Annotated in this window: 383 protein-coding genes, 25 tRNA genes, 3 rRNA genes, 2 other RNA genes and 1 riboswitch (2 of these 414 running past the window's edge); of the genes, 168 read left to right on the top strand and 245 right to left on the bottom strand. The window is 43.2% G+C overall.

All coding sequences use genetic code 11. The annotated features are described in order from the left end of the window. From recN to HMPREF0091_RS02200, 18 genes are all read right to left on the bottom strand, one after another. A protein-coding gene (recN, locus tag HMPREF0091_RS02285; protein WP_006302629.1) for a DNA repair protein RecN crosses the window boundary here: on the bottom strand, positions 1 to 49 show its start. It extends 1,589 nt beyond the left edge of the window; 49 of the gene's 1,638 nt are visible here — the first part of the coding sequence; it begins with the start codon at positions 47 to 49; its stop codon lies beyond the left edge, outside the window. Next, positions 42 to 899: an NAD(+)/NADH kinase gene (locus HMPREF0091_RS02280; protein ID WP_006302628.1), complete on the bottom strand. Its 858-nt coding sequence runs from the start codon at positions 897 to 899 to the stop codon at positions 42 to 44. Before HMPREF0091_RS02280 ends, recN begins: the two co-directional genes overlap by 8 nt. A gap of 53 nt (positions 900 to 952) precedes the next feature. Beyond that, positions 953 to 1,807 (bottom strand): TlyA family RNA methyltransferase, encoded by an 855-nt coding sequence (locus tag HMPREF0091_RS02275; RefSeq protein ID WP_006302627.1) that lies wholly within the window; start codon positions 1,805 to 1,807, stop codon positions 953 to 955. Positions 1,808 to 1,825: 18 nt separating this feature from the next. Further along, a complete protein-coding gene (locus tag HMPREF0091_RS02270; RefSeq protein WP_010241446.1) occupies positions 1,826 to 2,281 on the bottom strand; it encodes an exodeoxyribonuclease VII small subunit in 456 nt (151 codons plus the stop codon). Positions 2,282 to 2,290: 9 nt separating this feature from the next. Beyond that, complete coding sequence (nusB, locus tag HMPREF0091_RS02265) at positions 2,291 to 3,001, bottom strand: transcription antitermination factor NusB (RefSeq protein WP_232236014.1); 711 nt, start codon at positions 2,999 to 3,001, stop codon at positions 2,291 to 2,293. A gap of 8 nt (positions 3,002 to 3,009) precedes the next feature. Next, a complete protein-coding gene (locus HMPREF0091_RS02260; RefSeq protein WP_006302624.1) occupies positions 3,010 to 3,372 on the bottom strand; it encodes an Asp23/Gls24 family envelope stress response protein in 363 nt (120 codons plus the stop codon). 251 nt (positions 3,373 to 3,623) lie between these two features. Continuing rightward, a complete protein-coding gene (gene efp / locus HMPREF0091_RS02255) occupies positions 3,624 to 4,187 on the bottom strand; it encodes an elongation factor P (protein WP_010241450.1) in 564 nt (187 codons plus the stop codon). 264 nt (positions 4,188 to 4,451) lie between these two features. Beyond that, on the bottom strand, positions 4,452 to 4,844 hold the full coding sequence (locus HMPREF0091_RS02250) for a DUF956 family protein (RefSeq protein WP_006302622.1): 393 nt from the start codon (positions 4,842 to 4,844) through the stop codon (positions 4,452 to 4,454). Between the two features lie 90 nt (positions 4,845 to 4,934). Continuing rightward, positions 4,935 to 5,852, bottom strand: a complete 918-nt coding sequence (locus tag HMPREF0091_RS02245; protein WP_010241454.1) for a PTS system mannose/fructose/sorbose family transporter subunit IID — start codon at positions 5,850 to 5,852, stop codon at positions 4,935 to 4,937. A gap of 19 nt (positions 5,853 to 5,871) precedes the next feature. Next, positions 5,872 to 6,687: a PTS mannose/fructose/sorbose transporter subunit IIC gene (locus tag HMPREF0091_RS02240; protein WP_006302620.1), complete on the bottom strand. Its 816-nt coding sequence runs from the start codon at positions 6,685 to 6,687 to the stop codon at positions 5,872 to 5,874. A gap of 11 nt (positions 6,688 to 6,698) precedes the next feature. Beyond that, positions 6,699 to 7,673: a PTS sugar transporter subunit IIB gene (locus tag HMPREF0091_RS02235; RefSeq protein WP_006302619.1), complete on the bottom strand. Its 975-nt coding sequence runs from the start codon at positions 7,671 to 7,673 to the stop codon at positions 6,699 to 6,701. Positions 7,674 to 8,054: 381 nt separating this feature from the next. Further along, positions 8,055 to 8,723 (bottom strand): fructose-6-phosphate aldolase, encoded by a 669-nt coding sequence (locus HMPREF0091_RS02230; protein ID WP_006302617.1) that lies wholly within the window; start codon positions 8,721 to 8,723, stop codon positions 8,055 to 8,057. Between the two features lie 15 nt (positions 8,724 to 8,738). Beyond that, the gene (locus HMPREF0091_RS02225; RefSeq protein ID WP_006302615.1) at positions 8,739 to 11,195 is read right to left on the bottom strand and encodes a glycyl radical protein; all 2,457 of its coding nucleotides are present in this window, start codon (positions 11,193 to 11,195) and stop codon (positions 8,739 to 8,741) included. A gap of 269 nt (positions 11,196 to 11,464) precedes the next feature. Continuing rightward, the gene (locus HMPREF0091_RS02220; RefSeq protein ID WP_010241004.1) at positions 11,465 to 12,772 is read right to left on the bottom strand and encodes a PTS sugar transporter subunit IIC; all 1,308 of its coding nucleotides are present in this window, start codon (positions 12,770 to 12,772) and stop codon (positions 11,465 to 11,467) included. 32 nt (positions 12,773 to 12,804) lie between these two features. Then, positions 12,805 to 13,113 carry a PTS sugar transporter subunit IIB gene (locus HMPREF0091_RS02215; protein WP_006302604.1) on the bottom strand — a complete coding sequence of 103 codons (309 nt, stop codon included), beginning with the start codon at positions 13,111 to 13,113 and terminating at the stop codon, positions 12,805 to 12,807. A 60-nt stretch (positions 13,114 to 13,173) separates the two neighbouring features. After that, a complete protein-coding gene (locus HMPREF0091_RS02210; RefSeq protein WP_006302593.1) occupies positions 13,174 to 13,500 on the bottom strand; it encodes a PTS lactose/cellobiose transporter subunit IIA in 327 nt (108 codons plus the stop codon). A 308-nt stretch (positions 13,501 to 13,808) separates the two neighbouring features. After that, positions 13,809 to 14,789, bottom strand: a complete 981-nt coding sequence (locus HMPREF0091_RS02205; RefSeq protein ID WP_010241007.1) for a sugar-binding transcriptional regulator — start codon at positions 14,787 to 14,789, stop codon at positions 13,809 to 13,811. 11 nt (positions 14,790 to 14,800) lie between these two features. After that, a complete protein-coding gene (locus HMPREF0091_RS02200) occupies positions 14,801 to 15,547 on the bottom strand; it encodes a DeoR/GlpR family DNA-binding transcription regulator (protein WP_010241010.1) in 747 nt (248 codons plus the stop codon). A gap of 131 nt (positions 15,548 to 15,678) precedes the next feature. Here HMPREF0091_RS02200 and HMPREF0091_RS02195 point away from each other — a divergent pair, with 131 nt between their 5' ends. Next, the gene (locus HMPREF0091_RS02195) at positions 15,679 to 16,452 is read left to right on the top strand and encodes a glycyl-radical enzyme activating protein (RefSeq protein ID WP_006302587.1); all 774 of its coding nucleotides are present in this window, start codon (positions 15,679 to 15,681) and stop codon (positions 16,450 to 16,452) included. A gap of 160 nt (positions 16,453 to 16,612) precedes the next feature. Here the strand turns inward: HMPREF0091_RS02195 and HMPREF0091_RS02190 are convergent, their stop codons facing one another. The 5 genes from HMPREF0091_RS02190 to HMPREF0091_RS02170 form a co-directional block, all read right to left on the bottom strand. Beyond that, entirely contained in the window at positions 16,613 to 17,746 is a 1,134-nt protein-coding gene (locus HMPREF0091_RS02190) for a M24 family metallopeptidase (RefSeq protein ID WP_006302585.1), read from the bottom strand. 391 nt (positions 17,747 to 18,137) lie between these two features. Beyond that, a complete protein-coding gene (locus HMPREF0091_RS02185) occupies positions 18,138 to 18,941 on the bottom strand; it encodes a PTS system mannose/fructose/sorbose family transporter subunit IID (RefSeq protein WP_006302583.1) in 804 nt (267 codons plus the stop codon). Further along, entirely contained in the window at positions 18,934 to 19,722 is a 789-nt protein-coding gene (locus HMPREF0091_RS02180; RefSeq protein WP_006302581.1) for a PTS mannose/fructose/sorbose/N-acetylgalactosamine transporter subunit IIC, read from the bottom strand. The genes HMPREF0091_RS02185 and HMPREF0091_RS02180 overlap by 8 nt, the downstream gene beginning before the upstream one ends. A gap of 11 nt (positions 19,723 to 19,733) precedes the next feature. Next, positions 19,734 to 20,213, bottom strand: coding sequence for a PTS system mannose/fructose/N-acetylgalactosamine-transporter subunit IIB (locus HMPREF0091_RS02175; protein ID WP_006302580.1), 480 nt, complete (start codon positions 20,211 to 20,213; stop codon positions 19,734 to 19,736). 58 nt (positions 20,214 to 20,271) lie between these two features. After that, entirely contained in the window at positions 20,272 to 21,312 is a 1,041-nt protein-coding gene (locus tag HMPREF0091_RS02170; protein WP_006302579.1) for an SIS domain-containing protein, read from the bottom strand. 163 nt (positions 21,313 to 21,475) lie between these two features. Here HMPREF0091_RS02170 and HMPREF0091_RS02165 point away from each other — a divergent pair, with 163 nt between their 5' ends. Further along, positions 21,476 to 22,201, top strand: a complete 726-nt coding sequence (locus HMPREF0091_RS02165) for a GntR family transcriptional regulator (RefSeq protein ID WP_006302578.1) — start codon at positions 21,476 to 21,478, stop codon at positions 22,199 to 22,201. A 347-nt stretch (positions 22,202 to 22,548) separates the two neighbouring features. Here the strand turns inward: HMPREF0091_RS02165 and HMPREF0091_RS02160 are convergent, their stop codons facing one another. The 13 genes from HMPREF0091_RS02160 to gdhA all read right to left on the bottom strand — a co-directional run bounded on the left by HMPREF0091_RS02160 (position 22,549) and on the right by gdhA (position 39,045). Further along, positions 22,549 to 24,444, bottom strand: a complete 1,896-nt coding sequence (locus HMPREF0091_RS02160) for an InlB B-repeat-containing protein (RefSeq protein ID WP_006302577.1) — start codon at positions 24,442 to 24,444, stop codon at positions 22,549 to 22,551. A gap of 84 nt (positions 24,445 to 24,528) precedes the next feature. Continuing rightward, positions 24,529 to 25,767, bottom strand: coding sequence for a hypothetical protein (locus tag HMPREF0091_RS02155; protein WP_006302576.1), 1,239 nt, complete (start codon positions 25,765 to 25,767; stop codon positions 24,529 to 24,531). Positions 25,768 to 25,771: 4 nt separating this feature from the next. Beyond that, complete coding sequence (locus HMPREF0091_RS02150; RefSeq protein WP_006302575.1) at positions 25,772 to 26,272, bottom strand: YqeG family HAD IIIA-type phosphatase; 501 nt, start codon at positions 26,270 to 26,272, stop codon at positions 25,772 to 25,774. After that, positions 26,273 to 27,553: an endolytic transglycosylase MltG gene (gene mltG, locus HMPREF0091_RS02145; protein ID WP_006302574.1), complete on the bottom strand. Its 1,281-nt coding sequence runs from the start codon at positions 27,551 to 27,553 to the stop codon at positions 26,273 to 26,275. It abuts the gene before it with no gap. Further along, complete coding sequence (gene ruvX, locus HMPREF0091_RS02140; RefSeq protein ID WP_006302573.1) at positions 27,544 to 27,969, bottom strand: Holliday junction resolvase RuvX; 426 nt, start codon at positions 27,967 to 27,969, stop codon at positions 27,544 to 27,546. The genes mltG and ruvX overlap by 10 nt, the downstream gene beginning before the upstream one ends. Positions 27,970 to 27,974: 5 nt before the next feature. After that, positions 27,975 to 30,623: an alanine--tRNA ligase gene (gene alaS, locus HMPREF0091_RS02135; RefSeq protein ID WP_006302572.1), complete on the bottom strand. Its 2,649-nt coding sequence runs from the start codon at positions 30,621 to 30,623 to the stop codon at positions 27,975 to 27,977. 220 nt (positions 30,624 to 30,843) lie between these two features. After that, complete coding sequence (locus HMPREF0091_RS02130; RefSeq protein WP_006302570.1) at positions 30,844 to 31,704, bottom strand: SigB/SigF/SigG family RNA polymerase sigma factor; 861 nt, start codon at positions 31,702 to 31,704, stop codon at positions 30,844 to 30,846. Beyond that, the gene (locus HMPREF0091_RS02125; protein ID WP_006302569.1) at positions 31,694 to 32,071 is read right to left on the bottom strand and encodes a hypothetical protein; all 378 of its coding nucleotides are present in this window, start codon (positions 32,069 to 32,071) and stop codon (positions 31,694 to 31,696) included. The genes HMPREF0091_RS02130 and HMPREF0091_RS02125 overlap by 11 nt, the downstream gene beginning before the upstream one ends. A gap of 101 nt (positions 32,072 to 32,172) precedes the next feature. After that, on the bottom strand, positions 32,173 to 32,901 hold the full coding sequence (locus HMPREF0091_RS02120) for a hypothetical protein (protein WP_006302568.1): 729 nt from the start codon (positions 32,899 to 32,901) through the stop codon (positions 32,173 to 32,175). A gap of 68 nt (positions 32,902 to 32,969) precedes the next feature. Further along, positions 32,970 to 34,397 carry a replication-associated recombination protein A gene (locus tag HMPREF0091_RS02115; protein WP_006302567.1) on the bottom strand — a complete coding sequence of 476 codons (1,428 nt, stop codon included), beginning with the start codon at positions 34,395 to 34,397 and terminating at the stop codon, positions 32,970 to 32,972. Between the two features lie 29 nt (positions 34,398 to 34,426). Further along, positions 34,427 to 35,665, bottom strand: a complete 1,239-nt coding sequence (locus HMPREF0091_RS02110; RefSeq protein ID WP_006302566.1) for a deoxyguanosinetriphosphate triphosphohydrolase family protein — start codon at positions 35,663 to 35,665, stop codon at positions 34,427 to 34,429. Beyond that, complete coding sequence (locus HMPREF0091_RS02105) at positions 35,625 to 37,622, bottom strand: GNAT family N-acetyltransferase (RefSeq protein WP_006302565.1); 1,998 nt, start codon at positions 37,620 to 37,622, stop codon at positions 35,625 to 35,627. The genes HMPREF0091_RS02110 and HMPREF0091_RS02105 overlap by 41 nt, the downstream gene beginning before the upstream one ends. A gap of 91 nt (positions 37,623 to 37,713) precedes the next feature. Beyond that, positions 37,714 to 39,045: an NADP-specific glutamate dehydrogenase gene (gdhA, locus tag HMPREF0091_RS02100; protein WP_010241390.1), complete on the bottom strand. Its 1,332-nt coding sequence runs from the start codon at positions 39,043 to 39,045 to the stop codon at positions 37,714 to 37,716. A gap of 232 nt (positions 39,046 to 39,277) precedes the next feature. Between gdhA and HMPREF0091_RS02095 the strand changes: the two genes are divergently transcribed. The 4 genes from HMPREF0091_RS02095 to add all read left to right on the top strand — a co-directional run bounded on the left by HMPREF0091_RS02095 (position 39,278) and on the right by add (position 41,933). Next, positions 39,278 to 39,354: transfer RNA gene (locus HMPREF0091_RS02095), tRNA-Pro, on the top strand. 7 nt (positions 39,355 to 39,361) lie between these two features. Next, positions 39,362 to 39,437, top strand: a tRNA-Gly gene (locus HMPREF0091_RS02090). Positions 39,438 to 39,715: 278 nt separating this feature from the next. Beyond that, positions 39,716 to 40,675, top strand: coding sequence for a diacylglycerol/lipid kinase family protein (locus tag HMPREF0091_RS02085; protein WP_006302563.1), 960 nt, complete (start codon positions 39,716 to 39,718; stop codon positions 40,673 to 40,675). Between the two features lie 226 nt (positions 40,676 to 40,901). Beyond that, complete coding sequence (gene add / locus HMPREF0091_RS02080) at positions 40,902 to 41,933, top strand: adenosine deaminase (RefSeq protein ID WP_006302561.1); 1,032 nt, start codon at positions 40,902 to 40,904, stop codon at positions 41,931 to 41,933. A 147-nt stretch (positions 41,934 to 42,080) separates the two neighbouring features. Here add and ptsP read toward each other — a convergent pair whose 3' ends face one another. The 6 genes from ptsP to HMPREF0091_RS02050 all read right to left on the bottom strand — a co-directional run bounded on the left by ptsP (position 42,081) and on the right by HMPREF0091_RS02050 (position 48,461). Next, positions 42,081 to 43,784 (bottom strand): phosphoenolpyruvate--protein phosphotransferase, encoded by a 1,704-nt coding sequence (gene ptsP / locus HMPREF0091_RS02075; protein WP_006302560.1) that lies wholly within the window; start codon positions 43,782 to 43,784, stop codon positions 42,081 to 42,083. Between the two features lie 73 nt (positions 43,785 to 43,857). After that, entirely contained in the window at positions 43,858 to 44,781 is a 924-nt protein-coding gene (pfkB, locus tag HMPREF0091_RS02070; RefSeq protein ID WP_006302559.1) for a 1-phosphofructokinase, read from the bottom strand. Between the two features lie 128 nt (positions 44,782 to 44,909). Beyond that, positions 44,910 to 44,986 (bottom strand) — tRNA-Arg (locus HMPREF0091_RS02065). 60 nt (positions 44,987 to 45,046) lie between these two features. After that, positions 45,047 to 46,036 (bottom strand): type I phosphomannose isomerase catalytic subunit, encoded by a 990-nt coding sequence (locus HMPREF0091_RS02060; protein WP_006302558.1) that lies wholly within the window; start codon positions 46,034 to 46,036, stop codon positions 45,047 to 45,049. A 253-nt stretch (positions 46,037 to 46,289) separates the two neighbouring features. After that, the gene (locus HMPREF0091_RS02055) at positions 46,290 to 46,745 is read right to left on the bottom strand and encodes a fructose PTS transporter subunit IIA (RefSeq protein WP_006302557.1); all 456 of its coding nucleotides are present in this window, start codon (positions 46,743 to 46,745) and stop codon (positions 46,290 to 46,292) included. 195 nt (positions 46,746 to 46,940) lie between these two features. After that, positions 46,941 to 48,461: a PTS fructose transporter subunit IIC gene (locus HMPREF0091_RS02050; protein ID WP_006302556.1), complete on the bottom strand. Its 1,521-nt coding sequence runs from the start codon at positions 48,459 to 48,461 to the stop codon at positions 46,941 to 46,943. A gap of 352 nt (positions 48,462 to 48,813) precedes the next feature. Between HMPREF0091_RS02050 and HMPREF0091_RS02045 the strand changes: the two genes are divergently transcribed. The 3 genes from HMPREF0091_RS02045 (at position 48,814) to mscL (ending at position 51,476) form a co-directional block, all read left to right on the top strand. After that, complete coding sequence (locus HMPREF0091_RS02045; RefSeq protein WP_010241264.1) at positions 48,814 to 50,457, top strand: carboxypeptidase M32; 1,644 nt, start codon at positions 48,814 to 48,816, stop codon at positions 50,455 to 50,457. A gap of 39 nt (positions 50,458 to 50,496) precedes the next feature. Then, complete coding sequence (dtd, locus tag HMPREF0091_RS02040) at positions 50,497 to 50,955, top strand: D-aminoacyl-tRNA deacylase (protein WP_006302554.1); 459 nt, start codon at positions 50,497 to 50,499, stop codon at positions 50,953 to 50,955. Positions 50,956 to 51,029: 74 nt separating this feature from the next. Continuing rightward, on the top strand, positions 51,030 to 51,476 hold the full coding sequence (gene mscL / locus HMPREF0091_RS02035; RefSeq protein ID WP_006302553.1) for a large conductance mechanosensitive channel protein MscL: 447 nt from the start codon (positions 51,030 to 51,032) through the stop codon (positions 51,474 to 51,476). Between the two features lie 16 nt (positions 51,477 to 51,492). On the opposite strand, the gene HMPREF0091_RS02030 is transcribed toward mscL, so the two are convergent. Next, positions 51,493 to 51,783: a hypothetical protein gene (locus HMPREF0091_RS02030; RefSeq protein WP_006302552.1), complete on the bottom strand. Its 291-nt coding sequence runs from the start codon at positions 51,781 to 51,783 to the stop codon at positions 51,493 to 51,495. Positions 51,784 to 52,088: 305 nt separating this feature from the next. Between HMPREF0091_RS02030 and HMPREF0091_RS02025 the strand changes: the two genes are divergently transcribed. Continuing rightward, positions 52,089 to 52,907: a PASTA domain-containing protein gene (locus HMPREF0091_RS02025; RefSeq protein ID WP_010241271.1), complete on the top strand. Its 819-nt coding sequence runs from the start codon at positions 52,089 to 52,091 to the stop codon at positions 52,905 to 52,907. Between the two features lie 111 nt (positions 52,908 to 53,018). Here the strand turns inward: HMPREF0091_RS02025 and HMPREF0091_RS02020 are convergent, their stop codons facing one another. The 8 genes from HMPREF0091_RS02020 to HMPREF0091_RS01985 form a co-directional block, all read right to left on the bottom strand. Next, positions 53,019 to 53,798, bottom strand: a complete 780-nt coding sequence (locus tag HMPREF0091_RS02020) for a DNA/RNA non-specific endonuclease (RefSeq protein WP_010241273.1) — start codon at positions 53,796 to 53,798, stop codon at positions 53,019 to 53,021. Positions 53,799 to 54,061: 263 nt separating this feature from the next. Next, entirely contained in the window at positions 54,062 to 54,307 is a 246-nt protein-coding gene (locus HMPREF0091_RS02015) for an acyl carrier protein (protein ID WP_006302549.1), read from the bottom strand. 24 nt (positions 54,308 to 54,331) lie between these two features. Further along, on the bottom strand, positions 54,332 to 55,663 hold the full coding sequence (locus HMPREF0091_RS02010; RefSeq protein ID WP_006302548.1) for a diaminopimelate decarboxylase family protein: 1,332 nt from the start codon (positions 55,661 to 55,663) through the stop codon (positions 54,332 to 54,334). Between the two features lie 9 nt (positions 55,664 to 55,672). After that, positions 55,673 to 57,250, bottom strand: coding sequence for an amino acid adenylation domain-containing protein (locus HMPREF0091_RS02005; RefSeq protein WP_006302547.1), 1,578 nt, complete (start codon positions 57,248 to 57,250; stop codon positions 55,673 to 55,675). Beyond that, positions 57,247 to 58,506: a hypothetical protein gene (locus tag HMPREF0091_RS02000; RefSeq protein ID WP_010241277.1), complete on the bottom strand. Its 1,260-nt coding sequence runs from the start codon at positions 58,504 to 58,506 to the stop codon at positions 57,247 to 57,249. The genes HMPREF0091_RS02005 and HMPREF0091_RS02000 overlap by 4 nt, the downstream gene beginning before the upstream one ends. A 290-nt stretch (positions 58,507 to 58,796) precedes the next feature. Continuing rightward, complete coding sequence (locus tag HMPREF0091_RS01995; protein WP_261974440.1) at positions 58,797 to 60,074, bottom strand: MBOAT family O-acyltransferase; 1,278 nt, start codon at positions 60,072 to 60,074, stop codon at positions 58,797 to 58,799. 148 nt (positions 60,075 to 60,222) lie between these two features. Further along, positions 60,223 to 61,422, bottom strand: coding sequence for a tRNA guanosine(34) transglycosylase Tgt (tgt, locus tag HMPREF0091_RS01990; RefSeq protein WP_006302543.1), 1,200 nt, complete (start codon positions 61,420 to 61,422; stop codon positions 60,223 to 60,225). Positions 61,423 to 61,671: 249 nt separating this feature from the next. Beyond that, the gene (locus HMPREF0091_RS01985) at positions 61,672 to 61,953 is read right to left on the bottom strand and encodes an HPr family phosphocarrier protein (protein WP_006302542.1); all 282 of its coding nucleotides are present in this window, start codon (positions 61,951 to 61,953) and stop codon (positions 61,672 to 61,674) included. Positions 61,954 to 62,105: 152 nt separating this feature from the next. On the opposite strand from HMPREF0091_RS01985, the gene HMPREF0091_RS01980 reads away from it, so the two are divergent. After that, positions 62,106 to 63,323 carry a coiled-coil domain-containing protein gene (locus HMPREF0091_RS01980; RefSeq protein WP_010241485.1) on the top strand — a complete coding sequence of 406 codons (1,218 nt, stop codon included), beginning with the start codon at positions 62,106 to 62,108 and terminating at the stop codon, positions 63,321 to 63,323. 21 nt (positions 63,324 to 63,344) lie between these two features. On the opposite strand, the gene queA is transcribed toward HMPREF0091_RS01980, so the two are convergent. Beyond that, complete coding sequence (gene queA, locus HMPREF0091_RS01975) at positions 63,345 to 64,514, bottom strand: tRNA preQ1(34) S-adenosylmethionine ribosyltransferase-isomerase QueA (protein WP_006302540.1); 1,170 nt, start codon at positions 64,512 to 64,514, stop codon at positions 63,345 to 63,347. Positions 64,515 to 64,656: 142 nt separating this feature from the next. Between queA and HMPREF0091_RS01970 the strand changes: the two genes are divergently transcribed. After that, positions 64,657 to 66,759, top strand: a complete 2,103-nt coding sequence (locus HMPREF0091_RS01970) for a class I tRNA ligase family protein (protein ID WP_006302539.1) — start codon at positions 64,657 to 64,659, stop codon at positions 66,757 to 66,759. 204 nt (positions 66,760 to 66,963) lie between these two features. Here HMPREF0091_RS01970 and HMPREF0091_RS01965 read toward each other — a convergent pair whose 3' ends face one another. Both HMPREF0091_RS01965 and HMPREF0091_RS01960 read right to left on the bottom strand, forming a co-directional pair. Then, positions 66,964 to 67,689, bottom strand: coding sequence for an HAD family hydrolase (locus tag HMPREF0091_RS01965; RefSeq protein WP_006302538.1), 726 nt, complete (start codon positions 67,687 to 67,689; stop codon positions 66,964 to 66,966). A gap of 198 nt (positions 67,690 to 67,887) precedes the next feature. Next, a complete protein-coding gene (locus HMPREF0091_RS01960; protein WP_006302537.1) occupies positions 67,888 to 69,354 on the bottom strand; it encodes a threonine/serine exporter family protein in 1,467 nt (488 codons plus the stop codon). A 223-nt stretch (positions 69,355 to 69,577) separates the two neighbouring features. On the opposite strand from HMPREF0091_RS01960, the gene gpmA reads away from it, so the two are divergent. From gpmA to HMPREF0091_RS01940, 4 genes are all read left to right on the top strand, one after another. Continuing rightward, complete coding sequence (gpmA, locus tag HMPREF0091_RS01955; RefSeq protein ID WP_006302536.1) at positions 69,578 to 70,339, top strand: 2,3-diphosphoglycerate-dependent phosphoglycerate mutase; 762 nt, start codon at positions 69,578 to 69,580, stop codon at positions 70,337 to 70,339. A gap of 328 nt (positions 70,340 to 70,667) precedes the next feature. Next, positions 70,668 to 72,008 carry an FAD-dependent oxidoreductase gene (locus tag HMPREF0091_RS01950; protein ID WP_006302534.1) on the top strand — a complete coding sequence of 447 codons (1,341 nt, stop codon included), beginning with the start codon at positions 70,668 to 70,670 and terminating at the stop codon, positions 72,006 to 72,008. Between the two features lie 252 nt (positions 72,009 to 72,260). Next, on the top strand, positions 72,261 to 73,472 hold the full coding sequence (locus HMPREF0091_RS01945; RefSeq protein WP_006302533.1) for a hypothetical protein: 1,212 nt from the start codon (positions 72,261 to 72,263) through the stop codon (positions 73,470 to 73,472). 36 nt (positions 73,473 to 73,508) lie between these two features. After that, entirely contained in the window at positions 73,509 to 74,126 is a 618-nt protein-coding gene (locus tag HMPREF0091_RS01940) for a phosphoribosyltransferase family protein (protein ID WP_010241478.1), read from the top strand. 99 nt (positions 74,127 to 74,225) lie between these two features. Here HMPREF0091_RS01940 and purH read toward each other — a convergent pair whose 3' ends face one another. Then, positions 74,226 to 75,899, bottom strand: a complete 1,674-nt coding sequence (gene purH / locus HMPREF0091_RS01935; RefSeq protein ID WP_029575153.1) for a bifunctional phosphoribosylaminoimidazolecarboxamide formyltransferase/IMP cyclohydrolase — start codon at positions 75,897 to 75,899, stop codon at positions 74,226 to 74,228. 375 nt (positions 75,900 to 76,274) lie between these two features. Next, positions 76,275 to 76,679, bottom strand: a complete 405-nt coding sequence (locus HMPREF0091_RS01930; RefSeq protein ID WP_006302527.1) for a flavodoxin domain-containing protein — start codon at positions 76,677 to 76,679, stop codon at positions 76,275 to 76,277. 443 nt (positions 76,680 to 77,122) lie between these two features. On the opposite strand from HMPREF0091_RS01930, the gene HMPREF0091_RS01925 reads away from it, so the two are divergent. Continuing rightward, a complete protein-coding gene (locus HMPREF0091_RS01925; protein WP_006302525.1) occupies positions 77,123 to 78,232 on the top strand; it encodes an aldose epimerase family protein in 1,110 nt (369 codons plus the stop codon). 208 nt (positions 78,233 to 78,440) lie between these two features. Here HMPREF0091_RS01925 and HMPREF0091_RS01915 read toward each other — a convergent pair whose 3' ends face one another. Both HMPREF0091_RS01915 and HMPREF0091_RS01910 read right to left on the bottom strand, forming a co-directional pair. Beyond that, a complete protein-coding gene (locus tag HMPREF0091_RS01915; RefSeq protein ID WP_006302522.1) occupies positions 78,441 to 79,760 on the bottom strand; it encodes a Na+/H+ antiporter family protein in 1,320 nt (439 codons plus the stop codon). A 14-nt stretch (positions 79,761 to 79,774) separates the two neighbouring features. Continuing rightward, entirely contained in the window at positions 79,775 to 82,312 is a 2,538-nt protein-coding gene (locus HMPREF0091_RS01910; RefSeq protein ID WP_006302520.1) for a M1 family metallopeptidase, read from the bottom strand. Between the two features lie 220 nt (positions 82,313 to 82,532). Here HMPREF0091_RS01910 and HMPREF0091_RS01905 point away from each other — a divergent pair, with 220 nt between their 5' ends. Continuing rightward, positions 82,533 to 83,846 carry a DNA recombination protein RmuC gene (locus HMPREF0091_RS01905; protein WP_006302518.1) on the top strand — a complete coding sequence of 438 codons (1,314 nt, stop codon included), beginning with the start codon at positions 82,533 to 82,535 and terminating at the stop codon, positions 83,844 to 83,846. A 527-nt stretch (positions 83,847 to 84,373) separates the two neighbouring features. Here HMPREF0091_RS01905 and HMPREF0091_RS01900 read toward each other — a convergent pair. The 4 genes from HMPREF0091_RS01900 to HMPREF0091_RS01885 all read right to left on the bottom strand — a co-directional run bounded on the left by HMPREF0091_RS01900 (position 84,374) and on the right by HMPREF0091_RS01885 (position 91,019). Beyond that, the gene (locus HMPREF0091_RS01900; protein ID WP_006302516.1) at positions 84,374 to 87,115 is read right to left on the bottom strand and encodes a ferrous iron transporter B; all 2,742 of its coding nucleotides are present in this window, start codon (positions 87,113 to 87,115) and stop codon (positions 84,374 to 84,376) included. Positions 87,116 to 87,131: 16 nt separating this feature from the next. Continuing rightward, positions 87,132 to 87,404 (bottom strand): FeoA family protein, encoded by a 273-nt coding sequence (locus HMPREF0091_RS01895; protein ID WP_006302514.1) that lies wholly within the window; start codon positions 87,402 to 87,404, stop codon positions 87,132 to 87,134. Positions 87,405 to 87,599: 195 nt separating this feature from the next. Further along, positions 87,600 to 87,860, bottom strand: coding sequence for a FeoA family protein (locus HMPREF0091_RS01890; RefSeq protein ID WP_006302512.1), 261 nt, complete (start codon positions 87,858 to 87,860; stop codon positions 87,600 to 87,602). A gap of 309 nt (positions 87,861 to 88,169) precedes the next feature. Continuing rightward, positions 88,170 to 91,019: a phosphoenolpyruvate carboxylase gene (locus HMPREF0091_RS01885; protein ID WP_006302510.1), complete on the bottom strand. Its 2,850-nt coding sequence runs from the start codon at positions 91,017 to 91,019 to the stop codon at positions 88,170 to 88,172. Between the two features lie 405 nt (positions 91,020 to 91,424). Here HMPREF0091_RS01885 and HMPREF0091_RS01880 point away from each other — a divergent pair, with 405 nt between their 5' ends. From HMPREF0091_RS01880 to HMPREF0091_RS01860, 5 genes are all read left to right on the top strand, one after another. Continuing rightward, positions 91,425 to 92,840 (top strand): lipopolysaccharide biosynthesis protein, encoded by a 1,416-nt coding sequence (locus HMPREF0091_RS01880; protein ID WP_006302505.1) that lies wholly within the window; start codon positions 91,425 to 91,427, stop codon positions 92,838 to 92,840. A gap of 32 nt (positions 92,841 to 92,872) precedes the next feature. Next, positions 92,873 to 93,598: a hypothetical protein gene (locus HMPREF0091_RS01875; RefSeq protein WP_006302503.1), complete on the top strand. Its 726-nt coding sequence runs from the start codon at positions 92,873 to 92,875 to the stop codon at positions 93,596 to 93,598. A 248-nt stretch (positions 93,599 to 93,846) separates the two neighbouring features. Beyond that, on the top strand, positions 93,847 to 94,263 hold the full coding sequence (locus HMPREF0091_RS01870) for an ArsR/SmtB family transcription factor (RefSeq protein ID WP_006302501.1): 417 nt from the start codon (positions 93,847 to 93,849) through the stop codon (positions 94,261 to 94,263). 137 nt (positions 94,264 to 94,400) lie between these two features. Next, on the top strand, positions 94,401 to 96,341 hold the full coding sequence (locus tag HMPREF0091_RS01865; RefSeq protein WP_006302499.1) for a heavy metal translocating P-type ATPase: 1,941 nt from the start codon (positions 94,401 to 94,403) through the stop codon (positions 96,339 to 96,341). A 48-nt stretch (positions 96,342 to 96,389) separates the two neighbouring features. Beyond that, a complete protein-coding gene (locus tag HMPREF0091_RS01860) occupies positions 96,390 to 96,995 on the top strand; it encodes a cadmium resistance transporter (protein ID WP_006302498.1) in 606 nt (201 codons plus the stop codon). 225 nt (positions 96,996 to 97,220) lie between these two features. On the opposite strand, the gene HMPREF0091_RS01855 is transcribed toward HMPREF0091_RS01860, so the two are convergent. The 8 genes from HMPREF0091_RS01855 to hpf all read right to left on the bottom strand — a co-directional run bounded on the left by HMPREF0091_RS01855 (position 97,221) and on the right by hpf (position 103,589). Beyond that, positions 97,221 to 97,296: transfer RNA gene (locus tag HMPREF0091_RS01855), tRNA-Thr, on the bottom strand. Between the two features lie 259 nt (positions 97,297 to 97,555). Beyond that, positions 97,556 to 98,530, bottom strand: coding sequence for a SurA N-terminal domain-containing protein (locus HMPREF0091_RS01845; RefSeq protein WP_010241424.1), 975 nt, complete (start codon positions 98,528 to 98,530; stop codon positions 97,556 to 97,558). Between the two features lie 111 nt (positions 98,531 to 98,641). Further along, the gene (locus HMPREF0091_RS01840; RefSeq protein ID WP_232236001.1) at positions 98,642 to 99,220 is read right to left on the bottom strand and encodes a hypothetical protein; all 579 of its coding nucleotides are present in this window, start codon (positions 99,218 to 99,220) and stop codon (positions 98,642 to 98,644) included. A 13-nt stretch (positions 99,221 to 99,233) separates the two neighbouring features. Then, positions 99,234 to 100,016 carry an NYN domain-containing protein gene (locus HMPREF0091_RS01835; protein ID WP_006302494.1) on the bottom strand — a complete coding sequence of 261 codons (783 nt, stop codon included), beginning with the start codon at positions 100,014 to 100,016 and terminating at the stop codon, positions 99,234 to 99,236. Positions 100,017 to 100,258: 242 nt separating this feature from the next. Next, positions 100,259 to 100,690: a hypothetical protein gene (locus tag HMPREF0091_RS01830; RefSeq protein ID WP_006302493.1), complete on the bottom strand. Its 432-nt coding sequence runs from the start codon at positions 100,688 to 100,690 to the stop codon at positions 100,259 to 100,261. A 9-nt stretch (positions 100,691 to 100,699) separates the two neighbouring features. Beyond that, positions 100,700 to 101,821, bottom strand: a complete 1,122-nt coding sequence (locus tag HMPREF0091_RS01825; protein WP_006302492.1) for an NAD(P)-dependent oxidoreductase — start codon at positions 101,819 to 101,821, stop codon at positions 100,700 to 100,702. A gap of 66 nt (positions 101,822 to 101,887) precedes the next feature. Next, positions 101,888 to 102,922, bottom strand: coding sequence for a DegV family protein (locus HMPREF0091_RS01820; protein ID WP_006302491.1), 1,035 nt, complete (start codon positions 102,920 to 102,922; stop codon positions 101,888 to 101,890). Between the two features lie 88 nt (positions 102,923 to 103,010). Further along, positions 103,011 to 103,589: a ribosome hibernation-promoting factor, HPF/YfiA family gene (gene hpf, locus HMPREF0091_RS01815; RefSeq protein ID WP_006302490.1), complete on the bottom strand. Its 579-nt coding sequence runs from the start codon at positions 103,587 to 103,589 to the stop codon at positions 103,011 to 103,013. Positions 103,590 to 103,935: 346 nt separating this feature from the next. Here hpf and HMPREF0091_RS01810 point away from each other — a divergent pair, with 346 nt between their 5' ends. From HMPREF0091_RS01810 to HMPREF0091_RS01800, 3 genes are all read left to right on the top strand, one after another. Next, entirely contained in the window at positions 103,936 to 104,784 is an 849-nt protein-coding gene (locus HMPREF0091_RS01810; protein ID WP_006302489.1) for a LicD family protein, read from the top strand. 223 nt (positions 104,785 to 105,007) lie between these two features. Then, positions 105,008 to 106,051, top strand: a complete 1,044-nt coding sequence (locus HMPREF0091_RS01805; protein ID WP_006302488.1) for a DUF1015 family protein — start codon at positions 105,008 to 105,010, stop codon at positions 106,049 to 106,051. 11 nt (positions 106,052 to 106,062) lie between these two features. Next, on the top strand, positions 106,063 to 107,868 hold the full coding sequence (locus HMPREF0091_RS01800) for an aminotransferase class I/II-fold pyridoxal phosphate-dependent enzyme (protein ID WP_006302486.1): 1,806 nt from the start codon (positions 106,063 to 106,065) through the stop codon (positions 107,866 to 107,868). Between the two features lie 210 nt (positions 107,869 to 108,078). Here the strand turns inward: HMPREF0091_RS01800 and HMPREF0091_RS06275 are convergent, their stop codons facing one another. The 5 genes from HMPREF0091_RS06275 to HMPREF0091_RS01775 form a co-directional block, all read right to left on the bottom strand. Next, positions 108,079 to 109,470: a hypothetical protein gene (locus tag HMPREF0091_RS06275; RefSeq protein WP_006302483.1), complete on the bottom strand. Its 1,392-nt coding sequence runs from the start codon at positions 109,468 to 109,470 to the stop codon at positions 108,079 to 108,081. Between the two features lie 153 nt (positions 109,471 to 109,623). Then, positions 109,624 to 110,076: a DUF3021 domain-containing protein gene (locus tag HMPREF0091_RS01790; RefSeq protein WP_006302479.1), complete on the bottom strand. Its 453-nt coding sequence runs from the start codon at positions 110,074 to 110,076 to the stop codon at positions 109,624 to 109,626. Beyond that, on the bottom strand, positions 110,076 to 110,528 hold the full coding sequence (locus HMPREF0091_RS01785; protein ID WP_006302477.1) for a LytTR family DNA-binding domain-containing protein: 453 nt from the start codon (positions 110,526 to 110,528) through the stop codon (positions 110,076 to 110,078). Before HMPREF0091_RS01785 ends, HMPREF0091_RS01790 begins: the two co-directional genes overlap by 1 nt. Before the next feature lie 330 nt (positions 110,529 to 110,858). Continuing rightward, the gene (locus HMPREF0091_RS01780) at positions 110,859 to 111,827 is read right to left on the bottom strand and encodes a substrate-binding periplasmic protein (protein WP_010241779.1); all 969 of its coding nucleotides are present in this window, start codon (positions 111,825 to 111,827) and stop codon (positions 110,859 to 110,861) included. Between the two features lie 527 nt (positions 111,828 to 112,354). Further along, entirely contained in the window at positions 112,355 to 113,299 is a 945-nt protein-coding gene (locus HMPREF0091_RS01775; protein ID WP_006302474.1) for a ComF family protein, read from the bottom strand. 209 nt (positions 113,300 to 113,508) lie between these two features. Here HMPREF0091_RS01775 and HMPREF0091_RS01770 point away from each other — a divergent pair, with 209 nt between their 5' ends. Continuing rightward, complete coding sequence (locus HMPREF0091_RS01770; RefSeq protein ID WP_010241781.1) at positions 113,509 to 114,372, top strand: Cof-type HAD-IIB family hydrolase; 864 nt, start codon at positions 113,509 to 113,511, stop codon at positions 114,370 to 114,372. 71 nt (positions 114,373 to 114,443) lie between these two features. On the opposite strand, the gene HMPREF0091_RS01765 is transcribed toward HMPREF0091_RS01770, so the two are convergent. The 15 genes from HMPREF0091_RS01765 to HMPREF0091_RS01695 form a co-directional block, all read right to left on the bottom strand. Next, positions 114,444 to 115,196 carry a DeoR/GlpR family DNA-binding transcription regulator gene (locus tag HMPREF0091_RS01765; protein ID WP_006302470.1) on the bottom strand — a complete coding sequence of 251 codons (753 nt, stop codon included), beginning with the start codon at positions 115,194 to 115,196 and terminating at the stop codon, positions 114,444 to 114,446. A 147-nt stretch (positions 115,197 to 115,343) separates the two neighbouring features. Beyond that, the gene (locus HMPREF0091_RS01760) at positions 115,344 to 116,447 is read right to left on the bottom strand and encodes a TatD family hydrolase (protein ID WP_006302469.1); all 1,104 of its coding nucleotides are present in this window, start codon (positions 116,445 to 116,447) and stop codon (positions 115,344 to 115,346) included. Next, complete coding sequence (gene rsmA / locus HMPREF0091_RS01755; protein ID WP_006302468.1) at positions 116,434 to 117,381, bottom strand: 16S rRNA (adenine(1518)-N(6)/adenine(1519)-N(6))-dimethyltransferase RsmA; 948 nt, start codon at positions 117,379 to 117,381, stop codon at positions 116,434 to 116,436. The genes HMPREF0091_RS01760 and rsmA overlap by 14 nt, the downstream gene beginning before the upstream one ends. 186 nt (positions 117,382 to 117,567) lie before the next feature. After that, the gene (metG, locus tag HMPREF0091_RS01750; RefSeq protein ID WP_006302467.1) at positions 117,568 to 119,196 is read right to left on the bottom strand and encodes a methionine--tRNA ligase; all 1,629 of its coding nucleotides are present in this window, start codon (positions 119,194 to 119,196) and stop codon (positions 117,568 to 117,570) included. A gap of 112 nt (positions 119,197 to 119,308) precedes the next feature. Beyond that, positions 119,309 to 120,292 carry a 16S rRNA (cytidine(1402)-2'-O)-methyltransferase gene (gene rsmI / locus HMPREF0091_RS01745; RefSeq protein WP_006302466.1) on the bottom strand — a complete coding sequence of 328 codons (984 nt, stop codon included), beginning with the start codon at positions 120,290 to 120,292 and terminating at the stop codon, positions 119,309 to 119,311. Continuing rightward, the gene (locus tag HMPREF0091_RS01740; RefSeq protein WP_006302465.1) at positions 120,283 to 121,329 is read right to left on the bottom strand and encodes a glycoside hydrolase family 5 protein; all 1,047 of its coding nucleotides are present in this window, start codon (positions 121,327 to 121,329) and stop codon (positions 120,283 to 120,285) included. Before HMPREF0091_RS01740 ends, rsmI begins: the two co-directional genes overlap by 10 nt. 205 nt (positions 121,330 to 121,534) lie before the next feature. Continuing rightward, a complete protein-coding gene (locus HMPREF0091_RS01735; RefSeq protein ID WP_010241787.1) occupies positions 121,535 to 121,957 on the bottom strand; it encodes a 6-pyruvoyl trahydropterin synthase family protein in 423 nt (140 codons plus the stop codon). A gap of 28 nt (positions 121,958 to 121,985) precedes the next feature. Beyond that, positions 121,986 to 123,122 carry a DNA polymerase III subunit gene (locus tag HMPREF0091_RS01730; protein ID WP_006302462.1) on the bottom strand — a complete coding sequence of 379 codons (1,137 nt, stop codon included), beginning with the start codon at positions 123,120 to 123,122 and terminating at the stop codon, positions 121,986 to 121,988. 129 nt (positions 123,123 to 123,251) lie between these two features. Beyond that, positions 123,252 to 123,887: a dTMP kinase gene (gene tmk / locus HMPREF0091_RS01725; protein ID WP_006302461.1), complete on the bottom strand. Its 636-nt coding sequence runs from the start codon at positions 123,885 to 123,887 to the stop codon at positions 123,252 to 123,254. Next, positions 123,884 to 126,472, bottom strand: a complete 2,589-nt coding sequence (locus tag HMPREF0091_RS01720) for a DNA topoisomerase I (RefSeq protein ID WP_006302460.1) — start codon at positions 126,470 to 126,472, stop codon at positions 123,884 to 123,886. The genes tmk and HMPREF0091_RS01720 overlap by 4 nt, the downstream gene beginning before the upstream one ends. Positions 126,473 to 126,522: 50 nt before the next feature. After that, positions 126,523 to 127,302: a twin-arginine translocase subunit TatC gene (gene tatC / locus HMPREF0091_RS01715; RefSeq protein ID WP_006302459.1), complete on the bottom strand. Its 780-nt coding sequence runs from the start codon at positions 127,300 to 127,302 to the stop codon at positions 126,523 to 126,525. Continuing rightward, a complete protein-coding gene (locus HMPREF0091_RS01710; protein WP_006302458.1) occupies positions 127,293 to 128,066 on the bottom strand; it encodes a Sec-independent protein translocase subunit TatA/TatB in 774 nt (257 codons plus the stop codon). The genes tatC and HMPREF0091_RS01710 overlap by 10 nt, the downstream gene beginning before the upstream one ends. Before the next feature lie 14 nt (positions 128,067 to 128,080). Next, on the bottom strand, positions 128,081 to 128,395 hold the full coding sequence (locus tag HMPREF0091_RS01705) for an STAS domain-containing protein (protein ID WP_006302457.1): 315 nt from the start codon (positions 128,393 to 128,395) through the stop codon (positions 128,081 to 128,083). A gap of 28 nt (positions 128,396 to 128,423) precedes the next feature. Beyond that, positions 128,424 to 129,338, bottom strand: a complete 915-nt coding sequence (locus HMPREF0091_RS01700; protein WP_006302456.1) for a tetratricopeptide repeat protein — start codon at positions 129,336 to 129,338, stop codon at positions 128,424 to 128,426. A gap of 171 nt (positions 129,339 to 129,509) precedes the next feature. After that, positions 129,510 to 130,805: an aminotransferase class I/II-fold pyridoxal phosphate-dependent enzyme gene (locus HMPREF0091_RS01695; RefSeq protein ID WP_006302455.1), complete on the bottom strand. Its 1,296-nt coding sequence runs from the start codon at positions 130,803 to 130,805 to the stop codon at positions 129,510 to 129,512. Positions 130,806 to 130,867: 62 nt separating this feature from the next. Between HMPREF0091_RS01695 and HMPREF0091_RS01690 the strand changes: the two genes are divergently transcribed. Further along, complete coding sequence (locus HMPREF0091_RS01690; RefSeq protein WP_010241795.1) at positions 130,868 to 131,173, top strand: hypothetical protein; 306 nt, start codon at positions 130,868 to 130,870, stop codon at positions 131,171 to 131,173. A 41-nt stretch (positions 131,174 to 131,214) separates the two neighbouring features. Here HMPREF0091_RS01690 and nhaA read toward each other — a convergent pair whose 3' ends face one another. Then, positions 131,215 to 132,582 carry a Na+/H+ antiporter NhaA gene (gene nhaA / locus HMPREF0091_RS01685; RefSeq protein WP_006302453.1) on the bottom strand — a complete coding sequence of 456 codons (1,368 nt, stop codon included), beginning with the start codon at positions 132,580 to 132,582 and terminating at the stop codon, positions 131,215 to 131,217. Positions 132,583 to 132,843: 261 nt separating this feature from the next. On the opposite strand from nhaA, the gene HMPREF0091_RS01680 reads away from it, so the two are divergent. Then, on the top strand, positions 132,844 to 133,713 hold the full coding sequence (locus tag HMPREF0091_RS01680) for a DegV family protein (protein WP_006302452.1): 870 nt from the start codon (positions 132,844 to 132,846) through the stop codon (positions 133,711 to 133,713). A 151-nt stretch (positions 133,714 to 133,864) separates the two neighbouring features. Here the strand turns inward: HMPREF0091_RS01680 and HMPREF0091_RS01675 are convergent, their stop codons facing one another. The 8 genes from HMPREF0091_RS01675 to HMPREF0091_RS01640 form a co-directional block, all read right to left on the bottom strand. Further along, positions 133,865 to 134,350: an S-ribosylhomocysteine lyase gene (locus tag HMPREF0091_RS01675; protein ID WP_006302451.1), complete on the bottom strand. Its 486-nt coding sequence runs from the start codon at positions 134,348 to 134,350 to the stop codon at positions 133,865 to 133,867. Between the two features lie 84 nt (positions 134,351 to 134,434). Continuing rightward, a complete protein-coding gene (locus tag HMPREF0091_RS01670) occupies positions 134,435 to 135,136 on the bottom strand; it encodes a 5'-methylthioadenosine/adenosylhomocysteine nucleosidase (protein WP_006302450.1) in 702 nt (233 codons plus the stop codon). Positions 135,137 to 135,221: 85 nt separating this feature from the next. After that, on the bottom strand, positions 135,222 to 137,828 hold the full coding sequence (locus tag HMPREF0091_RS01665; protein ID WP_006302449.1) for an ATP-dependent helicase: 2,607 nt from the start codon (positions 137,826 to 137,828) through the stop codon (positions 135,222 to 135,224). A 106-nt stretch (positions 137,829 to 137,934) separates the two neighbouring features. Next, positions 137,935 to 138,717 (bottom strand): amino acid ABC transporter ATP-binding protein, encoded by a 783-nt coding sequence (locus tag HMPREF0091_RS01660; protein ID WP_006302448.1) that lies wholly within the window; start codon positions 138,715 to 138,717, stop codon positions 137,935 to 137,937. Between the two features lie 9 nt (positions 138,718 to 138,726). Further along, complete coding sequence (locus HMPREF0091_RS01655) at positions 138,727 to 139,590, bottom strand: amino acid ABC transporter permease (protein ID WP_006302447.1); 864 nt, start codon at positions 139,588 to 139,590, stop codon at positions 138,727 to 138,729. Then, positions 139,587 to 140,246, bottom strand: coding sequence for an amino acid ABC transporter permease (locus HMPREF0091_RS01650; protein WP_006302445.1), 660 nt, complete (start codon positions 140,244 to 140,246; stop codon positions 139,587 to 139,589). Before HMPREF0091_RS01650 ends, HMPREF0091_RS01655 begins: the two co-directional genes overlap by 4 nt. Positions 140,247 to 140,307: 61 nt before the next feature. After that, on the bottom strand, positions 140,308 to 141,279 hold the full coding sequence (locus HMPREF0091_RS01645; protein WP_006302444.1) for a transporter substrate-binding domain-containing protein: 972 nt from the start codon (positions 141,277 to 141,279) through the stop codon (positions 140,308 to 140,310). Positions 141,280 to 141,591: 312 nt separating this feature from the next. Continuing rightward, positions 141,592 to 142,494 carry an undecaprenyl-diphosphate phosphatase gene (locus tag HMPREF0091_RS01640; protein WP_006302443.1) on the bottom strand — a complete coding sequence of 301 codons (903 nt, stop codon included), beginning with the start codon at positions 142,492 to 142,494 and terminating at the stop codon, positions 141,592 to 141,594. A 179-nt stretch (positions 142,495 to 142,673) separates the two neighbouring features. Between HMPREF0091_RS01640 and HMPREF0091_RS01635 the strand changes: the two genes are divergently transcribed. Both HMPREF0091_RS01635 and HMPREF0091_RS01630 read left to right on the top strand, forming a co-directional pair. Continuing rightward, on the top strand, positions 142,674 to 143,138 hold the full coding sequence (locus HMPREF0091_RS01635) for a universal stress protein (protein WP_006302442.1): 465 nt from the start codon (positions 142,674 to 142,676) through the stop codon (positions 143,136 to 143,138). A gap of 155 nt (positions 143,139 to 143,293) precedes the next feature. Further along, positions 143,294 to 144,349 (top strand): coiled-coil domain-containing protein, encoded by a 1,056-nt coding sequence (locus tag HMPREF0091_RS01630; protein ID WP_006302441.1) that lies wholly within the window; start codon positions 143,294 to 143,296, stop codon positions 144,347 to 144,349. A gap of 216 nt (positions 144,350 to 144,565) precedes the next feature. Here HMPREF0091_RS01630 and HMPREF0091_RS01625 read toward each other — a convergent pair whose 3' ends face one another. Further along, on the bottom strand, positions 144,566 to 145,570 hold the full coding sequence (locus HMPREF0091_RS01625) for a DMT family transporter (protein ID WP_396177026.1): 1,005 nt from the start codon (positions 145,568 to 145,570) through the stop codon (positions 144,566 to 144,568). Between the two features lie 218 nt (positions 145,571 to 145,788). Between HMPREF0091_RS01625 and HMPREF0091_RS01620 the strand changes: the two genes are divergently transcribed. Beyond that, a complete protein-coding gene (locus HMPREF0091_RS01620; protein WP_006302439.1) occupies positions 145,789 to 148,812 on the top strand; it encodes an insulinase family protein in 3,024 nt (1,007 codons plus the stop codon). Positions 148,813 to 149,029: 217 nt separating this feature from the next. Here the strand turns inward: HMPREF0091_RS01620 and nrdG are convergent, their stop codons facing one another. Then, entirely contained in the window at positions 149,030 to 149,578 is a 549-nt protein-coding gene (gene nrdG, locus HMPREF0091_RS01615) for an anaerobic ribonucleoside-triphosphate reductase activating protein (protein WP_006302437.1), read from the bottom strand. A gap of 279 nt (positions 149,579 to 149,857) precedes the next feature. Further along, positions 149,858 to 152,080 (bottom strand): anaerobic ribonucleoside-triphosphate reductase, encoded by a 2,223-nt coding sequence (gene nrdD, locus HMPREF0091_RS01610; RefSeq protein WP_006302436.1) that lies wholly within the window; start codon positions 152,078 to 152,080, stop codon positions 149,858 to 149,860. Positions 152,081 to 152,561: 481 nt separating this feature from the next. Here nrdD and HMPREF0091_RS01605 point away from each other — a divergent pair, with 481 nt between their 5' ends. Both HMPREF0091_RS01605 and HMPREF0091_RS01600 read left to right on the top strand, forming a co-directional pair. Then, positions 152,562 to 153,353, top strand: a complete 792-nt coding sequence (locus HMPREF0091_RS01605; protein ID WP_006302434.1) for a Cof-type HAD-IIB family hydrolase — start codon at positions 152,562 to 152,564, stop codon at positions 153,351 to 153,353. Between the two features lie 114 nt (positions 153,354 to 153,467). Then, positions 153,468 to 154,832 (top strand): PFL family protein, encoded by a 1,365-nt coding sequence (locus HMPREF0091_RS01600; protein WP_006302433.1) that lies wholly within the window; start codon positions 153,468 to 153,470, stop codon positions 154,830 to 154,832. A 100-nt stretch (positions 154,833 to 154,932) separates the two neighbouring features. On the opposite strand, the gene HMPREF0091_RS01595 is transcribed toward HMPREF0091_RS01600, so the two are convergent. Both HMPREF0091_RS01595 and murB read right to left on the bottom strand, forming a co-directional pair. After that, a complete protein-coding gene (locus tag HMPREF0091_RS01595; protein ID WP_010241296.1) occupies positions 154,933 to 155,457 on the bottom strand; it encodes a hypothetical protein in 525 nt (174 codons plus the stop codon). 267 nt (positions 155,458 to 155,724) lie between these two features. Beyond that, positions 155,725 to 156,651, bottom strand: a complete 927-nt coding sequence (gene murB / locus HMPREF0091_RS01590; protein WP_006302431.1) for a UDP-N-acetylmuramate dehydrogenase — start codon at positions 156,649 to 156,651, stop codon at positions 155,725 to 155,727. A 369-nt stretch (positions 156,652 to 157,020) separates the two neighbouring features. Next, a riboswitch (FMN riboswitch) is annotated at positions 157,021 to 157,152 on the top strand. Positions 157,153 to 157,159: 7 nt separating this feature from the next. On the opposite strand from murB, the gene HMPREF0091_RS01585 reads away from it, so the two are divergent. The 14 genes from HMPREF0091_RS01585 (at position 157,160) to HMPREF0091_RS01520 (ending at position 171,964) form a co-directional block, all read left to right on the top strand. Beyond that, positions 157,160 to 157,837 (top strand): ECF transporter S component, encoded by a 678-nt coding sequence (locus HMPREF0091_RS01585; RefSeq protein ID WP_006302429.1) that lies wholly within the window; start codon positions 157,160 to 157,162, stop codon positions 157,835 to 157,837. Positions 157,838 to 157,887: 50 nt separating this feature from the next. Further along, positions 157,888 to 159,765, top strand: a complete 1,878-nt coding sequence (locus tag HMPREF0091_RS01580; RefSeq protein ID WP_160149234.1) for an ABC transporter ATP-binding protein — start codon at positions 157,888 to 157,890, stop codon at positions 159,763 to 159,765. Further along, positions 159,762 to 160,574 carry an energy-coupling factor transporter transmembrane component T family protein gene (locus tag HMPREF0091_RS01575; RefSeq protein WP_006302427.1) on the top strand — a complete coding sequence of 271 codons (813 nt, stop codon included), beginning with the start codon at positions 159,762 to 159,764 and terminating at the stop codon, positions 160,572 to 160,574. Before HMPREF0091_RS01580 ends, HMPREF0091_RS01575 begins: the two co-directional genes overlap by 4 nt. Positions 160,575 to 160,840: 266 nt before the next feature. Then, positions 160,841 to 161,902 carry an NAD(P)-dependent alcohol dehydrogenase gene (locus HMPREF0091_RS01570; protein ID WP_010241304.1) on the top strand — a complete coding sequence of 354 codons (1,062 nt, stop codon included), beginning with the start codon at positions 160,841 to 160,843 and terminating at the stop codon, positions 161,900 to 161,902. Positions 161,903 to 162,073: 171 nt separating this feature from the next. Beyond that, entirely contained in the window at positions 162,074 to 163,114 is a 1,041-nt protein-coding gene (galE, locus tag HMPREF0091_RS01565) for a UDP-glucose 4-epimerase GalE (protein ID WP_006302425.1), read from the top strand. After that, positions 163,078 to 164,208 carry a polyprenyl synthetase family protein gene (locus HMPREF0091_RS01560; RefSeq protein ID WP_232235999.1) on the top strand — a complete coding sequence of 377 codons (1,131 nt, stop codon included), beginning with the start codon at positions 163,078 to 163,080 and terminating at the stop codon, positions 164,206 to 164,208. Before galE ends, HMPREF0091_RS01560 begins: the two co-directional genes overlap by 37 nt. Positions 164,209 to 164,516: 308 nt before the next feature. Beyond that, positions 164,517 to 165,437, top strand: coding sequence for a peptidoglycan-binding domain-containing protein (locus HMPREF0091_RS01555; RefSeq protein ID WP_010241306.1), 921 nt, complete (start codon positions 164,517 to 164,519; stop codon positions 165,435 to 165,437). 172 nt (positions 165,438 to 165,609) lie between these two features. After that, positions 165,610 to 165,683 (top strand) — tRNA-Gln (locus HMPREF0091_RS01550). Positions 165,684 to 165,915: 232 nt separating this feature from the next. Further along, positions 165,916 to 167,322, top strand: a complete 1,407-nt coding sequence (gene glmU, locus HMPREF0091_RS01545; RefSeq protein WP_006302422.1) for a bifunctional UDP-N-acetylglucosamine diphosphorylase/glucosamine-1-phosphate N-acetyltransferase GlmU — start codon at positions 165,916 to 165,918, stop codon at positions 167,320 to 167,322. 2 nt (positions 167,323 to 167,324) lie between these two features. After that, positions 167,325 to 168,320, top strand: a complete 996-nt coding sequence (locus HMPREF0091_RS01540) for a ribose-phosphate diphosphokinase (protein ID WP_006302421.1) — start codon at positions 167,325 to 167,327, stop codon at positions 168,318 to 168,320. Between the two features lie 8 nt (positions 168,321 to 168,328). Continuing rightward, entirely contained in the window at positions 168,329 to 168,934 is a 606-nt protein-coding gene (gene pth / locus HMPREF0091_RS01535) for an aminoacyl-tRNA hydrolase (protein WP_006302420.1), read from the top strand. Positions 168,935 to 169,057: 123 nt separating this feature from the next. Continuing rightward, positions 169,058 to 169,900: a sulfide/dihydroorotate dehydrogenase-like FAD/NAD-binding protein gene (locus tag HMPREF0091_RS01530; protein WP_006302419.1), complete on the top strand. Its 843-nt coding sequence runs from the start codon at positions 169,058 to 169,060 to the stop codon at positions 169,898 to 169,900. Beyond that, positions 169,888 to 171,294: an NADPH-dependent glutamate synthase gene (gene gltA / locus HMPREF0091_RS01525; RefSeq protein ID WP_006302418.1), complete on the top strand. Its 1,407-nt coding sequence runs from the start codon at positions 169,888 to 169,890 to the stop codon at positions 171,292 to 171,294. The genes HMPREF0091_RS01530 and gltA overlap by 13 nt, the downstream gene beginning before the upstream one ends. 319 nt (positions 171,295 to 171,613) lie before the next feature. Continuing rightward, positions 171,614 to 171,964 (top strand): hypothetical protein, encoded by a 351-nt coding sequence (locus tag HMPREF0091_RS01520; RefSeq protein WP_006302417.1) that lies wholly within the window; start codon positions 171,614 to 171,616, stop codon positions 171,962 to 171,964. 62 nt (positions 171,965 to 172,026) lie between these two features. Here the strand turns inward: HMPREF0091_RS01520 and pyrE are convergent, their stop codons facing one another. The 29 genes from pyrE to HMPREF0091_RS01380 all read right to left on the bottom strand — a co-directional run bounded on the left by pyrE (position 172,027) and on the right by HMPREF0091_RS01380 (position 196,196). After that, entirely contained in the window at positions 172,027 to 172,680 is a 654-nt protein-coding gene (pyrE, locus tag HMPREF0091_RS01515; protein WP_006302416.1) for an orotate phosphoribosyltransferase, read from the bottom strand. Between the two features lie 18 nt (positions 172,681 to 172,698). After that, the gene (locus tag HMPREF0091_RS01510) at positions 172,699 to 173,769 is read right to left on the bottom strand and encodes a glycosyltransferase family 2 protein (RefSeq protein WP_006302415.1); all 1,071 of its coding nucleotides are present in this window, start codon (positions 173,767 to 173,769) and stop codon (positions 172,699 to 172,701) included. A 240-nt stretch (positions 173,770 to 174,009) separates the two neighbouring features. Next, positions 174,010 to 174,945 carry a tRNA pseudouridine(38-40) synthase TruA gene (gene truA / locus HMPREF0091_RS01505; RefSeq protein WP_006302413.1) on the bottom strand — a complete coding sequence of 312 codons (936 nt, stop codon included), beginning with the start codon at positions 174,943 to 174,945 and terminating at the stop codon, positions 174,010 to 174,012. A 74-nt stretch (positions 174,946 to 175,019) separates the two neighbouring features. Next, positions 175,020 to 175,838, bottom strand: a complete 819-nt coding sequence (locus HMPREF0091_RS01500) for an energy-coupling factor transporter transmembrane component T (protein WP_006302412.1) — start codon at positions 175,836 to 175,838, stop codon at positions 175,020 to 175,022. 132 nt (positions 175,839 to 175,970) lie between these two features. Beyond that, a complete protein-coding gene (locus tag HMPREF0091_RS01495; protein ID WP_010241577.1) occupies positions 175,971 to 176,558 on the bottom strand; it encodes an HAAS signaling domain-containing protein in 588 nt (195 codons plus the stop codon). A gap of 150 nt (positions 176,559 to 176,708) precedes the next feature. Then, positions 176,709 to 177,050 carry a PadR family transcriptional regulator gene (locus HMPREF0091_RS01490; RefSeq protein ID WP_010241574.1) on the bottom strand — a complete coding sequence of 114 codons (342 nt, stop codon included), beginning with the start codon at positions 177,048 to 177,050 and terminating at the stop codon, positions 176,709 to 176,711. Between the two features lie 169 nt (positions 177,051 to 177,219). Beyond that, positions 177,220 to 177,408 carry an ATPase gene (locus tag HMPREF0091_RS01485; RefSeq protein ID WP_235728145.1) on the bottom strand — a complete coding sequence of 63 codons (189 nt, stop codon included), beginning with the start codon at positions 177,406 to 177,408 and terminating at the stop codon, positions 177,220 to 177,222. A 148-nt stretch (positions 177,409 to 177,556) separates the two neighbouring features. Next, complete coding sequence (locus HMPREF0091_RS01480) at positions 177,557 to 179,131, bottom strand: ABC transporter ATP-binding protein (protein ID WP_006302407.1); 1,575 nt, start codon at positions 179,129 to 179,131, stop codon at positions 177,557 to 177,559. 178 nt (positions 179,132 to 179,309) lie between these two features. Further along, the gene (gene rplQ / locus HMPREF0091_RS01475; protein ID WP_006302406.1) at positions 179,310 to 179,798 is read right to left on the bottom strand and encodes a 50S ribosomal protein L17; all 489 of its coding nucleotides are present in this window, start codon (positions 179,796 to 179,798) and stop codon (positions 179,310 to 179,312) included. 35 nt (positions 179,799 to 179,833) lie between these two features. Beyond that, the gene (locus tag HMPREF0091_RS01470) at positions 179,834 to 180,778 is read right to left on the bottom strand and encodes a DNA-directed RNA polymerase subunit alpha (protein ID WP_006302405.1); all 945 of its coding nucleotides are present in this window, start codon (positions 180,776 to 180,778) and stop codon (positions 179,834 to 179,836) included. A 21-nt stretch (positions 180,779 to 180,799) separates the two neighbouring features. After that, complete coding sequence (rpsD, locus tag HMPREF0091_RS01465; protein ID WP_006302404.1) at positions 180,800 to 181,393, bottom strand: 30S ribosomal protein S4; 594 nt, start codon at positions 181,391 to 181,393, stop codon at positions 180,800 to 180,802. A gap of 18 nt (positions 181,394 to 181,411) precedes the next feature. Beyond that, a complete protein-coding gene (gene rpsK, locus HMPREF0091_RS01460) occupies positions 181,412 to 181,810 on the bottom strand; it encodes a 30S ribosomal protein S11 (RefSeq protein ID WP_006302403.1) in 399 nt (132 codons plus the stop codon). Between the two features lie 9 nt (positions 181,811 to 181,819). Beyond that, the gene (gene rpsM, locus HMPREF0091_RS01455) at positions 181,820 to 182,191 is read right to left on the bottom strand and encodes a 30S ribosomal protein S13 (RefSeq protein WP_006302402.1); all 372 of its coding nucleotides are present in this window, start codon (positions 182,189 to 182,191) and stop codon (positions 181,820 to 181,822) included. Positions 182,192 to 182,206: 15 nt separating this feature from the next. Next, positions 182,207 to 182,320, bottom strand: coding sequence for a 50S ribosomal protein L36 (gene rpmJ, locus HMPREF0091_RS06160; protein ID WP_002563183.1), 114 nt, complete (start codon positions 182,318 to 182,320; stop codon positions 182,207 to 182,209). 114 nt (positions 182,321 to 182,434) lie between these two features. Beyond that, positions 182,435 to 182,653: a translation initiation factor IF-1 gene (gene infA, locus HMPREF0091_RS01450; RefSeq protein ID WP_010241555.1), complete on the bottom strand. Its 219-nt coding sequence runs from the start codon at positions 182,651 to 182,653 to the stop codon at positions 182,435 to 182,437. Between the two features lie 216 nt (positions 182,654 to 182,869). Beyond that, on the bottom strand, positions 182,870 to 183,661 hold the full coding sequence (gene map / locus HMPREF0091_RS01445) for a type I methionyl aminopeptidase (RefSeq protein ID WP_006302400.1): 792 nt from the start codon (positions 183,659 to 183,661) through the stop codon (positions 182,870 to 182,872). After that, complete coding sequence (locus HMPREF0091_RS01440) at positions 183,658 to 184,284, bottom strand: adenylate kinase (RefSeq protein ID WP_006302399.1); 627 nt, start codon at positions 184,282 to 184,284, stop codon at positions 183,658 to 183,660. The genes map and HMPREF0091_RS01440 overlap by 4 nt, the downstream gene beginning before the upstream one ends. A gap of 279 nt (positions 184,285 to 184,563) precedes the next feature. Beyond that, positions 184,564 to 185,844, bottom strand: a complete 1,281-nt coding sequence (secY, locus tag HMPREF0091_RS01435) for a preprotein translocase subunit SecY (protein ID WP_006302398.1) — start codon at positions 185,842 to 185,844, stop codon at positions 184,564 to 184,566. A 2-nt stretch (positions 185,845 to 185,846) separates the two neighbouring features. Then, positions 185,847 to 186,287: a 50S ribosomal protein L15 gene (gene rplO / locus HMPREF0091_RS01430; RefSeq protein WP_006302397.1), complete on the bottom strand. Its 441-nt coding sequence runs from the start codon at positions 186,285 to 186,287 to the stop codon at positions 185,847 to 185,849. 11 nt (positions 186,288 to 186,298) lie between these two features. Next, the gene (rpmD, locus tag HMPREF0091_RS01425) at positions 186,299 to 186,487 is read right to left on the bottom strand and encodes a 50S ribosomal protein L30 (protein ID WP_006302396.1); all 189 of its coding nucleotides are present in this window, start codon (positions 186,485 to 186,487) and stop codon (positions 186,299 to 186,301) included. Between the two features lie 5 nt (positions 186,488 to 186,492). Further along, positions 186,493 to 187,014, bottom strand: a complete 522-nt coding sequence (rpsE, locus tag HMPREF0091_RS01420) for a 30S ribosomal protein S5 (RefSeq protein WP_006302395.1) — start codon at positions 187,012 to 187,014, stop codon at positions 186,493 to 186,495. An 11-nt stretch (positions 187,015 to 187,025) separates the two neighbouring features. Further along, complete coding sequence (rplR, locus tag HMPREF0091_RS01415; protein WP_006302394.1) at positions 187,026 to 187,394, bottom strand: 50S ribosomal protein L18; 369 nt, start codon at positions 187,392 to 187,394, stop codon at positions 187,026 to 187,028. 60 nt (positions 187,395 to 187,454) lie between these two features. Further along, positions 187,455 to 187,991 carry a 50S ribosomal protein L6 gene (rplF, locus tag HMPREF0091_RS01410; protein ID WP_006302393.1) on the bottom strand — a complete coding sequence of 179 codons (537 nt, stop codon included), beginning with the start codon at positions 187,989 to 187,991 and terminating at the stop codon, positions 187,455 to 187,457. A 28-nt stretch (positions 187,992 to 188,019) separates the two neighbouring features. Continuing rightward, positions 188,020 to 188,418: a 30S ribosomal protein S8 gene (rpsH, locus tag HMPREF0091_RS01405; protein WP_006302392.1), complete on the bottom strand. Its 399-nt coding sequence runs from the start codon at positions 188,416 to 188,418 to the stop codon at positions 188,020 to 188,022. 85 nt (positions 188,419 to 188,503) lie between these two features. Then, a complete protein-coding gene (locus tag HMPREF0091_RS01400; protein WP_006302391.1) occupies positions 188,504 to 188,689 on the bottom strand; it encodes a type Z 30S ribosomal protein S14 in 186 nt (61 codons plus the stop codon). An 82-nt stretch (positions 188,690 to 188,771) separates the two neighbouring features. Beyond that, a complete protein-coding gene (gene rplE, locus HMPREF0091_RS01395; protein WP_006302390.1) occupies positions 188,772 to 189,335 on the bottom strand; it encodes a 50S ribosomal protein L5 in 564 nt (187 codons plus the stop codon). Positions 189,336 to 189,681: 346 nt separating this feature from the next. After that, a complete protein-coding gene (locus tag HMPREF0091_RS01390; RefSeq protein WP_006302389.1) occupies positions 189,682 to 191,964 on the bottom strand; it encodes an InlB B-repeat-containing protein in 2,283 nt (760 codons plus the stop codon). Between the two features lie 356 nt (positions 191,965 to 192,320). Next, positions 192,321 to 194,018 carry an InlB B-repeat-containing protein gene (locus HMPREF0091_RS01385; RefSeq protein ID WP_006302386.1) on the bottom strand — a complete coding sequence of 566 codons (1,698 nt, stop codon included), beginning with the start codon at positions 194,016 to 194,018 and terminating at the stop codon, positions 192,321 to 192,323. Positions 194,019 to 194,234: 216 nt separating this feature from the next. Next, a complete protein-coding gene (locus tag HMPREF0091_RS01380) occupies positions 194,235 to 196,196 on the bottom strand; it encodes an InlB B-repeat-containing protein (protein ID WP_010241544.1) in 1,962 nt (653 codons plus the stop codon). Between the two features lie 436 nt (positions 196,197 to 196,632). Here HMPREF0091_RS01380 and HMPREF0091_RS01375 point away from each other — a divergent pair, with 436 nt between their 5' ends. Then, entirely contained in the window at positions 196,633 to 197,538 is a 906-nt protein-coding gene (locus HMPREF0091_RS01375; RefSeq protein WP_006302384.1) for an ABC transporter ATP-binding protein, read from the top strand. 8 nt (positions 197,539 to 197,546) lie between these two features. Further along, positions 197,547 to 199,202, top strand: coding sequence for a hypothetical protein (locus HMPREF0091_RS01370; protein WP_006302383.1), 1,656 nt, complete (start codon positions 197,547 to 197,549; stop codon positions 199,200 to 199,202). A gap of 221 nt (positions 199,203 to 199,423) precedes the next feature. On the opposite strand, the gene rplX is transcribed toward HMPREF0091_RS01370, so the two are convergent. From rplX to rplC, 12 genes are all read right to left on the bottom strand, one after another. Beyond that, positions 199,424 to 199,744 (bottom strand): 50S ribosomal protein L24, encoded by a 321-nt coding sequence (rplX, locus tag HMPREF0091_RS01365; RefSeq protein WP_010241542.1) that lies wholly within the window; start codon positions 199,742 to 199,744, stop codon positions 199,424 to 199,426. 14 nt (positions 199,745 to 199,758) lie between these two features. Further along, positions 199,759 to 200,127 (bottom strand): 50S ribosomal protein L14, encoded by a 369-nt coding sequence (gene rplN, locus HMPREF0091_RS01360; RefSeq protein ID WP_010241540.1) that lies wholly within the window; start codon positions 200,125 to 200,127, stop codon positions 199,759 to 199,761. A 73-nt stretch (positions 200,128 to 200,200) separates the two neighbouring features. After that, positions 200,201 to 200,467, bottom strand: coding sequence for a 30S ribosomal protein S17 (gene rpsQ, locus HMPREF0091_RS01355; RefSeq protein WP_006302380.1), 267 nt, complete (start codon positions 200,465 to 200,467; stop codon positions 200,201 to 200,203). Between the two features lie 18 nt (positions 200,468 to 200,485). Then, positions 200,486 to 200,698 (bottom strand): 50S ribosomal protein L29, encoded by a 213-nt coding sequence (rpmC, locus tag HMPREF0091_RS01350; protein WP_006302379.1) that lies wholly within the window; start codon positions 200,696 to 200,698, stop codon positions 200,486 to 200,488. Positions 200,699 to 200,703: 5 nt separating this feature from the next. Next, positions 200,704 to 201,129 (bottom strand): 50S ribosomal protein L16, encoded by a 426-nt coding sequence (gene rplP, locus HMPREF0091_RS01345; protein WP_006302378.1) that lies wholly within the window; start codon positions 201,127 to 201,129, stop codon positions 200,704 to 200,706. Continuing rightward, positions 201,129 to 201,839: a 30S ribosomal protein S3 gene (gene rpsC, locus HMPREF0091_RS01340; protein WP_006302377.1), complete on the bottom strand. Its 711-nt coding sequence runs from the start codon at positions 201,837 to 201,839 to the stop codon at positions 201,129 to 201,131. The genes rplP and rpsC overlap by 1 nt, the downstream gene beginning before the upstream one ends. Positions 201,840 to 201,846: 7 nt before the next feature. Next, entirely contained in the window at positions 201,847 to 202,206 is a 360-nt protein-coding gene (gene rplV / locus HMPREF0091_RS01335; RefSeq protein ID WP_006302376.1) for a 50S ribosomal protein L22, read from the bottom strand. Positions 202,207 to 202,221: 15 nt separating this feature from the next. Then, positions 202,222 to 202,479, bottom strand: coding sequence for a 30S ribosomal protein S19 (gene rpsS, locus HMPREF0091_RS01330; RefSeq protein ID WP_006302375.1), 258 nt, complete (start codon positions 202,477 to 202,479; stop codon positions 202,222 to 202,224). Positions 202,480 to 202,510: 31 nt separating this feature from the next. After that, entirely contained in the window at positions 202,511 to 203,347 is an 837-nt protein-coding gene (gene rplB, locus HMPREF0091_RS01325; protein WP_006302374.1) for a 50S ribosomal protein L2, read from the bottom strand. 129 nt (positions 203,348 to 203,476) lie between these two features. After that, positions 203,477 to 203,782 (bottom strand): 50S ribosomal protein L23, encoded by a 306-nt coding sequence (rplW, locus tag HMPREF0091_RS01320; protein ID WP_006302373.1) that lies wholly within the window; start codon positions 203,780 to 203,782, stop codon positions 203,477 to 203,479. Continuing rightward, on the bottom strand, positions 203,782 to 204,408 hold the full coding sequence (gene rplD, locus HMPREF0091_RS01315) for a 50S ribosomal protein L4 (protein ID WP_006302372.1): 627 nt from the start codon (positions 204,406 to 204,408) through the stop codon (positions 203,782 to 203,784). Before rplD ends, rplW begins: the two co-directional genes overlap by 1 nt. Positions 204,409 to 204,445: 37 nt before the next feature. Beyond that, positions 204,446 to 205,066, bottom strand: coding sequence for a 50S ribosomal protein L3 (rplC, locus tag HMPREF0091_RS01310; protein WP_006302371.1), 621 nt, complete (start codon positions 205,064 to 205,066; stop codon positions 204,446 to 204,448). A 464-nt stretch (positions 205,067 to 205,530) separates the two neighbouring features. On the opposite strand from rplC, the gene HMPREF0091_RS01305 reads away from it, so the two are divergent. Beyond that, on the top strand, positions 205,531 to 207,072 hold the full coding sequence (locus HMPREF0091_RS01305; RefSeq protein WP_006302370.1) for a YARHG domain-containing protein: 1,542 nt from the start codon (positions 205,531 to 205,533) through the stop codon (positions 207,070 to 207,072). A gap of 161 nt (positions 207,073 to 207,233) precedes the next feature. After that, positions 207,234 to 208,382, top strand: a complete 1,149-nt coding sequence (locus tag HMPREF0091_RS01300; protein WP_006302369.1) for a serine hydrolase — start codon at positions 207,234 to 207,236, stop codon at positions 208,380 to 208,382. Positions 208,383 to 208,605: 223 nt separating this feature from the next. On the opposite strand, the gene HMPREF0091_RS01295 is transcribed toward HMPREF0091_RS01300, so the two are convergent. The 34 genes from HMPREF0091_RS01295 to HMPREF0091_RS01135 all read right to left on the bottom strand — a co-directional run bounded on the left by HMPREF0091_RS01295 (position 208,606) and on the right by HMPREF0091_RS01135 (position 244,667). Further along, positions 208,606 to 209,583 carry a DUF6574 domain-containing protein gene (locus tag HMPREF0091_RS01295; protein ID WP_006302368.1) on the bottom strand — a complete coding sequence of 326 codons (978 nt, stop codon included), beginning with the start codon at positions 209,581 to 209,583 and terminating at the stop codon, positions 208,606 to 208,608. Positions 209,584 to 209,764: 181 nt separating this feature from the next. Then, a complete protein-coding gene (locus HMPREF0091_RS01290; protein WP_010241529.1) occupies positions 209,765 to 211,252 on the bottom strand; it encodes a zinc ribbon domain-containing protein in 1,488 nt (495 codons plus the stop codon). A gap of 196 nt (positions 211,253 to 211,448) precedes the next feature. Next, positions 211,449 to 212,705 (bottom strand): serine/threonine transporter SstT, encoded by a 1,257-nt coding sequence (gene sstT, locus HMPREF0091_RS01285; RefSeq protein WP_006302366.1) that lies wholly within the window; start codon positions 212,703 to 212,705, stop codon positions 211,449 to 211,451. Positions 212,706 to 213,037: 332 nt separating this feature from the next. Then, entirely contained in the window at positions 213,038 to 213,346 is a 309-nt protein-coding gene (rpsJ, locus tag HMPREF0091_RS01280) for a 30S ribosomal protein S10 (RefSeq protein ID WP_006302365.1), read from the bottom strand. A gap of 50 nt (positions 213,347 to 213,396) precedes the next feature. Then, positions 213,397 to 215,493, bottom strand: coding sequence for an elongation factor G (gene fusA, locus HMPREF0091_RS01275; RefSeq protein WP_006302364.1), 2,097 nt, complete (start codon positions 215,491 to 215,493; stop codon positions 213,397 to 213,399). A 34-nt stretch (positions 215,494 to 215,527) separates the two neighbouring features. Then, positions 215,528 to 215,998, bottom strand: a complete 471-nt coding sequence (gene rpsG / locus HMPREF0091_RS01270) for a 30S ribosomal protein S7 (protein ID WP_006302363.1) — start codon at positions 215,996 to 215,998, stop codon at positions 215,528 to 215,530. A gap of 70 nt (positions 215,999 to 216,068) precedes the next feature. Further along, entirely contained in the window at positions 216,069 to 216,443 is a 375-nt protein-coding gene (gene rpsL / locus HMPREF0091_RS01265) for a 30S ribosomal protein S12 (protein ID WP_006302362.1), read from the bottom strand. Between the two features lie 306 nt (positions 216,444 to 216,749). Further along, positions 216,750 to 217,085, bottom strand: a complete 336-nt coding sequence (locus tag HMPREF0091_RS01260; RefSeq protein ID WP_006302361.1) for a cupin domain-containing protein — start codon at positions 217,083 to 217,085, stop codon at positions 216,750 to 216,752. 127 nt (positions 217,086 to 217,212) lie between these two features. Then, positions 217,213 to 218,004, bottom strand: coding sequence for a class I SAM-dependent methyltransferase (locus tag HMPREF0091_RS01255; protein ID WP_006302360.1), 792 nt, complete (start codon positions 218,002 to 218,004; stop codon positions 217,213 to 217,215). A gap of 381 nt (positions 218,005 to 218,385) precedes the next feature. Next, complete coding sequence (locus HMPREF0091_RS01250) at positions 218,386 to 222,843, bottom strand: DNA-directed RNA polymerase subunit beta' (RefSeq protein ID WP_006302358.1); 4,458 nt, start codon at positions 222,841 to 222,843, stop codon at positions 218,386 to 218,388. A gap of 5 nt (positions 222,844 to 222,848) precedes the next feature. Next, positions 222,849 to 226,376, bottom strand: coding sequence for a DNA-directed RNA polymerase subunit beta (rpoB, locus tag HMPREF0091_RS01245; RefSeq protein WP_006302357.1), 3,528 nt, complete (start codon positions 226,374 to 226,376; stop codon positions 222,849 to 222,851). A 311-nt stretch (positions 226,377 to 226,687) separates the two neighbouring features. Further along, on the bottom strand, positions 226,688 to 227,065 hold the full coding sequence (rplL, locus tag HMPREF0091_RS01240) for a 50S ribosomal protein L7/L12 (protein WP_006302356.1): 378 nt from the start codon (positions 227,063 to 227,065) through the stop codon (positions 226,688 to 226,690). Positions 227,066 to 227,147: 82 nt separating this feature from the next. After that, positions 227,148 to 227,666: a 50S ribosomal protein L10 gene (gene rplJ, locus HMPREF0091_RS01235; protein WP_006302355.1), complete on the bottom strand. Its 519-nt coding sequence runs from the start codon at positions 227,664 to 227,666 to the stop codon at positions 227,148 to 227,150. A 578-nt stretch (positions 227,667 to 228,244) separates the two neighbouring features. Further along, complete coding sequence (gene rplA, locus HMPREF0091_RS01230) at positions 228,245 to 228,952, bottom strand: 50S ribosomal protein L1 (RefSeq protein WP_006302354.1); 708 nt, start codon at positions 228,950 to 228,952, stop codon at positions 228,245 to 228,247. Between the two features lie 144 nt (positions 228,953 to 229,096). Then, the gene (gene rplK, locus HMPREF0091_RS01225) at positions 229,097 to 229,525 is read right to left on the bottom strand and encodes a 50S ribosomal protein L11 (RefSeq protein WP_081451058.1); all 429 of its coding nucleotides are present in this window, start codon (positions 229,523 to 229,525) and stop codon (positions 229,097 to 229,099) included. Positions 229,526 to 229,720: 195 nt separating this feature from the next. Further along, entirely contained in the window at positions 229,721 to 230,266 is a 546-nt protein-coding gene (gene nusG / locus HMPREF0091_RS01220) for a transcription termination/antitermination protein NusG (RefSeq protein ID WP_006302350.1), read from the bottom strand. Between the two features lie 2 nt (positions 230,267 to 230,268). Beyond that, positions 230,269 to 230,634, bottom strand: a complete 366-nt coding sequence (gene secE, locus HMPREF0091_RS01215; RefSeq protein WP_006302348.1) for a preprotein translocase subunit SecE — start codon at positions 230,632 to 230,634, stop codon at positions 230,269 to 230,271. A gap of 77 nt (positions 230,635 to 230,711) precedes the next feature. Further along, positions 230,712 to 230,787 (bottom strand) — tRNA-Trp (locus HMPREF0091_RS01210). A gap of 15 nt (positions 230,788 to 230,802) precedes the next feature. After that, positions 230,803 to 230,952 carry a 50S ribosomal protein L33 gene (rpmG, locus tag HMPREF0091_RS06155; RefSeq protein WP_006302346.1) on the bottom strand — a complete coding sequence of 50 codons (150 nt, stop codon included), beginning with the start codon at positions 230,950 to 230,952 and terminating at the stop codon, positions 230,803 to 230,805. A 263-nt stretch (positions 230,953 to 231,215) separates the two neighbouring features. Next, the gene (gene tuf / locus HMPREF0091_RS01205) at positions 231,216 to 232,421 is read right to left on the bottom strand and encodes an elongation factor Tu (RefSeq protein ID WP_006302344.1); all 1,206 of its coding nucleotides are present in this window, start codon (positions 232,419 to 232,421) and stop codon (positions 231,216 to 231,218) included. Positions 232,422 to 232,534: 113 nt separating this feature from the next. Further along, a tRNA-Met gene (locus tag HMPREF0091_RS01200) sits at positions 232,535 to 232,611 on the bottom strand. Between the two features lie 16 nt (positions 232,612 to 232,627). After that, positions 232,628 to 232,703 (bottom strand) — tRNA-Thr (locus tag HMPREF0091_RS01195). 4 nt (positions 232,704 to 232,707) lie between these two features. Next, positions 232,708 to 232,791: transfer RNA gene (locus HMPREF0091_RS01190), tRNA-Tyr, on the bottom strand. A gap of 408 nt (positions 232,792 to 233,199) precedes the next feature. Then, positions 233,200 to 233,274 (bottom strand) — tRNA-Thr (locus tag HMPREF0091_RS01185). Positions 233,275 to 233,510: 236 nt separating this feature from the next. After that, positions 233,511 to 234,266 carry an NYN domain-containing protein gene (locus HMPREF0091_RS01180; protein ID WP_006302342.1) on the bottom strand — a complete coding sequence of 252 codons (756 nt, stop codon included), beginning with the start codon at positions 234,264 to 234,266 and terminating at the stop codon, positions 233,511 to 233,513. Between the two features lie 45 nt (positions 234,267 to 234,311). Continuing rightward, on the bottom strand, positions 234,312 to 235,415 hold the full coding sequence (gene rlmB / locus HMPREF0091_RS01175) for a 23S rRNA (guanosine(2251)-2'-O)-methyltransferase RlmB (protein ID WP_010241912.1): 1,104 nt from the start codon (positions 235,413 to 235,415) through the stop codon (positions 234,312 to 234,314). A 64-nt stretch (positions 235,416 to 235,479) separates the two neighbouring features. After that, positions 235,480 to 236,952 (bottom strand): cysteine--tRNA ligase, encoded by a 1,473-nt coding sequence (gene cysS / locus HMPREF0091_RS01170; RefSeq protein WP_006302338.1) that lies wholly within the window; start codon positions 236,950 to 236,952, stop codon positions 235,480 to 235,482. 51 nt (positions 236,953 to 237,003) lie between these two features. Then, positions 237,004 to 237,498: a 2-C-methyl-D-erythritol 2,4-cyclodiphosphate synthase gene (ispF, locus tag HMPREF0091_RS01165; protein ID WP_006302336.1), complete on the bottom strand. Its 495-nt coding sequence runs from the start codon at positions 237,496 to 237,498 to the stop codon at positions 237,004 to 237,006. A 12-nt stretch (positions 237,499 to 237,510) separates the two neighbouring features. After that, positions 237,511 to 238,227 (bottom strand): 2-C-methyl-D-erythritol 4-phosphate cytidylyltransferase, encoded by a 717-nt coding sequence (gene ispD, locus HMPREF0091_RS01160; protein WP_006302335.1) that lies wholly within the window; start codon positions 238,225 to 238,227, stop codon positions 237,511 to 237,513. Then, complete coding sequence (gene disA, locus HMPREF0091_RS01155; RefSeq protein ID WP_006302333.1) at positions 238,224 to 239,300, bottom strand: DNA integrity scanning diadenylate cyclase DisA; 1,077 nt, start codon at positions 239,298 to 239,300, stop codon at positions 238,224 to 238,226. Before disA ends, ispD begins: the two co-directional genes overlap by 4 nt. Before the next feature lie 185 nt (positions 239,301 to 239,485). Further along, positions 239,486 to 242,113, bottom strand: a complete 2,628-nt coding sequence (locus HMPREF0091_RS01150) for an ATP-dependent Clp protease ATP-binding subunit (RefSeq protein WP_006302332.1) — start codon at positions 242,111 to 242,113, stop codon at positions 239,486 to 239,488. Positions 242,114 to 242,130: 17 nt separating this feature from the next. Further along, a complete protein-coding gene (gene lysS, locus HMPREF0091_RS01145; protein WP_006302331.1) occupies positions 242,131 to 243,687 on the bottom strand; it encodes a lysine--tRNA ligase in 1,557 nt (518 codons plus the stop codon). 173 nt (positions 243,688 to 243,860) lie between these two features. Next, positions 243,861 to 244,334 carry a transcription elongation factor GreA gene (greA, locus tag HMPREF0091_RS01140; protein ID WP_006302330.1) on the bottom strand — a complete coding sequence of 158 codons (474 nt, stop codon included), beginning with the start codon at positions 244,332 to 244,334 and terminating at the stop codon, positions 243,861 to 243,863. 96 nt (positions 244,335 to 244,430) lie between these two features. Beyond that, entirely contained in the window at positions 244,431 to 244,667 is a 237-nt protein-coding gene (locus HMPREF0091_RS01135) for a twin-arginine translocase TatA/TatE family subunit (RefSeq protein ID WP_010241907.1), read from the bottom strand. A 165-nt stretch (positions 244,668 to 244,832) separates the two neighbouring features. Here HMPREF0091_RS01135 and HMPREF0091_RS01130 point away from each other — a divergent pair, with 165 nt between their 5' ends. Beyond that, entirely contained in the window at positions 244,833 to 245,735 is a 903-nt protein-coding gene (locus HMPREF0091_RS01130; protein WP_010241905.1) for a spermidine synthase, read from the top strand. Between the two features lie 57 nt (positions 245,736 to 245,792). Here HMPREF0091_RS01130 and tadA read toward each other — a convergent pair whose 3' ends face one another. Then, entirely contained in the window at positions 245,793 to 246,443 is a 651-nt protein-coding gene (gene tadA / locus HMPREF0091_RS06220; RefSeq protein WP_010241903.1) for a tRNA adenosine(34) deaminase TadA, read from the bottom strand. Between the two features lie 226 nt (positions 246,444 to 246,669). Here tadA and HMPREF0091_RS01120 point away from each other — a divergent pair. Both HMPREF0091_RS01120 and HMPREF0091_RS01115 read left to right on the top strand, forming a co-directional pair. Beyond that, positions 246,670 to 246,760 (top strand) — tRNA-Ser (locus HMPREF0091_RS01120). A gap of 269 nt (positions 246,761 to 247,029) precedes the next feature. Next, entirely contained in the window at positions 247,030 to 247,584 is a 555-nt protein-coding gene (locus tag HMPREF0091_RS01115) for a LemA family protein (protein ID WP_006302326.1), read from the top strand. Positions 247,585 to 247,726: 142 nt separating this feature from the next. On the opposite strand, the gene HMPREF0091_RS01110 is transcribed toward HMPREF0091_RS01115, so the two are convergent. The 6 genes from HMPREF0091_RS01110 to HMPREF0091_RS01085 form a co-directional block, all read right to left on the bottom strand. Beyond that, the gene (locus HMPREF0091_RS01110) at positions 247,727 to 249,067 is read right to left on the bottom strand and encodes a carboxylate--amine ligase (RefSeq protein ID WP_006302325.1); all 1,341 of its coding nucleotides are present in this window, start codon (positions 249,065 to 249,067) and stop codon (positions 247,727 to 247,729) included. A 211-nt stretch (positions 249,068 to 249,278) separates the two neighbouring features. Then, positions 249,279 to 250,241 (bottom strand): transketolase family protein, encoded by a 963-nt coding sequence (locus HMPREF0091_RS01105; protein ID WP_006302324.1) that lies wholly within the window; start codon positions 250,239 to 250,241, stop codon positions 249,279 to 249,281. A 28-nt stretch (positions 250,242 to 250,269) separates the two neighbouring features. Beyond that, a complete protein-coding gene (locus HMPREF0091_RS01100; RefSeq protein WP_010241900.1) occupies positions 250,270 to 251,205 on the bottom strand; it encodes a transketolase in 936 nt (311 codons plus the stop codon). A gap of 78 nt (positions 251,206 to 251,283) precedes the next feature. After that, a complete protein-coding gene (locus HMPREF0091_RS01095; protein WP_006302322.1) occupies positions 251,284 to 251,565 on the bottom strand; it encodes a PTS sugar transporter subunit IIB in 282 nt (93 codons plus the stop codon). 251 nt (positions 251,566 to 251,816) lie between these two features. Then, positions 251,817 to 253,271 carry a PTS ascorbate transporter subunit IIC gene (locus tag HMPREF0091_RS01090; RefSeq protein ID WP_006302320.1) on the bottom strand — a complete coding sequence of 485 codons (1,455 nt, stop codon included), beginning with the start codon at positions 253,269 to 253,271 and terminating at the stop codon, positions 251,817 to 251,819. A 152-nt stretch (positions 253,272 to 253,423) separates the two neighbouring features. Continuing rightward, on the bottom strand, positions 253,424 to 253,873 hold the full coding sequence (locus HMPREF0091_RS01085; RefSeq protein WP_006302319.1) for a PTS sugar transporter subunit IIA: 450 nt from the start codon (positions 253,871 to 253,873) through the stop codon (positions 253,424 to 253,426). A gap of 425 nt (positions 253,874 to 254,298) precedes the next feature. On the opposite strand from HMPREF0091_RS01085, the gene HMPREF0091_RS01080 reads away from it, so the two are divergent. Further along, positions 254,299 to 255,189 carry a DeoR/GlpR family DNA-binding transcription regulator gene (locus HMPREF0091_RS01080; protein ID WP_006302318.1) on the top strand — a complete coding sequence of 297 codons (891 nt, stop codon included), beginning with the start codon at positions 254,299 to 254,301 and terminating at the stop codon, positions 255,187 to 255,189. Between the two features lie 67 nt (positions 255,190 to 255,256). Here the strand turns inward: HMPREF0091_RS01080 and dcuC are convergent, their stop codons facing one another. The 3 genes from dcuC to rbsK form a co-directional block, all read right to left on the bottom strand. Beyond that, positions 255,257 to 256,729 (bottom strand): C4-dicarboxylate transporter DcuC, encoded by a 1,473-nt coding sequence (gene dcuC / locus HMPREF0091_RS01075; protein ID WP_010241898.1) that lies wholly within the window; start codon positions 256,727 to 256,729, stop codon positions 255,257 to 255,259. A 78-nt stretch (positions 256,730 to 256,807) separates the two neighbouring features. Beyond that, positions 256,808 to 257,752 carry a ribonucleoside hydrolase RihC gene (gene rihC, locus HMPREF0091_RS01070; RefSeq protein WP_010241897.1) on the bottom strand — a complete coding sequence of 315 codons (945 nt, stop codon included), beginning with the start codon at positions 257,750 to 257,752 and terminating at the stop codon, positions 256,808 to 256,810. A 132-nt stretch (positions 257,753 to 257,884) separates the two neighbouring features. Then, the gene (gene rbsK, locus HMPREF0091_RS01065) at positions 257,885 to 258,826 is read right to left on the bottom strand and encodes a ribokinase (RefSeq protein ID WP_006302315.1); all 942 of its coding nucleotides are present in this window, start codon (positions 258,824 to 258,826) and stop codon (positions 257,885 to 257,887) included. Positions 258,827 to 259,210: 384 nt separating this feature from the next. Here rbsK and HMPREF0091_RS01060 point away from each other — a divergent pair, with 384 nt between their 5' ends. Then, complete coding sequence (locus tag HMPREF0091_RS01060) at positions 259,211 to 261,286, top strand: PfkB family carbohydrate kinase (protein ID WP_006302314.1); 2,076 nt, start codon at positions 259,211 to 259,213, stop codon at positions 261,284 to 261,286. A gap of 46 nt (positions 261,287 to 261,332) precedes the next feature. Here HMPREF0091_RS01060 and HMPREF0091_RS01055 read toward each other — a convergent pair. Then, positions 261,333 to 261,408, bottom strand: a tRNA-Val gene (locus HMPREF0091_RS01055). Positions 261,409 to 261,494: 86 nt separating this feature from the next. Between HMPREF0091_RS01055 and HMPREF0091_RS01050 the strand changes: the two genes are divergently transcribed. The 6 genes from HMPREF0091_RS01050 to HMPREF0091_RS01025 all read left to right on the top strand — a co-directional run bounded on the left by HMPREF0091_RS01050 (position 261,495) and on the right by HMPREF0091_RS01025 (position 272,754). Next, positions 261,495 to 263,237 carry a Mur ligase family protein gene (locus tag HMPREF0091_RS01050; protein ID WP_006302313.1) on the top strand — a complete coding sequence of 581 codons (1,743 nt, stop codon included), beginning with the start codon at positions 261,495 to 261,497 and terminating at the stop codon, positions 263,235 to 263,237. Then, positions 263,227 to 264,207, top strand: a complete 981-nt coding sequence (locus HMPREF0091_RS01045) for an HAD family hydrolase (protein ID WP_006302312.1) — start codon at positions 263,227 to 263,229, stop codon at positions 264,205 to 264,207. The genes HMPREF0091_RS01050 and HMPREF0091_RS01045 overlap by 11 nt, the downstream gene beginning before the upstream one ends. A gap of 142 nt (positions 264,208 to 264,349) precedes the next feature. Next, entirely contained in the window at positions 264,350 to 266,557 is a 2,208-nt protein-coding gene (locus HMPREF0091_RS01040; RefSeq protein WP_006302311.1) for a DUF6541 family protein, read from the top strand. Between the two features lie 133 nt (positions 266,558 to 266,690). Continuing rightward, positions 266,691 to 266,765 (top strand) — tRNA-Glu (locus HMPREF0091_RS01035). A gap of 164 nt (positions 266,766 to 266,929) precedes the next feature. Continuing rightward, positions 266,930 to 268,942, top strand: a complete 2,013-nt coding sequence (locus tag HMPREF0091_RS01030; RefSeq protein ID WP_006302310.1) for a hypothetical protein — start codon at positions 266,930 to 266,932, stop codon at positions 268,940 to 268,942. Between the two features lie 248 nt (positions 268,943 to 269,190). Next, on the top strand, positions 269,191 to 272,754 hold the full coding sequence (locus HMPREF0091_RS01025) for a hypothetical protein (RefSeq protein WP_006302308.1): 3,564 nt from the start codon (positions 269,191 to 269,193) through the stop codon (positions 272,752 to 272,754). Between the two features lie 334 nt (positions 272,755 to 273,088). Here the strand turns inward: HMPREF0091_RS01025 and HMPREF0091_RS01020 are convergent, their stop codons facing one another. The 8 genes from HMPREF0091_RS01020 to ulaG form a co-directional block, all read right to left on the bottom strand. Then, entirely contained in the window at positions 273,089 to 275,563 is a 2,475-nt protein-coding gene (locus HMPREF0091_RS01020) for a phosphoketolase (RefSeq protein WP_006302307.1), read from the bottom strand. 219 nt (positions 275,564 to 275,782) lie between these two features. Continuing rightward, positions 275,783 to 276,556, bottom strand: a complete 774-nt coding sequence (araD, locus tag HMPREF0091_RS01015; protein ID WP_006302306.1) for an L-ribulose-5-phosphate 4-epimerase AraD — start codon at positions 276,554 to 276,556, stop codon at positions 275,783 to 275,785. Then, complete coding sequence (locus tag HMPREF0091_RS01010) at positions 276,546 to 277,403, bottom strand: L-ribulose-5-phosphate 3-epimerase (RefSeq protein ID WP_006302305.1); 858 nt, start codon at positions 277,401 to 277,403, stop codon at positions 276,546 to 276,548. The genes araD and HMPREF0091_RS01010 overlap by 11 nt, the downstream gene beginning before the upstream one ends. A gap of 46 nt (positions 277,404 to 277,449) precedes the next feature. Beyond that, positions 277,450 to 278,088: a 3-keto-L-gulonate-6-phosphate decarboxylase UlaD gene (locus tag HMPREF0091_RS01005; protein ID WP_006302304.1), complete on the bottom strand. Its 639-nt coding sequence runs from the start codon at positions 278,086 to 278,088 to the stop codon at positions 277,450 to 277,452. Between the two features lie 38 nt (positions 278,089 to 278,126). Beyond that, complete coding sequence (locus tag HMPREF0091_RS01000) at positions 278,127 to 278,426, bottom strand: PTS sugar transporter subunit IIB (RefSeq protein ID WP_006302303.1); 300 nt, start codon at positions 278,424 to 278,426, stop codon at positions 278,127 to 278,129. A gap of 128 nt (positions 278,427 to 278,554) precedes the next feature. Beyond that, complete coding sequence (locus HMPREF0091_RS00995; protein WP_006302301.1) at positions 278,555 to 280,030, bottom strand: PTS ascorbate transporter subunit IIC; 1,476 nt, start codon at positions 280,028 to 280,030, stop codon at positions 278,555 to 278,557. 71 nt (positions 280,031 to 280,101) lie between these two features. Further along, positions 280,102 to 280,551, bottom strand: coding sequence for a PTS sugar transporter subunit IIA (locus HMPREF0091_RS00990; RefSeq protein WP_006302300.1), 450 nt, complete (start codon positions 280,549 to 280,551; stop codon positions 280,102 to 280,104). Between the two features lie 41 nt (positions 280,552 to 280,592). Continuing rightward, positions 280,593 to 281,657: an L-ascorbate 6-phosphate lactonase gene (ulaG, locus tag HMPREF0091_RS00985; protein WP_006302299.1), complete on the bottom strand. Its 1,065-nt coding sequence runs from the start codon at positions 281,655 to 281,657 to the stop codon at positions 280,593 to 280,595. Positions 281,658 to 281,916: 259 nt separating this feature from the next. Here ulaG and HMPREF0091_RS00980 point away from each other — a divergent pair, with 259 nt between their 5' ends. Further along, entirely contained in the window at positions 281,917 to 282,771 is an 855-nt protein-coding gene (locus HMPREF0091_RS00980; protein WP_010241892.1) for a DeoR/GlpR family DNA-binding transcription regulator, read from the top strand. Positions 282,772 to 282,907: 136 nt separating this feature from the next. On the opposite strand, the gene gnd is transcribed toward HMPREF0091_RS00980, so the two are convergent. Further along, positions 282,908 to 284,350: a decarboxylating NADP(+)-dependent phosphogluconate dehydrogenase gene (gene gnd, locus HMPREF0091_RS00975; protein ID WP_006302297.1), complete on the bottom strand. Its 1,443-nt coding sequence runs from the start codon at positions 284,348 to 284,350 to the stop codon at positions 282,908 to 282,910. 398 nt (positions 284,351 to 284,748) lie between these two features. On the opposite strand from gnd, the gene HMPREF0091_RS00970 reads away from it, so the two are divergent. Then, positions 284,749 to 285,606 (top strand): MurR/RpiR family transcriptional regulator, encoded by an 858-nt coding sequence (locus HMPREF0091_RS00970; RefSeq protein WP_006302296.1) that lies wholly within the window; start codon positions 284,749 to 284,751, stop codon positions 285,604 to 285,606. 129 nt (positions 285,607 to 285,735) lie between these two features. Here HMPREF0091_RS00970 and HMPREF0091_RS00965 read toward each other — a convergent pair whose 3' ends face one another. Next, the gene (locus tag HMPREF0091_RS00965; protein ID WP_006302295.1) at positions 285,736 to 287,664 is read right to left on the bottom strand and encodes an acyltransferase family protein; all 1,929 of its coding nucleotides are present in this window, start codon (positions 287,662 to 287,664) and stop codon (positions 285,736 to 285,738) included. A 154-nt stretch (positions 287,665 to 287,818) separates the two neighbouring features. Next, on the bottom strand, positions 287,819 to 289,102 hold the full coding sequence (gene serS / locus HMPREF0091_RS00960; protein ID WP_006302294.1) for a serine--tRNA ligase: 1,284 nt from the start codon (positions 289,100 to 289,102) through the stop codon (positions 287,819 to 287,821). 181 nt (positions 289,103 to 289,283) lie between these two features. Between serS and HMPREF0091_RS00955 the strand changes: the two genes are divergently transcribed. Beyond that, entirely contained in the window at positions 289,284 to 289,505 is a 222-nt protein-coding gene (locus HMPREF0091_RS00955) for a DUF6724 family protein (protein ID WP_029575180.1), read from the top strand. Positions 289,506 to 289,602: 97 nt separating this feature from the next. Here HMPREF0091_RS00955 and HMPREF0091_RS00950 read toward each other — a convergent pair. Further along, positions 289,603 to 289,689: transfer RNA gene (locus HMPREF0091_RS00950), tRNA-Leu, on the bottom strand. Between the two features lie 131 nt (positions 289,690 to 289,820). On the opposite strand from HMPREF0091_RS00950, the gene HMPREF0091_RS00945 reads away from it, so the two are divergent. The 6 genes from HMPREF0091_RS00945 to pknB all read left to right on the top strand — a co-directional run bounded on the left by HMPREF0091_RS00945 (position 289,821) and on the right by pknB (position 299,816). Continuing rightward, complete coding sequence (locus tag HMPREF0091_RS00945) at positions 289,821 to 291,803, top strand: serine/threonine-protein kinase (protein ID WP_006302292.1); 1,983 nt, start codon at positions 289,821 to 289,823, stop codon at positions 291,801 to 291,803. After that, a complete protein-coding gene (locus tag HMPREF0091_RS06280; RefSeq protein WP_006302291.1) occupies positions 291,790 to 293,097 on the top strand; it encodes an FhaA domain-containing protein in 1,308 nt (435 codons plus the stop codon). The genes HMPREF0091_RS00945 and HMPREF0091_RS06280 overlap by 14 nt, the downstream gene beginning before the upstream one ends. 1 nt (position 293,098) lies before the next feature. Continuing rightward, entirely contained in the window at positions 293,099 to 293,512 is a 414-nt protein-coding gene (locus HMPREF0091_RS00935) for an FHA domain-containing protein (protein ID WP_006302290.1), read from the top strand. Further along, positions 293,509 to 294,861, top strand: coding sequence for a Stp1/IreP family PP2C-type Ser/Thr phosphatase (locus HMPREF0091_RS00930; protein WP_006302289.1), 1,353 nt, complete (start codon positions 293,509 to 293,511; stop codon positions 294,859 to 294,861). Before HMPREF0091_RS00935 ends, HMPREF0091_RS00930 begins: the two co-directional genes overlap by 4 nt. Further along, complete coding sequence (locus HMPREF0091_RS00925; RefSeq protein WP_006302288.1) at positions 294,858 to 297,725, top strand: FtsW/RodA/SpoVE family cell cycle protein; 2,868 nt, start codon at positions 294,858 to 294,860, stop codon at positions 297,723 to 297,725. The genes HMPREF0091_RS00930 and HMPREF0091_RS00925 overlap by 4 nt, the downstream gene beginning before the upstream one ends. Before the next feature lie 183 nt (positions 297,726 to 297,908). Continuing rightward, entirely contained in the window at positions 297,909 to 299,816 is a 1,908-nt protein-coding gene (pknB, locus tag HMPREF0091_RS00920) for a Stk1 family PASTA domain-containing Ser/Thr kinase (RefSeq protein WP_006302287.1), read from the top strand. Positions 299,817 to 299,961: 145 nt separating this feature from the next. On the opposite strand, the gene HMPREF0091_RS00915 is transcribed toward pknB, so the two are convergent. The 13 genes from HMPREF0091_RS00915 to HMPREF0091_RS00855 form a co-directional block, all read right to left on the bottom strand. Then, on the bottom strand, positions 299,962 to 302,043 hold the full coding sequence (locus tag HMPREF0091_RS00915; protein ID WP_006302286.1) for an FtsX-like permease family protein: 2,082 nt from the start codon (positions 302,041 to 302,043) through the stop codon (positions 299,962 to 299,964). Then, positions 302,027 to 302,902, bottom strand: coding sequence for an ABC transporter ATP-binding protein (locus HMPREF0091_RS00910; RefSeq protein ID WP_006302285.1), 876 nt, complete (start codon positions 302,900 to 302,902; stop codon positions 302,027 to 302,029). The genes HMPREF0091_RS00915 and HMPREF0091_RS00910 overlap by 17 nt, the downstream gene beginning before the upstream one ends. Positions 302,903 to 303,065: 163 nt before the next feature. Beyond that, on the bottom strand, positions 303,066 to 304,040 hold the full coding sequence (locus tag HMPREF0091_RS00905) for a sensor histidine kinase (protein ID WP_006302284.1): 975 nt from the start codon (positions 304,038 to 304,040) through the stop codon (positions 303,066 to 303,068). Positions 304,041 to 304,111: 71 nt separating this feature from the next. Then, complete coding sequence (locus HMPREF0091_RS00900) at positions 304,112 to 304,807, bottom strand: response regulator transcription factor (RefSeq protein ID WP_010241869.1); 696 nt, start codon at positions 304,805 to 304,807, stop codon at positions 304,112 to 304,114. Between the two features lie 303 nt (positions 304,808 to 305,110). Then, positions 305,111 to 307,276 (bottom strand): heavy metal translocating P-type ATPase, encoded by a 2,166-nt coding sequence (locus tag HMPREF0091_RS00895; protein WP_006302281.1) that lies wholly within the window; start codon positions 307,274 to 307,276, stop codon positions 305,111 to 305,113. A 22-nt stretch (positions 307,277 to 307,298) separates the two neighbouring features. Next, entirely contained in the window at positions 307,299 to 307,604 is a 306-nt protein-coding gene (locus tag HMPREF0091_RS00890) for a hypothetical protein (protein ID WP_048596615.1), read from the bottom strand. Positions 307,605 to 308,087: 483 nt separating this feature from the next. Beyond that, positions 308,088 to 308,163: transfer RNA gene (locus HMPREF0091_RS00885), tRNA-Arg, on the bottom strand. A gap of 63 nt (positions 308,164 to 308,226) precedes the next feature. Further along, a complete protein-coding gene (locus HMPREF0091_RS00880; protein WP_006302279.1) occupies positions 308,227 to 308,898 on the bottom strand; it encodes a hypothetical protein in 672 nt (223 codons plus the stop codon). 148 nt (positions 308,899 to 309,046) lie between these two features. Then, a complete protein-coding gene (locus HMPREF0091_RS00875; protein ID WP_006302278.1) occupies positions 309,047 to 310,630 on the bottom strand; it encodes a sensor histidine kinase in 1,584 nt (527 codons plus the stop codon). Between the two features lie 121 nt (positions 310,631 to 310,751). Next, complete coding sequence (locus tag HMPREF0091_RS00870; protein WP_006302277.1) at positions 310,752 to 311,477, bottom strand: response regulator transcription factor; 726 nt, start codon at positions 311,475 to 311,477, stop codon at positions 310,752 to 310,754. An 82-nt stretch (positions 311,478 to 311,559) separates the two neighbouring features. Beyond that, on the bottom strand, positions 311,560 to 312,849 hold the full coding sequence (locus HMPREF0091_RS00865; protein ID WP_006302276.1) for a hypothetical protein: 1,290 nt from the start codon (positions 312,847 to 312,849) through the stop codon (positions 311,560 to 311,562). A 29-nt stretch (positions 312,850 to 312,878) separates the two neighbouring features. After that, positions 312,879 to 314,255 (bottom strand): adenylosuccinate lyase, encoded by a 1,377-nt coding sequence (gene purB, locus HMPREF0091_RS00860; protein WP_050770495.1) that lies wholly within the window; start codon positions 314,253 to 314,255, stop codon positions 312,879 to 312,881. A gap of 321 nt (positions 314,256 to 314,576) precedes the next feature. Continuing rightward, positions 314,577 to 314,652, bottom strand: a tRNA-Lys gene (locus HMPREF0091_RS00855). A 398-nt stretch (positions 314,653 to 315,050) separates the two neighbouring features. On the opposite strand from HMPREF0091_RS00855, the gene HMPREF0091_RS00850 reads away from it, so the two are divergent. From HMPREF0091_RS00850 to HMPREF0091_RS00835, 4 genes are all read left to right on the top strand, one after another. Beyond that, positions 315,051 to 315,824 carry a hypothetical protein gene (locus HMPREF0091_RS00850; RefSeq protein WP_010240978.1) on the top strand — a complete coding sequence of 258 codons (774 nt, stop codon included), beginning with the start codon at positions 315,051 to 315,053 and terminating at the stop codon, positions 315,822 to 315,824. 344 nt (positions 315,825 to 316,168) lie between these two features. Beyond that, the gene (locus HMPREF0091_RS00845; protein WP_006302273.1) at positions 316,169 to 317,251 is read left to right on the top strand and encodes a MetQ/NlpA family ABC transporter substrate-binding protein; all 1,083 of its coding nucleotides are present in this window, start codon (positions 316,169 to 316,171) and stop codon (positions 317,249 to 317,251) included. A gap of 175 nt (positions 317,252 to 317,426) precedes the next feature. After that, positions 317,427 to 318,581 carry a methionine ABC transporter ATP-binding protein gene (locus HMPREF0091_RS00840; RefSeq protein WP_010240979.1) on the top strand — a complete coding sequence of 385 codons (1,155 nt, stop codon included), beginning with the start codon at positions 317,427 to 317,429 and terminating at the stop codon, positions 318,579 to 318,581. 27 nt (positions 318,582 to 318,608) lie between these two features. Further along, entirely contained in the window at positions 318,609 to 319,343 is a 735-nt protein-coding gene (locus HMPREF0091_RS00835; RefSeq protein ID WP_006302271.1) for a methionine ABC transporter permease, read from the top strand. Positions 319,344 to 319,460: 117 nt separating this feature from the next. On the opposite strand, the gene HMPREF0091_RS00830 is transcribed toward HMPREF0091_RS00835, so the two are convergent. Together HMPREF0091_RS00830 and HMPREF0091_RS00825 are read right to left on the bottom strand one after the other, a co-directional pair. After that, a tRNA-Gly gene (locus HMPREF0091_RS00830) sits at positions 319,461 to 319,535 on the bottom strand. Positions 319,536 to 319,605: 70 nt separating this feature from the next. Continuing rightward, positions 319,606 to 322,863, bottom strand: coding sequence for a M28 family peptidase (locus HMPREF0091_RS00825; protein WP_006302270.1), 3,258 nt, complete (start codon positions 322,861 to 322,863; stop codon positions 319,606 to 319,608). 306 nt (positions 322,864 to 323,169) lie between these two features. Between HMPREF0091_RS00825 and HMPREF0091_RS00820 the strand changes: the two genes are divergently transcribed. Further along, complete coding sequence (locus tag HMPREF0091_RS00820; RefSeq protein WP_006302269.1) at positions 323,170 to 325,449, top strand: WYL domain-containing transcriptional regulator; 2,280 nt, start codon at positions 323,170 to 323,172, stop codon at positions 325,447 to 325,449. Positions 325,450 to 325,486: 37 nt separating this feature from the next. Here the strand turns inward: HMPREF0091_RS00820 and HMPREF0091_RS00815 are convergent, their stop codons facing one another. Beyond that, the gene (locus tag HMPREF0091_RS00815) at positions 325,487 to 328,513 is read right to left on the bottom strand and encodes a helicase C-terminal domain-containing protein (RefSeq protein WP_010241731.1); all 3,027 of its coding nucleotides are present in this window, start codon (positions 328,511 to 328,513) and stop codon (positions 325,487 to 325,489) included. A gap of 23 nt (positions 328,514 to 328,536) precedes the next feature. Further along, complete coding sequence (locus HMPREF0091_RS00810) at positions 328,537 to 329,490, bottom strand: D-alanine--D-alanine ligase family protein (RefSeq protein WP_006302267.1); 954 nt, start codon at positions 329,488 to 329,490, stop codon at positions 328,537 to 328,539. Positions 329,491 to 329,606: 116 nt separating this feature from the next. Between HMPREF0091_RS00810 and rlmN the strand changes: the two genes are divergently transcribed. Further along, positions 329,607 to 330,857: a 23S rRNA (adenine(2503)-C(2))-methyltransferase RlmN gene (gene rlmN, locus HMPREF0091_RS00805; RefSeq protein WP_006302266.1), complete on the top strand. Its 1,251-nt coding sequence runs from the start codon at positions 329,607 to 329,609 to the stop codon at positions 330,855 to 330,857. Between the two features lie 113 nt (positions 330,858 to 330,970). Here rlmN and HMPREF0091_RS00800 read toward each other — a convergent pair whose 3' ends face one another. From HMPREF0091_RS00800 to rpmH, 8 genes are all read right to left on the bottom strand, one after another. Then, positions 330,971 to 331,834, bottom strand: coding sequence for a ParB/RepB/Spo0J family partition protein (locus HMPREF0091_RS00800; protein ID WP_006302265.1), 864 nt, complete (start codon positions 331,832 to 331,834; stop codon positions 330,971 to 330,973). After that, positions 331,827 to 332,618 (bottom strand): ParA family protein, encoded by a 792-nt coding sequence (locus HMPREF0091_RS00795; RefSeq protein WP_006302264.1) that lies wholly within the window; start codon positions 332,616 to 332,618, stop codon positions 331,827 to 331,829. Before HMPREF0091_RS00795 ends, HMPREF0091_RS00800 begins: the two co-directional genes overlap by 8 nt. A gap of 39 nt (positions 332,619 to 332,657) precedes the next feature. After that, on the bottom strand, positions 332,658 to 333,503 hold the full coding sequence (gene rsmG, locus HMPREF0091_RS00790; protein ID WP_010241727.1) for a 16S rRNA (guanine(527)-N(7))-methyltransferase RsmG: 846 nt from the start codon (positions 333,501 to 333,503) through the stop codon (positions 332,658 to 332,660). A gap of 243 nt (positions 333,504 to 333,746) precedes the next feature. Next, on the bottom strand, positions 333,747 to 334,574 hold the full coding sequence (locus tag HMPREF0091_RS00785) for a Jag family protein (RefSeq protein WP_006302262.1): 828 nt from the start codon (positions 334,572 to 334,574) through the stop codon (positions 333,747 to 333,749). 30 nt (positions 334,575 to 334,604) lie between these two features. Further along, on the bottom strand, positions 334,605 to 335,363 hold the full coding sequence (locus tag HMPREF0091_RS00780; RefSeq protein ID WP_006302261.1) for a YidC/Oxa1 family membrane protein insertase: 759 nt from the start codon (positions 335,361 to 335,363) through the stop codon (positions 334,605 to 334,607). A gap of 17 nt (positions 335,364 to 335,380) precedes the next feature. Beyond that, a complete protein-coding gene (gene yidD, locus HMPREF0091_RS00775; protein ID WP_006302260.1) occupies positions 335,381 to 335,605 on the bottom strand; it encodes a membrane protein insertion efficiency factor YidD in 225 nt (74 codons plus the stop codon). Positions 335,606 to 335,660: 55 nt separating this feature from the next. Further along, entirely contained in the window at positions 335,661 to 335,978 is a 318-nt protein-coding gene (rnpA, locus tag HMPREF0091_RS00770) for a ribonuclease P protein component (RefSeq protein ID WP_006302259.1), read from the bottom strand. Positions 335,979 to 336,007: 29 nt separating this feature from the next. Beyond that, entirely contained in the window at positions 336,008 to 336,148 is a 141-nt protein-coding gene (gene rpmH, locus HMPREF0091_RS00765; protein WP_006302258.1) for a 50S ribosomal protein L34, read from the bottom strand. Positions 336,149 to 336,625: 477 nt separating this feature from the next. Here rpmH and HMPREF0091_RS00760 point away from each other — a divergent pair, with 477 nt between their 5' ends. The 7 genes from HMPREF0091_RS00760 to gyrA all read left to right on the top strand — a co-directional run bounded on the left by HMPREF0091_RS00760 (position 336,626) and on the right by gyrA (position 347,750). Continuing rightward, on the top strand, positions 336,626 to 337,783 hold the full coding sequence (locus HMPREF0091_RS00760) for an ATP-binding protein (protein ID WP_010241723.1): 1,158 nt from the start codon (positions 336,626 to 336,628) through the stop codon (positions 337,781 to 337,783). 216 nt (positions 337,784 to 337,999) lie between these two features. Then, the gene (locus tag HMPREF0091_RS00755) at positions 338,000 to 339,703 is read left to right on the top strand and encodes a DnaA ATPase domain-containing protein (protein ID WP_006302256.1); all 1,704 of its coding nucleotides are present in this window, start codon (positions 338,000 to 338,002) and stop codon (positions 339,701 to 339,703) included. A gap of 268 nt (positions 339,704 to 339,971) precedes the next feature. Next, positions 339,972 to 341,081 carry a DNA polymerase III subunit beta gene (gene dnaN / locus HMPREF0091_RS00750; RefSeq protein WP_006302255.1) on the top strand — a complete coding sequence of 370 codons (1,110 nt, stop codon included), beginning with the start codon at positions 339,972 to 339,974 and terminating at the stop codon, positions 341,079 to 341,081. A 15-nt stretch (positions 341,082 to 341,096) separates the two neighbouring features. Further along, entirely contained in the window at positions 341,097 to 342,245 is a 1,149-nt protein-coding gene (gene recF, locus HMPREF0091_RS00745) for a DNA replication/repair protein RecF (RefSeq protein WP_006302254.1), read from the top strand. Then, positions 342,229 to 342,783, top strand: coding sequence for a hypothetical protein (locus HMPREF0091_RS00740; RefSeq protein WP_006302253.1), 555 nt, complete (start codon positions 342,229 to 342,231; stop codon positions 342,781 to 342,783). The genes recF and HMPREF0091_RS00740 overlap by 17 nt, the downstream gene beginning before the upstream one ends. A 168-nt stretch (positions 342,784 to 342,951) precedes the next feature. Further along, on the top strand, positions 342,952 to 344,898 hold the full coding sequence (gene gyrB, locus HMPREF0091_RS00735) for a DNA topoisomerase (ATP-hydrolyzing) subunit B (RefSeq protein WP_010241722.1): 1,947 nt from the start codon (positions 342,952 to 342,954) through the stop codon (positions 344,896 to 344,898). 14 nt (positions 344,899 to 344,912) lie between these two features. Further along, positions 344,913 to 347,750 (top strand): DNA gyrase subunit A, encoded by a 2,838-nt coding sequence (gyrA, locus tag HMPREF0091_RS00730; protein ID WP_006302251.1) that lies wholly within the window; start codon positions 344,913 to 344,915, stop codon positions 347,748 to 347,750. A 135-nt stretch (positions 347,751 to 347,885) separates the two neighbouring features. On the opposite strand, the gene HMPREF0091_RS00725 is transcribed toward gyrA, so the two are convergent. Next, positions 347,886 to 348,470 (bottom strand): bifunctional nuclease family protein, encoded by a 585-nt coding sequence (locus HMPREF0091_RS00725; RefSeq protein ID WP_006302249.1) that lies wholly within the window; start codon positions 348,468 to 348,470, stop codon positions 347,886 to 347,888. 315 nt (positions 348,471 to 348,785) lie between these two features. Between HMPREF0091_RS00725 and HMPREF0091_RS00720 the strand changes: the two genes are divergently transcribed. The 4 genes from HMPREF0091_RS00720 to typA all read left to right on the top strand — a co-directional run bounded on the left by HMPREF0091_RS00720 (position 348,786) and on the right by typA (position 351,495). Then, positions 348,786 to 348,862 (top strand) — tRNA-Ile (locus HMPREF0091_RS00720). Between the two features lie 76 nt (positions 348,863 to 348,938). Next, a tRNA-Ala gene (locus HMPREF0091_RS00715) sits at positions 348,939 to 349,014 on the top strand. A gap of 53 nt (positions 349,015 to 349,067) precedes the next feature. Then, complete coding sequence (locus tag HMPREF0091_RS00710; protein ID WP_010241721.1) at positions 349,068 to 349,523, top strand: hypothetical protein; 456 nt, start codon at positions 349,068 to 349,070, stop codon at positions 349,521 to 349,523. 133 nt (positions 349,524 to 349,656) lie between these two features. Then, the gene (gene typA, locus HMPREF0091_RS00705; RefSeq protein ID WP_010241720.1) at positions 349,657 to 351,495 is read left to right on the top strand and encodes a translational GTPase TypA; all 1,839 of its coding nucleotides are present in this window, start codon (positions 349,657 to 349,659) and stop codon (positions 351,493 to 351,495) included. A 64-nt stretch (positions 351,496 to 351,559) separates the two neighbouring features. Here typA and HMPREF0091_RS00700 read toward each other — a convergent pair whose 3' ends face one another. Then, on the bottom strand, positions 351,560 to 352,336 hold the full coding sequence (locus tag HMPREF0091_RS00700; protein ID WP_010241719.1) for a trimeric intracellular cation channel family protein: 777 nt from the start codon (positions 352,334 to 352,336) through the stop codon (positions 351,560 to 351,562). Between the two features lie 263 nt (positions 352,337 to 352,599). Between HMPREF0091_RS00700 and HMPREF0091_RS00695 the strand changes: the two genes are divergently transcribed. The 12 genes from HMPREF0091_RS00695 to HMPREF0091_RS00635 all read left to right on the top strand — a co-directional run bounded on the left by HMPREF0091_RS00695 (position 352,600) and on the right by HMPREF0091_RS00635 (position 362,515). After that, positions 352,600 to 352,690 (top strand) — tRNA-Ser (locus tag HMPREF0091_RS00695). A 155-nt stretch (positions 352,691 to 352,845) separates the two neighbouring features. Beyond that, positions 352,846 to 352,937 (top strand) — tRNA-Ser (locus HMPREF0091_RS00690). Positions 352,938 to 353,244: 307 nt separating this feature from the next. Then, entirely contained in the window at positions 353,245 to 354,075 is an 831-nt protein-coding gene (locus tag HMPREF0091_RS00680; protein ID WP_006302244.1) for a DUF4013 domain-containing protein, read from the top strand. Positions 354,076 to 354,388: 313 nt separating this feature from the next. Beyond that, positions 354,389 to 354,682, top strand: a complete 294-nt coding sequence (gene rpsF / locus HMPREF0091_RS00675) for a 30S ribosomal protein S6 (protein WP_010241717.1) — start codon at positions 354,389 to 354,391, stop codon at positions 354,680 to 354,682. Between the two features lie 44 nt (positions 354,683 to 354,726). Then, positions 354,727 to 355,254, top strand: coding sequence for a single-stranded DNA-binding protein (locus tag HMPREF0091_RS00670; protein WP_006302242.1), 528 nt, complete (start codon positions 354,727 to 354,729; stop codon positions 355,252 to 355,254). A gap of 63 nt (positions 355,255 to 355,317) precedes the next feature. Then, on the top strand, positions 355,318 to 355,590 hold the full coding sequence (rpsR, locus tag HMPREF0091_RS00665) for a 30S ribosomal protein S18 (protein WP_006302241.1): 273 nt from the start codon (positions 355,318 to 355,320) through the stop codon (positions 355,588 to 355,590). Between the two features lie 56 nt (positions 355,591 to 355,646). Beyond that, on the top strand, positions 355,647 to 356,195 hold the full coding sequence (gene rplI / locus HMPREF0091_RS00660; RefSeq protein WP_006302240.1) for a 50S ribosomal protein L9: 549 nt from the start codon (positions 355,647 to 355,649) through the stop codon (positions 356,193 to 356,195). A gap of 543 nt (positions 356,196 to 356,738) precedes the next feature. Continuing rightward, a complete protein-coding gene (gene dnaB / locus HMPREF0091_RS00655) occupies positions 356,739 to 358,154 on the top strand; it encodes a replicative DNA helicase (protein ID WP_006302239.1) in 1,416 nt (471 codons plus the stop codon). A 140-nt stretch (positions 358,155 to 358,294) separates the two neighbouring features. After that, positions 358,295 to 359,575: an adenylosuccinate synthase gene (locus HMPREF0091_RS00650; RefSeq protein ID WP_006302238.1), complete on the top strand. Its 1,281-nt coding sequence runs from the start codon at positions 358,295 to 358,297 to the stop codon at positions 359,573 to 359,575. Between the two features lie 80 nt (positions 359,576 to 359,655). Continuing rightward, positions 359,656 to 360,591: a DegV family protein gene (locus HMPREF0091_RS00645; protein ID WP_006302237.1), complete on the top strand. Its 936-nt coding sequence runs from the start codon at positions 359,656 to 359,658 to the stop codon at positions 360,589 to 360,591. 187 nt (positions 360,592 to 360,778) lie between these two features. Further along, entirely contained in the window at positions 360,779 to 361,429 is a 651-nt protein-coding gene (locus HMPREF0091_RS00640; RefSeq protein WP_006302236.1) for an NUDIX domain-containing protein, read from the top strand. Between the two features lie 33 nt (positions 361,430 to 361,462). Beyond that, on the top strand, positions 361,463 to 362,515 hold the full coding sequence (locus HMPREF0091_RS00635) for a hypothetical protein (protein ID WP_006302235.1): 1,053 nt from the start codon (positions 361,463 to 361,465) through the stop codon (positions 362,513 to 362,515). A 190-nt stretch (positions 362,516 to 362,705) separates the two neighbouring features. Here the strand turns inward: HMPREF0091_RS00635 and HMPREF0091_RS00630 are convergent, their stop codons facing one another. After that, positions 362,706 to 363,626 carry a pyridoxamine kinase gene (locus HMPREF0091_RS00630; protein ID WP_006302234.1) on the bottom strand — a complete coding sequence of 307 codons (921 nt, stop codon included), beginning with the start codon at positions 363,624 to 363,626 and terminating at the stop codon, positions 362,706 to 362,708. 225 nt (positions 363,627 to 363,851) lie between these two features. On the opposite strand from HMPREF0091_RS00630, the gene HMPREF0091_RS00625 reads away from it, so the two are divergent. Beyond that, positions 363,852 to 364,751, top strand: a complete 900-nt coding sequence (locus tag HMPREF0091_RS00625) for a class B sortase (RefSeq protein ID WP_006302233.1) — start codon at positions 363,852 to 363,854, stop codon at positions 364,749 to 364,751. Between the two features lie 94 nt (positions 364,752 to 364,845). Here the strand turns inward: HMPREF0091_RS00625 and HMPREF0091_RS00620 are convergent, their stop codons facing one another. Beyond that, entirely contained in the window at positions 364,846 to 365,889 is a 1,044-nt protein-coding gene (locus HMPREF0091_RS00620; RefSeq protein WP_006302232.1) for a D-alanyl-D-alanine carboxypeptidase family protein, read from the bottom strand. 200 nt (positions 365,890 to 366,089) lie between these two features. Between HMPREF0091_RS00620 and HMPREF0091_RS00615 the strand changes: the two genes are divergently transcribed. Continuing rightward, positions 366,090 to 367,463, top strand: a complete 1,374-nt coding sequence (locus tag HMPREF0091_RS00615; protein WP_006302231.1) for a dipeptidase — start codon at positions 366,090 to 366,092, stop codon at positions 367,461 to 367,463. A gap of 68 nt (positions 367,464 to 367,531) precedes the next feature. On the opposite strand, the gene HMPREF0091_RS00610 is transcribed toward HMPREF0091_RS00615, so the two are convergent. Continuing rightward, complete coding sequence (locus HMPREF0091_RS00610; RefSeq protein ID WP_006302230.1) at positions 367,532 to 367,984, bottom strand: hypothetical protein; 453 nt, start codon at positions 367,982 to 367,984, stop codon at positions 367,532 to 367,534. A 252-nt stretch (positions 367,985 to 368,236) separates the two neighbouring features. Then, positions 368,237 to 368,313: transfer RNA gene (locus tag HMPREF0091_RS00605), tRNA-Arg, on the bottom strand. A gap of 220 nt (positions 368,314 to 368,533) precedes the next feature. Between HMPREF0091_RS00605 and HMPREF0091_RS00600 the strand changes: the two genes are divergently transcribed. Together HMPREF0091_RS00600 and HMPREF0091_RS00595 are read left to right on the top strand one after the other, a co-directional pair. Next, positions 368,534 to 368,625, top strand: a tRNA-Ser gene (locus tag HMPREF0091_RS00600). 111 nt (positions 368,626 to 368,736) lie between these two features. Next, entirely contained in the window at positions 368,737 to 369,381 is a 645-nt protein-coding gene (locus tag HMPREF0091_RS00595; protein ID WP_006302229.1) for a hypothetical protein, read from the top strand. Between the two features lie 58 nt (positions 369,382 to 369,439). Here HMPREF0091_RS00595 and HMPREF0091_RS00590 read toward each other — a convergent pair whose 3' ends face one another. Next, a complete protein-coding gene (locus HMPREF0091_RS00590; RefSeq protein ID WP_010241047.1) occupies positions 369,440 to 370,357 on the bottom strand; it encodes a YitT family protein in 918 nt (305 codons plus the stop codon). Between the two features lie 286 nt (positions 370,358 to 370,643). Between HMPREF0091_RS00590 and HMPREF0091_RS00585 the strand changes: the two genes are divergently transcribed. From HMPREF0091_RS00585 to HMPREF0091_RS00570, 4 genes are all read left to right on the top strand, one after another. Next, positions 370,644 to 371,321 carry a QueT transporter family protein gene (locus tag HMPREF0091_RS00585; RefSeq protein ID WP_006302227.1) on the top strand — a complete coding sequence of 226 codons (678 nt, stop codon included), beginning with the start codon at positions 370,644 to 370,646 and terminating at the stop codon, positions 371,319 to 371,321. 122 nt (positions 371,322 to 371,443) lie between these two features. Further along, the gene (locus HMPREF0091_RS00580; protein WP_006302226.1) at positions 371,444 to 372,784 is read left to right on the top strand and encodes a sensor histidine kinase; all 1,341 of its coding nucleotides are present in this window, start codon (positions 371,444 to 371,446) and stop codon (positions 372,782 to 372,784) included. Positions 372,785 to 372,942: 158 nt separating this feature from the next. Beyond that, a complete protein-coding gene (locus HMPREF0091_RS00575) occupies positions 372,943 to 373,686 on the top strand; it encodes a LytR/AlgR family response regulator transcription factor (protein ID WP_006302225.1) in 744 nt (247 codons plus the stop codon). Between the two features lie 64 nt (positions 373,687 to 373,750). Further along, positions 373,751 to 374,209: a metallophosphoesterase family protein gene (locus tag HMPREF0091_RS00570; RefSeq protein WP_006302224.1), complete on the top strand. Its 459-nt coding sequence runs from the start codon at positions 373,751 to 373,753 to the stop codon at positions 374,207 to 374,209. Positions 374,210 to 374,270: 61 nt separating this feature from the next. Here HMPREF0091_RS00570 and HMPREF0091_RS00565 read toward each other — a convergent pair whose 3' ends face one another. Both HMPREF0091_RS00565 and trxA read right to left on the bottom strand, forming a co-directional pair. Beyond that, positions 374,271 to 374,990: a phosphatase PAP2 family protein gene (locus HMPREF0091_RS00565; protein WP_010241040.1), complete on the bottom strand. Its 720-nt coding sequence runs from the start codon at positions 374,988 to 374,990 to the stop codon at positions 374,271 to 374,273. A gap of 180 nt (positions 374,991 to 375,170) precedes the next feature. Next, complete coding sequence (gene trxA / locus HMPREF0091_RS00560) at positions 375,171 to 375,488, bottom strand: thioredoxin (protein WP_006302222.1); 318 nt, start codon at positions 375,486 to 375,488, stop codon at positions 375,171 to 375,173. A gap of 278 nt (positions 375,489 to 375,766) precedes the next feature. Between trxA and HMPREF0091_RS00555 the strand changes: the two genes are divergently transcribed. The 15 genes from HMPREF0091_RS00555 (at position 375,767) to nrdE (ending at position 392,544) form a co-directional block, all read left to right on the top strand. After that, the gene (locus tag HMPREF0091_RS00555; protein WP_006302221.1) at positions 375,767 to 376,282 is read left to right on the top strand and encodes a hypothetical protein; all 516 of its coding nucleotides are present in this window, start codon (positions 375,767 to 375,769) and stop codon (positions 376,280 to 376,282) included. 97 nt (positions 376,283 to 376,379) lie between these two features. Beyond that, positions 376,380 to 378,086, top strand: a complete 1,707-nt coding sequence (pgi, locus tag HMPREF0091_RS00550) for a glucose-6-phosphate isomerase (RefSeq protein ID WP_006302220.1) — start codon at positions 376,380 to 376,382, stop codon at positions 378,084 to 378,086. A gap of 111 nt (positions 378,087 to 378,197) precedes the next feature. Continuing rightward, positions 378,198 to 378,291, top strand: an RNA gene (ffs, locus tag HMPREF0091_RS06150) — signal recognition particle sRNA small type. A 35-nt stretch (positions 378,292 to 378,326) separates the two neighbouring features. Then, on the top strand, positions 378,327 to 378,965 hold the full coding sequence (locus HMPREF0091_RS00545) for a DedA family protein (RefSeq protein WP_010241034.1): 639 nt from the start codon (positions 378,327 to 378,329) through the stop codon (positions 378,963 to 378,965). Positions 378,966 to 379,086: 121 nt separating this feature from the next. Continuing rightward, positions 379,087 to 381,315, top strand: a complete 2,229-nt coding sequence (gene dnaX / locus HMPREF0091_RS00540; protein WP_006302218.1) for a DNA polymerase III subunit gamma/tau — start codon at positions 379,087 to 379,089, stop codon at positions 381,313 to 381,315. A gap of 60 nt (positions 381,316 to 381,375) precedes the next feature. Then, entirely contained in the window at positions 381,376 to 381,684 is a 309-nt protein-coding gene (locus tag HMPREF0091_RS00535) for a YbaB/EbfC family nucleoid-associated protein (protein ID WP_010241029.1), read from the top strand. A gap of 7 nt (positions 381,685 to 381,691) precedes the next feature. Then, a complete protein-coding gene (gene recR, locus HMPREF0091_RS00530; RefSeq protein WP_006302216.1) occupies positions 381,692 to 382,294 on the top strand; it encodes a recombination mediator RecR in 603 nt (200 codons plus the stop codon). A 97-nt stretch (positions 382,295 to 382,391) separates the two neighbouring features. Continuing rightward, a complete protein-coding gene (locus tag HMPREF0091_RS00525; protein ID WP_035434527.1) occupies positions 382,392 to 383,171 on the top strand; it encodes a hypothetical protein in 780 nt (259 codons plus the stop codon). A 182-nt stretch (positions 383,172 to 383,353) separates the two neighbouring features. Further along, positions 383,354 to 383,430: transfer RNA gene (locus HMPREF0091_RS00520), tRNA-Asp, on the top strand. Between the two features lie 117 nt (positions 383,431 to 383,547). Further along, on the top strand, positions 383,548 to 384,276 hold the full coding sequence (locus tag HMPREF0091_RS00515; RefSeq protein WP_006302214.1) for an HAD family hydrolase: 729 nt from the start codon (positions 383,548 to 383,550) through the stop codon (positions 384,274 to 384,276). Positions 384,277 to 384,282: 6 nt separating this feature from the next. Continuing rightward, complete coding sequence (locus HMPREF0091_RS00510; protein WP_006302213.1) at positions 384,283 to 385,185, top strand: HhH-GPD family protein; 903 nt, start codon at positions 384,283 to 384,285, stop codon at positions 385,183 to 385,185. Between the two features lie 277 nt (positions 385,186 to 385,462). Then, the gene (locus HMPREF0091_RS00505; RefSeq protein ID WP_006302212.1) at positions 385,463 to 388,369 is read left to right on the top strand and encodes a C1 family peptidase; all 2,907 of its coding nucleotides are present in this window, start codon (positions 385,463 to 385,465) and stop codon (positions 388,367 to 388,369) included. Positions 388,370 to 388,763: 394 nt separating this feature from the next. After that, positions 388,764 to 389,783 carry a class 1b ribonucleoside-diphosphate reductase subunit beta gene (gene nrdF, locus HMPREF0091_RS00500; protein ID WP_006302211.1) on the top strand — a complete coding sequence of 340 codons (1,020 nt, stop codon included), beginning with the start codon at positions 388,764 to 388,766 and terminating at the stop codon, positions 389,781 to 389,783. 2 nt (positions 389,784 to 389,785) lie between these two features. After that, positions 389,786 to 390,226 (top strand): class Ib ribonucleoside-diphosphate reductase assembly flavoprotein NrdI, encoded by a 441-nt coding sequence (gene nrdI / locus HMPREF0091_RS00495; protein ID WP_006302210.1) that lies wholly within the window; start codon positions 389,786 to 389,788, stop codon positions 390,224 to 390,226. Positions 390,227 to 390,336: 110 nt separating this feature from the next. Beyond that, the gene (gene nrdE, locus HMPREF0091_RS00490) at positions 390,337 to 392,544 is read left to right on the top strand and encodes a class 1b ribonucleoside-diphosphate reductase subunit alpha (RefSeq protein WP_010240953.1); all 2,208 of its coding nucleotides are present in this window, start codon (positions 390,337 to 390,339) and stop codon (positions 392,542 to 392,544) included. A 290-nt stretch (positions 392,545 to 392,834) separates the two neighbouring features. Here the strand turns inward: nrdE and HMPREF0091_RS00485 are convergent, their stop codons facing one another. From HMPREF0091_RS00485 to nth, 3 genes are all read right to left on the bottom strand, one after another. Beyond that, positions 392,835 to 394,157, bottom strand: coding sequence for an Nramp family divalent metal transporter (locus HMPREF0091_RS00485; protein ID WP_006302208.1), 1,323 nt, complete (start codon positions 394,155 to 394,157; stop codon positions 392,835 to 392,837). After that, positions 394,154 to 396,028: a magnesium transporter MgtE N-terminal domain-containing protein gene (locus HMPREF0091_RS00480; RefSeq protein ID WP_006302207.1), complete on the bottom strand. Its 1,875-nt coding sequence runs from the start codon at positions 396,026 to 396,028 to the stop codon at positions 394,154 to 394,156. The genes HMPREF0091_RS00485 and HMPREF0091_RS00480 overlap by 4 nt, the downstream gene beginning before the upstream one ends. Before the next feature lie 170 nt (positions 396,029 to 396,198). Beyond that, entirely contained in the window at positions 396,199 to 396,861 is a 663-nt protein-coding gene (gene nth, locus HMPREF0091_RS00475) for an endonuclease III (protein WP_006302206.1), read from the bottom strand. Between the two features lie 382 nt (positions 396,862 to 397,243). On the opposite strand from nth, the gene glgB reads away from it, so the two are divergent. The 13 genes from glgB to HMPREF0091_RS00410 all read left to right on the top strand — a co-directional run bounded on the left by glgB (position 397,244) and on the right by HMPREF0091_RS00410 (position 418,533). Then, a complete protein-coding gene (gene glgB, locus HMPREF0091_RS00470; RefSeq protein WP_006302205.1) occupies positions 397,244 to 399,430 on the top strand; it encodes a 1,4-alpha-glucan branching protein GlgB in 2,187 nt (728 codons plus the stop codon). Positions 399,431 to 399,483: 53 nt separating this feature from the next. Next, entirely contained in the window at positions 399,484 to 401,901 is a 2,418-nt protein-coding gene (locus HMPREF0091_RS00465; protein ID WP_010241615.1) for a glycogen/starch/alpha-glucan phosphorylase, read from the top strand. 45 nt (positions 401,902 to 401,946) lie between these two features. Beyond that, the gene (locus tag HMPREF0091_RS00460) at positions 401,947 to 403,101 is read left to right on the top strand and encodes a glucose-1-phosphate adenylyltransferase (protein ID WP_010241613.1); all 1,155 of its coding nucleotides are present in this window, start codon (positions 401,947 to 401,949) and stop codon (positions 403,099 to 403,101) included. Further along, positions 403,098 to 404,189 carry a glucose-1-phosphate adenylyltransferase subunit GlgD gene (gene glgD / locus HMPREF0091_RS00455; RefSeq protein WP_006302202.1) on the top strand — a complete coding sequence of 364 codons (1,092 nt, stop codon included), beginning with the start codon at positions 403,098 to 403,100 and terminating at the stop codon, positions 404,187 to 404,189. The genes HMPREF0091_RS00460 and glgD overlap by 4 nt, the downstream gene beginning before the upstream one ends. Positions 404,190 to 404,268: 79 nt before the next feature. Beyond that, on the top strand, positions 404,269 to 405,777 hold the full coding sequence (gene glgA / locus HMPREF0091_RS00450) for a glycogen synthase GlgA (RefSeq protein WP_006302201.1): 1,509 nt from the start codon (positions 404,269 to 404,271) through the stop codon (positions 405,775 to 405,777). A 4-nt stretch (positions 405,778 to 405,781) separates the two neighbouring features. Continuing rightward, positions 405,782 to 409,159 carry a 4-alpha-glucanotransferase gene (locus tag HMPREF0091_RS00445; protein WP_006302200.1) on the top strand — a complete coding sequence of 1,126 codons (3,378 nt, stop codon included), beginning with the start codon at positions 405,782 to 405,784 and terminating at the stop codon, positions 409,157 to 409,159. 1 nt (position 409,160) lies between these two features. Then, positions 409,161 to 412,757, top strand: a complete 3,597-nt coding sequence (mfd, locus tag HMPREF0091_RS00440) for a transcription-repair coupling factor (protein ID WP_006302199.1) — start codon at positions 409,161 to 409,163, stop codon at positions 412,755 to 412,757. Next, the gene (mazG, locus tag HMPREF0091_RS00435; RefSeq protein ID WP_006302198.1) at positions 412,747 to 413,757 is read left to right on the top strand and encodes a nucleoside triphosphate pyrophosphohydrolase; all 1,011 of its coding nucleotides are present in this window, start codon (positions 412,747 to 412,749) and stop codon (positions 413,755 to 413,757) included. The genes mfd and mazG overlap by 11 nt, the downstream gene beginning before the upstream one ends. A 35-nt stretch (positions 413,758 to 413,792) precedes the next feature. Next, positions 413,793 to 414,533, top strand: coding sequence for an FtsB family cell division protein (locus HMPREF0091_RS06110; protein ID WP_010241607.1), 741 nt, complete (start codon positions 413,793 to 413,795; stop codon positions 414,531 to 414,533). Between the two features lie 314 nt (positions 414,534 to 414,847). Then, entirely contained in the window at positions 414,848 to 415,882 is a 1,035-nt protein-coding gene (locus HMPREF0091_RS00425; RefSeq protein WP_006302193.1) for a Ppx/GppA phosphatase family protein, read from the top strand. 136 nt (positions 415,883 to 416,018) lie between these two features. After that, positions 416,019 to 416,103 (top strand) — tRNA-Leu (locus tag HMPREF0091_RS00420). A gap of 241 nt (positions 416,104 to 416,344) precedes the next feature. Further along, positions 416,345 to 417,013: a hypothetical protein gene (locus tag HMPREF0091_RS00415; RefSeq protein WP_006302192.1), complete on the top strand. Its 669-nt coding sequence runs from the start codon at positions 416,345 to 416,347 to the stop codon at positions 417,011 to 417,013. Between the two features lie 380 nt (positions 417,014 to 417,393). Further along, complete coding sequence (locus HMPREF0091_RS00410) at positions 417,394 to 418,533, top strand: ABC transporter substrate-binding protein (RefSeq protein ID WP_006302191.1); 1,140 nt, start codon at positions 417,394 to 417,396, stop codon at positions 418,531 to 418,533. Between the two features lie 130 nt (positions 418,534 to 418,663). Here HMPREF0091_RS00410 and HMPREF0091_RS00405 read toward each other — a convergent pair whose 3' ends face one another. Beyond that, on the bottom strand, positions 418,664 to 419,122 hold the full coding sequence (locus HMPREF0091_RS00405) for a hypothetical protein (RefSeq protein WP_006302190.1): 459 nt from the start codon (positions 419,120 to 419,122) through the stop codon (positions 418,664 to 418,666). A gap of 171 nt (positions 419,123 to 419,293) precedes the next feature. On the opposite strand from HMPREF0091_RS00405, the gene HMPREF0091_RS00400 reads away from it, so the two are divergent. Further along, complete coding sequence (locus HMPREF0091_RS00400) at positions 419,294 to 419,725, top strand: hypothetical protein (protein WP_010241604.1); 432 nt, start codon at positions 419,294 to 419,296, stop codon at positions 419,723 to 419,725. A gap of 30 nt (positions 419,726 to 419,755) precedes the next feature. On the opposite strand, the gene murQ is transcribed toward HMPREF0091_RS00400, so the two are convergent. Both murQ and HMPREF0091_RS00390 read right to left on the bottom strand, forming a co-directional pair. Next, the gene (gene murQ / locus HMPREF0091_RS00395; protein ID WP_006302188.1) at positions 419,756 to 420,658 is read right to left on the bottom strand and encodes an N-acetylmuramic acid 6-phosphate etherase; all 903 of its coding nucleotides are present in this window, start codon (positions 420,656 to 420,658) and stop codon (positions 419,756 to 419,758) included. 84 nt (positions 420,659 to 420,742) lie between these two features. Continuing rightward, positions 420,743 to 421,057: a PTS lactose/cellobiose transporter subunit IIA gene (locus HMPREF0091_RS00390; RefSeq protein ID WP_010241603.1), complete on the bottom strand. Its 315-nt coding sequence runs from the start codon at positions 421,055 to 421,057 to the stop codon at positions 420,743 to 420,745. A gap of 427 nt (positions 421,058 to 421,484) precedes the next feature. Here HMPREF0091_RS00390 and HMPREF0091_RS00385 point away from each other — a divergent pair, with 427 nt between their 5' ends. The 7 genes from HMPREF0091_RS00385 (at position 421,485) to HMPREF0091_RS00355 (ending at position 428,278) form a co-directional block, all read left to right on the top strand. Next, entirely contained in the window at positions 421,485 to 422,333 is an 849-nt protein-coding gene (locus HMPREF0091_RS00385; protein WP_006302186.1) for a MurR/RpiR family transcriptional regulator, read from the top strand. A 181-nt stretch (positions 422,334 to 422,514) separates the two neighbouring features. Beyond that, positions 422,515 to 422,817 carry a PTS sugar transporter subunit IIB gene (locus tag HMPREF0091_RS00380; protein ID WP_006302185.1) on the top strand — a complete coding sequence of 101 codons (303 nt, stop codon included), beginning with the start codon at positions 422,515 to 422,517 and terminating at the stop codon, positions 422,815 to 422,817. A gap of 111 nt (positions 422,818 to 422,928) precedes the next feature. Next, complete coding sequence (locus HMPREF0091_RS00375; RefSeq protein WP_010241600.1) at positions 422,929 to 424,218, top strand: PTS sugar transporter subunit IIC; 1,290 nt, start codon at positions 422,929 to 422,931, stop codon at positions 424,216 to 424,218. A 263-nt stretch (positions 424,219 to 424,481) separates the two neighbouring features. Continuing rightward, positions 424,482 to 425,579, top strand: a complete 1,098-nt coding sequence (locus tag HMPREF0091_RS00370; RefSeq protein WP_006302182.1) for a DUF871 domain-containing protein — start codon at positions 424,482 to 424,484, stop codon at positions 425,577 to 425,579. Between the two features lie 39 nt (positions 425,580 to 425,618). Then, positions 425,619 to 426,575 (top strand): N-acetylglucosamine kinase, encoded by a 957-nt coding sequence (locus HMPREF0091_RS00365; protein WP_006302181.1) that lies wholly within the window; start codon positions 425,619 to 425,621, stop codon positions 426,573 to 426,575. 37 nt (positions 426,576 to 426,612) lie between these two features. Next, positions 426,613 to 427,833, top strand: a complete 1,221-nt coding sequence (gene anmK, locus HMPREF0091_RS00360) for an anhydro-N-acetylmuramic acid kinase AnmK (protein WP_006302180.1) — start codon at positions 426,613 to 426,615, stop codon at positions 427,831 to 427,833. Continuing rightward, entirely contained in the window at positions 427,823 to 428,278 is a 456-nt protein-coding gene (locus HMPREF0091_RS00355) for a hypothetical protein (protein WP_006302179.1), read from the top strand. Before anmK ends, HMPREF0091_RS00355 begins: the two co-directional genes overlap by 11 nt. Here the strand turns inward: HMPREF0091_RS00355 and HMPREF0091_RS00350 are convergent. After that, positions 428,275 to 429,708: a sensor histidine kinase gene (locus tag HMPREF0091_RS00350; protein WP_006302178.1), complete on the bottom strand. Its 1,434-nt coding sequence runs from the start codon at positions 429,706 to 429,708 to the stop codon at positions 428,275 to 428,277. The two genes, HMPREF0091_RS00355 and HMPREF0091_RS00350, sit on opposite strands and share 4 nt — an antisense overlap. A gap of 1 nt (position 429,709) precedes the next feature. Beyond that, positions 429,710 to 430,417, bottom strand: coding sequence for a response regulator transcription factor (locus HMPREF0091_RS00345; protein ID WP_006302177.1), 708 nt, complete (start codon positions 430,415 to 430,417; stop codon positions 429,710 to 429,712). A 143-nt stretch (positions 430,418 to 430,560) separates the two neighbouring features. Between HMPREF0091_RS00345 and HMPREF0091_RS00340 the strand changes: the two genes are divergently transcribed. The 18 genes from HMPREF0091_RS00340 to ssrA all read left to right on the top strand — a co-directional run bounded on the left by HMPREF0091_RS00340 (position 430,561) and on the right by ssrA (position 454,998). Continuing rightward, entirely contained in the window at positions 430,561 to 431,325 is a 765-nt protein-coding gene (locus HMPREF0091_RS00340) for an ABC transporter ATP-binding protein (RefSeq protein WP_010241598.1), read from the top strand. Continuing rightward, positions 431,322 to 432,047 carry an ABC transporter permease gene (locus HMPREF0091_RS00335; RefSeq protein ID WP_006302175.1) on the top strand — a complete coding sequence of 242 codons (726 nt, stop codon included), beginning with the start codon at positions 431,322 to 431,324 and terminating at the stop codon, positions 432,045 to 432,047. Before HMPREF0091_RS00340 ends, HMPREF0091_RS00335 begins: the two co-directional genes overlap by 4 nt. Before the next feature lie 11 nt (positions 432,048 to 432,058). Beyond that, entirely contained in the window at positions 432,059 to 432,823 is a 765-nt protein-coding gene (locus HMPREF0091_RS00330) for an ABC transporter permease (RefSeq protein ID WP_006302174.1), read from the top strand. 156 nt (positions 432,824 to 432,979) lie between these two features. Further along, complete coding sequence (locus HMPREF0091_RS00325; protein WP_006302173.1) at positions 432,980 to 433,927, top strand: D-alanyl-D-alanine carboxypeptidase family protein; 948 nt, start codon at positions 432,980 to 432,982, stop codon at positions 433,925 to 433,927. A gap of 181 nt (positions 433,928 to 434,108) precedes the next feature. Then, entirely contained in the window at positions 434,109 to 434,963 is an 855-nt protein-coding gene (locus HMPREF0091_RS00320) for a DUF5067 domain-containing protein (RefSeq protein ID WP_006302172.1), read from the top strand. A 589-nt stretch (positions 434,964 to 435,552) separates the two neighbouring features. After that, positions 435,553 to 437,068 (top strand): 16S ribosomal RNA (locus HMPREF0091_RS00315). A 242-nt stretch (positions 437,069 to 437,310) separates the two neighbouring features. Beyond that, positions 437,311 to 440,245, top strand: a 23S ribosomal RNA gene (locus tag HMPREF0091_RS00310). Positions 440,246 to 440,345: 100 nt separating this feature from the next. Continuing rightward, positions 440,346 to 440,461 (top strand): 5S ribosomal RNA (gene rrf / locus HMPREF0091_RS00305). Together the 16S, 23S and 5S rRNA genes form the textbook arrangement of a ribosomal RNA operon. 841 nt (positions 440,462 to 441,302) lie before the next feature. Continuing rightward, positions 441,303 to 444,782, top strand: coding sequence for a hypothetical protein (locus HMPREF0091_RS00300; RefSeq protein ID WP_010241338.1), 3,480 nt, complete (start codon positions 441,303 to 441,305; stop codon positions 444,780 to 444,782). 261 nt (positions 444,783 to 445,043) lie between these two features. Further along, positions 445,044 to 447,755, top strand: coding sequence for a preprotein translocase subunit SecA (gene secA, locus HMPREF0091_RS00295; RefSeq protein ID WP_006302170.1), 2,712 nt, complete (start codon positions 445,044 to 445,046; stop codon positions 447,753 to 447,755). Next, positions 447,755 to 448,882 (top strand): peptide chain release factor 2, encoded by a 1,128-nt coding sequence (prfB, locus tag HMPREF0091_RS00290; protein WP_006302169.1) that lies wholly within the window; start codon positions 447,755 to 447,757, stop codon positions 448,880 to 448,882. The genes secA and prfB overlap by 1 nt, the downstream gene beginning before the upstream one ends. Before the next feature lies 1 nt (position 448,883). Further along, positions 448,884 to 449,765: a YitT family protein gene (locus tag HMPREF0091_RS00285; RefSeq protein WP_006302168.1), complete on the top strand. Its 882-nt coding sequence runs from the start codon at positions 448,884 to 448,886 to the stop codon at positions 449,763 to 449,765. 269 nt (positions 449,766 to 450,034) lie between these two features. Next, the gene (locus HMPREF0091_RS00280) at positions 450,035 to 450,718 is read left to right on the top strand and encodes a transaldolase family protein (protein WP_006302166.1); all 684 of its coding nucleotides are present in this window, start codon (positions 450,035 to 450,037) and stop codon (positions 450,716 to 450,718) included. 219 nt (positions 450,719 to 450,937) lie between these two features. Beyond that, a complete protein-coding gene (ftsE, locus tag HMPREF0091_RS00275; protein WP_006302165.1) occupies positions 450,938 to 451,984 on the top strand; it encodes a cell division ATP-binding protein FtsE in 1,047 nt (348 codons plus the stop codon). After that, the gene (ftsX, locus tag HMPREF0091_RS00270) at positions 451,971 to 452,897 is read left to right on the top strand and encodes a permease-like cell division protein FtsX (RefSeq protein WP_006302164.1); all 927 of its coding nucleotides are present in this window, start codon (positions 451,971 to 451,973) and stop codon (positions 452,895 to 452,897) included. The genes ftsE and ftsX overlap by 14 nt, the downstream gene beginning before the upstream one ends. A 20-nt stretch (positions 452,898 to 452,917) precedes the next feature. Continuing rightward, complete coding sequence (locus tag HMPREF0091_RS00265) at positions 452,918 to 453,775, top strand: tetratricopeptide repeat protein (protein WP_006302163.1); 858 nt, start codon at positions 452,918 to 452,920, stop codon at positions 453,773 to 453,775. Positions 453,776 to 453,785: 10 nt separating this feature from the next. After that, a complete protein-coding gene (gene smpB / locus HMPREF0091_RS00260) occupies positions 453,786 to 454,304 on the top strand; it encodes an SsrA-binding protein SmpB (RefSeq protein WP_006302162.1) in 519 nt (172 codons plus the stop codon). A gap of 318 nt (positions 454,305 to 454,622) precedes the next feature. Continuing rightward, positions 454,623 to 454,998, top strand: a transfer-messenger RNA (tmRNA) gene (ssrA, locus tag HMPREF0091_RS06145). Positions 454,999 to 455,214: 216 nt separating this feature from the next. Here ssrA and HMPREF0091_RS00255 read toward each other — a convergent pair. Then, positions 455,215 to 455,916 carry a GntR family transcriptional regulator gene (locus HMPREF0091_RS00255; RefSeq protein WP_010241324.1) on the bottom strand — a complete coding sequence of 234 codons (702 nt, stop codon included), beginning with the start codon at positions 455,914 to 455,916 and terminating at the stop codon, positions 455,215 to 455,217. A 484-nt stretch (positions 455,917 to 456,400) separates the two neighbouring features. On the opposite strand from HMPREF0091_RS00255, the gene HMPREF0091_RS00250 reads away from it, so the two are divergent. From HMPREF0091_RS00250 to asnS, 5 genes are all read left to right on the top strand, one after another. After that, positions 456,401 to 457,132, top strand: a complete 732-nt coding sequence (locus HMPREF0091_RS00250; protein WP_006302159.1) for a uracil-DNA glycosylase — start codon at positions 456,401 to 456,403, stop codon at positions 457,130 to 457,132. A 197-nt stretch (positions 457,133 to 457,329) separates the two neighbouring features. Continuing rightward, complete coding sequence (gene rplM / locus HMPREF0091_RS00245) at positions 457,330 to 457,770, top strand: 50S ribosomal protein L13 (RefSeq protein ID WP_006302158.1); 441 nt, start codon at positions 457,330 to 457,332, stop codon at positions 457,768 to 457,770. Positions 457,771 to 457,773: 3 nt separating this feature from the next. Beyond that, positions 457,774 to 458,169 (top strand): 30S ribosomal protein S9, encoded by a 396-nt coding sequence (gene rpsI, locus HMPREF0091_RS00240; protein WP_006302157.1) that lies wholly within the window; start codon positions 457,774 to 457,776, stop codon positions 458,167 to 458,169. 243 nt (positions 458,170 to 458,412) lie between these two features. Continuing rightward, positions 458,413 to 459,750 carry a phosphoglucosamine mutase gene (glmM, locus tag HMPREF0091_RS00235; protein WP_006302156.1) on the top strand — a complete coding sequence of 446 codons (1,338 nt, stop codon included), beginning with the start codon at positions 458,413 to 458,415 and terminating at the stop codon, positions 459,748 to 459,750. Between the two features lie 226 nt (positions 459,751 to 459,976). Then, positions 459,977 to 461,373, top strand: the 5' portion of a protein-coding gene (gene asnS / locus HMPREF0091_RS00230) for an asparagine--tRNA ligase (RefSeq protein WP_006302155.1). Its footprint extends 4 nt past the window's final position; only the first 1,397 of its 1,401 coding nucleotides appear in the window; its start codon is at positions 459,977 to 459,979; the stop codon falls past the right edge of the window.

The raw sequence follows: 461,373 nt of genomic DNA, 5'->3' as shown, positions 1-461,373 counted from the left end.
GTATATCTTTAATTAATGCAAGATTTTGAATATGGAGTTCATCAATCATGGGATGCCTGCCCGTAAAAAACACGAGAAACTGATTGATAAAAGCTTGAAGGCGATGCTTCGAGCAATAAAATATCGCCTTGACCACGCGTTATTTTTGCAGAAAGTGGAGTCAGATTTGCCCCTAAGGGCTGACCGTCTGCAAAAAAGAGACGCTCCACGTTGCGCTCGGTTGAAATAGAAATTTCTACAACATCAGAAGATGCGGTAAGAAATGCACGAGCTAGAATAGTATGAGGCGCAACTGGAACACACAGCATGCCTGTAAACGTAGGCGTTACGATAGGACCTCCAGCGGCAAGCGCATAGCCGGTAGATCCAGTTGCAGTTGCCACTACAAAGCCATCTCCACGAAGCGTATCAATATGATGACCTGATACGTCAACATTAAAAACGATCATGTCGCCTTTACTACCATGACTCAGCGAAAAATCGTTAAGTGCAAAATTATGCAGCTCAATTTCTTGTCCACGCTCATCCAAAAATAGCGAGGTAATTTGCAGCGTTGCACGTCGCGAAACATGAAGCTCGCCTGCAAGCGCACGCTGAACCATTGTTTGCAGCTCATCTGGACCTGCACTGGTTAAAAAACCTAAATGACCATATGAAAGACCCAAAATAGGAATTTCACGATAACCCGTAATTTTTGCCGCACGCAAAAGCGTGCCATCGCCACCTAACGATATAACTAAATCGGTATTATCAACATTAAGAGGAATAACATTGGTTTTCTTCTTATCGGGCGCCCACACAACTTCAATTGATTGTTTTTCAAGAAATTCTGTAAGACGAGAAGCATCTAAAACGGCTTCTTGGCGTGAATAATTAGGGACAATTGCCACCTTAACCATCGCGCACCCTCCTTCTTGATAACGTGATTTATACCGTATAGCCTGTTGCTATTTTACTCTAACCATGTCGATAATGGATATAGAGGCGCAGAAACTTCTGCAGAATCAACAACAGATGAAACATCTAAAGAAGAAGATGCGTCAAGTACTGATACATCAGAAGAAGGCGAAGGTTGATGTGCATCTTTACCAGCGGCAAGTAAAAATTCGCGGTTACCTTTATGGCCATAAATAGGACTCGGACATAAAGCTAAAGGAACAAGACCCACCGATGTGCATGCATGTAAAGCGCGCTCAATGGCTTTTATATGCAGGCGCTTAGAGCGAACAATACCACCCGATCCAACTTCTGCTTTATCAACCTCAAATTGTGGCTTAACAAGCGTAACAAAGAGCGAACGCGGTTTCATAAGCGCATTCACCGCAGCAATAATAGTCTGAATGGAAGTAAACGAAACATCACTTACTACCACATCAAAGAGATGATCAGGTGTTTGAAGCGAAGGAGCACATATGTTGGTTTTTTCGATAAGTTCAACCTTGGGGTTATTGCGCAATTCCCAGCTAAATTGAGCATAGCCTACATCAACCGCAGTAACGCAAGCAGCACCATTTTGTAAAAGGCAGTCGGTAAATCCCCCCGTTGAAGCGCCTACATCCAAACATTTTTTGTCTCGAACATCTATACCAAACGCTTCCAAAGCACGAACAAGCTTAAAACCGCCTCGGCTTACGAATGGAATATGACTTTTAACATGCAGATATATGCCAGCTGGCACTTGTTTTCCTGGATGAGTAAGGCGTTCGTGTTCTGACGAAACTTCCCCTGCTAAAACAGCAGCATATGCTTCCTTTTGCGTTGCAAAAAATCCCTGCTGAACAAGCTCTGCGTCAAGACGTTGCTTCATACACTGCTCTTTTTGAAACTAGTGCGCAGACAATACTGGCACTTGGTTGCCATCATGTTGAGAAGGTTTATCTTCAGATGAGTTGGGCTGCACTTTTGAAGACGCACCGTCTTTGTCAGAAGATTCAAGTTCATTGGGTACAGGTGTATCGTTTTTGGAAGAAGCAGCTACAGGAGCAACAATCGAAGACGCATCGGCTTCAGAAGCACCGTTTTCAGCACTGTTTTCAGCATCGGTTGTGGAGGTATTTTTATGAGGTAAAGCGTCAGCATTCGTAGCTACAAGTTCACTATCATCTAAATCTACCGCATCAACCATATCTACCGCGCGCGAACCAAGTTTAATTGCCTCATCAAACAAATCAAGCGAGTTTTCCAAAGAAACTTCCTTGTCTTTAACCGAGGTAATAATCTGTTCAAGACGCGCTTTTATATCGGTAAAGCTTGTGTAATCTTGTGATGAAAGCTGTGCCATATACATACCTTAGAGTTTTAAGACGTTATCTTTGTTCGATAAGAACTCATCAACAGCGCTGCGCACACAAGCGCGAACGTCAGAATCACTTGTTATATCAGTGTCAGCAAGCTGTGTGTTGTGAGATGCGCTTGCATCATGTGTACAAGCAGAATCACTATCAGCATCTTCTGCTGACACATCTTCTGTGGTTGGCGCGGATACATGCTCATCAACAGTGCTCTGAGCAGCGCTTGAATCCCTATCAGAGGACATGGACACAGACTCATCAGATGTAGAAACATCTTCTAATACATCGCGCCCGTTTTCCATCATGCGTGCAACCTGTCCTAAAACGCCATTGACAAAATGTGAGGATTCATCGGTACCATAAGCCTTTGCTAAATTAACCGACTCGTTAATAGTTACTGCAATATCCACATCGTCTACTTTTATCATTTCGTAGAGCGCAAGACGCAAAATGTTGCGATCAACACTAAGCAAACGATTAAGATTCCAGTTGGTAATTACACGAGAAATAAGCGCATCGAGCTTGTCACGCAACTCATCAGTGCCAAGAGCTAAGCGTTTCCCAAAGTCATCAAGGGGACCTTCGGACAATAAATAGTTTGTAGCAAGAACATCACAAACTTGCATGTTCCTTGATTCAGCCTGAAACATCAATTGAAGCGCTTGGCTGCGCGCAAGAGTTCTTCCTGCAAATTGTACCTTTTTTGGCACGTTATTCACTACTCCTTGGGAAATACTAAACTGTCAATATATACGTCGATAGCACCAATTTCGCAAGAAAGCTGTTCTTGCAAAGCTGTTGCAACAGATGAACGAATTTCTTGTGCAAGACCCACAAAAGGATATCCATAAAAAACGGCAACATGGACATCCACAAAAAGTTTATCGTCTTCGACACGAGCCTCAACAGCTTTATCTTCTGGCAAAGACTTGGTCGTAAACACCGAAATAAGGTTAGACGTAATATCGTTGCCACCTACCTGCGCAACGCCTTCGATATGGCTTACTGCTTTTACCACTATTGCACGGAGAACATTTTGTGAAATACCCAAGCCAGATATAAAAAGCTCATGTGTACTCATAGGATATCCCTTCAATACGTTTTGATTGCTATTTCTGATAGGTGCGCCAACAGCTCTTTGTGCATATATCTGTTACATGTAATGATAGTTACTGCCAACATAGCATGCGCCAAGCACAAGTGCGAGTCTATACAGAAATCAAACCACTACTATCAAGTATAGTAGAGAATAGCTCTAAACAAAAGCGCGACAAAAAATTCCGTGAAATGATACAACATTCCACGGAATTAAAAGTTTCAAACGTAATCAACCTATACGCGAGCTACAAATTTACCAACACGAGTGTCGACGCGAACTTTTTCGCCCTGATTAAGATACATAGGAACAGCAATGACAGCGCCAGTTTCGATAGTTGCAGGCTTGGTTCCTCCTTGTACAGTGTCACCTTTGAAGCCAGGGTCGGTTTCGGTAATTTCTACCTCAATAAACATAGGAGGATTAACACCTAAAAGCTCGGTATCAGCATACAAAAGCTGGCAGTTATCGTTTTCTTTTAACCATTTTTTGTTATCGCCAATGAAATCAGCAGAAACAGGAATTTGTTCATACGTTTCGTTGTCCATGAAATAGAACGAATCGCCATCGTTATAAAGATATTGCATCTCACGCGTGATAAGCTGAACGCTTTCAAACTTAGAACCTGCATTACATGTTTGATCGATAACACGACCGCTTTTAAGGTCTTTAATCTTATAGCGAACAAAAGCACCGCCCTTACCAGGCTTTACATGCTGAAACTCAACAATGGTGTAGTATTTGTTATTAATCTTAAGACCCATTCCGTTACGGAAGTCTGCAGTTGAAATTGCTGCCACGATGCACTCACTTTCTGTTAAAACTTGCACCAAGAAGCAAGTAGAATAGATTTTGTATAACTAAATTAGGTTACCATGTAATTCTACATTTTGCACGAGACTACGTTGAGAAAAACACATCGTATTCAAATCATGGACGCGCCTCATAGCTATACCTTGCAATGACACGCAAAACAGGTGCTTACATAAAAAGCGCACCATATAGTGCGCCATATAGTGCATCATATAGTGTGCCATAGCACGTACTCCCCTGCCCAAACGTAATTATTTTTTGAACGGTGAAGTTAGCATTTTACAAATTCTTGTAATTCCTAGTTTAACTACATCCAAAAACGAGAGCGAGCGATACATACGATCTGGTGAAATATAGGTGCGTATAGCGCGCAGGGTCTTTTTATTGTCCTTGGTAGAAAAGGAGAACTTTCCCGTCTTTTTAGTTTGAATCATAAAGCGAGGAATAATTTTGCCCTTAAACAGAACCGAAGCGGCTACCGAATCAATTTCTTCCCAAGGTATTTGAATAAAGTCAGCAGGATTTTTTTCATTATAAAACTCAAAGGCTTTATCACCGATCATAACGTGGCCGTAGGTGGTAAGTCCTAAAAACGATGCCGCCTTGATGGTAAGATCAACTTTTGTATTTTGAGAAGAAACCATTTTTCCTCTTTCATTTTGTAGTAAAAGCGCGCACACGTAGCATACTACATGCGCGCGCTATTTAAAATACTCAGTTATTGCTTATACGCATTACATAACGTGAGCTAAACGGGCCACAATACCAACCAAGAACAGTGCAAGGATGATAACGATAGGAGAAACTTTCTTCTTCAACAGCCAGCAGCATAAAAGCGTAAGGCATACAGCTGCAAGACCAGGAATAAGCTGGTCGAGGTTTTGTTGAAGGGTTGTAACCTTAACTTGGTCAAGGCCGTTAACACCCAAAGCATTGTATTGGGTAATAGCGCTCTTGATACCATCTGCAGTTGGCTCGATCTTGGACCAGTCGATGAATGCACCAGGAGCCTGGTTGATCTTAGAGACAACCGGGGTAAAGCTGATGGAAACCCAACGCTGAACCAAAGAACCAATGATGAACATACCAAGGATCGAAGCACCTTCGGTGATTTTGCTCAAAAGACCACCAGAAACGTCCTTAACAATAGAGGTACCAAGTTTGTAACCAAACTCTTGCGTGTACCACATAAATGCCATACGGATAACGTTCCAAGCAATAAAGAAGAGCAAAGGACCAACAAGGTTTCCACTTAATGCCAAAGAAGCACCTAAAGCACCTAAGATAGGACGAAGGGTAAACCAGAATACTGGGTCGCCAACGCCGGCGAGAGGACCCATCATACCAACCTTTACACCTTGGATAGCTGCGTCGTCAACGGGATTTCCGTTAGCACGCTCTTCCTCAAGTGCAAGAGTAACACCCATTACAGGAGCTGATACATAAGGGTGCGTGTTGTAGAACTCCATGTGGCGCTTTAAAGCAGCAACCTGATCCTGTTTTGCAGGATAGAGCTTTTTAATGGCGGGGATGATGGAGTAGCACCAACCACCGTTTTGCATACGCTCGAAGTTCCATGAACCTTGAAGGAACTGATGGCGCCACGCAACAGCCATACGATCGGACTGAGAAAGTTTAATTTGATCTGCCATTATGTTTTCGCTCCTTTCGTTATTCATAGTCGTTAATAATGTCGCCTAAAGGATCTTGCGAGCCTGCACTACCAGAGCCGTGAGAAGCAACTTCTTTGAGACCAAGGTAAATGATTGCAAGAGAAACACCAATTGCACCAAGTGCAATAAGGGTGAGGCCTTTAAGAGCGGCAATAACAAAACCAAGAATGAAGAAAGGCCAAACTTCTTTAGAAGCCATCATGTTGATAACCATAGCGTAACCAACGGCAGCTACCATTCCGCCGCCAACGCCCATACCACCTGCAAGCCATGCAGGCATTTGGTCAAGTACTGCCTTAACAGCTTCGGACGGAACAAAGCACAAAGCAGCTGCAGGAATAGCAATACGAAGACCTTGCATAGCAATTGCAATAACCTGCCATGCTTCCATAGCTGCAATGTTGCCCTTCTCGGCAGCCAGGTCCATTGCATGAACGATAGGAATAGCAATGGTACGAGCAATCATGGTAAGGAACAAACCAGCTACTGACAAAGGAATTGCCAAAGCAATGGAAGTGGTGATAGCGGTTTGAGTATCTTGTGCACCACCGTTAAGTGCAAGAACCATGATGATAGCAGAAGCAACAGAAGCAAGAGCTGCGTCAGGAGCAACTGCAGCGCCGATGTTTGCCCAACCAAGAGCGATCATCTGTAAAGAACCGCCCAAAATAATACCTTCGGTAGGGTGACCAGTTACGATACCAATTAAGGTGCAGGCAACAAGTGGTTGATGGAATTGGAACTCGTCCAAAATACCTTCCATACCTGCAAAAAAGGCAACGATCACTACCAAAATCAAACTAATGATAGGCATGAAATCCTCCTTTATGCCAACTCAGACTTTGCTTTTTGAAGCAAAGCATTAAAGTTTTCAGGTGCGTCAGCAGGAACTTTACGAACATCAAACTCAACACCCAAAGAAACGAGTTTCTCGAGGGCTTCGACGTCGTCTTTACCCATTGCAATTGCATTGTTAACGACAACTTTTCCTACTGAGTGAGCGATAGATCCCAAGTTAGCTTTTTTGATTTCAACGCCAGCCTCAACAGCTTGAAGCATGTCGGCAGGAGATTCAAAAAGAAGCATAGTACGTGTAGCACCAAAACGAGGATCTTTGGTGAGCTCTACCATTTTTGAAACAGGAATGACATGAGCATGAACTCCAGAAGGAGCAGCTTCGATGATCATTTGTTTACGCAGGCTGTCTTTGCAAACCTTATCGGAAACAACAATGATACGATCGGGCTTGATTTCCTTTGTCCAAGATGTAGCAACTTGACCATGAAGCAAACGCGTATCAATACGAGCAAGACCAATCTTGATGTGGCCGTCACCCAGAACGGTACCAGGCGCAATAGCTCCGTGAACTTGCTGCTTAACTGCTTTAGGTTTAGGCATAACGTCTTCGGGCTTAGCCTTAATACCTGCAGCTGCCTCGCTGATTGCCTCAGCAGCAACAGCTTTTGCAGTATCAGCACCCATACGAGCGCCATATGCGGCAACAAGCATAGGAAGACTTAAACCTGCAACTGCAGTCCACTCAGGATGCTCGTTTGAATCAAGTAACAGCGAAACCTGATTCCAAGGAGTACCACCTTGAAGATCGACCAGGAACAAAACTTCCTTTTGATCTTCGAAAGACGATACGGCAGCAAGCAACTGAGCTTTAAGGTCGTCAGGACCCATATCGGGGTTTAAACAAACGGCCTTTACATTTTCTTGAGGTCCGAAAATCATTTGACCTGATTGCATAATGCCCTCGGCTAAACCGCCATGACTGGTTAACACAATACTAACCACTGCCTTACCTCACTTTCTTATGTCCCGTGAAAAAGCTCAAGGGAAGCTCTCGCAAAAGCCGTTTCATATGTGTACAAGACACATAACGTAAGCTAAACGAAAGACCCAATGAACTTCATCGTTTATACATAACAACTCAAACTATGATACGTCATAAACTATTCACAAACAAGAATTTTATTTTCACCGATTGTAAGCTACCGTTTACAGAATTTATTTTGATTATTTCTTTTTGCCCATTGACATAGGTATTGCCTGAAAAAGACTCTTGTAACCTGAAAGAGAAATTAAACGAAATGAACTAAAAAAGCATGCGCCGCAAACTCATACGTTCACGGTACATGCTTTAAGTAGTCTAAGAACACTCGTATGATCTTGTACCTAAATGGTAGTGCGACCTTGCGTACTTTGCCAGTCTGCAGCAAAATCATCCACTGCTTTTTGAATAGAGGGATTTGCAAAGCCTGCCGCATAGATATCCGCACCAGCGGTAACCGCCTGCGCACCTGCGGCTAATGCATTGGTAACCTGCGATACGTTCTTAAAACTGGCTGCCAAAATCTTGGTGTGCGCACCCGAATTGCTGCACGCCATAGCAAGCTGGCCTATAACTTCTATAGGATCGGTTCCTAAATTTTCCATGCGATTGTAGTACGGTGCTAAATAATCGGCCCCCGCCTCAATTGCCAAAAGACCTTGGAAAATTGTGTAAATTGCCGTTGCGGTAATACGAAAACCTTCTTTTTTAAGCTGTTTAATAGCCGTAAGACCATTGGGCGACACAGGAACTTTTACATAAAAATTTCCACCAATATTTTCGCGAAGCGTACGAGCATCTTGTAAAATGCCCTCAACGCTCGTTGCAACAACTTGAGCATGTAAACTGGGTTCTTCGCCAATAATGGAACGCACCTTTTTTACTTGAGCAAAGAAATCGATATTCCCTTCTTTTTTTACAATAGAGGGATTAGACGTTATTCCCGCTAAAGGCAAAACACGTGCCCAGTCTTCGATATCGTGTAAATTTAACGTATCCAGCATAAATTCCATGAGTGCTTCTTTCTTTTAAAGCGCGTGTTCGGTACGCGCAATAATGTCGTCTTGCGTTGCTTTAGATAATACATTAAAGAAGGCCGAATATCCCGCAACGCGCACAATAAGATCACGATGTTTTTCGGGATGCTTTTGTGCATCAATTAAAGTCTCGCGAGAAACCACATTATATTGAATGTGATATCCGTGCAAACGGTTAAAGAACGTACGCAGCAACGCGATGAGTTTTTGTTTGTCCTCTTCTTTTGCAAGCGTCTGAGGGTTAACTTTTTGGTTGAGTAATACGCCACCAACAATTTCATCGGTAGGCAACTTTGATACCGATTTAAGAACGCTGGTAGGACCATGCTTATCCATGTTGTGGGCAGGCGAGCATCCTTCGGCCAAAGGTGTACCTGCATGACGGCCATCAGGAGTTGCAAGAGTTCCACGACCCTGACCTACATTTGCCGAGATAGAAGATGTTCCCGAATAGCGAATACCACCAATGGGGCCACGACCAAAGCGCGTATTGGGATATTTTGCAATTTCGTCGACATACACGTCGTAACAATCGCGTACCAATTTGTCAGCATAGTCATCATCGTTACCATATTTTGGCGCGTCCGTGATGAGCATCTGACGAATTTCTTCGCCACGCTCGCCTGCATAGTCGCTTTGAAGCGCACTCCAGAGTTCAGAGGTTGATATACGCTTTTCTTCAAATACAAGCTTCTTTACGGCGGCAAGAGAGTCTGAGAGGTTAGCAATACCTACTTGCAAACCAGAAATATAGTCATATACCGCTCCACCCTCTTTAAGGTGTTTTCCACGACCAATGCAGTCATCGGTAAGCGCCGAGCACAAAATATCGGGAACTTCGCGCTCAAGGCTTAAGTCGATAGAATTTTCTACAATAACGCTCATACGCGTAAGATAACGAAGCGTCTTATCCCATGCAGTTTTTAGGTCGTCATAGGATTGCATGTCAACAAAGCGTCCATACGCTGGCGCAAAGCGTTTACCCGAAGATGGATCGATTCCATCGTTCATAGCGATGAGTAAAACTTTGGGGAAGTTCATGTAACTCATACCAGTACAACGATAACCCCATTTACCAGGAACAGCCGTCTCGACGCATCCAATTGCCGAATAATCGTATGCGTCCTGCTCTTTTACACCCTTCTCAATGAAAGAAGGAATGATAATTTCGTCGTTATTAAACGCTGGCATACCAAAACCAAGCTTCATAACTTCGATTGCTTCGTTCATAAAGTCTGGATTAAGACCTGCGTGATAGCGAACGGTAAGGTTAGGTTGAGGAAGATGCGCTTGCGCAACCGACTTAAGTACCAGGTACGACAAGGGATTAACCGCATCTTTTTTATCGCGCGTTTGGCCACCAATAGTTACATTTTGATACAAAGGAGACCCCGCCGAAGAGAACGTATGAGCCTGACTGCGAACCTTATTGATGGTAAGCGTTTTAATCCACAGGTTGGTTAAACGCTCAACGATAGAATCTTGCGTTTCGCGCCCTGATTCTAAATCGGCTTTAACGTAGGGATACATATATTGGTCAAAACGTCCATACGACAGCGAGTGACCATTGGACTCAATTTGTAAGATACACTGAATAAACCATACCGATTGTACAGCCTCGGCAAATGTACGTGCAGGATAATAAGGAACACGCTCGCAAATATCGGCAATCTCAAGCAACTCACGACGACGCGTTTCGTTTGCGGTTTCTGCCATGCTGCGTGCAAGTTCCACAAAACGGTGTGCATACGTTTTTACTGCATCAATGGTAATTAAAATAGAATCATAAAAGTGATATTTATCAATGCTTGCAGGATCGGTAAGATCGAGCTTTGCTTTTGCCTCGCGTGTGCGCTGCTCAAAGCCTTGCAAACCAAATTCCAAGACCTTTTGGTAATTTACTGCCAAGTGAGCATCACCGGAGTTCATTTTACCTTCCATGCCAAAAAATCCAGTTTCCATATATACCTGAACTTCTTTTGGCAACATGGTGCCAGCATGAGCGCGCAAGTTGTTGTTTTCCCAGAAAGGAGCAATCTTGCGCAATTGATCTTTAGTTTCTTCGGTAATATAAAAGACGTCACCATCGCGCTTCTCAAAGGTGTCAAGTTCGTTTAACACAAACTCAAGCGTATATTCAGGGAAAATAGGAGCGTCTTTATCGCCTGATGCTTGATTACCCACGATAAGCGTTTCATCGTCGATGTATAACGACATATGTTCCAGAATATTTTTGAGCATGTATGCACGTTTGAGCACAACTGGTTCTGCCTGATACTTTTTATATGCCTGCGTTGCAAGAACTGCACGTTGCGCATCAATATAGGGTTTTTTATCAAGAACTCTATCACGATACCTATACATACGCTCTGTTAAGTACCCAAAATGTTGCTGAGAACCTTTTTGCACATCGTTGGAGTACTGCTGTGTTAAACGCGGAACTTCCATTTCTCCCCCTTACGTTCGTAAAGCGCATATTTTCTTTCGTAACTATAATATCATTGTTTCAAACGAAATACAACAAGTTTTGTACTAAATGCTTGTCCATTTTTTATGAGGCGATTTTGCGCGTGAAACCAAAGCATTTTCGCTGTCTACTCATACAATCGTTGCAGGTACTTTGCATAATCGCCCGAACACTTAACCGTCAAAGCTATAAAAAATGAGTTTAGCGTATGTAATATACGCTAAACTCATCTACACCGCTCAGCACACGTCTATTTGGTCTTTGCTGCTTGATTTTCTGCATCGCAGGCAATTTTATCTTGGATCTTAAAGAATGGGAAATAAATTAGGGTCGAAAGTGCAAGGATTATGACCTGAACAAGTGCTCCTTGCCATCCGGCAACCATAAATCCCGAGATAATAGCTGGCGTACTCCACGGAAGCGTAACGCCTGAGAATGGCTGCATAAATCCAATTGCAATAGAGGCATACACCACAACTGCCGCAACGATAGGAACAAGTACAAATGGTAAAAACATAAGTGGATTCATAACAACAGGAAAACCAAATACAACAGGCTCATTTACATTAAAAAGTGCGGGGAATGCTGCAACTTTACCCAGTGCCTTATATTGCTTAGATTTTGCAGCAAAAAGCATAGCTACAACTACACCAAAGGTAATACCCGAACCCGAAATAAGTAAAAAGCTGTCGAGGAACTGCTGTGTTACAATGTGAGCTCCGTTTTCTAACGAAAGATTACCTGCAGCAAGCAGGGCTTTGTTGGCGTCAAGATTTGAAAGCAGCAGCGCAGTTACAATACCGTTGACCACTGATTGTCCATGAACGCCAAACCACCACAAGAACGAAATGAAAAACGCAATGCCTATAGCGCCCCATAATGTTCCAGTAAGGCCTTGTAAAGGAATTTGAATAACACGATAGATAAGCTCGATAAATGTTGAGCCACCCGTAAGAATTTGTGCCAAAATATATACACACATCGAAAGCAAAAAGATAACGAATGCAGGAATCATTGCTTCAAATTGCTTTGCAATTGCTTGAGGAACCTGCTCGGGCATTTTAATAACGATATGTCTTTTAATAAAGAAACTATATATAGCTCCAACGGTAAGTCCAATAATAATTGCACCGATAATACCTTGTCCACCAAACCATACTTTTGCGATTGCATCAGGAATAGCTTCTCCTTTTGCTGGAACATAGGAAGATTTCAGCAAAATAAAGAAAGACGATACCGAAAGAACACCAGCTGGCAGAGGATCTACTCCGCTGTGTTTTGCATAGGAAAAACCAATAGCAAAACACGATATAAGACCCATAATTGCAAATGTACCAGAATATACCTGCATAAATGGTTCGGTCCATGTTTTACCAAACACCGATGCAATTGCCTGATTGAGAGCCTCAAACGGCAACTGGCCAATAATAAGAAAAATACTACCCACAACGGTAAGAGGCAAAATTGCAAGCATACCGTCTTTAAGTGCAATAATACCTTGCATGTTGACAAACTTCATGATCGGCGTAATGATTTTTTGAGGATCAAACTTTGCCATTTTCAGTCCTTTCATTAAGGTGCTTATAAAAATTAGCTGCTGTGTAAACTAAGTGCTAGATCCAAAACTTTTTCACCATCGAGCATTCCGTAATCAGCCATAGGTATCACTGCAATAGGAACGTTATGTTCTTTGCAGATTGCTTCAGATTTATCAAACGTGTATGCAACCTGTGGTCCAAGCAGAACCACATCTAAACCCTCTACATGGTTTTCTAGGCTTACCTGGCCATACGCATCAATTTCGGCCTCAATATTTCTTTTTTCTGCAGCGGCTTTCATATTATTAACCAACATACCCGTTGAAAATCCTGCCGCGCAAAAAAGTCCAATCTTTACCATGATCGACTCCTTACCTGCTTAAACTGCTTAAATTGCTTAAATTGTGTAACCTTTTAACGTTTAACCTTTTAGAACGTTTAACTCTTTATGAACTTCAATAAGCTCTTTAATAAGATTTATTTCTGTAAGGGTTGTCATCAAATGATCCTGAGAGTGCACAAATAAAGCCGTGATCTGCATTTGATTCCCTTGCGCTTCCTGCGTCAAAAACTTAGTTTGTAAGTTGTGCGCTTCCAAAAGAGCGGTATCAGCTTGCTTCATTTCGATATCAGCATCATCGTATTTGCCAGCCTTTGCCAAATGCAACGCCTGATAGCTATGCTGTTTAGCATCTCCTGCATTAATGATGAGACCCATGATAATTTGCTCTGGTTCGAGTAATTCCATACATACTCCTTTCCTTTTGTATTGTGCTTACCAACTACCACGCATATAAAAATTATCAAGGTACTTTTGTTCGAAAGTATTTTTGTTTCTCTCACTATCACGATTATATGGTCTCATGAATTTCTTTTCAATACATTATTGCTTGTTTTATGGTAGTTGCACTTTTGTGCATTTTGTTCATCATTCTGAAATAAAAATATGGTATGGAGCACATTCATGTGCCATACCACAAGACATTAAACATATGTGTCTTCTTTTGAGGTGATTCTTATATTTTTATAAACGAACTCATGCGTTTATACGTATTTTTAACATAACAAGTCTGCAACGTTTTCGTCATTATCGAGCTCTAGGACTTTAAGAATGGTTGTTTTATCGGTTACCAGATGATTGATATATTTTTTTCTTAAAATAGCCAGAATAGCTGGCGCTTTATTTTCACCACAGGCAACAGCCACTGTTTTTGGTATTCGAGCAAACTCATCAAGGCGCACACCTATAGTACGATCCTGCAGATTTTGACATACAGCTTCACCGTCTGCATTAAAGAATCTGCAGCATACCTCCCCTATTGCATGGGCTTTGTCCAAAGCAGCAAAGTCATCTTGTGTGAGCAAATCGCGCCATTGACTATCGTGTATCTGATTGGGTTCATCACCTACACCTACAATTGCAACGTTAAGACGATTCCAAACATTTGAGATGGTTCTAAAGTACTTTGACTTGCATATTCCCTGAACAATATCTGCATTTTCCTGCAAAACCATTGCATTAATAAAGGTCCCTCGTCCATGAAATGCGCGGGCAATCCGATACACCAAGGTATTTACATGATAGGAAAGATTTACATGACTAGGTCCTCCTGTAAGCGGACAAAACTCTACGTTTTCCAATGTTTTTGTACCAATATTATCAACAAGTTTACTAAGCGTTGATCCCCAAGAAATGCCCACCACATCTTTGTCTTTAATAACATTTTTTACTAATTCAGCTGCTGCGCGTGCAACATTCTCCATGCGTGTCTGCTTTGAATCTCCAACTTGATCGGCAATGATTTCGATCTTTTTTAAATGATATTTCGTACGCACATATTCTTCTAATGCAAAGAGAGCAGGATCAAAATCCTTTATATCTATATGCACAATCCCTTCGGTTCGCGCTCGATTAATTAAGCGACTTACCGTTGTACGATAAATATCTAGCTCAGTAGAAATTTCTGCTTGATTTTTTCCTTCAATGTAATAAAGGTATGCAATTTTTGCAAGAAGACGACGTTTTTCGTTGTTCATGTACGCCTCGATCAATCAATACACGTAACGGAAATACCATGCGAAGATAAAAGCTTTTGCTGTTCAACCGTTAAATTTGAATCGGTGATAACCTGTGAAACTTGATTAAACGAAAACTGGTGCACTAAACTTCGCTTGCTAAATTTACTTGAATCTGTAAGTACTACCAGGTGATCCGCAGAATCACACATGTATTGAACAACCTCACAGCGCATCATGTCAACGCCCATAAAGCCCAAGGTTTCGTCAAAGCCGTCTGTCCCCGCAAAAAGCGTTTTGACATGAAAGAGCTTAATTATTTCCTTGAGCAAAGGGCCAACCGTTACCTCAGAATTTTGCTGATAGATACCACCAAGCAAAATAACCTGACAAGATGAATACTTTCGTGTGTAATTTGCAATAAAACATGAATTGGTAATAATACGCACGTTGTGACGATGCCGACAAATAGCCTCCGCCAGCAGTGCACAGGTAGAGCCCGATTCAATCATAATTGTTTCGTTGTCTTCTACAAGTTTTACCGCTTCGGCGGCAATACGTTTTTTAATGTTGTAATTATAAGAAAGCCTAATATTTAAGTCATCACCGCTGTTGAGCACAGCAAAACCGTGTTCACGATGAAGCAGACCTTTATGCTCTAACTTGTTAAGATCTTTTCTAATGGTAACTTTTGACACGTTCAGTTTTTCGGATAACGTATTTACATCGATCTTTTTTTCTTGCGAAACTAGGCTAATTATTTGGTCTAATCTATCCATGTTCATCACCTCGTAAGTTATTTTATCAGATTAAAAGGAAAACAAAAGGAAATAGAATAATTGCACTCGTAATTGATTTTGTTTCGTTTTATGCTAGAGTGGTATTACGTAGGAAGGCAGGTGTGCGCATAATGCAAGAAAAAGGCTATATTTTTAATATACAACATTTTTCAATTCATGACGGGCCTGGCATTCGCACGACCGTTTTTCTCAAAGGCTGCCCCCTGCGCTGTCCGTGGTGTTCAAATCCAGAATCACAAAGGTTTAAGCCAGAACCCATGCTTGATCCCGAAACTAAAAAGCCTTCGTGCGTTGGTGAAGAAAAAAGCGTGGACGAAATTATAGAAGACGTTGTCAAAGACATAGATTTTTATGAAGAATCGGGCGGTGGTCTTACACTTTCGGGTGGAGAGCCGCTTGCACAATTTGGTTTTGCGCGGGCAATTTTGAAGCGTGCAAAGCAAGAACACATTCATACGGCGCTTGAAACAACAGCTTATGTAGATCATCAAAAGTTCGTTGAGATCTTAAACTATGTAGACTTCATTTACACCGATCTTAAACATTATGATCCTCAAAAACATCGCAGCATAACCGCTGTGGATAATGAGCTCATCATAAAAAATATTAGCTATGCTTTTACGCATAATACTCATATTGTGTTGCGTATTCCCGTTATTCCCGATTTTAACAATTCGCTGGAGGACGCAGCGCAATTTGGGCAACTCTTTAAGAAAATGCACGTTAATAAAGTGCAGCTTCTTCCCTTTCATCAATTTGGTGAAAATAAATATAAACTGCTCAAACGTGTATATCAAATGGGTAAGTACAAACCGCTTCACCCTGAAGACTTATACGATTATCGCGATGTTTTATGTAAGCAAGGTATTAATTGCTATTTATAGCAGGTGGCTGGCTACGCAAAAACTCTAGTTAAAACGTTAAAAATGTGGCGCATACCTTACGATATACGCCACATGTATGTAACGATTTAGCAATCCCATGTTTGTGTAAATGCTTGAATAGCCTTTTGAACAAGCAACAAGCACTTACAAGCGCATAAATTTATAAGCACATAAGCTCGTGCGTTGAGCCTGTAAAGAGCTCAAATCCGTGAGCAGTTACCAAACCAAAGTCCTCAATACGCACTCCAAACTTACCTGGAAGATAAATACCTGGTTCAACAGTTACCACCGAGTTTTCAGGAAGCGGCTTGGTGTATTGTGGACGCAAATAGGGGCGCTCGTGAATTTCCAAACCAACGCCGTGACCAAGGCCGTGCTTAAAGTAGTCGCCATAACCTTGTTCGGCAATAATCGCTAACGCGCGGTTGTGCATATCGCTACCCAAGTCACCAGGCATAATGCTGTCCTCAACCGTCTTTTGTGCTCGACGAACCGTATCGTAGACAAGTTGTTGCTCTTCGCTTGGTGCACCCATGCAAACCGTACGCGTCATATCGGTATGATAATCATGCCATGCGGCACCAAAATCCATAACTACCATGTCGCCTTGTTGGAGCTTACGCTCGCTTGGTTGACCATGAGGATTTGCGCCATTAGGACCTGATATGGTGATAGTATCAAACGCAAGTGCATCCGCGCCGTGGCTTAACATGTAATTATCAAGCTCAACCCTAAGCTCAAGCTCGCTCATACCAACCTTCATAAAATTGAGCATGTGCGTAAAGCCAGCATCGGTAATGCTTTGAGCGTGTTTCATGGCGTCAACTTCGGCCTGATCTTTTACCATACGCAAATCGGCAATATCACCATGCATACGAGGTATATCAACAGAAATTGAATGTGCATGAGCAAAGGCTACAAAGCTGTCCAAAAATGCAATGTCACACGTGTCTTCAAGTGCAACGATGTGCGAGCGCGTTTGATAGGCATGCTGAGCAGCCCAATCAGCAGGGTTAATGTCATCCATATCAATAACCCAAGAAGTATTGGGACCAAGTTTAGTAATGAACGTGTTGTAGTATCTTGAATCGGTGTGAAGCCAAAGCCCGTTTTGCGTAATGAAAGCTGTGTGGGCTATTTCAAAATCAAATGTGCGCTCGGTACCCAAAAGCCAACGTAAGTCGGGGTTATTCCTAAGAATAACACCATCGTAGCCGCGCTCGTTCATAAGCGCGCGAAAGCGCGTAACGCGCGTGCTACACACATCGGCAACTGTTGAATCCATAGTATCCATGTAAACCTCCGCTTTTATGGTAATGTAGGCAATTATGCTATGGTTTTAGGCTATCACATATTTGCAGCTGTACACAAATTCTTTGAGGTTAAATGTGTTGGTGGATGTTTGAAAACAAAGACAAGCGGCTCTGGCTTTAGCGTCAGAGCCGCTTTCCTCATCAATGCAGTATTACTAAGATGCAAACAAGTTACAAAAAGATATACTATACGAACGAGTGGGCGAAAGAAGTTAGGACAAAGTCTGAAGTGGTCGTCCACTCTATACACTTAGTCACATGCAACACGAACCATATAACCCACGTTGTCACAAACAACACCTATGAACGCATATATACATAGCAAACAATTGAGGCAATAGCCGAGAGCTAACACGCATATTATGTTAACGGTTAAAACGCCTTTATAAACGTACCTACAAACGCAAATACAATAGTAAAGAGGAGCAAAAACGTGGCGCTTTTCTTCTTTTGCAAGAAATAAAACATAAGCATCGTATAACCAAGTGCCAAAATGCCAGGAAAGATTTGATCAAGATATTTTTGGATCTCAAAAGCTTGCTCGCTAATAGTAAAGCTAAAAGCTGTCTTTAAATCAACCATTGAAGCAGTCATGGCACCAACTACCGCCAAACCAACAATATTTGCTGCTTTTGATATCTTTTGCATGATATTCATATCACCGGCATTAGATATCATCGAAACACCAAACTTATACCCCCAAGCAGTACCAAAATAACGAATAATAAGATGAGGCACATTAAACAAAACAAGAAATACTATCGGCGCCAAAATATTACCTTGTTGTGCCATAGACAACGCAATACCTGTTGCAATAACCCTGATCGTACCCCAGAAAAACGAATCTCCTATACCTGCAAGAGGACCCATCAGGCCAACCTTAACGTTGTTTATAATGGAGTAATCAAAGTTCTTTGTTTCACTCGCTTTCTTTTCAATAGCTGCAGTAACACCCATGATAAAAGAAACCAGGTGTGGCGTTGTGTTGAAAATTTCCATGTGACGCACTAATGCCTGTGCCTGAGCTTCTTTAGTTTTATAAAATCGCTTAATAGCAGGCCACATAGCAACAGCATAACCCAATGCTTGCTGGCGTTCGTAATTGTAACAATTCTCAAGTATAAAGGAGCTAAAAAACATTTCTTTAAAGAGTTTATTTTCTTCTTGTTTATTCATCGAACAAACCTCCCCAAGAATCATCACTTGCAATTTCCTTTTGTTCTACAGCATGTGTTTCGGAGCTTTTTTCAAAAACAACGATATAAGCAATGCCAACTGCAAATAAGGTAATTGCCATAATCGGCAGCTTAAGATACGTCACTGCAATAAATCCCAAGATGAAATAAATGACATTTTTCTTATCCATCATAGGCTGAAGCAATAATGCAAATCCAACGGCTGGTAAGATTTTTCCACAAAGCTCAAGAGAAGTCATGACCAAAGGAGGTATTGCTGCAACAAATACCTGAACTGCTTCAGAACCAAATACAATTGCTATAAAGCCTACTGCAAAATACATTGCGCTTTGTAAAATTAAACCTAACCAATTCAAGAGCTTCATTTTGACGATATCGTCATTTTTGGCAAATATAACAGCTAGATTCATAAATTGGCTTCGTACAATAAATAAAACAACTTTGATTGATTGAGCTAAAATCGCAATAGGCAGCGCAAGAGTTAAAGCAATCTCAGGTCCGCTACCTGTAATGAGAGCAAATGCAGTTCCCAAACCAGCGCCCACAAGCACATCAGGCGGTACTGAACCACCAATTTGAATAGCACCCATAAACACTAATTCAAGCGTTGCGCCAATTAAAACTCCATTAAGAGGGTCACCTAGACCAAGTCCTATACAAAACGAAACAACAAGAGGTCTGATAACCATTGGAGTTCCAAGGGCTTTTTCAAAAAACCATAGTAGAAATAATATGCTACCAACAATCAATGCATTTATCATATTTCCCCCTATTAAAACTTTGACCTGAGCGTCTTATAATCTTGTGGCTGTTCTGCAGGAGTTTGACGTACATCTATATCTACATTCTCTTTGTATAAAAGATCTAAAAAGTCAACTTCTTCAGGTGTTAAATACACAGCTTTGCTAAATTCTTTTGCCCCCTCTGTATGCATAGAACCACCCAAGTTTAATACCGGCTTTGTTTCCAACAGCTTATACAACTCATAAGCTGACTTTGCAGATGGCACCACAACAAATACCTTTATATCTGCCAGTTTAGGATTCTGCAAAAGAAGAGCTGCATCAGTAATTGACTTAATAGCAACTTTGACGCCTTGAGGCGCAGCCATTTTAATTACTGGTTTTCGAAATGTATCGTTGCACACATCATCATCTGCAATAACAATAGCTTGATATTTAAGAAATGCTTTCCAACTATATGCAACTTGCCCGTGTACCAGACGATCATCTATTCTTACCATTTGTATCATATATAACCTCCGTTTTCATTAATGTTTCTTTACCTAATACTCCATACGCACCCCTTTCTTAAAGTGTTTTTGAAATATAAGAATTTATATTGGAATAAATAGGTTGCGTTAAATCCCTTTTGTTAAGTTCAGCGAACCAATAAGCTATATATTGAGCAAAACAGGCTACCTCAAGAAAGTAAAAAAACTTATCACAACAATTAAGCTCAACAGAAGGTGTTGTTGATGGACCAATAATAACAACGTTATTGCTAATCTCAGTTGCTATGAATTTAGAGATTTTTCCCACTTTATCTGTATCTTGACCACTTGATAAGATGAAAAAGCACGTATCATTATCAAAAGAATTTTGCGGCCCATGAATAACTTCTTCAAGCTCATATGATGATGAGACTTTAGGAATCATCTCCAAAAATTTTAGATTTATCTCCTTGGACAGCGGATATAAAATTCCATCACCGATTACGACAAATTTGCTGTTTGCTAGAAAACGTGCACCATTAAGCTCAAACCAATCAGACGCAAGACGTTTAATTCTATCCAAATTAGAAATGACAGCATGGGCATCTGCAAAATAGGGCTGTATATGCGCTTTATCGGAGTAACTTAAATTTAATCCAAGCATACATAAAATCAACGATGTACAGCTATAGCCAATAGTTCGATAGATAAATTCTTCATGTCCCGTATACATATCTATACAATAATCAGCTGATGTGGCAATTGGCCCATCCATGTTCTCGGTAAGCGCAAGTGTTGTATAGCCCTTTTGTTTGGCAAGAAGAAGATTTTCATATACTAATTTAGTTGAACCCCCTTGCGAAACGAAAATAAAAAGATCATCAGCTGAAAAATTATAATAATTAAAATTATGCTTAAACTCATTGGGTAAGAAAACATCACATGGGATACAGGCTTGTTCGGTAAGAAAATACTGTGCAACTAAACCTGCATTATATGAGGTACCAGAGCCGATTATATGCATTTTTTTATAGCACTGTTCAAAAAGTTCCTCACATAAAGTTTCGGGATTCTCATAGACAGAAAGTATTGATGAGAGACATGTAGGTATTCTATCTATACAATCAACCAGTTTCATAAAACCTCCTAATTTGTATGTATCTATAAACTAGCATACCTTTTTTGTATATACAAGTATTATTTTTAATTGATGAAATCTATTTTGCATACGGTAGATTTGTATACTTAAATGTACTTTTTCTTATGAATTGGTTACAATAAAACCAATCTAAGGAGGCACTATGGCAAAGATTGCGCGGTATCAACAAATCATAAATGATCTGGCACACCAAATTGCTATTGGAAAATATCGTGTTAATGACAAGCTACCAACCGAAGCTCAACTAGCACTTGATTATTGCGTCAGTAGAATGACTGTAAATAAAGCCTTATCCCAGATGGAAAACAAAGATCTTATATATAAAGTTCAAGGAAGCGGTACGTTTGTAAAAGAGAGTACTATTCATAAACAATTTGGATCTTCTGTAAGCTTTTCGAGTGATGTAAACCTCAAAGGTGAGAAACCGGGTTCTTTGTTATTGCAATATAGATTACTTGACCCGCAATCCTTTCCTGCTATTGCTTCAAAATTATGTATCCCTATGGATAATGAGATTATATATTTTGAAAGATTGCGGACGGCAGATGATACGCGCGTGGCAATTAGTCATACCTATATTGCAACTAATGTGGTTCCCTCTGTAGCTCTAGATGAACTAAATAGATCGTTTTATGCATTTCTAGAAAAAAAGTACGATATTAAACCCCAGTGTACAAACTATGAAGTAGCGGCAACAATTCCCACAAAAGAGCAGGCAAAACTTCTAGAGATTAGCAATGAGGCACTTTTAAAGGTTTCCCATACCAGTTTTACTCAAAATGAAGTTCCCTTTGAATATAATGAAACTTATTATCTGGGAAGTAAATTTACATACACAACAAAGAATGATTGTATTAAACTGCGATAATGATATATCACGCTCAACATAGGGAGGTGTTACCAATTCTCGAAACAAAAGAGCTTATAGAATTTGACAGTCTTTTTGATGAAAGAATGATTGAAAGTACTTACTTTTAAAACAACCTCAGTATTAATCAAATGTATAACTTTTGTAAGACAGTGATTAAAAAATACAGCAATAAAAGCACAACGGATGTACGAATTGAAACAAAGTTTTACAGGTGATGCATTTATGCGTCACCTGATTTTTATCATGAGTTTTAGATTCATTAACCGCTCAAGAAATCATACTTAACAATAAAAGCAAGCGGCTCTGGCTTTAGAGTCAGAGCCGCTTTCCTCATGCACGCAAAATTATTTACGCTTTTGAAACGACTTTTTGCCTAATGTGCCAACAATTGCACAAGAGGCACCCAATAGGGTAGCTAACATACCCAAAGAGCTTACATCGCCTGTTTTGGGAAGAAAATGTTGAGGTGTATGTTTACCCATATGCTGCGGCTCAGGTTGAGAATTTGTCTGAGGCGTAGGAGGTACAGGTACTGGTGCTGGTTTTTTATTAACTGTTACGGTAGCTGTTTTCGAAACGCATGCTTTACCTTTATCAGTTATCTGAAATACAATCTTATAACTACCAGGCTTAGTGTTGGTAAATCCACCTTGATCGGCAATGACCACTTTGTCTTTAAGATCGCCATCTTCTGGATCAGTTGCAGATACGATAAGTGACCTTAGATCAAGAGAATCTCCCTCGGTAATGGCTTTATCCTGCACGATAAGAGAAGGAACAGCATTGAGCACCGCTGGCGCAGGCGTATAAAGAGCATAAACTGTTATGTCACCTGTTACGGGTGTACTAGCACTAAATTCCTTGGTTCTATCTTTACCGGTTTTGTCCGTGCTCCAACCTCTAAATGTATAACCCACCTTAGAAGGATTGTTAGGCATAACCTGATTTAAAACACTCTTGTCGTTTATGGATTTACCTTCTTGTACCTGCACCTTTGCATAGTTTTGATCGGTTTCATTCACAAATGTTACGGTATAAATCTTAGGTTTGGGAATAATGTTGTAGGTAAAGTGCGAAATGCCGAGTACTCTAAAATTATTATTAAGCATGTCATAAAACATACACTGACCGTCAAGCGTTCCAGTTTTTACTGCTATATATTTGCCATCAGCGTTTTTCTTAAAGTACGAAGATTGAGCAATAAGTGTAGGAGTTCCATTCTCAGCAAAGCCCTCCATAACACTGATTGTGTGACCAGCACTTTCTTGCGTAAATTTAATAGGTCGCTTGTATTCCTGTCCAACTTCAATAGTAAAAGGTCCAGGATTCTGATTGTCAAATACAGAATCGCTCTTACCAGGATCTGAGGACGGATGCAATTTATACTTACTCAAATTCTCTTTTACAACAATTTCAGAAATTTTATTACCCTGAAATGCCTTTTCGCCAACTCCCGCAAGATAATACGGATTAGCATCGGTATCGTGCTCTTTGCCCTTACCGTCAATCACACCTTCAAAGACAACTTTTTCAATTTCATTAGCAATAAAGGCTGCGCTATGTATTGAAATGACGTTTTTCGGAATAGTAAGAGTTCCCTTAATTTTGTTCCAACCGAACGCACCATATTCTATTATCCTCAGTGATTGTGGAAGCGTGACGCCTTCAATGTAGGTTGCGTCGTCAACGTGCTCATGCTGATTCCCGATTTTATTAGCCCGACCAGTAAAAGCACATTCATGAATGACTTCAATGCCTTCAGGAATAACAATATGATGATTTTTCTTAAGTTTTTCTTTTCCTTTGGCAGTAAGTCCGTCCACATATTCATTTACCGTTTGACCTGTCTCCGGATGATAAACATCTTTCCTGCCTCCAATCATTTTGCCATCGGCAGAAATATTAAAGTCGTCCTTCGTCCAGGTGAGGGAGTCATCCTGAGGTTGTGCAGGCGTGGAATCGGTGGATACCGTACGAAGAGCAACTTTAGATGGAGTTGCTGTCAGACTCTTTGAAGCTGTGTTGACCGCATGATTGGATTGAACCTGACTACGAGCACCGCGAGCAGTCTCATGAGTATCATTGCTACTTGCTGACGGCGTAGACTGGGTGTCTACGCTATTTGCATACGCAACCGTAGGTATACTAGTTACTATACCCCCCCCCAATGAAACTGCGCATACACCTGCACTTAACATGACAGGTAAAAGTGAACTTGATTTTTTCTTACTATGTTTCATACTATCGCCTCTATCACAGTTAATAGTGTATACAAAGCAGTTTATCACAACACACACAACAAAAGATTTGTCATTCCCACAGCTCTATGCTTTATGAGCCATACACCATGCGTCAATATGCTCGTGCAAAAGCTCATCGGTTACCGAGGTCATGCGCACGCGTCCCAACGCTTGTGGCAAAGGTAGTTGTGCTTTACGCGAGCGCAAAAACAATTCGTCTTTGAGAGCACAAAACAGTTGTTGAGGATCAACATCTTCGCACACCGAACCACACTCAAAACGATCTAAAAGCTCGTCCTGCGCAAGTACATCGTCGATTTCTAAATGCTCCAGTGCGCATGCAAGACGCGCACAAAAACGCAGCGACTCGGCAAAACACGCCGTATATGTGGCATGACTTACCTTTTGCAACGCGCGCGCAAAACTTACCCCATAACTTGCTGCATTACGCACCGCAAGTGCAGACGAAGAAATAATACGTCCGCGAATTTTAAGCGTTTCAAGCAACTGCGCAGAAAACGTTTCAAAGTTTGTATCCATCAGGTCATAAGAAGCATCCCACAGCTTAGAAAATGCCTGCGATGATTCGGCCATGCACGTTGCGATCATCATTAAGCGCGCGTATTGAGCGTCTTGGTCATGCAAATCAAAATGGATGAGTGAAGTATCACACACAACCTGATCATAGTGAGCCGACAGCGAAAGCATTGCAGGAACCTTGTTAAGGGTAAGCATCTGGGGTAAGGTAGCAGCGTCGATAAGAGCGTGGAACGAAAGCGGTACCGCACATACAGGCGTTCCCTGACACCACACGCGCGCAGCCGCCCCCACAAGTGCAATAAGAGTTACGTCTCCCACAACACAAATATAGTCATCAGCCGTTAAGCCCATATCTAAAAACGACGTGCAAAGCGTTTCAACCAACGACAAAGAAGGCTCATCTGCGTCTTGAAGGTGCACACACGTAACTCTAAAGCCTTGCGAGGTAAGGTTGCGTTGTATCTCTTCAAACACTTCATCAGAGGCGTAAGAATCACGAACAAGCGCAAGTTTATATGGCACACCAACTGCAGTACGTAAAATTGAACCAAGTTGATCTATTGCATGCTGACCATAACGTACATCACAAGAACCATCTTTAAGAGCGATCCATTGACGAATAAGCGGCTGGGGTTGCTCGTTGGCGTCGTTGGGTGTTGAAGTTTCCCCTTGTGTTTGTGTTGCTGTTTGCGTTACTGTTTCTGGTGATGTTTGAGGTTCTGCTTGGGGTGCTGCTTGCTTTACTGCTTGGGGTGTTGTTTCTGATGTTGTTTGTGTTGCCATAACTTTATCCTTTGAAGTTCTTATTTCTTACGATAAAAAATTCAAGTACGCGTAAAAAATAGGTATACCATAAATCTCGTTTGGACTGAGGTCTAACTAAAATAGTTTGAGTTTGAGCCAATCTACCAGCAACGATATCAGTAAAAATCTGATCGCCAATCATAAGCGCATGCTCTGGCTTTATATCAAGCTTACGCAAAAGCGCTGTAAGCACACGCGGCGAGGGTTTCATCGCATGTGAAAGTGCCTCGCATCCAAGTTCGTGCGCCGATTTTTGCACCTGACGAACATGTACATTATTAGAAACAACATAGATAGGAATATGCAGCTCGTGCTGTACATGATTAAACCACGCTAAAATTTCGGAGGGAACCCGTTTTGTGGTTCGAGGAACGCACGTGTTATCTCGATCTATTAATATACATCGAACATCATGCTCAAGCAGATACTCAAAGGGAATACAATCAACGCGTTTATAATAATCATCGGGAGTAAACAGGCTCACTTACTTCTCCTTTGCCTCTTTTATTGCCTGCAAATGTTCATCATAGGTCTTTGAGAACTTATGTTCGTCTTTGGTGATCCAAAAATAATAATTATCCGTTGTTGCAGGTAGCATAGCCGCAGAAAGAGACGCAATTCCAGGAGAGCATATTGGAGTGGGCGGAAATCCCTTTTTATTCTGCGTGTTATATGGACTATCCGACTTCAAATCTTGAGGCGTGACCTTGCCTTTTGTTACATATCCCATAGTTGCGTCTGATTGTAGCGGCATATCGGCTTTGAGACGATTAAACATAACCGAGGCAATAAGCGGCCTATCTTCATCTATCAGCGCTTCTTTTTCGATAATTGACGCAAGCTTAATAAAATCATAGCGGCTCATAGTAATACCGTACTGCTGTTTAATATTTTGCTGAGCGCCCTCAAAGTCAAGATTTGCGGTTTCGGTTTTATATTGGGTCAGCATCAGTTTAATAATGGCGTCACTTGTAGGCGTAGTCGAGGAGAAATCATAGGTTTTAGGCCACAAAAATCCTTCGAGCGAATCATTTTGCGCGTCCTTTAAAAATGGAAATTCGTCCACGTAGTTAGATGCTTTTGCTTGTGCAAGAAAATCGTCACGCGAAATACCAAATTGCTGGCTTACCAAATCGGCTAGTTTGTCTACCGTAAATCCTTCGGGAACAACCAGGGCATTTTCTGATGAATTTGGTCCTTGTATAAGCCGATCTATAAGCTGCTGATAATCACTTCCTGCTACCAGCTCGTATGTTCCACTTTTAATTTTTGAAGCAACGTCTTGTTTTTGAATTGCTGACAAAAACGCTTTACCGTCTGAAATTACGCGCTCTTGCACCAAAAGTTGCGCAATGCGAGCAGCATTGGCGCCTGAAGGGATAGTTACTTTTATGTGTTCACCTGCCGTTATGCTTGCGGTCTGCGCATTATCTTGTGAGCGAGAATTAAGGTAAGCCATAACCGTGGCAATTACAATAAGAAGCGCTACCATAGCAAGAGCCGCCATAACGTAGGGTTTAACCCGCCTATTTTCAGGCCTTTTTGCAGATAATCCACGAGGTGAATGCGTGGCTTTGAGCTTAGTATGATTGCGCACACGCTTTACATGTGGAGTAAATCCAGTTGCAGATACGCTCGCTGTTTTGTGCGCCCCACCTTGTGAATTGTGCTTTTGAGCGCTCGGAGTTGTACCGTTTTCTGCAGAAGAAGGATGTGCATGTTTTGCAAAATGTTTTGAAGAAGATCCAAAAGAATCTAGTGGCATGAGCGTCCCCGCCTCTCGTCCAGCCATGCTTGTAAAAAAAGAGAGGCGGCAATCATATCAATATGCCCCCTCATTTGTTTTTCGCTATAACCTTGTTCGCGCAAAATACGCTTTGCCTGCGCAGAAGACAGACGTTCATCAACAAACGTTACGTCCAAATTGCACGCACGCGCAATTGTTTGTGCCTGTTCCATAAGTTTTTGAGCCTGCGCACCTACATCTCCTGCAAGCGTTCGAGGAAGACCACAGACCAGAAGATCGGGTTCATAGTCTTCCAACACACGACGAAACGTGCGCGCGTGCGTATAAACCTCTTGAAAGGGCAAAACTTTCACCGGCATAGCAAGCGTTTCTGAAGCATCGCTTACCGCAATGCCTACACGAACCTCTCCGATATCAAGCGCTAAAACTCTCATAGAAATTACTTGGTTGTAAGTAGTTGCTTTGCCAAAGCAAGCGCGTCGTTAATACCTTCAACGCGGTTTCCTCCAGCTTGAGCCATAACAGGACGACCGCCACCGCGTCCATCTACACAAGGTGCGATGTTTTTGATAAGCGCTCCAGCGTTAAATCCAGCGTCTACAGCCGCTTGTGTTGCTGCTGCTAAAAGCTGTACTTTATCTGCAGTTGCAGAAAGAAGGACACACGCGCTTTTTTCGCCTAAGCGCTGATGAATACCATCCCACACACTTCGTAAGTCTTTTCCACTGACCCCTTCAAGGTGAGCAAGAACAACCTTATAATCACCTAAGTCAAGCGCATTTTCGAGCGCAGAAGAAACCTTTTGCGAAGACGAACCCGTAAGTGCTTCCTTAACTTTTTTCTCCAATGCATTCTTTTCGTCTTTAAGTGCTTCCACACGACTTACAACATCTTGTGGACGACATTTAAGCAGGCAAGCAATTTGCGAAAGCTCATCTTCACGCGTTTTCATGTAGTCAATATAGCCAAGTGATGTAAGCGCCTCAAGACGACGAACATTAGAACCTACTGAAGTTTCGGAGATAATCTTAAAGCAGCCAATATCAGCAGTATTACGTGCATGAGTACCACCACAAAGCTCGCGAGAATATGGATGATCAGAGGTGCCTGTAGAAACTACACGAACATCATCGCCATACATATCTTCAAACAGCTGAATGGCACCCGAATTTTTTGCCTCCTCGCGCGACATAATGCGAGTTACCATAGGCTCAGCCGCAAATATCTCGTCATTTACCAGCTGCTCTACCTGAGCAATTTGTGCAGGCGTGAGTGCTTCAAAATGTGTGAAGTCAAAACGAAGACGATCAGGAGCAACCAATGAGCCCGCTTGGCTTACGTGGTCACCCAATACTTTAATAAGTGCTGCATCCAAAAGGTGAGTTGCTGTATGATTGCGGCGAATACATTCGCGACGATGCACGTCAATAGCACAGTTAAGCGTATCTCCCACTGCAAGCGTACCTTGTTCAAGCACGCACTCATGCGAGAGAAGCTCGCCTTCGCGGTGAAGCGTATTTTCAACACGAAGCTTAACACTCTCATTAGAAAGATACCCAGTATCCCCTACCTGGCCTCCACGTTCACCATAAAACGGCGTGGCGTCCAACACAACTTCTACGCGTGTGTTTGCCTGCACCTTATCTACAGATGCACCATCAACTACGAGTGCAACTACATGAGCTCCGTCAAGTGTATTATGGTCATATCCAACAAAGGTAGTCATTTCGTGTGAATCAGAAAGCTTTGCCCACACACTGTTAGATGTTCCCCATGCATCACGCGTTGCCTGAGCACGCGCGCGGCTGCGTTGATCTTCCATCAGCTTTTCAAACGTATCCATATCAACATCGTGGCCGAGACCAAGTGCAATTTCACGCGTTAAGTCAATAGGAAAACCGTAGGTATCATGAAGCTTAAATGCAACTTCACCTGGTAATACACTTCCTGCGTCCAAATGCGCGAGTTCATCTTTAAGAGCTTGCTCACCAGCGTCAAGTGTTGCAGTAAAGCGTTGCTCTTCGGCAGAAATAATGCCTTCGATGAGGGCTTTATTTTGCAGGAGTTGAGGATATACTTGCGCCATAAGACGCATAACTTCGGCGGAATACTTGGTAAGGAATGAACCTTCAATTCCCATAAGGCGTCCATGATAAATTGCGCGGCGTAGCAAACGACGAAGCACGTAGCCCCTGCCTTCGTTACCAGGCAAAATACCGTCACCAATCATAAAGGTTACCGCACGAGCATGATCGGCTAAAATACGCAGCGATGTATCAACGCGTTCAGAGCTGTGATACGTTTTATGAGAAAGCTCTTCGCCAACGCCTATAAGGCTGCGCAATACATCTCCCTCGTAATTTGAGCCTTCGTGCTGCATAATGGCTGCCATACGCTCAAGACCCATACCCGTATCAATATTGCGGTGTGGAAGCTCGGGCATAGAGCCGTCTTCTTGGCGATCAAACTGGGTAAAGACCAAATTCCAAAATTCAAGGTAACGATCACCATCGTCACCAGGCTTTTCACCTTCAAAACTTGGACCTTGATCAAAATAAATCTCTGAACACGGGCCACATGGACCTGTAGGGCCTGCTGCCCAGAAGTTGTCCTCTTCGCCCAAGCGCGAAATGTGGTCAAGTGCAACGCCTTGTTGTTGCCACAGCTCGCATGCTTCATCGTCATCGGTAAATACGGTTACATATAAACGATCTTTCGGCAATCCTAAATGAGCAGGCGAGGTAATAAACTCCCATGCCCAAGCTATTGCCTGCGCTTTGGTATATCCACCAAACGAAAAGTTACCAAGCATTTCAAAAAATGAAAGATGGCGCGCGTCTCCAATATTTTCGATATCGTTGGTACGAAGACATTTTTGGCACGATGTAGCACCAATTTCGCGCATGGTCTTAGTGCCTTGGTAGTATTCCTTAAACTGATTCATACCGGCGTTTGCCAATAAAAGCGAAGGATCTTCGGGGATAAGAGAAGACGATTCATAACGCTTACAACCTTTTGACTCAAAAAATGACAAAAAGTCTTCGCGGATTTCTGCTGTTGTCATTGTTTTATATTCGCCGGTTGCCATAATTCTCCTTGGTTACTAGTAACGTTTGCCATAAACGTACCGAGGTACGAGTTTTTATTACTTGCGATAAACATACACTCTATGTATGATACGTTGATATTGTATTTAAAGCAGGCTCTTTTTAAAACGTCTACCGTTTTAGCAAACTTCTTATACAAAATAACAATATTCATATGGTATATGAGATCTTGTATCAAAAGCGCAAGAGCACGCCAAACACTTAACTACTCTGCGAATTTGCATGCTCCATCACATGATTTGGATCAAGCTTTTCTTGAAACTTTTGCAGCGTTTTACGCAAGAGACGCGATACCTGAACTTGAGAAATCTGCAACTTTTGCGCAATCTCAACCTGCGTAAAGCCTTCCAAAAAGCGCATACGTATAATCTGTTGTTCACGTTCTGAAAAGTCTTTAATTGCCTGCTCTAACACAATACGATCATCAGATGATTCAAGGTCTTCATCAACCAAAGCATATTTATCAATAACGGTACTCGACTGCGTGCCGTCATCGTCGTCACCTTGAGGAACATCCAAAGAAACCGAACTATATGCATGAGCCGATTCCATAGCTTCAAGAACTTCATCAACACTTACACCCAAGGCTTGTGCAATCTCATCGACTGAAGGACTACGCTGGAGTTTTTCGGTAAGTTTATCGCTTACCTGGGTAACTTTTGCCGAAAGCTCTTGCAGACGACGCGGTACACGAACCGACCACCCCTTATCACGAAAATGACGCTTGATCTCCCCCATGATAGTTGGTGTTGCAAAGGTGGTAAATTCCAAACCGCGACTTATATCAAATCTATCTATAGCTTTAATAAGACCAATCGTAGCAACTTGGACTAAATCGTCCAATGATTCGCCGCGATTCTTAAACTTTGAAGCCAAAAAACGCGCCAGATTCAGATGTGCTAAAACGAGCTGTTCGCGCGCTTGTTCGTCGCCTGTTTCTTTGTATCGCTTAAAAAGTTCTTTTGTTTTTTGCTTGTCTCGTATGCTGCGCTTAGATTTTTTTAAAGGAAGTTGTGTGCGCAGACGTGAGGAAGCTCGCGGTGATTGCTCATTATTCGGCATGGACACCACCAAATGACTTTTCCAAATGTAGCGTATGTTCATCGGTTTCGTAGCACGCATCGCACACTGCGTTAAGCATTAAATTCACCAGTTCAAAGTCTTGCTGTGACGTATCTTCCTTAAAATCACAAGTTCCTAGACAAAAATCCATCGACATGCAATGGGGTTCAAGCGTAAATGTAATGGCACAAGTTTGCGGACGTGTGGCGCACGTATATACAAAACCTTCTTCGGCTGCCATACGAACATCTTCTACATCGTCTACGCTCATATGACAAACAACTGCTAAATTAGCTGCCATCATGCGTACGCTGCGCGCAAACTCTGGCAAGGCGGGTACGGTTACGTTAACTTGTGTTGTGGGCATGAAAAGTTCCCCTTACTTTCTTTTTTCATACAACAACTTATATTCGTTGTAGACGTATAGTTTCAAAACCTACTTAATTGAACGCTGCTTGCCGAGCAACTTTAAGACTGCGATGCTTGTGAATTGGCAAGTTCATCTATATCATCAAGTGCAACTGCTTCAGAATCACCCAAGGTAGCCTGCGTTTGTGCGGCTGACGTGCTCGTAGAATCAGACACCGTGTTGGGAGTAGATGATGCGTTGTTTTCGTGTGAGGCTTGTTCATCGGCTTTTGAAACTGCAGCGTAAGAAATATACGACGTTGTTGCATGCGACGAAGAAGCCGGCTCTTGATGAGTCAACAGCGGATGATCTGCCATTTCGTCATCAGATGCCGAGGTAAGGCCTTTTTCGATGGCATTTTTTGCAGATGTATAGCCCTGCAAAAAATTGCTTGCAACCGAAGACGTTGCTTTTGCAATGCCTGATATCGCAGTTTTTGCAGCTTGATCAAGCGTGGTTGAAACACCTGCAGCCTGCGCAGAGATTTTTGAAACATCACTGAGAATATCCTCTGTTGCTTCAAGCTGGCGATTAATAGTATCAAGCGTTTGGCTTGATTTAAGTGCAAGTGGCTCAAGCTGGACAATCGTTGGATGCAAATCGTCAAGTGCAGCGTCAAGCTTTTGAACAACAGGCTGTACCTGCTCGCACGTTTCGCACGTAGTATCAACAAGGCGACCTATATCACTTCTAATACGACGAAGGGTTAAAATTGCCTCGATAAGCACAAGTATCAAGACAAGCACACATACGCATATTGCCACTATAATTAGTATATTTGTGTCCATAGTGCATCCGTTCAATCAAAGGTACAGCCACATCAAATTTGGCATGTTTACTATGTTTATTGTACCAATTATTTGTCACGTGAGCCGCGCGCATTCTTTTTAATACGCTTAAGCTCGTTATCTCTCCATGCTTCCCACCCGCGCGCGGACGGCGTGTAAAAAGCTCCTTCGTGCAAACCTTCAGGTAAATATGTTTGCTTCACCCAACCATCAGGATAATTATGAGGATAGAGATACTCGCCGTAGGTTTGCGAACCCACCCGGTGACGATCACGCAGATATGAAGGCACTTCTCGATAAGGGCCTTTTTTTACCTCGGCAAGAGCCGCATCAATACCTGCTTCAGCAGCATGAGATTTAGGCGCCAGTGCGCAATAAAGTGCTGCCTGCGCAAGGTTTATGCGACATTCGGGGTAACCTATAGTACGAGCTGCGTCCATAGCGGCAGCAGCTACACAAATTGCTCCTGCATCGGCATTGCCAATATCTTCTGACGCGCAAATTAAAATACGGCGCGCAATAAAAATAGGATCTTCATTCGCGTCAATCATGCGTGCAAGCCAATACAGCACTGCATCGGGATCTGAGCCGCGCATCGACTTAATAAATGCCGAAATAATATCGTAGTGCATATCTTGCTGCTTATCATAAGGTAAGCCGCGCGCTGGATTAGCCAGCTTAACGTGCTCTAACGTAATAAGAATAGGTTTTGACCCGTCTTGCGCATGAATATCTGATGCATTGGGGCGCGCTACTTGAGAAGCAAGTTCAAGCGAGGTAAGCGCTGCGCGCGCATCGCCTGCCGACATATAAATCAAAGCCTGTAGTGCACTCTCATCAAGCGTAAAGCAATTATTCAAACCGCGCGAATCCGTTAGGGCACGCGCGATAATGCAGGCAATGTCATCATCGCTTAGGCGCGTAAGCTCGATAATTTTGCTTCTGCTGATAAGTGCCGAATTCACTTCAAAATAAGGATTTTCGGTTGTTGCGCCAATTAAAATAACGTCGCGATTTTCTACGCCCTTAAGCAAACTATCCTGTTGCGAACGAGAAAAACGATGTATCTCATCGATGAACATAATTGTTTTTACATTTGTGATGAGAAGGCGACTGCGCGCTTGTGCAAGCTCTTCGCGAACGTCCTTTACACGTGCAAGCAGCGCTGATAAGTCTACAAAATGCGCCGAACTTGTATGAGCAATAATTTGAGCAAGCGTGGTTTTACCAGTTCCAGGAGGTCCATATAAAATGATGGATGATAAAATATCGCGCTCAATTGCCAGACGTAACCATGAGTCTTTACCGATACACGCTTTTTGACCCACAAACTCATCAAGCGTACGCGGACGCATACGCACAGCAAGCGGATCATTACTGTTACAAGACGTAACCTGTGGCTTGCGCGCAGACGCACTCGCACCCGCTGGCTTCGCGGGAGTTTTGTTGTGCGATGAATTATTTGAATCGTTCATTAAATCAAAAAGCGTCTGCATAGCCTAAGCCCTAACCGTAAAAATAGCTGTTAGTATTCAAAACGGTGAAAACGAGGATATGAGGGAAATATATCCTGCGAATCTGGCAACAAATGCCTGCACAAATCTATAAAATACGAATCCGTCATCGATGCAATAAAATCGGTAACCGTTTGTATAGGATTCTTTTGCCATGCATACTCATATCCATAATGGGAAAGATGCTGCGAAACAGGCTCAATATGGTGACGATAAATAATTGAGTGCGTATCATTGCGCTCCACAGCGTCCAATTCGTGGTCAAATACCTGTTGAAACAGCTGCTGTATATGTTGGCCAAATTTGCCGTCAACCTCGGCTGTCATGTAAATCTTGTCATAGTTTTCTTTTTTTGCCCGAGCAAGCTCACAAAACGCCTCATCAGAAAGCTCAATGTGATCTTTTCCTAAACTATGCTCAACACAATCGGCAACAAAAGCACTGAGAGCCCACGAGTTATATGTTCCACCAAGACCATCGGAAAAACTATGCTCGTCACAAAGACCAGCTAAAATAGCGTCTTGGCGATCTTTACCTACATAAGCAATAATATCGCACAGGCGCACCACACAACCTTCAAGCGTCATCGGGCGAAGCGTGTTAATATATGCCTCACCTTCGTGCCACGCACGCGCCACCATATGGTCATACGCATCAAAAGTTGAAAGATCACTAGTTTTAATGACCTGCTGCTCAAATTCACCGTTATGACAAATAATACCGTCTAACACCTGCAAAGAAAGATTGCGCTTGTAAAGCGTATCAAGCGAGCGAACGCTTTGTACATTGTGAAAGAAATAACCACCGGTATATGCATGATAAATTGAGCTTACATAACGCTCTCCAATATGACCAAACGGGGTGTGACCAATATCGTGACCCAATCCAATTGCTTCAATTAAATCGAGGTTAAGTCCTAACGCGCGTCCAATGTCGCGCGCAACACGGGCTACCAGCTGCACGTGAAGATTGCGACGTGTTAAATCGTCGTTAGAACGAAACGAAAAAACCTGCGTTTTACCTGCAAGACGATTATATGCAGGAGTATGAATTATTTTTTCAACATCACGAACAAAAGCTGGCCGCAATATGCTTTCGTGATCCTCATCAACGTCGCGACGAATAACCGCCGTATCAGGTGTTGCATACGCACTCACACGATGGTTTTTGTGCATATCCTTAATTTGATCCGCGCAAGCGCGCGTAAGCTCACCTGTTAGATGAGGTGCATACGGGTTTGTTTGTATCACGATAGAACTCCTTATTGCTGTCTTGATCTTTTAATTCTATCCAAACTTCCAAAGCATCATCGCAAACTTCTACGCCAAGGCTTCTTTGCAGCGCAATACTTTCTGTATTTCCCTGTTTAATCTCAAGCCAAGCTGTATCGCCACGATCTAAAAATTGGTTGATTTTGTACGATTCTAACGCTTTTCCCCAACCTTTACGTCTAAAAGGCTCAAACACTTCTAACATACCAATTGCACCATATTCATGCTCGCCAATATAGCCAACCAGCATATCATGATCAAATGCACCCACAATACAGCCACGGCGCAAAAGTTGAATATACTGCTCATCAGTATACGAATCGGCATACCTATACGTTTTCTTAATGGTGTCAAGATAGCTTTCGTCTAAAGGCTTTATTACGCGATGAGCACCAATACGTCGCTTTTTTGAAGAGGTATACACACCAATATAATAAACGTTTGAACTCTCATATGAATCAAGCGATGAGAGTGCCTCTAAGAGATGGTAATTTGTTAAGCAGACGGCTCGCGTAGAGCCAATTACCTGCATAAGCATGCGCGCACGCTGGGCATTATTTGACCACAACATATCGCAGCCATTAGATAGACCCAATAAAATGGAGTCGTCGTCAACATATTTTACGACACCTAAGCCACGTCTGAGCGCTTCGCGCAGACCTAGAACCCCTTGCGCTGCGCACGTGCAATCTTTTTTATTGGTCGTACCAGCACAAACTTCATCTAAGAGAGTAAGGGCACGCGAACGCGCGGACGCCTGCAATGAAGGTGTAGAGCTCAACTTGTAAGACGAATACACCAAAGAAAAACGCTTGCAAAGCTCGCGAGAACCATGCACACCGGGGTGACCATAATAATCGGCCATCATTGTATTGTTATGAGAAAGCAGGCGCAAACCATCAACAAACACCAAATTTTCATAGCACCTACACTGAGCCTGTATCCAGGACGAAACTTGATTAAAACAGCTCAACTTATGAGGAGGATACATGTCGGGCGTATGCCACACAGGCGAAAGTACAAAGATTGGAACCTGCGGAAATACATGAGTGAGTTCCACAAAATACGTGTGGATATCTTTATGGACCAAACGCGCTAAACACGGCTCATAGCGATAGTTGGCGCCCAACTCAACAATAATAACCTGCGGATTTATAAACTGCGATAAACCGTAGAGTAAGCCCGGCTGAAATACCTGACCGCCAATAGACTGATTAACAACTTCTAAGTTATGAGTTTGCGCAAATGTATGTACCCACACACATGCTGGATCGCCGGTAATAAAACCTTGCGAAATGGAATCGCCTAATACTAAAAGTTGCGGCTTGTGCTCAAGCGGGCGCACGAACGTTCCGTTTGCATATATCGAACGAATAATACAACCACGAAGCGCAGGTAAGTGGATACAAACTTTGTGTACGCCACCAAAGCCTGGAAGCTGCACGCTCCCAACAAGTGGCATATCCTGCGGATCTTCAAGTAATAGATTGATGTAGCTATTGTCAGCAACATTCACAGGTGGAATATGACGTCCATCAATATCAACAGATACGCCATCATATACAGCATGCGAGCTTTGCGTTGAGATGATCTCATCACATTCGTGAGCTTGTTGCATACGCTTAGCAATGTCGAGCATTGCGCGCGTACCTGATGGTTCCTCATCCAAGCGCAGCTCAACAAAGATTTCTGACGAGTCGGTTTCAAACTGTAAGGTAATGCCTGCACCTGTACGTGCCATCTGTCGAAACAAACCAGGGTGCCATGCGCGACAAGAACCCAACGCGCGAAATTGTTCATGCGTAAAACGCCACGGACGATACCATGACTTTAGTTCTGGCGCGACACGCACGGCACCACAGACAAAATCCTTTGCAGCAACGCAGAGGGGCTGTGCCCCCAATCTCCCTTGTTTTATGCGCTCGTCTAACGTCATACCTTTGAATATCTTTCATACAAATAGTAACTATTACCTGATTGAAGCGCGCAAGCGCATAGGAGCCCAATTTATGTGAAGCTGATTTAACTTAGCAAATACCTTGAGCCATCATAGCTGCGGCAACTTTATTAAATCCGGCAATATTTGCACCTTGCACAAGATTGTCTTCTTGGCCCACTTCGGCAGCTGCTGTAGTTGCAGCTACAAATATATCATGCATAATGTCGTGTAATTTTGCGTCAACTTCTTCAAACGTCCAAGAAAGGTGCTCGTGGTTTTGGCTCATCTCCAAGCCCGAAACCGAAACTCCACCTGCATTCGCAGCCTTACCTGGCGCAAAATATACGCCATTTTGCATAAGATACGTTGTTGCTTCCAAGGTTGTTGGCATATTTGCGCCTTCAACAACAAACTTTGTGCCATGTGCTACCAGCTGTTTTGCATCGTCTAAGCCCAGCTCGTTTTGCGTTGCACAAGGAAGGGCAATATCACAAGTTTCTCCCCAGGGGCGCATGCCTGCATGATAGTTTGCATGGGGACGAGCCTTAACGTACTCACTGATACGGGCGCGGCGAACCTGCTTTATGTCCTTAAGCAAGTCAACATCAATACCTTGCGGATCCATAACATAACCCGAAGAATCCGAAACCGTAATAACATGTGCACCAAGCTGCGTTGCTTTCTCAACGGCATAGGTTGCAACATTGCCAGCACCCGAAATTGCTACCGTTTTACCCGCAAGTTGCGTATTTTTGTGGTTAAGCATTTCGTTAAGGAAATAAATAGCACCATAACCTGTTGCTTCGGTACGCGCTAGCGATCCACCAAACGATAAACCTTTTCCAGTAAGCACGCCTGACCATGTATTAGTAAGACGTTTATATTGACCAAACAAATAGCCAATCTCGCGACCGCCAACACCAATATCACCAGCGGGTACATCGGTATCTGGCCCTACATGTTTAACGAGTTCACACATAAAGGATTGACAAAAACGCATAACCTCGGCATCGGACTTGCCTTTGGGGTCAAAGTCTGCGCCGCCTTTGCCGCCACCCATAGGAAGTGTGGTAAGACTATTTTTAAAGATTTGCTCAAAACCTAAAAACTTAAGAATGCTCAAATTAACCGAAGGATGAAAACGCAAGCCACCTTTGTATGGTCCTATTGCCGAGTTAAACTGAACGCGATACCCACGATTAACTTGTACTTTACCGCTGTCATCTACCCATGGAACGCGAAACATAATAATGCGTTCGGGCTCTACCAGGCGTTCAAGCAGCGATTGCTCTTGATATTCGGGATGCTTATCAAGGACGGGTTGTAATCCCGTAAGAATTTCGGTTGCAGCTTGGATGAACTCGGGTTGTGTGCTGTAGCGGTTTTTGAGATCGGTAAGAACCTTTTGAGAATAATTCATGGTTGAACAGCTCATATATCTCCCATCAACTGATTGTTAGCCTATAATTTTATAAAACTAACGTTGTAAAACTAAAGCTGATATACCCTTTACATAAGGAATCATTCAGACCTCTTAATTATAAGACGTAATGAGGCGTTGTGAAAAGATGTACCAATTTTGAAGGATGATTTTCTCACGAAAAAGATACTTGCCTCAAAGAACAATCTATTTTATACTAGTCAAGCGGTTGCGGGGTGTAGCGCAGCTTGGTAGCGCATCTGCTTTGGGAGCAGAGGGTCGCTGGTTCGAATCCAGTCACCCCGACCAGTTTTTTGCGGCGGTAGTTCAATTGGTAGAGCATCAGCCTTCCAAGCTGATTGTTGCGGGTTCGAGTCCCGTCCGCCGCTCCATATTTTGAGTTTTTTCTCCTCGTTTTAGATCCTTTTCTTATATCTTTTAGGCTTGTATTTATAATGCAAGGTTTTGTGAAGTGTGCTTTTGTGTAGTTGGTGCTGTTTAATTTGTAACTTTTCTCAATCCTTTTGATGCAGGTAACACATAAGCGTGCCTCTTGGATTCTTTTCAGCATAAAAAATGTTCACAATTGTTCACAAAAATAGAAAACTCATGAATCATACATATAAAAGTCGGCTAAAATAAAAGATAAAGCAAACAACAAGGGAGAGTTATGCCTAATCTTAATCTGGGACGAACACTCGTTATTGCAAACCCCGCTTCACACAGCGGAAGGGGTCATGCGGCGGCAATGCGCGCACAGAGATTTTTTAATTCGTACTCTTCCATCTCAACTTCTTTTGAAATGTTGCTTACCAAAGGTCCAAAAGACGCCACACTCATGGCAGAAGACGCTCAAGACTACGACACGGTGATTGCTCTGGGCGGAGATGGTGTTATTCACGAAACTATAAACGGTCTCATGAACATTCCTAGCGATAAGCGCCCTACACTCGCGGTTATTCCTATGGGCTCGGGCAACGATTTTGCCCGAACCTTAAACGCAACCTATAACGCGCCCGATACCTCACTAGCCGAAATTTTTTCTGGACATCACCGCAACTTCGATTTAGGAAAAATTACTAATGAACTAGGAGAATCTACCTATTTTATGGAAACCCTCTCCTTTGGTTTAGATGCTGCCGTATCTGTTGATACTACAATTCGTCGTGCTGACCATGCAAAACAAGAAGGTTCTGCATTATTTGCCACGTCAGGCCTCAAAATTATGGCACGCGGACACAAAGGTTATCAAGCACATCTTAGTTTGAGTACCAATCAAAGCTATGACTTGCCTTGTATCGTGCTGGTAGCAAATATTGGTCCAACCTATGGTGGCGGTTTTATGATTTGTCCTGACGCCCGTCCTAACGACGGTTTGTTGAGCATGTGCTTTAATACCAAGCGTCCGTCGATTCCCCATTTACTGGCGCTTTTTGGACTTGCACGAACAGGTTTACACACGCATTCGAGCATTATTACCACTGCCGAAGTTACCTCATTTGAAGTGAGTTTTAGTGATCCGCTGGTGCCTTGTCAAACAGATGGCGAAGTATTCCAAGGTCAAAGCTACAAAGTTAGCATTTGCCCACATGAGCTTGATGTTATTGTGCCTGCTCAATGCCGTTGGTAGATTTACTAAAAAAACGCTACTGACAGGGTTGCAGACAGCATTGTGAATAGGTTTCTAGCAATGTCATCGGCAGCGTTCGTGTGCTTATTTATAAGCATTCTGCGCCTCAAACTCCCTAAAACACCCTTATAAAAAATCTTGATGATTCCATGCTGATTATTCAACACATCCATTAAAATATAGTACATGGTAACCAAAGTGATTGCCTATAAACTCGGAGGTATATATGGCACACGATATTTCGCGTCAATTCATCCAAGGCCTGCCTAAGGCAGAGCTTCATCTGCATGTAGAAGGAACGCTTGAACCTGAGCTTAAACTTAAGCTTGCACAGCGTAACCATATTGATATTGGGTTTGACGATGTTGAGTCAATTAGAAATACCTATAATTTTTCTGATCTTCCTTCATTTTTAGACGTATACTATGAAGGCATGAAAACGCTGGTAACCGAACAGGATTTTTATGACCTTGCATGGGAATACCTGCTCAAAGCGCAAGAGAACAGCGTACGCCATGTTGAAATGTTTTTTGACCCACAAGCACATGCCTCGCGTGGAGTTGATATTGAAGATGTATTATACGGATTACTTCGTGCATGTAGCGACGCACGTGCGTTAGGCGTAGACGCAGAACTTATCATGTGCTTCCTGCGCGATTTTAGTGCCGAAAGTGCACGTCTTACCATGGAGGCTGTTTCAGAGTTTGCCGATCATCTCATAGGTGTTGGTCTTGATTCGGACGAACACAATAATCCCCCACTTAAATTCTTTAACCAATTTGCACACGCACGAGAACTAGGTCTTCACGTTACTGCTCATGCCGACATAGACCAAAAAGACTCCATTGAGCATATTAAACAGCTCCTTGAGGTTATTGATGTAGAGCGTATTGACCATGGAACAAACATTGTTGAAGATCCAGATTTGGTTGAATTAGCTGCAAAGCATGGTGTTGGTCTTACATCATGCCCTATTTCTAATACCTTCTGTGGCAACGATACTAAGCAAAACGAAGTTAAGGATTTGCTGAATCGCGGTGTACAAATATGCATTAACTCAGATGATCCCGCCTATTTTGGTGGCTACATCTGCGATAACTACGAAGTTCTTGCACAAAGTGGGGTGTTTTCGCGCGAAGATATTATTGAGCTTGCTAAAAATAGCTTTAGAATGAGTTGGATTTCCAACGAACGAAAAACTTTATACCTACAAGAAATTGATGCTTATGTTGCTCACTGGGATGAGACGCACGCCTAAAAGCAGCCGCATATAAGCACGTACATAGGCGCTCATGCGTAAAATGAAGCCCTAAGAACAAATGTTCTTAGGGCTTTTTTAATCTATATGAATGATACTACACGTGAGCAGAGCCTTACACGCACGGCTGCGTGCATCACAAAGAGCTTAGCGAGCAGCAGCTTGAAGTGCAGCCTTAACTTCGGCAGCAGTCTTAAGACACATAACTTTCTCGGTAAGTGCATCGGCCTCTGCTTTTGTCCACGCAGAAATAATACGACGTGTACGAAGAATTGAAGGAGGATTAACCGAGAACTCATTTAAGCCAAACGAAATAAGTACTGGGATAAGCAGTGGATCTGCAGCAGCCTCACCACACATACCGACCATAATACCTTTTTCGTTACCTGCAGAAATAATACGCTTAAGCGAACGCAGGACCGCCGGTTGATATACGTCATACAGATATGCAACACGATCATTTCCACGGTCAGCGCACATGGTATAACCAATTAAGTCGTTAGTACCAATAGAGAAGAAGTCACACTCCTCTGCCAAATTGTCGGCAATAAGAGATGCGGCAGGAGTCTCGATCATGGTACCAATTTCGATATCTTTGTTATAAGCAATACCGCGTTGATCGAGGTCTTCCATACATTCTGCAACAAGCGCGCGAGCTTGACGAACTTCGTCAAGGCAGGTAACAAGTGGCAACATAATTTTAATATCACCAAAAGCAGACGCGCGCAGCAAAGCCGTAAGCTGAACCTTGTACTGGTCAGCATTGTTTAAACAATAACGAACGGCGCGGAACCCCATAAATGGATTATCTTCTTTTTGCAAGTGCAAATAAGGAATATTTTTATCGCCACCCACATCAAGCGTACGAATGATAACAGGCTGATTCTTCATACGAAGCGCAACTTTTTGATATGCAGCAAACTGTTGGTCTTCACTTGGAAGCTCGGAAGCGTCCATGAAAAGAAATTCGGAACGGAAAAGGCCAACACCTTCGGCATCATGCTCAACAGCAGCGTTGGCGTCATCGGGATTACCAATATTGGCTACCAGAAGAACCTTATCACCATCGCCTGTGACTGTATCTTTACCACGATACGATTCCAACGCGGCTTTTTCGCTTGCAAACACAGATGCTTTGGTACGATATTTTGTAAGTTCAGCATCGCTGGGGTCATCAATAACGCGTCCACGAGATCCATCAACGATTACCATATCACCTGTTTTAATGGTTTTTGTAACATCTTTGACCGAAAGAACTGCAGGAATTTCCAAAGCACGCGCAATAATCGCAGAGTGAGAAGTACGACCGCCAGTTTCGGTAATGATACCAGCTACGTTTTTCTTATCGATATCGGCTGTCATAGACGGCGTAAGCTCGTGCACAACTACAATAGAGTGCTCAGGCAAGCTAGACAAATCAACGACTTCTTTACCAAGCAAGTCTGCCAAAATACCAGTTTTAACATCGGCAACATCGGCTGCGCGCTCGCGGAACAGCTCGTCTTCCATATTTGAAAACATATTAAAATACATATCATATGCTTCGCTTACTGCTTGCTCTGCACACATGCCCGAATCAATAGAAGAATTGATAGTTTCTTTAATTCCGTCATCTTCTGCAAATTCAATATGAGCACCCATAATAGCTGCAGATTCTTTACCAACCGTACGCGTCATACGCTCGATTTGCGCGTTTGTTTGATCGATAAATTTTTGTAACGCCTGTGCGTAACGCTCTTTCTCTGCCGCTAGATCTGTTGGTGCGGTAGGGGTAAACGATAAATCGGGAGCAACTGCAACTTGTGCAACTCCAATACCATAACCGTCAGATGCGTTAATTCCTTCAAACATGCAAATCCTCCTTGTGGCCGGCACATATGAATGACCTAGAACAATACCAATTTATTAAAAATAAATTACTCTATTATTTATTTGCAATTAGTGCATCAAGTTCTGCACTAATGCGATCGATCGTTGCACGATTTGCAATACCCTTGCTTGCTGCAGTAGCGGTACCACATGCAGACGCAAAGCGCAATGCTTCGTCGTAAGAAGCTCCTGCTTGAGTCTTTGCAACAAAACCAGCAACCATTGAATCTCCAGCACCCGTTGCGTTCTCAAGCTTAATTTTTACCGTTGGGCAAATATGAATTTCGTTATGTTCATCAATAAGCAGCGATCCATGACCACCACAAGAAACAATAACATTTTGCGCACCTTGATCGTGAAGCTTTTGCGCATAGGGAATACAATCTTCAGGTGTTTCGGGTGAAGCATCAAAAATACGGCCAACTTCGTGATTATTGGGTTTGATAAGGAATGGATGCGCAGGAAGTGATTTTAAGAGCAATGCACCGGGTGCATCCACAACAAAGCGTACGCCTCTATTTTCGAGACGTTTCATGATAATGTCGTACATGTCTTCAGGGAGTGATTTTGGAATGGAGCCCGTAAGAATAAGTGTATCACCTTGTGCAATGCATTCTAGACGCTCAAGAAGCTCGTCTACTTTATCGGGAGTAATAACAGGACCCATACCATTACACATAGTCATAACAATGCCGTTAAGCTTTACATTAATACGTGTAAAACCTTCTTTAAGACGAACAAAATTAGCAGAGACGCCATTATCTTGCAGCGTTTTAATAAGATAATCGCCCGTAAATCCGGCGGCAATACCAAAGGCAACGTTAACAACTTTGAGTTCGTTTAAAAGCGTTGATATGTTAATACCATTACCACCGCAATAAACTTCTTCGCTTGAAGATCTATTAGTAAATCCCATGTCCAAACTAACAGGGTGCATAACATAGTCAATCGCAGGATTGAGGGTAACTGTATAAATCAACGCAAACTCCTTCCATTACACATTCGTATTTTATTATGACTCATAATATACATAATGTAACGAGAAACTCCTAAAAAATATGGACTTATGCATATAACAAACAAATGCATAAGTCCATGCTTAAAGTCTGGTGCTCCCTAGGCGATTCGAACGCCTGACCTGCGGTTTAGAAGACCGATGCTCTATCCAACTGAGCTAAGGAAGCTAATAACACTACCATACTAACATGTATTATTTAAATTAGGAACACCAATATAAAGTTTTTTTAGATATGTGACGCAATAAGCGTCATATCCCCTTCCAATTGCAGCGTTGAGCACAATGCCGTCACGATGACGTGAGATCCACGTTTAACAGAAAGACCTGCGATACTTCCTTTACCCTCAACAACGCTGACACATAAAAATGGCGCCGATTGAGTAAGCGTATGTGTTCCATGTACTCGTATGCGTAAAATTGTATAACGAGGACAAACACACAGTGTGGTGACTCCATCATGCTCGGGAGCATGCACGGCACCCGAAGACAATAACGGTGCATGGTAGTTGATAACGTCTAAACTTTTTTCCATATGAAGCTCACGAAGGCTTCCATCTTTTTGGCGACGATCATAATCATAGACACGATAAGTAATATCGCTTGATTGTTGAGTTTCTAATACCATGGTTCCAGCTTTTATAGCGTGAACACATCCTGGATCGATTTGGAAAAAGTCGCCTTCATGAATTGGTACTTCGTTAAGTACCTCTTTCCATGCACCCTGCTTTACCAATTGAGCAAATTCCTCGCGTGAATGCGCTTTTTGACCCACAATAATGGTTGCGTCCGGCTTGGCGTGTAACACATACCAACATTCACTTTTACCAAGAGAATTGTGCTCATGGGTGCGCGCGTAAGCATCGTCTGGATGCACCTGTATGGATAAATCATCTTCGGCATCAAGAATTTTAATGAGCAGAGGAAATCTATCAGAATCAATATTGCCAAACAGCTCAGGATGCAAATCCCATACCTGCGAAAGCGTATTGCCTGCAAGAGGACCTGCTGCGAGCTTGCAATCCCCATGAGGGTGCGCAGAAATTGCCCAGCACTCCCCTATACGGCCATCAGGTATAGCGTAATTAAACTCGGTTTCAAGATGACGTCCGCCCCAAATTTTTTGGTGAAATTCTGGCGTTAAACAAAGAAGCTCAAGATTGGCAACTGCTGAGCACTTTGACTGATCTTGCAAAGTATCACATTCACTTGAATTCATAAGCAACCTGACCTTTTTATAGCAACTTATAGTATCTTTGGCGATAAAACTCTTTCACCTCTATTACAAGCTCAACACAAGCTCAACGCGTAAAAAGCTTTTCCTTTAGTATACACATGCCTTTACCATGGTTAATGGTACAATCGAATGCTCGATAAAAGTGCACAAACTAAAAAAGACAGCTACAAAAAAGCGCATGTACACCACGGTACATGCGCAATAACTTACTATATGCCAATGCAGTAAAGCTCTGTTATGCCTCAAGTCCTTTGTTGATGATCGCAGCAATGGCAGCTGGATCTTCGCTCTCCAAAACAGAAGCACGGAATTTTTCGTCCATGAGCAAAACAGCAACTTTAGAGAGAAGTTGTAAGTGTGTAGTGCCAGCCTCTTTGGAAGGAACAAACAGCGCAATAGCAGCACGAACAGGCTTTTGGTCCATGCTTTCCCATGCTACATTGCCACTAAATTTAACAACAAGCACGGTTGCTTGCTTGATAGCATCACATTTTGCATGAGGAATTGCAAAACCATCCATCATGCCCGTGGTACCTTCTGCCTCGCGCGCTTTAAATGCATCAAGAACACCTTGTTCATCATCAGCAACGCCAAGCTCACAGGATTTCTTTGCAAGAAATGCCAAAACTTCATCAACGGTCGTTGAAGAATTTTGCAGAAAGACATGTGAAGATTGTACAAAATCGCCCATATTTATGCCCCTTATCTTATAAGCGGTGTGTATACACATAAGACTATACAAGACTTGCACATCTTTTTGTATGACACACAAAACGTAGCCACTTTTTATATTTCCTACAAATTATAGCAAATACTTATAAGCTCTTGAGCCTTAATGGTACGAATTATAAGACACCACAAAAGCTTTACGCACAAGACACAACACCTATGAAAGTACCTTGTTACCATTGTTTTTGTACTCGTAAGCTTTAAAGATTACATAAAGTATACCGCCTACAACTGCTCCAACAACAATAGAAAGCACCCACCAAAGACCGCCGTCGACTACAGGCAATACCAAGAATCCACCGTGAGGAGCTGGGTCGTGTACCGCAAACAACAAAGAACCAATAGCACCAATAGAAGAACCAAGCATCATAATGGGCATAACTGGCCAGATGTTTTTGGTCATAAAAGGAATTGCACCTTCGGTAATGTGCGTACAACCCAAGATAAAGTTAACAAGTCCAGCATCGTGATCTGACTGTGAGAAATACTTCTTGCCTACCACAACAGCAAAGGTGGTAATTAATGGAGGAACAATGCATGCAGCCGAAACTGCAGCCATAAAGTTTGTTCCAAATGCATAGGTATCAGTACCAATACCTGCAGCAAGAGCCTCGCCTAAAAAGAACGTACCAGTAACATAGGCAGCTTTATTAACAGGACCACCCATATCAAAAGCGCACATGCAACCAATAGCCAAGCCCAACACAATAGGACCAGATGTTGACAGGCTTTTAAGCATGTTCATCATTGCAATATTGATAGCAGACATAGGCCCAGAAATTCCGAGCATAACTAATCCAACAATGAAGGTAGAAAGCAAGGGATATAAAAAGATAGCTTTAAGCCCATTGAGATTTTGTGGCAGACCCGCAAGCAGTTTTTCGAGGCCTAAAATAACATAACCAGCAAGAAAACCGCCGATAATACCACCCAAGAATCCAAAGCCAACACCATAGCCGCCTGCGTCAATTAAACCTTCTGGACTTACAGGTAAACCTTGAATAGCAATCATACCTGCTACAAAGCCTGGTACCAATGCAGGACGTTTACCAATAGATTCTGCAATATAGGCTGATAAAACAGGAACCATTAAGCCCATCGAAATACCACCGATATACTTAAGCATGGCGGCAAAGCTATTATAATCGGGAGCAGTTGAACTAAATGATGTAATTCCCCATAAGAATGAAACAGCAGTTAAAACACCACCAGCTACTACAAAAACAAGCATGTGGCTCACACCATTCATCAAATGCTTGTAAATGATGTGTCCAATAGACTCTTTTTCTTCAAAAGTGTCTGCAGGTGCAGCTGTGGCAGCTTGAGCTGAAGCAGCATCTTCATGTACAACCCTTGGCTGAGCAGATAACGCACGATCAATCAACGCTTGGGCTGCATCAACATCTAAACATTTTGAAACACCTACCGAAACGCATGGTTTGTTAGCAAAACGCTCTTCTTGAACGTCTTTATCAGCAGCAATAACAACAGCTTTTGCCGATGCAATCTCTTGAGCAGTTAAGCCGTTTTCGACTCCTATCTGTCCATGAGTTTCGACCTTTATGGTGAAACCTTTTGCAGCTGCTGCATCTTCAAGTGCCTTTTTAGCCATAAAGGTATGAGCAATACCGCTAGGGCAACCTGTAGCAGCAACTATGTCAAAGCTTTGCTCTGCCATACAATCACTTCCTAACAAACGTGGGATATGTAATATCTATAGCATGTTGGCAAACATTAAAATCCGAGCACATGAGCCCCTAGATTTTTTACCAACAACTACATACCTTAGATTTTGATAGTAACATATTTTCCGAAACATATTTACCTGTGCACGTCAGAGAAAATCTTATACCGTTCACGTTAAAATGTGCAGGTAAATAGCTTACGTATGCTCAAAGTGAAAACAAGTTTTTCGTGCATGAAAGCGTTCGATCTCCTCTTGAGAATAACACTACGATATAATACAAACAGGTCTTAATGAATTACGTTTAATCGGACTGATGCATGAGCATGCAAACAAAGGAAACATCATGGACAATGCAAATGAAACACAACAATTAAGTACAACTATAGCAACTGACCAGTCAGCCAAAGATTTGAACACCGCGTCTGCCGATCCCAAAACAAAGGATACGTCTGTAGATTTAGGCGCTGCGCTTACCAATCCTAAAGCCGACGCAGAAGAGCTTAACCAGCTTGAGCAAAATCTTTTTCTAACACGTTACTGTTCTGCAGAAATTGCAGGGTTTGGTATGTCCATAGATCCACAAGGAGCTGCTCAAACTCGTTCAAAAGTGTTAAGTTTGCTTGAAAACAGACGTCACGACCTACTGTGTTCACAAAAAACAGCAGACCTGCTGGCACGACTTAGTTGTCCAAGCGCTGTTCTAACGCAAACGCAAAAAGCACAGGTTGCCATTTTGCAGCATGACCGCCAAAAACTTGTGGGCGTTCCACGTGAGCTTGCACAAAAATTTGCAGAGCTTACGTGCATAGCCGATGACGCATGGCACAAGGCAAAAGCACAAAATTCATGGGAAATGTTTGCTCCCTATTTGAAACAAATTATTGAGACAATGAAAGAAATTGCGCAGGCGCGCGATAGCAAAAAAGACCCCTATGACGTGTGGCTCGATGAATATGAACATGGAACAACGCACACGTTTTTGGACACATTTTTTGAAGAAGTAAAATCGGGAATTGCACCTTTGCTCCACGATGTTTTGATCAAACAAAATAAAGGTTTTAGGCCAAATACCTCACTTTTTGCAGGCAAATTTGATATTATGCGACAGCGTCTGCTTGCGCATGACATTATTGATCTTATGGGTCTCGATAAAAACCATGTGGTCATCGTAGATACCGAGCACCCCTACTCAGATGCTCCTTCAATTAATTACGGCATTATTGCAACTCATCTCCATGAGTATGATGTGCTCTCAAATGTCTTTTCGATGTTTCACGAAGGTGGGCACACACTCTACGAAACAGGTGTTAATCCCGCCTATGACTGTACATCGCTTAAAGGCGGCACATCGTATGGTATTCACGAATCTCAATCGAGATTCTTTGAGAATTACATTGCGCGCGACCGCAACTTTGCGCCACACATTTTGCGCTTAATGGCGCATCATTTTCAAGGTCAGCTTGGACGCGTTACACCGCAACAGTTTTGGCAAGTCTCTAACGCGGTAAAGCCAGGGCTTATTCGTATGGATGCCGATGAGCTAACGTATCCATTTCATATTATGATTCGCTACGAAATTGAAAAACAGCTGTTTGCAGGTGAATTAGATGTTGAGGACGTAGCTGCTACCTGGAATAAGCTCTACAAAGAATATCTTGGCGTGGAGGTAAGCGATCCTGCGCATGGAGCGCTTCAAGACATGCATTGGTCAAGTGGGTATTTAGGCTATTTCCCAGGCTATGCGGTAGGTGACGCCATTGGCGCACAGCTTAAGCACGCTATGATCGCTTCTGGTATTGCATGGGACGACGTGCTTGCCTCAGGTGATTTAGCTCCTATTCGCCTGTGGCTTAAAGATCATATCTGGAGCTATGGTCGTAGCCGCACGCCACATGAGCTCATCGAACAAGCCAGCGGTGAAGCGCTTACTACTACGTACTACCTAGACTATCTTACGCAAAAATTTACCGCACTTTACAACTTATAATTTGAGGGTATAGCTTAGTAATATAGACATGAGGTTAATATGCGATTGGTGCTTCAACGCGTGCAAGAAGCTCGCGTAGAAATCGACAATAAAATAGTGGGTCAATGCGCACAAGGTCTTATGATTTTGGTAGGAATTGGATCAGATGATACGCGTGCAAGCGTTGAAGCTCTTTGCGATAAAGCGCTGGGTCTGCGGATTTTTGACGACGGTAACGGAAAAATGAATCTCTCGATTAAAGACATTGACGGTGAAATTTTAGCTGTAAGCCAATTTACACTGTATGCCAACTGTCGCCACGGAAGGCGCCCCTCATTTACCAACGCAGCAGCATTTGAGCAGGGACGCAGCTTGTACGAGCATTTTTGTGCGTGCATACAAGCACATCATATCCGCTGTCAAACAGGCGTGTATGGTGCAGATATGCAGGTACATCTTATAAATGATGGCCCTGTTACCATCTGTTTGGATAGCGATATTGATTGCAGACACGTTTAATACTCACTGAATTAGCAGAAACTGGTCAGACCCTATAATGTCTGCGTGCATAAACAACGTGAAAGGTTGATGACGTGAAAAAATTTATACAAGAATTCAAAGACTTTATTATGCGAGGCAATGTCGTAGACATGGCTGTTGGTGTCATTGTCGGAAGCGCTTTAACCTCAATTGTCAATTCTTTGGTAAATAACATCATCAACCCCTTCATAGTTTTTCTTACAGGAGGACAAACCACTATTTCAGGTCTGGTAGTTCCGGGCACACATATAGATTTTGGTGCATTTTTAAGTTCAATTATCAATTTCCTTATTGTGGCGTTTATCGTATTTTTGCTGGTAAAAGGCATCAATACCTTAAAGAAAGCAGGAGGGGAACTTATAGGAATTTCACTTGACGAAAAACCCGAAACAATTGTACGTTGTCCTTTGTGCTACGAAAAAATTGACCAAAAGGCACTACGTTGTCCTCATTGCACGCAAGACATTAAAGATAGAGAAAAAATTATCGAAACAAAATAAGTGAACCCACACACATTTAACGCTTACCGTTGAGGCGAATGACATCCCAAAAATGATGGGAAGCAGGAGCATCCATAGGTCGCTGAAACTGCGCACATGTTGCATGTGTTCTAAAGTATTGTTGTCCAAAAGGATCGGTTACAGGAACAAATACACGCGGTGTTGGTGCATAGTATTTTTGGGGGACGCGCATATCATGAGCATTAGCAAGCGTATAACCCTTTGAACAGACCGCATGATACAAACCCGTTTGCTCATCGCGCGAACAATTACAAAAGATGCAATCACAACATGCAAAGCCCGACATCACTACCCCCTATCCTGCAAAATACCTCTGAACGTACACCAAACATTGTGAATCATGGTCTTATATCATAACCTGTAACACCTAGATTGCATGGTCATCTATCAAAGATTATACGGGTCATACCTATAAGAGGCAAGTTTACGCGCGGGCTCGTATGTATATAGATCATCAAGGTATTCATCTAATATTTCTACATCGCTTCACATACCTAATAGGATAACTTGCATAGTTTTATAATTATTCGTATGATATGTAAGGTGTTTTATGCAACACACGGTATCTGTAGGGCTCTTAAGGGAACATCATTGCCGACCAATTCTAAAAAACATATGCTAAAAAATCTTCCGCATATACATATGCCATCTCACAGCCACACCATTGTGGATTTAAGTAATGCACATGAATCTAAAAAACCTATGAGCGAAAATTTTACCCATGATTTACATGCCTTATTTGAAATTGGAAACGACAATCTATTTACCAGAAAGCATATAAAAGATACTCCCGAAGTTCCAACTCACGAATATACCGATGCACAGATACCCGAAAGTGATTTATACGTTCCTGCTACTTATCAAGACATGACAACTATGCAAAAATCTGCAGTTCAAAAGCTTAAAGACTTGCCATTTCTTCTTAAAGCAATTGCAATTGCACTTGTCTGCTCGATCCTTATTTCATCTACCATTCTTACCCAATGCTTTGGAATCCTTAAAGGTCAAACTATGGATAACTATGTAGGTGTTTCGGTAGATGAAGCAACAGCAGAATTACAGAGCAAAAATCTTAACGTTAAAGTGGAAGAACAAACAACAACCCTTAACGATCAAATTGGTAAAGTTATTGCAACAACACCGAGTTCAGGCGAAAACGTTATGCGTGGGAGCACCGTAATCCTCAAAGTTGGAAAATTGAGTCAAGACTCACGCGAAGTACCGTCGTTTATAGGACTTACCGAGCAAGACGCACTTAAAGCAATTGCTGACACCTCATTTTTTGTTAAAGACCACATTGAATACGAAGAGAATTCCCAAGCTGCAAAAGGTACCGTCATTGCCCAAGACCCTGCACCAGGAACCTTAAAGACAAAAGGGGCTTCTATCAAGCTCTATGTTGCACAATAGTGCTACAAACCACAGCGGACACAGCATACACAGCGTATACGACACACGCACAACAAAGCTCGTAAGCCGCAAAATAGCAACACTCAACCTATCACGTAGATAATATCTGTATCATTCGGATTTTTGATTAAATGTACCGTCATTATAATTTATTTCGTATCCTAAAGCTGTGTTATAAACTTCCACTTCTTCATTGATTGTGTGGTCGCTTGAAAGCATATCAACCACCACGCTCCGTGGGACCAGCTCATCAGCTCTATAAAGTGCTGTAACTATGTAGTACACATATCCATCTGGATGTGATTTAAGCCACAGTCGAGTTTTTGCCTCACAATAATCCATCCCTCCTTTATCGTCGTGAGCACCCACATTTTGCATGCGCGTGCCACATACAAGATTCTCAAGCTTTTCCTCACCACCCAATGATTTTGCAAGCATATGGCTTCTATTCCAAAACCAACCATGATACACACGACCCTTCGGCAACTCTATGGCAACTTTTTTGTTATATCCCCAACCACTAGGATTAGGGAGCTCTTCTCGTTGACGCTTACTGCCGTGCTGCATCATGTCATACGTTACGCAACCCTCAACTTTTACGGCTCTACCATACGCATCAAGCGGACTGTACACAACAGCACCCACAGGCACATCGCTATCAATATATGCACCCGAAACAACGCGCACATAATCGGGATAATGCTCGCCAGACCACTGCGTAGGCTGAGAAAGGCGCACTTGTGGAGCGCGGCGCATATACGCTGGTTGCATCTGCGCAGGTAGAACATACAACAACGGTGTTGTAGTAAATCCATACCACGCAAACACAAGAGCTAATGCCATACCTATAAACGCACGAGGTAGTGATACATAAACCCTATGATGTCTCATACGAAAAGCTCCCTCACACAAAAAACCTCCCAAAGTCACACAAGGGCTTTGGGAGGTTTTATCATACATATGATAGCGTGCTTAAAACTCACGCGTAACTTGCACAAAACTTGCTAACTAACACAAGCACAACCAATTTAGCGCACAGCATAACTACAACAGAGATGAACTTTCAATCATACGTACCGCGAACAGATAATACTGTTGTAATGCGCATACAATTTATCAGTTCATGATTGGCTATTGAGCGGCCATGCTCAAGGCTATTCGCTATCAGCTAAACGAACGATCATTTCGTAAATGTCTTGCGCACTATTAAAGTTTTCTGGGACAATCTCTTTTGCAGGAACAGATACATCAAACTCATCATCAATTGCAGAGATAACAGAGAGAATATCAAAAGAATCCAATATTCTGTTATCTACCAACTTGTCCTCGGTAGAAAAATCAACCTCATCATTGATATCAGAAAGCATTGCAATTACTGCATCAAGGGTAATATCATCCATGACGTGCTCCTTTGAGATAGATCACTATTTATCCGCGTTTTGCGGATAATTATATACATTTGTTGGTATAAAATCACGTGCCAATTCGTAAACACCATGCGCTTTACGAACGACAATGCGAGGCATGTCTCTACTTAAGAACAAATACATTGCCTCGGTGATAGAATACGCACCTATATGTTGAAAAGCAAGTATATCATTTAAACCAAGCGAAGATTCATATTCTCTTACCAAAACATCCGAAGTAGTGCACAAGCTCCCGCATAACGTCCATGAACTGGTATAACGGCCGCCTTCGCTCTCATCGGCCTGCGCAAAAGGTTGTGGCTCTTCAAGCTTAGATTGCGCTTGTGTAGATAACGCCAATTTTTGCTGCGCCTCATCCTCGCACGTAGACACATCAAGACACGTTGCTTGTTGCTGGCTCACATTGATGATAGACGGACATTTTAACCCCATCATTTGACCTAGATAAGACACATGATTAATGCCACCATCAATAAATGCATAGTTTGTTTTTGTGTCCTGACCATGCTTAATATCAACAATACGCGTAAGGTATGTTCCGCATTCGCTTGCAAAAAAACGACCCATTTCAACCGTCAGCGGTACACGATTTGCTATTCGTTGCAATGCGGGCGCAAGCTCTTTTGCAGGCAAAAGCGTATCAGAGGCATCTTGATCGATAAAATAGGGATATGCAAGGCCAGGGCCGTATTCCAAACGCTGGCATTTCCAATTGTACTTGCTTTCAAGTTCATCGATAAGCGCTTCTAAACGAACTAATTCTTTTTCTTGGTGCGTGAGTTTTTTACGCTGAGTTCCTACAAAATAATGAATACCCACAAACGAACAATGCATAAAATGCGCGCGATTATTTATAAGGTGCTCCAGGTCATCTTGGCACATACCAAACTGACTGCCTGCATTAAGACGCAATAAAACGCGTACAGGTGATTTTGAAAGCAGACCTTGCTTGTCTAACTTTGCCGCTTCACGCTCAATAAGCAATGCTTGCAAAACCGATTCGGCTGTACAAACACCCACGCCGTAGCGCAGCGCAGCTTGTATATCATCCGTTTGTTTGCAAACACCTGAATACACAATGGCTTTTGGATCTACATGCAAACGTTTACAGATTTCCAATTCGCCAGGGCTACAAACCTCAAGCTTAAAGCCACATGCTTGAGCAGCTTTTGAAAGAAAAGGATTAGCCTTAATGGAATAGCACAAATCAATTGAAGTACCCATGATCTTTTTAACATGCTCAAGACGTTGCTTAAAAGCCTGTTCATCAAGGACATAGGTGGGCGTGGCATATGTTTGTGCAATTGTTGCAAGTTCTTGTATATCCATATCGTTTCCTTATTTTTTCATTAAAGCTTGACGATCGACTTTACCGTTTTTAGTAAGGGGCAACTTCTCAAGCGCCTCAAGTGTATTAGGAATCATAAATTGAGGTAAATTTTGATGAAGCGCATCCGCAACATCTGAGTGCAAAGCCGTACCCATATAAAACAGATGCAAGCGATGACGCTTACTATCATAGGTACAAACCGCCTGCTCTACCCCATCGATATTCATAGCAGCAGCCTCAATGTCGCCAAGCTCAATACGGTGACCAAGATGCTTAATTTGATGATCTTTGCGTGACGTATATACAAGATTTCCGCAAGAATCAAAATAGCCCATGTCACCCGTACGATATAAAGGCTCTAACCAGCTGTTTTGTAACGGATTTTGCACAAACGCAGCAGCGGTCTTTTGAGGCTCATTAAGATAACCCAAACCAAGTGCCGTTCCGCTCACGCAGATTTCGCCTTCTACACCTGCCTTGGTAACTTGATACTCACAAGTCTTACCATCGTTAAGGGCGCCTTCATCCGCGACTGCGCACGCTTTATCTTCGTTTTCGTCACACGAAGCAATCAAAACCACACGCTCATTATCAAATGGCTTGCCAATAGGAATAACTTCGCCCTTTTGATACGGACGATCGAGCACAAAATAGGTACAATTACAGGTGATTTCTGTAGGTCCATATAAATTAACATAAGTAACATCAGGAAGATATTTACGCCACTTTGCAAGCTGTTTTATTGGCATAACTTCGCCCGAAAACAGCACACGCTTGATAGTAGTAGGAACTTTATAATCAAAGCCATTCATAATTGATACAAAACACAAGGCGCTTACCGCCCATACGAGCGTAGTTACCTTTTGTTCTACCAGATAATCCATAAGTTTGGTGGGAACACTAAAATACTCACGCGGAATAATTTGAAGCGTTGCACCCAAGTAGAGCGCAGAATAGATATCTTTTACCGACACATCAAAATCAAAGGGAGCCTGATTGGCAAAAATATCATCGCTATCCATATGAAACGTAGAGGTAAATATTGGAATAAAATCAATAACCGAACGATGAGAAACAACAACGCCTTTGGGCTTTCCCGTAGATCCGCTGGTAAAATTAACATACAAGGGATCGATATCGCACAAAGCACGCTGACATGCAGCCAAAACGTCAGTATTTATTGCGGTATGCATTATTTCGGATAAACGAACAACCTGATAACGGTTTGTATCTATGTGCGCTAAGGCCTGCTCATAAAACTCATCATCAGTAACAATTACCTGCGGATTAAGCGTTTGGCAAATCTCGTGAATACGAACAGCAGGCTGGCGTGTATCAAGAACCGAATAGTAATCCCCTGCATACACCGCTCCAAGCATAGCAGCAAGCGCGTACGAGCTTTTTTCGAGATAAAAAGCAATAGATCGACGCGCAGCAGCATGATCTGCTGTTGCAAAATACGTACCAAAACTTTGTGCTGCATGTAAGAGTTGTTCATAAGTCAAAGACAGATGTGGATCACTTACCGCACAATGCTGCGGTTTTTTTGCAGCGGATTGCTCTAACCAAGTTAAAACGCACTTCATGAGTTGCCCTTCGTTGCCTTGTACTGTTTCATCCAGGTATCCCATTCGTCATACGAGATGAAATCCTGCGAAACATCTTCGTGCATATCTATACGATATATAAGTTTAGCCAAGTAACGCGAAAAATGTTGTGCACCAGTTGTATTTAAGTGTTCAAAGTCGGCAAACTCCGAACGCGAAAGTGAAAGAACACCCTCTTTACACATATTACAATCAAGATACACGCCATTGGCACCTTCGACAATATCACGTACGCGCTGCATGGTTTTTGGATAAAATGAACCAAAGGACGCAATATCATACGCTGGATGAGGCGTAGCTATGCAGATAAACGAAACACCGCGCTCTTGACAAAGACGCGCAATTTGTGCCAGATATTCAAAGCTCTTTTGATCAAGACGAGGCCATCCATATACTTGAGCTGACGTATCATAATTTCCATCTTCCAAAACCCAGTTATAATTACCATAACCTCGTCCGCCATACGTCCAATCTTTCGTTACCTTTTGAGCTGCTAAGCCATAAGGTTCGTGAGTCAAACGAGACATCACGTTATAATAAAGCGCCTGTGGCGTACGCGCAGGCGTAAATACCCATGGAAAATAAACGTTCAGTGAATCTTTTTCACCAAAAGTTTCTTTTCGTAGCGCAAGCGACCCCAATTTTTGAGCAAGTATGATAGGATCATTTTGATAACGGGCGTAAAGATAGGGAACTTCTGCACGCACATTATATGGCGAATCAAATGAATACAGACCTATGCCTAGGATAACGCGTTTAACATGCTTATGTTCAATAGCCTCAAGCACCGTATCGTAGGTGGAAGATAAAACCTGACCAGGCGTTGCAAGATTATAAGTAGAAGGATTTTGCTCGCCTGAAAGTTCTGCGCGCGTATCATCATACACAAGAGGATTTATACCGCGCTCGGCATATGAAGATCCAACGATTACCGTATCGCACGCGGGAGCTTCTCTAAAATCATTCCAACTTACTTGCGCCAAAGGAGCATATAACGAAAAAATATACGCATAACAAACTGCAATAATACCAAGCAAAACACAAGATAAGAGTGCAATTTTTATGTTGCGTATAAAGAGGCGCTTATGTTTTGTGCCTTCATTATTGTTTAATGCTGATGATGCATGTTGCACTTGTGAGCACGAAGGCGTGCTCGCGGACGAAGACTCTTTCACGGTTTTAGGCGTGCTTGTGGACTCTGGCGTATGTTGTGAGGATTTATTAGTAATTTGCATACATGAACCCTCCTCCCACATTAAATATACATGCCAAGGTAATCAAAAGACCAAAGAGTGCAAACAATAGAATACGAACAATATACGATTGTTTCGATAAAAACGTAACTATATCGTGGCCTTGCTCTTGATACAAACTTACGACAAAAACGATACACCACATCACAAAAGAAAGGCACAGCGCACTTATCTTATCCTGATGAATTCCTATAGTGCGCAAGGTTGTAATAAAGTCTTGTGCATGAAACGAGAACACCGTGTTGTAAAGACAGGTAAACGAGGTTTGTGCATCAAAGATACGGTCGAAGTACCAGCCAATGTTTACCACAATGAAGCAGCGAATAACCGAGAATACATGGTAGCTGCGTAGTTTTTTGGTTAATGTGCAACAGATGTGCTAAGCCTTGGGTAAGAGGTTTTGCAATATCTGATGTGGCAATTACAAGACCGTTATAGAGTCCCCACCAGATAAAGTGTGCATCAGCACCATGCCAAACTCCTACGAGTAAGAATACAAAGATATTGGCAAGTGCTGCAGGAAGAGTTTTTCCTAAGTGAGAAGATATGTGTGTTTTTACACACTTACCTAAAGCTTTCATGGGGCGCGTTAGTGCTAAAGGATAAAATACGTAGTCTTTCATCCAAAGACCTAAAGAGATATGCCAGCGTCTCCAGAAATCAGCCAGTGAAATAGAAAAATACGGGCGACGGAAGTTTGCTTGCATAGGAATGCCTAAAAACTCAGAAGTGGCTTCTACCATATCGATACCACCTGAGAAGTCGGCATATTGTTGAGCAGAATAAAGCAAAATACCAAAGACGATAACAGAGCCAGGAAGGGATGCAGGCTTATAGTCAAAGATGTACGAGATGGAGTCTACTAAAAGATCTGCCATAACATACTTTTTAAGAGCACCATAGCAAAACAGTACTGATGCACGTCCAAAGTGCGTATCAGAAGCTGCGTGATAGCTAAAAAGATGAGGGGAAAGTTTATCAAAGCGGTTAATGGGTCCTTGGATAAGTTGAGGGAAGTAGATGAGATAGCATGCAAGCTTGAAGGGATTTTGTTCTGGGGTGTACTTTTGGTTATAGATATCAAAGACATATGAGAGTGCTTGGAAGGTATAAAAGGAAATACCTAAAGGAAGTAAAAGCCCTAAGCTTTTAGTTGAGGGAGCAAGACTTAGTGCATAGAGAATGGTATTCCAGTATTTAAGGTAGCATAAGCAGCCTGCAATAAGAATAAGAGCTGCTATCAATACAAGCTGCTTGATACGAGCAATTTTATGCTTAAAAGCCTTTTTGTCTGCTCTCGTGGTGATGGTATGTAAGCGCTTTTTACTTGAGGAATCAATTTTGTGGAATGATAAGGTGGTGACATAGGTAAGCACGAGGGTAAACGCAACATAAACAATAGTATCTATATTGGTAACAAGTGCATAAAAGATAAGCGAAAAGATAAGGATAACTACCCATTGGAAGCGTTTGAAGATATATCCTACTGCGTAGTAGGTTATGCACAGAAGTGCACAAAAGCACACAAACATTAAAGAGTAGAATTCCACAAGCTAACCTAACGCATATAAAATCCAATATCCAAATCGTTACGAGCAAAATTTATCATAATCAATTGATATCTCTCGTTACAAATCATCACAGCTACACCATAATGCACGCTCGTAAAATACATATTTCTACAAACCTATTTGTGCTTTATTCCCCATGGTTCATACGATAATTTTGCATACGCCCATCTTGAGCCGTTGGATATTGCATCCATGTATCTAAAAATGCCTTATAGCGTCCTTCAATAATGGCTTGACGCGCCTGTCTCATACAGTCAAGCAGAAAATAAATGTTGTGCATAGACAATAAGATTGCTGCGTTCATTTCGTGTTGGCGAACCAAATGGTTAAGGTAGCTGCGCGTATATCCTTCACTACAAACCGGACATGTACAAAGCTCATCTAAGGGTACATGAGCATGAATGTGAGCAGCGTTTTTAAGATTGAGCCTGCCTTCATGAGAAAAAGCAGTACCCATACGCGCGGTTCTCGTTGGTAGCACGCAATCGAACATATCGACACCACATGCAACTGCACGTACCAGCGTTGTCGGATTGCCTACTCCCATCAAATAGCGAGGTTTATGACGCGGCATATATTCAGATACCAAAGGTGCCAGCGATTCAAACATGGTTTCGTGATCCTCGCCCACCGAATATCCGCCAATACCATATCCAGGAAAATCGGCAATCGACTCAAGACGCTCAATGCTTAGTTTTCTAAGATCTAAATTCATACCACCTTGAACAATGCCAAAAAGCGCTTGGTCTTTCTTGGTGTGGGCCTCAAAGCAACGCTGTGCCCATGCACTTGATAAGTCAACCGCACGACGAACATACGCATCACTTGCAGGATAACCAGGACACTGATCAAGCTGCATCACGATGTCTGCGCCCAACTTTTGAGCAATTTCCATATTTTTTTCGGGTGTCCAAAACACATATGACCCGTCATAGTCAACAACCTTAAAGCGCACACCTTCATCGGAAAGCTTTACGAATTCTGAATGACTAAATACTTGAAAGCCACCCGAATCGGTAAGAATAGGCTTATTCCAATGCATAAATGAGTGCAGGCCGCCTGCCTCGGCAATGAGGTCTTCGCCAGGCCTCATAGCAAGGTGATATGTATTTGCAAGAATGATTTTTGCACCAAGATCATTCACTGTTTGGGGAAGTAATCCTTTTATGGCTGCTTTAGTGCCAACGGGCATAAAGATAGGAGTAGGGATATCGCCATGAGGTGTATGAAACACTCCTGCGCGGGCGTGCGTTGTAGGGTCTTCGGCAATAAGGTCGTAGGTAAACCATTTTGACGAATCGCAGGTATCTGAAGACGATATGGACATACGAGCTCCTTGCAATGACAAAATATGAGGAAACGGATACTTTAATACTTCTTACACAAAATATTGTATATAAACTTAAAACGAAAAAAGCAACAATTTAAACAAAACAAAAATTGAGGCACCACACAAAGGATGCCCCAATTAAAATATCGCGTATAAAACCGCTGTTCTGTATATGCACGTAACGAGCACCTTAGTGTCTGTACTATGCAATACCCGCCTTAACTACAGGCACGAACAAACGAATAATTACTCGCTAAAAAGTTGCTCACTACCATCTTTAATCTCAAGAAGTGCCTTAAGAGCATCTTGCTCGTCTGCACCATCACAAGTGATTTCTACTTTAGTACCAGTGCCCAAACCTGCAGCAAGAATCATCATAATAGATTTAGCGTTTACAGGAGCTGTACCTTTGTCAATGTTGGCAATGCGAACATCGCAGTCAAAACCTTTTGCAACTTGAACAAACTGTGAAGCAGGACGCGCGTGAAGACCGGTTGCGCTTGCAATAGTAACTTGCTTGGAAAGCATAATGCACTCCTTTTTTCTCGTAGAGTAGATACATAATCTCTCATAACCATTTCAAGTAAAAATCATACTACCAAACATCTTTTGTGTATGTAGAGAAAATTTAGTGATTTTGATGTACCTTTATGTATGTAGGCCAAAAGAGAGGACCTTACATGCAACCAAAACTCAACAACTCCAACAGCACGCAACCCACTCATACCAATACCTTTAAGCGCATGATGGAAGCGGTTATGATCGTTGGCAAACGTTTTGTAGCGCTGTTTGTTTCGGGAGCACAAGCAACCGTAAGCGTAGTACAGGCAACACGAAAACAACAGGAAATTCAATCGAAAGTAAACGAAATAAAAACACAAATAGCCAACGATCAAACTTGTTTTGAGCACCGCCGTACTATCGAAGATAATTATGACAATTTGGTGGCAGACTACCTCAACAAGCAGGAACGAGAAAAGACGGCAGCTTCGCTTTTGGCAACAGAGATAGAACAAATAAGTGCAAAAGTTAAGCTACAGGAAACTTCACTGAATACCTTAATTGCAAAGCATGAAGAAGAGTTGCGCCCCTACAAGGAGCTTATGGACTCAAGTAAAGGCAGAAACGACGACAGCGCGCGTGCGCTTGCTGATGCAAAACGCGATGTAAAGGCCGCTGATCAGGCATTGGCTGCCGCAGTAAAACGCCGCGATCAGCAGATTAGTAATGCACATCACAATGTTGATAGTGCACGCGAGCGGCTGACTCGTGTTGAGGCAGGTCTTTCTCGTCTGCAACAAGATCCTAACTCTACAGCTGCTGCAATTTCCAAAATGCAAGGTGAAGTTATTACCGAGCGTGCACACCTTGATGTGGCTATTAAAGATGTTGACCGCATAAGCAACGAAGAGCAGCAAAGTGTTAATGCAGCTCAAGATCGTTATAATCTACAAAAACAAGCATGTGAGCGAGCAAATACTCACTCCATGAATGCGCAGGCCGAAGCACGTGGGCATCGTGAGGAATATGAAGCCTTATATAAAGACAAGAAAAGCGAAGAAACACAACTTAAAGACGCACTTGATGCTGTTAAAAAGGACTTACAACAAAAGCAACAGTCACATAAAGAAACGCATGATCGGCTAGCAGATATTCAAGCGGCGCTCGATGAAGCCCATTCCATTCATGCTACACCCGAGATGACGCGCACGCTTTACACCAAGATACAACAGGAAACAAAGCTGTTGAATGAATATCAACAAACCCATGAGCGTTTGAGCCAACACGCACGAGATTTGCGCAAACGCACGCGCCTACAACGAGTTGTCTTTGTAGCGCTTGTACTTGTAATTGTAGTTCTTGTTGGCATAACACTGTATGCACTGGTACAAAGATAGTACTTCTTGCTCAGGCGCACGTTACAACATAATCATAGCGTCGCCAAATGACAAGAACCTATATTCATGCTCAATTGCTTCTTGATAAGCTTTCATAATAAGCTCACGCGATGCAAATGAAGACACCATCATCATAAGCGTTGAACGTGGCACATGAAAATTAGTTACCATGCAATCAACAACATGCCAGGTATATCCAGGCATAATATACAAATCAGTTGTTGCATTTTCTCGTTTGACAATATCACCGCGGTGCGTAAGCAAGCACGAATCTTGTGCGTGCTCAAAATTGAGGGCACAAAGCGCAGGCTCAGAGCATGTTGCATTGCAATCAAACGCACTCTCAAGTGAACGAACCGATGTTGTACCAATAGCGATAACCTTATGACCTGCAGCTTTTGTGGCGTGTACGGCATCAACAACATCTTGTGACACGTGATAACGCTCGGTATGCATAACATGTTGGGTTGGATCATCTTCTTCGACCAATCTAAAGGTATCAATACCAACCTCAAGCTCAACCGTTTTCCATTGCACGCCTTTTTGCTTAATACGTTCAATAAGCTCTGGTGTAAAATGCAAACCTGCAGTTGGAGATGCGGCAGAGTGCTCTTCCTTCATGGAATATACCGTCTGATATTTTTCGGGGTCGCCTTCGTAATTGGTAATATATGGCGGCAGAGGAACATGGCCTGCCTGATGTATTGCCTCGTCTAAACTCAATCCTTGTGCTGGCGTAAACTTGACCAGTCTTCCGCCACGGTTATTTTCAAGATAATCCATAATTTCTGCACGTAACACAACGTCTGCGGTAGCAGGTGCATGAAGACCACCTGCGCGATAATCAATACACGCACCAAGTTTTAAGCGTTTACCAGGATTAACCAAACACTCCCAAACCGAACCCATAGGGTCAAGATCTTCACGACGTTTAAGCAAAAGCGTTTCGCACGCAGCAGAGCCACCGTGCTTAAGTCCTACTAAACGTGCAGGTAAAACCCTTGTTTTATTGGCAACAATCAGATCGCCTTCTTGCATATAATCTGCAATATCTCTAAAATGACGATGCTCTATTTCGCCTGTAGTGCGATGAAGCACCAACAGCTTACATGCGTCACGCGGCTCAATTGGATGCTGGGCTATACGTTCTTGCGGCAAGACATAATCAAAATCATCAGTACGCACAATCATTTCTCCATATCAGTTGTAGAATAATACAAAGGTCATGTATAAATCAGATATATGATAGCTATTCAAAATAACTATGTCACAATGATTATGTCACAATAGTTGTGGCTTGGCGTAAGTTACCAACAACATGTAAGGAACATTTATGACTGTCGAAAATTCAACGATTTTTACTACACACCCCTCTTCAAATGCCTCTCAACAAGCGCAAAACCAATACCTCCTTACACTTCACAACTCAGAGCGTCCACACTTTCCCAAGCGTGCTGTTGTGACCTGCGGTATGCCCTACGGTAACAAAAATCTACATTTTGGACACATAGGCGGTGTTTTTGTACCGGCAGATTTCTTTGCACGCTTTTTGCGTGACCGCATTGGCAAAAAAAATGTTGTTTTTGTTTCGGGAACAGACTGTTTTGGCTCGCCTATCATGGAAGGTCATCGTAAGCTTAAAGATAGTGGTTACGAAGGCAGCATACATGATTACGTTACAAAAAATCACGAGGATCAAAAGCGCGCGCTCGACGCATACGGTATTTCGCTTGACCTTTATTTAGGTTCGGGCTTAGAACCTGCAGCAAGCGTTCATCAAGAAATTACCGACTTTATTTTGCAACGCCTGTATCAAAACGGCTATCTTACTAAGCGTTCTACGCGACAATTCTTTGACGAAAAAGTTCAACAATTTCTTAACGGTCGCCAAGTCATTGGACGCTGTCCTGTTCGTGGCTGCAAATCCGAAAAAGCGTATGCAGACGAATGCGATTTAGGCCATCAATTTGATCCTGAAGAACTTATTGCGCCTGTGTCACAATTAAGCGGTACACAGCCCATTCTTAAGCCTGTTGACAACTGGTATTTTGATTTGCCTGCTTTTAAGGGCTATCTTACAGAACTGGTAGACGCATGGGATCATGATTGCCACGTCCGAAGCGTTGTATGCAATACGGTGCGCGAGTCCCTCGCTAGTCCCGTGATTTATATTCAAAATAAGTTTAAAGACGCATTTGACAAGATTTCAGACACTTTACCACCCTATACGCTTGTAGGCGCTCGAGAAAATCAGCAATCATTCTCAATTGAATTTGGTAACTGGCAAGACAGAGATACTGCACGCACGCAACTTGAAGCCGCTAAAATTAGGTTTAGAACAGGTAAAACACTCTTGCCGTTTCGTATTACCGGAAACATTCCTTGGGGCGTCAAAGCCTCTGCGCTACCTCAGGCGCAAGATTTAACTGTATGGTGTTGGCCCGAAAGTCTATGGGCTCCTATCTCGTTTACCAAAACAGCGCTTATGCTAGATGAAAACCATGATACACACCGCTTTTCTTCTCATGACTGGCATGACTTTTGGTGTGCTAAAGATGCGCAGGTCTATCAATTTATGGGTCAGGATAATATCTTCTTTTATTGTGTTGCCCAGCCTGCCCTTTGGAAGGCGCTTGACGCAGATTTATTCCCTGATACCCCTGTTGCTAACTATCATATTTTGTTTATGAACAAAAAAGCATCAAGCTCAAGCGCTATCAAGCCGCCTATGGCAGAAGAATTGCTCCAAAACTATAGCGCCGAACAACTAAGAGCACACTGGTTGTCGCTTGCACTTGATCAAAAAGCAGTAAGTTTTTCACCTAAAGCGTTTGACACTTCCATAAGTTACACCGATAAAAAAACGGGTGTAGACGTTATGGTAAAAGACGATCCACGTGTTGTTGACCCAGCTCTTAAAGAAAGTGCATTTCTTACTAACATCTTTAACAGACTGGCACGAAGCTGTTTCTATGGCGCGCAAAAGGCTTGTGGCGGCTGTTTGCCGCATGTTGACGCAAGTCAGGCTACAAAGCTGACGTGTCAAAAAGCTCTGCTTGATTTTGAGCAAGCAGCAGCAGTTGCCGATGCGCATACCGCACTCGGTCATGCCGAAACGCTGTGTCGCAGTGCCAATAAGATTTGGGGACAAGCTGCAAAAGACGCTTATGACCAAAATGACGACAAGGCATATCAGCAAGCACTTGCCGATGCATTTTATGCACTTCGCGCTACCTCCCTTATGATGCACCCTGCTGTTTTTGAGGGCTGCGAAACTATTTGCGATCATATGAGCTTTGATCGTAGCGTATTTTTCTCGTGGGAAAATGCGTTTATGGGACCTTATGAGCTTGCAAAAACATATACTCACGATGAAGCAGCTCATAAATTGGTCGAAATACCAGCGCATTTTGATTTCTTTAAGAAAACAAAATAGCGTGTAAGAACGCGCAACAGCTAGTGATAGCGACAACTTCACCGTTGGCGCGTCTTACGTTGCAGGAAAAAAGATTTTTGAGTTAGATAGAGGAATCTCACTCATAAGGGGAATCACACAATGTAGTGATTCCCCTTACACATATCTTATGAGTCTTATGCAGTTTTGTGCGTAAACAGTTTTCCCATGCAAATGCGTATAACGCTAGCTTAAAAGTGCATGCTTAAGTTCTTCAACACTGTGCACGATAAAGGTTGCGCCCGCTTGTTCAAGCTCGCCACAAGGTGCAGTTTTACCATAATAAACACCAATCGAAGCAATACCACAAGCGCGCGCAGCCTCAACATCGTAGAGTCGATCTCCTACCATAACGCAGCGTGAAGCGTCAATACCAAGCTTGTTGATAACGTTTTGCAACGTTTGCGATTTTGGCTCACATGAATCATCCTGCTTACCTAAAATAACGTCAAATACCTGCTCAACCTCGTTTTCTTCTAGCGCGCGGCGCAAGAGATGGTCACGTTTAGAGCTTGCTACACCCAATTTTTTCCCAGCAGCTTTTAACTCGTGCAGCATTGAATCGATACCCTCAAATAAAGGCCATGCGTCACGTCCAAGCTTTGAATAAATAGCGCGATACTGTTTGGTAATTTCTTGTGCCTGTTCGGAAGAATACCCAAATACCAGCTCAAATGCTTGAGGAAAAGGCGGGCCTATAAGTTGGGGAATATCAACAAAGCGCTCGCGACTAAGCCCAAAGCGGCTGAGCACTTGACGCGCAACCGAAATAATTTGTTCTGAGGTATCGGCAAGCGTACCGTCAAAATCAAAAATAACTGCGTCAAATGAACCTAGCGCAGAAGCTAAATTCTCAGACGTTTGAGGCTGCGATACAGGCCTGTCATTATATGTATTATCGACTTTAATCACTCTAACTACTTTCTGTAAATATGTATCTGTTTTGGAGCATGGCTCGTACAAACTTTATGAGTATATACTACCCTACCCGCGCATAATTCTTTCAAGCTCATGCAAGCGCAATAAAACGCACAAGACGTTCGCGATACGCCTGTTATGCAGTTATAACATCAACTCGCGCGCTCAAACGTATCTTACAACCACATAGACCTATCCGGCATGACGCCATTTTGGATCGGTAAGAATGCGCGCCACAATAAGACCAAGCGGCAAGCAAAATACAATTAATACCGCTCTAAGCAGCCACAAAGATCCTTTATCCAGCGAAAACGCGCCAAAATTATACATAGCGCGATACATATATAATCCTGGAACCATAATAACAATAGAGGGGACCGTGAGAGCAATACGTGGGTATCCAATTTTTTTGCGCACGACACTTGCTAACAAACCCGCCGTAAGCGTACCAAAAAACGCAGCAATACACGGTGCAAGTGGCGTCCAACTCACCAAGCTCAAACGCAACGTATTGGCAATTGCTCCAAGAACTCCTGCTAAAGCAGCCATTTTTGGCTCAGTATTAAACATAATCGAAAAGCCAAATACGCCACACCAACTAGCCAAAAGTCTCAACAGTGTTAAGGTAAGCGGCGTTAAACCTAAAATAGGCAAGAAATCCTGCGGGCGTAAATCCAAACATAAAGCAGCACTCCAGCCAACCGACACCGCAACGGCAATAATCATAAGCGCATATACTGCACGTTCAATACCGCTTCGCATGTCAAGCTTTGATAAGTCGAGCCCCGAAGTAATAAACGGAAAACCTGGAATTACAAACAAGAGCGCGCCAATGTATCCGTCCAAATGTCGAGGATTAGCGCGTAGACATTCAAATAACACCGTGTACGAAAGTAAATACACCGCGCAAGCAACCGAGACGGCAACAGCAATATCGGCCACAAGCGTAATTTTTCGATCGAGCATTTTTCGACGTACATAGTTTCCTGCCGCCGCACCAAAAAAGCAGCATAATACCTCGTATATGCCTCCGCCTAACAAAAAGATAAAGCCTGCGCACGCAAGACCCGCGGCTAAAGCAACCTGATAGGGCTTGTATCTTACTTTCATAGCCTCAATGGAATCAAGCGCTTGGTGTACCTGGCCTACGCTCCATTGTCCATGGTCTTTATCAAAGGCGCGCACAAACGCTTCCATGCGATTAAGCTTTGAGGTATTGACTCCTGTAGAAGGAAGACTCAAGGCTTGTGTATAGCTTCTTCCTTCGCAATCTATGCAGGTATAATCAAGCGAAACTAAACCTATATCGGCACTACAAGTCATATTAAGATTGCGCGCAATGGTATTCATGGCGTCACGCACGCGCCAGGCTCCTGTTCCGCACGAAAGAAGCATCATGCCAATATGACCAACCAAAACAGCTCTCTCGGGAAAGCGCGCTTCTTGAACAGGGGTGTCATTACTACTGGTAAAAAACTCGTGCCAACGTATACGCATATGGTGATGATGAGATAGATGATGGACAGGCGCTGTTGTAGCAGATTGTGTATTTTGTACACCTTGCGCCACTGACGTGGCAGATTCGCAGACTGCAAATGTCTTGGATTGACAACAAGATGCGTGATTATGAGGATATACGCAGTTTGAAGACTCGCTCATATGCTCTGTAACTCCTTATGTATATACAAAACATACTTAAGATTACTCCAAATGTAGCCAAATACGCAAAATACAAGGAATATGCAACAATGACTTTACCTTTTAAGCATATTGACCGAAAATAGATGTGTATGAGTCATAAAAATGTCAGATGAGCTGTAGCTTATCAGTCAATTTGTTATGATTATACGAAGATCTATACGTTTATACGAAAGGATATTCAATGGCGCAAGACACTATGACACTCGTTATCATTCGCCATGGCGAAAGTGAGTGGAATAAACTCAACCTCTTCACTGGTTGGACAGACGTTGATTTAACCGAGCAAGGACACAAAGAGGCTACCGAGGGAGGTCGCGCGCTCAAAGAAGCAGGTTTTGATTTTGACGTATGCTACACCTCACTTCTTAAACGTGCTATTCACACCCTTAACCATGTATTAGACGAGATGGATCGCAACTGGCTTCCTGTTTATAAAACATGGCGCCTTAACGAGCGTCACTACGGTGCACTTCAAGGGCTCAACAAAGCAAAAGCTGCCGAAGAGCACGGTGAAGCACAAGTTAAAATTTGGCGTCGTTCGTTTGATGTTCAACCACCTGCACTTCAACCAAACGATGAGCGCGATCCCCACATTCAAGATCAATTCCGCGATGTTCCTCAAGAAGATCTTCCTTACACCGAGTGCTTAAAAGACACCATTGCACGTGCATGGCCTTATTTTGAACAAACCATCAAACCTCAGATGGAAGCAGGAAAGCGCGTTCTTATTGCTGCTCACGGCAACAGCCTTCGTGCACTTGTTATGCAATTTGAGCACCTTACTCCTGAGCAAATTTTGGAAGTTAACATTCCTACAGGTATTCCATGTGCATACACCTTTGATAAAGACTGGAACGTATTAGACAAACACTACATTGGTGATCCTGCAACTATCGAAGCAAAGATCAACGCTGTAGCAAATCAAGGTAAAGCTAAAAAATAACTGGTTTTAGCAGCACGCGGTTGAGAGCACTGCCCCATTTTACTGCTCGTTTATTACGCAAAGCTGGTTATATAAGCTGGCTTAAAAGTAAAATGGATGTATATATGGGCAGAAGTCATAAGTATAGCTTGTGCTCTACAAGTTCATCATAAGTATGCTCACCAACTGCAATACATTTGCCACAAAAAAGGTTAAGGCGAGATGTACCCACGTACACTCGCCTTATTTTATGCCCAACTACCGAATTTACGCGCTTGTTTAGGCGTACATGTGCTACAACAAACACTGACGCATTACGTTGATGGAACTTCTATAAGGAGGTTTTATTATGGCAAAAGTTGCTGTAATCGGTTGTACACATGCAGGTGTCTTTGCAACCACGTCTATTCTTCAATCTCATCCCGATTGGGAAGTGCACGTTTTTGAACGCAATGACACCGTTTCGTTTTTGTCCTGCGGCATTGCGCTTTGGGTTGGCGATCATGTAAGCGATCCTCAAAAAATGTTCTACAGTTCACCACGCGCACTTGCAGATGCAGGCGCACACGTTCACATGCAAACTGATGTTACCTCGGCAGATGTTAAAACAAAACATGTTTGCTGGACCGATCTTACTTCGGGCGAAAAATCAGAGGACAACTTTGATTACTTGGTAATTACCACAGGTTCTAAGCCTGTTGTTCCTCCTTTACCCGGCATAGACGGCAAACATGTTTTGCTTTGCAAAAACTGGGATAACGCCAAGCGTATTAAAGAAGCAACCAAAGACGCAAAAAGCGTTATCGTTATTGGTGCAGGATACATTGGTGCCGAGCTTGCTGAGCAGCTCAGCGAAGTTAAAAAAGAGGTTACTCTTATCGACGCATTCCCGCGCGTACTTGCTAAAAACTTTGATTCCGACGTAACCGACCAGCTTGAGAAAGTTTATACAGCTCACGGTGTGCATTTAGCACTTGATCAAAAAGTTACTTCGTTTGAAGATACGGGTTCAGGTGTAAAAGTTATTACCGAAAAGGGTTCGTTTACAGCAGATTATGCAATTTTGGGTATTGGATTCTTGCCGCGTACCGACCTCTTCACCGGTCAGCTTGATATGATTAAAAACGGTGCAATTCGCGTTGACAATTACATGCGCACCTCTGAGCCAGGCGTATTTGCAGCAGGCGACTCGGCAACTATTACGTTTAATCCAACGGGAAAAGAAGATTATATTCCACTGGCCACCAATGCTGTTCGTCAAGCACTTGTTATTGGTGCAAACATGGTAAAACCCACGGTTGCATATGCAGGAACGCAGGCAACAAATGCTGTTCAGCTCTATGATTACTCTATGAGTTCAACGGGTGTAACTATGGAAATGGGCAAACTGCGTGGTCTTGAGCTTACCAGCACAACCGTTACTGAAAATTATCGTCCTGAGTTTATGCTCACCACCGCACCTGTTACTGCAACGCTGGTATGGGAGCCTCGCACACGCGAAATTAAGGGAGCACAGTTCTTCTCAACCCACGATGATGTTGCACAAGCCGCCAACGTTGTCTCGGTTGCTATTGCAAACCACATGACCGTAGACCAGCTTGCTCAAGTAGACTTGCTCTTCCAGCCTAACTTTACTAATCCAGTAAACTACATAGGCTCGGTTGCTATGAAAGCTGCTTCTGAGCACTAAAGTGTCTCTACATCATTAATGTAAAACCGTATCTACGCACCCGTAGGTACGGTTTTTTATACGCTTTACGTTCCTTAAGTTCCTTATTGTCATAAACGATTATTTCTTACACGTAACAATTTAATTTCAAAGCCGTAAGCACTTACCCGCTACACATATCTTGCAAACACTATTCAGGTAGGGTAGAAAGGCGAAATTATGTGTGTAGTGCAGTATGCGTTTGCGTATGACATATAGGAAAGGAATTCTTTTATGGATATCACCGATATTCTTGCGGCTCTGGGAGTTATTCTCAACGGTCTTCCTCAAGGACTGTTGGCAATGTCTTTAGGTTATGCAACTGTCCCCTCTTCGTTAGGCTTTTTCATTGGAGCCATCTGTTGTTATGGATTTAACAGTTTAGCCCCCATCAATTTTCAAGCATCAACCATCGTTATGACACACAGACTTACTAAAGACATACGCGAAAAACTCTCCATGGTGTTCTTTGCGGGAGTCATTATGGTTATCGTTGGTATATGTGGCTTACAACAAGCAGCAGTAGAGTTTTCGGGACCTGTTATCATAAACGCAATGATGGCAGGAGTAGGTATTGTTTTAGGACGGCTATCCTTTGAAATGATTAAGCAGGAGCGCGTGGTTGCGCTTTCAAGCATTATCAGTGCTGCAATTATTTATTTTTTCTTCGGCCGCGATTTGATATACACCATTTGCGGCTGTGTTTTTATTTCGAGCTTTATTCAATTCTGTGTTACTAAATACCTCAAGAAAAGTTCCAACACAGCGAGCGCTTATGCAGAAACTTCTGCCATGCAAGAAAGCGTGCATGAAAAAACACCAACAATGCAGCTAGATGAATCTAGCATCACCTCTGTACGCGATAAAAACATCTTTGCACATCTTGCAAGATTATTGACCGCTCATATAAAAAAGAATTTTGTTTTTAAGAAACCCATTATAAATGCGCACATTATTCGTGGTTCGCTTGCTATAGCCTGCTTAAACGTAGGAGCAAATATTACCTTTGGAAATATTACAGCAAATATTGCACACGGTACACAAAATATAGACGTCCTTTCCATTTATTCAAGTCTTGCCGATATTGCTTCATCGTTGTTTGGAGGATCACCTGTAGAGGCAATTATTTCTGCAACCGCAGCAGCACCTCATCCTGTAAATTCAGCCGTTATCATGATGCTTGCTATGAGTGCTCTGCTGTTTTGTGGCCTTTTGCCAAAAATTGGTAAATTTATTCCACCACAGTCTATCTCGGGATTTTTGATTATTTTAGGAATTGTAGTCACGGTTGGAAATAACGCACCGATAGCATTTGGCACCGGTAATCCCCAGGATTCTATTATCGCCGCAGTAACTTTAGGGGGAACCGCTTTTGTTGACCCCTTTGTGGGCATGGTTTTAGGCATTCTTTTAAAATCACTTTTTGCGGCAGGGTTATGCATGTAAAACAAGATGTTTTTAATCCTTTTGAAAGGAAATGGTATGACTCAAGCAACGCATACGACAGCAACAGATAATCGAGCCTGTCCTCATGTCAAAAATTTAGATGTGCAGCCTTCTGAGCGCGAATATCTTTTGTGTGTAGCAGGTATAAAACGCAGACTTCCTATCGTACGTATAAATTCACACGCGCGCATTGCAAGTTTTGTAATTCTAGGTGATACCGAACTCGTTATTCGAGCGGCAGCGCAGCTTGCAAAAAGATTACCACGTGATATAGACTATCTGATGACTGCCGAAGCAAAAGGTATACCACTTGCGCAGGAAATGTCACGTATATTAGGTCTTGAGCACTATATCATTGCTCGAAAATCAAAAAAATCGTACATGAATGATCCGCTGCAGGTAAGTGTGAGCTCAATTACAACTCACGAGAAACAAGAGCTCTTTTTAGACAAACCAGACGCAACTCGTATCAAAGATGGGCGCGTTGTACTGGTCGATGACGTTATATCAAGCGGCGAAAGCCTCGAGGGACTTGAGTGCTTGGCGCAAAAAGCAGGAGCTCAAATCATAGGAAAAGCGGCAATACTTGCCGAAGGAGATGCCGCCAAAAGAGACGATATCATATACCTTGAAGCATTGCCGCTGTTTAATTGATGAGCGCATAGCTTGCAAAAAAGCTTGTGTAACGAGCATATCAAAAAGGCTTATATCAAAGGTGTTAAACGCGCTTATACCTGATAAGCGCGTTATACATTAATGTCTAAAGTGCCGTACACCTGTAAACACCATTGCGATACCGTGTTCGTCAGCAGCTGCAATACATTCTTCATCGCGGATAGATCCACCAGGCTGAATAATGCAACTTACACCGCGGCGCGCAAGCTCATCTACATCATCTCTAAACGGGAAAAATGCGTCAGACGCGCAGGCAAAATTATCGGCGGATACGCCCAATCGCGCAGCCGCTGTGTGTGCGCGCTCGCATGCCATAATTGCGCTGTCTACACGATTTGGCTGGCCACAACCAAGGCCTAAACCTGCCTTATCTTTAGCAATCAAAATAGCGTTCGACTTAACAGTCTTGCAAACCTTCCAGGCAAACAGCAGGTCTTCAAGCTCTTTTTGAGTAGGCTGTTTTTTGGTTACCACCTTAAACGTGTGCGGATCTTCACTCGCACAATCGCGCGTCTGAACAAGCAAGCCACCACCTATGCTTTTAAGTTCACATGCTTGTTCTTTATCAAGTCCGCCTGTTACCAGAACGCGTAAATTTTTGCGTTTAGACAGACGCTCGGAGGCTTCATCACTTACAGATGGAGCAATAAGCACCTCAACAAACTGTTTGTTAACGTCGGCAAATTCGGTTACAAAATCAAGATCTACTTCGCGATTAGCGGCAATAATTCCCCCAAATGCGCTTTTAGGGTCGCACGCAAAAGCGCGTTTATAAGCACTGGTTACATCTAAGGCAGTTGCCGAACCGCAAGGGTTTTGGTGCTTAAGAATAACAACAGCAGGTTCATCAAACTCACAAACCGCACTCCATGCGGCGTCGGTATCCAACAAATTGTTATATGAAAGCTCTTTTCCTTGTAATTGGCGAGCGCGTGCAACACTGTGCTCATTTGCATCTGCTACGCAATAAAAAGCTGCTTGCTGGTGAGGATTTTCGCCGTAGCGTAAATCCATTTTTTTGTCGAAAACGCACTTCAACTGCGAAGGAAATCCTCCCTTGGCACCTAAGCTTGTAGATGTGTTATCACCATCTACAGGCTCGTTTGCAACGCCTGCAGTTGGCTCGTAAGCCGCTACGTTATCGCTTAGTGTAAGTGTTTTGGCTAAATACGAGGTAATTGCCTGATCATAGTGCGATGTAAGGTTAAAAACTTTATATGCCAGCTTTTGACGTAAAGACAGCGTTGTGGCGCCGTTATGCGCGCCCATCTCGGCAAGAACTGCTTCATAATCATGTGGATCGCATATGACCGTTACCGATTTAAAATTTTTGGCGGCACTTCTTAACATCGAAGGACCGCCAATATCAATGTGTTCTATTGCATTATCAAACGTGCAACCGTCTTGTGCTACTGCTTTTTCAAACTCGTACAAATTGGTGCATACCAAATCAATCATCGGAATGTTTTGCGCTTTTGCGTCGCGCATATCTTCCTCGCACGATCTTCTACATAAAAGACCACCGTGGATACGCGGATGAAGCGTTTTAACACGCCCACCCATCATCTCGGGCGAGCCCGTATAGTCTTCAATACCAACAAGTGGAATGCCAGCTTCTGCTAAGACGCGCGCTGTTCCCCCGGTACTAATAATTTCGACCCCAAAATCATGCACAAGATGCGCTGCAAAATCACAGATTCCATCTTTATTGGTAACCGAAAGCAAAGCTCGTCTAATAGCTGTTTGTGCCATAAAAACCCCTTTATTGCTCCTACGTACACCATATGATTTGTGCTTCTTCTCCTTATGCGAAGCCTTGCAAACCAAACGCTTGAACACATCGGAAAAGCTGCGTACCATCATTGTATAAAACCTAACAACGATACGGATCAAACAAACAAATACAACGAGAAATCGTAACCTAACGGCAATTTTTTATAGAAACACAAGGGATACGTAGTGCAAACGCCATCAAGATACGCGGCACAAAAAAATTACACCCGTGTATAAAACAACAAGGCGTAATAAAAAAGTTGCAGGTTATAAGCCTGCAACTTGCACGTATGCAGTGAACATGTGCTTTGTAGCAGCAAGAAAGCACATGTTCACACAGCGCAGTACTATTTATTAAGCAGCAAGTTTTTTGCCTGCCTCGGCCAATGCGTCTAATGCATCGTCATCAGGCTCAAGGTTAGCAATAATGGTGTCAATAACATTTGCACCTTGATCTTCAGCAGAAGCCTTCCAGGTGTCCATCCACTCTCCTGTACCCCAGTCATAGCTTCCAAAAAGCACAAAAGGCTTGTCACCTGCATCGGCAACAACTTCGTTAAACATTTCCTCAAAGTCAGGATCAAGCTCTTCTGCACCCATAGCAGGGCAACCAAATGCAAATGCATCATAATCGGCAGCCTCATCAGCTGTAAATGAAGTCCACTCAATAGCTTCAGTACCTGCAGCATCTGCTAAAGCATTTGCCATGGCTTCGGTGTTGCCCGTTTGGCTCCAATATACAACAGCAACCTTACTCATAATAACCTCCTTATACCAACGTCTGACATGACACTCAAACGTGTTATACCCACATATATGAATATGTACATGCTCTTGGTACCAATGTACCCTATCCGCTTGCGGAATAACATTATTTTTGGTCTATGCTACATGATTTTTTCTGGTATTGGTAGTAATTTTTTTCTCAACGGCTTGCAGATATGCTTAACATCACAGGTACTAAAATGTAAACCTGCTCTTACATGTCTTGACGATCTGCATTCTTTTATCCCGTAAACACGCCCTACGTAGTACAATCAGTATGCGCAAACTGTTATATTCCAAAGGATTGTAACTTGCTTAAATAATTTTGATAAGCGACAAAAATCTACCGATTACAGATAATTACAATTTCACTATAAAAATTGGGTAATAAACGTTTACAGTAGTACCAACTGTCTAGGCAATCACGGGGGTTATCTATGATAAGAACAGGAACCTTAGGAACATTACCAAATGGACTTCTTGCCCGTACTTATACGCTTACCTGCAAAGATGTAAGCGTAACACTTACCAATTATGGCGCAACGCTTCTTAAGGTGGTAACGCCCGATAAAAACAAACACCCCGACGATATTTTGTTGGGCTACCAAAATATAAAAGGTTATCTTGGACAAAATGCTGCCTGCTATGGAGCAACTATAGGTCCTGTTGCCAATAGAAGCGAATTTGCACAGATAATGTTTAACGATCGTGTGTATCACTTGCCTCAAAATGATGGACCACACAAACAGAATAATCTCCATACAGATTTAGAAAACGGCTTGCACAAAAAGCTTTGGGGCGCAAAAGTTGATAAAGAACATAACACCGTAATCCTTACCTGCTCATTAGAGGACATGGAACTTGGACTCCCAGGTGATCGTACGTTTACCGCGCGCTTTGAACTTTCCTCACTTAACGACACTCATCAGCAACTTCGTGTATCGTACACCTGTACAACCAATGTGCCTACCTTTGTAAATATGACAAATCATGCGTATTTTAATTTGGCAGGTCATGCAAGTGGATCAATATTAGATCAGCGCGTATGTATTCACGCCCAAAATTATCTTCCTATTCGCGAGGATGGAATTTCGGAAGGCACTATTTTGCCTGTTCAGGATACACCTTTTGACTTTAGAGAAGAGCGGACAATAGGCGCTGATATGCCGCTCTCTAACGAGCAACTACGTAGAGGCCGTGGATATGATCACTGTTATTGCGTTGACAATTACCACGATAATACAACGGTACGCAGCGCCTTGTATGCCAGCGATCCTCAAAGTGGTAGACATTTGCATATTTCGGTAAGTACACCTGGAGCACATTTTTACACGGGAAATCAGCTTAACGAAAGCGATGTAAAAGATGGAGCCACCTATCAAGCGCATGCAGGATTTGCGTTTGAACCAGAGTTTTATCCTAATTGTTCGCGCCATAGCGAATGGCCACAACCCGTTTGTACGCCAACAAAGCCTTATTGCTCAACCACGATTTACACGTTCTCAACAGACATTATCGAAACTGAAGATGACATTTACGATATGTAAATAGAGAGTTCTTCGTATATATAACGCGCCTTAGGGATGAGGCGCGTCTTTTTGAGCGATATTTGTGCGTTATGCTCGTGCGTTATGCTCGTACGTTATGCTCGTACGTTATGTTCGTGTGTTATGCTCGTGCGTTATATCCGTGCGGTAAGCTTTGGCGTTATGCAAGGTATAACGTATATGGACGGTTATGAAAGACGTACGCGATCTATATAAACTGTGCCGCAATAACCGCAGCAATCATCAAAGCCGAGTTAAACACAATAAAGGTAGGAACACAGGTATCCCAAATGTGGCTATGTTGACCGTCGGCATTAAGACCCGAGGTAGGGCCTAAAGTTGTATCGGATGCGGGAGATCCTGCGTCGCCCAAAGCAGCTGCAGCACTTATCAAAACAATAGTTGCAGGAACCGAAAAGCCCATACTTTGGCAAAGCGGCACAAATAAAACAGCCAAAACAGGCACCGTACCAAACGACGTACCAATTCCCATAGTTACTAAAAGACCAATAATCGTAATCACCAACGCTGCGATAATTTTGCTGCCGTGCATAAAACTTGTTCCAAAGTACACCAGCGCATCAATACCGCCTGTTGCCTTGATAACATTGGCATAACCTCCAGCAACCAGCATAATAAAAGCAATAAGCCCCATAAGCTTAACACCGCCTGCAAGCTGCTCGTCAATGCTATTCCAAGCAATTGCCTTAAAAGCAATCATAACGGCTAATCCTGCAAGTGAAGACAGCGATAAATCGTGCGATATAAGCTGCACAATCATCACAACAACAATTGCAGCAAGCGTAACATAGTGTTTATACGTTAGATTTGACACCTGTGCCATGGCAGCTTGTGTATCGATAGAGGTTGTTTGGTACACGCGTGGCTTTCTATACACTATCAGCACCGCTATCAGCAGACCTATAAACATTGCACAGCCTAAATACCAATTTACACGCGTAACATCCATCACCGTAACACTCATACCATTTTCCGAAAGATTGGTAGCAATTACCGTTTGAAAAATAAGTCCAAAACCAAATGGAATTGCAATATAGGGCGCCTCTAAGCCGAATGCCGTTGCACATGCAACGGCTCGACGATCAATTTTGAGCTTATTCATAAGCGCAAGAATAGGCGGAATAAGAATAGGAATATATGCAATATGGACAGGTACTAAATTTTGCGACAACACGGCAATAAACGTCAGCATGGCAAGCAAGACGTATTTTTTTGTACCGATAACGCGCGCAAGCTTGGCGGTAATAATTTCGGCAAGCCCCGTTGTGCAAATTGCCTCGGCAAAGGTACCAAGCAAAATATAGGCAAGCGCCGTTTGGGCATTAACCGAAAAACCATCGCATAACAAGCTCATAACACTTGTGCCGTCGCCATAAAGGCTTATGCCCCCAGCAACTCCGGCAACAATTGTTGCCGCTATCATAGACAACAAAACATTAAGCTTAAGCAAACTAAGCGCGCACAGTACTACAACCGAAACAATAACGGGGTTAAACAGTATGTCCATAAACTCTCACTTTACTATCCAGTAACCGATGCCTTAAGCGCTTGAAGAACACAAGGCTTAGAAGCTTCTATCAGCTTAACTTTACCTGTAATAAGGGTGATACCCATTGCAATCTCGCGGCCTAAACCAGCAACATCTTGTTTGGGTTCAAAGAACGCCTTAAATTCTTCCAGACGAGCGGACGTGTGAAATACGTCTGCCGAGATTTTAATGAAATTGGTAAATTCCATATCACCGCCAATAGTGCTTTCAAGCCAAGACCACTCGTTTTGCAACCATTGCCACGTTGGTTCTTCGGCATGTGAATTGGACAGAAGCGCGTAATACCACATACGCACGTCCTGAGGCTTAATAACGTCGGTATCCTTAAATTTACGCAAAACATCAGCAATTACCTTTTCATCTGTTGAAGCACAGATTGCCGCACGTAAATCGTTCTTAAAGAGCGCGTCTGTTGTTGTTTGATAAAGTTCTAACAACGCAGGCGCAAGGCTTGGCGTTTCAAAATGTTGAATCTCATTTTTAAGAACCAAAAGACGAATGTCCGCCTGAATATTAAAGAGATTCTCGTGATGAGCTTCGTAGAGCTTATGAAGTTCTTCGATAATCTGTTGGTTGTCGGCACGCAACGCTAATGATGCGTAGAGCGGCCTTGAAAGCATGTCATCGTGAGATTCACCCTGACGAGGACATACGCCCAAAGATTGCATACGATCTTGTGACAACAAATTGCGATAGCGCTTGAAAAGCGCCTCTTCGTCACTATCTGGCGTAATAAACTGCTCAAGCGTATTGCAAACTTCTACAAGCTTGTGCGCAACAATATGCGATGTGGACGTGCTTACTTTTACCAACAAAGGAATAAGATCGGCATACGTGATAAGCTCGGCTTTTGCAAGCAGCGCCATATCTTGAATAAGCTTAAATTGCTCGTCAGCACCAAGCTCTTTAATATGCGCAAGAATATCAGACAAAAGTGTGGTGTCATAGCTAATAATTGCATGTGTTGTGTTGTGCTTGTTAAGAATAAACGGAGTGCCAGCACATGCGCGCAGCTGCGCGTAATCTCCTAAATCACAAGTTTCTTCGGTCATAAGCGAGGGCACTTGTTCATAATTTGAACCAAGCGGAATCTGCCATAAACGAGCCTGATCACTATGCTCACCAATAAAGAACTGCTGTTGATGCAAGAACAAATGACCGTCTTTAACATACGCGTTAATAACAGGATATCCAGGCTGCTCAAGCCAAGAGTTCATAATCTGACCTACCGCAAAGCCACTTGCAGCCTCAAGTGCATCCCATAGATCCTCGCCTTGAGCATTGCCGTACTGATGTGCGTCAAAATATGCTTTAAGACCTTTACGCAGGGCATCGTCGCCCACAAGCGCGCGTACCATAACCAACAAACGAGCACCTTTGGCATACACAATTGCACTATCAAAAATAGCGTCAATTTCGCGCGGATCCTCTACCATAACATGAACGCTTTGTACTCCATCGGTTGCATCACGCGAAAGTGCAATAGACGCTTCGGATGTTTGGAAGGTATCCCACATACGCCATGAAGGTTCAAGCGCGTCAGTTGCTACGTATTCCATCATGGTTGCAAACGACTCGTTAAGCCAAAGATTATCCCACCATTTCATGGTAACTAAATCGCCAAACCACTGATGAGCAAGTTCGTGGGCAATAACTGATGCAACACGTTGCTTATAGGTATGCGAACTATTGTTTTTATCGTAAAGCAAGCATGCTTCGCGATACGTAACAAGACCCCAGTTTTCCATTGCACCAGCTGAAAAATCGGGGAGCGCAACATGATAGCTGTGTTGAAGAGGATAGGGAGTTTGATAATAATCTTCGTAAAAGTCAATACAACGAGTAGCAATGTCAAGCGCAAGATCGAGCACATGTGGCTGATGGGCGCGCGTGGCAAAGACGCCTACTTCTACACCAGATGAGGTATAAGCAGTTTTGCGCTGTAAATCGCCACATACAAATGCAAGCAGATAGGTGGACATTTTAACCGTGGTATCAAAAATATGGTATCCATCTTTGCAGGCGATCTCATTTTGATTAGAAAGCGCAATTTCGCCTGGTTTTTCGTCAAATTTGAGTGCTAAATCAAACGTTGCCTTAGCACAAGGCTCGTCTACACACACAAACGCTTCGCGTGCAAACGTAGTTTCAAATTGCGTGCCAATAAGCTGCTTTTTTTCACCGTTATGCAGGTAATATGACGGATAAATTCCCATCATAGTATCAGTAAGTGGTGCTGAATACTCAATCTCAACACGTACGGAGCCTGTTTTAGGGCCAAAAATTGTTACGGTTTCAGATTCATCGGATACTTCAAATGCACATTCGCACTCGTCTATGCACACGCGCGAAATGGATAAATATTTTTGATTAAGCTTAAATGTTGGTGTTTTTGCCTCACCGTCGATTACTACACAACCTGTAAAGCGTTTTTCTTCTCGGCTTACATCAAGCTTTATGGCATAATGCGAAGGGATAAAACTATCAAGCAATCTGACTTGTTGAGACATACACACATTCCTTTCAAACGATGGATATTTCATATTATACTGAAAGGCACGCAGAAGCTATACTAAAAGCGTGTTTCTTACAGATGGATTCTTATGTCAAACGTATAAAACTCAAGTAATGCCAGGCACGCAAGAGCACACGAGCAAGCATACAAGCTGATGGGCGCGCAACACGTGCAGCACTACTGGTAAGTAGAGCGCATAGACAGAAAGGATACTTATGGCGACGGTCCTTATCATACATATCATAGGAATTATGGTGATTATAGCCCTTATGTTTGGTGCGTACGTTATAGGTAAACGGCGCGGACTTTCGCAAGCGAACGCACAGACAAGCTTGCTTGAAGAAAAACTCCAGACCGCTATAAATACCCACCAAGCGCAAATGTTGGAGCTACATTCTCAAAATTCTGCACTGACAGCCCAAAACGCTGAGCTCAACAATCGCTTAAGCGATATAAAAGAACAATTAAGTCTGGTTCAGCAAAACGAACAACTCCGTCTTACCAAAGATTCAAACGAACAAAAGCATAAGCTTTTAGTTAACGAAAGCGTTATTAAAGCGTTTGAACCGGTAAAGGCAAAGCTAGACGATTTACAACACAAAGTAATGTATATGGAAGAGGCTCGCAAACGAGATTTAGGTGCCCTTGATGAGCAGCTCAAAGGTCTTGACAGTCAGCAAAGACGTCTTGATAGTGTTACATCATCGCTTTCATCAGCTTTGTGTAATAGCTCGGTACGTGGTGCATGGGGCGAAGTCCAGCTTAAAAATATTGTTGAAGCTGCAGGTCTTACCGAACATATCGACTTTGATACACAAGTAAAACTTTCTACCAGTGATGACAAAAGCTTTAGACCCGATATGATTATTCATCTGCCTGGGAATAAAACCATTCCAATTGATTCTAAAGCTCCTTACAATAATTATCGCCGTGCATGCGAAATTGACGACTCGGCTGATGAAGAGGCGCTTCGCAGACGAACAGAACTACTCAAAGCTCATGCGGCCGATTTGCGCGGACATATCAATGCGCTCAGTAAAAAATCATACTGGGAGTTGTTTGAAACTAATCCCGATTTTGTAATTGCCTTTATTCCAAACGAAGCTCTCTTACAGGCCGCCCTTGCTGTGGACGAAGACCTGCTCACATATGCATTTTCTAAAAAAGTTGCGCTTACGTCTCCCGTAACGCTGTGGGCAGTTCTTAAATCGGTGGCGTGCGCGTGGCACCAACAAGAGCTCAGCGATAATGCGCGCGAACTCTTTAATCTTTCGCAAGAACTATGCGAACGCCTCGCAACGCTTGGCGACAAGGTAAGTGCGGTAGGTAAAAATTTATCGTCAGCAGTTAAAAATTACAACAGCATGGTGGGAACACTTGAAACACGTGTTCTTGCTAGTGCAAGAAAAATGAAGCAGCTAGACGGCACTAAACTTACGGTACAAGAACTTGATAGCGAAAAAACAAATGTGCGTGAGCTTTCTGCGTCGGAATTTATAAGCACGGGCGCGAGCGAGGACGCACAGTAATAAAGGCAAAAGAAAACGCCGCCTGCGTAGGAAAGGGGGACGCAAGCGGCGTATGAGACCTGTTCGCTATCGGGGAGAGGGTCCGAATGCGTCAGGTAGAAGTTAACGAATTCAATAAGTTACCACGAGATAACTTACGTAAGTTATAGTACACTATTTCTAACTTTTGTCCAGCAACTTTTAAGGTTCATAAAATTCACAAGTTATACACAAACAAACGTTGCACACATGAACTGTATAATGCGGCACACTTGCATGCACGCTTGCATTTTTTGTTACTCATTACACGTTACACATATACGCACCACGCATTCCATGTTAGACAAAACCCGTGTTAGACAAAACCGTAGCTTCAAGTTACAAAAATGCTCATGAACGCACAAACGCATTCATGAGCATATGTTGTTTAACTTTTGTGCAAAGAATCACGGCTAGAGTTACTTATCTAGCTTAGCGCACCACGCGTGTTACACACGCGCTACACAGCACAAGATACCTGACTCCGCACGTTTTTACGCTACGCTTCCCTACGACGAGCAACCACAACCACAGCCGCAACCAGAAGAATGGTGCTGTGAGCTATCTTGTTTATGCTCTTCAAGCGTCTCTAAGTTTGACACAATCTTGGAATCTTTTGTATCCCACGCTGGTTGCGGACGCAAAATTTGGAACAGTAACAGCACAATAAAGAGCCCTGCCACAAATGTCCACACACTTACATTGCCCAATACAATAAGTTCCCACATCTGATTGATAATCAAGCCTACTACCCACGCAAATCCGCATTGATATGCAATAGCAAACCAGAACCAGCGTGCATTGTTCATTTGTTTACGAATGGTACCAATTGCTGCAAAGCAAGGTGCGTCAAGCATGTTAAACGCTACGAAGGCGCATAGTGCTCCTGCGTGCATTAAACCATTAGAATCGGTAAACATACCAGCAAAGCCTGTCCACATAGAAACTGAGTTTTCTGTTGCATCGCCCAAACCGTAAAGTACACCAAAGGTTGATACAAGGTTTTCTTTTGCAATTAATGCAGAAATCGAAGCTACTGTTGCTTGCCAATTTGCACAACCTAAAGGCGCAAGAATCCAACCGATTGCATTACCAATGCCTGCAAGAACAGAAAAGTCCATAAACTCTTCGGGAACGCCTTCCATAGCTGGAAGATAGCCAAATGCTCCGCTGCCTTCCTGCCAGCCAGCAATACCAAAGTTCGACAAGAACCAAATACCTACAGCTGCCGCAAAAATAATAGTACCGGCTTTGCCAACATATGAGCCAATACGCTCCCAAACATGCAAGCCCCACGATTTAAGCGTTGGAATATGATAATCAGGAAGCTCCATAACAAACGGTGCAGGTTCGCCAGCAAACCACTTAGTCTTTTTGAGCATAATTGCCGAGGAAACAATGCAAACAATACTTAAGAAGTAAAACAGAGGACCTACCCACCATGCATCGCCTCCGCCAATCAGCACGCCCATAACCAGCGCAATAATCGGTTGCTTTGCACCACAGGGGATCATCGTCGTAAGCATAGCTGTCATACGACGGTCTTTTTCATTTTCGATAGTTTTGGTTGACATAACGCCTGGAACACCACAACCCGAAGAAATGAGCATAGGAATAAATGATTTTCCAGAAAGTCCAAAACGACGGAACACCCTATCCATAACAAATGCAACACGACTCATATATCCGCAGTCTTCGAGGAAGCACAGCAAAATAAAGAGCACAGCCATTTGAGGGATAAAGCCAAGTACCGCACCAACACCGCCGATAATACCATCAACAATAAGGCTGATAACAGGATCAGAGACGTCCATTGCTTTCAATGCATTTGTTGCTGCCTGTGGAATTGATGGAACAAAGCCTGGAAAGTCGCTTGGATCGGGCTCGTCTTGAAGACCGTCAACCGCTTCATCAAAGGCGTCTGCATCAACCTCGTCCACAACATCAAGGGTTTGCCCTTCTTCAAGAATGGGCTCACCATCTGCGTCAAGACGCGTAATGGCTTCGCCTTCGCTATCAACAAAGTTGCCATCTTCGTTATGAAGTGGAACATCGTGCGCTACCACCTGTGCATCGCGTGCGCCGTCTTTAAAGGTATCAAGCGTTGCTTGAGCCTCTTCGTCATCGTCGTCTTCTTTAAGCTTTGAAATTGCATCCGCAACACCGTCGGTTTCAACGCCTGCGTCTTGCGCTGCGTCTATATACCCGTCAATTTGATCTTGATAGTGTTTGTCATCAAAATCTGATTTTGCGTCATTAAATTCTGACTCACCTGTTTGTGAAATAAAGAAGCCATCACCAAAGAGGTTATCATTGACCCAGTCTGTAGCACCTTTACCAATGGTAGAGATTGAGAGGTAGTACACCATAAACATTGCCAGCGCAAAAATAGGAAGACCTAAAAATCTGTTGGTTACCACTTTGTCAATTTTTTCCGAAAGCGTCAGCTTCTTTGGCGCGCGATTTACACAATCGTGCACAACGGTTTCAATCCAGTCATAGCGTTCTGAGGTGATAATAGATTCAGAATCGTCTTGGCGCTCTTTTTCGATCGGCTCAATTACGCGCTCACATGCTTCAAGAACCTCATCAGATAAAGAAAGTTGCTTAATAATTTGGGCATCGCGTTCAAAGACCTTGATGGCATACCAGCGAAGATGATGCTCATCACATGCAAAACTAATAACACGAGCAATTTCTTGCAATGCGTTTTCAACATCTTCAGAAAAACATGCAGTGCCTTTAGAAACAACGCCTGTGTGTGCTGCATTATGCGCGGCTTCTACCAATTCTCCAATATGGGTTCCGCGAAGTGCACTTACCTGTAAAACTGGAACACCAAGCGCACAAGAAAGTTTCTTGGTATCAACAACGTCTCCGCGCTCTTTAAGCAAATCTGCCATATTAAGACCAACAACAACAGGGCAACCGCTTTCGATTACCTGAGTTGTAAGGTATAAACTACGCTCAAGATTTGTTGCGTCAACCAGATTGATAAGCGCAGATGGCGACTCCGTCATAATATAATCACGCGACACAATTTCTTCGGGAGAATACGGAGAGAGTGAGTAAATACCTGGAAGGTCAACAAATATTGTAGATTTATCTTTTTGCCATGCAGCTTGCTTTTTCTCAACCGTAACGCCTGGCCAGTTACCAACATAACCATTTGAGCCAGTCAACTCATTAAAGAGCGTGGTTTTTCCACAGTTTGGATTACCCGCAAGGCCGATAAATGTCTTAGTGGACATGTGATGGACTCCTTTTCTATGCTTTTTGAGTGGTTGCTGAGGTTTGTGCAGAAGACGCGTCTTCTACCTGGGTAACCTCTACACATTCGGCCTCACTTTTGCGAATGGATAACTCATATCCACGCACGGTAAGCTCTATAGGGTCACCAAGAGGAGCCAGTTTACGAACAAAAAGTTTTGTGCCTTTGGTAAGTCCCATGTCCATAATGCGTCGTTTAACTGCGCCCATTCCAAGCAGGCGACTTACAACGCATGTTTGTCCCACATGCACGTCTTTTAAGGTAGCCATGCATACTCCTTTCCCGAGCGTTGCCAATCATGCACATAAAGCTGTGCACAAGCAAACGCGTATATATCAAATAACTCTTGAGGTTGTTATACATAAACGACAGTAATGTGTTGGAAACCCTTGTGCGCGCTCTAAGTTATGCTGCATGCATTACATAACTCACGACACGTACGTCTCGCCACATGACCAAACTCATTAATGCACGTAAATTCTGCGCGCTATCTCCGAGCCAATGCCAAATGTTGTCCCTTTAATTCGCACGATAACGCTTCCGCTCAGCTTGGAAATAATTTCGACAAGCGCGCCGTCAACGAAACCCAAAGAAGTAATATGGTGTTTTGTATCGTCATTTCCGCGAACAGCACAAACACGGCAAACACTACCTTCACGCATGAACGAAAGTGGCATACAATCACCACTCATCCCGTGAATTTCTACCGTCTTGTTCTGTTGCATATGTGACGACCTCTCCCCTTACAACCCTTTGTTTGTTGAAACCAAAAGAGTTAAATGAACCTAACTAAGTAGTAACATTGTAAACAAATATTTTCAGCTTACTTACAGAAATTAAAGAATTGTTAGTTTTGGTTAAGATTTTCTTAAGCTTTATACATTATTTTCAGGTTCTACACAGAATCCGCGTAATTAAAAAGCACGCTTATAGGTTATAAGCGTGCTTTACACAAACATTATTTAGGTTTTATAAGGTGTTCCCTTAAAACTTGAAACCTTACTTGGCGCAAACCTTATTTTTTTCTGAAAGAATTACCCCGTATTTTGCAAGCCGGCAGCAACTCCTGAAACGGTACACAAAATAAGATAGATAAACTTTTCTTTTTCCTCGGGACTTAAATCTTGACCCCGTGTGCGCAACACTGAAAGCGCATGAGCCTGAGTTACCGATAAAACATCTACAAACGGGCTGCGCATACGAATAAGCGGACCCAACACACGACGATGCTCAAGCGGCCATTGATTGCCTGTAATGGATAACACCCACTTTTTGGTGAGTTCCATCTCGTCGAGAACCAACGCCGTTAAATCGTCACGCTTACCAAGTGCCAAATACATTTTTGCAATCCGCGTATCTGTTTTTGCAAGCGACATTTCGATATTGTCAATAAAGGTCGTAAACAGCGGCCATTGCTTATACGCGCTGCGTAGACGTGCCAAATCACCAATCTCCTCGCATGCAGTTCCTAAACCATACCAGGCTGCTAAATTGGTACGAGCTTGTGACCACGAGAAAATCCACGGGATGGTACGTAGATCAGCAAGCGATGTTGCACCTAATCCGCGTTTAGCTGGGCGGCTCCCAATAGGCATCATACCAATCTCGGCCAAAGGCGTAACGGTAGAGAACCACTCAGGGAAGCCTTCAGTATGAATCAAACGCAAGAAACGCGCATGAGCTGCACGGTCGAGTTCTTCGGCTAGGCCCAAATAAGATTGAGTAGTTTCGGTATTGAGTTTTTCGATAGAAGGAGCCGACTGCAAAAGCGTAGCACCAGCAACAGACTCAACGTGCCTACGTGCTAAAACTGGATCTCCATAACGTGCAAAAATAACTTCACCCTGTTCGGTAAGCTTAAAGAATGCATTCACCGAACCCATAGGCTGAGAAAGAACTGCACGGTTTGCAGGACCGCCACCACGTCCAACTGCGCCTCCGCGGCCGTGCATTAAAATGAGGTTAATGTTGTGATCTTTTGCCCACTGCGCAATGCGCGCCTGTGTTTCATGCAGTACAAGTGTTGCCGACGTAGGACCTGCGTCTTTAGAAGAGTCGGAATATCCCAACATAACTTCCAAACGTCTGTTTGTTTGAGCCAGGCGCTTTTGAACCGCAGGAATCTCTATCATGTGATTGAGCGTATCAATTGCATTATTTAAGTCTTCTACCTGCTCAAAAAGAGGGATAACATCAAGCGTTGGTACGTCTTTATCATGCGCAAACGCAAGATGGGCAAGCGTATAGACGTCTTCAATATTTTGAGGCGACTGTGTAAACGAGATAATATAGCGACGCGCCGCCTCAACACCATTGCGGCGTTGAATAGAACCAATAGCACGAAATGTATCAAGCACTTCTTTAGTCATGGGCGCAAGCTCGCCACGCTCTCCCCAACGACCATGCGCACGAATGTCTTCAAGCGCACGGGTATGCACGAGCGAGTGTTGACGAAACTCCATTTGCACGAGCGAAAATCCAAACGTTTCTGCCTGCCAAATAAGACGTTGCACCACACCGTATGCAGCACGAACAGCTCCTGCTTGTGCAAGGGACTCTTGGACAATGCGCAAATCGCTGATAAAGTCTTCTGCCGTTGTATACATAAGATCGGCAGTACGCGTAATAGTTGCTTCCAAACGATTTGCCATAACCTTAAGCACGGCATGGTGTAGCTCACTTGCAGAAACCTGATACGCACGCGCAGAAAGAACTTCACTCATTTCAACCTGATGATTCCATAGATTGCGCAGCTGCTTAGAAGCAGGTGTTGACACAGTATCAAGTGTTAGGCTTCGCGCAACCTTTTTGGTTTCCTCGGCTAATTTTGTAAGCATATGCGTGCGGAATTTTTCGGCAACTTTTCTACTAACTTTTGCCGTAACATTAGGATTACCGTCACGATCGGTTCCGATCCAACTTCCTGGCTTAAAAAACGCAGGACATAAAGGCGGAACCTTACCAGCATCATCGCCCAATTCCCAATCGTCAAAGCGACGATATACATCGGGAACCATTTCAAAAAGCGTGTGATCAAAGATGTCAATAATGGTATCGGCTTCTTCAACAGGAGTTGGCTTTTTAAGCGCAATAGGAGACGTTCTAAAGAGCGCCTCAATTTCCTCAAGCATACGACGATCATTCTCGGCCAAAGAAGCTCCACCAAGGCGCGCGCGTTTTTCGAGCAGCGTTGCAATATTTCTAATACGCGCCTCAACGGTCTTACGGCGTGCTTCGGTTGGGTGCGCCGTAAATACGGGGTGAAATTCCAAACGGTGCAACAGCTCATTTGCCTTGTCTTTGCCACATTCACGCATAATTTCGTGATAGGCGGCACTTAAATCGTTGTTAGGATTAGCAAAAGGATTGTCTTTTTTTGAAACAGGCGTAGATTTTTCACGTGCGCGCAAAGCAGCAACACGATAATTCTCTTCGCAGATGTTTGCCAGATGAAAATATGACGCAAACGCACGCGCAAGCATCGTGGCTTCATGAATCTCAAGACCGTTTATAATACGCACGGCATCTTGGAGTGCAGAACACGTTTGACTTGGATGGTGTGCTTCCTGATTATCTGCCTCGATAAAGTCGGAAAGAAGCATATCAAACGTGGTACAAAGGTTTTCATCGTATTCCTGAATAACTTTACGTACAAGATGAAGAAAAAGCGTTAAATTACTTTTAAGGCTTTCAGGAATATTAACACGCTCAAAAGTGCGTTCCTCTTCGGCATGAACCATATGTGTGTTTATTTGTTTTGATTGTGCAGGCTGCAAAGGTTTGTATACATGAGCTGCTGTTGCACTGCTCTTGGTATGGTTTTGTGCCTTGTAAGCCTCTTTATCGTTTTTGCCAGATTGGTTTTGACCACTAAACTCCGACACGATAACTCCTTTATAAACAATACCCTACCTAACTTACTTATCTAACAATACACCACTTTAAAGCGCTGCAAGGCAGGTTTGGCAATTTAGCATAAGCGACACAGAAGCCGTAACCATTTTGAAATCTTTCTCACTAAAATCTTACGTCCGTGTAAACGCTACAAAAGCAAGAGCGCGCGGGTGAAACAAAACCGTATAATAAGGATTACGTGTAGCTTAATATCCAATCATACAAACATATATAACATATACATTTGTATGATTGAAAATTTTGCAAGGCTGGCGTGTATATCGTGTTACCAATATGGTTGTCGTTTGCACACAAACACGGGTGTAAACCAGCAGTACGTAATAAACACGCATCTATCACATAACACTTTTGGTGTGCAAACGTTAGGATGATTTATGAAACAGCTGTTTTGTTGTGTAAAACACATGTTTGCACCAAAAAAGACACGTTACAGCCGTACAACGCGCACGTGGAGCGAGCTACACGCGCCTCGATCTTCACATAACATCATGAAGTCTTGGAAAAATCGTCTTATGGAAGGCATGCGGCACCAAGATTTTGCAAATCAGGTTGCACTCTATGGGTCGCATCGAACTGTTAAAGATTATCTTTGTAACGCCCTTGGGCAGGCATGCATGGGGCTTATGTTCCCTTTGCTTACCATTTTAGTTTCACAAATCTGTGGGTGCGATAGTGCTGGCCAATTCTCTATGGCATTTGTAGTTGCCAGCGTGTTTCAATTTATTGCACTTTTTGGGGTAAGGACCTTTCAAGTATCCGATGTCAGCGAACAAGATTCATTTGCCGCCTATCAGCTACAACGCATACTTACCTGCATTATTATGGCAGTAATAAGCTGGGTATATCTGACGCTGCGCCATGATAGTGAGCTCATGTCATCTCTGCTTATTTCGCTTATGACTTTCAAACTTATCGACAGTCTTGCCGATGTCTATGAAGGTCGCTTGCAACAATGCGATAAACTTTATCTAGCAGGCATTTCACAAGCAATTCGCTGCGGCGGTGCGTGCTTTGTCTTTATGTTAGTGCTTATACTTTTTCGCGATGTACAAACAGCAACACGTGCACTTGCTCTCTTTGCAGGCGTAAGCTTTGTTATTATCACCTATCCGCTTGCAAAATTTGAAACGCCCAAATCGCGCGGCTGGGAAGCAATTGAGCTCAGTGAGCTTTTTTATGAGTGTTTCCCTGCATTTTTAGGTCAATTTCTCTTTGCGCTTATTGATACTTCACCAAAATTTATTATGGAAGCCATTCTGGATTACCAGCAGCAGCTCTATTTTAATGCGCTCTACTTTCCAGCAATGGCTATTGTACTTGTTGCTGCGCTTGTGTATAAGCCACAGCTCATGAAATTATCGATGCTGTGGACACAAAGCGACAACACAAAACGTTTTGACACACAAACGTTTATCATTGCAACAAGTATTATAGGCATTACGGTTCTTATGGCTTTTATTATGTGGAATTGGGGCGCAACTCTTAATGGAATTCTTTATGGCGTCTCATTTAAACATTTACAGCTTGAACAGTTAGGCATGGTTATTGCGGGCGGTTTAAGCGCATGTATCGACTTTTTCTTTCAGTTGCTCACCATCATACGCAAACAAGCAAATGCTTTTACGTCCTATCTCATAAGCTTTGGCTTTGTTATTATATGTTCTCTCATATGCATTACTACATTGCGTTTCAGCGGTGCTGTAGGAAGTTATGTGGGAGCCATGATACTACTTTGTATGCTGCTATGCTTGCAGTATGTACATGCACGAAAAACCATTCAACAACACTAATGTTGCAGAAATAAAAACGCAAGGAGAACTTTATGCATCATACAAAAGGTACGAGCCCATATACCTCACACGTTAGCATAAAAACTGTTGCTACTCTTATATTGGTGGTTTTGTGTTTGGCATTTTGTATTTTTGCTACGTGGACATACACGCACCGCCTAAGTCCTGCACAGCAAGCAGCCAACGCGCGTGAGCAAGCGGCAGCCGCAGCAAATGAAGCCCAGATTGCGGCAAAGCAATTACAAACAGAAAAACTTACAACGGCTGCAAGCCAATACCAAGATGCACTTAAAAATCCAAGCGAATACGTTTCTCATGATTTTGCAGTTACTAAAATATCATATGCTGTCATTGACATTACAGGAGATAAAATACCCGAAATGCTGATGAAGATCGAATACGAAAAAGCCATGTCCGAGATCTATATTTTTTCTTCTTTGGGCAAGCAAGGCGATATGACAGTCACAGATAAACCGCTTTATGAAGGCCATGCAACCATAGGTGATGACACAACAGGATTTCAAATTGGAAAAGAGCCTAACAAGCTCTTACAAAATGAGTATCCTTCTAATTCTCAAACGATAACCAGCACAATGTATAAACTATCAAACGGAAAATTGATACGTAAACAACAATGGACCTATATCAAAAACCATGCACCAGAGCCACTCTCTTCTAATCACTGGCGCTTGGCTTCCGAGATAAAATTTGTCGATACAAACGATACCTCACTCTTAGATGATATGGTTAAAAACTAGGTTGTAGGATAAACAGACATCCTATCTGAAAAAACACGTACAGCCATGCACATGTTCTATATGCATATTGTCTATGACATCATGAGTGCGATTTAACTTTTTTAGCGTAAAGATAATCAAGTTTTTGTAGAGCGCAAAGCTCAACTTTTCAACTTAACTTAAGCTTTATTTGACATCCTCCAAAAACTTGCTATTATTATAACTAACATATGAACGCTTGTTCATATGTATATATGTAAGGAGGTTATATGCCGCGCCAATCAGCCGCGAACAAAAAGAATTTGCACAATTCGCAGGAAAAAGCACAAATAACACCACACAAACCTCTTAATGGAGCAACGGCAAAAGATACCGCAAAAGCCGAGATTGCCGCTATGGACATGCCCGACGAAGAAATTCTCTACGATTTGGCCGACCTATTCAAGATTTTCTCGGACACAACGCGCGTCAAAATTCTTTTTGCACTAACCTGCGGTAGCCTATCGGTTAACGATATTGCAGACGCAGTTTGTTTGTCACAAAGTGCCGTTTCTCATCAGTTGCGCATTTTAAAGCAAACACATCTTGTTCGTTTTAAGCGCGAAGGTAAACAAATTATCTATTCGCTTGCCGACGACCACGTAAACACCATGCTTTCCCAAGGTATGACGCACATGTGCGAATAGCTGTACTTATTTTGTACCTATCCATGTATCGTAAACAAGTTAAACATATTTAACTTATCTACATCACTTATCAGTACCTCGTAAGGAAACAGGCACTATAACTTGTTTCTTTATAGATCGCAACGTCAGGACAAACCATGAACTACCTCGTACGTAAATTCCAAGATCTCTCCCCCGAACAACGCTTCAACCTTATGCGAATTGTAATTTCGTTGGTTATCTTTGTCATCATTGAGCTTCTGCCACTCAAACTACTTGGACTACCTTCTATCGCGTGCCTGTGGATCCAATTTGTACTCTTTTTGGTTCCCTATCTTATAGCAGGATCAGACGTTATTGCGCGCGCCTATAAAGGAGTTATCCGCGGGCACCTCTTTGATGAAAATGTTTTGATGGTCATTGCAACGGTCGGTGCATTTGCGCTGGTATTCTTCCCCGAAAGCGATCCTCATATGGCAGAGGGTGCAGCTGTTATGATCTTCTATCAAACTGGTGAATGGTTTCACGATTACGCGCTTGATCAAAGCCGCAGCTCCATTAAGTCGATGATGAACATTGCGCCTGCGTATGCCTATCGTATTGAGGGTGATGTACTTACCAAAGTTAAACCTCAAGATATTGAAGTTGGCCAATGCATTATGGTAAAACCGGGCGAACGCATTGCGCTTGACGGCGAAATAATAAACGGCTATTCGCAAATAGACACCTCCGCTATTACGGGCGAAGCTTTGCCACGGTTGGTACATATTGGATCGTCAGTGGTAAGTGGTTGCGTTAATTTATCGGGCGCGCTTACTATCAAAGTTACCAAACAGTATGAAGACTCTACCGTACAGCGAATTTTAGATCTTGTAGAAAATGCCAGCTCGCGCAAGGCTCACGCCGAGCACTTTATCTCAAGATTTGCGCGCATATATACTCCCGTTATTGTATGTTTAGCTGCACTTTTAGCAGTTGTTCCACCGCTTATGGGCTATGGTTCATACTCAACATGGATACAGCGTGCGTTGATATTTTTGGTGGTAAGCTGCCCGTGTGCACTCGTTATTTCGGTGCCGCTTTCGTTCTTTGGTGGTATTGGAGCCTCGTCAAAGCAGGGCATACTCATAAAAGGTTCAAACTATCTTGAAACACTAGCTGTAGTTGATACCGTTGCGTTTGACAAAACAGGAACGCTTACTACGGGAAAGTTTGGTATTATCACTGTTCATCCCGTTCCCGATATTGCACGTGGTGTACTGCTACGTATTGCAGCGCATGTAGAAGTGTTGTCTAATCATCCAACTGCGCAGGCTCTTCGACAGGCATATACTGCAGGTGCAAACCCGCAATTAGTAACTAACTTTACTGAACATTCAGGCAAAGGTGTAAGTGCCGATTTTGAAGGGCACCGCATTGCAGCTGGTAATCTTGCACTTATGGAAGAAGTGGGGATTCACACGCAAGCATGCGAAGTTATGGGAACCACCATTCACGTGGCACAAGACGGTGTGTATCTAGGGCACATTGTTATTGCCGACTCCCCTAAAGACGATGCTTCGCAAACCATTCTTAATCTGCACAAAATTGGCGTTGAACGGTGCGTTATGCTCACAGGCGACAGGATCGACGTCGCAAAAAGCGTATGCCAAAAGCTTGGAATGGATGAATTCCATGCAGAACTTATGCCGCAGGACAAAGTTGCAATTATCGAAAAACTTATTCGTCAAGAAGACTTGGGCGGCAAACTGGCATTTGTGGGTGATGGAATTAACGACGCTCCCGTTTTAATGCGCTCGGATGTAGGTATAGCTATGGGCGCTATGGGCTCTGATGCGGCAATTGAAGCAGCTGACGTGGTACTTATGAACGACAAGCCCTCAGGCATTGCAACAGCTATCAATATTGCACGTAAAACCATGAGAATTGTACGTCAAAATATTGTGGTGGCACTCGGTGTTAAAGTTTTAATTTTAGGTTTTGCTGCTTTAGGTATTGCAAATATGTGGGTAGCCGTTTTTGGCGATGTGGGTGTTGCGTGCTTGGCAGTTGCCAATGCAATGCGCTGCCTGCGTGTTAATAAATCTAAAATTAAATAAACTGCAGGGAACATGTAAATAAATGTTAACATTTTGAAAGGAGAAATAATGGAAACAATAGTATCCGCTTTATTAGTTTTTGTCTCTACATCAATTGACTACTTAATTGTTTTGACTATTTTATTCGCCATTCAAGGCAAGGAAGGTTTGAAATCAATTTATGCAGGACAGTATATAGGTACAGGACTGCTTGTACTGGTTAGTCTTATTGCCGCTTACTTTTTAAATTTTATTCCACAAGATTGGATTATCGGCCTCCTTGGTCTAATTCCACTAGGTCTTGGTATAAGATCAATTTTTGTGGATGAAGATATTGATGAAGAAGACATCGAGGGAAAAATTACCAGAAATGGATCAAAAATCTTAGCATTTACAAGTTTAACGGTAGCAATGGGTGGAGATAATTTAGGAATTTACATCCCCTATTTTACAGGAAAGAGTTTGATTGAGATTAGTATAATTTTAGTAATATTTGCGTTAGGGATTTTGATTCTATGCAAATTATCTCAAAATCTCGCCTCAATTTCTGCTATCGGAGAGACTGTAGAGAAGTACGAAAAAATAATTGTACCTGTCGTGTTTATTGGACTCGGTCTATATATATTAACTGAAAATGGAACGATTAATTATTTCATATCCCTAATCACAAGTTAATAGTCTATTTTTATATTTCAGACCTATTAAAGAAATCTTTAGTAGGTCTTTTTTGTTTACTTAAAATTATCTTATCTATCCCAAGAAATATGAGTTTTCAAAATTCGTGTTGATAAATCTAAAATTAAATAAACTACACAGAAGATGTAAAGAAATTCGTGCTGTTCATGTGCGCAAGGCATGCACAACAAGCTCAAAAACTATCAAAGATAAGAAATAAAAAACTGGAGCCAGCTACCAGACTTGAACTGGTGACCCCCGCTTTACGAGAGCGGTGCTCTACCAACTGAGCTAAGCTGGCCTACCACAAGCGTATGTTATTCATAATGTAATGTTTGAAAACATACGCCTATTAACTATACGGAAAACCAGTTATATTTCAAGAGAAAATTATGCCATGCATTATTTAACCAAAATTGCAAAACTTCTTATCAAAAAAGCTTGCCTTGAAACAAGACAAGCTTTTCCCACTTTATATCAGTCGCTATCAGCAATGTAGTCAGCACTCAGTCGCTCTACTAAAACCTTCATGCAACCGTAGAAACTGTAGCAAACGTAGCTTATGCTCCAAGCGTATTAAGAGATACAGACACGCGAGCAAAGGTTTTGTTCACAAACGTTTTCCATTCTGCAGCACCTGCTTGTTTAATTTGATTTGCTTTTTGCATAGCAATAGAATACGCAATACGAACAGCATCAAAGGTGGCACCTTTACTTGATATATCAAACTTACTTAATGCTTTAGCATACGTGCTATCCGATGATTTCCATGCGTCAGCAGAGCTATCCCATTCATCACCTGCAAGCTTAATAATGTATTGAGCGTACTCTGCAGAGGGTTCTTTCTCTTTTCCTGCAGCAGGAGCCTTAGGAAGCTCAGGTATTGTAGGAGCTTGCGTGGTAACAACCTGCTTACGCAATTTATCCAAAATAACCGAAGTTCGCAAGAGCTCCTTAACCTTGTCTTCATCCATACCATAGTTCTTTGCAATCACCGACATATCATCTGTGCCCAAAGATGTTTTAGCAAAATCCGAGACTTCGTCATCAGAAGCGTCAATACCTTGGTTATCTGCTTCGTTTTTAAGCAGTGAAGTACGAATGTAACCCATAATGTCTTCAGCAGAAGGCATAGGATACGTTCCATCATCTTTCTTTGAATTTTCAAGCGAGCGTTTTTGTGTAATAACGTCTTGTGCAATAACGTCCACGTGCTTTCCATCTATTTCATAAGAAGCAATGGGCAACTTAAGCTGATCTTCGGTAAGCGTTTGACCATCGGCAGTATGTTGCGAAGAAAAGTTTGGAAAAGGAATTCCCGAAACATAATGACCCAAACACATTCCTACAAGCAAAACAACAAGAAATGCAAGAATTAAAAGCACATAAAATCCAATGCCATGACCATGCTTTTGAGCCTTCTTGCTGCTTTTAGGCAAAACAATTTCGCGTGGAGCTTCATGTGCACCCGAAGATGTCTGCGATGAAACATTTTGCGCGTGCGAAGCATGATTTCCATTTGAATGAATACTCATAAAAACCTCCGAATTATGCATATGCCGTCCGTGCACAGGTTACATATACTTAACTGACCGCATCACTAACAAGCAATAAGTAATGCGCTAACAAACATATTGTGACAAATATTAGGCATCTTGTTTAAGTGTCTGGATAATCTCAACGGAAAATTTATTAATATAACCGTTTGAATTATGCGCATCAAATTCAAAACGTTTCTCCATAGCCGCGCGTGTTTTGCGCGAAATATGGCCTTGTGCAAACGTTAACATCATCTTTAAGATATCGCGATATTCAGGATCACCGTGGTAACACTGGATAAACTCATCCAAGACGCCCCATGATTTATCAGAATTTTTTTCTGACTGGCTGCCATAGGCAACTAAGAATCTACATGCTGCCAAACGAACAGCAGCAGATTCGTCGTCAAAAAGGCATGTTTCGGCGTCTCTAAACGTTTTACTCATACTTTTAACGTCATATGGAGCCAGCAAAGCCAGCGCATTTAATGCTTCCCATCGCGTTTGGGCTTCGCTGCAACCAAGCGACTTTTGCAAGGGGCGAATATATGGGACAACTGCCTCGGGATTTTGCGAGCAACGCACAACTAACTCATGTGCACAATCTTGACGTTCACGACGACGCGTACTCTGCAAGCCCTGAGCTAAATTTTCCAAAGGAATGTTCGAATAATCTATCTCTTCCATAACAAATCCTCTCTTAACGTTCTGAAAAGCCATCTATCATAACAGAGCCTTTTTTATCATCGTTATGAATGGTAATAAGCTGTAATTTTGCCGCCTCTTCCAATAAAGCTGAAAAACATCTATATCCATAGCTTCTCTCAGAAAATTGAGGGCACTTACGAATCATGGTTATTTTTAAGTGCGAAGCAAAAATCGCAGAATCATTTTCATGCTGAAGGGCGTCAATTGTTTCGAGCAAAAGCTGATAACACGGGTGCTTTTCAGCAGGTACAATGTCTTTAAACTCGGGAATTCCAGCCTGCGATAAAATGTCTTCGTAAAAGATAAACTCATCGCAAACTTCAACTAAAAGCGAACTCGTAATTGGCTTTGCGCCTATTCCGATAACGGTTTTTCCAAATTCTTTTAATTTTGATACCAAAGGCGAAAAATCTGAATCACCCGAAAGAATCACAAATGTATCGATATGGTCTTTGGTAAGGCACATCTCTGTTGCGTCAACTGCCAAACGAATGTCAGCAGAATTTTTGCCTGTAGACGAACGATCGGGAATCTCTATAAGCTCGATACCCAACTCATGCAGAGGCGTAACATCTTGCTTAAAACGCTGCCAGTCGCAATACGCACGTTTTAAGGTAATACGGCCTTTATCAACAAGCCTGCTAAACACGCATTTCATGTTTGGCTGCGTGCGCTTACCGTGCGCAGATGCTTTATTTTTGGACGCGCCTGCACCAGCCGCAAAATTTTCGTAATCAATAAAAACAGCTATTGATCGTTGATTGATGTCGCTCAAATACTACCCTTTCTGTAAGACGTGTCTGTATATACGTAAAAGCTATAAAATACCTGTTAATACTCTGCTGACACGCAAAAATAAATATCAGACACATCGCATATTACATGTAATTATATCGTATGGACAGCATAATTAACGCCGTGTTTGTAAGGACAACAGTATTTATAAATTTTACGAAGTATATATTTGTGAGCTCATTTAAAAGGTGTGCCTGCTTATTGTTCACGCTTATGTACTTACTACTTATCGCTTACGCTTATATATTCGGGCACATCGGTATTATCGCGCAAAGAACGGCGTACCTCTTCTGCACGACGACGGCTTTGCTTGGTTTTTCCACGCTGCACATGATCTTTATTAACACGAAAGAACTTATCATGAAATTTCCAAGCACCAACGCTTTCGCCAAAATCCATTTTGAGCACCGTGATAGCACTTGCCATAGCACCAATAGGAATGCCCGCCAGCACAATAAGGTTTAACCAACACACAAAAGCGGATATCACAACACCTATTACCAGTATTTTAAGATGCGCTATCCAATAATCTTTATGATTTATACAGTTTTTGGCAAGCTCGGATCCTATTTTTGTACCAAGTACCATACCAAATAAAAGCATAAGCACCGCTATAAGCGCCACACCAAAAGAAGCAAAATTAAATGTTGGCATACCGTATCCTTATTTCATCCAATTATCCAAAAGACCCTGCATATCGCTGTGCGCGCCATCGGATGAATCAGAAGATTCTTCTTGACCGCTCCTATGAGATGAAGCAGCACCTCTGGCATCTTGATCTTGCGCGCAAGACTTTGGCTCATGGGTATCAGCAGACGATTGATCAGACGATGGCGATTCTTGTTCGTTGTCTATATACGAATCTTTTTGATATGCCGACCAATCAAGCCCTGCTGCAACACCTTGCGCTTCGTCTTCATAGAGTAAAGAAATTGCCTGAGTTCCCAGACGTTTTCCCCCAATATCGCAGAGCATGTCGTAGAGGTTATATGCGGTATCCGCGCCAGGCAATGAAACCTCAACCTCTTGGGCATGTTCAAGGGCAAGTGATAAATCTTTTTTCATGTGGGCAACCATAAAGCCAGGCTTATAATCACCATCACAAGATTTAGGAGCCAGCTCACAAAGCGCACGCGAAGAACCCATGCCCGATGAAATCATATCAATAACCTGCACAGTATCTAAACCAGATTGCTTAGCAAGCGCAAGGGCATCCGCATAACCAACCATACAAGAAGCAAGAGAAACCTGATTACAAAGTTTTGCAACTTGCGCTTTTCCTGCTTCATTAAAATAAAATCGCTTGCTTGCAAAAGCAGAAATCAAAGGAACAACAGGCAAAATATCTTGTTCACGAGCTCCGATAAGGGCGGTAAGATGAGCTGTTTTTGCTCCTGTTTCGCCTCCCGTTACCGGACAATCAAATGCAACGCAATGCTTAAGAGCAGCTGCCTGATGAATTTCTTGAGCAAGCAGCGGAGATGACGTGGTAAAGTCGATAATCCAGGTATCTTTAGCAACGTTTTGCAAAATGCCTGTCTGCGTAAGATAAACATCTTCAACATCTTGCGGATAGCCAAGCATGGTACACACAGCATCAGCATGACGCACTGCACAAGCAACATCTTCTGCCCACTGTGCACCTGCTTGAATGAGCGCTTGAGCCTTTTGTTTAGTACGCGAATGCACAATCAAGTGATATCCTGCACGAAGAAGATGATGTGCCATAGGTGCACCCATAATTCCAGTGCCGATCCACGCCACGGTCGTAATACGTTGCTTCATAGATGAATCAATCCTTAGTAAGAAAACAGATGTGTACGATATACCAAAATGCGCGTCTGAGGCTGCCTACGAAACTGCTCCGCCCATAGTTCTCTTGATTTTTTGCGCGATTTTATCGGTTAAAGACTGTTCGCACCTTCTGTCTGTGCCCCAATAAACCATAGCAACCATGCCTGGTCCAACATGTGAGCCTAAAATAGGCGACACTTGAGAGCGGATAATAGTCACGCGCTCGCAACCTTTAACTTTTCTGATTTCTTTTTCAAGCCAATCGGCGTCTTTTTCGGCATCGGTTGAAACAATCGCGAGCGGCAATGATGTATCTTTTGCATATCCTGCTTCAAATGCCTGAATCATAGCTTTGAGTGCTTTTTTACGACCACGACACATTCCACGCAAGGTAAGCGCACCGTTAAGATCATACGAAAGCACCGGTTTAATATTAAGCTTTCCACCCACACTCGCCGCCGCTGGAGGAATTCTTCCTCCTGCTGCAAGCGCATCAAAGTTTTCAAGCGTAAAGAATCCCTGCAGAAAATAACGAGCGTCACGCGCCCATTCATATACTTCTTGAGCAGTTAAACCCAGCGATGCTTGATGAGCAACCTCAATAGCAAGCAACTCCCCTGCTGCTGAATCACAACGATTGTTAAGCACATAAAGCTCAAAATCAGGGAATTTTTCTTTGATCATCGCTTGTGCGCGGCGTGCCGATTCAATCGAAGACGACAATCCACTCGACAGGCATAAATACAGTGTTGGTGTTCCCTTTTGAGCACAGCGCTCAAAATATTCATAGTATCTACCAGGAGTTACTGCCGTTGTAGAAAAGTGCATCTTAGGATTTTTTCTCATGCGCTCATAAAAATCGTGGGCAGACATAGTTTGCCACATGTCATCCATGTGCTCTATGCCTGCCTCATCGACATACGTAAACGGAATGACTTCCAAACCCAAGCGCTTAATAATAGCCGGCGAAAAATCCGAGGTAGAATCAACAATAATATGGACATTGTTGCCACACGGATAATCCTGATTGCTGCTTTGAACATCGGTGAAATTTGCCTGTTCATCCATTGAGCTATACTGGTTTGTATCCATAATCAATCCTCACAAACGGTTAAGATGGCGTAGTTTTAACACATGTGATTATGAAACGCAACCGCACGCTTGCACTCTATGAATACAACTACTCACCATCTTCTGTTTCAAGTTTAGGTTTAATGATACCGTATCCACCGTTATGGCGATGATAAACAACATTAATTAACCCAGTTGTTGCATTTTCAAACACATAAAAGTCATGACCAATTAAATCCGTTTGTACAAGGGCTTCTTCTTCGGTCATGGGGTGAAGATCAATATACTTCTCACGTACCAGCATGTCGTCATCGGCAACCTCATCAATTAAGTCAGATAAGTCTTTAGAAGGCGCAGGCGCTGGCGCTTGAGAGCGTTGCTTGCGATCGATAATACGCGTTTTATACTTACGCAACTGTCTGGTAACTTTGTCGCTTGCAGCGTCAATAGCGGCATACATATCTTCTGAGCTTGCCTCAACCCGAACCACATTATTGCGAACGTAAACCGTAACTTCGCACGTTTTACGATCGGGGTTTGAATGATTTTTATCTACGCGAAGAACCACATCACAGCTCATCGGTGTAATGTCAAAGACTTTAAGCGCATCGCCTACTTTATGCTGTACGTGATCACGCAATGCATCACTTACGGAAACCTTACGACCGGAAATTTTAATGTCTGTCATGATTCCTCCTTTGATAAAGTTACTTCAAATTAAGGTGCATGAGCCTTTATAACAGCTATAACGGGCATCAATACGCTCATCCACACTAAATTTAGTACGCTTTACTATATATTTCATACCCGCAAAGCCTATCCGTCAAACAAATATAGCTGTACGGCTGAATTTTTTCGCTTAATGCGTCTTTGAAGTAATGCCTCGTCATTTTTTAATAAAGCTAAGAGGAAAATAGCGCATAAAAGCTTAGAACAAAAGTATGTAAAATAGACAGGATAATGATAACCTAAGCTGTTTTTTGTTAAAATAATCGAGTCATAAAGTATGTTATGCCACAGTATAAGGAGTGCATATGACTGAATATGATGATGAAACGCTTCATCACGTACAACAGCTTGAATTGATGATATTAAAGGATTTCATTAACGTTTGTTCCGAGCATAATCTCACGTATTTTGCCTATGCAGGAACTGGTATAGGAGCAGTACGTCATAAGGGCTTTATCCCTTGGGATGATGACATAGACCTGTGTATTCCCTCAAAAGATTACCATACCTTGATTTCTGTTTTTGAAGAAAAATATTCTGATCGCTATGAAATTATGAACGCAGATAAAGATCCCAAATATCCGCTTTCTACTACTCGTATTATGATCAAAGGTACGCAATTTTGCGAAGAAGCACTGAAGGATCTCCCGCTTAATTTGGGTATATTTTTGGATATTTATCCACTCGAAACCGTAAGTGAAAACGATCAAGAGTTTCGCAAACAAGCTAGACGTGCATGGTTTTGGTCACATTTGCGCATGCTCAAGCTTGTTCCTCGACCTTTTATTTTGAATAACGGATGGAAAAGCCGCATTATTAAAGCAGTAACGTATACGGCAGGCACCATCATTTCTCTGCTCCCCATTTCTTTGAAAACCTGTATTTCTCAAGAAAACAAGGCAAAGTCTCTACACTCACATGAAGAGCCCAAAAGGTTTGCGTTTATGTGTGATACTAATCCATATAAGTCGGTTTGGTCTTACGACGAAATTTTCCCGCTTAAGCAGCTTGATTTTGAAGGGATGAAAGTAAATTTCCCTGCCAATCTTCATGAGCACTTAACACAATTTTATGACGGTGACTATATGCAACTGCCTCCTGTTGAACAGCGTAAAAATCACTATCCTGCTCGTTTGGATTTTGGACGTTGGTAAGTTAGTGGCTTGCAACGTTAAGGCATAGTATCTTTCAATTTTTCAACGTGCAAGTTTTTGCAAAGTCGAGGATTGCTATATCATCTTGTTGCAACACCTAAAACATATAGGTGCTACTCTTCACTTTTATAGCCACCAAGCATTGAGTGCGTGGTAGTACCTACATGGTAGTATGTAAGATAGATGCATCGTTTATGATTGACTGATTGACGAGGTGAAGGTTATGAAATTGCGCACTTTGAACGATTCTTATCTCAATGTGAGCGGAAATTGTTATAAGTCAGATTTCATTAACCTGACTTACATACATGATGGAAAAATCAATTTTGATGATTCCGTAATGTTTTTGTCGCAAGCACAAAAAGACAAGTTAAATAACGATCGCATAAAGAATTATCAACACGCTGCATTTATTGTGAAGAACAAGGGTGTATATAGCCTTGTCGCCGATATTGATATTGATGACTATAAGACGGGCAAAATTAAAACGCACGAATTAGTTATTCCTGACACTGTTCAAGGAATGTTGGCTAATTTTAGTATCTACAACACAGAAACGCAGCCCGTTCTTCTTATTCACAAACAGCATATTCCCCTCGCAACCTATGTTAAAACTGTTACAAGTGATGACGTGTACCAACTCGGCGAGCTTACTATCTATATCTACTTAGATGAAAAAGCTCAACAATTATTAGACATGTATAAAGAAATAGAAACTCTCTACGTTGCTGACGGCCATCATCGTTTATACTCCACTTCTATTCTAAAACACAAAGAAACAATGCTTGCCTGTCTTATGGATATGAACGACGTAAAAATCTATCCTATTCATCGCATTATTAGAAATGTAGATGCGGTAAGATTTGACGCTGCCAAGAACCTTTTTATAAATAGACACATGATCTCAGAAGACCCTGTGCTTCAAAGAGGCGTGGTAAAGATAACCTATCAAGATGAAACGCTTTATGTCAAACTGTCTAATATTGCTGATGATGAATTTTGGAATAACGATGTTTTACGCTTAAATACCCAAATATTAACAGTGGCGTTTAGAATCAATGATTTTTCTGCCCTATCCTTTGTGTTGGGCAACGAGTTTGATATGGGGAATTACGTCTTAGGACAAAATGATGTCCTCTTAGAGGTATATCCTGTTACTCCTCAGGAATTTATTCACTTTATGGATCTCAACTTAATGATGCCACCAAAATCAACGTGTTTTGAACCAAAGTTCCCATCGTTTTTAATTATGAAAAAATATAAATAGGAGGATCATCTATGCAAGGACTGATACTGGCCGCAGGTATGGGAAGCAGATTAAAAAGAATAACAAAACATCAAGCAAAATGTATGGTAGAAGTTAACGGTACATCACTCATAAAGCGCATGTTAACCCAACTTATTAACGCGGGAATACAAAGAGTCATAGTTGTTGTGGGATATAAGGCAGACGTTTTGCAAAGTTATATTGAACAATTACACTTAGGGATCGAGCTGGTGTACGTTCATAATGATATATATGATAAAACCAATAACATTTATTCATTTTATTTAGCAAAAGATGAAATTGTTAAAGACGACACCGTTCTTCTTGAATCTGATTTAATTTTTGATGATACGGTGATTCAAGGTTTATTGTCTGACAAGCGTCCTAACCTAGCCGTTGTAGATAAGTATGAATCCTGGATGGACGGAACGTGTTTGGAACTTGATACAAACGATCATATTACAAAATTTGTACCAGGCTCAGAATTTGACTTTAAACGGGTAGATTCCTACTATAAAACGGTTAATATTTACAAATTTTCAAAAGATTTTCTCAAACGTTCATACTTGCCTTTTATAGAGGCATACATGAGCGCTATGGGCACCAACCAATATTATGAACGTGCTTTAAAGAGCCTTGTTGAGCTTGATAGCTCTCTTTTATGCGCTAAAAGGCTAAACGGTGAAAAATGGTATGAAATTGATGACGCACAAGACTTAGATATTGCATCCTCGATTTTTTGCAAACCATCCGAAAAACTTGCAAAAATGATGAAGCGTTATGGAGGCTATTGGAGATATCCTCACGTCCTTGATTTTTGTTATCTGGTAAATCCGTATTTTCCTCCAACAAAACTTGTCGAAGAATTACAAGCTAATTTTAAGGTTCTGCTTACTCAATATCCTTCTGGGTTAGAAGTAAATTCCTTGTTAGCAGGAAAGAATTTTAATATCAAACAAGAAAATATTACCGTAGGAAATGGCGCATCGGAGCTTATCAAAGCACTTATGGATTCTACCTCAAAAGAGGTCGGTTTCATTCGTCCTACCTTTGAAGAATATCCCAATCGTTATCATCAACAACAGTCGATTTGTTTTTATCCTAGCAATAAAGATTATTCATATACCTGCGATGATGTTATTTCGTTTTTCTCAGATAAAACAATCAAAACTTTAGTGCTGGTGAATCCCGATAACCCTACCGGAAATTATATCCCCAAACATGAGATGCTTAAACTCGTTCAATGGACAAAAGAACGAGGAATTGTGTTTATCCTAGACGAGTCCTTTGTTGATTTTGCAGACGAAGAAGATTCCTCGTTCATTAAACAAGACATTATCGACGATAATCCTCAACTATTTGTAGTAAAAAGTATTTCAAAATCATACGGTATTCCTGGCCTTAGATTGGGCATTGTGGCATCAGGAAACGTTGAGGCAATACAAAAAATCAAAAAAACAGTTGCTATTTGGAATATCAATTCGTTTGGCGAGTATTATCTTCAAATTGCAGAAAAATATAAGAAAGATTATATTTGTGCCTTAGTAAAAATTAGAGCAGAAAGATCGCGTTTTGAACAAGAGCTCGCACAAATCAGAGGACTTAGAGTTATTCCATCACAAGCAAACTACGTGATGGTTCAGATCACAGGTGACATAACAACCGCAGCACTGACTGAAATCATGCTTTCAAAATACAACATCTTAATTAAGGATCTGTCGTCAAAAGTAGATGGTAAAAAGTATTTACGTCTTGCAGTACGCGATGAGAAAGACGACAATGTCTTGCTTCAAGCTCTTAGAAATGAGATGTTCTAAGATATAAAGGTTCCACTTGCAAATGTTTAACTGGGTACATGCATGATTACATCTGCGTAGTATGGCTTCAAGGAAAACGTAGAGTTTTGCTTTGAGGTATACGGTGTGAAAGATACTAGTTGCAATTGCGGTTTAGGTTACTACAACCATATTCTCGCGTAATACTATTACACGAGAATATGGTTAATTTACAAAATGGTAAATATAGTTTTAGTGCTTACGAAATACACCAGAAATTACAGCTAATGAACCCAATACTACAGAAGCTAAATGAGCACTGGGGTTTACAAAGAGATCGCTTGTTTGGGCAGTGACCTTAGTTTCTGGTGTAGAAGGCACTGGCGGTTTAGAAGTTGTTGGAGGCTCTCCTGGATTAGGAGTTGGTTCAGGATCTGGTTTTGGTGTTGGTTTGGGCGTAGGCGTAGGTGTTGGCGTGGGCTCAGGTGTTGGCGTGGGCTCAGGTGTTGGCGTGGGCTTTGGACAGACTGTAATAACAGCCGCCGCCTGATCACAGCCATCCTCATCTACGCCATTCAAAAAATAACTTTCAGCTGCGTTAGCTTCAAGCGCAAACGTATCTTTATACGCGTTAAATGCAGAGGTTTTCCCAGGCTCCACATCTGGCCCGATCATATCAGGCGCATCAATTTCGCGCGTAACTCTACAATTTCCATATCCTGTAAGTCCATCTTCTGTATTATGTTTAAGCAATGTTTGATTAATTGTGTCATCAGAAAGCGAATATTTTGGGAGTTCGCCATACCTAAACTGTTCATACTCCGTAAGACTTTGACAATCAGGTTCGTAAACATCGCTTCCATTGGTTTCTTGCACACAGCGAGCAACTACATTAGTTACGCGTATTGGCAAAACTGTAAGCGTTGACTTCGTTTCAACATCGCCTTCAAGTTTAAGGGTAAACACCCCTGGTTCTTTCAACTCAAAACTATATTCATCATAGAGCTCATAATTCTTGAGATCACTTGCGGTACTTTGATAGCCAAAATATGATACTCCAGAATCTTGTTCTCCCTCATCTACATAAGCACTACTTTTATATATACTCATGTCTTGTTCATGTATGTCAGAACTAATAAATCCACCTTTATCCAGCGGCGCCTGATTTCCGCGTTCATCACAAAATCCTCCATTATTATCATGAACAAGCGATACTACGGGAATGATTTTGGATACCTTGTGAACAGGCACACGATAAATAGGTATGCCCGTAGGTGTTAACTCTTGTTTTTGTGGATGAGCACCGGTGTCTATGTTGTTTGTTTTAGAACCTGGTGCACTTACAAGGGTAAATTTAACATTTTTAAGGATCTTCGGTACAAAAATTGAAGTTTTTGGAACACTTAGAGCACGATTGCCCGAAAGAAGAAATGCAGACGTCTGTATTTTATAGCTCACATGTGCAGTATCGCCTATGTTTTGGATGCAGGTGTTTTCGGCTTTACAATTAACTGCTCCCCCTGTCACGGTGGAAATACCTCCGCCACCTATCGCGTATGCGCTCTGTGGCGAATAAAAACCCGAAGTAGAGCATATTAAAGCAAGTGTAACTAAAGCGCGAGGGGCGTGCACAAATTTTTTCATACATGTTCCTTCGTAGGCATGTTTATATAATCGAGCAATGGTATATATTGTACACTTTATATGAAGCGAAAATCCTGAAAGAACAAAACTTTTTTAGCTGTATGTACTAGTTGGCTTCATGTATAAAATTTATTATGCCTATTGCCACGCCGTTTAAATTTTATGCAATCCAGCATTCATTTCGCTGACCTTATGCTTTATCGAAAGATATTGAGTAATCCAACAAATCACAAATATTGCTATAAATATACCCACGTACAGCGCAGCGCCCACAACAGAATGAGGCATCCAATATGCAAAATAAGCAATGGGGAACATCGCTAGACAAGCAATTACAAAATAAACGCCCGTTTGTTTGGCAATACTCCACGAATCTATATCCCAAACAACCGAACCCATTGAAAACAACGAACCCACTATGCCACACAAAAGTGTTTGAAGAAGAACAGCGTTCAATTCGGTTCCAGCTGTGTTTATAAGTTCTTGACTGACGGGATAGTAACAATTGTCCCCAATACCGATTGATATAACGAGCGTTATCACATAACCAATTGCAATGCCTAGAGGAAACCCAAGAAGTCCAAGTTGAATGAGTGTCTTTTTCATTATTTACCACCTTTCATGCCTAAGAATTGTTTAATTTTGGCAACATATCTTCTAGAAACGTATGTCCCTGTTCCATTTGACAACTTTACGTAAATTGTTCCAGTAAAGCTCAGGTCAAAGCTCTTCACTTTGCTTAAGTTGATAATTTCAGAATTTGATATCCGTACAAAATCTTTGTTTATAAGCCACTGTTCTATCTCGTAGAGTCGCAAACGAAGCGTGTAATCGCCTTGGCTTGTTTGGGCAAAAACTTTGCCAGATCGAGCAAAAATGCGATAGATATCAGATGGATCAAGCACTACAACATCTCCGTCTTTAAATCCAGCGATCAAATGAGCACGTTCATCGGAAAACATGTCCATGATAAGTTTTATTTCGTCCGTAACTTGATTTGCCGTGATAATAATTTTTGGCTCCTCATATGTTTTATCAAGTTTAAGTTCGATTTTCATGAGTCCACCTCCTGTTCAATGAGAATTCTATAAGATAGCAGGGCGCGATTTCTACACCTATGTAATAAGTGGTTGTACGAACACTATAAGTGGTTGCTTTACAGCATAATATACAAAAATCTTTCCAAACATGCGAAATGAGGTAAAACAATATGCATAAGCAACTGGGAATAAAGGCGCTCATAGGTCTACCTAAAACCCTAGTTTAAGCACCTATCCACTCGTTAGGCAAGGACCACAAATACCTGTTAAAAGTGCCTGTTATATTTCTATATAACAGGCACTCCATATCCGCAACACTCATTACAACCAAATACCGCCACACGAATCCTAGATATTTACCGCATTTGAACCAGCAGAAGATGTGTTTGAGGCGTCTTTATCTTTGGACTCTGGAGATTCACTATTTTTTGATTGAGGAGCAGGCATACCTTTTATTTGCGTATCTGCAGAAAATACGATACGCGATCCAACCCATCGAGAACGAATGAGCTGCAAGATGCCATTTTCCTGAATAGTAGACGACACTTGTTCAAGCGCATGTTGTAGCGACTCGTTTTTTGATGCCACTGCAATACCTGCCTGTGTAGGTTTATCCAGCGTGCCAACACAAGTAATATTTGTTAAAGGCTTTGCCATGTAAGCACCTGCATACGCCTCGCACAATACATAATCAGCTTTCCCAGATTGTACAGCGTCAAAGGCTTCGTTAAGATTTGAACATTCTACTGGCTTCATCGTTAAACCTGAGCGCTTATATGCAAGCTCAGAAATTGAACCTTTTTGAAGTGCAACACGTTTACCAGACAAATTTGAGGCTTTAAGAGGCTCACCTGTTGATTTACCAAAAAGTGCGGCGGCTGATTCTGCATAGCCTCCTACAATTTTTGCAACCGTTGTTTCGTTTTGTTTTGCGTTAAGCACAATATCGCATGTTTTTCCTAAACTTCTTCCCACATCCGAAATTTCTACGAAACTAACTTTTAAGCCAAGTGCGTCACCTAAAGCATATGCCAAATCAACATCTAGACCACAAAGCTCAGAATTATCAGTTTGCATAACAAAAGGAGCAATGTTAGAACTCATTTTTATCCCAACGGTAAGTGTTTGTGGGGTAACCAAATTATCATCAGTGACTTTTGGTGTTAACTTAGCTTGAGAAGCTGATTGAGCCTGTTGCACCGAAGGTTTTTCTAGTGTGGGAAGTTCAACAGGAGAAAGAGAGCAACCACCAAGCGCCAAAACACTTAAGAGTGTAACTTGAGAACATAAAATAAGTGATATGTGACGCCTGCTCATATAACGCTCCTTTAACACATGTCGTATGACAAAGTATCATCTCGAAAAAAGTGCTCTAAGGTACAAATATAATAACTTACCTAGTTGACCTGGTATTTGACCCCACACTCGCATACCGGAGCCTTCGCTGGTATACCGCAGTACCCATACTGTAAGCTCTCTCGTCTGCAAGGCCGTATGCCTTGAAATCAACAGACGGTATGACTAACCCCTAGGACGAGCCATGCTCATACATATGCACACACATGTATTTACGTGGATCCTTTTGACCTCGTCTGCCTTGGACTAAGAAATGCCCCAAATGAACTTATGCATTTCCGCAACCACAAACCTAGATAAGTTATCTTAAGTATACCAACTTGTGCACCTACGTCTACCATATAATTTGCAGGAGATATACATGCATACCAAATTTTAATCGGAAACTCATCATAAAAGCACAGGCACCACACTCACAGTAGAAACACACTCAAGGGAGCATGTAAATAAGACTTACGCGAAAAATGCAGCTAAAGCATTCTTCTAAATCACCAAACGCGTGCAAACGCAAGAGCCGACACATCGGCTGCGTTTGCTTGCTTTAACGCTCTTGCGGCCTCACGCATACTCGCACCAGTAGTAATAACATCATCTAATACGAGAACCCGTTTATTGCTCATATCTTGTAGTACAGAAATAGTACCCGTAAGATTAGCAACACGTTCTTGCTTTGAAAGTTGCCTTTGATCCAATGCATATGGCCTTATTAAAATATCGCAATAGGAAATTCCTAGAGCATACGCAAAGAGTTGTGTAACAAGCTCCATATGGTCAAAACCTCGATAACGATATGCTTTACGCGTTGCAGGAATAAAACACACAGCGTTATGGGGTAAGCGCAGTGGCGCGTGGTATATATTCTGCAATGTTTGCTGTGAAGAGAGCAGCCTGGACTTTACAGTGCGCATGTTCGCATTATTCGCATAAAACGTGCTACACATAAAACGATAAAAACACGCCAAAAGAGCCGCTAAGCATGCAGATAAACGTGTATCTCGCTGGTCTTTAAATTGTAAAATAAGCTGTCTTGTATACGATGAAAACTCATAAACAGCCTGACAAGAAGCAAAGCCCCATGAATCGCTACATTCACTACAGGTAAGCCAACCACCAGGAGCCGAGCAATTTGGACACGACCATACAGGATTTATCCACAGCAAGCGATGAAAGCATGATTTGCATATAAAACTATCGCATCGTTTATTACAAGCAACGCAAAGAATAGGACACATAAGCTTTTCAAACGAAACTCCCAGCGCACGCTTAGCAAAAGAGCCTCGTTGGCGTGCATACAAATCGCTTGCACATATGTTGTGTACACACTGCTGATAAGTTTCAAACGTACAAAACGAAACATAGGGATTGTATATAAAAACTTTAGTTGCACGCGCCTGACGCAGCGCCTCTTCATAAATTTTTCCACACGTATCCATTGCTATCCCTTTTTTGGAACAGCACGTATGAGCTACTTCATGATAACACGTCACCGATCAAAATGCAAACATTTGTTTGGTTTTAACATCCCTCTTATGGAGTCGCGTTTTTTAATCCATAAAAGCTGTGAATTAACCACAGATTAAAAATACGTAAACAACAAGACACAGTAACACCGCTAAACTGTATACATATGAAGGCGCACTACATGAACTCGCCGCCTATACTTTCAAACGAATGGGAACATATGTATAAACTTGTTGCGGTAGACCTAGATGAAACATTACTCAACGATGCTCGCCATGTACCATTGCGCGTACGTCGTGCTATTGAGCAGGCACGCGCGAAAGGCGTTTACATCGTACCGTCATCTGGTAGAAGTTTTGCTATTATGCAATACATTCTCGATGAAATTGGCGCAAAAGACATGAAAGACGAATATGCAATTTCGTGTAACGGCGCGTGTATTACTGAAAACGCGCACAATACTATTATTGATTTGCAGCCACCAACACCGTGGGATTTTTGTAACAAAATATGGAAACACGGTATCCAACTGGGAAATGTTGGTGTTCATGTATACACGCTCGCCTCGATTTATACCACAAAATGGCGCGACGACGACAGAAATATCTTTACGTTAACTGGAATACCCGCTATTGAAACACGTGAGGCAAATCTGGAATTTTTACGTAACACGCATATCGTTAAGATCTTATACATGAATAATGATTTTGCATATCTACAACAACTAGCTCATGACATGCGCGACCTTACGCGCGACGTAGGCGTTACATTTTCTTCTAACTGCTACATGGAATTTACCCCAAAAGGAATTTCTAAAGGTGCTGCGCTTAAACGTTTGGCTCATCACTTAGGTATTGACATGAGCGAAACCATTGCCGTTGGTGACAGCGCTAACGATAGCGAAATGATCAAAGCCGCAGGTTTAGGTGTATGCATGGCAAACGCTGATGATTCCATGAAAGCGCAAGCTGATTATGTTACCCAGAACAATAACAACGAAGGCGGCGTAGCAGAGGTTATAGAGAAGTTTATTCTCAATGCATAGCGCCTGTTGCATGCATAGAGCCTGTATAAACGTAGTACACACAATCTTGCCACACCCTTTTGGATGTACACCTATTTATCAGCTAAATATACACGCGTATGATGCGCCTCAAGGTATTCGGACGCTGACTTTGGTATGTTTTTACCCGTCACAACCGACGTAATGTGCGAGTCAAGTCGAATGGGTACCGGCCCGTAGTGCATGAACTTTTCGGGTTCTGTTACTACAACAACTTCTGCTGCAACGTCTGCCATCGCGCGAACAGCCTCGGCCTTCATTTGATCACAATTAGTAAATCCGCTTTTTTCTGACCAACCATCTGTACCAATAAAGAGGTACTCTACCGAAAATTGCTGCGCCCCAAGGCGCATCAAAGGGCCTACGGTCAGTTGGCAATCGGGCTGAACAGAACCTCCCAACAGCGTAACATGAACTTCAGGAAGATCACGTACATACCACGCGATAAAAGCACTGTTTGTGATAATGCTCACATTCTTTTTGGTTTCACCAATAATACGCGCGAGCAAAGCACAACAACTGCCGTTTTCTATCATAATTGTAGATCCGTCATACACAAAATCAGCAGCTCGCTGGGCAATACTGCGCTTTTCTTCGTAATGATATGCCAAGCGTCCAGCAACGTCATTAGGATTTGCAAGGAGTGCATATCCATGTTCGCGAACAACAAGGCCTTTATCTTGTAAGGAATCCAAGTCTTTACGAGCGGTCACATTAGAAACGTGGAGCATTTGCGCGAGCGTTGTTACATCAATGCGTTTCTTTTCGGTTAGAATTTCTAAAATTTTACTGTCTCGTTTGGACATGTAACCCCCTTAACAAGACTTGTGTTATAACAAGGAAAAAATAACTATCATATACATAACATATTGGAGCTGATTTTCAGAAATTATTTACGAACTATTCTCTAAACGTAATAATTTATTGTCCAAAAGCCCAAAAACGAAAGTATTTTAGATTTCTTTCATAAAAAGTTCATATGCATTATTCCATAACGCACCATAAACTTCTGATTGCGAAATAGAGCTTACCGCATACGGCTCGTTGGGTGGAATACATGTTACTTCTTTTGAATCAAAAGACACCGCACACTTTGTTGCCACAAGTGAAGCTGCTGTAAATACAACATGTGCAATTTCGCACGCATGACCACGCATAGGTACGGGCGCCATATAGGGAGCGTCGGTTTCGGTAACCATTTGGTTTAACGGACATACCTGTATAGCCTGGCGAACATACGGCGCAGACGCAAATGTTGACACACCACCAAACGCTATGGTGCACCCCATTTCCACAAATGGCTTCATGACCTGCGGCGTAGATGTAAAGCAATGTAACACACAACCTCGGGGCGGAACGCCTATGCTACTAAGCAACTGCACCGCTTGTACATGTGCTGCTGCCGTGTTGTCATCTTGTGCATCGCGAATATGCAATTCAACAGGTAAGTTTCTTTCATGCGCGAGACGCAGCTGAAATTCAAGTGCACGAATTTGATCGTTAGGGTCAACCTTATTATATGGGCCAAAATCTAAGCCAATCTCGCCAATTCCTACGCAATACGGAAGATCAAGCAACTGCATAAGTCGCTCGCGCGCAGACGCGTCAAATTGAGCCGCCCCATAAGGGTGGACGCCCGCAATAATTCTAAACGAATCCAGCAGATGATTGTACGCCGGCTGTTCATAGCCGCGTATATGTGCATGTGAAAAATACGGGAGCACAAGTCCTTTTTGCTTGGCATATTCAAGAAGCGCATGGGCTTCATCTAAGGTACGAGCACGCCAAGCATCAACCGTAGACGCACTATAAATACCAAAAGGTATATCCTCAACAGGGTCTATCGGATCAACGAGCATGCCAACGCCTGCTAATGCTGCGCGAGCAAGAGCTGCAGAACTTGTGAGTTCACGCAAGCAATGCAGATGCCCATGTGTGTCGGCAACAGGCACTTCTGACGGTGGTAAAAGAACCGCCTTACCACGTTTACCATGAAAAAGTATAAGATCGTCTGGTAAAAAACCGCAGAGGTCAGCAGCGTTTTTATATGTGCTCATCACGCTTCTTTTCGTCAAAATTGCATGTTAGCGTACTAGTTTGTGCAGATACAGACCCAAGCGCACGAGCTAGCTCAACAAATTGAGAAGGTGTAAGTTTTTCGCCGCGTTCGTGCACATCAATTTGTATAGTATCGCAAGCCGTAAGAACATCTTGTTTATCAAAACCACAGGCACATAAGCAATTAAGAAGCGTCTTGCGTCGTTGAGAAAAAGCTGCGTCAATGACGCGCGCAACATATGCCCTCTCGTAAGCCTTACACAGCTGTTTATCTGCAGACCTTCGCTGTATGTGTATAACTTCAGACATAACATGAGGCGCAGGGAAAAAGTTTGAGGGCGCAACCTTAAAACCACCAACGCACTCCGCATACAGTGCAAGCTTTGCTGAATATGCACCGTAGAGCTTGTGAGCCGGCTGCGCTGCCATTCTTTGCGCAACTTCTGATTGCACCATAACAATAAGCTCATTGAGCTCGGGCAACATTTCGAGGTAGCGCAAAACTGCAGTAGCAGCAATTTGATACGGTAAGTTTGCTATCAGCTTTACCGAACACGCATTTCCATCACGATCTGCAGAAAAAAGCTTTGCGCGAATCTCGTCGGCAGACACTTTAAGTGCATCGGCAGATATAAGCTCAAATTTATCGGCGTATTCACCAAGCGTTTCAGCCAGTACATCGGGCAAAACGCGATCTGCTTCAATTGCACAAAGTCTTTTGACACGAGGCAAAAGCGCACATGAAAGCGTGCCAATACCTGGCCCTATTTCGACAACATAGTCATCCGCTTGGACGTGCGCGAGCTCTAAAATGTGCCCAATAACACTATCTTCTATCAAAAAGTTTTGACCAAGGCGATGTTTTGTATAAAGGCCAAACGAAGACAAAACATCCAAGGTAGCGCACTTTGATGCCAGTTTAGAAAACACCATACTCCTCTACGTAGTGTTGATTGCTGTATACACTCACCCAAGCGCGTATGCTGTGGCGGCTGTTGTGCAGATATCGGCAAAAGCCAAATATTAACACAAGGTAATATGAACGCTTAACGCCATCAGTCAAGCAATATCATGCGCATCAGTACCATTGAGCGCCTGTTATGCACTTACCGCTTTATCTTATGCAAGGCGAGGGAAAAGGGCAGCACCCTTTACAACAGGCTGATCGCCTGCAAGACCTCCCCATGCACATATAACATCAAGTGAAAGCCCCTCTATCATCGTGCCGCCTACCAGCTCGGCTTCGGGATCAAGACCTTCGCGCATAAGTACTTCATGCGAAGTTTCGGGCATAAATGGTGCCAAAAGATGTGCTGCTATACGAATTGATTCAAGCAGGTTAAGCAGGATAAAACGCAATTCTTCTGCACGCGTGGGATCTTTTGCAACATTCCAAGGTGCCATGTCCTCGATATAGTGATTAGCTGCGTGAACAAGCTCCATAACGACGTCTTTTGCAGCAGCAAAATTCATAGACTCCATATTTTTTTGGTACGGCTCAAACATACGTTGAGCAATGTCACGAAGCGGGCTCGTCTGTTGTTTCCACGTATCATCAACAACAGGCGTTTTTCCATCAAAATATTTATCGCACATAGTAATGGTACGAGAAACAAGATTACCCCAGCTATTTGCCAAATCGGCATTATATACTTGCTCCATACGTTCAAATGAAATTGCCGAGTCTTCACCATGAGTTACATCGGTCATAAAGTAATAGCGGTAGCCTTCTACGCCAAGTTTATCAATAACTTCTGCAGGAGCAATGGCATTACCACGAGATTTAGACATTTTTTCAGCATTTCCCGTTTGAGGATTACGCACGGTTAAAAATCCGTGTGCGAAAACGCTTTGAGGCAAAGCCTCGCCCAGCGCCATGAGCATTGCAGGCCAAATTACACAGTGAAAACGAATGATGTCTTTACCTACAACGTGACACTGCGCTGGCCAACGAAACGCAAACTCATCCTTAGAAGCAGCGTCATCAAGACCATAACGAACTGATGTCATATAATTCAACAGCGCGTCAAACCAAACGTAGGTAACATGCTTTATATCAAATGGAACAGGAATACCCCAATCAAAACTCGTTCTGCTTACCGATAAATCTTGCAGACCCGATGCAACAAAGGAGCGAACCTCGTTCATGCGAAACGCAGGTTGTACAAACTCGGGATGTTCGTCGTATAACGCAAGAAGCTTATCCTGAAATGCAGAAAGTTTAAAGAAATACGATTCTTCTTTTACGCGTTGAAGCGGACGTCCGCAATCAGGGCACAGGTTTTCACCTTCGCTTTGTTGTGCCTCGGCGGCCTTGCTTACTTGAGTTTCGGTAAAATATGTTTCCTCAGGCGTGCAATACCAGCCATCATAGCTGCCCTTATACAAATATCCCGTTTCTTTCATACGATTCCACAGCTCCTGAACCGCCTTGTATTGGCGTGGCTCGGTGGTGCGAATAAAATCATCGTAAGAAATTTCAAGCTTTTTCCACAAGTTGGTAAACAAAGGAGCTTGACTGTCACACCATGCTTGCGGCGAAAGATTATGCGCTGCGGCAGCTTCGGCAACTTTTTGACCGTGCTCATCCATACCAGTTAAAAACTTAACGTTGTAGCCCATCATACGACGATAACGCGCCTGTACGTCGGCAAGGATGGTACAATATGCAGTTCCTAGGTGCGGAGCTGCATTTACATAGTAAATAGGCGTTGTTATAAAGTAAGAGGGGCATTGTGTCTGTGCCATACAAACTCCTTGAGATTTGAAACTGCTCTATGCTTTTATGTGCAACGCACGGGCGCTACAACAACCTAAAAGCATATTTATTATACGTTTGAGCATGTAAATTACGACAAACTTACATGGATATTGCAATTATTTTATTGTAAACACTCGATTTAGAAATATCAAATTCATGGGCGAGCTGTTTTGCTAACGCCGATGGGCTTATATGATGTTGCAATCCTTCGGCAATAGCATCCTCCAACGTACGCGCAACATGCGTGTCCATGCGTTCCAAATTATCCAAACACTCACGCGCACGCTCGGGCGTACATTCTACAACCAACACACACTCACCGCGGAGCGGCCGCACGTGTTCAGCTGCTTGCAGGCGCACTATAAGATCCTCAATGGTATCACGCATACAATCTTCGTGAATTTTAGTAAGCTCACGTACCAGCGCGCAACGTACATGAGCAAACTCCTCTGCTAATTCTTGAAGCGTTTGAAGCACACGATGAGGCGATTCGTAGATAACAAGTGTTGCAGGAATACGCGCAAGCACATGTAAGCGTTTGCGAAGCGCGCTTGTTTTACGAGGTAAAAAGCCTTCAAAATAAAAATTACTCATTGCAAAACCCGACGCCGCAAGAGCGCTTAATACCGCGGAAGGACCAGGAATCACCTCAACACGATAGTTTGCATTAAGTGCCGCGTCAGCTAAAACCTGACCTGGATCTGATACCCCAGGCATCCCTGCGTCTGAAACTAAAGCAATGTGTTCGCCAGCTGCAAGACGCATAAGAATTGCAGGGATTTTTTCGGGCAAAACATTCTCATCGGCACGGATGAGCTTGGTGTGAATATCAAAGTGGTTAAGCAGCTTGGATGTAACACGCGTGTCTTCGCAAAGCAGTACATCAGCACCTTTAAGCACCGATACCGCACGCGGTGACATATCGGACAAATTGCCAATAGGGGTTCCAACGAGCGATACATATCCTGCTTGTGTTTGTTGAGATAGAGCGGATGGCGCGTGCGCGCTCAATTCTACAGATGAAGAAGCCCCCTGCGATGCGCCAGCCAGCTTTAAAGAATCGTCTTGAGGCTTTAGGCGCATATCATTCTTCTTTCAAACGAAGAAAATGCATGACGAGCATCCCAGCCCGAAAGGCGACCCTGCGTTTTCCATGTTTGGAAGAACCACGCATCACAAGCGCGGTATAAATCAAGCTGGTCAGACATATAAATGCGCTCTTGCGCAATATGACCTTCTGGTGTCATAGCACTATCCAGCCCAGGAAGTGCCGAGCACCAGGTACCAACCATAAGTTTGAAACCGTTTTTTTGCGCTGCGTGTAAATAATTCTTTGAGGTCGCCAGTAATGTTTGTGTTGTAAGCGCACCGCGCATTTCAAAATATTCATCAAAATGATCGAGATGTATGTCAAGCATGGTATGTTTATAATTTCCAGATGCCATAAACGAACGCCACATATGAGGTTCGTGTGCATCGGGCATAATAACCAGCACATCATCACCAGCAAGCGAACGAATAATGTCATAGCCTTCACGATAATAATTGCGCAACAAATGAGCAGGTATACCGCTTTGACGCTTAAACGCAAAAGTTTTTTGTATACGAGGGTGCGCTGCAAGTTCAAAGCCAGCAAGCGCAGCGCGATACGCATAGCGTTTTGCAAGCGCGCTTAAGGTTTTAAGTGCATCATGTTTATAGGTATTAAACGAAGAAAATTCTGGCACGTATTCAGAAAGTTCACCCTCATTACCAGGGTTTATATCAAGCACCAAAACAATTTTTAAGCCAATCTCATCCGCCCAATCAAAAGCTTGATCTACATAATCGGCACAGCCTATAAATTGAGAGGTAAAAGGTCCTGCATCGCCAAACACATAAAAAGGAACGCACAAACGCACGGCATTAAAGCCACGGGCAGCAATATTTTTGAAATCAATTTCGCCTATAAATGTTGACCGATGGTATTGAATGAGGTCGGTGTAGGTTTGTTTGCTCATCGATTTAACCATAGCGCATTCATCAAGGACTTGCGCTTGTGCAAAATACTCAGGTGTAATCCATGGCTCGAGCTTTAACCAACCTGACAGATTTACCCCATGTAATGCAATATCAGACATCGGCGTCCTTTTGCGATCGTACAGCCTAACGTGTTTGACTGCTTATGGTAAGTGTACCAAAAAATCCCCCGAAGGTTAGACAAACAAGAAAAAAGATAAGTATTTTTTTGCCTAATTTATACATTTTGCATACAAACAAAATGCGCACATCATCCCATACGAGTATACGCAAACATGTATCTATACATTTAGCTAAGTCGCTTGTTTAAGCTTCGTATATGGCACAGTTATGAGGTGTTTCGTCAACCTCAACACGCACAACAGGAAGACCAAGCGCGCAAAATCGTTGATAAAAGTATCGTGCAAAATTTTCTGAAGTTGTCCTAAACGGTACAAACGTAAGCTTAAAAGTTTCCTGCTCAAGTGCGCGAACCGTTTCGGGGTGTAAAGAATTCTCTTCAACAATAAAGGTGTGGTCAAATTTTTTAACTTCCGCGCGGACAATTTGCTTAAACTCGCCAAAATCTATAAGCATATCTTTATCTTCGCCTTGAGATGAAAGATTCTCTTTATAGAGATACACAATAACTTGCCAACGATGTCCGTGCAGATTTTCGCATTTTCCCTTATAATTTGTTAAAAAATGAGCAGCATTAAAATAACTTTGAGTTTTTAAACTAAATCCCATATAAACTCCCCCCTCTAAGCTTTGCGCATTATCTACCAGCAATAAGCGTGCGATGTACGTTCAAAAAGAATGCTTCAAGTACGAGTTGCGCTGACACATGAGCTCGCATTTGTTGTTTTGCACGCGCGACGTATGCAAGCGTAGCCAACATAGCATCAGTTGAGGCGCAGGCTGCAAGACAATCACATATATTCACGGCATCCTGATTCATAATTTCTGCGTGCGCGCCTTCGCTGAAAAACATAGCATCTCGCAACAAAGAAGCACTTATATCTATAATTTCTTCAACCGATATCTGCTGTGCGCGACTAAGTTCGCGTTTATGCACTGCTTGCATCTTTTTACGCGCTCCTGCCGACAAGAAGTCCTGCGAACGGTCAAAATCGGCTTGTTGCTCGTCGGTTTTTTGATCAAGAGGGATTTGAATAAGTACACACAACTCATCGGCCAGCTCAATAAGATCCCAACTATCTGCATCGGGCATTATCGCAAAGATATGCATAATTTTGCTTCGTATATTCATTTTTGAAGACGAACGCAAAAAATCTATAGCCGCCTTTGGACTTTGTTTAATATACAAGGCCCATCGTGCTTGTTCGGGTGTTGACGCTGCCGCCCGTTCAACCAATTTTGCTGCTTGAGCTTGATTTATGAACGTAAACGGAATATGTTGACAACGAGATGATACCGTTTGCAACACCTGCGCTGCGGATGTACTTACCAAAACAAAGTATACCGAAGCTGGGGGTTCTTCAAGCGTTTTAAGCAACGCATTGGCACAAGACGCACCCAAGGATTGTGCCTCATGAATCACGATAAGCTTACGTTTTGCCTGAATAGGTGCGCGATGTACCACATCAAGAAGATCATGGATCTGCTCAACAACATAGCCTTGTGCGCCTTGAGGATAAAACTGATGCACATCAGGATGACTTTTATGCATAATGCGTTTGCAGCAAGCGCACTCATCGCCGCCATGTGGGCAAAGAAGCATTTTTGCCAATTCATCAAGAGCTTCAGAGATTCCTAACCCATAATTACCAATAAAGAGATAGGCATGAGAAAGCTGCCTTTGAGCATATGCTTGCTTAAAAAAAGAACATACATGGGCTTGAAGTGCCAAAACACCAAGAAGATTTTCCGAAGTTATATCAAAAGCGCTCACGTATGCTCACCTCATATTCAAAATTAAAACGTATATGCCATACGTTACCTGTACTTATCATACAAACCATGCACGCGCATATCTTTTGCGCGCATATCTTACACAAAACGCGTAAAAGGAATAGCAAAACTAAAGGGACAGCTGAGGAAAGGTTTTACGTATATCAGCATAAAGCCTTGAAAACACCTCTTGCGGTGTCCCTTCCCCCGAAATAAGCGTGACACGTTGCGGTTGAAGACAAGCGAGCTTTTTATACGCTTTTTGAACGTCTTGTTGGAAGGCAAGTCCTTCCTGTTCAAGCCTGTCAACACTCGTTTGAGTAGCACGCGCATATGCACAAGCAACATCTACGTCAAGCACATATGTTTTATGCGGAACAATACCACACGAACCAAGGTCATTTGCCCGAAGCACCATATCCTCTGCTAACTTGCGACCACCATATTGATATGCATAAGTTGAATCAAAATATCTATCACATAAAACTATACGACCCTGCGCTAAAGCAGGCTTAATAACCTCATGAACAAGCTGTGCACGCGCAGCTTCATACAAAAGCAGTTCGCACTCAGAAGACATAGACGTATACGCAGGGTCTAACACAAGAGCTCGTATTGCCTCAGAAATAGACGTGCCACCAGGTTCGCGCAAGCAAGACACCTTATAAGAAGCCTCTTCAAAACACGATCTTAGAAGTTGTACTTGTGTAGACTTGCCACAGCCATCCACACCTTCAAGTGTTATAAATAAGCCCGATGCACTCATGATGAGCTCTTTTGAGTTGAGCGTACAGAAGATGTTTTTTTACGAGTAGCGCTTGTTGTGCGCTTGGTAGTAGTCTTTTTACGTGCAGATGTCTTACGTGAAGATGCTTTACGCGAAGACGTTTTCTTTGCTGCAGCATTTTTCTTAAGCGGACAATTCATATTAACGCAAATCTTCCAAGGCCCACGTTGTGTTTGCACTTCTACAATAGGAGCACCACATTCAGGGCACGTCTGCTGTGTAGCTGTGAGCGCACCACGCTGAGGCAAAGGATAGCTTGTCTGACATTCATCATAATTTTCGCAACGAATAAAACGCTTGGCCGTTTTTTCGCTTTTATGCGCAATAAGCTTGCAATCTTTGCCTGCTTGTGCACACGTTTGGCAAACACCAACAACTATATCGGGCTCTAGATTGCTCGGACATGCAGGATTAATACAAATTTCAAACGCACGCTGTCTAAAGGGATGAACTTTTACACGAGGTGCTTTACACGTTTCGCACCTACTCTTTTCGCCTTCAAGCGCTTCAATGCGCCCAGTAGGCACAGGATACGTTACATTGCAATCGGGCCATCCAACGCAGCCAACAAAATTTGAGCGCGTTTTTGCAGAGCTTTTCATCACAAGGTCTTTACCGCACTCTGGACAAACTCCAACCTTAGCATCAGCTGTAACTGCGTCAGATATTGCTTCGCCTAAGTCTTGAACATGATCAATCAGCGTCCCCATAACAGACGCCAACAAAGCGCGCGAATGATCAACAACGTGCTCTTGCGTTGAGGCTCCTTCTGCAACGCTCGTCATGTCTTCTTCAAGCTCAGAAGTCATATTTGAGCTGGTAATATGCGGTGCATATTGAGTAAGCGCATCAATCACTGCACAACCAAGCTGACTTGCTTCAACAGGATCGCCTTTTAGATATTTAACATCATACAAACGCTGAATAATGGAAGCGCGCGTTGACTTAGTGCCCAATCCGTGCTTTTCCATTTCCTGAATAAGACGACCTTGGCTGTAACGCGCAGGAGGTTCGGTTTGCTTGGCGTCCATATTCATATCATGAACCGACAAAACATCACCTTGCGAAACTGCAGGTAATTGCTCGTCTTTATGAAGTCCATAGGGATATATTGCTCTAAATCCAAGAGTGGTAATAACGGTTCCCGAAGAAACAAAGGGCTCATCGGCAATGTTAAGCTTAAGCTTGGTATTTTGTGCTACCGAAGGCGCAGAAAGCGTGGCCAGAAAGCGCCGCGCAATTAAGTTGTAAAGTTTCCACGCTGCGGCATCTAATTTTGTAGGATCAGCAGCAGCCGTTGGATAAATGGGAGGATGGTCGGTAGTTTGTTGCTTTCCTCGTGTTGGCGTAAGCTTTTCTTGCGATAACAATTCATTACAATACGGACGATACTGAGGTACATGCGCTAGATTTTTAACACAAGCGCGAAGATTAAGCGATGAGGGGTATACCGTGTTATCTACACGCGGATACGAAATCAGACCCTCCATATACAACGACTCAGCAAGACGCATCGTGCGCGCTGGAGTTATGCCCTCGGCGGCGGCTGCTGCTTGTAAAGACGTGGTATTAAAGGGCGCTGGAGGCCGCGTTGTGCGCGATTTTTCTTCGATTTCCTCAACAGTTGCCGAGCGCGCATTACGCACTCGATTAAACGCTGCAGTTGCCTGTTCTTTGTCCTTAAAACGAGCTATAGCATGCGTTGTTTTGAATTTTTCGTCTGCACTTGCGTCTGGCGTTACAGACAACATGCCCGAAATAACCCAATAGTCTTCGGGGACAAAGGCGTTGCGCTCACGCTCTTTTTCTACCACCAATGCAAGCGTAGGTGTTTGCACACGACCAGCCGAGCGAACGTTACCCAATCCGCTGAATTTTGCCATCGTAAGATAGCGCGTAAGAACAGCACCCCAAATAAGATCAATATATTGACGGCTTTCACCTGCATCCGCTAGGTTTTGATCGAGCTTAACCAAATGCTCAAACGCATGGTCAATTTCGGCCTGCGTAAAAGCAGAATACCGCGCACGAAAAACCGGCACGTCCACAGCAACTTGCTGCATCTGATGGAGCGCATCCGATCCAATAAGCTCACCTTCGCGGTCAAAGTCTGTTGCAATAATGATGGAATCAGCTTTTTTAGCCAAATTTTTGAGCGCTCGGATAATACCTTTTTCGGCAGGGAGCTTTTCTATGGGTGACCATATCAAATACGGCAAACTAGGAACTTTCCAGCCCTTAATATCAATACCGTCGCTTAAGTACGGTTTGCGTTTAGATTCAAACGGAGGACATGCCAACTCTTTTGGCAACTGAGCAGAAAGAATCTCACCTTCCTCGGTAAGCGCATACCATCCTGTTGACTTTTTATAGTGCAATTCATGAGGAAAATCGGGTGCCATGATGTGGCCACGAAGTCCAATGGTCACACAATCGGTACCGTCATACTTAAAACGATAAACAGGTGTATCGTAAACTTTATCTACAACCGGCTTGCCCGCCTTTGACAACAAGCGTGCTATCTGTTGTGCAGCGTCATTTTTCTCGGTAACGATAAGTTTCAAAATGCCTCCTCATACTCAGTATTGGTATCAGAGTTTTCCTGCTAGATGTGCTAGAGATGCTCACTGTATTCTTCGCGCGTCCACGAAAGTGATGCCTTGCCATGACGTGCAATAAGAACATAGCGTGCAATCGTTAAAGCAATTTCATACAGAGCAACTAATGCAGCAAACATCAAAATCATAGTAACTGGGGATGCGTCAGGCGTAACAACGCTAGAAATAATAAGCAGCCCAACGTAAATAATACGCCATTGTTGCCTGAAAACTTTATAGGGGACCAGGTGGAAAATTGACAGGTAAAAAATTACGAGTGGCAACTGAAATGCAAATCCAAAGCCAATCTCCAAAAGCATAATAATATTAAGATAGTCTTCGGCATCGGGCGCAACAGTTGCAAAGTCGGTAATTTGGTCGATCATCCAACCGATAGCTGCCTGTTGTATAACAATGTAGCAAAACGCCATACCAAACAAAAACAAAAACACCATAGCAGCAACCGTAGGAATAACCCATTTTTGCTCATTTGGCTTAAGCGCAGGTAGACAAAATCCAAGCATCTCCCAAATAATAATAGGAGCTGCAATAATAATGCCAAAGAAAATAGCAACCTTAAAACGTATGGTAAAGCCACCAAGAACCGTAAGCACCATCAAATGAGAACCTTCGGGCAAAGAAGCACGGATAGGGTCCATAAGAAAGTCTATAAGCACAGGCGTTGCAGCATACACAATAAGAGCGGTTACCACAACAGATACTACGATAATGGTAAGACGTCTACGGAGTTCGCCCAAATGATCAAGTAAGGGCATACGAGCAGGACCTACTGGCATGAGGGTTCCTCCTTCTGTGTTGTGTCTTCACATGCAGGTGCGGATGTAGACTCAGGTTTTTCACAAGCACCATGGTTAGCATCTGGCGCAAGCTCAGGTTCATAATGATCGCGCGCGTCTGCAGTTTGCGTAAGCGTTTGTTTTGGTTTAAGTGCATAAAGCGCCTGTGCGCTTAAAGGGTTAGGCGCAGCTGACGCGGCCGTATCTGATTGTTCGCCAGACCTTTCTTCAGCTACATCTTGTGCTGTATCACATGGGCTGCTTTTTTCACCAGCTTGATTATCCTCGGATTTTGAGGACTGGACATCGCTGTGAACAGGCTTTTTTTGCTCGGTTTGTGTACCTGAAAGTGTGTCGAGTTGTTCGTGCTGTGCGCGCTCGAGCTTTTCTTGGGCACGCTTTTCGCGTTCTTGTTTTTCTTTTTCCAAACGTGCACGACGCTCGGCAAACGATTCTTTTCGCACAGCAGGCTCCGAAGTTGCCTCATCCGCGCCATCAGCAATGTCGGCATCATCGGAGAGTGCATCATGCAAGCCTTGCGCTTTCTTTTGAGCCGCATCATCGTTTCCAGTGCCGTTAACAGCATCGTTCATAGGATTTATAACTTCAGTTTGGACAACTTCATTAAAGTCTTCCTGCGCTTGTCTAAACTGTTTGAGCATGCGGCCAATAGTTCTGCCCATACCTGGCAGTTTATCGGGACCAAACAGCAAAAATCCAAATAACGCAATAAGGGCAAGCTCTGTTTCGCTAATTCCAAACACAAAAGCCTCCTTGCTTATGATTGAGAAATACCCAGCTCTTCACATACGCCAAGCATAGAAAGTATACGAAGCACATTACGCTGTGGATGTATAACCTGCGTATGTACACCACATGTTGTTGCTTGATGAGCGGCGCCAACCAATACACCAATACCGGTTGAATCAATGTAGCTCATATGCTCTATATCGATGATGAGCTGTTTAATGTCATCGGAAAGCGCATCTTGCAGTTTTGTACGTAATTCATCGGCACACGATACGTCAACTTCACCAGAAACGTTCACGATACCTTGCGCTTGTTCATGCGTATATGTAATAGAAAGTGACATGTTCACCCCTTATCTGCGTGGCTTTTGCTTATTGGTTAGAGTTTAGTTTATCAGCAAGATCTTGATTATCACTAGATTCAGCAGGCTCTTGTTCTTGTTGCTGAGCCACAATTTCTTCTTGTTTCAGGCGCATAAGATGTGTACTTGCCAATGTTGCAATTCCATAATCATTATGTGGATCAGCATCTTTAGCCTTTTGGAACGAAGATTTTGCTTCGGATTTATTGCCTTGTAATTCATAGATGATGCCCAAATTTGCCCATGCAGGTGCATAATCTCCTTGGTCAAGCACTGTTTGGATCTGTTGAAGAGCAGATGCAGCATCGCCCTGATAGAAGGCGCACATTGCCTTGCTTACTCGAACTGCCTTAGAGTCTTTAAGAGTAAGATAAGAATCAAAATACGATTGCGCTTTGGCAAAAGATGAAGCGGCAGCCTGCTTATCCTGTGTTGTCTTAGCCTTATTAAACGCCAGTTGTCCGCGAGTATAATAGGCATTACCCAAATTAAGTAAAGCCGCTAAATCGTGGTTATCTTTTTTCAGGCGAGCTTCATATTTATCAATAAGCACGCTAAACTCGTCTTTGACATCGGTGGAAGTATCCTGTGATTCGCCAGATGTGCTTTTATCCGTATTTCCATCATGTTCTTGAGCACTTTTTGCTTTATCTTGAGCGTCTTTTTGCGATTGTTGCTGTGCTTGATGCGAAAAAATCGGCGCCAATGACGGCAACATCATGCCCAATGCCATAAGCACACCAAAAACAACAACGCCTGCCTCAAACCATTTCTTCTTGCGATCTTTTGCTTGTTGCTCGGGACTTTTCGCGCGATTTTTGTCGCGCTCTTCCTGCAACTTTTGAGCCTGCTGTTGGCGCTTGCGCGATGCTGCTGACTTCATACCAGCCGCTCGTTTATGCGTAGCTCCGCTCATATGCAACATAACAAAACCTTTCGTACAAAATACAAGTAATCATGCATTTGTGTATCACGTAAATTAAATGTATAGAATGCACTGTCAAGACGCATACGTCAAGCAGACATACACATATGACTATAACTCATAGTTTCTTTATATGTGAGACAAACTTATCCATCCTTAATTAAACTTAAACTAAGAAATGCAACTTTTCTCTTCTTGGATGTGTTGAGCACATACAAATTTTGTTACCACACATAAGATATCCAGTGCACAGCTTAAATCTTTAAGCGCAGGATACGTTGGCGCAAGACGAATGTTGCTATCAAGAGGATCTTTACCATAAGGGTACGTTGCACCGCAGGTAGTAAGCGTAACGCCAAGCTCTTTCATACATGACACGATCTTTTTTGCGCACCCGTGCATAACATCTAGCGAAACAAAATAGCCACCACGCGGATGAGACCACGTAGCAATGCCAAGATTTCCTAGATGAGCAGAAAGTTTTTCTTCTACAAGGGCAAATTTTGGTGCAATAATGTTTGCGTGCTTTTGCATATGCTCATACACATCCTGGGGCGTCTTAAAGTAGAGTGCATGAGCAAGCTGGCTTAATTTTTCGGAGCTTACACGCTCTTCCATAAATGCATCATGAATAGTTGCAATATCCTCATCAGATGCACATACATATGCAATAGCAGAACTTGGAAAAGTGATTTTTGCAAACGAACCAAACTCATACACCAGATTTTGCGCGTGTGCCTCACGAAGCGCTTCAAAAATGTTAAGAAGTTTAACATCGGGCTGCTTAAAGCAATGAAACGCATACGCATTATCCCAGTAGATACGAAAATCCGGCGCGGCAGGCTTAAGCTGCGCTAAACTACGTACCACTTCGTCAGAATAGGTTACACCCGTTGGATTAGAATACTTAGGATTGCACCATATACCTTTTACAGACGTATCGTGTTCAACAAGTTCGCGAATCATGGCAACATCGGGACCTGCGTCATTCATAGGAATAACTTTATTGATAAAGCCAAGTTTTTCGGTAATAGTAAAATGCCTGTCGTAGCCTGGAGCAGGACAAAGCCACGTGATTTTCCCCTGCTTATAAAAAGGTTCTTGACCGCTTATGCCATGGGTAAATGCATAAACAATCAAATCGTGCATAAGATTTAAGCTCGATGATCCCGACACAATAACATTTTTCTGCGGAACATCTAACAATTTGCTCACTAAATTTCTTGTCGACGGCAGACCATCGGGCGATCCGTAATTATCAACGATCGCATCACCGTCTACCAAGGGAGTTTGTGAGTTAACCACATCAAGCAGCGGACAAGAGAGTTCTATTTGCGCGCATGACGGTTTTCCTCGTGACATATCAAGCGAAAGATTCATTGCCCTATACTGCTGAAGCTGTAACGAAAGCGCAGAAATCTCGCTCTTGAGCTCGTCTGAAGTCATAGTTTCATATGTACAAGTCATGGTTTTTATCCCTTCAGGTCATTTTTTTAAGTATAACCCCTTTTGCTTGTTACCATGAACTCATGAAAAAGATTACCGTTCCACAACATAGCTGCAATCCTGCAGTTTACAGGCGCGGCAGCGCGCGTGCCGCCGAATATGGTGAGCTACAAAAGCTTGTAGATGCATTATACGCGCACAAGCCTTCTGGCTCTGTGACTAAAATTGATGTTGAAATGCGTGCAGAAATTGATGATTTAAGCGATGACTTATGCGAAGTTATTAAACTGCTCCCTGGAGGCTCGTATAAACGCAGCGTATTATGCGACCACTTAAATTCAATTATTACTGCTCATGGTTGGGGCTATGTCTATGGGTGCGTTGAATAAAACGCAACCCATAGACAATAAAAAATCTCAAATAATTTTCACTAAGCTTTCGCGCGTGCGTCTGCCTTTATTGCCTGCGCAACAAACACAAACAAAATGCCCACAACGCTTGCAACACATGAACCCATCAAGATGGCAAATTTAGCCGCCATAATTTCTTGCGGTACATCAAAGGCCAAACCAGAAATCAAAATTGACATCGTAAAGCCAAGAGCTCCCATGATACCAACTGCAATAATCTGAATCCAGTCAACATGCTTAGGCAGCTTAGCAAAACCAATTTTAACCAGTACAAACGTAACCGATATAATACCTATTGGTTTTCCAAGCGTTGCTCCTAAGAATACACCTTGAACAACAGGGTCGCTTGCAAGCGTAGAAAAATCGGTTCCCGTTAAACAAATCTGGGCATTCGTAAATGCAAATATCGGCAAAATTACAAAGTTAACTAAAACAGAAATATAACCTTCAACACGCTCAAGTGGAGGAGTTACATGGTGCATAATGCGTTCAATGCGCTGAGCATCATAGCTTACGTCGTGCTGTCCTAAAATATGAACATCTGTATCTAGGTGCTCATCAAGCATGTTTGTTTGATGGCTAAGCCAGCTATGCAGGTGTGAAAGACGGATATCGCTTTTAACTGGTAAGAAAAATGCCAAAATTACACCTGCAAGCGTAGGGTGAACGCCGGAATTATACATACAGATCCATAGAACAAAACCCACTATAAGATATGGCTTTGCAGAAAATATTTTTGCACGAGAAAGAAGCGCCAAACAAAGAATAACTCCTAGGGTAGCCGCGCACCAAACCACGTCTAAACTCTGTCCATAAAACAGGGCAAGTACTACAATTGCTAATAAGTCATCGGCAATAGCAAGTGTTTGAAAAAAGACTTTAGTCTGAGGAGCCACGCGCTTACCCAAAAGCGACATAACACCAAGAGCAAATGCAATATCGGTAGCAATAGGAATTGCCCATCCATGAACACTTTTTCCCCAGTTAAAAGCCGTATAGATAAGCGCTGGCACACACACTCCACCAACAGCTGCCAGCATGGGCAAGAGTGCTTGACGGGGTCGTCTAAGCTGTCCTACGACCATTTCGTATTTTAGTTCTATACCAACAAGTAAAAAGAAAATGGCCATTAAGAAGTCATTAATGAAAGCTTCAAATGTCATAGACACATAAAAATTGGCGATCCAAATGCCCAAGCTTTGAGTAAACGCATGATGTACGCTGGCATATAACGGGGTATTGGCAACAATAACCGCGCATAGAGCAGCTGCAACCATAACAGCCGCAGCGAGTGTACCGTCTGAGCTGAGAGCCTCAAACGGCGTTCGCTTGATAACACGTGCAATAACCGAAGGCTCTTTAATAGTGGTGGATAAACGCTGTTTCATAATGTGCACTTACTCCTAAACTTTTATATTGAGGTAATGTATAAATACCTGAATGTGTATGCATATATACTATCAAACAGTCGACGTTACGGCTCTAAATTTGATACATGCCAAGGTTAAAACATAGAATTTATTTGATAGGTTTATTTTTTGTTTACATAGTATACTTATAGTTATTGAATTACCGTGCAATTTGGTAGAAAACTATCAAATTCATGAGAAAATACCCATAAAGATAATTTAGCCTCAACTGGAGGATGCATGAATAATCAACATATTGCATGTATAGTAGATTCTGGCTCTGACGTTGCCGAGTCATTCGTACGCGCACACGACATCATTGTGGTGCCACAACGTATTACCTATTCAGACGGTTCAACATATGAGAGCTGCGTGAATATTTCTTCATCAGAAATTCTTACACGTTTAGATAAAGAAATTCCTACTACATCTCTACCCTCACCCGACAGAATACACAGAGCTCTTGTGAGCGCACGTGAGGCAGGTTATACCAAAGCAGTAATCTTTACGATTGCAAGCAAACTTTCAGCAACGTATGAAACTATGCGTATGGTTGCCGACCAAATGAGTGACTTTCCCACGCTTGTTGTTGATACGCGCCTTGTAGGTATGGTATCGGGTATGGTAGTAGAGCGTGCGGTAGAACTCATTGAACAAGGTACTCCATTTGAAGCGCTTGAAGAAAAAATTGAAGCGTACATAGAGCATTCACGTGTATTTTTCTGTGCCAAAACACTTGATTACGTCTATAAAGGCGGACGAATCAATGCTGCAATTTATAACATCAGCAAGGTATTAAACATCAAGCCGATTCTTACCTGCGACGAGAGCGGCGCATACGCTATCAAGAAAAAGGCGCGCGGATGGGACAAGGCGCTCGATACCCTTGTTGCGCTGGTAGAAGATTACGCAAACCGCTGGGGTAAGGTTCGTATAGCAATTTGTACAACAGAGAAAAACAGGGAACTTTTCGAGCATTTTAATAAGCGTTTGCAAGCTGACATTAAAGATGTAGCAGGTATCGAACATGCAGATATAACCCCTGAACTGCTTGTTCATACCGGTCCCGATTTAATTGGCTTAGGCATTCAAAAAGTACTCGATAACTAAAAGCGCACGTAAATCATAGGTATAGAACAACTGATTTTTTGCCTATGATGTTGCATATATAGCAACACTTAAATTTTTACCCTCAAATGAACCGTTTGAGGGTATTTTTATTAAGCTTCGTCTTATATGAATGATGTAGATTCTCAGATGCTTACGCAGGATAATTCATGTGCGCGTTATCTATGTGAAGCAACGTTTGCTCAAGAAAACGCTTTGCCCACCATTTTGCCATAGGCAAATCACTATCATGCCAGTTACCACATTCTTTGGGTAAAGCTCCTGGAACTGTACCTTCATGGGTTGCCATACTTGAAAACAACTCGCACAACAGGTCAATAACATCTTGCGTTTGATATGAGCCAAACAATAAAAGGTAAAAACCTGTTCTACAGCCCATAGGGCCAAAATATAAAACACGCGACGCCCATGCTTTGTTATTGCGCAGATACGTGGCTCCCATATGCTCCAACGCATGCAAAGCCGCCGTATCAATAACAGGCTCGCGATTTGGAGCGCACATGCGAATATCAAAGGTAGTTACCTCATACGAAGTATTTGGATAGGTATCGCGTCGTGACACATACACACCAGGCTCTAAAAGCTCGTGATTAACGGTAAAACTTGCAATCTTTTCCATCAAACTCACCTCATTTGTATCGCGCAAAACATTAGTCGTGCATAAACTGCATATAACATAACTCGTAGAGCTGATGATGCTGCCTTACAGCGTCAAAAGCATGTGCTCAATAATCCGCGCATTATCATGCGCTGTTTGTTTTTCAAACTTAGGATAATCAACTCCCGATTCTTCATCGGCATTATCAGAAATGGTACGCATAACAACAAAGGGAATATGATTCAGATAGCAAGTCTGTCCAATTGCAGCACCTTCCATCTCGCAACAAAGCGCGCCAAACGCTTGCACAATGTCGGTTTTTCGGTCGCTCGTATGCACAAATTGATCTCCTGACGCAATGCATCCCATGTAACAGTGTATATCTGGACGAGCAGAACGTATGGCTTTATCTGCAGCAACTATAAGCTCATCAGACGCTTTAAAGGTGAGTGTGTCCATACCAGGAATTTGTCCTAGGGGGTACGACAAGTTGCTTACATCAAAATCGTGGTGCACCACCTCCGTTGAAACCACAACGTCACCAACCGTTAAGCGCAAATCCAAAGCGCCAGCTATGCCCGTGTTGATGATTGCGTCCACGTGATAGATATTACATAGGATCTGAGCACAAATACCTGCATTTACTTTGCCGATACCACTTTGAACCACCACAACTTGCTTGCCGCACAACACGCCTTCAAAAAAGTCCATAGACGCAAAACGTGTGTGGCGCGTCTGCTGCATATGTTCTACCAGAAGTTCGGTTTCAACTTTCATAGCACCGATAATGCCATACGTTTGAATCATATAACCTCTTTCGCAAAATACGTGGCACGTAGTTAAGATTGTTTTACAGAAATGCCACCGGTGTCTGTTTTAAGATGACATGCGTTTAATCTAACTTAACCAAAGGAGCAAAACCTTTCATGAGCTTCTTGGTTTTACCCGTCTTTTCAAAAAATACTTCCACGGTATCGCGTGTTTCGCTTCTTACAACACCTATGCCAAACGTTTTATGAGAAACGCGATCACCGCGCTTAAAGGATGTAAGCACTTGGGCGCTATCTTTTTGTATGCCAGCAGCTTGAGATTGCGTACTTGTTCCCGTAGAGCGCGTATACGAACCAAACACGTGTCCACCATAGACATCTTGACCTCTGCCCGACCCAAACGTTCCGTGCCGATCTCCACGCTTTTCCCAACCAACGCCTGTAAAGCCCGACGAGCCAACGCCTGTTGCATGTATGTCTTCTTCGGGGATTTCGTTTAAAAAGCGACTTTTGGGGTTAGTTTGCGTACTACCAAACATATGTCTTACGCTTGCATAGCTTAAAAATAAGCGTTTACGTGCACGTGTAATGGCAACATAGGCAAGACGGCGTTCTTCTTCGATTAAAGATTCGCTTCTATCAAATGCTACATGAGGGAAAATGCCATCTTCCATTCCTGCAACAAATACCACAGGAAATTCCAAACCTTTAGCAGCATGTACCGTCATCATAGTAATAGCACTTGTTTGACCAGAAAGCGTATCAAGATCTGAACGCAGGGCAAGCCATTCGATAAATGCAGCTAAATTGGCGTCAACCGCACCCTGATCGGCTGTGTGCTCAGAAGCAGCCACTTGGACCGTGTCAAGTGTTTGTGAGTTGCCTTGCTGATTGACGGCTATAATGTCTTTTACCTGCGCAGATGGACGAGCATTTACAGCAGACGACGCTTGAGAATCCAAAGTGGGCACACCCAACTCATCTAACTGTTGACTATCAATTAAACCTGCTTCGGCAAGGTCTTGCAAACTCATCAGAGTTTCTTCCATATTGTCGTGCGATGCTTCAAATTCTGCAGCAACGCTTAAAAACTCTTGAATGTTTTCGATTCGAGATTCGGCCTCAACACTACCCTCGCTTTTAAGTGCATCAACAAGATGTGTTTCGTCCAAAATTGCCGAAACAACTTTCGACAAATCTCCATGCATAGTCTGCGCTTTTTGAATGCACGATACAAACTCAGAAAGTTTGGTGCGCAAACGAGCATTAAGAAGATCTTTTTCATCGCAACAAGCACATACTGCCTCGAAAAACGAGATATTTCGATCATTGGCATATGACTGGATTTTATCAATAGATGTTGTACCAATACCTCTGCGCGGTGTATTGATAATGCGCAAAACACTCACATCATCAAAGGGATTAACCACAACTTTGAGATATGCAAGCACATCTCTAATTTCTGCACGGTCAAAGAATCGCGTACCACCCACAATTTTATACGGCACACCCGCGCGTAAAAACATATCTTCTAAAATACGAGATTGCGCGTTCATACGATAAAACACTGCTATATCGCTATACGCACACCCGCTGTCATGGAGCTTCTCAATTTCGGCACCAATCCAGCGACCTTCATCGCGCTCATCAGAAGCCTGAAACACCTCAACCTTTTGACCATCGCCTGCTTTGGTAAACAGCTCTTTTGCTTCGCGCCTTGAATTATGCTTGACTACCGCATTAGCAGCATGCAAGATATGCCCTGTTGATCGATAGTTTTGTTCGAGCTTTACCACATGAGCCTGCGGATAGTCTTTTCTAAACGACAAGATATTAGTAATATCAGCTCCACGCCAAGAATAAATGGATTGGTCGTCATCACCTACAACCATTAAATTTTGATATTTGCGTGCCAACAAATTGGTAAGTGCATATTGGACAGCATTGGTGTCTTGATACTCATCAACACTGATATATTTAAAAATATTTTGATAGTATTCCAAAACATCAGGGTTTTTAGAAAACAACTCGTACGTTTTGACTAATAAATCGTCAAAATCCATTGCATTTGCCGTGCGCAAACGTTGTTCAAATATACGATAAACTTCTGCAGTAGTTTCAAGCAGCGCAGATCCCCCCGCAGTCTCTTCCATATCTTGAGGCGTCTGAGCAGCATTTTTTGCCTGAGAAATACGCTCGCGAATGGCATTTGGTGCATATTTTTTGGGATCAAGATTCAAATCGCCCATAATATGCTTAATCAAGCGTTTGGTATCGTCGGTATCATAAATAGTGAAATTTTTTGAATATCCCAAGCGCTCAGCGTGCGTGCGCAAAATTCTTACGCACATGGCGTGAAAGGTGCTCACCCACATACCTTGTGTTCTGCCGGGAAGCAGCGCTTCTATACGCTCGCGCATTTCTTTTGCAGCTTTATTGGTAAAAGTAATTGCAAGAATAGACCAAGGACTTACCCCTTGCTCCTCAATAAGGTATGCAATGCGATACGTTAAAACACGCGTTTTGCCCGAACCTGCCCCTGCAAGTACCAAAAGAGGGCCTTGAGTGCACAACACGGCCTGTTTTTGTTGCGGATTAAGAGAATCTATATCTACCCTACTTTGTCGCGTGCGCGGCAAAGCGTCACGTTTACCACTTTGATGACTATGGGACATATCAGCATTAAAATCCTGTGGGGAAAACAATGTATCTTGAGCAACTAACGCCATGCACATCTCCAAAATCAAATGGTGGCTGCACAAAATATGCAGCCACTACACTACTATTTCTTTTTTAGTTTACACGCATAGCGCGACATTAATTGGAATTGCATGCTTAGTGATTGGTAATAGAGTCCAAAAAGTCCTGCGCACGCTGGGTTTTTGGCTGAGCAAAGAATTCTTGTGGAGAAGCTTCCTCCAAAATTTGTCCATCAGCCATAAACACAATTCGATCGGCAACACGGGCAGCAAAATTCATCTCATGGGTTACAACAACCATGGTCATGCCCTCTTTTGCCAACGAAACCATAACATCAAGTACTTCATTGATCATTTCGGGATCAAGTGCACTGGTAGGCTCATCAAACAGCATAACTTCGGGGTGCATTGCAAGCGAGCGAGCAATCGCCACACGTTGCTGCTGGCCGCCAGAAAGCTGGGCGGGAACTTTATGCACCTGTGCTTCTACACCTACGCGCTTCAAAAGCTTTAAAGCTTCAGCTTGTACCTCGTCTTTTGGTCGTTTAAGAACGGCAATTGGCGCCATGCACACGTTATCGAGGATACTTTTATGTGCAAACAAGTTAAACGACTGAAAAACCATGCCAATACGGCTTCTCATTGCTGCAAGTTCTTTTCCCTCTTGAGGTAAAGGTTCGCCATCAAGCAGTATCGAGCCCGAATCAATGGTTTCAAGACGATTAATTGTTCTACATAAGGTAGACTTTCCCGAACCAGAAGGGCCAATAATTACAACCACTTCACCTGCTTTGATAGAGAGGTTTATGTCTTTTAATACATGTAATTTACCAAAATATTTATTCACCGATTTAAACTCAACAACAGGAATATCCTGAGAAGATTTTGGCGTTACTTCGGCTTGTTTCATATCTTCCATACCGACTCCCTAAATTTCGCTCATTTCAACCGACAAATCAACTTTGGAGCTTGATACCGGCACACTTGTCTTTTTGGTATACCACTTAGAAATGTTGTTAAGCGACCAGTTAATTGCAATATAGATAAGCGCAACAATCAAATACACCGAAACAAGCGCATCGTAATTGGTAATAAGAACCCGTGCGTTTTGCAACAAATCGGGATAACTTACAACATAGGCAACCGTGGTGTCTTTCACGACAACAACGAGCTGTGCTATAAGCGCTGGAATAACGTAGCGAATTGCCTGCGGCAAAACAACCTTTTGTAACACTTGGGCACGAGTAAAACCAAGCGCATACGCTGCTTCCTTTTGACCTTTTGCAACAGCATGTACGCCCGAGCGAAAGACCTCCGCCAAAACAGCTGCCGCGGCACACGCCACAGGTAGCGCAATCATCCAAAACGAAGGCATTTTAATACCGTATTGCGGAATTACCAAGAAACAAAAGTAAATGAGCAAAAGACTTGGCACTCCACGGAAGAAATCGATACATATACGTGCTGGAATCTTAAGAAAACGGTTATGACTTATACGGCAAAGCATAAGCACAAGGCCAAGCAATAAAGAAAGAACTCCTGCTACAAGAGCAATCGAAAGCGTACCAACAAGACCTTGTAATAAAAAGATCCACGTTGTTGGTAACAAAAAGAAATTCCAAAATCGAGGTGCCAATTGACCGGTTATGTAAAAACGATACACAATACTTGCCACAAATGCCGCAAGCACAATTAAAGACACAAAGGTGATAATTGAAACCAATCGTTTGGTTTTAGGGCCAGGCTGCTCAAAGAGCGCGTCACGAACCGATGTGTAAGAATTAGTATTCATCGTTTAATTCTCACCATCCTGTCCAGTTTATTTCCTGCATACGCAACCACAATTGAAGCAGAGACGTAGCCAAAGGCGGATATGGCAAATGCAGCAACTCCACCTACGGCGCGCGTGTTAATGTAGGAAACCAGTCCGGTAAGCTCCTGCGGAACGAGCGGCACCTGAGAAGCAATTGCCGTAGTTAATATCAACGCAATCAAAAGATTAGTCATAGGAAGCACGCACGAACGCAACGCTTGGGGCAAAATAACAGCCCTCAAACTCTGCATAAACGTAAAGCCAAGTGAGCGAGCTGCCTCGATTTGACCTAAAGCAATGGTATTGATACCTGTCATAATATTTTCCGAGGCAAATGCCGCACCAATAAGTGCTGCCGTTACCATAACGCAGGCATCATACGGCAAAATAATCTTTAAATTTGGAAGAGCATAAACCACAATGACAAGTAAAGAAATTGCAGGTATATTACGAAATATATGTACGTACGCATCCCCTGTTAAACGCAGTGGATAAATAGGGCTTATACGCATAATCGAAACAATGCATCCAAGAAGAGTGGCACTTACATACGAAATAAGTGCCATCTTCATAGTAACTGTCCACGCCATTAGATACATCGAACCATACGTAGCCCATAATTCTTGAAATCCCATTATTCCTCGCTTATGAACAACCCTACGATGCTATAACTTAACAAGACGTATCTTTACGTGCCTACACTCCTATTGAAGGTGGAGTAGGCACTTTGGTAGCCTCGGTGCGGTTGCCAATTGCAACTTTCCATAGTTCTGCCCATAAACCAGCATCTTCAACCTTTTTAAGGAACGTGTTAACAAAATCAACACCATCGCTGTTAAGAGGAAGTCCAATGCCGTAATAATCAACCGGGCCAAAAGACTCTCCTACCAGCTTGTATTTGCCTGGATTTCTAACAATTGAACCGCGTTGCATGGTTTCATCAATAACATAGGCGTCTACTCTACCTTGCGAAAGTGCGTTTCGAGCCTCTTCGTCGGTAGTGAACTCTTGAACTTTTGCCTCGGGCGCAAGCTGCTCTAAAATCGTAGGACCTGTAGAACCCGACTGTGCTGCAACATTTTTCTGAGCAAGATCGGACAACCCATTAATAGTAGTGTTGGACTGAGCAACCATAATCCCTTGTTGCGTAGAATAATAAGGGCCAGCAAATGACACAGCTTTTTTGCGAGCATCCGTTATGGAATACGTTGCAAATACAACATCAACCTGCTCGTTTTGAAGAACCGACTCACGCGTATTAGACGTAACCAAGGTAAGATCGCTCTTTGACTCATCACCTAAGACATAGCGCGTAAGTAATGAAACCAAACCTGCATCAAAACCACGAATTTTTCCATCAGCTTCGTCAAGAGACGCAAATAGAATAGAAGTTTTTACACCACCAACACGAAGTTTTTGTGCTTTTGCCACCTGGCTTGCCCATGTGCTTTTATCAATATCGGCTTGCGAAGCCACAGGACCTTGTGCAATAAGCGCGTCAAATGCTTCTTTATCGATACCTTTAACTGTTGGTTGGTCTTGTGAGGGGGTAACATCTTGTGGTGTACAGGCTGCTTGGGATAATCCAACCAAACAGCATGCTCCGCCCAAACCTAAGCGAAGAGCTTGTCGTCTTGTGACCGAAGTGTTGAATAACGAAAACGCCATATTGCTACCTCCTTTTGCTTACATCTATAGGTTTGTATCCCAAACCTACAACAAAGCGTTACGAATACTTATATACCACCGTTATGCACACCAACGTGCACGTTCGCGCAAGACGCTCATAACGGCTACGGCGTATGGGATAATTATAGTACCCAACAAATATTGTATCCGTGTACACAAAACCATAATTTCCTAATCTGAAACGTTAAACTCACACGACCTACATGAACACGTAATAATTATGAATTTAGATACAATATTTAAGATATTTTATGGTATAATTATGCATAATTTGTATATAGACTGACGATATTATATAAGCCAAAAATATGTAGCAACGGCAATACCAAGCGCAATTCGATACCACCCAAAAATCGAAAAGTCATGGCGTTTAATATAACGCATAAGGAATTTAACCACTGCCATAGATACTAAAAACGCTACTAAACATCCCACCGCGAGCGTAGCAGCTTCCATTGTTGAAAAGGTATTCCCCTTTATAAAAAACTTTACCAATCGCAATCCAGACGCTCCCACCATAACAGGAACTGCTAAATAAAACGTAAATTGCGCGGCAACACTGCGCGAACAGCCCATAAGCAGCGCTCCAATAATGGTAGAGCCAGAACGCGAAGTACCTGGAATAATAGAAAGCACTTGAAAACATCCGATTCCAATAGTTTGTTTCCAGCTTAAATTATCTATAGCGTGTGTAGTAATGCGTTTGTCTAAAAACGTGTGCCTGCGCTGTTCGCTCTGTACTGCTTTTGCATGTTTGCCCTTGTGCATAGCAAGATTACTCTGCGAATCTCTAAGGCACAAAAACACAACACCGTATACAACCAGCGCAGCAGCAATGACAAACGGACTGCTAAGATGTTCATCCATCCAATCGTCCAAAGGAATACCTATAACCGCCGCGGGTATACAGGCAACTATAATTTTTGCCCACAAAGTCCAAATGGTGTTTCGCTGTAGTTTAGTAAGCGAAAAGCCAAATGGGTTAAGCTCCTTAAAAAAGGACACACACACCGCTAAAATTGCACCAAGCTGTATAACCACCAAAAACATATGCCAAAATGCTGGTGACACATCAAGAACCACAAATTTTTCGAGCAAAAGCATATGGCCTGTTGAGGAAATGGGTAGCCATTCGGTAATACCTTCGACAATTCCAAATAGCAATGCTTTTAAAAGCTCGATCATAGCAGGCATGGCACTCCTTATCCTCACATAACAATTGCTTGTTGCTATAGCATAACTTTTACAGAACAATTTTTACCGTTAACAAAAATGTGACACAAAAAACGCTTAGAATCATATAAACTTGCACATAAAGATACCTCATGACCAGTATGTCTATATATGATGGTCGCGTACTTTAGGAGGATGTTATGGCTGTCCAACAACAAAGTGATCAAGAAAAGCTTGGCTACTCAACCATTTTCGTAGCACTTGATGGATGCGAACATCAAGATTACGTACTCCAAAAGGCGGCAGAATTTGCACGTAATTACCATGCTGAATTAGTTATCGGTCATGTTATAGACGCGTCTGCACTCGAAACCGCAAGTACGTATCCCGCCGATATTTTGCATGGGCTCGAAGAAGGTTTTAAGTCTTCAATAGCCAAACAGGTAGAAGATCTCAAAGCAGATAAAGACATACAAGGTGTACGTGTACTTATTCGCGCAGGTCGTATTCGTGAAACGCTTAAGGAAGATATGCTCGATATAGTAACCCCCGATTTAATTATCTGTGGCGCACGCGGACTTTCTTCAATTAAATATGCACTTCTAGGTTCAATTTCTACATTTTTAGTTAGATATCCCAAATGCGATACCCTTGTTATTAAGTAGATATCCATATATAAACATCCACATAATGTCCATGCTCACATGGAAAGTAGATGAGAGTGACATATTTAAGGTAATATATAAGGCTAACGAGTCTACAACGGATTACTAACAATCAGCACAGATGTTGAGTGCTGCAGTTACAGGAGATCATTACAATGCATAAAGCATGGTATGGTTTCGCCTCTATCTTGTTGGCCGTTTGTGTCGTATGCTCATCTTCTTCTATGATATTTGCAGAGCAAACGGATGACAACACAGTTGATCAACTGCAACAAGAGGTGGAACAATCAGCAAAAGCTTTACAGCAAGCGCAAGAACAGGCAACTCAAGCAGAGCAAAAAGTTCAAGAAAATAGTAAAAAATTACAAGAATTACAGCAAGAGCTGCCAAACCTTAAAGCACAAGCTGCTCATTCTATTCATACTATGTATAGAATGAGCAGGTCGAGCTCATCTTTACTTGAGATGCTCTTATCGGCACCAGATTTTAATAGCTTTATTTCACTTATGCAGTACCTGAATATTATTCAAACTAAAAATAATGACGCTATAAGTAAATTGCTTGAAACCGTAAACGACGTTACAAGCACTCAAAAAGAACTTGAACAAGATAAACAAGAAAAAGACCAAGCGGTTGCGGATGCATCATCAACCATGAATAAGGCAATAGAGGCACGCACACGCGCTCAACAAGCAGCTGCTGCACGTGCAGAAGCAGAAGCGGCTGCCGCAAAAGCAGCCGAAGAAAAAGCACGCCAGGCCGAAGGTTCAACGTTTACGACCGCTTCGGGCAATACCGTTACGGTAGACGCACCAAATTCACCATTATCACAGGTAAATATGGGTACTGATCGAGACTCATTTGTTACCAAATGGGCAAGCCGTATCAATTCATATTTAAGCGGTTCTCCTCTTGCAGGACATGGCCAAACCTTTGCCGAAGCAGCATGGGATAACGGCGTTGACCCTCGATGGTCGCCTGCAATCTCTACGGTCGAAAGCTCCAAAGGCGCGGTCTGTTTTAGACCGCATAATGCTTGGGGCTGGGGCGATGCTAGCTGGGGCGACTGGGACACGGCTATTAGAGCACATGTCTCGGGACTTGCGCGCGGATATGGCGGAGGACTTACCCCTTCTGCAGCGCGTAAATACTGCCCACCTAATCCCGACTTCTGGTACAGCCGTTGCAGCGAAGAAATGAGCCGTATATAGCGGCTAATAACAGCAGATAATAGACTTACACCCCTTTAATTTGTGTGCATACGATCAAAGTAAAGGGGTGGTTTATGTCCTAAGGATTTCTGCTTTGGGCAACTCATGAACAGCGTTTTGAGCAACTTAATCTTGAGCAGGCTTGTTTCATACGGTTTCTCTTTGGCGTTTTTGTTTTTGAATGTGTTTTAGTTTTTGCAAACAGTCATACAAAGCTTATGCAGTTAAGAACACCATGATAATGATAAGCGCAAAGCCAAATAGCTCGCCAGGTGAAAACATTGTACCCATTACAAGCGCAGTTGAAATTGTTGCAGCAAGTGGCTCACTTGTTCCTAGCATAACACCTTTAACCGAGCCAACTTCTTTAACACCTTCAAGAAAGAGCGCATACGCTCCAAACGTTCCTAAAACAACCGTAAAAACAAGATACAGCGTTCCTGTTACTCCAAAATGAGGAATAGAATTCCACGGTTGCACATAACATGCAAGCATAAGACCTGCGCATAAAAATGCAAGACCATTCACGACAAAATTTCCGTAACGATTCATAAGCTTAATTGGCTGAATAGCCAAAATCGCAGCAGCAGTTGCGCACGCCATACCCCACGCAAGACCTTCAAGTGGCAGCTTAAGCTGTGTTGGGTCACCACCTGTTGAAATAAAATATGTTCCAACAACAGCTAAGCACAAACCCCACGCTTCACGGCGGCGTGGCAGGCGCTTATTGGTAACGCAGACATAGAGCATAACTAAAACCACGCCTAAGTTTTGCAAAATAGTAGCAGTTGCCGAATTGGTCCAAAAGATTGCTTCAAGATACGACACTTGAGAAAGCAAAATCACATCAAACGCCATCACGACCATCATGATGAGTGCATGTTTTGAGTGAAGCGCGTCGCGCAGTTGGCGCGGCGTTTGCCTACTGGCAAGGCCTAAAAACAGTATTGCGGTAAAAATTTCGCGCACACAGGCAAGCCACATCGGAGTTACTGCATAGGTATCCATAATAACTTTAGAAAGTGTTGCATTCATACCCCAAAGACTTCCGCCTAAAAGGGTAAGCACGATACCATATGCCAGTCGATGTTGTGCTTTAAAACGTATAAAGTTGGAATGCAACTTATCTGTATAATGAGCTACACACAAAGGGCGCCAACCATGTGAGCGATGTTCTTCTACGTGCTCTGTTAAAGCATTCACATGCTGACGATTCAACACTTCCTCCTCTTATGTGCGCGCCATCACCAATCACCAAGCGCATATTTTATACAAAATTTTTTATATAAATACGTTATAAACATATCGTAGTGTTTGCCCGCTTACTCAAACTTTTATTGACCTTCACAACATTCATATGTGAGGTTCACGAATAATCGGCGGCATGCTTAGCAATCCTGTACAATAACTTCAAAACATACATTCGATAAGGAGTGCACATGCATACCGTTCATGCACACAACCACACTACTAACCATCAAAATAATTTGGATGATCGTTTGAACACACACCAGTCTGTACAAGATTTTACGCAGCCAATAGCTGAGCTTACCGTTGGAACAGTCCATCATAATTTTGAGGTTATAGACGTACAAGAACTTTCCGAATTAAACGGATACGCATATATATTTACCCACAAGCCTTCCAAAGCTCGTGCGCTTTGGATCGCATGCGCCGATAATAATAAGTCGTTTACCATTGGTTTTAAGACACCTCCCACAGACTCAACTGGAGTATTTCACATACTTGAACACTCGGTACTTTGCGGTTCGCAAAAATATCGTGTTAAGGAGCCCTTTGTTCATCTGCTTAAAACCAGCATGCAAACGTTTTTAAACGCAATGACGTTCCCCGACAAAACTATCTATCCAGTATCAAGTACCAACCAAAAAGATCTTATGAACCTCACCGATATTTATTTAGATGCGGTTTTGCACCCCAATATTTATCACGAGCCTCATATTTTTGAACAAGAAGGTTGGCATCTTGAAGCGCAAGATTCGCAAAGTCCATTTTCGTATAACGGAGTTGTCCTGAACGAAATGCGAGGGAGCCTATCCAACCCCGATACCATGGCTTATCACAAGCTCAACGAGGCGCTATTCCCCGATACCTGCTATAAATATGTGTCTGGGGGCGATATTAACCATATCCCCGATTTAAGCTATGAGGCATTTTTAGACGCACACGCACGTCATTACAAACTTGATAATAGCTACACCATTTTGTATGGCAACTTATCCATAGATGCCATGCTTAATAAAATCAACGAACATTTTATACACGCAGACGAGCGTACACAACAAGCTCCTAACAAGCTAGAGCTTCAAAAGAGTGTTACGCCCAAGCTCACACAATTTACCATGAAAACAACGCCTGACAATGCGGTTATCAATCTTGGTTATGTGATTGGCACATATCAAGACAGAAACCGCGTTCTAGCGGCATCGATCATAAGCGATGTACTTTGTTCAACCAACGAAAGTCCTTTGAAAAAGGCAGTTTTAGACGCAGGATTAGGTAGCGACGTAAGTTGTGCCGTGGTAGACGGATGCTTACAGCCACAACTCATTTTCCAACTCAAAGGAGCACGCCCTCAAAGTGCGCATAAGTTTCGCGAGCTTATCGAAACAAAGTGCGCGCAATATGCACAGACAGGACTTGATAAGGCTCGTATTCAAGCAGCACTTTCGCAAACCGAATTTATCCTACGTGAAGGCGATTGGGACAACTATAGCGACGGCGTTGCTATTTCAATTCAGGCTCTTAACGGCTGGCTTTATAACGACGCGGCAGCACTTGATTATTTGCGCTATCAACATGGTATTGACGAGATGAAAGCAGGGCTCGAACACGGTTACTTTGAAAAACTGTTGGAAAGCATTGTATGCAAAAGTACGCATAATGCCGAAGTTGAGCTTATTGCAGTAGCAGATATGGATACCACTGAAGAACAAAAATTGCAAAAACTCAAAGATGTAAGCTCTGATGAAGAAATTGAACGGCTGATTGCTCATACGCAGGAGCTTAAACGTCTGCAGGAAACCCCAGATTCCCCCGATGCGCTGGCAACGCTTCCGCAACTCCACGTGAGCGATATTGACGCGGCGCCCAAAGAAACACCTGTTCAGCTTGAGCAACACCACAATATCTCGTATCTATATCACGATATTGCTACTCATCAAATTGCATATCTGTATGCTTATTTTGACCTAAGCTGTATTGAATACCGCGATATGTGTTATGTAGGCATTTTGCAAGAAGTTCTTGGTAAGCTTTCAACTTCAACGTACAGTGCCGATGAACTTGACGTAGCTTGCGAGCGTAAGCTGGGCGAATGTTCAGCGTTTTGTAGTATATATCATAATTTTAATGATCTCTCAAAGGTTTATCCTTACTTTGTTGTGCATGCAAGTGCACTGAGTGAGAATATCAACCACCTCATTGAGTTGCCAAGCGATATTTGGACGAACACACAATTTAGTGAACTTGATAAGATTAAGTCTTTGCTCACTCAACGCAAAATAAGCATGGAGCAGGGCTTTATTTCTTCCGGTCATGCATGTGTATCCGAAAGGCTTGCGTCCAAACGCATTCCAAGTGCGGCGTTAGTAGATCAAATTGAAGGCGTTTCTCATTACATATTCTTAAAAGAGCTTTTGGACAACTGGGAATCATCAAAAGAAAGCGTGGCAAAAAAGTTGTCACAACTTGCGCAAACGCTTTTTACCGCAAACAATGTACAAGTGAGCTTTACAGGATCAAAAGACGACTATCAGCGTTTTATAAGCCATCGTATGCAATTTGTAGGCGAGGGCTCGCCAAATGCAAGCGAGGAGCACAGCTCTAAAAATGTATTAAGCATCCCTGCACTTCATCCACAAAACGAAGCGTTTATTATACCTTCACACGTCAATTTTGTAGGCGCCGATTGCGCAGACGTTCATTTTGACGCACAAACAATTGGCGCTTCACTTATAAGCGCGCGCGTTTTGTCGCTTGACTACCTATGGAATAATGTTCGCGTGTTAAGCGGAGCATATGGATGCGGATTTACGCGCACAGCTTATGGGTATAGCCGCTTTTGGTCATATCGCGACCCCTCTATTGACACAACACTTACAACCTATGCTAAAAGCTTTGAATGGTTGCGTGCATGGGATCCAACACAAAGTGAACTTGAAGGCTATATTGTTTCGTGCACGGCGTCACTTGACGCGCCGATTAAACCCTACGCTCAAGCACGCCGCCAAGATTCTGAAATTTTAAGTCATAAACCACAAAACTGGCAGGAAATGATTCGCGCGAGTCAGCTCACCTGCACAAGCAAAGACATACACGATCTTGCAACAAAATGGATAGACGATGCCCAAAACATGAATGTATGCGTTTTTGGCTCGCAAGAAAGCGTTGATTCATCCGATGTTGTGTTTGATAAGGTCATCAAACTCATCGACGCATAAACGCATATAAAGAGTGTAGTTATAAACTCAACAGCATAAACGAGTTTAAAACCTACCTAAGCCAAATCACGTGTGCTTAGGTAGGTTTTATTTTTTGAGTGAGTGAATGTGTTATTTTATACGCGTTTTTGCGTGCGCTTTATCTAAAACTTCACAACGCGTCGTCACAGCACGATATTGCAGCGCAATGTTACAGTGCGCCGTCACAACACACACGCTAATCCCACGTGTGCGAATCAAAAAGCGGATCATCGTGCCACAAAATAACGCGATTTTGCGCTAAAGATTGAGGAACATCTATTAAACGTTGATTGGCTGAACCCCTAAATCTCAGCGTTATATCTTTTTGTGCTTGAATAAAAGGGCCGTCAACTAAAACATCAAGCGTTTTAAGGATTCTCATGGTAAAAGGCGTATATTGACAACCTCCAGGCATAAGCTGATCCCAGGTGTGACCGGTATACATCCATATACTTTTTTGAGGAAACAGATTATGAACGCGCTCCATAAAGTCTACCAAACCCTCTTGATTCTCGGGCTCGGTGGGTTCTCCTCCCAAAACCGATAAACCGTCTATATATACCGGCTTTAAGCTTTCGATAATAGTATCTTCAACGTCTTTGGTAAATGGAGTTCCCGCATGAAAATTCCACGCTGCCTCATTAAAGCAAAACGGACAATGCAGACGGCAACCAGAAACAAACAAAACGGTTCTTACGCCAGTACCATTGGCAACATCGCAATATTTAATGGTGGCATAATTCACATTCGTTCCTGTTCACTACATATCTAAATCTTGTAGAAAGCATCGTTTACATCTCATGATTACATGTCCGCATGCAAAATCAAAGCACGGCGCACACCAGCGCAATAACAAAGCATGTTCTTCGCTCAAAAGCAGGGTTTACGCCCTACTCAAAGACACGTTCAACTGACAAAACGCTTTAAGACAAAGCGTGAAGGGTGTCTACCCCCCCCCACTCCAACATATATAAATATCCCTCCCAACAACACTCATGCGTCTTAGGAGGGATACATCTTGTGTTTATAAGTGTAACACGCGATCTTTTATCTCTTGGGTACGACCTTGATTCCAGAACTGTGTTCCAATATATCCGCAGGTACGACGTGCAACATTCATCTTAGTTTGATCTCTATTCTTGCAGTTGGGACATTCCCAAATGAGTTTTCCGTCATCTTCTTTGATTTGGATTTCCCCATCGTAACCACAATTTTGGCAATAGTCGCTTTTGGTATTAAGCTCGGCATACATAATATTTTCGTAAATATACTGAATTACACGAATAACAGCTTCCAAATTGTCTTGCAAGTTAGGAACCTCAACATAAGAGATTGCTCCTCCTGGCGACAAACGTTGAAATTCGCTTTCAAATTTAAGCTTAGTGAACGCATCAATTTTCTCACGAACGTTAACATGGTACGAATTAGTAACATATCCATGATCGGTAATGCCTTTAATAACACCAAATCGCTTCTGAAGTGCTTTTGCAAACTTGTACGTAGTAGATTCAAGTGGCGTACCGTAAAGCGAGTAGTCGATATTTTCTGCTTGTTTCCATTCGTCGCACTTATCATCCATACGCTGCATAACCGCAAGTGCAAAAGGAGTTGCCTCTTTATCGGTGTGGCTGTGTCCTGTCATGTATTTAACGCATTCATACAAACCAGCATATCCCAGCGAAATAGTAGAATATCCATCGTAGAGCAGCTTATCTATAACTTCGCCCTTTTTAAGACGAGCAAGCGCTCCATATTGCCACAAGATAGGTGCCGCATCTGAAAGCGTTCCGCAGAGGCGATCATGGCGGCAGCGAAGCGCACGATGACAAAGCTCCAAACGCTCGTCAAATATCTTCCAGAACTTATCCATATCGCCGCCCGAAGAAAGTGCAACATCAGGAAGGTTGATAGTTACAACTCCTTGATTAAAGCGTCCATAATACTTTGGCTTACCCTCAACATAGTTTTGAGCATTGGCAATGTTGTTGTAGCCACCTTTGGAACGATCGGGCGTTAAAAATGAACGACATCCCATGCAGGTAAACACATCTCCATGTCCCACTTTTTCACCTGTAGAGAGCTTATACTCGCGCATTTTTTTCTCGGAAATGTAATCTGGAACTAAACGACGCGCAGAACACTTTGCAGCTAATTTTGTAAGATAGAAATACGGATCGTCTTCATGGATATTGTCGTCTTCAAGCACATAAATCAACTTAGGGAATGCAGGAGTAATCCATACGCCTGCCTCATTCTTTACGCCTTGATAGCGTTGCTTGAGCATTTCTTCAATACACAGCGCCAGGTCTTTCTTTTCTTGCTCGTTGCGCGCCTCGTTAAGATACATAAATACGGTAATAAAGGGCGCCTGACCATTGGTGGTCATAAGCGTAACAACTTGATACTGAATAGTTTGCACACCACGTGAAACCTCTTCACGCAGGCGCTTTTCAACCAAATCGTTAACTTTATCTTCATTGAGTTGAGCCCCAATAAGTTCAAGCTCGGCTAATACCTGACCACGTATTTTTTTACGAGATACCTCAATAAAAGGTGCTAAATGAGCAAGGGAGATAGACTGACCACCATATTGTGACGATGCAACTTGAGCTATGATCTGCGTTGCAATGTTGCAGGCAGTAGAAAAGCTGTGTGGTTTTTCGATCATAGTTCCCGAAATAACCGTGCCATTTTGAAGCATGTCATCAAGATTAACCAGATCGCAGTTATGCATGTGCTGAGCATAATAATCTGCATCATGAAAATGGATGAGTCCGTCTTTATGTGCTTGAACAACATCTTGTGGCAACAACTCACGCATTGCCAAATCTTTTGAAACCTCTCCTGCCATGTAATCACGCTGAACCGAAACAACGGAAGGATTTTTGTTGGAATTTTCTTGCTTAACTTCTTCGTTATTTGATTCAATAAGTGACAAGATGGTGTCGTCTGTTGTGTTGCGATGACGTTTCTGCGCTTGTAAGTAACGATAAATGATGTACTTACGTGCAACACTAAAATGGTTAAGCGCCATAATTTGGTCTTCAACCATATCCTGAATTTCTTCAACCGTAACGGTATGACCAGCATTTTTACACAGATCTTCTACGTTAAGAGAAGCAAAGGTGATCTCGCGCTCGGTTAATCGCTCGTCCTCGGGGACTTCTTTATTGGCTGCAGAAATAGCGTTTATGATTTTGTGAAGGTTAAACTCCACCTCAGAACCATTGCGCTTAATAATCTTCATGACTGCTCCTCAACGCAAAAAATAAAAGTTTATGTACATTAAATTTTGCACAGACTCATAAGGTATGCTTTGTGTGCGTGTTCTATCTTGCCACAACCTGTAGTGTTAATGCAAGCAAATTTCCCCAATATCTTGTGAATTTTTCTTTATTTTGGGTCTTGACAAAAAAGTTTATATGGAAGCTCCTGTTCAATGCTTGTTATTTGCTTAGGTGCACGCGCGACATCAGAAAAAATTTACAGAGTTACCATATTCAAAATAACCATATTCAAGATGGTCACAATTGTGCCAACCACCGAAATTGCAAACATTATTCTTATGTACAAACTTTGACGATATGCCCATATCTACCACACGTATTAGATGTTCTGTATGATTGAACTACATGTCAATCTATTACACACTATACGCGAGCTTATCAAACCTATAAAAAGCACGACGTAGAAGTACATCGTAGGTAACCTACGATAAAGGAGAATTCGTGAAACCTTGGAAAAAACTTTCGGGTATTAAAGCGGCTTTTTTTGATGTAGACGGAACACTATTTAGCCACACAACCAATAGTGAACCTGCCTCCGCAATTCACGCTGTTAAAGAGCTTAAACGCCGCGGCATTATGCCAATTTTAGCAACAGGTAGACCAACGTACATGCTTGATATTATAGACACCACCCCATTTGAGGCTGCTATTACCATTAACGGACAATATTGCCTCGCACAAGACAAGGTTTTATATTCATGCCCTATTAGCAAGCATGATATAGAGATTGTTGTTGCTCAAGTTAAACAAGGTTTATATTCTTGCCAATTTCAAGAACTTGATTGCTATTACGTAAGCGACCGCAGTCAGCGCGTTATAGATATGGAGCAGTTTGTCAATCAACATTACGAAGTTCGCGATGTTTCACGCGCACTTACACACGATGTCTTTCAGTTGAATGCCTATCTTTATCCAGGCGAAGAGCATCTTATGTTTGACAAAACGCACGACTTAAAATATGCGCGTTGGGCTGATAAGTTTATTGATGTTATGCCTTGCGAAGGCGGAAAATCCAAAGGCGCGCGCATTATGCTTGAACATTTTAATTTGAGTGCAGATGAAGTTATCTGCTTTGGTGATGGTGGCAACGATATAGGTATTTTTGATGTCTGCGCTCATAGCGTGGCTATGGGAAATGCTCAAGATTGTATTAAAGATAAAAGCGAATTCATCACGCATGATATTGATGACGATGGTATTTATTTTGCATGCAAGCAACTAGGACTTATCTAATCGCACGTAACATACGGGTACCGTGCACAAACGAGCGCGCGTGAGTTATAGTAAGACACAAACATAGTACGACTTAAGCATAGTACGCTTATAGTATGGGAGGAAATATACACCATGGCAATCACACCTCAAGAAGTATATGAAACTCAAACAATGGTTAACCAACAAAATCTTGACTTGCGCACCATAACTATGGGTATTTCTTTACATGCGTGCGCTGATGAAAACATCTCGCACATGTGCACCAAAATATACGATCGCATTGTTTCTAAAGCAGAGCACCTGGTAGACGTTGCGAGCGATCTTGAGCGTGAATACGGCATTCCTATTGCAAATAAACGAATTTCGGTTACACCACTTGCTTATGTAGCCGCTGCGTGCAAGGACAAAGATCTTACTCCTCTTGCGCAGTGCCTCGACAGAGCTGCCGAAACATTAGGCGTTGATTTTATCGGAGGATTCTCCGCGCTTGTTCATAAAGGTATTGGCGAAGCAGACATGCGCCTTATTTCTAGTATTCCAGACGCACTTGCAGCTACAAAACATGTGTGTTCCTCGGTAAACGTAGCAACTTTGCGCGCGGGGATCAATATGGACGCTGTTTGGCTTATGGCACAAACTATTAAGCGCTGCGCCGAGCTCACGCGCAACAACCAGTGCTTGGGTGCCACCAAGTTGGTGGTTTTTTCAAACATGGTTGAAGACTCGCCTTTTATGGCAGGAGCCGTACACGGCGGCGGTGAAGCAGACTGCGTTATCCATGTAGGCGTATCGGGACCTGGGGTTATGCATGCGGCGCTCCAGGAGCTACCTCAAACGGCTTCAATTTCTGAGGTTGCCGAAGTAATTAAACAAACTGCATTCAAAATTACACGCACTGGTGAGCTTATGAGCCGCGAGGCAGCAAAACGTTTAGGCGCCGTTAAGGGAATTGTTGATCTATCGTTGGCACCAACTCCGCAAGCAGGAGATTCGGTGGCTCAAATACTAGAAACCATTGGCGTAGGTCAATGCGGAGGGCCTGGAACAACCTGCGCGCTTGCGCTGCTTAATGACGCGGTTAAAAAAGGCGGAGTTATGGCAAGTTCATTTGTTGGCGGCTTATCGGGAGCATTTATTCCTGTATCTGAAGATGCCGGCATGATCAAAGCCGCGCAAACTGGTGCTCTATCCATTGAAAAGCTTGAGGCTATGACATGCGTATGCTCGGTAGGGCTTGATATGATTGCTGTTCCTGGCGACACTTCAACAGAGGCTATTGCTGGTCTTATCGCCGATGAAATGGCAATTGGCGTTATTAACAATAAAACAACTGCAGTGCGTGTTATTCCAGCGCTTGGAAAAAAAGTAGGCGACATGCTGGAATTTGGTGGATTATTTGGTTCAGCTCCTGTTATGAAACTCAACACGTTTGCAGGAAATGTTTTTGCACATCGAAAAGGCCAATTCCCTGCGCCTTTAAACTCACTTAAAAATTAGAAAACAAAAGCTATTGAATAATTCAATAGCTTTTGTTTGTTAGACAATTCCAGTTACTATTTGCTATTCCCACAAATAAAGTTAGGATTTAGATACCAAGTTACATGCGATTTTGTTTTATTGCATCAACAATGGTAGCTGCACCTGCCATATTTGCCGCCATCGCATCGCGAGCGTCTTGATATTTTGTAAGCGCATCAATAATCTGAGACTCAAACTCATGCACATGATTAGACTCAAAAAAGGGAAATTCAACAACTTGACCGATTCCTGAACGTTCGTAAGCGAAACTTGTTTTAATTCCACTAAAAAACAAAAGAGCACCTATAACAATCAAAATACTTGCGCTGAGACCTTTAGAAATAGAGCCAATACCATTTAAAACCAGCAGAAGACCAATCACCATAGGAGCAAGCTTATAAGAAGTACCAACACTTACATTTGATACTGTTTGTAAGGGAGAGTTGTCAACGTGCTTGCCAGCTGGTATGAAACCAAGAATAGTATTCGGAATAGAAACGCGAATGAAATTCTTGTCCACACTCATATTACCCTTTATCCATGGGAAAACGAGGCTAACTGCAAATGAGTTATTCTCATGTTTAAGATCAAGTTCCTGTGCCATATTAAATCCTTTCTGCAATAAGTCAGCATTGACAACAAGAAAAAGCAAGTCACATACAACAAAAACGCTTAGCTCAATGCCTCACTGACCAAAATCCTACCCCCCCCCCAACAGATTTGGTCAAGTGCTTTTTAATAAATTGCCGGACAAATATTTTTGCGATTTTTGAACTCAATTGCTATATAAACGATTTAGGAAGTATATTTAAAAAAACTCCCAATCTTATCTAGGATTGGGAGACTCTAATTAGATATCTACTATGTAGACTTATTCGCCTAAAAAGCGCACTTCGGGCTCAAGTTCAACATCAAACTGACGTTTAATTTCGGCTTGAACATGCTCAATAACATTATGAACATCACGCGCCGTTGCGCCGCCTAAATTAATAACAAAGCCAGCATGTTTAGTTGAAATGGCAGCGTTTCCCGATTGATATCCACGCAATCCTGCCTTGGTTATTAAAGGACCTACAAAATGGCCAACAGGACGCTTAAACGTTGAGCCAGCACTGGGATACTCAAGTGGTTGTTTTTCTTCTCGTTTTGCTGTTAAATCGTCCATTTTTGCACGAATTTCAGACGGATCGCCTTCGCGTAGGGTAAATGTTGCTGACACAACAACTAATCCATCATCTTTTACGCGAGAATGACGATAACCTAAATTAAGCTCTTCTGCTGGAATAACGCAAAGGGTTCCATCGGGCATAAGTACTCGTACAGAAGTTAAAATATCGGCAATACACCCATCATATGCACCTGCGTTCATAAAACAGGCACCACCAATAGAGCCTGGAATGCCACAGGCAAACTCAAAGCCAGTGAGCCCCAGCTCACATGCCATTTCTGACGCCTCGCGCAAACTCACGCCTGCCTGACAAGTCATTTGACATTCGTTAATGGAAACATTAACTAAACCATCTGCAATTGCAATAATAACGCCGCGATAGCCAGCATCTCCAACAAGCAGATCTGATCCACGACCTAAAATAAAATAAGGAACTTGTTCGTCTTTACAAATCTTAACGAGTGATTGAACATCTTCGGGCGTATCGGGAATAACAAAAATATCAGCAGGACCACCTATTTTAAAAGTTGTATGTTCGCTCATGGGCTCATTACATACAACGTTGTCCTCGCCTACAATAGCTTGAAATTTTGCGGCTAAAGCCTGCAAATGATCGGCACTGTCAGACATGCCTTTGTCACACTCCTATCTTTGGTGGTTTTCACCATCGGATATACAGTTATATGCATCTTCACAAGGCAACAGACGCTTACCGTATAAGGTCAAACTGCAACCTTGAACGCGACACATATTTCATTAAATTTTAGTATAAATATAATCCTGGGTAAATGCTTATACCGATAAAACATGTTCTGTCGCCTTGTAAAACATACTAACCGCGCGGTGTACCGTGCTCCTTTGTGGCGATATACGCGCATAAAACCTTTATGGTTGCGTGATTGCATTTCTTACAACAATTTGACAGCAGGTTTATGGATGTATTGACATGTAGCGTTTCTATGACTTTACAAACTCATGATATCCGTGATACGGTAAGACCGTAAGTTTCAGGGCGGGGTGCAAATCCCCACTGGCGGTATAGTGTACAAAGCACTAAGCCCGCGAGCCTTTGTGGCTGACTTGGTGAAATTCCAAGGCCAACGGTTATAGTCCGGATGAAAGAAACGAGGATAGCGCTATGCGTGATTTTATAACACCATCTCAAGGTACCACAAACAACAAACAATCTGTTCAATATACACAACAGACGTATTGCAATTCAAATTTATCAGAATCTGCCTATGCTGAATCGGCACACAATAGCACCTATAGAGGTCAAGGTTGGTCAACGCAGCGCATTGCAATTACAGCTCTTTTATGTGCTGTTTCGGCAATTTCTACGCTTGTTTTAGAATTTCCTATTATGCCTGGAATCACGTATCTTAAATACGATCCATCGTGCGTTATTGCGGTGCTTGGAGGATTATTATTTGACCCCGTTGTTGGCTTAACTATAAGCATTATCCCCTATCTTGTACACGTTGCAACTTCATCGGGCATATACGGAACAATCATGGCAATTATAGCTGCGGTTTCATATGTCATGCCGCCAGTTTTGCTTTATCGTTGGCACAAAACGCAGCGTAGTCTGATAGTTGGATTACTTGTGGGAAGTATCTTTTCAATTATTGCATGCATTATAGGTAATCTGCTTATAACGCCACTCTATACAGGTATGCCCATAGCAGCAGTTACAGGTCTTATCGTTCCTGTGATTATCCCCTTTAATGTCATAAAATCGGTGCTTAATGGCGCACTGACGTTGGCTCTTTTTGTCCCTGTGTCACGCGCGTTTACACGCAGTATCAAACACTAAAGGCTAAGCGTGTGCACATGCAAACTTATCAACATACCAAGCGCAATAATATGAACACACCAATCATTCAGCTTGAACATGTGTCTGTTTGTTATAACAAAACGTTTTATGCACTAAAAAACATCAATTTGTCGATCAATGCAGGAGAACGTGTATGCATTCTGGGTGCAAATGGTTCGGGAAAATCAACGCTTGCGCGCGTTATCGCTGGACTTATGGCACCTGATCAAGGTCATGTTTGCCTGCTTGACCATTGTGTTTTTGCGCAAGGAGCCAAAAACTTGCTTGCCTATGCGCACGCACAAGAACGTTTGGGATATGTGTTTCAAAACCCCGATGAACAGATCATTAACAACGTTGTTGAAGATGACATTGCGTTTGGCCCAGAAAATTTAGGCGTTTCACCTCTCGAGATTGACCGTCGTGTACAACGCGAGCTTTCTCGTTTTAGCCTCGATGATCTGCGGCTTAAAAATCCCCATCAGCTCTCAGGCGGACAAAAACAAAGACTCGCACTTGCAGGTGCACTCGCTATGGATCCTTATGTTCTTATCTTGGATGAGCCAAGCGCGCAACTTGATGTGGCAAACAGAAAAACACTCAATAGCCTGCTTAAACAGCTTTCATGTGAAAAAACAACCATTATTCATATCACGCATTTTATGGACGAAGCACTTGAGGCTGATAGGGTTGTGGTTTTAGATCATGGTCACATTGTTGCAGATGATTCTCCGCGTAAAGTATTTTGCCATGACAAACTTCTTCGCGATATAGGTCTTGATCTTCCCTTGTCGGCACAAATTTCTAACCTGTGTCATGCTTTTGGCTACCCAAGCGCTGTTGACATAACGCCTGATAACCTAGCAAAACTACTGTATACATGCATAAACGCTCATGATCAAACAGACACGGCAGGATGTGGAAATGCGTGTACATACCAGCATGCAAAAGCAAATATGCAGGAAACAAATACACAAACCCATCTGACACATAGCTCTTTAGAAAAGCAAGGGTTTGCCGTAGAGGCGCAATCACTTGGCTTTTCTTATCAGCAAGCAAGTAAAGCGACACTATGCAACCTAAATTTTAAGATTAGATACGGAACACGCGTTGCGTTTATAGGACAAACAGGTTCAGGAAAGTCAACGCTGCTTCGCCTGATAAGCGGTCTTGATAAACCAACACAGGGAAATATATTCGTAGGCGCCCGATCTCTTAAGTTGGCGCGTGAGCGTCGATATATTCTAGGACGCGTTGGGTACGTTATGCAAAATCCCGAATTACAACTTTTTGGCCAAACGATATACGACGACGTGGCGCAAGGTCCACGCAATCAAAAACTTTGCGCGGCTGTTATTGAGAGTCGGACAAACGAAGCGCTTGAGGCGGTAGGAATGGCACACAAAAAAGACGCTGCGCCTGACGAGCTTTCGCGTGGTGAACAGCGCAGATGTGCAATTGCTGGCATGTTGGCAATGAAGCCTAAGCTCATACTTATGGATGAGCCAACAAGTGGTTTAGACCCCCATTCGCGCGGATGTATTAACGATTTATTAGACCAACTCAAAGGTTCGCTTACTCTTTTGGAGGCCACGCACGATATGAATGAAGCCGCACAATGTGACTATGTTTTGGTACTTCATCAAGGGCGTATAGTGGCGCAGGGCGCGCCCTCAGAAATTTTTACCTATGAAAAAGAAAGCATGTTGAAAACATGGGGGCTTGGATTACCAGATTCCATGATTTGGGCAAAGCCATGCCTTACTATACTTGACCATGACAGAGAGCGCCTACGCACCATTGCAGGCTTTATGCACACGCTCAAGGCTCTTTTGAGCACAAAAAGCGCAAGCTGTGAGAGCAATCAGACAAATACAGATTCATCTACATGCACCCATGCGATACCCAACGAAACGAGCATGTCATGATACATGTTAACGATAATCACCAACCAGATACGTTCTCACGTATACACCGCTTAGATCCGCGTACTAAAATTCTTGCGCTGATTATACTTACATTTTCAATTTTTAGCATATCGACCTTTACCGATTTGCTAATACATGGCGCGCTCATCGTTGTTATCACTTTGTTGGCACATATTTCACTGTTAGAGCTTACGCGCTCTTGCAAACACTTCCTAGGAATTATTATCGCTGTTGGTATATGTAACATGATTTTTATACAGCAAGGAGAAGCGCTGGTATCCTTGGGATTTTTTACACTTACGCGCGGCGGAATTGCACTTTCGTGTTTGTACTCACTACGCATACTATGCGCGCTCACCCTAGGCGCGGTTCTCATTCGCACCACGTCTACCGTGCAGCTATGCAATGCATTTGAAGCATTTTTGGCACCACTTGCACGCATTGGTCTTCCCGCGCGCGAGATCGCCATGGTGTTTTCGCTCATGCTGCGCTTTATTCCGCTTATTGCATTTGAAGCCACTTCTCTGAGCGAAGCTCAACTTATTCGCGGTGCGCGCTGCCAAAAAGACACCCTCAAAACCCAGTTTCATATCATGAGTTCTACGTTAACTGCTTTACTGACTAAAACGTATCAACATGCACAAGGCTTATCACAAGCATTAGATGCGCGTAATTATCGCGCGAGCGCTGCACGAACGCAATGGCACCCTCTACATTTTGCACAACTTGATATACAATGTGCTGCATTTCTTATAGTTTTCATTTCCTTGCGCATTACATGCATATTCATGAACATATTTCCTCTGTAGCCTCTTCATAGCTCCTTTGTAGACTCTCAAGCGCACAAACACGTAACGCATGTTTGTTCAATGAACTTCTGAACTGCTCACTTTTTCAATCGTTGCGTACAAATGGACTCTTCACATGCCGTTGGTGAAAGCACTCACACATGCACATACAAACCCATACCATTAACGGAATACCGCATATCGTTTACCTAAATGCACGTATATCTTGTTTGCGCAAAAATATAATTAATCTCGTATACAAAGGGCATAAAGAAGGAGGGGTACCCATGAAGGGTTATGCTATGCTCAAAATTGGAGAGTCTGGATGGATCGAAAAAGACGCTCCCAAATGCGGTCCGCTTGACGCAATTTGTAAACCATTAGCTGTTGCGATATGTACGTCCGACGTGCATACGCTTTGGGAAGGCGCTATTGGCGATCGTCACAACATGATCTTGGGTCACGAATGCTGCGGCGAGGTTGTAGAAGTTGGCGAACTGGTAAAAGACTTTAAGCCTGGTGATCGCGTATTGGTCCCCGCAATTACACCCGACTGGAATTCCCTTGAAGCACAAGCAGGCTATGCTATGCATTCGGGAGGCATGCTTGCAGGTTGGAAATTCTCCAACTTTAAAGATGGTGTTTTTGGAGAGCTATTCCATGTTAACGATGCAGATGGCAACCTTGCGCATCTTCCTTCAAACATTTCTCCTGCTGACGCATGCATTTTGTCAGACATGGTTCCCACAGGTTTTCATGCAGTTGAGCTTGCAGATGTCCAATTTGGCGATACGGTTTTAGTTATTGGTATTGGTCCAGTAGGCCTTATGAGTGTAGCAGGTGCTGCCCTTCGCGGAGCATCGCGTATTATTGCTGTTGGAACTCGTCCAAAATGTGTTGAAGTTGCTAAAGGTTATGGCGCCAACGAATTTATCAATTATAAAGACGGCTCTATCTCTGAACAAGTTCTCAAAATGACCCAAGGTAAAGGCGTGGATCGCGTTTGTATTGCAGGCGGAAATTGCTCCACCTTTGAAGAGGCTGTCAAAGCCTTAAAGCCTGGTGGAAAAATTGGCAACGTAAACTATCTTGGCTCAGGTGAATTTGTTACCATTCCTCGTGTTGAATGGGGTGTTGGCATGGGTCACAAAGATATTCGCGGTGGTCTTATGCCTGGAGGTCGTTTGCGCATGGAGAAGTTAAGCTCACTTGTTTCTGCAGGTAGATTGGACCTTCATCCCGAAATAACGCACCTTTATCATGGTTGGGAACATCTCGAAGAGGCAATCTTTACTATGCGTGAAAAACCAGTAGACCTCATTAAGCCTGTTGTTGTTTTGGAAGACTAAAACAGACAAGCTTTGCACCATTTAAGGCCATAATGCCCACAAACTGCCCAGTGCGGTTTGTGGGTTTTCTTACCGCTTACACAATCCAATTTCTTATTACTCACAGCACGGGCGTATACTATACAAAATGATTGTTTACTAACGTCTTAACGTACAGAAAGCGGTGTGACTATGGAACAGCATCAATGTGTTCTGGTAACAGGCGGAGCAGGATTTATTGGAAGTCATACCTGCGTTGTCCTTTTAAGTGCGGGATATGATGTAGTTATCGTAGATGACTTATCAAACGCTAACATACATGTTCTTGACCGTATTCACACCATCGTAGGCGATGAAGCATTTGCACATCTTACGTTTTATCAGGCAAATGTTTGTGATGCAAACGCACTTGATTCGGTCTTTGCCAAACATAACATCTCAAGCGTTATTCATTTTGCAGGATTTAAAGCTGTTGGCGAATCGGTTTCTAAACCAGTTGAATATTATTCAAACAACCTTATGTCCACGCTGGTGCTTACCCAGGTAATGAAAAAACATGGCTGTCGCTCTATTATTTTCTCAAGCTCGGCAACGGTCTACGGCGATCCCGATTCGCTTCCTCTTACCGAAGAAAGTCCAAAAAAGAATGCAACCAATCCTTACGGCTGGACAAAATGGATGATCGAGCAAATTCTGAGCGACATCGTTGTAGCCGATCCCTCGTATAATGTTGTACTCCTTCGTTACTTTAACCCCATTGGCGCTCATCCTTCAGGACTTATAGGCGAAGACCCGCGCGGCATACCCAATAATTTGTTGCCTTATGTAGCTCAAGTTGCCGTTGGTAAACGCGAATACGTGCATGTTTTTGGCAACGATTATCCAACGCCCGATGGAACAGGCGTTCGTGACTATATCCACGTTATGGATCTTGCAACAGGCCATCTTGCAGCGCTTCGTTGGATGCAAGGTAAACAAGGCTGCGAAGTGTTCAATTTGGGCACCGGTAAGGGAACGTCCGTGCTCGAAATTATTCATGCATTTTCCGAGGCGTGCGGCAAAGAGCTTCCCTATAAAATTGAACCTCGTCGACCAGGTGATGTTGCAACTAATTATGCAGATTGCAGCAAAGCGTATAAAGAAATGGGCTGGAAAGCGCAATACGATATTAAGGACATGTGTCGCGACGGTTGGAAATGGCAATCAAGCAATCCATCGGGTTACGAATGTTAAATGCACAACACAACAAAGGCACACATGAAAGCTTAACGTTTACTACGTTTTTGCAGGAAACGCTACCTTATATTGTGCACGCGCTTACACAGAGTCTGCAAGAGCCTTTAGACTCTCAAGCGCAGACAGATTTGCAAGCATACCTCTACCAGCCTCTTGCACACTTTACCGTGAACGGCGGAAAATTAATTCGTCCAGCACTGTGTGTATTGGGAGCTTATGCATGTGGATATGAAGGTATGCTTAAAGACAACTGCAGTATACAAAAGTCTGTATCAGATACACTTCTTCAGATAAGTTGCGCGTTTGAGCATTTTCAAGCGGCGGCGCTTATTCATGATGATATAGCTGATGAGAGTCTTTTGCGCCGTGGTAAGCCATGTTTGTATCGAGTACATGGAACAGGTCTTGCTACTAATATGGGTGATAGCGCACTTGTACATGCACTAGAATGCATAAATTCGCTTTCGGGCATTTCTGATGAATTGCGAGTTCGGCTCATACAAGAATTTATAACTATGGAGAAGCACACCATAGAAGGCCAGGCGCTTGATGTGGGCTGGTCAAACGAGAATCGTTGGGATATTTCGCTTGATGATTATCTCTATATGGCAACATCAAAAACAGCATATTACTCCGCAAGCACGCCTCTTGTTATAGGAGCGCTCTTTGCTGGCGCAAGCCAAAAACGCAGCGAGGCTCTGCGAGCTTATGGGCTACAAGCGGGCTTAGCATTTCAGTTGAAAGATGATGAGCTTAACCTTTTTGGCGATGCAAACAAACTTGGAAAAGACCTCCGAAGTGACATCGTTGAAGGTAAACGAACCTATCTCACGCTGTATGCACTTTCGCACTTGAACGCACTACAAAGTGCGCAGCTCAAAGAAATTTTAACCAAGCCCCATAATTCGCCAGATGAACTAGACGAGGCATGCGCCCTCATAGAAGCATCAGGCGCGCGCACGCACAGTCATAACCTTGCGCGTTCTTTAGCACAACAAGCCGATGCATGTATAGATGAAAATCTTTTCTCTAAAGAAACCGTTGCTATTTTGCATGCAATGACCGCATTTTTTATTCAACGGAATGCATAGGGTATGCGTAAAGGGAGGTTTAGTCGTAAGTTCGTGTTCAACCGTGCCAAGTTGCTCAAGCAAAACATATAAACGCCCACAATTACACATGGATACGCGCGGACGTGAGATTCGTTTCGTTGTTTGTTCGTGAAAACGTTCGCAAATTCTAAAACTTTCGTATACATCATGGAGTTTTTTTATACAATACGAATTGGTTATGTTGAATTATAAACCACACTATTGCTCACATGAAACACTACCAAGCTTAATGCTTACGGCCTATAAAGTAGCATTGAGCTCATAAAAGCATGTTACAAGGAGGATTTATGAACCCGATTCGTGAAGGGTCAACGGGAGCGGCTGTTGAGGATATTCAAAGTCGTCTAACACGCCTGGATTACGCTATCGATTCATCTGAAATTAAACAACAGCACTTTGGCGCGTCAACTGCACGAGCCGTGGGAAAATTTCGCCTTGATCATAATCTTTCGCTGAGCTCAGACGTAGACAAACAAATGTGGTCAGAGCTTGTAGACGCATCATATACTATGGGCGACCGAACGCTTTACTTGCGTTTACCCAACTTTCACGGAAACGATGTTAAACAGCTGCAAACATGCTTGAATATCTTAGGTTTTTCCTGCGGAGAGGCTGACGGATATTATGGTGTCCATACCGAGGCTGCAGTTAAAGAATTTCAGGAAAGTCAAGGATCTCTTGGTGATGGTATGGCATTTCAAGACACCTTTGATGCAATAGAGCGTCTTCATCACGTATGGGAGGGACAAAAAAGCGCATCGGTACAAGTGATGGGAAAGATGACATTTTCTCGCGCAGCCGATGTGTTAGAGCGCATTCATATAGGTCTTACCGCACAAGATCCTATCTCAAGAAACATTGCTGGTAGAATATGGAATCTTGCTTCGGCAACAAGCGAGAAAAGCGGCATTGCTCTGCTTGAAACTATTGATAATGCTCCTCAAAATTTAACGAGCATCTTTGTGCTCTCCACCGAGGCTCCTGCGAAAGATTCTCATGTGCTAAGCGTGCCAACCCTTTCGTGCGATAATATCGAAACGCTCCCACAACGCCTTCAAGCGGTTTGTTGTGACGAGTGCACAAACGCACACGTTGTTCGGCTTGAGCTGCCCGAAGGCTTAAGCTATGACGGAACGTTTACCACCTCAGATGCACAAACTATTGCGGTTATGCTCCTTGATGCACTCTGTGCAACATATGCACAGTAACAAGCTAACAAGCTTTACCAACAGATGTGACAACATATAAGGGGAGTAATCGTAATCGAAGGAGCGCATGCAACATAAACACACTTTTGTGTGCGCCTCTTGAGATATAGAAATGTTATTACTTCGTACTTGCACGCTATACAGAAATATGATAGTCTACTTAAGCGCACAATGGAGCATCGTCCAATGGTAGGACACAGGTTTTTGGTACCTGGAATGTAGGTTCGATCCCTGCTGCTCCAGCCATTGTTTATGATTAGCCAAGCTTTTGCTTGGCTTTTTTATTAGACTTTGTTTATCCAGAGCTTCCTTTATACAGGGCTTCCGCTCTCAACTTTTTCATGAGGTTTGATTTTACATCGCTTCACTCTTGACTTTTTTGTTTTATTTTCTTCTCTTTTATATCACTCTTTTATAAATCATAAAATGTGAGATACTAATGATGTTTCTATACACAATGTATTGAAAGGCACGTCGTATGCCCATGACTGCAATCATCCTTGCTGCTGGCGAGGGTAAACGCATGAAATCTCATCACTCCAAAGTTATGCATAAATTACTTGATAAGCCACTTATTTGGTGGACAGCTCAAGCAGCACAACAAGCAGGAGCTACTCACATTATCATAGTAGTTGGTCATAAAGGAGAAGAAATACGTTCGTATTTTGACAAAATTAACTTTAAAGACCAGGTGCAACAACTTACTTTTGTAGAACAGCGCGAACAACGAGGAACAGGTCACGCTGTTCTTTGTGTAAAGGAGCAATTAGGCAGCTTTCAAGGTCCTGTTGTCGTACTTTACGGCGACTCGCCTTTAATTACTCCTCAAACTATACAAAATCTTGTTTCTTTTAATAAAGAGCACCACAATGCCTGCTCGGTTATAAGCATGACACCTCCTAACTGCGCAGGATACGGTCGTCTTACCTTTGAAAACGATCAAATTTCACAAATTATAGAAGATAAAGATTGCACCCCGCAGCAGCGTGAACAACTCACTGAATGTAATTCGGGCGTGTACTGTTTTTGCGGTGGACGTCTTTCTCAACACATAGATGAACTTACCTGCGAAAATGCTCAGCACGAATACTATCTCACCGATATGATTGGACTTTATCGCAAGCTCAAACAACCAGTAGCCGCGCTTCATATTGAGGATTATCGCGAAGTTTTAGGGGTCAACAGTCGCATACAACTGACACAGGTAACTAAAATTATGCAAATGCGTATCAATGAGCACCTTATGGAACAAGGCGTAAGCATGCTGGATCCGCACCAAGTATGGGTTGGACCTGAGGTATGCATTGGCCAAGACTGCGAACTTTTACCTCAAACATTTTTATGGGGCTCAACACGTATAGGATCAGATTGTGTTATTGGCCCTCAAAGCAGGCTGACAAATGCAACCGTAGGAAACGGGTGCATTGTAGACGAAACAGTTATTGTAGACTCATGCATTGACGATGGCGTAGTTTGCGGACCGCGTGCATATATTCGTGGCAATGCGCATCTAAAACATAATGCTAAAGCAGGAACTCATGTAGAAATTAAGGGTTCAGAAATTGGAGAGCGCTCAAAAGTTCCTCACTTATCCTATATTGGCGATGCCCGTTTAGGATCTGACGTTAATATTGGTGGCGGCTCTATTACCTGCAATTACGATGGCAAACACAAAAGCCATACCGAAATTGGCAACCACGTATTTATCGGAAGCGATACTATGATGGTGGCACCTGTTACTATTGGAGACAATGCACTTATTGGTGCAAGTTCTTGTATTACCAAGGACGTTCCTGCAGGATCACTTGCAATAGAGCGTTCTTCGCAGCTCATAAAAAAGGATTGGGCAAATCAGTATTGGGATAAGCTTAAGAAAGAGGACTAAGCATGTACGAAAAACTATGCGAGCCAACTGCGTATCAAAAAGAGATCAAGTTGTATGCCGGTCATGGTGCAACCGAGCTTTCTGAACGCATTGCAAATGTTTTACATCTTCAGCTTCAAGGTTTGACGCTTAACCAATTTGCAAACGGTGAAATTTACGCACGTTTTATGGAATCCGTTCGCGGCGATGAAGTATTCTTCATTCAAAGTATTGCAGGTAAAAATGTTAATGATTTGCTGATGGAAACCCTTATTGTTGCAGATGCCGCTTCACGTGCATCGGCCGCAAGCTTTACCGCGGTTATCCCCCACTACGGATATGCACGTCAAGACCGTAAAGCATCCTCACGCGAGCCTATTACCGCGCGTTTAGTTGCTAACCTGCTTGAAGCTGCAGGAGTAGATCGGATTATCACGGTTGATTTACACTCTGGCCAAATTCAAGGATTCTTTGATATTCCCGTAACGCACTTAACAGCCCTTTATCTGTTTGGTGATTACTTTAAGAAAAAAGATTTTGACTGGAACAACACCGTGGTTGTATCGCCAGATATGGGACGTGCAAAAGTTGCCAAAAAATTGTCTGATTACCTGGGCTGCGAAGTTGCCATTGCGCACAAAAGTCGTCCCAAGCACAATGCTGCCGAAGTTATGGGCATTATTGGTAACATTAAAGGCAAAACGTGCATTATTAACGACGATATGATTGATACCGCAGGTACCTTGGTAGGCTCTATCACCAAACTTAAAGAAATGGGCGCAGGAGATATTTACGTTTCTGCAACACACGGTGTGTTCTCGGGAGAAGCTATTTCTCGTCTTGAAAATGCTCCTATTGTTGAATGTGTGGTAACAGATGCAATCCCTTGTCCAGTAGCCAACACACCTGGTTCTAAAATTAAATCAATCACCGTTGCAGAAACTGTGGCAAATTGTATTTACAACGTTTATACCAACCATTCAGTTTCTGAATCGGGTGCTGGAAACTCAGAGATGTAGCTCGTTTGATGTCCCGCGACAATCTTTTTACACCAAAACATATCCCACCACAGATATCGTGTATCATTGGTTTGGGAAATCCTGGAGCAGAATATGCGCGCACGCCTCATAATATTGGCTTTGAGGCGTGTGATGCCCTCGCACGCAACTTGCATGCCAGCTATTGGAAATCTCAAGCAGGGTGCTTAGTAGCAGCAGCTCCACGTGGTGATGGCTCGATGGTATACATCGCAAAACCACAGGGCTATATGAATACTTCTGGAGGCCCTGTTTCAAAACTTTTGCGAGAACTTAAGCTCACTACACGTGATATGCTTGTACTCCACGACGACTGCGATATGGACTTAGGAAACGTAAAGCTCAAATGGGGCGGCGGACTCAATGGGCACAACGGTTTACGCTCGCTTGCGCAGAAGTTGCAAACTTCTGATTTCGCTCGCCTTAAATGCGGCATTGGCAGACCATCAGGGCGTATGAGCTTAGCCACCTATGTTCTTACACCCGTGCGCGGCAAGCAGCAAGAACTTTTTGACTTTGCGGTAGACGCTGCGTCGGTGACTTGTCAAAAATGTCTGGCAAACGGCTTCCAAAAAACTCTTGCCGATAATTCATAAAAATATTGCTAGTATTGGTATGAAGATTTGCATTCGGTACATCGTTAAAGGGGAACGTTGTGCCACATGTGATGCGCATACATTGGGGGATGTGTGTTGTCATCAAGGAGAGGATCATGCGCAATGTATAAAATTCTCGAGAAAAAACAATACTCAGAAAAAGTGTTTCAATTTCGCGTGTACGCTCCCGAAATTGCCAAACACGCTCATGCTGGTCAATTTTTGATGGTTCGTGCCGACGAAACGGGAGAGCGCGTGCCGTTTACGCTTGCCAACTGGAATAAGCAAGAAGGCTGGATCGAGTTCATTTTTATGTGCATTGGGAAAACAACCTACCTGCTTTCACAATTTGAGGCAGGTCAGGAACTCCTTGATGTAACAGGCCCTTTAGGCAAGCCAACAGAAATGCATGAAGGTCGCTGGACAGTCATTGGCGGCGGCGTAGGATTGGCAATTGCATTCCCCGTTGCAAAGCTGTTATCCAAAGCTGGATGCGAGGTACATGCCATTATGGGCGCGCGGTCTAAAGAACTTTTATTGTTAGAGCCGCAGTTCAAAGAGCTATTACCTCAAGACCATATTCACATTACCACAGATGATGGCTCGTATGGCGAGAAAGGCGTAGTTACCGCTCCGCTTGAGCGTCTTTGCAACCAAGGCGCTATCGACCGAGTTTTTTGCGTGGGTCCTGTTCCTATGATGCGTTTTTCGACCATTACCGCACAAAAATACAACGTTCCTATTATTGCTTCGCTTAACCCTATTATGGTGGATGGAACTGGAATGTGTGGCTGTTGCCGCGTTGAAGTGGGTGGACAAACAAAGTTTGCGTGCGTAGACGGCCCTGATTTTGATGCAACGCTTGTCGACTGGGATGACCTGCGCGCGCGACTTGGCGCCTACCGACAAGAAGAAGCCGAATCGCTTGAAGCATACGAGGAAAAGAGTCAGTCATGCCCGAAGTAAAAGAACGTTGGATGCCCAACATGAAAGCCGATCGTATGGCCGATAACGAAGAGCCTGCAGAACTTCGCGCAAAAGATTTTCGTCCTGTTGATAAGGGTTTTACGGTTGAAATGGCTCAAGCTGAAGCACAGCGTTGTCTTCGTTGTAAAAAGCCGCTATGCGTAGAGGGATGCCCCGTAAATATCAATATACCAGCATTTATACAAAAGATTTACGAAGGAAAATATGGCGAAGGTTTAGATATTATCCATGAACAATCTTTACTCCCTGCAATTTGTGGGCGTGTATGCCCCCAGGAGACACAATGCGAGGGCGTTTGTGTGCGCGGACGCAGAGGTAAACCTGTTGCTATTGGTCAGCTTGAACGCTTTTTAGGCGACCGAAGCGAGCTTGCTGGTGCACCCAAAATGAAGGCAAAAAATGGTAAAAAAGTTGCCATCATTGGATCGGGTCCTGCAGGTATAGCATGCGCTGGTGAGCTGGCGCGCAACGGCTTTGATGTAACTATTTTTGAAGCCTTTTTTACTGCGGGCGGTGTTTTGGTGTATGGTATTCCCGAATTTCGTCTTCCTAAAAAGATTGTAAAACGAGAGATAGATGGCCTTAAAAAACTGGGTGTGACGTTTGAATACAACTCGGTTATGGGTCGTTTGGCAAACGCGCAAGAACTTTTGGACGAAAAGGGTTTTGATGCGCTCTTTGTAGGAACGGGTGCAGGTTTGCCCAAGTTTCTTAATATCCCAGGTGAAAACTTACCAAATGTCTTTTTTGCTAATGAATATTTAACGCGTGCAAATCTTATGCAAGCAAACAATTTTCCTACCTTTGACACGCCTACCAAACACGGCCGCAATGTGGTTGTATTTGGTGGTGGCAACGTTGCTATGGACGCGGTTCGCACAGCTAAACGTTTAGGCGCAAAACGCGCGATTATTGCATATCGTCGTACCGAAGAAGAAATGCCTGCTCGCAAAGCAGAGCTTCACCATGCCAAAGCAGAGGGCGTTGAAGTAATGCCTCTTGTTGCACCAGTAGAATTTATTGCAGGTGATGATGGCTGTGTTTGTGGGGTAAAAGTTCAAAAAATGCAATTGGGCGAGCCCGATGAATCGGGTCGTAGGCGCCCAATTCCTATTGAAGGCGCACTTGAAACCATAGCGTGTGATGTTGCTATATCGGCTATTGGTACTAATGCTAATCCATTTGCAAAACTTATTGGCGGCATGGAGCTTAATAAATGGGGCTATATTACCGCCGACGAAGACGGGCGCACGTCCAATCCGCGCATATGGGCAGGTGGCGACATTGTAACTGGTGCAGCTACGGTTATTTTGGCAATGGGCGCTGGTAAACGCGCTGCTGCCAGCATAACTAAGACTCTTCTTGCCTCATAAACACGTCTTTTAGGCATTCGCAGCAAGCTTGTGTAAATTTGGCTACTCGTGACAGGCTTGTGTAAAGCCACTAGGTTAGCGTGCTTGCTGCTTTATCTTATGTAATTTGGTACTTCATAATCACCTTGATACCTCGCGTTATCAAGGTGATTTTTTTCTTGACATATATAAATTGCTCCTGTATAAAATAGAAAAGGAGTTTATATGACATCACGCTCATTGATATATCGGCTTAATCTTATGCATAAAGTTTTCTGATACATTGAAGCCGATTGGGGCGCTGCATACCCCAATCCCGTTGTAGGTACCTGGTGATGCTATGAAAACTAAGACTAAACTCATTGAGGGTTTTGATTCCCGTTTATTGATAGGATATTTAAGTCCATTAGTTTTTCTTACGAGTGCGTCAATTTACGGTGATTTACTCCACGTGATATATATACTTGCAATAAGCGGTTATGCACTTTACAGCTGGTATAAGCTATCCTGCGAAAGATATAACAAAACGTATATTCACACAAAAGCAAAACGCCTTTTGGTAATGCTTCCCGTGCTCATAATCCTATCGGTACTTGCACATCTTGTGGATAGCATATGGACCGTTCCGGGCTACATTCTGCCATGTATCATGGGATATTGCGCTTATATATACGTAATTAACAAAAAATAGCATGAAAAGCGCGACAACAAGCTCGTTATGTTTTGAATAAGGCGTGCTTTGTGTTACCTGCACTATGCAGTGCGCCACGACTCATCAGCAGGATTATCTCTAAACGCCAAAAGACGAGCTTCGTCGGACGGCTGAATATAGTGTTCCTCTACAGCAACTTTAACTAAGGTATCTAAATCGCACAAACTTGTGTTGGTAATATGAGCCGCTGCCAAGCGTTCAACACCTTTTTGCATGCCATAGGTAAATATGCTTACAATACCCAAAACATCGGCACCAAACTCGCGTAATGGATTAACACAATCCAAAACGCTCCCACCTGTAGAGATAAGATCTTCGATAACCACACATTTTTGCTGGGATTCAAGATGACCTTCAATTTGGTTTTTGCGACCGTGATCTTTGGCAGAACCACGAACATATCCCATAGGAAGTCCAAGCCTATCAGCTGCAATTGCCGCGTGCGCAATGCCTGCTGTAGAAGTTCCCATAAGAATCTCTGTCTGAGGGTAAAGCTGCATAACCAGCGCGGCAAGTGACTCATCAACGAGCGTTCTGGTAGCAGGATAGCTTAAAGTTAAACGATTGTCGCAATAAATAGGGCTAATAATTCCACTTGCCCATGTAAACGGATGCGAAGGGTTAAGAAATACAGCCTTCTCCGCCAGCAGTGCATGAGCAATTTCTTGTTTTGTTGCAAGTGTAACCGATGCCATAGTCTATCTCCTCATAACTTATCGCCGTGCTTTAAGCAAGGCAAACAAATGTGCATTGTGACGTTTAACAAACGAAATAAATTTACCTTCTTGATAGCAAAGACGTGCGTTTTTGCGCCTAATAGGAACAAGCATAAGCTCCATCATTTTAGAACGAGGATGCGCAAACATAACAGCTTTTTGAGCCTGTGGAGTAGAAATCATATCTTTAATGTGCTGCAGCTTTTGAGGCACCGAAAGTGTACAAGCAGGATTGCAAACATTTTCGATACACCCAATAAGCCGCTCGATATAGCGTCTTTGAATCATTTCAAAGGCGTGAGGTTCGTCGTGTAAATTCCAGTGTTGGTATAAATCGCACATCCACGCATGCTCTTCTTCGCGCTTTTGGTACATGTCTTTACGCCAACGCGCAGTTTCAGACTCTTTACGCGCACGAATAAAATGATAGTACGGCTGTGACAATACGCCCACTTTTTCGCAATCGCGAATATAATCAAGCACAAAAGGAAAATCATCCCAAAACGTATTACGAAAACGTGCATGTATCGCCTCTATGCGCTCGCGCAAAAAGAGCTTATTCCACGGCGTATAGAGCTGATTTTCATCAAAAAGCCGATACGCAAACAGCCTAAATTCATCTCTAGAAGAAAAAACCTTTGTGTCGCAATGCTTGATTTCGGTTGTAAACTGATTATCGCGTCCATAATACGTATCGATATAAAAACCAGATATTACCAGCTCAAGACCATGTTTTACGGCGTAGGTGTACATATCTTCTAGCATGTGATTGTCTGCCCAGTCATCGGCGTCCGTAAACATAACGTATGATCCACGTGCTTTGTCCAATGCAAAATTACGAGCCGCAGGCGCACCAGCATTGGGCGTATGAAAAACGGTAATACGTGTGTCTCGCATTTCAAGGGCATCTAAAATAGCGCCCGTTCTATCGGTAGAACCATCATCTACAACCAGCAGCTCAAAGTTAGTAAGCGTTTGCTGCTGCAAAGATTCAACGGCACGCTGAACATACCCCTCTACATTGTATGCAGGCATGATAACTGAAATTTTAGGCGCTTTTGGAGCCATATTTCGTACTCCTATACACAAGCTCTATCCCTTATTGCACATCTAGTATGGAATACTTACGCCATAAAGTTGTGTTGAAGCAGTGAACAGCACGTGAATTACAAGACAAATACAAAATTCAATGAACATGTGAAAATATTTGCATATCAAAGCAACAGACGTTAAGCGCGTGTCTTGCGCATGTGTGTTATTTCCTGTGTTGTGTCGCGCGCTTCAGCGCGTATATGCATGCTCCAAACTTTATTCATTGCTCCACGGTACCAGCAAGCCTGCAGGATAGCCCACGCGTTCAAGCGTAAGACCTTGCGCAGGCGCAGTCATTGCCGCGGCGGTTCTGGTTTGTTGTCTTAACACATCTTGGATCCAATCGGGTTGGCGCGCGCCTCGGCCCACTTCTAATAGCGAGGCGGTTATAATGCGCACCATATTATGCAAAAATGCATTACCCGTTATATCCAGGCGCAAAATCTGCTCGCCCACGATATAATCGCGAGAAACCTTAATGCTTGTTAAGCAGCGGTTAAGCGATAAACCTTGCTCCTCTAAGAGTTGCGCAGAGCTGGCTTTACAAAAACTTTTGAAATTATGCTCACCTGCAAGATACTCCCCCGCCGCGTTCATGTCATCCATGCAAACATGAGGAATATTTTTTACCCACCATACAAATTCATGAGTAAGAATAGGTTTAAGCGGACCGAGCGCGATGCGGTATGTGTAGCTTCGCTCGCACGCGCTAAAACGAGCAGAAAAGTCGAGCGGCGCGCGATAAAGCGTTCTAATTGAAATATCATCAGGACACAAGCCACTAAGTGCGCTCATAATTTTATGCTTAGACATGCCGAGCTCACTTTGGGTGATTGGAAAACTCACATACTGAGCGTGTGCGTGCACACCAGCATCGGTTCTCCCTGCACAGGTAAGAGTGATGTTTCGTCTCAAAAATGTAGAAAGAGCGCGCGTAAGGCAACCCTCAACGCTTCGAACTGACTCGTTTTGAGCTGCATATCCACAAAAATGAGTACCTACATAGCCAAAACGTATAACAAGGGTTGCGACAAAAGGATCAAATTCAGATGTGCGTGCAGTGCATGTTGCGTGCTCATCATCGCTCGCGCGCTCGATGGCAGATGAGACACTCGTTTCGCGCGAGGCGTCTGCTGTATGCTTATCGTTCATAAAACCTCACTTATGCATTTTCGCTTACGTATTTTCGCTTACGTATTTTCGCTTGTACATCTCTGCTTATGCAGTTAGAACACCATCAGTATGACACAGCCGATCACAAAAACACAGAGGTTACATGCCCATGCACCACGCGCAAGAGGCTGCGGCAAACGTCGCGCCTGACCGTTATATCCGTGTTCCTTCATTGACAACGCTTGAAAGGCTGACATCCTAAAAAAACGAATAACCAGTGGTACAAAGACACTTATCCATGCGTTCAGTCGCTTTTTAAGAGATACGTTATGAAACGCAACACCTCGAATTTGCTGAGAAATCATCAGCATGCGCACCTCGCGCATAACGGGAGGAAAAGAACATAACGTCATAGACATAATAAGCTCAATATGGTCAACAGGGATATGTAAAAGTCTGAATGGCGATAGCAAACTTCGTATACAAATCACTGCATCAAGAACCGTGAATCGTGTTGCAATGCTTGTGCAAATCATAATCATGCATAAAATACGGCTTCCAACCATTGCAGTTCGTATAATGCCCGATATTCTAAACCCAAAGTTACCCAGTATAACCATATCGGGAGTGCCAAAAACTAAGCCGTTAAAGAGCAGAGATAGCACCGTAAACCAAACAAACGGCAGAAAAAAGACAGTTGTTTGCCGCGTAAAAATTTTTGATGTATACGCATATATAAACACTAGAACAACACAAATCGAAAGACCATACCATGTGTGAATGCACCACAGCAGCACAAAAAATAGAAGTGACACGCAGACGATAAAGCGAATATCGCTCCAGGGCGCGCGAACGTATGCCCAAAAACCCGAAAGACAAGCAGGATGTTCGTTTGTGTAGGGTTTAGAAACTATGGTAGTGTCTTGTGTCATGGTTTATCTCATCATGTACGTTTTGCTTGCTGTTGGTCGTGCCGTGCTGTAAGGAGTGCCGTTTTGCTTGCTGTTGGCCGTTCCTTGCTGCAAGCAAAACCGTTTTGGCTGCAGTTACAGCTCTCTCCCCTTTTAGCACTTCTCGCGCCGAAATTTAAGCCTCCACGATTTCTCTTGCAGATATTGCACTATTTTAACGGTTACTTTCCAACACAGCATTGCCAATGTGGCAAAAACTATTGCTAGGAGTAATCCTGCTAATAATGCGTACACACCCGAAACTTCATGGTCAAAAAATACAAACACCATATCATTAAGCAAAGAGCTTGGCCAAATCCCCTTTATAAAGCCTAATGCGGCACACAAAATGCTCATCGCACTTGCAAAGCTAAATGATACCGCTAAAACCGCAAGAGTTGGAATAATTGAAATCCAAAGCATCGAGGCGAACGAATAAAATCCTAATACCTTCATGAATTGCGAAAGAGAAAATTCTTTATTTTGGACAATAGACGCCCCCATGTAATTCAAGGCAACAACTTTTGCCGGCTCCATTTCGGCAAGTATGTCTTCCTCACGCTGTCCATTATTCAAACGCTCGTAAAAAGAGCTTTTAAGCTCGCTTAATATGTCCGTTTTTTCTGAAACAGGCATATGTATTAAATATCGATCTACCTGCGACAAGTATTTTTCGAGGCGCTTGCCAAGTTTTTTATTCATGATGTCCGCCTTTCTATGCATACTGACAACTAAGCTATCATTTAAGTGAAGTTACGTAATAACGAGCGCCCTGCAATCATCTGTTCTAATTGTCGGCAACAGTGCTGTTTTGTTTGGTGGGGTCAGCTGCTTGTTCATCGAGACCACCCTCTAACTATTGGTATTGCTCATCTTGAGCTTAGAAATGCTTTGAGTAAGTACGTTCCAATCACTATCTAATTGATTTACATACAAAGTGCCTGCTGGCGTTATCCGATAATACTTTCTAGCAGGAGTTCCTTCATCTACATGTTGCCAATAGGACTCAAGATAACCGTTTTTTAATAATCTTCTGAGCAGCGGATAAATCGTGCTTTCCTTGGTCTTAAGCATGGGGTAGGCATTAAGAGTCTGGATTAAGTCATAGCCATAGCGATCTTTTTGAAGTATTAAAAGCATGAGGACATATTCCAATGTTCCTCGTTTGATTTGCGATACCCATTCCTCATTCATTGCAAAACCATCCTGTTTTAAGCCCACCGCGTGGTCTCGTGCCTCTTAGTAAATGCATTCTGCACATGTGTTCTTAGTGTTAGCACAGATGCACACGTGCTTGGTGTATATGCATATTCGCAGTTAGTATGATACATTGTACCACACAGTATATCTTAGTCAATAGGTGTTATGTTGTGCATAGTTTAAAGAAAAAAAGCGCAGATAGTTTACCTGACGCATCAATTTTTCTAAAATCAGCTTCATAGAGTTCAATAATTTGACGCTTTATGTAATCAATTGTTTGAAAATTCTTTCCATTCATATATGCTTCAACAGCTTGCGGCATACCGCGCAGCGCATGAGTTTTTCCACTCAAGTAATTTCTTGTAAGCTTTTCGCTGCATATACATGGTTTTGCTCGTTTCATTTACATTTCTTCAAAGTCTTTTATGTCCAAAACCGACATTTCTTCAAAGTTTTGAATAAACCGCTTACGTGCAAGGGCGTGTATTTGTGCCTTGTGTTTACAAACTTACCGAGTTGCAAACTACAAGAATCTTATGAGGAATCTCTTCCCATTCGCTCATATGATGAGTAATCACCATGACGCTTTTATGCTGATCTAACAGCATACGAATTACGCGCCGCACAAGGCGCCTACCCGCACCGTCTAATCCACTTGTGCATTCATCTAAAATATACACCGGCTTATCCAACGCCAAAATAGCGGCTATGCCCACGCGTTTTCGCATACCACCAGACAGCTGATATGGATTGCACTCAAATGTGTCTGAAGGAACACCCAACAGCGAAAGCATCTTTTTTGCCCTGCACATGGCAACCTTACAAGAAACACCTAGATTTTTTAGGCCAAAAGTTACCTCATCAAGCACCGTTGGACAAAATAGCTGGTCCTCAACACGCTGAAACATAAAAGCGCAATCTCCCAACGCAACAGGTCGCCCATTAAGCGTTATGCTTCCTTGCTGCGGCTTACATGCTCCAATAAGATTGAGTGCAAGAGTGGTTTTCCCCGAGCCTGAATTGCCTACAACAAGCGTTAATTCTCCTGCATATAACGAAAAATTATACGAAGTATCGCTTTGAATACTACGAGAAGACAGTGCATCTCCTAAAAGTTGCGGTACGAGATTAGACACAAACAGTGTGGACTGTGTGGACTGTGTGGGCTGTGTGGGCTGTGGGTGCTGTGTGGGCTGTGTACCCTCGTTGTGCGCTCCTGTGGGCTGTATGCACGTTGTACGCTCGGTGTGTGCCACTGTGGGTAGAAGTTGCGCTTCACATGCATTATCCGCCAATATAAACGGGTCTTGTGCGCTCATAACGCTCATATAAGACGATTCATCTATAAAATCGGAGTATGCTTGCAACGTAGGATTAGACAAAAACTCAAAAGGACTCACTTCTGCGGCTATTTTTCCCTGATAAAGAACCGCAACCTTATCAACATATGTTAGGTCTTGCGCATTATGCGTTATTTCTATCACGCCCAAAGGCGCTCCATCAAACCCTGTCCTAACCAAACGCTCAATAGTTGCATGAAGTTGTTGCGATGAGATAGGATCAAGCTGCGAAAACGCTTCGTCTAACACAAGGTAGTGCGGATGAAGTGCCAGCGTAGCTGCAAACGCTACACGCTGCATTTCACCACCCGAAAGTGTATCAAGCATGCGCGCTGCAAGGTGCGAAATATGCGCAAACTCCAGCGCCTCTTTTACACGGGCGTGTACATCTTGCTCTGAAAGTCCTAAATTAAGAGGGCCAAACGCAAGCGTATCAAAAACAGACGGGCTTACGCACTGCGTATAGGGGTCTTGATGAACAAAGCCGCAAAGCCGCGCACGAGTAAGGACGTCAAGCGATTCGTTTGGAGCGATTGTATAACCATCAAGTGTTATATGTCCTGCTTGAAAAGGCACGTGTCCCGCAAGAACATTAACAAGCGTTGATTTGCCTGCACCGTTAGAACCCACAAGTGCTATGCGCATACCCGATTTACAGGTAAGTGAAAGCTCACGCAAAACAAAGGCGCTGTCGTGCTGATAGCTACAAGTAATATGAGAACAAGAGAGCGCCACCGAAGAACCTTTCGTATATAAAAAGACATATATTACGAATCTGATTATACGAATAAATAAGCCAATTAAAAAGTAACCGAAAAATAAAGTCTAGCCAAAAAAAGACCTCGCAAAAAAGCGAGGTCTTTGAAGGCGTTTTAACGCGAGGCGTACATTATGCCTCAGTTTTTCGCTGTCCTTAAGCTTGAGCGTTCTCATCCTTTGAATCTGCTGATTCTTTGGTGTCTTGCGCTTTCTCAGCCTCTTGAGCCTTGGCAGGCTTAGCAACCTTTTCTACCTTGGTTGCAGGAGCTGCACTGGCAACACTTTCGGTAACAACCTCAATGATAACAACTTCTGCAGCGTCACCTTTACGAGGACCAAGCTTCATAATACGTGTATATCCACCTTGGCGATCAGCCCAAAGGCCCTGAGCAGCCTTTTCGAATACCTGACGTACAACTTCTTTGTCACCAACTTTGGCAATAGCCAGACGACGTGCATGAACGTCACCCTTCTTTGCCCAAGTGATAACCTTATCTACCTCAGGACGAATAGCTTTTGCGCGTGCTTCGAGCGTCTTAATACGGTCATTCGCAAGCAGGGACGCAATCAAGCTCCTTTTCATTGCTTTGGTATGGCTGGCATCAGTACCAAGCTTCATACCTCTTTTTTTATTGTGTCTCATGGTCTAGTTTCTCCTCAATAGCACATTATTGTGGCTTAAGGCTTAAGTCCCAATCCTGCGTCCTCAAGCTTGTCGCGAACCTCTTCAATACTTTTTACACCAAAGTTGCGAATGTTAAGTAAATCGTTCTCAGAGAATTCTACAAGTTGACGAACATTATGGATGCCTGCGCGCTTAAGACAGTTGTATGAGCGTACGGACAAATCAAGATCCTCAATCTGCTTATCAAGCTCGGTGTTCTCTTCTTCCTCTTCATTAGAGAAAATCGAAACATCCTCTTGTGGCTCTTCTTCGTCTTCGGCCAAATCCATGAACGCTGCCATGTGTTGGTTAATAATGTCTGCAGCTTCGATAACTGCATCACGAGGACTTATTGAACCGTTTGTTTCGATCTCAAGAATCAGACGGTCATAATTGGTGTGTTGACCAACACGACAAGGCTCGACAGTCTTTGCACAGCGACGAACAGGAGAGTAAAGCGAGTCAACATGAATAACACCAATGGGATCTTCATCGCGCTCGTTGTCGTCACCTGAAACATAACCGCGACCTACGCCGATGCGCATACGCATTGCCAAGTGGCCGCCTTCGCCCAACGTGCAAATAACATGATCTTTGTTAATAAGCTCAAATTCAGCAGGAATCTTAAAATCTCCACCGGTAACAGTGCAAGGACCGTCGATAGAGATCGAAGCTTCTGCCGTTTCACCTGAACCGTTAGCGTGAAATACCAAGCCTTTTACGTTAAGCACAATGTCGGTAACGTCTTCATATACGCCATCAACCGTTGAAAATTCGTGCTGAACACCATCAATGGAAATAGCTTCTACAGCTGCACCTTCAAGCGAAGATAACAGCACACGACGCATGGAGTTACCCAATGTGTCACCATAGCCACGCTCCAATGGTTCAACATTGACTCGAGCAAGGTTTTCGGATATATCCACCACACTAACCTGTGGACGGATGAATTCTGACATGAATACCTCCTGCCAATCAGGTTACTTAGAATAGAGCTCAACGATGAGCTGAGCATCAATATCAAGGTCAATTTGATCGCGTACAGGAATTTGAAGAACTTTACCTTGAAGCTTTTCTACATCAACCTCAAGCCAAGCAGGAACTGCCATACGCTCAGAAACGATAAGAGATTCCTTAATAGGAAGCAAATCTTTTGCTTTAGAGCTAACAGCAATAACATCGTCAGCCTTTACCTGATAAGAAGGAATGTCTACACGTTTACCGTTTACGGTAATGTGTCCGTGACGAATTGTTTGACGAGACTCTTTACGAGTACGCGCAAAGCCAAGACGGAATACAACATTATCTAAACGGGTTTCTAACAAACTCATAAGGTTATCACCAGTAATACCCTCAGCCTTCATAGCTTTGGTGTAATAACCGCGAAACTGTTTCTCAAGAATACCGTAAATAAATTTAGCTTTTTGTTTTTCACGAAGCTGAGTACCATACTCGCTCAACTGACGACGACGTTGTCTTGGTTGACGATTGGACTTCTTGTTAATTCCCATAACAACAGGTTCAATCTCAAGTTGACGGCATCTCTTGAGGACAGGGGTCCTATCAATTGCCATAGTTACTGTCCTTCCTTATTACACGCGACGACGTTTGCATGGACGGCAACCGTTGTGCGGTACAGGTGTTTTATCCTGAATACCAGAAACTTCAAGTCCGGCTGCCTGAAGAGAACGGATTGCGGTTTCGCGACCAGAACCCGGTCCTTTGACGAATACTGCTACTTTATGAAGACCGTGCTCCATAGCAGCCTTTGCACATGCCTCAGCAGCAACTTGAGCAGCAAATGGAGTTGACTTACGAGAGCCTTTAAAGCCAACAGTTCCGCCTGATTGCCAAGCAATAACGTTGCCTTGGGGATCAGTAATAGAAATAGTTGTGTTATTAAATGTGCTCTTGATATGAGCTTGACCAACTGCGATATTCTTACGCTCAGAGCGACGAATATGCTGGGTCTTTTGATTTTTCTTTGGCATAATCTACTCCTAGGCCTTCTTCTTAGCACCAATTTGACGTCTCTTACCTTTACGGGTACGAGCGTTTGTATGGGTGCGCTGACCGCGTACAGGAAGACCCTTACGATGGCGAAGGCCGCGATAGCAACCAATCTCCATCAGGCGAGCAGTGTTTTGCCTTACTTCACGTCGTAAGTCACCTTCAGTGGTGAAGTTTGCATCGATATAGTCACGAAGCTTGGTAACTTCATCCTCTGTAAGATCCTTAACGCGAGTATCTGGATTAATACCGGTCTCGGCACAAACTTTAGTAGCTCTTGTTTGCCCAACACCGTATAAATACGTTAGACCGACTTCTACACGCTTGTCGCGTGGAAGATCGACACCGTTAATACGTGCCAACTTCGAGCTCCTCTCTTAGCCCTGACGCTGCTTGTGGCGAGGGTTCTCGCAGATCACGTAAACCTTGCCATGACGACGAATGACTTTGCATTTGTCGCACATCTTCTTTACCGAAGGGCGTACCTTCATCTTAAACTTCCTCCCAGTAGTACGAATAAACTGGTAGCAACAGATGCGCTTAATACAAGCATCTGTTTATAAACGCCCAGCCGCAGGCGAAACAACTGCCGTGATGTAACGGGGTTATTTGTAGCGATAGGTAATACGACCTCTGGTGAGGTCATACGGAGATATTTCTACCGTTACCTTATCGCCAGGCAAAATACGAATATAATTCATGCGTATCTTGCCGGAAATAGTACAGAGAATGGTTTTACCGTTTTCGAGCTCTACATTAAACATTGCGTTTGGTAAAGGCTCCAGCACTGTGCCTTCAAGCTCGATTCCGTCTTGTTTACTCACCGTACCTACTTTCTTCTTACAAATCACAGCGATCATTTATCATACATAAAATCAGCACGAATGGAAATAGCAACACGTATTGTACACAATTACACAAAAGACCTACAAACTTTCTTCTTGTGTAATATTTTTAAACTTCCAATCGCACATACACTTGTTGTTTTGGCTTACAACCTTTGTAGTTAGACCTGACTTTAGTAGTAAGACTCAACTTAATTAGTCAGACTCGCCGCCTTGCATAATACAATCGGCACCAAGATCATCAGCCGTTAAAACAACGGGGCCATCTTTGGTAATAGCGAGCGTGTTCTCATAGTGGGCAGCAATTTGACCATCATCGGTTACAACGCCCCACCCATCGGGCAATGTATGGCTTGCATAATCTCCAAGCGTAATCATGGGCTCAATAGCAATAACCATACCTACCTGTAGTCTTACGCCACGTCCCTTTTTACCATAATTAGGTACATTGGGATCTTCGTGCATGTCATGTCCAACGCCGTGGCCAACATAATCACGCACAACACCATAGCCATGCTTTTCTGCCAAGCTTTGTGCAGCAAATCCAATATCGCCCAGATGATTTCCAGGAAGAGCCTGTTCAATGGCGTCGTGAAGACAGTCGCGTGTAATTTCACACAGTGCCTTTGCCTCGTCGCTTACTGCACCTACATAAAATGTCCAAGCGTTATCACCAACCCAACCATCAACGGTAGCGCCTGTATCAATGGAGATGATGTCGCCCTCTTTAAGCACTGTGCTCGGAGAAGGAATGCCATGAACAATCTGGTCGTTAATAGAAGAACAAAGCGAAGCCGGATATCCGTAATAGCCCTTAAACGTAGGAATTCCACCGTGAAGGCGAATAAAGTTTTCTACCGCGCTGTCAATTTCCTTGGTAGTAACACCAGGTTTTACCAGTGTTCCTGCAAAGCGCAAAGCTTCCTTGGAAAGCTTTCCTGCACGCTTCATCTCTTCAATTTCTTGCGGACTTTTAATATGAATCATAAGGAAAGGAGCTTTTTGACACGCGCAAACACCTCGTTGGGATCAGCGGCTCCGTCCACCTCCTTAAGTTTAGACTGGGCTTTGTAATAATCAACCAAAGGAGCAGTTTGGGTTTCATAGGTTTCAAGGCGCTTTTGGATAGTTTCGGGCTTATCGTCATCACGTTGATACATCTGACCACCACAAGCAGGGCAAACATCACAACCAGCAGGAGCTGTGTAAGCACATGCTCGGCAAGTTCTGCGTGAACTCAAGCGCTTAACAATTAAATCTTTAGATACATTAACATAAAGCGCACCATCAAGGGTTTTACCAAGCGTCGCAAGCTCGGCGTCCAAAACTTGAGCCTGCTCGCAATTGCGTGGGAACCCATCAAGCAAGAACCCCTTTTCTACATCGTCGTGCGAAAGGCGTTCTTTAACCAAACCAATTACAAGCTCATCGGGTACAAGCTTTCCCGCCTTCATATAAGACTCGGCTTGACTCCCCAATTCTGTATGAGCCGAAACCGCACTTCTAAGTAGGTCTCCTGTAGAAATATGAACAAAACCAAATTCAGCAACAAGCTTTTGCGCTTGTGTACCTTTTCCTGCACCAGGTGCACCGAGAAGTACTAAATTCATAGGATTCAACACCTTTCGATTGTTAAACAGATATGATAAATGTAACACGTTTTTTAGCTTTAACACACGAAGATCGAGATTTTTCAAAAGCGTACAATCTAGCCATCAGCTTATAGGGGACTGGCGTGTACTTAATATATAAATTACAGGCATAAAGGCTATAAATTTCGAACAATAAGCGCCATCATGCACTTAGCCAACAAAAAAAGCGGAGCCGCATGCTCCGCTTTATAATCTTATCCGTGTGCTCAGAAATGCACTCTATAGTACCCAGCAGCTCTAATGGAAAAGTCCCTCGTAATTGTGCATTTTGAGTTGGCTTTCAAGCTGAGAAATAGTATCCATAGCAACGCCAACCATAATAAGCACCGAAGTACCACCAAACGCCTGCAACAAAGTGTTTCCCGTAAACCTAAACATAATAGAAGGAATAACAGCAATAGCAGCCATAAACAGTGCACCAGGTAACGTAATGTGATCTAACACATCCTTAATATATGCAGCAGTTGCCCCACCAGGACGAACGCCAGGCACAAATCCACCTGCTTTTTTTAGCTGGTCTGCAGTTTCATCGGGGTTAAATACCATAGCAGTATAGAAATAGGCAAAAAATACGATAAGTACAACTGATAATACCCAGTTTACCCAGCCCGTAGAAAGGGAGTTAGCAAAAGCCTGAATCCAATCAACACGCGGGAAAAATACCGCAACCTGAGCAGGCATATATAACAAAGCAGAAGCAAAGATAATAGGAACAACGCCTGCCGTATTAACCTTAATAGGAAGGTAGGTAGACTGACCACCCATAATTCGTCTTCCCATAACGCGCTTAGCATATTGAACAGGAATACGACGCTGGCCACGCTCAATGAAGATAATAATGGGGATAATAGCCAAAATAACAAGGAGCGTAACAAGTGTTGTTACCATACCAAAGGTAGAGGTATTAACCGACGAGGTAAGTGCAGAAGGAAGACCAGCCATAATATTTGCGAAGATGATAAGTGACATTCCGTTACCAACGCCTCGTTGCGTGATAACTTCACCAAGCCACATAATAATCATAGCGCCAACAAGCAAGACTCCTACGATGATAAATGCTTCGATATATTCAGGAAAACCAAGGTTTGAAAAACTAATTCCATAACTCTTGAATAAAAAGTAATATCCAATTGCATTTACCAACGCCAGAACAACCGTAAGATAACGCGTATACTGCGTAATCTTACGCTGTCCTGATTCGCCTTCTTTTGCGAGCTCTCCAAGTGAAGGTATAACCGCCTGGAACATCTGCAAAATAATCTGAGCCGTGATATACGGCATAATTCCTAAACTAAAAACGGAAACGCGAGAAAGAGCTCCGCCAGAAAAAAGATTAAGTACAGCTACTGCACCACTACCAGCGGAAGCCTCTTGAAATGCCTGGAGCATGCGAGCAAACGGCACACCAGGTGCAGGTAAATATGCGCCAAAACGATAAAGCAACAGGATTGCCACCGTAATGAAAATCTTGTTTCTTAACTCCTTGATGCGAAATGCGCTCGAGATGCCCTTAAACACGCTTACTCGACCTTTCCTCCGGCTGCCTCAATTTTTGCTTTAGCAGAAGCAGAAACCTTATCAACAGATACGGTAAGTTTCTTAGAAAGTTCACCGTTACCCAAAACCTTAACAGGAATATAGGTGTGTTTAATTACACCTTTTTGTACTAATGTTTCGTCGTTTACAGTTTCGCCATCAGCAAACAAGGTGTTCAGACGATCAACATTAACAGGTGTGTATGCTACACGATTGTGATTAGTAAAACCGGGGAGCTTAGGCAAACGCATAGCTAAAGGCTGTTGTCCACCTTCAAATCCGGCTCCTTTACCGCCACCAGCACGTGAAAGCTGACCTTTAGTACCACGGCCAGCAGTTGTTCCAAAACCAGAAGAGTTTCCGCGACCAATGCGCTTACGTGATTTCTTGGAACCTTGTGCAGGACGAAGATCATTGAGTTGCATATGTCTTGCTCCTAGTTCTCTTCAACCTCAACAAGGTGCTTTACCTTGAAGATCATTCCACGGACGCTTGGGTTATCAGGGAGAACCGAAACGTCACCAATTTTACGAAGACCCATTGCACGACAGGTCAATGTTTGATCTTTTTTCACAGATGCAACGGCACTGCGAACAAGCTTAACGCTTACTTTTTTATCAGCCATGGTGCTTAGGCCTCCTTTCCATTAAACATCTCTTTTACGCTCATACCACGACGAGCAGCTGCTTCTTCGGGGCTTGTCAAAGATTGCAAGCCTTTTGCGGCAGCTTTGATCATGTTAAGAGCGTTGCCGGTACCCAATGACTTAGACAGTACATTGGTAATTCCAGCCATTTCAAACAGAGGACGAACAGGACCTCCAGCAATAACACCAGTACCAGGTACAGCAGGTTGGATCAATACACAACCAGCACCATAGTGCTCTTTAACAGCATGAGGAACTGAACCATTTTCTGTGATAGGCACATGGAACATATTCTTTTTTGCATCGTCCACAGCTTTTTGAATTGCTTGTGGAACCTCGGCAGACTTACCCATACCAATACCTACATTGCCCTTGCCGTCTCCTACAACAACAAGTGCAAGTAAGGACATACGACGTCCACCTTTTACAGTTTTAGATACGCGATGGATGTAAACTACGCGCTCCTGAAGCTCGGAGTCATCCTGGCGCTTACGATCACGTGGCATTCAAATTCCTCCTAGAACTTCAGACCCGCTTCGCGGGCACCTTCTGCCAAAGCCTTAATACGACCATGGTAAATGTGTCCACCACGATCAAAGGTAACTTCTTTTACGCCAGCGCTTAATGCACGCTCAGCAACAAGTTTACCTACAAGCTCTGCAGCTTCTTTATTTGAACCAACTTTTACTTGACTTTTAATTTCTGCGGTTAAGGTAGAAACAGCGCAAATTACCTTAGCGTCACAGTCATCAATAACTTGAGCGTAAATATGAGCGTTTGTACGATGCACACTCAAACGAGGACGCTCAGCTGTTCCAAATACCTTGGAACGAACACGGCGTTTGCGGCGTTTAAGACCCGCAAGCTTAGCCTGGTTCTTGTTCATACTTTCTCCTTCAACATGCCGCTACCTAACGGGGTAACAGACTTCCTAGGTGAAGTAAAACTACTTAGCAGCCTTACCAAGTTTTCTGCGAATGTGTTCGCCTTCGTAGTGAATACCTTTACCTTTGTAAGGCTCAGGAGGACGCTTAGAACGAATTTCAGCAGCAACTTGACCAACTTGCTCCTTAGAAATTCCCTTAACAACAATGTGAGTGTTATCAGGAACCTCAAATGACATTTCGGCTGGGCAAGGATAAATAACTGGGTGCGAGTAACCCAGAGATAAATCCAAGTCTTTACCTTTAAGTGAAGCACGATAACCAACACCAGCAAGCTCAAGACGCTTCTCAAAGCCTTCCGAAACACCGATTACCATGTTGTGAAGCAGGGTGCGTGTTAAACCTTGTTGAGCGTTGGCTTCTACCGTTGGCTCAGCGAGCTCAACTAAAAGCTCTTGACCCTCTTCTTTAATTACAACGAGCTCAGAAAATGTGCGCTTAAGCTCGCCTTTGCTGCCCTTAGCAACAACGTGAGTTCCGTCAATGGTCACCGTTACACCGGCTGGAACCAAGACAGGCTTCTTACCAATACGAGACATTGTCTGCTCCTATCCAGATGAGTAACGATTACCAAATATAGGCAATGACCTCGCCGCCAACGCCCAATTTACGAGCGTCACGATCGCACATCATGCCCTTAGAAGTTGAGATTACAGCAGTACCAAGACCGCCAAGAACGCGCGGCAGTTTATCTGCTGAGGAGTAAATACGCAAACCGCATTTAGAAATACGGCGAATACCGCGAATCACGCGAGCGTGTTTTTCTCCATACTTAAGTGTAATGTGTAAAGTTTTTTGAGGTTTACTATCTTCAATCTCAAAGGACTCAATATACCCTTCCTCGCAGATTACGCGAGCTACCTCAGCAAGTACCTTGCTGGAGGGTAAAGAGACCTCAGGTTTACCTGCGGAGTTAGCGTTACGAATACGCGTTAACATGTCCGCTATGGGATCGGTAACCTTCATAGATTCCTTCTCCTTCGTTCGTGATGAAACTGTGCATGTGGTTCACACTTTGCCCGTAGCAAAGATGCCTACACACCAGAGCTTCCTACCAGCTTGCTTTGCGCACGCCAGGGAGCTCGCCTATACAAGCCATTTCGCGGAAGCAAACACGGCATAAACCAAACTTGCGATATACGCTGTGAGGACGTCCACAACGTTGGCAACGGTTTTGTGTGCGTGATGAAAACTTCGGCTCACGGTTTGCCTTGACGATCATCGATGTCTTAGCCACAAATCCTCCTTTTACCTTGGCTTTATTACCAAAGCCTTACGATTGCTGCGCAAAGCGCAGCTACTCCATCATCTACCAAATACTATTTTTTGAACGGGAAGTTAAATGCAGCTAAAAGTGCACGGCCTTCTTCGTCGGTAGATGCTGTAGTTACAACGGTAATGTCCATACCACGTGTGTGATCGACTTTGTCGAAATCAATTTCCGCAAAGATGAGCTGTTCGGTTACGCCCATGGAGAAATTACCGTGGCCGTCAAAGCTCTTAGAGGAAATACCACGAAAGTCGCGGATACGTGGAATAGCAATAGAAATAAGACGATCAAAGAACTCGTACATACGATCGCCACGAAGTGTTACCTTAGCGCCAATAGGCATACCAGCGCGAAGGTGGAAAGTAGCGATAGATTTGCGAGCGTGGGTAACCATTGGTTGTTGACCAGTAATGTCACGAAGGTCTGATACAGCGCCCTCGATTGCTTTGTGGTCGCCAGCAGCTTCGCCAACACCCATGTTTACGACGATTTTCTCGATCTTTGGAATTTGGTTAACATTTTTGTACTCAAATTCCTTTTGAAGTACGTCGCGTACTTCGTCGAAGTATTTTGCCTTTAATCGAGGCATGGCTTCGGTTGACTTCTTTGCCATAGGACACTCCTAAACTCTTGGGGTTTTAAGTACGGGGATCGCCTCGCACCTCCCGACACCTTATCGGGAGCCTACCTGCAATTTTATAAAAGACACCTAGGTATCCCCTATAAAGTTGCAACGGTAAATGATACCTGTTTCTCTTGTAGCATTTGCGTGCTGTTGGACGCATTTACAAAAACATCAGGATAATTCCATATTTCGGGCAGACGTTTGTTATTTGTCCATCATGTTACTTTAGCCAAAACAAAACGTTTTATAAAAGCACGCCCGCAGAGACACGCGCAGCGGCAATAAGCCAGGTGGTGTGAGTACGGGCGGAATTTGGTGTTAAAGGTGTGGGCTGCTAGTGCTGCCGACGACGCTTTTGCGAGATGAGGCTCATACCAGAACCTAATATTATGCCAAACGTACCTGTAAGAGCCAAAAATTCTGGAAGCACGCTTGTATCTCCAGTTTGAGGAACCGTGCGAGTATGTTGATGCGCGGACATGGGCGGCATAGGTTTTTTCTGGACGGTCACACGAACTTGTTTTGTGGTAGAGGCGCCATCTTTATCAGTAACCGTAAAGGTAATCTTATAAGCTCCAGCCTTGGTATTATCAAACCCGCCATTATCGCTGATAGATACCTTACTTGTTATATCACCATCTTCTACATCACTTGCAGATACAACAAGACTTGTGAGATCAAAAGTATCACCTTCAGTAATAGTTGCGTCACGAAGAGTAAGGGTGGGGGCTTCGTTCAAAACTGCTGCTTTCAAAGCATATACCGCATGAACCGTTATGTCCTGATTTACAACAGTCTTACCCGTAAATACACCAGATTTATCTTTACCAGAACTATCGGTATTCCATTCCTTAAAGACATATCCATCCTTTGTAGGCTCTGCGGGCATAGATTGATCTTTAAGCAGATCGGTATCTATTGCTTTCCCGTGCTGTACCTTAACTTGCTTATATTGCTTGCCGTCATTCATAAAAGTAACCGTATGCGTTATCATGCGAGGAACAAACGTGACCACTTTTTGGGTGGGATCTGTGTCTTTATGTGCAGAAACACGAAGTGTTTCCTCGGTTGATGCAGTATTAATGTCAGCTGATTCAGCCACCCATTCATAGCCTTCAGGAGCAGGAGCCGTAGGCTTTACGGCATACGTACCTGGAGCTAAATACGTAACCCCTTGAGAGAGATAACCCGCAGCCTCGGGAAGCAAAGCAGTGTTTTTATCCGTTATCATCTTCTGCAGTTCTGGTTTAGTAGGAGCTGTTGGAAGCTGCTCAGAAGATGTAAGCGAAGTATTAACCAGATTTTTACCTGCATAGATAGCGTATGGCTTACCTGCTTCTACCTTATTCTCTGTATTTTTGTACTGCACAACAAGCTGTGTGGGAATCGGGCGATAGGTCACGTAATAGTGTTTGGTGTTTACCTGATTGTCGTCTTTGTCACGCACAATACCATAATCATAGTTGCCAAACTTTTCAGTATTATCCTTGGTAAATGTGCCACCTTCGGGCGTGTCTATATCGTTACTGTAGTAAAGATAGCCAGGAATGTTTGTACTGGTCAGCTCCTCCATCGTTGGGCGCTTAACAGAACCTTTCTTTGGGTCGCCATCGTAACTTAAGAGTGGCGTATACATATTGCTGACCACTTTATTATTGCCAAAGCGCACTCCACTAACATTTATAATGTCAGACAAATCGGATACATCTAACTTGGTAAACGGCTTGGTAGAGAATCTGTCAGCTTCGCCAGCGCTGCGCTGGGAAAGTTGACCAGCGTCTTTAATGCGCGCTGCATTGCGATATTGCAAATCATCTACAAAGTGAAACTGAGCACCAGACTCAGGTAACAAGGCAACAGATCCAAAAGCTCTCATGTAGTTATGTACGCTTTGACGATTTATATATCCATACCCATAAACAGCCTCATCATTGTTGTCGCACTCCATAACAACATGAAAAAACGTTTGGTTCTTTCTTACAGAAACTTTGAACTTTGTCGGATCTGATATATTGGATCCAACAAGCTTCCCATTTATCTCAAGTTTGTATGGAATCTTATTGTTGGGAGTTTTGTAGTGATCAAAGTTTGCTGACCCATCTGGGTTTTTTAGCTCGCGCGACGATTGGTATGGAAAAAAGCCGATATCCCCGTTTTCTGAATGTTCGTCATCAATTCGCGGAATAAATACAAAAATGTCAATTCTTCCCAACCGGCCAGTATAGCCGAGAAACGAATGATAAGATGGATGAATACTTTTAGTATCACCAAATGCTTGACCATTCTCAACAGAAAATTTCTTGCCAGGAGGTGTAGAAAAAACCTTATCAATAATGGGATAAGGATCAGCAAATGGTGATTTATCCTGCAGCTCTTTAACTTCATCGGGCGTAATTACATTGGGGAAGGGATTTTGTACATTCTTATCATCGGTAAAATCATAAACTCCATCGGCATTTGGCTTAACAGTTGGACTTTCAACAACAGGGTCTGCAGCTGCATATGCCATAGTGGGAGAAGCTATAAACGGTATAATCCCGAGTGCACATATGAGTGCACGCACCACATTATTCCTTGAGAATTGCCCGTTGTTTCTGCATTTAATCTGTGTTTTCATAGTGTTCCTCTCAATGGTTTATAGCATTAACTTTAATGCAATGAAGGCAAGTTCTACCCCCCCCCCTCACAAATATTCCATATTTATTGCCAACAGGGGTGGACTTAGACCGTGCGCTGAGCTAGAACATTGAGCGCGCGCACAAAAAAACTCAAGCTACAACATGTGTAGCTTGAGTTTCAGTGTTTGTTACAATTCTAAAATTAAGCTGTTAAAGTTACACACGCCACATGAGCACATGCGCTACAAACGAGCGCACATAAGTCCTGCAGCAAAGCCCGGCGAAATTGCAAGAGTGCTCATTAGCAAGGGCAACCAATCGCCAGTTTGGGGCGTAGCTTTATAGGTGGCACAGATTAAAAACTGCGCTTTCCATATCCTGCAAAGCCACCCATCAGCGCAAGTAGCCCAGCACAAAAGAGAACACCAAACATGTTTGCATACAGGTTTTGTTCCTCGCCTGTTTGTGGCGAAACCTGATCTGGCTCACGTGCTGTCTTGTGGTCAGGCGGCGTGTCGGAACTTTTTGGATCCTGCCCTTTTGGATCGGGTTTTGGATCGGGTTGGGGCTGTCCTTCCTTTTCCCATTGAGCTTTCAACGTTATATCTTTTGTAACTTTTTGTGTCTTAAAATCCCATTTCTTATCATCTAAAAACCAGCCCGTAAACTTATATCCATTTTTAGTAGGGTCTTCTGGCATAGTCACCAGCGCGCCATCTGCAACACTTACCTTTGCCGCACTCGTAAATACACCACCTTGTGCATCAAACGTTACGGTATAGGTGGGCAATTTTTTCCAAACAGCAAATACGATAAATACGGGCGACTCTGCATGTAGAAAGTCTTTTTGCATACCATACTTGTTAATAACACCATCTCGAATAATAGACCACTGATACGCAGGGCGCATGTGCCTTGCATCAAAACGCATCGTCTCCGCAGCCCAGTTAGTATAATCACTGTAACACTTATTTTCCTGGTCAGGAGTTATATTCTGTTGACGAGTACATTCCAATAAATTGTGTATAGTGTAGGCATTTTGATCATCATCTGGCGTTCCGTCTGCTTTTTTAGGAAACAACAGATTATATCCCCAGCCTAAAAACTTGTATCCAGCGCGCTTGGGTACCTCCGTTGGAATATCCAGCTTATTATCTTTGATACGCACGCGCTTAAAAATCTTTTCGTTATGATATACAAACGAATACTTATCTGCGGTTGTCGGGTCTTTTTCAATTGTTAGTGCGTCTTTAGCATCATCTGCAGAATTTGCAAATATAAACTCCATGGGCAGCATAAAAAGAGTGGTTTTCACAAAATGGTCTTTAAGATCTATAAACTGATAAGGAATATTCCAATTATCGCCTTTTTCAACGGGAGCACCTTCATTTAGTGAATATTGTTTATGTATCTGAAAGGTAAGCGTTGTGGCAACAGGGCTCGTATGATCGGAATGCCGCAAGCTAAAACCTAGCGCATACGGTGATGGTACCGTTTCACCAACAATAGATATCTTATATTCATGATCGGGATTAAAGCCGAAAAAGATCCTGCTGATATTTACAGGGTCACCAAAATCAAGCTCCTTTATATCGGTTGCTTCCTTCTTAAGCGTGTTATCAAAAAAGCGAAACTTTACCGCACGATACTTTGCAAGCACATCATTATGTTGCTTTCTGCATGCAGGATCAGAATTCGAGCCATTTTGCCATGAGGTATCCAAAAGGCCGAAATCACTATCAGGCTGGATGAATGTAGTTTTATCGCTTGGAACAATGCGTGTATCAAGGGCTTTGTATTGCAGAGTTAGATTTATGAAATAATACTGCTTCATTTGCTCGTTAGTAAGTTTAACCGGCTTATCAGAGCTTGAATTGCTTGTTGTTTGCGCTGACGCGGACGTGTTATCTTGTGGTTGCGCATGATTATTTATAGAAGAATCTGCATAACAATATTCTTGCATACCTGCGAACAGGCACGTAATAACAAACGCACATGCAAAAAACAAAGTACGTAAAGAGGAAATTGCTCTGCATTTAAGCTGTGGTTTCATGGTGCTCCTCTCAATGGTTCATAATATTAACTGTAACGCACTGAAAGAGACCTATACCCCCCCCCACAAACATTTCATACTTCTTACCAACGGGAACACACTTAGATCGCGCTTTGAGCACGCACAAAAAAACTCAAGCCACAACATGTGTAGCTTGAGTTGTCACAGCGTGTACTGAACTTATAAACTTAACTGCTAGCTGTACGTGACGCCACGCTAGTGTTTGCGACGCAAACGAGCGCCCATAACCCCAGCAGCAAAGCCCAACGAAGTAGCAAGAGCGCTTATCGGCAAGAGCAGCCCATCTCCAGTTTGGGGTGTGGCTGTTTTTAAGTGGCTCGGGCGTTGAGTTTTGTTTTGTTTGCCCTCATTCTTATCTGTTGGCTTTTGTTCATCCTTTTTAACCACATTGACAACAGCAGATTTAGTTACGCTTATTCCAAGTTTATTAGCAACCTTAAAGGTAATGGTATATGTACCTACCTTAGCAGCATCAAAGCCTTGAGTATCTACCACAGCTACCTTATCTATAAGGTTACCGTCTTTGGCATCGGTTGCAGAAACTATTAAATCACGCACCGTAAAAGGAGTGCCTTCGGTAATGGTTTTATCTTGAAGAGTAAGAACGGGAGCGGTTTCTATCTTTGCTGGATTTGGAGTATAGATGGCATACACATTCATATCGCTTTGCACGAGCGTTGTACCACTAAATGCTTGTCCTGTTCCATCGGGCTTTGTATTCCATTCCTTAAAGGTAAAACCTGCTTTAGTAGGCTGGGCAGGCATCGACTGATCTGTCCATTCGTCTGTTTCAATAGCCTTGTTCTCTTGCACTTTTACTTGTGCAAGCTGCGCGTCGCCATTCATAAAGGTAACTTTATAACCCGAGGCCTCCCACTTGGGGAATACAACAAACGTATGGTTAGTAGAGCAATATTGAGTTCCTAATTTACTTCCAAACACATTCACACCCTTGCTATCCCTTATGAGGGCAAACAAATAAGGATAGTCAATATATGGTTTAACTCCAAAGGGCGAATATGCAACCGTTGTGCTATTTATTATTTTTTTATCATCGTCGGACATACGATCAAATGACGTATATGGTCTACCATTTGTTTTTTGAGCAACATAGAACTGCCAGCCAGCAAATTTATAGCCCGATTTAACAGGATTGGTCTCAGGGAACTGAATTTTATTATCTTTCACACGAAGACGCGCAAAAACATTATCGGCGTTGTAGGTAAACTTCCAGTTGCCGTCGGATCGATAGTCACCATTATCTTTTTGTGGCTGAGTGTATGAAAAACATTTATCTGCTACCGACTCATCCTTGGCATAAACAACTTCCATAACACACAAACGAAAATATTTATTTTGAGATTGCTTGTCTTTTGCGTTGGATGGCGTCCACTTAAAATGGTATATATCGGCTTCAAATTCTTTTCCCTCATCGGCTGAAACATTATTATACGTCACATAATACGGGCTTGGAATAGTGCTATTTACTACGGATACCTCATATGTATGAGTTGAATCATAGCTACCCAAGCTTTTTGTTGCGCTCGTGGCAGTGTCGGGATCATAGGTGCCGGCAGTCGTTGCTACTATCTTGTTATCAGTTATATCTTTTATCTGAAACTGGATTTTTCCAAACGCTTCCTTAACATCTTTCCTGGAAGAATCGAGCGTAGAACCAAAATCCCAGCTACCAAAATTTAATTGGCCAAAATCGCTATCGCCTTTAACAAATGCATTTTTGCCGCCTGCATATTCCTCATTCATGGTTTCCCAGCATAAACTCACTTTAAGCTCGGTCGTTTGGACTTGTGCGGGCACATTAGGATCTGGTTTTGAACTTCTTACCTCCACCGCGGCTAAATTAGTAAGCGCGGTTTGTGCCGAAGTTGTAACTAAAGTGTTATCAGTAGGCTTTTGTGCAGTAGCTACATGTTTTTGCGTCACTTGATCTTTTGCGATAGGCGTGACTACACCTGCGGGTGCTTTTTGTTCTAGTGCAGGCGTTTTGTTACCTACAGGCTCAAGCTCTTGAGCTTGAGCAACTACGGAACTTGAAGCAATTAAAACAGACGCAACAGCTCCTCCCCACACATACGCACGAGAAGTACTGAGCATATTGTGCATGCGTGATGTCTTGCTATAATGTTTAGGTTTCATGGCGTAACTTCCTTCCACGAGACATCTTTTTAAAGATGAAGCCTTTAATTACGTACTTGAGTTTTATCTTCTGATGTTTTTGCCGGCTAACATAAGTTCTGACGGTGATTCAATGCATGCTTCTTTTGCAATATAAACGTAGTAACTTGCTGTATTTGAATAGCGCGTTCATCTTGCATGTTCATACGTGCTCCAAAGCTTTTTCTCTGCCTTTATTTTAAGCAATTCACAAGTATCACCCATGACCCCCCCGCCTTCACAACTTTTTCATATTTCGCTCTTTTTGGACGAATTACAAATTTAGTTTCCACAAAATATTTATAATTTGACCCAATATATGCAGGTTCTTATACCCCCCCCCACTTCGTACATACTGTGTAGACATACGCATTCTTTTTAGATAGAATCTATCCACCACATTTAAGAGGGGGAAACCATGCTACAGATAGAACATCTCACAAAATCATACAAGCCAGCGCAACAGGGCTTTCTTAAAAATCTTGCCCGTAAGTTTACAAAACAAACTGCAAAGGACGCTGCAGAATCCGCGCACAATCTTGAGACATTCGCAGTACGCGACCTTTCCTTAAACGTTGAATCGGGCGATATTTTTGCCTTTATTGGTCCTAACGGCGCAGGTAAAACAACCACTATCAAAAGTATCGTGGGTATCCACTCCTTTGACAGTGGCACCATTACAATCGACGGCCATTCTATTGTGGATGAGCCCCTTGCCGCCAAGCAAATTTTTTCGTATTTGCCCGATAACCCCGAGATTTATAACTATGTAAGTGGTATTCAATATCTGCGCTTTGTTGCCGATATGTATGGGGTTGACCCGCGCCTTGCACGCGAGCGCATGCACAAGTATGCCGATATTTTTGAGCTCACCTCAAAGCTTAATATGCGCTGTGCCGATTATTCTCACGGTATGAAACAAAAAATTGCTATTATTGCATCGCTTTTGCATAACCCTCGCTTGCTTGTGCTCGACGAGCCTTTTGTAGGCCTTGACCCCGAAGCAACGCTTCACTTTAAGGAAATCATGCACGAGATTTGCCAAGCTGGTGGCGCTGTATTTTATTCTACGCACGTTTTGGAGGTTGCCGAAAAACTCTGCAACAAAGCTGCCATGATTAAAAATGGTCGCCTTGTAGCACAAGGAACTATGTCTGAGCTTACTCACAATACATCGCTTGAGACGCTTTTTATGAACGAGCTCGCAGACGATTCCGCAAGCCTTGTAACAGGTGAGTCCGCTGTATCTACATGCGAAAACGCAAGCATAGATGAGACCAGTGATTTATCTGACGCAGCAGCTTCAAACACCAGTGCAGAATAGATGTGATCATGATGCCACACACGTTAAAACAAATATATTCCATCATTAAGATGGGTCTTATTGAGAATTGGACTAAAGCTTTTAGCTCAAAAAGAAGAGGCAATACCAAGACATTCATCAACCCTGCCATACGAGGCATAATTGTGGCGGTTGTTGTCCTTGTGCTGCTTATGCAAGCCTTCATCGGCTTCTTTAATAACCTTATAGAACTCATGGGCCCACAGATACTCCCAAGCGCGGCTTTTATATGCACTTTTCTTTCTATATTGATAACCGACTTTTTGAGCCTTGGTTCCGCCCTTTTTGAAACAGGACGTTACCAACAGCTTAAAACTATGCCCATATCGCAGCTGACCATTGCTTGGGCGCGGCTTATAGACGCGTTAAGCGGATCATTTATTTCTGCACTTATCTTTATGTTATGCGGCGTTATTGCTTGGAGTGCTCACGTCGACATACTAAGTCTTATACGTCTTGCCGTTTTTGGCACTATTCTAGTACCACTTTATACCTCAATTTTTTCCATCCTGTGTTTTTGCGCTGGATACGCGCTTAAACGCAAGTTTCGCGGTGGACACATTTTTGTGATGGCATTAGTAACATGCATAGTTATCGTACCGGCTATTATTATTGGATACAGCCTTGCTATTCCCGAATTACAAAGCTTTATCCTTCCCTATCTTAACTCTATTACCATGGTACTTTCGTTTGTTGATGTCTTTGCCGCAGCTTGCATGGGTGACATATTAGCCCTTGCTAAACTTGCTGTACCAATTATGGTTATCTACACGATTTTTGCTACATGGCTTGCTAGAAATCTTGACTCGCTCATTGCACTTAAAGATGTAAGGGTACAAACGCGCTCATTTTCTTTTGAGGAAGCCCGTACAAACGATACGCATACGCAAGCAAACAAGCAAACGAACAACCTACTGCGCGCAATTGTAATAAAACACCGAAGCATGGTTGCACTCATAAAAAAGGACGGTCTCTTGCTGCGTCACAGCTCGGCAGTTGCAATGAACGTACTCATAGGTCCACTTTTTGGTTTAGCAGCGGCAAGCTGTCTCTGTCTATTTCCCTATATAAACCATCTTGAAGGTCACATATTGTGCGCGGTTGTAGCATGTATTCCCATTTATACCAACTTAGCACCGGCTAGCTTGTATGCTATCACGTTGGAAGGCAACAAATGGTGGCACCTTCAAACGATGCCTTTGCTCGCACGCGACATTATGCGTGCAAAACTTATTGCGGCAACTACTCCTATAGGAATTACGCTTGCGATAGAAGAAGTGCTGTATAACATTTTTCTGCCGTTGAGCTTGGCAGAACGTTTTGCGTTGCTGATAATGCCGTTTGCCTCGATTGCATTTCTTTCTATTTGCGCTCTGGCAATTGACGCTAGCGACCCCAATTTTAGCTGGGACGATACTCACGAAATTGCACACGCGTTCAAAAAACAAAAATGGACGTTGCTACTTTTTGTCCTGTGTTCTATTTGCATTGGAATTACGACTCTTGTTTGTTTCAACCCCTTAGGCGAGTTTTTTGGTGGCGATACCACCTATGTTACCTGTACTCTGTTGGGAGCTGCAATTTTATTGGGTATAGCATATTTTGTCTACGACCACTTGATGAACGCTCCTTTGGTAGAAGGATAATCGAAGCATGGCGTTGTAGTGCTTGTGACATATGTTTGTACGATGCGTGTTCGCACGCCACATGTTCACGCGATAAGTTATCACTTGACATATGTTTGCACAGCATACGTACATTGCACAACAAGTGAGTTACCGTAGCTAGCCACAAAAACTTTCATCTACAAAAAAGCTCCGAAGCGCGCATGGCTTCGGAGCTTTCGTATACATATATGCAGAAAAAGTTATTTGATCTCGGTACCAGTTTGACGAGAAATTCTCACCTTTGTACCGTCTTCAAGAACCTTAAATCCGCAGCGGCAAGGCTTGTCGGTAGAAGGATCAATTAACGCAACGTTAGAAGCGTCGATTGCAGCTTCTTTCTCAACAATACCGCCTTGTTGATTTGCCTGCGTTGGCTTTTGAGCTTTTTTAACCACTGCTACGCCTGCAACAACAACCTTGTTTTCGGAAGGCAAAGCACGAAGAATTTCACCGCGCTTACCCTTATCCTTACCCGAGATGACCTGAACTTGGTCTCCCTTTTTGAATTTCAATTTAGCCATGAGCATCTCACTTTCTAAAGCGTCTCAGGAGCAAGCGAGACGATCTTCATGTACTTGTGATCACGCAGCTCACGAGCAACGGGTCCAAAGATACGCGTACCTTTAGGCTCACCTTGCTTGTCAACCAAAACGCAAGCATTCTGATCGAACTTAATATAGCTGCCGTCTTTACGACGAGTTTCTTTTACAGTACGAACGACAACGCAGCGAACAACGTCACCCTTCTTTACTGAACCACCTGGGGTAGCCTCCTGCACGGCGCACATAATGACGTCGGCAAGGCCAGCATAGCGGCGCTTTGAGCCACCCAAGACTTTGATGCATTTGACGCGCTTAGCACCGCTGTTATCAGCGACGTTGAGCATGGTCTCCATCTGAATCATTGCTGTTCCTCCAACCCCTCCTCGTTTAGTATGTAGCACGTACACACTAAAACGAGATGGGCATCACAAATCGTTATTTAGCGCGCTCCACAATTTCGACAAGACGCCAGTGCTTGGTTTTAGATAAAGGACGAGTTTCCATAACGCGAACTTTATCACCAAGAGCACTTTCGTTGTTCTCGTCGTGAACATGAAGCTTCTTACTGATAGTCATCATTTTGCCATACTTAGGATGGTGTTTACGATACGTAATTTGCACCGTGATGGTCTTGTCGCCGGAAAGCGAGATGACCTCACCGGTGCGGACCTTACGTGCATTCCTGCTTTCGGTATCTGCCATAACTTATCTCTCCTGCAACTAGTTGTTTGCAGCTTTAGATGCTGCAAGTTGACGAGCACGTAACTCTGTTTGAACGCGCGCAATGTCGCGCTTAACAGCTTTTACACGAGCGGTGTTGTCGAGCTGGCTGGTTGCCATCTGAAAACGCAGATTAAAAAGCTCAGAACGACCGTCTTCGAGTTTTTGAGCGAGCTGCTCATCGGTCAGCTCACGAATTTCGGTGTATTTCATGTTGTCTACTCCTCCACATCCGACGTGGCACGGGCAACAACCTTGGTCTTGATAGGCATCTTGTGCTGTGCAAGACGCAATGCTTCTTTAGCCACTTCTTCAGACACGCCGTCGATTTCAAACATGATACGACCAGGTTTAACGACCGCTACCCATTCCTCTGGGTTACCTTTACCAGAACCCATACGAGTTTCTGCAGGCTTCTTAGAAATCGGCTTGTCCGGGAAAATTGTAATCCAAACTCTACCACCACGTTTCATGTAACGGGTGATTGCAATACGAGCTGCCTCAATTTGACGATTGGTAATCCAATGAGCTTCAAGAGCTTGAAGTCCATAGGAACCAAAATGCAACTCAGTATTACCCTTTGCATGGCCCTTCATGGAGCCGCGCTGTACTTTACGGTGAAGAACGCGCTTAGGTGCCAGCATTAGCGACTCCTCCTCTCATTGCGACGACGAGGACGGCTTGTTCCCTCTAATGCAGGGTTAGGAGCACTTTGTCCTGGAAGTTTCTCGCCTAAATAAATCCAAACCTTAATGCCTACTGCGCCCATAGTGGTGCTTGCAGTAGCTTGTGCATAATCAATCTTGGCACGAAGAGTGTGCAGAGGTACGCGACCTTCACGCGACCATTCAACACGACCCATTTCGGCACCGTTCAGACGACCAGAGCATTGAATACGAATACCCTTAGCGCCAGCTTTGGTGGCACCCTGAACTGCTTTTCTTACAGCACGGCGGAATGCAACACGGCCTTCCAACTGCTCTGCGATACGATCAGCAGTAAGTTGTGCGTCGAGATCGGGCTGTTTAATTTCTACAACTTCGACATTAACGTCGCCTTTGCCAACCTTGGCAATTTTTTGAACATCTTTGCGCAGATCATCGATCTCGGTACCTTTTTTACCAATTACAATACCAGGGCGCGATGTTAAGATGACGACTTTAACCTTGTCGCCGGCACGCTCAATTTCAACGCGAGAGAGAGCTGCAGAAGCAAGACGCTTCTTGAGATACTTACGAATTTCAAGATCGCTACCGACATTTTGAGCATAGTTATTTTTGCCTGCATACCAGCGAGAACGCCATTGCTCGGTTATGCCCAAACGAAAACCGGTTGGTTGTACTTTCTGACCCATACTATCTCTACGCCTCCTTTCCAGGTGCGACGACGACCGTAATGTGGCTCGTGCGCTTGTTAATACGAGAAGCTGAACCTTTAGCGCGAGGACGAATACGCTTAAGCGTAGGTCCTTCGTTTACATAAGCTGCTTTAACAACGAGCGTACGAGCGCGCAGGTTGTGATTGTTCTCGGCATTTGCTACAGCAGACTTTAAAACCTTAGTAACAGGCTCTGCAGCAGCGCGTGTAGAGAATTGAAGTGCTTCCAAAGCACGGTCAATAGACTTGTTGCGAATTAAATCAACAACCATACGTGCTTTACGAGGTGCCATGCGAACAAACTTAGCTGTTGCTTTTACCTCTTGAACTTGAGTGTTAGCCATAAACGTTTACCCCCTTTATGCCTTGTGGCCGCGGAAGGTACGAGTTGGAGCAAATTCGCCCAACTTATGACCAACCATAGACTCGGTAAGATATACAGGGACATGCTTACGACCATCATGGACAGCAATGGTGTGTCCTACCATCTCGGGAAAGATGGTTGAAGAACGTGACCACGTTTTAATGACGTCTTTTTTTCCTGCCTCGTTCATAGCGGCTACGCGCGCAAGGAGGCGAGTCTCCACAAACGGGCCCTTCTTGAGACTTCTGCTCATTTTGTAAATCTCCTCTTACTTAGGTATCCAACTATTTAGAACGACGACGACGAATGATGAGGCGGTTTGAAGCCTTCTTCGGGTCACGAGTCTTGTAACCCTTGGTTGGTTTACCCCAAGGTGTAACAGATGGACGACCAGAAGTGTGGTTCTTACCTTCACCACCACCGTGTGGGTGGTCTACAGGGTTCATAACCGTACCACGAACGGTAGGACGAACGCCTGCCCAGCGACGACGACCAGCTTTACCAACAACAATGTTGGAGTGATCGGCATTGCCAACTTCACCGATAGTTGCACGACAAGTGAGCAAAACGCGGCGAAGCTCAGATGACGGCATACGCAAAACTGCATAACCGTTATCTTTACCCATGAGCTGAATTGAAGTTCCAGCTGCACGTGCCATAGCTGCGCCTTTGCCAGGTTGGAACTCAACAGCATGGATGAGCGTACCTACTGGAATCTCGGACAGAGGCATCGTGTTACCAGGTTTAATATCTACATCTTTTGATCCAGAGAGAACCTGATCTCCAACATGCAAGCCTTCAGGGCATAAGATATATGCCTTTTCACCATCTACATAGTGAAGAAGTGCAATGCGAGCAGAGCGGTTTGGATCGTACTCGATAGTAGCAACTTTTGCAGGTACATCGTCTTTACGACGTTTGAAGTCTATTCTTCTGTACTTGCGTTTGTTCCCGCCACCTTGGTGACGAGTAGTAATGCGACCGTTGTTGTTACGACCACCTTTAGACGAAAGTGGCTCAAGAAGTGACTTCTCGGGCTCAGTGGCTGTAATCTCTGCAAAGTCAGAGACGGTTTGCCAACGTCTACCAGCACTCGTAGGCTTGAGGTGCTTTACTGCCATACTTTTCTTCCCTTCTTTCCGTTGGCCGATAAGCCTAGGGATTATCTTATCGACACCGGACTACCACGTTGCCGCGCGTATCCATAACGTGCGACTAAGTACCCGCTTTATTAAAAAGCGGGCGCTTGTTTACTCTTCAGAAGCTGCAGAGGAATTTGCAAATACCTCAATTTGCTCGCCTTCGGCAAGCGTTACTACAGCTTTTTTCCACTTACGGGTTTTGCCAGCAACATAACGAACGCGTTTTGTCTTAGGCTGAACCCACATTGTGTTTACTTTGGTAACGTGTACATTAAAAAGTTTTTCTACTGCGCTTGCGATCTCTTCTTTAGGAGCGCTTGCAGCAACTTCAAATGTATACTTTCCAGAACTCATCAAATCGAACGAACGCTCTGATACAACTGGACGAATAATTACTTCATAGGCACAAGTCATTAGCTGAGCGCCTCCTCAAGTTGTTTAGCTACATCAACAGTCATAACAAGAGCAGCATTATCGACAAGAATACGAGTGTTTACTTCGGATGAAGCATAGATAACTACCTTAGGAAGGTTTCTAAACGAAAGGTAAGTTTCAACATCATCATCGTCTACAACAAGCGTAACGCGCTTATTTTGAAGCTCAAGAGCTTTGATAATAGCAGCAGCTTGTTTAGTAGAAGCTTTTTCAAAAGCAAATTTATCAAGAACAATAAGCTCACCATCGGCAAGTTTGCCAGAAAGAACGCTTTTCATAGCAAGTTTTTTCTCTTTATTGTTGCTACGAAGTGCGTGTGAGTGAGGAGTGGGGCCAAATACAACGCCACCGCCTACCCATTGAGGTGCACGAATTGTACCTTGACGTGCGCGTCCAGTACCTTTTTGGCGGAACGGCTTTACACCACCACCAGAAACGGCAGAACGATTTTTAGTTGAGTGAGTACCCTGACGAAGGCATGCTTCGTATGCAACAACAACTTGATGCACAACAGGGATATTGGGCTCAATACCAAAAACGTCGGAAGAAAGCTCAAGTGTATCTGCGCTTTTCCCTTCTACGTTTTTTACTTCAATCTTTGACATCTTAATCTCCTTGGTAGCCTAGGGTTTGCTTTGGGCCTTAGGCCATACGGATCGAGACAAGAGCATTTTTGCCGCCAGGTACAGCACCTTTAACGAGCATAAGATTTTGCTCTTCGTCGATACGAACAAGCTTAAGATTTTTAACAGTTACACGCTCATCGCCCATGTGACCAGCCATGTGCAATCCTTTACGAACACGTGCAGGATATGAGCACTGACCAATGGAACCCGGCTCGCGCTGGTTGCGTGAACCATGAGCTTTAGGACCACAAGAGAAGTTCCAGCGCTTAATGGTTCCCTGGAAACCTTTACCCTTTGAGGTACCAATTACATCTACAGCAGCTACGTCTGCAAAATCCTTAACGGTGACGACGTCGCCGCATTTGTGATCTTCGCCGTTTTCAACGCGAACTTCTGCCAAATAACGAGCAGGCTCAACGTTGTGAGCTTTAAAGTGACCAGCCAAGGGTTTGTTAACGTGCTTAGCTTTAATGTCACCAAAGCCAATTTGAACAGCGTCATAGCCGTCTGTAGCTTTGGTCTTAACTTGTGACACCGTGCAGGGACCAGCTTGAATTACCGTTACAGGAACGATGTTATCGTTCTCATCCCATACTTGTGTCATACCGATCTTGCGACCAAGAATCGTTGTGACCATGTGTTTTCCTAACCTTCGGTGGTCATGAGACGTTTCGTTAGCATGCGCGCATTAAACGCACATAATAAGGTCTAAAAAACCTCACGTCTGCCAACAAGTGCACCCTACACTTTCCTCAGCGGACCACAACGTATATATGCTGCTTGAACTTGGCTTTTGTTGCGAGCAGTTGTCTTTAACACAGGATAAGACAAGCAACGAAATGCTAAATGTCCATAAAAATGCAGCTTTATTAGTCTACTAACTTTGAGGGCTGAACGCAAACTTTCACGAATAACTCATATTTTTGATCGTTTTGCTGTATTATCTATAGTAATTTGTGTGGGCAAAACGGTTATCACAGACAAACCATGCTGCCACAAATGATTACTTTGGTTTTGTTTGCTTGAAAAGCAAAATTGGTATCGCAACTATATTGTGCAACGAAAGTTTGTTGTACATCAAAAGAAAGGCTTGGCTAGCCCATGAGTACACCGTGGCAAGTTCTCTATCGTTTGGATGCAACTCAGACGAATATGCAGGATCATATTCATGTAAACAGTCCATGTAAACTAACTTGTGACGCACTCCAAATTCTTAACAATACACAAACGCACAAAACGTTTTTGCAGCTTAAGATTTCAAATCCGCTTGATGTATCACAAACTTCATGTGCGGCTAGCATTACCTTGCATGCGCATAACGGCCAAGACTATGTGTTTCCGCAAGAGCCTCTTGTGCTTTCGCTTGACGCACACGCTTCGTTTGAAATGGAGCCGCTTGAGATCTCGGTTCAAGATGTTGCGAGCGCAGATGTATATATATGGCAGAATTCAGATTCTCATGAGAGCAATTCCTTAGAGTCTGATGTGGTTGAACCATCTGTTAACCCTGCGGCTGGTGTAGTGCCCGAAGCCGTTAATCCTGCGGCTGGTGTGATGCCCGAAGTTGGTGTGATACCCGAGCCAGCTGTTGAGCCAACTGTTAACCCAACAGCAGACGTGATGCCCACCATGGTAATGCCTTCTGCTAACAATCTCGCAGACAACGACCAGGGTTTAACGGCGCAAACAGGCGCGCTTAACAGCGACTCGACAACCGCACAGCCTCATACCATAGGTTACGTGCAAGCCGCCAATACTCACGCACCCAAACAACAAACTCCAGCGCAAAAAAATAAGAAAAAGGTCATCGTTATTTCGCTTATCGTTGCGCTGGTTTGTATCGCTGCAATTGCCGCTGGTGCATTTTGGTATCTTCACACTCAGCAAGAGCAAAATCAGCAGCAAGAGCAAGCTGACCAAGACGCAACCTCGGAAGACAGCAGCGCAGATCAGTCGGACAACAGTCCAAGTAAAACTCCTGCTACGCTTTCTATCTCGTGCAATCCTTCCAAGCCTTTCTGGGGCATATGGGTTTACGAAAGCAACGACAAAAAAGACGCAGATGATCACGCGCACGATTTTACCTCTCACGGCTTTACCGCTATAACCGTTGATACCGCAACCATTCCCGAAGCAAAGTTTACCAAGAAATACGCCGTTACCGTCGGCACATGGAAAGACGAAGCTTCCACCAAAGACGCGATACAAGCGCTCAAAGATGCAGGATATGGAACATTTAAGCCCACGTATAGCGGAAAAATTAGCTCGTCATCGTCAGCTGCCAGCGTAACTCTTGAGTGTGTAAGCTCAACGGGGACAACACTTTCGGGTTCGGTAAGACGCGACGCAAATGGTTACGTACTCGCCGATTCAGATACTCACACATACACCGCGGAAGAAATTACAGCTAAAAACCTGACTCCAGCAGAGCTCTGTATTGCTTGGAACGAGCCATTTGCTCGCAAGGGCTATGCGTTTTCAAACGCAGGGCTACAGACCTACTTTGAGCGTAACTGCCCGTGGTACAAGTGCACACATGCCAGCGTATCTCTTCAGGGCGTAGAGGCTGCCAACAATGAGCTGTTTAAATCCTATGCTAAAGAACATAGCGATTTTAGTCCTTGGCTGTACTTAAAAGTTTAGTTTGGACGCGCGCGGTTTGGCGAAAACGTTAAAGCATAACGGTAAAAGAAATGGTATAAAAAATTGCCAGAAAAGATATGACGGCAAAGAGACTAATCACCTTGTTTAATTTCTCTTTGCCGCTTATGTTTGATGAACCAAGCAGGTAGATAGGCTCTTGTATGGCTGAGAAACAAAATCAAGCGACGAGCGTAGGTGTGGGCTCAGGTGAAACCAGTGCTGGTGCAGATGCAAGCCTGAACGCAGGCGTGAGCACAGATACAAGCGCGAGTGCAAGGACAAAGACAAACAAGCCAAACCAACTGAAAACCTGGTGCACTACTCACAAGCACGCGTTAGCGGTTACAGTTTTAGCAATTGTACTTTTGGTGCTTATCCTCGTATATGTATTTTCTTGTAATGCAGAACAATCAGCCAGATTGGTGCAAAACGCTTCAGACGTTGCTCCAAAAGCACAAATCGTACAAGATAGAATTGCAGAAAACGCAGACAGTACAGATGCCACCACGACAAATGAAATTTCAACAGAGCAAAGTGCGCCTCAAGAAATCAAAGAGCTTCAGCAACAAATTGAGGAGCTTACACAACCATACGGCTCGTCTGTTTCGGTGTGTATTATCGACGCTTCTAACGGAAACTATTGCCACGTAAACTCAGATAAAGCCTTTGTATCCGCTTCGATGATTAAACTAGCAGTATTATGCGAATATATGCATGCAGTTGACAATGGACAGCTGGACCCTGCAGACCGAGTTACGCTGAAAAACATGAAAGTAGTTGGAGGAACCGGCCTTATACAAACAGAACGTCACGCATCTTACTCGTATGACGAATTGTGCCGCTACATGATTATGTACAGCGATAACACAGCAACAAACGTACTTATCAACAAGCTGGGGCAAGACGCTATAAACGAGCGCGTTCAAGCTTTGGGGTGCAAGAATACTTCGCTGAATAGACAACTTATGGCACTTAATACTAATACCGAAAACTGGATAAGTGCACGTGACGCAGCTACCATTTTGTATAAATTTAAAAATGGTACAGCTGCAAGCAGCACCATATGCGCCAAGGCTTTGGAGTACTTAAGCAAACAAACAGACAACGAAGGAATGGCCGAAGGCATATCAAGTGGCGCATTTGCACATAAAACAGGCTCCTTGCGCTCAATGCGTCACGATGGGGGCATCGTTTTAGGTAAGCACCCCTATGTGATTGTCGCTTTATGTGATATTGGAGCAGGCAATGCCAATAGACTTATGAAAGAAATTGCGCAAAAAACAGACGCGTATTTTAGCCAGCTCGATTAAATAAAGGTTTGCGCACAAAGTAAGTGCTCCCCACTTGCATAAACCGAGCGTTCCTTGCACATCACCTAGTAACACTTGAGTGTAACTGAACAAGAAAAAGCGTGTTGCGCCCAAACGGGCGTAACACGCTTTACTTATATAATCACGAAGATAAACAAACATAAAGGCAATTCATCCAAAACATGCCCGAGCCTCGGAAAGCAAAAACCAAATTATAACCACTCTACAGGCGCATAAGATTATTTGCTATTGATCCCATTCCAGCAAAGAGCACGCTTAGAACAAAAATGAAGTAGATAACAAACGACACAAAAGAGCCAAGCATCACTAAAAACGAAACGTGCATAATGTCTTTTTGAGCAGGTTCTGCATCTTTAGCCGTTACTACAATGGTAGCTATAAAGAACAGCGGCCCCATGACGCACAACAGAATTCCGCTGAAAAATGAAAGCGAAATAAGATTGCAAACAAAAGCAATGCACACAAATAAGAAGTTCAAATTACAATACTGTGCAACCTTAGTAATGTATGCAAAAAAGCTTATAGACTTGCTGTGCGTCATCTTATATGCACCATATGAACATGCCAAGAAAATAAGCTCGCATATAAGCGTTACGAAAAACATCTTGACAATCACATCAAAGAAAAAGTTATTTGCTACGCCAGCTACCGTATGAGCAGCTCCGCCAAATTCGGGAAGAATACCCGATACAGCTCTTGACTGGTTATTGATAGCCGAAGAAATCGAAATAAACTGCATGAGCGAAACAATAAACGCCTGCAGCGCAAATGAAACAACACCATACATATGAGGGGCGTTGAGCTCTTGCGTTGGACGCTTCCATGATGCAACAAGCCAACCTAAAAAGTGGTTTGCGCGCGCTTTTGCCTGCTGCATTTCTTGCGAAGACATCACATCGTTAAATTTTGCAGCCGCCTGATTGGCAGCGTTTTCAAAATCGTGCGAAAAATCGGTAGCCTGGGGCGTTGTCTGACCTTGGTTAGCATTGTTTGCTGGGTTAGCTGCGGCGGAAGGGTTAGAAGATGCCGCTTGATTTTGTCCAGCTGCAGGTTGCTGGGGCGCCGCCTGATACGCAGCGTATGCCGAGGTATTAATTTTTACCCCACAACCTGGGCATTGAGCGTCACCAATACCTAAACCAGTCCCACACTTTGGACAACTAAACACTGTGTTTCCCATAATTCCTCACTTTCAAAGATACATCTTTGCAAATATTAGAGCATATCCAAGTTACACAACGCACCAAAACACATAAGACAACTTGTTAGCTCCATTTGACAAACTTGCTACATAGCTACATCTGACAACATCGGCACACAATTTAAGCTTAGCAAACGTTTAATGTCTGGTTATGCAAGCTCTATTGAGCTTTTTCTATCATCACACAATGCTTGGAATATTTGCCACCAAATATAGTCCCATCATCGCTTTGTGTTTCAATAGATACAACCAAGGCATCAACTTCACCACGACCTGCAACGCGCTTTTTTTCACCGCCATTGATAGTAATAGTTACACCGTTATCAGCATCGTTGAGCTCAACCGAAATATTGCCACCACGTTGAGCCTTTATGGTTGCCGTTTTCCTACCACTTAAATTGATGGATTTGGCACTACTTGAACTCGAAGCAGGCTCACTTGCAATACTATATGAGATATCTGCAGTTTCGTCATTAATGTCATTTATGGTCAGTGAGATGTTGTCGTGTCTAAAGAAATCATTTGTACTGGTATAGTCATACGTTTTCCCTTTCATATTCCAATCGACTTTAATCGTAGGATCGTCCTTGGTGCTGTGGTCTAGCGACCAGCCCTTATCGTTGGAAAATGTATACACATCAGACCAGGAATAATCCGTCTTACCATACCAATTTTCATCATGCGAAGTTACGTTGATAGTGCTAGTATATGTACCATTGTTATTTTGCAAATCGCTGCCTGAACATTCCACCTTGGATGAATAATTGTCCGACTTATCAACACCTTTTAACGGTGTTGTGGTGGCATCTTTAGGAGCTACAGCCATAGGAGCCAGCCCCTTCCACCCTTGCGGAGTTTTGGTTACCAATATATTAGTAACAAAGGTAGTTTCAAAGTTCTCATTAGCAATGGTTGCCTTAATTCTTGCTCTCATAACATGCGACGAATCTGCACCTACAGCCATATTACCGTATTCGGTACGTATATCTGCGGTAACGTCTTTTTGCTCTTCAACGACCACATCTTTAACGGTATACGTAGACGGTGCCACATATCGGCTGGGAATGATACCGCCTTGCATAAATTCGGTATCGCTACTTATAATTTGTTTTACGTCGTTAGGACCAATAAGACCCGAAAAATAGTTAAATACATTAAACGCAATAACAAGGACTACCACAATAGCTGCACCGATAAAGGCAAGGTTGCGATTTTTCTTTGAAGCAAAAAATGATGTGGCATGAGAGTTTTGAGCGCCTGATACAGAGCCGCTCGCTTGAGGTGAGGGCGACACAACGGGTGACACGGGCGATGCAGCAGGTGTGGCAACTGGCGACACAACGGGCGTGGCGGCAGGGTTTACCGTGGTTGCAGCAGGATCAACAGCACCCGCAACAGGATTAAACACAGGTTCAATAGCATCAGCCGAATCTATGTGAGAAGACGCGCCCGCCTGAACAGGAGCAACTTCTTGAGCGGACGGGTCAACGTGAGGGGTTACCTGATTGGAGCGTGAATTATCGCCAAAGCTATCAATAGAAGGAATGCCTGCATCTTCGCTAGAAGTTGGCTGAGGAAATTTATTACCGCAACGCATGCAAACGCTTGCATTGTCTTCTCTTGGCGCGCCACAACGTTCGCACTGCATAGAGCCTCTTTTCTCTTATATAGCCCCTATGAGGACAAAACAGCACATAAAGGCCTAGAATTTACCTGCGCACGAAGCGCATGTATTAAACTTGCTGCACGCGCAGAACTCACGCACTATTAAACGTGCACAATTTTAACACATTATAAAGCACATAGCATAAATTAACTTTAATGAAATCAACAGCGCAACAAGATTATTTTTTAAGTTGAACACGCTCGTGATCTTTACCCATAACAAAGCTCAAACCAGCACGTGACCACATGCGATACTCGCCCACCGCAGTAAAGAGAACATCGGTAGAAGAATTAAGTGCTGTTTCGCACGAATCCTGAATAACACCAATAATTAAACCAATAGCAACTACCTGCATAGCAATATCGTTTGATATACCAAACGAAGAGCATGCCAGAGGTATAAGCAAAAGCGAACCCCCTGCAACGCCAGATGCGCCAGCAGCACTTACCGCTGAAAGTGCAGAAAGTATAACCGCTGTTGGAATGTCTACGTAAATACCAAGCGTATGTGCTGCACACAACGCCATAATAGAAATAGTAACAGCAGCTCCTCCCATGTTAATGGTGGAACCTAAAGGTATAGAAACAGAGTAATTATCGGGGTCAAAGCCAAGCTTTTCGCACAGATTCATATTTACGGGAATATTAGCAGCAGAAGAACGCATAAAGAACGCCGTAACGCCCGAATCGCGCAAGGTGCGCAATACAAGTGGATAGGGATTTTTGCGTGTAAGGGCAAAAACAAGCAGAGGGTTCACTACTAAAGCAGTTACAGCCATGGTACAAACAAGAAGCGTAATAACAGCGCCGTATTCATGGAATATGCGAAGGCCATTACTAGCAACTGTTGTATAAACAAGTCCCATAATACCAAACGGAGCAACATTAATAATCCAATGAACTATTTTTCCAATAGCAGAGGAAACATTATCAAAGAATGCTTTAGTAGAAGGCTCAGCCAAACGAAGCGCAACTCCAAATGCAATTGCCCAAAAGAGGATACCAATAAAGTTCCCCTTGACTAAAGCATCGACAGGGTTAACCACAATATTTAGCACGAGCGAATTAAGAACTTCTCCAATACCTTCGGGCGATGGTGAAGACGCGGCCTCAACGTGCGCAAAGGTGAAATCAACAGGGAAAAGCATGGCTGCACATACCGCTATAAGGCCGGCACTAAAGGTAGATAGAGCATAGAGTCCAATAATAACCTTCATGTTACCTGCACTTTTTGCTTGCGCGAGCGCACCGATAACAAGGAAAAACACCAGAATTGGAGCCACGGATTTAAGGGCGTTGACAAAAAGTTTGCCCATAAGATCAAGTACATAAACATGAGCTGGTACAAAAATACCAAGCAACGTTCCCAGAAAAAGACCCAGAACAATACGCAAAATTAGGTCGATACTGTTCCACTTTTGGACAATTCTATGCATGTGAGCCTCCTTAGATAATTATGCAGAATATCTTATACTGATTGTTTTGTATTCACTCTTACAAGAATTTCTACGTGTTTTACAAATTATATAAGTTCTTGAGTTTGAGAGGTTCGACAAGCTTATTTTAGAAAAAAAGTTAACAGAATAGAAAAATACAAAATGCAAGCCTAAACAAAGAGCGCAGCAAAAGCCGCAAGGTAACAAAAGTAAAAGAAGGCGGACAAAGTCATGCGCCCTAAAGCCACAAGGCACAAGAAACAAAAAAACCGAGCTCGGATGAGCTCGGTTTATACACGTGCATATAACGCGTTACTTAAAACGCACAGCGCTTAAAGCTTAATATCAATATCAACACCAGCAGGAAGATCCATACGCATAAGGGAATCTACCGTAGATGAGCTGGGGTCAAGAATATCAATTAAACGTTTGTGAGTACGCATCTCAAACTCTTCACGAGAGTCTTTATCCTTGTGAGGTGAGCGGATAACAGTATAAAGTTTGCGCTCGGTTGGTAAAGGAATAGGACCTGAAACACGTGCACCCGTTTTTTGTGCGGTGTCTACAATAAGCTTTGAGGACTGATCAACTACCTCGTGATCATAGCCCTTGAGGCGAATTCTGATCTTCTGACTTGACACTTCAATACCTCCATTAATGATAGCTCACACGCTATCTTAGGCTACGAATACTAATTTGCGCTTCCGCCGGCTTTGCTAACAATTTGCTCACGGATGCTCTTGGGAACTGCTTCATATGAATCGAACTGCATCGTATAAGAAGCACGACCCTGAGTTTGAGAACGAAGATCGGTTGCATAACCAAACATCTCACCTAAAGGCACCTTTGCACGAATAAGCTTGGTGTTTGCGCGGTCTTCCATACCTTCAATCTTTCCACGACGACCAGTAAGGTTACCCATAACATCGCCCATGTACTGCTCTGGTGTTTCGACCACAACAGACTCAATAGGCTCAAGCAAAACAGGATCGGACTGCTGCAATGCAGCTTTAATTGCCATAGAACCTGCAATCTTAAAGGCAGCCTCAGAAGAGTCTACTTCGTGGTAAGAACCTTCAACAAGGGTAACTTTAAGGTCTTGAACAGGGTAACCTGCAATAACGCCCGACGTAAGAGCCTCTTGAATACCCTTATCAACAGATGGAATGTACTCTTTAGGAATACAACCTCCAACCGTTGCGTCTACAAACTCATAACCAAATCCTGGCTCTTTAGGCTCAACATCAATAATTGCGTCACCATATTGACCACGACCACCAGACTGGCGAACAAACTTACCCTGAACATGTTTAACTTCGTGTCCTGCGGTTTCGCGATAAGCAACCTGAGGTTTACCAACGTTACAATCTACGTGGAACTCACGGCGCAGACGGTCGACAATAATTTCAAGGTGGAGCTCACCCATACCAGCAATAATGGTTTGACCAGTTTCGTGATCGGTGTGAACCTGGAAGGTTGGGTCTTCTTCGGCAAGTTTTGCCAAACCAACGCTCATCTTGTCTTGCTCGGCCTTTGATTTAGGCTCTACGGCAACGTCGATAACAGGATCTGCAAAGTCGATTGACTCAAGCACGATTGCGTTTTTCTCGTCGCAAAGCGTATCACCAGTTTGAGTATTTTTAAGACCAACGCATGCAACAATGTCACCTGCAGAACACTCGTCACGATCAACACGATCGTTAGCGTTCATTTCCAAAATACGACCAAGGCGCTCGCGGTTATCCTTTACGGAGTTATAAACATAGCTACCCGATTCGGCCTGACCAGAATACACGCGGATATACGTTAACTTACCAACAAAGGGGTCGGTCATAATCTTAAATGCAAGGGCGCTGAAAGGCTCTTTAGGATCGGCATGACGAACACAGTCGTTACCTTTAAGGTCTTTACCGTCGATTTCTTTAACGTCCAAAGGTGAAGGCAGATAATCAACAACTGCATCCAAAAGCTCTTGAATACCCTTGTTTTTGTATGCAGAACCAACAAATACAGGGTTAAGCTCGCCAGAAAGAACGCCTTTACGGATAGCAGCCTTTAACATGTCTACATCGATGTCTGCTTCCTCAAGAACAGCTTCCATAAGCTCATCAGAGAAGTTTGCAGCAGCATCCAAAAGCATGTCGCGGCGCTCTTGAGCAACCTCTTTGAATTCGTCGGGGATTGCATCCATAACCTCAGGATAAATCATTCCCTTAGCGTCTTCCTTAAAGTCCCATGCTTGCATGGTAACGAGGTCGATAAGACCCCAGAAGTTAGACTCGGCACCCATAGGAATTTGTGCGGCTACTGCATTTGCAGCCAAACGATCTTTCATGGTTTCAATTGCATGGAAGAAGTCAGCACCAACACGGTCATATTTGTTAATAAATGCAATACAAGGAACACCGTAGTTAGCAGCTTGACGCCATACGGTTTCGGATTGCGGTTGAACACCTGCTACAGCGTCGAAAACTGCAACAGCACCGTCCAGAACACGCAAGCAACGCTCTACCTCGGCGGTAAAGTCTACGTGACCTGGGGTGTCGATAATTTGAATAACGTGATCTTTCCAAAAACAGGTAGTTGCAGCAGAGGTAATGGTTACACCACGCTCTTGCTCTTGAACCATCCAGTCCATGGTTGCTGCACCATCGTGTACCTCACCAATTTTGTGAGTTTTACCTGTGTAATAAAGAATACGCTCGGTTGTGGTGGTCTTACCAGCATCGATATGCGCCATGATACCAATGTTACGAAGATCTTCGAGCTTATACTTAACTTTTGCCATCTATGTGCTACTTTCTCAAGACTTGAACAATAATCTAGAAACGATAGTGCGAGAAGGCACGGTTTGCTTCTGCCATCTTGAAGAGGTCTTCACGCTTTTTAACGGAAGCACCTACACCATTGGCAGCATCCATGATTTCGTGAGCAAGACGCTCGGCCATGGTTTTTTCTTTACGTGCGCGTGAAAAAGTTACAAACCAACGAATAGCAAGCGTGGTAGCACGACGTGAATTAACTTCCATAGGAACTTGGTAGGTAGCACCACCAACACGCTTAGGTTTAACTTCCAAAGTTGGACGTACATTATCCATAGCTTTTTTGAATACGGCAAGAGCATCTTGTTCGGTAGTTTGTTTAACCAAATCAAATGCACCGTAAACAATGCGCTCGGCGGTTGATTTTTTACCGTTGAGCAAAACTTTATTGATCAATTGCGTAACAAGACGATTGTTGTAAACAGCGTCCGGCATTACTTCTCTGCGGACGGCAGCTGAACGACGCGGCATAATTTTCTCCTTTAACCTTACAATACAGCGATTGTAAGTTTGAACGAACTAATACAAGAGCAGCTAAAACTTATTCCTTAGGACGCTTTGCGCCATAACGGGAACGAGCTTTTTTACGATCTTGAACTGCCGCGCAGTCGTATGCGCCGCGTACGATCTTATAACGTACACCAGGAAGGTCACGAACACGACCACCACGAATAAGAACAATTGAGTGCTCTTGGAGGTTGTGACCCTCGCCCGGAATGTATGCCGTAACTTCGATACCGTTTACCAAACGTACACGAGCTACTTTACGAAGTGCCGAGTTAGGTTTTTTAGGGGTAGTTGTGAAAACACGTGTGCATACTCCACGTTTTTGTGGATTGTGCTGAAGGGCTGCGTTTTTGGATTTAGCCTTTTGAGAAACGCGTCCTTGACGAACGAGCTGGTTGATTGTAGGCAAAGCTCTTCTCCTTACTTAGAACATACAGAAATAACGGCGCGCGAGCACCTATGTATCAAAAGACTGTGCAGCACCACCGTCTTTGATTGTTGAATTACATATGACAAGGGCAAATCTTGGGAACAACAAGCGGTTGTTCAAAACTGTAGTACAAGGCATATAAAACCTTGTGCGAGACAGCATTTACCCACGAAGTTCATAAGCGAAAGAATTTTACGCCCAATATGCACAGTTGTCAAAAGTCCGCGCACTCGGGCGTATCTATACTTCACAATTTTTATACACATTGTATACGCAAGCGCGCCTTTATTTTGCACTGAACATAACCAACTGCACGCGACTATCTTCGCACGCAGAAAGCGCATGTGGTTCGTTAGGTGCAAGATATATAAAATCGCCTGCAACCATATGATGTACGGCTTGTCCTACCGTAAAGTTAAGAGCTCCCGATATAAGCGTTACGATTACCGCCTTAGGCGATGTGTGCTCCGATATTTCTTGTCCTTTTGCAACCGAAAAGACACTTACCTGCATATTTTTTGTTTCAAATGGAACTTTTGACACAATTCCCTCGCGCGTGATTGGCAAATTCTGTACAATTCCCAAGAACGCACGTGATGTTTGTTCGTCTTGTATTGGCATGTTTTCTCCTTCTTTTGTCAGGCGTGTGGTTACTTTGCACGTGTGCCGCCACGCAGCACGTGTTGCCACTTTGTTTGCGTATGCCGCGCGCTAGCTCTTTATTTGCGTTGGACACGTGTTCATGCTGTTACTTTGCGTGCGAAACCATAGCAATTCCGCACATATGATCAGCATGGCGCTTAAACGTTGAGCGCATTTCTAAAACGCGCTGTTTAGCACCTGGAATAGTGAGCACGTTTTTTATGATTTTTATAACGCCGCATAAGCCTTCGTCCGCAAGATTGCGTCTAGGATTAAGCAACGCCATAGGAGCGGTTTTTGACCACGTAAGTTCAAATCCTGCTTCTTGGAGATAATCGCCCCATTCACGTTGGGTTATAGGCTTAACGTTTACGCGAATTGCACGAGATAAATCGTGCTGAATGTCCGCTTCGTCGTCGGCAGAAATGGTGTTAGGCGTAATGCCTAGTTCGTGGCTTACAAAGGTTCCGCCTGGCTTTAAAATACGATGAATTTCACGAAGAATTGCGCGTTTGTTCTCGGGTGTTTGCATGGTGAGCATAGCTTCGCACACAACTACATCAGCATAATTATCGGGGAGTTTGGTATCTTGAGCCATGCCTTGCTTGCATGTTCCCTTATCTTTAACCAAAGCCGATACAAGTTTAACCGAATCGGCGTTAGCGTCGATACCAGTATAGGACAAGGGCGTGCGCGCGAGAATTTCCTGGGCTGTTCTACCAATACCTGGGGCAAGCTCAACAACAACTTTGTTGGCAAGCTGGGCCTCATTAAGCATTGCTTGAGTAAGTTTAAGTCCGCCAGGACGCAAAACGCGCTTGCCCAAACGAGCCAAAAGCCAATGTCCGGGCACGGTTGCGATGTTTTTGTTTTCAAACATGTATGAGTTGTGTTTCATATATGATTCACCTCCAAAAGACAGGCATACTGTCAAAGTACATGCTGTCTGCGAAATATTGTTAGCTTTGGTTAATCATACCCGATTGTATGAGACATAAACACGAAACATCAATTTTGAACGCGCGGCGCGAGACGCAACAGAAGGCGTTAATATTTGAGCACTTACAACGAGCAGACCAGAAGAGCAAACGCACGGCGCGTAAAGCTCGCTACGAGGAACAACTCAGAGCACGCGCCCATGCTCAACACAAACGTACGCTCTCCAAACAAAAAAACAGCCGACATATGTCGGCTGTTTTTAAGCTCATATCAAAACTCAAACAAGACTCTCTACTTGCACATCAACGCCGTAACAAGAACGAACGCTCAATACGCAAACTTACTCGTCTTGTTTATCACTATCCGCGCTGTCTTGCTTCATAACGCTTGAAAGCAAGTCGCCTAAGGAATCAAGATCCTCGTTGATAATATCGCTATCTTCGCTGTTATCGTGCTCATCGGAATCTGCACCACCAATAAACTCATCTTCAGTAAAGTGATGCGTTGCAGGAGCAGCAGTTCCAAGCATAATGTCGTTATCAGGATCGGGCGAGAATACCATGTTCAACAGCTGCGAAAGATCTTCGCTGTCGGCTTCGTCTTCATCGGGCTCCAAGATATATAGCAAGTTACGCGCCTCAAGACCCTCGCGAAGTTCTTCAATTGCCTTCGCGCCAATACCATCAATACGCAGCAGCTCATCCTCAGTCTTACCAATAAGATCGCCCACAGTTTCTATACCAACTTCGCTGAATTTATTTGTCCAGCGTTGTGACACACCAAGGTCGTCAAACAGATAGAGCTTAGCGTCCTCGGTAGAAAGCGAACGTCCGTTCTTAGAGTAAACACCATTGTTGGAGTAGTCCTCACCAATCCAGTCAAGCTGCTTGGGGAGCTGCTCTTCAATATCTTTAAGCTCATCAGGTGCCCAATCGGGGAGCGCCTTTGCATTAGGAGAGGTAGGCCCATCGATAGCTTGACCCTTATACGTAAGCTGAACATCATCATACGCTTTAAGTCCAGTACCTGCAGGAATCTTCTTACCAGCAATTACGTTAGACTTAAGGTCAAGTAAGTGGTCGGTTTCGCCCTTAATAGCAGACTCGGTTAAGACACCTGCTGTACGGATAAACGATGCGCTTGACAGCCACGAATCAATTGAGGACGCAACTTTAAGCGTACCCAAAATAACCGCTTCTGCCTCGGGAACTTTACCACCTGCGGCGCTAATGTTTGCAACCGTATTGGCAAATACGTATCTATCAACATACTGGCCAAGCAGGTATTGCGAATCGCCCGGATTGGTAATTTGAACACGGCGCAACATCTGACGTGCAATAACTTCGATGTGTTTGTCGTTAAGGTCTACACCTTGTGAGGTATAAACGTCTTTAACCGACTTAACAAAGGTGTGCATGGTTTCTTCGATACCAGTTAAGCTGCGTAAAACTCTAAAGTTAACAAAGCCGCGGGTAATCTGATCGCCAGGCTCAACTTCGCAACCATCTTCGATACCAGGCATAAAGCGAACAGAGGCAGGAACACGCCACTGCGCAAGAATGCGGCTTTCGTCGTCTTTATCGGTAATGCTAATTTGGTACTCGGTTTGCTCAGGTGTAATGTGCAAAATACCGCTGAACGCAGCAAGATCGGCTTCGCGTCCCAAAATCTTTTCGTTAACGTTTCCAACAACGTCGAACATACGAGCAACCGTAGGCAAACCTTGCGTAATATCCTCGGCACCTGCAACACCACCAGAGTGAATGGTGCGCATCGTAAGCTGGGTACCAGGCTCACCAATGGACTGAGCAGCAATAATACCAACTGAAGTTCCAATGTTTACGGGACGGCGCGTAGACAAGTCCCAACCATAGCACTTTTGACAAACACCATAACGAGACTTACAGGTAAGCAGCGCACGAAGCACAACGCTTTTAAGACCAGCGTCAACAAGCTTTTGCAAGTCTTGCTTTGAAGAGATGTAAGAGTCTTTGGCAAACAAAACTTCGCCCGTGTTAGGATCACAAATGTCTTGCAAAACGCAACGACCCACCAGATCCATATCAACATCGTTTTCGCCCGGCTTAATAAGCTTGTAGGTTACGCCGTCTACGGTTTCGCAGTCTTCTTCGCGAACAATAACGTCTTGCGCAACGTCTACCAGCCTACGTGTTAAGTAACCAGAGTCAGAGGTGTGCGATGCCGTATCTACCAAACCTTTACGTGCGCCATAGGTAGAAATGAAGTACTCAAGCGGCTCCAGACCCTCGCGGAAGTTTGCTTTAATAGGCAAGTCGATGGTATCACCAGACATATCGGCCATCAAACCACGCATACCAGCAAGCTGACGAAGCTGTGTTTTAGAACCACGAGCTCCCGAATCTGCCATCATGTAAATGGGGTTGTCTTCGCTAAAGCCCTCGAGCATCTCAGAACCCAAGTGCTCGGTGCAATCGGTCCATACGTTAATTACTTCGCTGTGGCGCTCTTTTTCTGACAAGAAGCCGTCTTCGTAGTACTCGTTAATTTGGTCTACTTTACCTTGTGCTTCTTCCAAAAGCTGAGGTTTATCATCTGGAATAATAGCGTCCCAAACAGAAACAGTTAAGCCTGCCTGAGTTGCATAATGGAAGCCCACGTGCTTAATGGCGTCCAAAATGGGCTCTACGCGAGAAAGCGTATAACGGTCGCAGCAATCGTTAACTAAAGTAGCAATGTCGCCTTTAGCCATCTTAAAGTTCATATAAGGATAGTCGTCGGGCAGGCATTGACGATTAACAATAATGCGTCCGATTGTTGTTTCAAAACGAACAGGATCGCCGCTTAAATCGATTTCTTCAAGCTTGCCACGAGCAGAATACGTGCGGAAATAAGGCTTTCCATCAACGGTTGCATTTGCGTCTGCTGCGGTAAGGCGTACAAAAATGCGTGCTTGAATATCGATACCAGTAAGAGCGTTATAAGACGCCAACGCATCATCAAAATCAGAGAATACGCGCTTTTCACCAGCAAGGCCATCTTTTTGCGTAGTAAGGAAGTACACACCAAAGACCATGTCTTGCGATGGAATATTTAACACTTTACCCGATGCAGGTGAGCGCAAGTTATTGCTTGAAAGCATAAGAACGCGCGCCTCGGTTTGTGCCTGCGTAGAAAGCGGCACGTGAACCGACATTTGGTCACCGTCGAAGTCTGCGTTAAACGGAGCACACGCCAATGGATGTAAGTGGATGGCTTTACCTTCTACCAAAACGGGCTCAAATGCCTGAATTGACAGACGGTGAAGCGTTGGAGCACGGTTAAGCAGTACCAAACGACCGCGAATAACCTCGTCCAAAATATCCCAAACCATAGCAGAGCCACGGTCGATAGCGCGCTTTGCACCCTTAATATTTTCGGCTTTGTTAAGTTCTACCAAACGGCGCATAACAAAGGGCTTAAAGAGCTCAAGAGCCATAACTGAAGGCAAACCGCATTGGTGAAGCTTAAGACGTGGGTCAACAACGATAACCGAACGACCAGAATAGTCTACGCGCTTACCAAGCAAGTTTTGACGGAAACGACCTTGTTTACCTTTAAGCGACTCTGCCAAAGACTTTAAGGGGCGGCCGCCACGACCAGTTACAGGACGTCCACGACGACCGTTATCAAACAGTGCGTCTACCGACTCTTGGAGCATACGTTTTTCGTTATTTACAATAATTGCAGGCGCATCAAGGTTAAGCAAACGCTTTAAGCGGTTGTTGCGGTTGATGACACGACGATACAAATCGTTTAAGTCAGACGCTGCAAAACGACCACCGTCGAGCTGTACCATAGGACGCAAATCAGGTGGAATAACAGGGATAACGTCGAGGATCATGTTGGCAGGGTCATTGTTACCCTTCAAAAATGCGTCAACAATTTCCAAACGCTTGACCGCACGCTCACGACGTTGCTTTTGAGAATCGTCAGAAGCAATGATCTTACGTAATTCGGTTGCTTCTTTTTCCAGATCAACGCTGTGCAACAGGTCACGGATAGCACCTGCACCCATGTCGCCCTTAAAGTACATCTTGTAGTAACGACGCATTTCACTGAACAGCGACTCATCAGAAATAAGCTCACGGCACTCAAGCTGCATAAACTTGGTAAACGCCTCTTTGCGCAAGCGTTTTTCGTCTGCGTACTCTTCGCGAAGATCAACAATACCGCGTTCAATTTCTTCGGCAGAAAGCGGCTCTAAATCGCTAAACTCTGGATCATCGTCTGATGACTCGCCTTGCGCACGCAAACGTGCAATTTCGTCTTCACACTCTGCATCAAGTTCTTCAAGGTCGGCTTGAAGCTCTTCTTTAAGGTCTTGAGCATCTTGTTCGCGTGCTTCGGTGTCAACTTCGGTAATAACGTAGGACGCAAAGTAAAGAATTTTCTCAAGGTCTTTGCTCTTCATGTCCAAAAGGCGGGCAAGAGGAAACGTTGCTGGGCTCTTAAAGTACCAAATGTGCGAAACAGGAGCAGCCAGTTCGATATGACCCATGCGATCACGACGAACCTTTGCGCTGGTAATTTCTACACCACAACGCTCACAAACAATGCCTCTAAAGCGAATACCTTTATATTTACCGCAGGCACATTCCCAGTCTTTTACAGGACCAAAAATCTTTTCGCAGAAAAGTCCGTCCTTTTCAGGCTTAAGCGTGCGGTAGTTGATTGTTTCGTCTTTCTTGACTTCACCACATGACCAACCGCGAATGTCATCCGCGCTGGCAAGGGAAATCTTGATAGCATCGAAATCTGTGGAATCAAAGTCTGCCACGTTCGCTACTCCTTATCCTTGAGCGTGCCGCCAATAAGAACCTCATCGGAATGATGAGACATAATTGTTGATCCGCCAATTAAATCATCAGCAGAATCGGCATGTGCAAATACATCGACCGCCTCGGGTTTGTCTTCTTGCTCCACAGGCTTGGCCGGAACATTTTCTTTATAAACAATAGGTTCAATGTTAAGTGCAAGAGAACGAATCTCTTTTACCAAAACCTTAAACGACTCGGGGATACCCGGACGAGGTGCGTTTTCGCCCTTAACGATAGACTCATACGTCTTAACACGGCCGTTGGTATCGTCTGATTTAACGGTCATAAGCTCGTGCAATACATTGGATGCGCCGTATGCATACAAAGCCCAAACTTCCATCTCACCAAAACGCTGACCACCAAATTGAGCTTTACCACCCAAAGGTTGCTGCGTAACAAGAGAGTAAGGACCAGTTGAACGAGCGTGAATTTTATCGTCTACCATGTGGCCAAGCTTTAAGATGTAAGAAGTTCCAACGGTAATGGGGCTCTTAAATGCTTCACCAGTTCGGCCATCATAAAGCGTAGTTTTACCCTGTTCGTTAAGCTGAGGAACAAATGCTTTGTTCATACGCTTGCCGTAGGTGCGCATAGCTTTGTTAATCATGTTGATGTTGGTGCGACGAATTGCGTCGGCAACTTCTACATCGGTTGCACCGTCGAAGATAGGCGTTGAAACAAACATAGGTCCTTCTACAACCTTGTCTGAGTCCTCGCTGTCTACGTCGTAACCATGGCTTGCAGCCCAACCTAAGTGGCACTCAAGCAGCTGACCAACATTCATACGAGAAGGTACGCCCAACGGGTCTAATAACACGTCAATAGGAGTACCGTCTGCCATATACGGCATGTCTTCAACAGGTAAGACGTTACAAATAACACCCTTGTTACCGTGACGACCAGAAATCTTATCGCCTTGTTGAATTTTTCTACGTTGGGCAACAAATACGCGAATAAGCTCTTTAACTCCTGGAGGAAGCTCGTTTTCTTTAGATTTATCTTCGGGGCGAACAAAGCGAACAACATCCACAACGCGGCCGTATGCACCGTGTGGCATTCTAAGCGAGGTATCGCGAACATCTTGTGCACGGTTACCAAAGATTGCAGCAATAAGACGTTGTTCTGGAGTTGGAGCAGGCTCACCTTTAGGAGTAACCTTACCTACCAAAATATCGCCAGGGCCAACTTCGGCACCAATGCGAACAATACCGTCTTCGTCCAAATTGGCAAGTGCTTCTTCGGATTGGTTAGGAATTTCGCGAGTAATTTCCTCGGCATGTTTTGCAGAAATATCGCGCGCGTCAACTTCGTGACGAGAGATATTAACAGAGGTTAGCAGGTCGTCTTGAACAAGGCGCTCAGAAACAACGATACCGTCCTCGTAGTTGTAACCTTCCCAAGGCATGTAGGCAACGGTTAAGTTAACACCTAATGCAAGCTCGCCTTTATCAATGGATGTACCATCGGTAAGAGGCTGACCTTGCTCAACCTTTTGACCTACCTTTACCACAGGACGGTGGTTAATGCAGGTGCTTTGGTTAGAACGTTGGTACTTGGGGAAGTCATAGCGCTCAAAACCGTCCTCGGTTTGAACAACGGCGTGCGAAGCGTCTACCTCTACAACTTGGCCGGCATGAGTTGCCATAACCGACTCGCCAGAATCGTATGCTGCAGCGCGCTCAAGTCCAGTTCCAACATAAGGAGCATGAGGCTTAATTAAAGGTACCGCCTGACGCTGCATGTTTGCACCCATGAGCGTACGCTTTGCGTCGTCGTGCTCAAGGAACGGAATAAGGTTAGCAGCGGCTGAAAGCATCTGAGAAGGAGACACGTCCATGTAGTCTACTTCGTTAACGTCTACTTCACTTGGTGCACCAAAGGTACCGTCAAAGTTGCGTGTACGTGCAACAACAGTTTCGGGATAATAAATTTTTCCGTGAGCGTCTGTTGCAACAAAACGACCTGTCTTTGGATCTACAGGAACATCTGCAGGAACAATAACGTGATGTTCCTCTTCGTCTGCAATCATCCAATCAATTTCATCGGTAACCTTGCCGTCTACGATCTTGCGGTATGGAGCTTCGATAAATCCATACTCATTAACGTGTGCAAACAGCGCAAGAGAACCAATAAGACCAATGTTTGGACCTTCAGGCGTTTCGATAGGACACATACGTGAATAGTGAGAGTTGTGAACGTCGCGCACTGCGGTAGGAACATTAGTACGACGGCTTGAGCCAGACTTATGACCTGCCAAACCACCAGGTCCTAATGCAGAAAGACGGCGCTTGTGCGTAAGGCCAGCAAGTGGGTTTGACTGATCCATAAACTGCGACAGCTGCGAAGAACCAAAGAACTCTTTAATAGCCGCTACAATTGGGCGGATATTGATAAGAGACTGTGGCGAGATGTCATCGGGATCTTGCGTTGCCATACGCTCGCGAATAACGCGCTCCATACGGCTTAAACCAATGCGGAACTGATTTTGTACCAGCTCGCCTACTGTACGAACACGTCTGTTACCAAAGTGGTCGATATCGTCTGTCTTTTTGGTAGTATCTCCTGCATGAAGAGCGAGCAGATAACGAAGAGCAGCAACAATGTCTTCTTTGGTAAGAATCTTTACGCTTGGATCAATTTCAAGAGCAAGCTTTTTATTAACTTTATAACGACCTACGCGCGCTAAATCATAACGCTGGTTATTAAAATACAATCCTTCGATAAGCGAACGAGCAGAATCTACCGCAGGTGGCTCACCAGGGCGTTGACGACGATAAATTTCGATAAGAGCGTCCTCACGCGTGGTTGCAACATCGCGCTGAAGCGTTGCTTTAACGATCTCGGAATCGCCCAAAAGTTTGATGATTTCTTCGTCGGACTCGGCAATGCCTAACGCACGAAGCAGCAGCGTTGCATTCTGACGACGTTTGCGGTCGATGGATACAACAAGATGACCGTGCTTGTCCACTTCAAACTCAAGCCAAGCACCACGTGCAGGAATAAACTGAACATGATGTGTTTGGACTCCGTTATCCATTTCTTCTGAGAAATAAACACCAGGAGATCTAACAAGCTGAGAAACAACTACACGCTCGGTACCGTTGATTACAAAGGTACCGCGATCGGTCATGAGAGGGAAATCTCCCATAAACACGAGCTGCTCCTTCATTTCGCCCGTTTCTTTATTGATAAAGCGAACGTTTACAAGAAGAGGAGCTTGATACGAAATATCTTTAGCTCTACACTCGGCAATGGTGTGTGGTGGATCACTAAATTGATGAGCACCAAAGGTCACCTCCATTGTTTGAGTAGAGTTCTCTATAGGAGAAAATTCCATGAACGATTCAGCAAGACCATCGGTCATGAATCGTGCAAAGGACTCTTTCTGCACAGAGATTAAATTAGGAAGCTCCATAGTAGGAGCAATCTTGGAGAAGCTTACGCGGTCGCGCTGCTTCGGTCTATCACCATGGATTGATTTTAATTTAGGCACCAGGCTTTTCCTCCTTCAAAAGGGTGGGAGGCGGCAATTGTCGCAACGTAACAATTTAGCTAAGGTTATGACAGTCGTCAATATCAGACCTTGACATACTTTACGCTTAGGACTAGATTTTCGATTTCACCATGTATAAACAGGCATTTCTTAAAATCAACTCACGCGCATATATGGAGAGCATGTGAGGGGTTAGCAGAAACTGCACAGAATCTACACAGTTCAAACATATGACAAAAAGAGCTAGATCCAAGCGAATCTAGCTCTTCTTTTATGTATCACCTAAAAATTAGGCGCTTAAGAGGTGGTTGTTACTTAAGAGTAACAGAAGCACCTGCCTCTTCGAGTTGCTTTTTAGCAGCTTCAGCGTCTTCTTTCTTTGCGCCTTCAAGAAGTACCTTAGGAGCAGCCTCAACAGCGTCCTTAGCCTCTTTAAGACCAAGAGAAGTAAGAGAGCGAACAACCTTAATAACAGCAATCTTGTTAGAACCTACTGAAGTAAGCTCAACGTCAAAGTTGGTCTTCTCTTCTTCTGCAGGAGCAGCACCAGCAGCAGGAGCAGCAGCAACTGCTACAGGAGCGGCAGCGGATACGCCAAATACATCTTCAAGTTCGTGAACGAGCTCAGAAAGCTCGAGGGCTGGCATCTCTTTAAGAGCCTCAATGATTTCATCTTTAGTTACAGCCATTGTATTCTCCTTATACAATCGGGGCTTTCGCCCTTTTATTTACTAAGACGGCAAGCATAGTGCCTGACCTGTGCGCTTAAATCTAAGCAGCGTTTTTCTTTTCGGCAACTGCGTCCAAAGCAGTAACAAGTCCACGAGCAGGACCTGCACAAACAGAAGCAATGCCAGACAGAGGACTACCAAGAACGTAAACGAGTTTAGCAACAAGCTCATCACGGCTAGCAAGCTCGGCGTAAGCTTTTGCACCTTGTGCATCAAGAGCTTTACCATCGGCTAACGCGCCAATCCATTCGATCTTTTTAAGAGCTTCAGCTTGCTTTTTGATAACTTTAGCTGCATCAACAGGGTCATTTTCGTAGAACACGTATGCACATGTTCCTTCAAGACCGCTGATCTCGGGAAGATCGGCATTCTTAAGAGCAATCTTAACAATGTTGTTCTTGTAAACCTTCATGTGAGCTCCCGCTTCGCGAAGAGCACGACGAAGACCTTGTGTCTCTTTAACGGTAAGTCCGCGATAGTCAATAACAAACACACCTTTGGAGTTCTCAATTGATTGAGCAGCCTTATCGAGCATAGAAATATTAAGTTTGTTAGGCATAGATACACCTCCTTATGTTTTACTCGGGCACGAGCGCTGACGCGAGCGAGCCTTCATAAAAAAGACCCTGCTTGGCTTATGCCAAAGCGGGGTCTACAAGAAGACGATTCTTAAGACCACCTCGGCAGGCGGTTATACACCATGTGTACTCCCTTTAAGCTTCTAAAACGAAGCACCGGCTGTCTTTGGCAGCGAACGTGCTATGTGCACTTGAGCAGATTGGTATCTGCAACTTCTCTATTGTAGCTAACTTTTGGGGAAGCGCAAGGTTTGCAGGCAAAATATGTAGCAAATTGCTGCCCCTACATATGATTGCCATATATTCATCCAAGCCTTGCTATACACAGAACTCATTATTTCCTTGTGTGAATACGTTGGTACAGCTTGTATACAGGCAAAATTTCTATACTGAGCAGCCTTCGTTGTTCATGATAGATGAACCCGCAACTGTCTGAACAAAAATCGACCAATATTTTGAATGGAGTAAAGCTAAAATACCTAAGAAAAACCTCGCCCAGAACAAACTGGACGAGGAAGATTCTCGCTTTATTGCGATTGCGTTTACCACGCAAACGCGTTTATGCCTCGGTAAAGTTACGTGTTACAGAAGTATCGGCTTTAACGCCAGGACCCATTGTTGAAGAAAATACAACGGACTTCACATAACGACCTTTAGTGCTTGAAGGCTTAACGCGCAAAAGCTCGGTGAAAAGTGCACCGTAGTTCTCTGCTAAGTCGTTAAGATCAAAGGAAACTTTACCCATAGGAACGTGGCAAATACCATAACGATCAGCACGATACTCAACACGACCTGCTTTAAGCTCGCTTACCATCTTTGCAACATCCATGGTTACGGTACCAAGCTTGGGGTTTGGCATTAAACCACGAGGTCCTAAAATTCTACCAAGACGACCAACTTTACCCATAAGGTTAGGTGTTGCAATAACAGCATCAAAGTTGATAACACCTTTTTGAATGTCTTCCATCAAATCGTCGGAACCAACGATATCTGCGCCAGCTTCTTGAGCTTCGCGAGCCTTGTCGCCCTCGGCAAATACTGCTACACGAACAGTTTTACCCGTTCCGTGAGGAAGAGAAATAGAACCACGAACGTTTTGATCTGCTTTACGCGTATCAACGCCCAAGCGAATTGCAACTTCAACGGTCTCGTCGAACTTTGCAGATGAAAGCTCCTTAACAAGCTGGAGAGCTTCCTTGGGAGTGTAGAGTTTAGCTGGTTCTACTTTGACAGCAGCGTTACGATAGTTCTTTCCATGCTTTGGCATAAAAGCTACCTCCTTTAGGTAGTTGGGTGGTTATAACGGACGCCAATGTCCTCCCACATGAATACAAAAGCTCTGATGTTCCTTTTGAGTTGCAAGCAATTCTATAGACTTACAAGTGACCCAAAAGTCATCAGAAAGGTGTTACTACTCAGCGATCGTAACACCCATAGAGCGAGCGGTACCTGCAACGATCTTCTTAGCAGCCTCAATGTCGTTTGCATTAAGGTCAGGCATCTTAATTTCGGCAATTTTGGTTAATTGCTCTTGAGTAAGTTGTCCAACTTTGTCGCGTTGAGGAACGCCAGAACCGCCTTTAATACCAAGCTCCTTGATAATAAGCTTAGCTGCAGGTGGAGTTTTGCATACAAAATCAAAGCTGCGATCTTCGTAAACGGAAATCTCAACAGGGATAATGTCTCCGCCCTTGTCTGCAGTAGCTGCGTTAAATGCTTGGCAGAACTGCATAATGTTAACCTGAGCTGCACCCAATGTAGAACCAATTGGAGGTGCAGGAGTTGCTTTACCTGCAGGAATCTGCAGCTTAATAAACTTTACAACTTTCTTAGCCATAATGCTCCCTTGGTGTTGTTTGAGAATCTTATTCTCAAAGCTACCCATACTATTTCTTGCATGCTGAGAAGCATATTCTTTCGAATACAACATGCAAATCATTCATATCTTGCCTGTTTTATGAGCAGTAAACCAGACAAGAGAATGTCCAACTTGTGGCTTTATACAAGCCACGTAGAAAAGCTTAACTTCGCTTTGCTACGCAATAACTTCCACTTGATTCATGGTAAGCTCAACTGGAGTTTCGCGGCCGAAGATGGTAAGCGAAACCTTAAGCTTACCTGCCTCAACCATAACCTCGGTAATTTTGCCTTCAAACTTTTCAAGCGGACCTTGGATAACACGCACGGCCATTCCCACCTCAAAATCGGTGGTGATGCTTTGTGGCGTAACCTTTTCTTGAGAAGCGTTTGATTTTCTCATCATTTTATTAAATTCAGAACGACGAAGCGGTGCAGGCTTTCCGTCGATGCCGACAAAACCCGTTACACCATTGGTATTACGCACAACAGCCCACGAATTATCATCGACTTCCATGCGAACCAAAACGTAACCAGGGAAAACGTTGGTTTCAACGTTCTTGCGTTTTCCATCGCTTTTAACCTGTACAACTTCCTCGGTTGGAATTTTAATATCAACAATCTGATCTTCAAGACCATAAGTTTCTATACGGTGTTCAAGATCTGACTTAACCTTATTTTCGTACCCTGAATAGGTGTGAATTACATACCAATGCTTTGCCACAACTAACCTCTCAAACCTGTGAAGCTCACGAGCAGAGCTACAAACCCTGTATCTACAAGCCAAATAGCCAGCCCGCAAACAACGAGCGCACAAATAACGGCACCTGAATAATTCTTAAGCTCAGGTTTGCTTGGCCATACCACACGATGCATTTCGGTTTTAACGGCTTTAAAATAGGTTTTAATGCGTCCTCCGTTAGCCTTTTTTGCATCAGACTTGGAGTGCTTACGCGATGGCTGAAGAGAAGACTGAACCGCCTTAGTAGACGATGTTGTTGCCTCGTCACTAGCAGCATCAGCAGCCATGCGTTCACGCTCTTGCGAACGTGCTTGACGAGCACTTCTCCTTTGTCGCTCTTTTTTTGCCATCAGTTCACTCCTTTAGAGCTCTTCTAAGTATGCATGAAACCGGCTCTCTTCTAAATGAAGAAAGCCGGTGGTATTTCTGGCAGGCCAGGTAGGACTCGAACCCACAACGAACGGTTTTGGAGACCGCCGCTCTACCATTGGAGCTACTGGCCTAATTACATCCGCTAATTAGCGGGTTTCCCTATGAAGGGTGTGTTTATGACACCACGGACAATATTTCTTAAGCTCCATACGATCTGGAGTGTTGGACTTATTTTTGTCCGTAGTATAGTTGCGACGCTTGCAATCGGTGCATGCAAGAGTAACTAAAGTACGCATAAATCCTCCTGTAACTGTTGCCTTCGATAAGACAACACGATAGCTAACGCTATCATTCAACAGTTAAGACTGTCAATAATTGTTTAAGCAAATTACAGAACTTAACAAAACCACCAAATTATCAAACATCGCAGCAAGTCATCTGAGTGATTTCTTCTGTATAACTAAAACGGTAAAATAGGTCCAGCGTCCCTATGTGGAGCACCGGACCTATTGTTTGCTGTAATAAACCTTACGGAATTTAGCAAGCAAACGTGAATGTACTACTCAATAATGGTAGATACACGACCATCGCCTACGGTGTGGCCACCTTCACGAATAGCGAACTTAAGACCTTCCTCCATAGCAATGGGGTGAATAAGTTCACAAGTAACGGTTACGTGGTCGCCAGGCATAGCCATCTCTACTTTACCGCCGTTAGCATCGGTAAGAGCTTGTACGTCACCGGTTACGTCAGTGGTGCGGAAGTAGAACTGAGGACGGTATCCAGAGAAGAATGGAGTGTGACGTCCACCTTCGTCTTTAGTAAGAACATAAATCTCGCCAGTGAACTTCTTGTGAGGAGTTACTGAACCAGGTTTGCAGAGAACCTGTCCACGTTGGATGTCTTCACGTTTAATGCCACGAAGAAGAATACCTACGTTGTCTCCTGCTTCACAGAAGTCAAGAGTCTTACGGAACATTTCGATACCAGTAGCAACGGTAGATTGAGTATCTTTAATACCAACGATCTCAACGGTGTCGTTAAGCTTAAGCTCACCACGCTCAACACGACCAGTAGCAACGGTACCACGACCAGAAATGGTCATAACGTCTTCAACAGCCATCAAGAATGGTTTCTCGTTGTCACGAGCAGGTGTTGGAATGTAGGAGTCAACAGTGTGCATAAGCTCTACTACAGAGTCTACCCACTTTTGCTCGCCATTCAAAGCACCAAGAGCAGAACCACGGATGATAGGAATGTCGTCTCCAGGGAAGTCATATTCGCTCAAGAGGTCACGAGTTTCCATTTCAACGAGGTCGATAAGCTCTTCATCGTCTACCATATCGCACTTGTTAAGGAATACGATGATGTAAGGAACACCTACTTGGCGAGCAAGCAAGATGTGCTCACGAGTTTGAGCCATAGGACCATCGGTAGCAGCAATTACGAGGATTGCACCATCCATCTGAGCTGCACCAGAAATCATGTTCTTAACGTAGTCGGCGTGACCTGGGCAGTCTACGTGTGCATAGTGACGCTCCCAAGTTTCGTACTCAATGTGAGCAACGTTAATGGTAATACCACGTTGACGCTCTTCAGGAGCCTTGTCGATGTTCTCGAAAGCGGTGAAGTCTGCTTTGCAGCCCTCTTGCTCGGAGAGAACCTTAGTGATGGCTGCAGTTAAGGTAGTCTTACCATGGTCGACGTGACCAATCGTACCAATGTTAACATGCGGCTTACTACGATCAAATTTCTCTTTGGCCATTGCCGTCCTCCTCTGTGAAAAACAACCTTATCGGCCATTCACTTCTACATGTACTTTCAACTAGAGAGGAGTTGAAAGTAACTTTTTTTAAACGGTTTTCACCGTTAATTTCCTGGTACCGGTGACTGGATTCGAACCAGTGGCATCACGGGTATGAGCCGTGTGCTCTAACCAGCTGAGCTACACCGGCATAAATGCCTGAACAATGGAGCCCGCGACCGGACTTGAACCGGTGACCTCTTCGTTACCAACGAAGTGCTCTACCGACTGAGCTACACGGGCGAAATGGTGGGGGTGCTTGGACTCGAACCAAGGAACCTGGAAGGAGCGGATTTACAGTCCGCCGCAGTTGCCGCTGTGCCACACCCCCATATTTTCAAGCTTCCCACGAACTCTCGTCGTTGTGTTCTCTTCGATGAAGAGCGCACATTTGTGAGTTTTTCTTGACTCAATCTTGTTCATGAGCGTAAGCATATTACGACTGAATTTTATTCTTGTCAACCTCTACCACTGAACCGCGCGTATCCATATCATATTTCCACCATAATTGGCAAAACTCGCCGATAGCTCGTTGACATTAGGAGGACTTTTATGATGGATTTTATTGCAAAGCTTTATGCTGTGCCTCACGCTTGCTCTTATGGTGACTCTTATGCTTGCCTGACACGCCTCTTATGGTTGATGGCAATTCTTATGCCAACTCTTATACACGCCAACAATACACACATGACATCAAGATACAAAAAAACCAAGCCGAAGCTTGGTTTGTTTAATTCAGTGGAGCTGGCGATAGGGCTCGAACCTACAACAACTGGTTTACAAAACCAGGGCTCTACCATTGAGCTACGCCAGCATTGCACTATGCATAATATCGTGTTCTTATTTTTTTTGCTACTGTTTTTTTCAAAATCGCTTAAATTTGGCAAAGTTCCACAATTTGCCGACAACAGGTGCCTGAAATAATATAAAGCGTTTGCGCAGGTGATGTTACTTGTAGTTGGCAACATTTGCACAGATGATATTGGTTGTGCTAGCAACATTTGCGCAGGTGATACGGCAGCAAGACGCATTAACTCCTAGACACCCAACTCAACGATGAGAGAGATCGCCCAAAAGTTTCCACAGCTTATCGCGCGTTTCCTTTGGTACGCGCGATTCCACCGTCATCTTTTGATGACTTGCACGCACAGAATCGGTATGCGAACGTGCATTTTGCTGTTCAACATCGTGCAATAAAAGTGCACTTGTTAATTTAGTAACGTCGTCGCCCACGGTAGAACGAATGGTATTATCCGAGGTAATGAGGGTAATTTTTCTGTTAACTTGTTTTTCTTGCGTAACCAGACGCTCAATTACGCTATCAGCCGTTTCACCGTTTCGAGAAAACACAACACAAATACCCGCTTGAATAGAAACCGCAGGCACATTTGACAAATTCTGTGTTCCGTCAAAAACCACCACCGCTTCGTAACTACCTTGAGCAAAAGCAGCAATGTCGCTGATCAAGCGCTCACGAGCGCGATCAAAAGGATCGGCATGAGTAGCAAAAGCAGAAGACTCCCCTGCTACCAAGGCATTTCTATGTGACCTAGAGTCTTGTGCCTTAGCACAAGAAGCATTATCAGACGGAGAAAAAGAAGCTTCGCCCATACTAGACGCATAGTGTTTGGTAGCCATAAGTGCGTTGTAACCATCAACCACAAGAAGCGGCAAATGAGCAAACGCAGGACGACAAATCAGCTGTAGCGACTGTTTGGCTCGCCGAGCAGCAGCTTGTGCAGACGCAGCCTGCGTTTCGCGCTTTCCAAGAGGCTTTTTTGTATACTGATTTTTATGACGACTCATAACTATTTCCGTATGGTAGCAAACTCACATGCAGACGCAGATGACTTAAACAGAGAGTTTGTTCTGACGCATCCATTCATAACACATAACTGTTGCAGCTTGCGCAACGTTAAGCGACTCAATACGGCCACGTTGAGGGAGCTTGCAGATAAAGTCGCACTTTTTTTGTACAAGCGACGAAATACCGTTTTCTTCTGAGCCCATAATCAAGCAAACTTTCCCCGTGAAAGGAGCGTCCCATACCGTTTGCTGTGCATGTTCGCTGGCTCCAATAACCCAAAAACCATGCTCTTTGAGCTCATCAATTGCACGCGCCAAATTAACAACCTGCACAATAGGCATGTGGAGCACTGCTCCGGCTGACGTTTTATATGCCCCCACGCCAACCGATGCACACCGTGCATTTGCGATGATGACACAAGACGCGCCCACAACCTCGGCAGAACGAACAATAGCGCCAAAATTGCCTTCATCAACTACGTGGTCGAGCAGCACAACAAGCGAAGCTTGTTTGTGGGCGGCTGTCTGATTGTCGGTGTTTGTGACGAGCTCGTGAGCGTCTGCAGCGGAAGCGTCTGCAGCGGAAGCGTCCGCAGCGGAAGCGTCTGTAGCGCGAGCACCTTTGCGGTCAATAGCGGCAAGCACATCACCGAACTCGGCATATGCAAAAGGTGCCGCTTCAAACATAACGCCTTGATGTGCACCGTGCGAACTTAATGAGTCCATAGCAGACTTTTTAACATATTCACACGCAATACCACGCTCACGGGCACAAGTAATTAAACGCTCAACATCGGCTGTTTGCAACGCGGCGTTCATATTTTCTTGAACAAGGAGCTTTTTAAGAGGTAAGTGGGCCTCAAGCGCTTCAAAGCAGGCGCGTCTACCCTCAATCATGGGCGCGCGTACGCCACGTTCACGCCGCGGACGCATATACGCAGAAGAAGCACCTGAACTGCGCTTTTGAGATGAGAAAGAACGCGCGTGCGCACTCGAAGAACGCGCGCGTGTGCCGCTATCGCCACTTACACGCGTACGCTTTTTGTAAGGTGCGCCTTTTTCGTTTGATGTAAAATGGGCATTTTGCACATTCTTATTCTTTTTTGTTGGCTTTTTGAAATTGCCTCGTGAATTATGTGTTTGGGCCATCTTGTATTCCCTCATCAGCAGATTTGCTCACCAATACATTAAGCAAATGCAGTGTCATTATCAATTAGTTTTTAACCTTAATGCGCGTACCGTTAGCGGTATCTTCTACCATCAGCCCCAGCTCTGCAATGCCGTCACGTATGGCATCGGCGCGCGTCCAGTCTTTATTGCTCCGAGCTTCTGCGCGAGCCATAATAAGCAGGCGTGCGGCCTCTTCGCAGCTAGAAGCACTCTGTTGGGTAACCTTTTGCGCTAAGTCAATAATTTCAGCAGGAAGCTCAGATGTTTTAGCTGCAAGCGTAATACCTAAAACCGAGCAGAGCTCGCAAAGCATGTCGGCACAACGAAGCATGGGAGCAACACAGGGATGTGCACCTGCTTCTTCGAGATATTTGTTTGCGTGCGCCATAAGATTAAAAATAGCAGCAAGTGCACCTGCGGCGTTAAAGTCGTCGTCCATTTGCGTTTCAAATTCTATTTGAGCATGATCAACTGCATTGCCAAGAGCTTGTTCTGCTTTGCCTAAGGCACCCGACTCTCCCGATTGCTCTGCCGACCAGCGTAAGTTTTCTACGCAACCAATAAGTTTTTGCAGGGTTCCGCGCGCGCCGTTAAGTCGTTCAAACGAAAAATCAAGTGGCGCACGGTAATGTGTTTGCAACATAAGCAAACGCACCGCATCGGCAGGATAGGCATCAAGAACTTCTTTGAGCGTGTAAAAATTGCCCAAGCTCTTTGACATTTTTTCACCGTCTACACGCAACATACCTGCATGCATCCAATAATTTGCCAAAGGCTTGTCCCATGCACAGCTTGCCTGCGCGTTTTCGTTTTCATGATGTGGAAACATAAGATCTTGTCCGCCACCATGGATATCAATAGGCGTACCTAGATACCTATGTATCATAGCGCAGCACTCGGTATGCCAGCCAGGACGACCTTTGCCCCAAGGACTATCCCAACTGGGCTCGGAAGGTTTTGCAGCTTTCCACAACACAAAATCAAACGGGTCGCGCTTGGCATCGTTGACCTCGATGCGTTCACCTGCGCGCATGTCATCAAGCTGCCTTCCGGAAACTACCCCGTAGTTGTGATCGCTTCGTACCGAAAAATATACATCGCCGTTATCAGCCACATAGGCATGACCCTTATCAATAAGTATTTGAATCATGACCTGCATATGTTCGATTTCTGCAGTTGCACGAGGGCGAATGTCGGGATCCAAAATCCCAAAGCGGTGCATTTGCTCGATAAACGCACAAGAATATGTTTTTGCAAGCTCGTCTGCCGAAATGCCTTGCTCATTGGCACGATTGATGATTTTGTCATCAACATCGGTAAGATTTTGAGCAAATACAACAGCAAAGCCTTTGTACTGTAAATACCGACGAATAATATCAAACGATAAAAACGTACGAGCATTCCCTATGTGAATTTGGTCATAAACAGTAGGTCCACACACATACATGCGAACGCGATTGGGTTCAAGAGGTATAAACTCTTCTTTTTTGTGCGTTTTACTATTGTAAATTAGCATGTGAACTCCTTGTTATACAACCGTTGCTTCAAAGGTATGGCGGTTACTACTTTACTGTTTAATCTTAGCGCACACGTTTTCCTCAAGCAAAACGCATGCCCATGCTGCTATACCTTCTGACCTTCCAACAAAACCTAAACCCTCGGTGGTAGTTGCTTTAATACCTATATGCTCAAGCGGTATATCCATAACCTCTGCCAATTTTTTGCGCATAAGCTCACGATATGGCGAAATCTTAGGCACTTGAGCTGCAATGGTACAATCGCAATCAACAATTGCAAAGCCGCTTTGTTTAAGACGTCTTACAACCTCATGCAAGAGCTTACACGAATCGGCATTGTCATATGTAGGATCATCGGGCGGAAACAGTTGTCCGATATCGCCTAGACGCGCCGCGCTTAAAAGTGCATCCATAAGTGCATGCACGCAAACATCTGCATCGGAATGGCCCCATAAGCCACGCTCATATGGTATGGTAACACCCCCAATAATACAGGGTCTATCTTTGGTAAACGCGTGAACATCAAAACCGTGCCCTATCCGCATGGTATCTCCTTGCTATGAGTCTTGCGTATTAAAGCGTTGCTCCAGCAAAGTTTTTGCAACGGCAAAATCTTCGGGGAGCGTTATCTTTATATTATCGCGCGGACTTTCAACGCACACCACATCTCCAAACATTTGTTCGACAACTGAAGCATCGTCGGTAACACTGCGTTTGTGCGTAAGTGCATATTCGTGCGCTTTACAGATAATTTCTCGCCTAAAAACCTGCGGAGTTTGCGCCGACCAAAACAGTGCTCTATTAGGTGTTGAGATAATGCGTGTACCGTCAACCGTTTTAAGGGTATCGCTTACGGGAAACGCACAAATTGCACCTGCTATATGAGGAGTGGTACGTAGTTTGTTGATACAAGCCTCTATGGTATCAACTTTAATAAGTGGGCGCGCGCCATCGTGGATAGCCACAAAATTAAAGGTAGAAGGTACGTGGCACAGACCTTCATACACTGAAAGTTGACGCGTAGCACCAGCATGAGCAAACACTATGGGCTTTTGTGTATGCAGATGGCAAACCACACGCTTTTCCATTTCGGATTGGCGCTCGGCAGCACAAACAATAACTATACAGCCCACCGAAGGCGCTTCTACAAAAGCACGTATTGCCCAATATGAAATGGGATAACCGCATAAGGTGGTGTATTGTTTTCCGCAGGGGTCGCCAAAACGCGAACCCGTGCCACCAGAGGCTATAACGGCGCAGGTATCTGCTGTCATGCGCGCTTGCCCCACATACGATATAAACTATCAGCCAAAATTGAAGGATTATCCACACCAAGTTCATCGAGCTTAGAGGGGTTTTGTTCAATATCATCCAAAAGCTGTTGCAGCGAGCCAAACTCATCTACAATCTTATCTGCCATACCCTTTCTAACCACCGAAACATTAGAAAGTGTTCTTAACCCAAGTGGAACCATAATTGATTCCTCGCCTTTGTTTTCAAATCCAAGAAGTTCGGCTATTTTATCGGGTGCATGCAGCTGCGAATTTGAAATTTCGTGCAATTGCTTACGAATGCACTGCGCGTGCTCTTCGGACGAATCCTTTGCATAATCTCTAATAAGCAGCGTGTAATCGCTTGACGCATTACCAATAAACTCTTCACGCTGCATTTCAATGGTTTTACCCTCGCTACCAAGCTGTAAAATAATGTCGCTTAATTGCTCGGAAACGGTCATAAGCACTTCAAAGAGATAAATGGTGTCTGCAATATCAGAAAGCGTTACATAGTCATCAAGCTCAAGTGTGGTAAGGCGCAAAAGAGCACGGTCAAGCTGCGCACGCGTGCTTTGCATAGAAACCAACATTTGGTTAACCGAACTCATAAGTTCTGGAACCGATTGAAGCTGATGGCCGTGACCGTCCACGTATATAGCAACCACTTGTCTGCGTTCAGACACCGAAATAACCACCGCTTTGGTGAGCAGGCTCATACGCGCTGCCGTACGGTGACGCATGCCCGTTTCGGACGTAGGAAGCGAAGGTGAAGGATTAAGATGATAATTTGCGCGCAAAATCTTAGTTAAGCCGCGGTCAATAACAATAGCGCCGTCCATTTTTGAAAGCTCAAACAAACGATTTGCCGTAAAAGAGATGTCCAAACGAAAGCCATCGTCACCTGCCGCCAAAACATTATCCGTGTCGCCAATACATATAAGAGCACCAAGATGACCTGCTAAAATCATATCGAGCGCAAAACGCAAAGACGTGCCTGGCGCTGTTTTGCGAATGGCGTCACGCAAGCGTGCTTTAGTATCTTGCGCATCCTCAGGTGTTTGAGATGTGCTCATGGCATCTCCTTTCCTTGGCTTATGCTCTTACACGGTTTATGGAGGTGTTGCTATGGTTTAACAAAGCGCAACGCCTTCAAAGGCTCCTTCATTTTGACACGAATTTCTTGGCGACCACAACCATTATATAATTGTTGCGCACACAAACGCTTGCAAAGTCTGCATGCGGCATAAACTTATGTAGGTTACTCGCTGTATGCTCCACCGCTTGCATTTTGCGTGCCCACATAAGAAACGCTTCGTTCATGCGATACATGAGGTTCCGCGTCTGCAAGTTGTGATCCTTGCGCACGTAAAGCTTGTAGCTTTTGTAAGTCGGCTTCGCGCTTTTTGAACACAAGCTCATGCTCCTGCGCGTCAACGTACACCTCATCGCCCGCGCTCCACTTATGCTCAAGCAAGTCTTCGGCAAGACGATCCTCAACCAAACGTTGGAGCGTACGACGCAAAGGACGTGCACCATAAATAGGATCGGTACCTTTTTGAGCAATTAAATCACAAGCAGCGTCGCTCAGCGTAAGCATAATGTGCTCTTGTGCAAGGCGGTATGCCAGCTGAGAAACCATAAGCTCCACAATTTTTCTGAGTTCTTCTTTGGAAAGCGTGGTAAAGACAACAATTTCGTCAACACGATTAAGAAATTCTGGCCTAAATGAGCGCTTAAGTTCACTTTTAACGCGCGATTTTATTTCTTTGTACGACAGACCGTCATCACCTTGGGAACTAAAGCCCATAGGAGAAGTGTGCGCGATTTCGCGCGCTCCAATGTTAGAGGTCATGATAATAACCGTGTTGGAAAAGTCTACAACACGACCCTGACCATCGGTTAAGCGACCTTCCTCCAAAATTTGAAGCAAGATATTAAATACGTCTGGATGCGCTTTTTCTATCTCGTCGAACAAAACAACCGAGTACGGACGGCGACGAACAGCCTTGGTAAGCTCTCCGCCCTGATCGTAGCCAACGTATCCTGGAGGCGCGCCAACTAGCTTAGAGACCTCGTGTTTCTCCATAAATTCTGACATGTCAAACGAAATAAGTGCTTCTTGCGTGCCAAACAAAAACTCGGCTAAAGACTTAGCAAGCTCTGTTTTTCCTACACCCGAAGGCCCTAAAAATATGAACGAGCCGCCAGGGCGCGCAGGGTCTTTTAGAGGCGAGCGCGAGCGGCGAATAGCGTGCGCGACCTTTGCCACCGCTTCTTTTTGGCCAATAAGTCGTTTATGCAGCTCTTGTTCGCAGCGGAGTAGTTTTTCTGACTCTTTTTCTGTTAGACTTGTAACGGGAACACCTGAAATATCCGATATAACACGAGCTATATCATTTACATCAACATTTTGCTGCTCGGATGCACGCGATTTCTCCCAATCTTTTACCGCATGAACAATCTTTTGCTCCAAAGATTTTTCGTCATCCCTAACCGATGCCGCATCCTCGTAATTTTCGTGCGCGAGCAGGCGCTCCTTTTTTTCTTTGAGCTTGGCAAGTGCAGTGCGCATAGTAACAATCTCGTGCGGCTCATGACGTTTAACCACCGATTTACGAGCACCTGCCTCATCAATCACATCAATTGCTTTATCGGGCAAAAACCTGTCTTGAATATAGCGGTGCGACAGACGCGTGGCCTCAACTAAAGCATTTTGCGTGTAATGAACGTGATGAAACGCTTCGTAACGCGCGCTTAAACCTTTGAGTATCTGCAACGTTTGAGAAACCGTGGGCTCACAAACCTCAACGGGCTGAAAACGTCTTTCTAAAGCCGGATCTTTTTCGATGTGTTTGCGATACTCTTCTGCAGTTGTAGCTCCAATAACTTGAATTTCACTGCGCGAAAGTGGCGGCTTTAAAATAGAAGCAGCGTCAATGGAACCCTCGGCAGAGCCTGCCCCTATAATCGTATGAATTTCATCGATAAACAAAATGATGTTGGTTGCTTTGCGCACCTCGTTAATAACGCGCTTTAAGCGATCTTCAAATTCTCCGCGATATTTTGCGCCTGCAAGCATCGACGAGATGTCAAGCGTCCAAATTTGTTTATCTGCTAGAGTCACGGGAGCATTATGCGTGGCTATCAGTTGAGCTAAACCTTCTACAACCGCGGTTTTTCCTACACCAGGATCGCCTAAAATAAGCGGATTATTTTTTTGACGGCGAGCTAGAATTTGCGCAATGCGTGTGATCTCTTTATCTCTGCCAATTACAGGATCAAGTTTTTCTTGTTGCGCCACGGCAACCAAATTTTTCCCATAGCGTTTAAGCAATTTTCCCATCTTTGAGCGCGCCTGCGAAGCCGATGGAATACCATAGGCAACCTCGGTTAAGTCATCGTCTTGCTCGTCTTGAGTAGACTCCGCGTCTTCTGGAGCGCTATATTCTTCGCTGTCATCAAGCGCGTCAATTGCCGTGCTAAGCGACGAAAACGAAACACCTATGCGCGTGAGCACCAAGCATGCATGGCTCTCGGGGAGCGCAAGCATGGCAATAAAAAGATCCTTGGTAGTAATTAAACCAGTAGCATGAGCGGATGCAAGCGTAAAAGCTTGTGCAAGCGCACGCTTGGTAAGCGCCGAAAACGGCACGTGTCCCGACGCGGCGTCGGCCGCGCCTGTAGAGGCAAGCGATTCCACAATTTCATATGCCTGCGCGTAGGTAATATCAAATGACGATAGCACCTGCGTAACGGAATTTTCCTCGTCTTTGAGGTATGCGAGCAAAATATGCTCGGTACCAACGTAGAGTTTTCCTACGCTGCGGGCCTCTTCTTGAGCAAGTAGTAAGATGTTTCGTGTTTGCGCGGTAAATTGTTCAAACATATGGGTTTAAGCCCCCTTTAGGAATTATCCACCTGAGCGGCAATATCGTCTTTTGAAATGCTTTCGGGTTTCATTTGTGGGAACAACAATACGTCGCGAATGGATGGCTGATCACAGAACAGCATAATCATGCGGTCGATACCATATCCAATTCCGCCAGTTGGTGGCATACCATACTCAAGCGCGCGAACATAATCATAATCGTAACCCATGGCTTCATCGTCGCCCATGCCCTTTGCCTTAACCTGTGCCATAAAGCGCTGCGCCTGGTCAACGGGGTCATTAAGCTCGGAAAATGCGTTTGCGTATTCGTGACCACAAATCACAAGTTCAAAACGATCTGTTAAGCGCGGGTCTTCATCTTTGCGCTTAGAAAGAGGCGAAACTTCTGCTGGATAGTCGCATACAAATGTTGGATCCTGAAGCGTTTGCTCACCAAGCTCATCATAAATTTCAAAGAGTAGCTTACCTGCGCCCCAGCTTTCTTCCCACGAAATTTCGTGCTTGTCACAAAGGGCACGTAGATGCTCAACAGGTGTATCCATGTTAATTTTTTCGCCCACAACCTCAGACGCAACATCAGAGAGTGCAACGCTTCGCCACGTACCACTCATATTAACGCGTTTGTCCTGGTACGTAATAATTTCGCTTCCCTTTTCGCAACCGCAAACATCTTGCGCAATAAGCTGAAACATTTGTTCGGTAAGCTCTTTCATACCCTGCAAATTGGAATACGCGCAATAAGCTTCCATAGACGTAAATTCGGGGTTATGGGTAAGGTCCATACCTTCGTTTCTAAACTGACGGCCAATTTCAAAAACACGATCCATGCCGCCAACAATCAGGCGCTTAAGCGGTAATTCCGTTGCAATTCTTAAGTAAAAATCACAGTCGAGCGCATTAAAATGCGTGGTAAACGGGCGCGCATTTGCTCCACCTAAAATTTGATGCATCATAGGCGTTTCAACTTCAAGATAACCTTGGTTTTCCATAAAACGACGAATGAGCGAAATAATGTGGCTGCGCTTGCGAAAAACGTCGCGAACCTCGGGGTTCATAATCAAGTCAACGTAGCGCTGACGATAACGAATTTCGCGGTCACTTAATCCGTGAAACTTTTCGGGCAAGGGGCGCACGCTTTTAGAAAGCAAAACCAACTTGGTAACCGACACTGACAACTGTCCTCTGCGTGTACGCACGATCACGCCTGTTGCCTGAATAATATCGCCCAAATCGAGTTGCAAAAGCAAATTCCAGTCTTGCTCGCTCATATTGTTAATGCGCAAAAAGAGCTGAATGGTGCCTGTTTTATCTTCCAAAACGATAAAGCAAACCTTGCCTTGACGACGATACGCCCTAATACGGCCTGCAACCGTGTAGGAGTCTTCTGTAGCAGCTCCATCTTCAAGTGAGCCATACTGCGTTTCAAGATCGCGCGCAAAGGCAGTAATGGTACTCGAAATAGGATATGGATTGATGCCTTGCTCAATAAGAGCTTTACGCTTTGCACGACGCGTGGCGCGCTCGTCATTGATAGTTGACTCCGATGAGGTTAAAGCCGTAGATTCGGACATTTGATAACTCCTTAATAGCTGGTAATGTGTATCGATTGCTTACCGTGTGGCTGCGTGCACCTGGCTTGTTCATGAGCGCATATGCACTGTTAAATGCAAAAACGCGCCTTGAGCCGCGGGGCGCAAGGACGCGAATGCTTGTCGTATAAAACACACGAACGAATCAGTTGCACCTAACGAGTAATATTTAATATCGTGTAGGTTTTTTCTTTACCACTTGGGGTAGAAAAGCTTACTACATCGCCCACAACATGGCCAATAAGCTCGGCGCCTGCTGGCGATTCGTTTGAGATTTTATGCTCAAGAGAATCTGTTTCGGTGGTACCAACAATGGTAAAGCTGATTGACTTGCCTTTTTTATCGGAAAGCTCAACGGTAGTGCCAATAGAAACGCTCAACTCGCCATCAGTGTGTTCAACCACTTTAGCAGTAGCCAAAATTTGGCGAATCTCATTGATACGCGACTCGTTAAGTGATTGCTCTTCTTTGGCGGCATCGTATTCGGAGTTTTCTGATAAGTCGCCAAACCCACGTGCTTCTTTAAGGCGTTCAACAATTTCTTCGTGCTTCTCGCCCTCACGATACGCAAGTTCGTCAACCAACTTCTGGCGACCTTCCGGGGTAAGTATCAACTCTTTTTTATCCATCTGCTACCTTCTCAAAAGAAACTTACAATCCATGCTCATGTGTTAGCGCACAATACTTTACCTTACACACAAAGTGCGTGACATGCGCAAACAAGACTAATGCTCTTTGCTGTCCTCAACGACAACATCCTCTGCTTCTTGAGATTTAGCAGAGCTTTTTGCTTTTTCGTCTTTTTTATTGGTGTCATCGCTTGAATCATCAAGACCCTCGCGAACGCTTTTAACGGTTTTACCCAATGCACTTCCGAGTTTTGGAAGATTTTTAGGTCCAAAAATAACCAAAACAATGGCTACCACAATAACAAGCTCTAAAGGACCCATACCCAGAATCATATATGCCTCCAATACGTCCACGTATTACACATACCTGATGTTACCTGTTTTAGCGTACAATAGTATGCGATGTACAAGTTTGCACAAGTTAGTATAGCTGAGCCAACTGCAAAATAACAATTAGATTTTATCCATTATGCCCAACATAAGGAGTTTTCTTTAATAATGCACAATATACTTACATCACTTCTTACGATAAGCGGTTGGACTTGTGTAGTGAGCACAGGTATATTGGCACTATTTTACCTTATCTTACGAATGCGTGGGGCTCATCTCTTCATAAAAAGTAAATTTGGCCCTGTGCTGATTTTTGATTCACAAGATAAACAAAAAACGCCCATTCGGTTGTTGAACGTAGGCAACAAATTTCAGTCGGTATGCTACTTGCAAAAAGAGCTGCGCTATAAGCTGGTTTGCATCTATCATCAGTACATGATGCAAGTGGTAGAACTTGCGCATAAAGAAGCAGGTAAAACGCTGGTCATAGGTGCAGGAGGTTATTCGCTCCCCAAATGGATGTGGGCGCACTACCCAAACATGCAGGTGAGCGTGGTAGAAATTGATCCCACGATTACAAAACTTGCCAAACGGTTTTTCTTTTTACAACAAACGCTTGATGCGTTTTGCAAAAACTCATATCAAGAGCTCAACTATCCTGCGTGCCTAGAGGAACAACGACCAAGCACGTGTCGCGCGCGCATTATCCATGCCGACGGCGTGCATTATCTGCAACACACTCAAGAAACCTATGATGTAATCATTAACGATGCGTTTGCTGGAAAAAACGCGCTGATCTCGCTTGCAAATCAAGAGGGCGCGCGCTTACTTAAAAGCCGCCTACGCGCAGACGGCGTGTATTTAGCCAATATCATTTCTCCACTTGACATGTCTTCTGGCAGTGTTTTGCATAAGGTTATTGCTTCTATGCAAACACAATTTGCCTACGTGTATCTCATTCCCGAAGACGAAGAAGACCCTCGCGTTGTAGCTAACAACGTCTTAGTTGCCAGCAATTTAGCATTAAAGATTACAAAATCCTACCGCGTAGAGCCATTGCTCTCGCACTAAGCGTGTAAGAATGTATCGGATTTTCCGCCCACCATGTGCGCAAAGGCTCAAGCTGCACTAGCCGTGCGCGCGCTTATGCTTGAAAAACTGTTGCAGAAGATTTGCACTTTCATCGGCTAAAACACCACCTTTTAGCTCAAAGGAGTGATTAAGCCTAAAATCATTACTTACGTTATACAAGCTTCCACAAGCTCCTGCTTTTTGATCGTATGCACCAAAAACGCAGCGTGCAATACGCGCGTTGAGCATAAGACCTGCGCACATAAGACAAGGTTCAAGCGTTACATATACACAGCAGCGCTCAAGATGCCATGAATCAAGCTTCTTTGCTGCTTGTAACATGGCAATAAATTCCGCATGATCACTAGGGTTATGGCTATGTTGGCGTAAATTATGTGCTGCCGAAAGTATGGTGTTGTTACAAACTACAACTGCCCCAATAGGAACCTCTTGCTCTAAAGCTGCCTTTTGAGCCTGTGCAAGGGCGCAGTGCATATAATACGTATCAAGGTCGCAAAAATCCTCGTTGTCACATGGAGTCGGATGTATTGATGTATCGGGCGATGTATCGGGCGATGTATCAGACGGCGTATCAAGCGCACTTGAATCGTACACATGGCGTGGCGATTGTTGGCAGTCAACGAGCGCGCGATGCAAAGGCGCCTCATTGGTTGTTGCGTTATCAGAACAAGAGCTCTTGTAGGTCATCGATAATTCCTTACAAACTTTTCCCAAAAACGGTGCGTTATCTTGCAGCAAGAGCAAGCGCATAGCATGCGTGCAAGCTTTGTATCCTTAAATTTTACACGAAAATCAAAAAGATATAAGTTTTTGTACACTTATAGAGCTTAATGTTGTACACTATAAAAGCTGTGCAAGAGCTTATGTACTCATTTCGTTTTGTTCATCGCACGTACAAAAGCTAGGCAGCTACGGAGGGGTGGCAGAGTGGTCGAATGCGGCGGTCTTGAAAACCGTTGAGCGGCAACCCCGTTCCGAGGGTTCGAATCCCTCCCCCTCCGCCATTTTTACGTAATCACATTTACACAATTTTTTTGCAATACGTCCAGTTTAACGTGCAGTTGTTTGCGCGCGCTTCGCATGTAAATCGCGCGCTAATTACGTTTTAATGCCCATACACTTCATATAACCTGTATTTCATCAGCCGCTCCATCTTTCGTTGTTTGATTACTCCGTAACGATATGCAACGTCTCAAAACTGCTCAGCAACGTGTATAATGAAGGGGTATATACAACAAAATTATCAAACACAACAAGGCGAACAGGAGATACCATGCCTGAAACACTTATAATTGTTGGCATAATTGTGGTTGTGCTGCTTATTGCAGTTATGATGTATAACCACATTGTCCAGCTGAACAACCGTTGCGACAACGCATGGCAAACTATTGATACGCAGCTTCAACGTAGAAATGATCTTATTCCTAATCTCGTTGAAACCGTAAAAGGCTATGCAGCTCACGAATCAAAGACACTTGAAAACGTTATTGCCGCGCGCGCAGCTGTTAACAGCGCAGCTACTCCCGTAGAAAAGATGGATGCCTCTAACACGCTTACGCAAACACTTGGACATTTGTTTGCCGTTGCGGAAAGCTATCCCGACCTTAAAGCAAATGCCAATTTTCAGCAGCTTCAATCTCAGCTAAGCGATACCGAAGATAAAATTAGCTATGCGCGCATGAGCTTTAATGATTGTGTACTTATGTTTAATAACGCCATTACCACGTTTCCTGGCGTTATTTTTGCAGGACTTTTCCACTTTGGCAAACGCGAAGGCTTTGCTGTTACAAGCGAAAGTGCACGCGATGTTCCCGAGGTTAAGTTTTAATTGCACCGTTACATGAGCGTGCGCGCTTGATTACGCATATGTAAGCCCCTGTCGTATTGTACGGCAGGGGCTTTTGTATCCCTAGACTCACCAACCTGTTTTTATGATAGTAAAGAGTTTTTGCAACCTCACATGGGAAGTCTTACAGAGTGATGTCTGTTGTGTCCAACCACGTAGTACCTGTTGTTTTAGCAACTGACGGCGGAAAATCTCGATAAAACTTGCGCCAGTAATTAAGATAAGCAATGCTTACATAGGCAAAACGGAGAAGACCGCGCTTACTTATGTCAAATTCAAAGGGGTAATACAGGGGATTATAGACGCTACCTCTTCTTATATGAGTGCGTAAGGCGCGCTCACTTGAATCTCCCAAATAACGGAGCGCAAGACGAGGCGGTAAAACACTATAACAAATACTCTTTTTTAGACGCTGCGTTTCTATAGCACGATGCTCAATCATATCTGCCACCAACACGCGCATGGGATTAAGACCAGATGCGGTATTGTAATACAAATTTCTACCAATGCGCGGATTCATTTCAAAACAGTACAGTTCGTGCGTATGCTCATCTATTTTAAGATCAAAATTTGCAAAACCTCGCCATTGAATACCCGTTAAGAAGTTGCAAACTTTTTGGTATATCTTTGGATAACTTTCCGTTATCATACATGCGGGATTGCCCAACGCTGTGGGTACATGATCTTCGAGCAAAACGTGCGCCGATCCCAACAGTGTTACGCGGTTGGATTCGTCTACATAAGCCGTTATTGACAAATTATAGCTATCGTTACCTTCAACGCGGCGCTGAGCCAAAAAGTGCCTTACTTCTTCGTGTTCAAGTGCGTGAACATGAAGATCGCTTATAATACGAAATAATTCGTCTTGTGAATGTGCTGTATAAACCTTATATTTACCAGGCCATGAAAGCTTCTCATAACCAGAACTTAACACGGGCTTTAAAATGAGCGCATGCGTTGCAAAATTTACCGCAAGTTCATGATTGTCCATAATCTGGTCTAATACTGCACGAGGTTCATCGGCCAAATCAACCGAACACGACAACGGCGTTTGAAGCCCATATTGTTTTATGAGAGAAGGAAAAACTTCCTTATCATTTACCTGTTGCAACAAACTAAACGAAGGCGCTGCAAAAGTGTAGTATGTACTTAACACGTCGTAATGTGAAACTAAATCTCTTACGTAGGTATCTGCATTGGCGATCAGCAACAATTTTTGGCCCGCAAACGTGCGCTGTAATTGAGGACCCAATGTCAGCAACGCTTGCACCAGTGCCGAGTAGGGCACATCGTGCATTACATAATCTTTCTCTAAGAACACCTGAATAATACGAGAATGAGCGATTGGTCCTAGAATTTGAGAAGCTACTACCGAGGAAGTTTTGCCGTATGCTTCATGAAACGACCGTGCGAGTGCATACGTACCTATGTCAGAGCCAATAATGACGGGGTGAAAATCTTGCATGGTAAACCCTTATCACGAAAGTTATAATGTTCTTAATAATTATGTACATCAGTATAAATCATAAGTTGATATGTCGGTATAAATTCATTTATAAAAACGCACGTCACAACATGCAACGTGCGTTTTATCTGCTCTTAATTACTTTTATACATAAGCTCGTAAATACATAATTCACATGTTTGCGCAAAGATAAACCCTACAGCAAAACAGGTTAGCGCGCCAACAAAGCGTTAACTGTCTTTACCACATCTGAAGCACAAAGGCCAAACTCTTTTTGAAGCCAATCGGCAGTGCCCACCTGACCAAACTGCTCATTTACCCCAATACGCTTAAATGGAACACATACTTGCGCTTCTACAAGAGTTTCGGCAACACTTGATCCCAAGCCACCGTTAACGCTATGATTTTCAAAAGTTACTACAGCGCGTTTCCCTGCAACTTCGCTTAACACCAGTTCTTTATCAAGCGGCTTAATGCAAAACATATCAATAACTTCTACTGACAAGCCTTGTTTTTCTAATTCTTCTGCAGCATCGAGCGCATCTTTAACCAACTGACCAGCGCTTATGATAAGAACATCACTACCTTTTTGAAGAACATTTCCACGTCCAAGTTCAAAGGTAGAGCCACTCTCATAAATACTATACGAGGCTTTTCTTCCCGATCTTACGTAGTGTACGCCTTCCAAAGTTGCAAATGTACGAATAATCCACTCCATTTGTACGGGATCTGCTGCATCGGTAATAATTGAACCTGGAATCATGCGCATAAGAGCCATATCTTCCCAAGTTGTGTGAGTTCCTCCGTTAGCTCCTGCAGTAAAGCCGGGGTCTGAGCCCCAAATATTGATGGTGTTGTGCGCATATCCACCAGACAAATAAATTTGGTCAAAACATCTACGGGTAGCAAAAGGTCCAAAGGTATGACAAAATGGAATATATCCCTCGGACGACATACCCGCTGCCATGCCCATCATGTTTTGTTCGGCAATACCAACTTCTACAAACTGTTCGGGCAGCTCCTTTTGAATTTTAAGCGTTCCGCTTGCTCCGCCTAAATCTGCGTCAAAACATAAAACACGATCATTTGTTTTCATCAAGTCAAGCAGCGTATCAACAACCGCATCACGATAAGGTTTTCCTGCGCTTCTACAATCTTTTGCAAGTTTAAACATTATTCCTCACTCTCCGTAGCTACTCATATTAAGAAAGATTTTGTGTGGCGCAAGAACTTTTACCATCGTCTAGGCCGCTACAAGCGCAAGGAAGACTCTCCCCTTCGAGCGCATAGGCAAGCGCAGCAATTTCTTGGTCAAAGCGCGCAATCGCTTCATCGGTAGCTTTATTGATTTCGTCGTTATTCCACTTCATCGAGTGATTCATTTCGGTTTCTTCAAAGTAAGGAACACCAGCACCTTTAATGGTGTCAAGTACAATAGCGTTGGCTTGATCGTGCTGGTCTTTTGCGCGAGTAATTGCCTCGTCAAGCGCAATAATATCTTGACCATTTACCTTTTGTGTATAAAAACCAAAGGCGCGCATTTTGTCTACATAGTCAAACGGATCAAGAATGTCTTTAGTTCTGCCGTCAAGCTGCTTTTTATTGTCATCTATAAATACAATGCAGCGATCAAGACGGTGCGCAGCAATGAACTCAAATGCTTCCCAACACTGACCTTCGTTAAGTTCCCCGTCGCCTACAAAAAGATAGGTATTACGAGAAGAATTTTTCTTTTTGAGGGCATAGGCAATACCAGCTGCAAGCGAAGTTCCCTGGCCCAAAGAACCAGTTGTTGCATCAACGCCAGGCGTTTTAAGACGATCGGTATGAGAAGGCAGGCGCGTTCCACCATCATTTAAGGTAAAGAGCCACTCCTTAGGAAAGAATCCGCGCTCGGCAAGCGTTGAATACATAACGGGACCTGCATGTCCTTTTGACAAAACAATACGATCTCTGTCTTCCCAGTGAGGATTATCAGGGCGATGACGCAAATGTTTAGCATAAAGCACAGCATAGGCATCGGCTAATGAAAGCGAGCCGCCAATATGGCCGTAACCTCTATGCTGAAGCATTGCAAGTACATCACGACGAATTTTTGTTGCTAAAAGCTTAATTTTTTTATATTCCCTATCCTCCACGGAGCACTCCTGTTCTGTCACTGTATTGCACGCTCTATATATCTAGCTGTTATACGTTATTTACACACAAGACAACGATTATCCGATATGTTGTGCCAGCTTTTGTTCAAGCTCTGCCTTGTCTAAAATATTGATAAGAACTACCTTTTTCTCATCGGGAATACCTTGCATAAAATCCTTTAAATCATTGCCAACAATAAATAAATCGGCAGCTTGAGGATTGATGTCAGAAATAGTAGTATGATCCACTTCAATTTCGGGATGACCAAGCTTTTTAACAGCGTCTTCCGCATTCATATGAACGATAAGGCTTGAACCCAATCCGGAACCGCAACAACATAAAATCTTATGTACACTCATAGCAACCCCTTACAATTTATTTGGACGCCCTCTACACCTACCGTATCACAGGGCTGTAACCTTATTACACTATTATTATCTCTGAACTTTATTGAACACATGTTTGCGCTTGAGTTAAACAGAGATATAACACAATACATTTGTGTGCTTGTACCTTTATAAGTCCGTCCGATAAAACAAGCGAGGCCAGCTGACCTCGCTTGATGTTAAACAATCGCCAAAGCCTTCTTAGCGTCGCTGTAACAAAATTCTTACGCCTGCGTCTTTGGTTTAGGTGCAAGGAAGTTATACAAAATAGGAGCAATGTAAACAACGACACAAATAAGCATTAAGAGCGAACCATTTGCATAATTTATAATGTTACCAAATACGATTCCCATCCAAGAGAAATCGGCATCGGAGAAAGTTGCGCCTGTATAACCAAGAGCATTAAACACTGGCATGCAGATAGCTGGCAAGAATGTAATAAGCAAACCGTGCGCAAAGCCACCAGCCACACAACCTTTCACGCCACCTTCTGCATTACCAAATACGCCTGCGGTAGCACCACAGAAGAAGTGAGGAACAACACCAGGCAAGATAAGAGCAACAGGAATCATAGCGTTTAATCCGCCAAGAATAAACAGTCCAACAATGCCACCAACAAATGAGCTAATAAATCCAATGGTCACCGCATTAGGTGCATATGTAAATGCAACAGGACAGTCAAGTGCAGGTTTGGCACCTGGAACTAGCTTATCGGCAATGCCTTTGAAAGCAGGAACAATTTCGCCAATAATAAGACGAACACCACTTAAGATGATGTAGACACCACCAGCAAAGCTCAAGCCTCCTGTAATGGCCCATACAATCCAGTTGTTAACTGTTTCGGAACCAATGTTCATAAGCCCTTTTAATGCGCCAAACTGAGCGTCAAATGCTTTGGGATCAGCAGCGAGTAATGCAGGACCTTCGGTTAAAATTCCGCGTGCAACAGCAATACCTGTTACCACTAAGAATAAAATAACCATCGTTAAACCAATTGAAACTGTTGTATCACGTAAAAAGATAAGACGTTTGGGGAAGTTGATTTCTTCGGTGCTTTTGCGATGAGGGTCATTGGCAAAGCAGCGGCCAACCACACCAGCAAGCCAGTAACCAAGTCCGCCTAAGTGACCAAGTGCCACTGAATCGCTTCCGGTTACTTTTCTAAACGTTACCTGACAATATGCAGGTGACAGCACCATAATAAAACCAAGCAAGCAGCCACCGGCAAGATAGAGCATCCAACCTTCAAGATGACCTGCGCCACCTAAAATAACCGCAATCATGCATGCCATATAAAGCGTGTGATGGCCCGTTAAGAAAATGTAGCGCATGCGTGAAAAACGAGCAAGAACAATGTTGAGAACCATTCCTACTGCCATAATAACCGCCGAACTAACACCAAAGTTCTTAAGCGCATCTGCAACAACGGCTTCGTTATTTGGTACAACACCTTGCATATTAAACGCATAGTTAAAAATTTGACCAAAACCCGTGAGAGAGTTTCCTACCAAAAAACCTGCGCCCGCACTTAACACCAAGAAACCAACAATGGTTTTAAGCGTACCTTTAACGATGTCTTCAACTGGTTTTCCTTGCAAACACAAGCCCAAACACGCAAGCAAGCCTACAAGAATAGCAGGTGTAGACAAGATGTTAATGATAACCTCAAGTACTGCCATCTGACTTCCTTTCTCTATGTATGCGCACTTTACGAAAAATACCGCACACAATAATTGGATTTATCACGAGCTTCTTATGTAAAGTGCATAAGCTGACTCTGTTTTATCCGCTGCGTTATTACTGCTTTACCGCCGCAGACAATGTGTGCGCCTTACGCTGAAGCGCTGATAAATAAATCGTAAATTTCCTGTGTTGTTTGAGCTTGTGCAATGCTGGTAATGTTTGCCTCACAAGCAAACATGGTTGCAAGAATACGCATAACGTCAATATGATCGTTAGGATTTTGCGCAGCAAGTGTCACCAAAACACGAACAGGAGCATTACCCTCCTTAAAGACGACTCCTTCACGCACCACCGTAACCGCAAGCTGCTGATGTATAACACCTTGTTCAGGACGCGCGTGCAACAGTGCAAGGTCGGGAGTTAAAACAAAATATGGCCCAAATTCATGCGCGTTTGCAATAATCCCGTCAATATAGGCACTTGTGACACTGCCATCATCCACAAGCGGCTGGACGGCAACGTGAATAGAATCTTCCCAGTCTTTGCACGCCGAAACAATTTGTATGTTTTTCAGCTTGAGCATTTCTTTCATAGTCATGCATAAACTCCTTCAAATAGTTCGTAGCGTGCAAAAATATAAAAATCGTCGTTTAAGACAGCTCTTAGTGTAACAATTAGTTCGTAATATTGACACATTTTTTTATTGTTCTTTCCTGATTTTCCGTCAGCGGTCTTATTTCAAGCGTAAAAGTACGGCTAACTTGTCCAAACACCCATAGCTCTTTAATATGCAACATAAGCTTAATATTAAGCGTACAAAAGACGTTCATCAACTTTGTGCGCACATCCTCCTTGAGGATTTGTGCGTAATCAAGGTTTCTTACATTTACTTCTTATGTTTACTTCTTATGTTTACTTTTTACATTTACAAGAAATTGAATAAACGTGTAGTGCTCAAGAAAATATAAATCATTTCGCAAAGTACGCTACACTTAAATTGTCTGGACGAGAAGGGAGGAAACGTTGTTCCGAAAAGAACGCCATGCAGAGATTTTGCGCCTGCTCGATAGACAAGGCCGCGTAGAAGTAGAAGATCTAGCTGCCCATTATGGAGTTAGCTGTGACAGCATTCGTAAAGATCTTCAATATCTTGATAAACACGGTTTATGCAAGCGTGTGTATGGCGGCGCGCTTAAGAGTGCTGATGTGAGTGCGCTTAATAATTTTTTACATCCCAGTGTTGATTCCAAACTTTCTGCTCGCCCTGACAGTCAGCGTACAAAACAGCGCGTTGACGAGCTTATACCTTCACTTAACCATGCACTTTCACCTGAGCCACAAACAGCACAAGGCTCAAACACGCACGATCATACTGACGCCAACAGATGGGCGGTTGCAAAACGCGCTTACTTGGAAATAAACGACGGCGATTCGATTTTTTTGGATTTATCGCGCATCAACATAGAGCTTGCACGGCTTTTAGCGCAGGGAAACAAGCATGTTATTGTAACCACCAACATGTTAGATGTTATTAAAATTCTCTCTGACGCACCACACATTACAACGCTCGCAACAGGTGGTTTTCTTAACATAAAGCTCAATGGTTTTGTAGGATCCGAAACTATCAGCTTGCTCGAGCCGCTCTTATTCCTTAAAGCGTTTATTGGCGCAGGAAGCATAGATTTAGACCAAATGGCGGTATCCTGCGACAATATTGACGGCGGAGCTGTAAAAGAAAAAGTTATCCACAACGCTTCATATACCTTCTTGCTGGCAGATAAAAATAAATTTAATCGAGAAGAACTGTATCGCTTTGCAACTATAACCGATTTTTCTGCCATAATTACCGACTGCAATGACGAGGTTGTGTTAAGAAAGTTGCGCACAACAGGAACGCCTATACTACAAGCGTAATAGAGGCGTTGTTTGTCACATATGTTCGATTGCTTTACGTTCGACAACGTAAAGCAATCATGCTTTTCTAGATAAACAGTACCATCGAAAGAACAAACATAAATACGCAACCCAAAAGCATAGGCACGCTCACTCGTTTAACTACGTCAAGCGGGCTAGTTTTGGTGGTACCCGACACAATCATAATAACCGCAGAAACTGGGGATACTGCACGCAGTAAGTTGCCCGCCATTCCCATAGGAATGGAAACAGCAATAGGTGATATTCCCGCTGCCTGAGCCAAGGCTGGAATAAGCGGAACCATTGCATAAAAGAGCGCAACACCCGAGCCAGAAAGCAATACGATAAGAGCCGTAAGCCCAACCAAAATAAGAGGCAGAACAAACCCTAATCCATTACCACTCATACCAGTCATCATTGCTTGTAGCGAGGCAATAAGTCCAATGGACTTAAGACCAACAACATAAATCATGGCAGCAACCAGCAAAGCGATAATAGGAAGCATCGAACCCATTCCCTTGAAGAAAGTTTCGGTTTTGCCAAGTGCTTCATGCATATCTTTACGTCTAAGCGCATCACAGACGAGCGCGATTATGAACGAAATAAGCGTTGCCAGCTCTACGCTCATTGTTATAGACACACCGCAACAAATTTTTGCGATGTACGCCACAACCAAAAGAACAATTGGTAAGAGAGGCAAAACAGCATAAAGCGCATGAAAGACGCCCTTGATTTCGTCTTTTGCTGTATCAGAATTTTTCTGTGCGGTGTGCGACTTATCTGCAGCCTCATCAGCTTGGTCTTTGGACTTACTTGAATTTTGCGTGGTAACTGTTTGATCAGCGCGCTTGCTCATAAATTTTTGCCAGAAGTAATGAACAACTGCCATAAAAATAAGGGTAGGAATAGAAACCAATGCATGATATCCAAAAACGTACTGAGAAACCGTGAGGTTTTCAAACATTGGATACTTTGCCAGCTCTGCCGTAATAGCAACATTATCGGCACCTAAAGGCGTTGGCATGATAGTTGCTGTTGTTGCGATAACCGCAGCTGCAGTTAAAGCCGACATCCCTGACTTTCTAAGCACCGGATACAACGTTGCAAGCAAGATAATTGCCAAATTTGACGCGCTTGGAACAACCAACGATAAAAGATTACCAAGAAGGAAAACAATAGGTACCAAAATATACGGCGAACGAACATGCGCAATTGGCTTTGCCAGCGCGCTCACGGTTGCGTCATTGGCACCAATTGAGCTCATATATGAGGTATAGCCACCTAAAAATAGCATAACAAGGCCTGCGCCCGTAAGCGTTGACTTAAACATGACAATAATGGCAAGCAAAGGATCTAAAAGCGGAGTTGAACTTGGCTTAAAATCTTTAATTGCTAATCCATGACCCGTTGCAATTGCAACATACATAAGCACTAAACCAATAATAAACAGCGTAATTTTGATATCCATCTTTTTTACCAACATATAGCCGATAACACAGATGGATAGTGCTGCTATCACATACATTACTATAAGCTCCATACCACTCTCCTTACCACACATGCTTGTGCACGAGTACAAAAATTTACGTTACGGTAAATGCATATGCACAAACATTAATTATTTTGAAGCTTCAACACGTTTACGCTCACATATACTAAGTTGTTCTACAAACCACGAACGAAATGCTTCGACATCAATATCGGTGCACACGTCAACATTGGGCTCTCCATGCAGATATCCCCTAAAGTCAACCAATGTGCAACCAGCTGTAAGCGTGCCTGCAAGCTCAATATCAACAAAGGTTTTTTCAACCGTAAAGAATTCTGGCTTAAGAAAATACGCCATGGCTGTTGGATCGTACATTTTAAGTGCTGTGTTAATTGAACCCGAACGATAGTGGCTAAACAAGTCGTACACCATCTTGCCCGTTTTTCCAAACGTTTTAATTGTCTGGATATCGTTTGCAGGAATTGTTGCTTTCCATCCAATATCAAGTCCAACCATAGCTAAAGAAATACCTGATGAAAAAACAATTTTTGCGGCCTCGGGGTCGGTAGCAATATTGAACTCGGACAAAACACCTTTATTGCCTCGCGTGCATGTTCCACCCATAATAACAATACGTTTGATGAGCTCTTGATCTTGAGGATACAGGCGCAACAAGAGTGCCACATTGGTAAGAGGCCCTATTGCCACAATAGTTAAAGGTTCTTTGCTTGCATGGAGTGCTTTATGCATTGCAACAGGTGCAACGTCTTCCAACAAACACTCGTCTGCTTGACCTTCAAATTCGTAACCCGCTAAACCCGATTCACCGTGAACGTTTGCAGCAGTTGTAAGCTTGCGCACAAGTGGACCTTGGGCTCCCTTTGCAACGGGGACATGCGCATGCCAAAAATGTAAAAGTTTAAGCACGTTATTTGTTACATTCTCAAGCGTTACATTACCGCCAACGGTGGTAATGAGCTTTATATCTGTTGTATCAGATGCAAGAGCAAGTCCTATGGCAGCAGCATCATCCACACCTGGATCGGTGTCCAAAATAATTGGTGTTTTCGCCATAACATTTCCTTTCAACGATAATATATTTACACGCATGTTCTCTATAACATCAAAGCCATGGTACTTAGTGCTACACCCTTTGTAGCACAAGTCTTTGTGCGCTCACCGAAGCATACAAAGTTGACGCAATCCTTATACACAACTGATTGGCTCGTTCACCTTGTGCTGTATCCGAAACGCTTCAACTTCCTCACAAGTTGGAATAGACACTTGTGCTCCAACACGTGTTGTTGAAAGAGCGGCAGCGGCTTGTGCAAAAGCGATCGCCTGCTCTGTGTGTGCACCTTTTGCAAGACAAGCACTCATTGCGCCAACAAAGGTATCGCCAGCGCCTGTTGAATCTACGGCCTTTACCGAATATGCAGGCGCAAAGAGTTGATGCTGGTGCGAAACAAGCAAACATCCTGCAGCGCCCAACGTAACAACTAGGGTTTTCATACCAAGTTGCAAAACCTTTGTAAGTGCGCACATGGTGGGTGCATCCATGGTTGGATTAATATCAAATAAGCTCATGCATTCAGTTTCGTTAAGACATAAAATGTCGATACTTTTATACAACGATGGCTTAATAGAGCGCACGGGAGACGGGTTTACAACTGTGATCATGTCATGGGCGTGAGCAAACTCTATGGACGACTCTACCGTCTGAGCAGGAGACTCAAATTGCGTCAAAAAAATGTCGTGCGGCTGTGCAACACGCGAAAGTGCTGCATGTGCAAATTGTGGTGTAACAGACTCATTTGCACCGTGATTAATAATAATTCTGTTATTACCATGAGAGCGCAGGACAATTGCCATACCAGTTGTTGAGGTAGTTGTTGTTACCTCTTGAATATCAACCCCTGATTGAGCCATGCTGGCGCGCAGCTCTTTACCAAAGCTGTCGGTTCCCACACATCCAATAAGATGAGTGTGAACTCCTGCACGCGCAGACGCCACCGCCTGATTTGCACCTTTACCACCAGCATTGATAAGCAGATTATCTCCCGAAAGTGTTTCGCCCTCTAAGGGCATTCTGTCCGATTCTATGGAGACATCCATATTGATGCTACCGAGCACCACAACTTTGCTCATACCTCACCATACCTTATAGTAACGTGGATACAGCTTGCGCTCATACAATACAACCTCTTTTATTGTGTGAGCACAACCTGTTTCTACGGTTGCTTAAACCCCGTTGTATCAAATGCCAGTGCGATACAGGCATTCATGTTCTTATATAGGATACATATATAGGGAACATATTTCCTAATCTTGTTTACTATAGTAGACACACATGAAAACCTGCAACGTATATCCATCCATAAATGGCATGGTTTAATCCGTCAACGGTATATTTCTTAGAAAATTATGCACAATACGCAATCTTTACTGGTAACATAATGCCTGCAATCCCAAACGTTGTTTTTCGATTTACAAGATGTCTTAATAGGGGCGATAAGCGTTCTAAGGAATACCATGAACATTAAAGATATAGCACGATTAGCAGGCGTTTCGCCAACAACCGTTTCAAAAATCCTTAATCGTAAAGACCAAAATATTAGCAGCCAAACACGCACTGTGGTATTAGACACCATTAAAAAATATCATTACACCCCTTATGCGCGTATTACCGCGCAACGAAACACATGGCTTGTAGGTGTTTGTGTGCGCGAAACAAAAGAGAATATGCGTTTGGTGTCGGGAATAATAGAAACGCTACAGAAGCATCACATATCTACCCTTGTGGTATACACGAGCGAAAAGTCTCGTGAAGAACAAAGCATTACAGAGCTTATACAATCAAATATAAGCGCGCTCATTTGGGAGCCGCTCAATACTATGCAGACTCCTACTAACACAACTATAGACAATCTTTGTGCAAAGCACGACATTGAGGTACTTAAACTTGGCAAAGATGGTGGCAAGCAAAACTATAGTATTGATTTTGAAACACTGGCGCACGACCTAAGCGCCGAGCTTATCTTGGCTGGTCATCGTCATATTGCATGTCTTACCAATAAAGAAACTCCACGCGCGTTTATACAGGGATACGCCTCGATACTTTTTCAGCGAAAAATTATGCTTGCAGAACAAAACTGTTATACAAGCGTGTGCAATGAACTGTTGCAAGCGCTTGTAAACGGCGATATAACAGCCGTGGTGTGTGCTTCATGGCAACAAGCGCAAGACCTTCGTACGCAGCTTTATACGCTTCACATACAAGCGCCGCAGGATTTTTCGCTTGTATGTCTGCAAAGCGATGCAGAATACGCGCTACAAAGCGCAGACGAGCAGACACAAATAGATACAGGCGCTGCAAACACAAATGGTTGCGCCTCTGTGGTGTATTCCTATTTGAATACGCCTATAAGTGCATACAGCATAAGTTATAAAGATTTTGGAACATATATAGCGCAACAGCTGCAGATAGCAAATCAATCGGTCGTTGATACTGATGGATGTGCGCGCAAGCAAGACACTGCCTCAGACGCCGTGTTCAACTTTATCCCCACGCATAACGCACTTACCACCAGAGCGAGCATTGCTTCGCCTCAAAATAATCAACACGAACGAATTGTAATTGTTGGAAGCATCAATATTGATACTCAGCTTTTAGTGGATCACATTCCTGACGCAGGCTCTACCGTAACTACAACCACGTCTCATATTTCGGTAGGAGGAAAAGGCCTTAACTATGCTATTGGTGTTGCCAAACTTGCACATAAAGCCGTGCTTATTGGCAACATTGGCGACGATAGCGAATCGAGCATGATTTATAAAGAGTTAAGCCGCTGGAATATAGACACCAAAGGAGTGGTACGCACAAAAGACGAGCAAACGGGCAAGGCATACATCTGTGTAGATAAACAGGGTGCGTCAACCATCACCATTCTTACAGGCGCCAATAGCAAACTTTGTGCTCAAGATATAATTGAGCGCAAACATCTATTTAAAAACGCGTCTTTATGCCTTATTCCATCCGAAGTTCCACTTGATGCAGCCGAACAGGCTTGCAAAGAGGCAAAACGCCAGGGAGCACAGGTTATTTTTAAGCCGGTGGCACTTACTGAATTTCCAAAGCGCATGGCAGCCTATATTGATTACATTATTCCCAACGAACACGAGCTTGCCGCGCTGTGTTACGCGCTCAAAAATTGCGCGCAGGCACATACTCCTCACCGTGATGACCGCAGCGCGAAAAAGGCGCAAAACGCATTGATTGATCATGCACATATGTTACTTAACCTGGGGATTCCTCATGTCATAGTTACGCGCGGTGAAAAAGGTTGTGATTATTTCTCGGCGTCCTCACATATTCATACGCCATCTCATGCATTCAAAACGATCGACACAACTGGTGCAAGCGATGCGTTTATCTGCGCGTTTGCAACAAGCTTACTGAGCAATGATACTGTTGAGCGCGCTTTAGACGACGCGTGTTATGCCGCAGGCTACAGCACCACACGACCAGGCGTTGTTCAGGCATTAATTGACGCGCAAACACTTGAACTGTATCGCGAGCGTCATATTGATACAAAGCAGAACGCTTAGGAAGTAAAAGATTTTATAAAAGGGAAAAATAAAAAAAGAAAATAAATGGTGGGCGATGAGGGATTTGAACCCCCGACCTTGTGCGTGTAAAGCACCTGCGCTAGCCACTGCGCCAATCGCCCGAAAGAAGTGTATCACAAAATGGAATTATTTCGCAGTGATATTCTTCAAGAATCCTAAATTTCTAAAACGCACTATACTAAAACGTATGGAAACAACACTTTATGACATACTTAAACAACTCCAAGCTCAAGGGCTACTTCTTGAGGTTTATAACCTCAAGTGCGACGAGCGTGACCCGCGCTGGGTTGATTTTTTGCCAAACGTTCAGTTTATTAACTCTACCTGCGATAATAACAAAATTACGGCAGCTGCAGACAGTTTAATAAACGGTTTGGATTCAAATTCGCTCTACTCACAAAAGCACCATATTTTTGTGTGCAAAGGTGCGGCGTTCAAGCCTGAGTATCTCCAAGATGCGCTCAAAAAAGGTGCAACGGCATATATGTGCGACAATACTCACGCGCAGGCGTTGCGAACATACTGCCCACATGCCGTACAAATTGTTGTTAACAACATTAGACTTGCGATGGCACAAGCAGCACCTCTCGCATGGGGACATCCCGATACGCGCCTTATTACGGTAGGAATCACCGGAACCAAAGGCAAAACAACCACCGCATGCATGATTAAAAGCATTCTTGATGCACGTGCACAACGCAAACATATATGCACTTCACAAGGCAAATCTCCTATTGGTCTTATGGGCTCTATAACCACATATGACGGTATCCTCAACGAAGAAAGTACCAATACCACACCCGAAGCTCCCGATTTTTGGCGTCATCTACACAATGCAGCAGAATCGGGAATCACACATATGGTTATGGAGATTTCAAGTCAGGCGCTTAAACACCATCGTGTTGATGGCCTTCATTTAGATGTTGCACTGTTTTTGAACATCTCGCCCGACCACATATCCAAAGTTGAACACCCTACCTTTGAAGATTATTTCTTAAGCAAGCTTATGATATTTTCTATGGCGAATGCTGCAGTTATGAATCTTGACGCCGATCATTTTGAAGCAATTTACGCGCATGCTCACGCATGCAGTCCCTTGCTTGTCTGCGGACGCGTGCACGCGCAGCGACGTCTTGAGGCATATGAGACACAATTTCTGTCAGACAAAAAAGTAGCAAGCACATTAAAGGCTGCGCTTAACCGCACGTTACCTGCAGATATAGCGGCGCACGACATACGTCCCCAAGGGTGCGGTTTGCAATTTAGCTGTGACGAAGCACACAACGCTAACGCTCAACAGCGCGACTTTTTTGTACCACTTCATGGAACATTTAATGTGGATAACGCATTATGCGCTGTTGCATGTGCCGATCTTTTACATGTCAACACGTCTGATATCCAACAGGGTTTAGCCAACACACACGTTGCAGGACGAATGGAATTTATTCCAACTCACACGCAAAACATTCAAGGCATTGTAGACTACGCACACAATAAGTTGTCGTTTAGATGCTTTTTTAGTGACCTTGCTCATGAATTTCCTCATTACAAGATCATTGCTCTTTTTGGCGCACCCGGAGGAAAAGCCTTTGACCGCAGGCGAGATCTGGTAGAAGAAGCAGCAAAATGGGCAGATACCATCATGCTAACCGAAGAAGACCCCGGACATGAGCGCGTACAAGATATTTGCAACGAAATGGCAAAGCATATGCCAAAAGGTCAGAAATACTATATTGAATGCAACCGAGCAGCCGCTATAGAAAAAGCAGTTGAGCTTGCAAATTGTTCACAAGCCAAAACACTTATTTGTATGCTTGGCAAGGGCGACGAAACCACCCAACACGAGCAAGATCGTTACGTAAGCTGCTTGCCTGATAAAGACATATTCATACATGCCGTTAATGCTCTAAAGGAGTCTCATGACCAATAACCACGCACAGAGCGCGCCTTATCAAACCACCTCACTGAACCATCTCTCATCACTAGACACCCTCAGTGACGAGCTCAAAGCACGCCTAAGCCGCATTACATACGTGCTCTCCGACACCGACAACACTATGATTAACCATAGTTGTGCTTTATGCTCCGCTGATGGAACACCCTCATTTGAGCTTGCAAAAGCGCTTGTTTTAGCACGTAAACACCATATTTCAATAGTTCCATGTACAGGTCGAAATCGCGCTATGATTCGCGAAGACGCACGCCTTTTAGGCCTTTCACAATGGATTGGCGAAATGGGCGGCATCATCTGCATAAAAGACGGAGCAGAATCTGTGTGGGAATACGCATGTGCTGATATGGAATATGACGCAAACTCACATAAGACTCCACATGACATGATTATGCAAACAGGTGTTGTTGATGCACTTCTTAAACGTTGGAGCACATCACTTGAACTGTACAACGATAACGGGCTTGGCTATCAATATCGCGAAGTGACCGTCGCGCTGCGCGGCAAGCTTGATGAAGCCGAAGCTCAAGATATGCTTAACCACTGTGGTTTAGCACTCGACTTAGTGAACAATGGTGTTGTTACTCATATTAACGGACCAACTATTCTTGCGCGCAATGCACAAGGCGTGGCTACCAATATCAGCAACTATCACATCGTTCCTAAAAATCTTAACAAGGGTTATGCAGTTGCTCAATTTATGCGCATGATGAATCTTTCTCGCGAGCAAGTACTTGCCTGTGGCGACTCATCTGCCGACTGTTCGATGGCGCAAAGCGCTGGTTTGTTTGTGCTTATGCAAAACGGTGCAAAAAATCAATCGTGTATGCAAGAACTCGCGGGCGCGGATAATGTATTTGTAACCGAGCGTCCTTCCACTGATGGTTTTTGCGATCTTATTCATCTGTTGTGTGCCTGTCAGGACGAATACAAATCAACAGGTATCTAAGCCCTGCAGAAAAATCGCAACTCGTGGTAAAGTTGATATGTACCTTATGTACAGATAGCAAGAGATATGCGCGCTTATCGCGCGCATGAACAATCTTGCTGTCTTTTTATACCTGCACATGACGTGATTATGGATTCATACTATGTGGTTTAGTTTTTTGGTAAGTGCTCTTATTGGAGTTGCACTTCTTTATATCCCAGGATTTTTGCTGCTCAAAGTTGCGCACATGGATACCGCACGCGCGCTTGCAACCGCCCCTCTCATAAGTTGTGCACTGCTTTTTGTAACAGCAGAAGCTTTGGCACTTATGCACATACCGCTTAGAGCCATTGGTTTATGTCATTGTAGTTTTATGTGGGTTGCTGCCATTATGTTCTACATTTATGCATATAAGCGCAAAATTAAGACAAAGCAAACAGCTTACTCGCACAATAACACACCCACTCACAGCCTTATGTTATGCCAAGGAAATGGACTTTTGCCACTGGCGCCCACAACATACATAACGTATCTTTGTATGGGCTTACTAGGTGGCTTAATATTTTTTATGTTGCCGATTAAATCGCCCGAAAACATTGCACAAGGCTGGGATACCGTCAGTCACTTAAGTCTTACTCAGACCATGATAGGCGAAGGTACATATAATGTGCTTATGCCCTCATTTTACGAGCATGCATTTGCAGCCATAAACCCATCATCCTACAAACCTGCATTTTATCCCGCTGGTTGGAACGTGTTATGCGCGATCATTACGCAACTTGCTCATACCAATACCGTTATCGCGGCCAATGCACTTAATTTTATCTTTGCCTCAGTAGTATATCCTTTAGCAATTATGACTTTTATAGCTCAAGTGTATCCACGCTATCCGCGCACGATATATGTAGGAGCGTTTTTACCCGCACTTTCTTGTGTGTTTCCATGGATACTTTTGGTATACGGGCCACTCTTCCCCTTTGTATCCGCGCTCTGTATCACGCCTGCTATCTTTTGGGTGTTCATGACGCTTACGCGCTCAAAAACAACTACCAAGGATCGTGTATGCCTTGTTCCAGTTTTTATCTGCGGAGCAATTACCCTTATAGCACTTCATCCTTCATCCTTTTTTGTGTGCGTACTTGTTCTTACACCGTGGTGTATGGCACGGATAAAAAACACAAGCAGAAATCTGCATATAGGCGCAAAGCGTATTAGTGCATTCTTACTATCAATTATATTTTTCTGCGCCGTTATTGCAGGGTGGATTGGCCTGTATTACCTCATTGTAGGAAAAGTTGCACTCAACTATTGGTGGAGCTCGTACAGTAGTTTTACCAACGCCCTTTTACAGGCAGTATTGTTTGAATTTGTAGGTAAGACGGCAATGGATAATTGGTTTGTTGCACCCCAACCAATACTGTTTTTTGTATTTATTATAGGCGTGTGGCAATCTTTCAAACACGCACAAGGGCGCTTTTTAACAGCGAGCTACCTTTACCTTGTAAGCGTTTGCATTATAGTTATCTCGTCGGATTCGCCCATTAAAGGTATCTTGAGCAGTTTTTGGTATACCGATCCTTACCGTATCGCCGCATTAATTGCGCTGGTAACCACGCCTGTTATTGCACGCGGATTAGATAGCTTATGTTCCTTTGCACACGAACAGCTCTATCCAATTATGCAAAACATGCACATACGCATGCATGTTGTATCTCTGCGCAAAAAAGTGCTTGCGCAAACAGGCTTATTTGCCTTTATCAAACCAAATCACCTATGGCACACAGATTTTTCCTATTTCTCGACTACCTTAGTGATCGTGGCCTTTTTAGCAGCAAATACCCTCATACCACTCCCCCAATTTAAAGAACAAGACCCCCACGAACCTCCTAACGTTATCCAAAGCAGTGGTGTTATCAATAACTTAAAAGTTGTGACTGCTGGTTATCAAGATAGCCGTTTTGTAGACGCTCAAAGATATGAATTTATGAAGCAAGCACAAAAGATCACTCGCCAAGATGTTGTTCTTAACAATCCGTTTGATGGAAGTGTTTTAGCGTATGGAATGACCTCTATGCAAACGTTTTGGCGTTATCCATACATCCTCAATGAATTTGAGAAGCCTGGTTTTACGCGTATTCGTATTGAGCTTGATGAAATCTCGTATAACGAAAAAGTACGCCATGACGTTAAAAAACTGGGTGCAAAATATGTATTGAGCCTTGGAAAGCATCGCCGTGAGGACGCAACTCTTATGGCTGAATATAGGCCTCAAGCATTTAGCGGTATAGATAGAATTACGCCCGATACAAAGGGATTCACCCCTGTCTTACAACAGGGCGATATGGTGCTGTATAAAATTAATACTATGTAAATAGGCACCACGCGAAAGCCTCATGTATGCCAAAAAATTGTTTAGTATTTGTGATGAAACCGCCTCACCACGTTTTTCTCAAAAAGTCACTAGCATAAAACTCTTCGGTTTGGTATACTTCTTCATTGCGCTTGTCCCCATCGTCTAACGGTTAGGACACCGCCCTTTCAAGGCGGAAATACGAGTTCGATTCTCGTTGGGGGTACCATAGAATTAGATGCCGTACTTTTTTGTAAGTGCGGTTTTTTTATAACGATATTTAGGGTATAATCTCCATCGCTTAAAAATCCATAATATTATATGTGGCATTTTTGCTTAATATTATGCATACGTCTACAAAACGGTTGCGCAACATACACGAGAAAGGAACCCATGCATACCTCGTTTTCGGCACATGTGGCTCGTATAGCACTCACATGCGGCTTACTTTATAGTGGTGTACCATATGCTATTTCGTACGCACAGAACACGGCAACCCCCCCCCATACAGGATTAAGCGTTACGAGCATCCAAGCCAATAATGCTCAAAACCAATCGACAAAGAAGAACGGTTTGGGAGATCATCCTACACAGCTCTCTCAAGAACCAAAAGACAACCTTGAAAAAACAAGCGAAGACGACGATCAGGTTGTGTATCAACGTAAAAAAGATCTTGATATTAAAAATCCTTTTCCTGACGTTATAAGTGATGAAGAGATCGCCACTGCGTTTAAGCACGATGATTCAATTCAAAAATATTTTTTTACAGCTGATAGTGATCGCACACAGACCCCTAAGCTTATAGATGATAATATTCTTAAAGACGAAGCGGGCACTTATACGATTTATACCGTTGTAAAAAAATATTCTACAACTGGATTATTTAATAAAATGTATGCTCAGGGATATCAAACAAGAAACGGTCTTATACTTAAAGACGGAAGCATATATGCAGGCTCAAAAGCAACGGTTGCCTATACTATGCATCCCTATTCGTTTGAGTTTAATGGTCTAGAGCTTGCACGTGATTCACACAAACAAACGTATATTGAACTTAATTCACGCGACCATTATCTCTATTACAAAATTGTTTTTCACAGCGACGGCTCACTCAACGAGCGCATGCTTACTAATTACGGAGATCAAACCAATACGGGTGGCCAACCCTTTGCGTTTTTTATATATGAAGCAATGCCGCGCGTGAGCGCTCAATTCCATTTTGTAGACGACTTTGCATATCGCGCGCAAACAAAACAAACTAACGCGAACGCCGCACTTAAACAGCGAGGAAACTCTGATGAACACCCATCACTGTCACAAAAGGAAAAGGATTTAGGCTTTGTAATTTCATCAGTGCCAAATCATCAAATACAGGGCCTAAGCGATCTTGCTAAACCCGTGATAACCGACCCTGCGCGCTTTGGTCGTAGTCAAAGCAACGACTTAAAATACACCATTCTCTCATTTGATCAAGACCCCTATGCACCAAAGGTAGAAAATGGTGTACAAACAGGCGTATTTCGCCCCACGCTCGAACAACTCACGTCTACGCATGTTCCTGGATACGTCTACTGGGATAACGATATAGACAAACCAAAGAGCGGAAAATTTGAAAACACCAACGACACCACAGAGGATTCGAGCAATCACTATCTTTCATTTGGTTACGAAATGAAAGATGGCAAACCAATCAGACGCCTAGATACAAAATATTATTATGTGACATTTAGAAAAATTCCAACGCAAGTTGTTTTTCATCAGTATAAAACCAATGATACAACGCACCAACAGACCCCTGTTACCACGGGTACATTTGATTTATATCAAAAAAATGGCACTCAAGAAACGCTGGTTAAGAAAAACATATCGCTCAGTAACGATTTTGCAAAAGACAAACCCCAAACAAGCGATGCTTTGGTTGCCGCCATGAAAACCAAAGACGCCTTGCATAAAGAGGGTTATTACGAAGTCCAAAACAAACTGTATTTACAACCAGGCTCATACGTACTGCGACAAACATCTGCGCCAACTGGTGAACAGCCACTAGAAGATATTGCTTTTGAGGTTAATTGGCAAACGCATGAAGGTGATACCACCCAGCTTACGCGGGAGCCACAGACACTTAAAGTTGTTGAGATCGATTTGGCAACCGCCAAGCACAAAGAACAAACACCAAAAACTCCGTCCCAACATGATGATACAGACTCAAATCATAATGGACCCAATCATAACGGCACCACTAACAGTTCAAATCACCAAAGTGCGGTAAAACATAAGCACATGCGGACAACACCCCAGACGTCAGATCCAAGCACATCGCTTAACTTGATGGGAGCTCTCTTAGGTGCATTTACGTTAGCAAGTGGCATTGCTGTTGCACGTGCACACAAAAAGCACATGAGATAACAGACAAGACAGAACATGCGGCAAAACGTCATTTTTGACATAAGCCGTTTATAAACACGGCGTGTATAAGCATAAACGCAATTGTTTACAAGGCATACGTAGAAGAGCGTGTGCCTTGTTTTTTCAGATCGAAGCTTCGCGTGTATCATCACAAACATATTTACGCATTCTTATGTTACCTATGGCTAACTTGGGCTAGTATAGATACCACTGTCTATATTAATATTCCCTTATCCAAGGATGGTGCCATGAATAACTCTCGTCAACATAGTGCTGCGTTTTATGCCATACATGCAGCACTTACAACGCCCGTACTAGCTGCGTGTTTTACGTTTTCTCCCCTTGCACCGCATCTGCCACAGGCATACGCACAAACACAAGAAGCCACGTCCAATGTTTCAAACACATCATCTGTCGTTAATGCAAACGCCAACCCTGCCATAAAATCGCAACAAAGCACAAGGAATGCACCTGAACCCGATGAAAGAGTTGCCTCGATTACAGACTCTGACGCTCGTAAGTGGTCGGGCATTGACGGAAGCCGTTACGGCGATAGTATTCGCAAAACCTCACGCGTTACATATACCGATGCAGGAAAGCCCCTTCCCGTTTCATGCGATGTCACTGGAGACAATCGCCCTGATATGATCTTTGTGGATGAAGCACAACAAAAAATTCATGTTGTTGACCATATTCCCTATGGCTCTGACAAAGACGATGTAGTAAAAAGCATTAACGAGCAACAAAAAGCTGCTCACATAAGCCTTCCTACCAAAGACGACCCATCTGATACGTGGAAGGTTTCGTGCGTAAAAACCAAACGAGGCGAAACTGCTACGCTGGCAATTGCCAACGGCAAAAAAGTGTTGATCGAAAAAACCAATTCAATTGTGCCTGAAGGCCTATCACAGAATGCGGCGGCCAACAGCACCGCCGCACAGGCGCAAGAGTTTGTAGTGTCCTCGACGCTTACGTTTAGCGACAACGTATATGCCATCACGTCAGCAACATCGGCTTTCGACGTACCAGGAATGTATGTTGCAGCTGGTAAAAAGTTGTATTGGTACGAATCAATACCAACATCGGACACAAACGGTGCAAAAGCAACCAAAGTATGGGAGCTTGCAGAAAACGACTTAAGCAATGGTAGCGACCCCACTGCCCAAAGCGCGCCTCGCGTAACGCTTGCGCCTCTTAACTATGCTATCGGAGAAGACCAAACTGTTGGTATTGGACTTCCTCGCCTGAATAAAGTGTATGCAATTCCCGTAAGTGCAGAGAGTGGAAGTGCGGATGAGGCGGGAACTGTTATTTACGGTACCGAAGGCGGTTTTGGCACGTCAATGGTTGCTATGAGCGACATAAACGACGATGATTGTGACGATTTTGCTATTGGCGCACCTTTTGCAAATGGCAATACGGGAGCCGTGGCAGTTATTTTTGGCAGCAAAGAGGCACGTGGAGATATTCACGTACAAACCTCCTCAACATCTGAAAACACCGTTATGCGCGGACAAGAACACGCTGGAACACTGATACGCCAGACAAATAGAGGTCGTATTGGAATGACACTGGGTTATATTCCTGCATACGACCCAGACAATAAAGGTGCGCTGGTAATTGCTCGACCCGACCACGAAGAGCATCCAGGTGCAGTTATAGTAAGCGAAACCGCCCTTTTAGAAAATCATAATAGTGGACTTGGTTTGGATGGTATTCCATCAAATCAATCAGCGTTTTTAGCAAGTGAAGAAGGCGAGGGCGACGCAGGATACTTTGTGGGCGTACTGCCCCCAAGCGACAGCGATAGCCAGCTAAGCACTATATACACCGCAGATACCAATGGAAAAGTTGACGTATGGACAGCTGATATGCGCAGACAACACCAAACAACGCCGCCTGCCAAGCCCTTATATCCCGAACCCCCAGCGCCAAGTGCCGCGCCCGCGTATACACCCGTAAACGAAGCTGATCAAAAATCATGGCTTGGTGAGTTTACCAGTGGTTTAGGAGGTGCGCTTGCACAAGCAACGGGCGATGTAACAGGAGACGGAAAGCCTGATATTGTTTCGGGAAACGCTATTCGTTCTGAGTATAAATTTGATCCATTTTACGAAGACTCAACACCCACACATGGCTGGGTATTTAACGTTACGGGAGAAATACAGATTATACCAGGTGGCACACAAGGCGGTACCAAAGGAACAACAATTGCAGATAACAAAGACGTTATTACCATTAAAGGACCACAGAAAACCGATAACCCGGCAACTGATTCGGCAATGGGCTTTAGCGTGGCAATCATTGGCGACGTTAATGGAGATGGCATAGATGATATAGCGGCAACTTCTGTTACCACAGGAAAAATATGGGTTATTTACGGTGGAAAAGATTTAGCGAAAACCAATCTTAATCAACTTACCCCTGACCGCGGTTATGTAATAGAAATGCCTTCTGATGCGGGTGGCGCAGGTTATCAAGTTACGCGCGTAGGTGATTTTGACGGTGATGGACTTGCTGACGTGGGTTTTGTTGTTGCGAATACACCTTTTGCTCTGGGTCGCAAAGAGGCAAGCTACGGCACCGCATATATTCTTAAAGGCAATAAAGATGGACGCAATATCAACCTCAAAGACCTTGAAGCTGCTCATGCAGACGTTTTATGGACGGTCAAAACGCCTAAGAATCATACGCTTAGTAGTTTTACCCAAGTAGGAGACGTTAATGGCGACGGAATAGCCGATTACGTGCTCACTGACTTTAACACGTTTACCACGCAGGGTCATATACCCGGAAAAGCGTGGGTGGTATATGGCTCAAAAGAACACAAACCCGTTGATTTGGAAAATACACTCTCTGATAGTGTTAATGCAGCCTCTGCTACAAGAAGCGCAGATACGATGAGTTCCGTGGTCACGAACGCCTCATCTAATGATAGTGGTAAGTCGTCTGTAGGCTATGAGCTTAGCATGCCCGACAATGCCTCTTGGCGACTAGGAGCTGGTAACAGCGTTGCAAATGCAGGCGATGTTAACGGTGACGGTCTAGATGATTTTGTAATCGGTTTTGATGGCGGTACTATAAGCGAACAAAGAAATGGCGGGGTTGCGCTTGTTCTTGGCACAAAATCCGCACCTAAGCAACGTGTTATAGACCCTGAAAACGTACAGAAAAACGATTCCGCTATTTATGTTTTAACTGGAAAAGCACAAGAAAGCAGTTTTGGTTGGGCAGTAGCCGCGCTACCTCAAAGCAAAAATAATCCTGATGCTCTTTTAGCTATTGGAGCAGGTAGAGAAGATCAAAACGGTGTTGCTTATATACTTCGTGTAAAAGACATTCCCCAAGGCGTTACCGCTATCAGCAAGCTTGGAAACAAGGTAGGCGTTATCCGCGATGATGGAGAACGAGCGCGGTTTGGTCGCTCTCTTGCCTTTGTGGGCAATTTCCTTGGTAAGCCAACTCTTGCTATTGGAGGCGATGGCGTAATTGATGATCCTCTATCGGGTCAAGAGGGTTATGCACACTCTGCACACGTGTTGGCAGTGGCAATTGATCGTGTTTTACCTCGTGAAGCTTCAGACGCCACAACAGATGAACATAATGAAACAGGAAACAGTGATAACCATACCTCGAATAGCGACCACAACCATCATGAGGCAGCACACTTTAAACGTGAAACGTCTATGCAGCACACACCTCAAACAGGCGATGCTTTGAACTTCAGCGCATGGATATGCGAAGCTTTTGGCTTGCTAGGTGCTGGATTAGGGTTTGCGCGCAAACACGCAAAGAAACACGCGAAAAAATAAGTACACAAGACCAATATACGTATCCCCCACGTGCTCATACTCATAAAGCGCGTGGGCGAGTTTGTTTAATATCGTAGTTAAAAAAGTTAAGAGCGGTTGAGATATAAAAAGCGCACATAGCTAATCTATGTGCGCTTTTTCATACATGGTTTGTTTGATCTTAAACCAGTCTTGCCATAAAAAATACCCTCTTATACACAGGTAAAAGAGGGTATTTCAATAACGTGCATATCAACCGCTGTAATGCGTTACACGCTTAACAGCAAACGTTTGACAGCCACATGGCAAATATCGCAACACCACATACAAGCAATACAAAAAGTAACGCAGACACTTACTCGTTATCTCCGCCCGTTGCTTTAGTTGCAGACAAAACCTCGGCAGAGTCCTTTGCGTCGTGCCATCTCCAATCGGTAAAGGCAGGGTGGTCATAGCCCTTATCGACCGCAAACTGGAACGCATCAGCACGGAACTTCTCCCAAGCGTCAATCTGATCCTTCCACTTATCTGCGTCAACCAAGCGTAAAGCGTCTTGAGCCAAAGCCCAGCGATCCATATGATTTTGACGAACCATATCATATGGCGTTGTGGTAGAACCTTGCTCTTCGTATCCGTGAACACAGAAGTTATCGTGATTTGGACGATTCCAAATCAAACGACGAATGCTACCAGCATATGCGTGGAACGCAAACAAAACGGGCTTATCAGCAGAGAAGAGTTTGACAAATTCCTCGTCAGAAATTGCTTGATCGTTTTCTTGAGCATTTTGAATCTTAAGGAGATCAACAACGTTTACAAAACGAACATGAACGCCCAACTTATCAAGCAACTCAACGGCGGCAAGCGCTTCTTGCGTAGGTACGTCGCCGCACGACGCAATAACAAGATCAGGCTCTTCTCCCTTTTGTACGGTAGACGCCCATTTCCACTCAACAACACCGCGTTTAAGCTCTTCACGCGCGTCGTCAAGCGTAACCCAGGTAGGAGCAGGTTGTTTACCAGCAAAGATAGCATTAAAGCAGTTGGTTGATGTAAATGCACGCTCGGCAACAGCCAACAAAAGATTTGCGTCAGCTGGGAAGTAGATATTGGTTACGTGGTCATTGTTAAAGCTCTTGTTAAGCATAATGTCCACAAAACCAGGATCTTGGTGCGAGAATCCATTGTGATCCTGACGCCAAACGTGGCTTGAAATCAAAAGGTTAATTCCCGAGATAGGACGACGCCAAGGAATATGGCGAACGCATGCTTCCAGCCACTTGCAGTGCTGGTTAATCATGGAGTCTACGACGTGTACAAATGATTCGTAGCTCGACCAAATACCATTACGACCAGTTAACACATAGCCCTCTAACAGTCCTTCGCATTGGTGCTCAGAAAGCTGCTCGATAACGTTTCCAACAGGAGCCATGTGCTCATCATTTTGAGGATCAGCGTTTATTTCGCCAAACCATTGTTTATCGGTTACACGATAGGACGGCTGCAAACGGTTTGAAGCGGTTTCATCGGGTCCAAAAATACGGAACGAATCGCGGTTCTTGTTGATAACTTCGGCCGTGAAATCGCCCAAAACGCGTGTTGCTTCTACAGCACCGCAACCATGTCCACCTTTTTCTACGTCAATAGCAAAGTCTTTGGCATCTGGAAGATCAAGGTTATGACGAAGCTTACCACCATTTGCGTTGGGGTTAGCACCAAGTCTTAAATCACCTTGAGGCATAGCTGCAACAACATCACTTTTAATTGCACCGTTTTCATCAAAAAGCTCTTCGGGTTTATAGGATTTCATCCAATTTTTCAAAACCTCAAAGTGAGCTTCGGTATCACGAGCAGATGCTAAAGGCACCTGATGAGCGCGCCAAGAACCCTCGGTCTTTTTACCGTCTATATAAGCTGGGCATGTCCATCCTTTAGGAGTGCGGAACACGATCATAGGATACGCAGGACGAGCCTCTTCGCCTGCTTGAGCACGCGTCTTAATATTGCAAATTTCATCGAATACCGTCTCAAGAAGTGCCGCAAAACGACGGTGAATAGATGAATGGTCTTCGTCGTCAAAACCAGCTGTAAATACATAGGGGTGATAGCCCATACCACGGAAGAATTCATCGCGTTCTTCGCCACTAATACGCGACAAAATTGATGGGTTAGCAATTTTATAGCCGTTAAGATGTAAAATTGGCAACACAATACCGTCGGTTAGTGGATCAAGGAACTTGTTGGTTTGCCAGCTTGTTGCCAAAGGACCGGTTTCTGATTCGCCATCGCCTACTACAGCTACAGCCAATAGCGATGGATTGTCCAAAACAGCACCATACGCGTGTGACAATACATAACCAAGCTCTCCACCCTCATGAATAGAACCAGGTGTTTCGGGCGCATAGTGCGAAGGAATACCTCCTGGATATGAGAATTGACGGAAGAACTTTTGCAAGCCTGCTTCGTCTTTTGTAATGCGCGGATAGGTTTCGGTGTATGTTCCGTCCAAAAGTGACTGCGCGGTACCAGCAGGTCCGCCGTGACCTGGTCCCATTAAGAAAACCGTATTTTGGTTGTGGTCGTGAATAAGACGATTAACGTGACCAAACAAAAAGTTTAAGCCTGGCGTAGTTCCCCAGTGGCCTACCAAACGATATTTAATATCGTCACGATTAAAATCACCCTTCATCAAAGGGTTGCTGCGTAAATAAATTTGTCCAATAGACAAGTAATTAGCACAACGCCAATACTTATCAACAGCTTCAAGTTCTTCTTCAGATACAGACTTCCCGAGTTTATGCCACGGTGTACCCAATACCGGTTGACCCATATTGTCCTCCTTATACTTTTTTACACATCTAACTCTAAGTGATAAAACGTTTTACTAGTTGAAAGTTGCGCGGTTTTTATCGATTTACACAATCCATTCATAATAGATTTATTCATAATAAAAGGTGCCAAAACACTCTGGCACCTTTTATTTGCATATCCTCAACTACCACAATATTGCAGTGAAAAACTAGCAGAACAACCTACAATGCACAAGGTACTAATGAGCGTCGCCAGGTTGTCCGTAATATGCATGAGCACCGTGTTTTCTAAAATAGTGCTTATCAAGATAATACTGAGGAATCGGCTCAAAAGGTTGCTCACCTGCACTTGGACGCACGCGACCCATAAGATCTTCGGTGCGCTCAGCCATATCACAAACGGTTTCGATAACCTTACCCACCTCAACAGATTTCATAGGAGTGTTTCCCCATGAAAATGTTCCATGATTACGCACAAGAACGCCTGGTGTAGCAACAGGATCGATATTACGAGTCCTAAAGGTTTCTACAATGACCTTGCCCGTGTTTTCTTCGTACGCTTCTTCAACCTCTTGTTGAGTTAAATCGCGCGTGCACGGAATAGGGCCGTAAAAATTATCTGCATGCGTTGTTCCATATACCGGCACATCACGCCCTGCCTGCGCCCATGCAGCGCCTTGAACGCTATGTGTGTGCGTAATAGCGTTGATTTGAGGAAACTCTCTAAAGAGTACAACGTCTGTTGGTAAATCAGACGAAGGACGAAGGCTGTGCTCGCCCAAAACATTGCCGTCCAATGTGGTTACCACCATATCGGAAGGCTTCATAGTTTCGTAAGGTACACCACTAGGTTTAATGACAATAACGCCTAAATCGCGATTAACCTCAGCAACATTTCCCCAGGTAAGCGTAACTAATCCCAGCTCTGGCAAGCGACAATTTGCCGCGCAAACGCGCTCGCACATAGCTTCAACTTCGCGACAATGAAGCAACTCTTCGCTATTAAAACTCATAGCCTGCCTCCTTGAAAATCGGCAAAGTATAGGCAAGTGCTTTCTTGATTTCAGCCTCGGGATCATCGGAGGTTTCGCTCCACATCTCAAGCATAAAGGTTCCGTTATATCCCAGGCGCTTTAAGGTCTTAAAGCAGCCCAAAAAGTCTACTTGACCCTCACCAAAGGGAACGTTTTTGAATTTGCCCTTAAAGGTATCGGTTACATTAAGCGTATCTTTTACGTGAAGAGCTGCGATTTCATCGATACCTAATTCAAGTTCGGCTTCAACATCGTTTTCAGGCCACGCGTTCAAATTTCCAAGGTCGGGGTATACCTGCAACCACGGAGAATGTATCTGCTTTTTAATTTTATTGAACTTGGTAACCGAATTAATGAACGGATCGTCCATAATTTCGATCGAAAGCATCACTTGCTTTTCGGCAGCCATTGCAACAGCCTTTTGCAGGTTTTCCATAAAGTAAGCACGCGATGTAAGCGTCTTTGGCTCATAGTACACATCATATCCAGCAAGCTGAATATTACGTATACCCAAATCAGAGGCCAAGTCTATGGCTTTTTTCATAATCTGTAAACCATGGCTACGCGTATCAGGATCGCTTGAACCAAACGGAAAACGACGATGACCACTTAAACACATGGAATAAACCTTAAGGCCAACTTCGTATTCAGCATCGATAAGCTCTTTGCGCTCTTGCTTTGTCCAATCAAGTCGAGCCAAACGCTCGTCAGTCTCGTCTACTGACATTTCTACAAAATTAAAGCCAAGTTTTTTTGCAAGTAAAAGACGATCTTTCCAAGAAACATTCTTAGGCAAAGCCTTCTCATAAATGCCTAAATGTGCCATATTGCACGTCCAATCTCTTCATGACTCATTATGAGCGTATGGGTTATTAGCCCCAAATTTCTTTAATCTTGTTTTGGAAGTCTACAGCAGCCTGACGAGGATCTGGAGCCTGCGTAATACCACGGCCTGCAATAAAGGTGTATACAGGAATGCCGCGGAACAGCTCAAGTGTGTTGACATTCAAACCACCAGTTACCGATACCTTAAAGCCCATGTCACAAAGTTTTTTAATCTTGGTAAGGTCTTTTTCGCCCCAAGTTTGACCAGCAAGTAAAGCATCGCGGCTTTGGTGGTATACTGCCTGCTCAATTCCCGTATCAAGCCAGCCTTGTGCCTGCTCAAATGTCCAGTCACCATACAGTTCTACCTGAACAGCGTCAACCTCTTTAGCGGCTGCAGCCATGGTAGGAAGTGTTGCACAACAAATGCATGTCATAAAGTTGGCACCACCGTCGTGAACATTTTTAGCAACAGTTCCACCTGCGTCAGCACATTTAGGATCAGCAACAATCAGTTTGTTAGGATACATTGATCTAAAGCATTTGATAGCTTTTTGACCCTCTTGAAGAATAAGGATGGTTCCTACTTCCAAAATGTCTACTACGTCTCCAACTGCTTTAATGTCTGCCAATGCGCTTGGTAAATCATTATGATCGCAAGCTATCTGAAGCATAGGTAATGCCATAATTTACTCCTTTTGAGATTTCTTAATTTTCTTGGTGTTTAAAGATTTTTGCTCTTAAGATCGCTCTCTTCGATGCGCTGTTTGCACTCGGGAACGCTCATAACATTGCGAACACCAATAACGGTAACGCCTTGTTTAGCAGCGTCGTCAAACATGTTTACAAAGTTAAGTGGTGTGAAAACAACGTCGTAACTTTTAGCGGTGCTTTTACCCTCGGCAATAGAGGTGTGATTGCTTGCGGTAACCTTGTATCCTAAAGCGGTAAGAGCCTTAGTAGCCGTTTGCAAAAGCATTAAAGAAGTTCCAGAACCATTAGCACAAGAAACCAAAACACGCATGATGTCCTCCTAAAATAAACAGTGCGCGTATCAAACGCAATTCAAACAAAAGCGCGTGCTCAGGTGCTCAACAAACACCCTATGAGCACGCACTTAAATCAACACATACAAAGTAAAGACGCTAAAGCTTATGCCTTTTTGAATTCTGCTTTGTATTTTTCGTAATCCTCTACCTGCATAAAGTAACCCTTGGGGTTAGCACGGTATTGAAGCTGTGGAATAGCAAGCAGAACAACGATAACAATTGCGATACCAACGAATGGAAGGTATTTCATAACAAGGGTTGCAACTGGCCATACCGTTGCCCAGTCGAGCATACCAAGGTATCCACCGTATGCAGCCAAACCAATCCAGCTTGCAAACAGTGCTGAACCCAAAACTTGAACAACACCAGAAATGAAAGGCAGAACAAGCGCGGCCTTGTAACCACCACGGTTATTAGCAAATACACCAATAGCAGCGTTATCAAAGAAGACTGGAATAAAGCCTGCGATAACAATAGTTGGTGACTGGCAAATAATAAGAAGGGCAATGGTAATAAATTGTCCTACAGCACCAGCCAAGAAGCCGATGGTTGCAGCGTTTGGCGAACCAAAAGCAAAGGTTGCTGCAATATCGATACCAGGAACTGCACCTGGAAGAATGGTATTAGAGATACCTTGGAAGCTCTCGGTAAGCTCTCCCACGAAGGTACGAACACCAAGTTGTAAGATTGCCAGATAAACAGCAAAGTACAAACTTGTTTGAAGAATGTAGAAGAAGAAGTCATCTTCAGGTTTAAGCGCTTTAAGCGCAACAAGGTAATCCTTGCCTAAAACAGCCAAAATAATACCAAAGAACAAAAGCATCAAAATAGAAGTTGAAACCATGTTCTCGTTGAAGATTGAAAGCCAACCAGGAAGCTCAACATCTTCCATACGCTTAGGCTCTTTTCCATCTTTAGGCTTAAAGAGTTCTGCAACTTTAGCAAAGAACGTTAAACCAAACATCTGCTGGTGAGCAACAGCAAAGCCACCACCATCAGTTAAGTCTTGGCAAATACCAATGGTAAGGTTTGAACCTACAGCCCAGTACAGACCCAAGATAACTGACATGATTGCCAAGATTTCCCAGCGACCCATAAATGGATAGCAGAACAAAATAATCCAGAACGCAGTAGATGCTTGCTGAACTTGTACGTGACCTGTGGTAAAGATAGCACGAAGTTTAGTAAGTTTGTTAAAGCGAACAACAATGATGTTGATAATAAATGCGAATAACAAAAGCAACATAACGTCGCCGAACATACGACCAAATGTTTCTTCAACACCTGCAGTTACTGCATTTTGACCAAAGTATGGATCGATAACCATTGCGCTTAAATTAAAGCGGTCTCTCAAACCAACCAAAATAGGACGGAAGTTTTTGACCAAGCCGCCTGAACCTACGCACAAAATCAAGTATCCACATGTTGCCTTTAAAAAGCCTGCCAAGCATTCATACCAGGGCTTTTTAAGCAGGACATAACCGATCAGTACGATAAAACCAATCATAAACTGCGGTTGAGTAAGAATATTTTTAGCAAAGAACGACCAACATGCTAATAAAATTCCTGGAATATCCATTGTGCCTCCTTTGTCTTAAACGACGTATATACTCCTTTGCACCATTTGTGCAATTACCACCAATGTTTAAACTACAAAAGCTTTTTGTAGTCTTCTAAAGAATGAGTAGCTTTAAGTTGCTCAACCTTTTCTTCGTCCATCAAAAGATCCATAAGACGCTGAATGTTTTTAAGATGTTCATCAGAATCTTTTGCAGCAAGCGTAAAGAATAATTGTGCCTGCGGCTCCTCTTTTGTGGCGGGATCATAAAACGTAACAGGAGCTTCAAACTTAGTAAATGCGATTCCTGTTCCCAAAACTCCTGGAGCAGTTGCAAGCGCGTGAGGCATTGCAATGCCTGGAACTATAACAATATAAGGACCGTTGTCTACAACGTTTTGAACGATAGTATCAACATAGGCTGGCTCGATCATATGGTTGTCAAGCAAAGGCTTGCAGCTCATACGAATAGCTTCTTTCCAGTCTTGAGGCTGTTTTTCGGCGTAGTAAACAAGATTGTTATCATAAAAATATTTAAGCATTTCACACTCACATCCGGTTGAAGTTCACAGTACGGCTCATCTTATAAGAATGCGTCATAAGGAAGATCAGTCTCATAATCAAACGCATCGTGGAAACCGCGGTCATACATGTACTCCATGTGATCGGTGTCGCCAGGATAGTCATAGCGACCGCCAACTTGCCATACAAATGGCTTAAATTTGTATTGCATACGATCCTTACGATATTTCCAAAGCATAAGAATTTCTTTAGGATCGGCCATAAAGTTGGTCCAAATGTCGTAGTGCGTAGGAATAATAACCTTAGTCTGAAGAGCTTCTCCAACTTTAAGAACATCAGAGGAGGTTAATTTATCGGTAATACCAATTGGGTTCTCGCCATATGCAACACAGGCAATATCAATCTTGTTTTCTTTACCGTGCTTTACATACATATTGGAGTAGTGAGAGTCACCTGCGTGGTAAACGTTACCGCCGTCAGTTTTAACAAGGTAGTTAAGAGCAAGCTGGTTCATATCACGAACAGGTTTGCCTTTAAGAGACTCATTAGGATCGTCTACGGTAAGCAACATGGTGCGGTCAAACGACTCAAGAGCCTTTACCTCAACATCTTTTACTTTAACGCTTTCATTTGGATGAAGAACAACAATGCGTTCTGCAGGAACGCCCCATGCAATCCATTTGTCGGCAACGTCTTGTGGGCCTACAAAGGTAGCGTTAGGACAATTACGTGTTACAACAGCAGCGGTTGTTTGATCAAGATGGTCTGAATGTGAGTGTGTTACGCATAAAACATCGATATCACGAACTGCAAATGGATCAATAACAAACGGTTGATTACGACGATTGGGTTGTAAGTTGCGCACACCGCTCATGCGCATCATTTGATGACCTTTTTTCATATGACCAGAGCCAATGGTTTGTTTTCCTGTTTGGTTCCACATATCAATGACAACATTGGTGCCGTGATCTGATTTGATCCAAATGCCCATGTTGCCTAACCACCACATAGACAGTGTTTTTTCTGGAACTTTAGCCTGAGCTATCTCCTCGGTAAGCCACGTTCCCCATTCGGGAAACGTCTTATTGAGCCACGAATCTCTCGTAATCTCATCGATAGCACTCATATGTATTCCTTTCTCTTGATGAAATTAGCTTAATTATATGAACGTTTAAATATGCAGACAATGTGTTTTTATGAGTGTTTGACCCTTATATGATGTTTTTATTCACACTATTTGTTGTTTATGAATCTTTTTCGCTCATAATATAGGGTATAAATCGCTCAAATGCAGGTCTTGAACGTTTAACCACTACAAAATAAATTACGTCTAAAAAACCATAGTTAGTACAGCGATATATGCAGACGTAAGGATGGCGATGCTCATGAAAAACTCCTCTAAACTCATTAACGCGCGACGTGCTGTTATAGAAGAAACGCTTCACCAAGCACCTGACCACACAATTTCGGTAAGCGCTCTTGCAGATCATTGTTGTGTATCTGCCATGACCATGCGCCGCGACTTGGCGGCACTTCAAAAAATGGGAGTGTTAGTTCATAAGCACGGCTATGCTACGTTGAGTGAGCACTATCGCTTTAAAGACGCCAAACCAACAAACACCAGCATCGAGAAGATAAAAATCTCTATAGGCAAAATGGCGGCAAATTTTGTGCGTAATAAAGACACGGTTTTTATTAACACCAGTTCAACCGCACTTTATGCGCTCGACTATTTGCAAACCAAACGAGTAAGCGTGGTAACTAACAATCTACGTATCCACGAACAAATTCACAAAGACTCACTTAACCCAGCGTCAACCGTTATTATTACCGGCGGCGAGCTTCGTCTGCCAAAAGAAGCTCTCACGGGAGAAGTTGCCGAAATTGCCGTAAAACGAGTGATTGCCGATGTTGCCATTATTGGCTGCTCGGGATTTAGCTTAAAAAACGGCATAACCACAAGCAACGCAGGTGAAACTAACGTTAATCGTTTAATGATTGAGCACACCAAAGGAAAAGTTATTGTTGTTGCCGATCATCGCAAAATCTTTCGTGATTCAAACTTTTTTGTGGCAGCATCAAAAACCATAGATGTGCTCGTAACCGATGAATTTGCAGACGCACAATCCATTGCTGATATTGAGCAAGCGGGTATCGAAGTTATTCAAGTAAATATAGGTAGTCGTATTGCGGAAGATAATATTGATAATCACACGAGAAAAAAGAGTGGCGCCTCATAGTATTGTTTATAGAATAGTACGACTTATAAAACGAGATATGCTAAGCGTATAACACGCTTAGCATATCAAAATGCACGTAAACTCTTACAACTGATCATGCAAAACCACAAGGCTACTTTCAGCGCAGAAATAAGCCCTACATCTGCTCCCAAATGTGATGGAACGACTCATCACGCGGCTTGTCAACACGCTTAAATGTATGAGCGCCAAACCAATCGCGCTGAGCTTGGCAAAGATTTGCTGGGAGCTTTTCCGAGGTGTAGCCATCAAAATAAAGCAGCGAATTTGCAATGGTAGGGACATATAATCCTGCAGCAATACCTGCAATCACCACGCGTCTCCATGCAGCAACAGAAGATTTGATTTCGTCTTTAAACTCATCGGTCAACATAAGATTAACAACTTTACCTTCATCATACGCGCGCTTAATACGCTCAAGAAATACCGCACGAATAATGCAACCTTCACGCCATAAAAGCGCAATGTTGCCCAGGTCAAGATTCCACTGATAGGTATCTGACGCTGCTTGCAGTAAAGAAAAACCTTGTGCATACGACATAATCTTTGAAGCATAAACCGCCTGTTCAAGATCGGTGACAAAAGTGCTGATTTCTTCTTGCAGTATCTTTGGCGAAAGATTTTGACCCTCAGCTTGCTTGCCAAACTCGCGCGCGGCGTATACACGCTCATCTTTTTGAGCCGATAAATTGCGCGCAAACACAGCTTCACACATAGTTGGAACGCATTGATGCTTCTCCAAAGCATCCATTGCCGTCCACATACCTGTGCCCTTTTGTCCTGCTTCGTCCAAAATTGCATCAACAAGCTCACCGGTGCCGCAAGGATCTTTAACGCGCAAAATTTTAGACGTAATCTCAACAAGATACGATTGCAGGCGACCACGATTCCAATCTTCAAAAACGTCTGCTATTTGAGCATTTGAAAAACCACATGCATTTTTAAGCATAAAGTATGCTTCATTAATAATTTGCATGTCGCCATACTCAATACCATTGTGAACCATCTTTACATAATGGCCGCTTCCACCTTTTCCAATATAGTCGCAACACGAATCACCTGTCGTGGTATGTGCAGCAATATCTTTAAGCAGCTGTTTAAGGTGGTCATTAAATACATCTCTGTTACCCGAGGGCATAATAGACGGCCCTAAAAGTGCACCCTTCTCGCCACCAGAAACACCCATACCAAAGAACTTAATACCTTTTTCTGCATAGTGTTTCATACGACGCTCGGTATCTTTATAGAAAGAATTACCAGCGTCTATAACGATGTCGCCCTCTTCAAGATAGGACAACAAGCCATCGGTCACAAGATCAACCACCGTGCCCGCCTTAACCATAAGGATGATTTTTCTTGGTCGCTCAAGTGCGGCAACAAAATCTTTAAGCGAATATGAAGGAGTAATTTGATCGGTTTCTTGCACTTTATTCTGCATAAATTCACGCGTTTTATCCCCATCACGATTATAAACTGCAAGGGTATAGTGATGGTGAGAGATGTTAAGCGCAAGGCTTTGACCCATAACGCCCATTCCGTATACACCTACAAAACAAGCCACGCTTATTGCCTCCTTTTACCTGTAGCAAAGGTTATTCGTACACTTTGCCAACCATTCTAAACTTACAAGTTAGCACCCACCAACAGGGTATCTTACTTACAAGTGTGTGCGCGTGATTACGCGTTTTAGCATAATCAGCATCTATCTACACTATAATTATTTTTTCTTATTATACCCCTATTTAGGAAATATTTTTTCTTAAACGGTCATTTGCGAAAGCTCAACGGTCGATTAAAATCTTCTATCACGCTACACGCTACACTATTGCTACACTATGGTTAGTTTGGGTTTTATGAAAAGACCGCGGAGCTGCATAGTATAAGCTCAACGGCAAAGGACGACAAATCACGCATAAAACATACCCAAACAAAAAGGAAAGGTTAAAGAAAGAGTATCGCATGAAAAGAATCTCGGTTACCGCAAAAATAAAGTCGCTACTTCCCTCATGTGCAGAAAAAGAACAGGCTATTGCACAATTTATTCTTCAGCATGTGCGAGAGACTTCGTATATGACGATTCATGAATTGGCAGATAAACTTGGGGTTGCCGATTCAACAATATTTAAGTTTGCGCAAAAGATGGGCTATAAAGGGTTCCGTGATTTTAGAAACGATCTCTTAACCGAAGCCTACGACCCCGAGGTTTCGGTTCATGAGCACATAACAACACGTGATTCTCTTGCAACTATTGCTGCCACCATTTTTCATTCAAGTGTAACCTCTTTACATAACACGCTGGCATTGCTTAATGAAGACAATCTCAAGCGTGCACTGAGTCTCATTAACAACGCGCACACGCTTACATTTTTTGGCTGCGGTGGATCAAACATTGTGGCTGCAGACGCCTATCATAAATTCCTGCGATCACCGCTGCATTGTCAAAACGCAATAGACGAGCACATTCAAATTATGCAAGCCTCACTTTTAGGCGCGCAAGATGTTGCCATTATTATTAGTCATTCAGGTCTATCTAGAACAACACTTCAGATTGCTGAAATACTACGCGAAAATCGTGTCCCTATTATTTTTATTACAAGTTACCTGAATACGCCCATTACACGTTTTGCCGACGTTGTGTTTATCTCAGCCTCAGAAGAAACTGGATACCGAAGCGAATCGCTTGCAAGTCGCGTTGCACAACTGGTAATTTTGGACACGCTTTTTTGTGCTGTAATGTTTAAATCTGATGATAAAAACGTAGCGCAAACGTTGCATAATATACGCAGTGCAATTAATCGAACAAAAATTGAGGAATAGTGCCTCAAATAAGACAGTGCTAAGCGCCTCATTTTATCAAGCACAAACATGATGCACCCATGCATATACCTGCGTGGCTTAGCCTGCTTTTACAAGACGCGGGGTCACGGGGCACTCCAATGTTCTTCGTTATGATGAGCTTTTTTCTTGTTGTGACTGCAAAATACTTTTAGCGACAAATTGGGCATACACCTCGGATCCCCCTATATTAGGGTGTGTCCCATCATTATAAAACAACTCGGTTTTTCCCTTAGCAAATTGGTGCCAATCAATAAGATGCAGATTATCGTGGCGTTTAACAGCTTGTGTGATGTAATCATTTACATCGTGCTCGTACGAGTCGTTTGAAACAACGGTGCTGATGTATATATCTGTATCACTAAATTCGGTTGAAAGGGTGTCGAGCATATCGTTGTTAATTATGCCGTTGGTACCTAGTGCAAAATACACAACATCTGGGAAATTATCCGAGTGTTTTAGCTCGCGTAAAATATTTAAACCTGCAGGTATTTGACGACTATTCGTTGCGTCAATAGTCATATTCGGTAAAATTTTGCCCAATTGTTTACGACACATTTTAAGCACCGAATCGCCCACGGCAAAGATTTTAATGTTGTGCGCAAGTGTTGCCTCTTCTTTAGTAATTCCAAGTTCAGGATATTGTGCAATAACCTTATCAAACTGATTTATGTTGTCAGGTTTTTCATATGGCGTCGTACCAGCAGTACCGTCTTCTTCCTCCTGCTGCGAAGCATTCTCGTCCGATTGCTGCGTGTCGTTTGTTGTGGTTCGCGCGTTTTCGTCGTCATCATCAGCAAGACGGCTTTGCATTTCGCGCACGTCTTCAGGCGCACCAACGGGCGCATGTATGCACGTCCACGCAAAGCAGGCGATAAGAGCCGAAAATGCCAAAAGTACAAGCATTTTTCCCCGACTATGCGCTTGATTTTTATGCAACGCAGAAGGTGCGCACCAGTTAACTAAAGCCATCAAGTGTTTTTCGCTTATCTGATAGGTAAGCTCTGCCAAAATAAGCAGAAAAACGGCTTGCATAATAACTGCCGATCCATAAGAGACTCCTGGAGGGTTAAAACCAGCTTTGCCAAATGCCCATAAGGTATATTGCCACAGATAAAGACTATAGCTACGTTTGCCTAAATACATAAGGACGGGATTACCAATCAGGCGCGCAGAAAGGCCAGACTCATCAACCGACGTTGCCATCGCCACAAGAAGAACTACATTAAACAAGACCATTCCGCCATAATACGCAAACCACGTATCGCCAGCCAGAAAAATCATGCACAAAACTGTAATAATGCACGCCAATAGGCTTTTATATGTGTCTAACGTGCGAGCGCGCTGATACCAATTAACCAGTGTTTGTCGGCTAAAACGACACGCCAACGCAGACCCTAGCAAAAATGAAAAGACGCGTGTATCACTTCCATAGTAAGCGCGCGTAATATTATGTATAGATAGCTGATACATAACGGCTAACAATACGGCAGAAACTGCTGCACCTATAAGGGAAACTCTCAACAGCGCACGACGAGGCGCGCGCGAAGCCAGTTTGCCCACGACCCACACGACAAACGGCCAAAACAAGTAAATTTGTATTTCAACTGCTAACGCCCACATATGAGTGAACATATCGGGTAGAGCAAAGTGCTGAAAATACGATAGATTTTGGCTAATCTGCCACCAGTTATTAACGCCAAGCAGGGTTGAAAATGCACTTGCAGAGAAATTGTAGAGCAAATCATGGCTTAAAAAGTTTGCCCATAAGGTAGCAACCAGCATAAACAAGATCATTGGTGGATAGAGTCGCTTAATGCGCCGCACATAAAATCTTACAATGGAAATCTTGTTATGCGTCTCCAATTCGGACAAAAAAGAATCTGTTACAAGGTATCCCGATAAGGTAAGAAAAATAATGACGCCTAGATAGCCGCCTTGAACGGTATGAGGAAACCAGTGATAAAGGCATACAAAAAGAACGGCAAGACCGCGCCAAGCCGTGAAGGATTTAATCATGTGAGTTGGATTTTGACGCATAATGTTTCCTCAAATATTACCAACATTTACATTTTTATGTTAACTCATTATGTAAGTTACAAAAAGGTGCTCCGCACAGCACATAAACTGTCCGAAGCACCATCACACAAAACAAACATATGTTCTATACTTATCCACGCACAAACGAGCACGATTAGCATGCGGGAATGGTTTTTAACCCTCTCATATACGGCTGCAAAGCTTCAGGAACACTAATAGATCCGTCGGCATTTTGATAATTTTCCATAATAGCCGCCATGCATCTTCCTACCGCCAAACCAGAGCCATTAAGCGTGTGAACATAACGCGTACCCTTAAACTCACTTGGATCACGATACTTTATATTTGCACGACGCGCTTGGAAATCCCAACAATTTGAGCACGAAGAAATTTCTTTGTAATTGTTGTAGCTTGGAAGCCAAACCTCAAGGTCATAGCACTTGCATGCAGAAAAACCAATATCGCCCGTGCAAAGCGAAACAACACGATATGCAAGCCCTAATACCTGCAAGCACTTCTCGGCCTCAGCAACCATAGACTCAAGCTGATTCATGGAGTCTTCAGGCTTTGCAAACTTTACCATTTCAACTTTATCAAATTCATGAACGCGAATGATACCGCGTGTATCTCTACCTGCAGAACCAGCCTCTTCTCTAAAGCATGGCGTAAACGCAGTGTATTTGAGTGGCAGCTGTGAAGCGTCAAGCACTTCATCGCGATGCAGGTTGGTAAGCATAACCTCGGCAGTTGGAATAAGATAGAGGTCGTTGCTTACATGAAACAAGTCTTCGTCAAACTTGGGGAGCTGTCCTGTTCCAAAGAGCGAATCATAGTTGGTTAATACAGGAGGCCACCACTCTTTGAAGCCTGCCTCGTTGTGCATATCGATAAAGAAATTGATGAGCGCGCGCTCCATTTGCGCACCATAACCACCAAGCACATAAAAACGCGAACCTGCAAGCTTTACACCACGATCAAAATCGATCATATGGGTTTGCGTACCCAAATCCCAGTGAGCTCTTGCATCAAAGTCAAAGGAGCGTGGAGTTCCCCATTTGCGAACTTCTTTGTTTTCGCTGTCGTCTTTACCATAAGGAACGCTTTCATGAGGGATATTAGGGATAGCGCTCACTAAATCATGAAGCTGCTTTTCGGCAGACGCACGCTGCTCTTCCAACTCGGCAATGCGAGCTTTACCAGCTGCAACCTGTTCTTTTGCAGCCTGCGCCTCGTCTTTTTTGCCTTCTTGCATAAGCTTACCAATTTGCTTTGAGGCACTATTGCGCTCGGCTTGCAAACGCTCAACTTCTACAATGGTTGATCGGCGTAACTCATCAAGTTCAAAAAATTGTTCCCTATCCCAATGTGCGTTCTGTCGCGATGCGCACGACTTATCTACCACGTCGGGGTTTTCTCTCACAAACCTGATATCAAGCATTGCTACTCCTTTTGCGTTACCAGCTTTGCTCATCAAAGCACTGTTATACAAAAACTGTTAAACTACTCGTACGTAATATGTGTTTAACTATACGCCATTCAGGCATAATTACCTATATATACGCACTAAAGTATATACTTGTTCTATAAAAGATTTACACACTCCTTGGGAAAGGATGTATATGGACGCAATAAATGACTTTTTTACCTGGTTGTTCGCAAGCCGACAAGGCGTTTTGGTGCTTGTTTTAGGCGGAATTGTGTTCTTTGTCCTTATTTCTATTTTCCTTGAAATCAAAACACGTCAGCGCTTTAAAAACCACAAAAAGCAACAAGGTGATTGGGATTTGTTTGATTCTAATGACGAAAGTGGTTGGAGCGATTTTGAAGAAGACAACAAATAGAGGCTGTAAAACACAGGTAGAGCGCAAAAAACACGAAGTCGTAGAACCCGTAAAGCTGCCACGTAATTGCACAGCTAGGAGATTTGTTAGTAAATCGTGGTGCGGGCGAAAGGACTTGAACCTTCACGAGGGAACCCTCATATGCACCTGAAGCATACGCGTCTGCCAATTCCGCCACGCCCGCATGGGTAGAAATTTTACTCCAATTTGGTAAACTTATGCAATAACGCATGTGCGTATTGAAGAAAAAAGTATAACATCACATGTGCAGCAATGTGTCACGCCAACCAAAAACGAAGTTCAAAAGGACACATTATGAGGAACGATCATTACACGCCACCTGCCTATTCGCCACAGCAATCCCGTGCATTTCATAACGGGAGCACTGCTGCGGATTCTGATTTTTCGCAAAGAGCTGACGCTTACGAAACTTCATACGACCAACAAATTCAAAATAGCGTTTTACAAGGTCGTTATCGCGTTATGGACGAATGCACCACGGGAGGCTTTGGCGATATTCTTATTTCGTGGGACACACGCCTTCAACGTCGTGTTGCGATTAAACGTATTCCGCTTTTTAGCGGCACTGAATATGGTGATTTTTCAAGTCAAGACGGCGCATATAACCACATAAGTTCAACCATGCAAGAAGCGCTGCAAGAAGCACGTGCTGCGTCAAGGCTTTCACATCCCAATATTGTATCGATGTACGACTTTGAAACCGATAGTATGTATGCCTATCTTGTTATGGAGTATATCGACGGTCTTACGCTGCAAGAGTTGCTTGGACGCGTCGAAGGTGGAACGCTCACGGGCGATGAGGCAAGTTATGTGTGTCGAGCGCTTTGTTCGGCTCTGGCATGCGCGCATAAAAATCGAGTGCTTCATCTAGACATTAAGCCGTCAAACATCATGTTTGATCAAAACGGCTGCGTTAAACTCTGCGATTTTGGTATGGCTTCTCTTGCTTCGGCAACTGGATATGGCGATGCACGCGGAGGAACCGTGGGCTATATGTCTTGCGAGCAAATATCGGGAGATTTGGTAGACGAGCGAAGCGATATCTTCTCGCTTGCAACCGTAATCTGGCAGTGTCTTACAGGCACATGTCCATTTGCGGCAAACACGGCAGAAGCATCGCGCAAGCTCATTGAAAAGGGAATTAAAAAGTCACTTTCCGACTACGCGTGCGATCTTGCCCCTGTAAGTCAAACTCTTGTTGATCAAAGCTTAAAGGCGGCACTTACTGCAAATCCATCGCTGAGATGTGCACATGTAGAAAATCTCTCACACCAAATTGGTGAAGTATTAGGCGACGAAAACGAAGGCAAGCGCTCTATTGCGCAACTGGTGCAACAAGCTCTTGAAACAGACGAGGGCGCTGCAGAATTTGATAAGCACAAACTTCCTTTTGGGTATCGCCACCCTCATGTGCTTCCCTATGCAAAAAAGGTGCTTAATGCCGTATGCGGAATAAGTGGCGTATGGATTTCTCTGGCAGGAATCGTGCGGTTTTTTGCTCATTTGTGCGCGCCGTGTACATTTGAAGGCATTTCCTTTTTTACGCAAGGTCTTGGCGGCACTCCTTTGATAGTTTTTTTGGCGAGTGCTTGCGTTATAGGTGTTTTATCAGCCTTTATACCGTTTAGTGCAGTAGGCATTATATGCCTTATATATGCATTTTCGCTTATATTACATCCACAATTTCTAACAGGCATTGGTGCCTTGCTCCCCATCGTGTTAGCTGTCTTAAGCCTTGCTTGGCTCATCGTATGCGTGCGCAAAAATACATGGGTATCAAGCTGCGCGCTTATTGGAATTGCTACCCAGAATCCCTTTATAGCTCCACTGGTTATTCCCTCTCATGTGCAACCACTTCCTGCATGTATACACTGTTTTGCATTGTGGCTCATCGTTCATCTTACAAGCTGGACCACCATGGCTGCGGCCAATCCTCAACAGGTTTGCGCGTACCTGTTTCATCTTATACAACAACCGTCGCTTATAGCTCTTGGTATCAGCCTGGCAAGCACGGCTCTTGCCGCATACCTTTTGCAACAAACCCAAAGCCCATGGCTTAGATACACCGTTCAAATCGCTGCAAGCACCCTTATGCTCTATGCGTTTATTACATCGCATACCATTATTGACATGGAGAGTTGCGGTATATACTCAATTGTGGATATCACGCGAATCGCTCTTGCGTTATGCTTAAGTATCCTTATGTTTATTGTGATGAAGTTAGACGATTCACAACCTGCAGGTGAGGAGATTGAGAATGTCTATGAACTTAATTAAAACGTTTGAAGAAAGAATGAACACCATATTCGGGAGCTCCACCGAGGGCTTTACCGCACCTTTTTCGATAAAAAAGCTTGCTAAACGCGCAGCTCGCGAAATGGAAGCAGAAACATTTGAAATAGACGGGATCAACACCGCTCCCGCTCTTTATACCGTACTGGTTTCCCCCACCGATGACGCTACCATGCGATCATTGTATGTAAAGCTCATCAGCGAAATCTCTGCTTTTATCGAAGCAAAAGCACAGTCAAAATCCTATGTTTTTACAGGTAAGCCACTCATTCGCTTTATGGTTGACCCCGGTCTTAAAAGCGGAAAATTTGCCGTCTTTGCCGAAAACATAGATGCGTCCACGCTTGCTCGCCTTCGTGCCGAAGAAGACGCGTTCCTTTCGGGTTCATTGGGCGTTGGTGGCGCTGCACAAGAGCAGCTGCACGGTGAAGTTAAAATGGTTAATCCACCACGCGCTCGTCAGCGAAACGCTCGTTTTTCTGAGCAAGCAACTCCTCAGCCGCCCGTAAGCTCGCCTAACGCTCTGTCTAGTGTGTCCAATGAGGGAGCACGCGTCGCACAAAGCAAGTCTGCATATAAGCCAACACCTCGACAAAACGAAGTTGCAGCTGCTAATCCGCAAAATTCGTACAAACGAGGTGTGGTTGCTATTCCCGATGAAACTTCTGCTGGAGATTTTGCGCCGCTTATTGGCGGACAAGACCTCGATTTATCTGCTGGTTTAAGCGTTTTGCCTTCAAACCTTGCTACCATAGGCTCGGCTTCCATCAGCACACCTCCTGTAAGCGTTATGCCTGCAGCTCAAAACGTACAGCACACGCCTTTAGTTAACGTGCGCGCAGATAATTGGGGTCGCCATGCAAGCACAGCAGACGACGCAAACTCCAATAGGTACGCACAAAACGCCTATCCTGCAGCTCCTGATGGTATGGCTCCTACGCAAAGAAGAGATTCGTTCTCGCAACCTGCGCAAAATTATGCCGAAACAGCTACTCCTACCTCGCTGCTTATCAATCATCAGACAGGCGAAACGTACGAGGTCTTTGCGCCGCAAACCGTTATTGGACGCGAACGCTCGCACGCACAAATTGTGTTACGCGATTCAAATATTTCGCGTCGTCACGCGCAAATAACATACAACGGAAGAAATTGGTTGATACAAGATCTTGGCTCAACCAATGGAACGCAGGTAAACAACATGACGGTAGACAGTTGCGTTTTGCGCAACGGTGATATCATAACGCTTGCGCTTACGAACTTAGAATTTAGGGAGAACTAGCATGTTTGACCTCATATTATTTGCAGGTCGAATCATATTGGTCGTGTTCTTGTACCTATTTTTGTTTTTAGTTATGAAAACAGGAATAGGTCTTGTGAGACGACAGAGAACAGATGATGCGATTTGGTATATTGATTGCGAGAAAGGCAGCAAACAACTGCGCGGCTTACATATAGACGTGCTTGGACCAGTGCTTATTGGGCGCTCGCCTTCATCGGATATTGTTATTGACGAACCCTTTGTTTCGGCATCTCATGCGCGCTTTTCGCTGCAAGGCCCTGCATTGGTACTAGAAGATCTCCATTCAACGAATGGCACTCTTGTTAATGGCTGCCCTATCGATGAACCTGTTGCACTGCGCGACGGCGATGAAATACAAATTGGAGATACTATCATGAAGGTGAATCGCCGATGAAATCTTTTCCCTTATCAAGAAAAGATTTGGAGGATTTTTTTGGCGCAAACGCAAAGAAAATTTCCCGTCTTGCGCATGTCAAAGTTGCCAATAGCCCTGGCCACGAATCAATTTCGGTAGAAAATAGAGAAGGTACCGATTCTAGGACTGGGACCAACGCACGCCTTATGTGGGGGGCGCGTACCGACGTTGGTTTAGTGCGTGAGCATAACGAAGACTCATTTTTGGTGCAACCTCCCCTTTTTGCGGTATGTGACGGCATGGGCGGTCACGCCGCAGGTGAAGTGGCAAGTTTTATTGCGGTCGAAACAATTGGAAAGCAAGCGCCTCATTGTGCGAACGATGTTTTATTGGGCGCAAGCGTTGAGGCTGCAAACACCGAAATTATAAATCAGGCAGCGCAAGGACACGGAAAACCAGGCATGGGCTGTACCGCTTCATGCGCCTTAATAGAAAACAACAAAATAGCTATTGCGCATGTGGGCGATTCTCGCATTTATCTTTTACACAACGGCTCGCTTGTTCGCCTTACGCACGACCATTCATTTGTAGAAGAGCTGGTAGACGCAGGAGAAATTACGGCCGATGAAGCGCGTGTTCATCCATCGCGCTCAATTATTACGCGCGCCCTTGGCTCTGATCCCGACATGTATGCCGATCACTTTAAGCTTGATATTAACACGGGTGACCGTATTATTATCTGTTCGGACGGTCTTTCGTCTATGATAGAAGATGCAAAAATTGAGTCGCTGGCGGTTAGCGCTGTGCACCCTCAATCCTGTGCAGATAATTTAGTTGCTGCAGCTCTTGAGGCTGGAGGACTAGATAATGTAACGGTAGTTGTCGTAGACATTAAAGATGATGGCGCACCGCAAAAAAGCAAACATATGCACATGAGGCGCCTGTACTTTGCTGGCGCGTGTGCACTTTTATCACTTATTATGTGTTTGATCATGGGCCTTATGGTTGTAAGTACATCTTGGTATTTAGGCATAAACGATAAAACCGTAGGAATTTATCAAGGGGTAAATAATAGTATTTTTGGCATACAACTCTCCCATCTGTCGGGTTCAACCTCTGTTGAAGTAAAAGACCTGCCGCTTACCACGCAAAAAGACCTCGAAGGAGGAGTTCGCGTAGGAAGCGAACAAGAAGCACGTAGTGTGGTAGAAAATTATCGTGATCAAATTGATGCCGAAAAAAGCGCGGCCGCTATAGCAGAGCAGCGCGCCTCGGAAGGAACCTCTGCTGGTAGTAAAACTCCCGAAGCAGACGATCAAACAGATAATGGGTCTACACAAGATACCAATTCTAAATCCTCCACGACAACAAGTGAGGTGAACAAATGAGCCAGAACGCCAACACAAGACGAACCATGGAGCTGGGGCTGTTGATAGCAGCAGCTATTCCAACCACACTTCTTTACGCACTCTATATTATGAATGCACATGTAGAACTATCCGTATTTTCTTTGTCGGTTCCGCTCGGTTTGTTTGCGGCTTTTGCCGTGTCTCATCTTGCTGTCCGAATCTATGCGCCAGGTGCCGATCCCGTTATTTTGCCCATTGTCTTTTTCTTATCGGGTACAGGCATTGCTTTTGTTACCAGACTTTCCCCCGAACTGGCAATTAGTCAGGTTTTATGGCTCTTCTTAGGAGTGGTAGCGCTGGTAGTAACATTGGCTGTGGTGCCCGGCATAGAAAAGCTCTCCTCGTATAAATTTACGCTGGGAGCAGCAGGAGTTATGTGCTTGCTTATTCCTATGCTTATAGGAACAGAGCGCGGTGGGTCAAAACTTTGGCTCAGTTTTGGCGCGTTTTCATTTCAGCCGGGCGAGCTTGCTAAGGTGCTTATCGTTCTCTTTTTGTCCTTCTACTTAGCAAAAAATAGAGAATTACTTTCTGCTTCGGCTCTTCATATTGGACGCTTTAAAATCCCGCAGCCACGCATGTTGGCACCGCTTTTGGTAATGTGGGGACTCTCGCTGTTAATTGTCATCTTTGAGCGCGACTTAGGAAGCGCACTGTTGTTCTTTGCGTTCTTTGTTGTTATGCTCTACGTTTGCACAGGTAGAGTAAGCTATGTCATTATCTCGCTTGTGCTGTTGATACTTGGTGGAATTCTGTGTTATCACCTGTTCAGCCATGTACAAACACGCGTACAAATTTGGCTTAATCCTTTTAGTGATCCTAGCAACAAAGGCCTTCAAATAGTGCAATCGCTCTACTCACTTGCAGATGGTGGTCTGATAGGAAGCGGTATTGGACGCGGTCTTGCAACGCTTATTCCAGTAGTTGCCTCAGACTTTATTTTTTCGGCAATTGGCGAAGAAATGGGCTTGTTAGGAAGTTCAGCCGTTTTACTTGCCTATGTTGTACTGGCAATACGAGGCCTTGCAACGGCAGCTCGTGCAAAATCAGATATTGCCGCATTTGCCGCAACTGGACTTACTGCCTCGCTTGTTATACAGGCTTTTATCATCGTTGGTGGCGTTACCAAACTTTTACCGCTTACTGGCGTAACCTTGCCTTTTATTAGCCAAGGAGGAAGCTCTTTACTGGCAAGCTTTATAATTGTTGCGCTTTTGCTTAAAGCAGGCGACGAAGGCACGGGCAGAAGCACCGATATTAACGTTTGCGAGCAAAGTTCTTCAATACTGTTACAAGAAGACGAAAATTCATCTCATGCGTCCGTGTTGCATGGCGCGCACGTACGAGGTGGTTTTAAGATCGATACGCCCGAATCGGGTATACTAGGAAGAGTTGCACTTGGAAATAGGCTCGTAAAGCTGGTTACCGCGTTTTGTATCCTTTTTGCGCTTCTGATTGCAAACCTTACGAACATACAAGTTATCAGTGCAAAAACATTCCAAAAGATGCCTGGCAACAACCATACCATTGCAAAAACATCAAATATAAAACGTGGATCCATCATCAGCTCCGATGGCGTTACGCTGGCAGAAAGCGTTAAGCAAAACGATGGAAAGTCGTATGTGCGCAAACACCCTGAAGGATCGCTTGCGGCTCATACCTTGGGATATGCCTCTGTTCGATATGGTACGTCGGGTGTAGAAGCGCGTCTTAACGACACACTCATTAACAACGGCAACTATACGTCACTTAACGATGTGCTCTTATCTTTGGCAGGAGCTGCAAAGCCCGGATCATCGGCGGTACTTACCATAAACTCTCAAATGCAAAAAGTGGCTGAGAAAGCACTGGAAGGATACACTGGCTCTGTTGTTGCGCTTAATCCAACCACGGGAGCAATTCTTGCAAAAGCCTCCAATCCAACCTTTAACCCCGACAATCTCGACGAAGTGATGAGTAGCTCAAGCACCAAAGGTCAATTGCTTGATAGAAGCACACAAACACTGTACACACCTGGTTCTACCTTCAAAGTTGTTACACTTGCAGCTGCCCTTGACTCAGGGATTTCTTCTCTTGATTCAAAAATTTCCGCGCCCGCAAAAATAACGATTGGCAACGGAGATCTCTCTAATGACAAAAATCAAGACTTTGGACAAATAACACTTAAAGATGCGCTTAGATTTTCGGCGAATACAGCATTTGGTCAGCTGGGAACACAGGTAGGCGCTTCTAAACTGGTCAATTATGCACAAGGCTTTGGCTTTGGATCATCTTTAGGCCAAGACTTTACTACTTCGTCTTCGCTTATGCCCAAACCTTCAGAAATGACCGAATGGGAAACCGCCTGGGCTGCATGCGGACAGCCTGTAGGTATGCACGCAAGCCCCGCTGGTCCTCAAGTTACCGTTATGCAAAATGCTGTTATTGCTGCAGCTGTTGCAAATGGCGGCGTGGTTATGAATCCATTCGTAATTGATCATTTACTCACCTCAGAAGGCGTCAGCACTTCTAAAACGCAACCAAAGGTTTTGGGTCAGGTAATTTCTGCGCAAACAGCCGACAAACTTAAAGAAGCAATGCTCGATGTTGTAGAACGAGGAACAGGTCAACCCGCACGTATAAAAGGCGTAAAGGTTGCAGGTAAAACGGGTACTGCCGAAGTTTCGCCTCAGGTGTCAAACTCTTTGTTCATTGGCTTTGCGCCCTTTGACAAACCAACTATTGCGATCTCGGTATGTGTAGAGGGATCCTCTGAACAAGACGTACATAACAAAGCTGCTGCTATTGCAGGAAAAATTCTTGCAGGATGTCTAAACATACAAGCGTTAGGAGCGGCAAAATGATACGATTTTACCTGCTTTACCTTCGTTACAAACGCTTGGCACACCTGCCGTTTATGGTGCATAACAAATGGCACACGCACCAATCGTCTCAAACAGGGCGTACACAAACAAGCGCGCATGTGCCGTATAAAGCGCTTCTACCATTACCTATAACAACATTAAACACAACAGATTGGAGTAACAATGCCCGATAAAGTTCTTGGTGGAAGATACATCATACAAGATAAAATCGGAACAGGCGGTATGGCTATTGTTTATCGTGGCATTGACAATCGCTTAGGACGACCTATTGCAATTAAAACCATGCTACCCCAATATGCTGCAGATCCATCGTTTGCAGCTCGTTTTAAGCAAGAGGCTCAAGCAGCCGCCGCACTTCAAAGCCCTTTTATTGTTTCGGTGTACGACTGGGGAAAAGATAATGACACGTATTTCATTGCTATGGAATACTTGCGCGGTACCGACCTTAAAAGCGGCGTTCGCAAACACGGAGCGCTTGACTGCAAAAAGGTTGCTCAAATTGGCTCCCAAATTGCGCAAGCACTCTCGGTAGCACATCGTCACGATATTATTCACCGCGACATTAAACCGCAAAATATCATGGTTCAGCCCGACGGCAACATCAAAGTCATGGACTTTGGTATTGCGCGCGCAAAAAATAGTCACCTGACCACAGATAACTCGGTTCTTGGTACAGCGCACTATGTATCGCCTGAACAAACTCAAGGTAAGCCTTTAGGTCCTACAACCGATATTTACTCGCTTGGTATTGTTATGTACGAAGCAGCAACAGGTGTTGTCCCCTTTGATGGTGACGATGCAATTAGCGTTGCACTTAAACAAGTTAACGAGCAGCCCGTTCCACCAAGCGCTCGAAACCCCCGCGTTGACCAAGCTCTCGAACGCATTATCTTAAAGTGCATGCAAAAAGATCCCAAAAATCGTTTTCAAACTGCCGAGGAAGTCTTTAAGGTATTGCGCGACTATCTAGCTGGCAAAATGAATGAAGTTAACAATGCAACAGCTCAAATGCCCGTTATGGCTACAAATGCCGTTTCGCCACTTAATTCAACTACCGCACTTCCGCATATTGCCAATGGTGCAACACAGAACAGAAAAAGCGCAACTCATCGAGCTCAGCTACGCGCACAAGAAGATGAAAAACGGCATAAAAACAAGGTGATTGCAGGCGTTTTAGGGGGAACCTTAGTCCTCATTGCCATTATCGTTGCTCTGGTAAGCTATTTTATGGGTCAGGGCGCAACGCAAGAAGTTCCAAATCTTCTTAACCTCACACAACAAGAAGCCTTAATGAAGATAGATAATTCTAACTTCTTCCAGCGCGGTACCGTAAAAGAAGAATTTTCGTCAACTGTAGAAAAAGGAAAAGTTATCGACCAAGACCCCGATGCAGGCCACAAAGTTGCTAAGGGTACGCAAATCAATATTGTGGTTTCAAAGGGAGCAGAGCCTGCAGCTGATGTAACGGTTCCCGATCTTAAAGGAAAATCGCCTTCGGAAGCAGAAGCTATTTTGTCGCAGCTTGGTCTTAAAAGTCAGGCTGGTGACTCCGTTAACTCCGACGATGTAGAAGTGGGCAAAATTGCAGCCCAAACCCCTGCTGCTGGTACTACCGCTAAAGCAGGAGACACTATTACCTATCAGCTTTCTAAAGGTCCAAACGAAGCCGACGTGCCCAACGTGGTAGGAAAAACAGAGGACGAGGCACAAGCCGCGCTTACAGCTGCAGGATTTAATGTATCGGTACAGCGAGAAGAATCCAACAAACCCGAGGGAACCGTTACCAAACAAAGCGCAACAGGTAAACTTGCTCGAAAATCAACCGTTACTATTACGGTTGCAAAAGCACCCTCACAGGTAAGCCTGTCAACGCTTGTCTCTAAAGGAATGGATGCTACCGAAGCCTCACAAAAGCTCTCTGACGCAGGCTTTGGTGTACGAGTAAAACGTCAACCAGATGCACTGGTGAAAAAAGATACCGTTATATCCTTCCCCGATAAAGCAAAGAAAGGACAAACGGTAACTCTTGTCGTTTCTGATGGTTTGCCGCTTATCAACGATTCGCACTAATATGTGCCAGCATAAGTAATAATATATGCGGAGCATCCACAACGGATACTCCGCATATTTATAACCTTCCTAACCGCCACGAGCACTACTTGTGGCACTCATATATGTATCAATGCGCCAACATGGTACTAGCACATAACGCGCACTATCTTGTTTGTTTCCCTAACACCGACACACGCACAATAACAAAGGTCATAATAAAATACAGCGCATAGATAGCAAGAACAATACCAGCCGTAATAAAAAGCCATTGTTTTGCTTCGGCATCGGTACCCATAAGCCTGTACAGGGCATCCATTTCTTTCATAATACAAAATGCATGAGAAATCGCAAGTGCGCAAGGAAGCATAAACCATATACCCAGCTGCGTAAAAATAGTACCCGAGCAACACGTGCTGGTGGCTCCAAGCTGAAGAAGCTTTGTATAACTTTTGCGCATATACGCAAGCTCGCTTAGCTGCTGAATAGAAAGAATAGCCGCCGAGGTAATAAGCAGAATAATACCTGTATATACCGCCACAAACGTTCCCGTTACACGAATGGCAAGCGCTCCCTCAAGAAGTTCATAGCGCAAAACTGTATTCATAGCACGCAAATGGTACGCGTTATTTTGTCCTAAAATTCCCTCTTTGTGTTTATTGCCATGAGCAAGCTCTTGCGAAAACTGTTCGTTAATTTCTTTGCTACTTGTATAGAACTGGGCAAAAAGGCGTGTTTGCTGTGGTTTCATAGTATGCACCCAAGCATCCGGCACAATGAGTGAACACGGATTACTTGGAAGTCCAGCAAGATCTGAGATTTTAAGCTTTTGCTTTATGCGTACGTTATGATACGTATTTCCTAACGTAACTGTCTTTTCTGATGCAGCTAAATCATCTGTTTGATCTGCCAAGCTAGGATATGACGCAAACCTCACTTCATTGTCGGAAAGTTCAATTGGCTGAAGCCCAGCCAATGCTCTAAACCTGTTGTATTCAGAACATCCTACAAAATACACGGGATTAACAGCAACATCTATAGGAGCGCCGTCAATTGCTTTTTCTTTTGATAGCCCGCAGTCTGAAATAAGGTTTGCTATGGTATATACATTGTCAGTTTCTCCCAAAGTATAGCTGGTAAGCTGCGTGGTCGATCGTACAGTTGTATTCCAAGATGGAATCTCCTCTGCCATAAGGCTTACTAATTTATCTGTTTGCACTGATTGATACCCGTCTTTACAATGAAAATCTGCAATAAAATCGGTGGGGCACATCAGGGTTTCTTGACTGCGAACCGAAGCAACCGCTGTAAAGCCTATAGAAAGCGTACAGAGTGCAATAAAAATTGTTGCACAGATCATAGTCATAGAAATCCAAGAGGAATTGATTCTTGAGGCAAATTGACGCACTACATATAAGTTAAGTCCTCGGTAGTAAAGAGGTTTTATTGCACGAGCAATTTGTGTAAACGCTGTAGAAACCGAATAAAAGAAAAGCGCTGTTCCAAGCACCACCAATGCGGTGCAGCATAAGAATTCTCCCCCGCCATTAGCTGTAAGCACTTCATAGGAAAACATATGGTAGGCTTGAGCAATAAGGAGAATTGATACAACAAAAAGTACCAAGGTAATCCATGGGTTTTTGATCTTAAAACGATCAGATGTAAAACTTGAGCGAAACAACACAGACAACCTCGTACGCGAAATCACAAACGTAGCGCACAGTGTAGAAAGCACAAACACCACGCCAAACATACAGGCGGTAAATATCATCGCTTGAGGTACCAAAAGAAAGTGGAACCGCTCAACGGGTGAATTAAAAAGCTTGAGAACAGCAAGAGAAGAAAACTGAGAAACAACAACTCCTACAAGCAAACCAACTATAAGTGCACATATGCCTACTATAAAATTTTCAATGAGAATCACAAATGCAAGGCTTGATTTTTTCATACCGAGCAGCAGATATGTTGCAAACTCACGAACACGACGGCGCATAAAAAAGACATTGGCATACACAATAAGAATGCCAATAACAATCATTAAAAATATCGAAAGACCTGTTATCAGCTCTGCCATGCGTAAGACAAGATGTGATGTTGAACTGCTTAGTCCTACAAAAAACGCCTGATTAGTAAGCGTATTAAAAGAATAAAAGAGAGAAACCGAAAGCATCAGTGTTACAAAATAGACAGTAAAATCTTTTAAGGCTCGACAGAGGTTACCCCATGCCAGCTTAATGTAAAGCAGCATCACTACCTCCTAAGTAAGACACAACGTCCATGATTTCCTTAAAGAACGCTTGACGCGATTTTTCGCCACGAACAAGCTCATTAAACACGCGCCCATCTTTAATAAAAATAATGCGGCTTGCATACGAAGCCGAAAACGGGTCGTGCGTTACCATAAGAATACTTGCAGCGCGTTTATGGTTGATTTCCTCAAAAGACTCCAGAAGAATACGAGAATTTTTTGAATCAAGGCTACCTGTAGGCTCATCGGCTAAAACAATTGCAGGATCAGAAATAAGGGCACGCGCAGCAGCAACGCGTTGGCGCTGACCTCCACTCATCTGATTGGGATATTTTTTAAGTACATCGGCAATGTTAAGAAGGCTGGCAAGGTTTTTAACCTTCTCGTCCATAACGCGCACAGAACATGCGCTTAAACATAACGGTAATGCTATATTTTCGTAAGCGGTAAGCGTTTCTAGAAGATTTGAATCCTGAAATATAAACCCTAGTTGCGTGCGCCGAAAACTGGCAAGCTGGCGGCCGCGCAAGCGCGTGACGTCTTGGTTGTTTACCGTAATAGTACCAAGTGTAGGTTTATCAATGGTAGAAATGCAGTTGAGCAACGTACTTTTACCCGATCCCGAAGGACCCATTACGCCAACAAATTCGCCTTGCTTCATGGTAAAACTTACACCAGCAAGCGCTTTGGTAATATTGGTACGTGTACCAAAATATTTTTCTACGTTTGTGCAAACAAGCATAGAATCAGCACTTGAGGCATTGGCTCCTTTAGAAATGTTGCTGAAATGTGTGTGTGCAGACATACCGTGCACATCAGTGCGTGCCTCTTTGGTATGTAAGGCATGTTGAGCGGTCATTATTCCTCCTTATTGTGGTAGGTGATGATTACCTACTATTTCACAATGCGGCACATATCACCATAGAAGAACCTTACGGTATTCTTACGTTTTTATCACCTTGAGAATAAACAGGGATATTGCGAATAAGAGCGCTGTTACAGAATTGCTCATACGAACCTTATTACAAAACATCATGGAGTGACGAGCTAAAATAAATAGAAACAGAAGTGCCGCGTCCAACCTGCGACTCCAACGCAACACTTAGATTCATTTTGTTTGCAAGTTTGCGAACCAAATACAACCCCATACCCGTTGACTTTGCCGAGCGTCTTCCGTTTTCGCCCGTAAACGCTCTGTCAAAGACGCGCGCTTTGTCGCTGGCGCTAATGCCAATACCTTCATCTTGAATAGAAAGACGCGTGTTCCATACACCGTTGTCACCTTGTGTATGTTCAGCAGAAATGATAAGTTCAGCGGTCATATCATTTGGTTTTCGATATTTTGCAGCGTTAGAGAAAATCTGCTCGATCATAAATTGAAGCCATTTTGCATCGGCTTCGACCACCACATCAAGATTGATGAGCTTTGGAGCAATACGAGCATCTATAAGTGTTTTTGCATACGATTGCAGAGCACGTGTTACCACGGTTTTAAGGTTGATCTCCTTAATAAAGAAGTCATTTGAAACCGAGCTACTCCGCGCGTAATAAAGTGCCTGATCAACAAGATGGTCTATACGGTCAACCTCAAAAGATGTATCTTCAACAAAACCACGATTTTTATTTTGTAGCAATAACTTTATTGCCGCAAGGGGCGTTTTTATTTCGTGTACCCATAATTCTGTATACTCTTTTTGATTTGAAAGTTCATCTGCCATATTTTTAACTTCTTGATGCACAAGCCAAACCGTATGCCCCAGTGCATCACGCATTTCGCGAGGAAGCTCCTGTAAAAGCGTCTTAAAATTATCCTCGTCAAGCAAAACACGCGTATTTGGCAGGATTTGTAAATTCTTAAGGGTTTGCAAATGACGTGCATACAAAAGATAATCCCCTAGCACGCCAAAAAGAGTACACAGCAAAATACCAGACAACAAAACATTAATTAAATCCCATGTTATACCTAGCAAATAGAGCATAACACTTATCAACACCACAGTGAAAACCATAGTAAAAAGAAGAAACGCTCTGCTGCGTATATATCCAAAGACATGCATAGCCTACTCGCTTACTTTGCTGAGGGTAAAATACAGTAGCCAAGACCTCGATGAGTTACCACAGCGTGAGGCTCACCAATATATGCTAGACGCTGGCGAAGATGAGAAACATTTACGGTAAGCGTGTTGTCATCAACATACTCATCACTTTGCCAGAGCGCCTCTTGGATTTGCGTGCGACTTACCACCTCTGTTTGACGCTGAATCAGAAGTGTTAAGATCTTAAGCTCATTTTTAGTCAATTCAGTTGTTTTACCATGCGCGCTTGCGGTACATGTTTTTAAATTAAGCTCAATAGTTCCACACCTAAGAACCGATGCCTGCTTGTCCGACATGGGCATCACACGGCGCAAAACCGAAGCAATGTGTGCAAGCAATATTTGAGGATTATACGGCTTAGCGATGAAGTCATCTGCTCCGCTTGACAGACAAACTAGCTCGTCAAGCTCTGAATTACGAGACGTAAGCACAATAATTGCACCTGTTGAACTCTGGCGAAACTCGCGCGCAAGCACATTACCATCTACCGAAGGAAGTCCTAAATCCAACAGCAGTAAGTCAGGGCGCGGCGATACAATTTCGTGCATAAGTTCATCGGGATTAGTAAAATTGCAAGGTGCATAGCATTCATACGCATTGGCCTGCAAAAGGTGCACAAGCTCTAAACGTATTTGATTATCGTCTTCTATAACACATATCTTTGCCATAGCACAAACCTTTGTGACAGGTGTCTTGTGATGTTTTACCAATATACAGCACGCCTTGCAATCAAGTGCTCATTCGCTTTTAAGTGCTTATGCTATTTTATACTAAATTACCAACAAGCGTTTGTGCGCGCCTTGTAAAGGCAAGGAATCTCGTGCACATGCATGTGTGTGCCCAATGCCACGCACGCGCTTAATAAAAAACGGCCTAAACACCTCGTCTAGGTCGTTTTGTTTGCGCTTGGATAGTGCTAGATAGTACCAAATAGCGCTATCGTATTTCTGCGCTAACTCACTTTGTAATAACTAAACAATGCCTAAGCGTCTATCGTCTTGAACTTCACGAGCTTGCACATCTCTAAGCAGCGGCAATGTATTCCTTAATGTCACTGCAAAGGTAAAGCCATTATGCACATACGCTGCATGAATCGCAGGAATTAAGCCAAGCAAACCCAGCACAATTAAAGACGTGTTAACAGCTACAATACCGTAAAAGTCTTCATGAATCCTACGCATAAGCAATGTTGAAATTCTATGCGCAATAACCGGTGAATTAAGCGAGGTATTGTGAATAGAAACATCGGCAACCGCGCGCGCAATATCACTTGCATCGGACATAGCAATTGACACATCGGCGCAGGCCAGGGCAGGAGAATCGTTAATGCCGTCGCCAACCATAGCAACACGATGCCCTTCTCGTTGGCATTGCTTAATGAATTCAGACTTGTCCTCGGGTAAGATTTCGGCGTGATATTCATCAATGCCTAGGGTTTGAGCAACCTCACGAGCCGTTTTTTCGCTGTCCCCCGTAAGCATAACAAGACGTTTTATACCAGCGCTTTTAAGTGCCGCAATCATAGCAGGCGCGTCCTCACGGATGGGGTCTTTAATGCTAAACACAGCCGCCAGCTCTGAGGCGCGCGACATGTAAATAAGCGTTCCTAAAGAACCTTGCTCGTGCTCAAGTTCTGCCAACCTCAAAGTTAGGTTTTGAGGCCTACGCACGCCCAAATCATCAAAGATAAAGCGCTCTGAACCTATGCACACTTCTTCGTCACCAACATGGGTTTTAATACCATGTGCAACTACATATTCAACTTTTGTATGAAGCTCTTTGGTATGATCAAGATTCAACTCTTCTGCAGCGCGCGTGATAGACTTGGCGATGCTGTGCGGAAAATGTTCCTCTATACATGCAGCTATGCGCAAAGTTTCATCTTCACTCAACTCGGTAAAGCTCAAAGTGCGACTCAGCTGCGGCAATGCTTTAGTAAGCGTGCCTGTTTTATCAAAGACTACGGTATCAATATCAGAGAGAGCCTCAAAAAACTTGCCGCCTTTTACGGTAATTCCATAGCTAGAAGCCTCTTCCATAGCCGAAGCAATGGCAATAGGAGTAGAAAGTTTAATGGCACACGAGTAATCTACCATCAATACACTAAGCGCCTGAGAAACCCTGCGCGTTAAGAGCAACACAACAAAAAACGCAGCAAAACTGTATGGCACCAAAGCATCAGAGAGATGTTCTGCCCTAGATTGCAAATGCGCTTTAAGTGCTGTTGACTCTTCAACCATGTCTACGATAGCGTCAATGCGTGCAGAACCTGCAGCGGCATTCACACGAACATAAATGTCACCATCTTCAACCGCAGTACCTGCATAAACGCTGGCACCCGTCTCTTTATGAGAAAGCCGCGATTCTCCGGTGAGCGACGATTCGTTGAGATCGGCAAAACCCTTAATAATTTCGCCGTCTATAGGAAGAACGCTTCCCGACAAAACATGAATCACATCGCCTTTAACAACTTCATTGAGGTCAACACAGCGGTCTTCGTTATCAATTACCTTCCAAACTTTCTGCGCTCGCGTGATAATGCCACTTTTAAGCGCAAGGCGAGAACGATACGAAACATGGCGCTGCACCGCGTCACTAAGGTCGAGCAAAAACATGATCGTTGCAACGCTTATATATTCTTTACGGAAAATAGAAATGCCAATAACCGTAGCATCTAGGACCTCAACCTGCAGTTTTTTAGTGCGAAGCGTTTGCAGAGCTTTCTTTATAAACCCATAAGCTCGAACAACCACATATGCACAGAGCGCCGCTGGCGGCAGGGGTAAAAGCTTAATTACATATCTGCGCGCAAACAAAAAAGCAAGCTCAACATAAAATCTGTTGTTTTCGACAGCCGCTTCAAACTCCACGGACCGCGCGTCAAGCGCAGCCTCTTCTTTTGTGGGAATATTCAATACGTCGAGTTGTTCAAAATACGCTAAAACATCTAAGCGCGCCTGTATAGAGGTATACTGAATAACAAATGCACAATTTTGAATATGTGCATGTGCCGAGGTAACCCCATCTATCGCAAGCAACTCAGATGAAATTCCACGTGCTTCGGCAAGCGAAATATAACCCATATCACAGCGTAAACGCAGGCGCTGCGGCTGATCTGAACATATGTTAATTTGCATGGTACACCACTACAACAAGCAATTAATTTGCAGTGTCTTGCTGCTTGTCAAACTGTTCGCGTACCTCGCTGCGTATACCCGGCTCAAGTTTTGCCAAACGCTGGCGAACGCACGCATCAATACGAGCCTCGCGACGCGCTTCAGCGCTTACATCTTGAGCCTCGTCCACAATATTTTGCAACTCGCGCGAGCAAACATCTGTTGCCTGCAGTCCTACCACAGTTGCTTTAACAGCAGCTTTACGAAGAACTCCACATTGTGCCAAACCAGCAACTACACCTGTTGCTACAACACCTAATGCTCCAAAAACCAATGATGAGTGTTTCATGATACTTCCTTCCTCTTTGGGCAATTGCCCTGTGTATAAAGCGCGCATTGAGTTTTTCGCCACGTGTAGCGAAAAACTTTCGCCCCTCTCGATGTGGCGCCATATCGATGTGATACAACAAACTTGTGCGTGCGCGGCAGGTTAACTCATTCACTCGTAAGCGCGAGTTAGCCTAAGCCTTACTTTTACGTTATGCTGTTTATTACCGTTTAGCAAGCAAAACTTTCTGAGAATACGAAAGAATTTTTTCTTTTTGAGGCTGCAACGCGTGTACCTGCACTAATATAAACGCAGGTAAACCATGGTAAACTCAAATATGAAGAAAGTAAGTAGCGGGTTAACTTATGGTTACTTTTAGGACGGCGCTTGCCGAGCGTGCACATGCGGTACCACAACCTCATGCGGTACCACGAGCGCATACGGCATCGTCGCTACAGACGCAAAAATAAAACCCAAGCAACGACGCTTGGGTTTAATCTTAAATGGTGACCCCGATTGGATTCGAACCAACGACACCAAGTTTAGGAAACTTGTGCTCTATCCCCTGAGCTACGAGGCCATACACATGTATTGTATCATGCTCATAAGTACCGCGCGCTTGACGCGGCGCGTGTGCCTACAATTATTTCTTAAACGTGCGCTTAAGTCTATTCATAAAAGACGCCTTGTTTGCATGCTGATGTTCAATATTATCTGCATCTTTATCAAGCAGCTGATACACCTTTTTTGAAGTCAGCGCGCTCACCTTTCTATCAACAGCGTTTCTAAACGGTTTTACAAATTTTAAATCGTAAATAAATCCCAAAATTACCAGCGCATACGCCAAAACAAGGAGCACAACTTCTGCAATACCTTCTATATGATCCATTTGATACATGGCTTGCGGATTGTAATAATTTATGACCCATGACAAGGCAATACAAACAAGTCCCGTGAACAGCGTGATCCACAAAATGTTTTGACGCTTACGATACACAGGGTCTTGATTAAGTAAAATACGAGATACCGCAACCCTTCTATCGCGCTCGTCACGCTCTGCACGGCGTTGTGCACGCTTTTCTACGGCAGTTTTTTGATGAGTTTGTTTTACGCTGTGAGCGTCTCTTACACCGTACGCCTTTTCCTTTGCTGGCTTTGCCTGAGCAAGAGAGGCCTTCAGCGCACCTTTTTTCTCATCATCCTTTTTTGATTTTGTTGGTTTGGTACTTGTTTTGTTTCCACCTAACCAAGACGGAAGCGAACCTGCGTCGCGCGCCTCGTCCATTGCATTGGTAATTGTTTCTTTAATTGACATAAAAACCTCATCCGCACTTCATTTTATGTTTTAAGACCACGAACACATATGATTGTACCTAAAAAGTACAAGCACTGCCCTATAACTATGAAAATAATAACGTATTTTATTCAAGCATGCATACACGTAAGAGAAAAGAGCTCAGTGTTTAAGCTGTTTGCTGCGCCTTGTGTTCACACGGAATAGCAAGCGTAAATGTTGTGCCTTTGCCAAGCGTTGACTCTACTGCTATGCGGCCATTATGTTTGTCGATAATTTCTTTGGTAAGCGCAAGACCAATACCCAAACCGCCAGAAACACGGCCACGACTTGCGTCCGAACGCCAAAATCGAGCAAAAACGCGTGGTATGTCTTCTTTTGCAATACCAATACCGGTATCACGAACAGAAATCAACACTTCGTTACGCGATTTACTAATGCTTACAATAACCCAGCCACCTGCTGGGGTATAGCGCATAGCATTAGACATAATATTGGTGATAGCTTCTCTAATAAGATCGCTGTCCATCTCGATCATGCATTCGTGTTCAGGGATCTTGTCATCAAACTTGAGGCGCAAATTGCGTTCAGCAAAAAGCTGTTCTTGCATAGAAACAAGACTTTTAACCATATACACTGCGTCAGATTTTTCAATTTTAAGAGCACGGGTACCGTTTTCGATACGAGAAAGCCTTAGCATTGCGTCCACTAAACGAGACAAGCGTCTTACTTCTTGTGCAACTGTCTCATAATGTTCATTATCAGCAGGAAGGACACCATCTTGCATACCCTCAACCGTTGCAAGCATTGCCATAAGCGGCGTGCGAAGCTCGTGCGCCACGTCAGAAGTAAGGCGGTGCTCAAACTTAATATCGCGCTCTAACTCAGACGCCATTGAATCAAACGTTTCGCCCAAGCGACCAATCTCGTCATCACCTGTTAAATTGGTGCGCGCCGTAAGGTCACCGTTGCGAATCTGCGCTGCAGTGGACGTAATTTTTTTAATTGGTTTTACAAATACATGCGACGCAGCATACGACAAAGCACACGCCAACAAAATTGCAATGACCGCAGCCGCAAGAATAGCTCCATAGGAGTTTTTCCTAAACACATCATCACTTTTAGTAATAAGCGTTTCCGAGCCAAATGCCCACAACCTCACGTTGCCTACATATTCGCCACTATTGTCAACAATATCTGCAGTAGCAGTTGCATGGTCTCCTTCGGGAGGTCCTCCTACCTCAGAAGCTGAATTGCTTTTATCGCTTTTAGAATCAATAATTTCAATGTGATCCGCATTATCGCGCGCATAAGAACTAGCTGGTACATTTCCATAAATAAGCTGCCCGTGAGCGTCTACAATTTCTATACCAACGTCTGAAGGAACGGGAAACGTTAAAGATGAGCTGCGTATAAACGTAGATTTCCAACCACCAGAAACACTGTATTGCTTTCCAAGCGAAAGCGCAATTTTTTGCGCCATGTGTTGCATACCGCGTCGTGTATATGTTTGAAATTGGTCTTCCCACACAACCGCCAAAACAATTGAAAGAATAACAGCGGTCATAAAGGCGGTGAGGGCAAAATATATGGTCAAACGACCCGTTACTGTTTCAGAAGGACGAACCCTATACGGAGTATGAGACATGGTATTAAAAGACACCTTAGAGGCATCTTTACCGTCTTCTTTAAGATTGTCATACATTTGTTCTTCAAGCTTTACATACGACGTTATTGATGGTTTGTTTTTCACTGATACAATCACCTATATTCCGAAAAACTCATCTACGCTATATCCACACCACCCAATAGCTTATAACAGCGCTTTATACAACTCGTGCACATGCTTTTAACATGTGCACGCGTGCAAACGTCTATTCTTGATGTGACGGCGCATCTTGAGATTGCGGAGCTTCAAAACGATATCCAACACCATGAACGGTATACAACCAACGTGGATTGCGCGGATCATCGCCCAATTTTGCGCGAAGGTTTTTAACATGAGAGTCTATGGTGCGCTCGTAGCCTTCAAAATCGTAGCCCAAAACTTTTTCAACAAGCTCCATGCGTGTATAAACACGACCAGGAAAACGAGCAAGTGTGGTTAAGAGCTTAAATTCTGACGCAGTTAAGTCGATTTCTTTATTCTCAACCAATACTTTATGACCCGAAATATCAATGACAAGCTGGCCAAAGTCAAGAACCTCAAGTGCAGGCTCTGATTCGGTGTGGGCACGTCTGAGCAACGCACGAACACGTGCAACCAGCTCGCGTGGTGAAAACGGCTTAATAAGATAGTCGTCTGCGCCTAATTCAAGACCAATAATACGATCTTCTACCTCGCCTTTTGCGGTAAGCATAATAATGGGTACATTAGATGTCTCACGCACCGCACGACACACGCGCTCACCAGAAAGTTTAGGAAGCATAAGATCCAAAATAATCAGGTCAAAGGAATGTTTTTCAAACTCTTCAAGTGCGCTTTGACCATCGCCAACACTACGCACAAAGTAGCCTTCGCGCTCAAGATACGCGGCAACAGCATCGCGAATGGTTTTTTCGTCTTCTACTAAAAGAATACGTTTCTCATCTGAAGCCATATACAGCCTCCTTTAATGTTTATCGTCAAACAATGGTTCTGATAGTAGTTTAACATCAAAATAAACTTCTAACAGCACTATTCTACACTCTAAATTGCCTTACTAAAACATTTTTAGGATATCCGGTTGTTTTATCCTTAATAGTTGCATATGTTACCACGCTGTTTTGCTCACCCGTACACGCAGGATATTCACCATAATCGGTGCAACGGTTAGAAGCAGCCAAAATGGAGTAACTTTTTTGAGCAGTGTCAACTACAAAATACGAAGCCTTACTCCTCACAATAAATGTATTATTGTTTCCAACAACGGGGGCAGATGGCTCACGAGGCACTACAACAAATCCCTTATCGCGAGAACCTATATATGTTCCCATTTTACCCAGCAAACCACCGCTTTGGTGATTTGCTTCAATGGAAAACGCAAAAAGCGAGTTAATATACGTTGCGTATAAAGGTGCCACAGAAGGCGGCAAAAACAACTCGTCTTGTTGCTTTTCCATAGAATCGGTCAACGAATAAACGCGTATAACATACAGCGGTGCAGACTTTGTTTTAACTTTAGGAACAATGACCACCAAGTCTTTAGAAAAGGTTGGCGCGCACGCAAAACGCGAAAGCGATTCTACAACCGAAGCCGCTTTATCGTCGCCCAATTTCCATAAATAGCAATAGGAATTTTCTTTTGCACGAGATCCTTGCGGTGAGGGAGATACTTGCCATACAACATAGTTTTCGTGAACACAAAACTGTGCAGGAAGATAATCGGCGTCCGCTTTCCAAAGTTCACTGACCTGACCATGCAATTTTCCATCGGCAAACGCCGAGGCATACAGCGTCCAGTCACGCGTAACAATATCAAACTCAAGCCATACAAACACCTTATCCGACGTGCGGACATCGTAAATAATGCAATTTGTTGAGCTCTTACCATAGGGTTGTTCAAGCACTTGAACAAGCTGGCCGGTTTTTGTATTAAACGCCGACGCTTTAATAGCGGGTGTTGCAGAAGTTCCAGCAGTTGTAGCCGCAATCCATACTCCGTCCGAAGGATATAACATGTTTCCTAACGGCAACTCCCAATTTCCTGTTTGTTTAAGCTCAAAATCAACAGCCGAATATTTACTTTCGTTGGTTTGAGGATCAATGATGTATTCCGCCTGCGCGTCATCCACAACCACAGGGCTTTGCGGATCATCCACAGCGCGGTGCTTACACCCTCCTGCAGATACCGCAATACACGCCAGTGCACTAGAAGCCGCTGTTGCACACGTTGCCCGAAAAAAGGCGCGGCGTGAAAACAGAACGCGCGGCTTTTGCGCAGACGAATGTTCTGATCCGCCCTTTGTTTGATGACCAAAAACTTGTGCCATAAAAGCTAATCCCTTAAGTTATTGTTACGTTATTCACCGTTGATTTTTTCATGACAAGCACAAGCGAAATCAAGTGCTTGCAAGCGATCAAACACAATAGAGGTGTGTGTTAAAAATTGTTGCGGATCAAAAATGGTATCTAATTCATCGTCAGACAAAACACAAGCGGGATCTGCTTTAAGCTTTTCCTTAAACGACGTGCCCTGCTCACACTCTTGAATTTCTTTCCATGTTTTCATTGCGCAAGATTGAACAATGAGATACGCGTCCTCACGCGTCATACCCGTATCTACCAGAGCAAGCAATACTTTGGAGGAATAAATAAGACCGCGCGTTTTGTTGAGATTTGCCAACATGCGTTTGGGGTACAAAACAAGCCCATCAACAATACGAATTAAGCAGGTGAACATATGATCAAGTGCAATAAAGCTATCGGCAAGTGCTACGCGTTCATTTGAAGAGTGGCTGATGTCGCGCTCGTGCCACAGCGCAACATTATCATAAGCTACCTGCGCGTTTGCCTTAACAACACGAGCCAGACCACAAACTTTTTCTGCGGTAATAGGATTTCGCTTGTGAGGCATAGCACTTGAACCTTTTTGTTTTTTCTTAAATGGCTCTTCAACCTCAAGCGTATCCGTTTTTTGTAATCCGCGAATTTCGGTAGTAATACGCTCACAGGTTGCGGCGCAAACCGCCAAAACACCTGCAACATATGCATGATGATCACGGCTGATAACCTGCGTAGAAAGCGGATCTACTTTAAGATGTAGTTTTTCACACACCATTTGTTCAACGCGCGGATCAATCGAAGAATACGTACCAACAGCACCCGAAATAGCTCCGTAAGACACACTTTCTTGCGCATTGTTGAGACGGTCTAAATCGCGTTTAAGCTCTTGAGCCCAGCTTGCAAATTTCATACCAAAGGTCATAGGCTCGGCATGAATACCATGGGTACGCCCTACGCACAACGTTGATTTTTCTTCAAACGCGCGACGCTTACAAATTTCACCCAAACGAGTAACATCATCTTTTAGAATATCAAGCGCTTGCGAAAGCATATAACATAAAGCCGTATCACCCAAGTCGGTGCTGGTCATACCAAAGTGCACCCAACGGCTAGGATGTGGCGCCTCTGCGGGAACGTCTTTATCAATATAGGACGCCATATTGGTAAGAAAGGCAATAACATCATGGTTTACCTGCGCTTCAAGAGCGTCAATCTCTTCTTTATTGCAAGCCGCATGAGCGCGAATCCACGCTGCCTCGTCTTTGGTAATACCGATAAGCCCTAATTCTGCTTGTGCTTCACAGGCACATACTTCTATTTCTTTCCAGACGTTATATTTGTTTTCAAGAGAAAAAATATGCCCCATAGCAGGTTGAGTATAACGGTCTATCATAAGAGAACCTTTCTTACCAAGCCCTTGTAAAATAATGTACGTGTTAAGTATACCAACGATATATGTTCTAAAAATAAAAACAAAAAATAATAAATAAGCGGTAATAAATGCGTGGCGAAGCACAGCCTGAACGCTCAATTACTTAAATTTATTATTGCATGTTAATTGCACGCGCATTTTTTGGCGTATCGGTCACAACCTGTCACACCAGTTAAACACGGTAATTCACACTTTGCAACACTTAGTGCAATTGATGAATATTTACGTATTAAAATGTTCGCATTTGCGCTGGTAGATTATGTAAAAAAGGGAGAAAAAAGGTGGTGGGTCGTGTGGGAATCGAACCCACGACCTTGGGATTAAAAGTCCCCTGCTCTACCAACTGAGCTAACGACCCAAAATGTCAGGCATGTGCAGATAACAAATTCTGCAACAATTAGACCATGACCTCAAGTAAGCTTAATTATTTTCTTACAAACCAGTTGTAATTACAGCGAAAATCTCAAAAAAGTTTCAATTATGGAGATAATTCCATATGTCCACCTTGTCATTGGGCACATGCAATCATTCACATGCAGCCATTCAAAAGCAACATGCACGCTTAGGCATCACCTGAACACCAATTAAACCATCTATAAGGTACAGCACGTTGTATAGGTGCTGCTCACGCCAAACAACCACAGCCATAGCCGCATACAGCGCCTTTCGCATAAGCCGTTTACCGTTTGACGCTTTGAAAAATTGTTCCTTACCGTTACCATTACTATAAGCGTATCAGTAGTTTAAGGAGCACGTATGCCGCAACACAGCTCAAACACAGCGCACCACTCTTCAGCAGATCAAGCGCACAATACAACACAACAGCCGCGCGGCACCATGCGTGTTGTTCTTGCCTTTATTATTGGTGTTGTTGTAATGGGCGCAGCCTGGGGGCTTTATACGTTTATGACATCGTCAACCAACAGTAATCAAACGGGTGCACAAATGACGTCTAGCGACCAGCAAAGCAGCAAAGACCCCAGCACAAGCGCAAACACAAGTGCAAACACATCCCAAACTCCTAATAAGCGCCAACAAGCTGACATTCACAACGCTTATGCAGAAGCACTAAAGCAACCTGCAACATATCTCAAAAAGAAAGACGGATCTTCGTTTAAGTATTATCGCTACCTTGTTCGCGACGCAAGCTCGGATAAAGTAGATGACCTTATTCTTATTGCCTCAGATGAACCAGGGACCAATCCCAAAACATTTAGTATCGCGTTATGCTTTGCCGAAGGTAAAAAGATTGCGCAGCCAGCACACGTGTTTGAATTTTCGCCTTCTTTAGGCGATATGTATTATTTGTCTACCAATAAAAAAGACGATACATGCGCAGTTACCAGTGTTAAAGGGTCTACCTACACATCTGACTTATATGCGCGCTTTGATGGCTCGTATCGCAAAGTAGAGCATAAAGTTTACCAATCGAAAAATACGCCTCGAGATTTTTCTGAAGATAGGTGGAATAAAGTTGATCTCCAACAATCTCTTTCTTCAGACGATCTAACAGGTGTTGCGCAGCTTTAAAATCAAAAGTGCAAAACCAAATATACACGCTTTACCAGCCGAAATATATGTTTCTATTAAGAACCTGCGTTAACTTTGACATAATTAGCATCCAAGAAACTTAACGGCATACACTTGTGTAGAAACTATTAAATTGTTACGAATTATGTACAAAATTCTCAAAAATTTACGTTTTCACTTTGTTTCGTAAGAAATTGTGTGTATTATGCTTACCAACGTAGTTTACAAAGCTATCGTGTGAACATATGCAAGGAAAATTCAAAATGAACATGAGTTTTATTTTGCATAGTTCACTATCTGACCAACTGACTGCATACGTAGTCACGTAATTTGAGGAGGCGTTTATGGCTCAGATAAAAAATACCACCAGTCACGACCAACAAAGTGTGCAGAGTTCCATGCAAGATAAGAAGAGCCAGAGCATGTGCACCTCAAACGAAAGTGACTCAAAACAAAGTGCCCAAAGCTTGTTTGACGATGATATAAATGATGTTGTGCGTACAGATACCTCGCGTAGAACATTTATTTTAGGCGGCCTTGGACTTATAGCAGTAGCTCTTGTTGGCGGCGGTATTTATCTGCATCAAAGCACCAAGAGCGCGCAAGCAGCCGAAAAAGGGACCAAAGACAATCCTGTTATCATAGGTACCGTTGGCTCCAATGATCCACAGTGGAAAGTGTTTTTGAAGAAATGCGAAGAAGCTGGAGTTGCTGTTGAGCTCAAGAATTTTTCTGACTATACTTCGGCAAATCCAGCTCTTGCACAAGGAAGCCTTGATCTTAACTTGTTCCAGCACACGCTTTATTTAGCAAATTACAACGTTAAAAACAACCAGGATCTTCAACCAATTGCTGGCGACGCTGTTGTTCCTTTGGGCTTGTATTCAAAAGCATACAAGAAGCCTGCCGACATTCCAGCAGGATCGCAAATCACTCTTCCTAACGACGAAACCAACCAAGCTCGCGCGTTGGGCGTTTTAAGTGCCTGTGGCCTTATCAAGCTTAAAGGCGAGTGGAATGCCCTTGTTACGCCAAAAGACGTGGACGAAGCAGCTTCTAAAGTTCGTGTTGTCCCTGTTGAGGCAGCAAAAGTAGCAACTTCCCTTCAAGATCCTTCTGTTGCGGCAGCTGTAATCAATAACACGTTTACCAAAGACGCTGGCTTAAATCCTCAGGATGCCATTTTTGCCGATAGCGCGGATTCGCCTTCATCGAGACCCTATATCAACGTATGGGTTGCACGTAAAGAAGACGAAAACAATCCAGTGTTCAAAAAGGTTACCGAAATTTGGCACGATAAGGAAGTCTCAGACGCAGTTATCGAGCACATGCAAGGTCAAGTTATTGTTAACAATGACCCCGCAGACCTGTTGAAACAAGATCTTGCCGACTTAGAGCAGCGCATCAAAGAAGCACAGACCAAATAATACGCATGCGCGAGGTCCAGCGTTACAACAGGTTCAACTTGTTACAAACCGCGCAAAATAACCTCGCAAACTTGTACCTAAAGTAAGTACAATAGATATGCATGTGTAATTTCAATAACGTCATATGCGGCTCACCCATATGCTATGGGTGAGCCTTGCAGGTATAGAGGTAACTATGGAAAACCCTATTATTTCAATCAATCACGCTCATAAAACCTTTACTCAAGGCGGAAAGTCAAAGTATACCCACACAGCTCTTGAAGATGTATCGCTCTCGGTCGAAACAGGCGATATCATGGGTATTATCGGATATTCGGGTGCGGGCAAGTCTACGTTGGTGCGCCTTATTAATGGTCTTGAAAAAGTGGATAGCGGCAACATTTCTGTCTTTGATAAAGACATTACACACTTAAGCGAAACACAACTTCGCCCCTTTCGCCAAAAAATTGGCATGATTTTTCAGCAGTTTAATTTATTTTCATCCAAAACAGTTGCACAAAATATTGCATATCCTTTGGTGCAAGATCGCTGGCGGCGCGATTTTCAAGAACGCCGCGTTGCAAAATTGCTAGATTATGTTGGTCTTAGTGAATATGCACATGCATATCCTTCTCAGCTTTCGGGCGGACAAAAACAACGCGTTGGTATTGCGCGTGCGCTTGCGCTGCAACCAAAAATCTTACTTGCAGACGAGGCAACAAGCGCACTTGACCCCAAGACAACGCAAGAGGTGCTTAATTTACTTAAGCGCGTAAATGCCGAGCTTGGAATTACCGTTGTGCTTATCACACACCAAATGGACGTTGTTGCAAAAATTGCTAAGCATGTAGCCGTTATGGAAACAGCACGCATTGTTGAGCAAGGTCCAGCTTTTAAGATTTTTGCACGTCCGCAAACATCAATTACGCAAAATTTTGTACGTGCTGCTGTTGATTGTGCGCCCACCAAAGAAGAACTTGAGGTTCTGCGTGCGCAGCATCCAGGACGTCTTATAAGCGTTATTATGCGCGATGAAGACGCTCATAATGGCATTGCTTCATCGGGAGATCACATTTCGGCGATGCTCACACACAGAAGCATTACCAACGCTATTTTGTGCGGCGGTGTAAAAATGATAGGAGACAAGTCTTTGGGAACGTTTACTTATGAACTTTACGGTGACGTCTCGCGCATGGATGAGTATATATCCGATCTAGCACGCGAAAACTCAATCGTTGATTTTGGTTCGGCAGAACATCCCATACCCTGGTCTAAGGCATACGAGACCTATCAAACTTTAGACGAAAAACGTTGTAGTGCATATAGCAACACCGCTACAGACGCAAACTAATATCTAAGCTACGTAAAAGAGGTTATTATGTCTTCTCAATTTCTTAATCATTTGTGGGTTACACAGGCAAGCACACTAAATTCTGCCGCGTGGATGGATTTTTCGTCCTATGTTGCGGATGGCGAATTTATACGAGCACTTATTGAAACACTGCAGATTGTTGCAATTACCCTCGTTGCCGGAGGTATCATCGGTATAGCTGTAGGCGTTGTATTATGGGGATGTCGTAAAGGTAGCTTATTTGAAAATGTTGCCGTATATAACATTGTTGATGTTTGCATAAATCTTATACGCCCCATTCCGTTTATCATATTTTTAGCAGCCATCCAACCAGTAACTATTGCGCTTATTGGAACCTCCATTGGAACAGCAGCAGCTATCTGCCCTATGATTGTCGCGTGTTCAGTTGCGTCATCACGTTTGGTAGAGCAGAACCTTCTTTCAGTAGATTCTGGTGTTATCGAAGCTGCGCGGTCGATGGGTGTGTCTAAGTGGGGAATCGTTAAAACCGTTCTTATACCCGAAGCTCTTGCTCCGCTCATTTTAAGTTATGCGTTTTTGTTCATAGGTGTACTGGATATGAGTGCAATGGCTGGATATATCGGCGGCGGCGGTCTTGGTAACTTTGCTATTGCTTACGGATATCAAAAGTTTAATCCCTATGTTACCTGGACCTGCGTAATCATTATGATTATACTTGTTCAGCTTGTACAATTTATTGCTAATCGCCTTGCAAATCATTTGCTCAGAAGAACAAAATAGCTGGTTGAGGCGTTTATATAAGCCTGACCAATAGGTGTAATACCAAATATACCAAATCAGGGTCGTTGATATAAAATACGCTCTTGCTGACACATTCGGCAAGAGCGTTTTATTATCTGGAGCGGGCAACGGGATTCGAACCCGCGAATGATGGCTTGGGAAGCCATTGCCTTACCTCTTGGCGATGCCCGCGCAACATAGCGCCTCTTAGTAAAGACGTGCATTACATTGTATCATATGCACACACGACACAAAGGTTACATTACGCGCGACGAATAAGTTCACACACCATTTGCGCTACTTGTTTTACCTGCTTTGCGTCTATCATATGAGCAACATCGTCTTGTGTATGAGCAAGTGCAGGCAGTCCATTTTCGTCACAACCCATGATAGTAGCAGATCTCACGGAAGCATGCATAGCTGGTGTTGCGTCAGTTCGACCGTAATCATATGCTCTCTTTTGCAGTTGAACGTGCAAATCTTCAGCAATTTTAGAGAGAAGGCGTGTAATTCTTCTATCTGCTCGGCGCGTATTATACGGATCTTCTGCCGTTAACACCGTAAGAGAGCCTGCTCCCACACAATCAAGGTTGATAAGAAAAGCACCACGTATTTCGCGACGGTATTCAGACAAGAATTGTTTCATGCCTGCATGATTATTTTCAGAAGCACCAAGTGCCACAAACCAAATGTCGTGACATAATAACTCATCTGAACCCATCGACAAAACAGCGTCTTTCAATTCTTGAACTTGTTCATCAGATGACATCGATTCATCTTTTTGCTCAAGTTTGCTTGAAGTTGACTTCACTGCATCTTTTTTAGCGTCTTCCCATAATGCGCTTTTTTCTGAAATATTTTCATCACTCAAAGTGTCTGATGAGCATGCGACAGAGTGTGCCGTATCTTCATCGGCAGAAGCTGTGGAAGCAACACCTGCATCAACGATGCCACCTTGAACAAATGGGTTATTTTTCAAACTTAGCGTACGAGAATCTGCCTCGTTAGTAGTTGTTGCATGGGCTTCAACATCATCAACACTTGGCAAATCTTGCGGTTGCGTACCCTTTGTACCATCATGGACGCGAAGGCCAACTCGTGTTGTTGCGCCACCTTTCCACGACTTTGGATGCGATGAAGCTTGGTTGTTATTGTCTTCTTCGTGCACAAAGTTATCCCATGAACCAATCTGACGTCCATCTTTCTTAGCATCAAAATTATCGTCAACACCCAACCACGAACTCATTGAGTTCTTATCTGCAGTTGTTGTTTTTTTCTTCTTACCAAATAAGCCCAAGCCACGTTGTTTCTTTTCATCGGAAAGCTTTGCATGACGATCGATAGAAGGTCCATGCGATCCGTCTTGGGGCTTAGCAGCAGCATCTAATACTTTTATATCACGCTTACCTTGCGGCGCAAAAGTAATAGTTTTTTCATCGGCGGGAGCGTACGTCGTTTTCTTTTCGTCTACTTCTTCATAGAGGACTTCATGAGCGGCCTGGTCGTCATTTTCTGACGCAAATGGATCTTGCACCTGTTCACGTGGATCAGGCAAATCAAACAACACTGCACGACGCGCCATAGCAACGCCCGAAGCAGAACCACCAAGAGCACTTTGTTCGTCTTTAAGTATTTGTGAAGCGTTAGAAACTTGTGAGTCATCACGTTGTGTGCGAGCTTGAACCTCTTGATGAATTTGAGAAATTATCGCTTCCTCGGGTGAAAGTGAATTGTTAGACTCTTTTTCCACTGCTTGAGAGTTCTTGTCTTCTTCTATTTTATCAGCCGCTTCGTCAAGTGGTTTGGTTTGTTCTGCAGCAGCACTTTGGGTGTTTACATCAGCCTTTGTAACAACGGAAGGTTCGTCCTTTGACTCGCGTTTATCTGTTTGTGAGTCCGCAGGAATCTGAATATCTTCATTCGCATGGTTTTCTGAATTCTTAACTACAGACATTTTTTGTTCTGCAGTTACTGGCTTCCAACTGGCAATTGGATAATCTTCTTCAAAGGTAGGAGCAATGTATGCGGTGCGAACTTTCGTACGTGAGGGGGTGTCTACGTTTTGACCGTCACTTAAGTTTTGGCGAGCACCATCATCCACAGACGAAGCGATACTAGATTTCATAGCATTACTTTGTTCTAGATTAGATTCTGGCTGTGTGGCCGCAGTTTCTACTACAGGCGTTTCGTATTTAAGACCCACGGTATAATCTATCTCGCAATCCTTAGGGAGAAGGCTTAGATCTATCAACGTATCTTTACCACGACGGACAACACCAGCAGCAACATCATAACCAATAACCTTTGGCGCGCGTGCTTGACTATCATAAGCGTCTTCATGGTGTAAAGGAGCGGTTCGTTCGGCAACGTTTTCTAATCCCTGATTGTCAGACATAAGGTCTTCGCTCGACACAGGAGCAGATGTTGCACTTATTTGCGCGCTAGTTTCATCTTGGTGGCATGTAACAGGCGAATCGTCTTGCTGCTGGTTGTTTGTAGTAACGTCACCCTGTGGATTTGTAAGTGAGGTTTTTTTACTTACCTCAGACACTGGCTCATCTAGGTTGTTCTCCACAAGATTATGAGTGTCTTGATTCAAAACAGGTGCTGTCTTAAGTGTGTTTTGAAGTTGTGCAGAATCAGATGTATGTTCTTCTTTTTCGGGAATCGACTCGCGCTCATCGTCAACCAAAGACAATGAGCTTGCTTTGCTTTCTTGGGGTACTTCTGCTATTTCACTAAACTTTTGTTGGGGATGAACATAGCCCCATCTGCTTGCCTCGTCATCTGCAGGACGAACAGTATTCACAACGTCCATCATGGCAGCTAAGGAGCTTTTATTACTGTTTGCACCTTCGGTGCACGAAGCAAATTTCTTATATACCGTGTTTACTCCCAGCGCTAAAAACGAAAAAGCACTTAAAATTCCTAATAACCAAAACGCACGACGGACAATATCATTTAAAAATGGCAAGAAAAGCGCAACTTGTACCAGCGCACAAAACATGGTAAATAACACGGCAGAATATACTAATTTTTTAAGGCGCGGCTGATACGGTGCAAATTGAGGTTTGGAAAGAATATCCTCGTTAGGGGTGTCGTAATGAGCAACTACAACAATAGGTCGATTGCCCTTCATAACCAATGGACCTGTTGCGCGGTGCACGCCAATAATATTTTGACTTTGTGCAAGTGGGCCAAACGAACTTATTTCAAAAATATGAAGCTTTTCCAGCACAAGCAAAATAGTTGCAGCAAGACATACTATAAATCCAAAATAGCTTACAAACGTACCCGTAAAACCAGAAATAAGCATGCCGATAAATAAGGCAATATACAAACTGTCGTGTATAACTATGCCCCAGCCATGTGAAACCACGTCTTGACGGTGTAGTTCAAGACTGTGATCTTTCATGAGTTTTTCGATGAGTTCAGCGGCGTCAAGCTCCTCTTGACTATTTGTGGGCGCAATTTCAATGGATTCATTTAAGTAATCAAGATATGTACGAATATCTGCCATGCGAGTATCCTTTGTTTTGCTGTGAGCCGTCTTCTTTAACAGATATGGAATAAATAACCTACGTTATTTTATGCAAACACACGCATTCCTTTTATAGATATAGAGAAACGTATGTTTTTCTTCCACATACAGTTATGTATAAGTTTGCCACAAATTTCCTCTTTACGCACGCAAAATATAGAATTTGTTACAAAAGATATTCTCATAATTCACTCATGTCATGATTTGATTGAGTTTTGTATACTAATACCGTAGATTTTGATTGTTCCACAAAGCTTCTTCAAAAAGAATACAAGGCAGTGATATATGTTTACCGAAAATGATTATGCCGTTCGACGGATTGTTGCATTAGCAACGTACTTCATGAATAATGCATCAAGTGTAAGCGAAGATCGACTTTTGTCGATGTTTTATACTGCAATCGAAAAAAGAGAATCCCAAGCTAAAGCGCTTAAACGAGATATAGCTCGCCTTGAATCTTGTGGCTTTGTTTTTATGAAACACACAGACTTACAACAAGGTAAACCATGTATATCATGGCAGGTTAACGAGAAAAAGAGCTTTGTTATCCATAAATTTTCACCAGTTTTCATGCAGGCGCTATGTGTTCTGTGCGATCCCCTTACGCGTGATAATTCGTTTGCATGGAGAGATGAATTAAGAAGCGCGCTTATAAAACTTGACTCCCAACCACATATATCAACTTTGCCCATTTCTAAGCAGACATCGTCTTTTCCAGTAGATACCTGCGCAAACGAGCAAACCAAACAATCTATACTTGCCACCCTAATTCAGGCGCTGAGCACACACCATTGTGTCAGCTGTGTATATACCGTACAAAATGGAGAGGCTCGCTCTTATAACCTTGCGCCACTCGGAACTTTTGGATTTCACGAGCATACCTATTTTGTTGCCGAAAAAAGCGACGAAAAACACAACGCAAATCAGGGTAAACCATCGTCTGAAGTTTGTGTTCAAAAGCACATTCGTGTGTTTCGTTTAGATCGATTTGTAAAAGTTGCGCTCACCTCAAAAACTTACACACCACCTCAAGATTTTTCATCGCTTGATTATCGTGTTATGCCCTATCAACTGGGAAACACCCCCTTAGAAGCAACGTTTGCTGTTCTGGACAGCTGCCCTGAAGAAGTGCGCGAAGCATGTCATATGCACTTGCATCCAGCGCAGCTTTGCGAGAATAAGCAAACAGCCACCAAGGCACAACAAGCAGCTGCACAGCAACATGTTACTTTATGGAAAACACAGGTTTCAAATATTGATCTTACCGTGCGTTGGGCTATTGAAAATGACTGTATTCCACTTGCACCATCTGCATTACATACTGCATGGAAAAAACTTTTGCACCGCACAGAAAATTTTTATGTTGAGCAACCCAATACTATAAAGCAGACGCCTTCATCAGCTGACAACAAAGCTACATCACAACATCCGCGCGGACGAAAAGATACAAAATCGCTTGTTAAACTTCTCATTTCTCTTGTGGGCAGGCTTCAGCACAATGGAGATACGCTTACCGAAGAGCAAATTATGCAAATTACTCATTGCAAACGCGACCAAGCGCAAAAAATATTGCAATTGTTACTTATGCTCGGCGGCGACACACAGTTTCCTGGCTTAACCCTTACGTATGTAGATACCAAAAATCCTAGTACTACCAGCAATAATTCAAGTGCCGCAAAGTCCTGTCCAACAGATAATGATTCCTATGAAGATACACCTATTCAAAGCATTACGCTTTATGATCCGCATTACGATTCATATGGTATTAAAGGACGAAGCATGTGTTTAACGCTAGCCGAAACCAAAGCACTTACCGAAGCACTGGCTCTGCAGGGTTTTGCAAACAAAGATGAATTTTTAACCTATCTACAAACAAGTGTTGTAAAGAGGGCTCGCAACAGCTCTCGCGCGTCTGAAGAGTGCAAATTTAAAGAGCAACCGCAGCAGCTGGCGAGTATGACGCAAGAGTTGTCAGTCATAACTCACGCTCTGCGCAATCAGCATGTTATACAATTTACCTACGTAAAATCACATTTCTCGTGTTACCAAGCGCTGAATGAGTCACAAAAACCTAATTCTTTAACTAGTCAAACTCAAACTTCATCTCACCAACGTCGTGCAATGCCGCTTGAATTACAACGTCGTGATCAGGCGTGGTATATTCAAGCATATGATTTAGACAAGCGTGCTATACGCGTATTTAAATGCAAAAACATGCATACTATTACAGAACTCCCCTACACGCCCCACAAAAGTCCTACGAATTTACACGACACAACGTTGTGTACCACGGAAGAAAATACAGATTTAATAGACTTCTTTGTTACCAATCCTGCCATTCTACAAAAACTATGGTGGCCAAACTCGCCAAAGAAACCGCAAGAACTAGATGGTGTTATCAAAATATCGTATCGTTTGTTTTCAAGCTCGTGGCTTATACAGCGCATGTGCGCTTGCGCCGATAGCGTATGCACAAGCAATACAAGCTTCTCTCAGCAGGTAAAAGCATATGCTGATAAGCTTCTTGCAACGGCAAGTTTGTTAAAAGATCAAAACATTGTATAACCCTTGATACCACGCCAAGAACGTAAAGAACACGAACTTACTCTTCGTGAGCTTTTCTCCACATCTGGATATATGACTTCATATTCTCACAGGATATTTCCTGATGGTGCACATTTGGTAACGCGTGAAGCACGTGTTTTCCATATGCCTTGCTCAAAACGCGCGTATCAGCAATAATCACCAGTCCACTGTCATGTTGCGTTCTAATAAGCCGCCCAGCTGCTTGACGGACTTCGGTAATGGCACGAGGCAACACATAATTCCACCAGGTAGATGAGTCGCGTTCGGTAAGCGCTTCAACTATAGGATCGGTTGGTGGCACAAACGGAAGTCTAGGAATTACAACACAGCGCAACGTATCCCCAGGCGCGTCAATACCCTCCCAAAACGACTTAAGTGCCACTAGTGATGCTGTCGTATCTTTTTTAAATCCACGCATAATTTGCTGAGCAGATGTTGTTGGGAGTTGTTCAAGCAGTGTTAGACCATGACTTTCAAGACGAGGCACAAGCTTTGAGCTCACAGCCTCCATCTCACGCCGATTGGTAAAAAGCGTTAGAACCGAGCCGTTCATAGCTACATGAATATCAAACAGCAGGTTAGACAGGCATTGTATATACTTTTCATGCTGTGGCAACACAAGGTTATTAGGAACAATAACCCCCATATGATTCTCGTAATCAAATGGCGAAGGAAGTGTTTTGGTTTCCACACGATCGCTGTTAAGCCTATCAAGACCAACCGAATGATCAAAGTACTCAAATGATTGTTCGATCGATAGTGTTGCAGAGGTATATAACACGCTTTGTGCATCCAAATACCAATCAGTGTACAGGCGTTTTCCAATATCAAGACACATTTCCTTAAGATAGGTCTGATATGCTTTCTTTTGCTTAACTCGCTCAACCGTATATACAAATCCATCTTCTGAACCTTGAGTCAGACGAGTTATTACCCCAAGATACGAGGAAACATATGCACATACACGCTTAAAATCCACATCACGATGTAAGGACGCCTCATTTGAAATTGCCTTGCAAAGTTGAATAAGCACCGCCTTGAGCGTATCGAATGTTTTAGCAAACTCGCTCATTTTGTCTAGAAACGCATTCCATGCATCTTGAGAAACAATAGAACTATCTACACGCTGAATCATATGTGTATGCGCACCACGAGAAAAGTGGTATCGATCATCAAGCACAACGGTATTAAGACAATCGAATAAATCTTCGTTTTTAACACGCAACTGTGCCACCAACACAGCAGCTTTTGAAATAAGTTTTTGCAAAAGAGGTTTTTGTTCGCTGTTAGACGAGCTGGAAAACATGTCACCTAACAAGCCAGTTTTTATACCACCCAATGTATAAAATAAATCGGAAAAGACATCTTGAGATAGCTCTTGTGCCCATTGATCACGAACCTGATCAGCAAATCCATGCGCTTCATCAACAATCCAATTGGAAACAAGTGGAAATAACACATGCCCTAATGCAATATCGGTTGCAAGTAACGCATGGTTGGTAACAACAATGTGGGCGTGTTGAGTTCTTTCGCGCAACTCACTTAACATATAATGCGGTGCGCAAGTAGACAGGGTGTGGTTTGAACCGGTGCGATGCGACGCAACAAAGTCCCCTTTAGGAATCATGTTCCACCTAATACCCAAGCTATCTACATCAACATCCACTAATTCGCAACAAGCACTGTATATAATAGCCGCCGTAGTAAGAATTTCAGCCTTAATTTTTGACGAGGAAAATCTAATATCTTTAAATTGCGAAGTATCAAACTCTTCTCGCATGAGCGTATCGATCCCTTCAAGATAGGGATAATGCTCGGCACCTTTCACAATAAGGTATGAAAAATCCTTGGGATAAACCTCGTGTAACTGGGGCAATTCCTTTTTGATAAGCTGTTCTGCAAGCGCGTTAGTTTTAGTAGCAACTCCTATTTGTATATCATTTTGCACTGCACGAGAAACCGAAGGAAGTAAATATGCAAGACTTTTACCTACACCAGTTCCAACCTCTAAAACACCGCATTGACCGCTATTTTGCAAGCTCGTTACGCGTACAGCCATTTCTTGTTGGGTTGGACGCACTTCGTAATTTTGCGACAAAAACATCTGAGCCACACAGCCTGCAGACGAAAAATCATGCTTTGTTTGAGCTTCGTCAACCGTTTTATCTTGATTGGCATGCTCTGCTTGAAACGTAAAGGTATGCGTATTAAAAAGATCTCGTCTAATTTCGGAAATCGTGCCTGTATTTGACATTCCAACAGATGCATTCTCAACAGCTAAACTATATATAAAAGGAGCTTCGCTATTTTCCGAAAGCACTTCGTGAAGTATATACGAAAAAATAAATCTATACGGCCAGTTTACCTCGTTATGCGCTTCTACCAATGTTGTTAAAATCTGTTGAGGTATGTCACAAATACCAGCCAAAATATAATGCCACACGCCTGCTAAGGCAGTACAATCGTCATTCGCACGATGAGTAACGCTTTCGCAGCCAAAGATGTACGCTAAATCCTGCAGTTTGTGCGAGGTCAACGCAGGAAATGCTATACGAGAAAGCGCCAGTGTATCGATCCAAGTATCACTTACACAGGTATCGTTCTGTGCGGCTTCAATAAAAGCTCTATCAAAGCTTGCATTGTGAGCAAGAATGGGATCAAGTTCAACAAAATCAGCGAGGCGAGCGACCGCAGTCTGGGGAGTTGGCGCATGTTCCACATCAACACTGTATATATTGGTAAGCTTTTCTATGTTGTGTGGTATAGGGCGAGATGGATTTACAAATGTTGTAAACTCATCAGCCACACTCCCCTCTTCAAGCTTTACGGCGGCAATTTGGGTGAGCTGATCATTTTTATGCGAAAGCCCTGTTGTTTCGGTGTCAAGCGCCACAATGTCAGATTCTAGGCAGCCAAAATCGTATAAAGACGCGCGCTCCATAAGCGTTGTATATCTTTTACGAATATGAGGATGAATATCCAAAGGCAAAAATTCATTGACTCTCGTCTCAAAATCTTGCCGTTGTTGATTGTCTTGTTCCACGTCAGTCACCCAAATTCGTTGGACTATTTTTCTAATGCATACTCTACTAAGCGTTTACAAAGCTCAGGAAAGCCCATGCCTTCATGTGCTGCAGAATCAGGAATTAAACTACGTTCAGTCATACCTGGAATAATATTAGTTTCCAAAGCATACGGCACACCATTTTCATCAACGATAAAATCGGTACGCGAAACACCACGACAACCAAGTGCCACATGAGCTTGCTCAGCGAGTTCTTGAGCGTGAGCGTACACATCTTTATCCAAACGCGCAGGTATAACATGGTGAAGGGGTGCAGGCTCGGCTTTTGCTTGTATATCATAAAACGGAGCGTTAAATACAATTTCAACAATAGGCAGTGCGTGAGGGTGATGATTTCCAATAACAGGAACCGTTATCTCGGTGCCAACAATAGCTTGCTCTATCAGAACATGTGTTCCTGTTTTTTGCTCTTCCTTAATTGCGTCTGCAAGGTCTTTTTGCTCTTCAACTTTAAACACGCCAAAACTCGAACCGTTGTCCGTGGGTTTCACAAATAATGGCAATCCTAATTTATCAACAATATGCTGTACTACGTTTTTATCAATCTCGTCATCCGAAGCAAGACACGCATCTTTTGGAGTGGGAATACCTGCGTTTTCGTATGCTAGTTTAGCGATATCTTTTGCAGTACCCATAGCAGATGCCAATACTCCAGAGCACGTATAAGGAATATGAAGAATTTCCAACAAACCTTGAATACAACCGTCTTCACCATAGCGACCGTGCATAGCAACAAAAGCAATATCAAATTCATGCGCAGCAAGTCGTTGAATAAAAGAAAGGTCTTTAACGTCAAACATTTCAACTGTTGTAAAACCAGCTGTTTTAAGAGCCTTTACGCATTCGGTACCAGATTGGAGCGATATCTGAGCTTCGTCAGACCAACCACCTGCCAACACTGCAATGCGATAATGTGTTACATCAGTTTTCTGCATAACCGTCTCCTTACATGCCTGTCATTTGGGTAGAATAAAAATATACATTTACAACGTAGTTAAGTGGTATAAGCATACAACATTTATCACTTATGAGAGAGGTTCACCGTAGGCATATGAACAATCAAGACAGTAAAACCAAAGTAGACCGCACAGCTATCGCCAATGAAGTGCATGCTCTGTACAAGGAGACACAAAAAGATCCACAGCAGCTAACATCAAGCGAAGGTGATGAGGATGGTTCAAATATTCATACATCAACGCGACAACCAAGTTGTAGTTGCATAAATGCGGCTCACACGGCTGCTTTGTGTAAACAAGAAGCGTCACAAAAGGTTGAGATTAGAAGCTTGAACCACGATCAGTTAACATATGAACTTACATCTATGGGCGAACCTGCGTTTAGAGTTAAGCAAATTGAGGCATGGTTGTGGCAAAAGAACGCACGCTCTTTTGATGATATGACAAATCTGTCTAAAAAGTTGCGCGCGCGACTCAAGGAAAAATTTGCTTTATACTCCCCCGCCCTCGTTAGTAAGCAGGTTTCGCAAGATGGCAGCAGAAAGTATCTTTTACGCTTTCAAGATGGTGTTATGGCAGAATGTGTGGGTATGCCAACTAAAAACAAACTTGCGATATGTGTTTCAACGCAAGCGGGATGCGCTATAGGCTGTGTGTTTTGCGCAACAGGTAAAGCTGGTCTTACTCGTTCGCTTACGGGTTATGAAATTTACGAACAAGCTCTATTCATACAAGACGATTTCCAAATGCGCGTTGCTAGCGCAGTCCTTATGGGACAAGGCGAACCGCTTACTAATTATAACGCAAGCATATTTGCACTTAAAATGATGAACTCTGCTATCGGTCTAGGTGTAGGAGCTCGGCACCTTACTATTTCTACTTGTGGAATACTACCTAACATTATTAAATTTTCTCACGAAAAAGAACAGTTTACCTTAGCTGTTTCTCTGCATTCCGCCGTGCAATCTACCAGAGATTATCTCATGCCTGGTGTTAAACGGTTTAATCTGCAACACCTACACGACACAATGAATTTATATGTAGAAGCAACGGGCAGACGTCCAACCTATGAATATGCACTGATAAAAGGTGTTAATGATACCGATGAAGAGCTTGCGGCGCTCTGCGATTTTTGTGCTGGAACGCTTGCGCATGTCAACCTCATTCAACTTAATAAGATAGATGATTCGCCCTTTTTACCAACAAGCGAAAAACGTGCTGAACATTTTGTTAAAACACTTAAACGTTTTGGTGTTGAGGCAACTATTCGCCATTCGCGCGGTGCGGATATAGATGCTGCATGCGGCCAACTTAAGCAAAAAGTAGTGGGAAAGAAACGTGTATAGCTGTGCAAATGCTTATGTGAAACAATATTTTTCATATAAATTTTGCTTCATTATCTAGCAAAACGCCCGTCTGTTACAAGGCGGGCGTCCGTTTTATCATTATCTTAAAGACTTTATTCCTCAGACGAACCTGATTGTATGCGTCTTACGAGCCTCATTAAGTCGTCATTATCCGCAAACTCAATTTCAATCTTATGTTTTGTTCCAGATTCTTTAACTTTAACTTTGGCACCAAGAGCAATATGTAATTGGCGAGCGGCGCGTTTGTATTCTTGTGGCAACACGGTCCGAGGTTTTTTATCTAATGTTGCGCCAGAAAACAATGGAGCAAGTTTTTCTGTCTCTCTTACCGATAAATGCTCTTCAACTATCTTCTTTGCAAGTTTTATTTGTGCGTCTTCTTGAGGAATGCTCAACAATGCACGAGCGTGCCCAGCACTTATTAACATATCACCAAGCAAATTTTGAATTTCTTGAGGTAAATCAAGCAAACGCATGGTATTACTTATGGCCGACCGCGACTTTGATAACACTTTGCTCAGTTCTTCTTGTGTCACCTTAAGTTGCTTAATAAGTTTTTTATACCCTAAAGCTTCTTCAAGGGGGTTAAGGTCTGCACGTTGAAGATTTTCGATTAAGGCAAGTTTAAAGATTTCGTCGTCTGTAATATTGCGAACACATACTGGTATTTCTTTTAGACCAGCCTGTTTTGCCGCTTGAAAACGCCTCTCCCCTGCAACGATCTCGTAAGCTGAACCTTTTTTACGCACTAAAATTGGCTGTAATACACCATTTTGCTTAATAGAATCCGCAAGTTCTTGTAGTTGAACTGGATCAAAATGTTTTCTCGGTTGATTCTTGTTTGGTTTAATTTTATCAAGTGATATAAGCTCCGATTCCTTAGGAGTTCCGGCTTCAGTATCACTACTTGTTAGAAGAGATTCAAGACCTCTCCCCAACCCAGATTTTTTAGCCACGACGACTCACTTCCTTTGCAAGTTTAAGATATGCCAATGATCCCTTACTAAAACGTGCATAAAGATTAATTGGAAGTCCATGACTTGGGGCTTCGGATAATTTAACACTTCGCGGAATAATCGTTTTAAAAACCTTGGAACCAAAATATTTTCTTACTTCACTTACAACTTGTTTTGACAATGTCGTACGAGGATCATACATAGTCATTACGACACCAAAAACATCTAGTGTTGGGTTAAGCCTCGAATTAATCATTTTCATCGACTCAATAAGCTTACTTACTCCTTCAAGAGCATAAAACTCACATTGAATAGGAATGAGAAGGTTTTCTGCTGCTACAAGAGCATTAATAGTAAGTAATCCGAGCGATGGGGGACAGTCAATAAAAATATAATCGTATTGATATCTAATAGGTTCAAGCAAACTTTTTAGTATGTTTTCACGAGCTATGCTTGAGACAAGTTCAATTTCGGCACCAGCAAGTTGAATAGTAGCCGGTATAACCCAGACATTTTTTTGAGGTGTGTCGTAAATTAGCTCTTCCAACGGAGCGTTATCCAGCAAAGCATTATAAATATCCTTTTCAAGTGATGTTTTATCAATGCCAAAACCAGACGTTGTGTTTCCTTGTGGATCTAAATCAATAACCAAAACACGCTTTTTCTGCTCACCTAAGCATGATGAAAGATTTATAGCAGTTGTAGATTTACCTACACCACCTTTTTGGTTAATGATTGGTATGATATGACCCCTATATTGTTTCGTTTGAGCTTCTGTCTCCATCAAACACCTCTCAGAGATTATTGTTTCACGTAAAACATTTTACAACGGTTTATGTACAGCATCACCAATATTTCTTGGAAGTTTTATCTTAGCTTTATTTTCTTTACGATATACAACAAATTCTCTATGTCCCATCTGAAGTGGTAACTCAAATGTTTCACGTGAAACAAATCTAAATCCGCATATAGAAGCGACTTTTTCTGCATGTTGAAACTCTGCTTCTGAAAGCTGCGCTTTAGAGCAAATGAGTAAACCGTTATGATTCAAGAGGGGAGAAGCATACTCAAGGAGAATAGAAAGTTGTGCAACAGCTCTAGTTACGATCAGAGTAAACTGATGATCGTATTGAGGAGAAAGTTCTTCAACACGTTTATTCTCAATATAAATAGGGCCATCAATACGGTTTTCTGCAATATAATGTGAAAGAAATTTTGTCTTTTTTCCGACAGAATCACACAATACAAGTTTTTTTGGCAGCTTTATTGATAAAGGAATACCTGGAAATCCAGCGCCTGTGCCTAAGTCAAGAATAGTTTGTGTTTGCAAGTTAATATTCAAGTTTTGCATAACTAAAATATTCAAAAGAGAATCAAGATAATGCAGAACAAGAGCACTCCATGTATCAGTAATACGTGTCAAGTTGGTAATTTTGTTATACTCACGCATTGAACAAAAATGTTTGTATAGGACATCCGCCTCGCTTACAGTAATCCTTATTCCAAAAGCATCTGCTAAGTAGCAAAGAATGTTAATAAAAAAAGAATCTTCTTTATCTAAAAAAGAGTTGTTAAAACTATATAACCCGTTGTCATATTTTAAGAAGTTACGATAGGGGAGAGGTATGTCATGTAAAGCAATGTTGATTTGCGTATCAGAAATTTTCATATATATCATTTCTCTTTAGCAACAAACGAAAACAATCGTATGAACCATTATCACGTATCTTTAATTTTATGAAATACAAAACTCAGGCAGTTTTCATACCTATTAAACAAATCCTATTGTACGTTAGCGTCAACTATTCATCACAAGCAACCTCAAGTCTGTAATAAAGAAACATAGTTTGACCTAATAAAAAAGCTGCAACTCACATAGCTGCAGCTTTTGCAAAATATTTACAATAAAGGATTAGCGTTGTCTATTTTTTCTTACATAGGTAACAACAACTCTACGATGAGGCTCAACACCCTCGGAATGTGTTGCCACGGAAGAATCCCCAAGAAGTGCAATATGAACTAATCTACGTTCAGCAGGACTCATGGGTGCCAAACTTACTTTTCCGTGACGATTACGTGCACGAGCAGCTGCTGCTAAGGCAATAGCTTCAACTTTCTTTTTCCTGCGAACCTTATATTCTTCAACATCTATAGTAACTGGATAATAAAAATGCAGTTCGTTACTTACAAATGCATTAATAATGGTTTGCAGTGCCTCTAGGGTAAAGCCATGACGTCCTATAAGGACAGCTAAATCGCCACCAGAAATATCAAAAATAAGAGAGTTTGTTTCGCTTTCATATTCATCTATAGAAACACTTGTTTCACCAAAAAATCCCAGAATAGATTTAAGATGTGTTACAACAATAGAAGCAATAAAGTCTTTTTCCTCTTCAGACAAAGCCTCACGAGCAACCATATGATCATGAATTGCATTGATAACGGGGTTATCACTTGGAACATATTCGGTTTCAATATGTTCATCCTTAATGTGTTGATCTTTAGAGGCGCTTGAGGAAAATTCACGTTGTACAGGTTTTTTATCTTCTTTGGAAGGTTTATATTCTTGGTCTGATGTTGAAGTAATTTCAGAAAAGAAACCATCCGCACGTTGTTGAGCTAAAAACGCATCAAGTGAAGCTTTAGTATCTTTAAACATAGAATCACTACGATTCACCTGAGAATCAGACTCATCCAGTGAATCAAAGCTATCTGGCATAAATTGCGACTCGGTACTCATAAAATAAACTCTCCTTAGTGATATTAATGGTTATCCCTTTTTATGAGGACGATTTTTCTTTTCTTTTCTCACAACATCTGGTTGCACGCTCTGATTTTTCATTTTTTCTTCGGTTTCTTTTTTAACACGTGCCATAACCCTATCGGTTACAAGTTTTTGCTGAATAATTTGCCAAACCGATGAAGTGTTGTAATACAGCAAAACTGCAGTTGGAACAGTCCATCCAAACCAAAGCATAAAGACACTCATCACAGCGCCCATGGTTATCGTTTGCGAACGTTGTTGAGATGACGATGCAGAAGAAGTAATAACCATTGGAATAAATGTCATAACGCCAAAGGTAATAACCAAAAGAATGTAAATTGCCGCACCCGACAATCCTTGCTGTTCAAAAACTGTTTGAGGTGACAATGAAATAGAAGGAAGTATATTAAAGAACGAAGCATCTTGAGGAATCTTACTTGCAACGGTAAATAAACCAAAAAAGATCGGCATTTGCAAAAGTGTTGGCAAACACCCACCAAGCATATTAAATTTATGCTCGGAATAAAATTTTTGCATCTCTTCATTCATACGCGCGGGATCATCAGCATATTTATCTTTGATCTCTTGCATTTTTGGTTGTAGAACCTGCATTTGGGCAGAAGATTCGGTTGATTTGGTCATAAGTGGTATCAACAACACACGTATAATCAAGGTTAATATAATAACTGCTAAGCCCCAATCGCCGCACAGCGACTGTAAAAGCTCAAGAATTTGAGTTAATATTCCTATAAACCAATCCCACATACGTCCTCCGTAACTGTTTAGGGCACTGGATCAAATCCTCCCTTATGAAAGGGATGACAACGTAAAATACGGCGAAGAGCTAAATAACTTCCTTTTAACCATCCATACCTTCTAAGTGCTTCACATGCATATTCAGAACAGGTAGGGCTATAAATACATGAAGGACGCATAAGAGGGGATATACACTTTTGATATCCTCTGATAAGCGTAATAAAGACGTTTTCTGTTTTGCCTAATTTCATTTTATAGCTCTTAAGATAAACGTTTAAGTACCTTACAGTTTATGATCTGTAACACCTATGTTGTCGTTATGGAATGTAGGAGTTTATTTACAATCTTACTTAGTTCACAAGAGGAGTACGCTTTTGTTTTGTGTGTAGCAAACATAATCACATCAAAATTTTGTGGAACATAAGGTATGTCGCGAACAGCTGCTCTTAGAAGCCTTTTACATCTGTTCCTAAGAGGTGCACATCCTATTTTCTTAGGTGCGCAATACGCAACGCGGGTTGTTTGCGTAGACGGAATAAAAACTATCCTCACAGCAGGATGAAATAATCTTTTCCCGTTTTTAAAAACCATAGCAAAGTCTTGTTTTGACTTTATGGTTTGCATACCCCTCTCCTTATAAACTATCTACGTTATTACAGACTTACGGTAAGTCTTTTGCGACCCTTAGCACGACGGCGAGCAAGGACGAGTCTACCTGCTTTGGTAGCCATACGAGCACGGAAGCCGTGAGTCTTAACACGTTTAGACTTATTAGGTTGATACGTACGTTTCATAAAAACCCCTTTATACTAGTTTTATATACGGTATACGATGCCTGTTTGTAATAAGCTAAAAAAGTATAGGAGTTTATGCAGGTGTATGTCAATATTTATACATGAACACCTTAAATTCACCGTGTTTAGAAACGTTTTTAGCTTTTAGAAAATTTTCTCTTTTTGTTTTCATAACTTTTCATTGTTTAAGAAAATCTATGATAGATGTTTGAAAGTTTTGTCGCAATTACTATATATTACCTGCTATTTTATAAAAGTTTTCACAGTTTTATTCATTCTTTTTTAGACATGTTTATAAAGTTATCTACATCTTTTTAACAATTGTTGAAAACTTATTTTCAATACTTTTCATTTATGAAAGAGAATGCATTTATTATGAAAGAAACTTAGATTGAATGATGAAAAAGAAGATATATGTCGTAATATATAAGTTTGCAGCACTCAATAAAATCTATGTATAGTAAAAGAGGTGAGAATATGGCACATGCGTTTTATCCTTTCGTAGAGGATCATGAAGGTGAAAAGGAATTAGATAGTCAAGACAAACTAGATAGTAAAGACAAAACAGTGTCAGATTCTACCTCTAAAAATGATGTTTTATTACCTCATTACGCAGCTAGAATTGCAGTTTTTGATGCTACAAACGCTGCACCGCGCGTGGTAGTAATTGAACCTTGTAATGTACGCGACTATTTGGAAGAAATAACTCAACAAGTGACCAAACTTGCCTCCGAACAAGGTGGTACTATACCTTTTATGGTCATTAGAGAAATTGTTGAAAATTTTATTCATGCGTATTTTATCGAGCCATCAATTAGTATTTTAGATAAAGGTATGACTATACGATTTGCAGATCAAGGGCCTGGAATTAAAGAAAAAGACAAAGCGCTTGATTTTGGTACCACATCTGCAACAACCGAGATGAAACGCTATATCCGCGGTGTTGGATCGGGACTTCCTTATGTTCGTGAGTATATGAAAAGTACACACGGATTTTTAGATGTTGAAGATAACATTAATGGTGGAACTATCGTCACTTTATGTGCGCAAAGCGATACACAATACTCACGTAAAACGTATGATAAAACGCCAACAGTTAATACACACCCTAGTGTGCAAGGGTATACAACTCATCAACCGATGGATTCGGTACAGAACTACGAAGTAAACGAGCCAGATGCTTTTAACAGAGCATATCAAGCTAATACCAACTATCCTGTTAATGTCTATACGCCATACAGCACCAAACAAACACCTACACGTTATGCCCCTCTGTATCAGCAAACATCTCAGCAGACACCGCCACAAGAATATCAGCAGACACCGCTACAAGACTATCTACAGCAGCAAGCCCAGGCGTCATATCCCATGCAGATACAACAACCGCAAGCCACATCTCCTCTTAGCACATTGCCACTAACAGCGCGGCAGGAGCAAGTATTAAGATGTGCTCAAACCTATGGATATGTAGGACCAACTGAATTAACAAAACTTTATGGCTTGTCACAGCCAACGTGGTCGCGTGAGCTTAAAGCATTAGAAGATATGGGTATACTCCATAAAAATCCTAAGGAACAAAAAAGAGTCATAACCAAACTTGGATATGCGTATATAAACTCTCATCTACAACAATAGTTTTTCGTGGTAGATATTTATATGGATTACCTTGGAATTATTCTATAGCGATACATCTCGTATCTTATATTGATACGTCTTACTTCCTAGGTATGTGTCGCAGGAGTTTTCAACAATTTTTGTATTTTATGAGTTTTCATCATATACTAGAACCAGTTTTCAACATTATTGAGGAAACTACCTTAGTAAGACATTATTTATAATTCAGGAGTATCGATGAGCAAAGAGATTACCACATCAGACATACAGACAACAGAGCATGATATGTCCGATGCATACAGTTTATGGCAAGACGTTATCAATCTCTTTCGTGAGGACGGTTATATTCCTTCGGTTATAGCGATGTTAGAAAAATGCACTCTTGTGAGCTTTACTCATAACGTTCTCACCATCAGTACATCCTTAAATTTTGCATACAAAAAATTAACAACACATAAAGACGCAATTGTCGCAAAAATGGAAGAAGCGGCATTTGAACCAATTTCGCTGCAAATTCTATTCAAACCTTTTAACAATGACGTATTAAATGAAAGCAACACAGCTCATGTGAACAACCAAACATATGTAGTTCAAACAAGTCAAGAATCAGCTACCACACAGCCATCCCATCAAGTAAAGACTGATGAACCCACGGTACAGAACGCAAATGAGGCAAGCGATAAACTAATTAACGTGCAAACTCAAATTACTAAGGATGAGTTAGACAAACTTGAAAGCCAAGATAATGTGCTCATCGATCAGTATTTTGATCAAATGAAAACCTCTCATATGGAACGTCTTAATCGCGATCATAAAATCATTTCATTTGAAACAGGACAAGTAGAAAACACTGTACAAAGCGAAATTGATTCTAAACTCACATTTGACCGTTTTGTTCAGGGCGAGGAAAACCAGTTAGCATATCAAGCGGCAAATCAAGTGGCATGTGGATCATGCAATCAATCATATAATCCGCTTTTTATCTATGGTAAAAGTGGGCTGGGAAAAACTCACCTCTTGCGTGCAATACAAAACTATATTATAAAAAACGATCCTACGCGCACCTGCGCTTACAAAACAGCAACAGAGTTTATTGAGGAATATACACTGGCATGGCAAAAGTCACCACTCGAAAGAAATGCTTTAGCTCGTAGTTATAAAAATATTGATGTGCTTATTATTGATGATATCCAAAATATGCGAACAGCAGCAGGTACCATCAAGTTTTTCTTTGATACATTTAATTCGCTTATTTCTAATGGAAAACAAATTGTATGTGCGGCTGATCGATCGCCTCAAGAGCTTCAATTAGGTGAAAGTAAGTTTGACGAACGCGAAACGAGTCGTATGGATTCTGGTATAACTATCAGCATTCAGGTACCAAATTATGAGCTAAAACTTAATCTTATTAACAACTTTTATAAATACATTCGTCACGATGCTGAGGTAGAACATCTACTTATCGATTTTGGAACAATCACCGAAGAACAGCGAATGTATATGGCAAAAATTGCAGGAAGCAATATTAGAGTCATTGAAGGCTTTGTTCAAACATGCTTAATTAATGCAGGTAAAAGGAAAAAAGAGGGAAGAATTTTTTCTAATAACGATATCGCACAGATAGCAGCTACCAAATGGAAACCTCGTCAACATATCCCTACTATTGAGGAAATTCAAAAATGTATAGAGGATACCTATCACATTTCTCATAACGACTTAGTAGGTGATCATAGAAATAAAGAGCTTACTGAACCACGCCATATCTGTATTTGGTTAGCACGCGAGCTCACCGATATTACATTAGCTGACATAGGTCAAAAGTTTGGCAACCGCACACATGCAACTATAAAACACAGTATTGCAATTATCGAGAAAAAGAAAAAAGACAGGGTATTCTATGATCAACTGCAAAAATTAAAAGACATCTTAACAAAAGAGTAGATTTACCAGCGTATGTTTACAATTTTGTTGATACGTGTTGATTGTTGTATATAAACAGCTTCAAATACCTGTATAAACGGAGATGATTGAATTTTTGTGTTAAAAGTGATGAGAACTTATAAAAGATTTGGTTAGTAAAATAGTAGGGATCAACTGCATATATGACAAGTTATTAACATATGAACACTACTTATTAGTAATAAAGTATTTAGATATTTATTATTATTTATATAATGAGATGTAGATACTTTTAATTGAAAGGAAGCATATGAAATTCTCTGTAAGTCAAAAGGAATTTAATCAGGCGATTACCATAGTTTTACGTGGAGTTGCCTCTCAGGCTACGCTTCCTGTTTTGGGTGGTATTTATATTCAAGCGCAAGGATCAACACTAACCTTACAAACGTGTGATCTTAAAGTGTCAATACGTCACAAGCTCGAAGCGGCTGTAGAAGAAGAAGGTCAAACCGTTGTTCCTGGCTTATTTTTATCAAAGTTGGTCAAGAACCTACCTGACGCACCTATTACCATGGAAACAACACCAACTCAGGCAATTTTAACGTGTCTCAAATCTACCTATGAGCTTTCTACCCTTGATGCCGCTGATTTTCCCGAATTTCCAGACATTACGCCTTCACAAAGTATTGAATTGCCAAGTGATTTGCTTAACGATATGGTAGAACGCGTATATCGTGTAACAAAAGAGGATATATCCAATCCTATTTTGGGTGGTATTACTCTTGTTGCACAAGAAAATAAGCTTACTATGTATGCAACAGATTCTCATCGCTTGGTTATTATTGATACAAACACAGAAACCGCGTCTATTGATTCTGAGTTTACCGCAATTATCCCTGCCGTTTGTTTCCACGAGCTCCTCAATTTACCAACCATTACACCTCGTTTGCAAATAGGTTTGACTGATAATCAAGTTATTTTTAGCTTTGAAAACACAACGTATGTAAGCTTAAAAATTGAAGGTATGTTCCCCAATTATAAAAATCTTTTCCCTACTACCTGCAATACCAAGCTCACTGTTAACCCCGAGCAACTTACGCAGGCAATTAAGCGTGTTGCATTGGTTACCACGAATAAAAATCTTGGCGTTATCTTTGATGTAGATCCTCAAAATCAACTCATAACACTTAAAGCAGATTCTTCTGAGTTTGGTGCTTCAAAAGAAGAGTTTAGTGCAACTATCGAAGGCAATCCTATCTCGTTTTCAATGAACTATCAGTTTATTCTTGAGTGTTGTCGCTCTACAACCCATGCCGACGAAATGACTTTTGAGATAGTTGACAGTTTTCAACCTATTGTCATTAAGTCATTTGGAACAATGAACTATCAATGTTTGTTGATACCGCTTCGTACCAATTAGTAGTTTTGAGTTAGTATGAGCTTTGTATTGCATGAGCTTACCTGCACAAACTGGAGAAATTTTCAACATCTTCGTATAAGTTTAGGTGATAAAACCACTGTTTTACACGGTAGCAATGCTGTTGGTAAGACAAATACCATCGAAGCTGTACAAATGATTACTACAGGTACATCATTTAGGAAGCCTTTGCTTACCCAGATGATTTACCATAACGAAAATGCAGCTCGCCTTTGTGCAGTTTATGAAGATGAGCTGCATAGTGTTGAATTAGCATGTAATATATCAACTCACTCTAAAACTTACCTCAAAAACGATAAAAAGTGTTCTGTGTCAACGCTTTGTTCTGTTATGCCTTCGGTACTTTTTTCTCCAGATGACTTATTGTTTGTTAAACAGACAGCTCGTTATCGCAGAAGTGAAATAGATGGATTCGGCATACTTGCTCATAAAGGTTATAGAAAGCTCATTAAAACATTTTCTCGCGCTCTTGAGCAAAGAAATAACATACTTAAATTGCCTTTGAGTGATTCAGATATATTACACGCATGGAGCGTATCGTTGGCCCATGGATCTGCAAGTGTAGTTGCTGCTCGCCTTAAACTCATTAATCACCTTTATAGTAAAGCTTGCGAGGTATATCATACAATTTCTCCTGCCGAGCAACTTGAAATTAAGTACAAAAGCTCAATACCTTTGATAAAAGATTTAGAACATAAGGTAGAAGAGCCTTATATGTATACACCACAAAGCTTATCTTCTCTTAGTAAAGAAGATCTTGTACAGTCATATTTAGATGCCTTTAGTCAAAAGGAGCAAGAAGAATTACGCAGGCAGGTAACACTTATAGGTCCACAAAGAGATGATATTGAATTTTATATCAATGGTATCCCTGCACGTACGTACGCGTCGCAAGGTCAACAAAGAAGTATTGTGTTAGCGTGGAAACTAGCAGAGGTTTTATTTATTAAGGAGTTAACTGGACAAAATCCTATTTTACTGTTAGACGATGTTATGAGTGAGCTTGATGAAACACGGCGTTTAGCGATTATGGAATTTATCCAACAAGGTATTCAGACTATAATTACAACTACGAATCTCTCATATTTTACAAAAGACATACTTGATCGCGCACAGGTGGTGAATATGAATGAAAAACAATCATAGACAACACACTGAAAGTAGTCTTTCTTCGCTTTTAAGCTCATGTATAACTAATCCTGCACTCGCAAAAATTAAAAAGCAAAAAGCTTCTGCTGCTGCTTGGAATGCGGTTATCGGGGATATCGAAAGAAAACATACAACTGGTGTGTTTGTTATAGAGCCTAAAATAAAAGGTCGCTATCCTATTCTTGGTGTGTTTGTTGATTCCTCTTCTATTCTTGTCGATTTTAATGTTAATAAAGAGATGTATCTTATAAGACTTGCGCACTTAGGTTATAAATTTGATGACATTCTTTTTAAGCTTTCTAAATATATGCAGATAAAACCTGTGTTAACACCACAAACAACTGAACCGCCTTGCGCAAGCTCTGCTTTACAAAAAACGCAACCAACTTTACCTGCACTTTCTCCTCAAGAGACTGAATTTGCAGAACACACGGTACAAAACCTTCCATCTGCACTTCGTTCATCTGCTCTGAAGGCTGTTAAAGCAACACTGCAACGGCAGAAGTTATCATCATACGCAAAAGACAATTTATAGCTAAATTAAGCTACATAAACCGCTGAGAGATATGTTTGTTTATGGTATTGTGTGCAATATTGTTTAGGCTCGTTGATTTTTCTGCATATTTAACAACATTTACATGATTTTATCATGAGTTTTAATAATTAGCGTAAAATAGAAATATCGTATAAAAGGAGGGTGTTTGTGACAAAAGAAGTCAGTTCATACGGTGGTAACGAAATTAAAGTTCTTGAAGGACTTGACCCAGTTCGTAAACGTCCTGGAATGTATATTGGTACAACATCGGCATCTGGTTTACACCACCTCGTTTGGGAAATTGTTGATAACTCAGTAGACGAAGCAATGGCGGGGTATTGTACCTCAATAAATGTTATAGTTCACCCCGATAATTCTATTTCTGTTGAAGATAACGGCCGTGGTATTCCTGTTGAAATGCACCCTCAAAAGAAAATTCCTACCCTAGAAGTTGTTTTAACAATTTTACACGCTGGTGGTAAATTTGATAACGCTGCCTATAAAGTATCAGGTGGTTTGCACGGTGTTGGTGTTTCGGTCGTTAATGCACTTTCAAAACGCTTAATTGCACGTGTTTCGCGTGATGGTGGCATTTTTGAAATGGAATTTAAACGTGGTAAAGTAACAAAAAAGATGACGCGTGTTGGTGATTCGTCTCATACTGGCACAACTATTACGTTTTGGCCTGATGACACTATTTTTGAAACCACAACATATAATTTTGATACGCTCCACGATCGCCTGCAAGAAACTGCTTTTCTTAACAAAAATTTGCATATCAGTCTTACTGACGAGCGTGAAGAGACACCTCGTAAAGAGGAGTTTTGCTACTCAGGTGGTATTGTAGACTTTGTTAAATACTTAAACGAAGAAAAAACTATCCTACCTGGACTTAATGACCCTATTTATATCGAAGGTTCTTCTGCACCAGACACACCCCTTAATCAGCGCGGTGAGGTAGAAGTTTCCATTCAGTGGAATACAACCTATTCCGAGCATGTAATGTCGTTTGCTAACGATATTTATACCGATGAAGGTGGTATGCACCTTGAAGGCTTTAGAAGTGCGCTTACTAAAACAATTAATGATTACGCGCGTTCACATAAGCTCTTAAAAGAAAAAGAAGCAAACTTAACCGGTGACGATATTCGTGAAGGTTTATGTGCAATTATTTCGGTTAAACTTCCTGACCCTCAATTTGAAGGTCAAACCAAAGCAAAACTTGGAAGTTCTTATATGAGAACGCTTACCAACAAAATTGTTGGCGCAGGACTTACTGAATATCTTGAAGAACATCCTAATCAAGCAAAAGAGATCTTTAAAAAAGCATTCCAAGCAGCTAAAGGTCGTCTGGCGGCACAACGCGCACGCCAAGTTGCTCGTAGAAAAGGTTTGCTCGAAAGTGCTTCATTACCAGGTAAACTTGCCGACTGTTCTGTTCGCGATGCTCAAATGACTGAACTTTTTATTGTTGAGGGTGACTCTGCAGGTGGTTCTGCTAAAATGGCGCGCGACCGTTCTATACAAGCAGTTTTACCATTAAGAGGAAAAATTCTTAACGTTGAACGTGTTCAGCAAGATAGAGCTCTTTCTTCTGAATCTATCACATCTCTTATTACGGCTATTGGTACTGGTGTTGGTAAAGAATTTAATATCGAGAAAGCTCGCTATCACAAAATTGTTATTATGACCGATGCTGATGTAGACGGTGCACATATTAGAATTTTGCTCCTCACCTTCTTCTATCGTTATATGAAGCCTTTGGTTGACGCCGGATATATTTATGTTGCGCAGCCACCTTTATATCAAATTAAGGCAAAAGGCAAAAAATACGGTAAGTATCTATATACCGATGAAGAGTTGGCGCTAGAGGCAAAACAGTTTGAAGATTCTTCTAAATATAGTGTTCAACGCTATAAAGGTTTAGGAGAGATGGATCCTGAACAACTTTGGAGCACTACGATGGAACCTAAAAACCGCATTATGCTTCGGGTAACGGTAGACGACGCGCGCGAAGCAGAACGAGCTGTTGCTAACCTTATGGGCACTCAAGTGGAAAAACGTAAAGATTTTATCCAAACACACGCAAAAGACGTGCGTTTCCTTGACATTTAATGAAAGGCTAAACTGTGGCAGACGATAAACATACACCTCATAACCACGATGAGTCTTCGTTTAACGAACAGGATTCTTCTGATAATGTAGACAACACTTCGCAAGATGATTCATTTGACAATGAGCTTGACAACTTGTCAAATGACACAACATCTGACGATGAAGCACTTGAAGATGATATAGAAGAAACAACCTCAAATGAAGATGAACAAACGCTTAATCTTGCTGGAGCAACGCTTGATCACACTATTTCTGATGAGGCAGGCTCACGCTTAGATTTATCTGATATTCATGGTGGAGCGCTTAAACCAACAGATTTGTCTTCTGAAATGAAAGCATCATTTCTTGAGTATTCAATGTCTGTTATTGTGGCTCGCGCATTGCCAGATGTACGAGATGGATTAAAGCCTGTTCATCGCCGTATTCTTTATGCTATGAATGAGGCTCACATTGTTCCTACACGTCCTCATAAAAAGAGTGCATGGACGGTAGGAGAGGTAATGGGTAAATATCACCCACATGGTGACTCCTCGATCTATGATGCTATGGTTCGTATGGCTCAAGAGTTTTCAATGCGTTTACCTTTGGTGGATGGTCATGGAAACTTTGGGTCTATTGATGGCGATCCTCCAGCTGCTATGCGTTATACCGAGTCACGCCTTACTCATGCTGCCATGCAAATGTTGCGTGATTTAGATAAAGAAACGGTAGATTTACAACCTAACTACGATGAATCTCTGCAAGAGCCTTCTGTTTTGCCAGCACGTTTTCCAAATCTGCTGGTAAATGGTTCAAATGGTATTGCTGTTGGTATGGCAACAAATGTTCCACCTCATAATTTAGCAGAAGTTTCTCGTGCTGTATGCATGATGATAGATAACCCTGATGCTACGGTTGAAGATCTTATGCAGGTACTTCCAGGACCCGATTTCCCAACCGGCGGCATTATCATGGGTACCGATGGCATCCGTGACGCCTATACAACTGGTAGAGGCTCTATTACCATTCGTTCAAAAGTGCACGTCGAAAATGTTGGACGTGGCGGTCGTCAGCGCCTTGTTATAACCGAAATTCCATATCAGGTTAATAAAGGTCTTTTGCAGGAACGCATTGCTCAACAAGTCAACGAAAAACGCATTGAAGGCATATCTGACATGCGTGATGAGTCTAACCGTAAGGGTATGCGCATTGTTATTGATCTTAAATCGGGTGCAGTGCCGCAGGTTGTACTTAACAACTTATACAAAAGAACTCAATTGCAGGTCTCTTTTGGTGTAATTGACCTTGCGCTTGTTGATGGTGTTCCTCGAACACTAACTTTGCGTGAGATGATTTATTACTACATAGAGCACCAAAAAGATATTGTAACGCGCCGCACGCAATTTGATTTGGATAAAGCACTTAAGCGCGTTCATATTCTCGAAGGTCTGTTGATTGCAGTTGATAATATTGACGAAGTTGTTCATATTATCAGGTCTTCTCATGACGACCAAGAGGCAAAACAGCGCATGAACGAGCGTTTTGGTATTGATGACATTCAAGGCGAAGCGATTCTTCAAATGCGTTTGCGTCGTTTAACTGGTCTTGCGCGAGAAGAGCTTGCAGCACAGATTGCCGAGCTTTATAAGTCAATTGAATACTATCGTGATTTACTTGCTCATCCACAAAAACTTTTGGAAGTTATTAAAGAAGAGCTCACCGAAATTTCTACTCGTTTCTCTGATAAGCGCCGCACGCAAATTTCTGCGCTTGGCGTTCAAAATCTTGACATAGAAGACCTCATTGCTGAAGAAGACATGGTTATTACGGTAACGCACGCAAGCTATATTAAGCGTTTACCAGTAGCAACCTATAAGTCTCAGAAGCGCGGCGGTAAAGGCGTTCAGGGCTTATCGCTTAAAGATAACGACTTTGTTGAGAACATGTTTGTTGCCTCCACCCATGATTATGTTTTGTTCTTTACCAACAAAGGAAAGGTATATCGCCTTAAAGTCCACGAACTACCTGTTGGTTCGCGTCATGCCCGCGGCTCTGCTTTGATTAACGTTTTGCCTTTGAGTGAGGGTGAGTATCCAACGGCGGTTATTACCACACGTGATTTCCCAGCTGAAGAACATCTTATGTTTGCAACTAAATCGGGTATGGTTAAAAAGACAGCTATGAGCGACTACGATAAATCGCGCCGTGATGGACTTATTGCTATTAACCTTAAAGATGGCGACGAATTAGTAAATGTTCGCCGTGTAAAAGAGTCAGAGTATGTAATTTTGTGCTCAAGTGCAGGTAAAGCAATAATGTTTGAAGAAAGCGATATTCGTCCAACTGGTCGTGGAACATCTGGCGTGCGTGGTATAACGCTTAAAGATGGTGCTACGATGCTTGGTATGGAAATATCCAACGGTAAAGGCGACTTGCTTGTTGTGACCGAACACGGTTATGGAAAACGCACTCCTGTTAGTGAATATCCACTCCAAAAGCGCGGCGGGTTAGGCGTTAATACCATCGCTATGACTCAGAAAAAAGGTAAATTAAGCGCTTGTCGTGTAGTTGGCCCTCAGCACGAACTTATGATTGTTTCTGAAGAAGGCGTCATGATTCGTGTTCAAAGTCAAGATATTTCGCTTCTTAGCCGCGCAACGCAAGGTGTCAAGATTATGAACCTTGCTGAATCTGACAGTGTATCCGCTCTTGCTCGTATGCATATTCACAAAAAGAAAGACACAAATGAGCAACCAGATAGCAATCAGCCGCAATTGCCACTCGACTTTTTATCTCAGAAGCATCAGGAAGAAGAGATAAATATTGGCGATGATGAGCAGATTGATGACGAGTTATTAGATGATGATGAGTAGAACAAAAAACTCACTTTAAGCTCTGTGGCATATATAATCATATGGCTATATGTATCTCGATGGTGCATATAGCCATTTTATATAGAGATACATACGGTAATATGCGTATGCCAAATGAGTTACGTATAGCTTATTTTAATCATCAAGAGAGGATATAAAGTTTTCTAACGCTTTGTCTTGCTGTTGGTTTAATTGGGCTTCTAAATTTGGGATCTGCGCTGATGAAATAACATGGTCATCAACAAACAGAGCAACGTTTAATAAAATACTCAAAACACATGCATCAGAGGGTCTCACTTCAATTGTAAAAAACTCACCGTTATCTTTGCTTATGTTTCCTCGTGCATAAAACACAGTGTCTTTAACATCGTAAATTTCAAAGTAGACAATACGCGTATTGGTATGCTTAAGCATTTGCAGGATAATATCAAAAGGAGTGGGGCGAGAAAACACCTCGCACGCGCTACAACCTTTTCGCATGCGGTCTATACATGTGCTTAACACGGCCGCTTCGTGTGTTCCTACACGAATAGGAAGAATTGGTTTGCTGTCTACATCGGGCGTATTACTTTGTTCGTTGCCTTTAAGCGAAGGATTTTTAATTGGATCCATGCGCTTATGTTTTAGTTTCTTAAAAGCACTGTCGGTAGGTTGCAAAAATACCAGAGAAGGTACGCTAGAATTTCCTCGTACTAAGCTTTGAATCTCCATTGCAATCATTATGCTCTCCAAAAAAAACCAAAAGTTTGTCTGATATCTATCTTAGTATCTCATATTTGTAATCGTGTACGTTTAAGAAAACAAATAACAAACAGTAATATATGGTTTGTACTGCGCATTTACATGATTTTTAAAGCGTATAAGAATATTTGAATATCCGATAAGAGCTCAAATAAACGGCATTATGTATAAAGTTAGCCCGATATTGTAGAGATGTAGAAACATATAAGTTCTGTGAAGTTCTTATAGTATAAAAAAAGATTAGAAAACTGCTTGACTCACGAGTCACAACAGGGTACTATTTTTTCTTGCATTGGACTCGTAGCTCAGTTGGTCAGAGCGTCCGGCTGATAACCGGGAGGTCACAAGTTCGAGCCTTGTCGGGTCCACCACATTTTGAGATAGTCACCCCAGTGGCGGTTATCAAAACCCGCTGGGGTGGTTATAAAATGTGTGAAGCACCCATTTGGGGACGTAGCTCAGTTGGGAGAGCGCGGGCTTTGCAAGCCTGAGGTCGTGGGTTCGACCCCCATCGTCTCCACCATTTGCAATTCAAGCTAGGTGTTTTCACCTAGCTTTTTTTATATCGAGGAACTTATGAGCCAATCACCTATGCATTCAAACTCTGTAGCCTCTATTTCTTCGGAATTAGATGTCTTTGTTACACAAGTTATGGATGCTGTTTGCGAACGATATGAAACAGATACCTCAATACCAGTTCTTCTTGTTCTGCAGGATAAAGACGATGAATGCGTTTCATTTGAGTTTGATCACGATAGCATTGAAAAATGTCTTGAAGAAGCACAGGTCTATGTCAAACATTTACCGCGCATGCAGCCACATCTTAAAAACTTTCACCCTGTTCGATATGTTATATCCTATATAGGAAGTGTAAGTGAAGACAAATCTACACCATCTTTTACTTTGGCACTTTTGTTTGAATATCAAGAAAAAGGAGGTACGGGATATTCAGCGTACCTGCCTTTAGATAAAAAACAAGGATTATTTTCTCGTTCGCCTTTATCGGCAGGTGTTGTAGAGGAACTTTTGTAAACTGATATAAGAATATACCGTGTAAATTCCTTAAAATCATAGGATTTTAATTTCTTTTACAAAACAGTGGTATAAAGTTTTAATGTTTATACATTTAAGTAAACGCACATCTACGACCAAAGAAGAGGTTTATATGCTCCAAGAGCACATTAGAAATATTGCTATTATTGCCCATGTTGACCATGGTAAGACAACACTTGTAGATAAACTTCTACGCGCAACCGATGCATTTAGAGCCAACCAGCAGGTTCAAGACCGTGTTTTAGATTCAAATGATCAAGAGCGTGAGCGCGGTATTACCATTCTTGCTAAAAACATTTCCATTGAGTATAAAGGTATAAAAATAAACGTCATTGACACTCCGGGCCATGCTGACTTTGGTGGAGAAGTTGAACGCGTTCTTAAAATGGCCGATAGTGCTTTGTTGCTGGTGGATGCTGCAGAAGGTCCTATGCCACAAACACGTTTTGTTTTACAGCACGCTATTGCTGCGCACTTACAAATTATGTTGGTTATCAATAAGATCGATAAGCCTGCTGCAAATTGTGAGAAAGCACTCAATAATTCGCTGGATTTAATGATGGATTTGGGCGCGACAGATGAGCAGCTTGAATTCACGATGGAACATGTAATTTACGCTTCGGCTGTTAACGGTTTTGCTCGTCTTACTCCCGATGATTCTTGTGATAACATGTTCCCACTTTTGGACATGATTGTGAACGAATTACCTGCTCCTGAAGTTGATGTTGATGCGCCTTTAGCTATGCAATGTGTTACCATTGATCACTCGGACTACGTTGGTCGTATTGGTGTTGGCCGTATTTATTCGGGAACCATTCATAATAACGACAAAATCTTGGTTGTTAAAAACGACGGTACCTCATCTGTTGCTCAGGTAAAGCAGCTATATACCTTTGACTATTTAGGAAAAAAGGAGTGTAGTGAGATTTCTGCAGGTGATATTGGTGCTGTTGTAGGTATTGATCACACAGATATTGGTGATGTATATACCGATATTGATAATCCTGTAAAGTTGGAGCCTATCGAAATAGATCAACCAACACTTTCAATTGTTTTTGAACCATCTACATCGCCTCTTGTTGGTCGTGAGGGTGATATTGTTGGTGGTCGTCAACTTAAAGAGCGTCTTGAGACCGAGCGCGAAAATAATGTTACCATGCGCATAGAAGAGCTTGACGATAAAACTGGTGTTGAAGTAGCTGGTAGAGGAGTGCTTCATCTCTCGGTTCTTATGGAGCAAATGCGCCGTGAAGGCTATGAATTTCAGGTTGGCCGTCCTCGCGTGCTTTTCAAAAAAGACGAACATGGCAACATGCTTGAGCCTATTGAGCAGGCAGTTGTTGAATGTTCTGGCGAATATTCAGGTAAGGTTATCGAGGTGTTTGGTAATGCTGGCGGTACGATGATAAACATGAAAACTGGTGCTACGCATACTCATCTTGATTTTAAGATTCCAACGCGCGGAATTATGGGATTAAAGACCAAGGTGTTAAATGTGACACACGGTGATGCGGTGTTTTATCACACGTTTTTGGAATACGGACCTTACGCAGGAGAAATCGGTACACGTCAAAACGGTGCTATGATTTCGATGTCAACCGACAAAGCAGTGGCATATGCTCTTGGAACGCTTCAGGAACGAGGTCAGCTTTTTGTAGCACCAGGTACCGAATGTTATGAGGGTATGTTGGTAGGCGAGCGCTCTAAACCTGGTGATATGGTCGTTAATATCGCAAAAACTAAAAATCTTGGTAACCAACGCTCTTCAACTGCTGATATTGCGGTTCAGCTTACTCCTCCTAAGACATTTACACTCGAAGAAGCACTTGAGTACATTATGGATGATGAGCTTGTTGAGGTTACACCGCAAAATATTCGCATGAGAAAGCGTATTCTTAACGAAACCGATCGTAGAAAATGGCGTGTTCGTAACGGTATGGTTGATAAATAATCTACCTACGTATAGCCAACTTATGGTGCTTAAGATAATAGCGAGATGGTTTTTAGCTGTCTCGCTATTTTTTATGCATGCGCCTCCAACGTTGATAACGCGTACGAGGATGAATAACCGCTTTGATGGTGGTGTTATGGGAAAACACCTGTTTCGCTCGCTCTGCTTGTTTTTCAATTTGCGGCGTAAGATCTACATCGGCAGGGGATAAGAGATTATATGTAAGAGATATTCTTCTTAATGCAACGGTTGCAAGTACACAGAGTGCAGCCGCGATTGGACGATGCATGTATAGGCCAAATACCGCTGTATAGCTTACCAACGACCCTGCGATCGCACAAATTGCGTAATAATTGCTTCTCTGGAAAATGCGCGGTGTATTACCGATAAAAATGTCGCGCGCCATACCGCCGCCTACCCCTGTAAGCGTTCCCATAAGCACGCACGCCCAAGGGCTTAAGTAAAACGCCATAGCTTTGTCGGTTCCTGCCGCAGCAAAAAGACCTACTGACAAAATATCGATCCACTCAAGTGATTTTGGATGCTTGGTTAAAAAACTGGGGAATAAAAACCCTACACATGCAACAATTACCACCGAGGGTATGGCAAATTGCGAATCAAGCGCATAAATTCCACCGCGTTGCATGATCATATCGCGAATGAGTCCGCCGCCCAATCCTCCTAAAACCGATAGCGCCATAAAGCCTATTAAATCAAGCTTTCTTTCTTGGGCAACAAGCACGCCTGATAGTGCTCCAACCATAACCGATGCTAGGTCAAGCCACAAAGGAATTGAAAGTGTAGAAGCGTCTGGACCGTATGCGAAGAAAAAGTCGTTCATAAATAGTGTCACCTTTATATCTGTTATTTGCTTCATATAGTATTTTGTTTGTGTAATATAGTACCCTATACATACGTTTATAAGCACTTTTATAAGTACACCATGTATATTCTATATGAGTAGAGCATGTAAATATTGTGCAAACCGCATATAAACTCGCGTATATACAAACGCTATGGACGTACATACTAAAATACGTTATACTTTCTTACGCACTCTTAAATGGACGCTGTACAAAAGCGTCTGATTTAGAAGCTTTTATTGGAGAGTTGTCCGAGTGGCTGAAGGAGCACGATTGGAAATCGTGTATACGCCGAAAGCGTATCCCGGGTTCAAATCCCGGACTCTCCGCCAGTAAGTAACCTTGGCGTTGCACATTGTGTGGCGCCAAGTTTTATAGATGGAGCACGAGGGATATGTGCATCTAACCTATAGTTGCTTACACGCGTGCTTGTTGCCTTGAAATTTGTTTGTGCTGTTTGATACACAAATTTTTAGGCGTTCACCCTGGAGGGGTGGCAGAGTGGTCGAATGCGGCGGTCTCGAAAACCGTTTACCCTTGTATAAGGGTACGAGGGTTCGAATCCCTCCTCCTCCGCCATATTTTTTCTTCCTTTTTACCCTATTCTACCAGCGAAAACGCGAACATTATAATACGTGCAAAATGGTACACTTCACCTGTTCGGAAAAACCAAACAACTGAAGACGGTATAAGAGCATGAAAACATAAAAGCGTAAATTACCGTGTTTAACTGGTGCAATACTTTGCAATAATTTACCAAAAAACTCATGCGACAATTTTGCTATAACCATCAGCACCAAAAACAACTTATATATCATTGAAATAAGCTCATTGTGGTATCATTGGAATCTATGGTCTATTCAAAAGTATTGACGAAGGGAAAACCATGGACTCTCGTTTTTCTTCTAATCAAAGTTTGTTTTCTGCAGCAAAATCTGCCTTAACCTGTGAGGGCGGATGGTTCAAACGCGTGCTATTGCTTTGTCTTATAGGCTTTATCCCAATTTACGGTTTAATATTTGTAACTGGATATATTTACGAATGGGCTGCAGGCATTATAAACCATACTGAACTGCCATTTGTAAGAAAAATTAACTGGAAGCGTACATTTCTAGCAGGCTTAGCTCCCTTTATTGTGGGAATTATTATTTATGGTGTCTTTACCGAGATATCATTATCTACTAAAGATGTAGGCATACCATTTTTTGGGTTTATCCTTACGTTTTTGCAGGTCGCGATAACCGTTATTTTTACAGGATTGTGCTTACGCCAAACGGTATACCGTCGTTTTTCGGAACTTTGGTCCGTTTCTTCTATACTGAGCGTGTGTCTAGAAGACATGGGTGGTTTCTTGAGCTGCATTGTCCTTAGTTTTATTATTTCTTTTCTTACATCCATAGTGATGGTTATTTTGTTTTTGGTAATTCTTATCTTTGGATTTGCCTCGGTTGCAGACCCTCAAATTATACTTAATGTTCTTAAAGGTGATTTATCTCATCTTTTATCCATTGTTGTTACACTTATGATCATGGGCCTTATTACTGCGGTGATCGTTTCTCCTGTGCTTGTAATAACAAACGCTTTAATAGTGGCTCTTGTTGCAGTTTGGATTGCTCGTAGCGACATTTCTGCCGATCGTAAGTTTTACGCTCCGGCTATTACCGATGGAAATGCTCATTCTTGCACAACAGATACGTATGAGGTTGATAATGGGTAATGGCGTGTAGAGGCGTTTACCTTTGTGTGGTACTAGTAGTAATACATGAATGAAGAACACAAATTTATATTGTTTCCCTTTTCAAAATCACCTGCGTATGTTACGTGGGTGATTTTGCAAGTTTACACCAAGTTTTGTGCAAGTTGAACTTGATAGGATATGTCTAACGAGTATGAAATACCTATAAGGGTGTGGCAAGATTGTGTGTGTATGAAAATATCGTTAGCACTGTGGTAGTATAGAAAATTGACTTTTCCTGCTTTGAGTGCAACCTTCACAACTCAAAGCCGTTAGCCCAGAGGAGGTGACCATATTGAAGGCATACGAATTATTGTATTTTGTAAGTCCATCTTCTACCGAAGAAGCTCGCGATGCTGTAGCAAAGCGTATTGACACTACTGTTAAAGAAAACGGCGGTGTTATTGATAATGTAGAGGATTGGGGTAAGCATAAACTCGCTTACGAGATTGATAAGCTTACCGAAGGTGATTACACCCTTATTGATTTTCATGCAGATCCAACGCAAATCGCAGAACTTAATCGTGTTTTACGTATTAACGACACGGTAGTTCGTCACATGATTGTGCGTCGTCCTGACAAAGATTAGTACAAATAACATCACATGACCTTGATGTGAGAGGTGGATAAATCATGAGTATTAATAGAGTTTCATTGTCCGGTAATCTTACACGTGACCCCGAATTACGTAGTACAACCTCGGGTTCGCAAGTGCTTTCTTTTGGAATAGCTGTAAATGATCGCCGCAGAAATGCACAAGGCGAGTGGGAAGATGTTCCTAATTACGTTGACTGTGTTGTATTTGGTGCTCGTGCAGAATCTTTAAGCCGTTTTCTTGCTAAAGGTCAAAAAATTGTATTGGAAGGAAAACTTCGTTGGAGCCAATGGGAGCGCGACGGTCAGAAGCGTTCTAAGCTTGAGGTTATCGTAGATAATCTTGATTTCTTCTCTCAACGTCGTCAAAGTGGCGCAGAAGGTTCTGGTTATCAACAACCTTATGGCACACAGATGCCCATGCAACAAAGTGTACCTGTTGCCGCACCAACTCCATATACACAAGCTCCAGCAACTGGTGGTTATCAAGATCCTCAACAGCCGGCGCAAGCTTCGGTTCCAGAGCCTCCAGCAGCAGATGTGTATGACGAAGAAATTCCATTTTAAATTTTGTGATGTGATATGAAAATCAAACGAGATGGATTTTCCATCATAGAAAGGCTTTAAGACATGGCTAGACAAAAGCAAGTTGAGCAACCTCAGCCGCGTCGTAAATTCAGTCAACTTGATAAAGCTGAACTCGATTTTGTGGATTACAAAGACACACAGCTTTTGCGCAAGTTTATGACCGATCGTGGGAAAATTAAACCCCGTCGTGTGACCGGTATTTGCACGCAGCATCAACACAATGTTGCAATGGCTATTAAGCGCGCTCGTGAGATGGCGTTACTTCCTTATACAGTAACTGTTGTTTCGAGTCGTGGTGGCCGCAACCGTGGCTAATTAGCTCATTATACGTATTGAGAGTTGGTTAAAACCAACATATTAAAGGAGTTCCTATGAAAGTCATCCTCTTGGGTGAGCTGAGGGGCAAAGGCGGAGAAGGCGATGTTGTAGACGTTGCTCAAGGATATGCAGAAAACTGCCTATTCCCAAGCAAAATTGCCGTACCTGCTACCCCAGGTAACATTAAACAACTCGAGGAGCGCCGTCATAACATCGAAAAGCGTGAAGAGAAGCGCTTGGCTGATGCACATGCGACTAAAGAGTTGCTTAATGGTAAACAAGTTCTCATCGAAGCAAAAGTGGGAGAAAACAACCAACTGTTTGGTTCAATTACAACTGCTCAAATTGTTGCAGCTGTTAAAGAACAATTGAACGTGGAGATTGACCGCAAGCGTATTGCGCGTGGTGCAACAATCAAGGTTGCTGGTTCTCACAAGGTTGAAATCAATCTTTACCGTGATATTAACGCAGAGATTTTTGTTGTTGTTGGAGCAAATGTTAAAGAGATTGAAAAATCGCTTTCTGACGACAAGGAAGACTCTGAAACCGTTGAAGCAGACGCGCAAGCAGATGTTGCAACCGAAGAGAATGCGGCTGAGTAGTATTTAGCTCACTATGCATTCACTCAACCTTAAACTGAAACAGGTGAACAAGCGGTTCGCCTGTTTTTTTATTTAGTTACAAGAGTGACTTATTAACAATAAATTATAAAAAACGGTACTCACACACGTTCTTATACTGCAAAAATCAACAGGAGTATTCATTAGATTAAGAATTTAACTGGTTAAGCTTTCAGCTGTATTCAAAAACACGGATTAACAACAATTCTACCTGCGCAAATAAAAAACAGAATGAATAATCGCACCTATTTCATCCTCACCGAAATTTATAAGCTGTAAGCATCATAAATTCTTCATACTTTAAACAGTTTTTCAGCTTTGTTGTCTAAAATGTTGAAAATGTTGAAAACTTATAAAACACATTGAAATCGCTTGAGTATTGTAAACATTGGAAGATGAAAGTTGATAATACCGACAAAGTTTAAAAGTAAAGACTTGATTTCAAATTTCTTCATTCTTTTTTGTTGTAGACTAAATAACGCTCTTACAAACCATTCCATGTAATGACAACAAAAAGGAAATTTTGTGTCTGCAACAACTACATTTCAAAATTACGCGCAAAACGAGCAACAATCTCAAAATTTAGGTGCTCTTGATCCTACGCAGGTCCGCATGCCACAGGATAGCGATGCAGAAAAATCAATTCTTTCTGCAATGCTGTTATCTGATGACGTTCTGCAAGAATGCTTGATGCGTTTGCGCGTGGATGATTTTTATCTGCAGTCCCACAAAATGATCTTTAATGCAATTTGCGCACTTGCAGAACAAGGACATCAGGCAGATCCGATCTCGGTTGCGGATTACCTTAAAACCCAAAATCAACTTGATAAAATAGGTGGATCTTCAACACTTCTTGAACTTAACGAGAATACGTTTTCGTTAACGTCTTGGGAACATCATATTGAAATCCTGCGCAAAAACGCTACGTTGCGTGCCATTATTCATGCATCAGCCAATATACAAAAGCTGGCGTTTAGCGCGCCTGAAGACACCAAAGAAGTGGTTGACTCAGCAGAAAATATGTTGCTTGATGTAACCAATAAAGAAGTTACCAGTAACTTTTCGCAATTATCAGATCTTATGGCAGACCTGTACAACGACTTAAGCGACATGCAGGAAAAAGGTAAGCCACAAGGAGTGTACACCGATTACCCCACGGTTGATCGCTGGTTGCAAGGATTACGTCCAGGTCAAATGATAGTCGTGGGCGCTCGTCCTGGTGTTGGTAAAACATCGTTTGCGCTCAATTTGGCAGTTAATATGGCTAATTCAGGAGCGTCTGTTGCTTTCTTTTCTCTTGAGATGAGTAAAATTGAAATCGCACAGCGTCTTTTGTCCGCTCAGGCAAAAATTGACCTGTCGGTTATTAGAGGCGGAAATATTCAGGCTAATCAATGGGCTCCTATTATGGCAGCAACTGCAGATCTTTCTAAGCTTGATATTATGGTTGACGATACACCAGGAACTACTGTTACTGAAATTCGTGCTAAAGCACGTCGTATGCTTAACAATAAGGAAAACAGCGTGGTTATTATAGACTATCTACAGCTGCTTTCCCCACCATCTGGGCGCTATCGTGCAGACTCACGCGCTACTGAAGTTTCGGAGATGTCGCGTGGTATCAAAATTATGGCAAAGAATCTTAACGTGCCTGTAGTTGCGCTGTCTCAGCTCAATCGTCAGGTTACGGGCCGTCGAGATCAAAAACCTCAGCTGTCTGACTTGCGCGAATCGGGTTCAATTGAGCAAGATGCCGACATTGTTATTCTTCTTGACCGTTCTATGACAGATGAAGAGGCGGAGCGTCAAGACAGGCCGGATAGGGGAGAAACGAGTCTCATCATTGCTAAGAACAGGTCTGGTCCTGTAGGCGTTGTTTCATTAAGATTCTTGCCGGGAACAACCAAGTTTTTGGAAATTGATAAATCGCATGAGGAGTAAGCGCTATGTACAATCTGTCACGTGTTTTGACGGGTGTATGATATATACAAGTTGTACGTAGACTTTGTTTTATCGCTTGTTTCCTGTGTGCAAATAATGCAATACTAAAGAAGTTATATAAATCTAAGAAGGGGGATTTTATGCCTGCTTCAGTTCTTGTTGGTGCTCAATGGGGCGATGAAGGAAAAGGTAAAGTTACCGATCTTATTGCAGGTGGTTTTGATGTTGTATGCCGGTATTCCGGTGGTGCAAACGCGGGACATACTGTTGTGGTGGGTTCTAAAAAGTTGGCACTTCATCAGATCCCATCGGGAATCATGTACAAAGACGCAATCTCTGTCATCGGCAACGGTTGCATTGTTGATCCTGAAGTTGTGATTCAAGAGATTAATACGCTTGAATCAGAAGGTGTTTCATGCGAAAACCTTCGTATTTCTGGCAACGCGCACCTTGTTATGCCGTATCACAAAGACTTAGACGGCGCACATGAGCAAAAACTTGGTAAGAATCTTATAGGAACTACTAAGCGTGGCGTTGGTCCAACCTATATGGATAAAATGAATCGTATTGGTTTGCGCGTACAGGATTTGCTTGATGACAACACGTTCAATCAAAAGCTTGAGGCCGCGCTTGCCTACATTAACCCAATTTTAACTGACGTGTACGGCTTAAAACCCTATGATCAAAAAACCTTAAGCGTACAGTATCTTAACTATGCCCAAACGCTTAAACCATATATCATTGAGAGTTCTTTATACCTCAATCGGGTGCTTGATGACGGTAAAAGTATTTTGTTTGAAGGTGCTCAAGCCACCATGCTTGATATAGACCATGGCACCTATCCCTTTGTTACATCTTCCAACTGTACTGCAGGCGGTGCGGTAACTGGCTCTGGAGTTGGTCCTACTAAGATCAACCGTATTATTGGTGTGGCAAAAGCTTATCTAACACGTGTTGGATCGGGTCCTTTCCCAACAGAGTTAACCGATGAGATGGGCGAAAAGCTTCGTCAACAAGGTGCAGAATTTGGTGTAACAACTGGACGTGCACGTAGATGTGGATGGTATGATGCACCCATTGTTAAACACTCGGTTCGCGTAAATGGTTTGACTGATTTAGCTATAACCAAGCTGGACGTGCTAAGTTGCATGGATGAAATTAAGGTATGTGTTGCTTATAACTGTGATGGAGAACGCTACGATAGTGTTCCCGAGTTCCAGAGTCGTTTTCTGCACGCAAAGCCTATCTATGAAACGCTTCCTGGTTGGAACTGTGACATTACTGGAATTCGCCGCTTTGAAGATTTGCCTAAACAAGCTCAAGCTTACATTGACTTTTTGGAAAAGCTTGCAGGTGTTCGTATTTCAATTATTACGGTTGGGCCAGAGCGTGAACAAACCATTAATCGTTATTGGAATTAAACAATAATTGAATGCAATTTATTACACTGAAATAAATAGGACAAATACGCTTGCACTGTAATAGGGAGAGGGGTGTTAACATGGCGGATACACAACAAAAAAAGTTTGCAATTGTATGTGACAGTGCATGTGATATTCCACTACATGCGCTTAATTCTGCCCAAGTTCACCTCGTTCCCTATTATGTATGTTCAAAAGGGCACAACTATCGTGAGTGTATAGACCTTGATCCCTTGGATTTCTATGTGCATCTTTCTTCTACGAAGGGTCGCTTTGTTATTAAAACCCCTGCAATAAAAGATTATGTTCGTACTTTTGAAGAGTGCAGGGATTTGGGTTATAAGGACATTGTAACGCTTCATGCGTCAACAAAGCTTTTTGATTCTTATTCTGCCTGCGTTGCTGCAGCTAAGTCTGTTTCTGGTGTATGCGTGCATGCCATTGATACAAAATGCATATCTGCCCAACTAGCGTTAGTTTTAGCTGCTTTAGTGCGTGATCGTGATAATGGTTTAGAAGTGGATCAAGCATGCAAACAAGCAGTAACCCTCGCAAACACTACTAAAATAGCGATGATTCTTCCTCCTCAAGCCGCCGACTTAACAAAAGTGTCTTCCAAACCATATGGAAGCATTATTCTTGGCGCGCAAGCACTTAAAGCACGTGCATTTGGCGTGCGTCGTATGTTTACCTTGAGTGACGAAGGTTTACCAAATGAGCTTTGTAGTGCATCTCAACTGCATATATTAGCAGGTAGATTGGTGCGCAAGATGAGTTTGTATAGTCATCAGGTTGGTCCTTTAACTTATGTTGAAATCAGCTCTGGTGCGCCGAGACTCTTGAGCACATTAGAAAAGCCACTTGATACCAATGAATTTGAATCTCACGGAGCAGGTATTGTTAATACCAATCCTTCTACAACCAAGTTATTTGGCGTAGGTACTGTGGGCGTAAGTTATACACCGGCTGCATATATTACTGCACAGCAATTTTCATCTTTTCTCGCGGGGGAATAGCTATTTATAAATCTACGCCTCATTGTGTGGTCACCGCATAATATGCTAACCACTAAAACCGCTTATGTCATGTGGTTTCGTTATGATAAATCAATCGTATAAGCTAATTTTCGCTATTATAAAACCGTATGCATTACAAAAGCATATTTTAGGGTGAGAGGCGCTTATAAAGAAGAGGGGTAGTATTATGCCAAAACGTACACAAAAAAGCGATTCTACCGCTGATAAATGTAAAAAAACAAGCATTACACGCGCCTCAAAACAAGCTCTTGGTGATACAGACTTACTTGAATATCCCCTTGAAGAGTCAACGCTTTTTAATGGACTTATTTTTAACGTATCAAGAATGCAAGTTAAACTCCCCAATGGAAGTATTGGCGAACGTGATATTGTTAGGCATCCTGGTGCTGTAGCTGTTGTTGCGCTTACCAATAGTGGGTCTATTTGTTTGGTAAGACAATACCGACCTTCACTTGACAGAATTACCCTGGAAATACCCGCTGGTAAACTGGAACTTGGCGAGGATCCTCTTGAAGCAGCACAAAGGGAATTACTTGAAGAAACAGGTATGGTTGCACAAAATATGGCACTCCTTACCACAATAGCTTCTGCTGTTGGTTTTTCCGATGAATTAGTACGTATCTATATGGCAACTGGTCTTACACAAGAAACGCCTCATCCTGATCAGGATGAGTTTGTTCGCACGGAACTTGTGCCTTTACACGAATTTATCAATACTGTATTAGATGGTAGGATTGAGGACGCAAAAACAGTGGTGGGAGCTCTTATCTGTGATGCTGTTTCCCATCGTTTAACCTCGCAAAATTCTGTTGAATAGTAGGTATTGTCGGTTTTAGTACGGAGATTTTTCATGAGAAAAAAAAGAGAAATCGCACGCGTTCAATGTCATGCTTTGGATGCAAAGAACGCTGAAATACTATTTGCCACGGTAGATGAAACAGGTCATACCAACGCTGAAACGGCAAAAAAGCAACGTGCTCGGCGTCGTCGGTTTGGAAATGCTGTTGCAGTTGACCCTTTATCGACAGATGACCCATCAGGCTCTAATATCGAACGCGTTATTGCAATAACCGCTGTTTCATTTGTAGCTATTTTCTTTGTTTTAGTTATTGCTTCACAGGTTGCAATAGGTGTTATTAGACGCAATAGCACGGCAAATCTTGCAACTGAGGTGTCGGTTAAAGCGGTTGGTTCTGCTATGAGCGGAGGCGTTGAATGGGGTAACGGATTTACTCAATTCCCCGAGCGTTTTTCTGTTGAAGAAGCCGACGAAAACACACATCGTATAGAGGTTACAGTTACCGACACAACCTCTAAAGATTTGCTTGAAGTCTTTGCTGGTTCTCAAATTCAAGCAGCTGCCCTCTCTATTAATTCGTTGCTCAATCCTAATATAAATACCGTAATTTACCATGTTCAGGTGTACTTTAACGAAGATAATAAACTGCAACACTCTAACCTGTTTGGTATACTCCCTCCCCAAGGGGCACCTCGAACGCTTATGACGTTTATTTGGACAAAAACAACAACTGATAATGGAGTTCGTTTCCATTGCACCATTAAAGGCGTCGACAAAGAAATTGCCGATAAATTACGAACCAATATCACGTCCTCATTTACCCCAAGTACTATCATTGGTCAGGTTTTTGGAACGGTAGATCAAGACATCACTGATACTACCAAGGACAAGTCTTCTCAAAATGGGATTTCGGGTAAATTAGCTGAAGATCACACGGGTGCACCTCAATCTTCTACAGGTGATACGAAAAACAAAAAAGATACGTCCGCTACAACAAAAGACTCAAGTAATTCTGCTTCCAGTTCCCAAGAATCAGATAAAGATGCATCTGAAGGATCTAGTGTTGCAGTTGATAACTCAAACAGTGTAGCATCCGCTCGTTAAAACCGCGGAACGCGCACTACATAGCACGTATTGTTTGTATATATAAATCCGCTGTTCTTAAGCATGTACACGCTTAAGAACAGCGGCTGAATTGGTAAAGCGATAACTTTTAGGTAAGCATATGCATGCGGAATCCGCAATTAAATATGCATGACATTAAACTATCATGCACGCTCGTTATGTTGTTACTCTATAACACCAGTTGTGTTACATCGCCAAGCAAAGACTCAAAACTTACTCCGCGCATTTGCCAGTCGGGCTGTTTTTGAGTGATGGCAATAGCTTTACATACGAAATTGCCTGCAAATTCGGTGGCTCTGATGATACCTTTTCCGTTCATACAACAAGCTAAAATACAGCTTGCAAATAAATCTCCCGTTCCATGTAGGCTTACGTTGAGTTTTTCTTGAGAGACTTTAACAATGCGAGCGTCCTTATTAGCTACAAAGTTAATAATCTTTCCATCAGCCGTTTCGATACCCTTTAAGACCGTGTATTTCGCGTGATATAATCCAAGAGCTTCAAGCATGTGTTTTACATATTCAGGAGATGGGCTTTGTCCTTCATACTCTGTGTCTGTTAAGATGGCGGCTTCAGTAAGATTAGGTGTTAGAATATCGGCATCACGCGCAAGTTCTTTCATGGCACAACAGAGGTCTTTGGTGTATGTTGGGTAGCTTTTACCGCCGTCGCCCATTACGGGATCCACAATGCGTAGCGCGTGAGGAAACATAGTGTAGAGCCTTTGTATAGTCCTCACCTGTTCAGCGTCGCCTAAAAATCCAGAATATATTGCATCTACCTCAACCTTTTCTTTTTCCCATGCATTTAGATAAGACTCAAGCATCGACGTTGTGTCGTGCATATAAAAATGTTCATACTTAGTATGAGCTGAAAACAGCGATGTAGGAACAGGGCACACATCGCATCCAGCTGCCGACAACAAAGGAATTGCAACACCTAATGAGCATTTTCCATAGCCACATAAATCGTGTACCGCTGCTACACGGGGAATATATCCAGACTTTTGAGAGAAAATAGCTGTAAAGTCGTTGTTGTCTATTTTGGTGGTACATACATCGTAATCTGATTCTAGATATTGCATTTTCATACTAAGCACTCCTTAAATGAGTTGTATAACGTGTTAAAAAATGATGACAAGAATGTCAACTATTGTTTCTGTATATCAGTATAAGCTAAAACGTGTGTTTGCGTGCGTGTGTGAAGTATGAACGCATATACTCTTGGGGTATAATGTCAAAAGCCGCATCGCGCACAAAGTCATTATCCAACGCTTGTTATAACAAGCAAAAGCGCTTTATAGATAGAGGTCAACATGGGTAAACATAGCCCTCAAGCACAAATGAAATCAAATAATTTACCTCAAAAACCACTGCCGTATCGGCCAGAACAAAATACGTACAGCTCACTTGTTTCCAAGCATAAAACCAAGAAGAAAAACTTCAAAGATTACTTGTCAACCATTTTGATTGTTGTTGGCTTTTTGCTTATGCTTGCAGGTGGCGCTTACTATGGTTATACACAATGGTGTTATTATGACCAAAGTCAAACTAACAGCAAGTTGGCGCAATACGCAACTATTCCTGACGCTCAAACCGACAACAATGGAGATGAAACTAATGGTGCTCCCGAAGTTGATTGGGCTGGTCTTAAGGCTATTAACTCAGAAGTTGTTGGATGGCTGCAAATGCCAGGAACTCCTGTTAATTACCCCGTGTACCATACAACTGATAATGAGCGGTATTTAAGGCATAACGCCGAAGGTAAATGGACCATTGGTGGACAGGTATTCATGGACTGTGATAACAAAGAACCTGGGCTTGTGGATTATCAAACAGTTTTATACGGCCACCACTTAAAAGACGGCACCATGTTCTATCACTTCTTTTTGCTCAATGATCAGGATAAATTTAACAAAACAAAAACTATTTGGTATGTAACTGAAAAAAAGGCGTATGAGCTTGAACCGCTATTTGTGTATTACACACAACCCGAAGATCTTGATGTTCGTAAGCTTTCGTTCGCTAATGATCAAGAATTTCATGATTATCTACAACAACGCTTACAAAAAGCTGTTACGCGTCGTGCTGATGCAGACCAGATCATTCCTCGGTTAAAGCATGTTATGACGATGTCCACCTGTAATTATTACGAAGGTTATGGACGTTCAGAAACAGTGTGCGCGCTTAAAAGTGAGGTAAATTTATCTGACTAGTTGCTCATTTGGCTAAGGACTCACTTTTGTTTTACTTGGCAACTAACCTAACGACAGTGCGCGGAGTGAGCACTCATTGGTGATGTTTGTCTGCTTACGGCAGCTCATTGATGAGCTGGATTGTGTCATCTTTTTGTCCGTGGCCAGGGTCATTGATGTCTTGAAACGCAACGCCCATAACGCAGACAATGTAATCAACATTATTTTTGGTTACAAGTGTTACCCAGCATAAACCTGCGTTATCAGTGGTTCCAGATTTACCACCAAGTATCTTAAAACCATTTTGTTCCTCAGGTGTTATATGAGAAAGAATGTTGTTTTTCATGGTGATGCCTTTAGGGTGTTGGTTTGTTTTTGAAGACGTGTATTCTTGAGCGGTTAAGATCTCTTTGAACCTTTTGTCTTGCAAACATGCGTTGAACACTTTTACAACATCTGCTGCGCAACTTATTTGATTTGGATCATCCAGACCTGTTGGATTGGTGTAATGAGTTGCACTTAATCCAAGTTTATGCGCGTTATCATTCATCTTTTTTACAAAGGCGTCTACAGAGCCAGCTGTATGTATTGCTAAGTTGGTAGCACATTCGCCTCCCGACCTTAATAGCGTTCCATAGAGAAGGTCTTTATATGTTGTTTGTTCATCGGCTACAAACCCTGCCATAGATGCGTTTTCGTCGAGCAAGTGCTGAAATGTTTCTTTGTCTATGGGAGCTACTTGGTCTAAGGACTGTATGTGCTGTAGTGCGGTATAAATAGTCATCAGCTTTACCAGTGACGCAGGTGCACATGCCACGTCTGCGTCGTCGTTAATAACTTCTTTACGGTGCGTTATATCGTAGACATATCTATATTTTGAGCGATATGTACCACTTGCGTGATGTGCGGTGGCTAAAGGATCAATTATGTAGCCGTTAGATGTACCAGGAGGTGTAAGAATGGGCTCAATTTGAATGGTTTTTGTTGTGTTGAGCGTGTATAACACAGCTCCTACAAACGCTACAGCCGCAAATATGACAAAAATCCGAAATACCTTGCTTATTTTGGACAACGCTCTCTTGCGTTTTCTGTATTCCATACGCCCTTCAAAATCTAAATTTTGGTAGGTAAAACTTGATATGTGTTTGTGTTTAGTCATCTATAAACCAACTGTCTCACAAGAGCTAACCGTGGGTGTCTTGTGTTTATTGTACCTATATATAAGTGGTTATGCGCAAAGCGACGATATCTATAAATTATTAACATGTAACATTCTTTAGTTTTTGAGGTCTTTTACAAAGATATCAGCTACACTGATAAATAGTATGGTACGTAACGATTTTTGTGCAAGGAGGAAGTATGTCACTTTCCAATCAGGAAATATCACAACAGGCGGGTGAATATTTGGATACCGCGCTTGATTTTCTTATGAGGAAAATCGAAAAAAAAGCAGTTTCCGCTGAAGGTATTACCGCACCTCACATGAAGGAAGACGCTGAATTTGTGGCGCACGAGCTTACGCGTGTGGGTGTGGATGCTCAAGTGATTCAATCGCGCAATGCTGACGGTACTCCCGGTGCGTGGGAAGTTGTGGGTTCTAAAATTGTTGATCCATCTGCAAAAACTGTACTTCTATACGCACATCACGACGTTCAACCTGCTCCTAATGAAGATGGTGTTTGGCAAACCGATCCTTTTAAGGGGACCATTAAAGGAGATCGTTTGTATGGTCGTGGCGCTTCTGACGACGGCTCGGGCATTGCAATTCATTTAGGCGCATTGAGTATTTTGGGTGAAAAACTTGGTGTAAATATCCGTTTCTTCATCGAGGGTGAAGAAGAGATGGGGTCCGATAGTTTTATCCCCTTTGTAAAAGATCATCCAGAATTTTTTGATGCGGATATTATGATTGTTGCTGACTCGGGTAATTGGTCAGCAGAAATCCCCAGTCTTACAACTTCTTTGCGTGGGAACACCAATATTGATGTTGAACTGCGTGTTATGGACAGCCCGCGTCATTCAGGTGCATTTGGAGGTCCAATTCTTGACTCTCATACACTTGCTGCCATGCTTATTGCACGCATGTATGATGACCAGGGCAATCTAGTGGTTCCTGGTGTGGAGTCTCAAGAAGTGGTAGGCGGCTTGCAACAAGATATTGACGAGGCACAATTTAGAGTCGACGGTGGTGTGTTGTCTGGTGTCAAGCTGGCTGGCTCTGACTCTCTCGCTTCTCGTTTGTGGGTAAAGCCTGCTGTTACGGTTATTGGTTTTGATGCACATCCTGTAGAAGGGTCGTTTAATGTAATTTCTCCTTCTACCAAATTTAGACTATCGCTGCGCACAGCACCATCGCAAGACCCCGAACAAGCACAAAAAGCACTCGGAGAGTTCATGGTGCAAAATGCTCCATTTGGCAGCCATGTATCATGGACACCTGTGGATAAGGGTCGTGGTTGGGCAATGGACGCGCACAGTGAAGTGAGCAGAATAGCAGAACAGGCATTGGAAGACGCATTTGAAACACAGCCTATCAATCAAGGTCAGGGCGGATCAATTCCTTTTATTCCTGATTTATGTGAAATGTTCCCCAAGTATCAAGTTTTGGTAACAGGTCCTGAAGACCCTCAGGCAAATGCGCATTCCCCCAATGAATCTCAGTCGATTTCTTCGCTGAAAAAACTCATAGCAGCAGAAGCTATGATGTTGCGTGATTTTGCCGAGCTTGCATAAGCTTTTGTGTATTAATAGTATTTTTGTACCCTCGTGTAGTTTTAGATTGTGCACGCCAACAGCGCATTCTAAGCATGCGAGGGTATATATGTGATAATGTTTGAGTCTATTTCTGCATACGAACAAACAACATTTATATTATTGAGAAATGCACCAAACGACTTTATAGTAAGCACTTTGAAAGCAAATATTGTTTCTAAAAGCATGGATAAATCTGAATGCGCGTTATACGATGATAAAAGCTCAAGGGTAAAAAAGTTACTGTGTTGTGGTTGCTCCTTTAAATGTTGCGCCCATATTTTTTGTAAGGCCAGATAAATGCGAGACTGCGCACTTTGAGGAAATTTGAGCACCTTGGTGAGCTTTTGTTTGACCGCGGGAGTGCTTTTCTTGTGCTGGTTGAGTGTGTCGTATTCGTCTATATATTCAACAATTTCATATACATCTGACTGTTTTTGCAGATATGCGCGCACGTTGCGGCCGTTTTGGCAATTTTTATAAAGAATACCTCGGGTTATCATAACAGCCTCTTTTGTTGTGGTTTTGTATTATTGTACGACAGATTCTCAAAAAAGCAAACAAGTGTTCTATATAATTTTTGTGATGAGGGTGTCTTGTGTACATAAGCCATGGTATTGAAGAAGCAAATTTATATATAAACTCATAAAACACATGTGTAACAGACGTGCGTGCAACAAGCCCGTAAGTTATAACATACTCCGAAGTTTTTCTACAAAAAAAAGAGCCGCTAAACGACTCTGTGAAAAATCAAATGGTGCGGCGTATAGGATTCGAACCTATGACGTTCTGATTCGTAGTCAGACCCTCTATCCAGCTGAGGTAACGCCGCGTTGTGTACTCTTAGTATAATGCTCTTATCGCCCGCTCTTGTCAAGCGTGAATTGCCAACAAAATTTAAAATTTTTATTTTTTTCTAAAATACACATGTATATGCATAAGTTAGTAAGTATTTGCACGGACAAAACCATGATTTTTATTTGGTGATTCATTATTCTTATAAGTATTGATGACATATTGGTTATTATGTGATAATATTTTCCATTGCAAACGGAGAGCTGACCGAGTGGCCGAAGGTGCTCGCCTGCTAAGCGAGTATAGGGTGCAAACTCTATCTGGGGTTCGAATCCCCAGCTCTCCGCCAGTTTATTTTTGTCTTTCCTTTATGCATATTTGTAAGACTTTGTACCTATAACGCATTTACATATATAACAGAGTTAGAATAAGGCGTTATTGGTGTTGTTTCGAGGCAATCATGACTCAATTTAGCTTAGAAAAACCCTCATGCATTTGTCGCTGGAGGATTTACAATCAGCAGCTTCCCTTAGAAAACAGACTATTACGCGCTTTATCGCGCCGTGTGGTTAATGGAAAGCAGGTTGATAAGCGCCTTGTTGCATGGGCAAAACAGCATATAGAGTGGACTCTTGCCTCGGGATCGCAGCACTACCCCAATGGTGTTCTTATGCTTGTTATAGACGAAAAGGGTCAAGCAGCTATGAGTGTGGGACCCTATACAAATCTTGCACATCCTCATGTATCCACCTTTTGTGCTCGTGCCCAAAGCGCGCAAGATGAGGCTAACATTACGCATGTTGCACCCGAGAGCTTGTGGGCTTTGCGTGCAGACACCCTTTTATGGTGTGCACAAGATATTGAGCAACCTAACGGCGTTACCGCATTGGTGATCGATCTTGCTAAAACCCTTGGCATACGCGTTATTAAGGATAAAAACTTGCTTAATGAGGTTCAGAGTAAGCAAGCAGAAGTATCTGAAGTGTTTTTAGTTTCTGATGAGCATGGCGTTGTAGTAGACAAAGACCACTCTTCAAGCTTGACTAAACAGCTTGCACAAAGCTATCTTAAGCTTCTACAGAGCACTTCAAAAAACGCTCAATAACTTGCTTGGATATGAAGCTCCAACATATTCTCATGAAATTGTTAAAGCTTCCCTTAGATCAAAACCCCTTGAATCCATGACCGATAATTTCGGTGGTATTAACAATAGTGGTAAAAGCGTCTGGATCATTTTTACGCAAAAAGATAAGCAACTTTGCTGCTTCTCTTCTGGTGAGCACGCTTACCAGTTCGATTTCTGGTTTACCTGAAAATCCACCGTATTCTTTTCTAACCGTGGCGGTCCGATGGAGCTGTGTTACCAAGAAATTAAGAACCATGTCGGGATTTTTGCTGATAATGGTACAGACTTTTTTAATACTTACGCTTTCAACTACGGTATCTACCACAAAAGCCTTGGCAATATGTCCTAGAATGCAATAAAGACCAATACGCGGACCAAACAAATATGCAGAAATCGCAACAATAACAGCATCGACAATCATGAGTGCCTTGCCAATTTCTACGGCAGTATATTTTTTGAGAATCATAGCAAGAATATCGGTTCCACCTGTTGAGGCACCAATATTAAACGCAATAGCACTTCCTGTTGCAGGCAGGATAACGGCAAACGCCAGTTCAAGCAGGGTGTCGTTAGTAAGAGGCTGACTCATTGGTACAAAAAACTCAAGAATGGTTACATAAGCTGATAAGGCTAAAGAAGAATATACCGACCAACCAACTGTTTTTTTATCTAAAAAGATAAGCCCTAGAACAACTAAGAGAATGTTGACGGCCCAAATAAATGCACTTAAATGAAGGCTTGGGAATAGATATGCTAAGATAATAGAAAATCCCGACGTACCGCCCATAGCAAAGTGATTAGGCGCCTTAAAACACATAATACCAACTGCATTTATAATGAGCCCAATATTAAGAATCAGAAAAAACTTTATTGAGCTTGGATGATCGCGTTTGTCGGCAATACGCGTACCTGCCTCAACCTCTTTTTTATTCAGTCGGTCTTGAAATGCCTCCATACCTCTCTCTTTCCTTGCTTGTATGAGAACATCTATGTGCATGAATGGTACTATATATCCATGTGTTTCACGCTCAATTCATATTTTGACACAATGGAATCTTTTAAAAGCAATACATTCAAGTTTATACGTTTTTACGAATATTTATAAGAAGATGTGTATAAATTATGCACGGTCAGCACGTTTATTCTTGTCAGAAAATTTAATCACTTAAGACCTCATATGCCTGTCAAAACCGTTACAATGTTAAAACGCATATAAAACCCAAATTTAGGAGGTCGTGGTGATGAATACAAATAATTCAGAACCTCTTACATCTGCACACGAACAGGGTTTTGGGAAAACCCCTGCATGCGATGGTCGTTTAGACGCGACTGTGTTGCATAAAAGCATGAGTGCAGAACAAGCTGCAAAAATTGCAACAGTTGCGGCGTTGTACGGAGCAATGACGCTGGTAGTTTTAAGCGTTTTTTCGGGATTTGCCTGGGGCCCTGTTCAATTTAGAGTCTCGGAAGCTCTTTGCGTTCTGGCTCTTTTTTGTCCCGAGGCAGTTGTAGGCTTAACTGTTGGTTGTGTTTTGGCAAATCTTATTAACATTTCGCTTTCAGCAACTGGTATTTTAGGATTGCTCGACGTTGTTTTTGGCTCGCTTGCAACGCTGATTGGTGCTTGGTTTACCTGGCATTTTAGAAAAAAGCCTCTACTGGCACTTTTGGGACCAGTTGTAGCAAATGCTTTTATTGTTCCTGCATATCTTCCATTTATACTTGCGGGTATTGGTTTTTATACCATCCCTTTTACAGAGATTTCTTTGGACGCATCTTATGCTGCGATGTACGTGTTTGGCGTTATTGCCACAGGTGTTGGCGAAGCTGCTGTGATGTATATCATTGGCTTGCCTTTGTATAAAGCGCTTGTTAAGGCTGGGTTAGGTAAATTTCTAAAAACAGACTCTATGGCATAGTAATTAAAAAATACCGTAATATATATGGGTTTTTCTTTATATTGAACATCAACGGTACAATGTAGTATTGCACATCTATTTGTGCGAACACTATTAATTACAACAGGTAAGGAGCGTAGCACATGCACAAACAAAGCTCACATGTTAGCTTTTCGTTTCGTATGTGCTCGCTTTTTGTATTTGCACTTGTATTGGTCTTGTTGCTTGTTTGGGGTGTTGCTCATTCCAATCTTTTAAGCGCCTTGTTTGCAGGTGTTATGCTGGCAATTGTTGTTGCATGGAGTACCGCACAGCTTGTATCACCTGTTGACAAGCGCCTCCAAGCAACCGAGCGTACGCTTCGAGTTGCGTCGGCAACGCTTGTTCACATGGCCGATGGTCTGTCTGAACAGGGTTGTATGGCGGTATGCCAATTACTTTTATCCGAAACAGCGGCAAACGCTATTGCTATGACCGACACGCGCACAACGCTTGCGTACGTGGGAAGCGAAGCGGGTATCGTTCCTGTTGCCACTAAGATAAGCACTGCTGTAAAAAACGTATTGGAAAGCAAACGCGTTCAAACATTTACGTTGGGAGACCAGGATGAATGGAAGGATGAATTTTCTTTTTCGTCTCCTCAATCATCTAAACTTGTACCTTTTCCTGCGGGAATCATAGCGCCCTTGATTGTTTCTGATAAAAGCGTTGGTACATTGAAATTGTATTACGCACGAAAACAAGATATTACTCATACTCAAATCACTATCGTATGTGGTTTGGCAGAATTGTTGTCTACACAACTTCTTGCATATGAGCTGGATAGACAGGCAGAGCTTACGGCGCGCGCCGAGGTAAAAGCACTCCAAGCGCAAATAAACCCTCATTTTTTATTTAACACACTTAATACCATTGCGTCTTTTACACGGACTAATCCAGAAAAAGCCCGTCTTTTATTGCGTGATTTTTCATCGTTTTATCGTCATACGCTAGAAAGCTCTCAAACACTTATTCCGCTTTCGGAAGAATTGCAGCAAACGCGCAGGTATTTACAGATAGAAAAAGCGCGCTTTGGTGAAGATCGCATTATAGAAAACGAACGTATAGCACCTAATTGTGCAGACATTTTGGTGCCGGGTTTTATAGTACAGCCAATTGTTGAAAACGCTGTTCGTCATGCCATGAAAGACGATGAACCCCTGCATATTGATGTTTTAGCAGTAGTAGACGATTGTGATGTACTTATTTCGGTGTGTGATGATGGCTTGGGTATGGATCCCGAAACAGCCGATAGATTATTGCGATCAACCAAAACATCAATAGCACATGATCCACGTGGAACGGGTATTGCACTTCGCAATGTTGCAGAACGAATCGAACGCTTTTATGGTGCGGGGTCAGGTGTTGAAATAGTTAGCAAGCTTGGCGAAGGAACCTGTGTTACGCTTAGGCTTTCGCGTGAAGCGCGTCCCTCTTGTGTATAAACCCTTTTATACACAAGTTGTTATACATCAAGAACCTATCTCACATAGATATAATGCTTAAAGGCACAACCCTAGGTTACTTGCTATAATACATGGGGTGATATACTGAATACCTAAAGACAACAAATGTAATGATGTATTCCTTATAGGGAGGAAACATGCAGGTTATTAATGCATTGATTGTGGACGACGAGGCTCCTGCGCGCTCGGAACTTAAGTACTTGCTTGAACAAACCGGTCGTGTAGCGCGTATAGAAGAGGCATCAAGTGCTCGTAGCGCTGTTGAGGCGCTTGTGCGCAGCAAAGAGGGCGCCGAGCAAGCAACCAATGTTATATTTTTGGATATCTCAATGCCAAAGATGTCGGGCATGCAGCTTGCTGAGGCGCTTCACAAACTGAATAATCCGCCCGTTGTTGTTTTTGTTACTGCATACAGTGAATATGCCCTGGAAGCTTTTGATGTAGACGCTATTGACTACCTTATGAAACCGGTAGAAATGGACAGGCTGCTCCGTGCTCTTGATAAGGTTGAACAGCACTTACAGCCTGTGGGCGTGCCTCGTGCTACGCCTGAGAGAATTCCTGTTGAAAAAAACGGCAGAAAAGTGCTCATTCCCATTTCGCACATTCGGTACATCGAGGCGCGCGATGATTATTCGTGTATTTACACGTTTGATGAACGATTTTTATCTACGGTTTCACTTGCAAAATTTGAAGCCAAGCTTGCCGATCACGGTTTTTTTAGAGTTCATCGTGGGTATATTGTTAATCTCGAACAGGTTGAAGACATTGAGGCGGTATCCGCAGGCATTTTGCAATTGGGCATCAAAGACGTTCCCGATAAAAAAATCCCCGTATCACGCCGCCGCGTTGTGTCTCTCAAAAGGGCTTTAGGCTTGTAGAGTATCTGCTGGTTGAAGGGCCTACATTTTATCTTTACTTGTGGTGTTTTGAAAAGAGGCTGATATGCGTATTGATATTATGTCCGATACCCATGGGCATCTCTCAGATGCTTTGCTTGCCGAAATTAAGGGTGCAGATGCACTTGTTCATGCAGGTGATATGTGCTCTCTTTCTGACTATGACGTGTTGTCGCATATAGCGCCGCTTTATATGGCCAAGGGAAACAACGATTATGGTTTTGACTACGGCTCGTTTGTAAAGAATCTCACCCACTTTTTCTTAAGTGGTTTACGGTGGCAAGTTTGCCATTATCGCGAGCGCCTTGACCTTGTAACTTGTGATGTGGCAATTTGCGGTCATACCCACATTCCTTTTATTGCTCACGACGAAAAAACCGGCACTTTGGTTATGAATCCAGGTAGCACCACATATCCACGTAGTGAAGAAGGACCAACTATGGGCCGTATATACTGTAGCGACAAAAAAGTGGAATCTGCCGAAATCATTCATCTCTCGGCGTAAACAATCAAGATTTTAACTTACACCATATTGACAGGCGAGCTATATAACATATGTTCGATATTTACTGATGTAAGTGTTTTTTGCGATGAGATGCTTTTTCTCCAAGGTCTTTTTCGAGCATAAAAAGAGGTGCAATCACTCTTGTGTAGACAGCAAGCCACGCAAGTGATACACAAAAGCCAGCAAGAACATCGGAAGCATAGTGCACGCCTAAATACACACGGCTTATACCAACTGCAATAACGCATAGGGTAAAGCCAAGCATACAGGTATATTTGACGGTCTTATCGCGCTCATAATTCCAAACCATCCAAATAAGCAAGCCGTAGAATGCCATAGCAATCATTGAGTGTCCAGAGGGGAAGCTATAACCTGTTTCACTAATGAGACGAAAACCGTCGGGTCGCGGACGGTGCACAATTTCTTTAAGAATAAGGTTGAGTATAACAACTAACACAAGGTTACACGCCGCGCAGGCTCCTGGTTTTTTACCCGGAGCAAATGCCTCAACCGCCAAAAGCATAACTGCCAATACTACAGGAAGAGCAAGCTCGGATATAGACTGCATAATAGGAGTAAGCCACGATCTTCTCATGTGCACAACAATAAGCTCATAAGCAGCGTTGTCAAAAGCGATCACATCGCCTTGTAGGATTTCTACCATAAGCGCTAAAAAAACAATGGTGGCAATAAAACCTATGACAATGAGGATGTTCTTTTTAACAAGACCTAAAAGTTTTGAAGGTAAAGAGCAGAGCGTGAGTTGCGCGGTTTTAGACATAAAACCTCTTTGAGTAAAATTGAACATTAGATGATGTTTGTGGATAACTAGCTGGCTCACATCACAAACGTGCGTTACAGATGTAAGACTGCTATTAAAATCTATAGAACCCAGCGTAGATGTAGTGCAAACGGACGCATAAAACCTGAGTATGGTGTTTATGCGTCCGCAAGATTTCTGTTAAAGATGAGCTTCAATTTCGCTGACAAGTTCATCTTTAGGCATATTGCCTACAAGAGAATGAACAGCGTTGCCGTCTTTGAATAAAATAACTGTTGGAATTGAGACAATCTGAAATTGTTGAGCAAGCTCAGGTTCTTCGTCTACGTTGCATTTATAAACAGCTAATTTATCAGCCATTTCCTCTGAGATTTCTTCGATTTTAGGACCTAAAGCGCGACAAGGACCACACCATGTTGCCCAAAAATCAATAAGAACAGGTTTAGTTGATGAGCTGATGATAGAATCAAAATCAGCTGAAGTAATAGCTTGTGCCATAATAACTCCTTGAAAGTTGTACCGATGGTAAACCACGGCAAAAAAGCCTATGTATATGTACGGTTATACCCAATCCTCTGCGTTGTTTTCAGTGTCGGTTTATCCGTTCGCCCATTCTTTATGTGCATAAAAAGAATGGGTGATCATGCACTGATAATCCGTCTTAGCGCAGTATGTCTGACCGCGTATTTGATTTTACCTCTTGTCGATAAAAATTGGAATCATGTGTGTGATATGCTTTAATATATGCGATTTTTTGTGTAAAGAGGTGTGTTGTTTTGGAAAACTTTGAATCAAAATTAAAGCAGAGCCTGTTAAGCAAAACAACACAAGAGCTTACTAACTTGCTTGATAATAACATGCTTATTGACGGTAATCCTTATGCAAGTATTGTTGTAGTAAAGCAGCTCTTAGATAAAGACAGTTCTACTTCCGATACGTTTTTACACAAAGACGATGGTCAAGCGCTGCGTAAGGCGTGTGTAGCTCTTGGGTTTGCTCCCAATGATTTTTGTGGTATAAGCACAGCTTTATGCAAAAAACCTCAAGAAAATCTAAGACTCAGTTTAACTGCGCTGGATCCTCTATACGTTATATTGTGTGACGAACAAGCGCAAACCGATTATGAAGCAGAGTTTTTGAATAATCATCACCTAAAAATAGGGTGTTTAGAACATCTTCCCATGCATGTGGTGCTTGCTTTAGGAAACTTTAGTCAAGCACTTAAAAGCACTGATACCAAACAGGCCGCATGGCGTGCGTTGAAAAGTCTTGCTCGTCCAAACGCGTCGTAAATACATCATTGCAGAGCGTGTGTGTATACAAAAACATTCTTTATTAATTGCGTGCTTGCGCTACACTTATAAAGGGACATAAACAAAAGGAGTATGTATGGATACGTGTACATCGCACATAAAAGCACCTATTGATGCAACCACAACCGATGCGTGGAAAAAGTTACAAAAACATTTTGATGAGCTTCAATCACGAGGCATAGATTTGCGTTCATGGTTTCAGGATGATCCACAGCGCGTAGAAAAATACTCCTATGAAGTTAACGACTTACACTTTGATTTATCAAAAAATTTGATCGACGATACTACCAAGCAACTTTTGTGTGAGCTTGCTCAAGAATTAGGCATTGAGCAGCGCCGTGACGACATGTTTAGTGGTAAGCACCTTAACACAACTGAAGACCGCGCTGTTTTGCATACTGCACTGCGTCGTCCTGTTGACGAGGTTGGAAGCCTTATAGTAGATGGTCAAGACTGTGTTAAGGATGTTCGTCACGAGCTTGATCGTATGTATGCCTTTGCAGACCGTGTTCGTTTGGGTCAGTGGAAAGGTGTTACTGGCAAACGTATAGAAACTGTTGTTTCTATTGGTATTGGTGGATCGGACTTGGGTCCGGTTATGGTATACGAAGCTCTTAAGCCTTATGCTCAAAAAGGGCTATCGGTCCGTTATGTTTCTAACATTGATCCTAATGACATAGCCGAAAAAACCAAGGATCTTGACCCCGAAACTACGCTGGTAATCATTGTGTCCAAGACGTTTACCACGCTTGAAACTATGACCAATGCTCGTGAGGCTCGTACATGGCTGTTGGAAGGCCTGCAAAAACAAGGAGCTATTGATACTTCTGATGCTAAGCGAGCCGAGGCTATTGCTAAGCATTTTGTTGCTGTATCTACTAATCTAGAACTTGTTGCTCAGTTTGGTATCAATCCCGAAAATGCATTTGGTTTTTGGAACTGGGTTGGCGGTAGATATTCTGTTGATGCGGCAGTGGGTCTGTCGTTAATTATTGCATTTGGTCCTGTAGTGTTTGAGGAATTCCTTAAAGGATTCCACGATATGGATACGTATTTCTGCAAAACTCCCTTAGAAGACAACGTTGTGTTTTTGATGGGTCTTTGTAACATTTGGTACGTCAACTTCTTTGGTGCTCAAAGCCACGCTGTTTTGCCTTATAACCAGTATCTTCATCGTTTTCCTGCGTATTTGCAGCAGCTTACTATGGAGTCTAACGGCAAGTCAACGCGTTGGGATGCAAGTCCAGTAACCACTAAAACGGGTGAAATTTTCTGGGGTGAAGCAGGTACTAACGGTCAACACGCGTTTTACCAGCTTATTCACCAGGGAACCAATCTTATCCCTGCCGACTTTATTGGTTTTGTAAACACAAAACATCCAACTAAAGACGACCAACAGGATGTTCATGAGCTATTTTTAGGCAACTTCCTTGCACAAACTAAAGCATTGGCATTTGGTAAAACCGCAGATGAAGTCCGTGCTGAGGGTACTGCCGAGTGGATGGTTCCTGCTCGTATGTTTAGTGGTAATCGTCCTACCACCTCTATTTTTGGTGTTGAGCTTAACGCACATACGCTTGGTGAGCTTATTGCACTTTACGAACACATCACCTTTGTTGAAGGTAGCGTATGGGGCCTTGATTCTTATGATCAATGGGGTGTTGAGCTTGGTAAACAGTTGGCTAAGCAAATTACACCAGCATTTCACGATGATGAGGCTCTTGCCGCGCAAGATGCATCTACGCAAGCTCTTATTAAGTTTTACCGTAAACATCGTAAATAGTTTGAGTGTTTAAGGCTGTGCTTGTCATGTGCGCATAACATGTGATGAGCACAGCTTAGGTCTTGGAGAACTATCCAAAACATGATACAGTAAGTACCACATAAGCGTGTCTGTTGGGTTCGGGCGACACTATGTTTCGAACCTGGTCAGGGTCGGAAGACAGCAGCCATAAGATGCCTCTAGTGGGTGTCCGCACCCAACAGGCACGCTTGTTTGTATCGTCAATTATTGGATAATCGTATGAATATTTTTTCTGAGCTTCTTGAACTTATTCGAGACCCTCGTGTTGCTATAGCATCAGCTATAGCGTCGGGACCTGTGGCGGCTTACGGTCTGGTATTTGTTATTATTTTTATCGAAACTGGTGTTGTGTTTTTCCCTTTTTTACCAGGAGATTCACTCTTGTTTGTTTCGGGATTTTTTGCTCATAACGGTGGTTTTGATATAGCACATTTGCTTGTTGTTGCGTGGGCGGCGGCAATTTTGGGTGATCAGTGCAATTTTGTAATTGGTCATTATTTTGGACAAAAAATCATAGCTTCGGGTAAAGTTAAAGCCATGACACCTGAGCACATTGCAAAAGCCGAGGCTTTTCTTAATAAATGGGGAAAGCTTGCTATATTTCTTGGGCGCTTTTTCCCATTTATCCGAACTTTTGTGCCTTTTATAGCAGGCGTTGGAAATATGCATTGGCACAATTTTGTACTGTATAACATTTTAGGTGGCATTGTTTGGTCAACGCTGTTTGTAGCGCTTGGATACTTTTTTGGCGCAATTCCCGAGGTACAAAAACATTTTGAACTAGTGGTTGTAGGTATTATTGTTATTTCAGCCATACCTCTTGTTGCGGGCTTCATCAGGTCTAAACTAACTAAGTAGTACATATTTTAAGTACGAAAGAGGTATTGCTTCGCGCATGTTTGCAAGAAGCTTATAGAGACGCTTATAGTTTTACCGCTAGACTGTCTCTTTGAGGATTTGCCGCCATATTGGAGGTCGTATGGAGTCGCTTTATACTAAGTATCGTCCTGCAGTGTTCCAAGATGTTGTTGGACAAACTCATGTGGTATCAACGCTACAAAACGCTGTTCTTGAACATAAAATTGGACACGCTTATCTTTTTTGCGGACCTCGCGGTACGGGTAAAACTACGATGGCTCGCCTGTTTGCCAAAGCGTTATTGTGCACATCTCCTCAAAACGGTCTGCCTTGTGGCGTGTGCGAAACCTGTAAAAATATAGCGCAGGGCATTCATCCCGATGTCTTTGAGCTCGACGCTGCTTCTCGTACGGGTGTAGACAACGTGCGAGAAGAGATAATTGATCGCGTTAATTATGCGCCGCTTAAAGGTGCGTACAAGATATATATTATCGACGAAGTTCACATGCTTACGGCGTCTGCGTTTAATGCGCTGCTCAAAACGCTCGAAGAGCCACCTTCTCATGTTGTTTTCATCTTGTGCACTACAGAGCCTCATAAAATTTTGGCAACCATTTTAAGCCGTGTTATGCGTTTTGATTTTCATCGTATTAAAAGCGATGAGATGTTCGTGCATTTGCAAAAAGTGTGTACGCTTGAGCATTTTTCTGCCGACGATGAAGCGCTTAAGCTTATAGTTGAGCATGCACAAGGTGGTATGCGTGATGCACTTTCTTCACTTGAGCAGATTTCTGTGTTTGGCAAAGGTGTTATCAGTAAGCGTTTGGTAGAGGATATGCTAGGCGCAACTTCGCAGACAAACCTTACTGCATTGGTGCAATCTTTGGCGCTTCGCGATACCAAACGTTTGTTTGAAGAAATTGCGTCTTTGTGTGAGCAGGGAAAAAGCATTGTTCAAGCTGCTTGTGAGCTTGCTGAATATATGCGCGACGTGTATCTGGCAAAAACTTTAATGGAGCAACATCTCACTTTAGACGATTATGCGGAGCTGTTTACCTGTGGTGTTGCAACATCACAGCTTGAGGCAGACGCGCAGGCGTTTAAGAATGTGCGTCACATAGCTTACGTGCTTAATGTAGTAGTTGATATGATTTCGCATATTAAAACGGCAGCAAATCCGCGGTTAACATTTGAACTCTATAGCTGTCGTATGATACATCCCGTTGTAACAAATTCATCGTCCGCGCTTATAAAGCGATTGGAAGCAGTTGAGACGCAACTTGCACAACTTACATCGAGGAGTCCACAGCAAAGTGGTTTGTCTGCAGCTCATGCGCCTGTCCAGCACACAGCGCGCGTACAGTCAGCGTCGAACACTTCTGTGCAACAATCTAGATATCAACCTTTACAACAGCCTGCGCAACAACGCGTCCAGCAGTCTATACAACAACAGGCACAGCAGCCTATACAACAACAAGCACAGCAAATGCCACAGCAGCCTGTGCAACCGCCAATTCAGGCGCATACGCCTCAACCTGCGCAACAACCTTCTCAAGCCATAGCGGCACCTTTGTCGCAAGGAACTGCTGATAAAAGTCAACTTCAGCGTATGTGGAAACAAGTTGTTGATAAGCTTATGGAAGTTAATCCTTCTCGTGGTTCACTGCTTACTAATGCCGAAATTCGCTCAGACGATGGAACTCGTTTAGTTATTGAATTGCCGATCGGATCTTCGTTTGCAACCAAAATGCTTGCAGAACCCAGCATCTCTGCCTTGGTTCAATCGTGTGTTGCTCCGATTTTTGGTAATCGTAAGTTGGTATATGCAGAAAGTAGTTTACAGCAGACAAATATTGCACGCGCGCACGCGGCTCAAACACCTGCCCCCAAACCAATTACTGCACCAGCACCGTCCACATCGTCTGTTTCTATATCTGCTCCAACACCTGTGTCAACGCCTCCTGTAGCTACGCCAGCCCCAGTACCTGCTCAGGCACCTGCAGTTGCACCTGTACCAACCCCAAGCGTAGCGCCAGCGCCTGCGCCGCAGCCTAAAAGTGTCTCTACACCTATGCCCCAGCCCACGCAGTCCGTAGCGCCTCAAGACACAACACCTTCGGTGCAAAGCGCTTCAAACGGTGCCTCGTCTGCTCGTGCTCACGAAAAAACAGTAGCAACCGAAACCCTGCCCCCTTCTTCTCCAGCGCTTTCCCAGCAAGAGCAAGACCCGCAACAAACAATTCCACGTAAGGCAACTCGTGCTCAAACACAAAAAATTCTTGACATGCTTACCGAGGCATTTGGAGAAGGAGTAAAACCTCGTATAGAGAGTCGGGAATCTTTGGAATAACACCATATAATAGAAATGCGTACCGAGCTATACGACTTAGTAACACACAAAGGAGTCTTTATGAACATGCAACAGATGATGAAACAGGCGCAAGCTATGCAACGCAGACTTGCGGACGCGCAAGCCAAACTTAAGGACATAACGGTTAGTTCATCAACTGGTGGAGGTATGGTAAAAGTTGAGGGGACCGCAGATGGGAAAATCACCTCGATTACGCTTGATCCAGAAGCATTGCACCCCGATGATGTTGAACTTTTACAAGATAGTATTTTGGCTGCTGTAAACGACTGTTTGGCAAGTGCTTCCGCTGCGGCAAATCAACAAATGGGTGCAGTAACTGGCGGTATGAACATTCCTGGGTTGTTTTAGGTAAGTTATGGGACAAACATCTAATCAAGCATTACAATTTGTATTGGATGAATTTGGACGTTTGCCAGGCATTGGTCCAAAATCGGCTCAACGCATAGCGTATTTTCTGATGGAAGCAGATGATGAAACCGCACGCAGGTTAAGCAGAGCAATTTTAAACCTTAAAGAGCATGTTCATTTTTGTCCTGTGTGTTTTGCATACGCCACCGATGATGTATGTGCTTTATGCAATGATTCTACGCGCGACGTTTCAAAAGTCTGTGTTGTTTGCGAGCCTCGCGACATAGCTTCTATCGAAAAAACGGGCGTTTACCACGGGTTATATCATGTCCTTGGAGGTGTTATTTCTCCTATGGATAAAATAGGGCCCGAACAATTGCACGTAAAAGAGCTTTTGGCGCGTCTTGCAGGTGATGAAATCAAAGAAGTTATTTTGGCGATGAACCCAACGGTTGAAGGCGAAACAACAGCTACTTATCTGGCTCGTACCATTAAAACCTTAGGCATTCAAACTACGCGTTTGGCAAGCGGTCTTCCTGTTGGAGGAGATCTTGAGTACGTGGATGAAGTAACGCTTGGGCGAGCGATTGAAGCGCGTCACGAAATGTAAGTTTTATGTTTGTTCTTGCTTGCAATATGAGGCTATGTAGGAATTTAAGCTCGTTGGAATAAGAAAATTGAGTGTATGCAACTAAGGAAGAGGGATTGTGAATAGTTTTTCTACAAGACCAAAGCCATCACATGGACGTCACGGCATATCAAGCAATCAGCCGTCTAGGACTTTGAACTATTCTACTAATGCAAGCCATCATGCGGAACAAAGCGCATTTTCGCATGTGGCAAAAGGGTGTGGCGTAGCAGTTGAAACGCGCGCAACCATAGAAAGCCTTTCTGCAGATAAGCGTGTAATTCGCTCACGTGAGAGAGCGCATCAAAAATTCTTGTATCGCAAAGCATATACACAACAAGCGCTTTCAGGGAATAACGTGAAAAAAATTATTATATGTTTAGTTGTGCTTATAGCTGTGTTTATAGGTGCATATTTTATTATGAAGCCGTTTATCGAAAAACCTGCAGCTCCACAAGCAGAGGCCGATATGCCCCAACAACAAGTGGCTCCCGAAGTTGCTATTGAATATCGAGGAATGAAATACTATATTCAAGAAAAAGACGATGGAAGCCATGTGCTTTCGGCAAAAGCTATCAACTCATCGCAAGACGACGCAAGTGAGCTTGCACAGATAAAAGGCACACCTATTCAGCTGATTTTATATAACGGTGCGCTGCTTATACCAGAAAATCTTTCTGATGGAACGTGGGATGTGCTTGCGTATACATTTAGTCCTGAAAGCGTCCCTTCTCCTGTGGTTGATGCTCAAGGAGCACCCATTGTTGGTACGGGCGAATTAGTAAAAGCAGAGCTTCGTGATCCGCATTTGGTGGTTACCGATGCCAATCACAAAGAAACTTCTATTTCGCTTGTGTAAATACGTTGCAGTTGATTTGAGAGACGAGTACCGTTTGCCATACAAAGATCGAATATTGGCAGTGCTCCTACCTTGTGTTTTGTTGGGCGTTCATAAAAGTCTTTATAAATATCTCACAATTTTAAAAAAAGACTAGACAAAACAGGGCAAGATTGTGTATTATAACTTTTGCGATAACGCACGGGGTATTAGCTCAGCTGGTTAGAGCGCCGGCCTGTCACGTCGGAGGTCGCGGGTTCGATCCCCGCATATCCCGCCATTTGGATATAAGAAGCTCAGGATTTTTCCTGAGCTTTTTTATTTGCAAAAATATAATGAATACAGCAAAGCAATACGTTATAATTTGTGACTGATTGGCTTATAGGATTATAGATTTATGAGAGTGAAGTGTACACCAACGAGCGTTCAAGAACAAACATACTCCTCGGAACACAAAGCTCCTTTAGCTGTTTTTGATTTTGACGGAACACTTATTAACGGGCAGTCGGGTACACTTTTTACGCTGTATCTGTTTCGTCATCATCTTTTATCGTGCGTTGATATGCTCCACTTAACCTGGTGGGCTGCGCGCTATGTTCTTCATTTGCCCTTTAATCAAGCTCAAGCCCGCGAAATTCTCTTTAAAAAGCTGGCGGGAAGGTCCAAACAAGACGTAACGCGCCTTATGAAAGATTTTCATGAGCGCATTATTATGCCTAGGTATCGAACACGTGGAATACAAGAAGTTCATCAAAAGCAAAGTGAAGGATGTGTTATTGTGCTTGTTTCGGCAACGTTTAAAGGAATTGCCGAACAAGCAGCGCTCTATTTAGGCATTGACCACGTCATTGCAACGGACATGCGCTACGACGATCAACAACGTTATACAGGTTTTGTGTATGGCGATGTTGTTGAAGGCGCAGCTAAAGAGCAAGAACTTACCAAATGGGCTCAAAAGACGTTTGGTGCGGATGCTTGGTATATTGATTATGCATATGGAGATCATCATACCGACGATGCTTTGCTCCAAAAAGCTGTACATCCCGTTGCAATTAATCCAGGTGTTGTTCTTAAATATAAAGCTCGCCGCAACAAATGGCGGATCGAAAATTGGAAACGAGCATAAGCTCATATGATGAACAACACTGCTTTTCCTCTATCAAGTTGTGAGCTCAAGGCGTTTCGCACTAAAATTGCTCAAAAAGGTCAAGAGCTGTATCGTGATTTTGCATGGAGAAACACGACCGATCCCTATAAAATTTGGATTTCTGAAGTTATGCTTCAACAAACGCAAACCGCGCGTGTTGAAAAGCGTTTTTGTGCATGGATAAAAAAATTTCCCACAGTTGATGTGCTGGCGTTAGCAAGCGTAACTGATGTCTTAAACGAGTGGCAGGGCATGGGATACAACCGTCGTGCATTAGCGCTTTTGCACGCGGCACAGATGCTTTCCGAGCAAGGAGGCACTATGCCTTCCTCTCAACAAGACCTTCAAGCGTTGCCCGGTATTGGACCTGCTACTGCAGCAGGTATTTGTGCATTTGCGTACAATCAGCATGCTGTGTACCTTGAAACTAACGTCAGAAGCGTGTTTTTGCATGAGTTTTTTCGCGATGCCGAGCAGGTTGATGATAAGCTGTTGATTCCGTATATTGAACAAACCTGTCCGCCATCAGGTGCATTAGGGTCTCGCGAGCAGATGTGTCCGCGCATGTGGTATTATGCGTTGCTCGATTACGGCGCTCATCTTAAGAAAACACAAACTAATCCCGCAAGAAAATCAAAAACGTATGTTAAGCAATCTAAATTTGAGGGGAGCCATCGCCAAAAACGCGCGGAGCTTGTGCGCTTGTTGTTGGCTTATCAAGTTAGTGGGGATGTGTGCACCACCGAATTGTTGTGTCGTGAGCTTAATAGAATAGAAAACAGCGCAAAACGTGAAGATGTTTCGTATGAGTATGTGCAGAAAACACTTGAGGAGCTTGCTTGTCAGGGATTTTGTGTAGCTCAGGGTGATATGTGGCGTGTTGCATAGGCTTATATGCCCATGAGAATAAGTTCAATTTTTTTAAGGTTTCTTTCTTTTTGTTACATATATTACAGAAATGTATCTGAATTGTAACAGAAATATATTTTCTAAAACTGCATAAAAACTTAACATAGCGCAAAAATATAAGATAAAATGAAAAATATATACGATTAAGAGAAAAATATCCAAGATTCTCGTTGTTTTATAAGTAAGTCCTTCTGACAAACATACATAAAAACGTGTATCTTAGGTCACCACGATTGTAGAGGAAAGGAAGGATCTCATGAATAAAAAATGGGAACTCAAGATATTAAACGCTCATGCACAACATCGCGCATGGTCAAAACACCACGTATTAGAAGCTATTTTTGCACTAGCAATTTCGGCCTTCCTTATTGCTCCACAAGCAGCCTTTGCACAAGATGCACAACATCAAACTGCTACAAGTGATGCTCCTGCTCAAGCGCAGCACGTAGACGCCTCCCCTACAGCTCAACCTGTCGTTAATGTTAATGCGGTTAACGTTGTCTCTCAAGTTCTTAAAAACACCGTTAAGACGCCAACCACTGCCCAAGCGCCATCTGCAGCACAAGCTTCCACACAAACACCCGCTGCGCCCTCTGAACAAAAACCAACTCAAACAGATACAAAAACTGGTACTACTACAGCACAGCAGGATCCCCAGCCCGCAGCAGGTAACCCTCAACCACAGCAACCCACACAACAACTTGATCCAGCCAAATATAAAGATGCTTTGGGAACAGACCTTAATTTTGACTGGAATAAGGACGGTAAAACTACCGCAGAGGACTGGTTTGCCTTTAGAAAATGGCTGTCTGATTATAAGCCGCTTAAACCCGATGCACAGGGTCAACCCGATAACTCCGAAGGTGGAAATACAGCCTTAGGTGCCGTTAAAATTATTACCGGTGTTTCTGATTCAGGCGACAAAAAACTTGAAAATGTTCCAGATGTATCAAAGGCAAAACAATACTACCTGCAAAATGTTGGTCAACTTACACCACCACGCGATCAGGGTCAAATGGGAACATGCTGGGTTCATGCAATTATGTCTGAGCTTGAAAGTGCAATTCTTAAGAAAAAACAGGGTGACGGTGGAAAAGCTCTTGATGAGGCAAAACACAACTCTCCCATACTTGCTAACATCCCCGATAACGTAGATTTATCTGAACTTTATTTTGAGTTAAAATCGTTTACCCCCGAAAAACAAGGCAGCCAAAAAGGTGAAGGTGCAGAGCAAATTGACGATAAAACGGGTAATGTTGCTCCAGTAGCTAATAGTATGAACCTCGGTGGTTTTACTGATTTTAATGAGAACACACTTACCAACTGGGAAGGTGTGGTGAGCGAGAAAGACGAACCATACTGGCCTAAAAAAGCTCCTGGCTTTGAAGACAATTTGGATAACCGTATTAAGTATCTGCTTGGTCTTATTGATTCCGATGAGTTCTGGGAAACTAAGAACTGGGGTTATCATGATGAAGCTGCGGCAGCCAAAGAAAAACCAGTAGCTCATGTTGACGGTGTGTATTATCTTCCTGCGTTTAATCACTATAAATTTGATGGCAAAGGAAATATGGACTGGGTTTCTCAAAACGACAAGGCGCGCTTGCGTGTGAAAGAAGCTTTGGTTAAATACGGTGTTGTACAAGTATCAATGAACGCCTCAAAAGTTACACCGTATACCTATGACGACGGAGATACAACCGTTCAAAACCATGCAGTATCTATTGTTGGATGGAATGACGATGTCCCAGCCGATAAATTCAAGGGCTTCCAAAAAGGAACAAAGCCCGCAGGTAACGGTGCATGGTTAATCAAAAACAGTTGGGGCTCGCAATCTAATACAGCTGCGGCATTTAAAAAGCTACAGGCTCAATATAAATTGAGCGATGAGCAGCTTAAAGAGAAGATCAAGGCTCTGTTTGATAACGACCAGGCAAAAGCTACGGAAAAGGATAATGTTGACTACTATGCTGACGCATACGCTCGAGCGGTAGAGAGACTTGAAAACAAGATCAAAGCAGCACAGACTCCTGCACAAGCTGACCTTGACCAACTGGCTCGGTATAAAAAGCAAGCTGAAAAGTACAAACAAGCAAAAGACAACTTTGATGAATACTACAAGAAGTTTGTACAAGAAAAGGTTGATGGCGCACTTTCTGGTAAGGGTGCCGGTTGGGGCTTAAAAGATAAAAACGGTGATAAATCGGGCTTCTTCTGGATCTCCTATTACGACCACTCGCTTACAGGCGCTCAAGCGTTAAGTGTAGATGTTGCAGACGACGGTTTTGATTACGATAACGTTTATACGTACAACTACACCAAAACTGGAACCGATAATCCGTTTGCACTAAGAACGCAAGGTAGCGATACTGCGGTTGCAAATGTATTTACCGCAAAAGGCACCGAAGTGCTGAAGGCTGTGTCTGTTCGTTCTCAACTTGCTGGAACCGAAGTTAATATCAAGGTTTATTTGGTAAGTGATGATAATCTTGGTGACCTTGACCCAACAAATGATTCTCAAGTGGTTTCAGAACAAAATTACGTTACCGAGGCAGCAGGTTTTGAGACGGTTAAGCTTGATACGCCTGTTCAGCTTAAAAAAGGACAAAAATTTGCTGTGGTAGAAACATTGGTATCAAAAGATACCCAAGGTAAGGCTTACTCGTGGTTAAATGTGGAAACAGCTCTTTCCCAATCGGCACAAGATCCAAATCCACATGAGAAAAAGAATGCCGATGGTCTTTTGAATAAGGGTCTGCCTATGCAGTATCTCTGGACTCATGTAAAGTCTAACCCAGGCGAAACCTTTATTCGTTTGCAAACCAAAGACGGTCTTAAATGGGTAACTCCTGCAGCTCTTACGAAAGCTATAAGCGACGGTGACGCATTTGAATTTGGTAACGCGCTTATCAAAGCATTTACGGTAAACGGCGTGCTTCCAGCAACGCTTACACCTGCTCAACCAACGCTGCACACAGCAGGTGATGACCAGGGAGAAACTCAAGGGGATGCCAATACCCAAGGAGAACCCTCGGCTGCTTCGCAGTTAAAGACTCCAAAAACCTCCGATTTAGCAGGTTCAGGTGCTGGAGTATTAGGTGGCTTAGGAGCTTTGTTCTCGCTTGCTGGTGCGTTTGTTTCGCGCAAACTGAACAAAAGATAAACCTGTTATGCATTCATAGAAGGCGGATTTTAATCTGTTAACTAAAACGCGCTCGTAGCTTATTACGGGCGCGTTTTTTGTTGTGCTGTTTTTGCAGTGTGGTTTGTTTGCCGAGAGTGCAGTGCGTCTGTATTGAGCGTTATTGGTTGTTTGTCGAAAGCGCAGTGCGCCTGTAAGTAACAAACTCTACGTGATTGTGGGTAGTGCGTTTGTGGTATCAAGGATTTATTGTGATGAGCGTAAATTTTTAATCGCGCGTTACTAACGCTTAACTGTGGATTAGTATCAATATGCTGTACAAACGCATATTGATACTCACTATATATTGTGTTATTGTTTCTTGAGCTTTATTGAACACGAGCTTGTATTGTTATCGATAAGGAGAGGAACGGGAATGCAATCTGCTTCAAACGTACAACCAACATCTCAATCTCCAGTTGATTTTGCGTATGCTGATAAAGGCTGCAATATGCGTGCTGTTAATTGGAACAGAATTCAAGATGAAAAAGATCTTGAGGTTTGGAATCGTGTTACTCAAAATTTTTGGCTTCCCGAAAACATACCTGTTTCTAATGATTTGCCGTCTTGGAACGAGTTGGATAGTTCGTGGCAGCAGCTCATTATTCGCACTTTTACAGGGCTTACGCTTTTAGATACGGTGCAAGCAACCGTTGGCGATGTGGCTCAGATTCGTCATGCCCTCACCGATATAGAGCAGGCAAATTACGCAAACTTTGCCTTTATGGTTGCAGTTCATGCACGCTCGTATGGAACGGTGTTTTCTACGCTGTGTAGCAGTGAGCAAATTGATGAAGCGCAGGCGTGGGTGGTTAATAATGACGCGCTCCAAAAACGCGCAAAAGCACTTATTCCTTACTATACAGGTTCTGATCCCTTAAAAAGCAAGGTTGCCGCAGCCCTTATGCCAGGATTTTTGCTCTATGGTGGTTTTTATCTGCCGTTTTATTTGTCTGCTCGCAGCAAACTTCCTAACACCTCTGATATGATTCGTCTTATTTTGCGCGATAAAGTTATTCACAACTATTACAGCGGTTATAAGTTCCAGCAAAAAGTTCGTAAGCTTACCAGCGATGAACAACAAACTGTTAAAGACTTTGTGTTTGATCTTATGTATCAACTTATTGATTTAGAAAAAGCATATTTGCAAGACCTGTACAAAGATTTTGATCTGGCAGATGATGCCATACGATTTAGCTTGTATAATGCTGGCAAATTCTTACAGAATTTAGGGTATGATTCTCCGTTTTCAGAGCAGGAAACCTATATTTCGCCCGAAGTTTTTGCACAGCTTTCTGCACGCGCCGATGAAAATCACGACTTCTTTTCTGGTAGTGGGTCATCCTATGTTATAGGAACCTCTGAAGAAACAACCGACGAAGATTGGGAGTTTTAATCGTGCAAATTGTTTATTTTTCTTCTACTTCAGAAAATACGCATCGCTTTGTGCAAAAGCTTACCTGTGTATCCCATCGCATTCCGCTTAACCTGCAGGAGCATATGGTAGTTGATAGTGAATACATCCTTATTTGCCCCACATACTCGGGCGGAGGCAAAAACACACACGGCCATGTGGATACGCGCGGAGCTGTACCCAAGCAGGTTATTCATTTTCTAAACGATGAACATAACCGCAAGCTGTGTAGGGCTGTAATTGGAACGGGCAACACTAATTTTGGAGATAGCTTTGCGCTTGCTGGTCCCATTATTGCTGCTAAAGTTGGTGTTCCTCTTGCATATCAATTTGAATTATCGGGAACACAAGAAGACGTTGCGCGTGTGCAAATGCTTATCGACGAAAAGATTACTCAACCCGAGAAAGCGCCCATGCTGGTCTAAGATGCACATCATGCAAGAAACCTTTGCCTCCGTGTGCTGCTGTATGCATGTCTTTGCACCTTGTCGCAATGTTCGCACGTATTATAAACCTGCCAAAGAACGGACTTACTATGTCAACTTCTACAACTGATTCTTATATTGCTCTTAATGCGCTTACGCGCTTCAAAACCGAAGACGGCCACTATAATTTTTCGGCCGATAAAAAGGCGGTACAACTCTATCTTAAAGAGCAGGTAGAGCCTCGTCTTAAAACGTTTGAATCGTGTCAGCAACGCCTCGATTATCTTGTTGAACACCAATATTACGACAAGGCGGTATTAGATCTTTATAGTCAAGAAGATATAGAGGCACTTACGTCGTTGGCTTACGAGCAGCATTTTGAGTTTTTGTCGCTCATGGGTGCTATGAAATTTTATATGGCATACGCGCTGCAGTCTGACGACAGAACAACATATTTAGAGCGTTTTGAAGACCGCGTTGTGATGTGCGCGCTTTTTCTTGCTAACGGCGATGTTGCGCTTGCACGTAATTTGGTGCTCGACTTAATGTCTAATAGATTCCAGCCTGCAACTCCTACGTTTCTGAATGCAGGTAAAAAGCGTCGTGGTGAATATATTTCTTGTTATTTGCTTCGTGTTGAAGACAATATGGAATCAATTGCTCGTGGTATTGGAACCAGTTTGCAGCTCTCAAAACGTGGTGGCGGTGTGGCTTTATGTCTTACCAACTTACGCGAAACAGGTGCTCCTATTAAAGGCTTTGCTCACCAAGCAAGCGGTGTTGTTCCCGTTATGAAATTGTTAGAGGATACGTTTTCGTATGCAAATCAGCTGGGTCAGCGCCAAGGTGCAGGAGCTGTTTATTTGCATGCACATCATCCCGATATTATGCGTTTTCTTGATACCAAGCGCGAAAACGCAGACGAAAAGGTACGCATTAAGTCACTGTCACTTGGTGTTATCGTTCCAGATATTACCTTTAAGCTTGCAAAAGAAAACAAGGACATGGCACTTTTTTCGCCGTACGACATAGAAAAAGAGTACAAATGTTCTATGGCTGATATGTCTATTACCGAAAAGTACGACGAATTGGTTAACAATCCTCGTATAAAAAAGGACTATATCAGCGCGCGCAAGTTTTTCCAAACCATAGCTGAGCTGCAGTTTGAATCGGGTTATCCGTATATCTTGTTTGAAGACACGGTAAACAGACGCAATCCCCACAAGAAAGCTGGGCGTATTGTGATGTCAAATCTGTGTTCCGAGATTGCACAGGTATCTACGCCAAGTTCTTATACCGAAGATCTTGGATTTACGCAAACAGGCGTTGATATATGCTGCAACTTGGGATCTATCAACATAGCAGCTGCCATGGATCATGCGTCCGAGTTTTCACGCACTATCAAAGACGCTATAGTTGCGCTTGATCGTGTGTCGCGTTCATCTGATTTATCGTGTGCGCCTTCTGTTAATAAAGGAAACAAGCTTAATCATGCTGTTGGTTTAGGCGCTATGAACCTTCACGGATTTTTGGCAACGCACCACATTTATTATGCGTCGGCAGAGGCTGTTGACTTTGTTGATATGTTCTTTTATGCAATGGCATACCACGCATTTAAGGCTTCGTCAGAACTTGCGCAAACCGAAGGTGCGTTTGCGGGCTTTGCTGATTCAGAATATGCCGATGGCACTTATTTTAAGAAATATACCGAGCATAAGATTGCTCCTGCAACGCCGCGCATTGCCAAGCTTTTGGCTGATTGCCATTTTGAACTTCCTACCCAACAAGACTGGCAAGAGTTGGTTAAAGACATTCGCGCGCATGGTTTGGCAAATTCGCACCTTATGGCAGTTGCTCCTACAGGTTCTATCAGCTATCTTTCTTCGTGTACGCCAAGTTTGCAGCCAGTTGTTTCTCCTGTTGAAACGCGCAAGGAAGGCAAAGTTGGACGTGTGTATGTTCCTGCCTATAAAATTAGTGACGATACCTACAAATATTATCAAGACGGTGCTTATGAGGTTGGTTACGAGGCAATTATCAACATTGTTGCTGCTGCACAAAAGCATGTAGACCAAGCAATTTCGCTTACTTTGTTTATGACTTCCCAAGCCACTACCAGAGATCTTAATCGCGCCTATATTTATGCATTTAAGAAAAAGTGTGATTCCATTTATTACGTGCGCATTCGTCAAGACGTTTTGGAAGGCAGTGAACATCTAGAAAGCGATGAGATTTTACCCGATGCTGCAAAGTCTGACGAGAAAAAATCTGCGTTTCATTGTGATGGTTCTTCGGAATGTCAGGTTTGCATGATTTAAGGTATGCTGTGCGATCCACCCATGAGACTTAATAGCATGATCATGACTATTGGGTAACATGAGGCGGTACGCGCATGTAAAACGCTTGCATGATAACAGGAAACGAGCAGGTCAAGTGATGACTTGCTCGTTTTCTTTTGTGAGGTGTTTACAAAGTGTGTTGGTGTTGTATGCGGGGTTGTTTTGTTTGCAGCTCTCACAGTATGCGCATGCCACCGCGCTCATATCGCACGTTTGCGGCGCCTTGTGTGATGTATGAACCTATGTAGTATATTGAGCAGTTAAGGTGGCTAATATCCCATTGCCTGCATAACAAACATGATGATGGTGAGAATGGTTACCGCAATGACGGTAAACCACGTAAGCATGGTCCACAGTTTGCTATTAACATGTTTTCCCATGATAAATTTATTTGAAGCGATGCGTACCATACATACCAAAAGAATTGGCAAAAGAATACCGTTTATGACCTGCGCAAACATCATAATTCCAAACAGGTCAATATGAGGAATCAGAACAATTACCGCAGATATAACCAAGATAGCAGTAATAATTCCCCGATAAGCAGGGGCTTCTTGCCACGTGCAGTCTGCACCGCGTTCCCAGCCAAAAGCTTCGCAAATGCCACTCGCGGTAATTCCTGGTAGTACACAGGCTGCTAAAAATGATGCGCCAATAAGACCAATGCCAAAAAGCGCATAGGCGTATTCGCCTGCAAGTGGAGCCAAAGCTGCTGCTGCGTCTTCTGCACCGTTAACGGTAATGCCTGCAGGGAACAGAACCGCTCCCGTTGCAAGAATAATAAACCAGCTGATAACACTTGCTACAATAGCTCCAGTAACCGTATCAATTTGCTGATAGGGAATATCTTCGTCGTGTGCGTTTTTATCAACAACATTTGATTGTGCTAAAAATATCATCCAAGGTGCAATGGTTGTTCCTACATTTGCAACCAATAACGACAAATACTGAGGATTAGGCGTAATCTGCGGCACGGCGGTGGTGAAAAGAGCATATGACCAGTCGGGCTGTACTAAAAATCCTGCAATAATATAGGTAACAAATACACAACTGATAGCTAAGAGCACTTTTTCGATAGAACGATAACTTCCGCTCATTGCCAATACCCAAATGAGCAACGCAGAAAGCGGAACCGAAAGATAGGTAGGCATACCAAACAACGCTAAACCCGAGGCAATACCTGCAAACTCTGAAAGCGTAACCGTTGTATTTGAGATAAGAAGTGCAAGCATGGCAACCGCAGAACGCTTGACACCAAAACATTCGCGTATAAGTGACGCAAAGCCTTTTCCGGTAACACAACCCATACGAGCGGCTGTTTCTTGCACCACAATCAGCAAGAAACACATAATAGGAACCGTCCAAAGCTGACCGAAACCAAACAGCGCACCAGCGTTTGAGTATGTTGCTACACCACCTGCGTCTGCGCCTGCAAGGGCTGCAACCATACCAGGTCCCATAGCAAGCAACACGCGCTTAAACTGCAATTTTTGGGGTCGACGCTCCAAAGTATTGGTTTGCTGTGTATTTATTGCGCTCTGCGTGTTTTCTGCATTATGCGTTTGTAAGGGCGTTGTTTGCTGTGTTATCACTGAAGAACTCCTAAAGCACCCATGCACATAATGGCTGCTATGCATATTACAAACGACAAGATCATAGAAACAAGTGACAGCACAAAGCCTGACGTATCAAGATTTTTTGCGTCGCGCACACGTAAAATGGCAAGAAATAGAGGAGACACTATAAAAGATATGCAAGACGCAATACCAATTGCCACAAACGACGAAAGAAAACCTTTTGCCAACACGGAATCAAAATTGTGCATGGTGCACAACATAGAAAAGATCACTTCGATTGCCGCAAAAATAGCAGCAAACACAAGCGCCAGACCAAGGCTTTTAACACCAAAGCCCAAATCGGATGGCGAGTTTTCGTCGTCCGCATCGTTTTCGAGGAAGAAATTAACGGTATGCGAAATAGAGGCGTCACCAAACATTAAACATACGGGTAGAAGTGTGCATGTAAACAGCATGAGTACATTTTTATGAGTATCAGGTAAAGGAAGATGAAGCAAACCACACAAATGGAGTGCAAAGGTAATACATGAACCAAACACCCATATAAACAGCCATGCGTTATGACGAAGTAACCAAACAAGCGCGCCTGTTTGTCGCTTGGAATCACCATCATTTGCGCCAGCACCCGCAATTTGCAGGTCTTCTTCGTGTTCTTCTTCCATAACATCAAGCGCGTCATCAACGGTAACAATACCTAATAGACGCTTGTTGTCGTCAATAACAGGCATTGCCAACAGGTTGTACTTTGCAATGTTTTCTGCAACGTCTTCTTGGTCGTCATCGGGATTTGCGGTAATCATGTCGGTAGTTGCTATGTTTTTAAGTGGTGTTGCTGGTTCGTTAATAATAAGCTTATTGAGATTTACCACGCCGCTTAAACGGTTTTCATCGTCTTTTAGATACACATAGTGTACGGTTTCAAAGTCTTCATCAAGCGCGCGCATGCGGGCAACTGCATCTGCAACGGTTTGTGCTTCTGGCAGGCACAAAACCTCAGAGGTCATAATACGACCTGCAGTATCTTCTCTATATCCTAAAAGCTGTCTAATGGCTTTGCGCTCTTTTACACCCATAAGGCGAAGGATTTTTTCTGCCTTGTCATAGTCAAGTTCGCTTACCAGCTCGGCTGCGTCGTCAGGATCCATTTCCGATAACATGCGTGACGCATCGGTATCGGCCATGTCGCCCATAATTTCTGCGGCAATATGATCATCGTCAAACTCAGCGATTGCGTCTGCGGCGCGCTCGTCATCTAGCTGCGCAAACACGCGTCCACGTAGGCGCGGATCAAGGCGCTCCAAAATGTCTGCAATATCGGCAGGGTGTAGACCATCGAGTGTTTTATGCGATACAGATAGCTTTACATTAGACAAATCGCGGTCAAGCAGGTCCATATAGTTCCATGCGATAATTTTTTCGGGCATGGGCTTGCCAAGCGATTTTGCAATTTTAAGCGTAAGCGTTTCAAGTGCAGGGGAGAGCGATCGTAGCAAACCGCGTATTCCAACTTCGGCACCAAGCAAACGAAGCTGCGATGAGCTGGTGTCTGAAAGCTTTAAATCGTTTACCCTTACAACTCGCATGCCACGCGTATCAACAATTTGCTTGTTAAGCAAATCGCGCGCAATTAAAACTTCGTTAGGTTGAAGATAAGAAAATCTAATATCGGTATCAACTACTTTTAAGTGGATGTCTTCGGTAGAAAACGATTCAACATACTTACGCCATGAAATCATAAAAGGCGTTTTACCAGGACCTTCAACGGCAAGTGCAGTAATACGAGGAAAGACTTCGCCCGTTGCAATGCCAAGGTCGTTTACACGACCTATTTTTTCGCCTTTTGCATCAAATACGGGATTGCCCAATAGCTGGGATAGATAAATCATACAAACCCCTTACTCGCTCATGGCTATTTTCATAAACCTACATGTACACATACACTATAATTCTACACGGTTTTACGCACCTTTTTACGGCGTTTATATGAGCTACTAAAATACCATGAGAAGCCCTAGGAATTACGAGTATTTTTTCTTATTAAGCTTACTTTTTGGGCTTACTTTTTAGAAAACTTTGCATAAGACGGGCAAAGTGCACGAGCAATACACGTTTCGCAGCATGGATTTTTTGCCTTGCATATTTCGCGTCCAAAATGGATCCATTCTTCATTTACGCTGCTCCACAATGTGGGAGGGAGTAGCTTAAGCAAATCTTGCTCGGCTTCAAGCGGCGTTTTTGCACGTGTAAACTGTAGACGCGTTGAAATTCTAAATACATGGGTGTCAACGGCAATGCCTTGAGTTTTGTTGAACGCTTTGTTCAGTACAATGTTGGCGGTTTTTCTTCCTACCCCAGGTAGACGCATAAGTTCTTCCATGGTTTGAGGCACTTCTCCTGCAAAATCGCTCATAATCATTTGCGAGGCTTCAACACAGTGTTTTGCTTTAGCGCGCCAAAACCCAATGGTGCGGATAACCTCTCCTATGTCTTCGGGCTTTGCTTGCGCCATGTGCTTAGCAGTTGGCCAGCGCGCAAACAGTTGAGGAGTTACTTTATTAACAGCAGCATCGGTTGTTTGCGCCGAAAGCATAACGCAGATGGTAAGGGTAAAGGGGTTGTGATAGGTAAGAGCCGACTTTGCCCCACGATAACGCGCGTGAAGAATTTCGTAGAACGCGCATGCACGCTTTTGTTTGCTGCGTTGTGATTCTTTTGCCATCACCCCTCCTCATCTGGTATTCAAGTGTTTTGCGTTGGTTGATTTATATGCAATCAAACGAGTGGATGTCACAAATAGTAGGACATCCTGTACAGTTCATTATAACGTCCACCGGTCTTTCCTATAAATAGGTACTCAAACCGTTCACAGAAGTGTTTTTTACTTATAGCAAAGTTGTTGATTTTGTCGAGGCTTTTATAGAGATATTGCCGTAAAATAGAAAATATGTTGTTTCAATGTAGCTTTTTGGTGTGCGCGTGGACATGCAGCCACTACATTTTGTAGGTATTGGTTTGAATGTATAAAGCGCAGGTATACACAAAGCTTGAACGTAAAAGAGATATCAGTTTTCAGCTGACGGCTTGTATTGAGGGGGACATGTATGAAGAGCTTTACCCTTAATGATGTGCAATTAACAAATGACGACCGTTATCTTTTTGCTCAAGGTAATTGGTATAGAAGCCACGAAAAATTGGGAGCCCATCCTATTGTTTGTAATGGATGTAGTGGTTTCTATTTTGCTGTTTGGGCTCCAGGTGTTAAAAGCGTGCGCGTAGATGGTGATTTTAACGGCTGGGGTGAAACTCAAAATTATCTTGAACATAAAGGATCTGGCATTTGGGAAGGTTTCGTCGGCGGAGCACAGGCTGGTGAGCTGTATAAGTATCTCATTGAAACACAAGATGGTACTACGTTTTATAAAGCAGATCCTTACGCTTTTAGTGCTGAGTGTCCTCCAGGTACGGCTTCGCGCTTGCTTGATGTTTCAAAATATGAGTGGTCAGATGCTGCATATACCAAGTACCGTAATAACCACGATTTTCTTCATGAGCCTCTTAATATTTTTGAATGCCATTTAGGCAGCTGGAAGCGTCAACCATCTGATGAAGTTATTAAAGAACATGCAAATGACACCTCTACTGCATCTGATGATGAGGATACTTCAAACGACGAATGGCAATGTCAAGGGCGGTTTTTGAGCTATGACGAGCTGTCCGAGCGTCTGGTTGCTTATGTTAAAAAAATGGGATATTCTCACATCGAAATTATGCCCATTATGGAGCACCCTTTTGACGGATCATGGGGTTATCAAGTTACGGGCTATTTTGCGCCAACTGCGCGCTATGGTACGCCCGATCAGTTTAAGCACTTTATTGACGCGTGTCATCAGGCAAATATTGGTGTTATCCTCGACTGGGTACCTGGTGGTTTTTGTAAAGACGAGCACGGTCTTAGTCGTTTTAACGGCGATAAACTGTTCGAGAAAAAAGAACATCCTAATTGGGGCACGTACAAATTTGATGTTGGTCGTGGCGAAGTAAGAAGTTTTCTTATATCTAACCTTCTGTATTGGGTGGGGGAGTTTCATGTAGACGGCATTCGTATGGATGGTGTTACCAGCATTTTGTACCTTAACTTTGGTATAGATGATCCTGCTCAAAAGCAATTCAACGAAAAAGGCACCGAAGAAGATCTTACCGCTATAAAATTTGTTCAGCAGTGTAACGAAGCAGTAGAAAAGTATTACCCACACACCATGATGATTGCCGAGGAATCTACTGCATGGCCGCTGGTAACATATCCGCCTAAAGACGGAGGTTTGGGTTTTCATCTTAAATGGGATATGGGCTGGATGAATGATACTTTGCATTACATTCAAGCCGATTTTCCTTATCGTCCAGGCGCACATCATTTGCTCACGTTTTCTACTATGTATCAATTTAACGAAAACTTTATTTTGCCTCTGTCGCACGATGAAGTGGTACATGGAAAATGCTCTTTGATTCGCAGACAGCCTGGCGATTACTGGCGTCAGTTTGCTGGCATGCGCGCGCTTGCGCTCTATCAGATGGCTCATGCGGGTGCAAAGCTTAATTTTATGGGCAACGAGATTGCGCAGTTTATTGAATGGCGTTATTACGAGGGAATTCAGTATTTCCTTACCCACAAGTTTGACGCACACAAAAAGCACCAGCACTTTGTACAAGAGCTTAATGCTTTCTACAATAACAACCCTGCAATGTGGGAGTTTTCGTTTGAGTCGCGCGGATTTGAGTGGATAGACGCAGACAATTCTGGCCAAGCGATTATTGCGTTTATTCGCCATGGTGAGCACAAGACCGACGATTTGGTTGTTGTGATCAATTTTGAAGTTAATCCACACGATAACTTTAGGCTTGGCATGCCTATGGCAGGTTATTGGAAAGAGGTTTTCAATACCGATGATCCTGCATTTGGTGGTTCGGGAACTTCTAACGGTTTTCATGCGCTTGCTACCGAGGAAGAACCTCAACACGGGCGTGACAATTCGCTGGTTATTACCGTGCCTCCTTTAGGTGGGGTTATCTTCAAATATGTGCGTGCGTTGCCTGCAAAAAAGAAAGCTGCAAGTAAAGCTACGGAAAAAGCTTCACCTAAGGCAAAAGGTAAGGCAACAGGTAAAGCCGCAGGTAAAGATAGCGATAAACCGGCTTCAGGAAAAGCGTCGCATACCAGCACGCGCACCAAGACAGTTAGCAAGAAATCTGCACATAACACAGTTACCAAGAAGGTTAAAAAACGTAAATAGCTTTATGCCTACGCACATGTCAGATGTGTGGGCAACTATGGGAAAGGGACTACATGGCATCTTTATTCAACGATACGCAAGACTTTATTCAGCAGTATAGACAGGGGTGTGAGTCGTATTACGCTCGTTCATTTGAGGATCTTACAGATACCCAGCGGCTCTATGTTTTGTCGGCGCTTATCGCAAAGAAGGCAAAGGCGTTGCAAGCAGATCAAGACCCTCAACAGAAAGAAGTATTTTACTTTTCTCTTGAGTTTTTGACCGGCCCACTTTTAGACAATTATCTGTTGAATTTTGGTATTCGTGATCTTGTTGAAAATGGATGCAAAGAACTTGGTGTTGATTTAGACGATCTTATTAAACTTGAAGTTGACCCCGGCTTGGGAAATGGTGGTTTAGGTCGTTTAGCTGCATGTTTTATGGACTCGTGTGCGGCGCTTGGTATTGCAGGAAACGGCTGTGGTATGCGTTATCACTATGGGCTGTTTCGTCAAGCTATTAAAGATGGCCGCCAAGTAGAGCTGATGGATAACTGGCTTGAACACGGTTTTCCTTGGGAAACACGCTGTATTGCCGAATCGGTTATTGTCCAGTTTGGTGGACAAGTTGTTCGCCACGAAGAAAACGGTCGTTTTTGGTTTACGCAAGAAGGCGGCGATTTGGTTCGCGCTGTGCCATATGATGTACCGTTAGTTGGTTTTGGTGGCAAAACAGTAAACAATTTACGCCTATGGAGCGCGGAGCCTGCAGAGGAAAACTTTAATCTTGCTGCATTTAACAATGGTAATTACGCGGAGGCAATGCGTTTTCGTTCGGACGTTGAGGCTATTTCGCAGATTCTTTACCCCAATGATTCGGGTGAACACGGCAGACTTTTGCGTCTTAAGCAGGAATATCTCTTTGTTTGTGCAGGTCTTCACTCAATTCTTAGAGGTTTTGAGAAAAAGCACGGGTGCGATTGGGATAAGCTGAGCGATTTTGTTGCCATTCATACTAACGATACGCATCCGGCTCTTTGTGGTCCTGAGCTTATGCGCATTTTGGTCGACGAAAAGAACGTTGAGTTCGATTGTGCATTTGAGATTGTGCGCAATACGCTTTCGTACACAAATCATACAGTTATGCCCGAAGCTCTTGAATGTTGGCCAATTTCGCTTTTCCGCAGCCTTTTGCCTCGTACATATATGTTTATCGAAGAAATTGACCGAAGATTTCATGATACATTTCCGCGTGATAAGCACAATTGGCACGATTTGTTATCTCAAACAGCTATGCTATGGGATGGCTGTGTTCGCATGGCAAGCGTTTCGGTTATTTTTTCGCATTCTGTTAATGGTGTAAGTGAGCTTCACACCCAAATTCTTAAAGACACAACGCTCCACGGTTTTTATGAGCTTTATCCAGATAGGTTTAACAATAAAACTAACGGCATTTCTCATCGTCGTTTCTTGGGTAATGCTAATCCTGCTTATAGTGCACTTATTACCAAAACAATTGGCAATGGTTGGTTAAGCGATGCATCCGAGCTGGCAAAATTAAGCGTCTATGAAAACGATCCTAGTTTCCTTGAAGACTTTGAAGCGGCAAAGCTTAACGATAAACAGCGTCTAGCGCGCTACATCAAAGAACAAACAGGCGTTTCGCTTGATCCACATATGATTTTTGATGTGCAAGTTAAGCGTTTTCACGCCTACAAACGCCAGCTTTTGAATGTTCTTAAAATTATGGATGTATATAATCGCCTGCTTGACGGCAAGGGATTTACTATGCATCCCACGGCATTTATTTTTTCGGGCAAAGCAGCACAAAGTTATGTATTTGCAAAAGAAGTTATTCGTCTTATCAATTCGGTTGCCGATGTTATTAACAATGACGAGCGCGTAAACCAGATCATAAAAGTTGCGTTTGTGCCTAATTTTGCGGTCTCAAACGCACAGCTTATTTACCCAGCTGCCGAAATCTCCGAGCAAATTTCTTGGGCAGGTTCTGAGGCGTCTGGTACGTCTAACATGAAACTTATGATGAATGGTGCGTGGACGCTGGGCACTTACGATGGTGCAAATATCGAAATTGCAAAACGCGTGGGCGATTCAAATATCAAAATTTTTGGACTTCGCGAGCAAGATGTTGTTAATCTGCGTCAGCCTGGTGCATATTGGGCATGGGATATGTACAACAACGACCGCATTCGCTTAGGAAGAATTATTGACCAGCTTACTGATGGAACTCTTAATCGTTTATCAGGTGGTTTTGAAAGCATTCGCGATGAACTGTTAACCAATAACGATCATGACCTCGTGTTGGCTGATTTTTATGCGTATGTACAGGCGTGGGAAGAGCTTACTCGTAGTTATACCAATCGTCACGTTTGGAATCATGGCGCTGTTCATAACAGTGCTTGTTCGGGTTACTTTACCTCTGATAGGACAATTCGTGAGTACGCGAATGATATATGGCATATAAGCTGCTAAAGCAGAACTTTAAGTTGTCTTTTTGTGGGTTTGGAAGGAGTTATTATGAGCAAGAAGGAGTGCATTGCAATGCTTCTTGCCGGCGGTCAAGGCAGTCGGCTTGGTGCTCTTACCAAAGAGATAGCTAAACCGGCCGTATCGTTTGGCGGTAAGTATCGCATTATCGATTTTGCGCTGTCAAACTGCGCGAATTCTGGAATAGAAACGGTTGGTGTTCTCACACAGTACCAGCCTTATGTACTTCATTCCTATCTTGGTTCGGGTGCTGCGTGGAATCTTAACGAAAGCGATGGAGGTGTATCCATTCTGCCTCCGTTTGCAACACAAACAGGCGGTGCGTGGTATGCCGGTACTGCCGATGCTGTAACACAAAACCTTGGATTTATCGAACAAAATAACCCTGAGTACGTGCTTATTCTTTCAGGCGATCAACTTTATAGCATGGACTATCAAAAAATGCTTGACGCTCACAAACGCCACGGCGCCGATCTTACGATTGCTGTTATGCCAGTTGCATGGGAAGAAGCCTCTCGTTTTGGAATTATTACGCAAGACGAAAACGAGCGCATAACCAAGTTTACCGAAAAACCCAAGAAACCCGATTCTAATCTTGCATCTATGGGAATTTACATTTTTAACAAAGACTTGCTGGTAACGTCTTTGCGCGAAGACGCTATCAATCAAACGTCCGAGCACGATTTTGGTGGAGACATCATTCCAAAACTTCTTGAAGATGGCAAAAAACTCTACACCTATGAATATCGAGGATTTTGGCGTGACGTTGGTACCATTTCTTCGTATCACGAAACAAGCATGGACTTACTTGGTGAGCACCCTGCATTTGATTTATTTAACACAAACAACCCCATGATGAGCAACGCTTCTACGCGCCCACCTGCGTATATTGGACCACAGGGTTCAATTGATGATTGCCTGGTTGGCAACGGTTGTAATATTTATGGAAGCGTTCGTCACTCAATTATCTCTACGGATAGCTTTGTGGGCGAACGTGCCATTGTTGAAGATTCCGTACTATTGCCTGGCGCCGTTGTTAAAGCAGGTGCGCACGTAGTTCGTGCAATTTTGGGAGAACATGCTGTGGTTGAGGAAGACGTTGTACTAGGCAGCGTTGATCAAACACGCGACACAGCGGTTATTGGAAACGACGTTGTAGTTGGAAAGGGTGAAGGTATACGATGAAAAAGTTTATTGGTATTATAACCGCCAACTATTCTACAAAACACCCCAGTATTTTAACTGAAACACGTCCAGTGGCGTCCATGCCGTTTTTGGGAAGATACCGTATTTTGGATTTTGCGCTTTCTAATATGGTAAACAGCGGAGCACGTACCATTGGCATGATTATGCCGTATAACTACCGCTCCATTATCGACCATATTGGGTCGGGTCGCGATTGGGATTTGGACAGAAAAAAAGGCGGACTGTTTATTCTTCCTGGTTCGGCGTTTGGAACTTCTCGTACTGGTTCTCGCTTTTTGCTGCGCGATATTGAAAACAATAAAGAATTTTTGCAACGTGACGCTCATGAGTACGTTATTGTGTCATCGGCAAACTTTGTTATGACCATTGATTATAATGATATCCTTAACGCTCATATAAAGTCGGGTGCCGATATTACCGTGGCTGTCAAGCGCGCTTCTCAAAACGATTCCGATATTGTGGGGCTAAGTGTTGAGGATGGTCGCGTGCGCGGAATCACCCATGGAATTGTGTTTGGCGACGCTGCATTTCTTGATTGCTTTGTGATTAAAAGAACGCTGCTTCTTGAACTGCTAGAATGGTATGCTCAAAGCGATTACCTTGATCTTTTTGAAGCTATGGAGCACGATTTTAATCGTGTTAACGTTCAAACCTTTGAGTTTAATGGGTATGTGAAAGGTATTTTTAACAAAAAAACGTACTTTCAATCAAATATGGACTTGCTGAATCCTACTATTACGCAAGAGCTGTTCCCCGTTGATCGTCCTGTTCGTACTAAAGCACACGATAATGCACCTGCTAAGTTTGAACAGGGTTCGCGTGTAACCAACTCGCGTGTATCGGGAAGTTGCCGCATTTATGGAACCGTTACTAATTCAATTTTAGGCCGCGATGTTATTGTTCAGCATGGCGCGGTTGTAAACGATTCTATTATCATGCAGTCTTGCGTTATTGAGCAGGGAGCACGTGTTGAACATGCTATTGTGGACAGAAACATTACGGTTCCAGCTTCAACCGAGCTTCGCGGTACGCCCGACGCTATTTTGATCAAAGAAAAAGGCAACTAACCTAAAAACGAGCGAAGTTGCTGCTTGCAGCAGCGGTTATCGCAAAATGTAACGTCAACAACAAAGGTAATGGACTGATATGAGTATGGTTGAACGCGCATCAACTAAGCAAACAAAAAAACTGCATGTATTATGTGCAACCCCTGAATGCGTTCCTTTTGTAAAAACGGGTGGGCTTGCCGATGTTGCAGGTGCCTTGCCGCGTGCGCTTAAGCGATTAGGAGCGCGTGTAAGTGTTATTTTGCCTAAATACAGCGCAATTCCTTGGGAGTATGTTTCAAAGATGGAACATATTGCCGAGTTTTATGTGCCACTATCTTGGCGTTATGAATATTGCGGTTTGGAAAAGCTTCGCTATAAAGGCGTTGAATATTATTTCATTGATAATGAGCATTACTTTAAGCGTGATGGCATTTACGGATTTTTTGATGATGGCGAGCGTTTTGCGTTTTTCTCAAAAGCTATTTGCGAGGCCATAAATTATATCGGCGAGCTTCGTTGTGACATCATTCATTGTAATGATTGGCAAACCGCTCTTGTGCCAGTGTTTTTGCACGAGTTTTATCACGAAATACCATCTTGTCGCAATGTTCGGGTAACCTTTACCATTCACAATCTTAAATTCCAAGGTCAGTTTGGCGATCAAATGATAGGCGATGTTTTGGGCTTGGCGGGTAAGCCTAATGCCGTTCGTCAGCTTTATATTGATCGCGAGTCTATTAACTTTATGCAAGCAGGCCTATGCTACGCCGACCGTATTACCACGGTAAGCCCTAGTTATGCAGGCGAAATACAAATGCCTTTTTATGGTGAGGGTTTGGATGGGCTTCTTAGAAGACGTTCGTGTATTGTTCGAGGCATTCTTAACGGCATTGATGTTGAATTGTGGAACCCCAAAAACGATAAGCTCATTCACAGCAGGTACTCAATTCAGGATTTAAGCGGTAAGGCACGCAACAAGGCTCATCTTCAGCAAGAGCTTGGGCTTGACGTAGATCCAACACGTCCTTTGATTGCGCTTGTTGGACGTCTAACCGCGCAAAAAGGTATTGGATTGGTAACCTACGCTATGAACTACCTCATGCAGCGAGGTGTTCAAGTGGTTGTACTGGGAACAGGCGAAAAAGAATATGAAGACTCGTTTAGATATTTTGCGGCTACCTACCCTCGTCAAGTAAGCGCTTGTATTACCTTTGATAACGCGCTTTCTCATAGAATCTATGCTGGTGCAGATATTTTCTTAATGCCTTCTGTGTTTGAGCCATGCGGATTGTCTCAGCTCATTTCGATGCGATATGGAACAATTCCTGTTGTTCGCGAAACAGGAGGCTTGCGCGATAGTGTTATTCCTTATAACAAATATACGCAAGAAGGTACTGGTTTTAGGTTCTGCAATATCAATGCCGATGAAATGACGCGCATACTTATGGATGCTTGCGAGCTTTATTGGACCGATAAAAAAGCATGGGTTGAGCTTCAAAAACGTGCAATGCGTGCCAACTTTAGCTGGAGTAGGGCTGCGCATGAATATCTGCGCGTCTATCTGCAGCTTTGTCCTGAATATACAAACATTTACGTAAAGAGGTAATATCGTGAGAGCGCAACATAATAGTCTTGACACAAGATACCGTTCAATTGCTGGAGCCGTAGCGGTTGGTGAACAGTTGCGGTTAACTATTGATATTTGGGATGATGTTCCTCGTCGTGTTGTGTTGCGCACATGGACGGACGAAGAAAAAGAAAAGCTCGTTCCCATGAGAAAAGTTGGCTGTTCTGAACGCCGTAATATTGTGCTCTGTGGAGAACTTAACGGTGGATGTCGCTATGGTGTAACGCTTACGTTTGATAAGCCGCAAGTGCTGTGGTACAGCTTTCAAATTACTTCTTCTAAAGGCGATGTATGGCGCTACGGTGCAGCTCAAGAGGATAAAGTGGGCGTTGGTGCTTTTGCCTATGGTGAACCTCCTTCATTTCAGGTAACGGTATATAAAAAACAAAGAACCGTTGATCCCACGTGGTATACCCAAGGTGTTGCCTATCAGATTTTTCCCGATCGTTTTGCACGCGACGACAACTGGCGAGCTCGTTGTGAGCGCGTTTTAAGCATTCCGCGCAAAGGAGTTACGCGTAGGCTGGTAGGCGATTGGAACACCTATCCCTATTACGAACGTGATGCTGATGGTAATATTTTGGCTTGGGATTTTTACGGAGGTAGTTTACAAGGTATTATTTCTAAGCTTGACTACCTTAAAAATTTGGGAATTACCATTATTTACCTTAATCCTATTGTAGAAGCACAGTCTAACCATCGCTATGACACGGCTGATTATTTTCATGTTGACCCCATGCTAGGTACCGATGAAGACTTTGAAGAGCTTTGCAAACGAGCTTCTGATATGGGTATCTCAATTATGCTTGACGGCGTGTTTAATCATGTAGGAGCAGATTCTCATTACTTTAACGCGTGCGGAAATTATGCCGAATTGCCAGCGTCTAACAAAAAAGCAACAACGCACTCATGGTTTACATTTAATGATTCAGGTGCATATGATTGCTGGTGGGGCATTAAAGACTTACCTGCTATTAGAAAGCATTGTCCGGAATTTCGTGAACTGATTTGTGGTGAAAACGGTGTTATTCGAACTTGGTTGCGCCGAGGTGCTCGTGCATGGCGTCTCGATGTTGTAGACGAACTTACTGATGATTTTGTTGAAGACATAAAAAGTGCCGCTTTGGCAGAAAAGCCCGATTCGGTAGTTATTGGAGAAGTTTGGGAAGACGCGTCTCATAAGCGTGCATACGGCAATTTGCGAAAGTATTTTCAGGGCGCAGAATTAGACGCCACGATGAACTATCCGCTTCGCGATGCGCTTATCTCGTTTATTACGCGTCGTAGCTCTGCTGATTCTTTTGCATCATCCATTGAAAGTCTGCGGGCTAATTATCCGCGTGAAGCATTTTATGCTGAATTTAACATGATGAGTACGCATGATCGCGCTCGTATTCTTACGATGCTAGGAGACGCTCCCGATAAAAGTGCAATCTCTGAAGGCGACCAATATTGGTTTAGACTTAATCCTGGCTGTAGAGCTTTGGCGGTAAGTCGTTTGTGGCTTACCACGCTTATACAGATGTGCCTGCCTGGTGTTCCGTGCGTGTATTACGGTGACGAGGCAGGACTTGAAGGCTATAGCGATCCATTCTGTCGTTTCACGTTTCCGTGGGAAAACCCCGACAAAAATTGTCAGATCATTTATCGTAATGCCATTCAGCTGCGTAAAACGCTTGATGTGTTTGTAACGGGTGATTTGCACGTGCGCTCATTTGGCTATGATGTATTTGGCATGTGGCGTCGTGATAAAACCACAAGTGTATGCGTGCTGGTAAACACACATACCGAGATGAGCCAAACCGTAGATATTCCTGTTGAGAACTTTGTGCCGCTTACTCAAAATCTTGGTAAAGATATGCAAGCTCTGCGTCTGGTGGATCTGTTAACAGGCAATGAGTATCAAGCTCATAATGGAACACTTACGCTCACGCTTCAAAATTTGGGTTCAATGATTTTATGTGCGTCTATTAAAACGCCTTTGTCGCTTCCTTTTAAGCCTGGTGCGGGTGTTTTGTGTCACATAACATCATTGCCCGGAGGAACGCTTGGCCAGCCGTCGTATAACTTTGTTAACTATCTTTCACAAGCGCACATGCGTTATTGGCAAATGCTTCCTGTGCACCCTGTAGACGAAGATAAGTCACCATATGCAGGGTATTCTGCTTTTGCTGGAAACATGGCACTCGTTGAGCAGCAAGAGCAATGTAATACTAAAGATGACGAAGACGAGGACAATACGCCCGACAGCGTTGAGTTTCATCGTTTTGTTCAAGACAACGACCACTGGTTAGTGCCGTATGCTTGTTTTAGAGCGCTCAAGAAGCGTTATAAGGGAGTTTGCTGGCAGAAGTGGCCAGCGCCGTATAATCGTTGGGATCCAGCGTTTACGCGTGAGCATGATTTGCTTGACGATATTGAAACATGCGTAAAAAAGCAGTTTATATTTGACCGTCAGTGGCGCGCACTTAAGGCGTATGCACATGAAAACGGCGTGTCACTTATCGGCGATATTCCTATGTATGTTTCGGCGGACTCAGCCGATGTTTGGACAAACCCTCAGATGTTTAACCTTGATGTAGACGGTTATCCTACGTTAGCTGCAGGCGTTCCGCCTGATGAGTTTAGTGCAACTGGCCAGCTTTGGGGAAACCCTACCTATAATTGGGACTTGATGGAACAAGACGGTTTTTCGTGGTGGACGCGTCGCCTTGCACGCGAGTTTGATCTTTTTGACTATGTGCGCCTTGATCACTTCTTAGGATTTTCTTCTTATTTTGCAATTCCTGTTACTAAACAGGCCGTACGCGGTAGTGAACAAACAGAAAGCGAAGAGGCAGCTATTCAGGCTATTGCGCATGGTTCGTGGCGCGAAGGTCCAGGCGTTCGTGTTATGCGCGCCTTGTATAAAAAGTTAGGACCGCTTCCTTTAATTGCTGAGGATTTGGGTATTGTAACGCCTGCGGTTCGCGCGCTTTTAATGGATACACACATTTGTGGTATGGATGTTATGCAATTTTCTCACGAGGATGTGCGCTTTGGCTATCATCCCTCATATAAGAAGGTAGCATATACTTCTACGCATGATACACAAACGCTTATTGGCTGGTGTAAAGACCATTATCATATGGACAGCTATACAGCCGAAAAGCAGGCAGAATACCTGTTGAGTGAGGCGTTTTCTTCTGATGCGCTCGTGTCAATTGCTACGCTGCAAGATATTTTACACTTAGACGATTCTGCGCGTATGAATGTACCAGGTACAAGTAACGATAATTGGTCGTGGCAAGCGAACACAGAAGATTTGGCAACATCGGCGGAATACGTACGCACATTGGTTGATCAGACTGGACGGATATAGCATGTTTTTACATAGAGTTGTTCAGCAACTCCTCACATCTCGCGAAATACACAGGATATGGAACGAGCTTGATCAGGGAAAAGATTGTACGCTGAACATCTCTCAAAGTGCTCGTCCATTTATAGTTGCTGCGTGCGCGTGCGCCCAAGCACGTCCTATATTGCTGGTAGTATCAGGCGAAGATGCAGCGGATAGAGCTGCACGCATTCTTGCAGGCTGGCTTGGACCCGACGTGGTGTTTCGCTATCCTGACCGAGCCGATTTACCTTGGAGCGACAAAAGTGCTAGTGCAGAGGTATGTGGCACGCGCGCCGAGGCGTTGTTTCATCTTGCGCAGCCACAACGGTGTGTGGTTGTGGCAAGTGCACGAGCTCTTCTGAGGCGGCTTCCGCCCAAAACGTCGTCTTTTGCTCAGCAACAAAAGATTTGCATAGGCGACGAGCTGGACATATACGCGCTTGCACGCCAGTTGGTGCTATGGGGATACGTTTCTACAACAGTTGTTAAAGAAGTTAGAGAGCCAGGTTATTTTTGTGTTCACGGCGATAGTGTTGATGTATTTTCGCCCTGTGAACAAGCTCCTGTTCGCATTTCCTTTTTTGGTGATGAAGTAGACGAAATTAGAAAAGTTGTGCCGTCTACAGGTCAAACGATCTCTTCTCAGCAGCAGGCGGTGTTTTATGCCGCGCGCGAACTTGAATTATCGCCTGAAACTATACAGTGTGCAAAAAATAAGCTGTATGACAAAGCTCAAGAGGATTTGGATACCGAGCGCGTTTTAGATCAGATAGAAGAATCCGTTTATACCAACGAACTAGACGCCTATCTACCGTATTTATATCCTTCAACCGCAAGTGTTATAGACTATATGCACCCATCTGCTCTTGTTGTTTTGGCAGAACCTCGTGCATTGTTTGACGATTGCCAACGTGCATATGATGAGCTCATGCATGCATCAACGGAAAAGCGCGTGAGCTTGGATGGTCTTTATACCTCTCCCGTTGAACTAGATTTTGGCAAACAACAGCGACTTTCTCTCTCTTCTCTTGCAAGACAGGGAATGCGAGCATCAAATCATGTTGTGACCGAGCAGTGCGACATCGCAGGATCTGCGAGTAAAATGATTGGGCGCATACGTGAGTTATTAGCAAATAACTCAGCAGTTGTTTTTTCGGTGCCCGATCGCGGTGCACGCCGTGCGCTGCAGCTCAGTTTTACAGATGAGAACATCTCCTTTGAAGATGCGTCTGAACATGCGTCTGAACATGCGTCCAAGCGCGCGCCCGAACACGAGTCTGAACACAACCAAGACCTAGAAGCGCAAAATCTCCCACTTCCGCGCAACAAGGTAGTGTTTTTTGCTGATCCTATTAATGCTGGTATTGTAATTCCATCTGCACATCTTGCTATTTTTTCGGTAAGCGACTTAAATGCTCATCTCAACAATAAAAAGCATCGTTTTCAAAAAATTGACCCCACCAAACTAACGTTTCCTTTTAAGCCGGGAGACTATGTGGTGCATGCAACGCATGGAATTGCGCTGTTTCAAAAAATTGTTCAACAAGAAGTAGCTGGTAAAAAGCGCGATTATTTTCTTTTGACGTACGCACAAGATGATAAGCTCTACGTTCCTTTTGAACAAGTTGATAAAATTACGCGCTATATAGGGCCTGATGGCTCAACGCCTCGTTTAACGCGTCTGAACTCTGCCGACTGGTCGCGTGCATGTACGCGTGCGCGTAAATCGGCACAAAAAATGGCGTTTGATTTGGTTGATTTGTATACGCGCCGTTCAACAATTAAGGGATTTAGCTTTTCTTTTGACACACCTGCTCAAGAAGACATGGAAACAAGCTTTCCCTATACGCTTACGCGCGATCAAGCACGCGCGCTCGATGACATTAAAGCCGATATGCAATCCGCTACACCTATGGACCGTCTTTTGTGCGGCGATGTTGGTTTTGGGAAAACCGAGGTTGCTCTGCGTGCAGCGTTTAAGTGTTGTCAGGATCATAAACAGGTTATGGTTTTATGTCCAACTACCATTTTGGCTCAACAGCATTTTGAAACCTTTTATGAGCGCTTTACTCCATTTGAGGTGAATGTGCGTGTTCTTTCGCGTTTTATTAAACCTGCCGAGCAAAAGCGCACGTTAGAAGGCTTTTCTACAGGTGATGTAGACGTTTTAATTGGAACACACCGCTTGCTTTCGTCTGATGTTAATCCTTCTAACTTGGGTCTTATCATTATTGACGAGGAACAGCGCTTTGGTGTTCAGCATAAAGAGCAACTTAAAAATATTCGCGAACAGGTTGATGTGCTTACGTTGTCGGCAACGCCCATTCCTCGCACCATGCAGATGGCAATGAGTGGCGTGCGTGATATGAGCTTGATTTTAAGCGCGCCGGCAGGAAGAAAGCCAGTACGTGTGCACGTTGGCGAGTGGGATTCGGACCTTATAAGCGATGCTATTCGCCTAGAGCTTGCGCGTAAAGGTCAGGTATATTACGTAAGCAACCGAGTAAAAACCATTGATGATGCGCTTGAGCGCGTCCATGCATGTGCGCCCGAGGCACGCGTTGGAGTAGCGCACGGTCAGATGAGTCCGTCTCAGATCGAAGAAGTTATGCTTTTGTTTGAAGAGCACGAGATTGACGTTTTGGTTGCAACAACCATTATAGAAAGCGGTATTGATAATCCGCATACCAACACGCTGATCATCGAAGATTCTCAGCGCTTGGGCTTGGCACAACTTTACCAGCTTAAAGGCCGTGTTGGTCGTGGTCGCGTGCAGGCGTATGCGTATTTTATGTTTCCGCCTACCGAGCCGCTTACCGAAGAAGCACGCAGGCGTCTTGAAGCAATTTACGAGCACCAAGAACTTGGTTCGGGTATGCGCATTGCTATGAAAGACCTTGAGATCAGAGGTGCTGGCTCACTTATGGGCGCTGAACAGCATGGTAATTTATCGGGTGTTGGTTTTGATTTGTTCACACAAATGCTCTCCGATGCTGTTCGCGAAGCAAAAGGTGAAACTCAGCACACAGACCTTGCCGAAGTGGTTATTAACATTCCTGCCGATTTTTATTTCAGCGAAGACTATGTCCCCGAAATTGATAAACGTGTGCTTTTGTATAGGCGCTTGGCGGCTGCAACAGAATTGAGTGAGGTAGACGCGCTTGAAAAGGAGACGCTTGACACCCACGGCGCGCTTGAACCTGCTGGCGTAAATTTATTTGGGCGTGCTCGTATTCGTATTCGCGCTGCTCGTTTAGGTGTTCAAACTGTTTCTGCATTAACGGATAAGATCATTTTGCAGGGGTTGGAAGTGCCTTATGCACATGCGCGTTTGTTGCGCGCACACAATATTTTAGTTTACTCTAAGACTAAAAAAGTTATATTCCCTGTTAAACGTGAGCGTGAATTTGAGCGTGCTACGCAACGTGTTCAAGAAGCGTCTAAGTGTCTTCAATCTGCACAAACGCACGATTTGCCGCAAGAAACAATCGCGCGGGATGCGCGTTCGCTTAAAGGTGACAAGTTAGTTGCACAAACCTTGCAAGCCCTCGAAGAATTGGGTGATAGTGATGACTCATAAACATAGTGTAGTGGTAACAGACGAGCAAGAAGCGGCTATTGATGAGCGTATTACGTGTATGAAGAACGCGCCAGCTTCTCAAATTGCTTTTGAGCGGCTTGTTCGTTTGGTGTGGCGCTTGCGTCAAGACGACGGGTGCCCGTGGGATAAAGCACAGACGCACGAAAGCATTACCAAAAATATGATTGAAGAAGCCTACGAAGCGGTTGATGCTATTCATCAAGCGGATAGCGAGCATCTGTGCGAGGAGCTTGGCGATGTACTTGAGCAGGTGCTTCTTCATGCGCAAATTGCCCTGGACAACCAGGAATTTACGCTTGAGGATGTCTGCCACGGGTTGGCGGAGAAACTTATTCGTCGTCACCCTCATATTTTTGACACCAATTCTTTGGCGCATATGCCCAGTTCTGCCGATGAAGTCCTCAATATTTGGGATAGTGTTAAAGACGCCGAGCGTGCAGCTGATAATACGCGCGCGGGCACTCATAAAGGGTTACTTGATTCAATACCGCGCTCGTTTCCTGCGCTTATGCAGGCTCAAAAGGTTGTAAAACGTGCGCATAAAGCTGGTTTAGGTGCGCATACTCACCAACAAGTATGTGCCGAGGCCGAAAAACGCATGCATGAATTGGTTGATTCGTGTGCATCTAAGAGTGCTTTTGTTGCAGACGAGAAGCAGCAAGACCAAAATAAGCAAGCCCAAAACAAGCCAGCCCAAAATAAGCAAGCCCAAAATAAAGCCGATAACAATCACAACACTCAAGACGATCACAACGAACGTGCACGCCTGTTTGGTAAGCTTATGTTTTCGTTGGTGGAGTTTGCGCAAGATATGCATGTTGATGCCGAGGAAGCACTTGCTTTTGAGGTACGTGCGTATCGAGAAACGTTTCGTGCATGCGAGCAGCGACTTGCGGCACAAGGCTCATCACTTGATGACGTAGATTTTGAAGATAAGCAACGTATATGGAATGATGTGTCCAATAAATCGGTACAATAAATTATAACGTTGGTGGCTATAGGGATATTTCTTGCATGTATAGTTCAGATTCATCTCAAAAATCAAATGGTACGCGCGCTACAGTTCGCCGTTCGCACGCTACAGACACGTTGTGCAATGCACGCGAAGAAGTGGGCTTGCCTCACTCATCGCGCTCGTCTCGTGTGCCTCGCTCGCGCCAAGTGCCGCGCTCATCTGCGCCACTGTCGCAAAATCCCACTTCCGTGCAAAATCCTTCATTTTTAAGCAACCCTTCCAATTCGGCGCAAGTATCTTCACCAGGAGCATCTTCTAAGCGCGCCATGCGTCGCAGCTATAAGAATAGAAACCGCGCAAAATCGCAACATTCTTTATCCGCGCAGGTAGGCCAGCTTGTAGGAATCATTTCTACAATTTTATCCCGTAAAATTTGGGTTGTCTGTCTGGTGATTGCGGCTATCGCACTGGGCATTGTAGGCCCTGTTCATGACTTTTATGTTGCTCGCCGTACAGGTGACGTTCTTGAGCAGAAAAAAGCGTATATCGAAGAAAAAAACTCCGAGCTTGAAGCTGAACGCGATTCTTTGTTTACCGAAGAAGGTGTTGAAACACAGGCGCGCAAAAGGGGATATGTATCTCCAGGTGAGGTTGGCGTTAATGTAGAGGGTTTGGAACAAAAAGAGGTTGAAGATCCTTCAAAGCCTGTTGAATATCCTGATTCGCGATCGTGGTTTGACAAAATGCTCGACACGCTCTTTGGTTTTTCTCCGCAAGATATTTGGAATAAGCGCGTTTAGCGTTACAACTTTTAACTGCGTATGGTGTTTAAGCGCACGTTAAGCAGTTATTGCATTGCTCCATACGTAGCAATTGTCTCGTGCTTTTTTGCTGTACATCTGTCATCTAGCTTATGTTTCGTGCCCAAATGCACGTCATCTGCGCTGTGTTTTACATCTAAATTAGCAAGGCATGCGCGCCACGGCTCACATTTCACAACCCATCTGTGCGCCGCGGCTCACCTTTCGGCGATTTTGTCTTTGTTACGACTTATGTTATTTGGTGTTTGTTGTACTATTAAAAGGGTATTTGCGTATAAAAGGTGGGTTGTGTTATGAAACAAATTGCATGCATAGATATAGGCACCGTTACGGTTCGTTTGGGAATTTTTGATATAGATTCCAAGCCTATTAAAGTGGTTAAAAAACTTTCAACCATTTGTGATTTAGGTAAAGGGTTTAACGAAACAGGAAATCTGAGCAAAGACGCTATCGAACGCGTGCTGTCTTGCATTGATACCTACGTTGCCATCATTAAGTCTATGGATGTAGTGGGCGTTTGCTGTGTTTTAACAGCTGCCGCCCGTGAATCGCATAATGTAAGCCCTCTTTTAGACGGGCTTTCCTCAAAGGGTCTTATTGCGCAGGTTATTGGTGGTAAAACCGAAGGTTGCCTGACGTTTTTAGGTATATGCCAAGATTTTCCTAACCAGCGCATTTTAGCTGTTGATAATGGCGGCGGTTCTACCGAGCTAACCGTTGGTCGTTTGACCGAAGAAGAGGAACTTTCATATCGTCCAACCAATGACGCAAAGCCAACGCATCACATGCTTCCCGTGGTAGAGCGTGTTATGTCTATTGGTATAGGTTGCCGTCGTTTAAGTGATTCGTATAATTTATATACGGGCATTCCTACCGCAGAAAAAATAGAGCAGGCGCGCGCGTTTGTGCGCAATAGCTTTGCAGGTGCGGTGGACGAAGAGGGTATTTTAATGCTTGAGCCACAAAAGATGATTGCTTGTGGCGGAACAGTAACCTCGTTGGTTGCAATGCTATACGAGCTTGAGCCTTATGATCCTGCTTTTGTTCATTTGCACACGCTTACATTTGACGAAATAGAAGGTCTTATTGCTCGTATGAGCAAGCTCGATTTGGATGGGCTTAAAGCGCTTCCTGGTCTGCAAGAAAAACGCGCCGATGTAATTTTTGGCGGCGCTCTTATCTTGAGCGAACTTATGAAATGTTCGGGCTTTAAAGAGCTTACGGTGAGCGAACACGATTTGCTGGTCGGTCTTGGTATTTGTGCTGCTGCAGAGTATCACAACGACTATGTGCCCTTGCCATGGAAGCCTGGTTTAGCTCGTTTGTAAGAATGCGTGTCGCTTGCGCGCATTTCCGCACATCTTATACAAATTTTTAATTTATGCTTTATGGATCGCGCATTCCGTGTTAAAGTGTTAAAAGTTCTCGTGCTCTTTATACGAGCGCATCGCGTAATGCGTGTTTGGGGGCGTGGTGGAATTGGCAGACGCAGAGGACTTAAAATCCTCCGACTTCGGTCATGTGGGTTCGAGTCCCACCGCCCCCACCAGCTTTTTTCTTTCTTTTTACCCTATTTTACCTGCAGAAATGCAAGCATTCTCATACGTAAAAGTTCATCAAGTGCGCTAAGTGTGTGAAAGTGTGTATAACCGTGTTTAACTGGTGTGACAGGTTGTGACCGATACACCAAAAAATCTCATGCAATAAAAATGCAACAAGTTTTATGATGTAATACAAATATAAAAAGTTTTGTACGTGCGCTGTACCAATCGTGATAAGGAGCTTATACCATGTCGGCTACACTTTCTTCTAACTTAACGCGCGAAAAGGCATTTGCGCTGCTCAAACAGTACAATCAAGAGGAATTTCATATTATTCATGGACTTACCTTAGAGCGTTTAATGCGCTATTTTGCAGCAATTCACGATGAAGATAATATTGATTTTTGGGGTCAAGTTGGCTTGCTGCACGATATGGATTGGGAAGTTTGTGACGGCGATGAGGATCATACCCTTTGCACCGAGCGTTTGCTTACCAAAGAAGGAGCGTCTGCCGAGCTCATTTGCGCAATCCAAACGCACAATTCCGACCTCAACGATAGCCTTCCCAAGCCTGAACTCAAAATGGAGCGTGTGCTTTTTGCCGCAGACGAAACATCGGGACTTATTGACGCGTGCGCCCGTCTTCGTCCTTCAAAATCTTGTCAGGATCTTGAACTTTCAAGCCTTAAGAAGAAATTTAAAAACAAAAAATTTGCCGCTGGATGTGCGCGCGAGCAAATGACTTTAGGGGCTGAGTATAATTCTTGTGATGTTGAGACGATGCTTGCCGCTGTTTTGGCTGCATGCAAGGCAACCGATCCCAATCGCGCTCAATGGTTGAAAGATAATCCTTCGTGGTTGGATGAGAATCCACAAAATAGCGATGAAGCACTTCTTGAGGTTGCGCAGCGCATGTAGTCTGTAGTGTACATTTCTTGTTCGGAAGGTAGTTGGCGGTACCGTACATACCGAAGGCGCGTGCTACACCAGATACCTATGGCATCCGCCTCAACCAACCGTCTTTGCCGCCTTTTATACGTCCTTTATAGGAAACACCGCCATAGAACGTTGTCATATAAACAAACACATCACTACCGTATAAAACTTAAGTCTTACTGATAGGTATATTGTGTATACTAAATACGGTTCTTGCCGTAAACTGGCGTAGTTTGTAACCACGTTATTTTATGGTAAAAACACCAATCGCGTGGCAAATAAGTTTTGTTTTATGGTATATAACTAGTTTGTGAGGTAAAACCATAATTTTGCTTGGGACAACAAACAAATAAGGAGTGGATATGGCGCTTCTTTCCAGAAGAAACTTTTTATATGGAACGGCTGCAAGCACAGCTATGCTTGGCATGCTTGGTGGGTTAGGCGGTTGCTCGACTGCGGACAACACTAAAGAGTCGCAAGATGTAGATTTATCTCGTATTGCCGATCAGGATTTAATTTCCAAAGCGCAAGCCGAAAAAGAGCTGATTGTGTATGGTTCTGCGGAAGAGCCTTTTGTGGCGGCGGCGTGTAACAATTTTCAAAAGCTTTTTGGTATCACTACTAAATTTATGCGCCTATCCACAGGCGAAGTTCAGGCAAAAATCGAAGAAGAAAACGGCAATCCATCAGGTGACGTGTGGTTTGGAGGCACTACCGATCCCTATAACATTGCTGCTTCAAAGGGACTGCTTGAGCCTTATGAAGCTCGTAACGCAACGCACTTACTTTCTCCTCACTATAAAGATGATCACAATTATTGGTATGGTATTTATAAAGGTAGCTTGGGCTTTTTCTACAATAAAGCAGAGCTTGATAGACGATCGCTTGAAGCTCCATCGGACTGGCCTGATTTACTTAAACCCGAGTATAAGGGCTTAATTTGGTCTTCTAATTACAACACAGCAGGTACGGCTAAGCTGCTTATTAACACCATGATTCAAAAATATGGTCATGATAAGGGTATAAAGTACCTTGTTGATTTGGATAAAAACATTGCGGTTTATAGTAAAAGTGGTGTTGGCCCTGCGCAAAATGTTGGTACAGGGGAGTGCACTATTGGTATTGGGTTTGTTTCGCTAGCTATTAAGCAAATTGTAACCAATGGTTATAAAGACATTCGCATTGTAATTCCTTCATCGGGAACAAGCTATGAAATTGGTGCTACAGCCATTATTAAAGGTTGTAAGCACCCGTATGCCGCGCAACTTTGGATTGAGTACGCGCTTTCGCCGCAATGCGTTGAACGTGCTCAGGAAGTTGGTTCTAATCCATTTTTGGTTATCGACGACGCACAACAGCCGCCTCTTGCTGCAGAATTTGGTCTTGATCCTAATAATGTTATGGATTACGACTTTGAGGACGCCAAGAAAAACACTGAGCGTTATGTGCACGAGGTCATGCAAGCACTTAAAGGCGGAGACTCTCGCTTTAAGACAAAATAGGAGTTTATCGCGCCTCACAGTTGCGCGCTAGGTGCCTAACATCGTGGGTGGGTGTGCCTAGGGCGAACCGAGTTACCAGTTGCTTCACAGGTGCTTATGCAGTGTAGGTAGGCACCTGCTACTCGTGCGCTTATAAGCGGGTAGAAGAAGCAGATGATGTGTCGTTTTGCTTTTGGTTTAGCTTATCGTACAAAAGATAGTTTGTAATAAAAACTACACCTGCCAGCGCAAGGGCGCACCCTAATCCCGTGTAGAAAAATGCAATGAAGAAGTTGGGCAAAACATGGTATGCGCGTAGGCCAATGCCTCCGCTCATCATAACCACCATAATAGCATACGATTTAAGGTCAAAAAACCGCCAAAAAGGTTGCGCAGACGTATAAGCCATGATTCTTGCGGTATGCTTTGTGCTCATATTGAAAAACATTAACGCAAATAGGCAAAAAATTATAAGCGTGAGCGCGTAAGACATCCATGTGGCCTCGATGAGGGCATATGAGAGCAATCCAAGGCGCGCAACATTAAAACCAGCTATAAGCCATACAATACCTGCTATGAGTAAAAGTGTTCGTTTGTCAACGTAAAACATGGTAAGCTCCGTTTCGTGTGTGACTATGAGCTTATTTTACCCACGCCGAATAAGTTTTTCAGGGGATATAACTCTTAACAGAACATTCATGAGGCGGGTATACACTATATTAAAGCTGCTCATCGTGTTATAAAGGGGTTCATCTAGGTGTTATTTAAGGAGGTGTTTCCTATGACCAAAAGGCAAAAGCTTGTGTTTGTTTTATATGCTATAGCTGTTATCTGTATTCCCTTAGCGTTGGATGTGGTTATATCTTTAATCCCCGAGCCTGATGTATCGGGGCTGTCTAACCCCCATGCTTTTGACCACATAGACAACAAGGTGTTTTTCATGGGTTTGATACTTGATTTTGGATTGTATCTTTACCCTCTACACATGCTGTGTATCAATCACATAACCCTTAATATAAACAAATGCTTGTTTTTAATTGTGATGTCGTGCGCCATCGTAATTGCTCCGCTGGTTATGGCGCTCTGGTCTGGCATGTTAAGAGCCTATGTATTTGAAACACTATTGGCCATAGGAGTTATTTTTCTTTTACCATTTTTTGGAATATATGCTCTTAAATTAAGGCTATATAAATCACGCATGCCGCGCCCGTGAAAATTGCATTAAAACAGCATCAAAATATGTTTAAACTCCTTGCTCTAATGCCTTTCGAACATGACCTTTACATTGTTCTAAAATATTTAGGGCTTCGTGTGCAGAACAAGACAAGAGTAACATTGTTATTGCTGTTTTTACTTGGCCTCCTGCGGCCTTCAGCGCAGCTTGTGCATCATATTCGCTACAGCAACAGGCTTCCATAACAATATTTTGTGCGCGCGTATGGAGCTTTTCGTTGGTCTGTTGAACGTCAACCATCAGGTTTTTATATACTTTACCTGCGCATGTCATAGCTCCTGTAGAAATCATATTCAGTATAAGTTTTTGTGCGGTGCCTGCTTTAAGCCGCGTCGAGCCCGATAATACTTCAGGACCAGTTACTGGCTCAATAGCTAAATCGGCCACGCGTCCGATTTCTGAATTTTGATTACAGGCAATTGCCACTGTTTTACATCCATTTTGTTTTGCATAGGTCAGAGCACCAATTACATAAGGAGTTCTTCCACTTGCAGCAATGCCAACCACTATGTCACAACTACGCAAGTTATGCGCTTGCAAATCATGAGCACCCGCTGCAGCGTCATCCTCAATACCTTCAGCCGCTTTCACAAATGCCTTATCACCACCTGCAATAAGACCAACAACCGTATTTGAATCTACGCCAAAGGTAGGTGGACATTCTACCGCATCAAGTACTCCAAGACGTCCGCTTGTACCTGCACCTACGTAGACAATGCGACCTTTATTTTGGAGTGCCTCTCCTGCCCAGCTTATTGCTTGAGCTATGTGGTCAATCTCTTTTTTTACAGCCTCTACAGCATACAGGTCTTCAGAGTTCATGACTTCTGCAATTTGTTTAGGAGTAAATGTATCTAGATTAATTGTTCGAGGATTTTGCTGTTCGGTCGTAAGGTTCATTATGTTTGTCATAGTAGTTCCTTGATCGTTACAAATAAGTACAAAGGTCGGGCGGGTTAAAGTGGTTTTGTGTTATCGAAAAACTTGTAAAACAAGTTATTTTTTGTCGAGTTTTTTGTAAAGAAGTATCATCTGTTCAATAAGCTCTTTAGCCAATATTGAGGTCATGAGATGATCTTGCGCGTGGACAAGCAAGATGTCTAGGTTACATGGATTGCCTTGAGCAGCGTTGCATAACAGCTCTGTTTGAATATTATGAGCCTCAAGCGAGGCCTGTTCTGATTGATCGATCAGGTCTTGTGCATCTTCAAAATTACCTTCTTTTGCCTTCTCAAGAGCTTCAAATGCAAGAGATCTTGCTGTTCCTGAGGAAGCTATAATTCCAAAGCTGATAGATTCGTTTTCTTCCATGTGTAACCTCATACTTTCTTGGAGTGCCTTTCAACAATGAGAATACATGCAGCTGTAGGCATTTTCAAATGGATGCTAACTCATCCGCCAATTATTCTACAGTTAAAAATTGCAAAGATTATATAAGTAGGTGAGATTGCTTCAAATGCGGATTGAGTAGAGGCATTGTTCAAAATACAATCATTCAACTGGTGTTTTTAAAACTTGTCAGTGGTACAGTAGCTTGTGGGTAGAAAATATCACGGTAGAAAATCTCGTCTACACATGAAATATCTTCATTTGGAGATAATCCGTTTACTTATAAATAGCAACCACTCACAAGTGCTTTTACAACAGGAATGGAAATAAAATTTCATGTTCTATAAAATTTAATGACTTAAAATTTACACATTGTTATAACTAGTAATGAAAGGCTCTGGTGATACCTATGGAACCAAAAAGTCTTTTGGTACTTTTAAAAGAGAATAAGGATCGCGTAAGTACAAGTGAACAGCAAATTATTACGTATATACTAAAGAAACCTGAAGCTATTGTTGGTGTAACAATACACGAACTGGCGCAGATGACTTTTGTATCGGCAGCCACTATTTCTCGGTTACTTAGGAAGTTATCGCTTGGGGGATACAAGGAGTTTCAGCAATATCTTATATACGAACTTGCCTCTATGAAAACATCAAGACAGAGTTCAATTGAGGATATTAACCCTAAAGATTCTACTAAACAGATTATGTTTAAGATTATGAGAAAAACCATAGAATCTATTACGCTTACTGAAAAACTTAACAACCCTAAAACCATAGATTCGTGCGCAGAGCTTATACACAACGCTCGTCATATAACGATCTTTGGCATGGGTAGCTCGCTTTTAAGTGCCCAGGATTTGCAATACAAATTCCTGCGCGCAAACATCGATTGTACGTTAAGTGCTGACTGGCATATGCAACTTATTGCCGCTAATAATATGTCAGACGGAGATGTAGCTATAGCGTTTAGTTATTCGGGAGTTACTCCCGAAACATTGCGATGTGTGCACGCAGCGCAAGATCACGGAGGCAAGGTTATAGCGATCACGCGTTCAGTTAACAGTACAGAGCTTGTTAGACATGCTGATATTGTTCTTTATGTGGCCTCAACCGAGCCGCTTCTTAGAAGTTCGGCGGGTACATCGCGCATTACGCAGCTTATGATTGTTGACACGCTTTTTTCTACGCTGGTTAATAAGCACTACGATGTCTACGCCACAGCTATTGAAGATAATTACATTTCAAAAAAATAGAAGCTCAAAACATTAAACGCTCAGCTTGTCGTCTGAGCCTAACTGTTATTTACGGTGACTTTGAGGCAATGCAGACAACGATACTATGGTTATTTTTGCTCTTGAACAGGTAAAAAGAGATAGTGTAGATATGTGCCACTAATAGATGGTGCACAAACGGAGTCATTAAGGAGGAAATGTTATGAGGCAATATAAAATTTTACTTGTTTGCTCAGGAGGCATGTCAACATCAGTACTTATGAACAAAATGAAGAAATATGGGGAGGAACATGGGGTGACCATGGAGGTCGCTGCATGTGGTACCACCCAGTATCTTGATGAGGTTGATAAGTACAATATAATCCTTCTGGGTCCGCAGATTTCTTATCGTAAAAAGCAGATTGAGTCAACCGTTACGGTACCAGTAGTAGGTATAAAACCGCAAGATTATGCCTTTGGTAATGTTGAAAACATTCTAAAAGATGTTGATGATGTTTTGTCGTAAGGCGATGACAGGTTTACGGCTTTGATCTGCATGGGGATGTCACGCAGGTTTTTGGCGTTCAATTTTTTACGCTAATTCCAAACAACTATAATCAAAAAGGAGATGAATGCTTTGGAAAAATTTCAAAAATGGCTCGAAGAGCACCTAGCACCACTTATGGGAGCGCTTGGATCTAATCGTTATTTACTTGCTGTTCGCGACGGTGTTGTGGGAGCACTTCCGCTTATTATCGTTGGATCATTCTTCCTGATTGCGGCTTTTCCTCCACTTCCTGCAGATTGGCCTCTATGTCAGCTTATCAAAGCAAACGTTGGAAAAATTCTGTTGCCGTATCGTATGACCATGTTCATCATGACACTCTATGCTGTTTTTGGTATGGGCTACAGTCTTTCTAGGTCCTATAAACTTGATGGTCTGTCGGGTGCCATTTTATCTGTTATGGCATTTTTGCTTACTATCAATCCAGTAGTCATTAAGCCCGAGCTCAAGGCGGGCGTTGCGGGATTTGTTTTGCCTATGGGTTCGTTGGGTAGCGCCGGTCTTTTTGTGGGAATCATCGCCACGTTTATTGCGGTAAACATCTTTAGACTAACTCAAAACTCAAAGTTTAAAATCACGATGCCCGATGAGGTGCCGCCATCGGTTGCGCGTTCGTTTGAGGCGCTTACGCCCACACTCATAGTCATCCTTTTAATGGGGACCATTACATATTTCTTTGAGTTTAATTGGGGCGGAGTTGTATCAACACTTGTTAAGCCACTTATCTATGCAACAGACTCTCTGCCTGGTGTTTTACTTATTTCCTTCTTGTATTGTTTCTTCTGGTTCTTTGGTATCCACGGTGCGTCCATTGTAGGATCACTTGCTCGTCCTTTGTGGCTTACGCTTCTAGAGGCTAATGCAACTGCCGCCGCCGCAGGAGTTGCTGTAACCGAGCTTCCAGCTATTAGTGCCGAACCTTTTTACCAATGGTTTGTGTTTATCGGTGGTGCAGGTAGTACAGTGGGATTGGCTATTCTTCTTGTGAGTGTGTGTAAATCTAAGTATGCTAAAGATCTTGGAAAGATTGGTTTTCTTCCAGCCATCTTTAACATCAATGAACCATTGATTTTTGGGGCGCCCATTGTTTTGAACCTTACCCTTGCCATTCCCTTTATTCTTGTTCCCATGATTTCAGGCGTTATTGCATGGTTTGCCACTTCATTAGGCTTGGTTGGACGTGTTGTGGTAAGTGCACCTTGGACGCTCCCAGGGCCTATTGGTGCGTTTTTAGCAACAGGAGGCGACATACGTGCAGCCATTCTCAATGTCGTACTGATTATCTTGTCTTGCGTAATTTACTATCCCTTTGTTAGGATTTGGGATCAGCAATACCTTAAGCAAGAAAAAGATTCTAAATAATTTGTTTGTTCATCACAACAGATTACGGCCTTATATTGCTGCACACCCCACACAAGCAGCATATAAGGTCGTGTTGCGCCTTGGTTTAATCTTTGTAAGTCGCTCCAAACATGGCTTATTTGCACGCAGATAGTCATAGACATTTTTAAGGAACGGCACAGTAGCGTTGCAAGCATTAAACCTTGGCGTAGTGCGTATAGAGTATAACAATCATACCTATAGTTAAATACGTAAGTAATTTTACATGTGAGTAAGGAAATAGTATGAAACGCTTGGGGATTTCAATTTATCCAGAGAAAGCAAGTTTTGAAGAGACGGCCGCATATTTGAAACAAGCTGCTCAAGCAGGTTTTACGCGTCTTTTTAGTTGTTTGCTTTCAATTACCGATACCAAAGACGCCGTGAAACGAGAATTTAGCACAATTAATAAGCTTGCACATGATTTAGGATTTGAAATTGTTCTCGACTGTAATCCTCGTGTAATGAACGATTTGGGCGCATCGTATAAAGATTTGTCATTCTTCAAAGAAATTGGAGCCGACGGTATTCGTTTAGACATGGGTTTTTCGGGTCTTGAAGAATCGTTGATGACTTTTAATCCCGAAGGGTTGTTTATTGAGATAAACATGAGTAATAATGTTCATTACGTAGATACTATTATGGATTATATGCCCGACAGTTCAAAGCTCGTGGGCTCGCACAATTTTTACCCACATGCTTACTCAGGTCTTACGGTAGAACATTTTCAAGCGTGTAACCAACGTTTCAAAAAACACGGCATCAATACCGCGTGTTTTGTCACTAGCCAAGCACCTCAAACATTTGCAAATTGGTCGGTAGTTCAAGGCTTGCCCACACTAGAGTTGCATCGTCATCTTCCTCTACATTTGCAAATTGAACATATTATAGCTTTGGGCGGCATTGACGATGTGATGATCTCAAACTGTTATCCAAGTTCAGAAGAATTAGCTCAACTTCAGAATTTGCCGCATAATATGGTGAGCTTTTCCGCTACGTTGATTTCCGATATTCCCGCTCTTGAAAAAAGCATTGTCTTTGACGAGCTGCATTTTAACCGAGGCGATGTTTCCGCACAGCTTATCCGTTCTACGCAAAGTAGGGTTAAGTATAAAGGGCATACGTTTGAACTTATGCATCCTGTGGATATTAAACCTGGAGATATCGTACTTGAAAGCAGCGAATATGGGCATTATGCAGGTGAATTGCAAATTGCAAAACGTCCTATGAAAAACAGCGGAAAGAGTAGTGTTATTGGCCATATTGCACAAGATGAGCTCTTTTTACTTGATCTTATTAAGCCTTGGCAAAAATTTAGCTTTCACGAGAATTTTTCAGCATAGTGAACTTAAGATAGCGAACAAAATTGAGGTGTGCAAAACATGTGGTACATTGGCGTTGATGGTGGCGGAACTAAAACAGCTTTTACGGTATACAATAATGAGCTGGCACCAGTTGCCTCAGCGTTTGTGCTTTCTACCATGCACTATGCTCAGGTAGGCTTTGATGGCCTTGAGCGTGTTTTAACAGAGGGTATAGAACACGCCAAAGGTCTGATACCACAAGACGAGAATTATGGTATAGGTCTTGGCCTTGCAGGATATGGGTCAGTACCCGAAGTACGCGCAGAAATTGAGCGAAGAGTTTCTCGTATTGCAGCTGGACACGTTTATAAGCTCGTCAGTGACGTTGAAGCTGCCCATGCTGCTTCTCTTGGACTGCAAGACGGGATTATTCTTATAGCTGGAACTGGTTCAATTGCCTACGGGAAGCATCATCACAAATCAGCTCGTGTAGGTGGTTGGGGACCTCTTATAGGTGACGAAGGTAGTGGTTATTGGATAGCGAAAGAGCTTCTGAGAGAATTTTCTGCTCAAAGTGATGGACGTCAAGATCGAACGTTGCTATATAGTCTTGTCCGCGCACACCTTTCTTGCACAGATGATTTTAATCTCATATCTTATGTACAAAATCCTAAGACGGGCTCTCGCACGGAGCTTGCCCGTCTTGCTCCAATTGTTTTTAAGGCTGCCGCGCAGCATGATATTTGTGCAGAGCGTATTATACATACGGCCATTTCTCACTATGTGTTGCATGTTAAAGCACTCATACAAAAGCTTGGCTTTCAGCTTGATATATGCGATAACTCTCGGGAGCTATCGAGCGGTGCTTCAAATATCAACATAAGCTATGTTGGTGGCGTATTTAAGGCAGGAGGTCTTGTGCTTGAACCACTGAGTCAGGCTCTTCCTTCCTACTGTAAGTTGCGTAAACCACTAAGAGAACCTGATGTTGGTGCTTGTTTGTTGCTTAAGGAAGAATTAGATCGCATCAATTAATAAAGCGTTTTAGGAGTGTATACAGAGGAGGAACCTCATGATTGCCGCGGGTATTATGAGCGGGACTAGTTTGGACGGAATAGACGTTGCACTTGTTGATATTGATGGTGTGGGTTTGGCTACTACCTGTCGTCTTATATCGTTTTATACATTTCCCATGCCTTTGGACACTAAACAGCATATTATGCGCGCCTGTCTTGATAAAGCAACAACATCACAGCTTAGTTCATTGCATAGCGAGCTTGGGTATCTTTTTGCGCACAGTGTTCAAGAAGCCCTTAAACGAGCACATATTGCGTCTAAGGATTTGCGTTTTATTGCAAGTCATGGACAAACTGTTTGGCATGCGCCAAATTCGCACGATAGCAATTCTTGCACGTATTCGTCAACTTTACAGCTTGGCAACAGCGCAATTATAGCTTGGGAATGCCAAACAACTGTTGTCAGTGATTTTCGTTCTATGGATATGGCAGCGGGCGGGCAAGGTGCTCCGCTTGTTCCTTATTCTGAACTTGTTTTGTATGCAAAAGATTCTACTAATCGAGCACTTGTAAATATTGGCGGAATTTCTAACATTACCGCACTTAAGGCAAAAGCTCAGATAGACGACGTGTTTGCTTTTGATTGTGGTCCGGGAAACATGATGATAGACGAGGTATGTCGAGTCTTTTTTGGTTGTGAGTTTGATGAAGGGGGACAACTTGCTGCACGAGGAAATCTAAATCCCCAGTTGTGGCAGCGTCTGTGTGATAACAAGTTTTATGAGCAAAATCCTCCAAAAAGCACAGGGAGAGAGATGTTTGGCGCTCAATATACCCGATCGCTTTTGCGTCAATGCAATATCTTAAATGCGACTGACGCGCTATTAAAATCTGAGTATGCTTATGATGTGCTGTACACATTTACGCACTATAGTGCATTTTGCATTGCAGAAGCATACAAGCATTTTGTAAAGCCTCATTTTGCACAGCAACCTTGCAAAGACCAGCTCATTGTATCTGGGGGAGGCGCTCATAATAAGACGCTTATGAGCATGCTTGATAATATGTTGCCAGGTGTTATGGTATGTTCGCAGCACGATTTAGGCTATTCAAGTGACGCAAAAGAAGCAATCGCTTTTGCTCTTATGGGCAATGAAACTCTGCACGGCAGAGCTTCCAATGTGCCTCGCGTGACTGGTGCTAAGTGTTCTGTTGTTTTGGGTAACGTAACACCTTGTCCCATTCCTACCAATTCTGGAGTTCTCGATGTCTTATAACCGTAAATCTTCTCAAAAAGCTCGTAAATCTCGTAACAATAACTTGCATAGGGACACTGCACACAAGCATGCCCAGCACGTATCTTCGCCATCCACTACAGCAAGCGCTGCTGTTAAGTTTCATGGAGTGATACGTAATGATATGGTAGAAGAACAAACAGCGTCTGCAGGATTTGTTCCATTTACGTTTAGTACATCAGCGCTTTTGTTGATAAGCTCTCTTATAGGTGCCATATTGGTGCCACAGGTTTTATCGATATGTGGAGTTTCTTACGAGGTAACACTTGTTCAAAGTCTGTCTTTATGCGTGGCGTGCGCGCTTGGTTATGGAAGGTATTTTGTTGATACTAAACGCGGCTTATGTAGAGGCTTTTTTCTAACAGTGGCTATTACGTATATTTTATCTTCTATAGGTTTGTATTGCCTGTTGTTTATGGGTTTTTAGGAACGTGCAAAGCCTGAATAAGAACTTTTTACCTCTATCTGCGGCAGTGTTAAGGTAGTCATAAAGCCGCCGTGCTTACTTTTGCTTATGGACGTTCTTCCATTATGCGCATCGACAATCTGTTCTACAATCAAAAGCCCTAAGCCATGGCGCTGTTCGGTGGTACTTGTATCACAGATCATATAATGAGGTGTGTGATTAAGCTGTTTGAGCTTTTCATCTGAGACTCCTATGCCATTATCTTCAACACAAATCATGCAATTATTGCGATTTGCGCTCACAGACACATAAATTGTGCACCCGCTTTCGTTATGGGTGATGCTATTCCACATAAGATTTGAGATTGCTCGCTTTAATAAGTCCTTATCTGCAAAAATATTGCAAGTTGTAAGACTCTCGTCTGTTTCCCAAACGATTTCAAATTCGCCCTGCATATCCATGTTTATGAAATCAACAACAACTTGACGAACAACGCTAACGGCGTTTTCCTCTTTTTTCTTAATTGGCTGCATGTTATATTCAAGCTTTGAAGCAAGATTAAGGTCATTGATTAAATTTTTCATGCGTTCGCTTTGCTTCATGATCATGTTCGATTTTTTTCGATCTTCTGTTTCAAGACAAGAAGAGCTCGCTAACTGACCAGCATATCCCATGACCATAGATAAAGGCGTGCGAATATCGTGGGAAACACCTGCTATCCAATTTGCACGCGCCATTTCCTTTTTTCGTAATTGTTCTTTTTGTTGTTGTAAAACATCGGATGTTGAGTTGATATGAGCAGATATTTCTGAAAGCGCTCCTGTTTCTGGAATGTGGACACGCTCGGCTGTGGACAGGCGTTGTATGCCCTTAATAATTGGATTGACCGATTTAAGGAGTTTCATATTGGCTATTACATAAATTCCAAGGACAAGGCAGATGTTGATACATAAAACACCTAAAACGATCTGCGGAGAATTTGAAATTAAACTGTAGTTCCAACTTGGTGTTGTGTGTTTCCAAAAACTATTGTGTGGGAAACCTACAACAACCACGCCTCGTTCGTTTTCGCCCGTATATGTGGGGTATCCTTTAAGATATCCCACGCTTAACTGAGCTATATCGGAGAGTGTATAGCTTGCAGGAATAGTAGAGGGAACATTTTTTGTTTTCCATACAACGCGCGAGGTGTCATTATCAATTAAAATTGCCCATGCATGGGCGTCTTTCAGTTTAGTGCTCATGTGCTCAGGGAGTGTAAAATCTCCGTTTGCAGATACGTGGAGTGCTTTTCCAGCTTCTTTTGCAATATTATACGGAGACGTCTCTTTATGGGGGATTTGATTTGCCATCAGTACAGCAAACGCAATGATGTTTATAGCTAAAATAAGTACCGAGCTAAGCAGAAAAATACCTATAAATCGTTTTATGAGTTTTGGTATGCTTTTCATCCTACTTCTCTTCCACAATCAGCTTATAGCCCAATCCCTTAACCGTTATGAGCGAAACAGGCTGCGATGGATTACGCTCAATTTTTTCTCTAATACGACGTATATGTGCCATTAAAGAATTTTCGTATCCAAAAGGATTGTCGCCCCACGCCGCCTCACACAACGCATCAATGGTTATAATGCGTCCTGCATTGCGGTATAAGGCAGAAAGTAAATCATACTCTTTTGCAGTCAGCGGAATATGCTTGGCGTCTTTTATTACTTCTGCAGCCGAAAAATCAAGCAGACTGTTTTTTAGCTTTACAACTGGGCTTTCGCCCTTGTAACTTCTTCTTAATATTGCCATGATACGAAACATGAGTTCTTTTGGTAGAAACGGTTTTACCACATAATCATCGGCACCTAGGTTAAATCCCTTAAATTTGTCCTCGTCTTCACCGCAAGCAGTGAGAAACAAAACAGGACAATCACTATATTGTTTGAGGCACTTCATAAGATCAAATCCATTTCCATCAGGAAGCATCACATCAAGGATTGCTAATTCTGGAGGGAATTTTTTAGCCACGTCTACCGCGTCTTTCATGGTTTGAACCGCTGTTATATGGCGAAACCCGTATTCGTTGAGGATGGATACAACCATATGTAACAGCTCTTCCTCATCATCAACAAGCAACACGTGCTTATTCAGCAAATAATCATCCCGATTCATAGCAAAGCCTCCTTTGCTTCTATTATGCCATGTACGTATACATTTTGTTGAACGCCTTATAAAACGTAAGGTAGATGTAAGGTAGAGCGAATGTTGTTGCAAGGTTGGTGCAATATCATAAACCTCAGAAAGGAGATATTGCTATGAACAATATTGTTACAACACAACAGCTTACAAAAAGATATAAATCATTTATAGCTGTTAACAACGTTTCACTTCATATCCGCAAAGGAAGCATTTACGGCTTTCTTGGTCCAAATGGGGCGGGAAAATCTACCACTATGAAAATGCTTTTGGGGCTTACAGCTCCCACACAAGGCACTTTTACCATAGATGGGAAGCATTTTCCTGCAGACCGTATACCCATTTTGAAGGAAATAGGATCATTTATTGAATCCCCGTCGTTCTACGCTAATCTAACCGGTAGAGAAAATCTTGATATCATTCGACGTATCTTAGGGCTTCCCCAATGCGCAGTTGAAGACGCGCTAGAGTTGGTGAGTCTTTCTGAGTTTGGCGATCGTTTGGCAAAGCAATATTCACTTGGCATGAAACAGCGATTAGGACTTGCAGGAGCGCTGCTTGGTAGGCCGCCTATTCTGATTTTGGATGAGCCAACAAATGGACTTGATCCTGCTGGTATTCACGAAATCCGCAATTTGATTAAGTCACTACCCAGTCTTTACGATTGTACGATTCTTATTTCTTCTCATATGCTCTCCGAAATTGAACTCATGGCAGATGATATTGGAATACTTAATCACGGACGTTTGTTATTTGAGGGCAGTTTGGATGACTTGCGCCAGTATGCTCTGCGTTCTGGCTTTGCTGCCGATAATTTGGAAGAGATGTTTCTGTCTATGATTGAGAGTGACAACTTGCGCAAAAAGCAGAGGGCAAAGTTATGAAAACGTTTGTAATTGAACTTAAGAAAAGCAAAAGGACGGGTTTTATCCCCCTTATGCTTGCGGTGGGTATTATGGGTGCGGCTTATGCCTTTGTAAATTTTGTTGTGAGAAAAGACACGTTATTAAGCTTACCTTTAGCTCCTATGGATATTCTTCTTACGCAGCTTTACGGCATGATCATGGTATTAAACATGTTTGGTGTGATCGTTGCGGCATGCATTATGTATAACATGGAATTTAAGGGAAATGCTGTTAAAAAGATGCATATGCTCCCCATGAGCGTACCTTGCATGTATCTATGTAAATTCTTGCTCCTGACCGCGCTACTCTTGCTTGCTATTTTTCTCCAGAATTTAGCACTTGCATATATTGGCATGACCGATTTACCGCAGGGTGCCTTTGAGTTATCTACACTTATATCTTTTGGGGGTTATTCGTTTATTACTTCCATGCCGGTGTTGTCTTTTATGCTTCTCATTTCGTCGCGATTTGAAAATATGTGGATGACACTAGGAATTGGTGTGGCAGGCTTTTTAAGTAGCATGGCTGTAGCTTCGTCAGACATGATGCTTTTTATGATTTCTCCTTTTGTAATTATGCTAAAACCTGCTGTTGCTATGAGTGCTGCGCCTCATATGGGGATTGTGATTGCCTCGCTTGTTGAAACAATTCTGTTTTTATATGCTGGCGTGTGGACAGCTCAACATGTGCATTACGAATAGGAGGTATAGAAATGAACTTTTGGAACCTGCTTAGCATTGAATTTATAAAAGTAAAGCGCAGTAAAATTATTCCTTTGATTTTTATTGCTCCGCTTCTGGTGGTTTCATCTGGCGTAGCTAGTCTTCACAGATACTTTACGCCTGAATATACAAACGCTTGGGCAGCTATGTTTATTCAAAGCGCATTGATTTATTCGTATTATTTGCTGCCGCTGAGTATGATTGTTATTTGCGTGATGATTGCAGGACGAGAAACAGCGCATAACGGGATATTAAAAATGTTGGCGTTGCCCTTAAGCCGCCGTGCTCTTTCTGCTGCAAAATTTTGTGTGCTGGTGTTTTATTTGTTTATGGAAATCGCGGTATTTTTTGCGGTATTTGTTATAGCTGGTCTTTTTGCAACCATGAGCACTGGAATTACTGAAACGCTTCCTGTGATGTACCTTTTGAATTGGTGTTGCATCTTGTTTTTAACTATGATTCCAAGCCTTACCGTTATGTGGGCAATTACGGTGCTTTTTGAAAAGTCGTTGTTGTCCATTGGGTTAAATATTCTTCTAGTCATTCCGGGCGTTTTAGCAGCAAATACTCCGCTTTGGTTGGCATACCCCTATTGTTATAGCGGCTATTTGGTTTCTCGGTCTTTACATGCGGTAACGTCCATGGGAATAGGTGATGGTGTTTCGCTCGTTCCGTTTTTGCCATGCGCCATTGCGATTTCTGCAGGTGTATTTTGGGTCTCCGTAACGCGTTTTGGAAAGAAAGAGATGAACTAATATATATATATTTGTATATAATGTTGTTAACTTTGTAAACGGTGCGTGCAATCCAAGCGGTGTAGGCGATTCAAGCGCTGCAAGAAATCTAAGCTGCGCGCGCGAAGCACGCGACCCAAACACCGCAAACGCCGCCGCTTCAATAGGAGACAAGTTATGGAAAAGCAAAGCAAAAACAAACGAAACACGCTGCTAATCGTGTGCGTTATAGTTTTTGCGATGCTTTTTGTTATATTCGGGCTCTTAAGGAACAGAATTTTTCAGTCAAGTATTGTAAGAAACGTTAGCGATAAAATCGATTTTATTGTAAATACTAAACAACTTAAAATCCCTGATGATGCCCTTGCTTTTTCGGTGTATGACATGAATGCGAACACCTACTTGTTTTATGAAGGAGCGGGTCAGGAGCCAACCGTTGCAAGCCTGTCAAAACTTTTTGCCATAGATTATGCGCTTAGTAAGGTTAAGCTTGATGACGTTTTTGAAGCCAACGACGAAACACTTAAACTTGTGCCTGCGGGTTCATCGATGGCTAATCTAACGCGTGGAACGTATACTGCAAAGCAAATTATGCAGGCGATGCTTGTTCCATCTGGAAACGATGCGGCCTATGTTATGGCATATAATATCGGCAAAATGGATTTAGGCGCAGGTCATAGCGCAAAAGAATATATCAATCATTTTGTAAAATCACTGAGAACCTATTTAGCGCGTGAGGGCTATGGCAAAACAGATCTCTATGACCCAAGTGGATTTTCTATGCAGGCCACTACCAATTTGGATGACATCAATAGGGTGACGCTTAAACTGCTCGATTACGATTTTGTCAAAGAGTGCATGGGAGAGAGCTCATTTACCATTACAACAAAACAAGGCAATTTTACCTGGAAAAATACTAATGAGTTTTTAGATAAAGAGTCGCTGTTTTACAACAGGTACATCAAAGGTGTAAAAACGGGAACATTTGCTTCTTCTTATAATATCATTGCCCTGTACGAGAATAATGGCAAAAGATATTTAATTATCTGTTTAGCTGCGCATTCCAATAAAGACAGATATCAAGCTGTTCAAGCCGCCATAAATACGATTATAGAAAAGCGTTAATGTTTTCGACATTTTGGTACTTTCGGTAACAATGCATAACTCATCAAGAGTTTTATTGCCTCACCTCGTATCTCAAGATTATTTCTCTTGACTTTTGTAAGCGGGGGGGGGGGTACACTTTTTCTAAGTTTCTCATGAGTTTCCGCAAAATGTTTAAGAACAACGCGATAAGGAGGCCGCCATGGCTACTCATTCGTTTAATCAAGATTCTCTGTCCCATGATCCAGTTGTGGGATCCAAGAAAAACAACGCCACTGCCTCACTGCCTTTAAGCGCAATGGGTGTTACTTCTCTTGTGATGGGTATTCTTGCACTTGTGATTTCATGGATCCCCATTATAAATAACATTACTTTTCTCTTTTCTATTTTAGGTTTGGTATTTGCGATTGTAGCTTTTGTTGGCATTAAGCATCATAAAGTTCGTGGTCGTGGCATAGCTTATGCGGGACTTATTACTTCTATAGTTGGTTTTGCCATAATGTTGGCAACTCAGTCGCTTTATGGCGAGGTCTTAAAGCAAGCTACCACTACATCTCATACCAAGACAGCTACCACATCAACATCCAATAACGATAGCGAAAAAGCTCAAAAGGATGATTCGGCAGGAAATGAAGAAAAAAGCCAGGATAACAAAAGCGATAACAAAGATGCTTCCGAAGGCGAAATTGATAATGGAAAATATCATGTGACAATTAAAGGTGCCGAGTTGTCCGGCGAAGATTATGACGGTAATCCAACCGTTTTGGTCACGTATGAAGTAGTCAATAATCAAAAGGACAAGACAAGCAATCCTTTTGATTGGAACGTTAAAGTTTTCCAAAACGGCACGGCGGTGTCTAATCATGCTATGTATGTTCACAAACCAAAGGGCTATGACTCTAAAGCAAATCACTACCAAACGCAAATACAACCAGGCGGAAAGTTTAGTTATGTCGAAGCGTTTGTAGTAAAAGATAAAAAGGCCCCGATTCGAGTTGAAATTTCATCAAGTTGGAAAGAAGAAGATAAGATTACTAAAGAGTTTAATCTTTCGTAAGCATATACAAAGACTTATACATAATATATAGATGGTGTATCCGAAAACAGCTCACAACGTGAGCTGTTTTCATTATCTTGAGTGACTACACACTTTGCCAAGGAGATTGATAAACAATTGCCTTGTTTGAAAGAGCTTGGTTATACGTTGGCCGTGTCCCTAAGCAAAGTATCAAATATAAATCTAACCACTTATATAAGATCATGTATAATAAAGATACATTACGTGATAAAACATAGGCATTTATCAACCTTAAATGGTTTTAGGAGCACTTAGCTTCTGCCATTCCCTCCCTAATTGTGTCGATGACGTGAAGACTTAAATTCTCGCACACATTGCCTATTGTTTCGCGTATAGTAATTCCTCGCGCCGCACAGACGCTACGTTGTCTCGTGAGCGCACACTGAACCTTGAAAACTGGATACTGTGATTGAGAAATCATAAAAGATAGCTAAGCAAATTCGAATTTATATAAGTATTTATACGTCAATTTTTTCGAACCAAGCGAATCCAGATCAGCGATCATATGAGCAAGATAAACACTTCTTAATTTTGATTGAAAACTGAAGCAATTCAGTTTATTTCATTTTGAATGGAGAGTTCGATCCTGGCTCAGGATGAACGCTGGCGGCGCGCCTAACACATGCAAGTCGAACGGTTAAAGCATCTTCGGATGTGTATAAAGTGGCGAACGGCTGAGTAACACGTGGGCAACCTGCCCTTTGCACTGGGATAGCCTCGGGAAACCGAGGTTAATACCGGATACTCCATATTTGTCGCATGGCGAATATGGGAAAGCTCCGGCGGCAAAGGATGGGCCCGCGGCCTGTTAGCTAGTTGGTGGGGTAGTGGCCTACCAAGGCAATGATGGGTAGCCGGGTTGAGAGACCGACCGGCCAGATTGGGACTGAGACACGGCCCAGACTCCTACGGGAGGCAGCAGTGGGGAATCTTGCACAATGGGCGAAAGCCTGATGCAGCGACGCCGCGTGCGGGATGAAGGCCTTCGGGTTGTAAACCGCTTTCAGCAGGGACGAGGCCGCAAGGTGACGGTACCTGCAGAAGAAGCCCCGGCTAACTACGTGCCAGCAGCCGCGGTAATACGTAGGGGGCAAGCGTTATCCGGATTCATTGGGCGTAAAGCGCGCGTAGGCGGTCTGTTAGGTCAGGAGTTAAATCTGGGGGCTCAACCCCTATCCGCTCCTGATACCGGCAGGCTTGAGTCTGGTAGGGGAAGATGGAATTCCAAGTGTAGCGGTGAAATGCGCAGATATTTGGAAGAACACCGGTGGCGAAGGCGGTCTTCTGGGCCATGACTGACGCTGAGGCGCGAAAGCTAGGGGAGCGAACAGGATTAGATACCCTGGTAGTCCTAGCTGTAAACGATGGACACTAGGTGTGGGGAGATTATACTTTCCGTGCCGCAGCTAACGCATTAAGTGTCCCGCCTGGGGAGTACGGTCGCAAGACTAAAACTCAAAGGAATTGACGGGGGCCCGCACAAGCAGCGGAGCATGTGGCTTAATTCGAAGCAACGCGAAGAACCTTACCAGGGCTTGACATTTAGGTGAAGCAGTGGAAACACTGTGGCCGAAAGGAGCCTAAACAGGTGGTGCATGGCTGTCGTCAGCTCGTGTCGTGAGATGTTGGGTTAAGTCCCGCAACGAGCGCAACCCTTGTCGCATGTTGCCAGCGGTTCGGCCGGGCACCCATGCGAGACCGCCGGCGTTAAGCCGGAGGAAGGTGGGGACGACGTCAAGTCATCATGCCCCTTATGTCCTGGGCTGCACACGTGCTACAATGGCCGGCACAGAGGGCTGCTACTGCGCGAGCAGAAGCGAATCCCTAAAGCCGGTCCCAGTTCGGATTGGAGGCTGCAACTCGCCTCCATGAAGTCGGAGTTGCTAGTAATCGCGGATCAGCACGCCGCGGTGAATGCGTTCCCGGGCCTTGTACACACCGCCCGTCACACCACCCGAGTCGTCTGCACCCGAAGTCGTCGGCCTAACCCGCAAGGGAGGGAGGCGCCGAAGGTGTGGAGGGTAAGGGGGGTGAAGTCGTAACAAGGTAGCCGTACCGGAAGGTGCGGCTGGATCACCTCCTTTCTAGGGAGAATAAGCTCTACTAGATTGTTATTACCTTTTATACAGTGTGTCTTGCCGTTAAATTTCGCTGATCATCTTTTATCTTCAATTACAGTGTTCAGTCTTCAGGGCTCAATGCCTTGTGTGTACCTTGAGAGCTGTATAGCGTAACAAACGATAATTTTCTTATTTAAGAAGAAGATCGCATCTGATCGCATCAATGAGAAATCATTGATAGTGTATGTATGTACCAAACCATTGATAGATAAGATGGTAAGGGCACACGGTGGATGCCTTGGCACAGGAAGCCGATGAAGGACGTGACAAGCTGCGATAAGCTACGGTTAGGGGCACATACCCGCTTGACCCGTAGATTTCCGAATGGGTAAACCTAATAAGAGTCATTTCTTATTACAGTGCGTTGAACACATAGACGCATCTGAGACAACCTGGGGAACTGAAACATCTAAGTACCCAGAGGAAAATAAATCAAACGAGATTCCGCTAGTAGTGGCGAGCGAACGCGGATAAGGGCCAAACCACAGGTTGCGAAAGCTCTTGTGGGGTTGTAGGGTCACAAATTGTACAGTAAGAAAATTTCTTAGAAGCAAAACGGTCTGGGAAGGCCGGCAAGATAGGGTAAAAGCCCCGTACGCGAATCTAAGAAATCTGTCTTGTGATACCTGAGTACTGCCGGACACGTGAAACCCGGTGGGAATCTGGGGGGACCACCCTCCAAGCCTAAATACTCTCCTGTGACCGATAGTGAACCAGTACCGTGAGGGAAAGGTGAAAAGCACCCCGGAAGGGGAGTGAAATAGTACCTGAAACCGTGTGCTTACAAGCAGTTGGAGCAAGATTTTTCTTGTGACAGCGTGCCTTTTGTAGAATGAGCCAGCGAGTTACGGTGTGTGGCAAGGTTAAGCTAAAAAGCGAGCCGAAGCGACAGCGAGTCTTAATTGGGCGTTTTAGTCGCACATCGTAGACGCGAAGCCAAGTGATCTATCCATGAGCAGGCTGAAGCGGGGGTAAGACCCCGTGGAGGGCCGAACCCACCTAGGTTGAAAACTGGGGGGATGACTTGTGGATAGGGGTGAAAGGCCAATCAAACTTGGAGATATCTCGTTCTCCTCGAAATAGCTTTAGGGCTAGCCTCGGATGTTTACCTGCGGAGGTAGAGCACTGGATGATTGCGGGGGCTTCACCGCCTACCAACATCAACCAAACTCCGAATGCCGTATGGTCTAGAATCCGGGAGTCAGAACATGTGGGCTAAGCCGTGTGTTCGAAAGGGAAACAGCCCAGACCGTCCGCTAAGGTCCCCAAATTTATGCTAAGTGGCAAAGGATGTGCGTTTGCTCAGACAACCAGGATGTTGGCTTAGAAGCAGCCATTCATTTAAAGAGTGCGTAATAGCTCACTGGTCGAGTGAACATGCGCCGACAATATACGGGGCTAAGCATAGTACCGAAGCGACGGACTAGTTTTACTAGTGGTAGAGGAGCTTTCCGTCTGGAGTGAAGCTGTGGGGTAACCCATGGTGGACCGGCCGGAAGTGAGAATGCTGGCATGAGTAACGAGAGAGATGTGAAAAACATCTCCGCCGTAAACCCAAGGTTTCCTGGGCAAGGCTAATCCTCCCAGGGTCAGTCGGGAGCTAAGGCAAGGCCGGAAGGCGTAGTCGATGCACAGCAGGTAGATATTCCTGCACCTCCGACGCAACATTATTACCAATGGGGTGACGAAGAAGGGTAGCTCAGCGGGGTTCTGGATGTCCCCGTGAGATCACGTAGGCTACAAGGTAGTGAAATGCGCCTTGTATTAAAGCTGAGGTGAAGGACGAAACGATTGAGCGAAGTGAGTGAGCCCATACTTCCGAGAAAAACCTCTAGGGAGTTGCTAGGAGCCCGTACCGCAAACCGACACAGGTGGGTGGGTAGAACATACCAAGGCGATCGGGAGAACTATGGTTAAGGAACTCGGCAAAATAACCCCGTAACTTCGGGATAAGGGGTGCCATCTTAGGTGATAAGATTTACTCTTTGAGCTTTTGGTGGTCACAGTAAAGAGGTCCAAACGACTGTTTATCAAAAACACAGGACTCTGCTGAAGTCGTAAGACGACGTATAGGGTCTGACGCCTGCCCGGTGCCGGAAGGTCACGAGGAGTTGTTAGCATTTGCGAAGCAGCGAATCTAAGCCCCGGTAAACGGCGGCCGTAACTATAACGGTCCTAAGGTAGCGAAATTCCTTGTCGGGTAAGTTCCGACCTGCACGAAAGGCGTAACGATTTGGACACTGTCTCAACCATAGACCCGGTGAAATTGCACTAGTCGTGAAGATGCGACTTACCCGCGGAAGGACGGAAAGACCCCGTGAACCTTTACTGCAGCTTGACATTGGCTGCCGGTTCGTCGTGTAGAGGATAGGTGGGAGACTGTGAACTGGAGACGCCAGTCTTCAGGGAGTCACCCTTGGAATACCACCCTCGACGTTTCGGCATCCTAACCCTTCGCCGTAATCCGGGAAGGGGACCGTGTCAGGTGGGTAGTTTGACTGGGGCGGTCGCCTCCTAAAATGTAACGGAGGCGCACGTAAGGTCTGCTCAGGATGGTCGGCAATCATCCTTTTGAGTGCAAGAGCATAAGCAGGCTTAACTGCGAGACAAACAAGTCGAGCAGATGGGAAACCAGGTTCTAGTGATCCGGCGGCTCAGAGTGGAATGGCCGTCGCTCAACGGATAAAAGGTACTCCGGGGATAACAGGCTGATCTTCCCCAAGAGTCCACATCGACGGGAAGGTTTGGCACCTCGATGTCGGCTCATCGCATCCTGGGGCTGGAGCAGGTCCCAAGGGTATGGCTGTTCGCCATTTAAAGCGGTACGCGAGCTGGGTTCAGAACGTCGTGAGACAGTTCGGTCCCTATCCTCCGTGGGCGTAGGAAAATTGAGGGAGGCTGCCCCTAGTACGAGAGGACCGGGGTGGACGGACCTCCGGTGTACGGGTTGTTAACCAATAGCATTGCCCGGTAGCTGAGTCCGGTTGGGATAACCGCTGAAAGCATCTAAGCGGGAAGCCCATCCCAAGATGAGTTTTCCTTTTGGTAAGACCCCTTGTAGACAACAAGGTGATAGGCTTCAGGTGTACGTGTGGTAACGCACTTAGCCGAGAAGTACTAATCGGTCGAGCTCTTTTCTATTCAATGTAGATCATATGCGTCTTCTAATCAATTGTTATGCTGTATAGCTCTCAGAGTACATGCTCATGTGCTCTGATTGATAATTGAATGTCCCTCGTTGGTCAGCGATTTTGGCAGGGGAGGTACACCCGGTCCCATTCCGAACCCGGAAGTTAAGCCCCCTAGCGCCGATGGTACTGCGGAGTTAGTCCGTGGGAGAGCAGGACGTCGCTGACCAACGAGGGACATTTGTATATCGTGTGTGTCTGGTTGGATGCGTGTGAGACAACCTTTTATTTTTAGATCTTTATTATCCTCGATATATATTTTTGCTATGTATTCAAAGCTCATGTAAGCTTGAATACGGGCTGCTTAAGTTGTTTGTTGTGTTTTTTCCTTTTTAATCCGTATAAGGCTGCCTAGCGTGTTCTCATGCCTGTATGAGGCTATTTAGAGTGCTTTAAAGCTTGGCATGGGGATGTGTAGAGGCTTTAAGTCTGCACCTTTGTGGCGCGGGTCCGCCGCATAATGTCTTGCTCGGTTACGCGGATACTTTCACGGTGTTATTTTGTTTAGAACTGTTGGCTCAACTTTTCTTCTATACAACCATTCTTGTTTATAAATCTTGATTGATATGAATAGTCGATTTAACCTCATCTTGTCTTTATCGAACATAAATATATACCGCCTACCGACTAAATAATACCACCTGCCGAATTACAAATATTCGTATTTTTGTCATTTATTGAGCAATGCTTGTTTTTTTGACCCACTCCAGGCTTTGTTTTGCACCGCTTTAATCCTTGCAAAAAATTTACCTCAAAATTTTAATCTTACGTGTTTTGTGCAAGTCTTTATTCAAATCTGTGCAAGTTTGTTGCAAGTTTTCTAAATTTCGCCTTCATGGGAAACTCTCATGCATAAAAATATTCAAAAATCTAAAAAATCTTTCAATTTACTCTTGCATTTTTCTTGCAGATTACTTTTATTTTCATTCAAGTTATGGCTTTTCGTTTTTCTAAATAGAATCCCTAACTTACAAAAAATAGGTTTCCATAGCTGAATGGAGATGATTGATATGTGTTATTATTCGGATACATTAAAACATTCTGAGATTTCTATTATCTCATGTGATGACTATGCTTTTAGTTCTGATCCAATTTTACTACCCTCTAGTACTTCTTTGCTTGATAAGTACGTACCCGATGACACCAACCGTGGACACATTCTCCTTATCAGTGCTGCTCATGGATGCGGAAAAACTTTCTCTACAGATACACTTATGCATTATTATGAGCAGAATAATTATGAGACTGTACATTTTGACCTGTCATCTTGCGCGCAGGAAAATCTTTCTAACTTTTTTATCCGTTTATACAATAAATTTTCAAAGAAGAATCTTTTAGCGCATCGATATTTTGTTGTTTTTAGTCATGTTTATAGCCATGATGAGCAGGTACATGAACAGCTTATCCGAGTGGCTTCTCTGCTTTATAACGCACACAACCGTATTCTCATTGCAACAAGGCCGCAATATTTGCATTTTTATAGAAAGCTTTACCCACTCGCCCAGCTTGTCAATAAGCCTGATTTGCTGGCTAAAACGTCAAACAAATCGAAAGGGATCTTACAGGCTACACATGGGATTGCAGCGCTTGGTTGCGCACTTTTGCATGATAGAGAACATGATTGCGATATTCATACGTACAAATCGTCTTATCTTAAAGCGCTTACAAGCTACATGCTTTTCTATATAAATGATTATGGAAAGCATTGTCAGAGCAAGGATCAGAATGCATGTCAAACATACGTGCCTATGTTATTGCTTCTTTTTAGTTTGGGTTCGTCTCGTTTAGCCGAAGTTGAATCAATATGCAGAAAACTTAATATAGATTCTAACGATATTCAAAAATATACGTCTTTAGAGGATGGATTTATTGAATTTAATTTATACACATCTTCTTTTGAGGTTGCGGGTTTATGTGATGATCGTTTATGGCAGTTAGTTATCAAACACTTAGCTCAATATTTTAAGAATTATCCTGAACTGATTTGGGTAGTTGCTTCTAAACTTGCGCAAAGAGGTTCTTATATACGGTGTGCAACCATGCTTAATCTTATAAGTGAGTTCATCTCTACGTCCTGCGATATATCAAGTGTGTCTTTTTTAGAGGATGCATATCTTAAAGAATGTATAGGAATTTTGCTTGAGCGAGGTTATGGTCTTATTTTGTCAGGACAAACCAATGCCGTACGTTTCTTACTGAAAACTTGCGAATATGCATATGCCAAAACATGGAGCTTTCAATTTTTAAAGCAAGCTTATAACTTACTTACCAATGAATTTCTTCCAGAGGCCTCAAAAAAGAAAGAAGATTTGTTATTAAAGGATATGGATAAATCTAACTTGGTTAATGAGGCTCACGAGTTAAAGGGCGCTTGCGTTGCGCATACGGTAAAACGAGATGCAGAAGAAGCTGAAAACTTAGAGCAATCTAGCCGCCGCACCTCATCTGCTGCAAATGCTGCGCTACCACAAACAACGCTGACGAATCCTAATCAAGTACCTCATGCAACAATACTGCAAACAGCTCACAAGAGAATACCATATGTTACCAAGAAGACGAAGGAATACTATGCATATATAGAAGTTGTTCGTTTGCTGGAATATATAAGGAAGTACTGTCGCTTTGCTTTAGACGAACATAAACGTTTGCCGCGTTTATCTAAATCTCGCGCACCTTTGGTTTATCACATTACACAGATGGTTAAGCAATTGGTGCAGGGTAATTTTCTTAAAGCACTCCATAGAGCAAGTTTACAAACACATGTGAGCGTACCACAAACTATATTTGACGTTTTGGAGTGTCACACCAGGTATTATGCATATGTTATGCTTGGTCTTCCTCCCGAGGGTGCTCTTCCTTCTTCAAGTGGTGAGAAAAGTATATATGCTTTTGGTAAGGACTCGTCTTTATACACTTATATAAGTTATTGTGATGAGCTTATTGCCATGCTGTCTGCATTAAAACCTGTTTTTTCCCGAGGTGCTCAGGCAATACGATGTGCACATGAACATGATAATAAAACGTTTGAAGTTATTTTTTATATAGCAGATGCTATTCACCATCTTTTACAGGGAAATTTTAGGCAAGCGCTGTCGCGTGCTCAAGCAGGATTCAGCATGGCAACCAGCTTTACTGGAGCGTCTGCAACATACATTCAACAGGTTGCATATTTTATGTATATATGTGCATGTTTACTTGCTAAAGAGCCCATTAAAACAAAAGATATCAATTCCTGCGAAGGTTTCTTTCAAGACCTTGTAAGCCTCGTTTTATATTCACTGTATGCTACCAATTGGTTTGATGATAGAGGGTCGATACCATCGCGCAGTACCACACTTAAACCCATCGTAAGCATTCCTTCGAGAAATATGTCGTGGATTTATGCACTGGTGTACAAGCTTTTCCCAACTTGTGTATCTGTGCTTGTGCAAAACACACCGCTTTTGTGGCAAAAAACGTTTTTGCAATTCATGAAAACCTGCTTTGTTGATTTTTCATGGGATGGTCCACAAACAATGGTATCTATGCAGCCTCAATTTAAGCAAATGGATATATCGCCGGATAAGGGTTTATTGACAAGTGATTTACAAGACAACAAGGTGAATCTACATTCGGAATTAGAGCCTTTGCATGAACTACAGCTACTCTCATGTGGAAAGCGCATCTATATTCAGTGTTTTAATCGGTTTTCAGTTTATGTTGATGGTGTGGCTCAAGATACACGTTTGTTGCAAAAACGCCATGTTAACCAGCTTTTAGGATATTTGTCACTTTGCCCACAACATCGTTCTAATCGTTATAATTTAATTACTGCTATTTGGGGAGATTGCGACTTTGAATATGGCATGGTAAGGCTATATGAAACCATGAGTGCTGCTCGTAAAGCCATGCATGCAAAGGAGCTACCTCAAAATCCCTTACGTGTTAATAAGAATGAAGGCATGGTTTTTTTAGATGATGCCGTAATTACCTGTGATGTTGATATATTTGTGCGCTTATCAAAAAGTATTGTGCATGAAGAACTTAACGATGAAGCTGTGATAGATAAAGGATGTCGTGCACTGACATTATTTGGATCAGGTATTGACGTTATAATCAACGATTTGAATGGTAAGTTTTATGGCTGTTGTGAGGAAATCCAAAACTTATTTGCCACTGTATCGATATTGGTAAGTAATGCTGCGTGCAGACAGGGAAGAATACGGCTTGCTTTACGTGTGATGCAGTCAGCTTTCTCGCAAATGCCTCTTAGAGAGGATATTGTGTGTTATCTTTTAAAGCTGCTGGAAACAAACGATAGAGCGAGCGAGATTCCTCACTATCTTGCGATGTATAAAGCTCAATTACATGCGGTGGGTGTACGCGAGATACCTCGCGCGATACAGCAATTTACGCGTCTTACTTCGCGCCGCTCAATAAGTCATACTTCAAATAGTCGAAATAATTGTATGGCAATCAAAATAAATCAAAAAGATAGGTTGCAAAATTAGCTATGCAAATTAGCTCTGAAAAGTTATGAACTGGCGCGCCAGAATTGTGCATGGTGTGCAATACGTGCAATAGAATACGTATGACGTATGGAAAGCTTATCAAAGACAAAGTGTTATCGTGCATTTTGTGGTGATTGCGCGCAGTTTTACAAGACGAGAACGTGCGGTATCTGCCGAGATGTGCATAAAGAGATTTAATTGCTAGAATAATAAAGATTACATGTAAAAGTTTGCTTTCTTTGATGGTACAAAAGGATTAACATGCCGAATTTATTTTCACGCCTTCTTTCTCGAGGGGCTGATAAGCAATTAAAAGAATTTCAACAAATTGCTCAATTAGTAAATGAACAGGAAGAAGCTATACAGGCTTTGAGTGATGAGCAACTTCAGCATAAAACTCAAGAGTTCAAAGAGCGTTTTAGCCAGGGCGAAACGCTTGACGAGCTGTTGCCCGAGGCTTTTGCGGCGGTACGAGAGGCATCGCGTCGTGTTTTGGGCATGCGCCATTTTGACGTTCAGGTCATCGGAGGTATTGCACTCCATCATGGTACTATTGCAGAAATGAGAACAGGTGAAGGTAAAACCCTTGTTTCAACATTAGCTGGTTATCTTAATGCTATACCCGAAAAGGGCGTTCATATTGTTACTGTTAACGACTACCTTGCACGACGCGATAGCCAGCAAATGGCGCAAATTTATAACTTTATGGGTATGAAGGTTGGATTACTTCAAAATGGTATGCAACTTTCTGATAAGAAGCCATCATATAGCGCGGACGTTACGTATGGTACTAACTCTGAATTTGGTTTTGATTATCTACGTGACAATATGGTTACGCAGGCTTCACAGCGTGTTCAGCGTGGTCATTATTTTGCAATTGTTGATGAGGTTGACTCAATTTTAATTGATGAGGCACGCACGCCACTTATTATTTCGGGTGCGGGCACTAAGTCGGCAACTACCTATAAAGATTTTGCGCGCGCGGTTCGTGATCTTAAGCCCGAACTTGATTTTGATATGGATGAGGCAAAACATACCATAGCGGCTACAGATACAGGCTTGAAAAAGATTGAAACGCGCTTGGGCATAGATAACATCTATGCCGATATGAGTGGACAGCTGGTTAATCACTTGCAGCAAGCACTTAAAGCTCAGTATATGTTCCATCGTGACCAACAATATGTTGTTGCAGATGGTGAAGTAAAAATTGTTGATGAATTTACTGGTCGTATTATGGAAGGACGCCGTTATTCAGAAGGTCTTCATCAAGCTATTGAAGCAAAAGAGGGCGTGTATGTTCGTGAAGAAAATCAAACGCTTGCAACCATTACCCTTCAAAACTATTTCCGTTTATATGACAAATTGTCAGGTATGACAGGAACTGCTATGACTGAGGATGCTGAGTTTAGAGAAATTTATCATCTTCCCGTACAGGCTATTCCCACCAATCGCCCTGTTCAACGTCGTGATCTTGATGACCTTGTGTACAGAACGGTGGATGCAAAATTTAACGCGGTTGCGCAAGACGTTATTAAACGCCATGCAAAAGGACAGCCGTGTTTGGTTGGTACTGTTTCTATTGAGAGTTCTGAGAGACTCTCTAGGATATTGGATAAACGTGGGATTAAGCACGAAGTGTTAAATGCAAAATTCCATGAGCGTGAAGCGCAAATTGTTGCTCAAGCTGGTCGTGAGGGCGCCGTTACTATTGCAACAAATATGGCAGGTCGTGGTACTGATATTCTTTTGGGTGGAAATCCCGATGAGCTTGCGCGTGAATTTATGCGCGAGCAAGGGCTGAATCCCGATGAGGTAGATGAACCTATATTTAACGAATTTAAAATTCGCGCTAAGAGTGTGTGTGAACGAGAAAAGAAAGAAGTTTTAGCCGCAGGCGGATTATGCGTTATCGGAACAGAGCGTCATGAAAGCAGACGTATTGATAATCAGCTTCGCGGACGTTCTGGCCGTCAAGGCGACCCTGGTGTAACGCAATTTTATCTTTCGCTTGATGACGATCTTATGCGTCTTTTTGGCGGTGATCGTATGGATCGTATTGCAGGTCTTATGGAAAAATATCAAATGCCTGATGACATGCCCATTAAAGCAAAATTGGTTACCAAAGCAGTAGAAGGTGCCCAGCGCAAGGTTGAAGAGATTAACTTTGCTATGCGTAAGAATGTTCTTGATTACGATGATGTTATGAACACACAACGTCAAGTAATTTATGAAGAACGCAATAAAATTTTGGATGGAAAAGATTTAGTTGCGCACATTCATGAAGTAACGCAGGATACTGTTGAACGTTTTACTACGCATTTTTGTTCTCAAGATCTTGACCCCGATGATTGGGATTTGGAAGGTCTTAAAAAGTGGATGATTGATCTTACTGGTAATGAAGAAGTCCCTAATTTGCCAGATTCTGGATCCTATGATGAACTGGTCGATTTTGTCTATGACTTTGTTGAGGATTGCTATCGCGAAAAATCTGAGCGGCTTTCCGATGACATTATGAAAGAGCTTTCAGCGCAGGTTATGCTTCGTGTTATTGATACGCGATGGATGGCATATCTGCAGGAAATGGATTACTTAAAGACGGGTATTGGCCTGCGCGGTTTTGGTCAAAGAGATCCACTTGTTGAATATAAGACAGAGGCATTTGCAGCGTTTACCGAGTTAGTTAATACTATGTACGAGGACTTTTTGCGTACTATTTTACACATTGAGCTTATGGCTTCTCCTGCTCCTCACGAGAATACCAATCTTGAAGCTGCGCGTTACTCTGGACCTCAAGATGTAGATGGTGACCATGGCCCTAAACATTTTAGAGATTTAGAAAGCCCACATGCTGATGGGAAACCTGCTCCGTATCGAAAAAGCGACCAGGATCCTTATGCGCATGTTGGACGAAACGAAGAATGCCCTTGTGGCAGTGGCCTTAAGTTTAAGAATTGTCACGGCAGGAACAGGTAATGAACGACGTATATGCTGAGAATTTTACTGCGTCTCAATTACACGAACTTGAACAACGCTGTGAACAAGTTGGTATGTATCTGCATATAAATGAACTTCGCTCGCATGTAGATAAACTTACGGTACAAGCAGGCGAGACCACGTTTTGGAATGACGCCGCGCATGCCACTGAAGTTATGGCGCAGCTTGGCGCGCTTAAAGAAAAGCTTAATCAGTATGACAGCGCTTATAAGCTCCTACTCGATGTGCAGGCGGCTTTTGAGCTTGCAGATACATCCTCGCAAGACGACGAAATGCTTATTGAAGCAAAACGACTTGCAAACAAACTCACTAATGTCCTTGATAACTTAGAGCTTAATACCTGGTTTAATGACGAATTTGATACAGGTGCGGCCATTGTTACAATAACGCCAGGTCAAGGCGGTCTTGAGGCGCAGGATTGGTGCGACATGCTCTTTAAGATGTACCTTCACTATTGCGAGCGCAAATCATGGACCGTTGATATTAACGACGCACCGGTAGGTGAGGTTATCGGTATTGATCGCGCAACGTTTACCGTAACGGGTAAGAACGCCTATGGTATGCTGCGTGCCGAGCAAGGGGTGCACCGCCTTGTGCGTATTTCTCCTACCGATGCAAAAAAGCGTCGGCAAACTACCTTCGCGGGTGTTGAAGTTTTACCTGTGCTTCCTCAGACTATTGAAGTACAGATTGACACCCAAGATATAAGAATTGATGTATATCATGCATCTGGTCCTGGTGGTCAAGGTGTTAATACCACAGATTCTGCGGTGAGGATTACCCATATTCCAACTGGAATAGTAGTAACGTGCCAAAATGAGCGCAGCCAGCTGCAAAACAAGGCTGCTGCTATGCAAATTCTACGTAGTAAGTTGTATGAGCTCGAAAAACAACGTCGTGAGGAAGAGCTTGACGATTTGCGTGGCCCTAAACACGACATCTCTTGGGGTAATCAGATTAGAAATTATATTTTATATCCTTTTCAACTGGTAAAAGACACGCGTACCCAAGTTGAAACGGGAAACGTTGACGCGGTTTTACAAGAGGGGGATTTGGACCAATTTATTATTGCCTATCATAGATGGGCAAGTGAGCGGAGGGGATAACATGCTTTCTGATATTTCGTGGCGCCGTGTGCTAACAGAGAGTTTTTTAGTTATTTTGGGCTCCGCTATTTATGCGCTTGGCGTTGACATCTTTGAAATTCCAAACGGTTTGGCTGCAGGTGGTCTCACGGGTTTAGCGACCATTCTTTCTGCCGTTGCAGCGGAGCTTGGAATTATAGCCCCTGTTGGTTTACAAACAATTTTGATGAACGTGGCATTATTGGTGTTTGTGGTTGTTACTACTCACGATTGGACATATGTTGCTCGAAGTATCTTTGGTATCTTAGTATCCGGTTTTTTTACCGACTTGTTTGCACCGCTTGTCCCACATCTTGCTGCTGATGAATTACTGCTTGCGTCCATTTGGGGCGGCGTAATTGTAGGTGTAGGAATCGGTATTGTATTTAGGTCGGGTGGCAATACGGGCGGCACGGATATAATTTGTCAGTTGTTGGCAAAACATACTGGTATTGCGCTGGGAACGCTTACCATTATTGTAGATGGCGCTATTGTATTGGCGTCGGTACCAGTGTTTTCTGTGCGCAACGCGCTCTACGCAACAATCGCAATGTATATCACGGGCAAGGTTATCGATGCCGTGGTAGACGGCCCTAATACATCGCGTGTTGCATATATTATCTCTGATCGACATGCCCAGATTGCCAACGAGATTCTATACACCTTGGGTAGAGGCTGCACCGAGCTGCAGGCACGCGGCGTATGGAGCGGCAATAATAAGCCCATGCTTATGTGCGTGCTTTCGCGTGCAGAAAGTTTGCGACTTAAACAAATTGTGGCACAAATTGATGCCGAAGCCATTGTGATTGTCTCAGAGGTGCATGAGGCCTTTGGTGAAGGTTTTGGTCAAATTTCGTCTTCGTAAAGCTACTAACAGCGGCACGGTTTACGCGCGCGTTTGGCTATCGAGCTGTTTATATGCCTTAAAAGATCACGCACTATTTGTATAACTTGTTGCAATCGTTTGTTGGTTTTGTGTACACGTGCTTATTTTTTGCAAATGATAAAACGTTTAACCTAATAAAGATACCATCGAGCGAAAACGAGCACAAATTGCGTGTTTGCACGGTACGACTTTTGTACAATAACTCTTAGGTGCACAAAGATTGCACAAGCTGACAGAAGGAGCAACGTATGAAATTCTTTATTGATACCGCTAATTTAGACGAAATTCGCGAAACTGCTCAGTGGGGTGTATTGTCTGGCGTTACCACGAATCCAAGTTTGTATGCAAAAACTGGAGGAAAACTATCTGACTTTGAAGACCACATGAAAAAAATCTGTGAGATCGTAGGAAAAGATGTGCCAGTATCGGCTGAGTCGTGTGCAACTACTACCGAAGAAATGATTGCCGACGGTAAACGTTTAAGTGCGCTTGCTCCTAATATCTGCGTTAAGTTGCCTATTTGTGAGGCTTCTTTGCCGGCAACCCATGAGCTTGCAGCTTGCGGTATTCGTGTAAACATGACGCTTATTTTTAGTGTTACACAAGCACTTCTTGCAGCTCGCGCGGGTGCACGTTATATTTCTCCGTTTGTTGGCCGTTTTGATGATGTTGCAGAAGACGGAATTGACCAGCTTGCAAATGTTGTTGATGCAGTTAAAAATTATTCATACGGGTACTGGGAAGAAGAAGGCGGCCCCGAAATTATTACCGCTTCAGTTCGTACGCCGTATCACGTTGCACAAGCAGCGCTTTTAGGTGCAGATATTGCTACGATTCCGTTCGCAGCGCTTAAGAAGTGTGTGCACCATCCTCTTACCGACCAAGGCCTTGCCAGCTTCGCTCATGACTGGGAAAAAGTGAAGAATGCATAAGACGTTTTTGTACAAGTAAGTCAGATTTAAGTATCGCAGCGTATGCATGTTTTGTTCATTTATACGCCTATCCATTAAAGTTCCTCGTAGCGCGCAAGATTTTGTCCCGATCTTGCGCGCTTTTTTGTTCGACCAATAGTGTGCACTGTTGGAATATATTTCATAATTTTGTTAGAATAAACACAGGTATCTATAAATTTACTAGATTAAGGAGCTTCTGTGGCAAACCACTTTCGTGGCAGTGAACAAAGCGGCGAAACTGATGTACGGGTTGATCAAAACCAGTACAGCAATCAAATGACCAATGCTTCGTCCGAGCAGCTTCAACAAAGTCAGCCACTGCCCGTCATACACGAAGAACAAATGCAGCATGAGAACCTTAACATGCAGACAGCTCAAGAGACACAGGTACAAAATATTCCTATGTCTCATCAAAGTGTGCAGCAGAGTTTAGAGGGAAATACTCAAGTACATAATCAAGCTGAAAATCCGCAAAACGGGTTTACGCAGGTTTTTGCGCCTCTTTCTCATACTGATGAACCTGCAGTTGCAAAAGCTGGAAAACCAACAATTGCACTAAGAGATGTGACACTTGTTTACCCTGCTCAAAAAGATAAACCAGCATTAAGCCATGTCACGCTCGATATTTACCCAGGAGAGTTTGCGTTTGTGGTAGGGCATTCAGGTTCGGGAAAGTCAACGTTTTTAAAGCTTTTAACGCGTGAGCTTCGCGCGACCAAGGGTAAAGTTATTGTTGCGGGTCACGATTTAACTGTTATGCGCAACTGGAAAGTTCCCTATTTACGCCGCCAAATTGGTACGGTATATCAAGACTTTAAGCTTTTACCAGATAAAACAGTTTACGAAAACGTTGCATTCGCGCTTGAGTGCATCGGAAAGCCAAAGTCTATTATTCGAGCACAAGTCCCCGAGGTTTTACGTCTTGTTGGCTTGGGTGAAAAAATGTCTCACTATCCCGATCAGCTCTCTGGTGGTGAGCAACAACGTGTGTCTGTAGCACGCGCTATGGTAAATAGACCACCACTTTTGGTGTGCGATGAGCCTACAGGTAATCTTGACCCGGCCATTTCGCTGGGCATTATGAAACTACTTGACCGTATTAATCATGCAGGTACCACCGTTGTTATGGCAACGCATGACCGCGAGATGGTTGATTCTATGCGCAAGCGTGTAATAGCGCTTGAAGCAGGTCAAGTTGTTCGCGATCAAGAGAAGGGAGGCTACGGTTTTTATGGTGCTCTCTAATTTAGGTTATTCATTTCGCGAGGTAGGAAGACATTTTAGACGCAACTGGTCTACCGTCCTTGGCGCTATAATCACCATATTTTTATCACTGTTTGTAATTGGTTTGTTTACCATTGCCTCTGCTTTTGTGGCAAATATGGTTGGTACCGTTGAAAATCAAGTAACCATACAGGCATTTTTGTCTGACAATGCAGATCAAAGCGACGTGAGTGCGCTTAAAAAGAAAATTGAAGGCTGGGATAGTGTAAAAACTGTAACGTATAAAAGCAAAGAGGAAGCTTTAGCTGAATATAAGCAAACCATGAGCAACAGAAATGCTGCCGACGCAGTAGCTGCTTTGGATGGAGAAAATCCCGTGCCAGCTTCGTTGGTTATTAATTTAACTAATCCACAAAGTGTCGAAGACATTGCGTCAACACTGGTTGAAGACACGTTATTCAAAAAAGTTGCTGATGACGCTGATAAGCCATCTTCATCGGTACAATACGGACGTGAAACAGTTGAGCGTCTATTTAGCGTAACAAATTATTTACGTATTGGTGCAATTGCTCTTATTGTTATGCTTGCTTTTATTGCATTTATCTTTATTAATAACACCATTCGTCTGGCAATTTCTGCTCGTCGTCGTGAGATTGCTATTATGCGTCTTGTTGGTGCGTCCAACGGCTTTATTCGCGGGCCTTTTATGCTAGAAGGTATGCTTGAAGCATTTATTGGTGCACTGTTAAGCATTGCAGTTTTGCAAACTGGCTTGTTACTTGTTATTCCAAAATTGCAATCAAGCTTGCAATTTTTAACCTTTGAGCTTTCTTTGGAAGTGCTGCTTGCAACATATGGTGCTTTAATTCTTATCGGTCTTTTAATTGGTATGTTTGGTTCTATTATTGCAATGAGACGCTATCTTAAGGTGTAGGCGTATATGGGAGTGAGTCTGTGTCATTTATCGATATAAACCAATCCAATTTGGCAGATGAATTATTGGTTGCTGAAAGCCTTTTGTGCCAAGGGGAAGACGATCAAGCGTTAGAGCTCTTGCATAGTCTTGCCGATGATGCAGAAAGCTATATTGCAGCAAATTGCGAAGCGTCTGCTCACGATCAGTGGTTTTCCTTTAATGACATATTTGAACATTTGGCGTATGCGCGTCTTGAAAATGACCCACGTACCATTCATGATGTGTCTGAGCCTTTCTCGCGTATGTATGCCGATTTAGCGCTTGCGTATGCTCATAAAGATAATAAGGAGTTGGCACGTGAGGCGCTTAAGCAGGCCGTTCGCTGGAATCCTTTGGATTGTGCTGCGCGCCTTAATTTAGCAGACGTGTATCGTCTTTTGGGTAATCACGATGAGTACCTAGCTCTTAGCTATTCTGTTTTGGAGCGTGCAAGTTATGTTGATCATCTTGCACGCGCATTTTGCAATTTTGTTGCGCTGTACCGTGATAAAGGCGATACCGACGTAGCCGCTTCGCTTACGCATGTGATTAAAAAGCTTGATGCACGCGATGGTAGAGTATGCGCACTCATTCACGAGGTTGCCGATACTGATTTAGACGCAGACAGACTTAGCGACGCTCAAGCACATGAACTCTTGGAGCAAAATCAGCTCCCCGATGGAGCCAATGCCGATATTGTGTTATGTCTGCTTACCGCGGCTGAAATTCAGCGCAAACACGGTGACGACCATGAGGCTACTAATCTAACGCTTAGAGCAGTTCATTTGGTAGGCGAAGATATGGTGTATAAACTTCTCGATGAACTTCGCCAAAACGCCAAATCTGAGCAGAATTAAGGATGTATGCATGAAGCAGATAGTTCAGCAGCAGCCACATAAGGGCGCGCGTAAGCAGGCAACTTTTCATCTTATTGCTAAAAATCGTAGCGCTTATCATGATTATGATTTAGACAATGCCGAAGAAGCAGGTATTGAGCTTACTGGCGTAGAAGTAAAAAGCTTGCGCGAGCGTAGCTGTCAGTTGACCGACTGTTTTTGTATCGTAAGAAATAACGAATTATATTTAGTGGGCTTGCACATTCATCCATACTCTCACGGGGGCGTTTGGAATATTGACCCTGATAGAAGACGTCGCCTTCTGATGCACAAAAAGCAAATTTTATCGATTGCGCGGCGTGTTCAGACAAAAGGCGTGTCGTTGGTTCCACTTGAAATTTATTTTAACGAACGCAATCGCGTAAAAGTTAAAGTTGCGGTTGGTAGAGGAAAGAAAATGTACGATAAGCGCGCCGCTGCTGCAAAGCGCGATTCTGATCGTGAGATTCAAAGAGTGTTAAAAGCCCGCACGCGTGAGCGTTTTGCATAAACTGTGGTATAAACCTCTTGTGTCTGTGCTTTACTGCTAATGCTTGGAGACGCTTGGAAACGCTGCGTTATAAGCTGTTGTTTATAGACAGTGTCATGTAGTTTTTCTACCTGTGCTTACATGATATTTTTCTCTGCAGTTTGTACAACGTTCATTATTAGCTATACTTATTACATATCTTTATAGATGGTGTTCTTTGACAGTTGGTGGATATGTGCTTTACGCGCATGAATTTTGCGTATTTTTCCTTTAGATCTCACAAAGCCTCGGCACACATGTTTTTTGATTGCTCTAAATGATGTGTTGTGCATGCATTTTGGGGGTGACTGGATTCGACAGGGTAAGTTTGAGGTGGGCAGCAAGCCGTGGTCTCCTCGCCACGTTAATCAGGGGTACTGTCAAATTTAATTGACAATGTTATTCCTTTCAAGAGTGAGCGTAAGCTTGCTCTTGCTGCTTAATTTATACAAGCAGCCGACAAACTAAGAATTGCTTCCGTTTTTAGGGCGTCGTCATTTTAGGAAGATGCAACATAAGACGTGGACTGTATGCTTATGTTTAAGATTGAACAGAATCGAACATACATCGCCTGTTGTTAAGTGGTGTATGTTTTAAATTTAATTGACAACTGAGCTTGGAGACACCTGCCAGGAATTTGCGTTGGACCGGAGTTCGATTCTCCGCACCTCCACCATTAAAAATGATACAGTTCATACCTGTTTACCTGCACAAACGCAGGAGCATGTATGGACTGTTTTTTGTTAATCGCGCTAAGTGTGCAAAAGTGTTAATTACCGTGTTTAACTGGTGCAATGTTTTGCAATAATTAATCAGAAAAAGCTCTTGCAATAACTTTTGACGTTAAAAACACCTTATAAAATCTCAAAGACGCTCAATAATCATGTTTGTACTATCGATTGGTGATAGAAACTTTGAAGAACTCGCAGCGTATAAAGCTTAAGGAATACTCAAGAGGCTTTCCGGTGATAGAAGAACTTGTTTTTCTTATCTGTTTAACGCATACTTCGCCTTCGTGCAAGCCTAAAATATCTGCTACATGTTTTTCGGCAGGAACCTCAATGCAGATACTTTGTTCGTAAGGCTCATCACGTAAACAAATGCGTTTATTTGCGCTTATGTAGTCGTAAAGTTGAGTGTATTTATTTTTGTCGCTGTGTTCATCGATCAATTCTTTTACCAAATAATTTTCTTGATATTCAAAAGTCATATCGTTAACTGAATGAGTTCGTGCGATTGCGATGCAATAATTATCATCGTTTAAATCAAGCTCGGAGAGAATCTTATGATTTGAGTTGCGTTGCACATACACAACTGCAGACACTTCGTTTGTAATACTTTGATTGATGATGTGGACAAGCTTCTCATTCTTGCGTTGTGGTGCTTGTGAAATAAAAGTCCCCCGTCCTTGATGACGGACAAGATAACCTTCTCGTACAAGATCACTGAGCGCGCGTACAACCGTAATGGATGAAACATTAAACTTGTGAATAAGCTCAGCTTCGGTGTAGAACTTTTGACCGACAGAAAAATTACCAGTAGTGATTTCGGCCTTTAGGGTGTCTTTTACCAATGAATATTTGGGTATTTTCATGTGACGGCCTTTCCGTAATGCTGCACCCGCCAGTTGGATGAAATACATATTATTGCCATATAGACACGTGCCTGTGTAGCTCCTTGTGCGCGTAGCTTATGAGCTGTCTGGTACAGCTGGCTATATCACACACCATAGTATACTCTTTATACCATAACGTCCATATAATCCTATATTGTATAAAGTATGCTGAAAAAGCTTATGCATTCACGTATCAATTGTACTGCAATTATCATTCTAAAGTTCATGTAAAATATGAAAAAATCTCTGAACACAATCAATTTGTATTCAAAAAAATATAGGAATGCGATAGCACCACTCACGGGCATATGAAGTTATAATTTATACGTGGCCTAATGTAGGCACGTAATAAAAAGCAGGTTTTGTACCAAGCATAAAAAATTGGTATCATTTAGGTATATCTCATAATGTATCTGTTACATATCAATACGTATACAATTTTGTGTTATAAGGTGAGCGCAACATGCCTGTACAGTTTGAAAATGCACCAACTGACTCTTTGCAGAATTCAAAAAAATGGTTTCCTTATATGTCTCGTGAGTCACGCGAACAAGTGCATACAATGAATCACCTTATAACAACACTTGTCGAACAAGAGCACAAAACGGTGTATCCTCCGCGCGACAAGATATATAACGCTCTTAAGCTCACGCCCCCCGATAAGGTGAAGGCAATTATCATTGGACAAGATCCCTACCATGAGCCACATCAAGCTAATGGGCTTGCATTTTCGGTAGACGCTCCCACCAAAATTCCGCCTTCGCTTCGCAATATATTTATTGAAATGCACGATGATTTGGGAATAGATATTCCAACAACAGGTGATTTAACACCATGGGCGCGCGCAGGCGTGCTTCTTCTTAATGCTACACTGAGCGTTGAGGCTCATAAGGCAAATAGTCACCAAAAATTGGGCTGGGATATGGTAACTCAGGAAATTTTGCGCGTTGCATTGCGTTTTGGGCAACCCAAAGTACTTATGTGCTGGGGAAGTTTTGCGTATCGCATTACACAAGACGCCATGCGCGCCATACAGCCTCAACACGTATGTGTTCTAAGGTCTACACATCCCAGTCCGCTTTCTGCGTACAAAGGTACTGCCGCCTGTCCAGCTTTTATGGGCTCAAGGCCGTTTTCAAAGGCGAATGCTTTTTTGGCTTCTCAAGGCGTCGAGCCAATCGATTGGCGCTTATAAGAGATAGGCATTATGAGCCGCGCATATGTATGCACCGCAGTTGCGTGAGGTTTTTGTGTATAAAATTTGAACGGCTTAGCAATGCGAAGGTTCAGCCAACATAAACAAATAAAAATGACGTATACTTTTAAGGCTTACCACTGAGCCCCGTAATCTCAAAAGGATAAGCGGTTTATCGTAATAACTGGAGGAGTCAAGTGACTAAATCGACTCATTACGCCAAAGCAGGCGAAGTAGAGCGCAAATGGGTGCTCATCGATGCAGATGGCGCAACACTCGGTCGTCTTGCGACCAAAGCTGCGATGATTCTTCGTGGCAAAAACAAGCCTCAGTACACACCTAATGCTGATACTGGAGACTTTGTTGTTATCATTAACGCTGCTAAAGTTCAGCTGACTGGCAATAAAGCGGCAGAGAAAACTTACTGGCGTCACTCTGGATTCCTTGGCGGCATTAAGTTTGAGTCTTTTGCCGAGGCTATGGAAAAACATCCTGAACGCGTTATTGAACACGCTGTTAAAGGCATGCTTCCAAAGGGTACCCTTGGACGCAAACAAGCTACCAAGCTTAAGGTGTATGCAGGTGCTGAGCATCCTCATACTGCACAGAACCCACAAAAGATTGATTTGGAGGCATAGCACATGGCTGATACAAGCGCTGTATACACCGGCACTGGCCGCCGTAAAGAGGCTACTGCCCGTGTTCGTTTAATTCCTGGAACTGGTAAAATCTTGGTAAATGGTCGCGATGCTGGCTTGTACTTTGGTCGCCACCAATTGCTTGACAATGCTCTTGCACCATTTCGCGTAACCGATACTGTTAATCGCTTTGATGTTGTTGCTTTGTGTGACGGCGGCGGCATTAATGGTCAGTCTGGTGCGCTTCGTTTGGGTATTGCTCGTGCACTTCTTGAAGCAGGCGAGTATCGTGCAGATCTTAAAAAAGCAGGTTTGCTTACTCGTGACTCACGTGCTGTTGAGCGTAAGAAATACGGTCTAAAGAAGGCTCGTAAACGCCCGCAATTCTCAAAGCGTTAATTTTATACACATATGTGTATTACAGAACTTGTCTGGTATGCAGGCAAGTTCTTTTTTTGTAACAAGTCCGTGTGTAAGCGGCTTATACATAAAACATCTGTGATGTGTGCGCTTTTCGCAATAATGCGTCAATCGGTTTATAATAAGTAACAACTTTTGTGTCTGTATAAGCTTTTATGTATGAGCCGCTTATCGAGACATAACGTTGGATTCATGCACTGCAATATAGAAGGGGTACTACGAATGAAGTACTTTGGAACAGATGGTTTTAGAGGTAAAGCCAACGAAGGCTTACGTGTTGATCATGCTTTTAAAATAGGTAGATTTATCGGCTGGTATTACGGCTTGCGCGAAGGTAAAAAAGCGCGCATTCTGTTAGGAAAAGATACACGACGCTCAAGCTACATGTTTGAAAGTGCGCTTGTCTCGGGTCTTGTTGCTTCAGGTGCAGATACTTATATTTTGCATGTTATTCCAACCCCGGGACTTTCCTATGAGGTGCTTGATGGTGGTTTTGACTGCGGAATTATGATTACAGCCTCGCATAATCCCTTTGATGATAACGGCATTAAGCTGGTAAATTCCGAGGGTTATAAGATGGACGAAGACGTCTTATTGCAGGTTGAGGCCTATATTGATGGCGCAAGTGATGTTCCACTGGCAACAGGGGATAAAATTGGCTGCACCGTAGATTATATGCAGGGAAGAAATCGCTATATTGCGCACCTTATTGCATCGTGTGGATTCTCAATGCAAGGTTGGCGCGTTGGTTTGGACTGTGCCAATGGTGCTGCGTCAAGTGTTGCACGTCCTGTATTCGACGCTATGGGCGCAGAAACGCATGTTATCAACAACGCGCCGAGTGGCTTTAATATTAACGTTGATTGTGGATCTACTCATATCGAGCGCCTCCAGGATCTTGTCTTACGTAACCATCTTGATGTGGGCTTTGCCTACGATGGTGATGCAGATAGATGCTTGGCTGTGGACGAGCGAGGTCACGTTATTGATGGAGACCTTATTCTGTATATTTGCGGTACGTATCTGGCTAAGCACGGTCGTTTAGCTAAAAATACCATTGTGCCTACCGTTATGAGTAATTTTGGCCTGTTTAAAGCATTTGATGACGCAGGTATTTCTTATGTAAAAACTGACGTTGGCGATAAAAACGTATGGGCTGCTATGATGAAGGGCGGTTTCTCGTTAGGTGGCGAGCAATCGGGTCATGTGATTTTCTCTGATCTTGAGAAAACAGGCGATGGAATTATGACCAGTTTGCGCGTAATGGAAGTTCTCAATGCCGAGCGCGAAAAACTCTCCGAACTTGCGCGCCCTGTTGTCCGTTATCCGCAGCAGCTTATCAATGTTCATGTTGCTGATAAAAAAGCAGTTATGGAAGCTAAGGACGTAACAGCAGCTATTCATAAAGCGCAGGAATTTTTAGAGGGCAATGGTCGTGTGTTGGTGCGTGCAAGTGGAACAGAGCCACTTATTCGTGTTTTGGCTGAAGCTCCTACCGATGAGTTGTGCGAGAAAGCAAACGCTTTTGTTCTGCAAGCGCTTGAACCTTATAAAGCGTAAGGCTTCAAATAAACGCCTACCATGTAACAAAAGAGGCTATGTAGCATATTAAGCATACGCAATCATGTAAACCTTCCGCTGTGGCGGGAGGTTTTTTTGAGAAAAACCATTGTAAAGATAAAGATTTATTACTTTGGAAAAATTGAGCGTCGTTTTGATATAGAATTACATGTATTGTAAGCGATAAAACCAACGTAGGCGCGCTGTACCACGAGGAGATACATATATGGATAGAACCAAAATTGCAGCCATTTATGATGATATGGATTCGTTTGATAAGACCGAAGTAGTTGTTGCCGGATGGCTGCGCTCTGTTCGTGATATGAAGAATTTTGGTTTTGTTACCATAAATGATGGAAGCTGCTTTAGAGACCTTCAGGTTGTTATGCAACGCGAAACGCTTCAAAATTATGCCGAAATAGCTGCTCAGAACATGGGTGCGGCGCTTATTGTAACAGGAACGCTTGAGCTTACGCCCTCGCGTCCTCAACCTTTTGAGCTTCAAGCAAAAACCATTATGGTTGAAGGCACCTCCGATCCTGATTACCCCATGCAAAAGAAACGCGCTTCTCGTGAGTTTTTACGTACGCAGCAGCATTTACGTGCTCGTACTAATTTGTTCCGTGCGGTATTTCGTGTTCGCTCTACCGCAGCTTTTGCAATTCATAAGTTTTTTCAAGAACGCGGCTTTGTGTATGTCCATACGCCTATTATTACCTCGTCTGATGCCGAGGGTGCAGGCGAGATGTTCAAAGTCACTACCTTTGATTTAGCTCATGTTCCTATGAAAGATGGTGCGGTTGATTACAGTCAAGATTTCTTTGGTGCGCCTACGAGCTTAACAGTGTCGGGTCAGCTTGAGGCCGAAAACTTTGCTATGAGTTTTGGTGATGTCTACACGTTTGGTCCAACATTTAGAGCAGAAAACTCTAATACGCGCCGTCATGCTGCAGAATTTTGGATGGTAGAGCCCGAGATGGCGTTTTGTGATCTTAAAGGGTATATGGATTGCGCCGAGGCTATGCTTAAATATGTGATTTCCTATGTTATGGACGCTTGCCCGTATGAGATGGAGCTGTTTAACAAGTTTGTAGACAAGGGTTTGCAGGCTCGCTTAGAGCATGTTGCACACTCAGATTTTGCGCGCGTAAGTTATACGGATGCTATTTCTATTTTGCAGGAAGCTCAAGCTCAAGGTCATGATTTTACCTATCCTGTTTCGTGGGGTGTTGACTTGCAAACCGAGCATGAACGCTATCTTACTGAAGAGCATTTTAAAAAGCCAACATTTGTTACCGACTATCCTGCGGAAATTAAAGCATTTTATATGCGCATGAATGATGACGATAAAACCGTTGCTGCTGCAGATTGTTTGGTTCCCGGTATTGGCGAAATTATCGGCGGATCTCAGCGTGAGGAGCGCCTTGATCGTTTGGAACAACGCATTAAAGACCTGGGCATGGATCCTAAGCAGTATGCTTACTATTGCGATTTGCGCAAGTATGGTTCGTGCCATCACGCTGGCTTTGGTTTAGGTTTTGAGCGTCTTGTAATGTACTTAACGGGCGTTGACAACATCCGCGATGTTTTGCCTCATCCGCGCACCGTTGGTAACGCCGAATT

Source organism: Fannyhessea vaginae DSM 15829 (assembly GCF_000159235.2).
Taxonomy (GTDB): domain Bacteria; phylum Actinomycetota; class Coriobacteriia; order Coriobacteriales; family Atopobiaceae; genus Fannyhessea; species Fannyhessea vaginae.
The sequence above is the reverse complement of the archived record's forward strand: the minus strand, read 5'-3'. Positions and strand labels throughout refer to the sequence as shown.

Bases quoted from the DNA above. Each gene is read 5' to 3' on its own strand.
- HMPREF0091_RS02280 (WP_006302628.1), bottom strand. From the start codon at position 899: ATGGTTAAGGTGGCAATTGTCCCTAATTATTCACGCCAAGAAGCCGTT.
- HMPREF0091_RS02275 (WP_006302627.1), bottom strand. From the start codon at position 1,807: ATGAAGCAACGTCTTGACGCAGAGCTTGTTCAGCAGGGATTTTTTGCA.
- HMPREF0091_RS02270 (WP_010241446.1), bottom strand. From the start codon at position 2,281: ATGGCACAGCTTTCATCACAAGATTACACAAGCTTTACCGATATAAAA.
- HMPREF0091_RS02260 (WP_006302624.1), bottom strand. From the start codon at position 3,372: ATGAGTACACATGAGCTTTTTATATCTGGCTTGGGTATTTCACAAAAT.
- HMPREF0091_RS02250 (WP_006302622.1), bottom strand. From the start codon at position 4,844: ATGGTTTCTTCTCAAAATACAAAAGTTGATCTTACCATCAAGGCGGCA.
- HMPREF0091_RS02245 (WP_010241454.1), bottom strand. From the start codon at position 5,852: ATGGCAGATCAAATTAAACTTTCTCAGTCCGATCGTATGGCTGTTGCG.
- HMPREF0091_RS02240 (WP_006302620.1), bottom strand. From the start codon at position 6,687: ATGCCTATCATTAGTTTGATTTTGGTAGTGATCGTTGCCTTTTTTGCA.
- HMPREF0091_RS02230 (WP_006302617.1), bottom strand. From the start codon at position 8,723: ATGGAATTTATGCTGGATACGTTAAATTTACACGATATCGAAGACTGG.
- HMPREF0091_RS02225 (WP_006302615.1), bottom strand. From the start codon at position 11,195: ATGGAAGTTCCGCGTTTAACACAGCAGTACTCCAACGATGTGCAAAAA.
- HMPREF0091_RS02220 (WP_010241004.1), bottom strand. From the start codon at position 12,772: ATGGCAAAGTTTGATCCTCAAAAAATCATTACGCCGATCATGAAGTTT.
- HMPREF0091_RS02215 (WP_006302604.1), bottom strand. From the start codon at position 13,113: ATGGTAAAGATTGGACTTTTTTGCGCGGCAGGATTTTCAACGGGTATG.
- HMPREF0091_RS02210 (WP_006302593.1), bottom strand. From the start codon at position 13,500: ATGGAATTACTCGAACCAGAGCAAATTATCATGGGTCTCATCATTAAT.
- HMPREF0091_RS02205 (WP_010241007.1), bottom strand. From the start codon at position 14,789: ATGAACAACGAAAAACGTCGTCTTCTTGCAAAAATTGCATACCTTTAT.
- HMPREF0091_RS02200 (WP_010241010.1), bottom strand. From the start codon at position 15,547: ATGGATAGATTAGACCAAATAATTAGCCTAGTTTCGCAAGAAAAAAAG.
- HMPREF0091_RS02195 (WP_006302587.1), top strand. From the start codon at position 15,679: ATGCAAGAAAAAGGCTATATTTTTAATATACAACATTTTTCAATTCAT.
- HMPREF0091_RS02190 (WP_006302585.1), bottom strand. From the start codon at position 17,746: ATGGATACTATGGATTCAACAGTTGCCGATGTGTGTAGCACGCGCGTT.
- HMPREF0091_RS02185 (WP_006302583.1), bottom strand. From the start codon at position 18,941: ATGAATAAACAAGAAGAAAATAAACTCTTTAAAGAAATGTTTTTTAGC.
- HMPREF0091_RS02180 (WP_006302581.1), bottom strand. From the start codon at position 19,722: ATGATAAATGCATTGATTGTTGGTAGCATATTATTTCTACTATGGTTT.
- HMPREF0091_RS02175 (WP_006302580.1), bottom strand. From the start codon at position 20,213: ATGATACAAATGGTAAGAATAGATGATCGTCTGGTACACGGGCAAGTT.
- HMPREF0091_RS02170 (WP_006302579.1), bottom strand. From the start codon at position 21,312: ATGAAACTGGTTGATTGTATAGATAGAATACCTACATGTCTCTCATCA.
- HMPREF0091_RS02165 (WP_006302578.1), top strand. From the start codon at position 21,476: ATGGCAAAGATTGCGCGGTATCAACAAATCATAAATGATCTGGCACAC.
- HMPREF0091_RS02160 (WP_006302577.1), bottom strand. From the start codon at position 24,444: ATGAAACATAGTAAGAAAAAATCAAGTTCACTTTTACCTGTCATGTTA.
- HMPREF0091_RS02155 (WP_006302576.1), bottom strand. From the start codon at position 25,767: ATGGCAACACAAACAACATCAGAAACAACACCCCAAGCAGTAAAGCAA.
- mltG (WP_006302574.1), bottom strand. From the start codon at position 27,553: ATGCCACTAGATTCTTTTGGATCTTCTTCAAAACATTTTGCAAAACAT.
- ruvX (WP_006302573.1), bottom strand. From the start codon at position 27,969: ATGAGAGTTTTAGCGCTTGATATCGGAGAGGTTCGTGTAGGCATTGCG.
- alaS (WP_006302572.1), bottom strand. From the start codon at position 30,623: ATGGCAACCGGCGAATATAAAACAATGACAACAGCAGAAATCCGCGAA.
- HMPREF0091_RS02130 (WP_006302570.1), bottom strand. From the start codon at position 31,704: ATGCCGAATAATGAGCAATCACCGCGAGCTTCCTCACGTCTGCGCACA.
- HMPREF0091_RS02125 (WP_006302569.1), bottom strand. From the start codon at position 32,071: ATGCCCACAACACAAGTTAACGTAACCGTACCCGCCTTGCCAGAGTTT.
- HMPREF0091_RS02120 (WP_006302568.1), bottom strand. From the start codon at position 32,901: ATGGACACAAATATACTAATTATAGTGGCAATATGCGTATGTGTGCTT.
- HMPREF0091_RS02115 (WP_006302567.1), bottom strand. From the start codon at position 34,397: ATGCAGACGCTTTTTGATTTAATGAACGATTCAAATAATTCATCGCAC.
- HMPREF0091_RS02105 (WP_006302565.1), bottom strand. From the start codon at position 37,622: ATGACGTTAGACGAGCGCATAAAACAAGGGAGATTGGGGGCACAGCCC.
- gdhA (WP_010241390.1), bottom strand. From the start codon at position 39,045: ATGAATTATTCTCAAAAGGTTCTTACCGATCTCAAAAACCGCTACAGC.
- HMPREF0091_RS02085 (WP_006302563.1), top strand. From the start codon at position 39,716: ATGCCTAATCTTAATCTGGGACGAACACTCGTTATTGCAAACCCCGCT.
- add (WP_006302561.1), top strand. From the start codon at position 40,902: ATGGCACACGATATTTCGCGTCAATTCATCCAAGGCCTGCCTAAGGCA.
- ptsP (WP_006302560.1), bottom strand. From the start codon at position 43,784: ATGTTTGAAGGAATTAACGCATCTGACGGTTATGGTATTGGAGTTGCA.
- HMPREF0091_RS02060 (WP_006302558.1), bottom strand. From the start codon at position 46,036: ATGAATTCAAGTGAATGTGATACTTTGCAAGATCAGTCAAAGTGCTCA.
- HMPREF0091_RS02055 (WP_006302557.1), bottom strand. From the start codon at position 46,745: ATGGGCGATTTTGTACAATCTTCACATGTCTTTCTGCAAAATTCTTCA.
- HMPREF0091_RS02050 (WP_006302556.1), bottom strand. From the start codon at position 48,461: ATGGCAGAGCAAAGCTTTGACATAGTTGCTGCTACAGGTTGCCCTAGC.
- HMPREF0091_RS02045 (WP_010241264.1), top strand. From the start codon at position 48,814: ATGGACAATGCAAATGAAACACAACAATTAAGTACAACTATAGCAACT.
- dtd (WP_006302554.1), top strand. From the start codon at position 50,497: ATGCGATTGGTGCTTCAACGCGTGCAAGAAGCTCGCGTAGAAATCGAC.
- HMPREF0091_RS02030 (WP_006302552.1), bottom strand. From the start codon at position 51,783: ATGTCGGGCTTTGCATGTTGTGATTGCATCTTTTGTAATTGTTCGCGC.
- HMPREF0091_RS02020 (WP_010241273.1), bottom strand. From the start codon at position 53,798: ATGAGACATCATAGGGTTTATGTATCACTACCTCGTGCGTTTATAGGT.
- HMPREF0091_RS02015 (WP_006302549.1), bottom strand. From the start codon at position 54,307: ATGGATGATATTACCCTTGATGCAGTAATTGCAATGCTTTCTGATATC.
- HMPREF0091_RS02010 (WP_006302548.1), bottom strand. From the start codon at position 55,663: ATGGATATACAAGAACTTGCAACAATTGCACAAACATATGCCACGCCC.
- HMPREF0091_RS02005 (WP_006302547.1), bottom strand. From the start codon at position 57,250: ATGAAGTGCGTTTTAACTTGGTTAGAGCAATCCGCTGCAAAAAAACCG.
- HMPREF0091_RS02000 (WP_010241277.1), bottom strand. From the start codon at position 58,506: ATGCAAATTACTAATAAATCCTCACAACATACGCCAGAGTCCACAAGC.
- tgt (WP_006302543.1), bottom strand. From the start codon at position 61,422: ATGTCCATATCGTCTTCAGATACCTGCGATTCGTCAAAATGGTTTACC.
- HMPREF0091_RS01985 (WP_006302542.1), bottom strand. From the start codon at position 61,953: ATGCTTTCCAAGCAAGTTACTATTGCAAGCGCAACCGGTCTTCACGCG.
- HMPREF0091_RS01980 (WP_010241485.1), top strand. From the start codon at position 62,106: ATGCAACCAAAACTCAACAACTCCAACAGCACGCAACCCACTCATACC.
- queA (WP_006302540.1), bottom strand. From the start codon at position 64,514: ATGATTGTGCGTACTGATGATTTTGATTATGTCTTGCCGCAAGAACGT.
- HMPREF0091_RS01970 (WP_006302539.1), top strand. From the start codon at position 64,657: ATGACTGTCGAAAATTCAACGATTTTTACTACACACCCCTCTTCAAAT.
- HMPREF0091_RS01960 (WP_006302537.1), bottom strand. From the start codon at position 69,354: ATGAGCGAGTCTTCAAACTGCGTATATCCTCATAATCACGCATCTTGT.
- gpmA (WP_006302536.1), top strand. From the start codon at position 69,578: ATGGCGCAAGACACTATGACACTCGTTATCATTCGCCATGGCGAAAGT.
- HMPREF0091_RS01950 (WP_006302534.1), top strand. From the start codon at position 70,668: ATGGCAAAAGTTGCTGTAATCGGTTGTACACATGCAGGTGTCTTTGCA.
- HMPREF0091_RS01945 (WP_006302533.1), top strand. From the start codon at position 72,261: ATGGATATCACCGATATTCTTGCGGCTCTGGGAGTTATTCTCAACGGT.
- HMPREF0091_RS01940 (WP_010241478.1), top strand. From the start codon at position 73,509: ATGACTCAAGCAACGCATACGACAGCAACAGATAATCGAGCCTGTCCT.
- purH (WP_029575153.1), bottom strand. From the start codon at position 75,899: ATGGCACAAACAGCTATTAGACGAGCTTTGCTTTCGGTTACCAATAAA.
- HMPREF0091_RS01930 (WP_006302527.1), bottom strand. From the start codon at position 76,679: ATGAGTAAGGTTGCTGTTGTATATTGGAGCCAAACGGGCAACACCGAA.
- HMPREF0091_RS01925 (WP_006302525.1), top strand. From the start codon at position 77,123: ATGATAAGAACAGGAACCTTAGGAACATTACCAAATGGACTTCTTGCC.
- HMPREF0091_RS01915 (WP_006302522.1), bottom strand. From the start codon at position 79,760: ATGGACATACTGTTTAACCCCGTTATTGTTTCGGTTGTAGTACTGTGC.
- HMPREF0091_RS01910 (WP_006302520.1), bottom strand. From the start codon at position 82,312: ATGTCTCAACAAGTCAGATTGCTTGATAGTTTTATCCCTTCGCATTAT.
- HMPREF0091_RS01905 (WP_006302518.1), top strand. From the start codon at position 82,533: ATGGCGACGGTCCTTATCATACATATCATAGGAATTATGGTGATTATA.
- HMPREF0091_RS01900 (WP_006302516.1), bottom strand. From the start codon at position 87,115: ATGTCCACTAAGACATTTATCGGCCTTGCGGGTAATCCAAACTGTGGA.
- HMPREF0091_RS01895 (WP_006302514.1), bottom strand. From the start codon at position 87,404: ATGGCTACCTTAAAAGACGTGCATGTGGGACAAACATGCGTTGTAAGT.
- HMPREF0091_RS01890 (WP_006302512.1), bottom strand. From the start codon at position 87,860: ATGCAACAGAACAAGACGGTAGAAATTCACGGGATGAGTGGTGATTGT.
- HMPREF0091_RS01880 (WP_006302505.1), top strand. From the start codon at position 91,425: ATGAAACAGCTGTTTTGTTGTGTAAAACACATGTTTGCACCAAAAAAG.
- HMPREF0091_RS01875 (WP_006302503.1), top strand. From the start codon at position 92,873: ATGCATCATACAAAAGGTACGAGCCCATATACCTCACACGTTAGCATA.
- HMPREF0091_RS01870 (WP_006302501.1), top strand. From the start codon at position 93,847: ATGCCGCGCCAATCAGCCGCGAACAAAAAGAATTTGCACAATTCGCAG.
- HMPREF0091_RS01865 (WP_006302499.1), top strand. From the start codon at position 94,401: ATGAACTACCTCGTACGTAAATTCCAAGATCTCTCCCCCGAACAACGC.
- HMPREF0091_RS01860 (WP_006302498.1), top strand. From the start codon at position 96,390: ATGGAAACAATAGTATCCGCTTTATTAGTTTTTGTCTCTACATCAATT.
- HMPREF0091_RS01845 (WP_010241424.1), bottom strand. From the start codon at position 98,530: ATGAGTATTCATTCAAATGGAAATCATGCTTCGCACGCGCAAAATGTT.
- HMPREF0091_RS01840 (WP_232236001.1), bottom strand. From the start codon at position 99,220: ATGGAAGAGATAGATTATTCGAACATTCCTTTGGAAAATTTAGCTCAG.
- HMPREF0091_RS01830 (WP_006302493.1), bottom strand. From the start codon at position 100,690: ATGCCAACATTTAATTTTGCTTCTTTTGGTGTGGCGCTTATAGCGGTG.
- HMPREF0091_RS01825 (WP_006302492.1), bottom strand. From the start codon at position 101,821: ATGAAGCAACGTATTACGACCGTGGCGTGGATCGGCACTGGAATTATG.
- HMPREF0091_RS01820 (WP_006302491.1), bottom strand. From the start codon at position 102,922: ATGGATACAAACCAGTATAGCTCAATGGATGAACAGGCAAATTTCACC.
- hpf (WP_006302490.1), bottom strand. From the start codon at position 103,589: ATGACAGACATTAAAATTTCCGGTCGTAAGGTTTCCGTAAGTGATGCA.
- HMPREF0091_RS01810 (WP_006302489.1), top strand. From the start codon at position 103,936: ATGACTGAATATGATGATGAAACGCTTCATCACGTACAACAGCTTGAA.
- HMPREF0091_RS01805 (WP_006302488.1), top strand. From the start codon at position 105,008: ATGAAATTGCGCACTTTGAACGATTCTTATCTCAATGTGAGCGGAAAT.
- HMPREF0091_RS01800 (WP_006302486.1), top strand. From the start codon at position 106,063: ATGCAAGGACTGATACTGGCCGCAGGTATGGGAAGCAGATTAAAAAGA.
- HMPREF0091_RS06275 (WP_006302483.1), bottom strand. From the start codon at position 109,470: ATGAAAAAATTTGTGCACGCCCCTCGCGCTTTAGTTACACTTGCTTTA.
- HMPREF0091_RS01790 (WP_006302479.1), bottom strand. From the start codon at position 110,076: ATGAAAAAGACACTCATTCAACTTGGACTTCTTGGGTTTCCTCTAGGC.
- HMPREF0091_RS01785 (WP_006302477.1), bottom strand. From the start codon at position 110,528: ATGAAAATCGAACTTAAACTTGATAAAACATATGAGGAGCCAAAAATT.
- HMPREF0091_RS01780 (WP_010241779.1), bottom strand. From the start codon at position 111,827: ATGAGCAGGCGTCACATATCACTTATTTTATGTTCTCAAGTTACACTC.
- HMPREF0091_RS01775 (WP_006302474.1), bottom strand. From the start codon at position 113,299: ATGGATACGTGTGGAAAAATTTATGAAGAGGCGCTGCGTCAGGCGCGT.
- HMPREF0091_RS01770 (WP_010241781.1), top strand. From the start codon at position 113,509: ATGAACTCGCCGCCTATACTTTCAAACGAATGGGAACATATGTATAAA.
- HMPREF0091_RS01765 (WP_006302470.1), bottom strand. From the start codon at position 115,196: ATGTCCAAACGAGACAGTAAAATTTTAGAAATTCTAACCGAAAAGAAA.
- HMPREF0091_RS01760 (WP_006302469.1), bottom strand. From the start codon at position 116,447: ATGAGCACATATAAAAACGCTGCTGACCTCTGCGGTTTTTTACCAGAC.
- rsmA (WP_006302468.1), bottom strand. From the start codon at position 117,381: ATGGTGTTTTCTAAACTGGCATCAAAGTGCGCTACCTTGGATGTTTTG.
- metG (WP_006302467.1), bottom strand. From the start codon at position 119,196: ATGGCACAGACACAATGCCCCTCTTACTTTATAACAACGCCTATTTAC.
- rsmI (WP_006302466.1), bottom strand. From the start codon at position 120,292: ATGCGCCTAAAGCCTCAAGACGATTCTTTAAAGCTGGCTGGCGCATCG.
- HMPREF0091_RS01740 (WP_006302465.1), bottom strand. From the start codon at position 121,329: ATGTCTGATATTGCATTACATGGGGTAAATCTGTCAGGTTGGTTAAAG.
- HMPREF0091_RS01735 (WP_010241787.1), bottom strand. From the start codon at position 121,957: ATGGGATTTAGTTTAAAAACTCAAAGTTATTTTAATGCTGCTCATTTT.
- tmk (WP_006302461.1), bottom strand. From the start codon at position 123,887: ATGAGTGCATCGGGCTTATTTATAACACTTGAAGGTGTGGATGGCTGT.
- tatC (WP_006302459.1), bottom strand. From the start codon at position 127,302: ATGCCAGTAGGTCCTGCTCGTATGCCCTTACTTGATCATTTGGGCGAA.
- HMPREF0091_RS01705 (WP_006302457.1), bottom strand. From the start codon at position 128,395: ATGTCACTTTCTATTACATATACGCATGAACAAGCGCAAGGTATCGTG.
- HMPREF0091_RS01700 (WP_006302456.1), bottom strand. From the start codon at position 129,338: ATGTTGCATATGAGCGGAGCTACGCATAAACGAGCGGCTGGTATGAAG.
- HMPREF0091_RS01695 (WP_006302455.1), bottom strand. From the start codon at position 130,805: ATGACTTGTACATATGAAACTATGACTTCAGACGAGCTCAAGAGCGAG.
- HMPREF0091_RS01690 (WP_010241795.1), top strand. From the start codon at position 130,868: ATGAAAAAGATTACCGTTCCACAACATAGCTGCAATCCTGCAGTTTAC.
- nhaA (WP_006302453.1), bottom strand. From the start codon at position 132,582: ATGAAACAGCGTTTATCCACCACTATTAAAGAGCCTTCGGTTATTGCA.
- HMPREF0091_RS01680 (WP_006302452.1), top strand. From the start codon at position 132,844: ATGAATAATCAACATATTGCATGTATAGTAGATTCTGGCTCTGACGTT.
- HMPREF0091_RS01675 (WP_006302451.1), bottom strand. From the start codon at position 134,350: ATGGAAAAGATTGCAAGTTTTACCGTTAATCACGAGCTTTTAGAGCCT.
- HMPREF0091_RS01670 (WP_006302450.1), bottom strand. From the start codon at position 135,136: ATGATTCAAACGTATGGCATTATCGGTGCTATGAAAGTTGAAACCGAA.
- HMPREF0091_RS01665 (WP_006302449.1), bottom strand. From the start codon at position 137,828: ATGGCGTTAGTTGCTCAAGATACATTGTTTTCCCCACAGGATTTTAAT.
- HMPREF0091_RS01660 (WP_006302448.1), bottom strand. From the start codon at position 138,717: ATGGAAGATATGAAACAAGCCGAAGTAACGCCAAAATCTTCTCAGGAT.
- HMPREF0091_RS01655 (WP_006302447.1), bottom strand. From the start codon at position 139,590: ATGAATACTAATTCTTACACATCGGTTCGTGACGCGCTCTTTGAGCAG.
- HMPREF0091_RS01650 (WP_006302445.1), bottom strand. From the start codon at position 140,246: ATGGGATTTCAAGAATTATGGGCTACGTATGGTTCGATGTATCTAATG.
- HMPREF0091_RS01645 (WP_006302444.1), bottom strand. From the start codon at position 141,279: ATGGCGTTTTCGTTATTCAACACTTCGGTCACAAGACGACAAGCTCTT.
- HMPREF0091_RS01640 (WP_006302443.1), bottom strand. From the start codon at position 142,494: ATGCCTGCTATGATCGAGCTTTTAAAAGCATTGCTATTTGGAATTGTC.
- HMPREF0091_RS01635 (WP_006302442.1), top strand. From the start codon at position 142,674: ATGGCTGTCCAACAACAAAGTGATCAAGAAAAGCTTGGCTACTCAACC.
- HMPREF0091_RS01630 (WP_006302441.1), top strand. From the start codon at position 143,294: ATGCATAAAGCATGGTATGGTTTCGCCTCTATCTTGTTGGCCGTTTGT.
- HMPREF0091_RS01620 (WP_006302439.1), top strand. From the start codon at position 145,789: ATGCATACCGTTCATGCACACAACCACACTACTAACCATCAAAATAAT.
- nrdD (WP_006302436.1), bottom strand. From the start codon at position 152,080: ATGAAGATTATTAAGCGCAATGGTTCTGAGGTGGAGTTTAACCTTCAC.
- HMPREF0091_RS01600 (WP_006302433.1), top strand. From the start codon at position 153,468: ATGGCAATCACACCTCAAGAAGTATATGAAACTCAAACAATGGTTAAC.
- HMPREF0091_RS01595 (WP_010241296.1), bottom strand. From the start codon at position 155,457: ATGGCACAGGAACTTGATCTTAAACATGAGAATAACTCATTTGCAGTT.
- murB (WP_006302431.1), bottom strand. From the start codon at position 156,651: ATGTCTGACAGTGCCGATCATTTGCAGGCTTTAGCCGCAAAATTTCAA.
- HMPREF0091_RS01585 (WP_006302429.1), top strand. From the start codon at position 157,160: ATGCGTGATTTTATAACACCATCTCAAGGTACCACAAACAACAAACAA.
- HMPREF0091_RS01580 (WP_160149234.1), top strand. From the start codon at position 157,888: ATGAACACACCAATCATTCAGCTTGAACATGTGTCTGTTTGTTATAAC.
- HMPREF0091_RS01575 (WP_006302427.1), top strand. From the start codon at position 159,762: ATGATACATGTTAACGATAATCACCAACCAGATACGTTCTCACGTATA.
- HMPREF0091_RS01570 (WP_010241304.1), top strand. From the start codon at position 160,841: ATGAAGGGTTATGCTATGCTCAAAATTGGAGAGTCTGGATGGATCGAA.
- galE (WP_006302425.1), top strand. From the start codon at position 162,074: ATGGAACAGCATCAATGTGTTCTGGTAACAGGCGGAGCAGGATTTATT.
- HMPREF0091_RS01560 (WP_232235999.1), top strand. From the start codon at position 163,078: ATGGCAATCAAGCAATCCATCGGGTTACGAATGTTAAATGCACAACAC.
- HMPREF0091_RS01555 (WP_010241306.1), top strand. From the start codon at position 164,517: ATGAACCCGATTCGTGAAGGGTCAACGGGAGCGGCTGTTGAGGATATT.
- glmU (WP_006302422.1), top strand. From the start codon at position 165,916: ATGCCCATGACTGCAATCATCCTTGCTGCTGGCGAGGGTAAACGCATG.
- HMPREF0091_RS01540 (WP_006302421.1), top strand. From the start codon at position 167,325: ATGTACGAAAAACTATGCGAGCCAACTGCGTATCAAAAAGAGATCAAG.
- pth (WP_006302420.1), top strand. From the start codon at position 168,329: ATGTCCCGCGACAATCTTTTTACACCAAAACATATCCCACCACAGATA.
- HMPREF0091_RS01530 (WP_006302419.1), top strand. From the start codon at position 169,058: ATGTATAAAATTCTCGAGAAAAAACAATACTCAGAAAAAGTGTTTCAA.
- gltA (WP_006302418.1), top strand. From the start codon at position 169,888: ATGCCCGAAGTAAAAGAACGTTGGATGCCCAACATGAAAGCCGATCGT.
- HMPREF0091_RS01520 (WP_006302417.1), top strand. From the start codon at position 171,614: ATGAAAACTAAGACTAAACTCATTGAGGGTTTTGATTCCCGTTTATTG.
- pyrE (WP_006302416.1), bottom strand. From the start codon at position 172,680: ATGGCATCGGTTACACTTGCAACAAAACAAGAAATTGCTCATGCACTG.
- HMPREF0091_RS01510 (WP_006302415.1), bottom strand. From the start codon at position 173,769: ATGGCTCCAAAAGCGCCTAAAATTTCAGTTATCATGCCTGCATACAAT.
- truA (WP_006302413.1), bottom strand. From the start codon at position 174,945: ATGAACGATAAGCATACAGCAGACGCCTCGCGCGAAACGAGTGTCTCA.
- HMPREF0091_RS01500 (WP_006302412.1), bottom strand. From the start codon at position 175,838: ATGACACAAGACACTACCATAGTTTCTAAACCCTACACAAACGAACAT.
- HMPREF0091_RS01495 (WP_010241577.1), bottom strand. From the start codon at position 176,558: ATGAATAAAAAACTTGGCAAGCGCCTCGAAAAATACTTGTCGCAGGTA.
- HMPREF0091_RS01490 (WP_010241574.1), bottom strand. From the start codon at position 177,050: ATGAATGAGGAATGGGTATCGCAAATCAAACGAGGAACATTGGAATAT.
- rplQ (WP_006302406.1), bottom strand. From the start codon at position 179,798: ATGAGACACAATAAAAAAAGAGGTATGAAGCTTGGTACTGATGCCAGC.
- HMPREF0091_RS01470 (WP_006302405.1), bottom strand. From the start codon at position 180,778: ATGTCAGAATTCATCCGTCCACAGGTTAGTGTGGTGGATATATCCGAA.
- rpsD (WP_006302404.1), bottom strand. From the start codon at position 181,393: ATGGCAATTGATAGGACCCCTGTCCTCAAGAGATGCCGTCAACTTGAG.
- rpsK (WP_006302403.1), bottom strand. From the start codon at position 181,810: ATGCCAAAGAAAAATCAAAAGACCCAGCATATTCGTCGCTCTGAGCGT.
- rpmJ (WP_002563183.1), bottom strand. From the start codon at position 182,320: ATGAAGGTACGCCCTTCGGTAAAGAAGATGTGCGACAAATGCAAAGTC.
- map (WP_006302400.1), bottom strand. From the start codon at position 183,661: ATGATTCATATTAAAAGTCCGCAAGAAATTGAAGAGATGAAGCGTGCA.
- HMPREF0091_RS01440 (WP_006302399.1), bottom strand. From the start codon at position 184,284: ATGAATTTAGTACTTCTCGGTGCACCTGGTGCAGGAAAAGGTACACAA.
- rplO (WP_006302397.1), bottom strand. From the start codon at position 186,287: ATGCAACTCAATGATCTTCGTCCTGCACAAGGTTCCAAGAAATCACGT.
- rpmD (WP_006302396.1), bottom strand. From the start codon at position 186,487: ATGGCTGATAAAAAAGTAAGCGTTAAGCTTGTTCGCAGTGCCGTTGCA.
- rpsE (WP_006302395.1), bottom strand. From the start codon at position 187,014: ATGCCACGTGATCGTAAGCGCCAGGATGACTCCGAGCTTCAGGAGCGC.
- rplR (WP_006302394.1), bottom strand. From the start codon at position 187,394: ATGAACAAGAACCAGGCTAAGCTTGCGGGTCTTAAACGCCGCAAACGC.
- rplF (WP_006302393.1), bottom strand. From the start codon at position 187,991: ATGTCTCGTATTGGTAAGAAGCCTGTCTTGGTTCCAGCCGGTGTAACG.
- rpsH (WP_006302392.1), bottom strand. From the start codon at position 188,418: ATGAAGGTTACCGATCCCATAGCGGACATGTTAACGCGTATTCGTAAC.
- rplE (WP_006302390.1), bottom strand. From the start codon at position 189,335: ATGGCAAAGAAGTCAACCGAAGCCATGCCTCGATTAAAGGCAAAATAC.
- HMPREF0091_RS01390 (WP_006302389.1), bottom strand. From the start codon at position 191,964: ATGAAAACACAGATTAAATGCAGAAACAACGGGCAATTCTCAAGGAAT.
- HMPREF0091_RS01385 (WP_006302386.1), bottom strand. From the start codon at position 194,018: ATGAAACCACAGCTTAAATGCAGAGCAATTTCCTCTTTACGTACTTTG.
- HMPREF0091_RS01380 (WP_010241544.1), bottom strand. From the start codon at position 196,196: ATGAAACCTAAACATTATAGCAAGACATCACGCATGCACAATATGCTC.
- HMPREF0091_RS01375 (WP_006302384.1), top strand. From the start codon at position 196,633: ATGCTACAGATAGAACATCTCACAAAATCATACAAGCCAGCGCAACAG.
- HMPREF0091_RS01370 (WP_006302383.1), top strand. From the start codon at position 197,547: ATGATGCCACACACGTTAAAACAAATATATTCCATCATTAAGATGGGT.
- rplX (WP_010241542.1), bottom strand. From the start codon at position 199,744: ATGGCTAAATTGAAATTCAAAAAGGGAGACCAAGTTCAGGTCATCTCG.
- rplN (WP_010241540.1), bottom strand. From the start codon at position 200,127: ATGATTCAGATGGAGACCATGCTCAACGTCGCTGATAACAGCGGTGCT.
- rpsQ (WP_006302380.1), bottom strand. From the start codon at position 200,467: ATGGCAGATACCGAAAGCAGGAATGCACGTAAGGTCCGCACCGGTGAG.
- rpmC (WP_006302379.1), bottom strand. From the start codon at position 200,698: ATGAAATACACCGAAATTCGTGAGCTGACCGATGAGCAGCTCGCTCAA.
- rplP (WP_006302378.1), bottom strand. From the start codon at position 201,129: ATGCTGGCACCTAAGCGCGTTCTTCACCGTAAAGTACAGCGCGGCTCC.
- rpsC (WP_006302377.1), bottom strand. From the start codon at position 201,839: ATGGGTCAGAAAGTACAACCAACCGGTTTTCGTTTGGGCATAACCGAG.
- rplV (WP_006302376.1), bottom strand. From the start codon at position 202,206: ATGGCTAACACTCAAGTTCAAGAGGTAAAAGCAACAGCTAAGTTTGTT.
- rpsS (WP_006302375.1), bottom strand. From the start codon at position 202,479: ATGAGCAGAAGTCTCAAGAAGGGCCCGTTTGTGGAGACTCGCCTCCTT.
- rplB (WP_006302374.1), bottom strand. From the start codon at position 203,347: ATGGCAGTAAAGCACCTCAAGCCTACGAGTGCTGGTAGACGTTGGCAA.
- rplW (WP_006302373.1), bottom strand. From the start codon at position 203,782: ATGACTTGTGCCTATGAAGTAATTATTCGTCCAGTTGTATCAGAGCGT.
- rplD (WP_006302372.1), bottom strand. From the start codon at position 204,408: ATGTCAAAGATTGAAGTAAAAAACGTAGAAGGGAAAAGCGCAGATACA.
- rplC (WP_006302371.1), bottom strand. From the start codon at position 205,066: ATGGTCACAACGATTCTTGGTCGCAAGATCGGTATGACACAAGTATGG.
- HMPREF0091_RS01305 (WP_006302370.1), top strand. From the start codon at position 205,531: ATGAGTACACCGTGGCAAGTTCTCTATCGTTTGGATGCAACTCAGACG.
- HMPREF0091_RS01300 (WP_006302369.1), top strand. From the start codon at position 207,234: ATGGCTGAGAAACAAAATCAAGCGACGAGCGTAGGTGTGGGCTCAGGT.
- HMPREF0091_RS01295 (WP_006302368.1), bottom strand. From the start codon at position 209,583: ATGGGAAACACAGTGTTTAGTTGTCCAAAGTGTGGGACTGGTTTAGGT.
- HMPREF0091_RS01290 (WP_010241529.1), bottom strand. From the start codon at position 211,252: ATGCAGTGCGAACGTTGTGGCGCGCCAAGAGAAGACAATGCAAGCGTT.
- sstT (WP_006302366.1), bottom strand. From the start codon at position 212,705: ATGCATAGAATTGTCCAAAAGTGGAACAGTATCGACCTAATTTTGCGT.
- fusA (WP_006302364.1), bottom strand. From the start codon at position 215,493: ATGGCAAAAGTTAAGTATAAGCTCGAAGATCTTCGTAACATTGGTATC.
- rpsG (WP_006302363.1), bottom strand. From the start codon at position 215,998: ATGCCGCGTCGTTCAGCTGCCGTCCGCAGAGAAGTAATGCCGGACGCT.
- HMPREF0091_RS01260 (WP_006302361.1), bottom strand. From the start codon at position 217,085: ATGCCAATACAAGACGAACAAACATCACGTGCGTTCTTGGGAATTGTA.
- HMPREF0091_RS01255 (WP_006302360.1), bottom strand. From the start codon at position 218,004: ATGAAACACAACTCATACATGTTTGAAAACAAAAACATCGCAACCGTG.
- rplL (WP_006302356.1), bottom strand. From the start codon at position 227,065: ATGGCTGTAACTAAAGATGAAATCATTGAGGCTCTTAAAGAGATGCCA.
- rplJ (WP_006302355.1), bottom strand. From the start codon at position 227,666: ATGCCTAACAAACTTAATATTTCTATGCTCGATAAGGCTGCTCAATCA.
- rplA (WP_006302354.1), bottom strand. From the start codon at position 228,952: ATGCCAAAGCATGGAAAGAACTATCGTAACGCTGCTGTCAAAGTAGAA.
- secE (WP_006302348.1), bottom strand. From the start codon at position 230,634: ATGGCAAAAAAAGAGCGACAAAGGAGAAGTGCTCGTCAAGCACGTTCG.
- rpmG (WP_006302346.1), bottom strand. From the start codon at position 230,952: ATGCGTACTTTAGTTACTCTTGCATGCACCGATTGCAAGCGTCGCAAC.
- tuf (WP_006302344.1), bottom strand. From the start codon at position 232,421: ATGGCCAAAGAGAAATTTGATCGTAGTAAGCCGCATGTTAACATTGGT.
- HMPREF0091_RS01180 (WP_006302342.1), bottom strand. From the start codon at position 234,266: ATGAGTCGTCATAAAAATCAGTATACAAAAAAGCCTCTTGGAAAGCGC.
- rlmB (WP_010241912.1), bottom strand. From the start codon at position 235,415: ATGGCCCAAACACATAATTCACGAGGCAATTTCAAAAAGCCAACAAAA.
- cysS (WP_006302338.1), bottom strand. From the start codon at position 236,952: ATGCTAATTTACAATAGTAAAACGCACAAAAAAGAAGAGTTTATACCT.
- ispF (WP_006302336.1), bottom strand. From the start codon at position 237,498: ATGCGGATAGGGCACGGTTTTGATGTTCACGCGTTTACCAAAGATAGA.
- ispD (WP_006302335.1), bottom strand. From the start codon at position 238,227: ATGACAGCAGATACCTGCGCCGTTATAGCCTCTGGTGGCACGGGTTCG.
- disA (WP_006302333.1), bottom strand. From the start codon at position 239,300: ATGAGCACATCTCAAACACCTGAGGATGCGCAAGATACTAAAGCACGC.
- HMPREF0091_RS01150 (WP_006302332.1), bottom strand. From the start codon at position 242,113: ATGTTTGAACAATTTACCGCGCAAACACGAAACATCTTACTACTTGCT.
- lysS (WP_006302331.1), bottom strand. From the start codon at position 243,687: ATGTCCGAATCTACGGCTTTAACCTCATCGGAGTCAACTATCAATGAC.
- greA (WP_006302330.1), bottom strand. From the start codon at position 244,334: ATGGATAAAAAAGAGTTGATACTTACCCCGGAAGGTCGCCAGAAGTTG.
- HMPREF0091_RS01135 (WP_010241907.1), bottom strand. From the start codon at position 244,667: ATGATTCTGGGTATGGGTCCTTTAGAGCTTGTTATTGTGGTAGCCATT.
- HMPREF0091_RS01130 (WP_010241905.1), top strand. From the start codon at position 244,833: ATGCACAATATACTTACATCACTTCTTACGATAAGCGGTTGGACTTGT.
- tadA (WP_010241903.1), bottom strand. From the start codon at position 246,443: ATGACCTACAAGAGCTCTTGTTCTGATAACGCAACAACCAATGAGGCG.
- HMPREF0091_RS01115 (WP_006302326.1), top strand. From the start codon at position 247,030: ATGCCTGAAACACTTATAATTGTTGGCATAATTGTGGTTGTGCTGCTT.
- HMPREF0091_RS01110 (WP_006302325.1), bottom strand. From the start codon at position 249,067: ATGCAAGATTTTCACCCCGTCATTATTGGCTCTGACATAGGTACGTAT.
- HMPREF0091_RS01105 (WP_006302324.1), bottom strand. From the start codon at position 250,241: ATGTTTAAACTTGCAAAAGATTGTAGAAGCGCAGGAAAACCTTATCGT.
- HMPREF0091_RS01095 (WP_006302322.1), bottom strand. From the start codon at position 251,565: ATGAGTGTACATAAGATTTTATGTTGTTGCGGTTCCGGATTGGGTTCA.
- HMPREF0091_RS01090 (WP_006302320.1), bottom strand. From the start codon at position 253,271: ATGGCAGTACTTGAGGTTATCATTAACATCTTGTCTACACCTGCTATT.
- HMPREF0091_RS01085 (WP_006302319.1), bottom strand. From the start codon at position 253,873: ATGACTATGAAAGAAATGCTCAAGCTGAAAAACATACAAATTGTTTCG.
- dcuC (WP_010241898.1), bottom strand. From the start codon at position 256,729: ATGGAGCTTATAGTAATGTATGTGATAGCAGCACTATCCATCTGTGTT.
- rihC (WP_010241897.1), bottom strand. From the start codon at position 257,752: ATGGCGAAAACACCAATTATTTTGGACACCGATCCAGGTGTGGATGAT.
- rbsK (WP_006302315.1), bottom strand. From the start codon at position 258,826: ATGAGCAAAGTTGTGGTGCTCGGTAGCATCAATATGGATGTCTCCATA.
- HMPREF0091_RS01060 (WP_006302314.1), top strand. From the start codon at position 259,211: ATGAACATTAAAGATATAGCACGATTAGCAGGCGTTTCGCCAACAACC.
- HMPREF0091_RS01050 (WP_006302313.1), top strand. From the start codon at position 261,495: ATGGAAACAACACTTTATGACATACTTAAACAACTCCAAGCTCAAGGG.
- HMPREF0091_RS01045 (WP_006302312.1), top strand. From the start codon at position 263,227: ATGACCAATAACCACGCACAGAGCGCGCCTTATCAAACCACCTCACTG.
- HMPREF0091_RS01040 (WP_006302311.1), top strand. From the start codon at position 264,350: ATGTGGTTTAGTTTTTTGGTAAGTGCTCTTATTGGAGTTGCACTTCTT.
- HMPREF0091_RS01030 (WP_006302310.1), top strand. From the start codon at position 266,930: ATGCATACCTCGTTTTCGGCACATGTGGCTCGTATAGCACTCACATGC.
- HMPREF0091_RS01025 (WP_006302308.1), top strand. From the start codon at position 269,191: ATGAATAACTCTCGTCAACATAGTGCTGCGTTTTATGCCATACATGCA.
- HMPREF0091_RS01020 (WP_006302307.1), bottom strand. From the start codon at position 275,563: ATGGGTCAACCGGTATTGGGTACACCGTGGCATAAACTCGGGAAGTCT.
- araD (WP_006302306.1), bottom strand. From the start codon at position 276,556: ATGAGTTTTAATAGCGAAGAGTTGCTTCATTGTCGCGAAGTTGAAGCT.
- HMPREF0091_RS01010 (WP_006302305.1), bottom strand. From the start codon at position 277,403: ATGGCACATTTAGGCATTTATGAGAAGGCTTTGCCTAAGAATGTTTCT.
- HMPREF0091_RS01005 (WP_006302304.1), bottom strand. From the start codon at position 278,088: ATGGCATTACCTATGCTTCAGATAGCTTGCGATCATAATGATTTACCA.
- HMPREF0091_RS01000 (WP_006302303.1), bottom strand. From the start codon at position 278,426: ATGCGTGTTTTGGTTTCTTGTGCTAATGGTTCTGGAACTTCTTTAATG.
- HMPREF0091_RS00995 (WP_006302301.1), bottom strand. From the start codon at position 280,030: ATGGATATTCCAGGAATTTTATTAGCATGTTGGTCGTTCTTTGCTAAA.
- HMPREF0091_RS00990 (WP_006302300.1), bottom strand. From the start codon at position 280,551: ATGCTTAAATATTTTTATGATAACAATCTTGTTTACTACGCCGAAAAA.
- ulaG (WP_006302299.1), bottom strand. From the start codon at position 281,657: ATGAGTGCTATCGATGAGATTACGAGAGATTCGTGGCTCAATAAGACG.
- HMPREF0091_RS00980 (WP_010241892.1), top strand. From the start codon at position 281,917: ATGAAAAACTCCTCTAAACTCATTAACGCGCGACGTGCTGTTATAGAA.
- HMPREF0091_RS00970 (WP_006302296.1), top strand. From the start codon at position 284,749: ATGAAAAGAATCTCGGTTACCGCAAAAATAAAGTCGCTACTTCCCTCA.
- HMPREF0091_RS00965 (WP_006302295.1), bottom strand. From the start codon at position 287,664: ATGCGTCAAAATCCAACTCACATGATTAAATCCTTCACGGCTTGGCGC.
- serS (WP_006302294.1), bottom strand. From the start codon at position 289,102: ATGCTTGATATCAGGTTTGTGAGAGAAAACCCCGACGTGGTAGATAAG.
- HMPREF0091_RS00955 (WP_029575180.1), top strand. From the start codon at position 289,284: ATGGACGCAATAAATGACTTTTTTACCTGGTTGTTCGCAAGCCGACAA.
- HMPREF0091_RS00945 (WP_006302292.1), top strand. From the start codon at position 289,821: ATGAGGAACGATCATTACACGCCACCTGCCTATTCGCCACAGCAATCC.
- HMPREF0091_RS06280 (WP_006302291.1), top strand. From the start codon at position 291,790: ATGAACTTAATTAAAACGTTTGAAGAAAGAATGAACACCATATTCGGG.
- HMPREF0091_RS00935 (WP_006302290.1), top strand. From the start codon at position 293,099: ATGTTTGACCTCATATTATTTGCAGGTCGAATCATATTGGTCGTGTTC.
- HMPREF0091_RS00930 (WP_006302289.1), top strand. From the start codon at position 293,509: ATGAAATCTTTTCCCTTATCAAGAAAAGATTTGGAGGATTTTTTTGGC.
- HMPREF0091_RS00925 (WP_006302288.1), top strand. From the start codon at position 294,858: ATGAGCCAGAACGCCAACACAAGACGAACCATGGAGCTGGGGCTGTTG.
- pknB (WP_006302287.1), top strand. From the start codon at position 297,909: ATGCCCGATAAAGTTCTTGGTGGAAGATACATCATACAAGATAAAATC.
- HMPREF0091_RS00915 (WP_006302286.1), bottom strand. From the start codon at position 302,043: ATGCTGCTTTACATTAAGCTGGCATGGGGTAACCTCTGTCGAGCCTTA.
- HMPREF0091_RS00910 (WP_006302285.1), bottom strand. From the start codon at position 302,902: ATGACCGCTCAACATGCCTTACATACCAAAGAGGCACGCACTGATGTG.
- HMPREF0091_RS00900 (WP_010241869.1), bottom strand. From the start codon at position 304,807: ATGGCAAAGATATGTGTTATAGAAGACGATAATCAAATACGTTTAGAG.
- HMPREF0091_RS00895 (WP_006302281.1), bottom strand. From the start codon at position 307,276: ATGCAAATTAACATATGTTCAGATCAGCCGCAGCGCCTGCGTTTACGC.
- HMPREF0091_RS00890 (WP_048596615.1), bottom strand. From the start codon at position 307,604: ATGAAACACTCATCATTGGTTTTTGGAGCATTAGGTGTTGTAGCAACA.
- HMPREF0091_RS00880 (WP_006302279.1), bottom strand. From the start codon at position 308,898: ATGTCAATTAAAGAAACAATTACCAATGCAATGGACGAGGCGCGCGAC.
- HMPREF0091_RS00870 (WP_006302277.1), bottom strand. From the start codon at position 311,477: ATGGCTTCAGATGAGAAACGTATTCTTTTAGTAGAAGACGAAAAAACC.
- HMPREF0091_RS00865 (WP_006302276.1), bottom strand. From the start codon at position 312,849: ATGGCACAAGTTTTTGGTCATCAAACAAAGGGCGGATCAGAACATTCG.
- purB (WP_050770495.1), bottom strand. From the start codon at position 314,255: ATGATAGACCGTTATACTCAACCTGCTATGGGGCATATTTTTTCTCTT.
- HMPREF0091_RS00850 (WP_010240978.1), top strand. From the start codon at position 315,051: ATGCCGCAACACAGCTCAAACACAGCGCACCACTCTTCAGCAGATCAA.
- HMPREF0091_RS00845 (WP_006302273.1), top strand. From the start codon at position 316,169: ATGGCTCAGATAAAAAATACCACCAGTCACGACCAACAAAGTGTGCAG.
- HMPREF0091_RS00840 (WP_010240979.1), top strand. From the start codon at position 317,427: ATGGAAAACCCTATTATTTCAATCAATCACGCTCATAAAACCTTTACT.
- HMPREF0091_RS00835 (WP_006302271.1), top strand. From the start codon at position 318,609: ATGTCTTCTCAATTTCTTAATCATTTGTGGGTTACACAGGCAAGCACA.
- HMPREF0091_RS00825 (WP_006302270.1), bottom strand. From the start codon at position 322,863: ATGGCAGATATTCGTACATATCTTGATTACTTAAATGAATCCATTGAA.
- HMPREF0091_RS00820 (WP_006302269.1), top strand. From the start codon at position 323,170: ATGTTTACCGAAAATGATTATGCCGTTCGACGGATTGTTGCATTAGCA.
- HMPREF0091_RS00810 (WP_006302267.1), bottom strand. From the start codon at position 329,490: ATGCAGAAAACTGATGTAACACATTATCGCATTGCAGTGTTGGCAGGT.
- rlmN (WP_006302266.1), top strand. From the start codon at position 329,607: ATGAACAATCAAGACAGTAAAACCAAAGTAGACCGCACAGCTATCGCC.
- HMPREF0091_RS00795 (WP_006302264.1), bottom strand. From the start codon at position 332,618: ATGGAGACAGAAGCTCAAACGAAACAATATAGGGGTCATATCATACCA.
- rsmG (WP_010241727.1), bottom strand. From the start codon at position 333,503: ATGAAAATTTCTGATACGCAAATCAACATTGCTTTACATGACATACCT.
- HMPREF0091_RS00785 (WP_006302262.1), bottom strand. From the start codon at position 334,574: ATGAGTACCGAGTCGCAATTTATGCCAGATAGCTTTGATTCACTGGAT.
- HMPREF0091_RS00780 (WP_006302261.1), bottom strand. From the start codon at position 335,363: ATGTGGGATTGGTTTATAGGAATATTAACTCAAATTCTTGAGCTTTTA.
- yidD (WP_006302260.1), bottom strand. From the start codon at position 335,605: ATGAAATTAGGCAAAACAGAAAACGTCTTTATTACGCTTATCAGAGGA.
- rnpA (WP_006302259.1), bottom strand. From the start codon at position 335,978: ATGCAAACCATAAAGTCAAAACAAGACTTTGCTATGGTTTTTAAAAAC.
- rpmH (WP_006302258.1), bottom strand. From the start codon at position 336,148: ATGAAACGTACGTATCAACCTAATAAGTCTAAACGTGTTAAGACTCAC.
- HMPREF0091_RS00760 (WP_010241723.1), top strand. From the start codon at position 336,626: ATGGCACATGCGTTTTATCCTTTCGTAGAGGATCATGAAGGTGAAAAG.
- HMPREF0091_RS00755 (WP_006302256.1), top strand. From the start codon at position 338,000: ATGAGCAAAGAGATTACCACATCAGACATACAGACAACAGAGCATGAT.
- dnaN (WP_006302255.1), top strand. From the start codon at position 339,972: ATGAAATTCTCTGTAAGTCAAAAGGAATTTAATCAGGCGATTACCATA.
- recF (WP_006302254.1), top strand. From the start codon at position 341,097: ATGAGCTTTGTATTGCATGAGCTTACCTGCACAAACTGGAGAAATTTT.
- HMPREF0091_RS00740 (WP_006302253.1), top strand. From the start codon at position 342,229: ATGAAAAACAATCATAGACAACACACTGAAAGTAGTCTTTCTTCGCTT.
- HMPREF0091_RS00725 (WP_006302249.1), bottom strand. From the start codon at position 348,470: ATGATTGCAATGGAGATTCAAAGCTTAGTACGAGGAAATTCTAGCGTA.
- HMPREF0091_RS00710 (WP_010241721.1), top strand. From the start codon at position 349,068: ATGAGCCAATCACCTATGCATTCAAACTCTGTAGCCTCTATTTCTTCG.
- typA (WP_010241720.1), top strand. From the start codon at position 349,657: ATGCTCCAAGAGCACATTAGAAATATTGCTATTATTGCCCATGTTGAC.
- HMPREF0091_RS00700 (WP_010241719.1), bottom strand. From the start codon at position 352,336: ATGAACGACTTTTTCTTCGCATACGGTCCAGACGCTTCTACACTTTCA.
- HMPREF0091_RS00680 (WP_006302244.1), top strand. From the start codon at position 353,245: ATGGACTCTCGTTTTTCTTCTAATCAAAGTTTGTTTTCTGCAGCAAAA.
- HMPREF0091_RS00670 (WP_006302242.1), top strand. From the start codon at position 354,727: ATGAGTATTAATAGAGTTTCATTGTCCGGTAATCTTACACGTGACCCC.
- rpsR (WP_006302241.1), top strand. From the start codon at position 355,318: ATGGCTAGACAAAAGCAAGTTGAGCAACCTCAGCCGCGTCGTAAATTC.
- rplI (WP_006302240.1), top strand. From the start codon at position 355,647: ATGAAAGTCATCCTCTTGGGTGAGCTGAGGGGCAAAGGCGGAGAAGGC.
- HMPREF0091_RS00650 (WP_006302238.1), top strand. From the start codon at position 358,295: ATGCCTGCTTCAGTTCTTGTTGGTGCTCAATGGGGCGATGAAGGAAAA.
- HMPREF0091_RS00645 (WP_006302237.1), top strand. From the start codon at position 359,656: ATGGCGGATACACAACAAAAAAAGTTTGCAATTGTATGTGACAGTGCA.
- HMPREF0091_RS00640 (WP_006302236.1), top strand. From the start codon at position 360,779: ATGCCAAAACGTACACAAAAAAGCGATTCTACCGCTGATAAATGTAAA.
- HMPREF0091_RS00635 (WP_006302235.1), top strand. From the start codon at position 361,463: ATGAGAAAAAAAAGAGAAATCGCACGCGTTCAATGTCATGCTTTGGAT.
- HMPREF0091_RS00630 (WP_006302234.1), bottom strand. From the start codon at position 363,626: ATGAAAATGCAATATCTAGAATCAGATTACGATGTATGTACCACCAAA.
- HMPREF0091_RS00625 (WP_006302233.1), top strand. From the start codon at position 363,852: ATGGGTAAACATAGCCCTCAAGCACAAATGAAATCAAATAATTTACCT.
- HMPREF0091_RS00620 (WP_006302232.1), bottom strand. From the start codon at position 365,889: ATGACTAAACACAAACACATATCAAGTTTTACCTACCAAAATTTAGAT.
- HMPREF0091_RS00615 (WP_006302231.1), top strand. From the start codon at position 366,090: ATGTCACTTTCCAATCAGGAAATATCACAACAGGCGGGTGAATATTTG.
- HMPREF0091_RS00610 (WP_006302230.1), bottom strand. From the start codon at position 367,984: ATGATAACCCGAGGTATTCTTTATAAAAATTGCCAAAACGGCCGCAAC.
- HMPREF0091_RS00595 (WP_006302229.1), top strand. From the start codon at position 368,737: ATGACTCAATTTAGCTTAGAAAAACCCTCATGCATTTGTCGCTGGAGG.
- HMPREF0091_RS00590 (WP_010241047.1), bottom strand. From the start codon at position 370,357: ATGGAGGCATTTCAAGACCGACTGAATAAAAAAGAGGTTGAGGCAGGT.
- HMPREF0091_RS00585 (WP_006302227.1), top strand. From the start codon at position 370,644: ATGAATACAAATAATTCAGAACCTCTTACATCTGCACACGAACAGGGT.
- HMPREF0091_RS00580 (WP_006302226.1), top strand. From the start codon at position 371,444: ATGCACAAACAAAGCTCACATGTTAGCTTTTCGTTTCGTATGTGCTCG.
- HMPREF0091_RS00575 (WP_006302225.1), top strand. From the start codon at position 372,943: ATGCAGGTTATTAATGCATTGATTGTGGACGACGAGGCTCCTGCGCGC.
- HMPREF0091_RS00570 (WP_006302224.1), top strand. From the start codon at position 373,751: ATGCGTATTGATATTATGTCCGATACCCATGGGCATCTCTCAGATGCT.
- HMPREF0091_RS00565 (WP_010241040.1), bottom strand. From the start codon at position 374,990: ATGTCTAAAACCGCGCAACTCACGCTCTGCTCTTTACCTTCAAAACTT.
- trxA (WP_006302222.1), bottom strand. From the start codon at position 375,488: ATGGCACAAGCTATTACTTCAGCTGATTTTGATTCTATCATCAGCTCA.
- pgi (WP_006302220.1), top strand. From the start codon at position 376,380: ATGGATACGTGTACATCGCACATAAAAGCACCTATTGATGCAACCACA.
- HMPREF0091_RS00545 (WP_010241034.1), top strand. From the start codon at position 378,327: ATGAATATTTTTTCTGAGCTTCTTGAACTTATTCGAGACCCTCGTGTT.
- dnaX (WP_006302218.1), top strand. From the start codon at position 379,087: ATGGAGTCGCTTTATACTAAGTATCGTCCTGCAGTGTTCCAAGATGTT.
- HMPREF0091_RS00535 (WP_010241029.1), top strand. From the start codon at position 381,376: ATGAACATGCAACAGATGATGAAACAGGCGCAAGCTATGCAACGCAGA.
- recR (WP_006302216.1), top strand. From the start codon at position 381,692: ATGGGACAAACATCTAATCAAGCATTACAATTTGTATTGGATGAATTT.
- HMPREF0091_RS00515 (WP_006302214.1), top strand. From the start codon at position 383,548: ATGAGAGTGAAGTGTACACCAACGAGCGTTCAAGAACAAACATACTCC.
- HMPREF0091_RS00510 (WP_006302213.1), top strand. From the start codon at position 384,283: ATGATGAACAACACTGCTTTTCCTCTATCAAGTTGTGAGCTCAAGGCG.
- HMPREF0091_RS00505 (WP_006302212.1), top strand. From the start codon at position 385,463: ATGAATAAAAAATGGGAACTCAAGATATTAAACGCTCATGCACAACAT.
- nrdF (WP_006302211.1), top strand. From the start codon at position 388,764: ATGCAATCTGCTTCAAACGTACAACCAACATCTCAATCTCCAGTTGAT.
- nrdE (WP_010240953.1), top strand. From the start codon at position 390,337: ATGTCAACTTCTACAACTGATTCTTATATTGCTCTTAATGCGCTTACG.
- HMPREF0091_RS00480 (WP_006302207.1), bottom strand. From the start codon at position 396,028: ATGATTTATCTATCCCAGCTATTGGGCAATCCCGTATTTGATGCAAAA.
- nth (WP_006302206.1), bottom strand. From the start codon at position 396,861: ATGGCAAAAGAATCACAACGCAGCAAACAAAAGCGTGCATGCGCGTTC.
- glgB (WP_006302205.1), top strand. From the start codon at position 397,244: ATGAAGAGCTTTACCCTTAATGATGTGCAATTAACAAATGACGACCGT.
- HMPREF0091_RS00465 (WP_010241615.1), top strand. From the start codon at position 399,484: ATGGCATCTTTATTCAACGATACGCAAGACTTTATTCAGCAGTATAGA.
- HMPREF0091_RS00460 (WP_010241613.1), top strand. From the start codon at position 401,947: ATGAGCAAGAAGGAGTGCATTGCAATGCTTCTTGCCGGCGGTCAAGGC.
- glgD (WP_006302202.1), top strand. From the start codon at position 403,098: ATGAAAAAGTTTATTGGTATTATAACCGCCAACTATTCTACAAAACAC.
- glgA (WP_006302201.1), top strand. From the start codon at position 404,269: ATGAGTATGGTTGAACGCGCATCAACTAAGCAAACAAAAAAACTGCAT.
- mfd (WP_006302199.1), top strand. From the start codon at position 409,161: ATGTTTTTACATAGAGTTGTTCAGCAACTCCTCACATCTCGCGAAATA.
- mazG (WP_006302198.1), top strand. From the start codon at position 412,747: ATGACTCATAAACATAGTGTAGTGGTAACAGACGAGCAAGAAGCGGCT.
- HMPREF0091_RS06110 (WP_010241607.1), top strand. From the start codon at position 413,793: ATGTATAGTTCAGATTCATCTCAAAAATCAAATGGTACGCGCGCTACA.
- HMPREF0091_RS00425 (WP_006302193.1), top strand. From the start codon at position 414,848: ATGAAACAAATTGCATGCATAGATATAGGCACCGTTACGGTTCGTTTG.
- HMPREF0091_RS00415 (WP_006302192.1), top strand. From the start codon at position 416,345: ATGTCGGCTACACTTTCTTCTAACTTAACGCGCGAAAAGGCATTTGCG.
- HMPREF0091_RS00410 (WP_006302191.1), top strand. From the start codon at position 417,394: ATGGCGCTTCTTTCCAGAAGAAACTTTTTATATGGAACGGCTGCAAGC.
- HMPREF0091_RS00405 (WP_006302190.1), bottom strand. From the start codon at position 419,122: ATGTTTTACGTTGACAAACGAACACTTTTACTCATAGCAGGTATTGTA.
- HMPREF0091_RS00400 (WP_010241604.1), top strand. From the start codon at position 419,294: ATGACCAAAAGGCAAAAGCTTGTGTTTGTTTTATATGCTATAGCTGTT.
- murQ (WP_006302188.1), bottom strand. From the start codon at position 420,658: ATGACAAACATAATGAACCTTACGACCGAACAGCAAAATCCTCGAACA.
- HMPREF0091_RS00390 (WP_010241603.1), bottom strand. From the start codon at position 421,057: ATGGAAGAAAACGAATCTATCAGCTTTGGAATTATAGCTTCCTCAGGA.
- HMPREF0091_RS00385 (WP_006302186.1), top strand. From the start codon at position 421,485: ATGGAACCAAAAAGTCTTTTGGTACTTTTAAAAGAGAATAAGGATCGC.
- HMPREF0091_RS00380 (WP_006302185.1), top strand. From the start codon at position 422,515: ATGAGGCAATATAAAATTTTACTTGTTTGCTCAGGAGGCATGTCAACA.
- HMPREF0091_RS00370 (WP_006302182.1), top strand. From the start codon at position 424,482: ATGAAACGCTTGGGGATTTCAATTTATCCAGAGAAAGCAAGTTTTGAA.
- HMPREF0091_RS00365 (WP_006302181.1), top strand. From the start codon at position 425,619: ATGTGGTACATTGGCGTTGATGGTGGCGGAACTAAAACAGCTTTTACG.
- anmK (WP_006302180.1), top strand. From the start codon at position 426,613: ATGATTGCCGCGGGTATTATGAGCGGGACTAGTTTGGACGGAATAGAC.
- HMPREF0091_RS00355 (WP_006302179.1), top strand. From the start codon at position 427,823: ATGTCTTATAACCGTAAATCTTCTCAAAAAGCTCGTAAATCTCGTAAC.
- HMPREF0091_RS00350 (WP_006302178.1), bottom strand. From the start codon at position 429,708: ATGAAAAGCATACCAAAACTCATAAAACGATTTATAGGTATTTTTCTG.
- HMPREF0091_RS00345 (WP_006302177.1), bottom strand. From the start codon at position 430,417: ATGAATCGGGATGATTATTTGCTGAATAAGCACGTGTTGCTTGTTGAT.
- HMPREF0091_RS00340 (WP_010241598.1), top strand. From the start codon at position 430,561: ATGAACAATATTGTTACAACACAACAGCTTACAAAAAGATATAAATCA.
- HMPREF0091_RS00335 (WP_006302175.1), top strand. From the start codon at position 431,322: ATGAAAACGTTTGTAATTGAACTTAAGAAAAGCAAAAGGACGGGTTTT.
- HMPREF0091_RS00330 (WP_006302174.1), top strand. From the start codon at position 432,059: ATGAACTTTTGGAACCTGCTTAGCATTGAATTTATAAAAGTAAAGCGC.
- HMPREF0091_RS00325 (WP_006302173.1), top strand. From the start codon at position 432,980: ATGGAAAAGCAAAGCAAAAACAAACGAAACACGCTGCTAATCGTGTGC.
- HMPREF0091_RS00320 (WP_006302172.1), top strand. From the start codon at position 434,109: ATGGCTACTCATTCGTTTAATCAAGATTCTCTGTCCCATGATCCAGTT.
- HMPREF0091_RS00300 (WP_010241338.1), top strand. From the start codon at position 441,303: ATGTGTTATTATTCGGATACATTAAAACATTCTGAGATTTCTATTATC.
- secA (WP_006302170.1), top strand. From the start codon at position 445,044: ATGCCGAATTTATTTTCACGCCTTCTTTCTCGAGGGGCTGATAAGCAA.
- prfB (WP_006302169.1), top strand. From the start codon at position 447,755: ATGAACGACGTATATGCTGAGAATTTTACTGCGTCTCAATTACACGAA.
- HMPREF0091_RS00285 (WP_006302168.1), top strand. From the start codon at position 448,884: ATGCTTTCTGATATTTCGTGGCGCCGTGTGCTAACAGAGAGTTTTTTA.
- HMPREF0091_RS00280 (WP_006302166.1), top strand. From the start codon at position 450,035: ATGAAATTCTTTATTGATACCGCTAATTTAGACGAAATTCGCGAAACT.
- ftsX (WP_006302164.1), top strand. From the start codon at position 451,971: ATGGTGCTCTCTAATTTAGGTTATTCATTTCGCGAGGTAGGAAGACAT.
- smpB (WP_006302162.1), top strand. From the start codon at position 453,786: ATGAAGCAGATAGTTCAGCAGCAGCCACATAAGGGCGCGCGTAAGCAG.
- HMPREF0091_RS00255 (WP_010241324.1), bottom strand. From the start codon at position 455,916: ATGAAAATACCCAAATATTCATTGGTAAAAGACACCCTAAAGGCCGAA.
- HMPREF0091_RS00250 (WP_006302159.1), top strand. From the start codon at position 456,401: ATGCCTGTACAGTTTGAAAATGCACCAACTGACTCTTTGCAGAATTCA.
- rpsI (WP_006302157.1), top strand. From the start codon at position 457,774: ATGGCTGATACAAGCGCTGTATACACCGGCACTGGCCGCCGTAAAGAG.
- glmM (WP_006302156.1), top strand. From the start codon at position 458,413: ATGAAGTACTTTGGAACAGATGGTTTTAGAGGTAAAGCCAACGAAGGC.